Raw genomic sequence first — 345538 nt, 5'->3', positions numbered from 1 at the left:
TGTCGTAGTTCCACAGTTCCCGTAGTAAGTGTATGATCCCCCATAGAGATTGACTCTATACGTCCCACTAGCCAAAGCGACAGAATAATTGCCGTTGGCATCCGTACAGGCGGAACCGGCTGACACACCGCTGGTACTGTCTTGTATCTGAACGTACACATTTTGAATGCCGGTCCCACCAGGATTTTTGACGCCACCGCTCAGTGTTACCGCCTGCTGTACAAGCACAACATTCTGCGATACATCCGCACCGTTGACGACAATTCCATTCACCACTGATTCGCTTAATCCGCTGCCACCTGGAGGCGTAATGGTCAGATCGTAGCTGCCATCAGAAGCAGGGAGGGAATACATCCCGCTGGCATTCGTGGTAGTGGTCCCAACCGGCATAGAGGTTGCCGCATTTTTTAGAGTAACCGTGGTATTGGGCAGTGGATTACTGCCGCCATAAACTGTTCCGGAAATAGTCCAAGCTAGTGCGACATTGAAGGTGCAAAATAGCATCAGCAGTGTGGTCGCAAGGATAAGTCCCACCTTTGTAAATTTCATATTACGCTCTCCGAAGATAATTGATTTTACGGTCTTGCCTGTTGCTACTTTTTAGACTGCAGCACAACAGCAACGTCGCCGGCCTCGAATACCTTTGCCGGCAGATTGACCGTCGCGTAAGCCTTACCGTCCGGTGCCTTGATCTGAACGAAGGCATCCAGAAACTCCATGGTCGGCAGACTAAAGCGGCCATTAGCATCGGTGGTCAGCTTGTATTTGTCCACATCCTGCAGATGTACATTCACCTCCGCCCCAACAACCGGCTTGCCGTCCGGATACGTCACCTTGCCCCCGGAAGCAAAGCAGGCAGAAGCCCAAAGTAGTGCAGCTCCAAAGATGATCATCGTTCTTAAGTACAGCTTGGTCATGAGCATGTTCCTCCAGCAAATAGGTGATATTGGAATGAAAACTTCGCAGTTCGGACAAAAAAAACCGCCCTTCTTCATCAGCATAGAAGACGGGCGCTTCAACCATACTCAAAGTACGGCGAACCACACTCTTCGGCGGGTCAGCCATCCGCGGCAAACGGATCTGGTCCTCTGCGTCCCCGGATTGCTCCGGGTTTGCTCTGATCAAAGAGATGTAACCTTATTATTTTTGAAGATTGCTGTTATCGAAACTTTTTCTTTAGATACACCTCTCGATGCGTATCCATGTCCGGGCTATCTCCTAAAAAGATTAAGGCGTCCGAGCAAGTTGCATGCCACGAGAACAGACCACACAACTTAGTGTAAACACAATAACTATTTTAATGAGGTTAATTAACCCCAAGCCATTTAGCTTAACTTTACCGATTCGATATGGTGTTTTAACGTCACAGGTGGAGCCTACAGAGGAAGCGAGAATCGAGCAGCAACCTCTAATGTCTCGGACGGCTGTGCTTTTGCTCATTGTCATTCTGACATAGGCACGTCATTCTTACTTTCTGACACAAAAACTTTGGTGGGACGTAAAGGGGATGCTACGGGCAGGTAAGTAATTTACAGAAAAGTTGTTCTATTAGAAGTCGCTGGGACGTCAGCTACGTCAATTACAAAAGAAAAGGCACTTACGAATTAACGTAAGTGCCTGACTTTCTGGTGGTGCCCAGAGACGGAATCGAACCGCCGACACGAGGATTTTCAATCCTCTGCTCTACCGACTGAGCTATCTGGGCAAGAGACCAACTTTATACTTTGAATCGCCGGCTGTGTCAACCCTTTTCTTCTAATTTTTATCATCTGCTTCTTTCTTCCTTTACCGACGTTCCCTCACCCTGTCCCTCTCCCAATGGGCGAGGGGACGCGAGGCACCAGTTCCAGTTGAAAAGCAGCAGTTGAAGGGTATCAGGCGCGGGAGATAAAACGGCCGTCGCGGGTGTCGACTTTGATCTTCTCGCCGGTCTCGAGGTACGGCGGAACCTGCAGGCGATGGCCGGTTTCCAGGACCGCTTCCTTGGTCTGCGCGGTGGCGGTGGCGTTCTTGAGAGCCGGGGCGGTTTCGGTCACTACCAGCTCGACGACCATGGGGAGGTCGACGCTGACCATGCGCTCCTGGAAGATGCCGAGCTGCACCTCGGTGCCGTCCAGCAGGAAGGGGGCAATGGCCTCGAAGTTGTCTTCTTCCATCTCGAACTGCTCGTAGTTCTCGAGGTCCATGAAGATGCCGCGGCCGCCGTCGGCGTAGAGGAACTGCCCCTTGTGGCGCTCGAAGTCGGCCTCGTCCACCTTGTCGCCGGAACGGAAGGTCTTCTCCAGGACCTGGGCGGTGAGCAGGTTGCGGTACTTGGTCTTGACCATGGTGTTGGCGCCGCGGGCGGAGGGGGACTGGAAGGCTACATCCATGATGACACAGGGAGCGCCATCCAGCTTGATGACGAGCCCCTTCTTGAAGTCGTTAGTGGTATACATGCACAATCTCCTTTGCGAAATGCCCCTTTTTAGCAGAAAAGTGTGATAAGTTCAACCGCGCCATAACGGCGGCTGTCATAGAGATTGGAGGAAGCGTGAAGATCGACACGGAGTTTATCAAGTTGGACAGCTTTCTGAAGGCGGTGGATGCGGTGTCGTCGGGTGGCGAGGCGAAGATCATCATCTCCGAGGGGATGGTGTCGGTGAACGGCGAGGTGGAACTGCGTCGCGGCAGGAAGCTGCGCCCCGGTGACAAGGTGGGACTGGGGGGACAGACCTTCTCAGTGGAGTAGCCGGGGTTTAGCCCCCGGCACGCTTCGCTTTGTAGCCTCGTTTGGTGAGTTCGGCAAGCAGGGTGTCGGCGTGGTCGCCCTGGATCTCGATGACACCGTCCTTGGCGGTGCCGCCGCAGCCGCAGCGTTTTTTCAGGTCGCCCGCAAGAGCGGTGAGGGCCGCCGCATCGAGGGGGAGGCCGGTGATGACGATGACCGTCTTGCCGCCGCGTCCTTTGGTTTCGCGTCTCAGGCGCACCGTGCCGTCACCTGCGGGAGTTGACGACTTCTTGCAGGCGCAGGCGTTGACGGGTTTGCCGCAGCCGGGGCACACGCGGCCGAATTCGGAGGAGTAGACGAGCGGGGCATCGCTGGAGCTGGACTTTTTCATGGCTGCCTTTGTAGCAGAAAATGGACGAAGCAGTAAAGGCGAAAACCGAAAACCATTGGCCACGGAGAAAATCTGAGAACTTCTGAGAAAACCAAAAACGAAGCGGAGGGGAAGCGAAAGGCTTTTACCCTTTCTTTGTATTTGCAGTCTCAGATTTCCTCAGATTTTCTCCGTGGCTAATGGTTTTAATGCCTTTGCAGTTCGACGGGCCGCGGGACCTCGCTTTCCATGATGGGGCGGGGGGTGAGGCGGTCGGGGATCTTCAGCACGGTGACGCCGGGCGGGGGCTCGATCTCCTGGTACAACGGCTCGCTCCCCCTCTGGTAGGTCTTGGAGAAATGCATCGGCAACACGTATTTCGGGCGCAGCCGGTCCAGCAACTGGTTGAACTGTGTCGTGCAGAGATGACGGGACACCCCGGCCTTTTTTGACTCGGACGCGAGGAAGGCACACTCACACACCAACAGCGTCACCCCCTGCACCAGCCCGGCCAGCTTCGCCACGTTCTCCTCGGAATAACCGATGTCCGTTACGTAACCGATGCTGGCGGGCTCTTCGAACATCCTGATGCGCTGGTACAACTTCGCGGCATCCGGCGCAACCTTCTCTTCGATGCTCCCGCCGCTGTCGTGCAGGTACTTCACCGGGCTCCCCTCCATCACGCCGTCGTGAAACAGCTTCTCCATATCCTTGAGCCACTCGCCCTTCTTTATCCCTTCAGCCGCCATGCGCTCGTCATCGAGCACGAAGGCGGCGCCCTCGTCGATGCGGTAGGCCATGACCGGAATGTGATGCTCGCACTGGGTCCCGCTCACGGTGAGATGGCGGTTGCCGTAGAGGACACCGTTGCGCTCCCCCTCGGAACTGGCCAGGAAGGCTTCGGGGCCGCTGTAGAGAGTGCTTGCGACCCGTCCGTTTGCACCGACCTCGTTGACCCTGAAATTGCCCCAGAAGGTATCGGCGAGGTTCCAGTCGTAGCAGGCGAACTTGTTAGCCATGCGCTTTGACAGCCCCGGCGGGCCGAAGACGTCGATGGTGCGCGGCGAGGCGTGGCTGTGGCGGATTACGCTGTCCATTCCCATGAAGTGGTCCATGTGGGCGTGACTGATGAAGATGGCGTCGATGGATGTGTAGACCCTCTTGGCGAGGTGATGCATCTTGCCGCAGTCGAATAAAAGTGCGCGGCCGGTCGGACGTACCCGGATTAAAAGCAGCGGGTCGTCGAAGAGTCCTGCAAAGAAGGTGGGTTCGAGGTAGCGGAAAGGTTTGGGCATGCGCAGAATTTTACCATTAGATTGACCTGCATCAATTGAATGACTCTCTGAACGCGCTAAAGTTCAGACATCGACAGCAATCAACCGGCAAAGGAGAATGGATATGGCAGAGAAAAAAGGTGTGGCACTGGGTGAAGCAATCAATCTTCTTAACTTGGCTGGATATGCGGACGGCGCGGTCGTCAGCAGGACCGTTATCGACAAGCCGGTTGGCACCATCACCGCTTTCTCTTTCGACGCCGGCGAGGGGCTGAGCGAGCACACGGCGCCCTATGATGCCTTTGTCCAGGTTTTGGACGGTGAGGCAGAGATCAACATAAATGGGGTAGCGCACAACGTGGCCGCTGGCGAGATTATCATCATGCCCGCGAACATCCCTCATTCCCTGAGGGCGGTGCAGCGCTTCAAGATGCTGCTGGTCATGATCAGGGCTTAAAAAACTTCAAAAGCAGTTACGCAATGAGGAAAAAAAAGAATCCGCAAAGCACGGGAAGAAAAACTTTTTGGGTTACCCCAAAACCGTTTTCCTTTGCGGGCTTCGCGGATTCTTGGCGTTCTTTGCGTAACTGCTTTTATTTTGCCGGTTCTTCTTGGTTTGCCTACCTGCAGCCGCACCCGCAGCGGCCGTTCAGTTCGGCCTCGTACCCCTTCCGCAGCAGCTTGGCCACTTCTTTCGAGTGGTAGGTCAGGATCAGGTCGGCGCCGGCGCGCTTGAAGGACATCATGGTCTCCATGATGACGCGGTCTTCGTCGATCCACCCCATCTTGGCGGCGGCCTTGACCATGCTGTACTCGCCGGAGACGTTGTACACGGCGGTCGGGAGGTTGAACTCGTTTCTCACCTCGCGCACGATGTCGAGATACGGCAGGCCCGGCTTGACCATCAGGATGTCGGCGCCTTCCTCGACGTCCATCCTCGCCTCGCGGATCGCCTCGAGCCTGTTGCCCGGATCCATCTGGTAGGAACGACGGTCACCGAACTGCGGGGTGGACTCGGCAGCCTCGCGGAACGGGCCGTAGTAGCCGGAGGCGTACTTCACGGCGTAGCTCATCAGCGGGATGTGGTTGAAGCCGTTGTTGTCCAGCGCCTCGCGGATGGCGGCCACGCGGCCGTCCATCATGTCGGAGGGGGCGACCATGTCGGCGCCGGCCCTGGCGTGGGACAGGGCCTCGCGGGCCAGCAGCTCCAGGGTCTCGTCGTTGTCGACGTCGCCGTTTTTGATCACGCCGCAGTGGCCGTGGTCGGTGTACTCGCACATGCAGACGTCCGTGATGACGGCCAGCTTGGGCACTTCCTTCTTGATGGCGCGGATGGTCTCCTGGATGATGCCGCTCTCGGAGTAGGCGTCGCTACCCATGGCGTCCTTCTGCTCCGGAATGCCGAAGAGGATCACCGCCGGAACGCCCAGTTCGTAAGCCTCCTGGGCCTCCTCGACGATGTTCTCGATGGACTGCTGGTAGATGCCCGGCATGGACGAGATCTCTTTCTTGATCCCCTTGCCGAAGGCGGAAAACATCGGGTAGATCAGGTCGTTGGCGGAGATGGCGGTTTCCCTGACCATGTTTCTGAAGACTTCCTTGCCCCGAATTCGTCTCGCTCTGTACACCGGGTAGAACATAGATTTCTCCTTTGGTTATGCGTTCGTTGCTGTGTTCGAAAAAGCTTCCCTCACCCTGTCCCTCTCCCGTAGGGCGAGGGGACGCGAGGGGATGATTATCTGTGACTGCGGCACAGCGTGCTGAAGTAAAGCCGCTTCCTCTATTTCCCGCCGAAAAAGCTGATCATCTCCCGCGACAGGGCCTCCAGGGTGAACTCGGCCGGCTCCATGTGCACGTCGAGACCGAGGTCGCGGCAGGTCTTGGAGGTGATCGGGCCGATCGAGGCGACGGTGACCCCTTCCATCAGGTGCAGGAAACGGTTTTCCCCGAGGATGCCGGCCAGGTTCTGCACTGTGGACGAAGAGGTGAAGGTGGCGCAGTCGATGCGCTTCTCCTCGAGCGCCAGCAATGCCTCCTCCGGAATGCCCGAGGGGGTATGGTTGGCGTAGGCTACCGGAGCGATCACCTGTGCGCCCAGTCTAGTCAGCTCTTCCGGGATCACTTCGCGGGCCCGGTCCCCTTTCGGGAACAGTACCCATTTGCCGTTCATGTCCATCTCCGAGAAGGCGGCCACCACGCCCTCCGCCTTGTAGTCGGCGGGGATGAGGTCGGGACGGATGCCGTACGGCGCTAGCGCCGCGGCGGTCTTGGGGCCGACCGCACAGACGTGGCAGCGCCCGAGGGCCCGGCTGTCGAGGCCGTGCTCGTCAAGCCTCGCGAAGAAGTATTTGACCGCGTTATACGAGGTGAAGATGATCCAGTGGAAGCTGTCCAGACCTTCGATGGCCTCGTCCAGGGCGGCGTAGCTCTCCGGTGCGGCAATCTCGATGGTCGGGCAGCAGTAGGCGCGGGCGCCGAGCTGCTCCAGCATGGAGGTGAATTCCCCCGCCTGGTCGGCGCCGCGGGTGACCAGCACCGAGCGACCGAAGAGCGGGCGGTTGTCGAACCAGCGCAGCGTCTCCCTGAGGTTCACCACTTCGCCGACCACGGTGATGGCCGGCGCCTTGAAGCCGGCGGCGCGGGCCTTGTCCGCGATATCCGCCAGTGTCCCGACCAGCACCTCCTGCTCGGGGCGGGTGCCCCAGCGGATCAGCGCCACCGGGGTTTCCGGCGCGCGCCCGTGCTCCATGAGGCTCTGCGCGATGTGCGGCAGGTTGGTGACCCCCATGTAGAAGACCACGGTGCCGCTGCCAAGCGAAAGCCCCTCCCAGTCGATCTCCGAGGACGCCTTCCCCTTCTTCTCGTGCCCGGTCACGAAGGCGACCGAGGTGGTCACGCCACGGTGGGTGAGCGGGATGCCGGCGTAGCTGGTGGCGCCGACGGCTGCGGTGATGCCCGGCACGATCTCGAAGGGAATCCCCTCCGCCACCAGTGCCTCGCACTCTTCGCCGCCGCGGCCGAAGATGAAGGAATCGCCCCCCTTGAGGCGCGCCACCACCTTGCCGGAAAGCGCCTTCTGCACCAGCAGCTCGTTGATCTGGCTCTGTTCGCGGTTGTGCTCGCCACCGACCTTGCCGGCGTAGATCAGTTCAGCCCCCTTGGGAGCCAGCCGCAGCAGTTCGTCGTTGGCCAGGTAGTCGTACATCACCACCTGCGCCTTGGCCAGGCAGTCGCGTCCCTTGACGGTGATCAGTCCGGGATCGCCGGGACCCGCGCCGATCAGGTAGACATAGCCCTTCTTTGTCGTTTCAGCAGTCATCTCGCACCAGGAAAGAGAGTGTCGTGCGCAAAAGGCAAAAGGCTAAGGTAGAACCGTTAGCCTTTAAAGCGAAAAAGCAAAAGCTTTGACCACCCACCTTCGCCAAGGCTTCGGTGGGCAGGCTCCAAACGAGCGCCTGTCGGCCGAAGCCTTGGCGAAGGCCGATGGTAATGCTTTTTGGTTTAAACCGGGATTTCCTTCTCCCGGGAGACTTCACGCTGGTACACCTCGGCGAGGATGGCGTGGCCGCCTTCGGAGAGGAGCTGCTCGGCGAGCTTCACGCCCAGCTTCTCGCAGTCGTCGGCCGGACCGGTAACCACGCCCTTGACGGAAACCTTGCCGTCCACGGAGGCGATGAAGCCGGTCAGCTTCAGTTCGTCGCCGGTCACTTCGCCGAAGGCGGCGATGGGGACCTGGCAGCCGCCCTCGCAGCGCCACAGCAGGGCGCGCTCGGCGCGTACCGCACGGCTGGTGTCCGGGTGGTTGAAGAACGCGATGGCTTCTTTAACGTCCTCGTTGGAGAGGTTGCACTCGATGCCGAGGGCGCCCTGGCCGATAGCCGGAAGGGAGAGGTCGGTCGGGAGCAGCTCGGTGATCTGGTCGGCAAAGCCGAGACGGTTCAGGCCGGCGGCGGCCAGGATGACGGCGTCGAGGCCTTCGGTCTCCAGCTTGTCCATACGGGTCTGCACGTTGCCGCGGATGATGACCATCTCCAGGTCGGGACGGACTTTCAGCAGCTGCGCCTGGCGGCGCAGAGCCGAGGTGCCGATGCGCGCGCCCTGCGGCAGGTCGGCGAACTTGACGTTGCGGGAGATGACGGCGTCACGCGGATCTTCGCGCTCGGTGATGCAGTACAGGCCCAGGCCCTCCGGGAACTCGGTCGGCACGTCCTTCATGCTGTGCACCGCGATGTCGATCTCGCCGCGCAGCATCGCTTCCTCGATCTCCTTGACGAAGAGGCCCTTGCCACCAACCTGCGCCAGCGGCACGTCGAGGATCTTGTCACCGATGGTCTTGATCTTCTTCAGGGTGACAGTCATGTCGGGGTAGCGTTTTTCCAGCTCGGACTTGACCCAGTTTGCCTGCCAGAGTGCGAGCTGGCTCGCGCGGGTTCCTATTCTCAGCTCTTTCAGCGCCATGTACTTCTCCTTTATATTTTGATCGTTTCGAGATCTATCGTTTTTTGCTCAATCTTAGTCTTAATCTCAGTCTGCTTCTCAGTCTTCCAGTTCCATCATGTTTTCCTGCTGCTCGGGAGTCTCCAAGTCGAAAAGGTGACGCAACGCATCGACGTAGAGGTCGTTGCGGCTCCCCTGGTCGGTCCGCTTCAGGAGGCTGGTGGGATGATGCAGCAGCTTGTTCATGATGGCGTTGGTGAGGGCGTCCATCTTCTTATCCGCGCCGGGAGGGAGATCCTTCCAGTTGGAAAGGGTCTTGGCCAGCTCGGCCTTCCTGATCTCGTCGAAGTGGCTCCTGAGGGCAACGATGGTCGGCGTCACGTCCAGCGAGGAGAGCCACTTGAAGAACTGGCCGATCTCCTGCTCGACGATCGCCTCGGCCTTGGCCGCCTCGACCTTGCGCTGCTCCAGGTTGGTGGCCACGACGCCGTTCAGGTCGTCGACGGTGTAGAGATAACAGTTCTCCACGTCGTTGACCTTGGGGTCGATGTCGCGCGGCACGGCGATGTCGATGAAGAACATCGGCTTCAGCTTGCGACGGCGCAGCACGTCTTCCATGTCCTTCTCGTGGATGATGAAGTGCGGGGCACCCGTGGAGGAGAGGATGATGTCCGCCTTGGGGAGGTGGTCCATCAGGGCCTCGAAGTGGACCGGCTTGGCGTCGAACTCCTCGGCCAGCTTCTCGGCGCGCTCGTAGGTACGGTTGGTGACCATGACGCCGCGCACGCCGACGTTGATGAAGTGCTTGGCGGCCAGTTCGCACATCTCGCCGGCGCCGATGAGCAGGACGGTCTTGTCGGAGAGCTCGCCGAAGATCTTCTTGGCCAGCTCCACCGCGGCGAAGGCCACGGAGACGGCCGAAGAGGCGATCTTGGTCTCGGTCCTCACCCTCTTGGCGACGGAGAAGGCCTTGTGCAGGAAGCGGTTCAGGATGATGCCGGAACTCTTGAACTCGGCGGCGTAGCCGTAGGAGGTCTTGATCTGCCCGAGGATCTGCGGCTCGCCGACCACCATGGAATCGAGGCTCGACGCGACGCGGAAGACGTGGCGGGTGGCCTCCTCCCCGTGGTAGCTGTACAAGTGCTTCTCGAGCGTCTCCAGCGGGAAGTTGTGGTAATCGGCAAGGAAACGCTTCAGGCGGGCCATGCCGCCGGCGACGTCGCGGGTGGTAGCGTAGATCTCCACGCGGTTGCAGGTGGAAACAATCACGGCCTCGGTGATGTCGGGGAGCGCCACGAGGGCGTTGAGCGGCTTCTCCATCTGGGTGGGGGAGAAAGCAACTTTTTCCCGGACCTCAACTCCGGCAGTTTTATGCGAAAGCCCGACCACAATAATGTTCATAACAATCCCTGCCCCTTCTGGGGAAATCCCTCTTACTTATAGCTGTGCAGCCCCGGCAGCAACAGGTTAACGCCGAGGAAGGTGAAGAGCATGATGACGAAGCCGAAGATGGAGAGCATCGCGGCCTTTCTGCCCCGCCAGCCGGTGGTCAGCCTGCCGTGCAGCAAGGCGGCGTAGATGAACCAGGTGATCAGCGACCAGGTCTCCTTGGGGTCCCAGCTCCAGTAGGTCCCCCACGCCGTCTCGGCCCAGATGGCGCCGGAGATGATGGCGAAGGTGAGCAGCGGGAAACCGAAGGTAAGGCAGCGGTAGCTGATGTCGTCCAGGATGTCCAGCGAGGGGAGCTTCTGGAACATGGAGCCCAGCTTGCGCGTCTTCAGGAAGTGCGACTGGATCAGGTACATGATGCTGACGCCGAAGGAAATGGCGAAGGCGGCATAGCCCAGGAAGGCCATGATGGTGTGTACCGCGAGCCACCTGCTCTTGAGAGCCGGGTTGAGAGGCGGGATCACCGTCGAGAAGGAGGCCGAGATCGCCATGATCAACAGCGCCAGCGGCATCATGAACGAGCCGAGGATGCTGATCTTGTAGCGCCTTTCCAGCAGCAGGAAGATGCCGACCACGGAGAGGCTGAAGAAGGAAAGTGATTCGTGCAGGTTGGTGATCGGGGTGTGCCCCGCCTCGAGGAAGCGGTTCAGCGTGAAGCCGCAATGTACGAGGAAGCCGGCCAGCGCGAGCCAGAGGCCTGTTTTGCCCAGGGACTCCTTTGGCTTGAGCAAGTAGATCAGGTAGACGGCGGTGACGACCGCGTAGATGACCAGGGTGCTGTTGAAGAGCAAGGCGTTCATGAAGGGTCCTCTTTTCCTGCCCCTACCGAGCCCGGTGCGGCCCCGGCAGCGGAGAGCTTCTGGAGTATCTGGTCTATGGCATCTCTCTGCCCGTTTTTGATTAGCGCAGGGAGGTCCAGCGCGGCAAGCTCGGCAAAAACCGTGTCATTGTATGCGTTCCCCGCCTTTTCAGTCAATAGCTTTTCACGGACGGCACTTAAAAGCGCCACAGCCTCACCGTATTCAGGACCGAACTGGCACCTCAGTTGGTCCACGATCCTTTTTGACAGAGAGGGGCTGGCTCCACCAGTCGACACCGTAATGAGCAGGTCTCCCTGTTCGAGAACCGCTGGTGTCACGAAGTCACCGTCCTCCGGCAGATCGACACAGTCGACGAGGAGATTCAGTTCGCGGGCAGCCCGCGCCACCTCGCGATTGACGGCGGGCTCACTGGTGGCGGCAAAGGCGAGGGTCGCTCCGGAGAGGTCGCCGGGGCGGTAGCTGCGGCACAGATGGACGATGCGCCCCTGCGCGGCGAGTGCTGCCAGGCTTTCTTCGACCACGGGGGCCACCACGGTGACGCGCGCGCCGGCACCGACCAGCCGCGCCACTTTGCGGGCCGCCACCCTGCCTCCACCGACCACTACCACCAGGCGGTCCTTCAGGTTCAGGTTTATCGGGTAATGAGGCACGAGCACTCCTTGTTTTCCCCGCAATACCGCTCCAACCACATTGATTATGGCGGGGCGGCCGCCCCAATATGGCCCTATCCCGCCGCCCTGTCAATGCTGAATACGTCAACGATGCAGAGGGGTTTGGCCACCTTAACAGCCTCTCACCCAAGGGGCATTTACTCCTTGCTTTTTTCATCGGCTCCTTTATAGTAGAACTCACTTTTTTTATTAAAGGAGAAGGTTCCATGGCCAGCGAAAACGTACATACCTTTACCGATGACAACTTTGACAAGGAAGTCCTGCAGTCCGACATCCCGGTGCTGGTAGACTTCTGGGCCACCTGGTGTGCCCCCTGCAAAGCAATCGCGCCCCTCATCGATACCGTGGCGTCCGAGTACGAAGGACGCGTTAAAGTAGGCAAAGTCAACGTTGACGACAACCCGGCGACCCCCGGCAAGTACGGCGTGCGCGGGATTCCCACCGTCATCCTGATCAAGGACGGCAAAGTGCTGGACCAGGTGGTCGGCGCAATCCCGAAAGCCCAGCTGGAGGCCCTGATCAATAAGGCTCTCTAAAAATGAAAAAGCTGATGCAGTTGAAGAAATCCCTGTTGAGGATCACCCCCCTGGCGCTGGCAGGCCTGCTGCTCTTCACGCAGTCCGCCCACGCCATACTGCAAAAAGGTGACCCCGCTCCCCCGATCAAGCTGACCACCACTTCCGGCCAGCCGATCACGTTGAACAATTACAAGGGCTACGTGCTGGTGATGGACTTCTTCGCCACCTGGTGCATCCCCTGTAAGGAAGCCATCCCCCACCTGAACTCGCTGAGGGCCAAGTACGGCAAGCAGGGGCTGCAGGTGCTGGGAGTCAGCGTCGATGAAGGAAGCGACCGCGACGTCAAGACCTTCATCAACGAGCGCAGGATCAGCTATCCGGTCGCCATAGCAGGCGAGGAGATGCAGACCGAGTACGGGCTGCGCTCCATCCCTACCGTCTTCGTGATCAACAAGAAGGGAGTGGTCGTGGAACGGTTCCAGGGCTTCTCGGACCAGACCGCGAAGGCGATGGAAGACACCATCAAGAGGCTGCTCGCCGAATAGGCACTGGCAGCTGCACGTAGAAAAAATGAGAGCGGCTCTTCGCTGCGATACCACAACGGTCATCGCTGGGAAGCAGCCGCTCTTTTCGTTCCTGCCCCCACCTTACCCATCGCGCTTTTCCAGGTCCTCATCCCCCGCCCAACACGTTGACTTTTTCTAATCACATGGCACGATTCGTGAGTGCTTTTTCCCGACCACATCAACAGAGGAGGTTATCCATGAAACTGAGAGCAACGGGGATAATTGGACAGGACGACGATGGTCACATAGTCCTCGAGTTGAAGAAAGGCCAGGATGTCGGGGTGATCAAGAGTCACGTGGGGGAGGAGGTCGAAATGGTAATCCTCACCAAGGAAGCAGCGGTACAACCCCGGGAGTCGGCTGCTTCTGCGACGGATAGTGGAGACCTCAGCACATGCGCCAAGCCGGGGTACTGGAACATCGAGGACCAGCAATGACGTCAGCCGCGCCCGCCCGTCGCGCCCACGCGTCTCTTCCCAATAAAACCGTCGAAAACCTCGGCCGGTAAAGACATCAACCTTTTGGCGAAGGTCATCACTTTTTTGGTGATGACCTTCGCAGTTTAGGTGCCACCCCCTCGCCCTCCGGGAGAGGGGCAGGGGTGAGGGCCTTGCCGGGAGGCGACATGACCCCATGTGGCAACACCCCTCACCCGGCCTCCGGCCACCCTCTCCCAGAGGGAGAGGGGACTCGAAACATGGGTAAGCAGCGGGATCGAGCGACGGGTTACGCCGAGACGGAGGTGGGCAGGTCGCCGGTAGCCATGCGGCGCAAATGGGTGATGTCCCGCAGCGGCGGGGTCCCGAAAAGGCGGCTGTACTCCCGGCTGAACTGGGAGGCGCTCTCGTAACCGACGTTGAAGGCGGCGGTGGTGGCGTCGAGGCGTTCGGTCAGCATCAGGCGCCGGGCCTCGTTCAGGCGCAACATCTTCTGGTACTGCAACGGGCTCATGGCGGTCAGCGTCCGGAAGTGGTGGTGAAAGGTGGAAGTGCTCATGTTGACCTTGGTCGCCAACTCGTCGATGCGCAGCGGGTTGGCGAAGTTACCCTTCAGCCAGTCGATGGCCCGGGCGATCTGCTGGCTCTGGCTTCCCGCCGAGGCGATCTGTCTCAGGCGCGCCCCCTGGTCGCCAACGAGCAACCGGTAGATGATCTCGCGCTGAATCATCGGCGCAAGAATCGGGACGTCCTTCTCCTCGTCAAGCAGGTCGAGCAGCCGCTGGAAGGCGCTGATGAGCGGCACCGTCACCTCGCCGACCGCCATGCCGCGGCTGGACTGCTGGGTACGGGGCTGGGGGAGGTTGCTATCCAGCATGAGCTGGGACACCTCGCGCAGATCGAGCATGAGCCGCAGGCCGAGGTAGGGCTTTTCGGGGCTCGCCTCGATGATCTGCACCACCGTGGGCAGATGCACGGACGTGATCAGGAAGTGATTGGCATCGTAGACCAGGGTCTCATCACCGAGCTGGACGCGCTTGGCTCCCTGCGCCACCAGGCAGACACTGGGCTCGTACATACCACTCACCGGCTCGGTCACTGCTTCCCTTTTGAACAATGACAGCCCCGGGACTGGTGTCTCGAACAACTCTCCCTGTTCGGTCCATCGGGCAACGCTCCGCCTCAAACTTTCAATAGCTTCTTCCATTCCGTTGGCCTCCAACCATCAGCCCAACCGGCTGTTTTAACAACTCTTTGACCTGACCCATCCTAACCAAGCCCCGTCCCCATTACAACATTTTTCGAAGCCTCCGGAGGATCAGGCAAAAATCAGACAGGATCGGTCTACCCACCTTTTATGTTTAAGAGCTAGGATCACATCATCGCAAAAAGGCAGACATCTTGGCCAGACTGGAGCATGGGGCACGATGCGATAGAATTTGCCGGAATATCGACTGTCACAGCACCGCCCCCTGCTTCCATAACAACTACCACAATGACTCAAAGGAGACCAAAATGCAAAAGCGCAAACTGGGGAACAGCGGGCTGGAAGTTTCCGCCCTGGGTTTAGGCTGCATGGGGATGAGCTTCTCGTATGGCCCACCTAAGGATAAGCAGGAAATGATCACCCTGCTGAGAACGGCTGTCGAGCGCGGCGTCACCTTCTTCGATACCGCCGAGGTCTACGGCCCGTTCACCAACGAGGAACTGGTCGGCGAGGCCCTCGCCCCCGTGCGGAACCGGGTGGTGATAGCGACCAAGTTCGGCTTCGACATCGCCCCCGGGAAGGATCCCAGGGGGATGAAGGGTGCCACTCCGGCACTGAACAGCCGCCCCGAGCACATCAGGGAAGTTGCCGAAGCCTCCCTGAAGCGACTCAAGATCGACGCCATCGACCTTTTCTACCAGCACAGGGTCGACCCGGACGTGCCTATCGAAGAGGTCGCGGGTGCGGTAAAGCAGCTGATCCAGGAGGGGAAGGTGAGGCATTTCGGTCTCTCCGAGGCGGGCGTGCAGACCATCCGTCGCGCCCATGCCGTGCAGCCGGTGGCCGCGTTGCAGAACGAATACTCCCTGTGGTGGCGCCGCCCCGAGGCGGAGATCCTCCCCACGCTGGAAGAGCTGGGCATCGGCCTGGTCGCCTACAGCCCGCTCGGGAAGGGCTTTCTGACCGGCAAGATCGACGCCAGCACCACCTTCGACAGCACCGACTTCCGCACCACCCTCCCCCGCTTCACCCCGGAGGCACGTCAGGCGAACCAGGCCCTGGTGGACCTGTTGGGCGAAATCGCTGCTCAGAAAAAAGCCACACCCGCGCAGATAGCCCTCGCCTGGCTGCTGGCACAAAAACCGTGGATCGTGCCTATTCCCGGGACAACGAAACTGGAGCGCCTGGACGAGAACGACGGCGCCGTCGACATCAGCCTGAGCGCCGACGACCTGCGCCAGATCGACTCCGCCGCCGCGAAGATTCACGTGGAGGGGGACCGCTACCCCGAGATGCTGGAAAAGCTCACCAACCGGTAACAATGAAACATCATCACCATTAATCTCTTACGATCCCCTCTCCCTTCGGGAGAGGGTGCCCGAAGGGCGGGTGAGGGGGCTGCCCCCTACTGACATTTTGCCCTTGGCAACGCCCTCACCCTGGCCCTCTCCCGGAGGGAGAGGGGATGTGGACAAAAGCAGCGGCATCATAACACTCACCAAAAGATAAGGAGGATCAACCATGTACAAGGCAAAAGCATATTCCGCCGCCAGCGCGACTGCCCCGCTGGCATCGACCACCATTCAGCGCCGCGAACCGACCGACCGCGACGTCCAGATCGAAATCCTTTTCTGCGGCATCTGCCACTCCGACCTGCACACCGTGCGCGACGAGTGGAACAGCGTCATGCCCACCATCTATCCCTGCGTGCCGGGACACGAGATCGTGGGGCGCGTCACCAAGGTCGGCTCCGCGGTAACCAAGTTCAAGCCGGGCGACCTGGCCGGCGTCGGCTGCCTGGTGGATTCCGATCACAGCTGCCCGAGTTGCGAGGCAAACCTGGAACAGTTCTGCACCAACGCGACCTTCACCTACAACTCGCCTGACAAGCACCTGGGCGGCGTCACCTATGGCGGGTACTCGGACAGCATCGTGGTCGACGAGCACTTCGTACTGCGTGTTCCCACCAACCTCAACCTGGCCGGCGTGGCGCCGCTGCTTTGCGCCGGGATCACCACCTATTCGCCCATCCACCGCTGGGGCGACATCAAGGGTAAGAAGGTCGGCGTGGTCGGCCTGGGGGGACTCGGGCACATGGGCGTGAAATTCGCCAAGGCATTCGGCGCCCACGTCGTGGTCTTCACCACCTCGCCCGGCAAGAAAGAGGACGCCCTGCGCCTTGGCGCCGACGAGGTGATCATTTCCACCGACGCCGAGCAGATGAAGCAGCACGCAGGCACGTTCAACTTCATCCTCGACACCATCGCCGCGGATCACGACCTGAACGCCTACATCCACATGCTGGGACTGGAGGGGAACATCACCTTGGTGGGCGCGCCGGACAAGCCTCTCGCCCTCTCCTCCTTCGCGCTGCTCTTTGGCAGGCGTAGCGTCTCCGGCTCCCTCATCGGCGGCCTCGCCGAAACCCAGGAGATGCTCGACTTCTGCGGAGAGCACAACATCACCTCCGACGTCGAGATCATCCCGATCCAGAGGGTGAACGAGGCCTACGAAAGACTGGTCAAGTCGGACGTGAAGTACCGCTTCTCTATCGACATGGCCTCGCTGAAAGCGGAGTAAAAGGCAAAACTAAAAGGCAAAACCATTGGCCACGGAGAAAATCTGGGGAAAGAGATCTGAGAGAGGCAAAACCATTCCTGATTGGGCAATGTTCCGCTATTACCCTCTCCCTCCGGGAGAGGGTGCCCGAAGGGCGGGTGAGGGAGGTGCCACGAAGCGGGATCATTGCCTATTGCAGCGCCCTCACCCCAGCCCTCTCCCGGAGGGAGAGGGGGATGGGCATCTTGGCTGGCATAAGCTGCCACAACCGGCAGCTATTTTCTTTAGGAGGCGGACATGACGAGGGACAACGAGGAAACACGCCAGCACGAGACCACCTTCTCACGACGGGAATTCCTGAAGGGAGTCGGTGTTGGGGGCGGCGCGCTGGTGCTGTTCGGACAGTTCGGGATTCACTCGGCGGCCTGGGCGCTGTCGGGCGAACCGGCCCTGAAGATGGTCGTGGTGGATTACAACAAGTGCACGGGATGCCGGACCTGCGAAACGGCGTGCTCGTCGCGCAACAACCCGGCATCGGTCGCGGGCAAAGAACTCCCCGGCTTAGGCAATCCCTACTTCGCCAACATCAAGGTCCACAACTTCAACCCGGATGTGGACGTTCCCAATGTCTGCGCCATGTGCGCCGACACCCCTTGTGCCAAGGCGTGCCCGGTGGAGCCGGATGAGAAAACGGGCCGGCGCGCCTTCTACCGGGACGATGCGAGCCACACCATGCGCAACGACACCAGCCGCTGCATCGGCTGCGGCAGCTGCGCCAAGGCCTGCGCGTCGCAACGCACCGGCGTCATCCGCCCCAACCCGGAGACGGGGAAACCGGAGCGTATGTGCACGCTGTGCGGGGGCGACCCGCAGTGCGTCAAGCGCTGTCCCTTCGGGGCGCTCTCCTACGTCGAGGTGCGACGCGACAGGAAATTCTACGGCCTCGGGCCGGAAAAGATAGCTGCTGAACTGGCCAGGAACTGGTACGGGACGGCAGGGTTCGGAGGTGTGAAATGAGCGGCAAACCGGGATACCACGGCAGGATCCTTGAAGTTGACTTGAGCTCCGGAAAGTCCAGGACCGTTGCCATTCCTTTCGAGGACCTGGACAAGTTCGTGGGGGGGCAGGGACTGGGCATGAAGCTACTCTGGGACCGGCTCAAAAAGCCGGGCGTCGACGCGCTCTCCCCGGAAAACCCGCTCATGTTCGTGCCGGGGCCGTTTTCGGGACTCCCCGTCCCCTCTTCGTCCCGGACCTGCGTGGTCACCAAGTCGCCGATCACGGCTCCACTGAAGTCAGAACATCGCCATGCCTCCACCGTCACCTACTCCAACATGGGGGGCTTCTTCGGCCCGGAAATCAGGTTCGCGGGGTACGACGGGCTGGTGGTCACCGGCAGGGCGAGGGAGCTTTCCTACATCGTCATCGACGACGACAAGGTGTCCATCCGCGACGCCAGGAAGTTCAAGGGGATGCGGACCGACGCCTTCGACAAGGCCTTCCTGGAAGAACTGGGCGACCGGAAATACAAGACGGTCTACATCGGGCCGGCGGGTGAGAACCTGGTCCCCTACTCCAGCATCATCCACACCGCGGGGCGGGCCGCAGGGCGCGGCGGATCGGGCTGCGTCATGGGTTCCAAGAATCTGAAGGCCATCGCGGTCAAAGGTTCCGGCCAGCCGGGCGTTGCCGACCACGAACGGTTCCTCAGCGCACTGGAAAAGGCCCGGCGCGCACTCTACGGGACGACCTACGCCAAGTCGTGGGCCGAGCAGGGGACTGCCAGGGCCATCGTCGGCAACAGCAACGCCGGGACCGAGTCGGTGCGCAACTACCGCGAGGGGACCTTCACCGAGGCGGACAAGATCGGCGGCGACGCGGCGCGGCGCGACGTCTGGGTGAGGGACTTCGCCTGTTACTGCTGCCCGCTCGCCTGCAAGAAAAGCGGCGTCACCAAGGGGAAGTACGGCGGCGTGGTGCACGACGGCCCCGAGTACGAGACCGGCGTCATGCTCGGCTCCAACCTGATGATCTCCGACATGCCCGGCCTGTTGAGGGCGATCTACAACATCGACGACCTGGGACTGGACCAGATCTCCACCGGCAACGTGATCGGTTTCCTGATGGAGGCCTACGAGAAGGGAATGATCGACCGGAAGTTCCTGGACGGCATCGACCTCAAGTGGGGGAGCGTGGACGCGACGCTGGCCATGATCGAAAAGATCGCCGCCAAAGATGGCGTGGGGGCCCTCGCCGCCCAGGGTGTGGCGAACCTGTCCCGCCGCATCGGACAAGGGAGCGACAAGTTCGCCATACACGTAAAGGGGCTGGAACTCGCGGCGCACAACATCCAGGGCAACCAGCCCAGGGCACTTTCCTACGTCACGGCGTCCCGGGGTGCCTGCCACATGAGCGGCGATGACATCGCCATGCAAAACAGGCGCGCCATGCTCGACTCGACCGGGATGTGCTTTTTCCCGACCTTCGAACCGGCGCTGGAAGAGCCCATGCTTGAACTGCTAAGCGCGATCACCGGCCACGAGTACGACAAGGCGGAGTTCGAAAAGGCGGGTGAGAGGATCTTCAACCTGGAGAAAATGTTCAACTATCGCGAAGGTTTCCGCCGGGGCGACGACAAGCTCCCCGACCGTTTCTTCGAGGACGCCTTCACCATCGGCGCCAAGAAAGGGGCGGTGCTGGATCGCAAGAAATTCGAGGACATGCTGACCACGTACTACCGGGACCGCGGGTGGGACTCGGAGACCACCAAGCCGAGCGAGACCAAGCTCCAGGAACTGGGGCTGGAAAATATATAGCAGGAGGGGACTGGCTCCGCCAGGTGCCTGTCCCCTTAGCGCTTGGGGAAGGTGGCTGAGCTGAAAGGAGCGTTCCGCTAAAGGGACAGGCACCTAACAGAGCCAGTCCCTTCTGCTGCGGGCACGTAGCCGCATGCTCCCGGAATTCAGAAGAGCAATATTAAGAGGGTTATTTGATGACGACAGAAAGCAATAAGGCAAGTTTCGGGGGGTGGAAGGTGCTGACCGTCTACTTCTCGCATTCAGGGAACACCAGGGAATGTGCCCGGCAGATCAACCAGATGGCGGGTGGCGACCTGCTCGAACTGATACCGACACAACCGTATCCCACAGACTACGACACCGTCGTGAGCCAGGCAAAGCAGGAGCTGCGGGCGGAGCACCGGCCCGAGTTGAAGACAAAAGGCACTGACGTCAACGACTACGACGTCGTCTTCGTCGGCTCGCCGAACTGGTGGAACACGGTAGCGCCGCCGGTCATGACGTACCTGGCTGGACATGATTTCAGCGACAAGGCTATCGTGCCGTTCATCACGCATGAAGGAACCGGCTTGGGGCAAAGCGCGCGGGACATCAGGGATCTCTGCCCGGGCGCCACGATCCTGGAAGGCCTCGCCATTCGTGGCGGCGAGGTCAACCGCGCCGGGCACAAACTATCGGACTGGCTCCGCAAGCTCGGCATAGCGGAGGCGGCGTGACGAGCTGCACAGGGAGAAAACAATGACAAAACCTGAAGCAGCAAAGGGAATGAGCGATCTGGAGGCGGTGGCTCCGGACTTTGCCAGGCTGACCAAGGATTTCCTGTTCGGGGAGATCTGGGAGCGGCCGGAGTTGTCGCCGCGGGACAAGAGCCTGATCACGGTTACCTGCCTGGTGGCGCTGAACCGGATCGAGCAGGTGGAATTTCATCTCAAGAAGGGGCTGGAGAACGGGCTGACCAAGGAGGAGCTGGTGGCGGCCATCACGCACATCGCGTTCTATGCCGGCTGGCCGACGGCAGCCTCGGGGTTCGCCCACCTTAAAAACGTACTGGACGGATTGGAGGAATAAGACCAAGGGGCGAATAATCATTCGCCCGCCGTTACCGCACCCGGCACCTCGGGCAGAAGGGACTGGCTCCGAGGGGCCTGTCCCTTTAGCGGAACGCTCCTTTCTGCTCAGCATTCTAAGGGGACAGGCACCTGGCGGAGCCAGTCCCCTCGCCCGTTTCCCCATACCTCTCCGCCATGTACGAGCTGCGCACATAAGGGGCGCTTTCGACGTGGAGCAGGCCGGCGGCTAGCGCCTGCTCTTTCAGCCTCTCGAACCGCTCCGGCTCGACAAACTGCTGCACCGGGTAGTGCTGCCGGCTGGGCGCAAGGTACTGGCCGAGACTCAGGTAGCTGCACCCCGCCTCCACCAAATCCTTGAACACCGCGAGCAGTTCATCCTCTTCTTCCCCCAGCCCGAGCATCAGTCCCGATTTCGTCTTCAACGCCGGTTCCAGCCGGTGGGCGTCGGCCAGAAGCCGCAAGGACCTCTGGTAGTCGGCGCCGGAGCGGATGGCGTAGAGCCTCGGTACCGTCTCCAGGTTGTGCCCCAGGATGTCGGGCGCACTGGCCAGCACGGTCTTCAGCGCCTCCTGGTCCCCCTGGAAATCCGGGATCAGCAACTCGACCTTCGTATCCGGCGAGGCCGTGCGAATGGCGGCCACGGTGCTGGCGTACTGACCGGCGCCGCCGTCGGGGAGGTCGTCGCGGGTGGGGCTGGTGATCACGACGTGGGAGAGCTTCAAACGGCAGACTGCCTCGGCCACGGCGATCGGCTCGCCCTGTTCCGGCGGCAGCGGCACTTCCTTGGCGACGGAGCAGAACGAGCAAAGCCGCGTGCAGGCGCGGCCGAGGATCAGGAAGGTCGCCTGCCTCTGCCGGAAGCACTCGGTGATGTTGGGGCAGCGGGCCTGCTGGCAGACGGTGTTGAGGTTGAGCTCTTTCAACAGCCCTTCCATCTCCGCGTGTGCAGCCGGGTTCACCTTCTTTTGCAGCCATTCCGGCTTGCGTAAAACCTCCATCTCACCCCCAAAACCATTTCACATCCCCTCTCCCTCCGGGAGAGGGGATTGCATCGTTTGCTTCTAACTCCGCCCCTCGAAGGTCCAACTCGGGCAGCGGTACTTATGTTCCTCCAGCTTCCCCGCGGTCACCATCTCCTGGTCCGTCGGCGGCTCGGGCACCAGGTCGACGCCCATCCGCTCCTGGAAGGAATCGACCAGGAGGCGTTTCAACTCGTCCTGCTCCGGCGTGTGCCCCAGTTCCGACAGGCTCACCGAGCGTGCCGCGCCGGGAGCGGGTTCTTTCAGGTAGCGCAGCCCCTGCTGCACACGGCTTTCCAACGGGATCGACCCGTGCTGCAGGATGGCGCCGGAGAGGCGGCGCTGGGCGTTGCCGCCGATCTTGCGGTCGTTGACCACGACGTCGAATTCCTCTTTGCCGGCGAAGCAGAAGGACGTCCGCTCTCCCAGCCGCTCCTCGGCCGGGTTCCAGTCCACGGCGAAGCGGGCATCGAGTCCCAGGCGCTGGTAGGTGCCAAGCAGGAAACCGCACAGTTTGCGGAAGCCATCCTTGACCCCGGTCCGGTCGCCCAGGTGTTCGGGGGCGCAGACCACGCTGTAAGTCACCTCCGCCGCGTGGTAGATGATGCCCCCGCCGGTCATGCGGCGCACCACCGGCACCCCCTCCTCCCGGCAGAGATCGAGATTAAGCGCGGCAGCGGCGTTCTGGTAGCGACCCACCGAGAGGGTCGCGGGGTTCCAGCCGTAGAGACGCAGCACCGGCCGGGTGGGATCCTTCTGGAAACAGTTGAGGAGCGCCTCGTCCAGCGCCATATTGGCAGGGCCTTCCAGCGGCCCGGTATCTATCAAACGCCACTTACACATCAAAACCTCTAAACCATTAACATGGAGGACATCTGAGGAAATCTGAGAGAAAAAAATACTAAAACGACCAAACCATTAGCCACGGAGAAAATCTGAGAAAATCGGAGAGAGGCAAAAGACTTTTGGGGTACAGCAAAAACCAGAAACATGGGCCATACATCCGCTGCTTCGCTTCAGCCACGGATGCCCGTGAAGTTGTTTTGCCTTTCTCCGTTTTTGTCTTTCCTCAGATGTCCTCAGATTTTCTCCGTGGCCAATGGTTTTGCTTTGTCTCTAAAGGTTCTATTCGCAGCACACCTGCTGCATCCTGGCCGCGCGGGTCTCGTCCAGGCGCCCGACGGGGGTGGTCACCGGCGCCTCGTGCAGCCGCTCCGGGTCCTCCTTGGCCAGCCGCGCCGCCTCCAGCATCACCTCGATGAAGGCGTCCATGGTCTGCTTGCTCTCGGTCTCGGTCGGCTCGATCATGATAGCCTCCTTGACGTTGAGCGGGAAGTACACGGTCGGCGGATGGAAGCCCCGGTCGATCAGGTACTTGGCGACGTCTATGGCATGCACGCCGTTTTGCACCTGGCGGCTCGCGGAGAAGACGCATTCGTGCATGCAGGTCTGGTCGAAGGGGAGATCGTACTCTTCCTTGAGCCTGGCCATGATGTAGTTGGCGTTGAGTACCGCCTGCTCGCTTACCTCGACCAGTCCCTCGCGCCCCAGCATGGTGATGTAGGCGTAGGCACGCGCCATGATGGCGAAGTTGCCGAAGAAGTCGGAAACGCGGCCGATCCCTTCCGGATGATCCTCGACGGCGTAGCTGCCGTCCTCCCTGCGCACGACGCGCGGGGTGGGGAGGAAGCGGACCAGGTCGCCTCTCACGCCGATGGGGCCGCTGCCGGGGCCGCCCCCGCCATGCGGGGTGCCGAAGGTCTTGTGCAGGTTGACGTGGATGACGTCGAAGCCGACGTCGCCGGGCCGCACCTTGCCCAGGATGGCGTTCAGATTGGCGCCGTCATAGTAGGTGAGTGCGCCCCCCTCGTGGGCGATGGCGCAGATCTCGGCGATGTGCGGGTTGAACAGCCCCAGGGTGTTGGGGCAGGTCAGCATCACCGCCGCCACCTCTTCGTTCATCGCCTGCCGGAACAGATCGAGGTCCATGTCGCCGTAGGGAGCGGTCGGAACGGTGACGATCTCGTAACCCGCCATGGCGGCACTGGCCGGATTGGTGCCGTGCGAGGAGTCGGGAACGATGACGTATTTGCGCTTCTCATCGCCGCGCGCCTTGTGGTAGGCCGCGATCACCATGATGCCGGTCATCTCGCCGTGGGCGCCGGCCAGAGGCTGGGTGGTCACCTCTTCCATGCCGGTGATCTCGGCCAACTGGCGTTCCAGCTCATACACGATTGAGAGCGGCCCCTGCACCAGCTTGTCCCCGCCCGGGAGGAGCGCGACCATCGGATGGCAGGATGCGAAAAGAGCACCGGCGTTCTCGGTGACCTTGGTGTTGTACTTCATGGTGCAGGACCCAAGCGGATAGAAGTTGGTATCCACCGAAAAGTTCCTGCGGGAAAGGTTGGTGTAGTGCCGCACCAGGTCCAGTTCGGCCACCTCGGGCAGGCGCACCGGCTCGCGCCGCCTCAACTCGTCCGGGAGGGGAGCGGCGTTGGGAACGTCGCTCAAGGGGACCCTGACGCCGGTGCGTCCGGAGACGGATTTCTCGAAGATCAGCTCCATAACACCTCCTCAAGCAGCGCCGCCAGGCGGTCGATCTCGTCCTTGGTCCGCTTCTCGGTCACGGTCACCACCAGCGCCCGCTCCATGCCCGGATAGTACTGTCCCAGTGGCACACCCGCCGCTATTCCCTTGTCGAGCAGCCGTTGTACCACTTCGGCGGCATCCTTGGGAAGGGCCAAGGTGAACTCGTTGAAGGTGGCGCCACAGTTGAGCAGGTCGACGCCGCGCACGGCGCCGAGCACCGACTTGGCGTACTGGGCCTTGTCGTAGTTCAACCGGGCCAGATCCTCGAAGCCCTTCATCCCGAGGGAAGCGCAGAAGATGAGGCCGCGCAGGGCGCACAGGCTCTGGTTGCTGCAGATGTTGGAGGTGGCCTTGTGCCTCTTGATGTGCTGCTCGCGCGCCTGCAGGGTGAGCACGAAACCGCGCCGCCCCTGGTGGTCGATGGTCTCGCCCACGATGCGTCCGGGCAGATTCCTGATGAAGCGTTTGCGGGTGGCGATGAAGCCGAAGTAGGGACCACCGAAGGAGAGGTGATTGCCCAGGCTTTGCCCCTCGCCCACCGCGATGTCCGCCCCCATTTCGCCGGGGCTGGCGACCAGGCCCATGGCGATCGGGTAACAGGAGACGATCAAAAGAGCCTCGTGGTCGTGCGCCTTCTGCGCCAGCTCCCTGAAGTCTTGGACCGAACCGAAGAAGTTCGGACTCTGCACGATGACGGCGGCGGTCTCGTCGTCGATGGAGGCCATCAGGCGGGCGAGGTCGGAAACACAGCCGTCCGGCGCGACGTCTACCGCCTGGGCGGAGAGGCCGTGCAGGTAGCCGGTGACGATCTCCCGGTGCAGCGGGTTCACCGACCCGTCCAGAATCACCTTGTGCCGGTCGGTGATGCGCAGCGACATCAGCGCCGCCTCGGCCACCGCGGTGCCGCCGTCGTAGAGCGAGGCGTTGGAGGCTTCCAGCCCGGTCAGCCGGCAGATCGTGGTCTGGTACTCGTAGAGCGCCTGGAGGGTTCCCTGCGCGCACTCCGGCTGGTAGGGGGTGTAGGCGGTGTAGAACTCGGCGCGGGAGGCGAGGTGATCGACGGCGGCGGGTATGAAGTGGTCGTAGATGCCGCCTCCGATGAAGGGGGTGACGTCGGCGCCGCAGGAGGCCGCCTTCTCTCGCATCAGTCGCATGAGTTCCAGCTCGGACATGCCGGGCGGAAGGTCGAAGGATTTGGCGCGCAGCTCCGCGGGGATGGGGGCGAAAAGCTCCTCAACGCTGGCCGCGCCGATCGCCGCCAGCATGTCCCGGATGTCATCCGGCGTGTTCGGGCAGTATCCCATGTCACAGTCCTTTCAGGTACTCGTCGTAGGCGGCGGCATCCATGAGCGCGACCAGTTCGGCTTCGTTGACCCCTTCCAGCTTGCAGATCCACCCCTGCGACTCGGCCCCCTGGTTCACCAGTTCCGGGGCGTCGTCCAGCGCCTGGTTCACCTCCGCCACCTTACCCGAGACCGGCGCGTAGATGTCGCTTGCGGCCTTGACCGACTCGATGGCCGCCAGGGCCTCGAACTGTTTGACGCTCTTGCCGATTTTCGGCAGTTCGACGTAGGTGATGTCGCCCAGTTCGTGCGCCGCGTGCTCGCTGATCCCCACTGTCGCCTGCGCCCCCGCCATCTCGACCCACTCGTGCTCCTTGGTGTAGAACTTTGCCATTGGTGCGTCCTCCGTTTATTGGATGAAAAACAAAACGAACAGGGATGAAGGGGATAAAAGGGATAACTGCTAGAGACCTGTCTTTATCCCCTGTATCCCTTTTATCCCTGTTAATGATTTCAGCTTCTGAGCGAGCCGCCGGTGTAGAAGGGGAGCTCCACCACCTGCGCTTCCATCTCGACCTTTTCGTGCCTGATGGTGAGCCGCGTCCCCAGCGCCGCCGCGTCGGGCTTGACCAGTCCCAAGCCGATGCCGCAGGAGAGCATGGGGGAGAAGGCACCGCTGGTCACCACACCTACCTCCTTCCCCTCGTGCAGGATCTGGTAGAAGTGACGCGGCGCGCGGCGGGAGTCCACCTTGAAGGCGACCTTCATCCGCGGCGAGCCCTGCTCCAGCTCCCGCTCCAGGGCCGTCTTGCCCACGAATTCCTTGCTCATATTGACGAAGGTGGAAAGGCCCGCGGTCAGGGGCGTGATGGTCTCGTCCAGGTCGTTGCCGTAAAGGGAGTACCCCATTTCCAGGCGCAGCAGGTCGCGTGCGCCCAGGCCCGCCGGCGCCACGCGCGGATCTTCGAGCAGCAGCCGCCACAGCTCGGCCACCTTGTCCGCGGGAAGGAAGATCTCGTAGCCCAGCTCCCCGGTGTAGCCGGTCCGGCTGACGATGGCATCGCTCCCCAGGATGCTGGTCTTGATGAACTTGAAGAAGGGGATGTCCTGGATAGACGGCCCGAAATGCTGCACCATGATCTCGCGGGAGAGCGGCCCCTGCAGGTCGACCTTGCCGGTGCGGGCGGAGATGTCGGTAAGGGCGGCGGGGTTCTTGAGCCGCGAGCGGATCACGGTGAAGTCGTTGTCGGTGGTGGCGGCGTTGACCACGATCATGGCCTCGTTCTCGGCCAGGCGGAACACGATGAGATCATCGATCACCCCACCCGCATCGTTCAGGAGAAATCCGTAGCGCGAGCGCCCGACAGGGATGGAGCTGACCGAGAAGGTGAAGACATCCTCCAGCCCGTCGGCGACGACGTCACCCTTGAAGAGGAACTCCCCCATGTGGCAGATGTCGAAGAGAGCCGCCTTTTCGCGGCACCACTTGTGCTCGGCGATAATGCCGGAGTACTGGATGGGCATGATCCACCCGCCGAAGGGCGCCATCAGCGCCTTCAAGTTCTCGTGGTCGGCATGCAGGGGGGTCGCCTTGAGCTCTTCCATGACTGACTCCTTTCACTCAATGGTGATTAACATCTACTTAAACAAACAGATCGAAAAGTGCCGACATAAACTGCCTCACACGCTCTATCTCTTTAACTTCTTGCTAAATGCGCCGATATGCATATAATCTAGCCGTTGTTAGGAGAACTCATGGATAAGTCTCAGCTACTAGAAAAGACTGCCGAAAAGCTTTCGCCGTTCGAGACGGCCCACCTGGTAGATTTCGCCCGGCACCTCACCGTGAAGGCCGCACTCTCCAACCCCTGGATCGTCTGTGGTTTCCTGATCGTCGCCTTCTACGCGGTGGTGGTGAGATCGAAATTCGTTCTGGCGGCCCTCTTCACCACCATTTCATTACTGCTCCTGATTCGCTACACCATGCCGGCGGAAGGCGACTCGCTGAACGTTTCTTCGACCCTTCCCTTCGCCTTCGGCGGTCTCGCCATCGGGGCGTTCCTCATCTATCTGTATTTCATCAAGACGGAGTAGAACTTTTGCGCAGAGTAGGCTTTACCACCACCATCCCGCTGGAAGTGCTGGTCGCGGCGAATGTGGTCCCCATCGATCTCAACAACGTCTTCATCACCTATCCCGAAAAAGCCACACTGATAGAAGATGCCGAACTCACCGGCTTCCCCCGCAACGTCTGCGCCTGGATCAAGGGTATCTACGGCGCCGTGGTCGCCAGCGGCGTGAAGGAGATGATCGCCGTCACCGAAGGGGACTGCAGCTACACCAAGGCCCTGATGGAGGTCCTGTCGCTGAACGGGGTGCGGGTCTATCCCTTCGCCTACCCGGCTGGCCGTGAGGCCGGACCGCTCAAGGCGGAAATCGAGAAGCTCATGTCCGTCTTCGGCGTCGGCTGGGCCGAGGTGGGCGAGGCGAAAACGCGCCTGGACCGGATTAGGGCGAAGGTGCACGAGATCGACCGCCTCACCTGGCAGGAGAACCGGGTCACGGGGGAGGAGAACCACTACTTCCAGGTCTGCACCTCCGACATGAACGGCGACCTGGAGGCCTTCGAGGCCGAGGTGGACGCCTTTCTCGCGCAGGCGGCGCAAAGGCCCGAGCGCAAGGAGCGGATCAGGCTGGCCTACCTGGGAGTCCCCCCTATCGTTGCCGGACTCTATGACTTCGTCGAGGAGGTAGGTGCCCGCGTGGTCTTCAACGAGACCCAGCGGCAGTTCTCCATGCCCTACGGCATCCAGGACCTCGTGGAGCAGTACCGCGCCTACAGCTACCCCTACGACATCTTCCACCGGATCGGCGATATCAGCCGTGAACTGGAGAAACGTAAGGTGGACGGGGTGATCCACTATGTGCAATCTTTCTGCTTCAGGCAGATCGAGGATATGGTGCTCAGAAAGAGCATCAAGCTCCCCATTCTGACGCTCGAAGGTGACAAGCCGGGTGATGTAGACGCCAGGACGAAGATCAGGCTGGAAGGGTTTCTGGAATTGCTCGAGGAGCGCAGTTAAAACTCCCTCGGCTGTGCCAAACCCGTGACCAAATATACAATGGCATCTGCAATTGGCAAGCAGCGCCACAAGATAAAACCGCACCGGATACGTCTTGAACAGTATCTGGGCGGCAGGCAATGACAGGAGAAGAGATTCAGGTGTCAGACACTTTGAAGATAGGAATCGATCTGGGGAGCAGGAAGGCGAAGTTCGCACTGATGCGCGGCGACGAGATCGTCAGGCTGGCGGACCTGGACACCATCGCCTTCTACAAGAAGTACGGCAGCATCGTCAACGACGAGTTGTCACTCGATCTGTTGGGGAGCGGCATCTTCAGTGCCGAGGAACTGGCGCAGGCGCAGATCACGGTGACCGGCTACGGCCGCAACAGCATCAACCTGCACGGCGCCCGCGTCATCTCCGAGATCAAGGCCCACGTCGCCGGTGCGCGCACCCAGACCGGCCTTGCCAATTTCACCCTGCTGGACATGGGGGGCCAGGACACCAAGGTGGCCCAGGTGGTGGCCGGCCGGCTCACCGACTTCGTCATGAACGACAAGTGCGCCGCCTCCAGCGGGCGCTACCTGGAGAACATGGCGGCGGTCCTCGAGGTGAGCCTGGACGAGTTGTCCTCCCACTCGGAGGAACCGGTAGCGCTGGACGCGACCTGCGGCATCTTCGGCGAGAGCGAGTTGATCGGCCAGATCCTGCGCGGCTATCCCGTTGCCAGGCTCTGCGCCGGCGTCAACCTGACCCTGGTGAAGCGGGTGATGCCGATGCTGAAGCGCTTTCCCTCCGACACCCTGGTCATCACCGGCGGGGTAGCACTCAATGGGGCCATGGTGGACCTGCTGAAGGGGCAGTGCGGCATGGAGATCGTGATACCGAAGCACCCGCAGCACAACGGCGCCATCGGCTGCGCGGCAAACCCCTAAAAGCTGATTTCAACGCACAGACGCAAAGGCGCAAAGACGGCAAAAACAAAATATTGGTTTTGAACCTCTCGGATTTTCTTTGCGGCTTTGCGGCTTTGCGTTAAAAATTGGTTTCCCGCTGTTTGCAGTTTTCGCTTGAATTTTGACTGCGGCCCGTTTAACCTCGCCGCTTAGATTTGATCCTTGGAGGGCACATGAAAATTGGTAAGAAAGACTGGATCTTCATCGGCATCATAGCTGCCGTTTTCATCATTTTCTACGTCATTTCCGGCGAGGAAAAGACCAAGCGCGTCCCCCTGGACGACACCCACAAGCCTTCCTACGAGCTGTTCAAGAAGACCGGCAGCAAGATGGAGGCGGACAAGGGCTGCCCCGCCTGCCACAACACCAATCCGGGCGGCGTCCCCTTCCCTGCCAAACACCCCGTGAAACCCAAGGACGGGCCGATGCGCTGCCTGTTCTGCCACAAGCTCAAGCTCGCCGGAGTGCAATGACCACGCTGAACCTGACCGGGGAGTTGGAGCGGCTGATCTACGACATCACCCTCCGCTCCCCGGAACTGCACCACATCATCCCCGAAAAGCTGCTGGTCTGCGTATCCAGCGGCAGGACCACCCGCGGCGGCAGCCTCGCCAAGATCCACCCGCTGCGCTTTGCCGGCGGAGAACGCTCGGTCAAGGCCCGGCGCGGCAGGCGCAGCGTCCTGTGCACCATGCCCAGCATCACCCACCGCGGCGAGGAGATGCTCTACGTCATCTATTTCCTGGTCCCCCGCTTCCTGGAGCTCTCTTTCCGCGAGAAGCTGATCACCATCTTCCACGAGCTGTACCACATCTCCCCTGCCTGTGACGGCGACATCCGCCGCTTCCCCGGCCGCAACTACGCCCACGGCTCCTCCACCAAGGCCTACAACCTGTTGATGGGACAACTGGTGGACCGCTACCTGGCTGCCATCCCGGACCCGTCTGCACTGGATTTCCTGGAGGGAAACCTGGCGGTCCTGCGCTCGCGGCACAGCGCCATCGTGGCCCGTCGCCTGCAGGCCCCCCGCATCAGCATCACGCCCGCTTAATGAACAAGCCATTCTTGACTTTTCACTGGCAAAACTATAACTTGGCAGGCATCCACAGAACCGCAGACCCCAAAGGGGGGTAAGACGTCATGCTGAAACTGGACTACACCGTCACCCGCAAATTCGAGGAGCTCGCCGAGAAGGCGAAAAAGGTGAGTTCTTCGCAGCTGATCAACGACATCGCCGCGACCGTCGATTCCAAGCTGTTCCAGGACTGGGCCAACTCGGCGCTTAGTCTTCTGCAACAGATCTTCGGCGAGGAAAGCGCCTACTACCGCAACTTTCAATCGATCTACTCCAAGATCATCAACATCACCTACAAGGAAAGCTTCGACAACTGCCGCGCCATCGTGCAGTCGGCCCGCGCGGAGTACGAAGCCGGAGGCCTGACCGAGATCGGCCTGTTCCTGGACCATGCGGTGCTGGAGTACCTGGGCGGACGGACCTCCGAATTTTTGAAGCGTGGCGACAACCACACCGCCTGCATCCTCGCCTCGGTGCTGCTGGAGCAGGTGCTGATGCTCATCTGCGTCAACAAGGGGATGCCAACCGGCAGCACCGACGAGATGAACGAGGCGCTTTACCGTGCGAAGGCCTACCAGGTGGGGACCTACCAGCGGGTCAAGGACTGGTGCTACATGAAGGCGGATTTCCTGGCAGGACAAGGGGAGCGCTACCGCACCGCAGACGTGGACGAGATGCTGCGCGGCGTACAGCGCTTCATCGCGAAAGAGATAGGGTAAAACAGACTAAGATTAAGATAGAGATAGAGATAGAGACTAGGACCAGAGCAGCAAAAAGGGGAAGCCATACGGCCTCCCCTTTTTTTATTACGCTGGTGATTAGCTACTGCCAAGTTTTCTTAGTCTTAACCTTAGTCTTAATCTAGTTTACTTCGTCACCACACAGTCGATGATGGCGTTGATCCTGCGGTTCTTGGCCCGGCCTTCGGCAGTGCTGTTGTAAGCGACCCGCCTGGTGTAGCCGTACCCCTTGGCGGTCAGGCGGCTCTTCTCGATGCCGAAGTTCTCCACCAGGTAGCGCACCGCGCTTTCGGCGCGCTCGCGGGACAGTTTCATGTTGTACTCGTAGCCGCCGACGTTGTCGGTATGACCTTCGATGATGGCGGTGGTGGTCGGGTACTTCTTCATGTAATCGGCGACCTTGGCCATTTCATCCTTGTACTGCGGCTTGATGTCCGATTTGCCGGTGTCGAATTCTACCACCAGGGCCATGCACAGGCGCTCGGGAGGCTTCACCTCCTTCACGTCGAAGGCGCAGTCGATGATGGCCTCGATGCGGCGGTTCGCCTGGCGCCCCTCGTCGGTGGCGTTGGACGCTACCGGGCGCGCCAGACCGTAGCCGCGGGCCTCGAGACGGGAGCGGTCGATGCCGCAGTTGGCGACCATGTAATCGACGACGGCCTGCGCGCGGCGCTTGGAAAGATCGAGGTTGTACTCGGCGGTCCCCACGCTGTCGGTGTGTCCCTCGATGACGGCGGTGGTGGTCGGGTACTGCTTCATGAATTCACACACCGGCTTGATCTGCTCCTTGTCCTCCTGACGAATGGCGGCCTTGTCGATGTCGAACTCGCCGTGCAGGGTGACGCAGTACTTGTAGTGACCAGGCGTCGGCTCAGCTGCGGGGACCGCCTCCAGGGGCGGCTCCTCGGCGGGCGCCGGTTGCGCCACCGGGGGCGCCGGCTTGGCCACCGCCGCGGGCGCTTCCTTCACGCCGCCGAAGACGAAATCGACGCCGAGGCTGTACTCGAGGTTGTGGAACGACTCGCCGTCTTCCCTGAGGATGAGATGCCGCAGGTCGCCCCTGAGCGCCACCGCGTCGGTGATGAAGTACTTCACGCCCGCGCCGTAATTGAAGGCGGGACGGCTGGTCTCGAACGGACCGGCGGCTTCACGGGACTGCCCGCCGTAGCCGGCCGCCACGTAGGGGACCAACTGGCTGTCCGGCATGAAGTGGTACAGCATGTCGAGATGGTAGTTGTACGCGTCGAGGTCGCCTATGTTGCTGTTCCTCTTGCCTTCGGTGGGGATGTAGTCGAAGACCGCCTCCAGTCCGAAGTGCCGCGTGACGTTGTAGCCGCCGCGCACGCCAAAAGCGGGAGCGGTTTCCAGGTGCTCTTTGCCGATGAAGCTGTAGCCGCCTACAAAGGGTGAGAGGGAGAAGCTTTGTGCCTTGATCTCGGCGTGGGCCTGCGGGAGCAGCGTGAACAACAATGCGGGAACCAGAACAAGCAACAGCAGGTACTTTTTCATCTGACACCTCCTATGTTGTTTAGGCTTCACTGTAAGCAATGAATTGGGGCGAGCGTCCGCGCAGCGCGGTCATACTGATGCAACTGAAGGTGAGGCGAGACAGAGTGGACTTTTGTTGCGAGCAGTTGCTCGCGCCACCTTGGCATTGTGGCTGCCCGAAAAAAATACATCGCAAAGGCTACCACTCATTTACCGCGGCGCAAGAAACTGATGCGCTGAAAGAGAGAGAAGGGAAAATTTAAAAAGGCGCTCCTGCGGGACAGGAGCGCCTTTTTCTGTTGCTGGTCAGTTTCGTTCTAGTCGCAACTGAAGTTGGACTCGATACGGCGGTTTTGCTGTTTTCCGGCAGCGGTCTTGTTGCTGGCCGCGGGCTTTGTTGGGCCGTAACCGACTGCCTTGATACGGTCGGGGGCCACATCGAAGTTCTTGATCAGGTAGTTGCGCACGCTCTCGGCGCGACGCTGGGACAGTTTCATGTTGGCCGCCTTGTTGCCCACGTTGTCGGTGTGCCCTTCGATGGTCCCTTTCGCCTGGGGGAACTCCTTGAGGAATGCGCCCACGGCCTTGAGTTCATCGTGGTACTGCGGCTTGATGTCGGACTTGTTGGTGTCGAACTTGATGTTGATCACCGCGGGCTTGCACAGCTTGGCCGGTTCGGGGACCGGGACCACCACCGGCGGAGGCGGAGGCGGAGGCGGTGCCACGACGGGCGCCGGGGCGGGCGGGGGCGGAGCGACTACGTCGACCCTGGCCAAGCTCTTGGCCGTTCCGCCGGCGCCGTTGCAAACGAGGGTGTAGTCGGCGCTCTGGGCGGGAGTGACGGTCATGGAGCCGGAAGTCGGCACCGGGCCGATGCCCGGCTCGATCACGCACGAGGTCGCGTTGCTGGAACTCCAGGACAGGGTCACCCTTTCTCCCTGGGTGACCGAGGCAGGCGCCACGGACAACTGGTCGGTCGGGGGAGCGGGGGGCGGAGGCGCCACGACGGGTGCGGGAGCCGGCTCCGGCTTGGGAGCGGGGGCTGCCACGGCGACGGGCGCTTCCTTGACGCCGCCGAAGATGAAGTCCATCCCCACGGTGTACTCCAGGTTGTGGAGCCGCTCGCCGTCTCCCATCGGCATCAGGTGGCGTACATCGCCCCTGATTGCGAGGGCGTCCTTCAGGAAGTACTTCGCTCCCAGGCCGTAGTTGAAGGTGGAGTGATCGGCGTCGGCCCCATTGGGGTAATTCCTCGACTGCCCGCCAAAGCCCATGGCGAGGTACGGCACCAGCTGGGACTCCGGCATCAGGTGGAAAAGTGCGTCGAGATGGTAGTTGTACACGTCCACGCCATCCCCGATGCCGCTGTTTTTCTTCCCTTCCGTGTTGACGTAGTCGAAGACCGCCTCCAGCCCGAAGTGCCTGCTGAGGTTGTAGCCGGCGCGCAGACCGTACACCGGCATGGTCTCGAGGCGATCCTTGCCGATGAAGGTGTACCCACCGATGTAGGGGGACAGGGAGAAGCTCTCCGCCTTGACCTCGGCGCGGGCGGCGGTGTGGACGCCCAGCAGCAAGGCCGGTGCGAGAAGAAACAGCACTTTCTTGTTCATCTGGTTACCTCCTGTGTAATTTCAGAATTCACTCCTGCTCGGATGTGCAGTTGGGGCAGCGGGTCGCCTTGATCGGTATCATGGTGCAGCAGCGCGGGCATTCCTTGGTGGTGACCGGGGGAGGAGGCGCCGGCATCAGCCTGTTGATCTGGCGCACCACGAGAAACAGGGCAAAGGCGATGATGATGAAATCGAAGACGGCGTTGAGGAAAAGACCGTAGGCGATGACCGGCACGCCGGCCGCCTTGGCCTCGGCCACGGAACGAACCGGCGTGGCGGAGAGGTTGATGAACAGCGAGGCGAAATCGATGTTGCCGAGCAGCTTCCCGATGGGCGGCGTGATGATGTCGGCGACGAAAGACGTGACGATCTTGCCGAAGGCGGCCCCTAGCACGACGGCGATGGCGAGATCGAGCACGTTACCCTTGACAGCGAACTTCTTGAATTCCTCAAGCATTTCAGCGTTCCCTCCTCCCAATTAGTATCACGTCCCGGCAGTACACATTAAGAACACTACCACCCGTCCCCCCCATGCGCAACAAAGCGCTCCCTTTTTGCCGACGGCAATAAGGGGAGGCATTGCGGTAGCGCGCGTTACGGGACTGTAGATGCTCCCGGTATTCAGGGTGCAGGATGGCAGCCCCCTCTGGTTTAGGGGGGGACGTGGAGATGTTGCTGTGGAAGGGGAGGAAGGGGAACGGGGTTAGCCACCGGCTAACCAGGAGAGCTTCAACTGCAGGAGCAGGGGATGCCTTTCGCCTTGTCGAAGGCCTCCTTCCCCTCCTTGAAGCAGAACCAGCCGATGCCGAGGCCGCCTGCGGCATCGAGCCAACCGATGCCGGTGAGATAATAACCGGCGCTGGAGACGAGCAGGATGACGGAAAGGTAGAGACAGACCCTGGTGCAGGCTGCGTCGGCGAGGATGGCCTGCGAGCCGAGGGCCTTTCCCACCTTCACCTTCTGCTGGATCAAAAGCCACATGGAAAGGATGGATACGCAGGAAACCACCATGCCCCAGAAGGTGGTGGTGGGAGCATGGCGGTGAAAGGCGTCGTAGACGGCGGTGAGCAGGAGGCCGGCGGCCAGGAGATAGAAGCCGCCGCCGGTGATCCTGAGCGCGCCGCGCTCGAACTCGTCCGGGGCCTGGTCCGGGTTCTCGCGCTGCCGGCGCACCATGTGCCAGATCCCGGCCCCCGAGATGACCTCGACGAAGGAGTCCAGGCCGAATCCGAAGAGCGCCAGGGATTCGTCCTCGAAGCCGAACCAGGCGGAGACTACGCCTTCAAGGATGTTGTACAGGATGGTGATCAGCGCCAGGAGCGCCGCTGTGCGGTAGAGCTTGTCGAGTTCCCTGGTCATCGGAGGTCCTTTGGGGCTGCAACTGAATGTATCGCGAGTTTTGAATATATCGTGCAGGCGCATGGAAAGTCAACGGCCGGCACGGCCGCGGTTTCACTTTTCCAACACCGTCAATGGGTCCGGCAATGCAAGTAATGGTTTCTGCGAAACTCTAACAAGTGTGGTTTTGACGACATCGAAAAATGACAGATTGGGTGCAAGAAGCTGCAGAAATATTATTGACAGCCAAAAACCGCTATGCTATACACGTAATCTCTTCGCGGCACAGGGGCGAAGAAACCAATATTCCCGAGTAGATCAGTCGGTAGATCAGCGGACTGTTAATCCGTGTGTCGTAGGTTCGAGTCCTACCTCGGGAGCCAAATTATTCAAAGGGTCACAGCGCCAGCTGCGACCCTTTTTTCGTTTTCCCCTTCCATCTCCCCCTTCCCCTTCCATCTCCCCCTTCCCCTTCCATCTCCCCCTTCCCCTTCCATCTCCCCCTTCCCCTTCCATCTCCCCCTTCCCCTTCCATCTCCCCCTTCCCCTTCCATCTCCCCCTTCCATATCCATCTCCCCCTTCCATATCCATCTCCCCCTTCCATATCCATCTCCATTCCTCCCGGCTCACAACATTACGCTTCAACCGCTTGACAGGTTCTTTAACTCGACCTATAGTCATACCTGACCATCAGTCAAGTTAAGGAGAATCGCGATGAGCAACGTCATCGGGCAGAGTCCGTCCGCTCCAAGCCGGCCATCCGGGCGCAGGGCGAAAAAGAGCGAGGAAACGAGGGAGCGGATCTTCCGCGCCGCGCTCAGCCTCTTCGCGGAAAGGGGCCTCAGCGCCACCACCATAGAGGCGATCACCGCCGCCGCGGACGTGGGCAAGGGAACCTTCTTCAACTACTTCGACAACAAGGAAAGCATCCTGCTGGAATACCGGGAGCTGCAGATGGCGCGGGTCGCTGAGTTCGTGGCCGCCAACCGGGATTCGGACCGCCCGCTCGCGCCGCTTTTGTTGCAACTGGCTTTGACGCTGGCCATGGAGCAGGAAAAGAGCCCCGGCCTGATCCAGAGCCTGATGACTGCCGTCTTCGCCAACGAGACGGTCCAGAGGCGGATGGCGGAGGCGATGGAAGGGAACATCCGGCAGCTTGCCACCGTGATGGCGCGGCGCCAGCAGTCGGGCGAGATACGCAGCGACCTCGACGCGTTCAGCATCGCGCAGTCGTTCCAGCGCATCATCTTCGGCACCATGATCACCTGGTCCCTCGACCCGGTCGACCCCCTGGAGGAGAACCTGAAGCGGAGCATCCAGGTGTTCGTGGACGGGGCCCGCTCCAAATAGCAGCAGGCGACAAAGGACACGCCATGATCGCAAAGACCTTGAAAGTTTTCACCGTATCCCTCCTGCTGGCCCTGGCGGGGAGGGAGGCTTTCGCCCAGGACTCCCCTCCCCTTGTGCTGTCGCTGGACCAGGCCATCACCCGCGGCCTGAAGACGAACCTCAGCGCGGTGCTGGCAAGATCCAGGATGGACGAGGCGGAAGGGACGCGGGAACGCAGGCTTGCCGCCTACCTGCCGCACCTGCGCATCGAGACCCCCTTCGCTTGGCAGACCCGCAACCTGCGCGCCCAGGGGATCAGCTTCCCCAACTCCCCCGCCGTGGTGGGTCCCTTCACCAGCTACGACTTCCGCATCTACGGGGAACAGAGCGTCCTCGACCTGCAGAGCTACCACGCCATCAAGGCGGCCGAAGAGGAGCAGAAGGCGCGGCGCGCCGACTACCAGGACGCGCGCGGCGAGGTGATCCGCCTGGTCACGGTGCAGTACCTGAACGCGGCCTACGCCCAGGCCCGGGTGGCGACGGCCCGCAGCCGGGTGCAGACCTCGGAGGTGCTGGAGAAACTGGCGCGAGACCAGCGCGCGGCGGGGGTGGCGGACGGCCTGGACGTGCTGCGCGCCCAGGTGCAGCTTGCCAACGACCGCCAGAACCTGCTGGCGACGGGAAACAACGCGCAGCTCGCCCTGCTCGCCCTGGCCCGCAGCGTCGGCATCGACCTGGGCACCCCCATCACCCTCACCGACCAGCTCTCCTTCAAACCGCTGGATCCGCCGCAGATCGAGCAGGGGATCCAGGCCGCGCTGGAAAGCCGACCCGACTACCGCTCGCTCTTTGCCCAGCGCGCCTCGCTGGAGGAGCAGGCCAAGGCGTCCCGCTCGCGCTACCTCCCCAAGATCGTGGTGAGCGGCAACTACGGCACCAGCGGCCAGGAGATGAGCAACCTCGACCCGACCGGCATGCTCCAGGTGAACATGGTGCTGAACCTGTTCGACTACGACCGCAAGGGGGAGCGTCTGGAACTGGAGAGTCGCCTCGATCGCAACCGGCGCCAGATCGCAGACCTGAAGCTCGGGGTGGAGCAGGACATCCGCGCGGCACTGTTGAACCTGACGTCGGCGACCGACCAGGTGGCCACTGCGCGGGAGGGGGCGCAGCTCGCCGAGCGCGAACTGCAGTACGCCGGCGACCGCTTCAGAAACGGGATCGCCAACAACATCGAGGTGGTCACGGCGCAGGACGCGCTGGCGCGGGCTCGCGACAACGAGCTGAACGCTCTGGCACAGCACGCCGAGGCGAAGATAACGCTCGCCCGCGCCCTGGGCGACACGGAACAGGTGTACCGGCTGTTCCTGGGCATCGAATAACTGCGAGGTGACGCACCCATGAAAAGAAAAGTGATCCCGATCCTGCTGCTGGTCGCCGTGCTCATCGGCGCCGGATACTTCTTCACCCATCGCGCCAAAAACGACGCCGGGGCCACCTCTATCACCCTGTCGGGCAACATCGAGGCGCACGAGAGCGTGGTCGGCTTCAAGGTGCCCGGCCGGCTGACGGAGCTCCCCGTCGAGGAGGGGCAGCTGGTCAAGGCGGGAGACGTCCTGGCCAGGCTGGACCAGGGGGACTACCGGCAGCAGGTGCAGATCGACGAGGCGGCGGTCGGCGCGCGCCAGGCGGAGTTGGGCCTCGCCACCGCCGGGAGCCGCCCCCAGGAGAAGAAGGCGGCGCAGCAGTCGGTGCTGGACGCCCAGGCGGACTACGAGCTGAAGAAGCACGACCTGCAGCGCTACCAGGCCCTGTACGAGAAGGACGAGGTCTCGGCGCAGGTGCGCGACACCGCCGCCGCGGCGCTGAAGCGGAGCCAGGCCGTCCTGGAGCGGGCCAAGCAGAACTACGACCAGGTGCTGGAGGGGGTGCGCAAGGAGCAGGTGGACATCAACCGCGCCGCGGTCCGCTCGGCCCGCCAGGCGCTGGAACTCTCCAAGATCAGGCTCGGCTACACCACCCTCCAGTCCCCCATCACGGGGGTGGTGCTGGTGCGCCAGGCCGAACTGGGCGAGGTGCTCAGCGCGGGGACGCCGGTGGCGACCATCGCCGACCTGGACCACCTCTGGATGCGCGGCTACCTGAGCGAGACCGACCTGGGCCGGGTCAAGCTGGGCCAGGTCGCCACGGTGAAGACGGACACCTACCCGGGCAAGAGCTACCGGGGGCGGGTCTCCTTCATCTCCTCCCAGGCGGAGTTCACCCCGAAGTCGGTGGAGACCCACAAGGAGCGGGTGACCCTGGTGTACCGCATCAAGATCGAGCTGGAGAACCCCGGGCACGAGCTGAAGCCGGGCATGCCGGCGGATGCGACCCTCGCGGTGGCGCCGGCCAGGTGACATGAGCGACTCCGGGAACGCCATAGAGCTCAACGGGCTCACCAAATCGTTCCCCGGCGTGCGCGCCGTGGACGGGCTCACCTTCGCCGTCCGGCGCGGCGAGATCTTCGGGCTGGTCGGCCCGGACGGCGCCGGCAAGACCACCACCATGCGCATGCTGGCCGGGGTGCTCGCCCCGGACCAGGGGAGCGCCACCGTCGCCGGCTTCGATCTTACCCGCGACGCCGAGCCGGCCAAGCACCACATCAGCTACATGCCGCAGCGCTTCGGGCTCTACGAGGAGCTGACCGTGGACGAGAACATCCGCTTCTACGCGGACCTCTTCGGCGTGCCCCGCCGCGAGCGGGAGGAGCGCTCCGCGGAACTGCTCAAGGCCGCCGGGATGGCAGAGTTCCGCTCGCGCCTGGCCGGCAAGCTCTCCGGCGGGATGAAGCAGAAACTTGGCCTGGTCTGCGCGCTCATCCACACCCCGGAGGTGATCCTGCTCGACGAGCCGACCAACGGCGTCGACCCTGTGTCGCGGCGCGACTTCTGGCGCATCCTCTACACCCTCTTGGACCAAGGAGTCACCATCCTCACCACCACGGCCTACCTCGACGAGGCGGAGCGCTGCCACCGCGTGGCGCTCTTGCACGAAGGACGCATGCTCTTTTGCGACACCCCCGCCAACTTGAAGGCGTCCCTCCCCGGCGCCGTCCTCTCCATCGTCTGCGCCGACCCGCGCCCGGTCCGGGACCTGTTGGCCGGCATCGAGGGGATCTCTTCCGCGATGATCGTCGGCGACGGGCTGCACCTGGTGGTGCGCGACCCGCAGCGCATGATCCCGGAACTGCGCAACCGCATCGCCGCGGCCGGGCTCTCCTGCGACGCCATCGAGCAGGTAGCCCCCTCCATCGAAGACCTCTTCGTCGAGGCGGTACAGGGCGGTCATGGCCAGGACCGGCAGGACGCCCGGGACGACCACGGCGGCCAGGGGCACACTGAGGACCGCGAGCACCAAGGGGGCGGGCGATGAACGGCGCGGCCCCGGCAGTCGTGGTGCGGGACTTGGTGAAGCGCTTCGGCGACTTCGTCGCGGTGAACAACATCTCCCTGGAGGCGCGCCCGGGCGAGATCTTCGGCTTCCTGGGGCCCAACGGCGCCGGCAAGTCCACCACCATCAGGATGCTGTGCGGCCTGCTGCGGCCGACCTCCGGACAGGCGCTGGTGGCCGGGCTGGACGTGGCGCGCGAGCCGGAGCGGGTGCGGCAGAACATCGGCTACATGTCGCAGAAATTCTCCCTGTACAACGACCTGAAGGTGATCGAGAACCTGCGTTTTTTCGCCGGCATGTACAGCGTCCCCGCGGCCGAACTCAAAGAGCGCATCGACTGGGCCATCGACATGGCGGGGCTTGCCGGCCGGGAACAGCTCCTCACCGGCACCCTCGCCGCGGGGTGGAAGCAGCGCCTGGCCCTGGGCTGCGCCGTCCTGCACCGCCCCCCCATCGTCTTCCTGGACGAGCCCACCTCGGGGGTCGATCCCATCTCGCGGCGGCTCTTCTGGGAGCTGATCCACCGCATGGCCGACGACGGGGTCACCGTCTTCGTGACCACCCACTACATGGACGAGGCGGAATACTGCAACCGCCTGGTGCTCATCGACCGCGGCAGGATCGTCGCCTCGGGTTCCCCGCTGGAGCTGAAGGAAAAGAGCATGGCGGGGGATCTACTGCTCGTCGAATGCGACCAGGTGGGGAAGGCACTGGAGGAGCTGCAAGGGGCGCCGGGGGTCACCGACGCCGCCATCTTCGGCAACGCGCTGCACCTGGTAGTAGGCTCCGCAGACCAGGCCATCCCGCAGGTGCAGGAGTTTCTGGCCGCGCGCGGCATCGCCGTCACCCGCATCGAGAAGATCCGCCCCACCCTGGAGGACGTCTTCGTGTCGCTGACCAGTCTTAACAGAAACGAAGGGAACAGGGATGAAGGGGATAAAAGGGATAAAGGCGATAAAACCGTGGGGACCGTAACCGGCAGGGAGAAGGGACAACCATGAACTGGAACCGGCTCTGCGCCATGGCGCGCAAGGAAATGATCCAGATCCGGCGCGACGCCCGCAGCATCGGCATCGTCATCGCCATGCCCATCGTGATGATGTTCGCCTTCGGCTACGGCGTGAGCTTCGACACCAAGCACATCCCGGTCTACGTCTACGACCAGGAAAAGAGCCAGCAAAGCCAGGACTTCGTCAAGCGCTTCCAGGCCTCGGTCTACTTCAACGTGGTCAAGACGGTGCAGAGCTATCCGGAACTGGTAAGCGCCATCGACGCCGGGAGGTGCCAGATCGGCCTCGTAGTCCCCCCTGATTTCTCGAAAAAGCTCCGTTCGGGGCAGAAGGTGAGCGTGCAGGCGATCTTCGACGGCACCGACAGCAACAGCGCGAGCCTCGGGATGAGCTACACGGAGGCGGTGGCGCAGGCGCACTCCCAGCAGCTCCAACTGGCATGGCTGCGGGGACGCGGCCAGGGGCAGCCGCGCCTTCCAGTAAGCGTCGACGCCCGGACCTGGTTCAACGAGAACCTGGAGAGCATGGTCACCATCGTCCCGGGCGTGGTGGCCATGGTCATGGCGGTGGTGGGGACCTTCCTCACCTCGCTCACCGTGGCGCGCGAGTGGGAGCGCGGCACCATGGAACAGCTCATCTCGACCCCGGTGACGCCGCTGGAGATCATGCTGGGCAAACTGGCCCCCTACGTGGTGATCGGCCTGGCCGACACGAGCCTCTGCGCCGTGATGGGGGTGTGGTGGTTCGGCGTCCCGTTCCGGGGGCACATCTGGGTCTTTCTGCTGAGCACCCTCCTCTTCCTGATCGTGGTGCTGTCGCTGGGATACTTCTTCTCGGTGGTGGCCAAGACGCAGCTCGCCGCCAGCCAGGTCTCGCTGATCGCTACCTTCCTGCCCGCGTTCCTGCTCTCGGGTTTCATGTACCCCATCGACCAGATGCCGGCGGTGGTGCGGGGCATCACCCACGTCGTGCCGGCCCGCTACTACATGGCCATCCTGCGCAACGTGTTCCTGAAGGGATCGCCGGTGCTGACCATGTGGCAGGATTTGCTGGGACTGGCCATCTTCGCCGCCGTGCTCGGACTGGCGGCAACGCGGGTCTTCCGCAAGAAACTCGCCTGAGGGGGAAACATGCTGGGCCGCCTGCGCCAGATGCTGATCAAGGAGTTCCTGCACGTCATCCGCGACAAGAGGGCGAGGTTCCTGCTGTTCGGACCGCCCATCATCCAGACGCTGGTGTTCGGCTACGCAGCGACCCTGGAGATCAAGCACGTACCGATCGCCATCGTCGACTACGACAACAGCCAGGCGAGCCGCGACCTGGTGTCCCGCTTCCAGGCGAGCCGCTACTTCGAGGTGCGCCGCATCGCCGACCGGCGCGAGATCGCGGACCTGATCGACCGCGACCAGGTGAACATGGCGCTGCAGGTCAACTCCGGCTTCGCGCGCGACCTGGGCAAGGGTGAGACCGCGCACCTGCAGGTGATCGTCGATGCCAGCAACTCCAACACCGCCCTGGTCGGCCTAGGCTACGTCAACCAGGTGGCCCAGGGCTTCGCCCGCGACTTCCGCACGGCCGCGCTGCAACGGCAGGCCCCGGCCCTGGCGGCCTCCCTCCCCGAGATCGTGGTCGAGCGCCGCCCCTGGTACAACCCCGACCTGAGCAGCCAGTGGTTCTTCGTGCCGGGGGTGATCGGCAACCTGGTCCTGGTGATCGTGGTCACCCTGACCGCCTTCGCCGTGGTGCGGGAGCGCGAGATCGGCACCCTGGAGCAGATCATGGTGACGCCGATACGACGCACCGAATTCATCCTGGGCAAGACCATCCCCTTCTTCCTGATCGGCCTTCTGGACACGGCGCTGATCAGCCTGGCCGGGACGCTCTGGTTCCACGTGCCGCTCACCGGGAGCTTCCTGGTGCTGGCCGCCGGGACCGTCTGCTTCATCCTGTGCATGCTCGGCGTCGGCCTCTTCATCTCCACCGTCTCGGCGACCCAGCAGCAGGCCATGGTGACCAGCTTCTTCTTCATCATGCCCGCCGTCATCTTCTCCGGCTTCGGCTCCCCCATCTCCAGCATGCCCGTCTTCCTGCAGCGCCTCACCTACCTGAACCCGCTGCGCTACCAGGAGGTGGTGCTGAGAAGCGTGTACCTGAAAGGGGTCGGCTTCGAGGTGCTCTGGCCCCAGATGGCGGCCATGGCGCTCATCGCCGCAGTCATGCTCACCGTGAGCGTGCTCCGCTTCCGCAAGTCACTGGAATGATCTGTCGTGTTGTCACCGTCACGCCCCCTGCCGTCCAGCCTGCTCCACGCCTGGCGGGATTCCTGGTGCGGTAAATGGTGGTCTATAATCCACCGTTCCAGTCCCCGGTAAACGTTTCCCACCTCTCATCGATCAAATGTCATCTAAATCGTTGACGTACCGCGTACCCGGTGTATAAAATGCCGCTCCAAAACGGGTTCCTACACCACGTAGGACGGTGACCGGCGCAACTGTCGGCCGCCGCCCCTCCACCACACGAGCAACGAAATGACGCGACTGACATTTCACTCGAAATCCCGGGCAGAGTACCTGATCGCCACCGGGCGCGTCATCCTCTCCGCGTTCTTTTTGTTCGCCGTCTGGCTCGACCCGTCCGAGCCGACCCGCTACGCGGCCACCACCTACGGCATCCTCTCGGGCTATCTCGGCTACTCCCTGGTCATAGGCGCCCTCACCTGGCGCCAGACCTTCGGCTGGACCCGTCTGCACCTGGTCACCCACAGCATCGACCTTTTGGTCTTTGCCTGCCTCATGTTCCTCACCACGGGGCCGAACAGCCCGTTCTTCGTCTACTTCATCTTCATCCTGGTCTGCGCCACCTTTCGCTGGCAGTGGCGCGGCACCCTCTGGACCGCGGTGGCGGCCATGTCCATCACCGTCCTGCTCGCCTGCTACCCTTCCAACCTGCTCCTGGACCAGAGCTTCGAGCTGAACCGCTTCATCATCCGCATCGCCTACCTCGCCGTCGTGGCCGGCCTGCTCGGCTACCTGGGCGCCTACGAAGAGTCGATGCGGGAGATCCTCGCCATGCTGTCCCAGTGGCCGCGGGAAACGCTCCCCCGGGAACCGGGCACGGACGGCCAGGGGATGCTGGGCCACGCCGCGGACATACTGAGAGTGCCGCGGGTGATCCTTTTGTGGGAAGAGGAAGACGAGCCGTGGCTGCACCTGCTCTGCTGGACCGCCGAGGGATGCCGCTACGAGTGGAAGGAGCCGGGCGTCTTCGGGGAGATCGTGGCCGAAGGGCTGGAGCAGGCGAGCTTCTTCACCCGCGACGCCGGCTCGAGCCGGGGGCTCGTGGTCTGCAACACGTTGGCCGGCTTGCAGCAGCGCCACAGCGCACCGCTGCACCCGGAAATCGTCCGCGCTTTCAGCGTCACCTCGGCGTGCGTCTCGCCCTTGGACGGTGAGAGAATCTCCGGCTACCTGATCGCCCTGGACCGGCGCCACTTCACCCCGGACGACCTGGTCCTGGGCGGCATCGTCGCCCACGAGATCGCGGCCAGGCTCGACCACGCCCTGCTCTTGAAACAGATCCAGCAGGGGGCCGCCGCCGACGAGCGCCTGCGGCTGGCCCACGACCTGCACGACGGCCTGCTGCAGTCCTTGGCGGGGGCGGGGTTGCAACTGGCGGCGGTGAGCCGCCTGATGGAGAGCGACCCCGCCGGCGCCCGCGAAAGCATCCTGCAGGTGCAGCAGCTGCTGGCGGCCGAGCAGCGCGACCTGAGGACCCAGATCAACGACATGAAGCCGCTCTTCTCCCGGCGCAAGACCGAGGAGTTCGGGCTTGCCAAGCGGCTGGAGGAGCTCGCCGGCCGGATCAGGCGGCAGTGGGAGGTCGCCTGCTCCGTCACCTGCCACACACCGGCGCCCCGGCTGCAGCGCAGCATGGCGCGCGAGATCTACTTCGTGGTGCACGAGGCGCTCATCAACGCGGTGCGCCACGCGGAGGCAAGGACGCTGCGCGCGGAGATCTGCTTCGACGCCCAGTGGGCGCGCATCACCGTGATCGACGACGGGCGCGGCTTCGGCTTCCAAGGCAGCTACGACCAGGACCAGTTGAGCGACCTGAAGCGCGGCCCGGTGACGCTGCGGGAGCGCATCGACGCCCTGAACGGAAAACTGGTGATCGACTCCAGCGAGCGCGGCGCCCGCCTCGACATCACCCTGCCCCTCATGGAACTAGGAGGCTGACATGATACGACTGGTCATCGCGGACGACCATCCGCTGATCCTCAACGGGCTCACCGGCCTGTTCAACTTCGAGGAGGATTTCCAGGTGCTGGCCAGTTGCAGCAACGGCACGGATGCGCTGGATGAGATCCGCCGGCAGCGTCCCGACGTCGCGGTGCTCGACATCCGCATGCCGGGGCTGAACGGCATCGAGGTGGCGCGCAGGGTGACCGAGGAGCGGCTCGGCGCGCGGCTGGTCCTGCTCACGGCGGCACTTGAGGACGAGGACATGCTGGATGCGGTCATGCTCGGCATCCAAGGGGTGGTCCTGAAGGAGATGGCGCCGCAGTTCCTGGTGCAGTGCATCCGCAAGGTGCACGCCGGCGAGCAGTGGCTGGAGCGCCGTTCCGCCAAGCAGGCCCTGGAAAAGCTCCTGAAGCGCGAAGCGGGGGGACGCGAGGTGGCCCACCTGCTCACCCAGCGCGAGATCGAGCTGGTACGCATGGTGGCCGGAGGCTCGCGCAACAAGGAGATCGCCGACAAGCTCTGCATCAGCGAAGGGACGGTGAAGGTCCACCTGCACAACATCTATCAGAAGATCAACGTGGACGGCAGGGTGGCGCTGTTGCGCTACGCCCAGGAAAAAGGATTGGTCTAGCAGCGACCATGCGCACATGCGTCCACATCCCCTCTCCCTCTGGGAGAGGGCCAGGGTGAGGGGAGATGCCAAGGGCAAGATGCCGGCAGCAGGGCAGCGCCCTCACCCGCCCTTCGGGCACCCTCTCCCGGAGGGAGAGGGAACTAACAGAAGAATCATTCCATCCTGACAATGGTCGCCCCCACAGGCATAAAATATCCGTTCTACCCATAACCCCCTTCACTTCGTGAATATTTTTCTCACCTGATTCATTTTCTCCTCTTGCAATAAAACATCTTTCTACTAAAATAGAACATACTGCCAGTTCTGGTTCACGCGCCAAAGAGTCCACCGTTTCGCTGTCAGCAAGGGGAGGCCGGGATGAGCACGACGAGAACAGAGCGTAGCAAGGACACACAGGGAGAGTCCCTGCACCATGAGGACCTCTCCATCAGCCAGATCCTGAAGGAGCGCGGCGTCTCCCGACGCGACTTCCTGAAGTTCTGCTCAACGGTCACGGCGGCCCTGGCGCTGCCACCTTCCTTCGCCCCGTCCGTGGCCCAGGCGCTGGACGAGGTGAAACGCCCCCCCCTGGTCTGGCTCGAATTCCAGGGCTGTACCGGCGACAGCGAGGCGCTGTTGCGCTCCGCCAACCCCACCGTCGCGGAGATCGTCCTCGACATCCTCTCGGTCGACTACCACGAGACCATCATGGCCGCGGCGGGACACCAGGCCGAGGCCGCCCTGGACAAGACCATCACCGACTACAAGGGGAAATACTTCGCCGTCATCGAGGGGTCCATCCCGATGAAGGACGGCGGGATCTACGGCTGCGTCGGGGGCAAGTCCAACCTGGAGCGCGCCCGCCAGGTCTGCGGCGGCGCCGCGGCCACCATCGCCATCGGCAACTGCGCCTCCTACGGCGGCATCCCCGCGGCCGCCCCCAACCCGACCGGCGCGGTGGGGGTCAAGGAGGCGGTCCCGGGCGCCACGGTGATCAACCTCCCCGGCTGCCCCTGCAACGCCGACAACCTGACCGCCACCATCGTGCACTACCTGGTCTTCAACAAGATCCCCGCCCTCGACGGCCACGGCCGCCCCCTGTTCGCCTACGGCAAGCGCATCCACGACAACTGCGAGCGGCGCCCGCACTTCGACGCCGGGCAGTACGTGGAGAAGTGGGGTGACGACGGGCACCGCAGGGGGTACTGCCTCTACAAGATGGGGTGCAAGGGCCCCGCCACCTTCCACAACTGTCCCACCCAGCGCTACAACGAGAAGACAGCCTGGCCCATCGGCTCGGGTCACCCCTGCGTCGGCTGCGCCGAGCCCCAGTTCTGGGACGTCATGTCCCCCATGTACCGCAGGCTCCCCAACGTGCCGGGCTTCGGCATCGAGCACACCGCCGACGCCATCGGCCTGGGGCTGGCCGCCGGCGCCGCGGGCGCCTTCGTGGTGCACGGAGCACTTTCCGCCATGAGAAAGGACAAGGAACCGGGCGAGGACGCCAAGGAGGACTAAGATGAGCAAGATCGTTGTCGACCCGATCACCAGGATCGAAGGGCACCTGCGCGTCGAGGCGGAAGTCTCCGGCGGCAAGATCAGCAACGCCTGGGTTTCCGGCACCATGTTCCGCGGCATAGAGACCATCCTCAAGGGGCGCGACCCGCGCGACGCCTGGTACTGGACCCAGCGCTTCTGCGGCGTCTGTACCACGGTGCACTCCATCGCCTCCATCCGCGCCGTCGAGGACGCGCTGAAGATCCCGGTCCCCCCCAACGCGCAGCTGATCCGCAACATCATCATCGCCATCCAGAACACCCAGGACCACGTGATCCACTTCTACCACCTGCACGCCCTGGACTGGGTGGACATCACCTCGGGCCTCAAGGCCGACCCGGTCAAGACCGCTCAATTGGCCGCCTCCATCTCGGACTGGCCCAACAACTCGCCCACCTACTTCAAGGCCGTGCAGGACAAGGTGAAGGCCTTCGTCGGCTCCGGGCGGCTGGGCCCCTTCGCCAACGCCTACTGGGGGCACCCCGCCTACAAGCTCCCCCCCGAGGCGAACCTGATGGCCACCGCCCACTACCTGGAGGCGCTGGAGTGGCAAAAGGACATCATCAAGATCCACGCCATCCTGGGGAGCAAGAACCCGCACCCGCAGACCTTCCTGGTGGGAGGGATGTCGATCCCCATCGACCCGGACTCGCAGAACGCCTTGAACGCCGACAAGCTGATCGAGGTGAAGCGCCTCTTGCACAAGGCCCAGGAATTCGTGGAGAAGGTCTACATCCCGGACCTCCTGGCAGTCGCCTCCTTCTACAAGGATTGGGCGGGGATCGGCGCCGGGGTCGGCAACTACATGTGCTACCCCGAGTTCCCGGACGCCAACGGCAAACCGTGGCTCCCCGGCGGCGCCATCCTGAACCGGGACATCTCCAAGGTGGTTCCCTTGGACCAGAAGAAGATCACCGAGCACGTCGAGCACTCCTGGTACCAGGATGCGGGGAGCGAGGGAAAGGGTCTGCACCCGTGGGAGGGCTCCAGCGAGCCCAACTATACCGGCCCCAAGCCCCCCTACCAGTACCTCGACACGGACAAGAAGTACTCCTGGGTCAAGGCGCCGCGCTACGAGGAGAAGCCGATGGAGGTCGGGCCGCTCTCCCGCGTGCTGGTCGCCTACGTCTCCGGGCACAAGGAGACCAAGGCGGCGGTGGACCTGGTGCTCAAGAAACTCGGCGTCGGCCCCGAGGCCCTCTTCTCCACCCTGGGCAGAACCGGCGCCCGCGGCATCGACTGCCTGGTCATCGCCCAGCAGGCCCCCAAGTGGCTGGACGAGCTGATCGGCAACATCGCCAAGGGTGACCTGAGGATCCACTCGAACGAGCTCTGGGACCCGGCCACCTGGCCGGCCGAGGCGCACGGCTACGGCTGGCACGAGGCGCCCCGCGGCGGCCTCGGGCACTGGATCAAGATCAAGGACCAGAAGATCCTCAACTACCAGGCGGTGGTCCCCTCCACCTGGAACGCCTCGCCGCGCGACGCCAAGGGGCAGGCGGGGCCCTACGAGGCCGCCCTCTTGGGCACGCCGGTCGCGGACCCGGAAAAGCCGCTCGAGATCCTGCGCACCATCCACTCCTTCGACCCCTGCCTGGCCTGCGCCGTGCACGTTCTCGACGCCACCGGCAGGGAGATGGTCAGGGTGAAGGCATCCTAGAGGAGGTGGGCCATGTCGGATGTTTGCAAGGTCAAGCAGTACGTCTGGGAACTGCCGCTGCGCTGGTTCCACTGGATCAACGTGCTCGCCATCGTCATCCTGTCGGGGACCGGGTTCCTGATCGGGCACCCGGTGACTCTGGGGGCCAGCGCCAGCGACTACGCCATGGGATGGATCCGCCTGATCCACTTCGTCGCGGCCTACGCCTTTACCGTGAGTGTCGCCTCGCGCGTGGTGTGGGCCTTCATCGGCAACGAGCACGCCAGCTGGCGCGCCTTCTTCCCCATGTACAGCGCCAAGGGGCGGGAAAAGCTGCGGCACATGATACGCTACTACACGCTGCAGACGCACGAGGTGCCCGAGATCGTGGGACACAACCCGCTGGCGACCACCGCCTACTTCGTGCTGTTCCTGATCTACCTGGCCATGATCCTCACCGGTTTCGCCATGTACGCCACCCACGCGCCGGGCGGGATCATGTTCAAGTCGCTCGGCTTCATGTACTCTCACTTCACCCTGCAGGGGATGCGCCTGGCCCACCATTTCGGCATGTGGCTCATCTTCGGCTTCGTCATCAACCACATCTACAGCGCCTGGCTCATGGACATCAAGGAGCACGGCGGGGAAATTTCCAGCATGTTCAGCGGTTACAAGTTCACCGTCAAAAAAGGAGAATAGTCCCGTCATCCCCTCTCCCCGCGTGAGGGCACCCGAGCACCCCCCTCGCCTGCCCCTGTTGCCGAGGGCGAGGGGACTGCGACTACCTAAACAGCAAGGAGAACGAAACGTGACGGCACAATCGATGAAGAACGCACCGAAGGTACTGGTGCTTGGGGTAGGAAACGTGGTGATGGGGGATGACGGCGTCGGCATCCGGGTGGTGCAGCAGTTGCAGCGCGAGTACACCTTCCCCAAGGGCGTGGAGATCGTGGACGGCGGCACGCTGGGGCTCGACCTCCTCCCGGTGCTGGAGGGGAGGAGCCACCTGATCATGGTGGACGCCGTGGAAACGGGCAAGGAGCCCGGAACCTGCGTGCGCCTTTCCGGCGAGGAGCTCCCGATCGCGCTGGAGACCAAGGTCTCGCCGCACCAGATGGGGCTCAAGGACCTCCTCTCCGTCGCGCGGCTCATGGGGCAGGCGCCGGGCAAGATGGTGCTGATCGGCGTGCAGCCGGGGAGCATCGAGATGGGGACCGAGCTCACCCACGAGGTGTCGCTGCAGGTGGAAACCATGAAGGGGGCGGTGCTGAAGGAGCTCTCCGCCTTCGGCGTCCAGTGCCGCCCCGTTACCCGCACCGTCAACGTCTGCCGGGATTAACCGCCATGCCGGTACGCACGACTACTCCTCCCCAAGCTCCTCCCCCCGGAGGGGGGACCGTGGGCAGGCAGGGATCAGGCGCGGGGCGCTGGCCGCTGTCCGCCCGCCCCATCGCCACCTGCCTCGCCGCGGCCCTGCTCCTGAGCGGCTGCACCGAACCGCCGCAAGCCGACTCGCCTCCGGTGGCTACCGAACGCGGCGCCCAGCTCTTCAAGGAACGCTGCGCCCCCTGCCACCCCGACGGCGGCAACGTCCTCAACCCGAAGAAAACCCTGCACGGCGGCGTGCTGGCCGACAACGGCATCACCACGCCCGCCGGGATCGTGGCCAGGATGCGCGCCCCCGGGCCGGGGATGACCCGCTTCGACCAGGCCGCCATCCCTGATGCCGACGCCCGCCTCATCGCCGAGTACATCCTCGCCACCTACCGCTGAGCCCCCGCCAGCTTTCTGAACCGGCGTACGGTAGTCCCCCCTCTCCACCTGGGAGAGGGTTGGGGTGAGGGCGTCGCAAGCGGCGTAACTCTTCCTTCGTGGCATCTCCCTCACCCGCCCTTCGGGCACCCTCTCCCGGAGGGAGAGGGGATGTGGACGTGCGAGGCGGAGGCTGGGAGGGGGAGGCCAGTGCCGCATCAGCTTGCAGTTGCCCCTTTTCCCGGCAGTCTCCGCTGCCCGCCCCCCGCGTCTCTCCCGCCAAGCTCCCGCCATTATTGCGGATAACGAGCTTCAGGCGAATGTGGCACGCCTCATGTACTTCCTGATTCATCCCATTCCCGTCACAGAAAGGAGCATGTTATGAACACGGCAAGGTTCCTGGCTGCAGTGGTCTTTTTGGTCCCACTGTTGCTCTCAGCACCGGCCCGCGCCGGGGAGATCACCATCTCGGCCGCCGCCAGCCTCAAGGAAGCGGTCAACGAAATCGCGGACGGCTACAGTCGCAAGCACCCCGGCACCAGGATCGTCAGGAACTACGGCGCCTCCGGCACCCTGGCCAAGCAGATAGAAAGCGGCGCCCCCGCCGACATCTTCATCTCCGCCAACGAACAGTGGATGGCCTACCTCAAAGAGCGCCGGCTGGTCTCCTCCAGCGTGAACCTGGCCCGCAACACCCTGGTCTTTGCCGGCAGCACCGGCAAAAGGGTCACCGGCATGCGCGACCTCGCCGCCTTGGGCAGGATCGCCCTCGGGAGCCCCACGAGCGTCCCCGCCGGCGGGTACGCTGCGGAGGCCATCAGGAATGCAGGTCTCGAGGGGGAGTTGCGCGGGAAACTGGTGTTCACCAAGGACGTCCGGGAGAGCATGATGTACGCGGAACGCGGCGAGGTGGAGGGGGCCTTCGTCTACCGCAGCGACGCGCTGCTGGGGAAGCGGGCGCGCATCCTGTTCACCGTGCCGCAGCAGCTCTACCCGCGCGTGACCTACCCGATGGCGCTGACCGCCTCCGCGACCGGCAAGGGCGAGGCCGCCGCTTTCTTCCGCTACCTGCAACAACCCGAGTCAGTCACGGTCTTGAAGAAACACGGGTTCACATTGTAGGCGCACGTCTGACTGAAGTTAGGGAAGATTGGAACAATATCAGCCTCGTGCTGGGCACTATAAACCCCTTTTTTCAAACAACTATGGCTGCAACCACATACAGCAAAAAATTTATTTGAGAGAATCAAATTATCTGATAATAATGTTCCCAAACTTAGACAAATTGATCCAGCCCGTACCGCAACAAGAAGAGGGCCAGAATGGCAACGAAAGACAGTACTCCTTCCAGCACGCCCCCCCCGGGCAGAGGCTCGGCCGGTTCCAAAGGGCAGGGTCCTCCCCTTGAGCAGATGCTGGCAGACCACTACCTGAAAATCCTGGCCCAGGCGCCGGTACTGATCTGGCGCGCCAACACCAGGGCGGAGTGCGACTGGTTCAACGACACCTGGCTCTCGTTTACCGGCCGGACCATGGAACAGGAATACGGCAACGGGTGGGCCGAGGGGGTGCACCCGGAAGACCTGCAGCGCTGTGTGGCTATCTGGCTGGGGGCCTTCGACAAGCGGGAAAGCTTCGAGATGGAGTACCGCCTGCGCCGTCACGACGGGGAGTACCGGTGGATCCTGGACATCGGCCGCCCCATGCAGGCCGTGGATGACAGCTTCGCCGGCTATATCGGCTACTGCTTCGACATCACCGACCGCAAAAAAGCGGAGATGGAGCTGGTGCTGGCCCGGGAGAGCGCGGAAGCGGCCAACCGGGCCAAGAGCGACTTCCTCGCCAACATGAGCCACGAGATCCGCACCCCGATGAACAGCATCATGGGGATGTCGCAGCTGCTTGCCTTCACCGAGCTGACCCCGGAGCAGCAGGAGTACGTGGACGGCATCCTGGCCTCCTCCGAGGGGCTCCTGGCGATCATCAACGACATCCTCGACCTGTCCAAGGTGGAGGCCGGCAAGATCGACCTGGAACTGCACAGCTTCAGCATCAGGCGCAGCATCAACGAAGTCGTCAAGGCGCAGATGAGCGCCGTCGTGGCAAAGGGTCTGTTCCTGCGCCCCGAGATCGCCGGGGACGTCCCCGACACCCTGGTGGGGGACCAGTTGAGGCTGAAGCAGGTGCTGCTGAACATCGTCGGCAACGCCATCAAGTTCACCAACGAAGGGGGCGTCACCGTCTCGGTCACGGTCCGGGAGGATCGGGGCGAGGTCGTCGACCTCGAGATCACCATCACCGACAGCGGCGTCGGCATTACCGCCGAGGCCATCGACCGCATCTTCTCCCCATTCGGCCAGGAGGACAGTTCCACCACGCGCAAGTACGGCGGCACCGGGCTCGGGCTCTCCATCAGCAGCAAGCTGGTCGAGTTGATGGGGGGGCGGATCTGGGCCGAAAGCCGCAAGAACGCCGGGAGCAGCTTCCGCATGGTGATCCCGTTTCTGCGCTCTGAAGAGCAACTGGCTCCTCGCCCCCCCTCCAGGAGCGAGGCAAGGCCCCTGTGGGAGGGGAAGAAGCTGGACATCCTGCTGGCCGACGACCAGGAGGCCAGCCGCACCATCATGTCCCGGCTGTTGGAGCGCTTCGGGCACACGCTGCACACCGCCGCAGACGGAGAAGAGGTGCTGCACAAATGGCGTGAGCGGCGCTATGACGTCATCCTCATGGATGTGGAGATGCCGACCATGGACGGCAACGAAGCCATGCGCCGCATCAGGGAACTGGAACTGGGCTCCGGTCGCCGTACCGCCATCATCGCCCTCACCGCCCACGCACTGAAGAACCAGCAGGAGATGTTCCTGCAGCTGGGCTATGACGGCTACGTCCCCAAGCCGGTCGAGCTCGCGTCACTGCTGCAGGAACTGAAGCGCTGCCTGCCGTCCTGCGCCGTCCGCCAGGATGTCCCCTCCGCCCCCGTCCCCCCCCCGGCGGTGGAGTCTGTTGACATCGACAGACTTGCCGACATACTTAGCTCCGTGGTGCCGCTGTTACAGCAAAGGAACATGATGGTCATGGACAAGGTTAACACCCTTGCCGATGCTGTTCCCGAGTTTCCCATGCTGTCTCAGTTGAACCAGCAGATCAAGCAGTTCGATTGCACCCGTGCGTTACAGACAGTGCAACGACTGTGCGATGAGCTGAACATCCGGCTCGATCGACCTCTGTAGCAGAACTTCCCGTCACACTGAGGGCGTGGTGACAAAAAAAACCATTCTCGTCGTAGACGACATTGTAGAAAATCTCATCATCCTCTACAAGGTGCTCCGTGCCGAGTACGAAGTCATCGGCGCCAACAGCGGCCAGGAAGCGCTGCGCCTGGTGCACGCGGCGGCTCCGGACCTGATCCTCTTGGATATCATGATGCCGGAAATGGACGGCTACGAGGTGTGCCGGCAGCTGAAGCAGGAGCCGCGCCTGCACGACATTCCGGTCATCTTCATCTCCGCGCTCTACGAGGAGGTCGACGAGACCCGCGGCTTCGAGATGGGGGCGGTCGATTTCATCACCAAACCGGTGAAGCCGGCAATCCTGGCCCGGCGCATGGCGGTGCACCTGGAGCTGAAGGCACGCAAAGAGGCGCTGCAGCGGCAAAACGAGGAACTGCAGGCCGCCCTGTCCAGGGTGAAGGAGCTTTCCGGGCTACTCCCCATTTGCATGACCTGCAAGAAGATCCGTGACGACCAGGGTTACTGGAACCAGTTGGAGTCCTACATCTCGGAACACTCGGAGGTACTGTTCAGCCACAGTTATTGCCCGGACTGCGCAGCCATCGCCATGAAGGAGTTCATCAAGTAAGCTGCTCTTTCTGGCAGTGCCTCTTTCGAACTTTCCCCTTACCCCCTTCCTTTTCCCTCATTGACAGCTTTCCCTAATCATCTATTAGAATACTGTGACAACATCCCGTGACGCTCGTGTAAGGATCTTATCTCTGACAGTGCGGGTAACCACCACCTGATGAAATACACCATCGCGCAACTTCTCGACATACCGAAGCTGCAAACCATCCTCGACAGCCTGTACGAGGTATCCGGCATTCCTTCGGCCATCATCGACCTGGAAGGGAACATCCTGACCGGCTCCGGGTGGCAGGACATCTGCACCAAGTTCCACCGCGCCAACCCCACCACCGAGAAGTTCTGCATCGCAAGCGACCAGAAGATCACCAGCGGCCTGCAGGACCAGCAGCGCCACGTCCAGATCACCTGTCCCCAGGGGCTTACCGATACCGCCACGCCCCTGCTGATAGAGGGGGAACACCTGGCCAACATCTTCACGGGCCAACTCTTTCTGCACCCTCCCGATCGGCAGCATTTCCTGCTCCAGGCCGACAAGTACGGTTTCGAAACAGCATCCTACCTGCTGGCAATGGAGCGGGTCCCGGTCATCAGCCAGGACAAGCTGGACCAGAACCTTTCCTTCATCGCCAACCTGACCGAACTGCTCGCCATACAGGGGCTGACCCAGCTGAGATCGCTCGAGGTCCAGGAGTGCCTGCGCGAGAACGAGGAGCGCGTGCAGCAGATCATCGCCTCGGCCCAGGAAGGGATCATCGTCTACGACTGCGGGCTGCGCTTCCAGGTCTGGAACCGTTACATGGAGCAGATGTCGGGCTACCGCGCCGAGCAGGTCATCGGCAAGCGTCCGGGGGACGTCTTTCCCATGCTGGAGCGGGCGGGGGTGGTGGAGAGGCTCAAGCGGGTGCTGGCCGGCGATGACGTGAGCTCCGGGGAGGTCGAACTGGAACTTCCCGGTTCGGGACGCTCCATCTGGCATGCGGACACCCTGGCTCCCCTGAAAAACGCAGGCGGCGAGATCGTCGGCGTCATCGCCACGGTGCGTGACATCACCGAGCGCAAGCACACCGAGGAACAGCTGCGCCAGGCGCTGAAGATGGAATCGGTGGGGAGGCTCGCGGGCGGGGTGGCGCACGACTTCAACAACATGCTCACCGTCATCCTGGGACAGGCGCAACTGGCCCAGATGAAGATCACCCCTGACCATGAGCTGTGGCAGTCGCTCGAGCAGATCACGACAGCCGCGCAGCGCTCCGGCCAGATCACCCGGCAGCTGCTCGCCTTCTCCCGCAAGGAGATCATCGATCCCCGTCCGGTGGACCTGAACCAGCTCGTGGGCGAGGCGCAGAAGACGCTGCTGCGGCTCATCGAGGAGAGCATCACGCTGAACTTCTGTCCCGGGGCCGACCTGTGGAGCGTGAAGATGGATCCGTCCCAGGTCGACCAGGTGCTGGTGAACCTCGCCGTCAACGCCCGCGACGCCATGCCCGACGGCGGGCTCCTCTCCATCCACACCGAAAACGTGCACCTGAGCCAGAAAAGCTGCCAGTACCTGCGCGACGCCTTGCCCGGCGACTACGTGCAGCTGGTGGTGAGCGACACGGGTGTGGGGATGGGCGAGGAGGTGCTGGAGCACATCTTCGAGCCCTTCTACACCACCAAGGGGCTGGGCAAGGGGACCGGGCTGGGGCTCGCCACCGTGTACGGCATCGTCCGGCAAAACGGGGGCTTCATCAACGTCTACTCGGAGGTCGGCCACGGCACCTCCTTCAAGATCTACCTCCCCCGCAGCAGCAGTGCCGCGCCGGCGGAAGCCCAGAGGAGATGCACCGACGTCCGGATCGGCACCGGGACCGTGCTGCTGGTCGAGGACAACGACATGGTGCGCACGGTGACCAGGTCCTACCTCGAGGAACTGGGGTATCGGGTGATAGTCGCCGACACCCCCCGGCACGGGATCGACATCTGCACCAGCAGGGCGAACAGGATCGACCTGGTGCTGACCGACGTCATCATGCCCGGGATGAGCGGCAGCGACATGGTCCACGAGATCAAGGGCAGTTTCCCGGAGGTGAAGGTGCTGTTCATGTCCGGCTACACGGCCGACCTGGTGGCGCGCAGCGGTGTCGTCGAGGAAGGGATGCACTTCATCCAGAAACCGTTCGACATCAGCACCCTTTCCGTGAAGATCGAGGACACCTTCCTCTCCGACGACTGAGGCCGTCCCTCAACGTTTTCCCGACCGGCGGGGCGCTCTTTGAACCTGCCGGTTTTTTTTGTTGACTTTAGTTGGTCGTCAAACTAAGTTCCCATCTCATGGAAACTCGCAACATCGCCACCATCATCAGCGACACCCGCGCCGGGATCAACCGCTACCTGCTCCAGGAGCTCAAACGCCTGGGGATCGAGGGGCTGGCGCCGTCGCACGGCGCCATCCTGTACCACCTCTTCACCAACGAGCAGGTCACCATGAAGGACCTGGCCAAGGCGGTGCGCCGGGACAAGTCGACGGTGACCGCCCTGGTGGGAAAGCTGGTCGCCAACGGCTACGTGGACAAGGAGAGCAGCACGCTGGACCAAAGGACCGTGTACGTCCGGCTCTCGCAGCGGGGCCAGGCCTTGCAGCCGGTCTTCGAAGAGGTCTCGCGCAACCTGATCGACCAGATGTGGCGCGGCGTCGACGAGGCCGAACAGCGGGAACTGGTGCGCCTGCTGAAGAAGATCCGAGCCAACCTCCCCTAGCCTTCATCCCCTTGCATCCCCCCTCGTCCCTGGTATTCCCCCTTTGTCCGTTATATCCCCTTCATCCCCTTCATCCCTGTTAAACAGGCTTTTCAACGCGCTCCGACGGAGCAGGGCGAATTATTATTCGCCCCTACAGCTGTTGGCACCCCTCGTTGTTGCCAAGCACGTAAACTCAGCTACTGTTCTACCTTGTTTCACGAAATGAGAACTCTGCCGGTGGCCCGGCCGCCGGCGCAGGAGGTGCGGCGATGGCATACAGTCCCTGGATCGGAAACCTCAAGGTGAACGGGCGCTGGGGGAACTACGGCACGGTGAAACTGCTGCTGGACGAAACGACGGGCGGCGCCACGGCGCCACAGCTCCAGGTCACGGTGGAGATCGCGGCCCAGGGTACAGCGCCGGAACAGTTCGAAGTCGAGATCTTCAGCAACCTGAACCGCCGCGACTTCGTCAAGACCCACGAGCCGCTCGCCGACTCCGGCGGCCCCACCTCGTACTGGATGCCCTACCGGATGTCGTTTCAGGGCGACTCTTTCGACAACCTGGTCTTCGGCCTCACCCTGCCGGTGGAGAAGTGCGGCGCCTACCGCATCACCGCCCGCTACCGCGCCACCGGCTCCGACACCTGGTGGTGGCACAACGACTTCCCCCCCTGGCCGGACCTGCCCCTGCAGCGCGACTGTGCCGTGGTGGTTTCTCCCCGCAAGGCAGCCGACGCGTGCCTGTACGAGGCCAACGCGCTCACCGTGGAGGCGCTGGCCGGCGGTTCCTACGAGAACCGCAGCACCCTGGACGACTTCCTCTCCACCCACGACTTCGACGGCTTCAACCCCTTCCAGCTCACCTACGTCACCAAGGAGCTCGGCTTCAACACGCTCTGGCTCATGCCGGTCTTCCCCAACACGCAGTGGCGCTGGGACCGCCAGAAGTGGGATTGGGCCGCCAACGACAACCCGGGGAGTCCCTACTCGTCGCGGGACTACTGGAGCATCAACCGGTGGCTCGCCGACAACGCTGCGCCGGCGCGCGCCCTCGAGCTGTTCCAGATCCTGTTCCGGGAGGCGGGCGCCGTGGATCTGGACGTGTTCGTGGATCTGGCCTTCAACCACGCCGGCCGCGACGTCATCTACGGGTCAGGCGCGGTGGACCTGGGATTTTGCACCATGCAGGAGCAGGAAGAGTGGGTCCGGCAGCATCGCCCTTCCTGGTGCACCCGCGGCACCGCCTTCGTCGACGGGCACAGCGTCCCCTACTACCGCGAGGCCGCCCACTCCGACTTCGAATGTGCCGTCTGGGCGCCGACGGACCGCCTCAACGAGCACATCTGGGACGACGCCAACGTGGACTGGTTCTTCGGCGACTACTCTGCCTTGGGCCCCAAACCGGGGCGGGCTACCGATTATTGGGGCAACCCGGTGGCCCACTGGGACCCGACGGGGAACGCCGAGGACGAGCGCGACCTTTTCTACACCGACCTCGGCTCCGCAAGCGACACGGAGCAGCTCTGGCAGTACTTCGGCTACATCCTCCCCTACTGGATCGAGAAGAGCGGCGGCAAGCTGGCCGGCATCCGCGCCGACTTCGCCCAGGGGCTCCCCAACCAGCTCTGGGAGTACATCGTCAACCGCACCAGGAAGGCGCGCTGGGACTTCATCTTCCTGGCCGAGGTGCTCGACCCGGACGTGATCCAGTACCGGCTGAACCGGGTCTTCGACGTCCTGACCACCAAGGACCACCACCTGTACCGGATGAACGCGGTGAGGATGACCGACCTGTTCCACTCGCTGGAGGCGGAAAGCGCCCTGTTCGGCGGCGAGGCGCTGGTCATGCACAACGGCTCCAGCCACGACGAGGTGGACAACGACGACAAGTGGGCCATGATGGCCCGCTACGCCGTGACCGCCTCGATGTACGGCTGCCCGATGGTCTTCATGGGGCAGCCGCTGGGACTGGCCGACAAGCTCCCCTTCCGGGACAGCTGGGCCAACATGTACAGGGCATGGAGCGAGCACATCCCGGAGCGGGAGGCCGTGGGGCGGATGTACCTGAGGATCAACCGGGCGCGCGCGGCGACGCCGGAGTTGCGGGAGCCGAACCGGTACTTCCTGAGCCTGGTCGGGGGCGGGTTCCACGAGGAGATCTTCTCGGTGGCGCGCTGGCGCGGCGAGAGCGGGGAGAGGGACGCGGTGACGCTGGTGTTCGTCAACCTGAACGTGACCGCGGGCAACGCGGGGGTGTTCCGCCTGCCGGGGCAGATCAGGCTTTCCGGGCAGTACCAGGCGAGGAACCTGGTGGCGGACGACGCGCAGCGCGACCTGTGGCCGGCGCCGCGTGAGGCGCGGGACATCTACGACAGCGGCATCTACGTGGTCTTCACCATGGCCAACGAGGTGCAGTACCTGAAGCTGGTGCCGGTTTGATCATCCCTCAGCAGGCGGGCGGCTTCAGCCCGCCTTGCCCAGCACGAAATCGGCGATGGTGTGGGCGATCCGGTCGGAAGCGCAGCGGTCGTTGTTGAAGAGCATGTCGTAGAGGGCGGGGTCGTGGCCGTTTTGGTTCAGGAAGTCGCTGGTGAAGCGGTCGCGCACCTTCTGCTGCCGGTGCATGAGCTTCTCGGCCTCCTCCTCTTCGATGTTGAGGCGACGGGCCAGCGTGGCGATCTTGAAGGGTTCCGAGCCGTAGATCCTGAAGTGGTAGGAATGTTCCAGGTGCCTCGCCACGATGGCTCCCCCCAGGTCGAGGATGAGGACGTTGCCCTGCTCGGCAAGCGCCACCACGTGCTGTGACAGCGGCAGGAAATAGTCGTAGTTGCTCTTCCAGCGCGAGGAGAAGGTGGCCAGGATCTCGGACAGGAGCCGGTTGTTCTCGCCCAGGGTGCGCAGGATCTCCTGGGACAGGTTGTGGCGCTTGGCGACCTCCTCGATGATGGCGCGGTCGATCATGACCCATTCCTCGCCCGTCCTCTGCATCAGGATGTCGCGCAGGAGTTCGGCGGTGGGGTAGCCGGTGCAGCCGTATTCCCGGGAGATGGTGATGCAGGGGCGCGGCTTGGGCTTGGCGTGCCGCGAGGCCGCCTTCTCCTTCTGCCTGCGGTTGTACTCCTCGAGGCTCCCTATCCGCAAATCCACCGACGGTATGAACAGGTTGTCAGGCATCTCTCTCTCCTTCCGGCAGCTTGGGCCTTAGCCGCTCATCTCCTTCAGTTCCCGGATCAGGTCCACCTGGCGCTGGAAGATGAAACGGGACAGCACCCCCTCCGCCTGTGCATCGGAGCTGATGGAAAAGCGGCAGAGATCGCCGCCGTCGCCGCAGGCGACGTCCACCACGGTCGCCGGCAGTTCCAGGCGGCTCACCGTGTTGTGCAGCAGGTTGGGCATCAGCACCTTGAGCAGCACCTCGTCCCCCTTGACCAGCTGGCTCGGCTGCGCGCTCAAGGCCGAGAATCCCCCGAGGGACACATCCAGCGCCTGCGCCGCCACCGTGCGCCCCGCGACGGTTATCTCCGCCTCACAGGGAGGATCCAGTTCCAGTCGCAGCGAGGCGCGCTGTTCCGCCATCAGGTCCACGTAGCTGAAGTTGTGCAGCGAGGCCATCATGCGCCGCACGTCCGCGTCCTTCACGTCGGCCAGCAGGGTATGGCTGAAGGTGCCGCACTTGATGCAGGTCCGCCCGGAGAGCCCCAGGGCCACGGCCTGCTGCGGGTGCACGTCCAGCTCCAGTATCTGCCCGCTCACCTCCACCAGGGTGGCCGGATAGCTGATCGGCAGCCCCTTGTAGTAGTTCAGCAGTTTCACCCTGGTCCCCGCGCCGCTCTTGATGATATCCCTGAAGCCCGAGAGTATCTCCGCCGAGTCATGTTCCAGAGAGTTCTGCACCGTAGGCCGATAGAAGTTAGGTTCCATGTCGGGTCCCTTCCGGCTTCAGAGCAGGCCGTGCCGCTGCAGGATCGCCATCAGGTCCGCCCGCGCCACCGGCTTCACCAGGTAATCGGAGCAGTCGCCATCCCACATCGCCTCTTCCATGTTGGCGGGGGAATTGAGGGCGGTGGTCATGACGATCACGCTCTTTTTGCCCGCAGGTCCCTGTTCCTGTTCCGCCCGGCGCATCAGCTTCAGGGCCTGCTGCCCGTCCATTTCCGGCATGACGATGTCGAGCAGCACCAGGTCGAAAGGGGCGCCCTGCTGCAACGCCGAGGTGAAGCGCTCCACCCCTTCCCGGCCGTTGACCGCGGTCGCGATGTCCGCCACCCCCTGCAGAAACATAATGAGCCCCTCACGCAGAAATTCGTTGTCCTCGATGATCAAGCACTTCATCTCTCTCCCCTGTCCGCCAGCCGCGGTGGCGAAGCGACCGGTATCAATGCGGATCCGGATCGGGACGGCTGCCGGTCCTGGTTAGCTTATCGGCACTTGTTAATTAAGCTTGAAGAGGACTCAGGCTGTTTTTTTCATGTGAGCCCCTGCCCCGGCCCGGCCTCCTCCTCGAGTGCGCGGCGCACCGCCTCCTCGAATCCGGTCAGGGGAATGGGAAGGATCTTCCTGATCTCCTGGTCGTGGCAGATGACCTCGTTGCCCAGCCCCTCGATGAGCGGCATGGAGATGGACGGCTTCACCGGCGTGATGAGCCAGACCCAGTAGGAGGATAGCTTCGGGGTCAGCAGGGGGACCGGGATGATCTTGATGAACTTCTTTTCCACCTCGGCGAAGCGCTCCATCATGTCCCGGTAGGAGAGCAGTTCCGGCCCGCCGATGTCGTAGGTATGCCCGGCGGTGCGTGCGTCCTTCAGACACCCCACCAGGTAGGCAATCACGTCCTGTACCGCGATGAACTGACACCTGGTGGAGACCCAGCGCGGCGTGATCATGACCGGCAGCCGCTCCACGAGGTAACGGATCATCTCGAAGGAGGCGCCCCCCGCGCCGATGATGACGGCGGCCCTCAGGTAGGTGGTCTGGAAGGCGCCGCGCATCAGTATCCTGGCCACCTCCAGGCGGCTCGCCAGGTGTTCGGAGAGCTGGTCCCCCTCCTCCCCGAGCCCCCCCAGGTAGATGACCCGCTTCACCCCCTGCATCTCCGCCGCCGCCACGAAGTTCTCCGCCGCCTGGCGGTCGCGCTGCTCGAATCCCGCGCGCTCCCCCCCCATGGCGTGCACCAGGTAGTAGGCCGTCTCGATGCCCCGCAGCGGCGCGAGCAGCGAATTGCGCTGCAACATGTCCCCCTGCGCCACCTCCACCTGCGGCGGGAAAGCGACGTCGAGCCTGCGCACCAGGCACCGGACCGGGATCCCTTCCGCCGCCAGGGCGTCCACCAGCCTCCTCCCGATAAAACCGGTGGCGCCGGTGATCAGTACCTTCGCTTTTGCGTTCTCTGTCTCAGTCACGGTTTTCTCCGCTGGCAAAGTTCTATGACAGGTAGGGACTGAATCAGTTTAGGGCCTGTACAGTCAAAGTCAACACCGTGGCAGGCTGTGGCGCACCGGTACGGGGCATACAGTTTGCCGCTTTAAAACCTGCTCTGCATCCATTATCATTGCTACTCGGACCGCAGCCACCTCACCGGTCCTCAACTAACCCTATCGAAGGAGCATCGTCATGAGAGTCATGGTTGATCTGTGCATCGTCCCGCTGGGTGTCGGCGTTTCCCTTTCCAGCTACATCGCGGCCTGCGAGAAGGTGCTCAACGAGGCAGGGCTGAAGATCGCGCTGCATTCCTACGGGACCAACATCGAGGGGGAGTGGGACGAAGTCTTCGCCGCCATCAAGCGCTGCCACGAGACCGTCCACGCCATGGGCGCCCCGCGCATCACCACCACGGTAAAACTGGGCACCCGCACCGACCGGGAACAGACCATGGAGGACAAGATCAGGAGCGTGAAAGAGAAGATGTAAAGGAGAACAACAGCAGGGCCCGCACCTGCCGCCCGCTTGCAAAGAACGCACGGCGCAATATATTTGCACAGTCCCGGCGCTTTCAGCCCGGTACGTCAGCTCGTCAATCCGTTACTTCAGGAGGTGCGCCTATGTCGAAGAAACTGGTGGTGTGCTTTGATGGGACCTGGAACAAGCCGGACGATGGCAGCGACGGCAAGGACACCAACACCAACGTCGAGAGGCTCTTCGTCTCCATTGCCGGCGTCGATGCCCGCGGTTACTCCGGCGGCGACCTGACCGCCGGCACGCTGAAGTGGTACGACTCCGGCGTGGGCACCAAGTGGTTCCAACACATCCGCGGCGGCGCCTTCGGGTACGGGCTGTCGCTCAACATCCGGGAGGGGTACAAGTTCCTGATCGACAACTACGACCCCGGCGACGAGATCTACGTCTACGGCTTCAGCCGCGGCGCCTATACGGCCAGGAGCATGGTGGGATTGATCAGGAACTCCGGCCTCCTTGACCGGAACAGGATTCTCCGGGTCCAGTCCGGCGCGGACGAGAAATACCCGGACTGGCCCCGTCCGACGCTGGAACAGTTCAAGAAGATGCATCCCGACGACATCCCCCACGTCATGGACGCCTACCAGCTGTACCGCAACCACGACGGCAGCGCCGATACCGATTTCGCCGTGAGTTTCCGGGAGCAGTTCGCTCACCCCGACGTGAAGATCAGGCTGCTCGGGGTCTGGGACACCGTCGGCGCTCTCGGCATCCCCTTCAAGGTCTTCGAATCCTTCAACGCCGAACATTACAAGTTCCACGACCAGGAGCTGAGCGCCATCGTGGAAAATGCCTTTCACGCCATCGCCATCGACGAACACCGGGAAAACTTCGACGTGACCATCTGGAATCCCCAACAGAAGGTGAACCAGGTCATGGAGCAGGTCTGGTTCGCGGGCGCCCACGCCGATGTCGGGGGTGGCTATGACGTACCGGAGCACCCCCTTGCCGACGCGTCGCTGGCATGGATGCAGAGGAAGAGCCTTCTGGGCGGCAGCGGCCTTACTTTCAACACGCTGCAGTCGGTGAATGAAGAGAGGATCAAAAAAGCACAGCCGACCGATTCCTACCGGGAGTTTATGGGCGGCATGTACCGCATTGTGAAGGACCGGTATTACCGGAAGATGGGGGTGACGGAGTTCGGCAACGAGTTCTGCAGCTCCATCTGCGGCCAGATCACCGGATATGCCCCCAAGAACCAGGGCTACATCACCATCAAGCTGGAGCTGCCGGCCCCTCAGCAGTGACGGCTGATCCGGCAGACGTTGTGCGTATCGGCTTCCCACCATAGAGCCCTTCCCGAAGGAGGGGGACTGGCTCCGCCAGGTGCCTGTCCCCTTATTGCTTGGGAACGGTGTCTGAGCAGAAAGAAGCGTTCCGCTAAAGGGACAGGCACCTAATGGAGCCTGTCCCTTCTGCTACATGCGCCCCCTTTGCGAAAGGGAGACTGGTGGGATTGTTTTTTCAGGAAGTACAACGTCTGCGGGGCAGGTTACGGCATCTCCACCGAGAGCATTTCTATCTCGAAGAAGACGTCCTGGCCGGCGGGGAGGGGTTCCCGGTAGTCGCGCCTGCCCAGGGAGAGGGAGACGTCGCCGCCCAGGCCGGGGCCGAAATCATAGGCGACGCCGGGGGCGCGATCGGTCGAGAAGGCGAAGTGGGATCCCAGGGGAAAGGGGAAGAGATTGGCTTCGTTGGCAGGCACGCGGATGACGCGGTGATCGCCGCGGGCCATCCCCATCAGCCCCTGCTCCAGGGCCGGCGGAACGCGCCCCGCTCCCACCACGAACTCGAGGGTGTTGTGCTCGCCGACGAGGTAAACCCTGCCGTCATCGAGCCTGCACTTGTACCTGATGTTGATCCGTTTGCCGGGTTCGGTTTCCATGGGGCACCGCCTTGTTTGGGTTGGGGCCAGAAACCAGAATATAGTAGCAAAGACATTAGCTATTTCAAATCAAGCTACGGCGGGATGCCGATCCAGGCCGCGCCGAAGACACCGGCGGAGTCGCCGAGCCCGTTTTTCAGGATCGGCGTACGCAGGTCGTTGTGGAAGGCGTAGTGGCGCACCCGCTCCACCCCGGCGTGGTACAGCTCATCGATGTTGGAAAGCCCTCCCCCCAGGACCACGGCATCCGGGTCGAGGATGGAGATGAGGCCGCCCAGGCTGCGGCCGAAATCGTCGAGGAAGGTGTTGAAGGCCAGCAGTGCCCGCTCCTCGCCCCCGCGGGCTCCGGCCACGATCTCCTCCATGGTGAGGCTGACGCCGTTGCGGGCCAAGTAGGCGGCCTCCACTCCGGATCCGCTGATCTTGGTCTCGATGCAGCCGCGGTTGCCGCAGTAGCAGGGCGCCCCGGCGGGATCGATGGCAACGTGCCCCCACTCGCCGCTGATACGGTGCGGCCCCTCGCGCACCACGCCGTCGAAGCAGATCCCGCCGCCGCAGCCGGTCCCCATGATGACACCGAACACCACCTGGTGCCCGACACCCGCGCCCTTGCGGCACTCGGCCAGGGTGAAGCAGTCGGCGTCGTTGCGCACCCCCACCCTTCGCCCCAAAAGCCGCTCCAGGTCCGCCTGGAACGGACGTCCGATGAGGCAGACCGAGTTGGCGTTGCGCACCAGACCGGTGACCGCATCCACCGAGCCCGGAATACCCACGCCCAGCGTATAGGGAGCCTGTTGTGGCAGTCGCGCCGCGAGATCGCGCACCAGCTGCGCCACCGACTCCAGGATGGCCTGGTATCCCTCGGCCAGCGGCGTGGACCGGCGCTCCCGTACCAGCACCTTGTCGAACGGGTCGAGCAGCACCCCTTCCGTCTTGGTCCCGCCGAGGTCGATGCCGATACGATATATCTCTGCTGCAACCATTGCTGCTCCTGTCACTGGATGAAGTCCCACCAGCATAAGAGAATTCGTAACAGTTAATCAAGCGTTCAAGAGTCGGCTGTTCACTGACGATACTGTTTTATCGAGACCAGCTGCCACTGACAGCGGCCTACTATTGCTTGGGAGGTCCATTATGGGACAGTTACAGAGAATCATGCTTTCATTGATCCTCGTTGTCTGGCTTGCAGGCTGTGGAGGTGGTGGTTCGCCTACGCCGCCTGCGGTGCGAGGTGTCGCCGCGACAGGCAAGGCGCTCGGCAATGCTGCGGTGACAGTCATCGACTCCCGGGGGGGCGTTAAATCAGCAACGACCTCGGCAACAGGAAGATTCAGCATCAACGTTCACGGGATGACCGCACCCTACGTGGTAAAGGTGGATGCCGGCGCGGGTCGATTCCTTTACTCCTTTGCCGACGACGTGGGCACCGCCAACGTCAACCCCTTCTCCGACCTGGTGGTCCGCTCTGCATGTGGCGGGGCCGCCGCCGAAACCTCTCACGTTGCCATCAGGGGAAACCTTGCCGGCGCCGTTGCGCAACTAAAGGCAAGGTTCGGCATCATGTTGACCACCTACCACGTGCCGGCCGCCTTCGACCCGCTGCATTCGGCCTATTCGATAGGGAACGCCCTGGATCGGCTCTTCGACGCCATTACCGTCACCGTCGCCGGCGACGGCGCATCGATAACCATAACCAACACCGCCACCGGTGCAACCATCTACCTCTCCACGATAACGTCTTCCGGCGCCTTCGGCGGTACTGTTGCCGACGCAAATGTCCCGGTGCCTTCAAGCAGGGACACCGACAACTTTACCACCACGCCCAAGGTAGCTGCCGGCTACAACGCTTCAATGGCGTTGAAGACAGACGGCACCGTGTGGGCCTGGGGCAACAACAACGAAGGTCAGCTTGGCGACGGGACCACCACCTCCCGAACCACGCCGGTACAGGTGCACGGCTTGAGCAATATCGTCGATATAAGGACCGGCGACAACACCCCCATCGCGTTGAAAAATGACGGGACCGTCTGGATTTGGGGGCGGGACCAACGTCATTTTGATCAGACGACCATGACAGTACCGACCCTCCCTATTCCGCAACAGTTGCCGGGTCTGTCTCAGGTGATTGCCATCGCCGGAGGCCACAGCCACGGGGTCGCGTTGAAAAGCGACGGCACGGTCTGGTGGTGGGGGCGGGATTCGTATCCGATAACCTCCGGGACAGCACCAGCACAAATCGCGGGGCTCACCGGGGTCAAATCCATATCCGCCTACTACGCCCTCAAGACGGATGGCACTGTCTGGACCTTGAACTTTGCGGCGACTCCGGAGCAGGTCACCGCCCTTTCCGGCATCAGTTCATTGATGGAGCTTGGGGCTGGAGCCATGGGACCAAGTGGCGGGCAGTATGCCGTAAAGTCAGACGGCACCGTCTGGAGTTTGGGGACTACCGTTGCGGAGGTCACGACCATTTCGGGAGTGACCGCCATTTCGGACTCTATTTCGAGGGGGCTCAGTTACCCGATCAAACCGATGGTGGCCTTGAAAGCGGACGGGACCGTGTGGAACTGGGGGGAAGACGAAACGGCCACACAGGTAAGCTCCCTGGCAGGAATAACCGGTATATCGGTAGGTCTTGATTATGTCCTGGCACTGGAATCGGACGGCACCATCTGGGCATGGGGCAACAATTTCAGCGGGGCATTGGGCGACGGCACTACCACGAACCGGGCGACGCCTGGGCCGGTCAGCGGCTTGCGACTCAGGTGACTGCTGCGCTACAAGCAGTAACAACACCCCGCTGGCTGCTGCCATGCGGGGTGTTTTTTTCGCCAAAGGGCACAAGGACTTATTCCAGCCCCTCCGGCCGCCATGTCCGAGCGGGCCAAGGCTGCAGTGCCGGTTGACGCAGGGGTGGCCCCTACGCCTTGCCCCCCGCTTCACCCGCTTCACCCGCGTTATCCGCCTCCGCCGGCTCCGCCTTCTTCTCCTTGAAGAACACCACGAAAGCGCCGCTGCCTCCCATGTCGCTGGGGGCCTGCACGAATTCCGCGACCATCCCCTTGCCGTGCTCCCGGAGCCAGTTGGCGACGGCGACCTTCAGCACCGGCTCCCCCGGAGAATTGTTCCCCTTCCCGGTGATCACCAGCACCCCTTTCTGACCGCGGTTGTAGGCCGCCTTCACGAAGCGCTCCAGGTTTTCCAGCGCCTCGTCGCGGGTCAGCCCGTGCAGGTCGAGCTGCAGGTCGATCCTGATCCCGCCCCGGCGCACCTGGCGCAACCGGTTCACCGCCGCCGGGCGCGGGGCGGCCTCCTCTTCCTGGACCTGGTCCGAAAACCGGACGTCGAGCCGCAGGGCTTCCAGGGCCTTCAGGAAAACTTCCTGGTCCTCCTCGTCGCGGCGGGCCTTCGCGGTCTGCTGCGCCTTTACCTGCGCCGGCGGCGTGGTCCCCGAGATGCGCTTGATGCCGGCCACCGCCTCGAAGAACAGCATCTCGTCGGAGAGCTCCTGTGCCGCGTTGGCGGGCTTATCCTCCTTCTTCTTGGGGGGAGCCGGGGCCGACGGCGCACCCTGCAGGTTGAGGGCGGCACCCTTGAGCGCCTTGAAGGGGGAGGCACTGAACTCTTTCTGTTTGGGCTGCTGTTTCTCTTTGTCCTTCTTTTTCATGGGTGGGCCCTTTCCTATGTTTCTGCTCTGCCTGCGGGCCATTACTGCGGAGTGACAGATGCGCGCCAGCATAAGCTGCTGTTTTTGCGTGTATCAAAGGGGGAGGGTGTACGATATCGAGAGAGGAGATAAATTAGCCTACTCCAATCGGCATGGTATACTACCAAGGTTTTGGGGTGCATGTCAACGATCAGTGTCGGCCAGCGGCAGGTACTGCGATCCTGGCGCACGCGGGGGACGGTGCATGGAAAGCTACGGCAACTACCCGAACCAGACGGCCCGTAAAGACGGGATGGACGACTCCGGCCTGGAAATAGCCTCGCTGCTGGTGAAGTCCGGCTACCTGGCGGAGACGCAGCTGGCCTACGCCCAGCGTGTGAAGACCAAGCTGGCGACGCCGAGGACGCTGATCGCGGTGCTGCTGGAGCTGGGCTTCTTCAGCCGGGAGCAGTTGCGCGAGACCCTGCGCAACAACATGGTTTCGGTGAAGCTGGGCGCCCTTTTGGTGGAGCTCGGCTACCTGAAGCCGGCCGAGCTGCAGGCGGCCCTCGGCATCCAGCGCGACGGGGACAACACCAAGATGCTCGGGGAGATCCTCGTGGAGCAGCGCTTCATCGAGGAGTACACGCTGGCTGAGGTGCTCGCCTTCCAACTGGGCTACCCCTTCATCGACCTGCAAGCGGCCGACATCGACCGTTCGCTCCTGGCCAAGGTGCCGCAGCACTGGCTGGCGCAGCACAACTTCGTCCCGGTCCGGGAGGAGAACGGGCAGGTGCTGGTGGCGATAGCCGACCCCCTGAACCTGGAGGGGAGAAGGACCGCGGAGAAGCTCTTCGGGCAGGGCAACACCGTCTTTGCCATCTGCACCATGAAGGCGATCCGCGATGCCTTCACCCTGCTCAAGCGGGGGATGATCCAGGGCGACGGCACCGCGACCGACGAGCACACCGTCACCGGCATCGTCAACTCCATCTTCGAGGAGGCGCTCAAGGAGGGGGCCAGCGACATCCACATCGAGCCGATGCGCAGCGTGCTCCGGGTCCGCTTCCGCCGGGACGGCATGCTGGTGCTCTACAAGGACCTGGCCAAGGAGCTGGCGCTGCCGGTCAGCAGCAGGATCAAGGTGATGGCCGAGGCGGACATCGCCGAGCGAAGGAGGCACCAGGACGGCCGGATCTGCTACGAGAGCCCCAAGACCGGCGCTACGCTGGACATGCGGGTCTCCTTCTACATCACCATCTACGGCGAAAAGATCGTGCTGCGCCTTTTGAGCATGAAGGGTGAGCTGCTGGACCTGAAAGAGATCGGCATGCCCGCGCGCATGCTGGAGCGCTTCATCGACGACGCGCTCGACACGCCCAGCGGTGTCCTCATCGTCACCGGCCCCACCGGCAGCGGCAAGACCTCCACCCTGTACAGCTGCGTGCAGCACCTGAACGAACTCTCCACCAGCATCGTCACCGCCGAGGAACCGGTCGAGTACGTGATCGAGGGGATCGCCCAGTGTTCCATCAACCAGAAGATCGGGGTGACCTTCGACGAGACCCTGCGCCACATCGTGCGCCAGGACCCGGACATCATCGTCCTGGGCGAGATCAGGGACAGCTTCTCTGCCGAGACCGCGATCCAGGCCGCCCTGACCGGGCACAAGGTGCTCACCACCTTCCACACCGAGGACAGCGTCGGCGGCCTGTTGCGCCTGATGAACATGGACATCGAGGCGTTTCTCATCGCCTCGACCGTGGTCTGCGTGCTGGCGCAGCGCCTGTTGCGCCGGGTCTGCCCGGAGTGCGCCGAGCCCTACCTCCCCAACCCCACCGAGCTCAGGAGGATCGGCTACAGCAACGTCGACCTGAGGGGGGCGGAGTTCCGGACCGGGCGGGGGTGCGGCAAGTGCCGCTACAGCGGCTACCGGGGGCGGGTGGGGGTCTTCGAGATGCTGATCCTGAACGAACTGGTGAAGGACGCCATCCTGAGCAAGAAGACGTCCTACGAGATCCGGAAGATCTCCACCGAGAGCACCGGCATGGTGACCCTCCTGGAGTCGGGACTGTGCAAGGCGGCACGGGGCGAGGTTTCGCTGCACGACACGGTGCGGCTGCTGCCCAGGATCGGCAAGCCGCGCCCGATCGCCGAGATCAGGCGCCTTCTGGGGGAATGACATGCAAAGCAAGCCCTTCGTCGACGTCGTCAAGGAGCACCTGGAATCGGAAACGCTCAACCTCCCGGTGTTCCACCCGGTCGCCGTGAAGCTGCAGGCGATCCTGTCGGGCAAGGATTTCACCATCGACCAGGTGGTGGCGCTGATCATCAAGGACCAGGCACTGACCAGCCAGATCCTGAGGCTCGCCAACTCCGCCTTTTTCAGCGGCCTGGCCAAGGTGACCACCATCACCGACGCGGTGGTGCGGCTGGGGGCGCGCGAGATCGCCAGCGTGGCCATGCTCGCCTCCCAGCAAAACAGCTACAACAGCTTCACCCATCCCGAACTGAAGAGCCAGTCGCAGGTCCTTTGGAAGCACGCCATCGGCTGCGCCATCGGCACCCGCTGGCTGTGCGAGAAAAACGGCTACAAGCAGCTTGCGCAGGAAGGGTTCATCGCCGGGCTCCTGCACGACATCGGCAGTCTGTTGATACTCAAGGTGCTGGAGGGGATCGTCAACGCCGACACGGAGCGCAAAGGGGTGTCGCGCGAGCTCACCGCCGAGATCATGGCGGCGATGCACACGGAATCCGGATACCAGCTGATGCAGAAATGGAACCTGCCGGAGATGTATTGCACCATCGTGCGCGACCACCACAAGGAACTTACCGACACCGGCGACGTGCTGCTGAGCCTGGTGCGGCTGGTGGATCACGCCTGCCGGAAACTGGGGCTTGGAGGGGCGCCGGAGCCGAACCTGATGCTGGCGGCTACCTTCGAGGCGCAAAGCATGGGGATCAAGGAGATCATGCTCGCCGAACTGGAGATCATGATCGAGGACGCCATGGAGATGGTCACCGCTGCCTCTTGAGAAACTCTACGAATCCCTCGTCGAAGATACGCTGTACCTCCCACTTTTCACCGCGGTCCTTGGCCTGCCGGATGGCCTTCACCTGGCAGCCGATGAAGGCGACCAGGAGGATGAAGGCCAGGGCGATCTGCAGGCGCCAGGCGAAGGTCGACAGCCTCGGCTCCGGCGACGGCAGCACCCGCGGGGTCTGCTGGGATAGCTGCAGCAGTTGCTGCGCGGAGATGTAGCCGATCAGGCGGTCGCGGTCGGCCTCGTCGATCATGCGGTACCTGACCGCGGTGCTGAAGCGGGCCTGGCCCGGGAGATCCCGTACCTCGACCACCTCCCCCACTATTTCCACCAGGTGCTGGACGTTGGGGATGTAGATGCTCAGTTCGATCAACTGCCCCACGATCAGCTTCTGGCTGATGTTGATGCGCAGCCCGCCGCCGGAGATGTTGGCCGCCACCGGCGGGGTGTCCTTGCGCTTTTCCAGCCTGGCCCGGATTTCCTCCCTGCTGTCCTCCAGTTCCTCCGGTTCACCCGGTTCCGGGGTCTGGGCCGCGAACTCCATCTCCCGGCGCCGTTGCAGCCAGCGCAGCCGCACATCCGCCTCGATCTGGGACAGGGGCAACCGGTAGTCCAGGGGGAGGTAGACGTCCTGGCGGTAGTACTCCCTGGGCTCGAATGGGTAGACCTCCTCGATGAGCCGCAGCGCCAGGCGGTGCTCCACGCCGTCCACCTGCACCAGTACCGCGCGGCAGGTGAGCGCCTGCTCCTGCTCGGGGAGCCCCACGTTGAGGGTCTGGCCGGTCTCGAGCCTGGTCTCCTCCGGGAGCTGGTCACGGGAGAGATCGACCAGCAGCAGGTCGTCGTCCAGCGTGGCCACCGCCCCCCATTCGGGGAACCAGCCGCCACCCTCCAGCGGTATCCCCACGCGGACCCGGGTCCCTTCCCGGAAATACCGCGCGTATTGTTCCAGCTCCTCTGCCATAACACCTCCGTCCTGCCAACCCTCTTCGGCCGTTGGCGCCGAAACCTTAGTGCGCCTCGGCCCAGTTTTGACCGAAGTTGAGGTCGACCTTGAGCGGCACCGACAGCGGCAGCGCCCCCTCCATCTCGCTGCGCACCAGTTCCTCCATGAGCTCCCGCTCGTTTTCCGGCACCTCGAACACCAGTTCGTCGTGCACCTGCATGATCAGGCGGCTGGCCACCCGCTCCTCGCGCATGCGGCGGCAGACCTTGATCATGGCCGCCTTGATGATGTCGGCCGCGGAGCCCTGGATCGGGTAATTGGTGGCGTTTCTCTGGGCGAAGGCCCGTATGTTGCCGTTCTTGCTGGCGATCTCCGGGATCTGCAGCCTTCTCCCCAGGATGGTGGTGACGAAGCCGCAGGTCTCGGCCTCGGAGATGCAGCTGTCCAGGAAGCTCCTGGCGCCGGCATGGCGCTCGAAGTAGCTGTCGATGAAGGCCTTGGCCTGCTTGGCGGTGACCCCGAGCTCCTTGGCCAACGAGAAGGCCCCCTGGCCGTAGATGACGCCGAAGTTGATCACCTTGGCCTGGCGCCGCATCTCGGGGGTGACCAGTTCCGGGAACATGCCGAACACCTCGGCCGCCGTGCGGCGGTGCACGTCCTCACCGGAGGCGAAGGCCTCGCTGAGCACCCGGTCCCCGGAGAGGTGCGCCAGCACCCGCAACTCGATCTGCGAGTAGTCCGCGGAAAGGATCAGGCTCCCGGGCTCGGCCACGAAGGCGCGCCTGATGTCGCGCCCCTCCGCCCCGCGCACCGGGATGTTCTGCAGGTTCGGGTCGGACGAGGAGAGCCTGCCGGTGTTGGTGACCGCCTGGTTGTAGGAGGTGTGCACGCGCCCGGTCCTCGGGTCCACGAGCTTCGGCAGCGCATCGGTGTAGGTCGATTTCAGCTTGGAGATGCTGCGGTACTGCAAGAGCAGCCGGGCCACCTCGTGCTGCTCGGCCAGCCGCTCCAGTTCCTCGACGTTGGTGGACCAGCCGGTCTTTCCTTTGGTCTTTTTGCCGACCGCGAGCCCCATGCGCTCGAAGAGCATCTCACCCAGCTGCTTGGGGGAGTTGATATTGAAGGGGCCGCCGCAGTGGTCGTGGATCTTCGCCTCCAGCTCGATGAGCTGTTTGCCGAACCCGGCGGACAGCTCCTTCATGAGCTCCAGGTCCAGCTTCACACCGCACAGCTCCATGTCCGCCAGGATCTCCATGAGCGGCATCTCGATGTCGAAGAGGAGCTCCTCCATCCCCTGCTCACGCACCTTCGGGAGCAGGATCTCGTGCAGCAGGAAGGTGGCGTCGGCGTCCTCGCAGGAGTACGGGCCGGCGCGGTCCAGGTCCACCTCGGAGAAGTTCAGTTCGCACTTGCCGGTGCCGGCCACCTCCGCGTACGAGATCATGCGGTGGTCCAGGTACTCCAGCGCCAGGGCGTCCAGCCCCTGGCTGTTGCGCGACGGGTTGACCAGGTAGGCGGCCAGCATGGTGTCGCACCAGATGCCGGCGAATGCGACGCCGGCCAGCTGCAGCACCTGGTAGTCGTACTTCAGGTTCTGGCCGATCTTCTTGCGGTTCGGGTCGGCAAGGAGCGGTCCCAGAAGCTCCAGCACCAGTTTTTCAGAAAGCTGTTCCGGGGCGCCCAGGTAGCGGTGCCCGACCGGGATGTAGTAGGCCTCGTGGGAGTGGCAGCTCACCGCGTAGCCGACCACGGCGGCCTCGAACGGGTTCAGGCTGGTGGTCTCCAGGTCGATGGCGAAGGCGGGCGCCTTTTCCAGCTTCGCCACCAGTTCGCGCAGTTCGGCCTCGGTCAGCACCAGCGAGTAGCGGTCGCAGGAAAGGGTGGGCGAACTGGTCAGATCCTTCAAGAGCGTGGCGAAACCGTACTCGCGGAACAGCGCGGCCAGCCGGCGGTTGTCGGGAGGGGTGACCGCGAAGTCGTCGATGTTGTAGTCGATGGGGACGGCGCAGTCGATGGTGGCCAGGGTGCGGCACAGGCGGGCCTGGTCGGCGAACTCCACCAGCCGCTCCCCGGTCTTCCCCTTCACCTCGGAGGCCCGCGCCAGCAGTTCGTCCAGCGTGCCGAACTCCTGCATGAGCTTCTTCGCGGTGACCTCCCCGACGCCCGGGACCCCCGGGATGTTGTCGGAGGTATCCCCCCAAAGCGCCAGCACGTCGACCACCCGCGCCGGTTCCACCCCGAACTTCTCGATCACGTCCGGTATGCCGAAGCTCTTGTCCTTCATGGTGTCCAGAAGCGTCACGTGCTCGGTGACGATCTGCATCAGGTCCTTGTCGCCGGTGACCACCACGCAGTCGAGACCCGCCGCTTCCGCCTTCTTGGCGATGGTCCCGATGATGTCGTCCGCCTCCCAGCCGGGCAGCTCCAGCGCCGGGATGTTGAAGGCGCGCACCATCTGCTTGATCGGCTCGATCTGCTGGGCCAGATCCTCTGGCATGGCGCTCCGGGTCGCCTTGTAGGCGGGGAAGAGCTCGTTTCGGAAGGTGATCTTGCCGGCGTCGAACACCACGGCCACGTGCGCCGGCGCCCGGTCCTTCATGACCTTCAAGAGCATCTGGGTGAAGCCGTAGAGCGCGTTGGTGGGAAAACCGTTGGGGGAGCTCAAGTGGCGGATGGCGAAATAGGCGCGGTAGATATAGGAAGAGCCGTCCAGCAGGTACAGTGTTTCTCTTTCGGCCGTCACCTAGTTCTCCTCTTTGGTGAAGACCACGAAGGCCATGGCCGGGCGCTTGCTGGCGTCACGCATGGCGAACTGCATGGCGTCGAATTTCCATCCCTTCCGGGTCCATTCGTTGAGCGCCTCCTCGATGGTGTCCTCGGAAACATGGCTCAGCTCGACGACCTTGTACTGCAGCATAAATACTCCTCACGACTGGGATTTTCCCGGCCATATTATCTGATAAACCCTTATGCATCAAGGCGAAATGTTCTGTTGCAAAAAAGATCCAAACTGCTATGATTCTCAAAAATCAAAAAAGGAGGTCCAGCAAGTTCAGGCAGTTAGGCATCGGCGTTAACAACCAGGTAAAAGGGGAGCCAGCATGGCACGAGACGAAGAAAAAACCATCGACGAATTGGCACAGCGGATGGAAATCAACCTGGCAATGGACTACGAGAAAAAGGACTTGAAGGCACAAAGGGAGTTGGTGAAACAACACCTCTACGACGGCTCCAAAAAATTGAAGCACACTGTACCCAAAGGGAAGCGGATTTAAACCAGGAGAAGGAAACAACGGGGAGGGGGCTTGAGGAAACGGCTCCCTCCCCTTAAATTTTGCCTACCAATACGCGCCCGGTGGCGCACCAGCGGAGGGAGAAGATGGCAATCGTCAGGTACAACCCGCTCAGCGAACTACGAAGCATGCAGGACAAGATGAACCGGCTGCTGGACCTGGCCTGGACCCGCGAAATCGGCGAGGAGATCAGGGAGGGGGTCTGGCACCCGCCGGCCGACGTCTACGAGAGCAACGCGGCGGTCACCATCAAGGTGGAACTGCCCGACCTGGACCTCTCCGACATCGAGATCAGGGCCGAGGACCACACCCTGACCATCAAGGGGGAACGAAAGCACACCGAGGAGATCAGGAAGGAGAACTTCCACCGCATCGAGCGCTACTTCGGCCCCTTCCAGAGGAGCTTCGCCGTCCCCCCCGACTTCGATGCCGCGGGTTTCAACGCGAGCTGCGACTGCGGCGTCCTCACCATCGTCATCCCCAAGACCATCACCGTCGAGGTCGGCTGAGGCTTACCCCTCGTTCATGCTGCCGGTGCGGTACCCCTGCAGGTCGAGCGACACGTACGTGAAGCCGGCCTGCCGGAAGAAGTCCAGGGTGCGCTGGCGCAGGCCCGGCTCCAGCATCCGCCCCAGCTCCGCCTCGGAGAGTTCGATGCGCGCGCTCTCCTGGTGGAAGCGCACCCGGTACACCCGGAACCCTTCCCCCTTGAGAAATTCTTCGCAACGCTCCACCTGGTTCAGCCTCTGCTCCGTGATTTCGGTGCCGTAAGGAAAACGGCTGGCCAGGCAGGCATAGGCCTGCTTGTCCCAGGTGGGGAGCCCCATCTCGCGCGACAGCTCCCTGATGTCCCCTTTGGCCAGTTCGGCCTCCAGCAGCGGCGAGCGCACCTTCAACTCGCAAGCGGCCACCCGCCCGGGGCGGTAATCCCCGAGGTCGTCGGTGTTGCTGCCGTCGGCGACGAAGGCGAAGCCAAGCTCGCGCGCCTTGTCGCTGCAGATCCGGAACAGTTCGCTCTTGCAGTGGTAGCAGCGGTCCTTGGGGTTGTGGCTGAAACCGGGGATTTCCAGTTCGTTGGACTCGACCAGGAGCTGGGTGGCGCCGAGGGACGCGGCCAGCCGCTTCGCCTCGTTCAGTTCACTTTCCGGGTAGGTGGGTGAGGTGGCGGTGACGGCGAGGACCTTTTCGGTCCCGAGGGTATCGATGGCCGCCTTGAGCAGGAAGGTGGAATCGACCCCGCCCGAGAAGGCAACCAGGACGGTCCCCATCTCGCGCAGGATCTCTTGCAGTTTGGTGTATTTTTGCCGGGGTGATGCCATGGGGCCTCGCGGGACCGCGCCCGGGGACACCCCACACGTAACAGCCGTTGGAGCCGCCGCGGCTGCAGTCGTTTTGGTATGTAAAGCTGCCTGCCGACTTAGATGAAGTACATGAAGCGGTGATCCTGCTCCCGCTTGATGCCCAGCGCCTCACCCCGCTCGCAGAGGGTCTTCAGGGTGATCGACTCGAAGAACTCGTTCAGCCTGGAGTTGGACTCCTCCCAGACCGTCTGGGTCACACAGCTCCCGTCGAAGCCGCACTCCCCCTTTTTCCTCCCGGCGCAGTCGACAATCAGGGTATCCCCCTCGGTCGCCTCGATGACGGCGCGCACCGTGATGTCCTCGGGGCTCTTGGCGAGGCAGTATCCCCCCTGGGGGCCGCGCTTGCTCTTCAGGATGCCGTGCTTTTTCAGGCCCTGGAAGATCTGCTCGAGGTAGCGGGGCGAGATGTCCTGGCGCCGCGAGATGTCCTGGATCTGCGCCGGCTGGGACCCGGCGTTGTAGGCGATGTCGAAAAGAGCCCTCAAGCCGTAACGGCTCTTGGTGGAAAGTCTCATGTCTGTATCTCCCGCTGTTTAATGGTTAAGCGAGGATACAATACCACATTTTTCATGTCAAGAATATAAAGAATTGCATGTCCGCATTTACCACTGCGGACCTGCGCCATATCACCAGTACCGCTGCGGCGGCTCGACCCGCTCCACCAGGGTGATGGCGCCGTCGATGACCTGGAACACGTCGCCGTACATGTTGGTCCACTTGTCCCCTTCTTCCAGCGGCGTCGGAACCTCGCGGCTCCCCAGGAAAACCTCGGCGTCGCCGATGTAGGCGTACCACTCCAGGTTGCCGTTCATCCACATTTTGTTCTTGATTTCCATTAAGCCTCCCAGCCTTTTTTTCTCATGATACTACTGAAAAGTATACGCTCCGGTCAAGCAACTCCGGTTTTAGCTTGTTGCCGCACACGGTTTTTGTTATTTACAGTAGATACTTTCCTTGGGGGTCTTTCTCTATGAAATTCACAAAGATGCAGGGTGCCGGCAACGACTACGTCTACGTCAACTGTTTCGAAGCAACCGTGCAGGACCCCGCCGCCGTGGCCGTCAAGGTGTCCAACCGCAACTTCGGCATCGGCTCCGACGGCTTGATCCTGATCATGCCCAGCGAGGTGGCCGACGTCAGGATGCGCATGTTCAACTCCGACGGCTCCGAGAGCGAGATGTGCGGTAACGGCATCCGCTGCGTCGCCAAGTACGCCTACGACCACGGCATCGTCGCCAAGAAGGAGATCACCGCCGAGACCGGCGCCGGGATCCTCACCCTCCAGCTTTTTACCGGCGCCGACGGCAAGGTGGAGAAAGTGCGGGTCAACATGGGACCGCCCCGCCTCATCCGCAAGGAGATCCCGATGGTCGGGAATCCTGAAGAGAAGGTGATTAGCGAACCGCTCAACATCCTGCACTCCACCTTCAACATCACCTGCGCCTCGATGGGGAATCCCCACTGCGTCATTTTCGTCGATGACGTCGACAACTTCGAGGTGGCGAAGTACGGGCCGCTAATCGAGAACCACGAGCTGTTCCCGCGCCGCACCAACGTCGAGTTCGTGCAGGTGATCTCGCGCACCGAAGTGCGCCAGCGCACCTGGGAGCGCGGCGCCGGCGAGACACTCGCCTGCGGCACCGGCTCCAGCGCGGTCACCGCAGCCTGCGTGCTGAACGGCCTGACCGAGAAGAAGATCCTGAACCACCTGACCGGCGGCGACCTCGAAATGGAGTGGAGCGAGGACGGCAACATCTACATGACTGGCCCGGCGGTCGAGGTCTTCAGCGGCGAGATAAACATAGATTAAGATTAAGATTGAGATTAAGACTGAGATTAAGATTAAGGTGAAGTCTCAATCTTAGTCTTAATCTCAATCTGCTTAATTTCATCTGCCTTTAGGAGCTTTTCGTGAACTCATGCCCCATCTGCACCAAGTGGCAGGACGATGTGGACCAGCGCGTCATCGAGCTGGAACACACCATGGTTTCCCTGAACCGGGACCAGTTCTTCGCCGGGTACTGCTTCGTCTATACCAAGGACCACGTCACCGAACTGTTCCACCTCTCCGAGACGGTGCGCAACGGCGTGATGGCGGAGGTCTGCGCCGTGGCTGAAGCCCTCTACAACGCCTTCAGCCCGGACAAGATCAACTATGAGCTGCTCGGCAACATGGCGCCGCACATGCACTGGCACGTGGTGCCGCGCCGCTCGTCCGACGCGCTTTGGCCGCGCCCGCACTGGAGCGAGCCGCACCAGGAGCTGATCCTGAAAAGCGAGGAGTACCAGGCCAGGACCGAGCTGATCAGGACCCACCTCGGCAAACTGGGCATCAAGGGGAGGGCGTAATGGATCTTCTGGGCGCGCACGTCTCCATTTCGGGAGGGATCCACAACGCCGTCGACCGCGGGGTCGCCTCCGGCTGCGGTGTCATCCAGGTCTTCACCCAGAACTCGAACCAGTGGCGCGGCAAGGCGATTTCCGACGCCGACGCCAAGCTGTTCCGGGACAAGTTCGCGGCCAGCGGCATGAAGAGCGTCATGAGCCATGACATCTACCTGATCAACCTGGCAGCAGCCCCCGGCGACGTGAAGGACAAGAGCCTGATCGCCTTCCGGGAGGAACTGGAGCGCTGCGCCAAGCTGGGCATCGACAAGGTGGTCATGCACCCGGGCTCGCACAACGGCGACGGCGAGGAGGTCGGCATCCGGCGCGTCTGCGAGGCCTTCGACCAGCTCTTCGGCGAGGTGCCGCAGTTCACCGGCAAGGTGCTGCTGGAAAACACCGCCGGCCAGGGGAGCAACCTGGGCTACAAGTTCGAGCACCTGAAGGCGATCGTGACCGGCTGCTCCGACCCGACCCGCTTCGGCGTCTGCTTCGACACCTGCCACGCCTTCGCCTCCGGCTATCCCATTGCCGACCACGACGGCTACCGCAGGACCTTCGACGAATTCGACGCCCTGCTCGGCATCGACCGGCTGATGGCCTTCCACTTGAACGACTCCAAGAAGGGGCTCGGCTGCAAGGTGGACCGCCACGAGCACATCGGCGCCGGCACGCTCGGGCTGGAGCCCTTCCGCTTCATCCTGAACGACCCGCACTTCGCCCTGGTCCCCAAGGTGATCGAAACGCCCAAAGGGGACGAGGACGAGATGGACGCGGTGAACCTGAAACTTTTGCGGAGCCTGATCGAAGGCTGATCCGGCACCGGCAGGAGGTGCGGCATGCGCGACAAAATCGAGATCGTACAGGGAGATATCACCAAGGTGACGGTGGACGCCATCGTCAACGCTGCCAACAGCTCGCTTTTGGGCGGGGGCGGGGTGGACGGCGCCATTCACCGGGCGGCGGGCCCGGAACTGCTCGCCGAGTGCCGCACCCTCGGGGGATGCCCCACCGGAGAGGCGAAGATCACCGGCGGATACCGGCTCCCGGCGCAGCACGTGATCCACACCGTGGGGCCGGTCTGGCACGGCGGCGGCCGGGGTGAAGCGGAACAGCTCCGCTCCTGCTACCGCAACTGTTTCCGGCTGGCACACGAAAACGGGCTCACCAGTATCGCCTTCCCCGCCATCAGCACCGGCGTCTACGGCTACCCCAAGCGCCCGGCCTGCCGCATCGCGCTGGAAGAGGCCAAGGCGGCACTGGCCAGCTGCCCGGAACTCCGAAAGATCATATTTACGGCATTTTCCGCCGAGGACGCGGACATTTATCGGGAAACGATGCAGGAGGTTGTGGCGTGAAGGCGGTAATCCAGCGGGTCAAGAAAGCCAGCGTGACGGTGGCGGGAAAAGTGGTCGGGGAGATCGGTCCCGGGATCCTGGTGCTGCTCGGCGTGGAGATCGGCGATACCTGCAAACAGGCGGACTGGATGGCGGAGAAGATCGTCAACCTGAGGATCTTCTGTGACGACCAGGGGAAGATGAACCTGGCCCTGCCCGACATCAAGGGGGAGATGCTGGCGGTGTCCCAGTTCACCCTGGCGGGCAACTGCTCCAAAGGGAGGCGCCCCTCGTTCGACACCGCTGCCGCCCCGGAGGAGGCCAACAAGCTGTACAGCTACTTCATGGGTCAGGTCTGGGAGCTCGGGGTGCCGGTGCAAAGCGGGATCTTCCAGGCCGACATGGAGGTGTCGCTGGTGAACGACGGACCGGTGACCTTCGTCCTGGAGACCCCGCCTAACCGCTGATTCACATGAGGGGCCGGACCTCGTCGACCTTGAAAAAAACGACGCGGGAAACCGCGGCGCTTGCCTGCGGGCTTGCCACCAGCGCGGTCCGCTCCTTGATCTCACCCAGCAGTTCCCCCTCCCCCTGTTCCTCGATCATGCTAAGGGTCAGCCTCCAGCCGCTGTAGCCTCGCGACGGCGCCAGGTAGAGGTAGCTGGCGTGCGGGTTTTGCCTCAAGTTGGCGATGCTGCGCCCGTCGCCGAATCCCCAGGCCAGGGTCTGGTCGTCGACCACGTGCGGGATGGCGAAGACGGCGAGATTGACCACGCCGTTCGCGTCGGCGGTGCCCAAAATGCCGCGCCCCCCTTCCGGAAACAGTTCAGCAAGCTTCATGTGTTCCGCCCCCTTTTCTCTTTAAGCTGATGAAGCAACTATGATAATCTAGCAGGCTCGAACCGATTGTCTACCGCGCCGACACCAGGGCGGACGCAGCGAAGGAAGGGCACGTGGAGCTGAAAACGATACTCGAAGCACTGTACCAGAACCGCTCCCAGGCTCACCTGGCCAACGACCCGCTCTCGTTTTGCCACCGCTACCGGGATCCCCGGGACCAGGAGGTCGCGGGGCTGGTGGCGTCGTCGTTTGCCTACGGCAACGTGAAGATCATCAAGAAGAACCTGGCGGTCATCTTCGATGTCATGGGGACCTCACCACGCCGCTTCGTGGAGCGCTTCGACCCGCGGCAAGGAAGCCGCGACTTCGCCGGTTTCAAGCACCGCTTCAACGACGCCCGCGACCTCTGCGCCCTGCTCCTTGCCGCCCGGATCATGATCGAGGAAGCGGGTTCCATCGAGAAGTGGCTCTTGCGCTTTTACACCCCGGCGGACGAGGACCTGACCGGGCCCCTCTCCGGTTTTTCCGAGGCCGTGAAAAGTCTCGACCTCTCCCCCGTGTTCGGCCCCGGCGGCGTCCCCGCGGACTCCTACTTCCCGTTCTTCTTCCCCTCCCCCGCCTCGGGGAGCGCCTGCAAGCGGCTCTGCATGTATCTCAGGTGGATGGTGCGCCCCGCCGACGGCATCGACCTCGGCATCTGGCAGGGCATCTCCCCGGCGCAGCTGGTCATCCCGGTGGATGCCCACATCCAGCGCATCTGCCGCTTCCTCGGCTTCACCAGCCGCAGGCAGGCGGACTGGCGCATGGCCTGCGAGATCACCCGGGCGCTGCGGCAGCTCGACCCGGCCGACCCGGTGAAGTACGACTTCGCCATCTGCCACCTCGGGATCTCGGAAGGTTGCGACGGCAAGGACCACCTGAAGTGCGCCGCCTGCCCGATCGGCGACATCTGCGCGGCGGGCCCCGTTTGACGCACCCCTTCCCGGCATACCTGCATGGCTTCGCCTTCACCGGCCAGGTCGGCGAGATCGTCGCCCTGACGCCGGAAGAGGTGCTCCCGGCCTTCGCGGAACTGCAGCGGCAACTGGCTGCGGGGCTCCATGCCGCGGGGTTTGTCTGCTACGAGGCGGCGGGCGCACTTAACGACGCACTCACCACGTGCGCGCCACACCCGATGCCGCTGCTGTGGTTCGGGCTGTTCACCGACCGTGTCCCCCAGGCCTTCCCGCAGTATGACGAGCCCTTCCGCTGCTCCGATTGGCAGACCCTCCCGGGGTGGGAGGCGTATCGCGACTGTGTGCAGGAGATCCGTGCCCTGATCGCCGCCGGGGACAGCTACCAGGTCAACTACACCATGCGGCAGCGCTTCGCCTTCACCGGCTGCTCCCGCTCCTTCTTCAGCGCGCTCAACCGCAACCAGCCCACCCCCTACAACTGCTACCTCGAGTGCGGCAGATGGCGCGTGCTCTCGGCATCCCCCGAGTTGTTCTTCTCCCTATCCGGCGGGCGGCTGGTCACCCGCCCCATGAAGGGGACCGCCCCGCGCGGCCGCTGGTATGAAGAAGACCTGGCCCGGAAAGAACAGCTCCGGCAAAGCGCGAAGGAAGTGGCGGAGAATCTCATGATCGTCGACCTGCTGCGCAACGACATGGGGATGGTCTCTGAGACCGGCTCGGTCCGGGTGAACTCGCTCTTCGACGTGGAGAGCCATCCGACGGTTCACCAGATGACTTCCACCATAGAGTCGCGCGTACGGGAAGGGATAACACCGCTGGAACTGTTCCAGGCCCTGTTCCCCTGCGGCTCGGTGACCGGCGCTCCCAAGAGGCGCAGCATGGAGATTATCGCTGAACTGGAGCAGGACCCGCGCGGCCTCTACACCGGCTGCCTCGGCTATTTTTCCCCCGGCGGCGACGCGCAGTTCAGCGTAGCCATCCGGACCGCCGTCGTCGACTGCGGGACCGGCCGGGGCGAGATCGGCATCGGCAGCGGTATCACCTACGATTCCCAGCCGGAGGCGGAATACCAGGAGTGCCTGGACAAGCGTGCCTTCATTGAGGAACAGCGCCCGGAATTTCACCTGATCGAATCGCTGCTGCACGACGAGCGGGGATACTTCCTGCTGGAGCGGCACCTGGATCGGTTGCAGCGCTCAGCCCGCTACTTCTCCTTCCCCCTTGATGAAGGCGCCGCCCTGCGGGCCTTGCAAGAGACCGCGGCCGATCTCCTCCCTTCAACCCGGTACAAGGTGCGTCTGCTGCTCTTCAACGACGGGCGCCTCAGCTGCGAAGCGGCGCCGCTACCCGATGCGACGTTGGAAGCGAAGGCCGCCTTCGCGCGGCAGCCGGTCAACTCGGTGGATCTCTTCCTCTACCACAAGACCAGCCGACGGGACCTGTTCCACCAGGAGCTTGCCGCGCGGCCGGAACTGGACGAGGTGATCTTCGAGAACGAACGCGGCGAACTGACTGAAGGAGCCTACAGCAACCTGGTCGCCGTCATCGACGGCAGGAAATGCACCCCGCCTCTTGGCTGCGGCCTCCTCCCCGGCACCCTGCGCGAGGAGTTGCTGGCCCAGGGGACGATAGAGGAGAGGGCCCTGAAAAGGGAGGACCTGGCACGGGCCGAAGCGGTTTTTCTGGTAAACTCGGTGCGCGGGTGGCGGCAGGCGAGGCTGTTGGATCGAGAGGCTGATGCCGGCAAGTTCCCTCCCCCGGAGGGGGAGGGTTAGGGAGGGGGCACTGTACTGAAGCTCCCCCCTCCCAACCTCCCCCCTCCGGGGGGAGGGGAATGGACTGACGATACTATTCTGGCTACATCACATGTAAGAAGGAGGATACACATGGAGACATACGGCTTTTTAGGCCTGGGCATCATGGGAAGCGCCATGGCCAAGAATCTCATCAAGGCAGGCTTCAAGGTCAAGGTCTGGAACCGGTCGCAGGCCAAGTGCGAGGAGTTCGCGGCGCTCGGGGCAGCCGTCGCGGCGACCCCGGCTGAGGTCACCTCCTCCTGCGCCATCACCATCGCCATGCTGGCCGACCCGGCTGCGGCCCGTGAGGTATGCTTCGGCCCGCAGGGCGCGCTGGAAGGAATCGGCGCGGGGCGCGGCTACGTGGACATGTCCACCGTCGATGCCGCTACCGCCCAGGAGATCTCCACGGCAGTCACCGCCAAGGGAGGAAGGTTCCTGGAAGCGCCCGTGTCGGGGAGCAAGAAGCCGGCCGAGGACGGCACCCTGATCATCCTCGCCGCCGGCGACCACGGCCTCTTCGACAAGACCATGCCGCTCTTCGAGAAGATGGGGAAGAAAAGTCTCTTCCTGGGCGACGTCGGGCGCGGCGCTGAGATGAAGCTCATCGTCAACATGGTGATGGGAGGGATGATGACCATCTTCTGCGAAGGCTTGGCACTGGCGGAGAAAGCGGGCCTTGCCAGCGCGGACCTCCTGGACGTGCTCGACTCCGGCGCCCTGGCCAACCCGATGTTCAAGCTGAAGGGGGCCCAGATGACGCAGGGGATGTTCGATCCCGCCTTTCCGCTCAAGCACATGCAGAAGGACATGCGCCTGGCTGTCGCCCTGGGCGACGCCCTGAACCAGCCCCTGGCCTCCGCCGCTGCCGCCAATGAGAGCTTCAAGAGGGCAAAAGGGATGGGTCTTGCCGACCGCGACTTCTGCGCCGTACTGAAGGCCATCACCTCGTGAAGCAGCTGCTCTCGTTTGCCGCGGTAGGACTTTTGACCAGCGCCCTGCTGGACCCGTTGATTCAGTCCGGACTGGACAAGCCGGTTCCCTGGCCGCGCGACATCGGGATGTTCGTGGCGGGTGCAGTCTGTCTGTACCTCCTGGTGAAATACCGGCGGGAGCTGTAGCAGGGGGTGGTGAACCTGTGTCTCAGTTTGCCGTTGACAAATAACGACGGCTCCCTTATTCTGCACCGAAAATTGAATAGAAAGACCTGCTTATCTAGAGTGGTGGAGGGAAAGGCCCTGCGAAGCCACAGCAACCGGCCCATTGGGCGACAGGTGCTAAATCCTGCCGAAAGGCGAAGATGAGAAAGGCGCTTTTAGTTATTGTCACACCCGAAAAGCCCCTTCTCACACCGAGACGGGGCTTTTTTCGTGCCGCCCGCCGGCACCCGAAAGTACGAGAGAGACATGTCCTACGGCATTGTGACTGAACAGATCGCCACCTTCGACACCGAACTGCGCCTTGAGAGCGGCCGTATCCTCGGGCCGATCGATATCGCCTACGAAACCTACGGCACCCTCAATGAGGACCGCTCCAACGCCATCCTGGTGACCCACGCCTGGACCGGGAGCGCCCATCTGGCCGGCCGCTACAGCGAGGACGAGAAGCGGGCCGGCTGGTGGGACGACATCGTGGGGCCGGGCTGCCTGCTGGACACCGACCGCTACTTCGTCATCTGCTCCAACGTCATCGGTTCCTGCTTCGGCTCCACCGGCCCGACCTCCATCAACCCGAAGACCGGCAAGCGCTACAACCTCGCCTTCCCGGTGATCACCGTGCGGGACATGGTCAAGGCCCAGGCGCTGCTCATGGACCGGCTCGGCATCAAGAAGCTCTTCTGCGTGCTGGGCGGCAGCATGGGAGGGATGCAGGCGCTGGAGTGGGCGACGCAGTACCCGGACCGGGTAGCTTCTGCAGTGGTGCTGGCGACCACGCCGCGCCCGTCGGCGCAGGCCATCTCGCTCAACGCGGTGGCGCGCTGGGCCATCTTCAACGACCCCACCTGGAAGAAGGGGGAGTACCGCAAGAACCCCAAGGACGGACTGGCGCTGGCCCGCGGCATCGGCCACATCACCTTCCTCTCCGATGAATCGATGACCGCCAAGTTCGGGCGCCGCTTCTCGGCCCGCGACGGCCAGTTCGACTTCTTCGGCCAGTTCGAGGTGGAGCGTTACCTCAACTACAACGGCTACAACTTCGTGGACCGCTTCGACGCCAACTCCTTCCTGTACCTCGCCAAGGCCCTCGACCTCTACGACGTCGCCGCCGGGTGCGAGTCACTGGAAGAGGCCTTCGAACCGGTGCAGGCGCCGATCCAGTTCTTCGCCTTCACCTCCGACTGGCTCTACCCGCCGGCTCAGACCGAGGAGATGGCGGTCTCGCTCCGGAAGCTGGGCAAGCCGGTGGAGTACCACCTGATCACCTCCGCCTACGGCCACGACGCCTTCCTGCTCGAACACCAGACCTTCACGCCCATGGTGCAGACCTTCCTGGACGGGATCAAGTTCTGACCTTGCTTTCGTAGCAACGCCCTCACCCGCCCTTCGGGCACCCTCTCCCGGAGGGAGAGGGGACACACAATAAAAAAAGGGCGGATGATCATGCAATCATCCGCCCTTCGTCGTTTCTTTTCACAGACTTGCCGCTACTGCCACCCCATGATGGCGGCGACGTCCTCGTTGAGCACCATGTCCTCGCCGCTCGGAATGACGAACACCTTGACCGGGGAGTGGTCCGCGCTGATCTGCATCTCCCTACCCCCCTTGAGCGCCTCTTCGTCCCGCTTCAGGTCCACCTCGATGCCGAACTGGCTCATCTCCTGGAGTGCCATGCCACGCACGGGCCAGTCCTCCCACCCTTCGCCGTAGGTGAAGACGATGGCGTCGGGCCTGCCGGTGACGGCGATGTAGGCGCCGAGGTACTTCCTCAACCGGTAGGCCTCCATGTCGAGGGCAAGCTGGCAGCGGGGATCGCCCACGACCGCCTCGTCGACCACGGTCCGACGGCTGACCCGGCGCCCCACGATGCCGGCCAGGCCGCTCTTCTGGTTCAGGAACAGGTCGAGCTCGGTTGCCGACACACCGGCCTCGTTCACCATGAACGGGATGATGCCGGCATCGATGTCGCCGCAGCGGGTCCCCATCATGACCCCTTCGAGCGGGGTGAGCCCCATGCTGGTATCGACCGATACGCCGTCTCTCACCGCGCAGAGCGAGACGCCGTTGCCGGTGTGGATGGTGACCAGGTTGGCGGTGTCGAGCGGCACGCCGGCCAGCTCGGCCCCGCGCCGGGCGGCATGGAGGTGGGACTGGCCGTGGAAGCCGTAGCGCCTGACACCGTGCTTTTGGTACCACTCGTAGGGCAGCGGGTACATGTAGGCGGGCTCGGGCATGGTCTGATGGAAGGCGGTGTCGAAGATGGCGACCTGGGGCAGTTCCGGGAGGAGTTCCTGCGCGGCACGGATGCCGGCGAGGTTGGGGGTGTTGTGCAGCGGCGCCAGTGTCGCCACCTCCCTGATCGCCTCCACCACGTCCTCGTCGATCAGCACCGACTTGGTGAAGCGCTCTCCCCCGTGCACCACGCGGTGCCCTATGGCCTTGATATCGGTTACCGCGCCGATCAACCCTTCCCCCACCAGCGTGTCCAGGATCAGCCGCAGCGCATCCTTGTGGTCCGCGCACTCCCCATCCAGGTGCTTGGCGTCGGCGCCGGGAACACGGTGGGTCAGGAAGGAGTCCCCTACCACGATCCTTTCCACCATGCCGGTGGCCATGACGGCCTGGTCGCCCCAGTTGTAGAGTTGGTACTGCGCCGAGAATCTCCGGCAGTTAAGGGTGAGGATCAGCATGCTGCGAAACTCCGATCCGGGCAGGGGAAGAGAAAGTTCAGCCGTGCCCGCTGCTATTTGCGTATCACCGGAAGTGGTACCGGGATGTCAGCTACGATACGTGTGGAGAGTATGATCGGTGGGATGCCGCGGTCTTCACGGTCTCGCATTGACGAACGTCCATAACTAGCACTATCTGTTGAAAAGTGCAAACAGTAACGGGTATGACAAAAGGGAACTAACGGGAATCACTGAGGATGAAGTCAGCGATGACGGGACGGTGATCGGAGGCCCTGCGGGTCCCCACCCAGCAGCGCTGGGCCTTGATCCCGGGGGTGGTCATGATGTGGTCGATGCGCATCCAGGATGCCCTCACCCAGGGCACCTTGTTCTTGAGCAGGAAGTGCCCGTAGGTGTAGCCGTACCCCCTCCCCCCCTGTGCGAAGGCGTCCGCCAGCCCGGCTTCCCGCAGCGTCTCACAGACCAGCGAGTGGTCCGGCGAGTTGAAGTCGCCCGCGACGATCACCTCCCCCTTTTCCTGCGCCAGGTACCCGGACACCGCCCGTGCCTGCCTGAGGCGCGTGTCCACGTTGGCTTCGAAGCGGTCGATGGCCTTGGGGATGTACCAGGCGCCCCGGCGCGCTTTGCGGAATGCGTTCAGCCCTCTCCTGGGGGTCTTGAGATGGAGGTTGTACAGGGAGATGTCCCGGGAGCCGACCCGCACCCGGCAGCGCAGGAAGGATTCCCCCTTCCTCTCATGGTAGGGGAGATCATGCACTTCGACATCGGAGATGGGGAACCTGCTGGCGACCAGGTACTGACCTTCGTTGTACATCTGCCAGCCCTCCAGGTAATCCGCGAGAGGCCCGTCCCCGGCATCGACCGCGTCCTGGAACAGGATGATGTCGGGGCGGCTCCTGGCCAGTTCCTCGATCAGCGGCATCAGGTCGCGCTTGCCGTACTTGACGTTCCAGGTCATCACCCGCAGCGTCTGCGGTGAATCGGCCCAGGCCTTGTGCGGTGCCCAGTGCCAGTCCATGATCGGTCCCAAAACCCACAGGACTCCCAGTAGTGGCACCCACACCAGAATCTTGCTGCTGCGGCAGGCGGCCAGGGCCAGCAGCAGGCCCGGGATCGCCCAGATCAGTTGGGGAAGGTAGAAATTGAGGGCGCCGACCCAGAAGCGGTCCGGGCCGGCCCAGTTGAGAATGGTTATTGCGGCCAGCAACAGGATGTAGGCCGCGTTCAGTCCGAGGAGCCAGTTGAACATACTCATCCGCTGCCTCCCTTGGCGCCGCGGGCTGCCCCGCCGGCGCCACCTGCCTCGCTTCAAAGCTTGCACATGCTCTTGTTCCAGAAACAGGCCACCTCTTGAGGGAGCTGGTGCCAGTACTGCCCTTCGTATTCGGTCCTGATATGGTCCAGCAGGTCCCGGTACAGTTCGTGAGGGTATTCATCGTAACCGATGTTGCCGTCGAAACTCATGTAGTCGGGGTGGGTGATGAGCAGGGCCATGCCGCCGTGCTCGGCGATCCAGCGCAGCTTCTCCTTCCAGATCGAGATGTCCTTCTCCCGAAACAGGATGAACATGGTGAAATCCTGGGGGAGCGTGTAGGGAAGCACCACGTACTCCCTCCCCGGGACCTTGTTCTGCTGCACCGGGAAGATGGTTTTCAGCCCATCGGACTGCGGCTCGAAGGGGTCGGTGTCGAAAGCCGACGCCTCGTAGATGATATCCAGTTGGTGCAGCCATTCGAAGTTGTGGTAGACACACGGGGAGCGGAAGCCGACCGCGCCCCACTCCTTCAGGTAGTTATTGATCTGCACGGCATGCCGCTCAAAGGACTCGGCCGACTCGTAGAGCTTCCTGTTATGCTCCAGGCCGTGCACCCCCACCTCGAACCCGTGGCTGACCAGCTTGTTACGCAAAGCGGGGGGGAGATGGTAGTCATACGCGACGAAATTGAACGACGAGCGAAAGCCGAGTTCCTGCTCGAGGGCCATCAACTGTTCACACCGTGCCACACCGCGGGCCGTGTCCACATCATGGGTCAGCACCACGGAAAAGCGTCTTCCTTGCGGCCACCCCGGAAAGCCTGGAGGCGTCGCGCCGGCTTCCGGATCTATGGGCCAGACATTTTGAAATATATAGCGTTTGTATTTTGCCACTGCGCTGCGCAGCATGATCTGAAACCGACGTGACATCCAAGGCTTCACCCGGTAATAAGCGCGTGCGAGGGCCTCTTCGATGAAGGGCTTCATGACTTCTCCTTTGCATGTCGCACAGGCCTCGTTTCAGTCGGGCCGGTGGGTTGTCGGTGCCGGGGGCAATTATTCAAAAATGTAAATTAATTAGGAAACATAAATACAAAATATATCCAAAGCGGCGCGCAATGCAAGCAGATAGCAGGGGTCGCCACCCCCCTCACCGGCCGCTTTTCACCGAGACAGTTGCGGGAGGATATGATATGTTTTGCCATCCGCGGGGCAGGCCCCACCTCCCCCCGGAAATCCCCGCACGCCCCCGCACCACGAGGACCGATGCCGCTGTACATCCACACCAGCAACCTCATGGAACACCTGGTGGACCGCCTGGAAAAGGTGGTCCGCGCGCCGCGCCGCGCCCCCTGCACCCCGTTCGACAAGGAACTGATCGTGGTGCAGAGCAAGGGGATGCAGCGCTGGCTGTCCATGGAGCTGGCGGCGAGGATCGGCGTCTGGGCCAACGGTGAGTTCCTCTTCCCGAACCGGTTCGTGGAGCGGGTCTTCGCCACGGTGCTGCCCGACGCGCCCGAGGAGGCGCCCCTGTTCGCGCCGGAGGTGATGACCTGGAGGATCCTGGGGCTGCTGCAGCAGGCGACGGCGAACCCGGGCTTCGAGGAGATCGCGGCCTACCTTTCCGATGATGCCGACGGCCTGAAGCGGATGCAGCTCGCCCAGCGCGTCGCCGACACCTTCGACCGTTACACCGTCTACCGTCCTGAAAAGCTCCTGGAGTGGGAGCAGGGGAAGGAAGAGCACTGGCAGGCGCAGCTATGGCGCGCCCTGACCGCGGAGGTTTCCCAAAAGCACCGCGCCCGCCTGCTGCAGGAGTTCCGCAAGGCGCTGGACGGCGGCCGGCTCCCGGACCGGCGGCGCATATCCGTCATCGGCATCCCTTCGCTCCCCCCTTTCCACCTCGAGGTCCTGGCCCGCCTCGCCCGGCACGCCGAGGTGAACCTGTTCCTCCTGAACCCCTGCCGCCAGTACTGGGGCGAGATCGTTTCGGAGCGTGAGCTGGCCCGGCTGGAGAAGCAGGGACAGGGGCAGGAGCAGTGGTACGAGACGGGGAACCCGCTGCTTGCGTCCTGGGGAAAACTGGGCCGCGACTTCTTCGAGGCCATCATCGACGGCTGCGGCGAACACGACAGGCACGACAGCTTTGGCGACCTGCCGCAGGGCTCGCTGCTGCACGAGGTGCAGGCCGACATCGTGGAACTGCGCGGCGCCGACGCGGGGGTGCGTACCCTCACGGCCGGCGACCTCTCGCTCCAGGTGCACTCCTGCCACTCCCCCATGCGCGAAGTCGAGGTGCTCTACGACACGCTGCTCTCGATCTTCGACGCGGACCCGTCCCTGTCGCCCCGCGACGTGCTGGTGATGACCCCGGACATCGAAAGCTACGCCCCCTATATTTCCGCCGTCTTCGGCAACCCCGAATCCGGCGCCGAACGCATCCCCTACTCCATCGCGGACCGCAGCCTCAAGAACGAGGGTGAGGCGGCCCAGGCCCTTTTGTCCATCCTGGGGCTGTGCGGCGGCCGCTACGGCGTCGCCACCGTGCTCGACATCCTGGAATCGGCGCCGGTGGCGCGCCGCTTCGGCCTCAACGAGGACGAGTTGGAGACGGTGCGCGACTGGCTCAGGGGGGCCAACATCAGGTGGGGCATCGACGCCCGCCAGCGCGCCGAGCACGGCGTCCCCCCTTTCCACGAGAACTCCTGGTCGGCGGGCCTGGACCGACTGCTGCTGGGCTACGCCATGAACGGCGACGGGCGTTCCTTCTACAAGGGCATCCTTCCTTTCGACGACATGGAGGGGGGCGTGGCGCTGGTACTGGGACGCTTCCTCTCCTTCTGCGAAAAGCTCTTCGTTGAGACCCAGGCCCTCTCCCGCCCCAGGCCGGCTGCGGAATGGGTGCCGGTCTTGCGCCGGATCCTGGATGACTTCATCCTCCCGGACCAGGAGGGGGAGCGCGAGCTCCTCTCCCTGATCGAGATCGTGAAGAAACTGGGAGAGTGCGGTAGCCAGGCCGGCTTCGAGGACGGGATCGGCCTCGAGGTGGTGCGCTACTGGGTGGAACAGCAACTGGGCAGCTCAGAGCGGGGCCTGGGCTTTCTGACCGGCGGCGTCACCTTCTGCGCCATGCTGCCGATGCGCAGCATCCCGTTCCCGGTGGTGGCGCTGATCGGCATGGACGAAGGGCAGTTCCCGCGCAAGAACCCGGCCCAGGGTTTCGATCTGATGACCAGGGAGCGCCGCGCCGGCGACCGCTCGCCGCGCGACGAGGACCGCTACCTGTTTCTGGAGGCGCTTCTTTCCGCGCGCAAGCGGCTGCACATAAGCTACGTGGGGCAGAGCATCAAGGACAACGCCGAGCTCCCCCCCTGCGTCCTGGTCAGCGAACTGCAGGACTACCTGGCCAGGTGCTTCGTGACCGCCGAGGGGAAACCCGCGGGAGAGTCCCGGCGCCACCCGCTGCAGCCGTTCAGTCCCAGGTACTTTACCGGCGCCGACGGGCACTTCAGCTATTCGCAGCAGAATTGCGCCGGGGCACAGGCCAAGCTGCTCCCCCCCGTCCCCCCCGCGCCGTTCCTGGCGACCCCGCTGCCGCCGTGGGAGGAGGCATCCACCATCACGCTGAAGTCCCTGGTCGATTTCCTGTGCAACCCGTCCAAGGAGTTGTTGCGGCGCAGGCTTGGCGTCCGGATCGTGGAGGGGGACGACCCGCTGGAAGAGGTGGAGCCCTTCGCGCTCGATTCGCTGGAGAAGTACCAGTTGGAGCAGGAAATCGTGGCGGCAGTGCTGCGCGGCGATGAACTGGAGCTTCCCTTCGCCGTCGCCTGCGCCCGTGGCGACCTCCCCCCCGGAGTCTGCGGCGCGGCGTTGTACCAGAAGCTGGGCGACCCGGCGGCCGAGTTCGCCGGCAAGGTGACCGAGGTCTGCACCGGTACCGCGCTCCCCGCTTTGGACATCGACCTGAAGCTACCGGCCGGGCGCATCATCGGGCGGCTGGAAAACCTGCGCGACGACCGCATGGTGCGCTATCGCTACACCGACCTCAAGCCGAAGGACCTGTTGCGGCTTTGGGTTGAGCACCTGGTACTCAACAGCGCGCAAGCGGCCGGGTACCCCTTGCAGAGCACCTTCGTCGCCGCGAAGAGCACGGTCCACCTCCCCGCCATCGACGGGAGCGAGGCGCACCTGAACCGGCTTCTCGAACTCTACCAGGAGGGCATGACCCAGCCGCTCAAGTTCTTCCCCGACACCTCGTTCGAGTACGTGAAAAACGCCCGCGAGCCGAAGAACGCCGCCAAGGCCCTCGGCGCTGCAGCTGCGGCCTGGAACGGCAGCGAGTACAAGAAGGGAGACGTCAAGGACGAGTACTGCCGCCGCTGCTTCGGCGAGAGTCCACCGCTCGATGAGGAGTTCCAGGCCTTGGCCCGCGAGGTCTGGGATCCCATCCTCGACAATCTCGTGAAGAGCGGCAAGAGCGCCAAAAAGAAATAACTGTTGCCCGCTCCCTCCCCTCTCCCCCTGGGAGAGGGTGGCCGAAGGCCGGGTGAGGGCGACGCCACGAAGCGGGATCATTGCCTATTGCAGCGCCCTCACCCCAGCCCTCTCCCGGAGGGAGAGGGGGATATTCCGTCTCCCCCTGGGAGAGGGTGGCCGAAGGCCGGGTGAGGGCGACGCCACGAAGGGATTGGTTGCTGATTGCACCGCCCTCACCCCGACCCTCTCCCGCAGGGAGAGGGAGGATACCAAATGAAGAAATTCGACCTCCTACATACCCCGCTGGGCGGGCGCAACCTGATCGAGGCGAGTGCCGGGACCGGCAAGACCTTCACCATCGCCGGCGTCTACCTGCGCCTGGTGCTCGAGGAAGAGCTCGACGTGTCGCGCATCCTTGTGGTCACCTTCACCGAGGCCGCCACCAAGGAGCTCAAGGAGCGCATCCGGCAGAAACTGAAGGACGCGGAAACCTCCTTTGAAACGGGACAGAGCGACGACTTCCTGGTGACGGGGCTCATGGAGCGCAGCACCGACCGCGACAAGGCGCGGCGTCTGCTCGCCAACGCGGTGCGCAGCTTCGACGAGGCCGCCATCTTCACCATCCACGGGTTCTGCCAGAGGATGCTGCAGGACAACCCCTTCGAGAGCGGCTCCCTGTGCGACACCGAACTGCTGACCGACCAGGCGAAGATCCTCAACGAGATCGCCCAGGACTACTGGCGCATCAACTGCTACGGCGAGCCCGTCGAGAGGATCTCGGCGGCCGACCACGCCAAGGTCACGCCGGATTCCCTGCTCAAGCTGGCCAAGAGGGTCTGCAGCGATCCCTACGCCACCGTCGTCCCCGATGCTCCCGCCGCAACCGAGGACGAGGCAGACTGGCTGCTGGCGCTCAAGCGGAACTTCTTCGACTACCTGCGCGCCGAACTCCCCAAGCGGAAGCGGCTCAAGAACGTGCGCTGCTTCGACGACCTCCTGGGCGACCTCCACGCCGCCCTGACCCGCCCCGGCTCCCCGCTGCCACGGCTGATCCGCGAGCGCTTCAAGGCGGCCCTGATCGACGAGTTCCAGGACACCGACCCGGTCCAGTTCGCCATTTTCGACGCCATCTATCCCGTCGGGTACGAGGCCCCCTTCTTCCTGATCGGCGACCCCAAGCAGGCCATCTACAGCTTCCGCGGCGCCGACATCTTCGCCTACCTGGGAGCTGCCGATGCGACCAAGCAGCGCCACACCCTGTTGCAGAACTTCCGTTCCGAGCCTGGATTGATCACGGCGGTGAACAAGCTCTTCACCTCGCGCGAGCTCCCGTTCCTGCACGAGAAGATCGGCTTCAATGAGGTCGAGGCGGCGCCGAAGGAGCGCAGCATCCTCACCGAACAGGGTGAGCGGAAAGCGCCGCTCAAGTTCTGGTTCGCCCCGCGCAAGGAAGCAGGCAAGCCGATCAACAAGGGGGAGGCGTGGGACCTGCTCCCGGAAACGGTAGCCTCCGAGATCGCCCGCATCCTGCGTGACGGCGCGGCGGGGAACCTTACGGTGGAGGAGCTCAGGCAGGAGGACGACGACGAGCGCTGGGTGCAGCGGCCGGTCCGGCCGCGCGACGTGGCGGTCCTGGTGCGCGCCAACCGGCAGGCCAGGCTGATGCAGCAGGCCTTGAGCCGCAGGGGGATCCCGAGCGTCCTCTGCAGCGCGGGAAACCTGTTCGAAACCGACGAAGCGGCGGAGCTGCTGCGGCTCCTCTCGGCGGTAGCCCAGCCGGGACACGAAGCGCTCCTGCGCGGTGCGCTCGCCACCGACCTGGTCGGAGTCACCGGCCCGGAACTGGCGCAACTGGTCCACGACGAGGACAAGTGGGAGGAAATCCTGGAGGAATTCCGGGGCTACCATGACACCTGGAACGCGGCCTCCTGCATGGCGATGGCGCTGCAGTTCCTGGAGCGGCGCAAGGTGCGGCAGCGGCTGCTCTCCGGGCCGATGGGCGAGCGGCGCCTGACCAACGTGCTGCACGCCATAGAGGTCATCCACCAGGCCCAGGTCAAGGAACGGCTCGGGATGGAGGGGGTGGTGACCTGGCTCTCCTGCCGCATCACCGAAGAACCCAAGAAAGAGGAGTACGAGGTCCGCCTGGAGACCGACGAGGCCGCGGTCCAGTTGGTGACCATTCACAAGAGCAAGGGGCTCGAGTACCCCATCGTCTTCCTCCCCTTCTGCTGGGCCGAGGTCGGCGGCAAGGACGAGGGGGCGCTCTTCCACGATGACCACGGCAAGGTGGTGCTCGACATCGGCTCCGAGGATATGGAGCAGAGCAAGGCCAAAGCGGCCCAGGAGGCGCTCGCCGAGAGCCTGAGGCTCCTGTACGTCGCGCTCACCCGCGGCAAGCACCGCACCTACGTCGTCTGGGGCGCTTTCAAGGACGCCGCCGACAGTTCACTGCACTACCTGCTGCACCCGGACCAGGACGAGGTGAAGGGGCAGGTGAAGCTATCCGACGAGAAGATCTGTGAGCGCCTGGCTGAATTGGCAGCCGCTTCCGCCGGGAGCATCGAGGCACTCGAGATGCCCGCCGCCGACCTGCTCGGGTTCCGGGCCGGTGCAGAGGACGTGCCCGCACTGGCGCCGCAGCACTTCACCGGGACCATCGCCCGTGACTGGCGCGTCGCCAGCTTCACCTCCCTTTCCAGCCGCCAGCATCACACTGCCGAACTTCCCGACCGCGACGAAACAACTCCGGTCGAGGAAAGCCCGGTGCGCGACGTGGAACCGACCGGCATCTTTGCCTTCCCCAAGGGGGCCAAGGCCGGTATCTTCCTGCACAAGATCTTCGAGGACCTCGACTTCACTGAAGCCCAACAGCAACTGGCGCCGCTGGTCGAGGAGCAGTTGGACAAGCACGGCTTTGCCGCCGAATGGAGTAGCGCCGTGCGCGACATGGTGCTGAACGTGCTGCAGGCGCCGCTGGGGGATAAGGCGATCAGCCTGGCGCAAGTGCCGCTGGAGCGGCGTCTGACCGAGCTGGAATTCTTCTTCCCGCTGGCCCAGGTCACCTCCGACGGGCTCAAGGACGCCGTCACCCGCTTCATGGGGAAACACGGAGCGGACGCGGCGTTCCCGGTGGACATGGCCGAACTGTTCAGCCGTCTCTCCTTCTCACCGGTGCGGGGGATGCTTTTGGGTTTCATCGACCTCGTGTTCGAGCGCGACGGGCGTTACTACATCGTGGACTGGAAGTCCAACCACCTCGGCAACAGTGCCGCGGATTACGGGCAGGCCGCGCTGAAGCGGGAGATGGAGGCAAGCTTCTACCCGCTGCAGTACCTCCTCTACACGGTGGCGCTCGACAACTACCTGAGGCTGCGCATCGAGGGTTACGACTACGACCGCCATTTCGGCGGGATCTTCTACCTGTTCCTGCGTGGCATCGACGGCACCGGCAACGGCGTCTTCGCTGACCGGCCGCACAAGGAGTTCATCGCCGAACTGGCCGGAGTGCTGCTGCCGGAATCGGTACGACTGGCGCATGAAGCACCTCCCTCACCCCAGCCCTCTCCCAAAGGGCGAGGGGGAGCCGGCAAGAAGTCGAAAAAGAATGGTGCCGACGATCAACTAAGTTTTGATCTGGCTTTAGAGTAAGAGGCGAAAGGCAGATCACAGAGGGCACAGAGGAAAAGCCAGTGCGGACACAGAGGGGTTACCAAGGTTTTCCCCTGATGTTGTCTTTCTCTGTGACCTCTGTGGACCTCCGTGTCCTCTGTGTTCCTGCTTTCAAAAAGGTGAACCTATGACTCCTGATGGAGTTCAACTCAACGACATAGACCGGCAGTTCGCCGCCTTCATCTGCCGCCTGGCGGGGAGCCGGGACCAGCACGTCGAGGCCGCCGCCGCGCTCTTGAGCCGCGGAGTCACCGCAGGGGACGTCTGCCTCGATCTCGACACCGCGCTGGAGGAAGGTCGTGCCGCCGGGTTCCGCCTCGAATCGACGGCAACCTGGTGCGATCGGCTGAAGGCCTCTCCCGCAGTCGGCGCCCCCGGCGAGTTCAAGCCTCTCATCCTGGACCCCACCGGCCGCCTCTACCTGCAGCGCTACTGGCGCTACGAGAACGAACTGGCGGAGGCGATCCTGAACCGGGGCGAACCGGTGCCGTTTGACCGCGAACAACTGCGCCAGGGCCTTACGCGCCTCTTTCCGCCCACGCCCGGCGAGACCGACTGGCAGCGTGTCGCCGCCCTTGCCGCCGTCACCAGGCGTTTCTGCGTCATCTCGGGCGGCCCCGGCACCGGCAAGACCACCACGGTGGTCAAGGTGCTCTCGCTGCTGCTGGAACAGGCAGGAACTGCCGAAACCGGCAACACTCTGCGCATCGCCCTGGCCGCCCCCACCGGGAAAGCCGCCGCACGTCTCAAGGAGTCCATCTCCGGCGGGCTGGACAAGGCCGATCCCGTAGTGCGCGACCTGATCCCGGAGGAGGTGTTCACCCTGCATCGGCTGCTTGGTTACATGAAGGGTTCAAGCGGCTTCCGGCACAACAGCGACAATCCCCTCCCCTACGACGTCATCATCGTGGACGAGGCATCGATGGTATCCCTGCCGCTCATGGCGAAACTTGTCTGCGCACTGCGCCAGGATACCCGCCTGATCCTGCTCGGCGACCGGGACCAGCTCGCCTCCGTCGAAGCCGGAGCCGCCCTGGGCGACATGTGCGACACCGGCGGCGCGCACGGCTTCTCCGCCAATTTCGCGGAACTGGCCGCCGACGTGGCCGGTGATGCCGTCGAGGTCCAGCCCGGCATCGGCCCGCTCGGCGACGCCGTCGTGCTGCTGCGCAAGAGTTATCGCTTCTTGTCCTCGGGGGGCATCGGCAAGGTCGCCACGCTGGTCAATGCTGGTGACGCCCAGGGAGCGCTGGCGGCGTGCCACGATCCTGCCCTGCTCGATGTCTCGTTGGCCTCCCTGCCGCCCGCCGCCGGTCTCGCGGACGCCCTTGCCAGGCGCATCACCGACGGGTACGCGGCGTACCTGCACACGCAAACGCCGGAAGAAGCCTTTGCAGAATTCAGCCGGTTCCGTATCCTGTGCGCCATGCGCAGCGGCCCGTATGGCGTGGAGGCGCTCAACCTGCTGGTGCGCCAGCGGCTGGCGCAGGCGGGGCTGATTCATCCGCATGGCCGCTGCTATGCGGGCGAGCCGGTGATGATCACACGGAACGACTACAACCTGGGGCTGTTCAACGGCGACGTCGGTTTGATTCTCCCCGATGCCGAGAACGGCGGAGAATTGCGTGCCTTCTTCCCCTCCGGTTCCGGCGGGATGAGGAAGGTGTTGCCGCTGCGGCTCCCCGAGTACGAATGCGCCTTCGCCATGACCGTGCACAAGAGCCAGGGGTCCGAGTTCGAGAAAGTCCTCCTGGTCCTCCCCGACCGCGACACCCCGGTGCTGACGCGGGAACTGGTTTATACGGCGATTACCCGGGCGAAAAAGTCGGTGGAAATGCTGGCCACCTACGACCTGTTTCAGGCTAGCGTAGAACGGCGAGTAATCAGAAGGTCCGGCCTGCGCGAAAGGTTATGGGGGCGTTGAAGCTCCCCCTCGCCCTCCGGGAGAGGGCAGGGGTGAGGGAGCATTTAAGACTATTACCGCTGAAATGATGGGCATCGCCAAGGCACCGCCCTCACCCCCAGCCCCTCTCCCGAAAGGCGAGGGGGGATTCTACTCCCGCGAACAAGGAGCAACCATGAACTTACATGTTGATGATATAAACCTTTCCTACGACGACATGGGCACCGGCCCTGCCGTCATCCTCATCCACGGCTTCCCCCTCAACCGCCAGATGTGGCAGCCGCAACTCCAGCCGATTGCCGATGCCGGCTTCCGCGTCATCGCTCCGGACCTGCGCGGCTTCGGCGCCAGCGACGCCCCGGCCGGCGGCTACAGCATGGAGCGCTTCGCCGACGACATCATCGCCATCCTCGACGCCCTGAAGATCGACAAGGCCGTGATCGGCGGCATGTCCATGGGTGGCTACATCCTCATGAACCTCCTGGAGCGCTACCCGGACCGGGTCCGCGCCGCCTGCTTCATCGCGACCAGAAGCAACGCCGACGACGAGGCGGGGCGCGAGCGCCGCAAGGCCATGGCCGCCGAGGCGGAACGGCTGGGCGCCAACCCGATCATCAAGATCTTTGCCGAACTTCTCTTCGCCTCCGAGACCTCGCAGACGAGCCCCGAACTCATCGCCCGCGTGACTACCTGGATGCGCGACACGAACCCGAAGGGGCTCGCCGGCGGCCTGCTGGCCATGCGCGACCGCAAGGACTACACGCCGCTGCTCCCTTCCTTCCGGCACCCCTCCCTGGTGATAGCCGGTGCCGAGGACCGCGCCGCTCCCGCCGAAGCTGCCCAGACGCTGATGGACGGTCTCCGCGGTTGCCGGAGCAAGGTCATCGAGAACGCCGGACACATGGTCAACATGGAGCAGCCCGAGATCTTCAACCAGACCCTGATCGAGTTCCTGAACTCACTACCGGAGTAACCATGAACGCGGATGTCCTGCAACTGCTTACCCTGCTGCTTCTCGCCGCCACCTTAGTGGTCACGCTCTTGTGCTACCTGAGCCTGAAGCGGCATTCCTCCTCCGAGGCGCGCTTCGACCAGTTGGAAAAAGGGCTGGAGCGCCTGGAGCGGACCCTGCAGGACGAGCTGCGCCGCAATCGCGAGGAGTTAGGGGGCAACCTGCGCAACTTCGGCGAGGCAGTGCAGAAGAGGATGGTGGACATCGCGTCGCTGCAGAAAGGCCAGATGGAAGGCTTCACGCAGCAGCTGGCCAATCTCACCGCCAGCAACGAACAGCGCCTGGACAAGCTGCGCGAGACCGTGGAAGTTCGGCTCAAGTGGCTGCAGGAGGACAACTCCAAGAAACTCGAGCAGATGCGGGCCACGGTGGACGAGAAGCTGCACGAAACCCTGGAGAAGCGCCTGGGTGAATCGTTCAAGCAGGTGAGCGGGCAGCTGGAGCAGGTCCACAAGGGACTGGGCGAGATGCAGTCGCTGGCGTCCGGCGTGGGCGACCTCAAAAAGGTCCTCTCCAACATCAAGACCCGCGGCACGCTGGGCGAGGTCCAGTTGCACAACCTCCTGGAGCAGATCCTGACCCCGGACCAGTACGGCGCCAACGTGGCCACCAAGCCGGGCAGCGACGCCCGCGTCGAGTTCGCGGTACGGCTCCCGGGGCGGGACGACAAGCCGCTCTGGCTCCCCATCGACGCCAAGTTCCCGCAGGAGGACTTCCTGCGCCTGGTGGAAGCACAGGAACAGGGGAACCAGGCTGCCGTTGTCGAGGCCACCAAGCAGTTCGACAAGACGGTCCAGGGGATGGCGAAGCTGATCTGCGACAAGTACCTGGCGCCCCCCGAGACCACCGACTTCGCCGTCATGTTCCTCGCCAACGAGGCGAGCTACGCCCAGGTATTGAGCCGGCCGGGACTTTTCGACGTCATCCTGCGCGAGCACAAGGTGATTGTCGCCGGTCCCACCACCATCGCCGCCCTGCTCTCGTCGCTGAGCCTCGGGTTCAAGACGCTCGCCATCGAGAAACGCAGCAGCGACGTGTGGCGCCTGTTGGGCGCCATCAAGACCGAGTTCATGACCTTCGGCACGCTGTTGGAGAAAACGAGAAAGAAGCTCGACGAGGCGTCCTCCAGCATCGACACCGCCGCAACGAGGACGCGCCGGATCCAGCGCAAAATGCAGGGGATAGAGGAGTTGCCAGAGCATGAGGCGAAGGGACTATTGGGGGTGGAGCTCCCCGCCGGTCCCGACATTGAACCGGGCGAGGTGGTCCTGATAGACGAGGCGTGAGGGGATGACGCGCGCATAAAACAGCCCGCCGGCAGCCGGTCCATTGAACCGGTGCCGACGGGCTTTTATGTTGCAGCCCGAATGATCGCTGCGTTATTTGATCTGCCCGCGGATTTCGCCGTCCGGGTACTTGTCGGTGTGGACGTTCACATAGGTGTCGCCGGACTTGAGCAGTTTGACCAGTTCGTCGAATTTCCCTTTGTAGTCGCCCATCAGATCGTTGGCACCGACTTTACCCTCGGAAAGCATGCCCGAGAATTTCCCTTTTTTGCTGCCACTGAAGAGGCCAACAATCGGGGGACCGTTTTCCCCTTTTTTGGCCACATGGATGTGGGCCGCGCTGACGTCCATGATGTTCTTGACGTAGAGCTTGTAGGTCAGCTCCTTGCCGTCTTTACTGAGCTTGAATTCAGCCTTGCCTGAAGATTTGGCGTCAGGCTTGGCGACTTCCTCTTTCGGGGTCAATTTTGCCTTGAAGCTGTGCTCAGCGGCATAGCCGGTCGAGACAGCAAAGAACGCGGCTACCAACACCAGCAGTAACAGCCTAACCTTTCTCATCGCTTGCCTCCTTTACAGCCTTGGTACTACCACTATTGGCGATTGTACCCCTCATATTCAAAAAACTCTATGCATTTAATTTGGGCGCGTTCTGCATCTGCAATCACCGTCCCCATACTACGCGAATTCCGCGATAGCCTGCCCGGGCTGGACGGCTTCGCCGACGGAGACGAGGATCTTTTCGACCTTGCCGGACATGTGCGCGGTTATGTTCGTTTCCATCTTCATCGCCTCGAGGACCACGAGGAGATCATTCACCTCGAGGTGCTGCCCCACCTGAGCCACGACCTTGAACACCACGCCTGCTATGGGGCTGCGGCAGATCTTGTCCGATGCCGCCGACATGCCTCCCGGCGGCGCGCCGGTTACCGGCGCGGGCGCGGCCATCGGCATCCCGGCCAATGGCGCCGCCTGCACCGTCGTGGTCGGATAGGACTCCGCCAGCCGGACCTCTTCGCCCTCCTCGACTTCCACATCCACCCGGTACTTCTTTCCATCAATGGTCATTGTAAGCTGCACGGTGGTCTCCTTTTCATATGCGCTTGCCGAGGCTTTTTCCCTCTCCAATATTTCTGCGCCCTCACCCGGCCTTCGGCCACCCTCTCCCAGAGGGAGAGGGAATGGACCTGGGTCCCCTCGCCCTCTGGGAGAGGGGCGGGGGTGAGGGCATCGCACGTGCCGAGTGCAAAGCTATTACGACCGCCTTACATTGAGGTTATGCGATGCCTGCAGCACGACGCGGCTCGACTGCCCCCACGCGTTGACCTGCATCGGATCGACGAACCTCGCTTTCCGGATGCGGACGGTCCTGCCCAGGTAGGCCGCTATCGACGCCGACATAACCATCAGCAGTTCAGGCGTTATCTCCTCGTGTTTCCCTGCGTTTTCTTCCACGGCCTCCTCCTTACAGCGGGATCAGCCCGTGCTTCTTCATGGGCCGGAACTCGCGCTTGGTGTGCAGGATGTCGAGCGTCATGGCCAGGTGCCGCCTCGTCTCGGCGGGCTCGATGATATCGTCCACGTCCCGCCTCCCCGCCGCCGCATACGGTGTGGCAAAGGTGCTCTGGTAGGACTCGATCAACTCCTGGCGCCTCTTCTGCGGGTTCTCGGCCTGCGCGATCTCGTTTCTGAAGATCACGTTGACCGCCCCCTGCGGCCCCATCACGGCAATCTCTGCGGTGGGCCAGGCAAAGACGCGGTCTGTTTCCAGCTCCTTGCCGCACATGGCCAGGAAGGCACCGCCGTAGGCCTTGCGCATGATCACGGTGATCTTGGGAACGGTGGCGGCAGAGTAGGCGAACAGCATCTTGGCGCCGTGGCGGATGATCCCCCCCTGCTCCTGCTGCACGCCGGGTAGGAACCCGGGGACGTCAACCAGCGTGATCAGCGGTATGTTGAATGCGTTGCAGAAGCGGACGAAGCGCGCCCCTTTGTCGGAGGCGTTGATGTCGAGGGCGCCCGCCAGCACGCTGGGCTGGTTGGCCACCACGCCCACGCTGCGCCCGAGGATACGGGCAAAGCCCACCACGATGTTGGGCGCGAACAGCGGCTGAACCTCCAGGAAATCGCCGCCGTCCACCAGGCGCGTAATCACCTGGCGCACGTCGTACCCCTTCTTCGGATCCGTCGGAACCAGGGTGTTCAAGGTCTTGTCCGGCACCACGATATCATCGGCCTGAAGCTGCGGCGGGTCTTCGAGGTTGTTGGATGGGAGGAAGGAAAGCAGCCGCTTGCAGATGCGCAGCGCCACCAGGTCGTTCTCCGCGACGAAATGGGCGACGCCCGCGTAGTTCATCTGGGACAGAGGACCGCCAAGGGCCTCGGCGGTTATCTCCTCGCCGGTGGCCTCCTTGATGACCGATGGGCCGGTGATGAACATGCGTGCACCGGCGGTCTGGATGATGAAGTCGGTCAGCGCCGGGCTGTAGGCTGCGCCGCCGGCACACGGGCCGCAGATAAGCGAGATCTGGGGCACCACGCCGGAGAGCATCACGTTGTGGTAGAAGATCTTTCCGTAGCCCGCCAGGGAGTCGATCCCTTCCTGGATGCGGGCCCCGCCCGAATCGTTCATGAAGACGAAGGGGGTGCCGGTCTTCAGGGCGGAGAGCATCGACTGGACGATCTTGTCGCTGTGCACCTCCCCAGCCGAACCGCCCGCCACCGTGAAATCCTGGCTGGCTAGGTGCACCAGACGGCCGCCGACGGTTCCCGCACCGGTCACCACGCCTTCCGCCGGGAACTCCTTGCCCGCCATGCCGAAGTTGGTGCAGCGGTGCCTGGCGAAGAGACCCACTTCCTGAAAGCTGTCCTTGTCGAGGAGCGTCTCGATGCGCTCCCGCGCGGTAAGGCTCTGCTGGGCGTGCTGCTGGTCGATCTTGGCCCGCCCTCCCCCCAGCTTCAGCCTCTCTTTCCTCTCGTTCAGTTCCTTGACCTTTTCCTCTATCGACATGAGCGCGCTCCTTTAGCGGGTGCGGCGTCTATTCCTGGCCGTACGGCGCCACGGTGACCTTGTGCTGCTGACCGCTCAGGGTGACCGTGTAAGTTACGGGGCCGGTGATCTTGCCGGGGTGCCCCTCGGGGGTGCTGGTTTCGGAAGCACCGGTGGCAGGGTCCTTGCCGACGTTCCTCGGCCCCTCGTGTCTGCTGGCGAAGAACTTGGGCGCCACCTGCGGAAAGAGGGCATAGGTGAGCACGTCCTCGTCGCTGCCGTCGCATCCCTCCAGCGGCAGCGCCGCCGCCCGCAGCTTGTCCCATTCCGGCTCGAGCAGGTCCGCCGGGCGCACGGTGATGGGTTCCTTCTTGGCGTGCCGGCGCGCCATCTCTACCACCTCGGGGTTCAGCTCTCCCGGCGCCGCTCCGTAGTAGCCGAGCATCAGGTCCGCGAACTCGCCGGTCAGCACCTTGTAGCGCCCCATCAGCGTGTTCAGCACCGCCTGGGTCCCCACGATCTGGCTGGTGGGGGTCACTAGCGGAACGTAGCCGGTGTCCTTTCTCACCACCGGGATCTCGTCCAACACCTCGTGCATGCGATCGGCCGCCCCCTGCTGTTTCAACTGACTTTCCATGTTGGAGAGCATGCCGCCGGGGATCTGGCTCCTGAAGATCTCGGTCTCGACGCCAGTCACCGTGGAGAGGAACTCGCGGTAGCGCGGCAGGATCTTGGAGAAATGCTCTTTCACGCGCAGCATCCGGCCGAGGTCGATCCTGGTCGCGTTGCCGGTATGCTCCAGCATCTCGACGAAGCTCTCGGTCGGGTTGTGCCCCGGCCCCAGCGACATCGAACTTACCGCCGTGTCGACGCCGTCCACCCCCGCCTCCACCGCTTTCATGAGGCTCACCATGGTGACGCCGGTGGTGGCGTGGACGTGCAGCTGCACACGGGTCTGCTCGCCGCAATACTCTTTTATGCCGCGCACCAGTTCGTAGGCCGCCTGCGGCTTGATGAGCGCCGCCATGTCCTTGATGCAGATGGAATCGCACCCCATCTCCACCAGGCGCTTGGCCTGGTCCAGGTAGGCCTGGGTGGTGTGGATCGGGCTCACGGTGTAGGAGATGGCGCCTTGGGCGTGCTTGCCCGTCCGCTTCACGGCGTGGACCGAGCGCTCCAGGTTGCGCAGGTCGTTGAGCGCGTCGAAGAGGCGGAAGACGTCGATGCCGTTCTCCGCGCTCTTCTGGACGAAGCGGTCCACCACCTCGTCCTGGTAGTGCCGGTAGCCCAACAGGTTCTGGCCGCGCAGCAGCATCTGCAGCGGGGTCTTGGGCATGAGCGACTTGAAGGTGCGCAACCGCACCCACGGGTCCTCGTTGAGAAAGCGGATGCAGGCGTCGTAGGTGGCGCCCCCCCAGCACTCCAGGGACCAGAAGCCGGCGTTGTCGAGGTCCTCGCAGGCAGGAATCATGTCATCGATGCCCAGGCGGGTCGCTATCAGGCTCTGGTGGGCATCGCGCAGGGCCAGCTCGGTGATGTCGATGATTCGGTTCATGTCTCCCCCCTTGTCACGAAGGGATAGTGTACGGGAAGGAGACTCATTGGCAAGGGTTAATGTCGATTTTAAGGTGGACGAACGGAGGGGGCAACGACGGTCGCCGAGGCCAGCGGCAGGTGACGAACGGAGGGGGCAACGACGGTGGCCGAGGCCAGCGGCAGGTGGACGACATGGACAAAAGTGGACGCGGTGGACCCGGTGGACGGGGATCGCTGGGTGGACTAAAACTGAGGCTGCGGTGGGTCAGCGGGGAGCGCGGCGGGGCTAGACCGGCTAGACCGGCTAGCCTGGCTGCCCCGGCTGGCCGGCTGGGCTGGGCTGGGCTGGGCTGGGCTGGGCTGGGACGGCTACGCGGTCGCTAGGATGTCGCGGTAGAGGGCCAGATAGGCGCCGGCTTCTTTCTCGGGACAGCAACTGTCCCGCACCAGACACCTGCCGTTCTTCCCCAACCGGTCGCGCAGGTGGGCATCTGTCACCAGGTGCTCGGCCTTGCTGCAGAAATCGGCGGCACTGTGGTACACCAGGCCGGTGACTCCGTCCTTGATGATGGAACGGTTCCCCTCGATGTCGGAAACCAGGACGGGCTTGGCATAGGCAAGGGCCTCGAGAATCGTGTTGGCCATCCCTCCTTCGGTGACCGAGGTGTTCAACACCACATCGACGCGCCGGTACAGGTCTCCCATGGCGTCATGGGCGACCACACCGAGGTAACGGGCGAAGGGATACTGCTCCAGCGTTTCCATCACCTCCGCGGCATAGGCAGGCTCGAGCACGGGGCCCGCCAACTCCAGCCGCACCTGGGGGTAGCGCGCATGCAGCTCGGCCAGGGGGGCCAGCGGGAACATCACGTTCTTTACCGGACGCAGACCGGCGGGGAGCAGGAAAACAAATTCATCCCGCGCCGCAACGCCCGCCGGGGGAGCGTACTCAGTCGGGAGTTCCACCCCCTGGTGAATCAGGACGGTCCGCTCTTCGAGGCTCGGCAGGTGCTCACCCAGACGCTTCTTGACGCAGGCGTGAAAGGCCACCAGCCGCGAGGCGCGGCGCAGCGCGCCGTGCATCTCCAGACCGCGCTGGTCGCACAGCGCCTGGTAGATGTCGGTTCCCGTCAGGGTAATCAGGTACGGGATGCCGAGCGACTTGGACAGCGCGTACGCCACCCTGCCGCCGTGATAGGCATGAAAGGCGTGCAACAGCTGCGGCGCGAACTCCTCGACCTCCGCCTGCAGACGCTCACCCGCCAGCCGCCCCACCGGGAAAACCCGCACCTCGCACCCCAAGAGCCTCAGCTGCCCTTCGATACGTCTTACTGTGACGGCGTTGCCGGTTTCCGCGGGATAGTAGTTGGGGGCGATGATGCCGACACGCATGAAGAACCTCTGCTGAAGTTTTTGCCACGGCCATCATTAGAAATAACCGGCCGCTGCAGGTTCTGATAATAGCCGCAAAACCCGCAGTAGGCAAGGGATAAACCCCTTGCCTCACTTAAAGGATCATGGTACTTTAGCCGCATTCCGAGGTGCGACACATGAAAATTACCATCCTCGGCTCTGGTACTTCGACCGGGGTTCCCATGGTCGGCTGCCACTGCCAGGTCTGCGGTTCCTCTGACCCGCGCGACAAGAGAACACGTGCCTCCATCCTGGTCGAATCCTGCGGCCAACGCATCCTCGTCGATACCTCGACCGACTTGAGGATGCAGGCGCTGCGGGAAGGGATTCCGCAGATCGACGCCGTTCTGCTCACCCACACCCACGCCGACCACATCCATGGCATAGACGACTTGCGCGGCTTTCATTTCATCCACCGCAGGGTGATCCCGTGTTACGCCAGCCAGGAGACCATCGATCAGGTTCGCAGCAACTTCTCGTACATCTTCGAGGGGCTGCACTCCGAGGGATACTGGCCGCTCCTGGAGGCGTTCCCGGTTGCCGACCCCTTCGACCTGTTCGGCTGCCGCGTGACGCCGGTGCCGATCCGGCACGGTTCCTTCCTGTCCACCGGCTACCGGTTCGACAACGCTGCCTACCTCACCGACTGCAGCGAGATCCCGGAACAGTCGCTGGCCCTGTTACAGGGACTCGACCTGATGATCATCGACGGCCTGCGCTTTTCCCCGCACCCCAACCATTTCAACGTGGAGGGTGCGCTCAAGATCTCGGAAATCCTGAAGCCCCGACGCACCGTGCTGACCCACCTGACCCACGAGGTGCACCACAGCGACGCGGCGCGGCTCCCCCAGGGTGTTGAATTCGCCTACGACGGCATGACGGTCGAGCTTTGAAGACGAACCAAATGAACCTGAGAAACGGACGGAACTGATGTTCAGAGACATTCGGCTGCACGGCTATGCAAACGACCAGATCGAGTTCTACGCCATCACGGCGGGCAGCGAGGCGTACAACCGTTACTTCTTCAACACCGACCCCTCCGATCCCGACGAGATCCGCTTCTTCTCACCCGGCAACGAGTTCATCATCGGCAAGAACGGCATCAGCCACCGGGGCAACGGCGGATCCTTCTGCGAGTACATGTTCGGCGTGGACCAGCCCATCGCCGACCTCGCCAAGGAAGAGGTCTCCAACCGGCTCATCATCTACGGCACCCATTACGATCATAAAACTGGCACGCTGAGGTTCAGCGACCGCACCGAAGGGTATGTCAGCTACGACAAGATCTTCTTCGACGGCAACGCCATCTTCAACTACTTCTTCGCCCTCACCGGCGTCGACTTCTCCGGGCCGATGCACGACCAGCAGGAGCGCATCCTCCGGGTGCTGGGCAAAGCGCTCAAGCGCTCCGACGCCGTCGGGGAGGAACAGGACAACCTGATCATCCAGGAGATCCTGGACATCGTCGACGACCCCAACGCCCACCTCTTCCTGTTCAAGCTGATCAACATCCGGCACCGCGAGTACAGCGAGGCCTTCAAGTCGCTCTACTTCAACAACAAGAAGATCACCGACGCCGAGTTCCAGTCGCTGGCCCAGCTCGCCGAGCGCTACGGCATCGACCGTTACCAGCAGGAGCGCATCCGGATCGACGTGATGTACAAGCACCCGGACAACCGGCGCATCGTCGACGAATACAAGAACATCCTGATCGCTTGCAACAGGAAGGGCGAGATCAACAAGCTGGAGAACGCGCGCCTGACCCGCCTGAAGACGCTGTCGGTGCGCAACAAGATCCCGGGGGCGCTCTTCTACACCCTGGACGAGATGCTCAAGAAGGACAAGAAGCTGGTCGATCTCGAGGAGAGCAACTACATCTCCGAGACCAGGCAGATCCTGGAGGGGATGTTCCTTTCTGAGCGCCACATCGAGAGCACCATCGAGCCGGAGGACATGCTGAAGCTGCTCTTCGCCAAGAAGCAGGCGGCGGAGAACCGCGACCACGCCTTCGAGGAGATGCTGCTCGACGCCAGCAAGGCCTGCGACGAGAAGATCCGCGACGGCGCCGACATCTCGATCCTCGAGGGGTACTCGTACATCATCACCTACTTCGACCGCTACGACGCCACCTCCTCGGCCATCAACCAGCTGGCCTTCATGGAGAACGTGAGGATCTCGGAAGAGATGATCCGAAGCCTTCTGGGGAACAAGCACGCCTTCGACATGCTGGCCCCCCAATTGTTCACCAAGCTCTTCCTCTCCGGCATCTTCGAGGACAAGTACCTGGGGATCTACGGCAGGAAGAAGGTCAGCCACCTGGCCTCCGGCCTGAAACTCATCGAGGAGAACCGGCTTACCACCACGGCGCTCCTGGAGCAGCTGGTGCGCATCGACAGCGACGAGCGGCTGCACCTCACCCTGCTCGAGCACGTCAAGGACCGCATCCGCAACTTCTACTCGAAATACGCCACCAAGGCGGACCAGGACGCTCTCAAGAAGGAGCTCACCGAGGAGCTGCTCAACAAGAAGCTCATCGACGACGAGATCCCGGACCACCTGTTCCGCGAGGCCATCCTCACCATCAAGAAAGAGGCAGTGTACATTCACAACCTGCTGCCGCAGATCATCCTGGAGAAGAACTCGTCGCTGCGTGAGGACTTCCTGGAGAACTCCGGCCTGGACCGCTTCTACGTCGAGGAACTGGAGCGCGAATTCTTCGAACTGAACGGCCTGAACCTCGAGGAGCTGTACCAGATCAGGAAAGGGTTCAACTAAAAAGCGGGGGCGAATGATTATTCGCCCCTACACGCCCTGTCACGCCCTGTCACGCCCTGTCACCGCCTGCCACCAGCCCTGTCACCGCCTGCCACCAGCCCTGCCACCGGCTGCTGCGGCGCCACCAACTCCCATCAACTCCCATCAACTCCCATCACTCCCATCACTCCCATCACTCCCATCACTCCCATCACTCCTTGACACCCGCCGCCATTTCCACTACTGTCGCACAGTGTGTATTTTTTCTACTCAGGGGAGCACATGTCCGCGACAGAGCTGCAACTTAAGACCTTAGGCGACCGCATCGCCTCCTTCGGCAAAGAGAACCTCGATGAAATGCTGCACCTGGTCGGCGAAGGGGCGCGACTGGTCTCGGACCAGGAACGGGTGCGCATCTACCTCGAAGACCTGACCCGCGGCGCGCTCTCCTGCGCCTTCGCCTGCGGCAGCTTCGCCGCCGAAATCCGCGAGGCAACCTTCCCCATCATCTCCGCCGAGGCCGGCGTCTCCAATACCTTCGTCACCCAGATGCCGTCCCAGTTCCTGCTCCCGGCCGAGAGCGGGCTTCCACTGGACCAGGACTTTTCCCGGCGCTTCAACATCGACGGCACCACCATGCTCCCCATAACCAACGACGGCAAGTCGATCGGCGTGGTCTGCGTGGACGGCGAACTCCTGTCCCGGGACCGGATCGAGATGCTGGTGCCGTTCCTGGCCAGGGCCGGCGAGCGGGTGGACCACGCCCGCAAGTACCACCAGCAGTTGCTGCTGGCGCGCCGGGTCGAGGTCTACAAGAGAAGGGAGGCAGCGGGCTTCATGGTGCGCTCGGCTGTTAACCTGATCGATGGGCTCACCCTCGCCTCGGTGCTGGTGCCGGCTCGCGGCGGCATGGAAGTGCTGGCAAGCCACGCCGAGGACGCGGACCTCAAGACTCGCTACGACAACGTCGGCAGCATCGACCTGAAACACGGCACCTCGCTCGTGTCGCGCTACGTCAACGAGGCCGGGGTGGTAACCGACGACCAACTCCTGCAGCCGCTCTTCATCGCCGACCTCCAGGATCAGACCATCCAGCGCCGTGCGCTCACCGAGGAGATGGGGCTGAGGACGCTCTACATGGTGCCTCGCATCGAGCCCGGCACGCGGCGGCTCATCTGCCTGATCAACTACTTCACCCGTCAGCTGGCCAGCTTCTCCGAATTCGAGGAAGGCCTGCTGCAGACCCACGCCGAGATGGTGGAGCGGGTCATCAACGAGGTCGGTGGCGAGCACCTCGAGATCAAGGTCCTCTCCGAGATCTCCGACCTGCTGCAGGAACGCAACGAGGGGCTGCATCCCTTCCTGACCAAGGTGCTCTCCAAGGCCACCGAGTTGATCGGCGCGGATACCGGCAGCATCGCCATCGTGCAGGAGCGCGAGGGTGAGAAGTACCTGGTGGTCGAGAACGAGGAAGGGACCATCGTCGGCGCCAAGAACAAGGAATGGCTGAAAAAGAAAATCCCTCCCTTCAAGATCGGCGGCAGCGATCTTCCGGCGCAGGAGCGCAGTCTCACCGGCTACGTAGCCTGGACCAAAGAACCGAAGATCATCGGGCAGGTTGCGGATCCCACGCAGCACGAGGGGTTCCACCGCCCCATGAACGAGCTGATCAAGAGCGAGATGGCGGTGCCGGTGATCAGCGACGACGAGGTGATCGCTGTCATCTGCCTCAACTCGCTGCAGGAGGGGTACTTCACCGAAGAGCACAAGCGCATTCTGCAGATCATCGACCGCCTCACCTCGCGGCACATATCCGACATCCAGCGCATCGAGCGGCTGCAGTCCGAGGTGAACAAGCTGCAAAGCGACATCGCTTACAAGGACCCCAAGGTGTCCTCGTATCGCCTGGGCAACATCATCGGCAACAGCCGCAAGGCCCAGGAGATCGTCGCCTTCATCAACACCGTGTCGCAGCCCCTGTCCAACCGCATCGCCCTCTGGAGCCGGCACGTGTTGCAGGAAGCCACCATCGGCCTCCCCTCCATCCTGGTGCTCGGTCCCACCGGCGCGGGGAAGGAGTTCTTCTTCAACAACCTGTACAACAAGCTCAACGAGCTGTACCGGCAGCAGATCAACCCTGACGGCGAACTGCCGGTCAAGAAGACCAACATCGCCGCCTACAGCGGGGATCTCACCTACTCCGAACTCTTCGGGCACATCAAGGGAGCCTTTACCGGTGCCTACAGCGACAGGAAAGGGATATTGGAAGAGGCCTCCGGCGGCATCGTCTTCCTGGACGAAATCGGCGACGCCGACCCCAAGACCCAGGTACAGCTGCTGCGCTTTCTGGACAACGGAGGTTTCGTGCGCCTCGGTGAGAACCGGGAGCGGATCAGCCGCGTCCTCTTGGTAGCCGCCACCAACAAAGATTTGAGGAAGGAAATCGCGCTCGGCAATTTCCGTGAGGACCTGTACCACCGCCTCACCGAGCTCTCCGTCGTGGTGCCGTCCCTGAACGAACGGCGCGAAGACATCCCCGACCTCTCCACCCACTTCCTGGGCAAGCTCTACCGGACCTACAGAAGCACCGAGGAGGCCGGGCGCGACGACGAGCCGAGCCTTTCCAAGGATGCCAAGGAGGCGCTGGTGGGCCATAACTACAAGGGGAACATCCGAGAGCTGAGGAGTATCCTCTTGCGCGCCCTGTTCTTCAGGACCGGCAAGATGGTGACGGGAGAGGACATCAGGAAGGCCATCAGGGACGGATCGCGCGAGCAGGTGGTCCCGGCGTTCGAGTTGCTGGCCGAGGAAGTGGCCAGCGACATCCTGAGCGACATCGAGGCAGGGAAAGACTTCTGGGAGGCCGTGTACGAGCCCTACTCGCAGAGCAGGATATCCAAGGACGTGGTGCGGCTGGTCGTGGAGAGAAGCCGGAGTGTTGCCGGCAAGAGCATGCCCGAAGTCGCCCGGCACCTGAAAGCCGTCACCGGCTCCCCGCAGGAGGACGAAGAAGAGAGGAAGCGGTTCTTTCGGTTTAAGAACTTCCTTTACAAAACCGTGAAGATTTGACCCCTTTTGAAGGAGTGTCAAACAAGGATATTTATCAATAAAAAACAATTACTTACACGTTGACACCGCCATAAAGACCCGCTAATCTGTAAGCCAGATTGAGCGGGTTTTTTACTGATCTTCGTACCCATATCGTACCCAGCCCCCCTCTTTCTGGACCTGGGTACGATAAAAATATTCTAATGGTGGTGCCAATGCCAAAGATCAAGTTTACCAAGTCGGCGCTGGAAAAGCTGGCAGCCCCTCCCGGGGAGCGGGTGGATTATTTCGACACCGAGACACGCGGCCTGGGGTTGAGGGTGGGCAACTCGTCCAAGACCTTCTTCGTGAAGGTCGACATCCGCGATGCTGCCTCGAAGACCGGATACCGCAGCGTGCGCAAGACGCTGGGTCGGTTCGGAGAGATCACACTGGAACAGGCGCGCAAGGAGATCCAGGGGTATGACGACCGCGACAAGGGGTTTGTCCCCGGACTGCGCCTCGAGATCAAGCGGGGGCAGACCAGGATGCACGGGGCTGACGTCACCCTGGCGCAGATGCTGGAGGCGTACTTTCTGGAGAAGAAGACTGCGGAAGGGAACAGCTACAAACCATCAACCGTCAGGGGGTACACCAACATCGTCACCCGCCACTTCGAAACCTGGCTCTCCCTCCCCCTAACCGAGATCGGGAAACTGACACCGGAGGTGGTCATCGACCGTTACCGGCAGGCCGAAATAGGGCACGGCCCCTACGGCGCCAGAAACGCATTCGTCATGCTTGCGGCGATCATCAATTATGCTCGGGTGAAATACCCGGGTGTGGTCGCCACGAATCCGCTGGCCGTGCTGCGTTTCGGCAAGCACATGAAGAAGATCCAGACGAGGACCGAGCGGCTGGAGGGGAAGGAATTCCAGGTCTTCTACCAGGGGCTCCAGAAGTTCAACGAGAACATCCGGGACTGCTACCTGTTCTGCCTCTACCAGGGCCTGAGAAGCCAGGAAGCTGCCACCCTGCGCTGGGAGTACGTCAACCTGGACCGGCTGACCCTGACCATCCCCGACACCAAGAACCGCAGGCCGCTCTACGCCCCGCTCTGCCGCCAGTCGCTGGAGATCTTGGAGCGGCGGCTCGCGCAGCGCGAGGAGGGATGTCCGTTCGTATTCCCGGCGGTGAAGACCGTTCGCTACAGCACCAACAAGACCGGGCACGTGAGGCTCATGGCTACCGCGCTTAAACTCAACACAGGGTTGAACATCACCGTGCACGGCCTGCGCCGAACCTTCATAACCACGGCCCGGCGGCTGAAGATCTTCGAGGACGCCGACCGGCTTACCAACCACGTGGACAGCACTGTCTCGGGAAGGCACTACGATGCGACTGACGTTGAGGATTTGCGCAGGCCCCTTCAGACCATTGCCAGCGAACTCGAAAGGCTCATGAAGGAGGGGGCAGCTAAAGTGCTTCGGTTGCATTGAGAAGAGCATGTAAAGGCGAATATCGCACAGGGCTGTGCGTGCACAGACGGCGTAGCGCTGCGAGTTAAAGTATGTCAGTAACAATACTTCTAACTAAGCTCTATAGAACAAAAAGAATTTTCCGTATAGGCACCTGGATTTTGTAAAAATGTACGCAAAGATACCCTAACTAAGTTTGTTAAGGTGCAAAACATCTCTTTGCTTATGGCTTTAGTACAACCTTCATGTACTAGCTTGGATCTAGCCGCATATATCTGTTTCACTTCTTTAAAAACGGTATCCTTCTCTCCATAACCAGTCTCATTTAGAGTTTTAGCAACCCTCAAACAGAGCCTAAATTGTAGTTCTATATTGACGCCAGGTAGGTACAGTGATTCTAAAGCAATTGTTAGCAAGAGAAACCTAACATCCAAGGGTACTTTTCCACCTTGCAAGGCCCTATCATAAAGACTTGCCACTAGTGAAAACCTCCCATTTCCCCACATATTTTGGATTTCAAAATATAGCTGTTGAATTTCAGGAAAGTGTTTTTGTTCAAAATAAATATAGTTAAAAGGGCCCTGGAGTGGGTAGTTCAGCGTAAACTTGATATATGTATCGGAAAACCCAGCATAACAACCCGAGGAGGTTGGGCAGAAAATCTTCAACGCGAGATTGAGCATCTGTACAATTTGGTCGTGATCTTGCGCTTCCGTCTCCACATGTACAACATAGTTAGAGGCCTGCATATCGCTACTCCCGTCAAACAAGCCGCGATTAAACAAAGCCTCATTTGGATACATTCCTTTGCTTGTGTCAGAATGTGACTTTGAATAAATAGTCACATGTGCAATCTGTGTATCAAATGCATATTTCACATTTTTTAGTCCAAAAAACGTTTCTCTCTCCGCCTGAGTTATTTTTCTGATATCAATACATTCTGTCAGTTTATAAGGTTCGAGATTTTCGTTTCTTAAAAGTATCGGATATGTGTATTTTTTTACCATAGCTAGAACCTCTTATGACTAAAAACATCAAAGAGATCAGGCCTGCTTGTGGCAACACAGGCCTGAGTTCAAGTTCACTTTTTCACGGGTGGTTTAGGTGTAGGTTGTGGCACACTGATCCCAAACGGCGACCTAACATTTCTTATTGGTGGTGGTTGTGGCGGTGGGGGCGGATCGTTACTCATCACTCCTCCTTTAATGACTTTGTTGTTTGTTAAGGTTTCACAGGTTGGTTGATTTTCACGCCTTCTTTTATTATTCGCTTGGGTGGCGGTTGTGGAGGTGGTGGCGCAGTGTCCTGATTTTTTGGCATAAGGTTTCCTTTTAGCTCGATAGGCCCACTTATCCTTACTATAGTTGTTTTATCCTTGTGCTCTTTATCCATTTGCCCCAAATGGAATGGAACAAATGACAAAAAAGCAAACACACAACTTAGAACAATGAACTTATTAGTAAAGTGCAAAAATAAGCCCCTTCTGTCGTTATTTTCGGTGTTGTTTGTTGAACATTCGATGTAATATTTTTGCAGATATTCCGTAAAATATCTTTCTACTAAATTATCACTATCAGAGAACTCCTTATAGGTTTCTATCAGTAACAACCTGTATTTCTCAGTCTCTGCAGCCGATGGCAAAAAGGAATACTCGTACCCATAATATGAGCGGATCAAGTACACTAAACCAGTCATAATTGTTATTGCGCTCAGAATGTAAAGAAAAACAAAAAAGCCCAGACATACTTTGTCGCCAGAATTTATAAAGTTCCTGAACATAAATGCCAAAAAACCTACAACAGACATCAAAATAGCTAAGGGGACCTGAATCCTTGAATTCAGCTTTTCTCTCATTTCAATTTCATGGAAGTAGAGTTTCTCGTAAAAGCCAAAAAGGTCAGATGCATTCATCGGTGGCTCCATAGCTCAAAGTATCTCAACTCCTCCCTGAAGCGCCAGGTAGGCTTACCTACCTTGGGTTAGCCTCAACCACTACACAAGATTAAGTGATTTCCACAGCCCATGGTGAAGGACAATAGTCACTTCTTTATTAAAAGAAGAATTTCTGTTTCTGAATTTAAACTCATACCTGTCATTTTGCCATTTGCATCCGATTGCACTACAGTCGTACAAAGCCTCTAATATCTCTACTATAGTCGTGAGATCTAAAATTGAGTTTTCTTTTGATATTCTATCTAAAAGATCTAGTTTAAACTCCCTTAACTTTGCTATATTTAGCAGTGATACAAACTGCTCAAACTTTTCAAACTCTACATAACCAACCACTTCGTCTTTGATTTCCGGCATAAAATACTCCAAGGAGTAGTGCCTTAGGCCACTCAAAATATTACTTCTACTAAACTTATTTCCTTGATAAAAAGGCTGGAGGTTTGCGAGTAACTGTAAAAAATCTCTTGGCGTGTGCCTGGTATTGTCTAACAAAAAATGTGCAATGACTTTTTCGTTAAAAGTGTTTGGGAAGTATGTTGAGAAGATATCGATCTCACCTTTAACTGCTATACCTGCTCTAAGGTTTGCCAACCTGACAAGCATCGAGTTCTCTGGGTCTCGGGGGTCATGATACCAATCTAAAACAATCGCTGAGTCTTGTTTAATTTTGTTTTTATTCGGACCTGGCAACCTTTCATACAACTCTGATCTGCATAGCACTATAATCTTGACATTTGTTCTATCTCTAGCAAATGCATAATTGATTTTATTTACTTCATATACCAAAGCTGAAAGCGACGTGTACTGCAATTCCCTCGTTGTAAGTACGTCATCCAGCCCATCTAGGACTATTAAATGTTTTTTTGTTGCAATAAACCCTTTAATCATATCATTGAGCGATTCAATTATATGAAGGAATAAGAGGTCATTATCTTTTATTTCGGTTTTATCTTCTCTCATGTACTCAATTACTTTTGGTAATTGGACTTTAAAAGAACTCTTTGAAGACTTCACTACAAGTTGTTTCAAATCTTCAGTTGGCAATAGCCCTAATTGTTGTAACCTTTCTACTTTTTCTCGAAAGCCGTTGTTTTCACTATAATAAAATGCTGCATCTTTAACCAATGATCCGATGATTAATAGATTAATTAGATATGACCAAGTCGAAGGATATTTGGCTTCTGGTTCTGCTTGGCCACTGAATATCTTTGCGAAGCTTTTAAATGGAAAATCCCCAAGATGTTGTATTTTTGCTATGTATTTTGAGGTCTGATCTTCTGGAAAAGACTCCAGTCTAATTTTTTCCGCAATAGTCGATTTCCCTGACCCTTTATACCCAAGGACAAGAAATCTATCCTCATCCCTTAGTTTTTTAAGGACATTTCCCTTATCTATAAAGCCCATCCTCAACAATTCAGGAATATGTGCCCCTTCCTGTTCACCAGTGGCCTTTCCAAAGTTAATTTCATCATACTTCATAACAGCTCCTTTTCGGATTACTAAAACCTATTAGGGATTTCCACGCAGGCGCAGCATATCATGACATCTTAATTAGCAACAATAAGAAACTTCTTTTTATCTTGGCAAGACACCGATCTTTGCTAAATTTTGCAAGTCTTCTCCACTTTACCGGTGGCGACCAGCAAGGGGGACCAGCCATGATGTCCATCTCACCCAGCATGACTGCGGGACACGCCGGCGGATACTTCTCCAGAGAGGACTACTATCTGGGCGGCGATTCCTTGGGGGAAAACTCGCTTTGGGTCGGCAAGGGGAGCCAGGATCTTGGACTTCACGGCCCGGTCCGGGAGGAGGAGTTCCGCGCCCTGTGCCGGGGGGAGGACCCTGCCGGTAATCGCCTCGTGTCCTTCAGGCTTTCCCGGAACCCGGATACGGGGGCGCTCGTAGAGCGGCACCGGGCCGGGAACGACCTGACCTTTTCAGCGCCGAAGTCGGTTTCCATCGCCTACGTCGCTGGAGTGTCCGGAATCAAGGAGGCGCACGACGCGGCGGTGCTCTCGGTGCTCTCCCACGTGGAGGAGCATTACTGCCACTACCGTACCCCCGGCGGCATCAGAAACGGCGGCATGGTGGCCGCGAAATTCGACCATGCCACCTCGAGGAACATCGACCCGCAGCTGCACTCCCACGTCTTCGCGCTGAATGTGGTCCATGCCCAGGATGGAAGCTGGAAGGCCAACGAGCCGAAGGCGATCTTCCAGGACCAGAGATCCCTCGGGCTTTTGTACCGGCAGGCGCTCGCCTGCGAGCTTGCCTCGAAGGGATTCGGGCTCGAGGTCCAGGACCGGGCCGAGATGTACTTTGAGCTCAAGAGCGTTGACCCGCAGCTGGTCGGACATTTTTCCTCGCGCCGGGTGGAGATCGAGCGCCAGGTGGAGGAGTGGCAGGCGCAGGGGCTGTACCAGGGTGTGTCGCATGCCCGGCTCTACGAGATGGCCTGCCAGGGGACCAAGGATCCCAAGCGCGACCTCTCCCGCGAGGAAGTCTCCGGGATCTTCGCCCGGGGTTTCGAGGCCTGCGGCACGTCGCCGGAGCTGGTGCGCCTGGAACTGGAGGAGGGGCGGAGCCTCGCGCCGGCATTTGAGGGCGAGGCTCCCTCGCGGGTGATCGAGCGGGCGGTCCGGGAGCTCACCGAGCGCGAGGCGGTACTGGACCGGGCCAGGGTGCTGGACGAGGCGGTGCGGATCTCCGGGGGAGCCCACACGATTCCGGAGCTGAACCAGGCCCTGGACGGGGGGACGCCCGAAGTGCTTCCCCTCGGGCGGGATGCCAAGGGCCGCGAATACTACACGACGTTGGAGATGCGCGACCTGGAGCGCCGCAACCTGGAGCGGATCTCCGAGCTTGAGCCGCGTGCCGCCTTCGTTGCCGCGCCCGAGGTGGAGCGCTTTCTCGGCCGGCTCGCGGCAGAGGGGGTAGAGCCTACGCGCGGCCAGAAAAGGGAGATTGTGAACGAGCTGACCGGGAGCCGTGGCGTCGCTCTCACCATGGGGGATCCGGGAACCGGGAAGACCTCGACGCTCGGGCTGATCGAGCGCTTCAACGAGGAGGAGCTGCGCCCCGAGGGGCGCACGCACCTCTCCATCAACCTCTCCTATACCGGGAAAGCGGCGCGGGAACTTTCACTCGCCACCGGCAGACCCGCCTGCACCATCCACAGTTTCGAAAAGGAGAATCCGGCTTCCAAATTTGCCCTACAGAGGCAAAACGGGGAGCCACCCATGGTAGTGATAAGGAGTGAAAAAATTCTCATGCCAGTGGGGCCACAGCAGCAGGTGGTGATCCGGGTGGACGAGGCGGGGTTTCTCGGGGCGAGGCAGACCGAGCGCCTGCTCGCCGTAGTCCGGGAGCTGGGGAAGAGCGGTGTGCAGGTGAAGCTGCACCTTCTGGGCGACGCGAAGCAGATGCCGGGGATCCAGGCGGGGAACCTGCTTGGCCCCCTGCAGAGGCTCGGTGCCAGGGGGGAGATCGACAGCGCGCGCTTGACCGACATCCTGCGGCAGAGGGACCCGGGGCTCCTCGAGATCGCGCGCGGGTTGAACCGGATGGACCGGCCGCTGGCCGAGAACGCACAGAGGGCGCTGCGCACCCTTCAAGGGCGCCGGGAGGTCGTGGAGATCGCCGACCAGGCCCAGCTCAGGAACGCGGTGGTCAGGCACTACCTGGAGGAGAGCAAAAAGCCTTCCAGGCACCCCCGGCGGATGGAGTCGGGAGAACCGCAGCGCGTGCTCCTTTTGACCAGCACCAACGCGGCGCGCAGGGAGCTGAACAGCGAGATCAGGAGGGAGCGGATCAGCACCGGCGAGATTGCCGAGGGGAACCCCTATGCCGTGCTGGTTCCGGTGCGCCAGGGGGTCACGGTGGAAGGTTACCGGGTCGGGGATACCGTCCTCTTCTGTGGCGAGACGCGACCGGACGGACACGTGGAGCGCTGGGGGACTCGTCTCAACACGGAGGCGAAGGTCACGGGGATAAACCGGGAACGGAACCTCGTGCAGGTGACCTACTCCTTCGATACCAAGAAGCACGACGGGCGCGAGCTCTCCCGTACCGTGACCAAAGAATTCTCCGCCGCCGACATGGCGGGGAAGACTGCCCTGTATCGCGAAGAGGAGCGGCACCTCTCGGCCGGGGACAGGATCGTGCTCTTGAAGAACGACTCCAGGCTTGACGTGCAAAACGGCACCTTGGGCACCATCCGCGAGATCGACCCTGCAGGGGGCGCGCTGCTCGATCTTGACGGGCGGGAGGTGCGGATCGACCTCAAGCGCTACCGGCACCTGGACCATGCCTACGCGCTCACCATCTACAAGAGCCAGGGCGCCACGGTGGAGCACTCGATCCTGTACGCACCGTGCCGCAGCGAGGAGGCTAAAACGCGGCCGGCGGAGGAGCGGCAGGCGGCACCGGAAGAGCAGTACGGGAGGACGACCTACAACGCCCTGAACGTCGCCGTGACGCGGGCGCAGTACGGCACCCGCATCTTCACCAACTCTATGGAGGGACTCGCGCGTTCAGTGGAAACGGTGGAGGAAAAGAGCACGACGCTGCAGGGGAGATTTGCCGGGAACGAGCGGCGGCTCGGGGAGAAGATCGGCAAGCAGGAGCCTGCAGTGCAGGTTCCCGCTGCGAGGCCAGGAACTCCGCTTCCGGTGCCGTCTCCGGCGAAGGAAATCGCAGCGGTCCAGAAGGTGGCGGGAAGGGAACTCGAACTTACCCTGCCGAGAGGGTTCGGCTCGAAGCTGGAGAGGTGATTCAGCTCCCTCTTGGTGGCATCGGCACGGGGTTTTCCATACGGCGCAAGGATACTGCGGGCCTCGCTTCGCGCGGCTGCTTTTTTCTCTCACACCTCACGCAGCTGAAGCTACCCGAGTTAAAATGTCCGACGAAAAAACCGCCGTCATTTGAACTGGTTGCGTGGTACCGCGTGGCACCACGGTGGCCACAAAGTACAGTTAAGCTCGCAAAATGAGAGCTGGCGCCAGCGGTACCGGAAAAATCGCGCTGCGTCCGACGGTAAAGAGGGGGTGCCTGAGTGTCCATGGACAAGATTTCCCTGCGACTTTCCGAGGAGGAACGGGGGATGCTGCACGGGCAGGCAGAGGTGCTCGGCATCTCCCTTTCAGAACTGATCCGGGAGCGCCTTTTCGCTCCCCAGGGGCTCACGGTGAGCCTGCGGGTGGAGGAGTTGACGCGGCAGGTCGGTACACTTTCGGAGGGGGTTTTGCGGCTCGCGGAGCGGGGGGAAAACGCCCCCTTACCCGCGCCCGAAATGCCCCCCGCTTTGGGCGCGGCACTGGAGAGGATCGAGCGTTCCCTGTGCGATCTTTCGCAGCAGATCGGAGCACTGCGGGATGCCATCACGGAGCAAAAAGCGCAGCCTACCGGGTGGACCTCCTTCCTGTCCCGGAGCCGTTAGCAGGAAAAATTCTTGGACCAAAGCAGCCGTCTGTGGCGGCAGCTTTAACCGGTCCCGCCCGTGCTGCGGGTGGCGCTTCCGCTTGCGCTGCAGCTCCCCCCTTCGCACCGGCTATCGTTTAAGCCGGAGAGTCCCGCACCCTTTTCTTTGTTCATTCGCTAGTGCTAGCGCCCGAGTCTTCTGACCCGCTCCTTAATCATCTGGTCCGTGGCAAGATCGACTATGGCGCTTTCATCGAAGTCCCAGCGGCTTTGGACCTTTTTCGCCAGGTTGTGGAAGAGCCGGTAGCGCTCCTTTTGCCCTTCGCTTTTGACGAACCAGCGCTCCACTTCCCTGAAGTTCACCGGCTGTGAGGCCACCACCAGGAGCGCTTGGTAGAGGGCCTGGGCGTCATCCCAAGCGTAGAATTTCGCCAAGCGGTCCTTCACGCAGTCGGTCGGGCTCAGCATCCTGATTCTCCCGGATGGGGTCTCCCACTCGACGGGAGCCTTCGCCAGCTCGTTGCCGATCATCACCGGCCCTGGCGGGAACTCGAGGTAGACCGTGGTGCTGTCGTTCTTGAAATAGCGGTCTTTTTCGCTGTAGAAACCGATCTCTGCCAGGGCGCGCTGGATGCCGGACCGGTCCCGGCAGCTGGTCTATAAAGTCGAGGTCGTCCGAGTGGTATCTGTTCTCGGAATAGACGGACACGCAGCCGCCCCCGGACATGACAGCGGGATGCCGTGCCGGCGCAGGGCCTCGGAAACCTCCGCCGCGATCTCCTCCGGAGTGGCCTCACTGAAGTCGGTGCGATGTGTCATACCGTCTTTCCTTTCCTGCGCGGAGCGCCCCGGTAGATGAACAGGCGCTCGCGCTCCTCGGGGGCATAGCACTTGGCGACGTCCTGCAAAAGAAGTTGCAGGGAGCTGGCATAGGGACAACGCGGGCTGAACTCGTAGACGCGCAGGTTTCCCTGCTGTCCCTCGACCAGGATACCGTCCTTCTCCAGCACTTCAGCCGCGTTTTGCAGCGCGCTCCGGCTCAGTTCGGGGAAGAATGCCGCCATCTCCGACACGTACGCTTTTCCCCTGGCGAAGACGAACATGAGGACGCACTCCTTCGCCTTGGAGCCCAGCAGTCCGCTAAGATAGTACACCATGGTGTTGTTCCTCTCCATTTTGCACGCCCGCTATAGTTACCAAAATGTAGTAATTGATTATCATATTTTAGTTACCTTGCCAACCCCTTTAAAGTGCGAGATTTGAACAGCGGACAGCAGCACTTGATCACTCCTCCACCCCAGAGAGGGGTTGACGGAAGGATTGACGGCAAATATGGTTTATCCACAGGCACAAATTGTAATTTACCGTAAAAAATAAAGTGTTTGACTAATCTGACAATCGCCGATAACATTGACGCCATGCCTGACTTGCCATCCAAAATGTTTCCTATGCTCCCTACCGATCCTTCGGGTGAGCTCGCGGACTTGGCGCGAGATCTCCTTTCCCGCTCCTCCGTCCTTAGCGGCATCTTGCACCCCAAAACGCAAGAGGGGGTTGTCGAGCTGGTGCGGATCATCAACAGCTACTATTCCAACCTCATCGAAGGCAATAGCACCCACCCCGTTGAGATCGAGCGCGCCATGCGCGCCGATTATTCTCAGGACCCCGCGAGGCGCAATCTCCAATTGGAGAGCTTGGCGCACATCAGTTGCCAGCGAGCCGTAGAGGGGTTGACGGCAGAAACTCGCGAGGCTTTCGATCCTTCGACAGCTCACTTCCTCTCGTGGGTCCATGACGAGTTCTACAAGCTGATCCCGGATGAGATGCGCTGGGTGACCAACGAAAAGACCGGGGAAAAGGTAGAGGTCATCGGCGGGCAATTCCGGGAGCGCGACGTAGAGGTAGGAAGACACCTCCCTCCGGAATACGCCTCGCTACCGATGTTTCTGGCTCGATTCCACGATGCGTACCAGGCCGAAACGCTCCATGGCTTGGAACCCATTATTGCCGCTGCCGCCTCTCATCACCGGCTCGTCTGGATCCACCCGTTTCTGGACGGAAACGGGAGGGTTGCGCGGCTTTTCTCCGACGCCTACCTGAGAGCAATTCCTCTGCCTGGATATGGCTTATGGAATGTCAGCCGAGGCTTGGCGCGCGGCAAGGACAGATACATGGAGGCCTTGGCGGTAGCCGATGCCGGCAGGAGAAATGACTTGGACGGAAGAGGGAACCTGTCCAACGAAGGGCTCGTCTTTTTCTGCAAGTTCTTCCTGCTGACCTGTCTTGATCAGGTGGAGTACATGACGTCCATGCTTTCCCTTGATGGCCTCTTGGGAAGAATCCTTGGCTACGTGAAGCTCCGCGAGTTGAAGATGGCTCCGGCGCCACTACCCGACCAGTATCCCGCCCTGAGGGTGGAGGCCGCACATATCCTCCAGGAAGTGCTGCTTCGTGGAGAGATGACCCGAGGCCAAGCTGCCGCCGCTTGCCCGTCCCCGCGCATGGGTAGAGACATCCTCGCTCAGCTTCTGGCTGAAGGCCTCCTCGTATCTTCTTCGGCAAAAGGCCCCGTCAGAATGGGGTTCCCGGCGCACGCCGCAGGACGCCTCTTCCCCGACCTCTTCCCTATGGGTACCTAACATAAAGGGGCGGCTCCCTCACAAGGACCGCCTCCGTCCCTCCCTCTTTCTGGCACTTGAAGTTGGCGCTCTTTCGTTTTGAACTGTGGTCGCACTCTTCTCGAGTCAATTGGGGCAGTCATCTTCCACAGCAGTTTCCTGTGCAACAGTATTAATATCACGAGCTTCTAAAATTGCCTTGGCTGCACCGCGACGGGCTACTGTAAGCATTGCTTTTCCAATAATTTCAGTTGTTAATATCATATTGGGCAGGAATGCGCGGAGTATAGGCAGCAGCGGCTTGAGTATTGTGTACACGATCCGATACGCGGTCGTTTTGGATCGTGCGCCATGTAACGGTTGAATAATACCTGGACGGAATAAATATACAGCTTTGAATGGCAATCGTAACAAGTCATTCTCTGTCTTGCCTTTAACTCTTGCCCACATGCTACGTCCTTGCTCGGTACTGTCAGTACCTGCACCCGACACATAAGTGAACGTCATTTTTGGATTTAGGCGAGCCAACGTCTGAGCTGCTGCAAGAGTCAGATCATGGTTTAATCGGGTATATTCAGCTTCTGATAACCCTGCTGCTGACACCCCAAGGCAGAAGAAGCACGCGTCAAAGCCATGCAGGTCTGATTCGATTGCCCTGTAGTCAAATAGGTCTGTATGCAACAGTTCCCGCAACTTCGGGTGGCGTTGCCCAGAAGGCGAGCGTCCAAGAGTCAGGATGCACTCGATGTCATCCGCAAGAAGACATTCACGCAATACTCCCTGCCCAACCATACCAGTGGCGCCAAATATTATCACTTTCATTGTATTGAGCCCCTTCAATGTGAATACGGGTTCAACAAGTTATCTTGTGTAGCACTCCGCTTCTGGCAAGGAAGCGGAGTCACTGACATCTTGACCGACTTTTCTTGTTTTCCAACCGATAAAAACAGGGGTCACGGCCATATCATGAAATAACCCCTTTCAGTCGGCTTTAACGGAAACGGAGAAGTCGTGCCATTTACGATCATTTTCAGAAACCGCGCTATCCGAGTTGGCAACATATTCGACTGCATCCGCTCCCATTAAGATCTCGAATGGTGTGTCTTCACGGTTTGCGAGTTCGATGATCGCGTTGGCAATTTTAGCCGGATCTGACGATTCGTTGCCCGCCATTGACCGGAGCATTTTTGCAAATGCGCCTACTGTCTGTTCGTAAGGTGGACTAACAGGGGGAATGTTCATTGAGGCTCCCGCCCAATCAGTCCGGATTCCACCTGGCTCAATGGTGGTAACCTTGATACCTAACGGCGCTACTTCCTGTGCTAACCCCAGGGAAAACCCTCGAACAGCGAATTTTGCACTCTGATAAGCTGTCAATCCTGGACCTGAGAGTCGTGCACCAATAGAAGCAATCTGGAAGATATTGCCATGCCCCTGCTCGCGCATAATGGGGACAACAGCCTTGCTGACGTACACAACACCGAAGAAATTGGTTTGAACCTGCTGTGTGAAATCGTCGAGAGTGATGTCTTCGACAGACGCTGTATTTGCGTAGCCCGCATTATTCACAACAACGTCGATTCGGCCGAAAGTTTTGTGAGCTTGAGTTACTGTTGCCTGTACTGCTTCAGCGTCAGTAACATCAAGTGCTAACGGAAGTAGGCGCTCTCCATATTCGGCTGCCAAGTCATTGAGTTGCTCCGGCTTCCGTGCTGTCGCCACGACGGTGTAACCGGCTTTGAGCGCAGCTTCCACTACCTTACGTCCGAGTCCTCGTGAACTTCCTGTGACCAGCCAGACTTTTGTGTTTTTAGACATATACGTTCTCCTTTGTTAATATATAAACGAGCGAGTACTTGCTCATTTATGGTGGTAAAAAAACTAATCGTTTGCTACAGCGTTCCAGAACGCTTCGAAGCCGGCATTAGTATAGTATTCAGCTTTAGCAGGTTCTCCGACGATGAAATCCATTGAAGTATCTGCAAGCGACCCCATGATTGCGCATACAAAGTCGAACGGATAATCACGTAACAACCCGTTTGCTGTACTCTCTTGAATCATTTTAACAACATCAGAAAAAGCATCCAGCCCCAATGCTTTGGTTTGCTCACTCACGCGGTTCGACATACCAAGTTTAGCAAGAACTATTCGTTTCGATGGGTTTTTGATACCCCAGGCAACGTATTTTTCCCAAGCGTGTTTGATGCGGTTCTTAACGGTTTCAGCCTTCGGGTAGTCCGACATCATGGACTCACGAAGCTCTTCTTTTAAATAAAGGTAAAGGTGATTGAGCAGTTCATCCTTGTTGCTGAAATAGGTGAACAAACTACCCTCTGCAACCCCGGCAATTTTAGCTATCCGTGCAGTTGGGGCACTTACCCCATGTTCTGCAATTTCGAGGACCGCTGCGTTCAAAATTGCCTTTTGTTTGTCTTCGCTTTTGGGCCGCGCCATTATTTATCCCACTTTTTAACTGAGTAGTTACTCAACTATAGAGCCCAGCCGGAACAATTGCAAGCAAAATCTCGTGTCTAGTTCAAAATCACGATCTGGTTCCGGCTGGGCGGGCTCAATCTTTACCCTGCCACCCACGGAAAACCCGGAAGCCCCCTCTTTCTACCCTTTTTATTCCCCAGTCACCCAAAGTTCGAATCCTGAACAGCAGCCAGCGCAGATCCTGACCAGCCTGGCATTGCCACGACCAGCTGAAGCACGTGAAATCGGGCAGTTGGGGCTGGCATGTTCCATGCCTAAAGATTGGAGGATTCCAATTTTAAGCGGGTCCTGAACCTGGCCCGAAAGGAGGAAACTATGAACCGGCTGATGACGGAGCAGGAAACGGCCCAGATGGTGGGAATGTCGGTGCACTGGCTGCGCAGAAAGCGCTGGGAGGGGGGTGGCATCCCGTTCATAAAGATGGCCCAGCACGGTGCGGTGCGTTACCAGGAGGAGGCGGTGCGGCAGTTCATCGATGCACATTTTCGCACCAGCACCAGCGACCCCGGCAGGAGGTGAAACCAAGTCAGCAGCCTGAGCGGACCGCCCGCCTGTACGCGGTCCGCTCAGGCTGCCGTATCCCTAATTCTCGCAGCGCCCGGAACACGATGACAGGTGCGTCACGTGCAGGATCTCCTGAAATGGGGAGACTCATCGTTCCTTGAAGGGGTCGGCGCTTCTCGGGAAGACGTACAGTTCGAGCCCCATCTTGTACAGCACCTGGAGCGCTTTACCCAGTTCCGCCGTTTCCTTCCCGTTCTCCAGTTGGGAAAGGAACTTGGTCCCGACCCCGGTCATTCCTGCGGCGGTTTCCTGCCGCATCCCGATTTCCTTGCGCTTGCTGCGAATGGCCTGCCCGAGATCCTTGGCGCTGACGACCCTGCCGTAGATTGCCTCACCGACCCTTGTCTTTTGTTCTTGGTCCATGCTTCCCTCCGTTTTTCCGTACGGACACATTACACCTGATCTCGCGGGGAAACCAACCAGAAATTACCGTACGGACATATTCAGCAGGTTTGTCTAGAGGTTCAGACCTGCGAATTCGTACCATCGGTAGTGGAGAGGAGCTCCTCAAAGCGGGAGGTCCGGGAGAAGAGACCTTGGGTGGAGGGGGGCTGGTAAAGAACTGGCTGCAGCCCTATACTGAGGTGTAGCAAAGCAATCCGCAAACACCTACCTGAAGATGAGACAAAATGTAGCAGAATCAGGAGTGAGTTTTTGAAGTTATAATTAACTTTCTTTAATTTTTTTCGTACCCATATCGTACCCACCATAGATAACCAGTTAATTTCACTGAAGTTGTCTTAAACTTCCTTTACAAGACGGTGAAGGTTTAGTCGGCGGGGGAAAGTCTGGTAACAGCGCGCGGTTTACAGCCCCATCTTGCGCACGGCGAAGATGACCAGCATGCCGCAGAGCATGGCGGCCAAGGTGTTGCGGGTGCGAAGAACGACGATGGCGGTGAGGGCGGCGGCCATGAGGCCCCAAACGCCTTCGGCGACGATGGACGGCAACACGAGCGAGAATAACAGGGCGCCGGGCAGGGCATCCATGCCCCGACGGAAACGCCCGGAACGCGGGAAACGGGAAGCCAGCAGCAAACCTCCCAACCGCAAGGAATAGGTGACCCCGGCGGCGAGCCCGACGGCGATCAACACCTGCGGCTCAATAGCTGGGAACATCTTCCACCTCCTCCACCTCGTCGGTCTCGCACGGGCTCAACATGGCACTGACGGCACCGGCCAGACCGCCCGCGACGATATACCACTTCCCCGGCAGGAACTTGTGAGCCAACAGAGCGGCTGCTCCGGCGACAACCCAGGGCAGTATGTCACTCTTGCCGCGCCACAGCCCCACAGCAAGCGCCGTGAAAACGGCGGTGAAGGCGAAATCGAGGGCGTACTCTTCGGGCCTGGTGATGAAACCGCCGCCAAGCAGACCGATCAACGTCCCGCTGCTCCAGGCGAGGTACAGGAAAACGCCGCCGCCGAAGAGAAACCAGGTGGTGGCGCTGCCGTTGCGCTGCTCGGACATGGTGACGGCCCAGTTCTCGTCGGCGACCAGGTGCATCATCCCCATCTTATGCAGCAGCCCACGTCCGCTGAAGAGCGGGTCGAGCGAGGCGCCGATCAACAGGTAACGCAGATTGATCACCAGGACGGCGAGGGTCATCTCGAAGATCGGCATATGGTTCGACCACATGTCGACCATGACGAACTGCGCGGCACCGGCAAAGACGGCGCTGTTCATGTACATCATGTCGAGCCAGTTCAGTCCCTTCTGCGCGGCGAGCACACCGAGCACACTGCCATAGGCCATGGCGCTGGCGGCGACCGGCACGTTGGCCCTGGCCCCCCTGATCATCTCCGGCTTCCTGTGTTTCATACTTTCACCTTGGTGTTGGCTACTTCAGGCAAGTTTTCATCCACGGTCACCCTACTACGATGGGCTCTCGGGCAAAAGACACAGATAGCACTAAAAAAGAGGCGGTATTGTGTGGGGCGGGTGGGCATAAAAGGTTCAGATGCTGTTCACGTCGATCATCGCTTCGCCCATGACGTATTCGGTCTTGGCATCGCGGGAGGCTTCGGCAAGGCGGGCTACGATGCGACGGATCTTGTCGAGCTCACCTTTCAGGTCGGTCAGATGGGTGCGTGCCTTCTCGTTCCCCTCGCCCAACTCCTTGGTGGCCAGGTGCAGATGCCACAGTATCGCGGTCAGCGGGTTGTTGAACTCGTGACTGATGGCGACTGCCATCTCCCGCAACAGCTTCAGCCTCTCGAACTCGACCGCCATCTGCTTCTCTCTTCGTGAGGCGAGGTGCAGTGAGACGCGGGCTACCAACTCTTCCGGGTAAAAAGGCTTCACGATGTAATCATCAGCGCCGGCCTCGAACCCTTTCACCTTTTCCCCACTGGTGTCGCAACTGGTTAGAAAGATCACCGGGATCTCCCGAGTTGCCACGTCCCCCTTCAGCTGCCGACAGATGTCATAGCCGTTCATCCCGGGGAGATTGACATCGAGCAGGATCAGATCCGGTCCGATTTCCAATGCGACGGACTTGGCCAAGGCCCCATCTTCCTGCAGGGTGACCTCGTACTCTCCCCTGAGGATGTCCAGCACCTGGGCCTGCGCCACCTTGCTGTCTTCTACGGCGAGGATCTTTTTCATGGCTCTCTCCAAAAGGCGACGGGAAACGAAGCTTCACCGGGACGTGGGGGCTGCAGCTTAACATTCCTGTGAGCCCGAAGCAACGTATGTGTGTGTGAGTGGATCCTAAAGGCAAATCCCCCTGCCCCTCTTTCATAAGGCTGTGTTAGCCATCCGTGTTGGTATTCCCCTTGATCTCGTTCCCAAGGTCCGCCTTGGGAACGCAATGTCTCTGCGAAGTTCCAACTCCCTCGGATGCAAAGCTGGAGCTTTGCGCCATATGAGGTTCCCAAGCTGGAGCTTGGGAACCAGGAAAAAAGCAAATCCCCGCCGCCCCCCCTTCACAAAGGGGCGAACGTTTTGGAACTGCTGCAAGATGACGTGGTTATCTGCGAGGAGGCTGGCGGGGTAGGAATCAGGATGGCGCAAGGACTGGAAGCCGAGGAGCGGGGGAGCCGCAGCGGCTCCCCCACCATGTCGCTACATCTTGGTGACGGTGAAATCGACGCGGCGGTTCTTGGCCTGCCCGGCCTTGGTCTTGTTGTCTGCGATGGGTTGGGTGTCGCCGAAGCCCTTGGCGGAGAGACGGTTGGCCGCTACGCCTTTCTTGTCGACCAGGTACTTCACGACGGCGTCGGCGCGGTCCTGGGACAGTTTCATGTTTGCTTCGGGCTTGCCGACGTTGTCGGTGTGCCCGTCGACCTGCACATGGAAGCCGGGATAGTCGGTCATGATCGCAGCGATGGCGGTCATGGTCTTGTCGCAAGCGGGATCCACCTCCGCCTTGCCGGTCTTGAACTTGATGGGACCTTTCTCGTTCTGGACCTTCTTCAACTTCTTGGTCACAGCACTGAGAGCGCCCTGCTTGGCGGTCGACGCAGCCTCTTTCCCGAGATCCTTGCCGAGGCCTTTTACAGCGTCGAGCGCGGCATGTGCCACGCCGGAAACCATCAAAGAAAACACGGCAGCTATAGCAACTTTCTTCAGCATGATTACCCCTCCTGTTTTTTTGTCGGCTGCCGAAGCGCTCCCGTTGAAGCTCCCGGACAAGGCCGATGCAAATCTTATCTCGCCTGCCCGATCAGTCAATGATCAGACTGAATCTTTGCCTTGTTACGTCGATCATCCTCACAAAAGGATCAGCATGGGGGATTTCGCACAGCGCCAGCCGAAAACAACCAAAAAGGTTTTGACTGCACTGCTAAGTGAATGGTAATTTCTCAAGAATCTTCAGAAAGTGCTTGTACATAAATGACTGGAGGACGCGTGAACAAAGCAGCATCCGGCAACGATGCACAGCTGATTGAGACAAGGGCCCTTTCCTTGGTCATGTTCGCGCTTGCCGTCCTGATCCTGTATGCCTGCAGCTTGTACTCGTACCTGCTGTTCCATACCATGGTCGAAGTCTTCTGCGTCCTCGTCACGCTGGGCGTCTTCCTCCTGGCCTGGAACTCGCGCCGGTTCCTGGACAACCACTACTTCCTGTTCCTGGCGATGTCGTTCGCCATCTCCGGGGTCCTGGAGTTGCTGCACACCTTCGCATACAAGGGGATCGGCATCTTCGTCGACTTCGACGCCAACCTCCCCACGCAACTCTGGATCTCCTTCCGCTACGTCGTCAGCCTCTCTTTCCTTGCAGCGCCGCTCTTCATCAAGCGCAAGCTTAACCTCCCGGTCACCCTGGTCGCATTCGCCACAGTCACCGGCCTGCTCATCCTGGCCATCTTCACCGGCCATTTCCCCGACTGCTTCGTCGAAGGGAAAGGGTTGACCCCGTTCAAGATCTACAGCGAATACATCGTCATCGCCATCTTACTGGCCGCAGCAGCGCTATTGTGGTCCAACCGCAACAGCTTCGACCGCCGCGTGCTGGTAACGCTTGTCGCCTCGGTCCTGTGCGCCGCCGCCGGAGATGCCGCCTTCACCCAGTACTTGAGCGTCTACGACAGGGCCAACCAGGTTGGCCACTTCTTCTTGTTCCTCTCATCCTTCCTCATCTATCGTGCCGTGGTGTCGACCGGCCTCAAGGAACCGGCCGCCATATTGTTCCGTAACCTGGAGCAGAGTGAGCAGGCTCTCAAGCAGAGCGAGGCCCGGCTGCAGCGCGCCTTGGAAGAACGGACCGGTGAGTTGATTGAGAAGGAGGAACGTGAAGCCGCACTCAAACGCAGCAACGAGCGGCTCGACCTTTTGGCGGATACGGCGAGCCAGTTGCTGCAAAGCAAAGATCCCCGACAACTTGCGACAGTGTTGTGCCGCAAGGTTATGGAATTTCTCGACTGCGACGTCTTCTTCAACTACCTCGTGGATGAAGAACAAGGTGGGCTGAAACTCAATGCCTGTGCCGGCATCAATCAGGAGCAGGCCTCGGCTATCGAGCGGCTGAACCTGGGCGTTGCGGTCTGCGGCTGCGCGGCGCGCGACGGCTGCAGGATCGTGGCGGAAAACATCCCGGGATCCCTCGACGCCCGTACCGAGTTAGTCAAGTCTCTCGGCGTAAAAGCGTACGCCTGCCACCCGCTGCTGTCCCAGGGGCGGGTGCTGGGAACCCTCTCCTTCGGCACCTGCAGCAGGACCAGCTTCAGCGAAGACGATTTGTCCCTGATGAAGGCAGTCGCCGACCAGGTATCCATCGCCATGGAGCGCAACCTCATGGAAGAGCGGCTGCGCCAGGCGAAGCTGGCGGCCGAGGAGGCCAGCAACACCAAGAGCAGGTTCGTGGCCAACATGAGCCACGAGCTGCGCACCCCGATGACCGGGGTGCTCGGCATGCTCGACCTGGCGCTGCTGACCCCGGATGCCACCGAAAGATCAGACTACATCCAGACGGCGCAGAGGTCGGCGCGCTCGCTGCTGCGGATCCTGAACGACATCCTGGACCTGGCCAAGGTGGAAGCCGGCAAGTTCACCCTGGACCTCCGGCCGTTCTCCCTGCGCGCCTGCCTCAGCCAGGCGGTCGACATCGTGATGCCCGAGGTGAAGCGCAAGGGGTTGGAGCTTGATCTGCAGGTGGAAGATGGCCTCCCCGACCACGTGCAGGGGGATCAGGTCAGACTGCGCCAGGTGCTCACCAACCTGGTGGGTAACGCGGTGAAGTTCACCGAGCACGGCGGAGTCGCCATAGACGTGCGCGCTGGAGAAGGAGTCAATGACGGCCAGATGGAATTCCGCTTCGCCGTGCGCGACACCGGCATCGGTATCCCGGCGGACAAGAGGCACCTGCTCTTCAATTCCTTCAGCCAACTTGACGACTCCAATACCCGCAGCCATGGGGGCACCGGGCTCGGACTGGCCATCAGCAAGGAGATCGTTGAGCGGATGGGAGGAAGCATCGTCGTGGCAGGTGAAGCGGGCGGAGGGAGCTGCTTCTCGTTCTCGGTTCGGCTGGACCTCATCGAGGGCGAGGCGGAGGTGGAACCTCCCTTGCCGCGCCCTCCTGCCCAACCGGTAGAGACAGCGGCAGCGGCAACGGGACTCAGCAGGCGCCTGCTGATCGCCGAGGACGACCCTACCATTCGCCAGGTGCTGGGGACCATGCTGGGGAGGCTTGGTTATCAGGTGGATTTCGCTGAAGACGGCGAACAGGCGGTGGAAAAGTGGCAGCGGTCCAGCTTCGACATGATCATCATGGACGTACAGATGCCGCATCTCGATGGCTTCGAGGCGACGCGGACCATTCGGGAGCTGGAACTGCGGCGCGGGGGACGGCTACCCATTCTCGCCATGACCGCGCACGCCATGAAACAGGATCAGGACCGCTGCATTGCCGCCGGCATGGATGACTACATATCGAAGCCCATCGATTTCAGGGAATGCCTGGCGAAGATCAGTGTTCTGTTGGGATGATCAGTTTCAGCTGCCCCCCGGTTCCGGCCAGGCCAGCAGGTCGCGTTCCTGGTGCAGTTGGTAGGGCTTCAAAGAGTACGAGCGGTAGGTTACGCCGCCATCGTGATTGAGCAGCACGGAGAGACGCTCGCGCATCACGTGGCTGGTCACCATCCCGACGGCCTCTGCTGCCGACACCCAAGCGGCGGCTTCGCTGTCATCAGTCGGGTTCAACTCCCCCGAAATGTATCGTCCCAGGAAGGCGAAGATGAGCGCGGAGGTGGGGGAGACCATGGACCACACCGCAGCGAGGGGGCCGATCTCAACGCGGACGCCGGCCTCTTCGGCAACCTCGCGGCGCACAGCGGCAACCAGGTCCTCGCTTTCCTCCACGCGCCCCTGCGGTATCTCCCAGCCCCGCTTGCGGTGTCGGATCAACAGCACCCGGTTTTCATCGTTGCGCACCAGGCATCCCACCACCACGGTATGTCGCGGATCTTTTTGTTCAGTCATCCCGGCTCCCCTTCCTGAAATTGCCATCGCGGCGCTATCCACTATGCCATTGGCCGGCCATCGCTGGCAACAACCTAAACCGTTAGCCACGGAGAAAATCTGAGGAAATCTGAGAAAGGCAAAAACAATAGACTCTGGTTGTTAGCTTCTCTCCGAAGTTCTCAGATTTTCTCCGTGGCTAATGGTTTTAGGGTTTTAAAAACGACAACGGCAGTGCTGTGCATCTCTTCTTCCCCAACCCCGAAGATGCCAGACACTGCCGTTGCCGTATCGTTCTTGCTGCTATGCCTTGAACCTTAGATCTCGGCGTTCACCTCGGCGAGGGACTCCTCGAGGATGGCCATGCCGCGCTCGAGCTGCTCGTCGGTGATGACCAGCGGCATCAGCAGACGGACCACGTTGCCGAGGGCGCCGCAGGAGAGGATGACCAGCCCCTTGTCGTAGCAGAGCTTGACCAGCTTCTTGGCCTGATCGCCGGCGGGCGCCTTGGTGTTGCGGTCGCGCACGAGCTCCAAGGCGAGCATGGGGCCCTTGCCGCGCACTTCGCCGATGATCTCGTACTTCTGCTGCATCTCGTCGAAGCGCTGCTGCAGCTTCTCGCCGAGCTTCACGGACTGGTCCAGCAGACCGTCGTTGAGGAAGATGTCGAGGACGGCGAGGGCAGCCGCGCAGGAGAGCGGGTTGCCGCCGTAGGTGCCGCCCAGTCCGCCCGGGTGCGGCTGGCTCATGATCTCGGCGCGACCGGTGATCGCGGAGAGCGGCATGCCGCCGGCAAGGCTCTTGGCGGTGGTGATGAGGTCCGGCTCGATGCCCCAGTGGTCGATGGCGAACAGCTTGCCGGTGCGCCCCATGCCGCTCTGGATCTCGTCGATGATGAGGAGGATGCCGTGCTTCTTGCAGATCCCCTGCACGATCTCGAAGTACTCCTTGGGCGGGGTGACGAAGCCGCCCTCGCCCTGGATCGGCTCGATGATGATGGCCGCAGTCTGCTCGGCGGCAACATAGCCGGTGAAGAACTCGTCGAGCTTGTGGGCGCAGGCGCAGCCGCAGCTCGGGTAGCTCCCGCCGTAGGGGCAACGGTAGCAGTATGCGGACGGGATGCGGTAGCTCTCCGGAGCGAAGGGACCGAAACCGTACTTGTAGGGCTTCACCTTGGAGGTGAGGGTCATGGTCATCAGGGTGCGGCCGTGGAAGCCGTTCTCAAGGGAGATGACGCCCGGGCGCTTGGTGACGTAGCGGGCGATCTTGATGGCGTTCTCGACCGCCTCGGCGCCGGAGTTGGCCAGCATGGTCTGCTTCGGGGAACTGCCCGGTGCCAGCTCGTTCAGGCGCTGCGCCAGTTCGATGTACCCCTGGTAGGGAGCGACGTGGAAGCAGGTGTGAATGAACTTCTCGGCCTGCTCCTGGATGGCCTTGACGACCTTCGGGTGGCTGTGGCCGACGTTGTTGACGCCGATGCCGCCGGCGAAATCGATCAGGTCACGTCCGTCGACGTCGGTCATGATGGCCCCCTGGGCCTTGGCGATGAAGGCGGGGCTCAAAAGTGCTACCCCTCCGGGGACGTGTTTGTTGCGCAATTCCATCAGTTGCTCGTTACCAGCGGTCATGGGTGAAGCTCCTTTGCCTAGTAGTTGGTGACTACCGGGTTCCTGTGAGGATCCCGGTAAAGGTGTCGGATCGAAGGGACGGACCTCGTTCAGTCCGCCCGGTCATCCCCCTACTACAAAGACCGTACCAAGGTGTCAGAGAGACACCTGTATCAGCACATATGACTGTTGACGTAAAGGTTAATCGGCAGCTGCCCGGAGCTGGTGAGAAAGGCGAAACGTCCCTAACAGTAACGCCTTATATGTATACTGGCAGGGAAGCATGCTCCGCACTATAAGTAGGGCCGAGAATGTCATACACGAAAAGAAAGGACTTTGAGTACTGAGGGTGGTAAGAAGAGCTATGACTGTTTCGGGGTTGTTCTATTATTTACTCTTGAATATTTGATTCATTTCTGCATAATGCGCCTCAAGGGGGATATGGTATACGCCACAACTGCCCGTCCCTTCTAGGCCTTCAGCCCCGGTGAACGAGAGTAGCAGAAGGAGACGCGCCGCCGTGAATACGTCACTCAACCCAGTGGAATTAATCGGTTTTTCCAGCGGAGGCGAACTGCGCTCGGACGCCTTCTACCAGGCCATGGTCAACGCCGTCGATGTCGGCATCCTGGCCGTCAACACCTCGGGCATGGTGATCCTTGCCAACCGGGCGGTCCGGGAGAGCTTCGGCGCCTTCCAGGGGGTGCACCTGAACGACGTGCTCCCCGACCTGTGGCCCAAGGTCGCGCAGCGGCTTCTGGGGCACGCGCGCAACACCGAGATCTCCGTGCGCGGCATCGAGTCCAACTTCCTGGTGCGGGTGAGCCCGATGCTGCTGGACCAGGAGCAGGTAGGTGCGGTCTGCGTCTTCGTCGAGAGCACCGAGCTGGAAGAGATGGCCAAGCAGATGGAGTTTTACCAGGGACTTACCCGCGAACTGGACACCATCATCGATTCATCCTCGGACGGCCTCTGGATCTGCGACGCCGACGCCAACGTGGTGCGCATCAACCCTGCCTCCGAGCGCATCAACAACGTCCAGGCCAAGGACGTGGTCGGGCGTAACATGCGCGACCTGATCAACGCCCGCGTTTTCGACCGTTCCGCCACCCTCGAGGTGCTCAGGACCGGGACGCGGGTGAACCTCCTGCAGCAGCGCGAGGGGCGCAAACTGATCACCACGGCGGCCCCGGTCTTCGACTCTGCCGGCCGCATCACCCGGGTCGTGGTAAGCGAACGGGATATCACGGAAATCGACAACCTGCAGCGCGAACTGGAGGACCAGGAGGCGATCCGGGACCAGTACCGCAACCAGATGCTGGAAATGCAGCAGGAACAGCAACTGGAGAACCAGCAGATCATCGCCCGCAGCCCCGCCATGCTGAAGGCGCTGCGCCAGGCGCTCAAGGTCGCCAATGTCGAGTCGACCGTGCTGATCCTGGGCCCTTCCGGCGTGGGCAAGGGGCTCTTCGCCGACCTGATCCACAAGAACTCGGAGCGCGCCAACAAGCCGCTCATCAAGATCAACTGCGGCGCCATTCCCGAATCCCTGATAGAATCCGAGCTCTTCGGCTACGACAAGGGGGCCTTCACCGGCGCCCAGTCCGGCGGCAAGCCGGGCTATTTCGAGCTCGCCGACGGCGGCATCCTGTTCCTGGACGAGATCGCCGAACTGCCGCTCCCCTCCCAGGTAAAGCTTTTGCGCTTCATGGAGGACGGCACCATCATGCGCCTGGGGAGCACCCGCCCCCGCGAGGTGAAGGTACGCATCCTCGCCGCAACCCACCGGAACCTCGAGCAAATGGTCGAGGAGGGCAAGTTCCGCCTCGACCTCTACTACCGCCTCAAGGTCATCCCGATCCACGTCCCTTCCCTCAAGGAGCGCAAGGAATGCCTGCTCCCCCTCATCCTGCATTACATCGAGTGGTACGCAAAGAAGCACAAAACCAGCAAACGCCTCTCCCGCGCGGCCTGCGACACCCTTTTGGGCTACCCCTTCCCCGGCAACGTGCGCGAGCTGATGAACCTGTGCGAGCGCCTGGTGGTCATGACCGAGTCCGAGGTGATCAGCCTGCAGGACCTCCCCGCCGACGTGGCCAAGGGTGACACCAGCGAGGCGACCGCACCGGCGCAGTGGCCCGAGAGCATGACCCTGCCGCAAGTCATTGAAAGTACGGAGCGTGCGCTGCTGGCCCACGCCATCAAATCCCACGGCTGCCAGGCCGACCTGGCCGAGGCGCTGGGCGTGAGCCAGCCGACCATCGCGCGCAAATTAAAACGCTACGGGCTCGCCTGCTGATGGCGCGACCCTGTATACGCCCCTTATTCACATGTGAATAATTTTGCCGTCGACCAGGGGCGCCTCGGCGGGGCGCCACCCCCCTCCTGCCACCCCTGCATCGCCCCGTTCACCGTTCATTGTCAGTAAGCATGCGGAGTTTCGCCAAACCCCGTTCTGCAAATTCCTCCTTTGCCGCCGGGAAGGGCCAATTGGCATGCTTTCTGCTGTATACAGGCTGCCAGCGCCGGGAGGTGCGGGCACCGGGTTCCCTCGGCCGACGGTAGCCGACGTCGTCGACCGCACCGGCTGCGAACCCTGAATGGAATGCGATGCAGGTTGTTTCAAAAACTTTTTTTGGCACATCAAACAACAGGAGGTAGCACAATGAAGTTTGGATTCGTCAGGGCACTGCTGCTCATCGCAGCCCTCTTCGTGGCCATCCCGGTCCACGCGGAGCAGAGGAACTTCTTCAAGATCGGTGTCATCACCGAGCTGTCCGGGGACCTGGTCACCGGCGGCAACATCACCAAGCGCGGTTACGACCTCTGGGCGCAGGAAGTAAACGCCAAGGGCGGCATCGAAATCCAGGGCAAGAAGTACCCGGTCAAGCTGGTGTACGCCGACGCCCAGTCCAACCCGGCAGCCGGCGCGGCAGCGGCCGAGAGGCTGATCACCCAGGAGAAGGTCGACTTCATCCTCGGGCCCTACTCCTCCGGCGTAACCCTCGCCGTGGCCCCGGTGGTCGACAAGTACAAGATCCCGATGATCACCGGCTCCGCGGAGAGCCCGCTCATCTGGAAGAACAAGTTCAAGTACACCTTCGGCACCATCCCGCCGATCAACTTCACCGGCGCTACCTCCATCAAGACCCTGACCGAGATGAAGCCGGCTCCGAAGACCATCGCCATCATCGGCTCCAACGATGCGTTCTCCAAGGCTACCGCCGAGTCCTACAAGGCTGCCGCCGAGAAGGCCAAGCTGAAGATCGTGAAGTTCAGCATCGTCCCCTCCGGTCAGGACATGACCCCGCTCCTCTCCGCAGTACGTAGCATGAAGCCCGACGTCATCGCCTTCGGCGGCCACGACGAGGAGCACGTGAAGTTCGTGAAAGCCCTCAAGCAGATCGGCTACACCCCGAAAGCCCTCCTCATGCACTGCGGCATCACCGACAAGGCATTCATCGACGCGGTCGGCAAAGACGGCGAGCAGATCTTCGGCACCACCTGCTGGACCGGCACCGCCAAGACCAAGAGCAAGGTGCTCTGGCCGAACGCCGCTGCTTACGCCGCCGCTTCCCAGAAAGCATTCAACAACCCGGGCGACTACACCCAGGGCGGCTGCTCCGCCGCCGGCATCGCCTTCCAGACCGCGCTGCAGAAGATCGGCGCCAAGCCGGGCATGGACGAGGCTACCCGCACCAAGCTGATCACCGCTCTCGAGCAGATCGACGTGCAGACCTTCTACGGCCGCGTGAAGTTCGCCACCTCCGGCGAGTTCTACCACGCCAACGTCGGCCTCGACCCGCTCACCGTCCAGATCCAGGGCGGCCAGGTCAAGACCGTAGGCCCGAAGGCTTCCGTCGAAGCTCCGGCCATCTACCCGATGAAAGAGTGGAAGTCCCGCTAATAGCTGCATGAAGCATCCCCTGCCGGCAGCAACCGCCGCCGGCAGGGGTTCTTCCCGGCAACGGGGGAACCACCACGGCCAGAGCGGCCCGGGCGGGCAACCGCCGCCGGTCCAGACGGACCACAAACAAAGTAGCTGCACTATTCGCTGGAAACGCAACGCTGGAGGACTTGCTTTATGATGGAACTGCTGCCACAAGCTTTGACCGACGGGATACTGCTGGGGGGGATCTACATCACCATCGCCATCGCATTCTCGCTCACTTACGGGGTCATGCACGTCATCGACTTCGCCGTCGGGGAATGGATCATGTTCGGGGCCTTCACCGGCTACTACCTGAACAAATGGACCGGCCTCGATCCCTTCCTTTTTCTGCCGGTCATTTTCGTCCTCTACTTCGGGGTCGGCTACGTGATCCAGCCGGTGATCCACCGGGTGCTTTCCGGGACCAAGGGTAACCCCTTCCTGATGGGCCTCGTCTTCACCTTCGGCCTGGCCATCATGTTCCGCGGGCTCGCCCTCACCGCCTTCGGCTTCTACTCGAACTCGATCCCGTCCGCCTTCTCGGAAGGATCGTTCAACCTGGAGCCGCTGGGGCTGACCGTGACCATCCCGACCGTGCGCCTGGTGGGGCTTGCCTACGCGCTGGGCATCACCCTGATCCTGCACTACCTCTTGAAAAAGACCAATTTCGGCCTCGGCGTCCGTGCGCTGGCACAGCACAAGGATGCCGCCGGTCTCATGGGTGTGAACAGCAAGCGCACCGGCTCCTACGTGTACGGCATCTACGTCGGCATCTCGGCCATGACCGGCGTGCTCCTGGGCTGTATCCTCTCCATCGGCGCCCAGATGGGCAACGAGTACACCATCTTCGCTTTCTTCGTGGTCGTGCTCGCCGGCATGGGCTACCTGGCCGGCGTGCCCTGGGCGGCGCTGCTGCTGGGACTGGTGCAGTCGATCTTCATGATCTACTTCAACCCGAGCCACACCCTGCTCGCCGTCTTCGCCATCCTCTACATCATCCTGCTGATTTCCCCGCGCGGGCTGTTCGGCAAGGGGGTCTGACATGAAAAATCGTGGCGCAACCATACTGGCCATCATCGGTGCCGCCCTTTTGATCCTGCCTCTCGTGGTGCACGACACCTTCGTCTTGCGTGTCCTCACCGAGGGAGTGATGTGGATCGGGCTCGCCATCGCCTTCGACGTCATCGCCGGCTACACCGGCTACCTGAACTTCGGTCACGGTGCCTTCTTCGGCATCGGCGCCTACACCATCGGCATCCTCATGATGCAGGCGCACCTCCCCTTCTGGGCGGCGCTGCCGGCCGGCGGCGTTGCCGCGGGCATCGTGGCCCTCATCGCCGGCATCCCGACCCTGAGGCTCAAGGGCGCCTACTTCGCCATCGCCACCTGGGCGCTCTCCCGCGCCATCCAGCAGCTCGCCCTCAACATGGAGATGACCGGCGGTCCGGACGGCATGCGCCTGGAGGCGTTCCTGAACCCGCAGTTCTTCTACTACCTGATGCTGATCACGGTAGGCGCCACCTTCGCCATCCTCTGGTACCTGCTGGAACGTGCCCCCTTCGGGCTCAAGCTCAAGGCGATCCGCGAGGACGAGGAAGGGGCCAAGGCGCTGGGCCTCAACCCGACCAAGCTGAAGATGCAGTCCTTCATCCTCTCGGCGCTCCCCACCGGCATCCTGGGCGGCATCTACGCCTACTGGATCACCTTCATCGACCCCTCCTCGACGCTCGGGGACCTGGTCAGCGACCAGGCGGTGGTCATGGTGGTCTTCGGCGGCATGGGGACCCTGTTCGGACCGGCACTGGGAGCCATCCTGATCTTCGCCTTCAAGACGATCTTCTGGGCCTACCTGTCCGACTTCCAGCTCCTCTATCTCATCATCCTGGGCGCGCTGATCGCCATCAGCGTCATCTTCATACCCAACGGCCTCTGGGGCACCCTGGTCAAGCGCAAGGCGGGTGCCACCAGGCCCGAGCAGAAGGCGGAACCGGCATCGGAGCCCGCGGCTCTTTCCGCCGTGGCAGCACCGGAAGAGGGGAACTAACTCATGGCTGAACCTATCCTCAAGGTAAATTCGGTAACCAAATGTTTCGGCGGTCTCACCGCGGTCGACGACGTCAGCTTCAGCGTCGAAAAAGGCGAGATCGTCGGCCTCATCGGCCCCAACGGCGCCGGCAAGACCACCCTTTTCAACGTCATTTCCGGCTACTATGCCCCCACCAAGGGGAACGTGATCTTCCAGGGGAACGACATCTCCGGCAAGCCCCCCTACGACCTGGCGGGAGTCGGGATCGGCCGCACCTTCCAGGTGGTCAAGCCCTTCGCAGGCCTCACCGTACTGGAGAACGTGACCATCGCCTCCTTCCTGAAGCACCCGAAAAAGGCCGACGCCGAGCGTCACGCCTGGCAGGTGCTGGAAACCACCGGCCTTGCCGACCGCGCCAACGTCTCTGCAGCCGGGCTCACCCTGGCGGGGAGAAAGCGCCTGGAGATCAGCAAGGCGCTGGCACTGGAGCCCTCCTTCCTGCTCCTGGACGAGGTCGTCGCCGGCCTCAACCCGACCGAGGCGGACCGCACCGTCGAGCTGATCATGAAGCTCAAGGCGCAGGGTCTCACCATCCTCATCGTCGAGCACATCATGCGCGTCATCATGAACATCTCGGACCGCCTGGTGGTGCTCAATTTCGGCAAGAAGATCGCCGAAGGGACCCCGTCCGAGGTGTCCAGCGATCCGCATGTCGTTCAAGCGTACTTTGGGGAGGAAGCGGCATGAATCTGCTCGACGTCAACGGCATCTCAGTCAATTACGGGGACATCCAGGCCCTGTGGAACATCTCTTTCTCCGTGGCCAAGGGTCAGCTGGTCGCGCTCATCGGCGCCAACGGCGCCGGCAAGACCACGACCCTCAAATCGCTGTGCGGCCTGATCCCGACCGCCAGCGGCACCATCCACTATGACGGCAAGCTGGTCACCGGCATGCCGGTGCACAAGGTGGTCGACCTGGGCATCACCCTGGTCCCGGAGGGGCGCCAACTCTTCCCGAAGATGACCGTGGAGGAAAACCTCCTGGTGGGCGCCTACCTGAAAAGGGCGCACGGCAAAAGGGCCCAGACCCTGAAGCGGATCTACGAGATCTTCCCGCGCCTTGAAGAGCGCCGCACCCAGACCGCCGAGACCCTCTCCGGCGGGGAGCAGCAAATGGTTGCCATCGGTCGCGCATTGATGCAGGATCCCCAGGTGATCATGTTCGACGAGCCGAGCCTCGGTCTCGCGCCGATCATGGTGCAGGAGGTCTTCAAGGTGATCCAGGAACTGCACAAGCAGGGGCTGACCATCTTCCTTGTCGAGCAGAACGTGCACCAGACCCTCAAGGTCGCCGACTACTGTTACGTCATGGAAAACGGGCGCATCGTGGGCCAGGGGACCGGCAAGGACCTCGAAGCAGACGAGTCCATCCGCGAGGCCTACCTCGGCTTCTAGGTAACCACCTGTAATAGACGTTCCATTCAGATCCCCTATTCACCCGCGCAGGGGACAGGCTCCGCAGGTGCCTGTCCCCTTTGCCCCTTTTTCCGTTGTCATGACGGGAGGTTTCACATGCAGATCAAGGTAAAACTCTACGCGTCCCTGCGCAGGCAGAAGTTCGACGAGGCGGACTGGGAGATCACCCCGGACCAAAAGATCGCCTCCATCGTGGAGCAACTGGGGCTCGCCAGGCAGGACGTGGGCACGGTCCTCGTGAACGGGTTGCATGCAGGGTGGGACGAGACGGTAGCGGATGGGGACGTCGTTTCCCTGCTGCCGCGCATGGGCGGAGGGTAGTGCCTGTGGGGACTGGCTCCGCAGGTGCCTGTCCCCTTGCCTTCACGGGCTTCCCCCTTCGCAAAGGGGGACTTTCGATCACCACCTAAAACCAGGGGGACAGGCACCTGACGGAGCCAGTCCCCGGGGCCATCACCTATTTATGCGAAACCAAGGGGACAGGCACCTGGCGGAGCCAGTCCCCTACAGTCCACTATTTTTGCGGAGTAACGATATGAGCGAAAAAACCATCAGCAACAACCCGGCGAGCGTCATCTATCAGCGCTGCACCGTCGACCTTGCCACCGGCACGACCACCTTCGCCCAAGTCCCCTGCAAAAACCTGGAAGACGTGCTGGGCGGCTTCGGCAGGAGCTTCCAGATCCTCGCCGAGCGCGACATCGCCGAGGCCTACTGCCCGGAGAACCCGGTGATCCTCAACACCGGCCTCCTGACCGGCACCAGCATCATGACCGGCATGCGCAGCTACTTCTCCGGCTACAGTCCGCTCAAGCAGTCCGGCACTGGGCGCCCGGGCGCCATGTGGTCCACCGGCAGCGGCAACTTCGGCAACAAGTTCAAGTGGACCGGGCTGGACGAGGTGATCTTCGAGAACCGCTCCGAGAGGCCGGTGTACGCCCTGTTGAAGGAAGGCGCCAACGGCCCCGAGGTCGAGCTGAAGCCCGCCGACCACCTGGTCGGGCTCACCGGCCACGCCAAGATCATGGCGCTGTACCAGGAGTACCCGGAGGCCCACTTCGCCGCCATCGGACCCGCCGGCGAGAACTGGCAGAACAACTACATGGGTGCCGTGGTGATGAGCACCGACAACGAGCTGAAGTCGGGCGAGCCCAAGAGCCGCTTCGCCGGCCGCGGCGGCATGGGAAGCCTGATGGGGTACAAGAACCTCTTGGCCGTGGTGGCGCTCAGCTCCGACAAGCTGCAGAAGATCACCCCCGAGATCCGCGACGTGAACCGCGACATCCTCAAAAGCGGCGGCAGCGCCCGCTTCCAGCCGGCCAGCCAGGGTGGCGGCGGCGGGACCTGGGCCAACATCGAGGTGCTCCAGGTCTTCCACGCGGTCCCGCTCAACAACTTCCGCCCCAAGGGCAACGACGACGTGGAGCGGCTGTTCCGCGACGAGGTGGAGAAGGAATTCGACATCGCCACCGAGGCATGCCACCGCTGCGGCATCCGCTGCCACAACAACCTCTTCTACAAGAACGAGGACGGCAGCCGCGGCAAGCTCGCGGCGAAGTTCGACTTCGAGCCGCTCATCCTGTTCGGCTCCAACCTGGGCGTGCACGAGCCGGCCAAAGTATGCGACCTGATCCACCGCTGCGACCTGTTGGGCATGGATGCCATCTCGCTCGGGACCACCATTTCCTACGTGCTCGACTACAACGAGCGTCACCCGGACAAGCCGCTCTTCAACGGCGCCACCTTCGGCGACTACGACAAGATCGCGGAACTGATCGAAGGAGCGGGCCGCGGCACCCTGCCGGGCATCGCCCGCGGCGTCAAGCGTCTCTCCGAGGAGACCGGCGAGACCGCCTACGCCATGCACGTGAAGGGTCTGGAACTGCCGGCCTACCTCCCGGACACCAACCCGGGCTACATGTTCGCCATCGCCGGCGGCCACATGTCCATGGGGACTCACATGATGCTGGCCAAGGAAGGAAAGCACTCCCTCGAAGAGTGGACCCAGGCCATCACCACCGGCGGACTGTTGCAGGTCGGCTACGACATGATCGGCCTGTGCAAGTTCGTCGGGGTCGGCATCGGTCACGACATCATCGTGCGCGCCTTGAAGGAGGCTGCCGGACTCGAGATCGCCTCGGAGGACATCGTCGCCGCCGTGCGCCGCGCCTACCTGCGCGGCCTGGCATTGGAGCTGCGCCAGGGGTTCCACGAGGAGAAGGAGTACACCCTCCCCTCGCAGGTCATGAACGACCCGAACCCCAAGGTGACGCTGCCGAAATTCATCACCAACGAGTTCCTGGGTGAGCTGCGCCAGCGCGTCTGGGGCATTTTCAAACCGGAAATGAAAGGACTGCTGCCGGTCCAGGGGGAGTGACATGTGCGCCGCCGAAACGGATGTGCTCGCCGCCGTTGACCGCCTGATCGGGGCCAACGAGGGGTGCACCAGGGACAACCTTGCCTGGCTTCAGGGCCAGATGGACTCCTACTTCTTCATCACCATGCAGGAGGAAGCCGAGGCGGTGCACGCGCTGGCGGTGGGGCTGAGAACGCTGGCCCACAACCAGAAGCTCACCGTGGCGGACCGGGCCAAGACGCTGATCCTCGCCCGCCTGAACCAGCCCGGCTCGCTGTACGACACCCTGCGCACGCTGCAGGAGCGCGACATCTCCTACGCCGAGTTCACCCACTCGCGCGGCCTGGTGCCGGGGCTGGAGCAGGGGCTCGAGGTGCAGCGCTTCGACTTCGACCGCAAGGAGCACGGCGAGATCGCCAACGCGCCGGCAGTGGTCATCCCCCCCGCCATCCGGGACGGGATCGCCCAGGCGCTGCAAAGCCGCTACCCGCTGTTCGACATGAACCAGCTCGATCCGCTCTTGCGGCTCTTGTGGCTCAACAACGAACAGTACGTGCGCATCTCCCCCCCGAACCGGGTAGCCCAGATCCTCTGGGTATTCCAGGAGGGGAACCGTCAGGGCGGGATCTTCCTCGACGTCGAGCAGCCCGAGGACATCGGCCCCGACGCCGAGACCCGCGTGCTGTTCGCGGTGGGCAACCCGCCCCAGAACGACTTCCTGCTGCAGACCATGGAGGTCTTCAACCGGCTCGACTTCGGGGTCAAGCGCGCTTACTGCCTGACCATCTCCAACGGCGTACACCCCTACTTCCTGGGCACCTTCTACGTCAGGAAGCGCGGTGACGCGCCCCAGCTCTCCAAGGGGAGCGAGCTCTTCGACCGGCTGCAGATGGAGCTCTACAACACGCAGATCCTCTCCACCGCCTCCGCGACCTACCGCAGGTTCGTCACCACCCAGGTGATGACCGGGGAGGAGGCGAGCCTGGTGAACGCCTTCATCGCCTTCTGCCACACCAACCTCGCCCATCACCACCCCGACCCGTTCAGCCACGAAGAGGTGCGGCTCGCGTTCCACTCGCACCCGGACATCGCCCTGCAGCTCGCCAAGCTGTTCCGGACCAGGTTCCAGCCCGGGCTCTCCCTGCGCGAGGAGTTCTACAAGAAGACCCTGGAAGAGACGGTCCGTTTCATAGAGTCGTACAACACCGGTCACCGTTACATCGACGACCTGCGCCGCTCCATCTTCCGCTGCGCCATCGCCTTCATCCGCAACACGCTGAAGACCAACTTCTACGTGCGTGAGAAGCACGCGCTGGCGTTCCGCCTCGACCCGGCCTACCTCGCCGAACTCGCCCCCGAGTTCACCGCCGACCTGCCGCCGGAGCTGCCGTTTCGCATCACCTTCTTCTTCGGGCGCTACGGCTGCGGCTACCACATCGGCTTCTCCGACATCGCCCGGGGCGGCTGGCGCACCATCATCACCAAGAACCGCGACGACTACGTCACCTCGGCGAGCACGCTGTTCCGCGAGGTCTACGTGCTGGCCCACACCCAGCACCTGAAGAACAAGGACATCTACGAGGGCGGCTCCAAGATGGTGGTGGTGCTGGACGCCGCACGCCTGGAGGCTCACGACCTCTCCACGCAGCGCCTGTACAAGCTGCAGTTCGGCTTCATCAACGCCTTTTTGGACATCTTCGTCACCGACGGCGGCCGGGCCCGCGACCCCCGCGTGGTCGATTACTACGGCGAGGACGAGCCGATCGAGATCGGTCCCGACGAGAACATGCACGACGTGATGATCGAGATGATCGCGCGCCAGTCGCTGAAACGGGGCTACCTGCTGGGCATCGGCCTCATCTCCAGTAAAAGGGTCGGCATCAACCACAAGGAGTACGGCGTCACCTCCACCGGCGTCATGCAGTTCGCCGAGACCACCATGCGTGAACTGGGCATCGACATCCGGCGCGACCGCTTCAGCGTGAAGCTGACCGGCGGCCCCAGCGGCGACGTGGCCGGCAACGCGCTGCGCATCATGCTGGAGCGCTCCCCGCAGGCGTGCATCAAGCTGATCCTGGACGGCAGCGGCGCCATCTTCGATCCCGAAGGGATGGACCACGAGGAACTCTCCCGCATCGTCCTGAAGCAGGACCTGGACGCCTTCAACCCGGCCCGCCTGCACCCCGGCGGCTTCATCCTGTACCGCAACCAGCGCCGCACCGACGGTCTGCGCGAGCTCTTCAAACGCGCCGTGAGCACGGGCCTCGGTGTCGAAGAGCAGTGGGTCACCACGGACCAGTTCCACCGCGAGTTCGGCAACCTCCTCTTCTCCGTCCCCACCGACCTGTTCATCCCGGCCGGAGGGCGCCCCGAGACCATCGACGCCGAGAACTGGGCCCGCTTCTTCCGCGAGGACGGCACCCCCACCACCCGCGCCATCGTCGAGGGGGCCAACTCCTTCATCACGCCGGAGGCGAGGACCCAGATGCAGCGCCGCGGCATCGTCATCATGCGCGACGCCTCGGCCAACAAGTGCGGCGTCATCTCCTCGTCCTACGAGATCATCGCCAACCTGATGCTCTCCGAGGAGGAGTTCCTGCAGCACAAGGAGCGCTACGTCGGCGACGTGCTCCGAATCCTTGAGCAGCGCGCCCGCGATGAGGCGCAGCTCATCTTCCGGCGCCACCGCGAAGCCGGCAGCAGCTTCACCTACACCGAGATCTCCGAAGCCATCAGCCACGAGATCAACGGGCACTACGCGCGGCTCTTCTCGTTCTTCCAGCGGAACCCGGAACTGTGCGACGAGCAGGTATTCCAGCATGCGATCCTGGCGCACCTCCCCGCCATGCTGCGCGAGCCCGAGTACCGGACCCGGTTGGACCGTCTCCCGGCCAAGTGCCGCTACGCCATCCTCGCCGCGGAGATCGCTTCGTCGCTCGTTTACCGCGGCGACCAGGAGGCGGACTTCAAGGAGATGATCAAGGGGCACCTGCTGCGCAATTTCGCCGCCTCTGACAGGGCTTTACCGACCACATCCGCAGCACCAGCAATCGAGCACGTCACGCTCACTTATCAAGGAGGCGCAACCTGATGGAGCTGAAACAGATTCTTGTCTTCATGGATGACCCCGACCACTCCGCCGACCGGCTCGACCTCGCCCTCAACCTCGCCAAGCGGCACCGCGCCGGGGTCATCGGGCTCAAGGTGCAGCCGCACCACCTGATCCCGCTGCGCCGGGGCCACGACCAGGACGCTACCGAGGAACTGGCGCGCCTGTTCAAGGAAAAGACCGCTGCCGCCGACGTGAAGGGCGAGTGGGTCGCCGCCGACGCCAAGGTGCTGGGCGGTGTGGTCGAGGCCATCAACCACTACGCCACCTTCGCCGACCTCGTGGTCGTGGGCCAGAGCGAGCACGGTTCCTCCGAGCGCCGCGCCACCGATTTCCTCCCCGAGAAAGTGGTCTTCGGTTCCGGCAAGCCGGTCCTGATCGTCCCCTACACCGGCAAGTACAGCAGCGCCGGCGACAAGGTCCTGGTCGCCTGGAAAACCGGGCGCGAATCCTCCCGCGCACTGACCGATGCCGTCCCGTTTTTGAAGGCCGCGGCGTCAACCCACATCTTCGAAGTGAACCCGAGCCAGGGAGAAGAGGCGGACCTGGAGGGCCTGCGCCGCTATCTCGCCGCGCACGGCGTCAAGGCCGAAGTCGAGACCAGCCTGATCACCGAACTGCACGTGGGCGACGTGCTTCTGAACCGCGTCTCCGACGAGGGGAGCGATCTCCTGGTGATGGGCGCCTACGCCGACCTGCACTTCGGCAACTACGTGCTGGGCGACGTCGCCAAACACGTGCTGCGCCACATGACCATACCGGTCCTCATGTCGCACTGATGGAGAGGATCGTCTTTCTTGATCGCGGCGGCATCTCGGTGCCGCTGCGCCCCCCATGTTTCCCGCACCACTGGCAGGAATACCCGGATACCAGACCGGAACAGGTGGTGGAACGTCTTGCCGACGCCACCATCGCGATCACCGACCAGGTCGCCATCACCGCCGAGCACCTCGCGGAACTGCCGAATCTGCGCCTGATCGCGGTCGCCGCCACCGGGGTGGACCACGTCGATGTTGACGTCTGCCGCCACCAGGGGATCGCGGTAACCAACGTGCGTAACTGGTCGGTGAGCGTACCGGAGCACGCCTTCTCCCTGATCCTGGCCCTGCGGCGCAACCTGCTCGCCTACCATGACGTGGTGCAGGGGGGCGCGTGGCAGCGTTCGGAAGGGTACCTGGTGCAGGTGGAGCCGATGCCGCGCTCGCTTTCCGGGGCCAAGCTCGGCATCATCGGGGTAGGCGCCCTGGGGAGCGCCGTGGCAGCGCTTGGTGAGGCCTTCGGCATGGAGGTGCTTTACGCGGAGAGAAAGGGAGCGGCGGAGGTGCGCCCGGACCGGACGCCGTTCGAGGAGGTTCTGGCCCAGAGCGACGTGCTGGTGCTGCTGTGCCCTCTCACCGAGGAAAGCCGCGGCATGATCGGCGAGGCGGAGTTGAAGCTGATGCCGCGCCACGCCATCCTGGTCAATTGCGGCCGGGGCGGGCTCCTGGACGAAGCGGCACTGGCCAAGGCATTGGAGGAAGGCGTCATCGCCGGTGCGGGGCTCGACGTGCTGACCCAGGAACCGCCGCGGGACGGCTCGCCCCTTTTGGACCTGAAACAGCCCAACCTGATCGTCACGCCGCACGTCGCCTGGATCAGCGACCGATCTCTCGCCACCCTGGCCGAGCAGGTGATCGGGAACGTGGAAGGATTCGTCCTCGGCCACCCACGCAACATGGTGGTCTGACACAAAAAAAGCCGGGCATCCCTTGGGGAGCCCGGCTTCGTCTTTTTCATGTTTTGTCTGCTTATTCGCCGTAGACGTGCAGCTTGTACTCACCGAAGATACCGAGGACGTTTTTGCCTTCCCAGTCCACGGTGGAAACCTTGCTGATGCCACCGTTTTTCTTGGCGGTCTCGATGCTGCAATCGCCGGTAGCCACGAGGCCCAGCACGCTCTTGCACTCGGCAGTGCCGTGCTTTCTCTCGCCGCCGTTTGCGGTGGCCGCAACCGGAAGCTTCAATTCGGTGTAGAGGGCGCCCATCGGGAAAGGCGAGGCACAACCGGACATGATCCCAAAACCAGCCAACAGACCTGCATAAAGAATCTTCTTCACTGCTTCCTCCTCATAACAAAATTTTCCATCCCACGTCCCCGAGGTCACCGCAGCGTCAGCTTTCGCTACGACTGACAATGATCTCGACAACTTAACGCGGGAGACCATAGCACGCGTGGAACATATATTCAAGTTTTTGAAAGTATTTTTTCGATTTGACTGAGGGAAGGACAAGGCAAGGGGATTACCATTTTTATCAATTTGACTAATTGGCGGCACGTGTATAACATCTGGCATGGAGAAGCGCACGCCACATTACCCGCTGTCACTTATCCAGGCCATGGTGGGCGATCCACAGAGTCGGCCTTTCACGGTGACCGCCTTGCGTGGCGGGCTGGCTCTCGGGCTGGCGGAAGCTGAGATGCGGCAAGTCGTGTGTACCTTGAGAAGGCAGAATTTCTACAAGTCCATGACAACCTTTGCTGACCCGAGACAATGGCAGGATGTTTATCATTGCACAACCGACACGGGTGTTGTCGTCTATATAAAGGTAACTTGGTCTGAAGAGGGTCCGCCCGTGATCCAATTCAAGAAGAAATGAGAGGTTGATTATGAAGTGCCCAGCGTGTGGCAAGGATATGGTGGCAGAAGTTCGTGAAGAGACCCTTCGGTACGGAGGAGAAGTAATGACCTTGACCGGAATGCGGGGACAGTTCTGCAGCGCCTGCGACGAGGGGGTCTGGGATGAGCAAAGCTATCGCCGCTATACGGAAGCGCAGGACACGTTGCTGCGTACAGTTAAAGAGGACGTAAGTTCCGATATCAGGCGAATAAGGAAGGAATTAAAGCTGACGCAATCCGAATTGGCTGACGCGTTTGGCGTAGGGAAAGTGGCATTTTCACGTTACGAAAGAGGTGAGACCCGCCCTCCCGCTCCCGTAGTGAAACTGCTGAAACTGATCGAAAGGCACCCGGAATTACTCAAGGAAATGCAGGAGTTACCATTGCAGGGCCGTTTCTCACGTGACCTTCCCCCTCGCTCGCAACGCAAGAAAACTGCCCCGGCGCCGTAAGATCTCAAACGCAATCAGGCCACTCGAGCCTAGCCCAGTTGCTTCACTGTTCACGCCCACACATCTGCACATACTTCTTCACCGTACGTCGATCGAGCTGGGTGCGGCGGGCGACTTCTTCGTAGGTGCCATGGGTGTCGTAGAGAAGCCCGCAGTAGGCGGCTAACACTTCTTCGGCGTTGAGCGCGCCGTCCCTGAGCCGCACGGCTAGACGCTCCATCGCATCCCCCTTCCCCTTTTCCCGCTGCACGCCCTGATAGCGACCGGTGAGGATGATCCTCTTCACGGCCTGCTCCAACTCCCTGACGTTGCCCGGCCAGTCGTACTCCCGCCCTAGGTCACGCTGCAACACCTTCTGCACCAGTTGCCGCTCGCGCGCGGAAACCGGCTGTCCGGCGATGCGACGCAAAATGGCCTCCAGCAGGTGTTCCAGTTCTTCGGGCTCCTCCTTGAGGCGCTCGCGCAAGGGCGGGATAGTGACCACGTCGGAGCAGAGCCGGTAGTAGAGGTCTTCCCGGAACTTCCCGTTGACCATCATCTCGTCGAGAGGCCGGTTCGTGGCCGCCACGATGCGGCCGCTGAAGCGCCTCGGCTCGTGGCTCCCGACCGGGAAGAAGACCCGCTCCTGCAGCACCTGCAAGAGCTTGATCTGCACCGGGATGCTGACGTCGCCGATCTCGTCCAGGAAGATGACGCCATGGGGCGCACAACGGCTGAAAAGCCCCTCGTGGTTCTCGACGGCGCCGGTGAAGGAGCCCTTCTTGTGCCCGAACAACTCGGACTCGAGCACCCCCTCGGAATACTGGGACAGGTTGATGGCGACGAAGTTGCGGGTAAAGCTCTCGGTGAAGCCGTTGCGGGCCGGATCGTAGGGGATGAAGCCGGAACGGCCGATGGCGGCCGCCGCAGCCCCTTTGCCAGTCCCGGTCTCGCCAAGCAGCAGGATGGAAAACTCCTCCATGCGATTCCACAGCCCCGCCTCGAACCAGCGCACGTCGTGGGTAAAGACGCAGTCCCAAAGGTGACGGCGCAGCACCTTCATGGAAGGGGAGCTCCCCACCAGCCCGCTCCTGATGAAGTAGAAGGCGCGGCGCAACTGGTAGAAAACGGCGAACGTCCGCTCCGCCTCCTCCGCGGTGAGGCCGAAACCGGACAACTCCTCCAGGGCCTGTCGGGCGAAGCTGACGCGGCACGGTTTGTCACCTTCCTGCAACTGCGTCTGAATGAGCCCGTCGAAGTGATCGACGTAACGGTGGAAGACATGGAACAGGCAGAACCTGCGCAACACCTCGCGTCGACTGCCCCCCTGCGCGCGCAGGTCCGCCAGCCCGCGCCGGCGCAGGCTCTCCACCTGCGTCGCCACCCGGCTCAGCACCGATTCCAGGATCTCTTCAGATGACGACCCGCGCGGCGCACCTCCGATGGCGATGTCGAGATCGTCCCTCGTATCGCCAAAAGGATTGGCAAACGCGGCGCGTGCCACTGTTTCCAGGAAAGCCCACTCTTGATCAGTCATTTTGGCAGCAGTCATACATTTTATGTATTATCTATGTACACCAAATGTCAAGCTGTCTTTACAGCACAAAGCGGGCTCTTTTCGACTACCAGCACAGAATCAGACAGTTACACCTGCACTCTTCGCTGATCCACAATTGGCATAGTATCTGTAAAAGAAGGCTCTATCAGCGGATGGTGTTCAAGGGATAGCAGAAGGGACTGGCTCCGTTTAGGTGCCTGTCCCTCTTGCGGTACGCTCCTTTCAGCTCAGCCTGCTTCCCCAGGCATTAAGGGGCAGCATTAAGGGGGACAGGCACCTGGCGGAGCGATCAACATTAAGGGGACAGGCACCTGGCGGAGCCAGTCCCCCGAGCTAGCAGGAGAATGACATGGACGCTACCACAGCAAAAGGCATCATCGACATTCACTGTCACACCGCCGGCATCGGCGCGGGAAACAGTGGCTGCTTCATCTCACCCGCAATGCGCAGGAGTTGGAGATACAGGGTGTTCCTGAAAGCCTTCGGCGTGACGGAACAGGAACTGCTCGAGAAAGGGGACGGGCTGGTAATGCGGCGCACCTCGGAGAGCCTGGCCTCCTCGGAGCGTGTGACCGCCGCGGTCATACTGGCCATGGACGGCGCCGTGGACGACAAGGGAGAACTGGACCGGGCGCAAACCGAGATGTTCATCCCCAACGAGTTCGTGGCGGCCGAGACGGCCAAGTACCCGAACCTCCTGTTCGGCGCCAGCATCAATCCCCTGCGCCGCGATGCCATAGAGCGGTTGGAGCGGGCGGCGGCGGACGGTGCGGTGCTGGTCAAGTGGCTCCCGTCCATCCAGCAGTTCGACCCTGCCGACCGCGGCCTGACCCCGTTCTACCTGAAACTGAAGGAGCTCGGTTTGCCGCTGCTCACCCACACCGGTTCGGAAAAGTCCTTCACCGCAGCCCGCAACGAACTGGCGGACCCGGAGCGCCTGAGGCTGCCGCTCAGCCTCGGCGTGAACGTCATCGCGGCCCACGCGGCCAGTAACGGCCGCAACCACGGGGAGAGCAACCACCGCCGCTTCCTGAGGCTCTGCGGCGAGTACGCCAACCTGTACGCGGACATCTCGGCGCTGACCCAGTTGAACCGTCTGACGCACCTGCAGCGCCTGCTCAAGCACCCGGAGCTCTTCGGCCGCCTCCTCTACGGCACGGATATGCCCATCCCCAAGACGGCGGCGGTCACCCCGTTCGGGTTCCCCAACCGGCTCTCGCCGCGGCGCATGCTGCAGATCTCGCAGGTCGCCAACCCGTGGGACCAGGACGTGGCCCTCAAGGAAGCACTCGGGGTCCCGGAACAGATCTTTTTCAACGCCAATTCCATCATCAGGCTTTAGGCCGTCAGGAGCACCGCAATGAGCACCGACACCACTGCATCGAGATCATTCGCCTGGCTGAACACCACCCAGTTCCTCGGGGCGCTGAACGACAACATCCTGAAGCTCTTGATCATCTTCTTCCTGATCGGCAGCCACGGGCGCGCCCATGCCGGCGCAGTCACCGCCACGGTGGGCGCCGCCTTCGTGCTCCCGTTCCTGCTTTTCTCCGCACCGGCCGGCTGCCTTGCCGACCGTTTCCCGAAGGCGAAGCTCATCGTGAACGTGAAGCTGGTCGAGGTCCTGGTGACGCTCATGGCGGTCGCCGCCTTCGCCCTGCGCCTGGAGCAGGCCCTCTACCTGGTCGTCTTCCTGATGGCCGCCCACAGCGCCTTCTTCGCCCCCGCCAAGTACAGCATCCTCCCCGAGCTGGTGGCCAAGGAAGAGCTGTCCCGGGTCAACGGCGCGGTGGAATCCTGCACCTTCATGGCCATCATCGTCGGCACCGGAATGGCCTCGGGATTGACCCAGCTGGTGGATGGGCGCTTCTGGCTGGCGGCCGTTTTCTGCCTCGCCATCGCCGTCGCCGGCCTCTGCTCGGGCCGCCTGATCGGCAACGGTGAGCAGTGCGACCCCAACCACCCGGTGGCGCTGCTCCCGACCGAGATCCTGCGCACCATCAGGGGCGTTAGCCGCGACCGTCACCTCATGCTCGCCATCATCGGGCTGGCCTGGTTCATGTTCATTGGGGCCTTCGCGCAGCTGAACCTGATCGGCTACGGCATGGAGCGCCTCGGGCTCTCCGAGGCCCACAGCGGCTACCTCTTCCTGGCCGCGGCGCTCGGCATCGGCCTGGGGTCGCTGCTCGCGGCCAGGCTCTCCGGCCGCGACGTCGAGTTCGGCATCGTTCCGCTGGGCGCCGCCGGCCTCACCCTGTCACCGTGGCTGCTGCACGTGCTGCCGGCCAGCCTCCCGGTCAGCCTCGCCGTCATCGTCTGTTTCGGCCTCTCCGCCGGCGTTTTCAGCTTGCCGCTGCAGACCTTCATCCAGCTGCGCGCCGACGCCTCCATGCGCGGCGAGGTGCTGGCGGCCTCGACCTTCATCAACTGGATCGGCATCCTCTTCGCCTCCGGGCTCACCTGGCTCTTCAGCGGCCCGCTGGGACTCTCCGCCGCCCAGGGCTTCAGCATCATAGGGGCGCTGACCCTGGTGCTCACCATCCTCTCCTTCCTGATCCTGCCGGACTTCCTGCTCCGCTTCATTGCCCTGGTGACCATGCGCATCTTCTATCGCCTGCGCATCATCGGCCAGGACAACCTGCCCGTGGAGGGGCCGGCCCTTTTGATCCCGAACCACGTCACCTGGGTCGACGCCCTGCTGCTCACCGCCACCTGCCAGCGCCGCATCCGCTTCGTCATGGAGCGCAGCATCTACAACACGCCGGTGCTGCGCGGCCTGTTCAAGCTCATGGGGGTGATCCCGGTCTCCTCGACCGACGGCCGCCGCGAAATGCTCGAATTCATCAAGCGGGCGCGCGCCGCGCTGGACGAAGGGTACATGGTCTGCATCTTCGCAGAAGGGGCGCTGACCAGGAACGGAATGCTGGGCGAATTCCGGGGCGGCTTCGAGCGCATCGTCAAGGACAGCGGTCACCCGATCATCCCGGTCTACATCGGCGGCGCCTGGGGGAGCATCCTCTCCTACGCCCACGGCAAGCTCCTGTCGCGGCTGCCGGCCTTCTCCCCGTACCCGGTGACCATCCTGTTCGGCACCCCGATGCCCGCTACGAGTCCCGCCGTCGAGGTGCGCCAGAAGGTGGCCGAGCTCTCCTGCGACTACTTCGCCTCCCGGAAGGAACAGCGCAGGCCGCTGCCGGAATACTTCATCCGCACCGCGCGCCAGCACTGGAGCCGCCGCGCCGTGGCGGACACCTCCGGCAAGGAGCTGAACTACGGCCGCACCCTGGTGGGCGCGGTAGCGCTGGCGGGCAAAATGGAGCGGCTGATCGGCCCCGAGGAGCATGTGGGGCTCTTGCTCCCCGCGTCGGCGGGCGGGGTGCTGGCCAACCTGGCGCTCTCCATGCTGGGACGGGTCACCGTCAACCTCAACTTCACCGCCTCCGAGGCCTCCCTGCGCTCCGGGATCGATCAATGCGGCATCCGCACCGTGATCACCTCGCGCAGTTTCCTGGCAAAGGTCCCCGCGCTGCCGCAACTGCAGGGGATGATCTGCCTGGAGGATATCGCCCCGACCATCTCGGGCCTGGACAAGCTCGCCGCCCTGTTCAAGGCGCGCCTCTTCCCGGCGTCCCTTTTGTGCCGCGGCAACGGCTTCCACGCCGACAAGAGCGCCACCGTCATCTTTTCCTCGGGGAGCACCGGCGAGCCCAAGGGGGTGATGCTCAGCCACCACAACATCATGTCCAACATCGAGGCGCTGCGCATGGTGTTCCGGGTGGACCTGAACGACAACATCTGCTCCGCCCTCCCCTTCTTCCACTCCCTGGGTTTCACCGCGACGCTCTGGTTCCCGCTCACCAGCGGCTTCTCCGCGGCGTACCACCCCAACCCGCTCGACGGCGAGAAGATCGCCCAGGTGGTGCGGGAACACAAGTCCACCCTGCTCCTGGCGACGCCGACCTTCCTGCTCTCCTACCTGCGCCGCGCCAAGCGCGAGGACTTCGCCTCGCTGCGCCTGGTGATCACCGGCGCCGAGAAGCTCAAAAGCAAGGTGGCCGACAGCTTCGAGGAGAAGTTCGGGGTGCGCCCCATGGAAGGGTACGGGGCCACGGAGCTTTCCCCGGTGATCTCCCTGAGCCTGCCGGACGTGGAGATCGACGGCGTGCGGCAGCTGGGCGCCAAGGAGGGGAGCGTCGGGCACCCGATCCCGGGCGTGGCCATTCGCGTGGTCGACACGGAAAGCGCCGCCATCCTCAAACCAGGGCAGACCGGGATGATCGAGGTGAAAGGGCCGAACGTGATGGTGGGTTACCTGGGCAAAGAGGAACAGACCGCGGCGGTGGTGCGGGACGGGTGGTACGCCACCGGGGACCTCGGCATCATGGACGATGACGGCTTCATCAGGATCACCGACCGCATCTCGCGCTTCAGCAAGATCGGCGGCGAGATGGTGCCGCACGGCGCCGTGGAGGACGAACTGCACGGCAAGCTCGGGCAGACCGGGGTCCTGGCGGTGACCGCGGTCCCGGATGAGAAAAAGGGAGAGCGGCTGGTGGTGATCTACACCCGCGGCACCACCGACGCGGCCACCTTGGCCCGGCTTATCGCGGAGAGCGAGTTGCCCAACCTCTGGAAGCCGGGGCGCGACGGCTATGTCGAGGTGGAGAGCCTTCCCATCCTCGGCACCGGCAAGCTCGACCTGAAGGGGCTGAAGGAACTGGGGCTCGCGGCAACAAATTAGTTGTCACGGCAGTAAAGTGCCGGATCTTTGCCGCGGAGCCAGGCGGCACGGTAGCTACCGGCAGATAACCTGTAGGGGCAAATGATCATTTGCCCAGCGCTGCTAGCGAAAATTCTGCCCGCGCCGGGCAGGACGCCGGGCAGGACGCCGGCCAGGAGGCCGGGCAGGACGCCGGGGGGGGAATGGGAGGGCAATGGGGCGGCAATGGGAGGGCGAATGATTATTCGCCCCTACGGTGGACAGTCGCGAAATGAAGGGAAAAGGGGACAGGCACCTGCGGAGCCAGTCCCCTTTTCGTCGTTCCCGCGTCCCCCTTGTGACAGGGGGGATAGGGGGGATTTCCCTGCTAAACCCGGTGGATGAGCGCGCCGCGGTGCTGCACGGTGCGGGCGTACTGGACGGCGGGCTTGCCGAAGGCCATGCAGTAACCGAGGGTGTGATCCTCCGGAATCCCCAGCGTTGCCTGCGCTTCCGGCACCAGGTCGGCGATGGCGATCTTGGCAAGCCCGTCCCAGACGGTCCCGACGCCGTTGGCTTGGGCGAAGAGCTCGAAGTAGCTGAGCGCGATCACGCAATCCTGCAGCGGCGACACCGCCTTGCTGGAGACCGAGGCCACCAGCAGGTGCGGCGCCCCGCGGAACAGCACGTCCACTCCCTGCTCCTCCCAGAGCTTCACGAAATCCGCGAAGAAGGCGAGTCCTTCCGGAAGGGCGTTATCCTGCACCAGGCGCTTGATGCCCGCCAGGAGCTCGTCACGGAAGGAGGCCAGCTTGTCGCGGTCATCGATGACGGTGAAACGGACCTGCCGGGTGTTGACGCCGGTCGGCGCGTGCCACGCCACCTCGAGGAGACGCTGCATCAGTTCCGGCTCCAGGTTCTCCGGCTTGTAGCGGCGCACCGAGCGGCGCCCTTTGATCAGCGTCTCCAACTGCGCCGGGTCGGGGCGCCAGTCGCCGGTCAGCGGCGTGCTCTCCGCCGGGTCCAGGCCGAGGATGGAAACGGCGCCGGTCGGACAGACCGCGAAACAGTGCTGGCAGCGGTAGCAGCCCGCTTCTTTCTCGGCAGTTATGAGCGGGAACCCTTCCGCCGTGTCGATGACATGGGCCGGGCAGTCGGCTACGCACAACCCGCAACGGGTACATGTATCTTTGGCAACCTTGAAATCGAGCATGGTCTCTCCTCAAAATCCTAAGTGCAATAAGTCAAAAACAGTTACGCAAAGGACACGAAGGGTGCGCGAAGAACGCGAAGAAAAACTTGAAAGGCATGGCTTTACGGCCTTTTGCCTTTCCCCCGGGAAAAAAGGTTTTTTGCGTCCTTCGCGGATACCCAGCGTTCTTTGCGTAACGGCTTCTAGGTTCTTGTTTCTCGGTTTACCTGATGAAGTTGGTCATTACCTTCGCTTCACGCTCCGGCTCGGGCACAACGCCCTTGCCGTTTTCCAGAAGCCTCAGCAGCCACAGCATGTTCTTGCCCAGAACGCGCATGATCTGCATGCCTTCGCCGTCCTGCAGCGCCTCCCCCGGAGTCCTGCCGTGGATGACATTCCAGTAGTTGGAGGTGGGCAACAGCATCTCGGAATAGTTAAGGAAATGGTTCAGCTCGTCGAAGGTGGTGACCCCGCCCGAACGGCGCACCGCCACGACCGCCGCCCCCACCTTGTGGCGCAACAGGCCGCCGTTGACACCGGCAACGAAGAAGGCGCGATCCAGGAAGGACTTCATGGTGCCGCCCACGCCGGAGTAGTGCACCGGAGACCCGATGATGATGCCGTCGGCCTCCTTCATCTTCTGGACCCACTCGTTCACCTCGTCCTTGATGGCGCACTGCTCGTCCTGGTTCTTCACGCACTGGTAGCAGGCGATACAGCCGCGAATGGCCTTGTTGCCTACGTGGACGATCTCGGTCTCGACCCCTTCTTTCTCGAGTTCCGCGGCAACCAGCTGGATGGCGTGGTAGGTGTTTCCTTCCTTGTTGGGGCTGCCGTTGAATGCGACGACTTTCATATCTGCTCCTCCCGTTTAGCCGGTGTAGGTGAACCGGACCCTTTTCTTTTTTTGCCGGATGGGCTATATAGGACCATTAGTTCCAAATCGTCAATAACGAACTTTTCCGAAACGTAGTACCTGTAACGAAACACAGTACCTTTTTGGAAACCATGACAAAGGGCGGGGAGAGTATGCAGCAGAGTCAAGCGGCAACGGAGCTTATGACATTGAGGGACAGGGAGTACAAGTGCGGCATCGACGTGACGCTCGCGCTGGTCGGGGGGAAGTGGAAGGCGTCGATCCTCTGGCACCTGGCACAGGAGACCATGCGCTTCTCCGACCTGCAGCGGCAATTCTCCGACACGACGAGAAAGATGCTCACCCAGCAGTTGCGCGAACTGGAGACCGACGGCCTGGTGCACAGAAAGGTCTACCCGCAGGTCCCGCCCAAGGTCGAATATTCGCTCACCGACCAGGGGAGGACCATCTTCCCGATCCTGGAGTTGATGTGCGACTGGGGGCGCAACTACGCGCAGGCAGGGAACCAGACCTAGGCCGCTACAGCGCTGCCGGCAGCTTCGCTCGGGCCGTTGCCCTCACCCGGCCTTCGGCCACCCTCTCCCGGAGGGAGAGGGAACCATACCCTCCGAGCCCTCAAATAAAGAGCCCCTCCCGTTTTCGGGAGGGGCTCGCTCTTTTCCATCAGCTATTCAATGCCGGCATCAGCGGCCGCGGCCTTCGTCTCTATCGGGGCCGCGTCCCCGTTCAGGACCGCCACCCCGCTCGCCACCTCCGCCTCTCTCCATCCTTTCCATCCTTTCCGGCATACGCTCCTGCGTCCGCTCGTGGCGTTCCATCCGCTCCATGCGCGGCTCGTGCCTGGGCTCCACCTGCCTCGGCTCGGCGCCCTGCGGCGGACGCGGTTCCATCCTCATCGGCGCCTGGCGCTCGTGCTCCGGCCCGCGGTGCATCTGTGCCGGTGGCGTTGCCGGCCCTCTCATGTCCGGGCGTTCCTGGCGCGGCGCCGGTGCCGGCGGGCGCTTTTCAACAGCCCTCATGTGCTGGCGTACCGCGGTGTTCCTGGGCTCGTAGCGGTAGCTTTCCCGGTGCAGCCGGCGCTGTTGTTCGAAGCTCGGATAGCGGTCACCCGAGTAGCTGCGCTGGTAGGTGGGGAGCGGCGCCCGTCTCGGGGCGCGGCTGCGGTCCCAGCGGTCCCAACCATGACGGCGTTCCTCCCAACCGCGCCCCCAATGCCGGCCCCAATGCGGCGGGCGGTCCGGCCCCCAGCCCCGGAAGTAGGGCGGCGGTTCGCGGTAGTAGCGCACCGGGACGCGCAGGATGTAGACCGGCACCACGTACGGGTCCACCAGCGCCCACGGGCCGTTGTACCAGGAGCTCGCATACCAGGCATCATTCCAGAAGACCCAGTACATGCCGTCGTAGAAGAAATAGTTGCCGTAGACATTGGGTGCGTAATAAACGGGATAACCGGGGATCGGTCTCAGATCCGGATAGACCGGCAGGTTGATCCCTATGCTCACGTTGGGAAGACCGATGCCTATGCCAACGCTCACCGAGGCTGTCGCAGTCGTCGACAGACAGAACAACAACCCCAGTACAATGAAGCCGTAACGCAATCTTCGCATGTCGTCCTCCATCTCTCAGTAGGTGTTGTAGATAGCTCAAAGGGCGCTTGCTGTGTTGCCGTGCGCCGCCTAACAGCATACCATACTCTGCCCGATACACCCAAAACAGCAGCCGACGTGCGCGGTACACATGATTCGCCCTCCTTGGCACCTTGGACAACCTGGACATGGGCATTGCCCGGAGCACCGGCGGCTGGGCGAATGATTATTCGCCCCTACGGACCTTATGGCCGGGGCACGGGCGGCTGGGCGAATGGTTACCCCTCGCCCTTTGGGAGAGGGGCAGGGGTGAGGGCGTCGGCCATGGCGACAACCTCCGCTCTGCCAGCACCCTCACCCGCCCTGCGGGCACCCTCTCCCGGAGGGAGAGGGGATCTGAAAAGGAAAAGCCACCCGAGGGGGGGTGGCTTTTCGGTGCTACGGATGCAACTGGATTTCCAGCTGGCGGGCTAGTGTTCTTCGCTATGCCCACCGGTCATGCCGGCGCTGAAGGTATGGCAGTTGGCGCAGTCATAGCCTTTACCCTGTACGTGCCTGCTGTGGACGTCGTTGGCGGTCGTGAACGACTTCAGGCTGTGGCAGTTGTCGCACAGCGTGGTCTTGGCTTCCTTCAACGGATATCCGGTGCCGTGGCAGGCAGCGCAGTTCTTGCGGTCGCGGTGGTTGCTGTGCAGGCTGGTGAAGCTGGTGTAGGTCTTGGCGCCGTGGCAGACGTCGCACAATTGCGCGGTGGTGCCGCGGCGGGTGTAGCCCAGGCTCGAGAACGGCATCCTGTTCGCCCCGGCGGTCAGCTGCGGATGGCAGCCGCCGTTAGCGCAGGAAACCGCGGTGGTCTTGGGACCGACACCGTGGTAGATCCCCTCGTACTGTTCGGTCGGGATGAAGGCATGGGCGTTGTAGGTCATGCCCTGTGCGGCGGCGCCGAGCTGAATGGCGGTTGTGACGTCGCCGGTCTCGAAGGCGTACTTGTTCTTCAACGGCAGTAGTTGCCTGGTGGTGGTCTCCATCGGCTGCGAACCAGTGTGGAGCTTGAAGGGGAACAGCTTGGAGAACTTGCCGGCCGGATCCTCGAAGGCGCCGTCGGGCTTGCTGATCACCTGCACGCCGCGGGCGTCGAGGCTGACAGGATCCTTGAACTTGTAGAAGTGGCTGAAGCCGTTGAACCAGGCATAGGTAGGCATCACGTTGGTCGCCTTGACCATGGTCGGATCCCACAGCGCCTTGACGGTGTCGATCTCCATGACCGACCAGTCACGGTTCATGTCGGTCGGGATGGTCTTGGCGAAGGTCGGCACGTGGCAGACCGAGCAGTTGACCTTGTCGCTGTGGCGGTTCAGGTCGCTGTAGCTCACGTTGGTGGAGCGGTGCGGGATGCGCGAGTGGCAGTTCTCGCAGGAGAGCGGGGTGGTGCTGTCGAGGGCGCGCATGTCGGAGCCGCGGCCGGCCATCTTGTGGTTGGTGGTCCGGTGGCACTCCTGGCAGGGGAAGTTCTGCCCGTCGCTCCCCATGTGCACGTCGTAGGCCTTGGTGCAGGTCTTGTTGGTGGACTCGATGTCGCCGCGCTTGTAGTTGTCGCCGCCGCCGGACTTCTCGTGGCAGCGCATGCAGGCGGTGCGGGTGGGACGGATCACGTTCTGTGCGATGGAAAGCACGTTCAGCCCGTCGGCCGGGACCATGGAGAAGGTGCCGTCCAGGTTCTGCACGACCTTGCGGGAGTAGCCGTTGCCGTGGCACATGAGGCAATCGATGTTCTCAAGCTGTGCCTGGCTGGAAACCGTCGAGGGCTTGAGGCCGTTGCCGGCGTGGCAGACCGCGCAGCCGCCGGGGCCGGTGGTGCCGTCGGTCTTCTGGAAGATGGTCAGCCAGTTCATGTCCGGCTGGATGCAGAAGTTGTTGATGCCGCCCATCTTGGAGGCCTTGGAACCGGAAGCCGCCAGCTCGATGGCCTTCTGGTTGTCGCCGGTCCACTGGTAGTGCACGGAGCCGAACATGGCGCTGGCCTGGGTGGCGTGGCAGGCGCTGGTGATGCAGGTGGCCGGGCCGTTGTAGGCGGTCACGTAGCTTGCGTGGCTGGGTACCGGGAGCTGCACCTTGAAGGTGGTGGAGCCGGTGCCGGTGTTGCCGCTGGTGTCGGTGAAGCTCACGGTCGCGGTGTAGGTGCCTTTCGGGGCCGAGCTGGAGAGGGTGTAGTTATAGTAGGCGAAGCCAGTGTAGGGGTCCTTGCTCATGGCGACGCCGTTCAAAAGCGTGGTGCCGCTGGGGTTCTTGATGGTGACGTTGGCGTAGCGGATGTTGCCGGTGGTGATCCTGGTGGTGCCGTTTTCTGCGTTGGCCTTGACGGTGACCACGGAGCTTTGGCCGTAGTTCAGCTTGTTGGTCGCCGTCTGCACCGACAGCGTCGCGGCGAAAGCGGTGCCGTAGAAGGATGCCAGCAGCACGCCCCCTACCAATACGGTTTTCTTCATGTCTGCCTCCTTGGAATTTTTCCCTGCAGTGATGAATCAACAGTGTTCCGTGGCCACGGTTGCTGTTTTGCAAACGTCCGGCAATAAGCAACCCTTATACCAATTCGCCTGACGGTAATAAGTAGCTGTTATCTCTAATTAAATTGATTAAGACTGACAGGAGGCGAGCTGGGACAGGTGGGGCTCCTCACCTCTTTGGGTGTTTTACACCACACGTTAGGGTGAAATGCCTATTAGAACTGAAACGTTGACACGCTAAGGAAAATTTCATACAAAGGCAGGCGGCTGAAGCAGCCGGATAACGCCCCCCAAAGGGAGGAACTCAATGAAGAAGACCGTTTGCCTGCTCATCGCATCCCTGCTGATCGGCTCCTGGTGCAGCGCCCAGGAGATCCCGGTCAAGCAGATCAGCTACGGAGTGGGCACCAGGCAATTCCCCGACATCTACGGAAACCGCGTGGTCTGGCAGGATACCCGCAACGGCAAGGCCGACATCTATCTGTACGACATCGAAACCGGAACGGAAACCCGGATCACCCAGGGGGGGGACAACCACAAGAAGCCGCGCATCTACGGCAACAGGATCTACTGGCAGGATTACCGCAACGGGACGTCGGACATCTACATGTACGACATCGACGAGGGGAAGGAAGAGCCGGTAGTGCTTTCCGCCGCTCCCAAGGTGGACCTGGCCGTGTCGGATCGCTACCTGGCCTATACCGAGATGAACGAAGGCAAGGCGACGGTCTGCCTCCTTGATCTGATGACCAGGAAGGAAAAGCGCATGGAAGCCGGGCAGGCAGGCCAGGGTTTTGCCGCACTTGGAATCGACTACCTGGCCTGGAAGGACGAGCGTAACGATTCCGGAGACATCTACCTGTACGATCTGGGCAAAGGGAAGGAGCAGCGGGTGACCTCCAATCCGGAAGCGCAGTGGTCGCCGTCGGTGTACGGCAGCCTGTTGGTCTGGGAGGACAATCGCAACAAGGACGTGCTCCCCAACTACGACATCTACCTGTACGACGTCAACAAAAGACAGGAGCGCAGGCTCACCACCAGCGACGCCAACCAGCGCTTCCCGCGCATCTGGGGCACCAAGGTCGCGTTCGTGGACAACTCCCAGGGAGAGTTGGAGAACATCCATGTCCTGGACCTGGCCACGGGGAAGGAGGCCGCGCTCGCCGGCTGCAGCCAGGACCGGTACACCCCCGCCATCTACGGCAACTACGTGGTCTTCAGCGACCTGAGCAGCATCTACCTGGCCGACATCAGCCAGTCCCGCTAAACGAAAAGCCGGCCCTTGGGCCGGCTTTTTCATTCCCCCACGCCGCTTCCGGTTTACTCCTGGTCGCCCTGCTCTTCTTTCTTTCCTGCCGCGCAATAGTGTTCGAAGCATGACGGGCAGATGCCGTGACTGAACAAGGCGTCGGTATGCTCGGAGATGTACTGCTCCATCTGCTGCCAGATCTCCTCGTCCTTGCGGATCTTCTTGCAGTAGGAACAGATCGGTATCACCCCCTCCAGGATGCGAACCTTCGCCAGCGCCGCCTCCAACTGTTCCACCTTGGCCGCCAGTTCCTCCTGGATCGCCTTGCGCTGTGCCACGTCCTGCTCCAGGGTCTGGTTCAACTCCAGTAGTTCCGCGGTCCGCTGCCGCACCTGCCCCACCAGTCCTTCCCGCTCCGCCCGCAGGTGGCGGGACAGGTCGTTGAAGGTGCTGGTCAACTCCACCAGCTCCTTGGCCCGCGACAGTTGCGGGATATCCTGCCCAAGCCTGCTCTCATCCCGCAAGATGGCGTCGGTGCGGTCGCGCAGCAGCGCCAGCGGGTTCAGCAGCATTCCTTCCATGAGTAGAAACTGCAGCAACGACGAACCGCCCAGGATGGCGAGCAGCAGGACCGACAACTGGAACGAGAGCCGGTTGGCGCTTTGGTAGGCCTGCTCCAGCGGAATGCGGATCGACACCGCCGACACCAGCTCCCCTTGATGACGGTTGAAGCTGCGCATGGGGCCGTACTCCCGCACCAGGTCCGCCGGGGCCCTCTGCGGTACGCTGTGGCATCGCAGGCAGTCTTTCTCCATGCTCTCCCCCCGGCGCATCACCACGAAGAAGGGCCTGCCGCCGATATCCCTGATCCCGGACCGCACGTCCATCGAGGGATCCTTCTTCAGCTCTTCCAGGAAAGCGCGCTCGACGTGGTCCGCCTCGTTCAGGGGGCTCCTGGCGTTGATCGCACACTCCTTGTAGTAGTAATCCTTCTGGGAGAAGGACTTGTTGTAGCCGTCGATCGCCCGCACCGCGTAGGTGGAGGACATCCAGACCGGGTCGAAATACTGCTCGGGTCGATACCCGTCGGTAAGATCGAACAGCTTGGGCTTGAGGCGTTTGGAGAAGTAGCTGTGGATGGCGAGCTTGCTGTCAAGGATGAGCCGTGCCTTCTCCTGCGCCTCGACGAGTGCGGCATCGCGCTGCTGGTGGTTGACCGTCAGCACGATGGCCACCGCTACCACCAGGTAGGAAACCAGGTACAGCAACACGAACGCCTTCTTGGCCGAAAAGTAGCGCATGATCACTCCTGCTCAAGAGTTACCTCGCCATGCCCGCCGCAGTCCCCGTGAAGGTGCCGGCGCCGTTGGTGTTGATCCTGCCGCCTGCCACGCCGTTGAACTGGACGTTGGTCATCCCGTTCACCACGCCGCTGTTGCCGTTGAAGTTAAGCGCCCCGGACCACTTGTTGCCGGTGGTGTCCCACTGCTTGATGCTGAAGGTCGGCGTGATGCCGGAGACGGCGTAGCCGGTGCCGGAGGCGACCTGGTTCAGGGTGACGCTGCCGACGGGAAGTGCCGAGTATGTGCCGCTGATGTTGTCCGTGGCGAAGAGCTGCGGCCGGCTGGTGGCATCCCGCGCGAAGAAACGTAGGTCGTTCACAGCTACGTTGAAGTTGGCGTTGCCGCCACTGAAGTCCGCCTTACCCACCTCGACGGCGGGGATGTTCAGCTTGTCCAGCGTAGCCCTGCCGGTCGCGGTGGAGACTAGCGCCAGGTACTTGGCCGTCTCCATCCAGACCCCCGAGGTCATCGCCTGCAGGCTCGCCGGGTTGAAGGTCCCCACTGTCTCGCCGATGAAGATGCCGGTTGTGGGCGTAGCCGTAAGGTTTGCGGGTTTGGTGTCCAGCCAGCCACCTCTCACCCCGGCGAAAAGCATGCCGCTGGCCGGCTCCCAGGGGGATCCCGCCATCTCGCCGGAAAGGATGTAGGAGGGGGCGGCGCTGTCGGTGAGGGCGAAGCCGAGGGACCAGCGCGACCCGGTGACCGGAGGCGCGCTGTACGGCGCGTAGAGGGCGAACTGGCCGATGCCCCAGTCAGGGGATGCGCTGATGAAACTGCGGGTGTAGCTGCCCGGCAGCCAGCCGGCCACGTTGGGGACGCCGCTGAAGGAGGTACCGGTGGCGCCGAAGTTAGTGGTCACCGTGCTGATGCCGCCGCTGTTCAGGTTGGCCGCGGTGATGCCGCCGGGACCGGAGAGCTGTACCGGAAGCACCTCGCCGTCACCCATCCAGAGGCTGGTCATCTGGTCCAGGAAGCCGCCGAACTTGCCGCGCAGCACCCCCGCGTTGCCGGCAGGATCCACATAGAGGGCGTTCATGATGCCGACGATGCCGGGAGCGCTCCCCCCGGCGCCGGTCCTGACCGCGGCGACCATGTTGCCGCTATAGGCGCCGCCGTCCGCCGTGATGGCTACACCGCTGGGGAGGTCCTTGGAGAAGATTGGCGCGTTGAAAACGTAGTCGCCCGCGGTCAAGGTCTGGCTCGGCGTGAATACGCCGACGACCTTGAAGTCCGCCGCATCGCTCATGCTGCCCCCCCACAGGGACATGCCCCCCATCACGCCGTCGAGCGCGCCGTAGGAGACGACGCTGCCGCTTGAGAAGCGGGTGAGTTGGGCGGTGCTGCCATCGATGGTGTTGAAGAAGGTGACCGGGTGCGCCATACCCGCGGCCACGCCGTTAAAGGTGGTCCCGGTGAAATGCCCGGCGGCGATGCCGTCGAAGTCGCTGCGGAAGCCGGAACCGACGCTCTCGCCGATGGCGTGCATGGTACCGAGCCAGGTGCCGGTACTGCTGGTGCTGTTGATGTAGAGCTCTCCCAGAATGGTGTTGCCGCTGCTGGTGGTCCCGTTCAGCAGGGAGAAACGCTGCTGCCCCAGGGTGCCGCTGAAGGTTCCGGTGAGCGCGGGCGCCACCCAGAGCTGGACGGGATCGGTGGCGGCGCGGCTGTAGAAACGAACCGGGTCGAAGCTGACCGTTCCCGTGCTGTTGCTGCCGTGCAGGCTGACCGTCGCGACTGACTGGATCGGGAAACCGAGGGCGTCGGCGGTGGTCGGGTCGGCGAGGAACCTCTTGATGTCGATGAAGGCGCCGGTGGTGACCGCCCCGAAGGTCGAGTCGCCCGTTGAGGAACTGCTGGTGCTCGAGGCGCCGGAGTTGGTGCTGCCGACTAGGCTGCCGGCCAGGAGCTTCACGTCGCCGCTGGCGAGGTTGCCCCAGATGCCGTAGGCGCCGGCGTGGAGCGCCCCCTCCTGCCAATCACCGAGAGAAATGATCTTGACCGCATCAGTCATGGGGATGGTCCCGTCGGCACTGCCGCCCCACTCGGCGTTGGTCACCAGCACGAACTTCGCCCCGGTGCCCGTGTAGGAGCCAAACGACTCCCTGCTCCAGATGCCGAAGCTGGGATCGGAAGAGAAATAGCCGAGCTTGATCACGTCGCCGCGATCGATCATCTCGCCGGTTTCATTGAGGGAGGCATCGAACAGGAATCCCTCGCTGGGGTTCACGCCGAATTTTGCCCCGTCGCCGCTGGTCGCACCGTCATCGAAGATGGCCTTTCCGGGGCCTACCTCGATGACGGGGCTGCCGGTAGTGGTCGGGTCCCACCAACCGGCGCTGAAACCGGCGGGGTTGAGCCCGATGCCGGAGTTGAGTTGATTCAGTTTCAGCGTTCCGCTGCTGCTGGTGCTGTACCCGGTGGCGTCAGCCGATATGGCGCCCCCGAACGTCCCCTGCATGATGCCCGCCTTGCCGGTGGGGTCGACGTAGAGGGCGGAAAGACGGCTCTCGGTGCTGCGGGGGGCATCGAGCGACATGCCGCCGAAGTATCCGGCGTAGGCGCCGCCGTCAGCGGTCGTGTCATTGTTGGTGCCGGGGGAGGCCGAGTTGAAGTTCCCCAGAAAGTAGTGGTTGGGCTGCTGCAGCGGCAGTGTCGGGTAGCTCCCCTTGAGGGTGGCGCTGGTGGCGCTGCCGGCCCAAAGCGACGTGGTGCCGGAGAGGGTCGGGGCGTACGCGCCGTCCCCGACTATGGTGAGGAGATTGGATTTCGGGTCGATGGTCGACAGCCGCGACATGAGGTTGGCGCCGAGGACGCTGCTGAAATAGGTCTTGGTCAGCGTGCCGCTGCCGGTGGCCTCGTTGACCGGGATGATGACGGTCGTGGGTTGGGGGCCGGGTGACGTCTGCACCGGGCCTGTCGGAGCGGTCGGCTGCAGCGCCCCGCCCGTCAGCAGGGTGTCCGTGCTCAGGCTCCCCGTGGTGGAGGTGGTGCCGGTGGAGGTGGTGCCGGTGGAGTCGGTGCCGCCGGTGGAGGTAGCCGTGCCGGTGCTGTCTGTGCTGCCGGTCGCGGAGGTGCCGGTACTGCTGTCGGTGGTAGCGCTGGTTCCGGTGGTGGCAGTGCCGGTGGTGCCGGTGGTGCCGGTGGCGCCGGCGGTCTCACCGGTCGCGGCTGCGCCGGGCGCCGCGCTGCTCTGGGTGGTCGGGGTAACGTCGCTTTGGTGACTGTTCAGTTCGGTCTGCGTCACGGGGCGCGGCGGAGTGGGCGGCCTGCTCTTGGCGACACTGGTCGCGGTACCGGCCACCAGCGTCACCCCTTTGGAGGGAGCGTTGACGCTGGAGGTCTGCACCACCCCTTCGAGGACGGCGACGCCGGTGACGTTGGCCTGGTGATAGACGAAGAACGAGGTGCCGCGTACCCCGGCGATGGCGTTGGGGGTACGGATTTCGAAGGTATGCGGCGCTTTTCCGCCGGAGGCGGGCACCACCGTGGCCTGCACCTTGCCCCGCGGCAGGGTGAGCTTCCTCGCGGCGCCGGAGTATTCGCTCACATCGAGGCGGCTTCTTTGGGCCACCTTGACCACGCTGCCGTCGTTGAAGGTGATCTCGGCCCTGGAGTTGCTCTTGGTGCGCACGAAATCGCCTTTTTGCAGGGGGCTCCCTTCCTTTGCCGCCACCGCCGGCAACTGCCCGCCGGGCATGACGTCCACCGCGCCTTCGACGCGAGTCAGCTTGCCGACCACGTCAGCCCAGGCCGCCCCGGCTACAGTCAGCAACAGGATTGAGAGCAGGATCGCTACAGTTTTCACTTTCATATGCCGTTCTCCTAAAGACTCATCGTCCCTTTTCTCGTTTTTCTCGTTCCCAAGCTCCAGCTTTGCAGCATAGCGAAGCGGAGCTTCACGAACACCGCCGCCCCCCCGCCGTTGATTGCTCCCCCCTCCCCTTGCGGGAGGGGGTTAGGGGGGTGGGGGAGGATGCCATAGCGGTGTGGTCTATCTTCACTGATGCCGGCGCCCTCACCCCTGCCCCTCTCCCGGGGGGAGAGGGGATACCGGCCGGGGGATTTGCCTGCTCATCCTCAGAAGTTGAACTCTATGCCCGCGCTGACCGTGTTGCGGTCGTAGTCGTACACCTTGATGTTGGAGCGCACCGCGGTGTGGGAGTACTGCGCGGACAGGACGATGTTGTCGGTGACGTTCCAGCTCACCCCGCCGGTGCCGAACCAGGTGGTGTCGTCGCGCCGGACGTCGAAGATGCTGTTGACGTTCAGGTAATCCTGGATGGTCACCTCGCCGGACAGGTTCAGCTTCACCCGTTGGGCCAGCGGCGCCAGGGTACTGAGGGAGAACTTATGGGACCTGTTCTCCCAGTTGCTCCCGGTGGTCTTGTCGAAGCCCCACTCGTAGCGGGCGGAGAGCATCCCCCCCTCGTTGCCGAAGCTGTAGATGTGGCCCAGCGCAGCGGCCCAGGTGTTGGCGTCCCGGTTTTCGTCCGGTGACAGCGCGGCCTGCAGCATGTCGCGGCGGGTATAGCCCGCCGATGCCTGCACGATCTGCTGCGGCGCGAGCTGCCAGGACCAGGTCGGGCGCACGCCGTAGAGCTGCTGGTACTTCTGCTCCTTGAGCATGACGTGGCTGTAGTTGACCGGGAGGGAGATGACGGAGCTCCCCAGGGCGAGGCCGGGATTCAAGGTAACCGAGTTGATGATGGTGCTGGGATTCTCGAGGTCGGTGTTGGTGTCGCCGTACTTGGTGCTTTGCACCAGGTACTGTGCGTTGAAGATGAAGTCGTCGGAAGGCATGGGGGTGTAGTCCAGGCGGAAGCTCCCCAGGAAGGCATGGTCGCGCTGGCCGGTCGGGTTGCCGATCTGGGCCCGCGCCCCGGCGTCGGAGGGGCTGGAAATGGCGTTGTCGTCGTAGAGGTAGTTGAGTCCGACGGAGAGGTGCAGCGGCCGGTAGCTCTCGATGATCCGTGCGAACGACTGCTCGTACTCCTTGGCGTAGCTGGCGATCTCGGAATTGGGGTCGGCCGCCACCACGGCACGGAGGGCGTCCCGGGCCCGGTCGAACTTGCGCGAGCCGGCCAGCAGCATGGCGATCTGCAGGTCGGCGGCCTGGGTGAGCGAGGCATCGCGCCGTTTGGCATCGGTGAAAGCCGCCAGGGCCTCGTCCCGCCGCCCCTGCCCCGACAGGATCACCCCTTTCAGGAAGGCGCTCTGCCCCGGCTTGACGCCGGCATCCTCCGCCCGCCGCACCCAGACCAGGGCCTGCGCTTCATCCCCTTGGACGTGGTAGGAATCAGCCAGTTCCAAGTAGGCATCGAGCACCGGGGGCTTGAGGGTTGCGGCGTCGGTGAGGTCTTTTATGGCGCCGGCAAGGTCCCCCGCCTGCTTGCGGGCCAAGCCGAGGTAGAAGGCCGCCACGGATGACCCCGGCTCCTCGGCCCGCGCCTTTTCCAGCAGGGCCTGCGCCTCCTCGAAGTTCTCCACGCGGTACTGCACGATCCCCTCTTCCAGCGCCCCCGCCCGGGCGGGAGCCGCGCAGGCGAGACAGGCGATCAGCGACAATGTTGCCAGCGAGGCTGGTTTCATCACGGTCCTCCTTGTTGCTGCTGCCTTCAAAATTTCAGGTCGGTCGTCCACAGCTCCTCCCCCCGGAGGGGGGAGGCTGGGAGGGGGGAAGATTCCGCCAACAAAGTGCTGCCCCCTCCCTGTCCCTCCCCCTCCGGGGGCGGGGACGCAAAGCGCGGAGGGGACTGGCTCCGCCAGGTGCCTGTCCCCTTAGTATTTGGGAGGCTGGCTGAGCTGAAAGAAGCGTTCCGCTAGAGAGGGACAGGCACCTAACGGAGCCAGTCCCTTCTGCCGCCGGTCTATTTCTCGGTGAGCCGCAGCGGCTCCAGGTCGGCACATTCCACTACCTGCACGGCGCCCTCCGCCGGCCGGGCCTCGTACAGCGTCACCGGCTGCTGCTTCCCCTTCACGATCACCCGGCGCAGGCCACGCAGACCGATCCCTGTCACGGTCCCCGCCTCAATGGAATCGCGCAGGCAGGCCACCGTCTTCTCGGTGACCAGGATGCCGGCCTCGAAGGTGCGGGTGAGCGACTCGACCCGCGAGGCGAGGTTCACCTCGTCGCCGATGACGGTGTAGTCCATCTTCTTCCCCTCGGCGCCGATATTGCCGACGATGACTGCACCGGTGTTGATGCCGATGCCGCAGGAAAGCTTCGGCTTCCCCTCGCGATCCCACTTCTCGTGCAGCCCCCCGAGGCGCTGCTGCATCTCCAGCGCGCAGCGCACCGCGCGCTCGGCGTGGTCGGGACAGGGAAGCGGGGCGTTCCAGAACACCATGATCGCGTCGCCGATGAACTTGTCGAGGGTCCCCCCCCACTTGAGCACCACGTCGGTCATCTCGCCCAGGTACTCGTTCAGAAGCGCAACCACCTCTTCCGGCGCGTGCTGCTCGGAGAAGGTGGTGAAGCCTCTCACGTCGGAAAAGAGCACCGACACCTCGCGCTTTTCGCCGCCCAGCCGTGCCAGGGCAGGATTCTCGATCAGTTCGTTGACTATGGCGGTGGTGACGTAGCTGGAGAACATGGCCCGTATGCCGCGGGCGCGGCGCTCCTCCACCGTGTAGTTCCAGGCGGTGACCGAGACGAACATGCACAGGGTGTTGCCGAGCGGGCAGGCGAGGTTGATCCAGATCCCGAAGCGGCTGAAAAGGGCCTGCGCCAAGGCGACGATGCAGAGCATCCAGGCCAGGGTTGCCGTCGCCCCCCACGCCAGGCCCAGGCGGCTCAGCAGCAATGCCATGACCAGGCCCGCCACCACCAGGAACGCCAGGTCCTGTGCGCGGGTCGCCTTGACCAGGAAGCGCTGCTCCAGGATGTTAGCCGCCACGGTGGCTTGCTTTTCCACCCCGGGAAAGACCGCGGTGAACGGCGTCACCCGCAGGTCCATGGCGCCGACGGCGGAGGCCCCGATGAAGACGATGCGGTTGCCCAACTCCTTCACCCCCACCTTACCGTCCACGATGTCGGCGATGGAGATGTGGCGCAGGGTGCGGCCGGGGCCGTAGTAGTTGACCGGCATCCTCCCCCACCGGTCGGTCGGGACCTCGATGGCGCCGAGGGTGATCGACCTGGTCGCCCGTACCTTGAGCCGCTCCGGCCCGATCCCCTTGTAAAAGGCGGCGCTGCGCAGGCCCAGCGACGGGTACAGCAGCCCGTCGTGGGCGACCAGGAGCGCCTCCCAGCGCAGGGTGCCGTCGAAGTGGTCCGGGAGCATGTTGATGTGGGCCAGGGCCATGGCGCCGTCCATCAGCGGCCGCACCGGGACGATCGGGGCGCCGCCGGAAGTGATGGGCGGGAAATCGCCATACGACTCCCCCTCCTCGACGCCGGCAAGCGCGAACGGCTCGAGCAGCGGGCTCTTCACGGCCGCGGCCTTGCTCTCGAAATCAAAGGCCACCGGGAGGATGACGTTGCCGGCATCGGCCAGGGCACCTGCCAGGACCGGGTCGTCGCGGTCGCTCTCGGGGAAGATCACGTCACAGGCAACCACCGCGGCCTGGGCCTTGGTCAGCTTCCTTACCAGGTCCGCCATGGTGGCCCGGCTCCAGGGCCAGCGCCCCAGTCGCGCCAGGCTCTTCTCGTCGATGGCGGCTATCACCACTTGGTCCGGTGCCGGTACGGCGCCCCTGAGGTGGAAGCGCAGGTCGTACAGCTTCGCCTCGGTCATCTCGACCGGGAGCGGGTTTTGGACCAGCAGCGCGGAAAACGCGAGGGTGATCGCGCAACCGATCAAAAACCGTATTGTGGCTGTGCCGACTCTGCCCATCACGAAATTCCTTCAGTGACCTCATAACCTGCCGAATAGCAGTACTTAGAACGTTTCGGGACCAGCTTTGGAAACTTTAAAAGAAGCTGCTGCTTTTGGAATATCCGTAACCTACACCGTCGACTTCCCCTGATGCAGGGGGAGCATTTTTGAGGACGAGAAGAGATGGCAGAAGGCAACCAGCTCAGGGAACAGCTCGAACACCGGAAGCGGTTCATGGAGAAGATCAACGAGATCCACTCTTCCGGCAACCTCAACACCATCCTCATCGAGCTCAAGGACAGCATCGCCGACCTCTTCAAGGCCGAGCGCCTCACCATTTACGTCATCGACCAGAAGCGCAAGATGCTGATGTCCAAGGTGAAGTCGGGGGAGGAGATCACGCAGATCACCGTCCCCATCGGCAGCGGCAGCCTGGCCGGCTACTGCGCCCTTTCCGGGATGATGCTGAACATCCGGGACGCCTACGACGACCACGAGTTGAAGATGATCAACTCCGAGCTCTCCTTCGACGTCAACTGGGACAAGAAAACCGGCTTCCGCACCCGGCAGGTGCTCTGCGTCCCGATGAAGTTCAACAACTCGCTGATCGGCGTCATGCAGCTGATCAACAAGAAGGGGGACCAGGGCTTCACCGAAACCGACACGAACTACGCCACCGAACTCGCCACCTCCCTATCCATCGCCATTCACAACATCTTCAGGCTTTCCGCCTCCGCCAAGCTGATCCGCAACAAGTCGCGCTACAACTACCTGCTGGACAAGAACCTCGTGGACGAGGCGGACATCCAGAAGGCGTCGCAGCATCCCGAGGCGGCGACCCTCGGCCTGGACCAGCTGCTGATGCGCGACTACAAGATCCCGGTGGAGGAGATGGTCAAGTGCCTGAGCCTCAACTTCGGCACCGAGTTCGTGGCCTTCGACCCGGAACTGCCCCGGCTGGACGAGATCCTGAAGCGGATCCGCCCGGACCGGCTCAAGAAGGAACGCTGGGTCCCGGTCAAGGTGGACAACAGCGTGCTGCAGGTCGCCATGGAGGACCCCACCGATCTGGCCAAGCAGGACCTCATCAAGTTCATCTTCCAGGAGTACAAGAGGATCAGCTTCGTGGGGGCGTTCCGCGAGGACATCTTCAAGTTCGTCGACCACTACTACCGCCTGGTACCAGGCGAGGGGGAAGGCCCGGCCGCCAGCGTCTCCGACCTCCTCTCCAAACTCGACACCTCCGAGGACCCCGAGATCGAACAGGAGGTGCAGCGGGTCTCCGAGCAGGACAGCGTCATCGTGCAGTTGGTCAACAAGATCATCTGCGAGGCGTACGACAAGAAGGCCTCCGACATTCACATCGAGCCGCAGCCCGGGCGCGAGGACGTGCAGGTGCGCCTGAGGGTCGACGGCCGGTGCATGCTGTACCAGCGCATCCCGTACAAGTACAAGCACGCCATCACCTCGCGCATCAAGATCATGTCAGGCCTGGACATCTCGGAGCGCAGAAAGCCGCAGGACGGCAAGATCGACTTCAAGAAGTTCGGCCCCATCCCGGTCGAGCTGAGGGTCGCCACGCTCCCCAGTTCCGGACAGCTCGAGGACGTGGTGCTGCGCATCCTCGCCTCGGGGGAGCCGATCCCCTTCGACAACCTGGGGCTGACCGAGCGCAACCGCCTGGTCTTCGCCGAGAACATCCACAAGCCCTACGGGCTGATCCTGGTGGTCGGCCCTACCGGCAGCGGCAAGACCACCACGCTCCATTCCGCCGTCGCCACCATCAATACGCCCGAGACCAAGATCTGGACCGCCGAGGACCCGATCGAGATCACCCAGAAAGGGCTCAGGCAGGTGCAGGTCAACAACAAGATCGGCTTCACCTTCGCCTCGGCGCTGCGCGCCTTCCTGCGCGCCGACCCGGACGTGATCATGGTGGGCGAGATGCGCGACGAGGAGACCGCCTCCATGGGGGTGGAAAGCTCGCTCACCGGCCACCTGGTCTTCTCCACCCTGCACACCAACTCCGCCCCGGAAACGGTGACCCGCCTTTTGGACATGGGGCTCGATCCCTTCAGCTTCTCCGACGCGCTGTTGTGCATCCTGGCCCAGCGCCTGGCGCGGCGGCTGTGCGGCGCCTGCAAGGAAAGCTACCGTCCTACAGCGGCGGAAATCGCCGACATGGCGGAGGAATACGGGACCGAACAGTTCCAGGCCCTGGGGCTCGATCCTGCGTCCATCCAACTGGCCCGCGCCAAGGGGTGCCCCAAGTGCAACGGCTCCGGCTACAAGGGGAGGCTCGGCCTGCACGAGTTGCTCGATTGCGGCGACGAGATGAAGGCTTTGATCAAGGGGAAGGCGGAAGTGGCGCGACTGAGAGAGCAGGCCATTGCCGATGGCATGACTACTCTCAAACAGGACGGGATACTGAAGTGTCTGCAGGGGCTCACTGACATCCACGAGGTGCGCCGGGTCTGCATCAAGTAGCAGGTTGTGTTTCGGGTGCAGATGCGCTATAACGCTCTCGTTCGCTGCAATCCTTGCGCAGTCACAGGGCCATGATCTACAAGAACCTCACCCACAAAAGCCTGCTGCTCCTGGTCACCTGCCTCACCTCGATCTGCATCCTCACCTTCGGGATGCGGGGGCCGGACCTGTCGCGCCCCAACCGCCCCAAGCCCAAGCCCCGCGCCTACATCGAGGAGCAGTTCAAGAAGTCGCAGGAGAGCGTGGCCAAGAAGTCCCTGGACCATTGCCAGGCCGAACTGCCGCCGAGCTGCGAACCCGTCCATCACGCCACCTTTGCCACCGGGCACTGCTTCGCGATGCAGTGCGTGGCAACCTCACCGCTGTTCTCGGAACTTTCACGGGCGCCCCCTGCCCCCGCTGCCTGACATCACCGTCCAACACCACTAGTTCCGCATCGACAGCAGCGCATGAACAGCGGCCTCCTGCGGCCGTAACAACAAAAGATCCAGAGAGGAATCCATGAAAAAGTCTCTTAAGCGACTGGTACCGGTCCTTTGCACCGGCGTTCTCATTTTTAGCGGCTGCGCCAAGCAGCAGGCAGTCAAGGCCGACCAGGCAGTGGCGCCCTCGGCGACCACCCAGCAGGCGGCACCCGCGCCGGTTCAGGCTCCTGCCCCCGCAGCCCAGGCCGCTCCGACCACGACCGCGCTGCCCTCGTCGACCATCAAGGCCGATTCCATCCAGTCGCAGCCCGCGCCGCTGACCCAGAAGGAAGTGGCCCTTGCCGGCGCGCTGGAGAAGATCTATTTCGACTTCGACTCCGACGTCCTGAGCGACGCGGCCAGGAAGACCCTGACCGACAACTACGTCAAGCTCAAGGCGATGCCCAACGTGAAGATCCGCATCGAGGGGAACTGCGACGAGCGCGGCTCCGACGAGTACAACCTGGCGCTCAGCGAGCGCCGCGCCCAGTCGGCCATGAAGTACCTGGTCTCTCTGGGGATTCCCGCCAGCCGCCTCTCCACCATCGGCTACGGCGAGGAGAAGCCCGCCGTCTCCGGCCACGACGAAGCCGCCTGGGCCCAGAACCGGCGCGACGAGTTCACCATCAACAAGTAGATAGAACGGAAGGAGGGGCCGCATGTCGGCCCCTCAACATTTTAAGGTCATTGACATGAGCCAAATATTTTTACGCCGCCCCCTACAGGCCGGCCTGGTCCTGCTCGCCTTTCTTTGCATGGGCTTCACCTGGGGCGGCAAGGACAAGTGCACCGAAGCGCGGGAAGCCGTTGACAAAATAGCACCCGAAACCCCGGCAGCCGAGCGGGCCGAAACTGAAAAAAAGGTCCACGCGCTTTGCCGCGACGGAGGGGCAGCACTGTACCTCAAGGCGGTATCCCTGGAGGCGCAAGGGAAAAGTGACGAGGCAATTGCTGCCTACCGCGACGCTTTTGCCAAAGATCGTCAACTCCTCCAGGCCCAGGGGCGCCTCGGGCTCTTGCTGCTGGGCAAAGGGAACCGCGAAGAGGCATCGGTATCCCTTTTCGAAGCGTCCAGGCAGTCCGGCGACCCGCGCTACACCCGCGCCCTTGCCGACATATTTCTGGAAGGAAAACTGTACGCGCTGGCCCTGAGTCAGTACATCGCGGCCCAGGCTGCCTTTGCCGACGACGGCACCCTCTACCTCGGCCTTGCCCGCAGCTACGCCGGTCTCGGCGACCAGCAGCATGCGCTGGCGTCGCTGCAGGAGGCCCTGCGCCTGCAACCAGCCAACGTAACGGTCCAACTGGAATTGGCCGCCCTGTACCAAGAGACTAGCCATTACGACCAGGCGGCTGCTCACCTGCGCGAGGCGATCCGCGAGGATCCGGGCAACGCCAATGCTCATTTCAGGCTGGCACAGCTCCTGGAGGTGATGGGCAAGCGGGAAGAGGCCGAGCAGGAATATGCGCGAGCTGGGGTGCAGCGCACCGTCACGGTGGCCGACCACCTCAAACGGGCCGCGAGATACGAAGGCGCCGGCGAACTCGCACTGGCCGCCGCCGAGTACACGGCGCTGCTGGTGAAGAATCCGGACACGGCGGGGGTACGGGAGAAGCTGGGTGACGCCCAAATGGCGGCGGGTAGGGATGCCGAAGCGATCTCGGCCTACGAAGACGCCCTGCGGCGGAAGGAGGATTCCACCCGGCTGCGCTACCACCTGGGCACTCTCTATGAGCGCAAGGGGGATCTCGATGAGGCGGTGGCCAACTTCGCGGCCGCGCTGCGGCTCGACCAGGGCAATAGCGAGGCCCGCAGGCGGCTGGCAGACATCCGCACTCTGCGCGGCGAATTGGATGAAGCCATCGCTTCCTACCGCGAACTCGTGTCCCGGCAGACGGACAACCCCATCAACTACCTGAAGCTCGCCCGACTGCTGGAGAAACGACACGCGTACAAGGAGGCGGCGGCCGCCTATGACAAGGCGCTCTCCCTCGACTCGTCCAACAGCGAGGCCCATCGCAGCGTCGCGTTCCTGCTACTGCGCATGAAGCAGCCCGAACCGGCGGAGCACCACCTGCGCGACGCCCTGAAGCTCGACCCGGCTAATTCACAGGCACGCGACGCGCTGATCTCACTCCTCGTCAAGCAGAAGCGTTACGATGACATCGTCGTCCTGCTGGAAGAGGATGCGCGGCTCAACCCGCAAAGCGCCGACAGCCAGTACCGCCTGGGGGTCATCTATGCTTTCAAGCGGCAAGACGACAAGGCTCTGCAGCAGTTCGACGCCGCGCTGAAGATTAAACCCGATCACGCCCGGGCACTGAACGCACGAGGGAAGATCTACCTGAAGCAGGGCAACCAGGAAAAGGCGAAGGAGGCGTTCGCTGCCGCCAGAGCGGCCGACCCGGACCTGCTGGAGCCGGTCGAACTGTGGAGCAAGCTGAACGTTACCAGCAAAAAGCACATCGAGAAGAAGAAATCACATGAAGGGAAGCAGAGGGCGAGATCCAGGAAGAAGAGCGAACCCAAGAAGATTAGTTCGAAGAAAAGGTCGAAGTCCAAACGGTAACCTGCCCGATCGGCTATAAACAGTGAAGGAGGCTCCGGGCCGGCGCCTCCTTTTTCTTGCTTTTATCTTACCCTGGCCCTGGTCCCGCTCCTCAAAACCAGGTAGCCGGTCCCGCCTGCCAGCACTGAAGCCACCAGGATGCTGAGCTTGGAACCGACCAGGAGGGGTTCGTCTTGGAAAGCAAGTGTGGTTATGAATATGGACATGGTAAAGCCGATGCCGCCAAGCATCCCCGCCCCCACCACATGCCTCCAGCGTACGCCGGCCGGCAGCGCGGACAACTTCCATCTGACCGCCAGGTAGCTGAACAGCCATATCCCCAAAGGCTTCCCGATCAGCAGCCCCATCATGATGCCGAGGCTGTTTGCCGTCGCCACCGCCTCCAGCCAGCGCTCCGGGAGCCTAAGCCCGGTATTGGCCAAAGCAAACAGCGGCATGATGACGAAGCCCACCGGCTTGTGCAGGAAGTGCTGCAGCCTGTATGACGGAGATGCTCCGTCTCCGGATCGGAACGGAACCGCGAAGGCAAGGAGCACCCCCGCGATGGTGGCATGAACACCGGATTGCAGCATCAGGTACCACATGAGCAGCCCAACCGGCAAAAAGATGGAAAGCCTGCTCAATCCGAAACGGTTCAGGGCCAGTAGCAGCGCGAAAACCACCAAGGCCGCCACCAGGTGCGGTATCGACAACCCCGCTGCGTAGAACAAAGCGATCACCACTATGGCGCCGAGATCATCGATGATGGCCAGGGCCACCAGGAAGACCTTGAGCGTCGAGGGTATCCTCTTTTTCAGAAAGGACAGGATCCCTATGGCGAAGGCGATGTCGGTCGCGGTAGGGATACCGGCCCCCTTTGCAGCCGCGGTGCCGTGATTGAGGAGGAAGTGGATCACAGCGGGGACCGCCATGCCTCCAGCTGCCGCCACTATGGGAAGCAAGGCCTTTTTGTGGTCGGTAAGCTCCCCGACGTACAGTTCCCGCTCTATCTCGAGCCCGATCAAAAGGAAGAAGACGGCCATCAGCCCGTCGTTGATCCAGTGCTGCAAGGTGTGCCCGAGAAATTCGGCGTGCCAAAGACGGCCATAGGCGTCGGCCAAGGGAGAGTTCGCCAAAGTGATGGCGACAACCGTGGCCAGGAACAGTACCACCCCCGAGGACATCTCGCTCTCCAGAAACTCGGCGAACAGCCCGGCGAGCTTTCTTTTGCCTCTTTCAATGGTCATGTTCGCCCCCCACGTGAGGTTGTGCCATCAGGCCGGGCTCGACGGAAAAACCGACCCCCAGGCGAGGGCCGGATCGTCGCCCAGTGCCTTGTACCAGACATTGACGCTCTCAAGGGTACCGTAAATATTGGTGCTGTTGGTAAGGGTACCGCCGTAACAGTACCCCCCCCTGGCAAAGGTGATGTTGATGCCGGGAGCGTAGGCGCGAACCGCCGACCACAGCAGCCTGACCCCCAGCGGACTCAACGCCTGGGCCATGCCCTGCAGCAGCAGCAAGGCGTGCCCCCGGCCCCGGTGCTGCGGGTTTACCGCAAAGTGGGCCAGTTCGCCGCTGCCGGAGGCGGCGTCGAGGTGTGCCGCGCAAATGGCGACGGGGGCCTCTGCGACCCACACCCCCAGAAAAAGATCCCCCCTGTTCAGGGCGGCCTCCAAAAAACGGGGGTCGTGGACGGCGGCAGACTTGGCCACCCCCACCTCGCCGTAAAGGGCGGCCACCCGGTCAACGTCCGCCGCTCGTGCCAGCCGCAGCGTCCCCCCTTCGGCTAGCGTCACTGCAGGGGCCGGAGGCTGCAACTCGGTGGTCGCCAGGACCGCGTTGCGCAGCATCGGCGCCCGCTCCAGCATCTGCTCCTTCACAAAGAATCTGGTCATGAAACAGCCGGTGTCGCCCTCACCGTAGAAGTGCGGGATCGCCGCCTCCAGCTGGTAACCGGCTGCGACGAAATGGCGGGCGTGGGCCGCCGGAATCCTGGCGCAGACCTTGGTGTATCCTCGGGAAATGGCCACCCGCTCCAGGTCGGCAACGATGCCCGGTGCGTCCCCCGGATCGAGGTACATAAGGACGGCCTGTCCGTCACGGTGGTCATGCCGCAAAAGCGATTTCCCCATCTTTTCGATCTCGTCTGTCATGCTTCCTCCCGTCCACTCAGCCGTCCGCGCATTCAGGCCCGCTTTCGCAGCACGACTCCAGGACACCTACGATGGAATTGAGCAGTTCCAGTATTTCGGACTGCTGGTTCAGGTAATAGGTCGCGGCCGACTGGTCGTTCCTGCCGACATGCACACCGAAGATGTCGCCCCGCGCCATCCTGAAGACATCCTCGTCGGTCTCGTCATCGCCGAAATAGATCGCCCTGCTGCAGCCGAGTTCATCCATGGCTGCGGCCAAGGCCTCGCCCTTGCCGCAGGCCTGCATGGGGAGCACGTTGACCACACATTTGCCGCCGATGATGCGCGGGGGGGGCTCGAGGTCCCCGATGGCGGCATTGATCATCGCCAGCGCCAGCTGCGGGTCCTCGCTTTTGCGGTAATGCAGGCTCAGGGACTCCCCCTTGAATTCGATCTCGACCCCGGGCTCGTAGAAAAGCGCGGTGTGCAGCCGGTCCCGCCACTTCAGGCAGAGCTGGACCAACTCCCAGCGTCTCGTGCCGCTCTGCCCCGGCCATTCCGCACCATGGTTGCCGATCACGAGGTGTGGCTGGAATCCCAGCATGCCGATGGCGTCCTGCCGCGACCTTCCGGTGATGACGGCGACCTTGGCCAGTCCCATGAGCCGCTGCAGGGCGTTGCGCACGGGCTTCGCCACCTTGGCGGCCCCAAAATCGTTCACGATGGGCGCCAGGGTGCCATCCAGGTCGAAAGCAAAAAGCGTGTCCGGAGCCACGTGGCGTGTGAAAGCGGCAAGTTCTTTAAACTGGAACAGGTAGCTCGGCATTACTGATCTCTCCTGATGCGGGCCGACAGCTTCTCGCGCTGACGTACGCGAGCGGCGTCGAGAAGCATCCGTCCGGCCCAGCGGTACACGTTGAAGTCACGTACAAGCGCACGCATGCTGCGCATCCGCTCGCGCTGCTCGAACGGTGGCATGGTGAGCGCGCGTAAGATGGCCTCCGCCGTCTGCTCGATGTGATAGGGGTTGACGATGAGAGCCTCGTGCATCTCGTGGGCCGCCCCCGTGAACTGGCTCAGGACGAGCACTCCCTGCTCGTCGTCCCTTGCGGCCACGAACTCCTTGGCCACCAGGTTCATGCCGTCGTGGAGGCTTGTGACAATGCAGACATCGGCCCCTCGGTAATAGCGATTCACCACCTCGGGCTCGTGGTGCTCGGCCTTCAAAAGGATCGGTTGCCACCCCTCGCTGGAAAAGCGCTGGTTCACACGCTGGGCCAGCGCATGCACCTGGGCATCGAAGGCCTGGTAGTCGTCCAGAGCGGAGCGGGAGGGGGCCGCGATCTGGACGAAGGTGAAGCGTCCTGAAAGTTCCGGGTGCTGTTCAATGGCCTTCTCAACCGCCCGGAACCGCTCCAGGATACCCTTGGTGTAGTCGAGACGGTCTACCCCGATGCCGACCAGGTGCTCCGGTCCCGCCCCAAGCTCCCTCCTGAGTTCCTCCCGGCACTGCGCCACCGGGGGCTGCCGCCCCTGCCACGGCGGGGGCCACTGGATCGAGATGGGATAGCTCTCCACCATGGTGAGGCTCCCCCCCCGGCTGATGGTGGATGACTCGTGCTCGATGCGGGTCTCCAGGTAGCGGTCCACCGTCTCAAGGAAGTTCTTGCGGTGGAACGGGGTGTGGAAACCCAGGATGGTGGAGCCCAGCATCCCTTCCAGAAGCTCCTCACGCCAGGGGCAGATCCCGAAGGACTCCGGGTTCGGCCAGGGGATGTGCCAGAAGGTAATCACGGTCGCCTTGGGGAGCGCCCTGCGGATCATGCCCGGCAGCAGTGCGAAATGGTAGTCCTGCACCATCACCACCGGGTCGTCGCTGGCGGCCTCCCGGACCACGGCGTCTGCAAAACGCTGGTTCACTTCCCGGTACTGCTCCCAGTCGCTGGAACGGAAGATCGGACGGACGTGGGCTATGTGACACAGGGGCCAGAGCCCCTCGTTGGCGAAACCGTAGTAGTAGCCGTTTTCCTCCTCCTTGGTGAGCCAGATACGCCTCAAGGTGTACTCGGGGGTGTCCGGAGGGACGGCGACCCGGTCGTGCCGGTCGGTGACCATCCGGTCGGCGCTGCCGCTACCGTGGGCGATCCAGGTTCCTGAGCAGGCCCGCATCACCGGTTCGACGGCGGTGACCAAGCCGCTGGCCGGGCGGTGCACCTCGATGCCGTCACCCTTTTTGCTGTGGATGTAGGGCTCCCGGTTGGACACCACGATGATCCGCTCGCCGGTCAACTGCTTGTGCAATAGGTTGCGCAGGGCATCCGGGCTCCAGGAGATGGTGGCGTCGTCGGCCATGCGCCTCTCGCTGTCCAGAGCGCGCAGCAGTGAGCGCAGGTCACCAACCAGGGGCTGCAGTTCAGGCTCGACCGCCGGTTGGGCGAAGGGCCTCACGATCCCCTCGCCCCGGAGCATGGCCCGCACCCCTTCCAGCCAGCCGCGCCAGCTCAGGTGGGCCACGAAGACGGTGATGGCGGAAACGACCACGCCGAGCAGCGCAAAGAAGGCGATTATGTAGTTGCGGGTGTCCTTACTGCGGCGCTCCACGAAGCTCATGTCGTGCACCAGGATCAGAGAGCCGGCGCCTGACGACGGGACCCCGACCAGGTGCACCGCCACATGCACCGCCCCCTGGGGAAGGTGGAGTACCTGCCCCTTTTCGGTATCCGCGGCCGGAGGCGCCGGACAGCCGAGCGCCTCCGGGAAAGCGGGGGTTTTGTACAACAGCTTGCCGCGGCGATCGCAGTACCCCAAGGCCAGAAGCCGCTCGTCCTGCACCGCCCTGTTCAACAGCGACCGAACCCTGGCGGCGTTCTCCTGCTGCAGCAATTCCACCAGTTGATCGTGCAGTGTATTGGCGATCAGGCGCGACCGGATGTCCATGTCGCGCATGAACCAGTGCATGGTGAGCCGGTCCACCAGGGGAACCGCCGCGATGGCCAAAAGCCCGAGGGCCGCCGCAAGCGGCACGATGAATCTGAGGGAGAGCCTGAGCGATTTGAGGGATGAGCCGGAAACCCTTTTTTTCATGCGAGCCTCGCTGCGGTCGGCCCGCTAAGCCGCCTGAGCCGATCCCGCGTTGAAATAGGGGAGCATGAGATCCTCCATGCTGTAGAGCCCGGCGCCCCTTTCATGCAGATGCTTTGCCGCAAAGAGCACACCGTTGCCGAAGGCCTCGCGGGTGATGGACTCGTGCTTCAGGCGCACCGTCTGGAAGGGGAAGCCGAAGAGGATCTCGTGCACCCCGATGATGCCGCCGGCACGCACGGTCTTGATCGCTTCCTCTTCGAGCCCCAGGGAAGAGGCGATCTTTTTGGCTGTCCCGGAGACTTCGGGCTTGGCCTTGAAATGTTCCTCCACGACCTCGATGTCCGTATAGGGCGCGATATTCTTGAGGATCTTTGCCGCGATGATGAGAAAATTGATGCCGATGGTGATGTTGGGAGACCATAGCACCCGAGTCTTTTGCGCCAGGTGTTTCAGATACGCCACCGACTGCTCCGAATACGAGGAGATGGCACTCACCACGGCGACTTTGCGGTCGCGGGCCGCCTCACCGTAGTACCTCACCCCATGCTCGGAGGAAAAGTCGATGATGACATCCACCGGGTACCGCTCCAGCAGTTCCGCCCCGGAAAATTCATCCGCGGAATAGATGTATCCCGGCTCCTCCGAATCGATCCCCAGGAACTCCGGTACCGATCTATGCTCGAGATTGTGCGACTTGCGCAGCACCCACTGAAGGTTGGTTTCCTTGCTCTGCAGCAGCACCGATGCCACCGCCTTGCCTGTCTTGCCGAATCCCATCAATCCTACTTTCATGTTCACCTCACATTGTCATACCGCACGACGCGCAGCGTCACCGCGCCTCCCCGACCGCGGGATGTGGCCGTGGTGACAGCCTGTGCCGGAACGGCCAGTTGTTGCGCGAGATAGCGCCCGAGGAAGCGCAGCCTGCCGCCGCTCTCCTTCGGCCCGGCCACCACGAAACGGAACGCCGATGGCCCTTCAGGCAGGTGGCGCAACACCTCCAGTTTGTTTTTGCTTTCGGGGGTAAGGGATCCGTCCCCGGCGAAAACGATGGGCGGGAGCATCGGAGTCACGCGGATCTCCACCCGCACCGGAACCCCCAGCGCCTGCTGCAGCTGCCGGCTCAACAGCAGGCGCTCATCGTCGCTTACCCCGTAATCCCTGGCCAGCATGGCGTTCACCAGCAGCCCCCCTCCGTCTCCGGAAAACGCCACCGCGGTGTGCGAGACTTCGAAGGGGACGAGGGCGGCGGCAAGCTCCTGCTCCACCCGCACCACGAGCGGCCTCATCTTCGCAACCAGCTCTGCCGGGCTCTCCTTCCCCGGCTGCGCCGCGCCCCCCTTAGCCGTTACATCCTTGAGCTGGCTTTCCGAGGCAACAATCACCTGCTCAAGCTCCAGCCGTACCGGGCGCCCAAGCCCCTGGGCCAGTTCCTTCTCGATCTCCCTTTGCGCCGGTTTGGCAACAAAGCGCACCGTGTTCACCGACGCCATCACCAGCACCCCCTTGCCCTCCTGCCGGAACCGGTATCCGGTCAGGCGCGATGCGAGCTCCCGGTCCAGCCGGCTTTTGAGCACCCGCCCGATGCGTTTCTCGTTCTTGATCCTCGTCACGTCGCTGCTCAGCGTATAGACGAGTGGCACGGAAATAAGGGTTAAAACCGTGGTGATCACGACCAGCCTGGTCCGGTGCGAGTGCTGCGGTGCCTCCACGTGGCTGGTTCTGAATCCCAGGATGAAAAAGACGATGTCCGAGCTCAGGATGATGGCCACGAAGTTGGTGAAAAAGAGCAGAAATCCGCCCAGGGCAAGCATCGGTTGCCAGGTCCCCAGGCCATAGCCGGCCACGCTCAGGGGGGGGATGACGGCGGTCGCGACCGCCACCCCGGTCGAGGTGATCAGGTAGTTGCGCTTGGTGCACAAGGCTACCGCGCCGGCGACCCCGGACAGCGCCGCGATGAACAGGTCCAGGATGTTGGGCCTCACCCGGGACAGGATCTCCGCCGTCGGCTCCTTCAATGGAGACAGGAGCGTGATGAGCGCGCTGACCGCCAAGGTGAGCGCGATGCTCGTGCCCAGGGTCCGGAACGTGCGCCGGACCAGGGCGAGGTCGCCGATGGTGAAGGAAAGACTCGACGAGATGATCGGCCCCATGAGCGGAGAGATCAGCATGGCCCCGATGACCACGGCCACGCTGTTCAGAAGCAGTCCCAGCAGGGCGATCACTGCGGCCAGGATGAGCATCACGTAATAGACCCAGGAGCCGTCCACCGAAGCGGCGACCTCCCTGATCACCTCGCGGTGCTGCACCATGTCCGCCTTCATGGCCAGATAGGCTTTCATCTTGCCGCGGTAAAACGGTGAGCCGGTTCCTGCCATTTTTCCCTTCCTAAAACGCGGTGTCCCACCTTTTCGAGAGGCGGATGGCCGCGTTGATCAGCCCCACCATGCTGTAGGTTTGCACGAAGTTGCCCCACTGCTCCCCGGTGGCCACGTCGACGTGCTCCGCCATCAGGCCGTGCCGGTTGTGGCGCGCCAACAGGTTCTCGAAGAGCCGGCGCGCCTCCTCAGTCCGCCCGAGGGCGACCAGGGCGTAGATGTACCAATAGGTGCAGACGATGAAAGCGTTTTTCGGGGTGCCGAAGTCGTCGTCCTCGACGTAGCGGAAGATGTAGTCCCCTCGGCGCAGTTCCCGCTCGATCGCGGCGACCGTCGAGGCGAAGCGGGGGTCGTCGGCGGCAAGAAAGCCTACGTCATGCATGAGCAACAGGCTCGCGTCCAGCGAATCCCCCTCGAAGGCGGCGGTGAAGCTCTTCTTCTCCTCGTTCCAGCCGCGCCGGCAGACCGTCTCGTGGATCCGCTGCGCCTGGGCCTCCCAGTACGCCGCCCGCTCCTTGAGCCCCAGGCGTACCGCGATGCGCCCCAGCCTGTCGCAGGCGGCCCAGCACATGATGCTGGAGAAGGTGTGCACCCTGCGGCTCCCCCTGAGCTCCCACAGCCCCGCATCGGGCTGGTCGTGCACCTGTATGGCCATCTCTCCCAGCGGTTCCAGCCGCTGGAACAGCGGCAGGTCGCCGCGCTGCATGAGCCGGTGATCGAAAAAGACGTGGGTCACCGCCAGCACCGCCGAGCCGTAGACGTCGTGCTGGACCTGCAGGCAGGCCTGGTTGCCCACCCGCACCGGTCCCATGCCGCGGTAGCCCGGAAGCGAGGGCATCTCCTTCTCTTCCAGGTTGCTGCTGCCGTCGATGCCGTACACCGGCTGCAGATAGCCGCCTTCGCTGCCGGCGACCACGTTGACCAGGTAGCGCAGGTAGCGCTCCATGGTCTTGGTCGCGCCCAGGCGGTTCAGCGCATTGACAACGAAATAGGAGTCGCGCAGCCAGCAGTAGCGGTAATCCCAGTTCCTTCCGGAATCCGGGGCCTCGGGGATCGAGGTGGTGAGGGCGGCGGCGATGGCGCCGGTGTCCTCGAAGGCGTTCAGCTTGAGCGTGATGGCCGCCCTGATCACCTCGTCCTGCCACTCGTACGGGATGCCCAGGTCCCGCACCCATTCCTGCCAGTAGGCGATGGTGTCGTTCCTGAAGCGGTGCGCGAGCTCGGAGACGTTTTCGTGCACGGTCTCGTCCGGGCCGAACACGAGGTTCACCTCGTCATCGAGCACGAACGGGAGCTCCTGCAGGATGGCGGTGATCGAGGCGTCGGTGGAAAGGCGCAACACCATGTACGGCGAGACGTAGCGGACATGATGGCTGCCGTAGGTGTATTCGCCGCGTTCCGCCCCGTAGTTGCGTGCCGGCCGCACCCTGGCGACGATCCGCGGCGTGCCGTGCAGACGGCGCACCTGGCGGACCAGCATGATGGGAGTGAAGATCCTGCCGTACTGCCTGAAACGGGGGGCGAAATCGGTGATCTCCACCACGCCGCCCCGGGAGTCGGTCATCCTGGTGACGAGGACCGCGGAGTTGGGGAGGTAGTCCTGTTCGCTCGCAACCTGGTCCATGAGCTCGATGGAGCAGTACCCCACCCCCTCGCCCGGCTCGTGCTCCTGGAGCAGGGAACAGAAGACGGGGTCGCCGTCGAAGCGGGGCAGGCAGTACCATACGATCTCCGCCTGGGTGTCGATGAGCGCCCCGATCTGGCAGTTGCCGATCAGCGCGAGATCAAGAGAATGCTTCATGACTACTCCTCCCTGTCAGCCCAAGCCCCGCACGGGTCAGCCGCGCAGCGGCTGCGGCGTCAGGTGCTCCGCCCCAAGCAGTCTCACCATGTGCCGCATCCCGTGGAGGACGCTGTCGAATTCCTCCTTCGTGAGCGTGGACAGGCCGTTCACCAGCATGACCTGGGCAACCTCCGGAGCCCTGGCCACGACCTCCCTACCCGCACCGGTGAGCTCCACGTCTACCGCGCGGCGGTCCTGCTGCGACCTGGTGCGCGTCACCAGCCTCTTGGCTTCCAGCCGGTCCAAGATCCCCACCACGGTCGCAGGACGCAGGTACATCTGGCTGGCCAGCCCCGACACCCGCAGGGGCGCCTGCCTGGCCAGTATCTTCAGGGCCCACAGCTGCGGCCCGGGGAGCTCGGTTTCTCTCTCGGCGCTGCGTGAATACTCACCAACGGCCTGAAAGATCCTCCTGAGGTTGTCGATGACTTCGGGAATCTGCTCACTGCGTTCCATGCTACTCTCCAAAACGCTTGACAATAACGTTAGCTAGGCAAATAATTCGCACTACGAACTATATCATTCGTTTTTAGACAGGTCAAGACCGGTGGGGCCACAGGTCCGCAGGACACCCGCCTGAGTATATAGAGAAGCTGCTGAAATCAGATAGGAAACAGCCCCCTTCAGCTTCTACACGATGGCTCTTCACCCGGCGCTGATACTCAAGCGCACCGCCCGTTGAGTCAGCTAAGCTGCGACGTCGCTGCCGCACGTTACATTTATGAGCAAGCACTAACACCAGACAGTAAAGGAAGGGACGGAGTGAACCGAAAAATACTCGAACAGGTGACGCTGCTTGCCAGCGTGATCAAGTGGGCAATTTACGCGTCCGTGGTGGGCGTTCTGGTCGGAGGAGGCACCACGGCCTTTCTGAAGGCGCTTGCCTGGACCTCCGCCCAATATGAAAAGGCACCGAATTACTACCTGCTGCTCCCGGTGACGCTTGTGGCAAGCACGCTGCTGGTCAGGTGGCTGGCGCCCGACGCCGCCGGGCACGGGACGGAGAAGGTGATCGAGGCGGTGCACCAGAGAATGGGGAAAATCCCGGTGATGGTGGTACCAGTGAAACTGGCGGCCACGGTAATAACCCTGGCTGGGGGCGGGTCGGCGGGCAAAGAGGGTCCCTGCGCCCAGATCGGCGCGGGACTCGCCTCCTGCTTCGCATCGCTGTTGCGGCTCAACGACGTCGACCGGCGCAAGCTGGTCATATGCGGCATCAGTGCGGGGTTTGCCACCGTCTTCGGCACCCCCATAGCCGGTGCGCTGTTCGGCGTGGAGGTGCTCGTCCTCGGGCAGGTCTTCTATGATGTGCTTTTTCCTTCCTTTGTGGCGGGCATCATCGGGTTCCACGTAGCCGGCAAGCTCGGGGCGAGCTACCCGCACCCAGCTGCCGAAATCATCCCCGCCGTCACCGGCTGGAGCTTCACCGAGATGATCCTGCTTGGCATCTGGTGCGGTATCGCTGCCTTGCTCTTCATAGAGTTGATGCAACTGGGACACCGGCTGTTCGCACGGCTTTCCTGGCATCCGGTGGTGAAGGCACTGTTGGGCGGGGTGCTCCTGGTTCTGATCGGCAGGTTCGTATCGCTGCGCTATCTGGGGCTTGGCCTGGACAGCATTGACGCCGCGCTCAACGGCGCGGTGCTTCCCGCCGGGGCCACTTTCATGAAGATGATCGCGACCTCGATCACCCTGGGCAGCGGCGGCAGCGGCGGCGTGGTCACCCCGATTTTCTTCATAGGAACCGCAGCGGGGAACCTCTTCGCATCGCTGTTCCACGAGCCGCTGGTCGCCACCTTCTCGGCCATCGGCATGGTTGCCCTTTTGGCCGGCGCAGCCAACACCCCCATAGCCGCCTCGGTCATGGCAATGGAGCTCTTCGGAGCCGGCATCGCCCCGCACGCCGGCGTCGCCTGCATGGTCAGCTTTCTCATCGTGGGATACCGCAGTATCTACCCGAGCCAGATTCTCGGCATTCAGAAGAGCACGTCGCTGAGAGTGGAAACCGGACGGCCGCTTGGACAGCTGAATCCGGAGAAACGTCAGGACCACCTGGCCATATCCCTACCCGCGTTCGTGGTGAAAGGGGCCAAGGTCTTCGGTAAAAACCGCAAGAGCCATAGATAAACATGTCACTTTTTCGAGACTTTCATTATTACCACGATCAGCAGGACCACAAGGAGAACCCCGGCGATCCCCCAGATCATCATCGAGCCCATCATCCATCCCATCATGTCCTGGTGCATCATGGTTCCCTCCTCCCGACCGGCGGTATCATTTCCCCCTGAGCTGCCGGTACTGCTCCTGCGACATCCCCGGCAGCTTGCCCACAAAGGAGACCATCTCCCATAACTCTTTGTCCGTGTGCGTTTTCCCGAAGGCCGGCATGCCGGTCATCTTGATGCCGTGTTTGACGACCCAGAACAATTCCCGTTGCTTCATCCTTCTGGCGACCTTTTTCAGGTCCGGCGGTTCCGGCAGTTCCCCCTTGCCGATCGCAGACGGCTCCTGACCGGGAGCGCCGTGGCAAAGCCTGCAGGTTTCTTCGAAGTGCCGCGCCGTTGCTCCGGTGGGGGCCACATTCTGCTCGACAATGCCCCCGGCACGACGCTCGACCGAGTGCTCCCGTGCCGTTTCCAGAACCCACTCGGTTAGCTTCGCATGGGGCTTGGTAGCCGCCACGTTCACCGCTCCCGAGAAGATCATGATCGATGCCGCGACTAGTACCAAAACGATCAACACGACTGCAGTGACAACAACGATTTTGCCAACGCTCTTTGCCATCCCCCCTCCTTATAAGCCGGCCCCGCGCCTTATAGAGACACAACATCCTGCACCTGGTGCCGGGCATAGCCGATGCCGTGCGATCCTTCCTGATGGGACCTGGCTCGTCACATCTTTTCCTTGATCCCCTTCTTGATCAGCCACCAGTTCACCGGGAAGGAGGTCAGCAGGCCGAACCACATGGCAATCTGCATCATGAACCAGAAGACCGGGTTGGTCTTGGGGATCTCGTGCCGGAAGATTACGAACACGGCGATCGCCATCCAGCCATACATCCCGACCTGCCAGGCCGTGAGCGACAGGGCATCGGCCTTGACCGCGGCCCAGATCCCCTTTCCCTTGGGAAGGTTTTTCATCGGTACGATGGTGAAGTACTGGAACGCCACCCCGAAAAGGAAGGCGAGGATGTAGTCGAGTAGCCACGCGCCGAAAATCTTCTGCCCCAGTATGGTGAAAGGAAAGGCGACGATGAGCCACTCGGCGGCGATGTCCCCCAGCGTGCAACCGCTGCCACAGTGAGAGGCGCCCAGGGCGGTTATCTGCCAGAGCGGCTTTTCCTTGCCCGGAGGGGTCTTCCCCTGACGCTTGGCCTCTTCCACCGCCCGGTGCGTCGAAAGACGGCCGACGCTGAAGTAGGCCCACAGCGCGAAGGCGCTGCCGTAGAGGGCGGTGATGGGCCAGACCACGTTCATGATCCACATGTGCTGCCGGTTGCCGCGGAGTAGATCAATCACGATGACCGCTGAGCACAAGGCTGCCACGATCAAGGAAGACCAAGCGAGGACCGTGAGCCACGCCGGGTACGAATATGTGTCCATACGTCCTCCTTCGCCTTTGCCGGGTTGATGGATTACCTGCGCTAGGGGCACGGCTCGCCAGGTCGGCTACCTTTGCCAACCCTAGAAACTGTGCTGCACACCGATGGTGACCCGGTAGCGCTCCGAGACATCGCCGAAACCCGCTCCGGCGCCGATCGACCCGACCGTGTACGGGGTAAGTTGCCGCCGCAGCCCCGCTTCCACCACGTTGGACTCCTCGTGCTTCTTTTCCTTCTGCTCGCGTACATAGTCGAGGACGAGGCTCTGGTCCTTCCCGGCGCGGCAGCTGAACCCGATGATGCCCTTGAACTGGTCGTGGCGCCCGGTCGCCCGGTCGCGCCCCGCGTTTCTCTTCCAGATCAGGTTGGCGTGCAGGCGGTGCAGCCAGGTGGTACGGACGTAGGGCATCTTGGACATGATTGCCTTGGTGGTAACGTCCACTCCCGCCGACCGCTCGCCGGTCGGAAAGTCTGCGTTCACCGCCAGTGCGAACGCCGGGAGGTAGAGCGATTCCGTGTTGAAGTTGTAGAGGAGTTCCGTGCTCACGTCGCCGCTCCCCGTGCGGTCCGCGTTGCCGCTGTAGAAAGTCCCCTGCACGGTGAATTCCGTGTTGGGGAGCACACCAAACTCGAAGCGCGGCTGGTACACGAAACGGTTGCCGGGGTCCTCATCGATGTAGCGCACCACCCCCTGTACCTCCCTGTTCCGGAAAGGCGTGGCATACGCGTCCTGAAGTTCAGTCGGAAGATGCTCGTCCAGGTTGGTGTGGTCTGAGGCATAGGCAGCAGTGGCAGTAATTATCAGCAACGACAGGCAGAGAAGTGTGCGTTTCATAGCGACCCTCCTTCAGGCAGCGCGCGCGGCGCGGCAGGTTCCTGTTCCATCGGCATCGGGGCAACATCGGGCATGGCGCCGTACTTGTCCTGCCACCCTTTCATCATCACATCGATCATCTTTTGCGGCGTCTGCCCCGGCTCCATTGACTCCGGGCTCATCTGCATCTGGGGCATGACCTTCTTCAAGGCGTCCATGAGCGACCCTGCAATTTCCCCCTCCTGCATCCCGGGCATCATCTTCTTCTTGAACTGCTCCATCATCTGCGCCTTCATCTGCGGATCCGGAGGCTGCGGCATCATAAGCGGCATCATCTCCTGCATCATCTCCATCATGATCCTGTTCATCTCCCCCTCGGTCCCCTTCATCCACGGCTCGTAGACCCTCGGGTCCATATCCGGGTGCGGCGTCGCGAACTTGCGCGCCAGCTTCTCGTCACCGGGCTGGTAGCTCATGGCCTTGATGACGCGGTACAACTCGTCCCGCTTCTGTTCCACAGTCCATCCCTCGTACGACAGGAGATCGTAGGCGATACCGTGCAGCATGTGCAGGTTGTCGAAAATGTTGGCGGACTCCGGGGACATGCGGCTGTACCGTGGCATCATCTCGCGGGACAAGAGCATGCGCTGCGGGCGCTCCACGAGGACCTTGGCGAACAGGGTGCGATCGGTGTCACGCACCATCTCCTCCTGGGCCCTGCCGTTTCCCCCAAGCATCTGCGCCTCGTAGATGGCGGGGTGCCACCAGTGCGCGGCGAAGAAGAAGTTGTTCGACTTTGGATAGTTGTTCCGGAACAGCGTGGCGTAAGGCTTCATCATGACCGCCGCGCGCCGCAAGGTCACGTCGAGGGGCGCTGGGCTGCGAGGGATGTCGAACTTGTCGAGGTAGTAGCGCACCGCCTGGTCAGTCCACTGTTTCTTCCGGTTCCACGGGATACTGCTGGCCGCCATTATGTCGTAGGTCTCCTCATGGTGGATGTGGGTCCAGTCGATGGCGCGGTACAACTGCCACATGGTCCGGGCGGTGTACGGCCCGTACAACTCCATCTCCGGCTCCGTGTGGGGCGGATTATGGATCATCTTCACATAGGCCGCGTCCGCCTTCCGGTCCGTCTCTTCATGCTGCGCCATCGGCTCGAGCTGCAGGTAATCGTGTTGAATGCCGTGGGCGAAGTGAATGGCGGCACCGACCCTGAAGGCGCCGTTCTCGCGGTAAAAAAACGCCGCATTATACGGCCCTTTCAGGTTGGAAACTTCTTTGCGCTGCTCCAGCGCCGCACCCGTCTTTGGCTGCAGGGCAAGGGCAAATAGCATTGCCGTCGACAGGGCAGTTCCGATTCTCATGACATCCTCCTTTAATTTGGAAGGTTAAAATTTTCACATCTGGTATTCTAATGGGCATTGCTCCGATGGCAACTTATGATTTTCTCTAAGTAGGCTCCGGAGTAATCCGAACAGGAGGTCTAATGATGAATTCAACTTCACGCAGAGTAGTGGTCATTACCGGAGCTTCAGCAGGGTTGGGACGGGCGATAGCACAGGCGTTTGCGCGCGAGGGGGCCAGCATTGGGCTTTTCGCTAGGAACCGCGAAAGACTGGAGGCGGCAAAAGTTGAGGTCGAGCAGTTGGGAGGGAAGGCGCTGGTATTGGTCGGAGACGTGGCGGACGCACAGCGCGTCGAGGAGGCAGCGGCGGAGGTGGAAAGGGAGTTCGGCCCCATCGACGTCTGGGTGAACAACGCTATGACCTCGGTCTTCTCTCCGTTCAACCAGATGACCGCGGAGGAGTTCAGACGAGTCACCGAGGTGACTTACCTTGGCGCGGTGCACGGCACCATAGCTGCGCTGAAGAGGATGCTGCCGCGGAACCGGGGCATGGTGATCCAGGTAGGATCGGCGCTCTCGGATCGCAGCATCCCGCTGCAGTCCGCCTACTGCGGCGCCAAGCACGGCATGAGGGGCTTCACCGACTCCATCCGCTGCGAACTGATCCACGAGAAGAGCCGCGTGCACATTACCATGGTGCAGCTCCCGGCAATGAACACGCCGCAGTTCGACTGGGTCGAGTCGCGCCTTCCCAACCGGCCCCAGCCGGTCCCCCCCATCTACCAGCCCGAGGTTGCTGCCGATGCCATCGTCTGGGCGTCACACCACCGGCGTCGGGAGATCTACGTCGGCTTGCCGACGGTCAAGGCGATGTGGGGCAACAAGGTCTCCAGAGGATTGCTCGACCTCTACCTCGGCCTCACCGGGTACCAGTCGCAGCAGACCGACGAGCCGGAGCGGCCGGACCGCCCCGCCAATCTCTGGGAAACCGTGCCCGGCCCCTACACCGCCCACGGGCGTTTCGACGCCCGCTCCAAGGCCTTCAGCACGCAGGTCTGGCTGTCGGAAAACAAGTGGGGGATAGGTGCTCTGTTGGCCGGGGGGGCCGCCTTCACCGCCGCCCTCTGCAGCGCCAGGAGAAGGCGGTAAGGGCGGTACTGGCAGAAGGGACATCTAGCGGAACGCTCCCGTCCGCCAAGCCACCTTACCCAAGCCCTAAGTGGACAGGCACCTGGCGGAGCCTGTCCCCTCCTTCGGTGAAGGGCTCTAAGGTGGAAAACAATTAGGGGGGACGGCTGCTGCCGTCCCCCCTTTCTTATCTAGCCCTGTCTGGTCGCTGGTCACTCTTTGCTCTTCTTGAAGTAGGCCAGGAACTCCTGGCGGTTGAGCCACGTCTTGCGCACCAGGTGCTCGATGCTGCGGCTCATGGCCTGACGCTCGCCGTCCTTCATCTCTCCCTTGAGCAGCACGAAGAACGGGATGTTGCGCGTCTGCGGGTAGAGCCGGAACCGCTCCAGGAGCTCGAAGGCGGCCTGGTCCGGGAGCATCAGGGCGCAGAACATCATGTAGGGGTGGATGATGGTGCCAAGGGCCACCGCCTCCTTGGCTGTGTAGGCGTTGACCACCTCGAAGCCGAGCTTGGTGATGGCGTGCTGCACCTGCTCCTCCCCCTTGCGGGTCACCAGCATCACCTGCAGGTCGTAGTCGTCCGACTCGTCGGTGAGCCCCAGCTGCTTCAGTTTCCTGGTCATGTAGGCGGTGTCTATGGGGAGGGTGAAAAAACCCGCCACCGGGAAGACGGCGCCCACCTGCCCGATCTCGCTCAGGTACATGGGGAGGATGGGGATCTCGCGGGTCGCCGGGTTCTCCTTCAGCGCCAGCAGCACGCCCCAGCCGTCGTCGGACCAGGGGGAGAGATCCAGCAGGATCGCCCGCGGGGTGCAGCCGGAGAGTTCGGACACCTTGGCCGTCCTGGCGCGGTGCCCCCCTTCGGCGAGGTAGCTGCAGACGATGGCGCCGCGCTCCACCCGCTCGCCCAGTCCCATGATCCAAAGTTCTCGCTCGTCACATTCGATCATCGGTGCTCCTTTATCGTTCCCGCAGCCGCGCTCTTCCGCCGTGATGCGCGGCAGGCGAAACGGCTTCGGGGGCCGAATTTTTAATGGTTTGCGGTGCGTCGCCGCCCCGGGACCTGCCGGCCGCAGCCGGCCGCGATCCCGCTCCTGCTGCGTCGTTTCCGCTCATTCCCGGCGCAGTACGCTGAGAATTTTTAATAAATAACATATTTTATCGACAGAGCAAGAAAAAGTTACGTGCTGTTGAATTGGCCGGCGATATGTGATACCAATCGCAGATCGTGTTGTGGGCACTGCCTAAAGGAGGGGAAGTTTATGAAGAGCAAGGTGTTTTTTGCGGACATGAGGGCGGGGGCCAAGGAGAACCTGTTCGGCAAGATCGGCCGCCTGATGCAGCAGGCCGGCCTGGCGCAGAGTGTCGCGGCCGGGGACCTGGTCGCCATCAAGGTTCACTTCGGCGAGCGGGGCAACCACACCTTCATCCGCCCCATCTTCCTGCGCCGCGTGGTGGACGAGATCAAGGCGCTGGAGGGGAAGCCGTTTCTGACCGACTCCTCCACCCTCTATCCCGGCGAGCGTAAGGAGGCGGTGTCCGCCCTGGCCTGCGCCGTCGAGAACGGCTTCGCCTACGCCGTGGTCAACGCGCCGCTCATCATGTGCGACGGCCTGAAGGGGCATAACGCCAGGGACGTGCAGGTGGACGGCGAGATCCTGAAGACGGTGAACATCGGCGCCGAGATCCTGGAAGCGGACGCCCTGATCGCCGTTTCCCACTTCAAGTGTCACGAGTTGACCGGCTTCGGCGGCACGCTGAAGAACCTCGGCATGGGGTGCTCCAGCCGCACCGGCAAGATGCAGCAGCACTCCACGGTGGCGCCCAAGGTGGCCGAGCGCTTCTGCAACGGCTGCAGCGTCTGCCTGAAATCGTGCGCCCACGCCGCCATCGCCATCATCGAGGGGAAGGCCCAGATCGATCCCGCCGCCTGCGTCGGGTGCAGCCGCTGCATCACCGCGTGCCAGAGAAAGGCGATCAACATCCAGTGGAACGAGAGCGCGTCGCTGGTGATGCGCAAGATGGCGGAGTACGCCAAGGGCGCCCTCTACGGCAAAGAGGGCAAGACCCTGTTCCTGAACTTCATCACCCAGGTCTCGCCCGCCTGCGACTGCTACGGGCACGCCGACGCCCCCATCGTGAACGACATCGGCATCTGCGCCTCGGCCGACCCGGTGGCGCTGGACCAGGCCTGCGCGGACCTGGTCAACAACGCACGCGGCAACCAGGAGACCGCGCTCGCCAGCGGTCACGAGCCCGGCGGCGACAAGTTCCGCGGCGTGCACCCCCAGATCGACTGGGAAGTGCAGCTGGAGCACGCCGAGAAGATCGGCATCGGGACGAGGAGTTACGAACTGGTGAGAATCTGAGAGGCAGATTGAGACTAAGATTAAGATTAAGACTAAGATTGAGATTTAGATGATTTACATACAGGTAAAGGTGAAACCTTAATCTTTATCTTAATCTTAGTCTGCCTCACAAGAAGCTCCCGCCGTCCAGGGAGATCAGCAGGGAGAAATTGTTCTCCCTGCGATCCTCGGTCAGGTTGTTTACCTCGCTGTACTCCCCTTTGATCCCCAGGCTGGGCTGCCGGGTCCAATTGAAGAAGCGCGCCAGCGGATAGACCGCCTTCAGCTTGGCGCCTACAATCTCCTTGCCGGTCCCCGGCACCCCGGTGCACTCCCGCTTGTAGCCCCCCTTGATCTCGTAGTCGAGCCTTTTCTCCAGCAGCTTGCCGGTCACCCCGAGGTTGAGCGCATACTGGTCGGTGCGCTGCGCGGCGGAGAAGTCCATCACCCTCTTCAGGGACAGGTCGGGCGCCACGGTAAAACTGCCAGCGGAGAACTTGGGGAGAAAGCCCACGCTGGTCGTGCTCAGCTCCCGTTGCTGGCGCAGCCGGTCGGTACGCTGCGACATCCCGCCGCGCACTCCCAGGTCCCAGTGCCCCGCCAGGTAGTTCACCTGCCCCGAAACCGCATCCTCCGCCACGTCCTTGGGGAGCGACCCGAGCGGTTCCTTGGTGCTGTCGATGAAACTCTTCCTGTACTGCAGCGCCAGGGGAAGTTCCCTCACCCCCTTGAAGCGGTAGTCGAACACCCCCTCGTAGCGGTACAGCCTGGGCGCGAGCGGGTCGTTGTCCAGGTTGTCGTTGTAGCGCGAGAGTTTGACGTCGAAGACGTGGGAGGCTATCGCCGTCTCCACGCCGAAGCTCCCCCCCTGGCGGTCGCGGGTAGGTCCGTCGTTCATGAGCCGATAGCGGGGGCCGGTTCGCTCATAGAGCGCGATGTAGCGGCTGGGGCCCACTCCGCCGGAGAGCTTGAGCCGGTAGGCGCTGTCCCGCAGCGGCGAGGTCAGGTCGGAGGTGTTGGCGTCGTAGGTGGAATAGTCGTACTCCGCCTCGGCGGCGACTACTCCCTTGAACGGCTCCAGCTGCGCCACGAAACCGACCACGTCGCCCCGCCGGGCGCCGGCCGTGGGCCAACGCCCCTCGCGGTCGAGGGATTTGCGGCCGGAGAGGAAGATGGTCTTGAAGCGGGCGCTGTCGTCCTGAAGCGACAGCTCGCCGGTGGCCCCCACCAGGGTATCGTCGCCGCCGCCCCCTCGAGACGTGGCGAAGGTCTCCACGACGGCCCGGTTGCCCGAGTTGCCGGTCAGCAGGGAGAAGTGCCCTCCCCGCCCCCGCACCTCCTGCAGCGTGTTGCGGGTCTGCTGCAGCTTCAGATCGCCCATCTCCGCCAGCAGTTTGTAGCTGCTGCCTTCGTACTCGCCCCGCTGCAGCACGAAGGTCGGCTCCGCCGCGCGGACGCCGTTCCAGTACTGGGTGGGAAACTCGGCGCGAAAGTCGGTGCGGATACCGGGTGCGGCACCCCCCGGCGCCAGCTGGGGCAGACCGGGCAGTTGCAGGGGGAAGATGTCGCTCTGAGCGGGAGGCGCCGCCACGGACGCAGCGGGCGCGGGTACGGCAGGGACGGCAGGTACGGCAGGGACGGCAAAGGAGGCGCCGGCGAGGGTGGGGAAAGCGACCAGCACCGCCAGCAGCATCCCCGGGACGAAGAACGCCCCGGCAGAGAATCTGCCAGGGCGCATGGTCATGCTGTGGGTGGTAGCTTTAGGCGGCATCCGGTGTACCTGCTGCTGCGGCCTGTCACCCGCGAGGGCGCAGTGGCACCTCCCGGGATGGCTCCTACTTGAGGAAGCCGAATTTCTTCATGCGGTAACGGAACGCGTCGATGCCGAGGTTCAGCTTCTTGGCGGCCTTGGACTGGTTCCAGTCGGTCATCTCCAGGGACTGCTTGATCAGCTCGCGCTCCACCTCCTCGATGTCGATCCCTTCGGGGGGGAGCTTGAAGGTGGTGAGCGGCACGGTGACCTGTGAGGCCTTGGCCACGATCTCCAGCGGCAGGTTCTCCAGGAGCAGGTTCTCGTCGTTGCCCAGGATGATGGCGCGCTCGATGACGTTCTTCAGCTCGCGGATGTTGCCGGGCCAGTTGTACTCCACCAGGAGCTTTTCGGCCATGCTGGAGATTCCCTTAGTCGGTTTGGCGAATTCCTTCGAGAAGACCTCGATGAAGTGGTTGGCCAGCACCAGGATGTCCTCCTTGCGCTCGCGCAGGGCGGGCAGGAAGATCGGGATCACCTGGAGCCGGTAGTACAGGTCGTTCCTGAAGCTCTTCTCCTCGATGGCCTTCATCAGGTCCTTGTTGGTCGCGGAGATGATGCGCACGTCCACCGGGATCACCTTGGCCCCGCCGATGCGCCGGAAGGTGCGGTCCTCGAGGAAACGGAGCAGCTTGGCCTGCATGCCGATTTCCATGTCCCCGATCTCGTCCAGGAACACGGTGCCGCCGTCGGCCAGTTCGAAGAGGCCCTTCTTGGAGGTCTTGGCGTCGGTGAAGGCCCCTTTCTCGTGGCCGAAGAGCTCGCTCTCCAACAGGGTGGCGGGGACGGCGGCGCAGTTGATGGCGACGAAAGGCTTGTCGGCGCGGGCGGATTCGTAGTGGATGTACTTCGCCACCAGCTCCTTGCCGGTCCCCGACTCCCCCTGCACCAGGACGGTGGAGGCGTCGCTCTTGGCCACCTTGGCCATCATCTCCAGCACGTTTTTCATGTGCTTGGAGTTGCCCAGGATCTTGGGCGGTCCCTGCTTTTTGTGCTCGCTCCTGAGCTGGACCACCTCGCGGCGCAACTCCGAGGTCTCCAGGGCCTTCCTGACCACGAGCCCCATCTCGTCCAGGTTGAAGGGCTTGTTGATGTAGTCGTAGGCGCCGTGGCGCATGGTGTTGACCGCGGTCTCCAGGCCTCCCTGGGCGGTCACCATGATCACCAGGATCTCTTCGTCGATTTCTTTGAGCCGTTGCAGTACCTCGAGGCCGTTGATACCGGGGAGGTGGTAGTCCAGCAGCACCAGCTCGGGCTGCTCTTCCCGGGCGATCCTGAGCGCGTCCTCGCCGGTCCCCGCGGTACAGACCTCGTAACCCTGCTTCTTGAGGTTCTGCTCCAGCGACCACCGGATCAGGTGCTCATCGTCAACGACCATTATTTTCGCTCTGCGCATGGCGGCTCCTTAGGATGTGGTGCCGGGCCCGCTGGCCCGGGGTGGTAGGGGTCTGCCGTACTGCTTTCTGCTGCGATCGCTTAACCGATAATGCCGCTACTCAACTGTGCTTTTTCCAGCTCCTCCTGGCTCGGGCAGTAGGCCGGGAGCTCCACCGAGAAGGTGGTGCCGACGCCGTCCTGGCTGACGCAGGAAAGGCGCCCGCCGTGCTGCTCGATGAGCCGGTGGCTGATGGCCAGGCCAAGGCCGGTCCCCTGGGCCTTGGTGGTGAAAAACGGCGTGAAGATCTTTTCCAGTATCTGCGGCGGGATGCCCGGCCCGGTGTCGTTGACCAGCACCCGCACCATGTCCATGCCGTCCACGTGGGCCAGCGAGCTGGTCACGGTGAGGACCCCCCCGGACTGCATCGCCTGCACCGCGTTCAGGAACAGGTTCAGGAACACCTGCTGGATCTGCTTGGGGTCGACGTAGACCGGCGGCAGGTCCTCGGCGAGCTCCAGCTTCTTCTCGATGTTCTTGCCGCCGCGGTGCTGCGACGCGAAGATCAGGATCTTCTTCAGGGCGCTGTTGATGTCGGTGCAGGTCGGCTCGGCGACGGTCGGCTTGCCGAAGAAAAGGAGATCGTTGACCGTCTTGTCCAGCCGGGAGATCTGCTCCAGCACCTCGCCGATGATCAGGGAACGCCCGTCCTCCGGGGAGAAGTCGTCTTTGAGCACCGTGATGGCGGCGGCGATCCCGGTGAGCGGGTTCTTGATCTCGTGGGCGATGCCGGCGGCCATCTCACCCACCGAGGCGAGCCGGTCGGCGCGCTCCATCTGCTGGTAGTGGTAGGTCTCCAGCTCCTTCTTGGCGCGGTCCAGCCGGTCCACCATGGAGTCGAAGGAGACGATCAGGCGCCCGATCTCGTCCTTGCCTTGCGGGGTCATGCGCACCGAGAGGTCACCCGCCTCGACCCGGGCCATGTTCTTGGCCAGCTGGTTGAGCGGCTTCTTCACGAACTTCAGCATGACCAGCGAGATGGCCAGCGACAGGAAGCCGATGATGGCCACGGTGGACATGACGAAGAGCTTGGTCAGTTCGACGATGCGCCGCCTGGTCTCCACCAGCGAGTAGTTCACGTTCAACAGGCCGATGATCCTGCTTTTCGCGCCGTGGCACAGGTTGCACTGCCGGTTGTTGTAGATCGGCTTCACCATGCCGAGCACCTCGCCGTGCCCGTCCAGGGTGAAAACCCCCTCGCGTTTGTTGTCCAGGAAAAGTTTGAAGTCGTGCTGGTCCACGACGCGCCCCACCTCGGAAGTCTGTGAGGACTTGAGGATCACGCCGTGGGGATGGAAGATGCGCACCCCGACCAGGTTCTCGCTCTGCCCCACCATCTCCAGGATCACCTTCACGTCCTCGGTGTTGCCGTGGCGCATGGAGTTGTACAGGGAGCGTTCGATGGTATCGAGCAGGAGTTCGCTGGATTCACGGGCGGAGTTGACGAGCTGCATCTGCTCACGCCGCAGCGTCAGGAAAGCGAAGGTCCCGATGCCGAACACGAGCAGACAGATGGAAAGCACGATAACCCGCGATGTGAGACTCTTGAAAATCAGGGTGCCTCCGGTTTCGGGCGCTGCTCCCCCTCCGGGAGGGGGCCCACCTGCAGACTAGGGGGTGGTGTTTCCTCTGTTGAAGCGCGACTTTCTGGTCGGCGATGCCGACGGCGACTCGTCAGAACCGCCGGCGTTGCCGGAGGTTTCTGACGCCCCGGGAGTGAACGGGGTCGGGCTGCTGCTCGTCGGCAGCCCCGTGATCGCCCCGCCGGTCTTGGTAAGCGGCGGGATGCGGTCGTACACGAATTCCCACTCGCTGTACTTCTGTTTCTTCTCGAAGTCGGCCGGGTGCAGATCGAAGGGGAAGTTCCCCTGCTTGACCGGGGCCAGTTCACTCTTGGACTTGACGCCGATGATCTTGCCGTCCTTCTTGATCTCGTCCCACTCCTTGCCGGTGATGGGGTCCACCAGGGCGAAGGGACGCAGGTAGCGCAGCTTGCCCGGGGTGTTGGGGTCCTGGAGCAGCGACTTCAGCTCAGGAGGCCCCGCCACCGCCGGCGGTGCGACGGGGGCGGCGTTGGCGGGAGTCTGGCTCGACACCAGCTTCCCGTCGACGACCTTGACCTTGTACCACTTGCGCAGGGCGTCCCGGATCTGGGTGCCGCGGGAGATCAGCTCTTCCTCCCGCTCGCGCTTCATGGCGGTGCTCCAGACCACGGCGGCCCGGCTGGCCATGATCCCGACGATCACGGCCATCACCAGGGCGCCGATATAGGTGAAGCCCCTGTTGGACCGGAGCACCCTTGGCATCATTTCTTCCTCGAAACGATCTCCCTGGCCTCTTCGATGAGGGTTTCGGCGTTGAGCCCGAAATACTTGAGCAGTTCGTCCGATTTGCCGGAGGTGCCGAAGCGGTCGTAGACCCCAACCCTCTTCATCAGGGTCGGGCGGGTCTCGGCCAGGAACTCGGCGACGGCGCCGCCCAGGCCGCCCACGACGGAATGCTCCTCGGCGGTGACGATGGCGCCGGTCTCCTCGGCGGCCTGGAGCACCAGCTCCTTGTCCAGCGGCTTGATGGTGCCGATGTGCAGCACGCGTGCGGAGATCCCCTCCGCCTTCAGTTTCTCGGCGGCGGTGACAGCGGCGGCGGTCATGAGGCCGGTGGTGATGAAGGTGAGGTCGGTACCCGGTACCACGACCACGCCCTTGCCGATCTCGAACTGGTGCCCGGCCGGGAACACGCTGGGGACCTTGTTGCGGCCCAGGCGCACGTAGACCGGCCCCTTGTAGGCGGCGGCGGCGCGGATGGCGCCCTTGGTCTCCTCGCCGTCGGCGGGGACGATGACGGTCATGTTGGGGATGGCGCGCATGATGGCGACGTCCTCGACCGACTGGTGGCTCCCCCCGTCCTCACCGACGGTGACCCCGCCGTGGGTGGCGACGATCTTCACGTTGGCCTTGGGGTAGGCGACCGACTGGCGGATCTGCTCCCAGCCGCGGCCGGCGGCGAAGATGGCGAAGGTGGAGAGGAAGGGGACCTTCCCCACCGCGGCAAGCCCTGCGGCGGTGCCCACCATGTTGGCCTCGGCGATGCCCATGTTGAAGAAGCGGTTCGGGAATTTCTTCGCGAACACGCCGGTCTTGGTGGACCCGGAGAGGTCCGCGTCCAGTACCACTATCTTGTCGTTCTCGCCCCCCAGCTCGGCCAGCGCCTCGCCGTAAGCGTCCCTCGTTGCGATCATAGGTAAGTCCCTTTCTGTATGTGTCCGCCGCCCCACGTTCCCGCCCCCGGAGGGGGAGGGTCAGGGAGGGGGAAAAGTTTTTCGTCGCAGCGTAAGCCCCCCTCCCGACCTCCCCCCTCCGGGGGGAGGGGAATGCGGGGAGCGTCGGCAACCGACCGGTTTAGTCGCAGCACCCCAGGCAGCGCAGCGCCTCGGGAAGCTCGTCGTCGTTGGGGGTCACGCCGTGGTAGGAGGCCTTGTTCTCGAACAGGTGCACCCCTTTGCCCTTGACGGTCTTGGCGACGATGGCGGTCGGAGCCCCCTTGTGCGCCTCGGCGTGGTCCAGGGCGGCCACAATCTGCCCCATGTCGTGCCCGTCGATCTCGATCACGTTCCAGCCGAAGGCCTTGAACTTGTCCGAGATGGAGTTGACGTTCATGACCTTGGAGACGTCGCCGTCGATCTGCAGGCCGTTGGAGTCGATCAGGGCGCACAGGTTGTCACTCTTGTAGTGGGCGGCGGCCATGGCGGCCTCCCAGATCTGCCCTTCCTGCAGCTCGCCGTCGCCGAGCACCGCGTAGACGCGGTTTTCCTTGCCGTCCAGCTTGAGCCCCAGCGCCATGCCGTTGGCCATGGAAAGCCCCTGGCCCAGGCTACCGGTGCAGACGTCCACGCCCGGGGTACCCTTGCTGTCCGGGTGCCCCTGCAGGTGGCTGCCCAGGCGGCGCAGCATCATCAGGTCCTCGGGCGGGAAGTAGCCGCACTCGGCCAGGGTCACGTAGAGCGCCGGAGCGGCGTGCCCCTTGCTGAGCACGAAGCGGTCCCTGCCCTCCCAGGCGGGCTCCGCCGGGTTGTGGCGCATCTTGTGGAAGTACAGTGCGCACACCATGTCGATGGCGGAGAGCGAGCCGCCGGTGTGGCCGGACTGCGACTTGTGCAGCGTCTTCACGATGGCGACGCGCAGGCGCCTCGCCTTTTCTTCCAGATCTGCAATCTTTTCTTTCACGAAGGTTCCTTTCAGGCTGGCTTTATTTGTCCTCGCCCGTAATCAGGTAATCGAGGATCACCTCATCCAGGCTACGATGGGCTGGGGATGCCGGGGGCACGGTAGGGGCCGGCGGTACCGGGGGGGCCTGCTGCGCAGGGCGCGCCATGGCGGGAGGCGCCGGTGCTTGCTGCGGCGCGGGGGATGCGGCGGCTGCAGGTGCAGCGGGGCGTTGCTCTTCGGCAGCGGGACTCTGCTCTTCGCTCGCGCCCGCCGGTACGCCGTCGGGGAAGATGCGGGCGTCGAACTCGCCGTTTTTCAGGCGGCGCATCATGTCCTTGTGCTGCTCTTTCATGATCGACTCGACCACCGTTTCCAGCTGCTCCACCTTGATGATGTCGGCATAGCTGGTCTTCGCGGACGCGAGGATGGTCCCCCCGCGGTAAAGCAGGGTGATAATATGGGGATTGGCGACGCCGCTGTCCTCGGTCTGGACGTGGAACAGCTCCCCTTTGTACCTGATATTGTGGTTGAAACCTAGTACCATGCTACCCTCTACGCCAAATGGCGGACCCGTGGCAAGTTAGCACAGCGGGAGCGGCGTTGCAAGCGATATTCGGGGCCAAACCGGCTCCCCTGACCGCAAAAAAGCGTTTATTTTGCCAGCAGTTCCTTGATGCGGGCCACCGCCTCCATGCCGTCCTTGGCGTAGAGGTCGGCGCCGATCTCGTCGGCGTACTGCTGGGTGACGACGGCGCCCCCCACCATGGTGAAGCTCTTCACCCCTTCCGACTTCAAGAGGGTCACCACCTCGTCCATCCGGGCCATGGTGGTGGTCATCAGCGCCGAGAGCCCGACCGCGTCCACCTGGTGAGTGCGCGCCGCGTCCAGGATCTTGGCCGCCGGCACGTTCTTGCCCAGGTCGATCACCTCGAAACCGTTGTTCTCCAGAAGCGTCACCACGATGTTCTTGCCGATGTCGTGGATGTCACCTTCGACCGTGGCCATGAGGATCTTGCCGATGCTCGCCAGCCCGCCGCCGGAAAGCTCCTGCTTCAGGCGTGCGAAGGCGGCCTTCATGGTGTCGGCGGAGACCATCACCTGCGGCAGGAAGAAGGAGCCGTTGCCGAAACGCCGACCGACCTCGTCCAGGCCGACCAATAGCGCTTCCGAACTGATCTGCATCGGCGAAAGCCCCTCGGCCAGGGCCTCCTCGACCAGCGGAACCACTGACTCGAGCTCGCCATTGATGACGGCCTTGGCCAGGCGCCCGCGGACCCCTTCCGGCTGCGCGGCCTCGGCCTGGACGGTGCCGACGGTCCCGGCTGCGGTCGCAGGCTGCACGGTGGCGCCGACGGCCTGGCCGCGGTAGGCGTCGATGTAGCCGGCGGCGTTGACGTCCTTGCCGAGCAGCACCATGGCGCTTCTCCAGGCCGCCATCATGGGCGTCTCTTTCACGTTGACGATGGCGGAGGTGAGACCGGCGGCCATGACCATGGAGAAGAAGGTGGACGAGATCAGCGGCCGGCAGGGGAGGCCGAAGGAGATGTTGGATACGCCCAGGGTGCTGTTCAGTCCCAGTTCGCTCACCCGGCGTACCGCCTCCAGGGCGACCAGCGCCCCCTTGGGCTCGGCGCTCACGGTGAGGGTGAGGCAGTCGACCACCAGGTCGCTGCGCTTGATGCCGGCGGCCGCGGCGCGCTCGGCGATCTTCTGCGCCACCGCCACCCTCCCCTCGGCCTCGGCCGGGATACCGGCGTCGTCCAGGGTGAGGCAGACCAGCGCGGCGCCGTATTTCCTGGCCAGCGGCAGCACCGCGGCGAGGCTCTTCTCCTCGCCGTTCACCGAGTTGATCAGCACCTTGCCGTCGGCGGACTTGAGCCCCGCCTCCAGCGCCTCGGGGGAGGAGGAGTCGAGCACCAGCGGCGTCTGCACCGCACCCGAGATGCAGAAGACCGCGCGCTCCATGGCGGCGGGCTCGTCGATGCCGGGGGCGCCCACGTTGACGTCGAGCAGCGTCGCCCCCAGCTCGGTCTGTTCCAGGGCCTCGCGGCGGATGTAGCTCACCTTACCTTCACGCAACTCCTGGGAATAGAGCTTCTTCCCCGTCGGGTTGATGCGTTCGCCGATCAGGGCCACCGGGTGCTTCTTGCCGATGGCGGCGAAGGAGCCGCGGCTGGAGATCCAGGTGGTGCCGTCGTCCTCCTTCGCGGTAAAGGCGACCTGCTTGCCGGAAAGCGCGTCCTTGATGGCCGCGATGTGCGCCGGGGTGGTGCCGCAGCAGCCGCCGATGACGCGCACGCCCAGCCCGATCATGCGGTCGTGGTAGGCGGTCATCTCGTCGGGGGTGCCGGGGAAGACGGTGACGCCGTCCTTGAGGATCGGGAGCCCCGCGTTGGCCTGGGAGATGAGCGGCAGGGAGGTCACCTTCCTCATGGCGCAGAGGATGTCGTAGATGCCGTCCACGCCCAGGCCGCAGTTGGAGCCGATGATGGAGGCGCCCGCCGCTTCCAGGGTAATGGCGGCGGCCTCAGGCGGCGAGCCCAGTACGCTTCTCCCCTTCTCCTCGAAGGTGAGCATCGCGATCACCGGGATGTCCGCGGAAAGCTCGCGGATGGCGATCAGGGCGGCGCGGATCTCCTTGATGTCCAGGAAGGTTTCCAGGGAGATGGCGTCGCAGCCGGCGTCGATGAGGGCCCGGGCCTGCTCGGTGAAGAGCGCGTGCGCCTCGTCGAAGCCCATGTCGCCCACCGGCTCCACGAAGCGTCCGGTCGGTCCGATGGAGCCCGCCACGTAGGCGTTCTCGCCGGCCACCTCGCGGGCGATGCGGACCGCCTCGGCGTTGATGCGGGCCACCTGGTCGCCCAGGCCGTAGTGGTCGAGCTTGGCCTTGGTGCCGCCGAAGGTGTTGGTGACGATGATGTCGGCGCCGGCCTCGACGTAGGCGCGGTGCACCCCCGCCACCACCTCGGGGGCGGTCAGGTTCATCTCCTCGGGCGACTGTCCCGCCTTCAGCCCGCGCTCCTGCAGCATGGTCCCCATGGCGCCGTCCAGAACCAGCACCCGCTCTCTAACCGCCTGCATAAACGGCATCTTCATCGGTCACCCCTATAAGGAAATTAAAAGCAAAAGCATTAACCACAGAGGACACAGAGGAGCACTAAGGAAAGGCAAAATCTTCTCCCTCGACGGTCCACATCCCCTCTCCCTCTGGGAGAGGGCTAGGGTGAGGGAGGTCCGGAGCCGGCAAAGCCCTCACCCGCCCTTCGGGCACCCTCTCCCGGGGGGAGAGGGTATTGGCGAGAGTCCTTCGTAAACTCTGTGCCCTCTGTGGACCTCTGTGTCCTCTGTGTTCCGGGTCTGCTCCGGGTCTGTTTATTGTTTTTCCGGCGCCGCAGGCGCCTCCTTCTTCTCCAACGTGAAGTCGGCGGCGATCGGGGCCGAGACGTCCAGGTGCCCCTTCAACTCCTTCACCGGCACGCCGTCCACCAGGAACTGCACCGCTTTGACCTGCGGGAAATTGGCGACCACGGTGTCCACCACGGAGTACACGGCGCTCATCTCGGCCGAGCTCCCCTCGGGCAGGCTCTCCACCAACTCCTTGGAGAAATCGACCTGCGCCACGTCCCCCTTCAACTGCGCCCCGAGCACCTTCGCGTTGTGCGGCAAGGTGGGCGCCAGGTCCCCCAAAGGCCCCACCACCAGCTCGTCCACCACGCTGGCGATCATGTCGTCGGTGGTGTCCTCGACCGCTATCTCGCGCCCTTCCCGCGCCAGCGAGGTGCCGTCCTGGTTGGAGAAGAACAGCGTCACCACCCGGGTGTCGACCTGCTCGGTGGGTGCTGCGGGCGGCGCCACCTGGGTCGCGGTCCGGTATTTCCTGAACACCATCAGGCCGACCACCACCGCGAAAACGAGGAAGGCGATCAGCAGGACACCCTTGGCCCTGTTAGTACGTCTCTTCACCGTCCCCTCCTTCTTCCAGTTCCTGCTCCAGGCTCACCTGGTAGACGTCCCCCAGTTCGCCGCCGAGGAACCGGTTGCCGACCCTGATGAAACCAGCCGGGATGTCGGTGACGTAGTAGTGGTGATTGCCGCGCTCGCTCTCCGGACGCAACAGCCCCTGTTCGGTGAGGATCTGCGCTACCGTGCGGGCGGTCTCGGCCGCGGAGTCCACCAGGGTCACCTCCGGCCCCATCACCTGCGCGATGACGTCCTTGAGGATCGGGTAATGGGTGCAGCCCAGCACCAGGGTGTCGACACCCTGCGCCTTCAGGTCCTCGAGGTAGATGCGCGCGGTCATCCTGGTCACCTCGTTGTCCACCCACCCTTCCTCCGCCAGCGGGACGAACAGCGGGCAGGCACGGTTCACCACCTCGATGTCCGGGTTGATCCGCTTGATGGCCTTGGTGTAGGCGGAGGAGGCCACGGTGGCGGCGGTGCCGATGACGCCGACCTTGCCGGTCCTGGTCGCCGCGGCAGCGGCGCGGGCGCCCGGCTCGATCACCCCGACGATGGGGATGTCGAACTCCTGCTGCAGCGCTGCGAGCGCCACCGCGGAAGCGGTGTTGCAGGCGACCACGAGGAGCTTGATGTCGCGGTTCAAAAGGTAGCGGGCGATCTGGCGCGAGTAGCGGATCACCGTCTCCGGTGACTTGGTGCCGTAGGGGACCCGGGCGGTATCCCCGAGGTAGATGGTGTCCTCCTGGGGGAGCGTCTGCACCACTTCTTTAAGGACGGTCAACCCGCCCACGCCGGAATCGAAGATCCCGATTGCTTTCCAGGCCAAAATCTTTTCTCCAATTGCTGATTGATGCGACTCTTCGCCCGGGGAGGGGACTGGCTCCGCCAGGTGCCTGTCCCCTTGGTGGCTGAGCTGAAAGAAGCGTTCCGCTAGAGGGACAGGCACCTAACGGAGCCAGTCCCTTCTGCCGCGGGCTTGCCCACCGTAGCGCGAAGCGCGAAGGTGGGAAGTATGGCATGTTATTAAATTGTTAGAGAGATTGTCAAGGTTTACGACACGAAGAGCATCACCAGGGGAGGCGCCAGGAAAACGGCGGGGAGCAGGTTGCCCACCGGGACCCTCTTGACCCCGAGCATGTCCAGCCCGATGGCGAGGATAAGAAGGCCGCCCACCGCGTTCATCTCCTGCACCACGACCGGGGTCAGGATCTGCTGGGCCAAGGTGGCGGAGAGGGTGATGGCGCCCTGGTAGGCAAAGAGAGGAAGCGCCGAGAAGAGCACGCCGGCGCCGAGGGTGGAGGCCAGGGCCACCGAGGCGATGCCGTCCAGCGCCGCCTTGGCGTAAAGGATGTCGGGGCGGGAACCGAGCCCGTCCTGGAGCGCCCCCATGATGGCCATGGCGCCGACGCAGTAGAGCAGGCTCGCGGTCACGAACCCTTCGGAGATCCGGCCGCTCCCCTTGAAGCGGTCGCCGATCCAGTTGCCGAGGGCCTCCAGGCGCGCCTCTATGCCGAGCAGTTCGCCGATGATCCCCCCGCCGATCAGCGAGCCTATAATAATCATCGGTTGCTGGCTTTTGAAAGCGAGTTGGATGCCGATAAGTAGTACGGCAAGGCCGAGCCCGGCCATGACGGTGCCGCGCACCTTGCTGGAGATGAGATGCCCCGCCTTCAGGCCGAGGGCGCTGCCGATAACGATTGCCGCTGCGTTTACCGCCGTTCCTTGCATGATCATGGGGGCAAAGATAGAAACTTCTCCGCGCCAAGGCAAGCAAAATGAACCAGATTAAGATGAAGATTAAGACAAAGATTAAGATTTAGGATAGGCTTTTCTTAATCTCAATCTTAATCTTTATCTGTCGTATCGCGTTTGAGGAAAGTATACAAAAATATAACACGATTCCATGATTGACATTCGAAAGGGAATCTGCTTTTATATGCCTCCCTTTGAATACACAATTAAACCCTCAAAACATAAGGGAAAATTGGTTTTACCAATACGGCGCCGGTTGTTTTAAAACGGCAATAAAATTTCCACCATTTGTTTTAGTCTCGGTAAAAAAATACCCCCACTAAAGGAGAGGAAATGGAAGCACGGAAATTCAGGAAGGTGATGGCAGCTAACCGCGGGGAGATCGCGATCAGGATCTTCCGCGCCTGCACCGAACTCGGCATCAGCACGGTTGCCATCTATTCGGAAGAGGACAAGCTCTCGCTGCACCGCTACAAGGCTGATGAAGCGTACCAGGTCGGCAAGGGGAAAGCCCCCATCGACGCCTACCTCGGCATCGACGAGATCATCGCCCTGGCCAAAAAGCGCGATGTCGACGCCATCCATCCCGGTTACGGCTTCCTGGCTGAAAACGCCGAGTTCGCCGAGAAGTGCGAGCAAAACGGCATCGCCTTCATCGGACCGACCGCCGAGATGCAGCGCGCCCTGGGCGACAAGGTGGCGGCGAGGAAGGTGGCCAAGGCGGCCGGCGTGGCCACCGTCCCCGGCACCGAGGAGCCCATCGTCCACGAGGAGGACGCCCTCATCTTCGCCAAGAACCACGGCTACCCGATCATCATCAAGGCGGCGGCCGGCGGCGGCGGGCGCGGCATGCGCGTGGCCAACAACCAGAAGGAGCTCCTCGAGGGGCTGCAGTCGGCCTCCTCGGAGGCGAAGGCCGCCTTCGGCGACCCCTCCGTGTTCCTGGAGCGCTACCTGAAAAACCCCAAGCACATCGAGGTGCAGGTGCTGGGCGACGGCTACGGCAGCCTGGTGCACTTCTACGAGCGCGACTGCTCCATCCAGCGCCGCCACCAGAAGGTGGTCGAGTTCGCCCCTTCGCTCGCGCTCCCCGGTGACACCCGCCTCGCCCTGTGCACCGACGCCCTGAAGATCGCCAAGCAGGTCGGCTACCGCAACGCCGGCACCGTCGAATTCCTTTTGGACGAGGAAGGGCGCTACTACTTCATCGAGATGAACCCGCGCATCCAGGTCGAGCACACGGTGACCGAGATGATCACCGGCCGCAACCTGGTGCAGGCGCAGATCCTGATCGCCGAGGGGAAACGCCTCTCCGACCCGGAGATCAACATCCCCAACCAGGGCTCCATCGAGATGCGCGGCTTCGCCATCCAGTGCCGCATCACCACCGAGGACCCGACCAACAACTTCGCACCCGACTTCGGCACCCTGACCACCTACCGTTCCTCCGCCGGCTGCGGCGTGCGCCTCGACGCGGGCAACGCCTTCACCGGCGCCCAGATCACCCCGCACTACGACTCGCTGCTGGTGAAAGTGAGCTCCTGGGGGCTCACCTTCGCGGAAGCCGCCCACATCATGGACCGCAGCCTCCAGGAATTCCGCGTGCGCGGCGTGAAGACGAACATCGGCTTTTTGGAGAACGTGATCACCCACCCGGTGTTCCTGGCCGGCGAGTGCAACACCTCCTTCATCGACCAGCACCCGGAGCTGCTGGTGATCCCGGAGAAGAAGGACCGCGCCAACAAGGTGCTCAACTTCCTGGGCGACGTCATCGTCAACGGCTCCCCCGGCGTGGCCAAGCCTTTGCGCTCCGCGGAGCTTATCGAGGCGGCCGTGCCGCAGATCGACCTCTTCGCCCAGAAGCCCAAGGGGACCAAGGACATCCTGCGCGAGAAAGGGGCCGAGGGGCTCGCCAAGTGGGTGCTGGAGCAGAAGAAGCTCCTCCTCACCGACACCACCATGCGCGACGCGCACCAGTCGCTTCTGGCGACCCGCGTCCGGACCTATGACCTGTTGAAGGTCGCCGACGCCACCTCGCACCTGGCCAGCGACCTGTTCTCCCTGGAGCTGTGGGGCGGCGCCACCTTCGACGTCTCCATGCGTTTCTTGAAGGAAGATCCCTGGCAGAGGCTGCACGCCCTCACCGAGGCGATCCCCAACGTCCTGTTCCAGATGCTGCTGCGCGGCTCCAACGCCGTCGGCTACACCAACTACCCGGACAACGTGGTGCAGCGCTTCGTGGCGCAGGCGGCGGAATCCGGGGTCGACGTCTTCCGCGTCTTCGACTCGCTCAACTGGACCCGCGGCATGCAGGTGGCGATGGAGGCGGTGCAGAAGTCGGGCAAGATCTGCGAGGCCGCCATTTGCTACACCGGCGACATCTCCGATCCCACCCGCACCAAGTACCCGCTCTCCTACTACGTCTCCATGGCCAAGGAGCTGGAAAAAATGGGCGCCCACATCCTCGCCATCAAGGACATGGCGGGCCTTTTGAAGCCCTACGCCGGCTACCAGCTGGTCAAGGCGCTCAAGGAGGAGATCGGCATCCCGGTGCACCTGCACACCCACGACACCTCCGGCAACGGCGGCGCACTGCTCTTGATGGCGGCGCAGGCCGGGGTCGACATCGTCGACGCGGCGCTCTCCTCCATCTCCGGTCTCACCTCGCAGCCCAACCTGAACGCGCTGGTGGCGACCCTGAAGGGGACCGAGTTCGACCCGCAGGTGAACGAGCGCGGCCTGCAGCAGCTGGCCAACTACTGGGAGACGGTGCGCGACTACTACGCCCCGTTCGAGTCGGGCCTTAAAAGCGGCACCGCCGAGGTCTACCACCACGAGATCCCGGGCGGGCAGTACTCCAACTACAAGCCGCAGGTCGCCGGTCTGGGCCTCATCGAGCGCTGGGAGGAGTGCAAGGAGATGTACCACAAGGTGAACCTCCTCTTCGGCGACGTGGTCAAGGTCACCCCCTCCTCCAAGGTGGTGGGGGACATGGCCATGTTCCTGGTGAAGAACAACCTGGAGCCCGAGGACGTCTTCGCCCCGGGCGCGGACCTCGCCTTCCCCGAATCCGTGGTCGGCTTCTTCAAGGGTATGATCGGCCAGCCCTACCAGGGCTTCCCCAAGGAGCTGCAGAAGATCATCCTCAAGGGGCAGGAGCCCATCACCTGCCGCCCGGGCGAGCTCCTGGAGCCGGCCGACTTCGAGAAGGAGCGCGCCGCCGCCGAGGCCAAGGTGGGACACCCGGTGAACGACGAAGAACTCATGTCCTACATGATGTACCCCAGCGTCTACGTAGAATACGCCAAGCACCGCCAGGAGTTCTCCGACGTCTCGGTGATTCCGACCCCGATCTTCTTCTACGGCCTGGAGCCGGGGCAGGAGACCTCCATCGAGCTGCAGCCGGGCAAGACGCTGATCGTGAAGCTCAACGCCATCGGCAAGACCCAGCCCGACGGCACCAAGAAGATCTACTTCGAACTCAACGGCAACGCCAGGAGCGTCACCGTGCGCGACCAGTCGGTGCAAAGCGACGAGTGCGGCCACGAGAAGGCGGACAAGGGCAATCCCAAGCATGTCGGCGCGCCCATGCCGGGCAAGGTGATCAAGATGAACGTCAAGGTCGGTGACGCCGTCAAGGCGGGGGACATCCTGGCGGTCACCGAGGCCATGAAGATGGAGACCAACATCAAGGCCAAGGAGGACGGCACCGTCGCCGAGGTGAAGTGCAAGGAAGGGGGCAAGGTCGAAAAAGAGGAGCTCCTTTTCGTAATGGCATAGTAAATAGTGGTACTGTCACAAGGGGGGCTCTGCCCCCCTTTTTTTGTGTTCCAATTGCCGGCGCCAAATCGTTGGCGCCCCCTGTAATCACGCCGGTTTTAGCTGCTTAAAATTAGTGCAATCTGCTGGAGACCTCCCCATTACGGTATTTTCATGCCGCCCACCCCCGTTTCTCCACATAGTTTTCCACAGGTGACGTGGATAGAAGAACTACTGCCAGCCGCAGTCTACACCGTAAACGCCGCTAAAACATTGATAGTTGTCCACTTTGGCCCCGTGGGCGCCGAAATCGACAGTAAATTGACGCTGCGGCTGTCCCCCTGCTTCCGGCGCGGGCCGGGTCCGCAGCTTCCCCCCGCTGAGAAGTCTTTCCATACCAGGCACATACAGACCTTCTCTCTCATAAAATTAGTTAAATCTGTCATAAGAAATGGCATTTCCATAAAAAGCAGTTAAAGTATTGGCAAAAACAAATATTAAAAGCTCACATCTCAGTTGTTATTGACACAAGAAGGTTTATAAGAATTTACATGACTGACAGTGGCTGCCAGCCAGGCAGCGGAACGGAGCGGAGACTGTGACAGCAGCCGGGACCGGGAACCGGCAGCCACCGGAGCGCTTGTGCTTTTCACCAGCATGAAGACGAAGATGACCCTGGCCGTGTTCCTCCTGGTCGCGGTGCTAATGGCCGTTTCCGCGGTCGGGTCGTACCTGTTCTTTGAGAAGACCTTCAAAGAAAGCATCTCGCAGCAGCAAGCCCTCCTCCTGGACTCACTGGCCACCCAGGTCGACGACCGGATCTTCGACTTTACCCACGTGCTGCACAACCTCTCCGGCCGCCTCAGCGCCGACGCCGTGGACCACCCCGAACAGGCCCAGCGCATGCTCGATGCCGAGCAGAAACAGCATGCCTTTTTCGACAACTCGCTCCTGCTTTTTTCCGCCTCCGGCAAACTGGTGGCGGCCACCCCCCGCGACCTCAACTTCATCGGCATGGACTTCTCCTTCCGCGAGTACTACAAGGAGACCGTGAAGCGCGGCGCCACCTACATCTCCCCCCCCTTCGCCTCGCTGCAGAAGCAAAGCCACCCCATCATCATGTTCACGGTTCCCATCTTCGATAAGAACAACCAGCTCGCCGGCATCCTCGGGGGGAGCATCGATCTGCGCGAGCAGCACTTCCTGCGCTCCCTGGCGAACCTGAAGCTGGGCAAGAAGGGCTTTTTGTCCCTCTACGACAGCCGGCGCAACGTCCTCATGCACCCGGACAAACGCAGGGTGCTGCGCCAGGACCCTCCGGGGACCAACCTGATGGTGGATCGCGCCCTGCAGGGTTTCCAGGGCACCGCCGAGACCATGGCCCGCATCGGCGTCCCCGTGCTGCGCTCGGTGAAGCGGCTGAAGTCGACGGGGTGGGTGCTTGCGGTCAGCTATCCCATAGAGGAGGCCTACGCCCCGGTCCATGCAGCCAGGAACTATTTCATCGCCGGCTCCCTGCTCGCCGCCCTGCTCTCGCTCTGCCTGGTCTGGCCCTTTATGCAGTACCTGACCAGGCCGCTGGCCTCCTTCACCAGGCACCTGGAGGAGCTCCCCGGCAAGGCGGACCTGGCCCAGAAACTGGCGCCGGTCACCTCAGACGACGAGATCGGCCAGATGGCCCGCACCTTCAATACCATGCTCCTGGAACTGGAACGCTCCGCGGACTTCTACCTGACCCTGTTCGAGAACTTACCCGCCATGATCTGGCGTGCCGGCACCGACAGCAAGGTGAATTACTTCAACCGGACCTGGCTGGAGTTCACGGGGCGGGAGCTGGCGGATGAGCTGGGCGAGGGTTGGGCCACCGGGGTGCACCCCGAGGACCAGGATTACTGCCTGAAAACGTACCGCGACGCCTTCGCCCAGCGGGCGCCGTTCCAGATGCAGTACCGGCTGCGCCACGCCGACGGCAGCCACCACTGGATCATCGACATGGGGAGGCCGTTCAACGGGCTGGATGGCAACTTCGCCGGGTACATCGGGACCTGCTACGACGTGACCGACCGGCTCCAGGCCGAGGAAGAGCGCAGGGCCCTGGAACACCAGCTGACCCAGTCCCAGAAGATGGAGGCCATCGGCACCCTGACCGGCGGCATCGCCCACGACTTCAACAACATCCTCACCGCCATCATCGGCTACAGCACCATGATGCAGGTGCAGCTCGAAGAGGGGCATCCGCTGCAGGGGAAGGTGAGCGAGATCCTGCGGGCCTCCGAGCGGGCGGCCAACCTGACCCGGAGCCTTTTGGCCTACAGCAGGAAGCAGGTGACCAACCCCGCCCCGGTCGGGCTGAACGCCATCCTGGTCAACCTGGAGGTCATGCTGCGCCGCCTGATACCGGAGCATATCGAAGTCAGGATACAGGTGGAGGACGGGGAGCTTTCAGTACTGGCGGATTCGGGACAGATCGAACAGGTGATCATGAACCTGGCCGTGAACGCCCGGGACGCCATGGCCGGCGGCGGCATCCTGAGCATCTCGACCAACCGCATCATGCTCGACCAGGACTTCATCTCGGCGCACGGCTACGGCGTTCCGGGGAGCTACGCCCTGATCACGGTGGCCGACACCGGTGTGGGCATGGACGAGAAAACGAAGGACAGGATCTTCGAGCCGTTTTTCACCACCAAGGAGCCGGGCAAGGGGACCGGCCTGGGTCTGGCAATGGTGTACGGCATCGTCAAGCAGCACTCCGGCTTCATCAACTGTTACAGCGAGGTGGGGCACGGCACCGTGTTCAGGCTCTACTTCCCCCTGATCGACCTCCCCGCGCCCAGCGAGAACATCACGGTCGACGATTCCGTCCATGGCGGCGAGGAGACCCTGCTCCTGGTCGAGGACGACGCGGTGATACGGGACATGGTGCGGGAGCTCTTGCAGGATTTCGGCTACCGGGTCATCACGGCGGTGGACGGGGTCGACGCCGTGGAAAAATTCAAGGCGGCAGCGGGGAGTGTGGCCATGATCATCATGGACGTGATCATGCCGCGCATGAACGGCAGGGACGCCTACCAGGCCATCTCCGCCCTGTCCCCCGGCGTCAAGGTCATCTTCATGAGCGGCTATACCGCCGACATCATCACCGACACCCTCACCATGGGGGATCCCCGTCATTTCATTTCCAAGCCGATCAAGATCAACGAACTGCTGGCCCGGGTGCGGGAACTGCTGGACGAAAACTGACGGACGTTCTACGTTTCTACGTTCTACGTTCTACGTTCGGGAGTGTGAGCGGAGCGAGGTACTGATGTGGGGCAGGTGTGCTCCCCTCGCCCCCTGGGAGAGGGGCGGGGGTGAGGGCATTGCACGAGGCAGGTGAGGTGCAAACGGCATCGCCCTCACCCGCCCTGCGGGCACCCTCTCCCGGAGGGAGAGGGGTAAGAGAAATAACGTAGAACTTAGAACATAGAACGTAGAACGGGTTCTAGATCTTTTTGACCGCGTCCAAAAGCTCGGTCAGGTTGAGCCCCTGCTGCACCGGCTCGGCGAAGGCGCCGGCGCCGGCGCGGTACAGGTCGAAACGCGGCGCACGCCCGGCCTGGTCGGCAACCAGCCGCGACGCCACGATCCCCGCCTGCGCCAGCTGCGGCTGGGCACAGCAGTTGGGACAGCCGGAGATGGCCCAGCTAAGCTGGAGCGCCTCTTCCCCAAGCTCCGCCACCACGGCCGCCGCCACGTCACGGGTCGCGGCGAGCCCCATGATGCACTCGTGGTTACCCGGGCAGACCCGGAACACGACCCGCTCCGCGGCGCTTTCATTGGCAAAACCGGCCTGGGCCAGCGCCTCGAGCGCCTCTTCGCGCTCGCTTCCCTGGACCAGGTGCAGCACCACGGTCTGGTTCCCCGTCACCATCAGCATCCCGCCGCAGAACCTCGCGGCGATATCCGCCAGCGCAGCCAGCCCGTCGGCAGCAAGCTCACCCGCAAAAACATGGGCCTCCAGCCGGTCCTCGGCCGCGGCCGGCACCGGCACCAGGCTCCCGGTCAGGGTCGGCGCCGGCAGCGGCAACTCTTCCAGCTCGTTCCCCAGCACCCTGCGCCGGAACTCCTCCTGTCCTATCTGCCCCACCAGGAACTTCAGCCGCTTGGGCGGCGGTGTATTGGCCTCGTACTCCACCAGCACCCGCTCGATCAGCGGAATCAGGGCGTCCTCGGCAACCGCCTGCGCCAGCAGGAATCCCGGCTGGGGTTCACGGCCGAGGCCGCCGGCGGCGTAGACGTCGTAACGCGCCCTGCCCTCGTCGCTGGCCGCAGGGACGAAGGCCAGGTCCTGGATCAGGTGCCTCTTGCTCGTCGTGTCCGCTTCGACGCCGATCTTGAACTTCTTGGGAAGCCTCTCGAAGCGGGGGTTGCCGGTGAAATGGCGGTGGATCTTCCTGACCAGCGCCTCCAGGGCCGGGGCGCCCGCCGCGGAGAGACTGCCGCAGATGACGCCGCGCACGGCGCCGCCGCAGGCGCCGCGGTTGTAGAGACCCACCTGGGCCAGTTGCGCGGCCACCACCGGGAGGTCCGCCTCGGTGAGCCAGTGCAGCTCGATGCTCCCCCTGGTGGTGAGGTGGACCACCCCGCGCGCGTAACGCCCGGCCAGCTGCGCCACCTTGAGAGCCTGGTCGGCGGAAATGATGCCGGCGGGAAGCTTGACGCGCTGCATGAAAAATTCCTTCTGGCGCTGGGGGTAGATCCCCTCGAGGCGCAGGTTCTTGTCGGTCATGATAATGCTCTCCTGGTACGTCTGGTCTGCCGCGAGCCGGCGCGGCCTCCGATAGTACACTTTTTCGGCGCACGCCGTCATCTCAAAATCACTCCGGGGAAACTGCGTGCAGGGGTGGAACGACGGGAGGGGAAGCCGGAGGAGTGAGGCGGAAGTGGAAGCGGGGCGGTGCTGCCGTGGTGGTGCAGGGGGTAACAGGGCGCATGCGGCAGGATGGGCGCGGCCGGCGGTTCATCCCGCACGGCACGCCAAAAAAACGGGTGTCGCCTGAAGCTAGATGACCCGGTCCCGTCCGCCGCTCTTGGCCTGGTACAGGTTCAGGTCGGCGCGCTTCAGGACCTGCAGCAGGTCGTCGTCGCTGTGCTGCACGTTGGCCACGCCGGCGCTGGTGGTGACCCGCAGGGTTTCCCCATCGATCAGGAAGGGCTCCTCGCGGACCAGCGACCAGATCTTGTGGGCCACGCAGAGGGTCTGCTCACGGTTCGACCCCGGCAGCACCACCAGGAACTCCTCCCCCCCGAAACGCCCGACGGAGTCGTAGCTGCGCAACGATGCCGTCACCCTTTCCGCGAACTGCTGCAGCAGGTGGTCGCCGGCCAGGTGGCCGTAGCGGTCGTTCACCTGCTTGAAGTGGTCGATGTCGATCATGATGAAACCGACCTCAGCGTCGGCCAACCCCTTCTCCCTGCGGCGCAGGGCGCGCGCGAACTCCCTGCGCCCGATCAGCTCTATCTGCCTCTTGTTGAAGGTGCCGGTGAGACCGTCGATGAGGGTCTGCTTCCTGAGAATATCCTGGGTCTCCTTCAACTCGTTGGTGCCGCGCCTGATCAGCAGGAAGGAGATCCCGAACACCACGACCAGGATGCCGCACAACGCCCCCAGTGAAACGAGCGCCGCGTTGGTGGTCTGCTGATGGTACTTGGTGACGTCGATGTAGACCTCGAAGCTGCCGATGACCCTGCCGTGAGCCCGGATGGGGATGTAGGTCTCCACCACGTCCACGTTGAATTTCAGTTCGTCGGCGAGGTCCTTCACCTCTTCCTTGCGCTCGAGCTTGGAGTCGAAGGCGCCGGCCAGGGCGCGGGCAAGCCTCCTGTTGCCGCGGTCGACCTCGCCGATCAGCTTGGCCTCGGTGCTGTACACGATGCGGCAATCGGAGGAGTAGATCTTGATCTTGACGATGTCGAAGGGAGCGAGGAAAGTCCTGAGATCGCGGTCGAGGATGAAGAAGTTGTCGGGCGAGACTTCGACGGAGACGCTGCCGTCGCTCTTGGCCGTGGTGAAGCGCGCTTTTTCGTCCTCGGAAAGGGCGGTGCTGACCTTGATGGCATCCTCTTCCGCGCTCGCCACCAGGTTCTTTTGCAGCACCTGGTAGAAGGCGTAGCCGGCGACGGAGGTGATGACAATGATGGAAACCAGGGCGATGGAGACGAACAGGCGCAGCAGGGAATCGGGGTCCTTCTTGGTATCGGCCTGGAATATGGTGCGGAAATACGTCACGGTCGGTCCTTGTCCGGCAGCCCCGGGATCGTGCTGTCAGGCCCAGCGCCAGAGCGAGAGGATCAGCACGATCAGAAACACTATGGTCAGGTTCATGTACGCCATGAAGAAGAAGACCCGCTCGTGCAAAGGCGCCTTGCGCGGGGTCACGTCGGCCAGGATCCCCACCTCGGGCATGCCCAGCACCTTGTCCGATCCGTGCGGCGCCAGCTTGAGGGCCTCGGTCAGGTCCTCGCCGGAGTGGTGCCGCCCCATGTGCACCCCCCCTTTCCAGAGCCTGCTGGCGCTCGCGTCGTAGAGCTTGCCTTCGTAGGCGAAGTAGGCGGGGCGCCCCTCCTGGCCGTCGAATGAAGACAACTGGTCCAGCGTCAACTCTTTGCCGGCCGGCAGCGTCACCGGCTCGCGGCGCTTGCCTTTCAGCTTGGGCCCGATGACCAGCACCACGTAAGCGGCGGAGAAAACCATCACCAGGTAGAGGGATATCTTGATGAGCAGCAGCACCCCGAAACGGGTGTGCAGCAGCATGTCCGGGGAGGTTACCCGGAAGTGGGTGAGGATGGCGCCGGTGATCCCCATCACCACCATGGAGAGCACGCCCACCTTGACCTCGCCGCGGGGCAATCCCCCCGCCGCGTACGCGGGTTTGAGGACCAGGTGTACGTAGAGGATGGTGCCGAACCACAGGATCGCGATCAGCATGTGCAGGTAGCCGGCCGCAAAGCGCACCACCTTGCCGGCCGCGCCGACCTGCGTCGCCTCGCTTTTCACGGCGCGTGCAGCGGCGAATTCCTTACCGGCTTTAGTCAGCTCCCCGCCGCCGGCCGGGTCGACATGACAGGCGTCGCAGCTCTTGCCGGTCTGCTGCGCATAGATCTCGGTAGCACTGGCAGGGAGGGCCGGAGCAGCAAGAGAGGCAAAGATCAGGAAAAGTAGCGAGAGAAGAAGACTTTTCATGCCGACTGTATAGCCTTATTCACCTGTAAAGTCAACAAATTGGGGCGCTTGACTCTGCGGCGGCGCCGTCCATCGCGGCATCCCACCATGGACAGTCTCGCCAAACATGCGGCATCATTCACCAAATCTATGTCTCTACCTTCTCTGGCCATTGAAAAGAATGGGCGCCCCCGATACAATAACACCCTTGGCCGCAGCCATTACGATACTTAAGAGAAGAGGGAACGCCATGTCACAGTGCCAGCACCAGACCATCCATCAAAAGGACTACAAGGTTCCCGACTACCTGGTCGATACAGTGGAACTCACTTTCGACCTGTCCCCTGAGGACACCCGGGTGCTATCCCGGCTCGCCATCCGCAGCAACCACGACCGCAGCAACGGCGCCAGCCCCCTGGTGCTGGACGGAGAGGAGCTGACACTCGTGTCGCTCAAGCTGGACGGGGTCGAAGTCAAGCGCGACGCCTACCGCGTCGACGACGCCAGCCTTACCTTACTCGCCCCTCCCGAGAGCTTCGTCCTCGAGGTGGAGACCCGGATCAAGCCCAAAGAGAACAGCGCTCTCTCCGGCTTGTACGCCTCCGGCCCCATGCTCTGCACCCAGTGCGAGGCGGAGGGGTTCAGGCGCATCACCTACTTCACCGACCGTCCCGACGTCATGGCGGTCTACACCGTGACGCTGCGCGCCGACAAGGCGAGCTGCCCGGTGCTTTTGGCCAACGGCAACCTGGTCGACAGGGGCGACCTCCCCGACGGGCGCCACTTCGCCGTCTGGCACGACCCCTTCAAAAAGCCGAGCTACCTCTTTGCCGTGGTGGCCGGGGACCTGGTCCACATCGCCGACCGCTTCACCACCATGAGCGGCCGCGCGGTGCAGCTCGAGATCTACGTGGAGGAGCGCAACAAGGACAAGTGCGAGCACGCCCTCAGGTCACTGATGCGCGCCATGCGCTGGGACGAGGAAAAGTTCGGCCGCGAGTACGACCTGGACACCTACATGGTGGTGGCAGTGGACGACTTCAACATGGGGGCGATGGAGAACAAGGGACTGAACGTGTTCAACTCCCGCTACGTGCTGGCCAGCCCGGAAAGCGCCACCGACGACGACTACGAGGCCATCGAGGAGGTAATCGGGCACGAATACTTCCACAACTGGACCGGCAACAGGATCACCTGCCGCGACTGGTTCCAGCTCTCGCTGAAGGAAGGGCTCACCATCTTCCGGGACCAGGAATTCTCCGCCGACATGCAGTCGCGCCCGGTGAAGAGGATCGCCGACGTGAAGAGCCTGCGCAGCGCGCAGTTTGCCGAGGATGCCGGCCCCCTGGCCCACCCGGTGCGCCCGGAGTCCTACGTGGAGATCAACAACTTCTACAGCATGACCGTGTACCACAAGGGGGGCGAGGTGATCCGGATGCTGCAGACCCTTCTGGGGCGCGAGGCGTTCCGGGCGGGCATGGACCTCTACTTCGAGCGCCACGACGGGCAGGCCGTGCGGGTCGACGAGTTCGTGCAGGCGATGGCGGACGCGGGCAAGCGCGACCTGTCCCAGTTCATGCTCTGGTACGACCAGGCCGGCACCCCGGTCCTGACCGTCAGCGACGACTACCGCCCCGAATCCGGCAGCTACACCCTCACCGTGACCCAGAGCTGCCCCTCCACCCCGGGCCAGCCCGAGAAGAAGCCCTTCCACATCCCGCTCGCCATGGGGCTTTTGGACCGGGACGGCAACGAGCTGCCGCTCCAGCTGGCCGGAGAGGCGGCGGCGGCCGGCACCTCCCGGGTCCTGGAACTCAGGGGGGAGACGGAAACCTTCACCTTCGCCGGGATCAAGGAGCGCCCGGTGCCGTCGCTTCTGCGCAACTTCAGCGCGCCGGTCAAGCTCCAGTACCCCTACAGCGACGAGGACCTGAACCTCCTGATGACCCGCGACAGCGATCCCTTCGTGCGCTGGGAGGCGGGACAGGTCCAGGCGGTGAAGCTGATCATGGGGCTGACCGGCGAGATCCAGGCCGGGCGCCAGGCGCAGGTGCCGGAGAGCTTCATCGAATCCTTCAGAAGGCTCCTTGCCGACGACAGCCAGGACCGCGCCTTCCTGGCCGAAACGCTCACCCTTCCCGCCGAGAGCTACCTGGCCGAGCAGATGGCGGTGATCGACCCGGACGCCATCCACCAGGCGCGCGAGCTGGTGCGCTCCACGGTGGGCCGCAGGCTTTGGAGTGAACTGACCGCCGTGCGGGCCGCGTGCGCCCCCAAGGCGCCCTACCGCCCCGACGACGGGCTCGCCGGCTGCCGCAGGCTGAAAAACCTCTGCCTCGCCTACCTGATGGCGGCGGGGGGGCAGGAAGCCATCGACGCCTGCATGGCCCAGTATCGAAGCGCCGACAACATGACCGACAGCCTGGGCGCGCTCGCGCAACTCACCAGCTGCGCCTGCCCCGAGCGCGATGAGGCGCTCGCCTCCTTCTACGACTGCTGGCGCGGCGACCGCGGCGTCATCGACAAGTGGTTCACCCACCAGGCCCTGTCCCGTCTGCCCGACACCATGGATCGCGTGCTGGCGCTTTTGGAGCACCCGGACTTCGACCTGCGCAACCCGAACCGGGTCCGCTCGCTGGTGGGCGCCTTCAGCCAGGGGAACCAGGTCCGCTTCCACGATGCCGGCGGCAGGGGGTACCGTTTCCTGGCCGACCAGATCCTGCGCCTGAACGCCATCAACCCGCAGATCGCCGCGCGCATGCTCACCCCCTTCAGCCGGTGGCGGCGCTACGATGCGCACCGCCAGGAGCTCATGAAGAAGGAGCTGGAGCGCATCCTGGCCGAGCCCGGCCTGGCCAGGGATGTGTACGAACTGGCCGCCAAGAGCCTGTAGTAATTCGGTACAGTATGTCGCTTAGCGCAAAAACGTGCCCAAGGGTCCCCCCTTTGCGAAGGGGGGGCAGGGGGGATTTGATCTTTGCTGCCAACCTGAAAACAAATCCCCTCTGTCTCCCCTTCACAAAGGGGAGGACGCTGGTTCTCGTGCAGAGCTTCGTGAACAGCAGGCGGGCAGCTTGATCTCGTTCCCAAGGTCCACCTTGGGAACGCAAAACCTCTCGGAAGCTCCAACTGCCCTCGGATGCAAAGCTGGAGCTTTGCGCCATGGGGGGTTCCCAAGCTGGAGCTTGGGAACCAGGAAAACCAGGAAAAGGGGGGAGGGGGATTTGGTTTTGGGGGCTGAGCCCCGTTGGAAGGGGACTGGCTCCGCAGGTGCCTGTCCCCTTTTGCTTACAGCCAGCGCTTCTTCTTGAAGTAGACCAGCATGCCGCCGGCTATGGTGAGGCACAAAACGAAGACGGCCGGGTAGCCGTAGGGCCAGTCCAATTCGGGCATCGCCTTGAAGTTCATGCCGTACCACCCGGCTATGAAGGAAAGCGGCATGAAAATGGTGGCGATGATGGTCAGCACCTTCATCACCTCGTTCAACCGGTTCGAGACGCTGGAGAGGTAGATGTCCAGCATGCCCGAGAGCATCTCGCGCAGAGTCTCCAGGGTGTCGAGCACCTGGACGGTGTGGTCGTAGAGGTCGCGCAGGTAGATCACCGTTGTGTCCTGGATCAGCTGCGAATCGCGGCGCTGCAGGCTGCTCACCACCTCGCGCAGCGGCCAGAACACCTTGTGCAGGAAGAGCAACTGGCGCTTGAGCCCGTAAATGGCCTGGACCGTCGCCGTGGTGGGGTTGTCGATCAGCTCGTCCTCGATGTCCTCGATCCGGTCCGCCAACTGCTCCAGTACCAGGAAGTAGTGGTCAACGATCACGTCCAAAAGGGCGTGCAGCAGTAAATCCGGCCCCATGGCCCGCAGCCTCGCCTTCTCGTTGGCCAGGCGGGCGCGCACCTGTTCGAACACATCCCCTTCCAGCCCTTCCTGAAACGAGATCAGGTAGTTGCGCCCCAACACCAGGCTCACCTGCTCGCTCTTGATCTCCGCGCTCTCTTCGTCGAGAGCGATCATCTTCAGCACGACGTAGAGGTACTCTCCGTAGTCGGCCGCCTTGGGGCGCTGGTCCGTGGCGAGGATGTCTTCCAGGACCAGCGGGTGGATGCCGTAGCAGCTGCCGAAGTGCCGCAACACCTCGAGGTCGGACAGCCCCTCCACGTTGACCCAGGTTACCCCCGGCGCGCCCTTCTTGATCAGGCATTGATCCAGCGTGCCGACCGGGTGCTTCTCCAGGTGGGTCTCGTCGTAGAAGACCATGTCGACCCGGGTGGCGCCAGCCTTGTCGCGCCCCATGTGGATCAGCGTCCCCGGGGCCAGCCCCGCTTTCTTCGACCGCTTCCGTATCGACGTCATAGGCCCGCGAGCCTCATGATGCGGTCCCACTCATCCTTGCGCACCGGCTGGATCGACAGGCGGCTGCGGTTCAAGAGGGCCATCCCGCCCAGTTCCGGGATGGTCTTCAACTCGGACAGGGTCACCGGCCGCGGCAGCTCGCGCACGAAGCGCACGTCGACCATGTACCAGGTCGGCTTGTCCGGGGCGCTCTTGGGATCGAAGTACTTGCTGTTGGGATCGAAGGCGGTGAAGTCCGGGTAGCCGCTTCTCACCACCTCGGCGATGCCGACCACGCCCGGTTCGGCCACGTTGCTGTGGTAGAAGAGCACCTGGTCGCCGACCTGCACCTGGTCGCGCAGGAAGTTGCGCGCCTGGAAATTGCGGACGCCGTCCCAATGCTCGGTGGCGTCGGGGCGGCTTTTGAGATCATCGAGGGAGAAGCTGGAGGGTTCGCTCTTGAAGAGCCAGTAGTTGGGCATGTCGGTTCCTTTTGTCATCATCCCCCTCTCCCTTTGGGAGAGGGCCGGGGTGAGGGCGTCGCACTATGCAAACCAGCATCCGGGCATCTCCCTCACCCGGCCTCCGGCCACCCTCTCCCAAAGGGAGAGGGGTACGGTGCCGGCTTACCGATGCGGGTACGCCTTCTTATGCTTTCTCTTCTTATGCAACACTTTCAACAACTCATCCGCCGTCAGCGCGTTCAGCACGTCATCCCGCTCCAGCCAGCCGCGCTGGGCGACCGAGATCCCCCAGGGGAGGGTCTCGAACTGGATCTTGGCGTGGGTGTCGGTATTGATGGCGATCTTGACGCCCAGCTCCTTGGCGCGGCGCACGTAGCGGTCTTCCAGGTCCAGCCGCAGCGGGTACGCGTTGATCTCCATCGCCGTCCCCGTCTCCCTGGCCACCTGGAGCACCTCTTCCATGTCCAGCTGGTATCCCTCCCGTTCCCCGATGATCCGTCCGGTGGGATGGGCGATGATGTGCACGTACGGGTTCCTCATGGCGGCCACGATGCGCGCGGTCATCACCTCCTTGGAGTTGCTGAAGCCGGAGTGGATCGACGCCACCACCACGTCGAGATCTTTCAGGACGTCATCCGGAAAATCGAGAGTGCCGTCGCCGCGGATGTCCATCTCGGTGCCGTGCAGCACCCGGAAACCCTTCAGCTCGCGGTTCAACCCGGCGATCTCCGCCTGCTGCTCCCGGATTCGCTCCACCGTCAGGCCCCGCGCCACCCCCAGCCCCTGGGAATGGTCAGTGACAGCGATATAGGAAAACCCGTGCAGGCGCGCCGCCTCCACCAGCTCGGCGATGCCGTGGGCTCCGTCGCTCCAGCGGGAATGGACGTGCAGGTCCCCGAGTATCTGCTCCCGGGTCACCAACTGCGGCAGTTTTCCCGCCTGCGCCGCCTCGATCTCGCCGCGGTCTTCGCGCAGGACCGGGGGCACGAAGGGGAGCTCGAGCAGGCGGTAGACATCCTCCTCGTTCTCGCCCCCCAGGCGCACGTTGTCCTCCTCCCGGAAGATGCCGTACTCGTTGATCTTCATCCCGCGCTTCTGCGCCATCTCCCGCAGCCGGACGTTGTGGGCCTGGCTTCCGGTCAGGTAGGCGAGGGCAGCGCCGTAGGAAGCGGGCTCGACCACGCGCAGGTCCACCTGCACCCCTTCCCGGATGGTGACGCTGGCCCTGGTCGGGCCGCGCATGATCACGTCGTGCACCTGGGTCAGGTTCAGGAACGCCTCCATGACGCTGGCGGGGTCGGGGGAGGTAGCCACGATATCGATGTCCTTGATGCTGTCGCGCCGGCGCCTGATGCTTCCGGCCACCTCGATCCGCTCCAGGGGCGCCATCTGTTTGAGGGCCGCCACCAATTCCTCCGCCGCCGGCAGCATCCGTCCCAGCGGCTGTCGCTCCCGCCCCCGCTTCACCGCCTGGATCCCTTTCAGGATGTTCTCCTCGGTCTTCTCCTTGATCCCCTTGATGCCGCTCAGGCGGTGGTCCCGGGCCGCCTGTTCCAGCTCTTCGAGGCTGGTGATCTGCAGCGCCTCGTAGATCGCCTTCGCCGTCTTCGGCCCCAGGTCGGGTACCGCCAGCAGGGTGAAGACCCCGGCGGGCACCTCCTTCTTCAACTGCTCGTAGTAGGCCGTAGTTCCGGTCTGCAGGTACTCCTCGATGCGCGCGGCCAAGTCCGCCCCCACCCCCGGGATTTCCAGGAGCTCCTTGTGCGACATCTGGGCCAGGTCCCGGTTCAGCCCTTCCAGGTTGAGGGCGGCCCGTCGATAGGCCCTGATCTTGAAGACGTTGTCCTGCCGGATGTCCATGATGTCTGCTATCTCATCGAACATCCTGGCGATTTCCCGGTTCTTCATGGCATCCCCCGGTCAGAGGAGGGACTGGCTCCGTTAGGTGCCTGTCCCTTTAGCGGAACGCTCCTTTCAGCTCAGCCACCAAGGGGACAGGCACCTGGCGGAGCCAGTCCCCTACTTCCCCGCCTGATCCCCCCAGAGTTCCTTGAGCCTGTGGTCCCGGCCGCAGCTCAGGCGGTAGTAAGAATACCGCAGCGGGTTCTTCTTGTAATAGTGCTGGTGATATTCTTCCGCCGGGTAGAACTGCGTGGCCGCAACGATCTCGGTCTGGATGGGCGCTTTCAACTGCCTGCTCTTCTCCAGGGCCTGCTTGGACTGCAGGGCCAAGCGGCGCTGCTCGTCGTTGTGATAGAAGATGGCGCTCCGGTACTGTTCCCCGACGTCGCAGAACTGGCGATCCTTCACGGTGGGGTCGATGTTGTGCCAGTAGCGGTTGAGCAGCTTGTCATAGCTGATCTTGGACGGATCGTAGAGGACCTGCACCGATTCCGCATGGCCGGTGATGCCCGCGGAGACCTGCTCGTAGGTCGGGTTCTTCATGTGGCCGCCGGTATAGCCCGACGTCACCGACACCACCCCCGGCAGTTCGTCGAAGGGATGCTCCATGCACCAGAAGCAGCCGCCGGCAAAGGTCGCCTTCTGCAACTGCGCCGCCGGCAAAGAACCTGCCATCGCCAAGACCAGCAGCAAGGCGGCCGTTACTATAGCCCGTATTTTCATTGTGCCTCCCCAAACCCCCTGTTATTAACGCAAAGCCGCGAAGGCGCAAAGTAAGGCAGAGAAGCACAAGACGTTTTAAAATATTAGATTTGCTGTTCTTTGCGCCTTTGCGGCTTTGCGTTAAATAAAGGGTTCCAAGCCTTCGTATCTTCTTCCCCCTATTTCGTCGCCACGAACTGCAGCGCGGCGGAGTTCATGCAGTAGCGCAGTCCGGTGGGTTTTGGTCCGTCGTTGAAGACATGGCCCAGGTGGCCACCGCAGCGACGGCACAACACCTCGGTCCGCGTACTGAAGAAGCTGCGGTCCGTCTCGGTCTTCACGTTTTCCTTGGCTATCGGCCAGGTGAAGCTTGGCCACCCGGTACCGGACTCGAACTTGTCCTCGGACTTGAACAGGTCCAGCCCGCACCCCGCACAACGGTAGATACCGTGATCATGGGTCGCGGCGTATTTGCCGGTAAAGGCACGCTCGGTCCCCTTTTCCCGAAGGATGTGATACTGCTCAGGCGTCAATATCTTCTTCCACTCCGCGTTGGTCTTCACTACCTCGTCAGACATGATGTAGCTCCTCGTTTCGGCTGAATAGACCTTGATACGGGAAGCGGCGTCAGCTTCGATACCTATTGCCGCCGCGACAAAGAACAAAAAACCCAGAACGAGTCTCCCATAGTTCATGGCGCAATCTCCTGTAGGTGACTGTAACATCTCCTCTTGCACAGCCCTTAGGATAGCATAGGCGGGTAAATATTGCATGACGGGCACCTGGTCAAGAAAGAGCCACATCTGCCGAAAAGTATCTTCACCTTTTGGCTTGAAGCTGAGGGGGTTATCCTGAATAATAGGTGACGTTGTCTGCATTGCTTGGGAGGAATACATGAAGGGTCTTCTGGCAGTCCTGATGGTTCTTATGAGTGCAACGGCTGCTTGCGCCGAGATCTACACCTGGAAAGACAATACCGGGACCAGGTTCTACACCAACAGCCTGCACGAGATCCCGGCGCGCTACCTGAAAAAGGCGCGGGTGCTCGACGTGGCGACCGGAAAACTGGGAGGACTGGCAACGGCACAGCCGCCAACACCGGCAGCACCAGCCGCTGCGGGCCGAAGCGCCGCGCCGGCGCCCCAGCCGCTCCTGGTACAGGCACCGTCGGTTCAGCCCACGGCAGCGCCGGAACCGCCGCACCCCCCCCAGGCGGCAGCCCCCCAGGCGCCGGGTACTCCTGCGGCAGCCGCGGCATCCCCGGCCGCACCGGTTGCGGAACGCGCACCCGCAGCCCAAAACTCGACCCGTCCCCCGGGGCGGCTCTCGCGCAGGGAACTCAGGGCCCAGAGCAGGCGCAGCAACAGTACCGGCGACGAGTGATCCCGTGGTAGCGGAAGGGACTGGCTCCGTTTAGGTGCCTGTCCCTCTAGCGGCACGCTCCCTTCCGCTCCGCCAGCTTACCCAAGTCCTAAGGGGACAGGCACCTGGCGGAGCCAGTCCCCCGCCAGCTTACCCAAGCCCTAAGGGGACAGGCACCTGGCGGAGCCAGTCCCCTCGAAAGCGGAGGCGGTAATGAAAGTCCTTGTTGCATCCATTCTGCTGTTAGTGGCCGGCACGGCCGGCGCCGAAGAACTGATCTGCCGGGGGAACATCGTCAGCACCCAGGGCGAAGGGATCGTGGCGCGCAAGCACCGCTTCGAGGTCTCCGACGTGACCGGCGACGACGTCCAGGCAGTGCTGGAGAAGTGCAGGAAGATCGCGCTGGAACGACAGGGTCGCGCCGCCCGCAAGAACCCCGGCGGCAATTTCACCCCCCTTTCCCAGGTGGAGCTGCAGTGCAGTAAAGGCAATGAAAAGATCGAGGTGCGCCGCACGATCCAGACCCGGTAGCGGCACGCAAAAATGCAGAAGGAAAGACGAGAAGAGAAGCCCCCCGCGGGCTTCTCTTTTTTTTAATTGTGATAGTATTTACTCTTAATTTGAATTTCCAGCGGCCACGTGCCGATAAGAGTACGGGGCGCGCTTCCCGTCGCCCCACCAAATCCCCACGATTCTGACGACTTACCTTCTTAGAGTTGGCTGCACCACGTTAAATCCAAAGCGGCACCATAGGAGAACAGGATGAACATTCATGAGTATCAGGCCAAGGAGATACTGAATTCGTTCGGCATCCCCATCCCTCGTGGTCGCGTTGCGCTCACCGCCGACCAGGTGGAGCGGGCAGCCAAGGAGATGGGGGGGCGCTGCGTGGTCAAGGCGCAGATCTATGCCGGCGGACGCGGCAAGGCGGGCGGCGTCAGGCTCGTGCACCATCCGGAACAGGCCCAGGAGTACGCGAAGGAGCTCTTTGGCAAGACCCTGGTGACACCGCAGACCGGCCCCGAGGGGCTCAAGGTCCGGCGCATCCTGGTGGAGGAGGCGGTAGAGATCGCCCGCGAGTTCTACCTCTCCATCACCCTGGACCGTAGCACGTCGCGCTACGTGCTGATCGCCTCCGCCGAAGGGGGGATGGAAATCGAGGAGGTCGCCTCCAAGACTCCCGAGAAGATCCACACCCTGACCATCGACCCGTTCCTCGGGCTCAGATCGTACCAGGCACGGCAGATCGCCCTGCAGCTCGGCCTGTCCGGGAGCGTCTGCGAGGACTGCGTCAACCTCATCCTCAACCTGTACCGGGTCTGCCTGGAGAAGGACTGCGCGCTGGTGGAGATCAACCCGCTCGTGGTCACCAGGGCCGGATGGCTCATGGCCATGGACGCCAAAATCACCTTCGACGACAACGCCATCTTCAGGCACCGCGAATATCCGGACATGATGGACTACTCCCAGCTCGACCCGCTGGAGATCAACGCCGGCAAGTACGACCTGGCCTACATCAAGCTCTCCGGCTCCATCGGCTGCCTGGTGAACGGCGCCGGCCTAGCCATGGCCACCCTCGACGTGCTCAAGGAGTTCGGCGGGGAGCCGGCCAACTTCCTCGACGTCGGGGGCGGCGCCACCCGCGAGAAGGTGGCCGAGGCATTCAAGATCATCCTGCAGGACGCGGACGTGAAAGGGATCTTCGTCAACATCTTCGGCGGCATCATGCGCTGCGACGTGATTGCCCACGGCATCATCGAGGCGGCCAGCGAGGTGAACTGCACCCTCCCCATCGTGGTGCGCATGGACGGCAGCCAGGTCGAGGAGGGCAAACGGCTCCTCACCGAGAGCGGCCTGAACGTCCAGTGCAGCGACAACCTCGGAGACGCCGCCTCGAAAATCGTCGGGATGCTGGGGTAACTACGGGATCATATTCGGGAGATAAGCCTATGTCCATATTGATCAACAATTCGTCCAGGATAGTAGTGCAGGGGATCACCGGCCGCAGCGGCCTGTTTCACACCCAGCAGTGCCGCGAGTACGGCAGCAACATCGTGGCCGGCGTGACGCCCGGCAAGGGGGGCATCCACATCGAGGGAATCCCCGTCTTCAACACGGTGGCCGAGGCGGTCAAGTACACCAACGCCAACGTCTCCATGATCTTCGTGCCGCCGCCGGGGGCGGCCGACGCCATCCTCGAATCGGCGGCTGCCGGGCTCGAGCTCGCCGTCTGCATCACCGAGGGAATTCCGGTACGCGACATGGTCCCGGTTAAGGCGGTACTCAAGCAGAGCAAGATGCGCCTGGTCGGCCCCAACTGTCCCGGCGTGATCACGCCGGGCGAGTGCAAGATCGGCATCATGCCGGGCCACATCCACAGGCCGGGCAAGATCGGCGTCGTCTCGCGCTCCGGCACCCTCACCTACGAGGCGGTCAAACAGCTCACCGACATGGGGCTTGGCCAATCGACCTGCGTCGGGATCGGGGGGGACCCCATCATCGGCATGAACTTCATCGACGTGCTCAAGCTCTTCAATGAGGACCCGGGCACGGAAGGGGTCTTCATGATCGGCGAGATCGGGGGATCCGCCGAGGAGGACGCCGCGCACTGGATCCAGGAGCACATGAAAAAGCCGGTGGCGGCCTTTATCGCCGGGGTCACCGCGCCGCCGGGTAAGAGGATGGGGCACGCCGGCGCCATTATCACCGGGGGCAAGGGGAAGGCGGAAGACAAGATCCGCACCCTCACCGAGTGCGGCGTAACTGTTGCTTCCAGCCCCACTAAGATGGGCGAGGCCATGCAGACCGCCATCGCCGCCAAGGGGAACGGTAAAAAGAAACCTAGCTAGCGATGATCTTCCGCTAGTCCCTCTCCCTCTGGGAGAGGGTGCCCACCGGGCGGGTGAGGGCTCTGCCGGGTGCGACAACTTGCCCGTGGCAACGCCCTCACCCTAACCCTCTCCCTGAGGGAGAGGGAACATGAAAAAGAACATAGCCGTCCGGGTCCAGCGTTAAAAGGGGCACCTCCCATGTGGGGGGTGCCCCTTTCCATTTCCTATCCGTTACCATCTCCGCTCACCGGTCCACATCCCCTCTCCCTCAGGGAGAGGGTCAGGGTGAGGGAGTCTTTTTACCCACCGGTATCCTCTCCTCGCAGGGAACCCTCGTCTGGCACAGTCCGCAGCCGGTGCTGCTGACCCCATACCGCTCTCCGACCGCCTCCGGTACCGCTCCATAGACGTAGCCGCGGCAGATTGCCTTGTCGTGTCCCTCTTTGGAAAGGGCTCCGACCGGACAGCGGCCGATACACGCCCCGCAGCTCCCCTCCCGGTACCACAGGCAGTTGGACCGGTGATCGCTCCACGGCCGCGGGCTCGGCTCGATGGCGAGGTCGGTGACGACGCTCCCCAGGCGATGGGCGATGCCGCGCGGGGTGATCAGGGCATCGTTGAGGCTGAAGGTCCCCAGACCCGCCGCGTAGGCGGCGTGGCGCTCGGACCAGGAGCAAGCGATCCCCACCGGGGTGTCCGGGTACTCCCGCCAGGCCGGGTGCAGCTGTGGCGCAAAAGCGCGGTAGCCCGCATCGACCAGGAACTGCACCACCTGGCGGCGCAGGGCGGCATTGAAAGCCTCCCCGTGCTGCCTGGTGAGCGCCCAGGCGCGGGAGGGATAGGTTGTCTCGCTGCGGTTGCTGCGGCGGGTCTCCCCGGAGATGGGGAGGGCCCAGCAGATCACGGTGGCGGGGCGCCAAGGTGGATCCTCCCGCTGCGCCAGTTCGGAAGGGGTGAGATGGAAGGGGCCGATCACGGTCTGGTACTGCGCGAACAGAGGATCATCCGCAGCCGCAAAGCCTATCAACGGCTCTGTGAAGTAGGGCGCGCCGCCTTCCGGGAACCGGTTCCCCGGCTCCTCCTGCACGAAGTCCATGATCATCCGGCAAAGCGTCTCTCTCATCCGTGGCACCTCCCCGAGAAGTTATCAATAGGGCCACCTACCTTATCACGATAAACACCGGTAGCCACATTTTTTTCCTGCTCTGCACGGACAGCATGGAGAGGCTCCGGCATGGCGCCGACGGTCTGTACATTATTTTTCTTAAATGCGGGCCGTTTTGTTTACAACACGTCTCAAGTACTAACGGCACCTCCCCGATAAGTGACCTGCACCAGTGAAACACCGTTCGGCAGAAGCGGCCCGCCCCCGCAGCATTGCAAGGAGAAGGAAATGAACCAAATCTTGAACGTTTACCTCAACCTCACCATCAAGACCAGGCTCAGCCTGCTGTGCGTCTGCTACAGCCTCTGCCTGATCGCCACCGCAGTTGCCGCCCAGGCCGATTCCCTGCTGATCAAGTATGGCTCCCTCACCCTCTTCATTGTTCTGGGCGGCGTCTTCGGCGCCATCAACATCTGGTCGATCAGGACACCGCTGGCGCGCACCATGCGCTACCTGGAGATCATGGCCCAGGGGGACCTCAGCGAGGAAATCGTGATCAACCGCCGCAACGAGATCAGCCAGATGCTTCGGGCCCTGCAGAAACTGCAGGCTTCCATGCGGGGGATGATCCAGGGGATCCAGCAGACCGCCGACCAGCTCGCCCATGCGTCCAGCCAACTCAGCAACACCTCCCTCAGGATGGCCGAGGGTACCGAGCACGCTTCACAGCAGTCCAGTTCCGTCTCCAACGCCGTGGGCGAGATGGCCGGCGTCAGCAGCGACATCGCCCTCAGCTGCCAAAAGATGGCCGACCGGGCCGGGAGCACCAGCACGGCGACCAGCAAGGGAGAGGAGACCATCACCCGCATGACCTCGGTCATGGGAGAGATCGAGCAGATGGTCACGGGCACCGTCGACGCCGTGAAAGCGCTGGGCAGCAACTCGGACCGCATCGGCGACATTGTCGTCGCCATCGAGGACATTGCGGATCAGACCAACCTGCTGGCTCTCAATGCCGCCATCGAGGCCGCGCGGGCAGGCGAACAGGGGAGAGGCTTCGCGGTCGTTGCCGACGAGGTGAGGATGCTGGCGGAGCGGACCACCTCGTCCACCCGGGAGGTGCAGTCGATCATAACTGCACTGCAAGGGGACGTGAAGAACGTGATTTCCCTGATGGAGCGCAGCGCCGGCAGTGTCAGAAACGGCACCGAAGACATGCAGCACTCAAGCCAGGCGATCGGGACCATCAAGGAGCAGATCACCCCGCTTTTGGAGTACGTGTCCCAGGTCGCCATCGCGGCGGAGGAACAGTCCGCCACCACCTCCAGCATCTCGGAGAGCATGCGGCAGATCATCGACGTGGTGCAGCAAACGGCGGGGGGCGCGCAGGAGTCCGCCCGTGCCGCGGAGGGCCTGGCCAACTCGGCGCGGGCGCTGCAGGACATGGTAAGCCGGTTCAAAGTGGCGGCATAAAGGCGATAACAATCTAACAGGGATAAAGGGGATGAAAGGGATAGAATCTATCCCCTTTATCCCTTTTATCCCTGTTAAACGTCTTTATCTTTGCCGGTCAGACGTGGAATTTGCGGGCGAGGTCGTTGTCGATGACGTAGACGCAGATTTCCTTGGCGCACTGCTTGGTGTACTTGAACTTGTCGGAGCTCAGGTTGTTGATCAGGAAGGTGACGTCGTCCCTGATGCGCTTGTCGTAGGTCTTGAAGGCCTCGGTGTCGAAATCCTTGATGGCGCGGCGGAAGTTGGCGTTCTCCAGGAACGGCTCCAGCACCTTCTCCTTCAGGTTGAAGACGTAGCGGTCGTGCAGCGACTGGAACAGCGCCGTATCCTGGGCGCGTTTCCCCTCCACCATGATCTCCTGGGTCAAGGTTCTGCCGGTGTACTCACGCTGGGTTTCCTGCCGGAACGCGAGCCGCGCCTCATCCTCCACCTTGGCGCCCAGCAGACGCCGCTCGATCCCCGCCAGGAACTCCTCGGTAATTTCCAGCTTCTCACCCGTGAACCGGCACACCTCGACGGCGCCCGGCTCGAAGTTGACCGCGAACATGTAGTGCAGGATGTCGCGCTCGATCTGGGCCTCGTTGTAGTAGTAGAGCGCCTCCTTCACCTCCTGGAGCACCACGTAGTCGTAGTTGTGCACCAGCGACTCCATGAACCCGTCCGGTATCGATTCCTTCAGCTCCTTGTGCCAGCGCGTGAAGAAGGTGGACAGGTTGTTCATGGTGATCATCTTGTCCTTCCTGGCGTAGGCGGAGTAGAAGTCGGAGAAGATCTTGATGGACTCGCGCCCCGAGAAGCCGTGGTCCCCTTCGTGCTCGCTCTCGGCGATGATTTTCTTCCTGCGCTTGGCGTTGAGCCGCTTCCTGTCCTCCTCGGAAAGCCACTCCGGGATGTGCCCGGTGTAGATCTCCATCTTCAGGATCTGCAGGTTCTCGTCGCAGTAGAGCCGGTACTTTTCCGGATCCCCGATCCACTCCAGGAGCGCGTCCGACTTGACGTTCATCCTGGTCGAGATGATCACGCGAGCGAAGTTGTGCAGCACCCGCGGCAGGAAACTGGTATCGATGTGCTTGCCGAAGATGTTGCGGTAGATCTCCACCTCGGTGTTCAGGTCCATGACGTAGGGGATGTTGATGAACTCGATGCGGTCCGAGAAGGACTGCACCCCCTCGATGCTCCGCTCGTCCTCGGGGTTCATGAGCGCGATGAACAGGCTGCGCACGTTCTCCTCGATGTCCTCGACCTTGTGGATCCCCTCGCTGATGATGTTGTGCAGCTCCAGGAGCCGCTCCGCGTTGTGGGACTTCACGTCCATGAGGGCGTAGATGCCGTTGTTGGTCTTGGCGAAGTTGGAGAAGAGGTATTTCACCTCGTTGCTGTCACCCAGGAGGAGGTCGATCTTCCGCTGCAGCATGTCGTTGGTGAGGATGTTCATCTTCATCGACTTGTCGCCCGGGTTGAACACCGTGATCCCCTCGCCCAACCTGCGGTTGAAGCGATAGGGGCGCACCTTGATCATCCGGAAGATGTCGGCAGGGTCGTCGAGCCGCGCCGCGAGTGCCTGGAAGATGGAGGTGCAGATGGTGCAGGGCGAATCGCGGAACACCCAGTCGTACTCCTTCTCGGTGAAGAGTTTCCACTTGAAGGAGTCGTTCTGGAAGACGTCGTCGAAGAAGGCGCGCCGCTGGGCCTTGTCGATCATGAGCAGCGGGCTGTCGTGGGACGGGCAGGGGACCTCGACCACGTCGCCGCCGCGCAAAAGGGCCCGGGTGTCGAGGTGATCGTGACTCTCCAGTTCGTACTCGTCGAGCAGGTGGGACAGTTTTTCCACGAAGGCGCTGACCTGGTGCTCCTTGAAGCTCCCCAGGACGCGGCGGTCCAGGTGCCACACCACCTCGTAGGTCCTCCCCTCGTCGGTGCTGGCGTACTCCTCGAACTTCATCAGCACGTTGTTGAGGAAGGTACTCTTGCCCGACCCCGGGGGGCCTTCGAATATGTAGATCTTGTTCTGGCGCGCCCCGCTCTTCATGTCGGCGACGTGGCTCATGAACCGGTTCGCGAACAGGCGGTCGGCAAAGAACGGGCGGTCGGAGTTCTGCACGAAGAGCTTGGTGGTATCGTACGGGACGAAGTTGATCGACTCCGGGTCCTCGGGGTACTCGTCGGTTCCGGCGTTGACGTAGCTACCCACCATGTCGTGGAAAAGCTGGAAGATGTTGCGCATCATCCGTTCCGGCTTCTCCGTGACGAGCTGCATGAACTCCTCGAACGACATGTGCGAGGCATTCTTGTGCTCGACGATGGAGCGACTCAACTGCTTTATGACTGTCTCTAGATCTGGCATAGCTTATCCGCCTGTCACAGTATCTGTCGGTTGAGGACCTTGTCCTTCATGGTGTACACCACCCGCTGCCACGTGATCTCCGGCTCTTCCACCCCTTCCCGGCCGGAACTGCCGCGCTGCTGCTCTATCACCGCCTCGCTGGTCTCCAGCTGCACCGGCGCCCCCCACAGGTACTCGATGCCGACCATGGTATTAGCGATGTATTCCGAGACCAGCTGCTTCCCCTCGAAATGGTGCACCAGGTAGAGCATCCCCTCCTCGCCGCGCTCCGGTGCGATCTCGATGTGCGGCGGATGGTACAGCGAGGCGAGCACCATGTCGCGGTAGTCGTTGGCGTCCCGGCTCTTGACGTAGTACTGCCACACCATGCGCTGCGGGTCGAGCCGCTTGCCGGTCACGAACAGGTCGTAGCGGTCGGTGAACTCCTGGTCCACGAAGTCCTTGATGAAGAGGTAGTCGCAGTAGTTGCTCCTGATCTTGAACAGGTACTCGTCCCCTTTGCCGGAGGCGGCATCGAAGTGCTTCCTCTCCTCGCGGTCCGAGAGCCGGTTGAACTCGTAGCCGGTCTTGCCCTTGTCACCGTTCTCCTTCAACTGGTACATAAGCCGCATGCCCAGGGCGTACGGGTTCATGCCCACGCGCGGCATGGAGGTCACGCCGGCGTGGACCCGGGCGAAATCGACCTCGTGCCCCTTGATGCGGTCGTCCACCAGGAACAGCTTCTCGTGCCAGTAGCTCGCCCACCCCTCGTTCATGATCTTGGTGCGGATCTGCGGCTGGAAGAAGATCGAGGTCTTGCGCACCACCTCGAGCACCGAGCGCATCCACTGGTTTTCGTCGCGGGCCAGGAACTCGGAGTTCTCGATGAGGAACTTCATCAGGTCGCGCCGCTCCACCCGCTTCACGTTCTGGCTCTTGGCGAAGTGCGCCTCCATTTCCGGGTACTTGGCGGTCACCTCGGCGAAGAAGATGCGCTCCCCTTCCTCCCGGTTCTGGGCGATGGCGTCGTTGTAGCGCGCCACCTCTTTCAGGTACTCCCCTACCGGAAGCTTCTTCTCGACCTGCAGGAAAACGTCGAAGTAGTAGTCCAGGCGGCTGGAAGTGGCGGCCTCCGGCGCCATGAACAGGGGGGAGAGTTCGTCGTGGTAGCCGACCAGGTTGTCGATGGAGCGGGCGAATTCGAGGATGTAGTCCACCCAGCGCCCCTTCTCGGCTCTGAGCTTCGCGATCACCCGCTTGTCCGAGAGCGCCTGGCCGGTGAAGTCGTATTCCCACGTATGCCGGAAGTAGAGGTTGTTCTGGAAGAAGTCTATGTGGCCCAGCACGTGGTAGAAGATCATCACGTTGAGCCAGTCCGGGTTGTTGTCGTTGTAGAACGAGATGGGGGGACGCGTGTTGATCACGGTCTCGTAGGGGTTATGCGGGTAGAGCTCGTACTCCCCTTTGCCGCGCAGCACCTCCACGTCGTGCACCCAGTAATCGTACAGGGTCGGAATCATCACCTTCGGGGAGAGCTCGATCAGGTCGCGGTTGGTGACGATATATTCGAGGCTCTCGTCGGTGAAGGTGAGCCCGGCGGCGCGCGCCCGCTCCTTGCACCCTTCCATGATCGCCTTGGTATGTTGGTTGATCAGTTCCATAACTGCCTCAGAAAAGCAGATTAAGATAAAGATTAAGAATAAGAAAACGTCCTAGATGCTGCTACCACATTCCCCCAACCGGCTTCACCTCTTAGTCTCAGTCTTAGTCTTAATCTCAGTCTTAATCTGTCTCTACGAGATGAGCCTCTTGATCCCCTCGATCACGCGGGCCTCTTCGGCGTCCTCGTGCATGATGTCCATACGCAAGAGGTCCGGCTTGTCGCGCAACAGCCCCGAGTTCTCCAGATAGCGCGCCACCTCGGTCCACTGCGTCCCCGCGTGCTCCGCGATGGTGACCCCCATGCGGCTCACGTAGCTTAGGATCTTGACCAGCTCCGGTATGGACTTGTCGCCGCCGGTATCCCAGTCGTCGCCGTCGGTGCCGTGGAAGACATAAATGTTGTAATCCGCCGCCAGGTTTTCCTTCTCGACGATCTCGTTGACCAGTTTGTAGGCGCTGGCCACCTCGGTTCCGCCGGCGACCCGGGAGTTGTAGTAGGTGTCGAAGTCCGGCACCTCCTTCGCCTCGGTGTCGTGCAGGATGAAGCGCGATTCCACCTGCCCGGCGTACTGGTACAGAAGCCAGCTGTAGATCATGACGTGCTGGGTCGCCACCAGCTCGGTCACCTTGCCCGCCATGGAGCCGGAGTAGTCGCGCAGGAAGAAGACCATGGCCTGCGGCTCGTAATCCTTCTCCTGGGAGAAGATGCGGTACACCTTGTCCCGCGGCGAAATCAGGAACCGGGTCGGGTCCATGTCGGCCGGATCGGGAAGGTTGCCCAGCGAGATGTTGGTCTCCACGATCTTCCTGAGCGTCGCCTTCTTGTCCAGCACCTGCCCGGAACCGCGGTTCCTGTCGGTGAGATCGTAGATGTACCGGGTGAAGGAGCGCTTCTTCCCTTTTTCCTTCAGGTTGGGAAGCTGGAACTGCTCGGTGAGCACCCGTCCCAGTTCGTAGGCCGAAGCGCCCATCTCGTGGGCTTCGCCCTCACCCTGTCCCGGCCCCTGCCCCGGCTCCTCGCCGGTCTCGCGCACCTTCTGCTCGCCGATGACCTCGCCTTCCTCGCCCTTGCCGCTGCCGCCGGTCGAGCCACCCTCGCCGGGAGGACGGATGGTCGGGTCGTGCAGGAACTTCTCCTCCTCGGTGGAGGGGACCACGACGATCTTGCCCTTGCCCCCTTTGCCCGGCTTGATCAGTCTCCCCACCCTGATCTTGCGGGGGAAGCCGTCCTTCTCGCGCTGCCGGTCCCGCTCCAGGAGCTCGTCCAGCGCCTTCATGTGCAGCTGGTACGGGTTGGGGACCCGCTCCTGATCCTGCAGCACCGCCAGGTCGTGCCAGGCGTAGAGGCCGCGGGAGAAGTCCGGGAACGGGCCGCGCCGGTCTGAAGTGGAGAGCTCGCGGCTCCCCGCCAGTTCCTCGCGGAAGCGCGCCTCGCGCTCGGGTTCGAGCCCCTTGGCCTTCAGCTGTTCGAGGTATTTTTCGGGATCTTTCATGGCATCGTCGGCCTTTTAAAAGGCGGGCGAATGATTATTCGCCCCTACATGGCTCAGACTCCCCTCGCCCTTCGGGAGAGGGGCGGGGGTGAGGGCGCCGGATCAAGCAACAATCTCGGTCGTGGCAACTCCCTCACCCGGCCTTCGGCCACCCTCTCCCGAGGGGAGAGGGTACCATTCTCTTAGCTTTCATCCTCTTGCGTGCAGAAATACTCGATGGTCTTTTGGGCGCAGGTGCGGCAGTAGCCCAGTTTTCCCAGCATGGTCACGATCATCCGGTCGTAGAGCTTCTGGTTTTCCTCGTTGGTGCGGTTGGCCAGCGCCCCGATCAGGCTGCCGGCGCCGGCGATGTCGGACTTGAGCCGCACGTCGGTGACCGCCTTGACCAACTCGAGGTTGTCCATGAAGTCGTAGCTCGGGTCCACCGAGATCTTCTGGCCGTAGATCTTGCGGATCGAGGTCCTGAAGGAGGCACGCTGCTCCTCGGTCTTCAGCCCGATGCGCTCCTCGACGCTCTTCACGTAACGCTCGTCGATCTTGAGCGCCTTCAGCTCGCCGGTCTGCGGGTCTTTGTACTTCCACATCCGGTCCGGACCGAGATTCTCGGCGTCGATGCCGATGATCATGTTGACGTAGTTCTGCACGTCCTTCTTGATGGCGAACGGCTCGTCCATGTAGGCGTTGAACATCTCGGTCATGATCCGCTCGCGGTAGAGCTTCTTGCCGGTCTTCAGGTCTTCCAGGTACTTCGCCCGCTCGTTGGGTTCCACCACGTAGTCGAGCACGACCCGCTCCAGGCTCCTGAAGACGTCGTAGGCCACCATGCAGCGTCCCTCGTTGGTCTCGGAGCTTTCCTTCAGGATCTGGATGCTGCGGCCAAGGCTCCTGTGCCCCAGGCCGCGCTGCCCGAAACGCTTGGTGATGTCAGGCTCCTGCCCCAGGGTGTCGATGACCTCGGCCAGCGCCTTGATGCTCTTCTCGCCGGCCACCTCGCCGGCGGCAAGCTTCATGGTCTCGATCGGGGTCAGCTTCTCGGACCTGGGGAGCCTGGTGAGCACCACGCCGACGGATGCGGCGTAGTTCAGGTTCGGGTCCTGGTGCAGCACTTCCTTGGTCAGGGTGGTCTTGGATTCGCCGCCGATGGCGTAGGCGGTGAGACCTTCCTGCATCCGGTAGTTGGTGTTGTGCGAGACGTAGCAGATCCTGCAGCGGTCGACGATCGGCGCCTCCTCCTTCTCCGCCAGGAAGCGGTTGAACTCGGAGTTGTTGCTGGTGGCGATGATCATGGAGTCGATGGGCCACTTGTAGCCGTCGATCTCTATGGCGCGGTTCTGGATCACGCCCAGGTAGACCTGCACCAAGTCTTTCTTGTTCTTGAAGATCTCGTCCGAGAAGTGGATGCCGCCCCCCGCCACGCGTGCCAGCGCGCCGCGGCGCAGGTCGAAACGGTACGGGTTGTTGGTATCCGACAGGTGCAACAGGCGCTGGATCGATTCCTCACCGAGCAGGTCGACGGCGGACGAGGTGATCTTGTCCTTGGCCGGATACTTGCCGGTGAGCGTCCCGAGGCTCTCGCTCATCGGTACGGGGAGGATGGCGATGCTCTCCAGGACCTTGTCCAGGTCGTTGTCGTGGTACTGCCGGATCTCGTTGAGGATATAGCCGGTGCTGGCCCCCAGGGGGCGGTAGTTCCGGTACAGGGTCTCGATTTCCGCGTCGGAGAACCCCTGCTCACCGATGAAGCGGCGGCTTTCCTCCGGATCGTCGAAGAGGTTCATGGCCAGGATCATCGGGTCCTCGTAGGTCTCCGAGTCGATCTCGCGGATCCGCCCGTAGTTGCCCAACTGCTCCATGTTCAGGAACCGGAAGCTGTACTTGCGGTTGCGCCCCTGCAGGAAATTGCGGTACTTGCCGCAGAGGAACTCCACGAAGAAGGTCTTGCCGTTGCCGGGCTCGCCGACCAGCACGAACGCCATCTCCTTACTGGAGCCACCTTCGGCGGCGTCTTTCACGAACGAGACGAAGCTGTTGATCTCGTCGTACATGCCGATGGTGTGCTTGCGTCCGGTCCGGAAGATGTTGAAGTCATAGGTCGTTTTGCCGTTGACGACGACCTTCTCGAAACCCGGCTCCAGGATCATCCGGATGATCCCCTGGAAGGCGTTCTCAAAAACCCTTTCTCCCGCCTTGACGGCGGCCAGGTGCTGACGGAGCGTTTCGTTCTTGGCAGTCATGGTTTCCCTCCGCGTGTTATTAAGCTGCGGTCTTCGTTTTAATTGATTTTGACATCCAGAAAAAATTATACGCCCCCGGCCTTTACATTTGCAAAGTCTTTACGGGAAAGGGCCGGCGGGCGGCGTCGGCAGCTACAGGCCGTGCCGCGCAGCCGTTAAGCTCGTTACTGCTGCGAATACATTAGAAAATTAGCAAATGAATTGTACCCACAGCTTTTATTTCTGCAACCAAGGGAAGAGGTATTCTGGCGCGTGGGAAAAACGGAGGTGGCAGTTGCGGGTTGCGCTTGACTTTAAATTTGCCTATCCTCTGTTACCATTTGCTGGTCCTGATAGGGGCGCGCTTTTAATTAGGATGAAGAAGAGGAGGTCAACATGAAGAAGAGAATTTTATGGCTGGTACTGGCGGCGGTGCTGGTGGCTCTGGCAGGATGCGGCGGAGGGGAGGATCGGCCGCTCATTGAGACGACGATTGCCAGCGACCCGGCTGTAGATGGGGATATTGTCGATGTGGCCGGGGTGCGCACCGTGTCCCTGGTGACCAGGGATGCGCTTCTGGGCGTGCTTGCGGGTGTGGACCCGGTAAACGACGACGTCTACCGCGCCTTCCTGAGCTTCCCGTTGACCGCGATTCCCGCCAACCATCTGATCAGATCCGCGACCCTCAGCATCGTCATCCGCAGCGTCACCGTGGTCCCGCCGACGGCGACCATACCGCTGCGGATCGAACTGGTCGCGTTCGATCCGCCGCTTGTCGGCAACGATTGGGACCGGACCATCCTGCTGCCGCTGGCAAACCCGGTCGTGGTGTCCGTCTCCTCGGCCGACGTCAATCGCGAGGTGAATATCGACGTGACCCCGCTGATGGACGAGGCACAGTTCCGCAGGCTGCCCGACTTCCAGGTCAGGATCATGCAGGACAACGACCTACTCACTATCGTGCCGGGCTTGGTCGAGATCGACGAAGAGACAATTGCGAACGAGCCGAGGCTGACGGTGGTCCACTTCTAGAAGTACCGGCTCACGTCGAGGTCGTAGAGGTACGGATCCAAAATGGCGGTAATGGTCTGGGGGGAGCCGGGTGAGCCAAGGGCAATCACCTCTCCCCCCTCCGTTTCCCGCCCCTCACGGTCGGCGATGATGCGCACCAGCGGGTTGTCCCACTGGGCCGGATCCTCGCTGTTCCCCACCACCACCGCGATATCCTTGTCGTCCAGAAGCAGCAACGACCCCACCGGATGAATCCCGACGCACCCCACGAACACCTTCAAGAGCGCCTGGTCGTACGACTTGCCGCTTTGCGACAGCATCACCCTGAGCGCCTTGTGCGGCGGATACGCGGTCCGGCCACTGACGCGCGAGGAGGTAAGTCCGTCGTAACTGTCGGCGATGCTTATGATACGCCCCAAAAGCCCCAGCTTTCGGTAACCGACGCGCGGGTAACCGGAAAAGTCCGCCATCAGGTGGTGTTCGAAGATCCCGGTGACGATGCGCGCGGTGAGGTCGTCGAGCCCCTTCAGCTTCATCACCTTCCTCACCCCGTACAGCGGGTGTTTTTCCATCAGCTCCCGCTCTTGGGGCGAAAGTTCCCCCGCCTTGTCCAGTATCTCCGCCGGCACGTCGCAGTTGCCGATGTCGTGGAAGAGCGCGGCGAGCCCCAACTCGCAGAGGTGGAACTTGTTCATGCCGAGCCGTTTGCCGACCAGCAGCGAGAGGATGCAGACGTTGGCGGCATGATGCTGCGAGGAACTGTCATGGGAGCGCATGGTGCTGAGCCCGAGCAGGTCGGCTTCGTGGCTGTAGAGCAGATCGATGATCTGCTGCACCACGCGCTTTGACTCCCGCAGGCGCAGCCTGCGCCCGGATGCCACCTCGGCCGCCACCTCGTCCATGGTGGTGAGGAGCTTGCGGTACAGCGGCCGCACCTTGTCTCCTGCCGACCTGAGCCGCTTGAGCTGCGGCGTGATGCTCAGCACCTCGTCCTCGCGCAGCACGTCGAGTTCCAGGTTGGCAATGCCGCGTTGCTGCACCGCATCCACCAACCTCTGGAAGCAATCCGACTCGTCCTCCTGCGGCTCCTGCAGCAGATAGACGAAACGCTGCAGGTCGGTGCTGGTGACGCCGGGCCCGAAGGTGATGCTCCCCAGGTGATGGCGCCGCATCAGTTCCTTGACGTAGCGCGGCCCCTCGAAACTCGCGATGTCCGGCCTGAGCCGGAACTCTCCCAAGTAGAGATGCCCCCCCTTCAGAATCAGCGCAGCGTCGTCCTGCTGCCCGCTGATGGCACGCAACACCTCGAGCAGGTTGCCCACCCGCTGCACGACGACCGCGTGGCCGGCACCGTAATTGACGGAGCTCTTGAGCAGGACGAAGAAATGCGATACCAGGGTCTTGCCCAGCCTCGCCAGTTCGTCTCCCGCAGGTTCCCGATCCACCTCAAGCACCATCCGACCTCACCTCGTCCCGCCCCGGTTTCTTTCCCGCGCCGCATGAGAGGCGATCGCCTGATCCAGCATGGTCCGGACCTCGCCTCCCTTTTTCTGTCCGCGCGCCTCTTCCAGAAGCTCCAGGGCCGCCCTGCTGCGGATCCGTCCCAGCCCCAGGACCGCCAGTTGCACCGACTCCTTCTCGTTCCCCTTCTGGAACCAGTAGCGCTTCAGGAGCTGCTCGCGCAGCAGGGGAAGGACGCTCTCCTGCCCCAACTCACCCAGCGCCAGGAAAATCTCCTTCTTCTCTTCCAGCGGACGCTCCTGGAAGTCCTCGCCCCCGGCCAGCGCCATGACCGGCTTCAGCGCGAAAGGAAGCCTCTCCCGGGTCAGCACCTGCAGGGCCTTGATGCGCAATGCGCTCGACTCGTCCCGCAGGTACTTGAGGAGGTAGGTCTTGGCCTTGGCGTCACTGGTGCGCTCCAGGAAGCCCAGCACCTCGCGCCGTATGCGCGGCTCACGGTGCGAGATCAGCCCGAGGATCATCTTGAGGGCAGCCGGCGTCCCGATCAGGGAGAGAATCAGCACCACGTTGCGCACCAGGTACCAGCGCGGGTCGCTCAGAAACGGCTCGAATACCGCCGGCTTCTCCCGCCCCAGTTCCACCAGGACCTCCACGATCAGCTTGCGCACCTTGAGTTTTTCCACGCGCCCCAGGAGTTCGCAGATGGCCCGCAAGGACGGGATGCCCAAAATCAGCAGCAGCTCCTTCAACTGGACGTAGTCGATGCCGGCCTCGGCGCTGTCCAGCGCCACCTTGAGCACCTCGACGGTGGCGTCGGAGAGAATCCCGGCCAGGGCTGCGGCCAGTTGCTGCCGCTGTTCCGGCGCAGTGGTGGGCAGCTTCTGCAGGCGGTCCAGAAACCGCGCCAGTTTGAGAGCGTGGGGGATGTCGCCGGCGACGACGAGGCTGACGGTCAGGTTGCCGAGGATGGCGGTGAAGTCGGCAAAAAGCTCCGGCTCCTGGACCTCGCCGACGATGGCGGCCAGGATGCCGATCACGTCATCGAGACCGTTGCAGCGCCCCTCGAAATCAACCGCCTTGCGCAGCCAGGCCTCCTCCTGGGCGCTCAGCATGAGGAGGTGCTTGGGAATCATGCGCGGCGGCGGGGGAGGCTGTTGCGCGAGTTCCTGCCGGATTCGCTCCAGCGCGTCCCGCTGCTGGTCGGCACCCTCGGCCTCCCCCAACAGGTACGGGTCGGTGAAATCGTCCTCGGTAAGGTAGCCGATATGCTGGAGGTTGCGCTCCCAAAGCTGCGTCACCACGTCGTCGTCGCTGCTGGGGCGCTCGAAACCGACCACCCCGAGAAAGGCGACTATTTCCGCCGGTTCCACCCCCTGGTCGAAGAACAGGGTCCTGATGCCGTCGGCATGGAGCCGGCTCGCCATGCTCTCCTTGGGGTCTTTGTTCTCGTAGACCAGCGCCCCCTGGTAGCGCAGGGTGAACTGCTCGACGTCGAGGGTAAGCTCGCCGTAACGGGCCAGGTGAAACGCCATCTTCGTGCCCAGGTCGGAGATGAACCCGATCAGCACCGGGTTGTTGGGCAGATAGATCCTGAGCCCCTTCGACGTCTTGATCATCCCGAGGATGATCTGCGTCACCGAAGCAAGCTCTTCCTTGCCGACCTCCGGATGCTCAACAGCCTGTTCCATCATGCTCCTCGCCTGCGGTGCTGGTCACGGTCACGGGTTACGCCGGCCGCCCTAGCCTTTCCTGCTCCTTCATGAGCCCTCAGCATCATACACCCCGGCGTAAGCATACGCGTTCCCTCATTTTATGTAAAGATAGCCCCTGGGGGCGGCACCGGCGCTCCGTAACTTATTAGAAATAGCGCCCCCCAAACGTTCATCCTTGAGGCGCGGGAGAAAAGGGGCCTTGGTAGCCCCCCTCCCTTGACGGGAGGGGGACGGGGGTGGGTGACGCCGCAGGGTACGGAACTGATGGCACCTCGATGGCACCTCCCCCCCAAACTCAAGGGGGGGGCGGGCGACTGATTATTCGCCCCTACAGCAGCAACAGCGACAATGGGGTAAGGACTACCCGGGTGAGCACAAAAAAAGGGAGCCGGCGCAAGGCCGACTCCCTTTGGTTGCTGCTTGGGGACTGCAGGGCTTACATCATGCCGCCCATGCCGCCCATGCCACCCATGCCGCCCATGCCACCCGGCATCGCCGGCATAGCGGACTCATCCCTCGGCTTGTCAGCGATCATAGCCTCGGTGGTCATCATGAGACCGGCAACGGAAGCGGCGTTCTGCAGAGCGCTCCTGGAGACCTTGGTCGGGTCGATGATGCCGGCCTGGATCATGTCGACGTAGACGTCGTCGGCTGCGTTGTAGCCGAAGGCCTCCTGGCCGCCTTTCACCTTGTCAACGACGATGGAGCCGTCGACGCCTGCGTTCTGTGCGATCTGACGGATCGGCTCCTCGAGGGCGCGCTTGATCACGTTGACGCCGAACTGCTGCTCCGGAGCGAGCTCGAGGTTGTCCAGCACCTTCAGAGCGCGCAGGTAAGCGACGCCGCCGCCAGGGACGATGCCCTCGTCGACAGCCGCGCGGGTTGCGTGCAGAGCGTCCTCGACGCGTGCCTTCTTCTCTTTCATCTCGATCTCGGTGGCCGCGCCGACCTTGATCACGGCAACGCCGCCGACCAGCTTGGCCAGACGCTCCTGGAGCTTCTCACGGTCGTAGTCCGAGGTGGTTTCCTCGATCTGGGCACGGATCATTTTGACGCGGCCCTGGATGTCGGCTTCCGCACCGTAGCCGTCGATGATGGTGGTGTTGTCCTTGTCGACGGTGATCTTCTTGGCGTTACCCAGCATGTCGATGGTGGTGTTCTCGAGCCTGAAACCGACTTCCTCGGAGATCACCTTGCCGCCGGTCAGGATGGCGATGTCTTCCAGCATGGCCTTGCGGCGGTCGCCGAAGCCCGGGGCCTTGACGGCGCAGACGTTCAGGACGCCGCGCAGCTTGTTGACCACCAGGGTAGCCAGGGCCTCGCCCTCGATGTCCTCGGCGATGATGAGCAGCGGACGGCCGGACTTGGCGGTCTGCTCGAGAACCGGGAGGAGGTCCTTCATGTTGGAGATCTTCTTGTCGTGGATCAGGATGGCGACGTTGTCCATAGCCGCTTCCATGCGCTCAGGATCGGTCACGAAGTACGGAGAGAGGTAGCCGCGGTCGAACTGCATGCCCTCGACGGTCTCAAGGGTGGTCTCCATCGCTTTGGCTTCCTCGACGGTGATGACCCCTTCCTTGCCGACCTTCTCCATGGCCTGGGCGATGATGTCGCCGATGGTCTTGTCGTTGTTGGCGGAGATGGTGCCGACCTGCGCGATTTCCTTGTGGTCCTTGATCGGCTTGGAGATGTTCTTCAGTTCGGCGACCAGCACTTCGACGGCCTGGTCCAGACCGCGCTTGATCTCCATCGGGTTGTGACCGGCAGCGACCAGCTTGGCGCCCTGACGGTAGATGGCCTGGGCCAGCACGGTAGCAGTGGTGGTGCCGTCACCGGCGACATCGGAGGTCTTGGAGGCAACTTCCTTCACCAGCTGCGCACCCATGTTCTCGAACTTGTCGTCCAGCTCGATTTCCTTGGCGACGGTAACGCCGTCCTTGGTGATGAGCGGTGCGCCGTAGGATTTCTCGATGACGACGTTGCGCCCTTTAGGCCCCAGGGTCACTTTAACCGCATCTGCCAGGGTGTTGACACCTTTAAGGATGCAGTTGCGTGCGTCCTGGTCGAATTTGATGATCTTTGCTGCCATATCAAATATCCTCCTTGAAATTTATAGTATTCGATTACTTCTCGAGAACGCCGAGGATGTCGTCCTCGCGCATGATCAGGAAATCCTCGCCTTCCAGCTTCACTTCGCTCCCTGCGTATTTGCCGAACAGCACCTTGTCGCCCACCTTCAGATCGATCGGGTACACCTTGCCGTCCTCGCCCCTCTTCCCGTTGCCCACTGCCACGACTTCGCCCTGCTGCGGCTTTTCCTTGGCGGTTTCCGGGATATAAAGCCCACCGGCGGTCATGGTAGCTTCCTCAACCCTCTTCACGATGATACGGTCCTGCAGCGGTCTAAGATTCATGCTTTCCTCTCCTTTCTTGAGATGCATCGATCTCTTGATATTGAAAAAAATATTAGCACTCAAAACTGCTGAGTGCTAAATGCCTGCTAAATATAAACAGCATGACCCTAAAAATCAAGGGCGGTCTGCAAAATAATTTTCCTGCAGCTATCCCCCTGTTACCACTTCCTTTTTGCCAGTTCCTCGGCGTAAAACTTCTGGTACAGGATCTCCCAGTCGCGGCTCCCCGGCACCTTGGCCTGGCTGTAGGAGGCGAGCTTCGCACGCACGGCCTGGTCCACCTGTTCCATGATGGAGAAGAATCCGGAGATGGAGTCCTTGATCGAGTCGAGCGCCCGGCGCTCGTCCGGGAAGTCGGCGAGGTCGTCGTTGTAGAGCTTGTCGTAGATCTTATGGGCAATATGGGAAATGCGGTCTTCCGAGATGTGCATGGTCTCTCCTTAGATGGCGTACCGGCCTGGCGCCGGTCCGGCGGGGCGGTCGGTCACAGGACGATCTTCCTCTCCTTGGCCAGCTTGTCCTTGATCATCTTGAGCATCTTGTGCCGGTCGATCCCCTGACCACCCACCGCCTTGAGCGTCTGCTCCAAGAGCGTCTCGGCGTCGCGCTCCAGGTCCTCCTCCTGCTTGATGTCCTTGGCGATGGCGGCCTTGATCCCGGCCAGCACCGCGCCGCGTCCCTGTTTCTGCTGCACCAGCTGAGCGCGCTCCAGGTCTCCCAGCACCTTCTCCGCCAGGCGCGCGATCTGTTCTTCCTTAAGACGCATCTTGCCTCCCGTTTATTAAAGGGTTTCGGTTCCGCGCATTGTACGTCAACCGGTCAAAATTGCAACAGTTTTGGGAACTGCATGAACGGGTTTGTCATTAAAGAAAACAAGGTTGATTTCTCATAAGCACGGATCTACAATACAGCCACTAACACGCTCTCTCTGCCATGCCCGTGATGGTTATTAACGCCCCTGCGGAATAATTTATTGTACGGGAGCCTGTTTCGACCGTGGTGTGCTGCCCCATTGCGCGGGAATTGCCTAAAGCGGTCTACAGGAGCCCACCTGAATGGGAACTCGCTGTGAGGCCCCCCAACCAAACGACAGGGCGGAGAGAGCTGCAATAAGAAATTAGGGGATCCGGCAACGGTCCCCTTTTTTTCGTCTTGCGCTCCAGGTCCTACGGATATATAGCAATGGATGGCTCGCCACTCCCTGCATCCATGGTTCCGGAGGCACGCATGACTCCCCATTTCCTCCCCACCCTGGTGAACCCTCCTTTCGGAGACCCGGGCGTGTACGTCGACTTCCAGTTTGCCCGGAGGGCGATCCTCTTCGACCTGGGCGAGATGCACCGGCTCGGTCCCCGCAAGATCCTGCGCCTGAGCGACGTCTGCATCTCCCACACCCACATCGACCACTTCATCGGCTTCGACCTCATGCTGCGCATCATGCTTGGGCGCGACATGGCGCTGCGCCTGTTCGGCCCCCCGGGGATCCTGCAGCAGGTCGAACATCGCCTGGCTTCCTACAGTTGGAACCTGATCCAGAGCTACCCCACCGAATTCGTCATCACCGTCACCGAACTGCACCCCGACGGCAGCGGGGTCCGCGCGCGCTTCAGTTCGCGCCGGGTCTTCGCGCGGGAGGACGAGGAGACGCTCCGCTTCGTAGACGGCGTCATCCTGGAGGAGGAGAACCTGCGCCTGCGGGCGGCCTTCCTGGAGCACAGCATCCCCTGCCTCGCCTACGCCTTCGAGGAAAAGCTGCACGTGAACTTCATGAAGAACCACCTGGAGGAGCTGGGGCTGCCGGTCGGTCCCTGGCTGTCGGAAGTGAAGCGCGCCGTGCTGCGCGGCGAGCCGGATGACACCGTGATCACGGCATCGCTCCCGCCCCCAGGCGAAGGGCGTCGTCTTACCATCGGCGAGTTGAAAGAGAAGGTGCTGCAGGTGGTGCCGGGCGAGAAGATCGCCTACGTCACCGACACCGCCTTCACCCCCGACAACCGCCGCCGCATCGTGGATCTGGCCCGCGGCGCCGACTACTTCTTCATCGAGGCGGTGTTCCTGGACGTTGATGCCGAGCGTGCCCGGGAGCGCGCCCATCTCACCGCACGCCAGGCGGGTGAGCTCGCGCGCGAGGCGGGGGCGGCGCGGGTGATCCCGTTCCACTTCTCACCCAGGCACCTGGGCGCCGAAGACGACCTGCGCCGCGAGGTCGCCGAGGCGTTCGAGGGGGGTAATGCTCCCTTTAAAGTCTCCCCTCGCCCTCCGGGAGAGGGGAGGGGGTGAGGGCGCTGCATCAGGCAGGCACGATGGTCACCCTGCCATCTCCCTCACCCGCCCTGCGGGCACCCTCTCCCGGAGAGAGAGGGGATGTGGGTAAGATGTAAAAAGAAGGGGGACCCGGCTGCCGGGTCCCCCTTCGTATTTCTCTTTACTTACTACTGCGGCCTAGTCGAGCCTGAGCGCCACGAACAGCGAGGTGTCGCCCCTTCTGAGCAGCATCTTCAGATAGCCCCCCTTCTTCACGGCGGCGACCACCTTGCTGTAGTCCTTGACGCCGGAGATGCGCACCCCGTTGACTTCCCTGATCAGGTCGCCCTCCATGATGCCGGCCCTCTCGGCGATGCTGTCGGGCTGGACGTCGGTGACCAGCACCCCCTTCTCACCCTGCATCCTCATTTGCTGGGCGCGCTCCGGGGTCAGGTCGGCGACCTTGAGCCCGAGACGATCGCCGGTGACGGCGGCATCCTCGTCCTCGCCGCTGTCCTTGAGTTTCTCGACGGTCACCTGCAGCGGCACCTGCTTGCCGTCACGCAGCACCACGAGCTTCACCTTCTTCCCTACCGGGGTTGCCGCCACGCGGCGCGGCAGTTCCGCCATGTCCTTGATAACGTGCCCGTCGTACTCGAGGATGATGTCACCCCCCTTGACGCCAGCCTTCTCGGCCGGGCTGTCCTTCATCACCTCGGCCACCAGGGCGCCCTGCTCGCTCTCCATCCCGAAGGACTTGGCGAGGTCCTGGGTCACCATCTGCACCGAGACGCCGAGCCAGCCGCGGGTCACCTTACCGCTTGCCTTGAGCTGCGGCAGGATCTCCTTGGCCATGTTGATGGGGATGGCGAAACCGATCCCCTGCCCCCCCGCCACGATGGCGGTGTTGATGCCGATCACCTCGCCGTCCGTGTTGAAAAGCGGACCGCCGGAGTTACCCGGATTGATGGAGGCATCGGTCTGGATGAAGTCGTCGTACGGGCCGCTGCCGATCACCCTCCCCTGGGCGCTGACGATGCCGGCGGTGACGGTCTGGGAGAGGCCGAAGGGGTTGCCGATGGCCATGACCCAGTCGCCCACCTCCATCTTGTCGCTGTCGCCCAAGGGGGCCACCGGCAGGTGCGCCTTGGTGTCGATCTTCACCAGGGCCAGGTCGAGCTTGTCGTCGCGCCCCTTGATCTCGCCCTTGTACTCGCGGCCGTCGGAGAGCTTCACCTTGATGTCGTCGGCGTCCTTGACCACGTGGTTGTTGGTGATGATGTAGCCGTCATCGCTGATGATGAAGCCCGACCCCATGCTCTGCTGCTTGTGGGGTTGCTGGCGCGGCGCCTCGAAGAACTTGTCGAAATACTCCTGGAACGGATCCCCGCCCGGATGCTGCCGCTTCTTCATGGCCATGGTCTTGGAAGTGCTGATGTTGACTACCGCGGGCTTCAGCTTCTTGGCGAGCTTGGCGAAGTCGGGAGTGAGCGTCGCGGCGCCCGCGACGGTGGAGAAAACGGAGGAGAGAAATAGGCTAAACACCAGAAATCTTGCTACGATCGCTGCCTGCATGGCTACCTCCTGGGATTTGAGTACGGTAAAGCTAATACTGCACTTGGAGTTTGTCAAGCCTGCCTCAAAAGCCGCTCCCTAAACGAAAAACGGACCTCGTCCCGGCCGCTGCGGCCGGGGGAGGTCCGTTGTTTGTCGGACTGTGGATATGGCAGACTACTCTTCTTCTTTGAGGATGTAGCCCACGCCCCTCACGGTGTGGATCAGCTTCTTGTCGGCTTCACGGTCGATTTTCTTACGCAGGTAGTTCACGTAGACGTCGATGATGTTGGTGAAGCTGTCGAAGGTGTAATCCCAGACGTGCTCGGCGATCATGGTCCTGGTGAGCACCTGGTGCGGGTTACGCATGAAGTACTCGAGCAGGCCGTACTCCTTGGCGGTGAGATCGATCTCCTTGTCCTTGCGCCATACCTTGTGGGTGACGGGGTCGAGACGCAGGTCGGCGAAGCGGATCTCGGCGCCGCGGTCGAGCTCGCTCCTTCTCATCAGCGCACGGACGCGGGCCAAAAGCTCGGCGAACGCGAACGGCTTGGTCAGGTAGTCGTCGGAACCGGAGTCCAGGCCTGCCACGATATCTTCCACGGAATCCTTCGCGGTGAGCATCAGGATCGGGGTGACGTTCTTGCGCTCCCTGAGTTCCTTGAGCACGGAAAGACCGTCTTTTTTCGGAAGCATCCAGTCCAGCACGATCAGATCGAACGGCTTCTCCAGCGCAAGCTTAAGCCCCTCTTCACCGTCTGCGGCCGTGTGGACTTCGTACTGCTCCTCCTCGAGCCCGCGCTTAATGAAGCTGGCAACCTTTTTCTCGTCTTCAACCACCAAGATTCTCATGTTGATTCCCTCTCTTTTAAATTATGTCGACCTCTAATCGTGCCTGATATCACCATGAAGCCTGCTTAAAATCTCCGCGGCAGACTCCTCAACCGATTTGTTGGTTACATCGATAACCAGCCAGGCGGGGTGGGCTCGGTAAAAGCGCCGGCAGTAGGCGAGTTCCTCTTCAACCTGCCTGTAGTCGGCGTAGCTGCCGCGCGGGCTCTGCCTCAAGTTCCTGAGCCGCGCGCTGCGAATATCGACCAGTCGCTGCGTGTCGATAATGAGGCCTACCACCCGTTCCGGTTCTACCTCCTCCAACTCGGGGGGAGGATCGATTCCCTGGATGATGGGCACGTTCGCCACCTTGTACCCCTTGTGGGCCAGGTACATGGACAGCGGAGTCTTGGACGAGCGGGACACGCCGATCAGGACGATGTCCGCCTTGTGCAGGTTGCGCGGCTCCTGGCCGTCGTCCTGCTTCACCGTAAAATCAACCGCCTCCATGCGGCGGTAGTACTCGGAGTTCATCTCGTACTGCAGGCCCGGCAGTTTCTGCGGCCTCATTTCCAGGAACTCGGCCAGCTTGAACAGCAGCGGAGTGATCAGGTCCACCGCGTCGAGCTGCCGTGCCTCGCATTCGTTCCTGACGAACTGCGCCAGTTCCGTGTTGACCAGCGTATAAAAGATAATGCCGGGGAAGCGGTCGACCTCGTCCAGGGCCTTCAGGATGTCCTCGCGGTTCCTGATCTGCCCCACCCGGCGCAGGCGGACATCCACGTCCTTGAACTGGGTCAGCGCGGCGCGCGCCACGCGCTCGACGGTCTCGCCCGTCGCATCAGAAAGTAAGTAAACGTGGTACATCCGTTGTCACCCGAAAACTGCCGTACTGCCAAGACCTTACCGGTTTTCCCGTCAAACTCATTAGATATATACCATGTTTTTTCATTTTACGCAAAACTAAAATTTAATGGGAAAAGCTTCTGTAAATTCTTATCGGCAGATGCGGGAAAAATTTTAATTATAATTACGCCCTAGTTTTTTTGGATGTCAAGGTTTTCATTGCCATTTCCTTTATTTCTCTGCTAGTTTAATGCGGCTACTCGCAACCCCAAAGGAGACGGAAACTCATTATGATTACAGACTGGGCGGAAATCGCCTGTGACGTTCCGGCCGAGATGGTCGACACATTAGCTGACTTCCTGGTAGAGCTGACCGGTAACGGCGTCGGCGTGGACAACCTGCACCTGGACACCTTTTCCCTGGACACCCTCGAAGACACCAGCATCAAGACGGTGAAGGGATACCTCCCCCTGGACGACTCCCTCGAGGACATGCGCATCAAGATCGAGCAGTTCCTGGCCCAGCATGGGCCGGACTTCCCCGGCTTCGTCTACACCCCGCCGGTGATCACGGTCATCAAGAACGAGGACTGGGCCAACAACTGGAAGGTGCACTTCAAACCGGTGCGCATCGGGAAGCGGCTGGTGATCAAGCCGACCTGGGAAGAGTACCAGCAGGTCGAGGGGGACCTGGTGATCCAGATCGACCCGGGCATGGCTTTCGGCACCGGCGCCCACCCCACCACCAAGATGTGCCTGGAATCGCTGGAGCGGATCGCCTTTGCCGCCCAAGGCGAGCAACTCCCCAACCCGGTCCTCGACGTCGGCACCGGCTCAGGCGTGCTCAGTATCGCCGCCGCCCTCCTTGGCGCCACCGAGATCACGGCCGTGGATATCGACCCGGAAGCGGTCCGGGTGACCCAGGAAAACCTGGAACTGAACGGCGTGGACGGCGTCGTCAAGGCCTCCACCACCGACCTGTCCCAGCTTCCCGGCGGCTATGCCGTGGTGGTCGCCAACATCCTCGCCGAGGAACTGGTGCGCCTCTCCGACCAGCTCACCTCCCGCGTCGCACCCGGCGGCTGGCTGATCCTCTCCGGTATCCTCACCGAGAAGGAGGAGTTCGTCCGCGCCGGCTTCCCCGCCCTTGAGCTGGTGGAAAACCCGAGGGAGGCCGAGTGGTCCTGCCTCACCCTGAGGAAGCCGCTCTAGGCATGCGCAGCTTCTTCCTGGGCGACAACCCGGTCGACGCCGGGGAAGCCACCATCACCGGCGAACTGTACCGGCACATGGCGCGCGTGCTGCGGCTGAAGCAGGGGGCGGAGGTGGAGTTGGTGGATGGCGAGGGCAGGCGCCACAGCGGTGTCATCGAGGAGGTGGGGCCCAAGAGCCTCACCGTCCGCATCGAGGCCACCGCCGCCGCGCCGGTGGCGGAAGCTGGGCTGCGCATCACCCTGTACCAGGGGCTCCCCAAAGGGGACAAGCTCGACCTGATCCTGCAAAAATGCACCGAGCTCGGCATCGCCGAGGTGGTCACCTTCGACGCCGCCCGCTCCGTGGTCAAACTGCGCGGCGAGAAGACGGCGGGCAAGTTGACGCGTTTCGAGAAGATCGTGCAGGAAGCGGCGCGCCAGTGCGGGCGCAGCTCCGCCCCGCAGGTCGCCATCGGCGGGAGCCTGAAAGAGGTGCTGCGCGATGCGCCGCACACGGTGAAGCTGCTTTTGTGGGAAGGGGAAGAGAAGACCACGCTGCGGGAGTGCCTGGAACGTTACCAGGCGCCGGAAAGCGTGGCCATCGTGGTCGGCCCGGAGGGCGGGCTGACCAGTGAAGAGGTCGCCGCCGCCCTTGCCTGCGGCTTCACCCCGGTGACGCTGGGAAAGCGGATCCTGCGCACCGAGACGGCGGGACTGGCCCTGGTCTCGATACTGCAGTTCCACTGGGGAGACCTGGGGTGACGGCCGCGGCCGCACCCCCGTTTTCTTACTGATTGAACATGATCTTCCGCCCTCACCCTAGCCCTCTCCCTCTGGGAGAGGGCTAGGGTGAGGGCGTTGCAAAGTGCAAACTATCGCCGCCGGCAAAGCCCTCACCCGCCCGTTGGGCACCCTCTCCCGGGGGAGAGGGGCTAGCGGGAGGTCATCTCTAGTTAGGTTTTCCTTTAGGGGGACGGAGGGCTAGGGGGACAGGCACCTGGCGGAGCCAGTCCCCTAACGGAGCGCGACGACAAGCGCGGCTATCGAGACCAGCAGCGACACCCCCGCCACCGCCATGAGCAGCTTCTCGCGGGCCAGCACCACCTTCAGCGTCTTGATGGTGAGTTGCAGATGCCCCGAGGTCTCCAGGAGCGCCCGCTCCAGCTTCCGGTTCTCCTCTTCCAGATGGTGCAGCCTGGCCTCGATGCCGCTGGGCGACCCCGCCCCCATCAGCCTTCCCTTGGCGCGGTTGGCCATATCCATCACCACCGGCAGGTTCTCCATCAACCTGCCCCAGGGGATCCTGGTTGCCGCGATCTTGGCTACGCTCCAGACGCTCATTGTGCCTCCTTTATCCTTCAATCAGTAATATGTTGTAGTCCCTGCCCCGCCCGGTCCGGAAACCGCCCGCACAGTTCACCGCTTCCAATCCCCTCCCGCGGAGGGGGATGGTTAGGGAGGGGGAAAAGCCGCCTCGACCGCGCCGAGCTCAACCGCCTGCCTACCCCGCAGAAACGAGTTCGACGAACCGGCGCGCGAAGAGCGGCCCCTTCGCCTCGTCCTCGTGCTTGAAGAAGACGAAGGCTTCGCTCCATCCCCTGCCCCGCACCAGTCCCGCCCACTTCCTGAGATCCTCCACCTGGTACTCCGGGCGTCTCAGCCGCAGGTAACCCCAGGTGGCCGTCGCCACGACCGGAATCTCCAACTCCCCCTCGATGTCAGCGATGCAGAGCGCGGCGTTGTTTCGGTGCAAGAGCGCAAAGACCTCGTCGTCCAGCCAGGAGCGGTGGCGAAACTGCAGGGCGACGCGGCGCCCCGGCGGGATCAGCGCCAGGAAATCGTGCAGCAGGGGGAGGTCCTTCTTCAGGCTCGGGGGAAGCTGGAACAGGACCGCGCCCAACTGCCTCCCCATCACCCCGGCGACATCGAAGAAGTAGGAAACCGGGTCCGACACGTCCCGCAACCGGTTCACGTGGGTGATGCGCTGCGGCGCCTTGAGCACGAACCTGAAGTTTTCGGGCACCTCGTGGCGCCACCCCGCCAGCATCGTGTCCTTCGGCATGCGGTGGAAGGTGTTGTTGATTTCCACGCTGTTGAACTGCCCGCCGTAATAACGCAGCATCTCCCGGGCCGGCAGGTCGCCCGGATAGAAGATCCCTTTCCATTCCCCGTATGAAAAACCGCTCGTTCCTATGTATAGGAGCATGGCTCGCCCCTCCGACCCTGGCCTCGCTTCGGCCACAGCATCATGTTATACAACAGGGTGCCACCTGCACAAGACATTCTAATGTAAATCCATCCTGCTGCGGACTCATAGGACGAAAAAAGGCGGGCTCCTCATAAGGAACCCGCCCGTCGGTCGGTAATGTCGGGATTGTCAGGAGATCAGTGCGGCCAACTCGTCGCCGAACGCCTCGCGCTGCCAGCGCTTCAAGAGCGCGTTCTGCGAGGAACCCGGCTCGGCAAGCGCCTCCAGGAGCGTGTTGTTGGCCACCAGCCCGACACCCAGGCCGAGCTGGGCCGACTTCGCCTCGCGCCAGATCTTGAGCCGCTTCACCTTCTCGTCCTGGAGCCGGTCCAGCACCGGACGGCGGCTTGCCTGCACCTGCGGCAGCTTGTCCTGCGGCAGGGCCAGCCCGTTGGCGATCGCCTGCAGCAGCCCGCGCCCCAGCCGCTCGATCAGCTTGGACGACATGGTGTGGATGCCGACCAGCTCGAAGTTGCTCCTGGGCTGCTTCTCGGCGAGCTCGCGCAACAGGTCGTTACTGAGGATCCGGAAGGGGGGGACGTCGGCGATGCGCGCCTTCTCGTCACGGAACTTGAGCAGTTCCTCGAGGACGGCCAGCTCGCGCGGCTTCATCTTGTTGGCGCCCTTGAAGCGCAGGCACATGAGCTCGCCCTCGCGTGACGGCGATCTCACCCCCGCCACCAGCTCGGATTCCTCCTCCACCCAGGCCAGACGCCCCTTAGCCACCAACTCGGCCTCGAGCTGACGGTACAGCTCGATCAAGAGAGAGGTGTCCTTCATGGCGTACTCCAGCATCTCCTGGGAGAAGGGGCGCTTGCTCCAATCCGCCTTCTGGTAGCGCTTGTCCAGTTCGACGCCGAAGCGCTTCTTCAAGAGCGCCGCCAGGCCGAACTCGCTCTCGCCCAGGAACTGGCTGGCGATCATGGTGTCGAAGAGGTTGACCACCTCGATGCCGAAGTCGCGGTACAGCGAACGCATGTCGTAGTCCGCGCCGTGGAAGATCTTCTTGATGGCCGGGTTGGCGAAGATCGGCGCCAGCGCACGCACGTCGATGGGGGCCAGCGGATCGATCAGGCGCGTCTCCGACGGCGAGGAGACCTGGATCAGGCAGACCTTCTCGGTATAGTGGTGCAGCGAGTCGGCTTCCAGGTCGAAGGCAAGCACCGACTCCTTCGAGAGCCGCGCTACGAGTTCATCCAGGGTCTTTTGGTCGGTAACGAGATGTGCCGCTGCGGGATTTGTTGCTTTATTCTTGTTCTGCAAATGGTTCCGTCCGTTTCTGCATCTATATATGCTTGCGAGATATTTGGCGTTTTGCGACCTGCTCTGGTCACGGCGACTGCGCCAGCCGGAAAGATTACAACTTTTTCACTTTGTGTACAAACCCAGATCCGCTTCTGCCGAAAAAATTGCCGTATTACCGTCCCGGGCCGATCTCGATCAGCGCCTGGATGGTGCGCTCCATCTCCTCCCTGGTGCCGATGGTGATGCGCAGGCCGTGGCGCAGCTTCGGGTCGGTGAAGTGGCGCACCAGGATCTTGCGGTCGTACAGCCCCTGGTAGACGCGGGTCCCGTCCCGGTCGGGAGGGCTCGCGAAGACGTAGTTGCCGCTGGATGGGATGACGTGGTAGCCAATCTTTTCCAGTTCGGCGCTGAACCAGGCGCGGGTTTCCTTGATCTTGGCCACGCACTCCAGGAAGTAGGCCTGGTCGTGCAGCGCCGCGGTGGCGGCCGCCTGCGCCAGACGGTCCAGGTTGTAGTGGTCGCGGATCTTATTGAGAGCCGCGATCACCTCGGGACGCGCGACGGCGAGGCCGAGCCTCATACCGGCGAGCGAATAGCTCTTGGAGAAGGTGCGAGTGACTACGACGTTGTCGAAGGAGCGCACCAGTTCCAGCGAAGTCTCCTCCGCGAAGTCCACGTATGCCTCGTCCACCACCAGCATCCCGGAGAGGCGCCCGGCGAGGTCCGCGATGTAGTTCTGGCTATAGGTGAAACCAAGCGGCGCGTTCGGGTTGGTCAGGAAGAAGAGCTTGGCGTCGTAACGCTCCGGGATCCCTTCCGGCTCGAAAGCCTCGGTCAGGCCGAAGGTGCGCACCTTGGCTCCCTGCACTTCCGCCAGCGTGCCGTAGTACGAGTACGAGGGATGGATGTAGGCGATCTCCTCGCCCTCGCCGGCGAAGGCGCGGATCAGGTTGTTGAGCACCTCGTCCGAGCCGTTGGCCATGATGATCCAGGAGGGATCGAAACCGTACAACCGGCCGGCCTCCTCGCGCGCCAGGCGGCTGGCCGCGTCCGGGTAACGGCGCAGCCCCTCGCCGACCTCTTTGGCGATGGCCTCGATCACCTGCGGGGACGGCGGATACGGGTTCTCGTTGGTGTTCAGCTTGATGTAGGAGGCGATGTCTTCGGGCTGGAAGCCGGGGACATAGCCGGCCATCTCTGCGATGTTTTGCCGCAGGGTGATCATGGCAACTCCTTTGCTGGCGGATTCGAACTGTGACTATAACCGGAATTCAATGAGAAAGTCAAAGGCCAGCCGCTAATACCGCTCCAGTTCCCGGTACAGGGTGGTGCGGCGCACCGGCGTGAAGCCCGCGCCCTTAATGAGGTCGATCATCTGCTGCTGAGAGATGCGGAAGCGGCACCCCGCCGCCGCCACCACGTTTTCTTCCAGCATGGTGCCGCCCACGTCGTTGGCCCCGAAGAAGAGCGCGACCTGCGCCATCTTCGCCCCTTGTGTCACCCAGCTTGCCTGGATATTGGGGATGTTCCTGAGCACGATGCGGGACAGGGCCAGCACCTTGAGGTACTCCACGCCGCTAGCGGTCTCGCCGCCCAGTTCCGTGTTGCCGGGCTGGTAGGTCCAGGGGATGAAGGCGGTGAAGCTGCCACCTTCAGCCTGCAGCTCGCGCACCCGGAACAGGTGCTCGACCACATCCTCGATGCGCTCCTTGCTGCCGAACATCATGGTCGCCGTGGTGGGCATGCCCAGTTGCGCCGCCTCGCGCATGACCGCCGCCCACCCCTGCCAGCCGATCTTCTTCGGGGAGATCTCGGCACGGACGCTGTCCACCAGGATCTCCGCCCCGCCCCCCGGCACCGAGTCGAGCCCGGCTTCCTTCAGGCGCTTCAGCGTCTCGGGAATGGAAAGTCCGGAGAGCTTGGCGGTATGGGTGATCTCCGCCGGCGACAGGGAATGGTTCTGGACACCCGGGAAGCGGCGCTTGATCTCGCGGAACAGGGTCTCGAAGTAGGTGATGTCGAGGGAGGGGTGCAGCCCGCCCTGCATCAGGAGTTGCGTCCCCCCCTGGTCGACCAGTTCCCGGATCTTGGCCATGATGGTCTCGTTGTCCAGGAGGTAGGCGTCATCGGCCTCGGGGTTGCGGTAGAACGCGCAGAACTTGCACTGGGATTCGCAGACGTTGGTGTAGTTGACGTTGCGGTCCACGACGAAGCTGACGCATCCCTCGGGGTGCATGCTGCGGCGGATGGAGTCGGCGATGCGGCCGACGGCAAGGAGATCGGCCTGGGTGAGGCACCAGAGCGCCTCTTCGAAGGTCAGGTCGGCGCCGGCGGCGACTTTTTCGGTGATGGTGTTGAGCATGGCGGTGGACCTGCGGCTTTCTTGGCTAAAGGGCAACGGGGTGGTGGACCCGGTGGACCCAATGGACCTGGTGGACCCGGTGGACGGGGCAGAATTTAATAAACCCGGAGCTCGCGGTAGAGGGTGTCGCGCTCGACGGGAATGCGGCCGGCCTTGCGGATCATGGTGACGATGCCGTCGCGGCTCATCGCCTGCGGGGTGTCGGCGCCGGCTTCGTGACCGATGCGCTCCTCGACTACGGTGCCGTCCAGGTCGTTGACGCCGAAGCAGAGCGCAACCTGGGCGATCTTCTCGCCCAGCATGACCCAGTAGGCCTTGACGTTGGCGAAGTTGTCCAGGTAGATGCGGCCGACGGCAAGGGTGCGCAGGTCGTCGACACCGCTGGTGCCGCTGCCGGCGATCTTCAACTGGGAGTGCTCGGGCTGGAAGGCGAGCGGGATGAAGACCTGAAAACCGCCGGTCCTGTCCTGCAGCTCCCGCAACTGGCGCATGTGGTCGACCCGGTCCTCGATGCTCTCCAGGTGGCCGTAGAGCATGGTGGCGTTGGACTTGAGCCCTGCCTGGTGCACCTGCTCCATGATGGCGAGCCACTGCGCGCCGCTGATCTTCTCGGGGCAGAGCTGGTCACGGATCTCCGGGGCGAAGATCTCGGCCCCGCCGCCGGGGAGCGAGCCGAGCCCCGCCTCTTTCAGCTTCTCCAGGGTCTGCGGGATGGAAAGCTTGGCGAGGTCGGCCAGGTAGGCGATCTCGACGGCGGTGAAGGCCTTGACGTGCAGCGCCGGGGAGACCGACTTGATGGTCCCCAGCAGTTCCAGGTAGAACTCGAAGGGGAGATCGGGGTGCAGCCCGCCCACCACGTGAATTTCGGTGGCACCCTGCTGCAGCGCCTCTTCGGCGCGGGCGCGCACCTCGTCCAGCGTCATCAGGTAGGCGCCGTCCTCGCCCGCCCTGCGGAAGAAGGCACAGAAGCGGCAGCGGTTGACGCAGATGTTGGTGTGGTTGATGTGGCGGTTGACGTTGAAGAAGACCTTGCGGCCGTTGCGCCGCTCGTTCACCGCCTGGGCCAGCTCGCCCAACTCGAGGAGGTTGGGGTGCCGGAACAGCAGCAGCGCTTCGGCTTCGTCGATGCGGGCGCCGGCCAGGACTTTGTCTTTTATGGCTGCAAATGTCATTGGTGGTTCTTTCCTTTCTTGTCAGACCGGTCAGACCGGTCGGACCGGTCGGACTGGTCGGACTGGTCGGACTGGTCGGACGTCGGACAGCTGTCCTCGCTTACTCGCCGCCCCAGCGCCGGAACAGGGTGTGCTCCACCTGCACGCTGTCCAGCACCTTGCCGACCACGAAGTCCACCAGGTCTTCCATGGTCTGCGGCTGGTGGTAAAAGCCCGGCATGGCCGGTACGATCCTCACCCCCAGCCGGGACAGCTTCAACATGTGCTCCAGGTGGATGGCGTTGAACGGGGTCTCCCGCGGTACCAGCACCAGGGGGCGCGCCTCCTTGAGCATCACGTCCGCGGCCCGCTCCAGGAGATTGCCGGCGTTGCCGCAGCTGATGCGGGACAGGGTCCCCATGGAACAGGGAACCACCAGCATGGCGTCGGGCGCCGACGAGCCGCTGGCGATGGGGGCGAAAAGATCATCGCAGGCGTAGTAGCGCAGCTCGCCGCCGTCACCCAACCTCTGCCGCAGTTGCTCCTGCACCACCTGCGCCGCACCGCCCCACTCCAGGCCGCACTCCTCGCGCAACACCGCAAAGCCCGCCTCGGTGATGAGCACGCTGACCCGCGCTGCCGAGCGCAAGAGTTCCTCGATCAACCTGAGCGCGTAGATGCTGCCGGAGGCCCCGGTTATGGCGATGACGAAATGGCGCTGCTTCACACCGCCCCCGCGCTCAGGGTATCCAGCAGGGTGGCCAAGAAGAGGGTCACGCTGATGTACCCGTTCATGTTGAAGAAGGCGGCATCGAGGGCGTCGAGGTTGCCGCCGCGCAGCAGGTGGTGCTCGTACAGCAGCATGCCGCAGGTGGCGACCAGGCCGGCCAGGAAGAAGGCGCCGAGCCCCAGGTAAAGATGGAGGGCGAGCAGGAACAGGCAGGAAACAAGGTGAAAGATGCGCGAGGTCCAAAGTGAACCGTTCAGGCCGAGCTTGGCGGGAATGGAGTGCAGCCCGCTTTGCCGGTCGAACTCCATGTCCTGCAGGGCGTAGAGGATGTCGAATCCGGCCACCCAGAACAGGACGGCAAACGCCAGCAGGAACGCGGGCAGGTCGGCGCTGCCGCGGATGGCGATCCAGGCTCCCAGCGGGGCCCCGGCGAGGCAGATGCCGAGCACCACATGCGCCAGGGCGGTAAACCGCTTGCAGTAGGAATAGAGGAGGATGAAGCCGAGGGCCACCGGCGACAGGTAGAGGCACAGCGGGTTCAGCATGCGCGCCGCAAAGAGCATGAGCAGCACGGAAAGCACGATGAAGACGATGACCGAGCCGCGCCCCAGCAGCCCTGCCGGGATGGCACGCCCGGCGGTGCGGGGATTGCGGCCGTCGATGTCGGCGTCGATGACCCGGTTCAGCCCCATGGCCGCGGTGCGGGCCCCCACCATGGCCAGCACGATCCAACCCGCCTGCGCCAGGGTGGGGAGCCCCTTGGCTGCCAGCAGCGCGCCGGTGAAGGCGAAGGGGAGCGCAAATATGGTGTGGCTGAACTTTATCATCTCCAGGAATACCTTGATCCTGGCGTACATCGTCATTTCTACTCCTGCCTGACTGCTCATGAGTTCCTTTCTCGCCCCGTGCTCAGAGAAAACCGTATTCCCGCCATCTCCGCTCAACCCGGGCCCTTACCGATGCATCCGGTTGCAACAATTGCTTCGGCTCACCGCCTTCTTCCGGGAGCTTGCCCGTGGCGTCGACACCGAGGCAGCCGTCCGGCGTCACCACCAGGTCGGCGGGGAAACGGACCGCATTCAGTGCCTGCCAAAAACCGTGCGCCAGGGTAAGTCCTTGCCCGGTCTCGTCCACGACCACCAGGAGCTTGCCCCGTTTCAGCCATCCCTCGCTGCGCAGGCGCTCCAGCACCCGGCGTCCCTGCCCGGCCGTCTTCTTCTCGATGGAGATGACGGCGCAGCCATGGAAGATTCCCTCCACCGGCATGACCAAGTCGACGATCTCCGGGCATTGCCGGCGCAGCAGCGGCAGCAGCAGCCGCTCGGCGGCCTTGGCCAGGTAGCAGTCCTCCATGGGCGGGGGGCCGACCACCGTCGCCGGGCAGATGGGATCTTTCCTGCGGGTGACGCAAGTGACCCGCACCAGGGGCACCTCTTCGCCGGCATCGTAGCTCCCGGTGTGGTTGCCGAAAGCGCCCTCGCGGCGGGTGGCGCCGGGGTCGATCACCCCTTCGATGACCAGTTCCGCATCGGCCGGAACCATCAGCCCGGAGTCGAGGCAGGGGACCATGGCCAGGGGCGCCCCGTGCAGATACCCGGCGAAGGAGACCTCCTCCAGCGGTTCGGGCAAAGGGAGCATCGCGGCCAGCGTCAGCGCGGGAGCGGCGCCGACGGCGATCGCCACCGGCATCGGCCGTCCCGCCGCCTGGTAGTTCTGGTGGTGGCCGAAGCCGCCGCTGCCGGCCTTCCAGCGGATCCCCACACAGCCGTCGTCGAAGAGCCGGACCCGGTACATGCCGCAGTTGCCGGCCCCGGTCCCGGCATCGCGGGTGAACACCAGGGGGAGCGTGATGAAGCGCCCGCCGTCACCCGGCCAGCTCTTAAGGAAAGGGTAGCTTCCCAGGTCCGGATGCCGCTCGACCACCTCCTGGCACGGTGCCTGGCGCACCAGGGTCGGAGCCGGCGCGCTCCCGGGTGCAGCTAGGAGCTGTTCCATCTTGCCCGTCAGCAGGGAAAGGTGTTCGACCTGGAGCGCAAGCGCCATGCGGGAGGGGGAGCCGAAGAGGTTGGTTGCCACAGGGTAGGGACTTCCCTTGACGTTATGGAAGAGAAGGGCCTTGCCGCCACCGGGAAGCTTGCTCTGCCGGTCGGTGATGCAGGCGATTTCCAGTTCGGAATCCACCTCCGCATCCACCCGATGCAGCTCACCTGCGGTGTCCAGCACGGCGAGAAAGTCCCGTAAGTCCCTGATGGCCATGCACACTCCGCAAACAACCTGAAGAGAAGGTTTTTAACACTTCCACCAGGCGATGACAACGTTTTTCTTCCCTTGTGCCCCCTCGGGCTCCGGGCCGCCCCCCGGCGGAAATGAACGGCTCCGGACCGCACTTCCTTTGACGAATGGCGGGAGCTGAAAGAGCGAAAATGGATATTTTGCATTGCCGTCGTTGTTAATGCTTGACAAGCCGAGGTCAATGCTGTTATATCTCTCCTCCTGATTGACCCGTCAGAGTTTCAAAACCGGAATGTAGCGCAGCCTGGTAGCGCACCTGCTTCGGGAGCAGGGGGTCGGAGGTTCGAATCCTCTCATTCCGACCATACTAGAGAAGGCCCCTGATAAAAATCAGGGGCCTTTTTCCGTTTGGCTCCGCCCCTCTCCGGTCTGGAGAAAACTTCCCTATACCTCGTCACTTTACGTTCATCCGACTCAAGTCCCCGTGCGAGCCGAACTGAGCAAAACACCGGTCGAAGTAGAATACCTCACGGAGCCCCTTGCTGGCCTGCAGTTACGAAGGTAATAATCTGCTGAATCGCTCTATTCTCGCAACAATCCTTGCGCCCGATCCAGTATGGCGACTGCCAGACCAGGCAGATCATCAGCCTTGCCTATTATATTGAAATCCTTTCGTACCTTGCCTTCACGCATAACCACCTTCACCGTTACCGTGGCTCCATCAAGCGCGTACCGACCAGACATGCGCCAGGCCCCCGGCAGTTCGTCGGCATCTACATAGACCAGATGATCCCCGCGCAACCGAGCCGACTGTTCCCGCAGTTGGCTGTTGACCTCTTTTCCAAGTGAGATGGTGTCATCATAGTCCACTTCATCCTGAAAGCTTGCTTTCAGAATCATGGGCTTAACGGTGGCTAGTGGAATTAGTGATTTGTCCGTAGCGGTCAACTGGCCGATGTCGAAGCTGCTGCCACTGGGGGAGGCGATCAGCGGTTTCTGGATGCCGCCAACAGACCTGGCCAGACGGGGCACCTCGTCGGCCACGTGCTGGAAAAGTTTTTGCACATCGACAAACTGGTCGTCCCGCAGGGCAGCCCCCTTCATTCCTTGCAGGATGGCCCAGGTGAGTAGCCCCTGGCCGTACTGGGTCGCTTCCAAACTCTGCTTGTCGGCGGCGGCTCCCATCAGCACATGGAAGCCGGTACGGTCCTTGAGACGGTCAAGGGAGCGGACCTGGTCGCTGGAAAGGGAACGTTTTTCCACCAGTTTCGCAACAGCCCCTCCTGCCGCGCAGGTATCCATCACCATGACCTGCTTAAGGGCTGGGATCAACTTGATCCACTCGGTCAGCTCGCTGCTGGAGACGCCTGATTGCCTGCGGACGACCGGATCGGAGAGGTCCGTGGTTCTGGCCTCGGAAGTAAGATAGTAATAGTCGGAGCCTTCGCCGGGGCTCATGACGCCGTGGCCAGCCAGGTAGATGACCAATACGTCGCCAGCCTTGGCTTTGTGCGCCTGGCGGAAAGCGTTTTCCAGGTTTTCGCGGGTAAGGGGCAGGCTTTTGAGGGCATCTTCGCTTTGTGAGTGTGAGGGGTAGTCGGAAAGGAGAGAGATATGCACCTTCTCAGCCCCGAAGAGCCGCCTGGCTGAGACGGAAAGCGCCTGGGCCATGTCGGAGGCGTCCTTGCCGGAGAAGGTCAGGTTCATGACTGGGTTCGCGTATCTGGAGACGCCGGCGACGATGGCGTACAGGGTAGGTGGCTCGATCTTGACGGCAGGCGGAGCGCGGAACCGGATCGGGTTGCCCCGGCTGGAGAGGTACCCCTCGCCGTTCCAGGCCAGCACCTCGATGCTGTTTTCTTCGCCGGGCTTGAGGAGCGATTCCGGTATCTCCACCGGTAGCTCTAAGGACCCGGCAGCGGGATCGGGCTTGGGGCCGCGGGCATCGGCGGCGATCTCCTTGCCGTTCACCAGCACCCGCACCCGGCCGATGCCGCCGCCACGGTTTTTCAGGTGGATTGTGGCGATAGAGCTGTGCTCCGATGGCGGATCGACCTTCATTTCCGGGAAAAGGGCTACCGAGGCAAAGGAATCGACCTTGCGCAGCGGCTCCCTGTTGAAGCCCATGATCTTGGCCAAAAGCGCGGGCTCGTAGTAGCGCTCCTTGAACTGGGACAGTGCGATAGGCTCGTCCTTGTAGACCCAGTGCAGTCCTTTCACCTCACCGCCGCTGCTGGCATCGAAGCGCCCTTCCTGGTCGACCACCGCCCAGGTGCCGTCGGTGAAGGAAACCAGTGTCGCAAGCTCCCGGCCCGTCTCAGCGTCCCAGAGCTTCGCGGTAGTGTCCCAACTCCCCGTCATTACCAGCCGGCCATCCGGGGAGAAGGCTACCTTCTCGACCAAATACGAATGCCCCCGGAAGGCGCGGATCTCCCGACCCGTCTCAGCATCCCAGAGTTTCGCCGTAGTGTCCCCACTTCCCGTCAGCACCCGGCGACCGTCAGGAGAGAAGGCGACGCTGTGGACCCAGCCCGAATGCCCCTGGAAGGTACGGATCTCCTGACCCGTCTCAGCATCCCAGAGTTTCGCCGTATTGTCCGAGCTTCCCGTCAGCACCCGGCGACCGTCAGGAGAGAAGGCGACGCTGTTGACATATTTCGAATGTCCCCGGAAGGTACGGATCTCCTGCCCCGTCTCAGCATCCCAGAGCTTCGCGTCATTGTCTAAGCTCCCCGTCAGCACCCGCCGGCCGTCAGGGGAGAAAGCGACGCTGTCGACAGCAGACGCATGCCCGCGGAAGGCACGGATTTCCCGGCCCGTCCCCGTCTCCCAGAGCTTAGCGCTTTGGTCCGAGCTTCCTGTGAGTACCCGCCGGCCGTCAGGTGAGAAGACAGCGCAAAGGACATATGCCGAATGCCCCTGGAAGGCGCGGATCTCCCGGCCCGTTTCCGTGTCCCAGAGCTTCGCGGTGTTCTCCCAGTTCCCAGAAAGTATCTGCTGGCCGTCGGGGGAGAAGGTGGCACCGTCGAGCCACGCATGCCGGAAGGCGCTGATCTCCCGACCCGTCTCAGCGTCCCAGAGATTGCCCCCATGCAGCAGCCGCCCGCCATCGGGAGAGAAGGCGACGCTGCTGGCACTGCCTGAATGCCCTTGGAGGGCAAGTATCTCACGACCCGTTTCAGCATCCAGGAGTTTCGCTGTGTGGTCATCGCTACCGGTGAGTAGCTGCCTGCCATCGGGAGAGAAGGCGACGCTGTTGACATTGTTTGAATGCCCTTGGAAGACACGTATCTCACGACCCGTTTCAGCGTCCCAGAGCTTCGCGGTGTGGTCCCAGCTCCCCGTCAGTACCCGCCGGCCGTCAGGGGAGAAGGCGACGCCTTTGACACCGGACGAATGCCCACTGAAGGACCGGATCTCACGACCCGTCTCGACGTCCCAGAGCTTCGCGGTTTGGTCCAAGCTACCCGTCAGTATCCGCCCGCCGTCGGGGGAGAAGGCGGCACTGATGACCCCGTCCGAATGCCCCAGGAAGGTACGGATTTCACGACCCGTCCCGGTGTCCCAGAGTCTCGCGGTCTCGTCTAGGCTCACCGTCAGTACCGACCGGCCATCCGGGGAAAAGGCGACGCAGTGGACCCAGCCCGAATGCCCCTGGAAGGCACGAACCTCCTGACCGGTCTCCGTGTCCCAGAGCTTCACGGTGTTGTCGCCGCCCCCCGTCAGTATCAGGCGGCCGTCAGGGGAGAAGGCGACGCTGGTGACACCAGAAGGATGCCCTTGGAAGGCACGTATTTCCTGACCCGTCCCGGTGTCCCAGAGCCTCGCGGTATGGTCACTGCTCCCCGTCAGCACCCGGCGACCGTCAGGAGAGAAGGCAACGCTATTGACGTTGTGCGAATGTCCCAGGAAGGCGCGGATTTCCTGGCCCGTCCTGGCGTCCCAGAGCTTCGCGGTATGATCATTGCTCCCCGTCAGTATCCGCCGGCCGTCGGGGGAGAAGGCGACGCTGTCGACTCCGCCCGAATGCCCCAACTGGATCTGCAGGCGCAACCCGTTGCCGACGTGAGGCTTAAGCGGAGCCGCGGCGGATACGCTGCCATAAAAAATCAGGCTGCAAAACAAAAGAGGGATAATGTGCTGGATTTTCATCGGATCGGCCTCCGAGAGAACTGTTTGAAAAAGAGAATCGGAAGGACAAACCAACTCGGGCGTAGGTACAGCGCATCATAGTCGAACCCACGCTCGATATTCTCTCCTAAAGCCATAGAAAACCACAGACAACCGGCCGGCTCATCATAAGGGTGATGGGGGACACTACAGGACAACGTATTCACTGTCAACTGGGCAACTAGACGGCTCAGCCATCAGAACAGCCGATAGCTGGGAGCGGAGAATCTGTTCAACGGAGGTGGTAGAGGACCGAGCGACTGATGGAGTAGGAGCTGTTTACATACCTGCAAATGTCAAAATCTCAACAACGTCCCCCCGAAGTTCTTCATCCTCACACGGATCCACTAATAGCGGCCGGATGCTCCGCCTCCCCCGAAGGTACCACCGCCCGGTTGAAATCCCTCTGCCTGTGACACCCTGGCCGCCGGGGCGAGGGGCTGGATTGCCGCCAACGCCTCGGCATTGAGACCATAGAGGCGTGGTTCAAGGAGCGGTTCTGCGGTAAAGGCGCCCCGGCAGCGCTTCAAGCCGGCGCGCAGCCAGCGCAGCAGACCGAAGGCGAGACCGGCCACCAACAGCCCCGCAGCCGTCAACTCTTCGGCAAGATGCCCGAAATGTACGTAGTACTTGAGGGTGAGGATCGACAGGATGGCAGAGACAACGCCAAACCAGAGCAGCGCCCGGTCGCGGCGGCCGATTCCCATCGCAAAAGCCACCACCGGCAGGATGGCGGTAAGCAGGACACAGAAGTGGTCGCTCCAAGGGAAAAGCGAGTCTACCGGCGTCCACCCAAGCCATTCCCGCCAGATGAGTCGGTGAGCAAAGAGGTTCACGTCAAGATAGATCCCCGCCCAGGCCGCGAGGCGCACAGTCTCCAGAGACCAGACGTATCCGCGAGGCAGGCTGTTGCGGCCAACGAGTCGCAGTTGCGCCCAGCTTGCCGCTACCGTGAGCAGCAGCAGAAGGACGAGCCGAGGAAGGTGCGGCTGCTGCCAATGGAGAACATCCGCGACATGGAAGGGAAGACCGGCGAGGGCGAGCATCGCCCCGAACGCCGCCAAGGCATAGCCGTAGCGGACCGTCAGCAGGACCGCTCCACCGAGGACGATTACGTGCGCCACCAGCCACGCCAGGCGTTCCGCGCTGTGCCCCCAGTCGTGAGCGGGGATGGCAACCGCCAGGGCGAGCATGCCGACCGCCTGTAGCAGCAGTGCCTCCTCGGCGCCGCAGCGATATAGGCGGCGGCCGGCTATGAGCTCGTGATCGGCGACCCAGGCGCAGAGGGGGGCAAAGATCAGACACAACAGAGTGCCCCCCACTTCCTTGACCTCGAAAATGACAGCCGGCAGCGCCACCAGAGCCGCCACTCCGACCGTGGTGAACAAGCCGAGGAGGATGCGGATAAAAACGTTCACGCGCACCAGTTCCGGCCGATAGCGCTCCGCCACCATCGCTGCCTGCTCGGCGGTAACGATGCCGGCCTCCTGCCAGCGCCGCGCCTCCTCCACCACCGCCACCCGGCGCTCGCCTTTCTCATAGAGGGCTATCATTCGGCACTCCTAAAGCGGCGATGCAATGCCACCAGGGCCGTCAGCAACGACGCTGCGCTGACCAGGAAGTAGAGTATGCCCCCTTCACTGCTCCAGTGACCGCGATTGAACACGAAGATGGTGATGCCGAGATAGCCATAAAGGACGGCGTACAGGAGGAAGGCGAAACTGCGTTCACGCAGGGCGTAGAGGGCGCTGCCGCTGCCGGCCAGCAGCAGGCCGGCAAGATAGGCCGGACCTGTGGCGCGGGGGGCGACCCCGGCGACCAAGGCGGCCAGGAGTACGTTGACCCCGAGGTGCAGGTGGACTGGGAGGAAGTGGCGTTTCCAGCCGAGTCGGGTCTGTACCGCACCCGCCGCCACAACCAAGGCCCCGAAGAAGAGGGCGTTGTCGCGCAGGGTGCCATCCCAGAGCCCCGCGCCGAGCAGGCTCGTCTTGACTCCGAGCCAAGCGCCGAGGGTGGAGAGGGCCAGGGAGAGGACCAGGCGATTGTCAAAATAGTGGGCGCAGAGGAGATACGTCAGGGCGGAGACCAGCAGCCACCAGTTCCAGTATTGGGCGAGGAGTTGGTAGCGGAGTTCCAGATAGCCCTGTAGCGTTCCGAGGAGGAGGCAGCCGAGCAGGAGGACATAGTCGTAGGCCGCGTCGGGCGTCGGGAGTCCATCCCGAGAGAAGCCGCCACCGTGGCGCAGGCAGTAGGCAAAACACGCCGCGCATCCCAGGGCGATGGTCGCGAGCAGGGTCAGGTGGCCGATGGAGGCAAAATGTTTGGCGACAAGCAGACCGAGTCCGGTAGTCAGGATCAGGATGCCGCCATAGAGGAGCAGCCGCAGCTCCCAGTGCACCGAAAATAGTTCCCGACCGTAGATCCGGCGCAGCAGCGCCGCCTGCTCCCGGCTCAGGATTTCACCACTCTCAAGATCGTTCAGGGCCTCTTGCACCGAGCCTCCCTTCGTCATTCCCAAGGACCTTCTTTCACCTGCTCTTCACTGCCCCGAGACTAAGGACGTGGTAATGCCATGTCCTCCGACTCACAAGACAAAAGGAGGCGAGCTTATGTGGATATGAGCGCTGTTATTTGTCCTGTTTTTTGTCGGTTTTATATTCATTGATTGTCATTTCAATCATTTTGGCAAAAGCAGGGTCGCCACTCATTTTACTTATTTGAAACATGGTGATGCCAGCACTGTCCCCAAAAATTAGTTTAGGAGCCGTGAAGTTGCAGTGTTCCAGCCCAAAATTGGCACTACCATTGAATACAAGGGAGCACCTATCAAATTCGCATCTAATAAATTTTTTGCCGTCAAGGACTACACTTTGGGTCACGAAGCTTTCGTCAACAACAGGCGTTAACTTTTCAGGTTTATCTTGTTGTTTGTTGTACGTTTTTTTTAGTTCTTCAATTTCATTTGAGTGCGTTTCTTTAAGCGACTTCGAATGCCGCACTACTAAATTCAGAACAATAAATGTTCCTATGAGACATATCAATGTTGGCGCAAGTATCTGTACTAATAATTTTTGTTGGTCAAGTAATGTATAGCCTGCTAATGGCAGAAACTCCGGGAGACGCGTGGCGAATGTTGCTAATAGTATTGTTACCCCAACTGCCCATCTTGACCATTTTGTCGGTAGCCAAACTTCAAGGATGGGGTCAAGAAGCTTCATAATACTCATTTGCGACTCCTTCTATTTTCTTTGCATAACGGGTCGGCGATGACCGGCGCGGGCTTTGTCGCGACCGGTCCACTGTCCGTGTTGGAACCGCCTTTATGCGCTGCTATCTCCAGCATCATCAGGAATTATCGGCACTATAGTTGATGGGCCGAAACCAGCTGACTCGAAGATGGTCTGAAAACATCTTTGTATCATTAGCATTGTTGTCTGGTAATATTTCTGATCGATTACAATGTTTTCGACTAAAAGTGATAAGCCAATGTCCTTTCTTGCCAGTTCTATAAGTCTCTTCTTATCCCTTGATTGTGCGGTGCAACCATTGGCATGAATAATACAGTCCCTAACTTTTTGAAAGTCATTAAGCCATTGCCAAGCATCTGTGTCCTGAACAGGCACCGATGCTACCCGTGTCAAAAAAAGTTTTGTCCTCTCAATTACCGAACCTTTGAGATTGTTCTCTGTGATAGTAAGCTTTCTGCGTTTTGCGATTTCGTCACATACAGCTCTTAGTCTATCTTCAAGTGTGATGTAAAGTAGCACCACATATGAATACCTGATCTTTGATGGGAAATCGAATTCATATCGCTCTCTGAAGAATTCAACTTCTGACTCCCAAATTGCAAATTCTTCTTCATTCAGGTTAGGCGGTGGCCACTGCTGCAATTTTTCCTTTTCTGCGTCCATTGCTGCCTGAAACTGGGCTTCCATGAGGTGGAAATAGTCCTTCAAATTATCCAACTCAAATTCCGTTTGCCATCTGTGAACGTCCCAGTTTAGAACAACCATGGTTTTTCCTTTAATCTTCCAACTCGTTGTTGATTGGTATCCGTATATAGATGATTTGTGCCTTATATAGCTGGCTATATAAGTGACCACTCATCCCCTATATAGGTGACATAATGGCGGAGTCTGACTTTTCCTTTTACTCTGGAACAATCCCGGTCCACGATTGCTGAATCGGTCTTGATCGATCCGTAGTTTACCCGCCATACCTTTTGCTCTGGGTCCCATCTGTCGTCAGGTTTTCTCCGGCCTCTTCATCATATCTGTACCGGACGCACAGGAGCGCGGCGCCATATTTTGCCAACAGCCGACGGGTGCCCTTCTGCCCAGGTTTAGTCGGCTCATCGGCTCCACAGGTTTTCATGGATTTGCCACACGCGACCGGCAAGATACCACGCTTAGTTAACGGCTTTCAATTCAAAAGCACCCATCGACCCTACAAATGCGCACCTGCCGCGGAGCGGCTATATCCACGATCAGACACACATCACCAGAAGTGATCCATGTCTACCTCTATCTGCTTGCCACGCCCTCTCGCGCCAGCTGGCCAGGCACATGGGCCTGCTCGACTCCCTCTACCAGCTCACCCCCAACGATCTCAACCACGGCCACCGGCGGGTCTACGACCGGGTCCTCCTCGACCGCGAGATCGACGAGGCCGGATTGCGCCAGCTCTCCCAGGGGGGGCTCATGCTGAAGCTGCTGGCCGTCTTCCAGATGGACAGGATGATGCGGCGCCCCCGGCAGCGATGCCTCCCGCAGTGCTGGGAAATGGAAAATTTTCCTGCGTTTTTTCTGACACGGTTGCCGTTGACAATACGCCTGATCAGAGCTCTAATCCGGTGCCAAGGTCGCCCCCCTGCCTCCGAATCAAACCATCCTGAACCCTGGACGGCCTCGACTCCAAGATCAGCGAGCTCACGTCCACGGGCACGAAGCACTCCTCCCTCTTCACCTGGCGACCGTGACCGAAGCCGAAGCGGCGCAAAGTCTTCCCGACGTCATCAGCGTCGCCATCGCGTATCGACAAAAAATGATGATTCTGATATAAACTCAGCCCATTTTTCATGGAGATGAGCCGCTTGAGCAACATTTGAGGAGGTGGCGATGAGACATGCCTTTCTCGCAGTGCTGATGATCCTCACCGTGGTGTTTCCCGTGTGGGGCGAGGACCGCAAGGTCTTCGACGACCCCCGCCTGGTACAGTGGTCCGCCCTGATGCGTGAGGGGAAGCGGGATGAGCTTTTGCGCCTGGTCGAGGCGGACCTGCGCAGCCCGGCGCCCCACGTCATGGCCCCTTTGGTATGGGTCAACGTCGCGGGCCCTCCCGAAAAGATGGCCGAAATCGCGAAGACGCGCAGTGACGCGGCACTGGCCAAGGGGCTCGGCCACCTGCCGCGCATTTTTTACCTGAGCGACCAGAACCTGAACCACAGGATGCTCACCGAATTTCCGGCCCGGGGCGCGGAGGATGGGCCCGACCCGGTGGCGCTCGAGTACCTGTTCTGGGCCGCGCGCGACTCCGCCCAGCACGAGGCATGTTTCAGCTACACCATCGCCATGCTCAAGAAGGCCCCCGACGTGTTCTGGTTCTCCTGGGTCGCTTTCAACCTGTGCGAGTACGACGAGAGGATGAGGACGCGCCTGCAGCAGAAACTGGAGCACGAGAAGTTCCTGGAGGGGACTGCCGCTGCCCGCTTCCTGCTGCACATGCTGTCCAAGCGCCCCCTCGACGAGGATTTCATGGTGCAATGCGCCAGGGAGTGGCTGGAGCGCTACCCCCAGGACACGTTTGCCCTGCGTTTCCTGGGCATACACCTGGCCGGGCGCGGCGATCACCAGGAGGCCCTGAAGGCCTTCGAAGCGTCCTACCGCTCCTTCCCGTTCTATTTCCGCTGGTTGAACCACGCCGAATCGCTCGTCAGGCTGAAAAAGGACCAGGAGGCGCAGCAGCTCCTGGCGCTGAGCGTCGCCTACAACACCGAGCAGCCGGAGGCCGAGGCGAAGCTGCGCTACTATACCGTGCTCAAGGAAATCAACACCGAGAAGGCGGTCCAGCTCCTCGATCAGTACGGGGCGATGTATCCCGACCACGAGGGGCTGCTGGCGGCCAGGGTAGACCTGGAGGACTCGTCCAAGAGATACCTGGACGCCCTGGAGCTGGCCCGGGACCTGGTGCGCCGCGCCCCCAAGCCACAGCACCAGGTCCGCCTGCTCAAGGCGCTGCACTACGCCCACCGCGACGAGGAGGCCCGCAAGACCTACCGCGCCCTGGCGGCGACGCTCGAGGAGAGGAGCTCGGAGTTCTACGACTCCGCTCGCGAGGTCCTCGAGCGGGAGGGGAACCAGGCCGACCTGGAGGCACTGTGGAAGCGGTTCGCGCAGGAGTACCCCGATTCGGTCCTGCTGGCGGAGCGCCGGGCGGACGCGCTGGCTGCGGCAGGCAAACTGACGGAGGCCGAGGAGCAGTACCGGCTCCTTCTCAAGATCGCAAAGCCCTCGGACCAGCAGTTGAGGAAGTACGCGGCGATATTGCGCCGTAGCGGCGGGCTGCCGGCGCAACTCGCTGAAATGGAGCGGATCGTCCGGCTATACTCCTGGTCCTACCGCCCCCAGCTTCTGGCCTCCTCCTCCGCGGCGCCGCACCAGCCCCCCGCGGCGCCCGCCGCACCCGGGAACGCCCCCGCGCACCTGGTGGCGCAGGTGGGGCACGGGGCGGGGGTGACCGCCCTCTCCCTCTCCGCCGACGGCTCCTTCCTGGCCAGCGCCTCCGAGGGGAGCGTCCTCATCTGGCGCGTGGACAACGCCCAGGAGCTGCGCCGCCTGCAGCAAAACGGCGAGGTCTGGAGCGTCGCCTTCGCGCCGGACGGGACCACCCTGGCCACCGGCGGCAATGACGGCGCCATCCGGCTCTGGAGCCTCTCAGGCAACCTGTTCCGCTCTTTCGACCACGCCGCGCCGATCACCGCCCTCGCCTTCACGCCGGACGGGACCATCGTGGCGGGGAGCTCGGACGGCCAGGTCACCCTGTGGGACTCCGCCGGCAAGCGGCTCGCTTCCCTGTCGGAGCCGTCCGCGGCAGGGGTGACCGCCCTCGCGCTCTCCCCCGACGGCAGCCTCGCAGCGACCAGCTCGAGCAACGGTCCGGTGCGCCTCTGGGACCTGCGCAACCGCAAGCGGCTGGCCACCCTCTACGGCCACCTCGACGCCTCCACCGCCCTCGCCTTCCTCCCCGACGGCCGCTTCCTGGCCACCGGGGGCCAGGACGGCACGGTCCGGCTCTGGCACCTCGCCTCGGGGGCCGACCTTGGCAACGTCGCCATGCCGGACAAGGTGAAGTGCCTCACCGTGCTGCACGGCGTCAAGGGGATGACCCTCGCCGTGGGTACCGCCGACGGCGGCATGCAGATCGTGGACCTGGAGGCGATGAAGCTGACGGCCACGCCGCTGCGGCTCGGGCACGAGATCCGCTCCCTGGCGCAACTGGGCGACGGGGGGGAGCTGCTGGTCGCCCCTGACGACGGCACGATCCGGGTGGTCGATCCGGCCAGCGGCAAGGAGCGCCGCTCCTTCCAGGGGACCGCGGCCACCCGCCCCCCCTTCTCCTTCACCCCCGACGGCAGGTACCTCCTTTCCGGGGGGGAGTTCGGGGCGGTGCACCTTTGGGGGCTGGGCGCCAAGTACGGGGAGCAGGTGGTGCGGCTGACGCAGAAGGGGCCGGCCTTCGGACGCGGCACACCTGACGGCAGGCAGGTGGTGGTGACCGGGGCCTCCGGCGAGATCGCCCTTTGGGACCTTGAGACTCAAAAGCTCGCCGCTAGTCTCCCCGCCACCGCCGGCAGCCTCTCCGACGCCATGGTCTCTCCCGACGGCAAGACCCTGGCGACGCTCTACCGCGAGGGCACCGCGCGGCTTTGGAACCTGGCGGGAACCCTCAACGCCACGGTGAAGCGGGTCCTCGACTGGGGCCAGCCGGTAGCCTTCCTCGATGCCCGTCGGGTGGCGGTCGGCTCGGAGGACAGCAACCTCTACCTCCTGGACGCAGCCTCCGGCCTCGAGCTCTCCCGCCTCACCGGACACAGCGCCGGCATCAGCGCCGTCGCCGTTTCGGCCGACGGCCGCCTCATCGCCAGCGGCAGCCTGGACAGGAGCGTGCTGGTCTGGGATACCGCGACCGGCAAGAAGTTAAGCCAGATCGGCCCGCACGAGGGCGCCGTGGTGGCGCTCGCCTTCGCCCCCGGGAGCGGCCTGGTCGCCAGCGCCTCCCCCGGCAGCCCGATCCGCCTCTGGGACCCCGCAACGGGCGCCCAGAAGCTGAGCTTTGGCACCGACTCCCTGGACAGCGACACCCTCGCATTCTCCCCGGACGGCCGCTTCCTTCTGACCGGGAGCACCCTGAGCGGGATCAGACTCTGGGACTGCGCCACCGGCCGCCAGATCGCCCACTATCCGATGCGCGAGGTCCCCCTGCTGCGCCAGGACTGCTTCCACCCGTCCGGCGAGTTTGCCGTCATCCCGGGGGACCAGGGAGTGGCGCAGTTGGTGCGGACCTCCACCGGCACGGTGCTGGCGCGGCTTCTCTCCTTCGCCGACGGCAGTTGGGCGGTGCTGGACTCGAAAGGGAGGTACGACGCCTCCAACGGCGGGGAAATAAACGGCCTGCACTGGGTGGTAGGCAACGAGACCATCGACCTCTCCCAGCTCAAGGAGCGCTACTACGAGCCGGGGCTCCTGAGCAAGGTGCTCGGCCTGAACAGCGACGCGCTGCGCCCTGTGGACGCGCTCCAGCAGGTACGTCTCAGCCCGCAGGTGAGGGTGACCATCCCGAAGGACGGGAGCGGCCTGGCGAGCATCTCGCTCAAAAACCGCGGCGGAGGCATCGGCAAGGTGCGCATCCTGGTCAACGGCAAGGAGGTCGCCGCCGACGCGCGCGGCGCCAAGGCCGATCCGGCGAGCCCGTCCATCGAGATCCCCCTCGAGATACCGGAGGCCCTCTTGCTGCCCGGGGAGGAGAACAGCATCCAGGTCGTGGCCTGGAACGAGGAGGGATACCTCTCCAGCCGCGGGACCCCGGTCTCGTTCCGCCCCGCCAAACGACCCGCCTCAGCGGAGGTCTCCCTGCACGCCATCGTGGTGGGGATCTCGCAGTACGCCGGCCCGGGGATGAACCTGGCCTTCTCGGGCAAGGACGCCTCCGACATGGCGGACGCGATCCGGGTCTCGAGCCGCCGGCTCTTCGGCGTGGACCGGGTCCAGGTCACGCTCCTGACCGACTACCCCCAGGCCCGGGACGCGGCGCTCCCTACCCGCGAGGCGATCGCGCAGGCTTTCAAGGCAGCAGCCAAGTCGCTCAAGGCGGGGGACATCCTGGTGGTCTACCTCTCCGGCCACGGCGTCATGGCGGGAAGCGGTGACGGCGCCGACTACTACTACCTGGCCCGGGAGGCGCGGAGCACCGACCTCTCCGACCCGTCGGTCCGCTCCCAGTACGGCATCTCCTCGACCGAGCTCACCGAATGGATCAAGCAGATCCCCGCCCTCAAGCAGGTCATGGTGCTGGACACCTGCGCGGCGGGGGGGATCGTCACCAAGCTGGTGGAGAAGCGCGACCTCCCCAGCAGCCAGGTGCGCGCCCTGGACCGGCTCAAGGACCGCACCGGGTTCCACGTCCTCATGGGAGCCGCCGCCGACCGGGTGAGCCTGGAGGCGAGCCGCTACGGCCAGGGGCTGCTCACCTGGTCGCTTTTGGAGGGGATGCGGGGCGCCGCTCTTCGTGAGGGGGAGTACGTGGACGTGCAGAAGCTCTTCCAGCACGCCGAGGACAAGGTCCCGGAACTGGCCCGGTCCATCGGGGGGATCCAGAAGCCGATCAAGGCGTCCCCCGCCGGCAACAGCTTCGACTTCGGCCGGGTGCTGAGCGAGGACAAGGGGAGGATCCCCCTGGCAAGCGACCGTCCCATGGTGCTGCGCGCCACCTTCCTCTCGGCGCGCCCCCCGGTCGCCGACACCCTCAGGCTCAGCCAGTCGGTCAACGCCGAGCTGCGCGAGCAGGGCGCGGCCGCGCGTGGCTCGGGCATCGTCTACGTGGACGCGGAGGAGCTTCCCGGCGCCTATTTCCTTTCCGGGAGTTACCAGAAAAACGGCGGCGCCGTCACGGTGCAGGTATACCTCACGGAGGGGGAGAACCAGAAGGCCTCCTTCACCGTGAGCGGCAGTGCGGAATCCCTGCCCACGCTGGCGCGGGAGATCGTCCGCAGGACTGAGGAGGTGCTGAAATGATCGGATCGCTGCGCATCAGGCAGGCCGCCGGGCTGCTGGCCCTGCTCCTGCTGCTCATTCCCCTTCCCTGCCGGGCCAACGTGAGCCTCAAGAACGGCAACTTCTTCATGGCCTACACCGACGCCACCTTTCCGGGAGGGCTCGAGCCCAAGATCGAGCGGGTATTCAACTCCAAGACCTCCTTCAGGTCCATCTTCGGGAATGGCTGGGGCTCTGAATTCGAGGTGTACCTGAAGGTGGGGTACGACGGCTCCCTGGTGGTGCATGAATTCGGGGGGGGCGCGGAGACGGTCTTCACCCCCCCCACCCTCAGCCCCCAGGCGGTCAGCGAGGGGGTGAACCGGTTGGTCGCCGTCCGGAGCCAGCAGCCCAAGGAGGAGTTCGATGCCCGGCAGTACCGGCAGAAGCTGCTGGACGACCCGGAGTTCCGGACCTCGGAGTGGGAGGCGTGCGTCAAGGCGCGGCTGCTCGAGCCGCGCCGCCTCCCGGTCGGCACGCTCCTCACCAGCCAGCGCTTCGGGTACCAGTCCATCGTGCGCACCAGGACCGGCTACACCCGCTCCTTCAGCTCCGGGAAAAAGGAAGAGTACGACAGCCGGGGCAACCTGGTCCGGATCTCGGACAGCAACGGGAACTTCATCGCCATTACCCGGGACGACAAGGGGAGGATCGGCGTCATGGAGGACAACTTCGGGCGCAGCTTTTCCTTCTCCTATAACGGCGCCGGCCTGGTGGAGAGGATCAAGACCAGCGCGGGGACCGAGGCCACCTACCGGTACAACGACCTGTTCCAGTTGATCGAGAGCCGGGACACGGACGACAACAAGTACCTGTTCGAGTACGACAACCGCCACAACATGACGGCTATCCACTACTCGGACGGGACCAGCATGGAGATGCGGTATCACCGCATGGAGAAGGGGGAGAACATCCGCAGCGTGAAGGACCGGGACGGCACCCTCACCCGCTACGACTACGACTTCACACCCGAGGACCGTTCCCACTACAAGATATCGGTCGAGGTCCTTGACGCCACCGAGAAACCGATCACCAAGAGCATCTACGAGTACTTTATCGGGGTCAACGGTGTTGGCCAAACCTACACCAGGCGCATGATCACCGATGTCGATGGCGACCGCACCGACACGGAGTACAACGAGTCCGGGGGGCTGCCGCTCAGGATAAGCCGCAACGGTGAGACCACCAGGTTCGAGTACGATGACTACGGCCAGGTGACCCTCAAGGAGACTCCGACCGAGAAGACCGAGATACGCTATCACCCCACGGTACGCAAGATAGTGTGGGTACGCCGGACGGCCATCCCGTCGGGCGAGGCGCAGGAAACCCGGTTCCAGTACGACGAGCGCGGCAACCTGCTGCAGGCGGTGGACCCGATCCAGGACAGGAAGGTGACCCTGGAGTACGATGCTCACGGCAGGATCGCGGTGATGAACTCGAAGACCAGGCGGATCTCCTTTACCTACAACAACGCCTCCAAGCCGGTGGAGATCAGGGTGGACGGAATAGGCGCCATCCACGTGACCTACCAGGCCAACAACGAGATCGAGCAGGTGACCGCAGAGTCCTTCGAGCCCGAACCTGTCCCGGGTCCGGACGCCGGCCAGGCGGGCGCCGCGGCCGCTAGCCGGCAGGCTGCTCCCCAGGGGGAGCCCCCGAACCAGGATGCCCCAGCCGACGTGGAGCCGCCCCAGGAGCGTCTGCCGGGCGCCGACGGCTTGCAAGACGAGGATACCGACTACGTCAGGCCTCCGGGGGGCGAAGAGCCCGATCAAGAAGAGCCTGACCAGCAGAAGGGCCGCTCCAACCGGCGCGCCGCGCTGGAGGTCACCGCTGCCTTCCAGGAGCTCCTCGACCTGATACGCCCGGCGGGCGTGAACCTCAACTTTTAAAGCGCAGGAAGGGGGGGGCGCAGACCGGCTCCGGCAGTGATGCCCCCCCGGACCACCGGACAATAGAAAATCTCCGTGCGTTTTCGCTGACAACGATGCTGTTGACAACCGGCACCATTTCGAGCTCTAATGAGATAAAAATGGTCCTCTTTGTAACCCGTGCAAAAGGAGAACAATCTCAAGGCACACAACCTTGAATCATGGGCTTTCGGCTACTGGATCCATCTCAGAATCTCATAGTCCTTTAGGGGCTTTGCCTGATTTTTAAGTAGTGGAGGGTATGGCCATGAAAAAATCAACCACCAGCAGGTCCGCCGCCGGCAGGGCGAAGCCCTCCTTCGTGGTCGGCCTCGGGGCATCGGCCGGCGGACTCGCGGCCCTGGAAAAATTCTTCGACACCATGCCGCCCAACAGCGGCATGGCCTTCGTCGTCATTCAGCACCTGTCACCCGATTTCAAGAGCCTGATGGACGATCTTTTGGCCCGCCACACCAAGATGTCCATCCACCGCGTCACCAACGGCATCACCCTGCGCAGCAACTCCATCTATCTGATCCCCTCCAAGACCCACATGACCGTCGAAAAAGGGAAGCTCTACCTCACCGAGCTTCTGCCCTCGCAGCACTCCGAGCTCCCCATCGACGTCTTCCTGCGCTCGCTGGCCGAAGACGCGGGACAACAGGCCATCGCGGTGATCCTCTCCGGCACCGGCACCGACGGTTCGCGCGGCGTCCGCGACATCCACGATGCCGGGGGGCTCGTGCTGGTGCAGACGGTGGACTCGGCACAGTTCGACGGCATGCCGCGCAGCGCCATCGCCACCGGATTTTGCGACCTCATGCTCGATCCCGAGGAGATGCCGGCGGCCATCGTGCGCTACGCCCGCACCCCGCCCGAGGAGCGGCGCCAGGCCTTGTACGGCTACCTGGCCGACGACCAGTACCACGGCGAGTACCAGCAGATCTTCGCGTTGTTGAGAAGCCAGTACAACATCGACTTCTCCAAGTACAAGCCGCCGACCATAACGCGCCGCATCCAGAGGAGGATAGAGTTCTGCCACGTGGGGGAATCGACCGCCTACGCTGCGCTCCTGGCCCGGGACCCGGAGGAGCTGGATGCCCTCTACCGCGACCTGCTCATCGGCGTCACCGAGTTCTTCCGGGATCCCAAGGCCTTCAAGGTGCTGGAGGATATCGTGATACCGGAGATACTGCGGGGGCGTAAGGATCACGACGAGGTGCGGATCTGGTCGGCGGGATGCGCCACCGGCGAAGAGGCCTACACGCTCGCCATCCTTTTCACGGAAAAGGCCCGCGAGCTCGGCTTCACCGGCAAGATCACCATCTTCGCCACCGACGCGCACAGGAAATCGATCGAGACCGCCTCGCACGGCACGTACGAAGCGCAGCGCCTGAGGAACATGTCCAAGGAGCGCCTGCTCCACTTCTGCCACCAGGAGGGAAACCACTACTACATGAGTCCCGCCCTGCGCAAGATGATCGTCTTTGCCACCCACAACCTGATCAGCGATCCTCCCTTCACCAGGATGGACCTGATCTGCTGCCGCAACCTGCTCATTTACCTCGACCCGGCCACCCAGGAAAAGGTGCTGGCGCTGTTCAGCTTCTCGCTGCGCAACAAGGGGTTCCTGTTCCTCGGCAGCAGCGAGGGAATCGGCAAACGCTCCCCGGCCCTGGAGACCGTGGACAGCCCCTCCAAGCTTTTCCGCAAGACCAGCGACCTCAGGTTCGCCGCAGACCTCGGCATCAGCAACGTCCCGGCCCAGTCATCCCTGCCCGCCCTGCAGCGCATCGAGCGCCCCTCGGTGAGCATGGACCGCCAACTGCTCAACGACTACGATCTCCTGCTGGGCCAGTACATGCCGTGCGGGGTCCTGGTCAATGAGAAGCGCCAGATCCTGCATCACTTCGGCGACGCCTCGTCCTTCCTCAAGCTCCCGACCGGGCGCTACGAGAACGACATCCTGGGCCTGATCGACGATGCGCTGAGAATCCCTTTGAGCACCGCTTTCCATAGGGCGGAGAAGGCAAAGACCGACATCATCATGAAAAAGATCGTGATGCAGGTCGGTGATGCGAGGAAGCGCTTCGATTTGCTGGTGCGCCCCCTGCCGGACCGGAAGGCGCAGGTCACCCACTTTTTCATCGCTTTTACCCCGTCCTGCGTAACGCCGGAACCGGTGCAGGAAGAGGATGCGGCAAGCGGCACCGCGGAACTGGCCTCCGAGCACGTGCGACAACGCATGCTGGAACTGGAAGGGGAACTGCAGGCCGTGAAGGAGAGTCTCAGCACCACCATCGAGGAGTTGCAGACCTCGAACGAAGAGCTCCAGGCGACCAACGAGGAGCTTTTGGCCAGCAACGAGGAGTTGCAGAGCACCAACGAGGAACTGCACTCGGTCAACGAAGAGCTCTACACCGTCAACTCCGAGTTCGAACTGAAGAACAAGGAACTGCTGCAGCTCAACCGCGACCACGACAACCTGCTGTCCAGCCTGGAAGTCGGGCTGGTCTTCCTCGACCAGAACCTGCGCATCCGCAAGTACAACTCGTCCCTGGAGCGGATCTTCAAGCTGCTGCCGCAGGACATCGGGCGCCCGATCGACCACATCGCCTACCATCTCACCGACCTGCACTCGATGCTCGAAGATGCCAAGACTGTGCTCAGGACCGGGCAGCACGTAGAAAAGGAAGACTGCACCAGCGAAGGGCTGTGGTTCTTGAACCGGATCTTCCCGTTCCGGACCGAGTCGGGGGCGGTGGACGGGGTGGTGCTCACCTTCACCGACATCACGGCACTGAAGCGCGCGGAGCAGGCGGCCCACGTCTCCAACCGGGAACTGGAGCGCAAGGTGGACGAGCGCACCCAGGAGCTGCGCCTGGCCAAGGAGGCGGCGGACAAGGCCAACGTGGCCAAGAGCCTGTTCCTGGCCAACATGAGTCACGAGATCCGGACACCGATCAACGGCATCCTGGGCGTGGTGCAGCTTCTCGAGATGACCTCCCTTACCGCGGAGCAGCACGACTTCCTGAAAACAATGCAGCAGGCGACCGGCAACCTGCTGGCCATCATCGACGACATCCTCGATTTCTCCAAGATCGAGGCGGGGAAAATCGGCATCAACAACGAGCGCTTCGTGCTGAGCGAGGTCATGGACGAGACGCTGCGCGTGCACACGCCGCGACTTTTGGCCAAGGGACTGAAACTGGACTGCACCCCGCTGGACGCACTGCAGCTGGGCCTGATCGGGGACCCGCTGCGCCTGAAGCAGGTGCTCTCCAACCTGCTCTCCAACGCCATCAAGTTCACCGAACAGGGGGTCATCTCCCTGCAGGTGGAAACCTCACCGGCAGGCCCGGGGCACCTGAGGCTCCACTTCATCATCGCCGACACCGGCATCGGGCTGGAGCCGTCGATGGCGCAGCACCTGTTCGAACCCTTCACCCAGGCGGACGATTCCATCACCCGCAAGTTCGGCGGCACGGGCCTGGGGCTTGCCATCTGCAAGCAGTTGGTGGAGCTGATGGGAGGGACCATCTGGCTGGCCAGCAAGCCGGAAAGGGGAGCGGTATTTCACTTCACCGTGGTCTGCCAGATAGCCGGCAGTGCAAGCCTCGCTGCGCCGGAGCCCAGAGGGGAGGAGGCGCCGGTCCGCGACAACGCCCTCAAGATCCTGCTGGCCGAGGATGACGCGGTAAGCCGGGAGCTTTTGACGCAGATGCTGAAACGGTCGGGGCACCGTCCCACGGTGGTTGCCAACGGGCGCCAGGCCCTTTCCCGGGTGGCCGAGGAAGAATTCGACGTCATCCTGATGGATATCTCCATGCCCGACATAGACGGGCTCAGCGCCACGCAGGCCATCCGGCAACTGCCGCAGGACAACCCCAACCGCGAGGTCCCGGTCTTCGCCCTCACCGCTCACGTCATGGGCGAGGCCCAGGAGCGTTTCCTGGCGGGCGGGGTGACCCAGGTGATCACCAAGCCGGTGGACTTCAAGGCGCTGCGGGACGTGCTTGAGCAGTACAGCACCGAGTCGGAATCGGAGTCGGCCGGTGCGTGATGAGGCGGCAAAGCATCTCCCCGCACCACCTCAGCCACACGGGGAGAGCCCCCGGCACAGGCCGGGGGCTCTTCTTTACTTTCGGTACTGCCGTTGTGGATTTCGCCTGTCTGTCTGACGCTTCCACTTTCGCTTGACAGAAGCCGAGGCTATTTATTATTTTGAATATAAATAAAGGGGAGTAGTTATCGGTCACCTGAAAAGACCGACCCGGTTCCCGTCAATACGGCTTCGGCCCGGGACCGGAGCAGTGATGCCAACAAGACCTTTATCCAGGCAGATGCCGGGGTAAAGGTCTTTTTTTATTACGCCCGGCGACAGCGGTACAGTCGGAGGTAACATCATGAGTGAGAAATCCAGAACCCTCAAAAGCATCGGCTCCAAAGTGCGGGACCGCGTCCGTCAGTGGCTCGACGAGCTGTTCCCGGTGATATTCCCGCCGGTTCCGTGTCCGGTCCCGGTACGGGGCGACCGCAGCAGACGCTGAAGCGGCAGTCAGCAAAAGAGAGGAGACCATCATGGAAATGCTTCTGTTCGCCGATTTTCTCGGTAAGGCTGTTTGGATGTGGCTGGTTTTCGTAACGGTGGTCATCGCGCTGCTGGTGCTGGACCTGGGGGTGCTGCACAAGGACCAGCACGAGATCGGGGTGAGGGAGAGCCTGTTGCTCTCCTCCTTTTACATCACCATCGCCCTTTGCTTCGGCGGCTGGATCTGGTTCGAAATGGGGCGGGAGCCGGCACTGGAATACCTGACCGGCTTCGTGGTCGAGAAGTCGCTGGCGATGGACAACATCTTCGTCATCGCCATGATCTTCAGCTTCTTCGCCATCCCGCTCAAATACCAGCACCGGGTACTCTTCTGGGGCATCCTGGGGGTGATCGTGCTGCGCGCCGTCATGATCGCGCTCGGCGCCACCCTGGTGTCGCAGTTCGGCTGGGTGCTCTACATCTTCGCCCTGTTCCTGGTGCTGACCGGGTACAAGCTGCTGGTGCTGACCGACGGCGCCCAGTCTCTGCTCGAATCCAACCGCTTCGCGCGCCCGGCAACCGCCGGCGCCTGGGTCGCGCTTTGCCTCGCCTTGGCATACGCCGCCCGGGTCGGCATGGCACAGACCGGTGAGGTGATCGCTGTCCAGGCCACCGTCTACCTGCTGACCGCAGCGACCGCCTACCTCGGCATCAAAATCGCCTACCTGAGCCACGAGGAGGAAAAGGACCTGGCAGGAAACCCGCTGCTGGTGTGGTTGCGCCGTCACCTGCGCGTCACCGACGCCATCGAGGGACGTGACTTCACGGTCCAGCTGCCGGACGCGAAATCCGGGAGGATGGCGACCTACTTCACGCCGCTGTTCCTGGCCCTGGTCATGATCGAGATCGCCGACGTCGTTTTCGCGGTGGACAGCGTTCCCGCCATTTTCGCCATCACCACCGATCCGTACATCGTCTACACGTCCAACATCTTCGCCATCCTCGGGCTCCGCGCGCTGTACTTCGCACTGGCCGCCATGATGGCTCGCTTCGCCTACCTGAAGTACGCCCTCTCCCTGGTCCTCATCTTCATCGGGTCCAAGATCTTCATCTCCAACCTGATGGGGTGGGAGAAGTTCCCGGCGTCCTGGTCTCTTTCCATCACCCTGTTCCTGCTGGCCAGCGGGTTCATCTACTCCGCCTGGAAAACGCGCGGCAGCTCCACAGGAGACGCGACCCGGCCCGACGGCAGATGAAGGCTAAAGACGTCACGAGGGGACCGGGCTCTAACCAGGAGGGGGCGCCGGCTGCGGTAACTACAAGGGGGGCCTTGGCTAAAACCAAGGCCCCCCTTTCGTTGCTGCTTTGTCCTTCCCTGCTCCGTCAGTATCCTCCGGTGCTCAAAGGTCCGTGAGTGTCTTCATGAACTTGATCAGCGCCATCCCTTCCTCGGGGGTGAGCCCGAGGTTGCCGAGGTCGGCGGTGTTGACGTTATCCGCCACCTCGGCGGCCGGGAAGCAGGTGGCGCCCCCCATGGCATCCTTGGGCGGGTTGGGAGAGTCGCAAAGTGGGAGCACATCACGCAGGTTGTAGAAGTGGACGATCTCCTGCAGGCTCTTGAAAAACCCATTGTGCCCAAAAGCCTTAACGAAGTCCGGAGCCGGGCGCCTGTCCACGTTGCGCAAGGTGGGAGTCCTGTGCTTGCCGACGTTGTCAGAGGCTACCGAACGATAATCCCGGTCGCTGCCGTCACCCGAAGTTGCCCCGGCAGTCTTGGCCAGGAAAGCCCCCAGCCCCTGGTCGAGCCAGCTTGCTCCCTTGGCGTTCCACTGGCGCGGCATGTCGTAGAAGGGGTTGAGCGGGTTCTTGGGGATACCGAGGTTGTGGTACCTGAAGTCGGTGAAGAGCGGGAATGGGCTGCCGTTCATCGGCTGCAGCATGTGGCAGGTGGAACATTTCCCCTTGGTATTGAAGATCATGAGCCCTTTGAGCTCCATGTCGTCCAGGCCGCGATTCTTGAACCTGCTCCAGTTCATCATGTTGATCATCGGGACCGGCGGCATCTTGCCCTGGCTGTTCTTCCAGAAGGTGTCGAACTTCGAGGTGAAGGAGGTCACCTCGCCGGAGCGCTCGTAGGCCGCAATGGAGCGTGCGATGCGTTCGTAGGTCCCCTCGACATCCTTGACACAGTCGAGCGATCCCGCCCCCCATACCTGTTCGAACTCCACCGCGGCATCGCTGCGCATCACGCTGAGGCAGACGTGCTTGGCGTTGGGATTGGCTTGCTCGAGAGGGTTGAGGAAGGGCCCCATCGCCTGCTCGGCGAGCGGATCGCCGAGGCTCCACCCGGCAGCCCGCCCGTCCCAGAAGAGTCCGCCGACCAGGGCGCCCGGCGTCATGTTGCCCATACCGCCGCCCATACCGCCGCCCATACCGCCATTCCCCATGCCATTCCCCATGCCACCGCCCATGCCACCATTCCCCATGCCGCCCGTCATGTCGCCGGCTTGGTGCATGATCGGAGTGAACCCGGCATAGGCAACGGTAGGCGGCTTGCGGTTGCCGTACCTGGTGTGAATGACCCCGTGCATCACTGCCCCGTTGGCGTTCACCTCCGCATCGGGGGCCGTCCAGCCGGTCGCCGGATCGTGGCAGGAAGCGCACGACTGACCGGGAGGGTTCGATAACGACGGATCGAAAAAGAGCTTCTTGCCCACTGTTTCCAGTGGGGAGAGCTCAACCGCGACTGCCGGCACCGCAGTCAACAACATGGCAAGGACAGCGACGACGTTTCTGGCTTTCATGGCGTACCTCCTAATTCCTGCAGCATTTGATAAAGAATCGAGATCGACGGTGCCATTGCAGTTGCTGTGCCAGCGACAGGGTGAAAATATTGATAAGAAAACGAGACTTTGGCGTGGCCGTCTTTACAGAGGGTGCAAAAATTCGTTGGAGGCAAGGGACCGGTGCAGAGTGTAAAGGCAGGCTGAGAGCGGTTCTGGTCTCGTGGATGGGGGGACTGCAACTGTCGCACTTTCATACACCATTTATGGGTAAATATACTCGGCACATTGGCGCCAGGTCTTTGGTGTTTATTCAGCCTGCATCCCGAAGTTTGAGTTCCAGAAGGACACGTAGCCGTTGCAGTCACGGGGCTCTCCTGATATAGTGTGCCCCTTACCGCACCCCTGCGAGGTCCAGCTCTTGCGGGCATGGCAGTGTCATCTTTTCGTTTCATCTTGCGCTCCAGAGGAAGCACCACCCCGCATGACCCCACCGTTCTCTCCAAGCAATCGTCCCGTTGGCACGCGGTACCTGCAGATCCTGGCGACCGTGCTGATGGTGGCAGGGCTTCTCTGCGCGGGGATGCGCGTGCCGGACCTGTCGCGTCCCCACCGCCCCAAGCCGATGCACCGCCTGGTGCTCAAGGCCCAAGTGACAACGGCGCCAAGCCACATCAAGCAGCAGCACCACGACGTCTTCGTCACCCTGCCCCAAGTCCTCGAACCGGCCGTTCCTGTCTTACAGCGCGCCATCACACGGGTCGCCCCCCCGCGGTACATCTTCCTTTCGTCCGCGCCCTATTCCGGACGCTCCCCTCCCGCAGCCTAACCCCGGCATAGATTCACCTCCTGCGCTCCAACGCTACACCACGTGGTGCAGGATCATGAGCCATAACGGCTGCCGCGTCCACGCGCCGGTGCGCGGGACGTCGGACGCCCACTGTCCCGGTGCGGGTCAGGTACGCCCTTGCGCCCGATTGCCCCTCGCCGCCCGTCTTCTCGACGGCTCGTACGGGCACGAGTGGGGCGCCCTCTCCAACCGCGCCCGCCCGTGTTGGCTCGCCTTGAATTATCTGCTCTCCGCCTGCGCCTTAGGCGCCGCGGCCGAATATCCTGGAGGACCCGCGTGAAACGTTTCCCCTTTATCTTACTTATCATCGCCGTCTTGGGCATGGACCGGCGTGCCCACGCCGACACCTGCAACTGTGACGACTGGATCCAACGAGGCGGGTATTGCGTCGATTACATCAAAGAGAGGATCCCTTCGTTTCCCATCCCTTACAAAAGCGACATGCCCCATCTGAAGAATGCGGACGTTGCCGACGTCACCGAAGGAGACGTCGCGGTATTCGCCTTAAGGAACTATTGGCACGTGGCCTACGTGGAAAAGGTACATCGTGACGAGCGTGGGCAGGCGACCGCTATCGACGTGAGTGAGATGAATTTCGGCGGAGACCTTTCCTTCGCCGAGTTCAAGGCGAAATGGAGATCCGACAACCTCCTGCAGTGGCAGCGGGCCACCTGTTGCGGGATCACCGACACCTACGACCAGACAACCCTGCGCAGTAACGTTGACCTGGACACCGTCACCCAGATCTGGTCACCCGACGACGCCGCCCCCGGAGGTTCCGGCCGCCGCGATCTCAAGGCACTGACGGAGAGGGTCCGGGAAGTCATCAGTCGGTTCCGGGAGTTCATCCAAAGCGAACTGTAGCAGCGCCGTAGCTGCCGACGGGGATCGTTGCCCAGCCAGGGCTGGAAGAGCTGAAGGAGCTGTGCCTGGCGAAAGGTCCAATTGCAAAGCCTGAACAGCCACACGCCGGTTACTGTGCAGCGGCTGAACAGCGGAGACGAATCCGACTTTCCGCCTCGGTGTAAGATCTTGGTATCACAGCAGTAAATCAACCACAGGTCGCGGATGCGCTTGGCACCCTCCTTGTACTGATCCAGGTAACGATGGACCACAGTCCCAGGAGACAGCCATGAAAACCTTCAAGAACCTCAAGGCAATTCTGTTCGCCATAATCGCCATTTCCCTGACCCATATCAGCACTGCGGCCCACGCCCAGGACACGGACCCGACCGGTCCCCGCGGGAAGTGCCCCTATGCGCTGCAACTGCAGAAATCTGTGGAGGCGCAGAAGGCCTACCTCGTGAAGGTCGAGCGGGCCAAGGCGAGCAATCCCATTCAGCCGCCCGAAGAAGTCGCGGCAGCTTCGCCGGAACAAGCTCCCGCCCAGATGACCGACCACCTGTCTGTTGCCTGGATCTCCTTCACGTGGGGCTCACGCACCAACTAGAGCCCAGGCGCTGGGAGCCCGGGAAGCCTAAAGAATTGGGGACCGGTGCCGAAGAGACTCCCAGCACCACAAAAGGAGGAGTTCATGTCACCGAAAACCAGGGAAAGTGCGCTGACCGCTCTCGCCATTGCTCTGCTCATATTAGGTGTGGTCACGGCACCAGCCGCCACCATGCCCCAGATCGATCCCCTTTCCAAGGAATGCATCGGCTGCCATGACGGCGCCGCCGGCCCCAACGTCGAGGTGAACCTGCGCAACGACCCCGCGGGGCGCGGCTCGCACGTCCACTCCTTCGACGGCGAACACCCCATCGGCATGATCTACCAGAGCTACGTGGACATGAAACCGGGGTACAAGCCGATCTCCGCCGAGGAGCGCAACATGATCATGGTCAACGGCGCCGTCGGGTGCCTCACCTGCCACGACCCGCTCAACCCGGCCAAGGGGCACCTGATCAAGAGCGACAAAAACAGCGCGCTCTGCCTCACCTGCCACGACAAGTAGATCCTTCCAGGCACACCACGCGGCCTCCCATCGGAGGGAAGTCAGGGTGAGCCCCTGCCTTGACAAGAGGATCGATTTTCATTAGTGTACCGACGCAGGTAGCCTGGCCCGAGCTACCGATCGGTCGGACCGCCTTCACCCTCCATTCCGTCGCACAGCAGAAAGCCCTCAGGCCACCTGAGGGCTTTTGCTTTTCGCTCCGACCCCACTAGAACCAAAGGAAGTGTCAGGCAGCATGATTGAAGAACAGTGCTTTAGCTATCGCCCCATCGGCCTGTTGCGCTCCCCCTATTCCCGCCGCATCGACGCCCCTCATCAGAGCACCGTGGTGACAGGAACCGAGACCGGGGACTTCGCCACAGCGACACTGGAACTCCAGGACTGGCTGGATGAAAAGGCGGTCCAGGACCTTGGGGGCTTCCAGCGACTGTGGCTTATCTTCGCCTTCCACCTCAGCGAAGGGTGGAAAAGCAACGTGAAGCCGCCGCGCGGGGGGCCCAAACGCGGCGTCCTGGCGACCAGGTCTCCGCATCGCCCCAACTCGATCGGGCTGTCTGCCGTGGAACTGGTAAGGGTGGAAGGAAAGACGCTGCACCTGCGCGGTGTGGACCTGCTGGACGGGACCCCCATCCTCGATATCAAGCCCTACGTCCCCTACGCAGACGCCTTCCCGGAATCGAAGGCGGGCTGGATCGACGAGATGGATGCCAAGGTGGGTCGCTACTTCGCGCCGGGGCCGCGCAAGCCGAGGTGAGCGGCGACGGCGTGGGGCAGGCGCCTGCGGAGGGTGAGTGGAGGCGGCCTTAAGTGGGCGGGAATCAAGGGGACAGGCACCTGCGGAGCCAGTCCCCTTCGAGCACCTCGCGCAAGGCCTCGGAAACCGCGTTCATGCAGGTATCCTTCCCGAAGCTACACCCGATCCCCCCCAGGGCCTTGACCGCCTCGTGCGGGTCGAGCCCCGACCGCAGGCCGTAGGAGAGTATCCTGGTCAGGCCGTCGAAGACCGCGGCCCCGCAGTGGCCGGCCTTGCCGAACCGGACGAAGATCTCGAACGGCCTCCCCTTCGGGTCCATGGTGACGGTGACGTAGATCCTGCCGCAATGGGTCTCTTTCTGGAAGGTGACGCTGGGAACGGAACCGGGACGTGCCTTCTTCTTCATAGCGGCCCCCCTTTCTCAACAGCCGGGTAAACGACGCCTGATAGTATATCCGCAGCCGCGTGTGCCGTTTACGGTTTTTTGACCTACATCAAGGAATTCCTCCCGGGCCTGTGGTTTACATGGGCCCTGTTTTTTTATCCATCAAGAGGAGGTAATTGCATGATTCATGGTTTGAAGAAACTGGGAGGGGCGCTGGCGCTGGTGCTGATGCTGGCCGGGGCGGCCTTCGCCGGGAAGAGCAACTGTATCACCTGTCACGAGAAGGTGACGCCCAACATCGTCAAGGACTTCCTGTCCGGCGAGATGGGCAAAAGCGGCAGCGTGGACTGCTCCAGCTGCCACGGCACCGCCCACCAGAGCGCCAAAGACGTCGCCAAGGTGACCATGCCCACCGAGAAGACCTGCAAGGAGTGCCACACCAAGCAGCATGACCAGTACGCCTCCGGCAAGCACGCCCTGGCCTGGGTGGCCATGGACGCCATGCCGACCAACAAGATCCAGCCCCACGCCTACATCCAGGGGATGAAGGGGTGCGGCGGCTGCCACAAGGTCGGCATCCGCGACGACAAGTCCCGCGCCGACGGCCAGTACGGCTCCCCGTGCAACTCCTGCCACACCCGCCACAAGTTCAGCAAGGCCGAGGCCAAGAAGCCGGAAGCCTGCCGCACCTGCCACATGGGCTTCGATCACCCGCAGTGGGAGATGTGGTCCAACTCCAAGCACGGCTCCATCTACCAGATGGAAGGTGACACCGGCCGCGCCCCCACCTGCCAGACCTGCCACATGGGCGACGGCGACCACAACGTGATGACCTCCTGGGGCTTCCTGGCCCTGCGTCTGCCGGAAGAAGACGCCGAGTGGATGGGCTACCGCGTCACCATCCTGAAAGGTCTCGGGGTCCTCGACCCGGCAGGCAAGCCGACCGGGCGCCTGGAACTGGTCAAGGCGGGCAAGGTGGCTCGTCTCACCAAGGAAGAATGGCAGGCCTCCCGCGACAAGATGGTCGGCATCTGCAGCAAGTGCCACAGCGCGACCTACGCCAAGACCCAGCTCGGCAACGCCGACCAGATGATCAAAGAGGCCGACAAGCTGATGGCCGAGGCGATCACCATCGTCGCCGGCCTGTACGAGAAAGGGATCGTCAAGCCGCAGCAGGGGCAGCCGGCCTACCCGGACCTGCTCACCTTCTACGACACCAGGACCCCGATCGAGCAGACCCTGTACGTGATGTTCCTGGAGCACCGCATGCGTGCCTTCCAGGGGGCGTTCCACATGAACCCCGACTACGTCACCTGGTACGGCCTGGCCGAACTGCAGAAGGACCTGGTGGAGATCAAGGCGGAGGCTGCCTCGATGATCCGCGAGTCCGGCCACAAGAAGTAGCGCCAGCAGACAAGCAAGCAGTCCCTGCAGCGGGGCGTCACCTGACGCCCCGCTGTTTTTTGCGCTACCCGACCTTCACATCAGCCCCAGATTGTCACGTCAAACAGTCGGAAATTTCGCAACCACTCGAAGGAAAAGTCACATTGCACACGTTGATATCAGGGTTACACTCAGTAGGTTTCTATCAAAGTGCGGAGGTGACTTATGGCGAAGAAGTTTTTGCTGGCAATCACGATTCTTTCTCTCATCGGCGCCTGTGCGGTTTCCCGCGTAAAGCAGGACTCCAACCCCGCTTACAGCGCCCATAACTTCAGCAATCACGAAGTCGATGTCTCCTGGAAAGCTGAAAACACGGACAAGGGGGTACGCATCGACGGCACCCTCAAGAACGTGCGGCCGGATCTTCCCTACACCTCCCTGCAGTTGACGGCAAAGCTCAAGGATGAAAGCGGCAAGGAGATCGGCAAAGGGACCAAGAACTTCGACGGGCGCTTCACGGGAAGCGAACCTTTCAGCATCGAGATACCGGTGGCCCGGCCGGACAGCGTGAAAAGGGTGGATTTCTTCTACTCCTACGGCACGACCGAGGATTTCCACCGCAACGACTTCAGCAGCGTACCCTAGCCTCCAACAGCAACAACCAAATCCGTAACCAAAACGAAGGCCCCTGGCAGCAGCCAAGGGCCTTTTTCATATCCTACTTCAGCTTCGGGCCCTACCGAGGTTTGTCACGCCTCCAGCCACGCCACTCGCCGTGACCCAGCGCCTTGAAAAAACCGACCACTACTTCGGCGGGGATGACCAGGAGCCAGATGGTCAGGATGACCGCTATGATGATCAGGAGCACGAGCAGTAACGTTTTCATAATGAGCCTCCTTTGCCTCCCTTAATAAGACCTTACCATAAGGGTATTCACATGAACAAGCCGCCCCTTCCCCGCACGCCATTCACAGCGCGGCAATCTACGGTATCATTCATCTCTGGCGCTCCGACCGCCACCCCCTCCTCGTCAGGGGAGACCTTAATGAGGTGCCCTCATGCCCGTTACCGACGCGGCGATACCGGAAAAACTGCAGCGCGACCTCGACTACCTGATGGACTGCCTGGCCGAGATGTTCAACGGGCTGGGCGAGTCGCAGCTCGCAGCCTGTCTCCCCAAGAGCGGGTCGATGGCCCCGTCGGAGGACTGCAAGTTCGTGCGGGCCTGGTCCATCGCCTTCCAGCTGCTCAGCATGGCGGAGGAGAACTTCGCCGTGCAGACGCGCCGGGCGGTGGAGAGCAGCCAGGGGCTGGTGGCAGCGCCGGGCCTTTGGGGACGCGTCCTGGAGAAGCTGAACCGCAGCGGTGTGCCGCAGGAGCAGATAGCGGAACTCCTGGGACAGATCAGGGTGGAGCCGGTGCTGACGGCCCACCCGACCGAGGCCAAGCGTGCCTCGGTACTGCGACACCTGCGCGAGCTCTACCTCCTGCTGGTCAAGCGCGAGAACACGGTCTGGACTCCCCTGGAGCGGGACGACATCCGCGAGGAGATCGTCACCATGCTGGAGCGGCTCTGGCGCACCGGCGAGATCCACCTGGAGAAGCCGCAGGTCCTGAACGAGCTGGCGGCGATCATCTACCACCTGCGCGAGATCTTCCCCCAGGTGATCCCGATCCTGGACAAGAGGATCTGCCGCGCCTGGCGCGAGGCGGGACTGACGAGGCCCCTGTCGCCGCTCGCCGACCGTCTGCCCCGGGTCTCCTTCAGCACCTGGGTGGGTGGGGACCGCGACGGCCATCCCCTGGTGACGGCCGAGGTCACCCAGGCGACGCTGAAGGAGCTGCGGCTGAACGCGTTGATGCTGATCCACGGACAGCTCACCACCCTGGGGAGCAGGCTCAGCATCTCCCGGCTGCTGCTCCCCCCTCCCCAACAGCTCACCCGTCGCCTGGAGACGCTGGCCGCGCCGACCGGGGCCCTCGGCATCGAGGCGCTCAAACGCAACCCGGAGGAGCCCTGGCGCCAACTGGTGAACCTGATGAAGGCGAAACTCCCGGTGGACGTCTCGGGGGGGGAGGAGACCCTTTGCGGCGATTCCGGCTCCCGCTACTGCCGCCCCAAGGAGCTCGAGGACGACCTGCGCCTGCTCAGGGACACCCTGGTAGCCAGCGGCGCCACGCGGCTTGCCCTAGCGGACGTGGTCCCGGTGCTGCGCAGCGTGGAGGTGTTCGGCTTCCACCTGGCCTCGCTCGACATCAGGCAGAACAGCGCCTTCCACGACAAGGCCGTGGAGCAGTTGCTGGCGGCGGCCGGGGTGGCGGAACGGGGCTTCTCGCAGTGGCAGGAGCCGGAACGCCTCGCCTTCCTCGATGGCGAGCTCGCCTCGCCCCGCCCCTTCCTGCTCCCGGGGGCCAAGCCGGGCAAGGAAGCTGAAAGCGTGATCAGCTGCTACCGGGTGCTCGCGGCCCAGATCCGGGATTACGGCCCGGAGTCGCTGGGCGCCCTGATCGTCAGCATGACCCGCTCACTTTCCGACCTGCTGGTGGTCTACCTGCTGGCGCGGGAAGCGGGGCTCGCGGCGCCCACCGCTGACGGGCTGGCCTGCCTGCTCCCCGTGGTCCCCCTCTTCGAGACCATCAAGGACCTGGAGGGGAGCGCCGCCATCCTGGAACAGTTCCTGGAACACCCCATGACCCGGCGCACGCTGGCGCAGCTCGGCGGCGGCAACCCGGTGCAGCAGGTCATGGTCGGCTACAGCGACAGCAACAAGGACGGCGGCATCATGGCGAGCCTGTGGGGACTGTACCGGGCCCAGGAGGCGATGCTCTCGGCCGCGCGACGCCAGGGGGTGCGGCTGCGCTTCTTCCACGGCAGGGGGGGCACCATCAGCCGCGGGGCCGGCCCCACCAGCCGCTTCCTGCGCGGTCTCCCCGAGGGATCGGCGTCCGGCGACCTGCGCCTCACCGAGCAGGGCGAGGTCATCTCCCAGAAGTACTCCAACCCGCTCAACGCCGCCTACCACCTGGAGCTGCTCCTCGCCGGGACCGCGGGCGTCAGCATCCCGCAGCGGGGCGGCCCGGGGCCGGGACACCCGCTGGAACCGGTGATGGACCGCCTTGCCGAGCGCAGCCGGTTGGCCTACCAGCAGCTGCTCAACAGTGACGGCTTCGTCACCTTCTTCCGCGAGGCCACCCCCATCGACGTCATCGAATCGAGCAGCATCGGTTCCCGTCCGGCACGGCGCACCGCCCAGGCCACCCTCTCCGACCTGCGCGCCATCCCCTGGGTCTTCAGTTGGAGCCAGGCCCGCTACTTCCTCTCCGGCTGGTACGGCATCGGCTTTGCCCTGGAAGAGCTCATGAACGAGGAGCCGGCCCTGTTCGGCGAGCTGGTGCGCAACTGCCAGAGCTGGACCGTATTGCACTACATCATCAGCAACGCCGCCACCAGCGTTGCCAGCGCCAACCTCACCATCATGAACAACTACGCCGAACTGGTGCGCGACCCGGCCATCCGGCAGCCGATCCTCGGCGCCATCGGCGAGGAGTACCGGCGCACGGTGCGCATGCTCGAGGAGATCTACGGCGGATCGCTGGCCGAACGGCGCGCCGCCGTGCACAGCTCGCTGGCCCGGCGCGAGGACGCCCTCAAGGTGCTGCACGAGCGCCAGATCGCCCTCTTACGCCAGTGGCGCCAGGACGCGGTGCGCAAAGACAGCGCCATGTCCGGGGGGCTCTTGTTCCGGCTCCTGGAAACGGTCAACGCCATCGCCGCGGGCCTTGGCACCACCGGCTGACCCGCCTGCTCCGCCCCCCTCTTCTCGGGACATTTCGCACCGCCCCCGCCATATATTCCTCATGAACTTCCCGATGATCCTTTCTTAAGAAATCCTGTGCTCCCGCCGAAAAGCCGTATTAGCTACGGGACAATACTTGCCGCCACAGGCGAGGGATTGTCACCCGCGAAGGGAGCCTTGCCATGACCATCAAGTCGAAGTTGATCCTGAACGCCGCGATCGTGCTGCTGGCTGTCGCCGCTGTCTCAGTCGCGAGCTTTCTCAGCATGAGCTCCATCAGGGGCAAACTCTCGTACCTCACCGAGAAAAGCACCCCTTTCCAGCTGCGCACCATGGAATTCCAGCGCGCCCTGCAGGGGGCCACGGCGGACCTGGTCAAGGTGGCCGCCGCCCACAACGAGGCGGACTTGGCCGCGGCCAGGAAAGAGGCGGAAAAATCGCTGGCCGAGGTGCGCGGCGCCCAGGAGAAACTGGAGTCGGTTTCCGGCGAGAAGCTGGAAGCGTCTGCGGAATTCGGCAGCATCGCCCAGGAACTGTATGCCACCATGTCCGCACGGTTGGCTTCGGAGCGGGAATCGGCCCAGGCACACACGCTGATCCTGCAAAAAGGTCAGGAGGCGAGCGCACGGCTCCAGGATCTGGAGGGGAAGGTGAGGGTGCTGCAGCGCTCCAGTTCCTCCGCCTACGCCGCCGCCAACGACGAGGCCGACAAAACGTCCAAGAATATCGCCAGCATCGAAACGCTCAAGGTGTCCCTCAAGGAGCTGAGGTTCCTCCTCTACGACATGCAGCGGGCCCCGGAGAAGAAGCAGATCGTCAACCAGTACGCGGGCGCGCTGAAAAAGGTGCAGCAAAACAGCAACATCCGGCACAACAAGCGGATCGGCGGCCAGTTCGCCGTGTTCACCGCCAAGGCGGAGCTGCTCACCAAGACCCTTGCCGAAGGAGGTGACCCGCGCCGGGGAGAAGCACAACTCAAAGAGGCGCTCGAGGCGCTGGGCGAGGTGGACGACGAGATAGAGGACGAGGTGGACAAGGCACAACTGCAGGTGGGCAGGATATCGGGCAAGCTCCCGGGCTACCTGTCGCGTGCCAACGCCGCGGTCGACGTCCTCTCCATCAACACCGAGCTGGTCTCCCTGGGCAAGTCGCTCGAGGGGCTGTCGGGACGCCTGTTCTTTGCCAACACCCCCGCTGAGTTGGACGCGGTCGCCGCCGAATTTGATCGCCGCTACGCGCGCCTGGGGCAGGTGGAGAAATCGGTCGCAGCACAGCTGAAGGCGGCCGGGGCCCAAGGCGAACTGCGCATCCTGGGCGGCGTGAGCGCTTCCCTGGCCGGCATCCGTGACACCGTCTTCGCGCAGAACGGCATCTTGGTCAAGCTGCGTCAGAAGATGCAGTTCCAGGAGAAGGCGCAACGGGACTCGGCCCGGTTGCGGGAGGTGGTGGCCAAGCAGGCCGAGAAGGGGAAAAAAACGGTCTCCTCCGCACAGGAGGGGCAGGAACAGGCGATTGGAACCGTGAACCGGACCATACGCTTCAGCATGACCCTGATCCTGGTCATCGCCGCCTGCACCGGTTTGTTGGGGAACCTCGTGGGCATGTGGATCTTCCGGAGCATCTCCCGTCCCATCCAGCAGCTGACCGCCCTGGCGGAACAGGCGGCGGAAGGCAACCTGGCGGTCAGCATCGCCGCAGGCGGCAAGGACGAGATAGGGCGGGTTCAGCTCGCCATGGCGTGCATGCTGGCCAGTCTCAGAAACGTGGTGGGAAAGATCGGTGACGCCACCTCCACCCTCGCCAGCAGCTCCGAACAGATGGCCGCCACGGCCGGCGTCCTCGAAGACGGGGCCGCACGCCAGGCGCACCGGGTCGAGGAATCGGCGCTCTCGATGTCACAGATGACGGCTACCACCGTCGACATGGCCCAGAACGCCTCGACCACCGCCGGCGCCGCCGATACGATGATGGAGATCGCGGTCGCCGGGAAACAGGCGATGCAGCAGACCACCGAGCAGCTGCAGCGCTTTGCGCAGACGTTTTCCGAGACCGCAGGGATGGTGGAACAGTTGAGCGGGCAGTCGGCGCAGATCTGCGAGATCGGGGTCCTGATCCGGGACATAGCCGACCAGACCAACCTCCTGGCGCTCAACGCCGCCATCGAGGCGGCACGTGCCGGAGAGCAGGGCAGGGGCTTTGCGGTGGTAGCTGACAACGTCAGGGAACTTGCCGAGCGCACCGCGGCGGCCACCGCCGAGATCGACCACACCGTGCGGGCGATGCAGGACAGCGTCAACCGCTCGGTACGCAAGATGAGCGAGGAACCCACCTCGGTCGGCACCATCATGAACCGGGTGCAGGGGACCGAGGAGGCCATCGACCGGATGGCCACCTACGTGGAACAGGTGCACGAGATGGTCCGGCGCATCGCGGTCGCGACCGAGGAGCAGTCGGCGACCAGCGTGGAGGTCGGCCAGAACGTGGATGAGATCGCCGAGCTCACCCGGGAACTCCGTGTGGCCTGCAGCGGCATTCGGCAATCCTCCGCCGGGCTTTCCTGTCTGGCCGGAGAACTCAAAGGGATGGTGGAGTGGTTCCGGGTCTGACCCGTCTCAAACTGCGGACAAAGCGAAGGCCCCCTTGCATCTGCCAGGGGGCCTTTTGCGTTGCTGCTGGTTGGGAAAAAATCCCCGGGGAGGAGGACCAGCACCTCCTCCCCAGGCAAGGACGGCTGATACTACGGGTTGGTGGTGATGGGGAACGGCGCAGCGTTCACCCATCCGGAGGAAACGATAGTGCCGTTGTTGGACCTGATCCGGTACCAGTAGTTGGTGTTGCGGGCCAGCCCGGTCTGGGTCAGGGTGGTCACCCCGGCATTGACGGTGACGCTGTTGAGCCCCTTGCTGAAGGTCGAGTTGGTGGCTCTCTGGATGGTGAAGCCGGTTTCGTTGCTGGAGAGGTCTTGCCAATCGAGGACCACGCTCCTGCTGTTGCCGCTGTTGGCGCCGTTGGTGGCGGTGAAGTTCCCCGGTGCCGCCGGCTGTGCCGGGAGCAGGATGGTCGGGGACACGGCGTACCCCGAGAGGCCGGCGACGTTCACGGCTGCTACGCGGTAGACGTAGGTGGTGTCGGTAGCCGACAGGGTCAGGTTGTCGGTGTAGCTCACGTTGCCGGTGTTGCTGCGGGCCGGGAGCGCGGCGATCTGGACGAAGGCGCCGCCGTTGACGGAGCGCTCGAGGACGAAGCCGGTCTCGGTGATCGCATTGTCGGTGAAGGTGATGGTGACCTTCGGTCCGGCAACCAGGGTCGCCGTCATGTCGGTCGGGTCAGCCGGTACGGTGCCGGTGAGAAGCGGTGCGGAAACCGACTTCACGGTCAGGCTCGGCATCTGCCCGCCGTACCCCACGGTGTTCTGCGCGACGACCTGGTACTTGGCGACCACGTTGGGGTTGTAGATCGCCGGGTCCTGCAGGGTCTTCACGCCGATGGTGTTGGCCTGGTCCAGAGGCGACGCGATGGTCCCGACGTTGGTCCAGGTGGTGCCGTTGGTGGTTTTCTGCACCAGGAACGAGGTCTCGGTGATGGAGTTGTCGTTCCAGGTCAGGGTGAGCCGCGCCTTGTTGCCGGAACCGGAGGTGGTGAAGGCGAGGCCGTCAGCCTGCTTCGGCGGCAGCGCCAGGGAGACCGGACGCATCATGTCCATCTCTTCGTGGCTCAGGATGTGGCAATGCCATACGTATTCCCAACCGAAGTTGACCAGCTGGTTGATGATCGGATTGGTCGGGTTGCCTAAGACATCGGTAGGCTCGAACATCGCGGTGGAGCCGGCCGGCATCATCGGGTTGAGCAGCCTGATGCTGTTCGGGATTTCGAACGGCAGCGTCGGGATGATCGGCCTCAGGGCGACGATGGTGTCCTCCAGCGGGCTGATGCGCACGGTGTCTTTCCAGCCGAGCTCGTTGGCATCCGGCGGGATGATGATGTTGTCCCAGGTCACGCGGTTGAGCACCTGCACGTCGTAGAGGTGGAAGTGGATCGGGTGGGTATCGACGCCGTTGTGGGTGATCTTCCAGATCTGGGTGCCGTCCTGGGTCGAGATCGGGGTGACGTTCAGGTCGCCCTTGGGCAGGTTGGTGCCGTCGATCAGTTCCGTGGCCGGGTTGACGTACGGATAGAGTGTGACGTTCTGGGCACCCGGGGCAGCCGGGACCGCTTCGATGCCGATGTTGGCGGTCATCCTGCCGAACTCGTCGAAGGCTACCGCGTTCATCTCGTCGTGCAGGGCCTTCGGCTCAAGCGGGATCTGCAGCTTCGTGGTCGGGGAGGCCAGCGTGTTGAAGCCGAAGAGGTCGCCGCCCTGGTCCGAGATGCGGGCGAAGCCGTCGCAGGACTGCTTGGTGCTGCCCGGTGCGTTGCAGTAGCCGGCGGCCGGGAAGTTGGTGCCGTAGGCGGAGTTGTAGGCGGCCTGGCCGACGATAATCGGATGCTGGCCGGATTCGAAGACGCCGGAGCCGTCGGCCTGGTGCGCGAACGCTGCCTGCAGCGCGGCGAGGTCGAAGGGTGCCGGGGTCACGGTCGGATCGGGCAGCGGGTTGACCCTGATCTGCATCACGGTCCTGGTGTTGGGGCCGTAGCCCGGGATTACGCCGGGGGCGCCGACCGGAGAGAGGTCGGGGGCGCCGGTGTAGTAGTCGTAGCTCGCCACGCGGGCCGGGTAGGCCGCCGGGGCGTCGTTGTAGAGGATCAGCGTCTGGCCGGCGTACTTGGAGAAGTCGACGATCACGTCCGCCCTCTCGGCCGGCGCCAGTGCCAGGGAGTGCTGGTCCACGTTACCCACGTCGAAACGGGTGGGGTCGGTGATCCAGGTGATGGGCTGCGGCGGGATCACCGCCGGCGCCGGGAGGAAGCCGCCCTCGCTGCCGATCTGGATCCAGTCCGGCCCTTTCGGGGAGAGGGTGGTGTCCGGAGTCGGGAACACGACGGGGTCGAGCTGCGCTGCTGCCAGTTCGGCCGCCTTGAAGGCCACTTCGGTGCCGCCGATCGGGTTGCCTTCGGCGTTGAGGGAGCTGCTGGCGGTGTTGACGTCGGCAACGTACATGTGCAGGTTGAAGAAGCGGTCGTTGGCGGCGTTCAGGATGCGCAGGCGGTACGCCTTGGGATCGACCGTGGTGTACGGGTAGACGGTGCCGTTGACCACCGGCGTGTCGTTGAACTGCTCCATGCCCACCGAGATGTTCGGGGTGCCCGGAATCAACTCAGGCTCGCAGAACGGGTCGGTCTGGTACTGCCAGGTGGTCGGGTCGTTCAGGTTGCACGGTACGGGAAGCGGCGTGGTGAAGGCGGTGGCCGGGTCCATGTTGTAGCGCGGGTTCGGGATCGGCGGGTACATCGGTTTTGCCGGGGGCCAGAACCAGGGGCCGTACATCCAGCGGCCGAAGGCGCTCATGCCGCTCGGGTCGCCCGGGTTTTGCGCCGGCATGTAAACGTGGTGGTACCAGAGGTTGCCGAAGCCGCCCCAGCGGTCGGCATCCCAGGTCGGGTCCTGGTCGTAGAGCTGCCCGGTGCGGGTGACCTTGTCGCCCTGCGGCACGAAGGTGCGGTCCTGGACGATGAGCGGGATGGTGCTGTCCGGCCCGGGGATGAGCCCCTTGCTGATCAGCGCCTGCTCGGTCTGGTCCTGGATCAGGTAACCGGCAGCCTCGCCGGCGTAGACGTTGAGGCGGGTGATGCCCCAGGAGTGGTCGTGGTAGAACATGAGACGCGCGCTCTGCTGGTTGGTGTAGAAGAAGGTCATGGCGCCGGGGCCCGGATCGGGCATGTCGGGGACGTTCTTCACGCTGACGCCGGCAGGCCAGGGCGTCATCTCGTCTTTGGGGGTGATCCACTGGTGCGGCGTGCCGTCGCTGATCCACGGGGTCACGCCGCCGTGCAGGTGCAGGGTGGCCCGGTCGTCCTTGAAGCACATGTCGGACTTGGGCCCGTCGGTGCACATCGGGTTACGCACCTGGTCGGTGACCGTACCGGAATCCATCGGAGTCATCATCGACATGGGGCCCATGCCGGAGCCCATCATGGTCGAGTCGACCGGCAGGAACAGGTCGCCGCCGGCGCCGGACGGCAACAGGTTGCGGAACAGTATCCGCACCGGGCGGTCCTTCTGCGCAACGATCACGGGTCCGAGGTAGTTGGGCGGTGTTACGCCGGTGTAGCCGGCGATGGATACGGTGCTGCCATCGACCAGGGCATTGGAGAGGGGCACCTGCTGGCCGGGGACCACCGTGGTGGAAAGCTGAACGTAGCCGCGCAGCAGGGTCGGCGGCAGGTCGGAATGCATCTTCTGGCGGTACTGCACGACGCCGATCTCGTAGTAGTCGGCATCAGGATAGGTGGTGGTGTCGGCGACTGCCACCGGGAGATACTGGCCCAGGTCGTTGGCGTTAGCCTCGCCTAAACCCGGCAAGCGGTTCACGAACTTCTTGATGCCGCCGGAAGCAGCACCCGTGACCGGGTCGACCGTCGGCAGCGGGCTCAGCGCCCAGTTGGGAGCCGGTCCGAAGTAATGAGGGACTTTCGTTTCGTCGATGGCCTGTGCTGGCGGGGGAGCCAGTCCCCACAGCGTGATCACCAGCGTTGCCAGGCACGCTACCAATGTCGTTCTCAGCCTGTCCATAACTTCCTCCTTTTCCACATATCAAGGTCGTTTCTGTGCTGGTTTACCTCTTCATCGCCTGTTGTCTCTTGGCATGCCCTTTCTTTTCCAAATCCTGCATTTTCTTGCTTCGATCCATCTTGGCCTGCGCTACCTTCTTGGCATTCTGGATGCCCTTCCCTGTCTTTGGAGCCGTTCCCTTCCCGGCCGGAGCAGCATTTGCGGCTACCGCCAACGCCAGGGTCAGTATCAGCCCCGCTGTCATTGTCATTAATCGCCTCATAACCGTTTCCTCCTTTGCGCCCTGTAGTTTTCACGTCACCGTTTTCGATCACAGGTCCAGTCCGTTTTGGCCGAACCAATGCCCAAGTAATTACAGGGACCGTGCCACAAGTCATAAAAAAAATTTTTCTCAATTATTCGGTTACTTGCAGCCTGAACAGGCGCAACTTCGGACAGTGACGGCTGTCGCGAGTTGGAAGTAATGCCGGAAGCGAAATGAGTGCAAACCCGCGTCAGTCATAGTTTCAGGGGCGCCGAGTGCATTTAAATGCAAGTGCAAGTTTTTTTGCACCCCTTCACCCGGCAGCCGATCGCGCCAGTGTCACGCACTGCGCCCGGCTAAACCTCGGCGGCCGGGGCCTGATTTGACTTGTCCGCGAAATGCTGTATCTGAACACTTTGCGCCGGATTCGATTGCCGGATAACCGCTAGCTGACCACCGGAAAAGGGTGCGTAGGTAAGGAGGTTCCGATGAGTTACATCACCGTGGGGAAGGAGAATTCGTGCAACATCGATCTGTATTATGAGGACTTAGGGGAAGGGCAGCCGGTGGTGCTGATCCACGGCTGGCCGCTGAGCGGCAGGTCATGGGAGCGGCAGGTGCCCGCCCTGCTGGAGGCCGGGTATCGGGTGGTGACCTACGACCGGCGCGGCTTCGGACAGTCCGGCAGGCCCGCGACCGGCTACGACTACGACACGCTGGCGGCCGATCTCAACATGCTTTTGAACGCGCTGGACCTGCGTGACGCGGTGCTGGTCGGCTTTTCGATGGGAGGCGGTGAGGTGGCGCGCTACCTGGGGCGCTACGGCAGCGAGCGCATCCGGAAAGCGGTGTTCATGGCGGCGGTGACGCCGTTTCTACTGAAGAGGCCGGATAACCCGGCGGGGCTGGATGGCGACATCTTCCAGGGGATCAGGCAGGGGATCAGGAGCGACCGGCTCTCCTTTCTGACCAGTTTCCTGGCCAACTTCTACAACGTGCATGCCTTCGGGGGGAAGAAGGTGAGCGCAGAGGTGCTGCGGCTGAGCTGGGACATCGCGGCCATGGCCTCACCCATCGCCACGCTGGCCTGCGTGCACTCGTGGCTTACCGATTTCCGGGACGACCTGTTGAGCATCAAGATCCCGACCCTGGTCATTCATGGCGACGACGACCGCATCGTCCCCTTCGCCGCCTCCGGGAGCCGTACCCATGAGGCAGTCGAGGGAAGCCGTCTCATCGTCGTTGCCGGCGCCCCGCACGGCCTCAACTGGACCCACGCCGAAGAAGTGAACGACGGGTTGATCGATTTCCTGCAAGAAGCGCTGTAAAACCAGGAGAAAAAAACAAAACCATTGGCCACGGAGAAAATCTGAGGAAATCTGAGAACACCTAAAAGCGAAAGGCTTTTGGGTGTTGAACCTTTAAAAGGTTTTCTCAGAGGTCCTGAGATGTGCTCCTTGCCAATGGTTTTGTTTTTCCCGTTTAAAGGTTTTCTCCGAAGTTCTCAGATTTTCTCCGTGGCTAATGGTTTGGGTTTCAGGTTTGGAATTCCCGGAACCTCTGCACCGCCTCGGGGATGACCTCCTCCTTGATGTTCCCGAAGGCGAGCCTCAGATACCCCTCCAGCCCCGGCCCGAACACCTCGCCCGGCAGAAGCAGCATCCCCGACTCCTCGACCAGCCGCCTTGCCACCGCACGGCCGCTCTTCCCCGCACAGGGATGCGCCACCCAACCGAAGAAGGGACCGCTCGCCACCAGCCGGAACGGGTTGCCGGACTTAGCCATCTCGGCCCGGAACACCTCGTGGCGCCGCTCCATCATGACCCGGTTTTGCGCCACCCACCCGGAAAGATGCTCAAAACCGTACTGCACCGCGTGCTGCGTGACCCGGGGCTGGCACACCGCCATGGTGTCCTGGGCCTTCAGGGCATGCTCGATGAACCTGGCAGATGCCGCCAGCATCCCGGCACGGTACCCGGTGAGCGCGAAGGTCTTGCCGAAGGAGGCAATGTGCACGAAGTGGTCGCCCCAGTCAGGGTCCCGGAACAGGTCGTGAGGCCGGACGCCGCCGGTGATGAAGCTGTTGTAGGTCTCGTCGAGCACCAGCGCCACGTTGTGGCGCCGCGCCAATGCATGGAGCTCGTCGATGGTCTCGGACGGGGTCACCGCTCCGGTGGGGTTACTGGGGGTGACCAGGAGGATGGCGCGCGTCCTGGCCGTGATCAGGCCGGCGATGGTGGCGGGGTCGGGGAGGCCGCCGCTCGTTTCGTCGAAGGGGGCGAAGACGCAGCGAATGCCGAGGACGGCGAGCGCCATGGGGTGGTCGAAGTAAGCGGGCAGCTGCACGATGACCTCGTCGCCCGCCCGGCACAGGGTCACCATGGCGAGCCAGAGCGCCTGGCTTGCCCCGATGGTGAGACAGATCTGGGAAGGGTCGATGCGGGCGTCGTAAAGGCGCCGGTAAGCGCGGCAGACCGACTCGCGCACCTCGGGGAGCCCCTCGTCGATGCTGTAGCGCGAGGTGAGCGGGTCGCGCATCACCAGTTCCAGGTGGTCGATCAGTTCCGGCGGGGGCGGGTAATCCGGGATCGCCTGGCAGAGGTCGATCAGTGCCAGCTTCGGGTTCGCTGCCGCCAGCCACCCCTTCACCTCCGAGATCGGCGGCGGGTGGACCCTTTCGATCAGTTCCGACACGGGAAACTTCATCTACGTCCCTCCTAAAAACAAAAAACCATTGGCCACGGAGAAAATCTGAGAAAATCGGAGAGAGGCGAAAAAACAAGACTTCAGGTTAACCCCAAAAGCTGTTGTCCCTGTGCCTTTCTCAGATGTTCTCAGAAGTTCTCCCTGCCAATGGTTTTGTAGTTACAGTCCTTTGGTTTTCTCCGAAGTTCTCAGATTTTCTCCGTGGCCAACGGTTTTTGCCTTTAATGCTCCTGCGGCGGCGCGGTCAGGTACTGCTCGAACTGGCGCTTGTCCTGGCAGCAGCGGTAGGCTTCCTCGGGTGACACGCGCTTGGTCTTCAACAGGTCCAGGATGTGCTGATCCATGAGCTGCATGCCGTCCTTCCTGCCGGTCTGCATGATGGAGGGGATCTGGAAGGTCTTGCCCTCGCGGATCAGGTTGCCGATGGCCGGGTTCCAGACCATGATCTCCTGCGCGGCGGCGCGCCCCTTGCCGTCCGCGGTCTTCAGAAGCTGCTGGCAGACGACCCCCTTGAGCGACTCGGAGAGGATGGCGCGTACCTGCTCCTGGGCGTCCTTCGGGAACACGTCGATGATACGGTCCACCGTCTTCGCGGCGGAACTGGTGTGCAGGGTGCCGAAGACGAGGTGACCGGTCTCGGCGGCGCTCATGGCGAGGCTGATGGTCTCCAGGTCGCGCATCTCGCCGACCAGGATGACGTCCGGGTCCTCCCTGAGTGCCGCCCTGAGCGCGCTGGCGAAGCTCTGGGAGTGCTCGCCGATCTGGCGCTGGTTGAACAGCGACATCTTGTTCTCGTGGATGAACTCCAGCGGGTCCTCGAGGGTCAGGATGTGCTCGCGGCGGGTGCTGTTGATCAGGTCGATCATGGCGGCCAGGGTGGTCGACTTGCCGCTCCCGGTGGGGCCGGTGACCAGCACCATCCCCTTCCTGAGCTTGGTCATGTTGCGGATGCCGTCGGGGAGCCCCAGGTCGTCGGCGGACAGGATCTTGCTCGGGATGATGCGGAACACGGCCGCGATGCCGCGATGCTGCATCATGTAGTTGCCGCGGAAGCGCGCCAGCCCCGGCACCGAGTAGGCGAAGTCGAGGTCGTGCGTCTCCTCGAACTGCTCGCGCTGCTTGGGGGTCAGTATCTCGTACAGGATCGCCTTCAGCTCTTCATGGGTCAGAGACTTGAAGTTCTGGCGTTCCATCTCACCGCGCAAACGGAAGATCGGCGGGGACCCCGAAGAGAGGTGCAAATCGGAAGCTCCCGCGTCGTTTAGCAGCTTGAATAGCGCATCAATCCTTGCCATGTGTTCTCTCCGTCACTGTATCCATCACAGTATTATTGAGGCAACGTACTCGCCGGGAGCGATCTCGCCCCGCTCCAGCAGCTCGGCCCCCTCCTCCGCGATGCCCCGGAAGCCGTTCTCCCTGAGGTAACGAACCAGCTCGTCGCTGTCGCGGATCATCTCCAACGCCTCCAGGAGATCCTTGTCAAAGCGGATCACGTCCAGGAGGTACTTCTTGCCGCGGTAGCCGGTCTGGTCGCAGGTGGGGCAGCCGGCCGGGCGGAAATACGCCCGCTCGCCGGGAACCAGCCTGAGCGCCGCCAGTTCCTCGGGCGCCGGGGTGTAGCGCTCCTTGCAGTCGGGGCACAACAGCAGCGCGCAACGACTGGAAACGATCCCCTTGACGTGGGTGGGGATCAGGTAGTTCTTCTGGATCAGGTAGATGAGCTGCTTGAGCACCTCACCCTTGTTGGCGTGCGACATCCCCGCCACCACCAGCTTGCCGCGCATGACCGCTTTGCTCGCCGCTACGAAGGTGGAGAAGTCGGTCACGTCCTCGATCACCAGGACGTCCGGGTCGTGCTCCATGGCCGCGCCGATGATGGCGGCGTTGTCCTCGCAGCTGCAACGGACGCTGGCAAGGCGGGGGAAACGGCTCTTGCCGCGGCCGAGCCGCTCGCCGATCAGCAGCACGTTGCGGTCGGCATGATCGCAGGAATCGAGGAAGAGGTCGATGAGCCGGCTGCGCTCCTCGGAGGAACGGCCGGCGAAGAGGACCAGCCCGTCCCTGGCGGCGGCGAGGGCGGTCAGGTCGTCGCGCTGGCGCGGGGTGAGCCCCAGGTCGTCCATGGTGGTCAGCTGCGGGGCGACGGTGTGCAGCCGCAGCGTCACGTACTCGCCGCCGTCGCCGGCCATGAGGAGCGCCTGGAAGGGGATTTTCTTCCCCTGCCAGAGGAACTTCAGCACGCCGCTGACCGCCCCCTCCCCCTCGGCGGGGAGTCCCGACAGGCGCCGGATGCGCTCGGTCAGGCGGGGGTAGTGGGTCATGGCGAGCCTGCCCAGTTCGATGCTCTTGTGGCCGCTGCGCGCCGCGACGCGCACCTGGTCTCCCAGGGGCTGCAGGGCGACGCCGGAAAACTTCTTCTGCACCACGCGCAACAGCAGGTGGTTCAGGAGCATGGCGCCGGTCAGGTCGGCGTTGACCGCGGCGAGGACGTTGGCGCTGAACTGGCCGGAGCTGAAGCCCAGCTCCGGGTGGCTCACGTCCGGCCCGTACAGGATCTCGTGCATCTCCCTGATCTCGCGGATCAGGCCGACCGAGATGTTGACGTTGCAGCCGGAGACGCGCGCGAGCTCCTCGATGGCCTCCTTGTTGAGCGGGTCGGCCATGGCCACCGACAGCTCGCTGCCGATGAGCACCACGGGGCAGAGGCTGTGGCGCCTGGCCAGCTGGGCCGGGACCTTCTCCACCGCGGCGGGGTCGATGTTTTCCTTCTTGAGTCGTACGTAGGGGATGTTCAGCTGGTTGGCGAGCGCCCAGTCGATGTCCTCCTGGGTGACCACACCCATCCGGACCAGCGCTTCGCCGACCCGGCATCCCGACACCTTCTGCGCCTCGAGGGCGGCCCTCAACTCGTGCTCGGTGATGATGTGGGATTTGAAGAGTACCTCACCGATGGACCCTTCCTTGACAAGCCCGTTCATTGCATAACCTCCAGGATGCTGCAGATGGCCGTGCCAGGGGCAAATGTACCCGAAAACAAATCAACTGACAATGACAATGGAGCAGACAAATCGATTGACAATTGACAATGGACAATTGACAATGCCTAGGCTGAATTGACGATGATGCCGAGGCGGCAGGATAGTTGGAAGTCCGCGCTGCCAGAAAGCGCCATACCCCGGATGGTTACCTCGATCAAGCAGAACCTCAACGCAGATCCCTTCCCGCTTATCTGTCAGTCGCGTTGCAAGTCACTGCCATCATTACTGAAAAAGACCACGCGTTGTCAATCGCCAATTATCGATTGTCAATTGAATAAGGAGTTTGCATGCAAAGAAAAGCCATCGCCCTGCTCTCGGGCGGACTCGATTCCACCCTCGCCGTCAAGGTGCTCCTGGAACAGGGGATCGCCGTGGAGGCGCTCAACTTCACCTCCCCCTTCTGCACCTGCACCGGCAAGAACGCCGGCTGCAAGTCGGAGGCGGTGCGGGTTGCGGAGGAATTCAAGATCCCCATCAAGGTGATGAACAAGGGGGCCGACTACCTGGAGATCATCAGGAACCCCAAGCACGGCTACGGCAAGGGGATGAACCCCTGCGTCGACTGCCGCATCTACCTCTTGAAGAAGGCCAAGGAGTACATGGAGCAATCGGGGGCCGATTTCGTGATCACCGGCGAGGTCCTTGGACAGCGCCCGATGAGCCAGCGCCGCGACACCCTGCGCGTCATCGAGCGGGAGAGCGGCCTGGAAGGGCTCCTGCTGCGCCCCCTCTCCGCCAAGCACTTCAATCCCACCATCCCGGAGCAGGAAGGGTGGGTGGACCGCGACAAGCTCCTCTCCATCTCGGGGCGCTCCCGCAAGGAGCAGTTCGAACTGGCCGAGGAACTGGACGTGAAGAACTATCCCTGCCCGGCCGGCGGCTGCCTGTTGACCGAGCTCTCCTTCGTGGGCAAGATCCGCGACGTCTTCGACCACTCGGACCAGCTGAACCTCAGGGACTTCCGGATGCTGAAGCTGGGCAGGCACTTCAGGATCGGGCGCCGCACCAAGGTGGTCATGGGGAGAAACGAGGCCGAGAACGAGCTCTTGGAGCGCGCCATCCAGGCCGGTGAGGCCGCCCTGCGCTGGAAGGAAGGGAAGAGCCCGCTGGCGGCGGTCATGGGCGAGAGCTCGCCGGAGCTTCTGGAGCGCGCCGCGCAGATCCTTTTGCGCTACACCAAGGCCGAGCCCGGCGCCGCCGCGACCATCGCCGTCACCTGCGACGGCTCCGAGAGCGAGTTCAGCACCACCAACGCCCTGGACGAGGCCGCCGTCGAGGCCCTCAGGCTGTAGCCCCTTCCTGTATGCCGCTTCCCTCCCCCTGTTCCGGGGAGTGGAAGCGGTACACGTTCTTTCCTTCCTGCTTGGCGCGGTACATCGCGCCGTCCGCCGCACGCACCATCCCGTCCAGATCGTCGCCGCAGTCCGGGTAGATGCAGACCCCGATGCTCACCCCGACGCCCGCCTCGTCCCCCTCCACCCGGAAGGGACGGGCAAAGGCCTGGATGATCCTCTCCGCTACCACCGCAGCGTCCCGGGGCTCGGCCATCTTGGTGAGGATGATGGTGAACTCGTCCCCTCCCATGCGCGCCACCATGTCGCAGGCGCGCACGCAATCCTTGAGCCGCTGTCCCGCCTCCATGAGCACGGCGTCCCCCGCGGCATGGCCGAAGCGGTCGTTGACTTCCTTGAAGCAGTCCAGGTCGAGGTACATGAGCGCCATCGGGTGGTGGTAGCGCTTCGCCTCGGAGAGCGCGTGCTTGAGGCGATCGAAGAACAGCACCCGGTTCGGCAGCGAGGTGAGCGAGTCGTAGTGGGCCAGGCTCTCCAGCCGCGCCTTGGCCAGCTTGCGTTCCGTGATGTCCCGGAAGATCACCTGCAGCGCCCGCTCGCCCCGGTAGACGAAGGGCCCCACCCCCAGCTCGACCTCTATGCTGGTCCGGTCGTTGCGCAACAGCCGCTCCTCGATCCAGGGCGCGCTGCTCTCCCCCTGCTCCGCGTAGCTCACCTGCTCCAGGAACAGCGGTATCGAATCCCGCTCGATGAACTCCAGCATCTCCCGCCCCATGAGCTGGTCCGGGGACTGGCACCCCAGCAGTTCGCTGCCGGCGGGGTTGATGAAGACGAAGCGGCGGCCGACCAGGATGGCGATGCCGTCCAGCGAGAGTTCCACCAGGCGCCGGAAGCGCTCCTCGCTCTCGCCGATGGCCTCCACCATGTTGGTCAAACGCTCCTCGGTCTTGGCCTTCACGGTCACGTCCTGCAGGGTCTCGATGGCGGCCACCACGTTCCCCTCGCTGTCCCGGATCGGCGCGGCATCGAAGCAGAGGTAGCGCTGCTTCCCCTTGAGCCGGTACCACCCCTCGGCACGCAGCCCTTCCGGGATCAGCTCCGAGTCGGCGTAGCAGTCGTAGAGGTCGGCCATCTCGTGCAGCGTGCCGTCCACGACGACGTCGGCCAGCATGCGGCGCTGCTCGCCGTAGAAGGCGCGCCACGCCTCCGCTTTCCCCACCTGCTGCTCGGCGCCGACGCCGGTCAGCTCCTCGATCGCCTTGTTCCAGATGATGACCCGGTGCTCGGCGTCGATGACGAAACAGGGGAGCGCGCTGTGCTGCAGGAGCTGTACGGCGAACCCCTTCTCGTGCTCCAGCCGTCTCCTCTGGCTGGTCAGTTCCTGCATCATGGCGTTGAAGGCCTGCACCAGCTCGCCGATCTCGTCCCGGCTCTGCAGCGGCATCGGTTCGAAGGAGGTCCCCTCCCCCATGCTGCGCACCCTGGCGGCAAAGGTCAGCAAGGGGGCGGTCAGGCGCCCGACGAAAAGCCAGACGAAGATGAGGGCCACGGGAAGGAGCGCGGCCAGGCTGTACAGCACCAGGGCGCGGGCGCGGTAGATCGGCTCGTACGCCTCCGACAGCGGGCGCTCCGCCGCCAGGATCCACCTGGTCGACTGCAGCCTCTTGAAGGAATAGATGCCGGCAACGCCGGAGGGGCCGGTCATCTCGCCGCTCCCCTCGTAGCCGCCGATGACCCGGTCCAGGAGTTCCTGCTGACCCGCCGGCGGCAGCGGCAGCGGGATCCGGTCCCGGTTCGGGTGCACGATCATGCGCCGCTGGTCGTTGAACAGGAAGAAGTTGCCGCCGTCACCGACCCGCAACCGCCCCAACCGGCTCAGGAAGTTTTCCTCGGCGAGCTCCACCCTCCCCCCCAGCACGCCGATCAGGGTGCCGTCCGGCCCCAGCACGGGGGCGGTGAAGACCACCAGCAGGGTCCCGCGCGCGGAGATCAGCGGTTCCGAGATGTACGGCTTTCCGGAGGCCACCGTGCGGATGAAGTATTCGCGGCTGGAAAAATCCTTGCCGAGGAAAAGGGTCTGCCCCGGGGCGGAAGCGAGCAGGATTCCCTTGGGGGAGTAGAATCCGGTGCCGTCGGTGAAGACCTGGTGCAGGTCGAGGCGGGAGTCGAGGAAGTATTGCAGGCGCTGCGGATCGGCCGCCAGCGAGGGAGGGATGCTCATCGCCACGGCGGCCAGTTCCCGCTGCGCCGACGCGATGCGGTCATCCATGTTGGCGGCCATGGCGGTGACCACGGAATACTGACGGCTGGCCATGCTGGCCTTGAACTCCTTGACGAAGAACATGAGGCCGAGCCCGGCCACTCCCGTGCTCACGATGCCGATCAGGAGCAGGACCACCAGCGCCAGTTTTATTTTCAGGCTGAACCTGACCATTGCTTCTTGGGAACTAATCGTTATGGGTGGCGTAGATAGTGGCGAAATCCGCGGCCGCCGCGTCGAATGCCTCCAGCACCTGGGGATCGAAGTGGTGGGGCATGGTCCTGCCGTCTCCCTTGGTGATGATCTCCACGGTCCTTTCGTGGTCCAGCGCAGGTTTGTAGACCCGCTTGCTTCTCAGGGCGTCGTACTGGTCCACCAGCATGACGATGCGCCCCTCCATGGGGGTGGCGTCGCCCACCAGTCCGCGCGGGTAGCCGGTGCCGTCCCAGCGTTCATGGTGGGTGTTGGCGATGGAAGCGGCCATCTGCAGCACCAGGTGGTTGGAGCCGGCCAGGATCTTGCCGCCGATGGAGGTGTGGCTCTTCATGATGCCGAATTCCTCGTTGGTGAGCGGGCCCGCCTTGAGGAGAATGGCGTCCGGGATGCCGATCTTGCCGACGTCGTGCATGGGCGAGGCCATGGCGATGCCGTCCACGAACTCGCGCGGCATGCCGAGCTGCTCGGCCAGCCGCTTGGCGTAAAGGCCGATGCGGGCGATGTGCTTGCCGGTGTCCTCATCCCTCAATTCGGCCGCCGCCGTCAGCCTCTCGATGGTCTCGCGGCTCATGCTGCGCATCTGCACCAGCGCCTCGCCCAGTTCCCGGGTCCGGTCCAGCACCTGGCGCTCCAGCTCCGCCTTGTAGTTCTTCTCCACCAGCAACAGTCTCTGGTAGTTGATCCCCTTTTCCACGGCGTAGATCAGGTAGGGCGTCTTGAAGGGCTTGATGATGAAGTCGAAGGCACCCTTCTTGATGGCCGAGACCGCCATCTCCAGCTCCGCGTAGGCCGTCATCAGGATCACCGGGATGTCCCGGTCGAACTCGTGGATCTGCTCCAGAAGCTCGATGCCCGACATCTGGGGCATGTTGACGTCGGTGAGCACCACGTCCGGAGGCGACTGGCGCAAAAGTTCCAGGGCGTCCATGCCGTTCGAGAACGGATGCACCTCGAAGCCGCTCACAGAGAGGAGCAGCGCTACGCTTTCCAAGACATAAGGGTCGTCGTCTACAAGGACGACGCGGCCTGATATAGCTGTTTCCATCACACTTCTCCAGTAGCTTGTGACGCAGATTCGTCTTCTTGGTAGTTTTCGGCAGATTTAATGGGAACTTGAGGGGGAGAATTCTAAGACAAGGCTAAGCGAGGGGGAGAGCCGATGATGGGAGTGATGGGAGTGATGGGAGTGATGGGAGTGATGGGAGTGATGGGAGTGATGGGAGTGATGGGATGCCGGGATGCCGGGATGGCGGCCGTTTCCCCTCGCCCTCCGGGAGAGGGGTAGGGGTGAGGGCATTGCCCCGAGGAAGTGCAGCAACCTGGGGTGTTGGCCATTGCAGCGCCCTCACCCCGGCCCTCTCCCGGAGGGAGAGGGAGGGGGGGCGTGAGGTTATCGACTCGCTGCTACTGCTTATCCTGTGCGGGCGCGGCTTCCTTGGCGGGTACGGCGCCTTCCTGCGGCTTCTCCGGCGCGGGTTCCCCGGCGGCCGGCGGGTGCTGCTCGGTCGGGGCTCCTGCGGCGGGCGCGGCAGGCCCCTGCTCCGGCTGTTTGTCCAGCCCCTGCGGCACGGTTGCACTGGTGTGGTTGGCCATGACCTCGACCTGCTTGATACTCTCGTCGACCTTTCTCTGCATCCGGCCGATGTTGGGCATCTCGGCCAACGCCGCCTGGTACTCGCCGGAGGAAAGGACCCCCTTGTTGGCCAAGAGCCTGAGGATCATGTTGGAACGCTTGAGCACCTTGTCCAGGTTCTTGTACGGGTTGTAGGCGACGCGCGGCCCCGGGAGCATGGCCGCCAGGAAGGCGCATTCGCGCGGGGTGAGCGCGGCCGGGGACTTGCCGAAGTAGTAGCGCGCCCCGTGGCCGATGCCGTGTACCATGGGCCCCAGTTCGATCACGTTCAGGTAGAGTTCGATGATGCGCCCCTTGGTGATCTCCTGCTCCATGCGCTTGGCCAGGTAGAGCTCCTTCGCCTTGCGGGTCAGGGTCTTCTCCCGGGAGAGGAACAGGTTCTTCGCCACCTGCTGGGTGATGGTGGAGGCGCCGCGGGCGAAGCTCTGCTTCTCCAGGTCGTACTTGATCGCCTCCTTGATCGCCTTCACGTCGATCCCCTCGTGCTTGTAGAAAGAGGCGTCCTCGGCGAGGATCACGGCCCACTTCATCTCCGAGGGGATCTGGGAAAGGGGGGTCCAGTAGCGGTTCTTGGGACCGACCACCAGCGGGTGGTAATTGCCCTGCCAGTCCTTGACCTGGATGGTCATGTTGGTCTTCTTGTCCTTGAGCGCGGTGACCGGCGGCAGGAAAAAGAGCGAGACGGCGACGTAAATGGCGTACACGGCAAAAAGGCCGGCGCCCCAGAGGAGGTATTTCTTCCATTTCATATCAGCGGTTCCTTTCGTACATTCCCCTCCCCCCCTGGCGGGGGAGGGTCAGGGTGGGGGGGAAGGCGCAACCAGCGTCGCAGATGGCAGCTTCACCCATCCCGTGGTCCACAATCCCCTCTCCCTCTGGGAGAGGGTCAGGGTGAGGGGATTCTGCCGACATCCCTCACCCGCCCTTCGGGCACCCTCTCCCGGAGGGAGAGGGATCTTGTATCGCGTCGTTGCTTCCCGTCTGCGCCATCTGCGCGGCCATGACCAGGGCGGCCTTCATGCTGGCGGGACTGGCCTGGCCGGTGCCGGCCAAGTCGTAGGCGGTGCCGTGGTCGACGGAGGTACGGATGATGGGGAGGCCGAGGGTGACGTTGACCCCGTCGTCGAAGTGCAAGAGCTTGAGCGGGATGAGCCCCTGGTCGTGGTACATGCAGACCACGGCGTCGTAGCCTCCCTGGGCGGCGAAGTGGAACAGGGTGTCGGCGGAGAGGGGCCCCACCGCGTCGATCCCCTCTTCCCGCGCCGCGGCCACCGCCGGTGCGATGATCCGGCTTTCCTCGTCGCCGAACATGCCACCCTCGCCGCAGTGCGGGTTGAGGGCCAGCACGGCCAGGCGCGGGGCTTTGCAGAACCAGCGCGACAGCGATTCGTTGGTGATCCTGATGGTGGCCAGGACGCGGTCGAAGGTGACGAGCTCCGGCACCTGGGCCAGCGCCTCGTGGATGGTCACCAGGGTGACCCGAAGCCGGTCCCCCGCCAGCATCATCACCACCTCGTGCCCGCCGGTCAGTTCCGCCAGCAGTTCCGTGTGCCCGGGAAAATGGTGCCCGGCGCTGTTCAGCGACTCCTTGTTGATAGGAGCGGTGGCCATGGCCGCCACCGTGCCGTCCATGCACAGTCTCGCCGCCTCGCAGATGTAGCGGTAGCAGGCGTCGCCTCCCGCAGGGCTGGGGCGTCCGTAGACCATCTGGTCCGGTTGGAGGGCGGAGAGTTCGCGCAGATAGAGGATTCCCGGGGCCGGGTCGGCCGGGGGGATGAGGTCCGGGGCGGAGACGATGGAGAGGTTGGCGCCCGCCACGGCGATGCCGCGCTCGATGGCGCCGCGGTCGCCGAGGATAAGCGGCCGGCAGAGCGCCGTAACGGCGGGGTCGGCCAGGGAGGCGGCGATGATCTCCGGCCCGATGCCGGAGGGATCGCCCATGGTGACGGCGATGATGGGTTTGTCCAAATCGTTCTCCTTTCACGGCGGCTGGCAGGCAGGGGCAACGCACCCTCACCTGGCGGCAGGCGGGGGCAACGCCCTCACCCGGCCTTCGGCCACCCTCTCCCGGAGGGCGAGGGTACCCCCCGGAGGCCATCACCTAGCTATCACCTAGCTATCACCTAGCTATCACCTAGCTATCACCTAGCTATCACCTAGCCATCTCCAAAGACGCGCCGTCCACCCCCTCGCCCTCCGGGAGAGGGGCAGGGGTGAGGGAAGCCGCACAAAGGAATAGGGGCCGATGGAGCCCCTATCCAGGATTCAAAGGGGGACAGGCACCTGGCGGAGCCAGTCCCCTGGCAGCTATTTGCGCACGTTGAGCGGCAGGATCAGCTTCTGCACCTGGCCCGATTCCTTCTCGCGCCACTGCAGCCTCAGCTCCTTGGCGCTGGGCGCTTCGCCCGGGAAGAAGATGAACCCGTTGGAGAGGCTGTCGGCCGGGATGAGCTTTCCTTCCAGCCCCTTGCTCCTCAGGTCGTCCGAGATGCGGTTCTCACGGTCGTTGGAGGTCCCCTCCTGGGTTCCGCCAATGATGGCGCCGCCGGCGGCGCCGATGGCGGCACCCTTGCCCAGCGACCCGGCCACGCTCTTGCCGGAGACGATACCGAGCGCTGCGCCAAGGACGGTGCCCGCCGCGGCCCCGAGCAGCGCTCCCTTGCCGGCGCCCTTGCCGAAGAAGGAGGCGAACTGGGTCGAGCTTTCCAGCCGGTCGAAGGCCACCTTGTTGGTGACCAGCGGCCAGTAGTTGCCCGCCTCGTCCACCAGGAAGGTCTGCCCCCCCATTATCTCCAGGGTCTTGCCGCTCTTGTTGTCCATCACCAGCATGACCGGCATGAGGCCGGCGCCCTTGATGTCGAAGCCGAAGGCCTGCTCGGCCGCTTCCGCGGTCGCATACGCCTCGCCGCCCAATGAGACGCCGGACTGCTCCAGGTGGTTCTGGTACGCTTCGGGCGGACGGAAGGACACGTACTGGCTCTTATAGTGGGTGCAGCCGGAGAAGAGCATCATCGCTATCATGAAGACGGCTAGTTTTCTCATGGGGAGGCCTCCTTGATATTTCATTAACAACACAGCAACTATATACCGCTTTTCAGGCCCGCTCAAGACCGGCAAAGCGCACCAGCAGCTTCTTGGGCCCGCCGAGGGAGTTGAACCAGACGATCACCTTCTGGTTGTCCCCCTCCCCCTCGATCTTCCGGATGGTGCCCGGGCCGAACTGGGCGTGGCGCACCTTCATGCCGACCCAGATGCCGTCGTCCTCGTCGTCGGGGACCATGCGCACCTCGTTGTCCTCGAACTCCGGCTCGATCTCCTCCTCGAACAGCGAAGCCAGGTTGTGGCCGGCGGAGAAGTCGCGCGAAGGCTCGGCGCGCTGCCAGAGGTCGCCGCTGTCCAACAGGTTCTTCGGGATGTCGGCGATGAAGCGGGCGGGGGCGTTCATCTGCTCCTGCCCGAAGATGTGGCGCCGGCGCACGTTCAGGAGGAACAGGCGCTTCTTGGCGCGGGTCATGCCGACGTAGCAGAGCCTTCTTTCCTCTTCCATCTGCTCCGGATTTTCCAGGGCGCGCACGTGGGGGAACAGCTTCTCTTCCATGCCGATCATGAAGACCAGCTGGAATTCCAACCCTTTGGCCGAGTGCAGGGTCATCAGCGTCGCGGAAGACTTCTTTCCCTCACCCTCGTGCTCGAGGTCGGAGACCAGCGCCACCCGCTCCAGGAAGTCTGCCAGCCCGTGCTCGCCCGGCATGCTTTCGTAGGTCTGCATGGCGGTCACCAGCTCCTGGAGGTTGTCGATCCGCTCCTGGGCCTCCTCGGTCCGCTGCAGCTTGAGCCGGGCATAGTAGCCGGAATCGTTGATGACGGCGGCGGTGAGCTCGGACAGGGGGAGCTTTTCGCTCAGGGTCTTGTACCCCTCCAGCTCGTTGACGAAGGCGGCCACCTTGCCGCGCGCGGCGGCCGGGAGCAGCGGCCCGTAGGCCCCTTCCAGCATCGCGTCGTAGAAAGGGAGCCCCTTTTCGTTGGCGAAATCGGCGATCTTCTGGACCGTGGTGTTGCCGATGCCGCGCGGCGGCGTGTTGATGATCCTCTTCACCGCCACGTCGTCGGAAGGGTTGTCCAGCACCTTCAGGTAAGCGAGGATGTCCTTTATCTCGAGTCGCGCATAGAAGCGGACGCCGCCGACCATGTGGTGCGCGATCTGCGCCCCCACCAGGGCTTCCTCGATGACGCGGGACTGGGCGTTGGTGCGATAGAAGACCGCCACCTCGGAGAGGTCGCCCCCCTCGGCGAGGAAGCGTTCGATCTCGCGGCAGACGGTGCGCCCCTCCTCCCACTCGTTGGGGAGGGTACGGTACACGATGCGCTCCCCCTCGGGGTTGTCGGTCCAGAGGCGCTTGGGCTTTCTCCCCTTGTTCTTCTGCACCACGTGCCAGGCGCCGTCCAGGATGGTCTTGGTGGAGCGGTAATTCTGCTCCAGCTTCACCACCTTGACCCCGGGGAAGTCCTTCTCGAATTCGAGGATGTTGCGGATGTCCGCGCCGCGCCAGCCGTAGATGGACTGGTCGTCGTCGCCGACCACGCAGAGGTTCTGGCGCGCGCCGGCCAGAAGCTGCACCAGGCGGTACTGCACCGGGTTGGTGTCCTGGTACTCATCGACGAGGAGCCAGCGCCAGCGCTGCAGGTACTTGTCCAGCACCTCCTTGTGCTCCTCGAAGAGTTGCACCGTCAACAGGAGCAGGTCGCCGAAATCGACGGCGTTGCAGCGCTTGAGGCGCTCCTGGTAGCAGCGGTAGACCCGGGCCAGCGTCGCCTGGTACGGGGAGTCGGCCGGGACGTCGAAGGGGCTCATCCCCTGGTTCTTGAACTCGTCGATGGCGCTCCCCAGCATCTTCACCGGGTAGCGTTTCTCATCCAGGTTCATCTCGGCGGCGCAGTCCTTCAGCAGACGCTCGCAGTCCTTATCGTCGTAGATGGCGAAATTGGAGTCGTAGCCGAGGCTCCTGATGTCGCTTCGCAGGATGCGGGCGCAGGTGGAGTGAAAGGTGGAGACGATGGGGGTTTCCCCCTCCCCCAGCATGTGCTGGATGCGCTCGCGCATCTCTCCGGCGGCCTTGTTGGTGAAGGTGACGGCCAGGATCTGCCAGGGGGGGACGCCGCGCTCGTGAATCAAGTAGCCAATGCGGTGCACGATGACGCGGGTCTTGCCGGAGCCGGCGCCGGCCAGGACCAGCAGCGGTCCCTCGCCGTGCAGCACGGCCTCCTGCTGGGGAGGGTTCAGTTTGTGGAGCAGTTTCATGATTTTCCTTAAGGCCTGTCGGGGCTTAGGCGCCGCGGAGTGCCGAGCGCCTATTTATATCACTTAGCCCCAGTCAGGTCAAAAGGGAATCTGTGTCACAGGTTTTCCAGGGCGTGGGCCAGGGCGGAGCGCAGGGGCTTGGGGAGCAGGGCGAACTTGACGCCGATCCCCTTGGGGCGGTTCTTACCGGTTTCGTCGGACCAGACTACCCGGCAGGCCGCGTCGACCACGGTGCCGTCAGGGAGGGTGAAGGAGAGTTGGACCACGTTGCCGGCCCGCGCGGGAATGTCGGTGACCACGTAGGCCCCCTCGACGCCGAGGTCGTAAAGCGAGCAGGGGACGGAGGCGCCGTTGTGCTGCATGGTGGCCGGCAGGGTGCAGGGGAGACGTTTTTCGCGGCGATCGATGCCGGGGATGAATTCGCGAGCGATCTCCAGGAAGCGATCACGACCGGCGGGCTTGCTGAGGAAATAGTTGCAACCGGCAGCCAAGCTGTCCTCACGATCCTTTTCGACCGTGCTGGACGAGATCAGGACCACCGGCGTGTCGGCGTGCTTGGGATTGGAACGGATGGCCTTGCAGCAACTGGCGCCGTCCATGTTGGGCATCTGCAGGTCCATGAAAACCAGGGCCGGCTTGTGGTGCTTGACCGCTTCCAGCGCCTCGACGCCGTCGCGCGCCGTCACCACCTTCACGTCGGTATGCTTGAAAAAATCCTTCTCGATCTCCAGAAACATCTGCAGGTCGTCTACGAGCAAAATGGTCGGCTGCAAGAGTCCTCCCTTAAACATCTTTTCGGATTCCCGAATATGCAATTTCCGGCATAAAATACCCCTAGCGATCCCTCAAGTCAAGGTCACAGGTGTACTCCTTTTCGGCAGGTGCACGCCGTAACTGAAATGGGCCGCCATCAATTGATGTGCGGCCCTTTTCAAACATAAAGCCTTCCCTGATCCAGGCTCAATTCAAGTTCATCCCAGCTTTATCCAGCTTTCCCCTTTGATAAAGGGGGATTGAGGGGGGATTTAGCTCCGTTTCCTGGTTCCCAAGCTCCAGCTTGGGAACCCCATATGGCGCAAAGCTCCAGCTTTGCATCCGGGGGAAGTTGGAGCTTCGGAGAGGCTTTGCGCTCCCAAGGTTGACCTTGGGAACGAGATCAAAAGCAACTAAGGGGACAGGCACCTAGCGGAGCCAGTCCCCTTTTACTGTAATGGCAACTACTTCGTACGCAGGTGCAGCAGGCGGTCCTTGATTTCCCGCACCTCGCGAAGCGCCTCCGGGCTCAGCAGGTCCGGCGGGAGGTTGTCGCGGTCCGCGCGGCGCACCCCCTCACAGAAGCTGATGGCACCCAACAGCCGCTCCGACGGGACCGCCTGCTCGATGAGGCGACGGTCCTCCCCGTCGCGCACCTTGCTCCCCACCACGTAAACCTCGTCGATGCCGACGTCCGCCGCCAGCCGCATGATCTGCTGGGCGGTCTGCAGGCTGCGCTGCCCCGGCTCCACCACGACCACCAGGGTATCCACCGATTCGGCGGTGCGGCGCCCGAGGTGCTCGAGTCCCGCCTCCATGTCCATGACCACCACCTCGTCCCGCTCCAGGAGCAGGTGCCCCATGAGGCGCTTGACCAGCGTGCTTTCCGGACAGGCGCAGCCGCTGCCACCCTGCTCCAGGGTCCCCATCCAGAGAAAGCGCACCCCGTCGTGTTCCAGGCAGAACTTCTCCGGCAGATCGTTCACCTTCGGGTTGAGCTTGAAGAAGGAGCCGTAACCGCCGCTTGCGCCGGTACGTTCCTCGGCCAGCTCCTTCATGCGCGCGACCGGCTGGAGCTCCGCAGCCCGGTCGGCCGGTATGCCCAGCGCCGCAGCGAAGTTGGCGTCCGGGTCGGCGTCCACCGCCAGCACCCGGGCACCGTCGTTGGCGAAGGCGCGGCAGAGGAGGCTCGCGAAGGTCGTCTTGCCCACGCCCCCTTTGCCGGTGATCGCGATCTTCAGCCCCGGACCGCGCTGGGGGACGGCGTGGAGGTGGGGATGGTGGTGGTCCTGGTGACCGTGCTCATGGTCGTGATGGTGGTCATGGCCATGATCACGGTCGTGATGGTGATGATCATGCGCGTGGTTGTGATGGTCGCACATACTCTGTTTCTCCTTATGTCTCCCGCTCGTTTCTTTCGCAGGAGGGGACTGGCTCCGCCAGGTGCCTGTCCCCTTAGTGCAGGATGCCGTGGCTACCTCGGCTAAATCCCCCCTGCCCCCCCCGCCAAGGGGGGAAGGGTTCGTACAGTGGTTTTTGATTCAGGGCCTCAACGGGCCTAACAGCTCATTCAGGCTCATCCAGGCTCGTTCCGGCTTCCTCCTTTTGCAAAGGGGGATTGAGGGGGATTTAACGCTGTGGCAGGCCAGGACGCCGTGGCTACCGTCGGCGGAAACCCTCACCCGGCCTTCGGCCACCCTCTCCCGGAGGGCGAGGGGGATGATCTCCCGCCTCGCTCGTATCGTTGTCCCTCACCTGCGCCTGGTCCACGCCCCCTCTCCCTCTGGGAGAGGGCTGGGGTGAGGGCCGCGCCTACTCCACTAAATGCCCAACCCCTTCCTCCGCTCCTCGATCACCTCCAGGAGCTTGTCGGCGGCGAGGGCCGGGTCGAGTTCGACAAGAAAGTAGCCCCCCAGCAGGTCTTTTGCGGTCTGGGTGAGCAGCTCGGTCACCTTGGCGGACCCGGTCACCTGAGGCATGGTGCCCAGGTGCGTCGGGATGCCGAGCGCGACGCTCCAGGTGCCGATGGCGACTGCCTTTTCGGACATCGCTTCCGGCGCGGAGGCAACAAGCGGCAACTGGTCGAGGTCGACGCCGAGCTTGTCGGCGACGGCCACCGCCACCTGGACGGCCCGGCTGTTGTCCACGCAGGAACCCATGTGCAGCACCAAGGGAAGCGGCCCGTTCAGACCGGCGGAGGTGCCGATGGCGGTCAACACGGCCTTCAGCGAGTCACCGGCGTACTCCAGCGTCGCCTCCTGGGTCATCAGCCCGTGCTTGGCGAAGGACCCGGCGCCGCAGCCGGTCGCGAGCATGAGCACGTTGTTGGCGGCCAGCTTCTTGGCCATGGTGACGAAGCTGCTGTCCTGGGCCACCTGGGTCGAGTTGCAGCCGGCAAAGAGGGCGATGCCGCGGATATTGCCGTTGGCGATGTTCTCGATCAGCGGCTGGAGCGGGTCTTCCGCGTTCAGGGTCGCCAGCGCCCCCACGACCGACTCGACTCCGAAGCCGACGATGGCGGTCTGCTTGAAGTCCGGAATGTTGACCCGGCGCGGGTCGCGGCGCTTGTAGGCCTCGATGGCGGTCGCCACGATGCGGCGCGCGTTCTCCAGGGCGGTCTCCTCCTTGAAGTCGACGTGGGTCGCGCCCGGGATCTTGTTCTCAGCCATGGTGGTGATCACGGCGGTGTGGAAGCAGGCGCCGATCTCGCTCACCGAGGGCATGATGCACTGCACGTCGACCACCATGGCGTCCACCGCCCCGGTGACCAGCGCCAGTTCCTGCGAGAGGTAGTTGGCCGCCAGCGGGATGCCGTGGCGCACCATGACCTCGTTGCCGGTGCAGCAGATGCCGACGATATTGATACCGTCCTTGGCTCCGGCTTTCCTGGCCTCCTCGTCCATCTGCCCCGCGACCTCGCACACCACCTCGCTCAGAAGGGGATTGTGGCCGTGCACGGCGATGTTGACCGCATCCGGCTTGATGACGCCAAGGTTGGCGGCGGTGATTACCGGGCTCGGCGTGCCGAAGAGGGCGTCGGAGAGCTCGGTGGCGAGGCACATGCCGTCGAAGTCGGCCAGGGCGCCCTTGATGCCGCCCAGGATCAGGTTGACCGGGTCCGCGTCGCAGCCGACCAGGGTGCGCCCCATGATCTGGGTGATGACGGCGTCGATGTTGTGCGGCAGCACGTGCAGGGCCTGCAGGCGCTCCAGGCGTTTCTTGGTCAGCGTCGCCTCGATCCAGTTGCAGGGGGCGTCGTGGTCCTGGTTCTGGAAGTCCTCCAAGGTCGCCTTGGCCACCGCGGCGGCGATGGCCGCGATGTCCTGCCCTTCGGTGCAGATGTCGAGCTTGGCCGCGACCGCGCGCAGCTTCGCCTCGTCACGGATCTGGTAGGCCGGGAGCCTCCCCTCGGCAACCCCCTGCAGGGCGAGGGCCACGTGGCGGCCGTGCTCGGAGTGCCCGGCGGCGCCGGCGGCGATCATGCGGATCACGTTACGGGCGACGATGGTGTCTGCGTCGGCGCCGCAGATGCCGCGCTGGGGGCCGTCCCCGAAGGGGTCGATGCGGCAGGGTCCTTTCCAGCAGATCCGGCAGCAGACGCCCAACTGGCCGAAACCGCACTGGGGCTGCATGGCGCGGTGGCGGTCCCAGACGGTGGAGATGCCTTCTTTTTTCGCGATGGGCAACAGGGTCGCCGCGGACGGATCGGTAGTGAGCTTCATGGTCATATCCTTGCCTTCCTTGATTTGAGATGTTGGAGGGACTGGGCCAGTTCGGCTGCCCGCGCCTCGATCAGGCTCTGACGGTACTCTTCCAGGTCGACCAGCGAGAGCGCCTTGGTGGGGCACGCCTCGACGCAGGCCGGGATGTCGCGGCCGGTGCCGGCGCAGAGGTCGCATTTGCGGGCGATACCTCCGTTGGTGCGGCAGCTTTCCGGCTCGCCCCCTTCGTGCTTGACGCTGATGGCGCCGAAGGGGCAGACCATGACGCAAACCTTGCACCCGACGCAGTTCTTCTCGCGCACCCCGACCTGCCCGCTCTCCTGCAGCATGGCGCCGGTGGGACAGGCCGCGGCACAGGGGGCGTCCTCGCACTGGCGGCACTGCACCGGCATCATCACGCCGCCCGCCGCCACCACGCGGTTGCGCGGCCTCAGGGTCAGCCCCGAGAGCGCCGCCTGGTGCAGCCCCGTCCCGGAATGGGCCACGGCACAGGCCAACTCGCAGCCGTGGCAGCCGAGACAGCGCTCGGGGTCGGCAAATACGATGGCATTTTCACGTTGTCGCTTCATTTGGTCTCCTTTGCATGTCCAGATTACTCATGTCTTCCACCCCCCCGTCCACGTCCCTTCTCCCGGAGGACGAGGGTATTCCAGGAGGTGTCATCTTTGCCTCCAGGCTCTCCAGGTATAGTTCGCGCCCGCCGGTCATCTCCACGTCCCCTCCCCCGCAGGCAGGGCAGATGAAGCTGAAATTTTCAATCCTGAAACGTTCCCCGCAGCCGCGGCAGCGCCCGGTCAGTGGCACCTCCTCGATCTCCAGTTGCGCCCCTTGGGCCACGGTCCCTTCGGCTACCACCTCGAAGCAGGCCGCCAGCGTCATCGGCTCAACCGCGGCCAGCTCCCCCACCTTGAGGCGCACCTTCGAGATCGACTCGATCCCTTGGGCCGCCACCTGCTCGTTGATGATCTCGAACAGCCCCGTCACCAGGGTGATCTCGTGCATGACGCCTCCTAGCGGTCCGTGCAGGCGATGCAGGGATCGATGCTGTTCACGATGAGCGGGATGTTGGCCACCGGCTCCCCTTTCAGCATCACCTTGAGCGCATCCCAGTTCATGTAGGAGGGGACGCGCCACTTCAGGCGCACCGGGAAGTCGGATCCGTCGGTACGCAGGTAGTACATGAGCTCGCCGCGCGGCGCCTCGGACTTGGCGATGGCCTCGCCGGCCGGTATTTCCGGGAGCGTGTCGGCGCACAGCGGCCCCGCGGGGAGCTGGGCGAGACACTGCTCGATGAGCGACACCGACTGGCGCGCCTCGGCAAGCCGCACCAGGTTGCGCGCCCGGACGTCCCCCGCCGTTTGCGTTGCCACCTCGAAGTCGAGCCGGTCGTAGGCGCCGTAGGGACTCTTCTTGCGCACGTCGTAGTCGATGCCGCAGGCCCGCGCCACCGGCCCCACCACGGCGCACTCGACCGCCGCCTCGCGCGGCAGCACCCCCACCCAGGCCATGCGGGCCATGAGCGCCGGGTTGTTGGCGAACTGCAGGTAAAGCTCGTCCAGCGGCTTTTTCATATCCTCCATGGCCTGGTAGAGATACGCGACAGCCTCAGGGGTGAGGTCGTAGCGCACGCCGCCGATGACGTTGGCGGCCAGGTCCATCCGGTTGCCGTAGATCGCCTCCTTGGCGCGCTGCATGATCTCGCGGATCTCCATGACCCGACGGAAGAGCGGGATCTCGCCGATGGCGTTGGCCTGCACCGCGCAGCAGAAGAGATGCGAGGCGATGCGCTTGATCTCGTCGGCCACGGCGCGCAGGTACTCGGCCCGCGGCGGAATGACGATCCCCGCCACCTCCTCCACAGCCGTGCAGAAGGTGCTCGGGTGGCTGTTGGAGCAGAGCGAGCAGAGCCGCTCCAAGAGTGTGATGTTCTGGTACAGGTTGCGGCGCATCACCAGGTGCTCCATGCCGCGATGCACCTGCCCCGGCATGACGTCCAGGTCGGCGACCCGGTCCCCTTCCAGTCGCACCCGGAAGTACATCGGCTCCTCGAGGGCCAACTGGTGCGGCCCCAACTCGATGATTTTGGTGGTCATGCGTCCTCCCGCTCGCCGGCCAGTACCTTGTCCCAGAGGGCCTTGCCGGTTGCCGCGTTGGTGAAGGTGGAATACGGCACCAGGCGCTCGAAGGGGGCGTTAGGCAGGGTGTGGTCCAGGAACAGGCGCCTGGGGTCGGGGTGCCCCACCACCTGCACGTCGTAGAGCTCCATCAGTTCCCGCTCGTGCCAGTCGCAGTTCCGGAAGATGGGGGTGAGCGAAGGGACCCGCGCCCACTGAAGCGGGAGAATGACGGTGAGGGTAAGGGTGGCGCCGTCCAGGTCGAAGTGGTAGGCGATCTCGCGCTCGCCTTTTTCCCGGGCACGCTCCGGGAGGTAGGGAGTGACCATGGCCAGTCGGCCGTTCAGTTCGGCGACGGCCCGGGCCGCCGGTAGCAGCGCCTCGCCAGAAGGAAGGCGGCACCAGCCGGTCACTACGCCCTTGCGGTCCCGGCGCCAGGTCACGGTGGTTTCCTCGCCGGCGGCCAGGGCCAGGGCGGCAGCAACGCCATCTTCAAAAGCATCCCTCACCCGCCCTTCGGGCACCCTCTCCCGGGGGGAGAGGGGAGTTGTCGGGAGATTGTCACGTAGCAGGTTGTTGCGTTCGGGCATGGTCTCGGCACAATCGGTCATCGTCTCGGTGCTCCTATACTCATTACCTGCCGGCAGGCGGGGCAGAGGGTGGCCAGCTTTTCGATCTCCGGGTTGGGGCGGCGGAAGGCAGCATGCAGGAGTTGGGGGGCGGCCGGGACGATGGACTCGCCGCAGCCGGAGCAGGGTGCGTATGGAATCTCCCCCCGCTCCACTTGGCGGAAGGTGTCGGAGGCGGGATGGTCGAGGCGCCAGTCGCCCGTGACGGAAAGGGCGCCGGTGGGGCAGTAGTGGCAGCACAGGCCGCAGAAGACGCAGCTGTTGTGCCACAGGGTCAGGCGGACGCCGTCCTCCCCCTCCTGGAATCGAATGGCGCCGGCGGCGCAGACATGGCGGCACATGCGGCAGTCGACACAGGCGCCAGCGTCGAAGCTCAGCCTGCCACGGGCGGGGAAATTGTCGGCGTTGGGCCGCTTGCCCTGCTTCGGCTTCCGGGACGGCTCCACCCCGGCGCGCCGGGCCTCGCGGATTGCCAACGCTTCGCTGATGCCGGCCAGCAAAGCTTGGGGCCGCGGCGGGCAGCCCGGGACGTTCACGTCCACCGGCAGGTGGCGCTCGAGCGGCCCGTCCACTGCGTAGCTGTCGCGGAAGACGCCCCCTGACACCGGGCAGACCCCGATGGCGACGGTGACCTTGTCCCTCGGCGTCGCCGCGTAAAGCCGCAGCACTTCGTCCCGGGCACGCACCGTCAGCGGCCCCGTGATGAGAACAACGTCCGCCTCCCGCGCCGATTCCGTGTAGCGGCAGCCCAATTGCTCCACGTCGAATTCCGTCACTGCCGAGGTCACCGCCAACTCCACATCGCAGCCGTTGCAGGACCCGGTGTTGATGCGGAACAGCCGTACCGGCTCCACTGCCGTTTCTTCTACCTGCATGTGCATCGCGCTCTCCCCGTTGCAGACAAGTTGCAGCATGGTGGGCACTGTAGGCGAAAAAAGGGCGGCGGTCTGTCGGGCAGCCGACAGTTGCTAGTTTTTTGATCGATGGGGGAATACCGGGGGCAAGGGATTGTTCTCTTTAGGTGGAAGGGCAAAGCAGAAGGGACAGGCTCCGTCAGGTGCCTGTCCCTTTAGCGGAACGCTCATTTCAGCTTAGCCAGCCCCCGAAGCACTAGGGGGACAGGCACCTGGCGGAGCCAGTCCCCTCCCGTCAGGAAACCTCCTTCATCTCCTGGAAGGCGGCGAGATCCTTGATGAGCAGCGTCTTGCGGTCGATCTTCACCAGCAGGTCGGCCTTGATGAAATCGTTGATGATCTGCGAGATGGTCTGGCGCGTGGTGCCGATCAGGAGGGCGATGTCCTCGGTGCCCAGCCCCAGTTGCACCACGGTCCCTTCGGCGGTCACGCGTCCGCGGTCGGCCGCAGCGCCCACCAGGAAATCCACCAGGCGCAGCCGGACGTCCTTGAAGGCGAGCCCCTCGATGGTCTGGATGGAGTTCTGCAACAGTTCGCCCAGCACCTTGACCATGGTGAGCGAAAGCTCGGGGCGGCGGGCGAGCGCCTGCCCGAAGGTCGCGGTGCTGCACACCAGGATCTCCGTCCCTTCCAGCGCCTGCACGAATGCGGGAGTATGGGTGCTGAAGACGTCCCCCTTTTCCAGCAGGGCCAGGGTGAACTCCTTGTCCTCGTAACTGAGGTAGATGCGCAGGCGACCGCTCCGCACCACGAAAACCAGGTTCTTTTCCTCGAACGGCGAATATACCAGCGTCTTACGGGCGTAGTGGCGCGGGGTGAAGTTCGTTTGGAAGTCGGGGTCGGCGTGGAGGAGTGAAAGGAGGTCGGCGTCGGAAAGCTTCATCTTGTTTGGCATAACTGGCTCCTGTCGCATACGCTACTGCCGCATTATGCAGCAGCGCCCCGACAAAAGGCAAGGCGGCAAACGGTGATTCCCCGTATACATTAACCACTTACGCCGCCGGCAGCCATTCCGCCGACCACCCAATCGACCACCCCGGCAGCCGTCCCGGCGACCGGCCGGTGACAATCACGAGAGATGCCCAATTCATTGCTCCGTGGCCGTTTTTTGTTAGTATTCTCCAATGTGTTTTCTGAGCGGGGGCGATTCATGGGAACTGGACGCGACATACTGATCGTCGATGACAACGAGGTGGTTACCGGGGTGCTGGTCGACCTGTTCCGCAGGGAAGGGTACGACAGCGCAGGCGTCGCCAGCGGAGAGGAGTGTCTGGAGGAACTGCGGCAGACGGGGTGGAAGCTGGTGATGCTGGACGTGCGCCTCCCCGGCATCAGCGGCATCGAGGTCCTGCGCGCCATCGGCGATGACCACGCCAAGACCGACGTGATCATCATGACCAGCCACGTCTCGCTGGAAACCGCAGTGCAGGCCCTGCGGCTGGGAGCCCAGGACTACCTGTTCAAACCGTTCGAGGATCTGGAGATGGTGGTGGCCACGGTGAACCGGGCCATGGAACGGCGCCGCCTGATGGAAACGCATGAACACCTGGTGCGCACCCTGGTGGACCTGGCGGTCGAAAATACCCGGATCATGTCGGAACTGCGCTCCGCAAACACCGACCTTGAGGAAAAGGTCGCACAGCGCACCGCCGAGATCAGCAAAGCCAACCTGCAGCAAAAGGCGATCATCGCCGAGCTCAGGCAGGCCAAGGAAGCCGCCGAGGCGGCCAGCCGCGCCAAGTCGCAGTTCCTGGCCAACATGAGCCACGAAATCCGCACCCCCATGAACGGGGTGCTGGGCATGGCGGAATTGCTGCTGCACACCGACCTGGACCAGAAACAGCGCGGCTACGTCGAGATGCTGCACCAGTCGGGAGAGTCGCTGTTGGGCATCATCAACGACATCCTCAACATCTCCAAGATCGAGGCGGGCAAGCTGGATATCGAGAAGGTCGCTTTCGACCTGCACGAGACGGTGCGGGGCGCGGTGGACCTGTACCGCGAGGTGGGGCGGCGCAAGGGGGTGGCGGTCGAACTGCAGATCGGGCCGGACCTCCCCCGTCACGCGCTGGGCGACCCGAACCGGCTACGCCAGGTGCTGATCAACATCGTCAACAACGCGCTGAAGTTCACCGAGCAGGGTTCCGTCAAGGTCTCCGCGTGCCTGGTGGAGAGAAGCGGCACCGGCCACTATGTCGGTTTCGAGGTGAAGGACACCGGCATCGGCATCCCGGCCGAGGCGGTGGGGAGCATTTTCCAGTTGTTCACCCAGGTGGACGGATCGGCGACCCGCAGGTACGGCGGAACGGGTCTCGGGCTGGCCATCGCCAAGCAACTGGTGGAACTGATGGGGGGGGAAATCGGCGTGGAGAGCGAGCCGGGGCGGGGATCCACCTTCACCTTCATCGTCTACCTCAATGCTGCGCCGGATGCAGCGCCGGAGGTGGAGGACGACCCGATAGAACTGGACAACGAATGGGAAGAGCCCGCGGTACCGGCCCGGTGCCACGCGCGCGTGCTCCTGGCCGAGGACAACCCGGTCAACTGCGAGGTGGCCCACGCCATGTTGACCGCCCTCGGGTGCCAGGTGGACGTGGCACAGAACGGGACGCAGGCAGTGTCCGCCCTGGCGCGCAAGGCCTACGACCTGGTCTTCATGGACTGCCAGATGCCGGAGTTGGACGGCTACGAAGCGACCCGCGCCATCAGGGAAAAGGAGCGCGACACCGGCAGACACACCCCCATCATCGCCCTTACCGCCCACGCCATGCCGGGATCACGCGAGGTCTGTGTGAACTCCGGCATGGACGACTTTCTCAGCAAGCCCTTCAAGCTGGGACAGCTCCAGGAACTGATCGAGAAGTGGAGTGCGGCGTGAGCATGAAGCTTGAGATTCCAATTTGGAATCTCAAAGCCTTGGTTTCCTCAGGGGGTAGCTGAAGCATGAAGTCCAGGACTAACTAACGGCTGCCCCCTCTGTCCATTAATATGTTACAAAATGTTACCTGCGTCCCCTCATGTTCCCTCCCACCGATCACCTCAGGACCATCCCATCTCCCAGGCGTGCGAGTTTCAACTTCGGGCGTGTAAAGGATTTTGTGTAAATGGGACCTTAACTACATAGCAGGGATTTCTTCTTCAAAAAGATGGAAAACAGAATTATATGGTGCCTGACTGCCTTGAAACCTGGCCGCCTCGAAGCCTAAGGTGAGAAGCAAGCGACAGCCGAAGTGTGACGTACTCGTTCACTCCCACCAGTGATAATGCTCGGGGAGGGGAATGGCTCCGGAGGTGCCAGTCCCCCTTGCCTTAGTTGGTGGAGGCTGTGGTACATCCGCACATTAAAACGTGCCTGCCCCCCTCAATCCCCCTCGATCCTCCGCAAGCCGACACCAAATCCTCTAATTCAACTAAAATAGTGTAAAGTGTCTTATCTCTTCTCCCATTTTAAGCGCAAGATCGTTTTTTTGGTCCTCCATTTTGTGAACATGTTTAAGCAGCTCAGCTTTTGACTGGAAATCGTTTTCTTCAAGCTGTCTCCACTCTTTAATTAATAATCTTGCTATTTTTTGTGTATCGGGGTCATTAAATACAGTTTGTATTGCGAAAAGAGAGGCGATCCCTTTGTGCCCCTTTGCCATTTCGTTGACAACCTCCGCAAAAGCTTCTTTTAACTCCCTAGTGGACCTTTTTAATGAGTCTGGTTCTTTTCTACCATCTTTGTTTCCAGTAATTTTCAATCTAAAATACCTCATGTTGTAAAGTAGGTTTAAATCCTTATCAATTTCAGAAACAGCTATTGATAAAGGTTGACGCCTGGTTTCTTGCAATTGAATATTGTAGTTCATAACAACACCAAGAACTGCTAAAACAAAGCCACCGATAATTGTAATTATGAATGGGTGTGAACAAAAATTAGAGAGTTTTCTGAAGAAGGTCTTTTTGGAAATGATTTCCTTCTTTATTAAGAATCGGTATTCACACTCTGCCTTGATTTTATCTTTTTCTTCCTGACTAAGGCTAGGCATGCTTGTCCCCCACTTCACTATTTTATTAAAAGTTTAGTTCTTCGATCCAATATGCACCTAACTTATAAAAATTGTATGGATTTATGTTGTTTTGAACTAAATATATTTTCACTTCTGATATACAGTTGGATAGCAGGTTCTCAAAAAAGTAGATAGGGTATGTGAGTTCCCAAACCTCTACATCTGGTTCTTCGAGGTAACTAAAGCTTATGTAGTATGGTGCATATTCTTTTATTGACTCAATACCTCGCCCTGATTCGCGGAATTCATGAACCAATGAGTTTCGATAAGAGTAGAAAAGATTGCAATGTTGCAATGCCTCAACACCTAATCCATTTAATGTTTTTTGATGCTCTTTTTCGTTTGGCCACAGTCTTTTTATGGCATTAATTTCTGGTTCTCGATCCAGAGTGACAATTTCACCCGAAGCCCATTTTGCCACTTCGGAAACTACATAAGTTCTGAGTTTCGAAAAAGATGGTTCAGGATTCCTCTCAAGCAGTTGTAATAGGTGGGGAAGGCTTACTTTTTGAGCGTATTTCCATCCTGAAAAGTCATTTAAGAACATCACGAACCTTTCGCGGTTTCCCCTTCGAGGGTAAATGCATTTTGAAAGGGCATCTATAATACCGACATAAATCATTTTCTTATAGATGGCAGTATGATAACCATCTTTTGTTTGTAGGCTTTGAACTTGGGAAAATTCTTTTTCAAAATGGCCTAAAAAACGTTCAATTTCCGCAGTGTACTTGTTCATTCGACCTCTCTATTTATCATACAACGGAGCTCGGCGTGACCTGCACGGCTGGTTTTACCGCGTCTGAACTATCTTCACCGGTCAGGACTCTACTTTGACTCGCTACTTCATTTGTCACCTTGCCTCGTCACCTTGCCTCGTCCTCGTCTCGTCACCCTGACTCCTCAAGCTTTCCCTACAATCACCGTTCCACCACAGATCTGACACAAAGCCCACCTGACACAGTGGCTTTTCAGCCTATGCCAGTCACTGGCACTTCAGATTCAGTGATTATGTGATACGCTCCTTTGTATCTTGTAGTTTGCCCGATCCTCTCCTCTACGCCCGGGGCAGAAGGAGCATCTGCATGAATGTGCCGACCCTGGTGACTGCCGTAGCGCTCGCGCTGATCCCGTGCCTGACCTGGGCGGAGGCTGTCGACCTCACCTTGAAACAGGCGGTCAAGCTGGGGGTGGAACAGAACCTGGCTCTGAAGGCGGATCTGTACAACGCGGCCATAGCGCAGGCGGAGGTGCGGAAAAACCGCGGCATCTACAATACCGATCTCACCCTGGGCGCGTCCTGGCAGGACTTGGACACCTTTCCCATCAGCACCGGCGGCCCCAGCCGACAAAAGACCCTGAAACTCCTCACCGGCGTCAACCGACTGGTCTCCACCGGCGGCACCCTCGGTTTCCAGTTCAACAACTACTACAACGAGACCAACTACACCGCTTCCACCTATCCCCGCTACTGGCAGAGCGAGGTCACCTTCGCCCTCAACCAGCCGCTACTGAGAAACCTCGGACCACAGGTGACCAACCTCAACATCGTGGTCGCTGAGCAGGCGCGGGAAGGGGCGGTGAAACGCGTGGCGGGCAGGATCCAGAACCTGGTGGCGCAGATCCGCATCGAGTATTTCAAACTGCACAGCCTGCACGAGGACCTGCGCTCGCGGGAAGTGTCGCTGGGGCTGGCCCGCAGGGTGCTCGGGGAGATCGAGGAACGGGTAAAGGCAGGTGTGCTGCCGCCGATGGAGATCCTCAACGCGAAGTACGGGGTGGCGGCGCGAGAGAAGGAAGTGATCGACGCGGACAAGGCGCTGCGGGATCAGGTTGACCTGTTGCGCCAGATCCTGCAGCTGCCTCCGGGGGAGATCAACGCGGTCGACACTCCGGACCTGACCCGGGTGACGGCGAACGAGGCCGAGGCGATCCGGCGGGCGCTTGACCTGAGGCCGGAACTGGACGAGGCGAAGCTGCAGATCGCGAGCGCGGAGACGCAGCGGCGGGGCGCCAGGAACAAGACCCTGCCCGGTCTGAACCTGTACGGCACCTGGACCTACGGCGGAATGGGGGAACAGTTCAACCAGGACATGAACCGGGTGGTGCGGGCGGACACGCCGGTGTGGACCGCGGGGCTTCAGTTCGAGTACCCGTTGGGCAACGACGCCGCCGAGGCGGAGTACGTCAAGAGCAAGCTTCGGCTGGACCAGTCCAAGACCCAGTTGGACAACCTCAACTCGCTGGTGGTGACCGACGTCCGGTCGGCGCTGCGGGCCATGGACGCCAGTTTCAAGCAGCTCGACGTGACGGCGAGGGAAAGGGAGTTCGCCGAGGAGCGGCTGTCCGCCTACATCTCCAAGTCGGAGGTGGGCCTGGCCACCGCCCGCGACGTGCTGGACGTCGAAAACGACCTGGCACGGGCCCGCAGCAACCAGATCAAGGCCCAGGTGAACTACGTCATCGCGGTGACCCAGTACCTGCAGGCGACGGGCGAACTGCTGGAGCGGGAGGGGATAACTGTCAACGGGCGGACGGTGGACCAGCTGCTGAAGCAGTGATGGGAGTAATGGGAAACCCGCAGCCTGTACCCCTGAACGTAGAAAGAAGAACATAAGCCTGTTTATTCTCCTTTGCCTGAAAAGGCCATGGTCTTTTCCGTTTGCTCGTCAAAGCGGAGCAGTTCGCTTCTGAGGTGGAAGTGGGCATTCTGCATCCAACGCTGCACCTCGTCGGAGAAAAGCCGGGCCACCACCCGACCCAACACGCCTTCACCACCACATCGACAGGCTACTAACCCCACCAGACTCTTGCTCCGCCTGCTGAAAATTTCGTCCTCGAAAGAAACCAGCGCCTCGTAACTCCCCGGATCGCCCTGCCTGCCACAACGACCGAAAAGCTGCCGGTCGATCCGCTTGGCGTCGTGCAACTCGGTGGCGATGACGTGCAGCCCTCCCAACTCCTTCACTCCCGGCCCCAGATGAATGTCGGTGCCGCGACCGGCCATGTTGGTGGCGACGGTCACCTTCCCGGCATGCCCCGCCTCGGCGATGATCTGCGCCTCGTTCTCGTCCTGCCTCGCGTTCAGCACCACGTGCTGCACCCCCGCCCGCCACAACCGCCTGCTCACTTCCTCGGAGGCCGCCACGGTCTTGGTTCCGATCAAGACGGGCCTGCCGCTTTCGTGCAGCTCCCGCACCCGCTCGCCCAAGGCGCGCCACTTCTCCTCGACGTTTTTGTAGTACCGGAAAGGAAGCGCCTTCCGAATCAGCGGCTTGTTGGTGCTCACCCTGACCACGTTCAGGCGGTACACGGACCAGAGCTCTCCGGCCACCTCGCGGGCGGTGCCGGTCATGCCGGCCAGATAACAGTAGCGGCGGAAGAAACGCTGGTAGCTGATCTTGGCGATGGTCTCGTTGCGCGGCGAGATGGCCAATCCTTCCTTTGCCTCGATGAGCTGGTGCAGCCCGAGTTCCCAGGAACGATCGGCCATGACCCGGCCGGTGTACTCGTCGATGATCTTAACCTTGCCGTCGTGCACCAGGTAGTCGCGGTCCAGCTTGAAGAGGTGCAGCGCCGAGAGTGCCTGGGTGATCAACTGCTCGCGGCGCCGCATCCCCTGCCACGCGCTCCCGAGGACGGCGGCGAGCAGCGCGATCAGCCCCTTGCCATCCTCGGTCAGTTCCAGGGTCCTCTTGCCGTGGTCGATGGTGAAATGGGCACCTTCATCGAAGCGGGTCGCCGCATCGATGGCGGCGTGGTACAACTCCTCGCCGTCTGCAACCTCGGAGCCGGGACCGGAGATGATGAGCGGCGTCCTCGCCTCGTCGATCAGCACGCTGTCGGCCTCGTCGACGATGGCGAACGGGAGCCCGCGCAATAAAAGGGCACTCTGCCCCCCCTTGCCGCACAGGCGCCGCACCGAAAGCTGGATGGGGCCGGGGCGGTTGCCCAGGGCGATGCGGTCCTTCAGGTAGTCGAAGACCACCTCCTTGTTGGTGCAGTAGGTGATGTCGCAGGCGTAGGCGGCGCGGCGCGAGGGGAGGTCCATGCCGGAGACGATGGTGCCGACGGAAAGTCCGAGGAACTCGTAGATGGGGCGGGTGATCCCGGCGTCGCGCCGGGCCAGGTAGTCGTTCACGGTGATCACGTGCACCGGGATGCCGGCCAGCGCCGCTGTGCAGGCGGCGAGCGTCGCAGTCAGCGTCTTCCCTTCTCCGGTCTCCATCTCGGCCACCATGCCGAGCAGCAGCACGAAGCCCCCCATGACCTGCACCGGATAGTGGCGCATGCCCAGGCGCCGGGACGCCACCTCGCGTACCAGGGCGAAGGCACGCACCACCAGGTCGCGCCGCAGCCCCGACTGGCGCAGCTGCGGCTTCAAACTGCGAGCGACGGCGGCAAGTTCGGCATCGTCCAGAAGGCGCATGGCCTCACCGGCCTGCTCCACCCGCTTGGCCAGGCGCCAAAGCCAAGACGGGCGCACCGTCGCCGCCAGGGGGAACCTCCCCAGTCCGGCGCGTAAGGCGTGTTCCAGGCGCGACTCGGTCAGCAGGTTCTCCGGGTAGTGGCCGTGCAGGCGCGCGGGTGGGAAGCGGTGCAGATCAAACATCGAAGCGCCTCATGAACAGTCGCCGTACCGAGCGGTAGCACTGGCTCGCCAGCGGCTCGGGCTGGAAGTTGAAGCGGACGTAGACGCGCTCGTTCACGCTCACCTCGTTGAGCGCCAGCGGGAGTTGGAGGTCGAGCTGGAAGGTCCGCTCGAAGGTCTTCACCTGGTCGCGGTCGGTGGGGTCGGTGGGGAGCCGTCCCCCTCCGGCGCTCCCCAGGGAGGTGGAGGGAAGCCGCTCCAGCCCGGCCGGGGTCTCGCGCAGCAAGGTCGCCGGGATGCTGCGGTCCAGCCGGCGCGACAGGCGCACCTCGATGGAACGGTTGCGGGTATGGATCAGGTCCAGGTCCGCCTGGGTCACCACCACCCGCACCGTCGGGCGATCCCCCTGCAGCACGAAGCCGACCACCTCCCCCTTCTGCAGGTGGCGCCCCGGCAGGTCGCTGTCGCGCTGCAGCACCAGTTTCCCCGCCACCGGGCTCACCACCTTGAGCCGCGCCAACTGCTCGTCGAGCCAGGCGATGCGCTCGCGCACCGGGACCATCTCCTCGGCGGTGATGCGCGCCTTGAGCCGGTCGGTGAAGAGCTCGGAGTCGCGGCGCGCCTTGAGCAGCGCCAGTTGCGCCGCCAGTACCTTGCGTTCCGCCTCCAGTTCGGGATCGTCGCTTTCCATGAGCGTCTGCCCCCGTCGCACCACGCTCCCCGGCAGGGCACTCACCTTGCGGATCAGGCCGCCGGCGCCGGCACGCAGCACCGACTCCTCGGGGACCCAGACCACTCCCTGCGCCCGGCTCCAGGAGGGGAAAGGAAGGGCGCAGAAAAGCGCGATGACGAGGGCGGCCGGGACCGCTGCGGTCCATGCCGCGCGCAGGCGCCGCTCGTACAGGGCGGGGTTGAAGCAGATGAAGTAGATTGCCTTCCCCAGCGGCAGGGCCACCATGGAGAAGAGCGCCCAGGCCCCAAGGATCACCCCGATGAAGAAGAACTTCTGCGAGATGAAGAGGACGATGCCGAGGTAGACGAAGATGCGGTAGATGAACGAGGTCCCGAAATAGCTGAGCAGCCAAAACGGCTCGCCGGGCGCCAGGTGCGGCGGCTCCAGCTTCTCCAGGCCGAACAGGTGGTGCTGCACCAGGTACGCCGCGTAACGCTGGCCGCGCTGCCCGAGGTTGGGGATGGCCAAAAGGTCGGAGAGGATGTAGTAGCCGTCGTAGCGCAAGAGCGGGTTGCCGTTGAAGAAGATGGTGGAGACGCCGCCGATGAACATGGCGTTGAACAGGGCGGAGCGCAACAACCCCGGCTCGACGCAGAGCCAGAGCATGAGCGCCAGCGAGGCGATGAACAATTCCGCCATGATCCCCGCCGCGCTGACCATGGCGCGCCGCCCGCGCTGGGGGAAGGCCGAGGCGGCCGAGGCGTCGACGTAGGGGACCGGGATCAGCACCAGGAGCATGATGCCCACCTCGTGCACCTCGCCCCCCCACCGCTTGACCGCGAGCGCGTGCCCGATCTCGTGGCAGAGCTTGACCAAGGGGTACACCGCCCAGAGCAGCGCGATGTTGTGCATGGAGAGCACCCGGTCCAGCACGTCGTGCGAGAGCTCGGCCCGGTGCCCGATGGCGAGCGCCGCGCCGGCGAGCACCACGGCGAGCCAGATGACCGCGCTCACGGGACTGAAGATGGCCCGGGAGAGCGGCTGCAAGAGGTCCAGGAGGCGGTCCGGGTCGAAGAGCGGGAAGCGCCAGGAAAGGGGCGACAGGAGCGTCTGGCGCAGCTTCCCCTGGCGCAGGTTCTCGCCGCGCTGGAACAGTTCGCGGGTGTCGGGCGGGATGTCGCACAGGAGCACGTCGGCGGAGTGCAGCTGCGCCAGCAGCCGGAGCAGGTCGTCCTGGGTGGGGGCGTCGTCGCCGAAGCTTTCGACGGAGAGTTTCCAGAGTTCCTCGACGCTCCTTTTGCCGTCCATGAGCCCGATGACGTGGTAGACCACCGGGCTGAAACGGTAGAGCTGCCCGGTGACATGGTTCTGCAGCACGAACCACACCTCGCCCCGGTAGTCGTGCCGGTGCAACTGGGCATGGCGGCGCAGCCGGGGCTGTAGCCGGCAGATGCGATACCACGATGAGCTGAAGAGCTGTTGGGTCATCTCGTCCCCCTAGGGGAGCCAGGACCACGCCCACAGGCGCAGCCAGTCGAACATCTCGTGGGTCCAGATCCAGAAGAGCAGGCGCCGCTCCACGAAGATCTTGCCCACCCCCTCCATGCCCGGCCTGATCCTGGCGCTGAGGCGATCGAGCGAGGCCTCGACCAGGAACTGGTTCTTCCCTTCCACGGTCATGGCGATGGGGGTGATCTTCCTGACCGTGATGGGGAAGTCGCTGTCGGGAAGGGAGTTGAGCACCAGCTTGCCCCGCTGCCCCGGCTTCAGGTCGGAAACGCGCTGCTCGTCCACGTGCAGCCGGACCCGGTAATC

281 protein-coding genes, 3 tRNA genes, 1 other RNA gene and 2 riboswitches (1 of these 287 only partly in view) are annotated in these 345538 nt (G+C 62.7%); of the genes, 125 read left to right on the top strand and 160 right to left on the bottom strand.

The window, feature by feature from the left end; all coding sequences use genetic code 11:
* From H7687_RS03535 to H7687_RS03520, 4 genes are all read right to left on the bottom strand, one after another.
* A partial coding sequence (locus tag H7687_RS03535; protein WP_209005527.1) for a carboxypeptidase-like regulatory domain-containing protein occupies window positions 1-549 on the bottom strand: 549 nt, incomplete at its 3' end.
* Window positions 550-593: 44 nt separating this feature from the next.
* Window positions 594-917, bottom strand: a complete 324-nt coding sequence (locus tag H7687_RS03530; protein WP_183345155.1) for a carboxypeptidase regulatory-like domain-containing protein — start codon at window positions 915-917, stop codon at window positions 594-596.
* A gap of 131 nt (window positions 918-1048) precedes the next feature.
* Window positions 1049-1127, bottom strand: a riboswitch (cyclic di-GMP riboswitch).
* Between the two features lie 502 nt (window positions 1128-1629).
* Window positions 1630-1705: transfer RNA gene (locus H7687_RS03525), tRNA-Phe, on the bottom strand.
* Between the two features lie 169 nt (window positions 1706-1874).
* Entirely contained in the window at window positions 1875-2438 is a 564-nt protein-coding gene (locus H7687_RS03520) for an elongation factor P (RefSeq protein WP_183345153.1), read from the bottom strand.
* Window positions 2439-2533: 95 nt separating this feature from the next.
* On the opposite strand from H7687_RS03520, the gene H7687_RS03515 reads away from it, so the two are divergent.
* Entirely contained in the window at window positions 2534-2731 is a 198-nt protein-coding gene (locus tag H7687_RS03515; RefSeq protein ID WP_183345151.1) for an RNA-binding S4 domain-containing protein, read from the top strand.
* Between the two features lie 7 nt (window positions 2732-2738).
* Here the strand turns inward: H7687_RS03515 and H7687_RS03510 are convergent, their stop codons facing one another.
* On the bottom strand, window positions 2739-3101 hold the full coding sequence (locus H7687_RS03510; RefSeq protein ID WP_183345149.1) for a translation initiation factor Sui1: 363 nt from the start codon (window positions 3099-3101) through the stop codon (window positions 2739-2741).
* A gap of 185 nt (window positions 3102-3286) precedes the next feature.
* Entirely contained in the window at window positions 3287-4375 is a 1089-nt protein-coding gene (locus tag H7687_RS03505) for a ribonuclease Z (RefSeq protein WP_183345147.1), read from the bottom strand.
* 103 nt (window positions 4376-4478) lie between these two features.
* Here H7687_RS03505 and H7687_RS03500 point away from each other — a divergent pair, with 103 nt between their 5' ends.
* Window positions 4479-4811, top strand: a complete 333-nt coding sequence (locus H7687_RS03500) for a cupin domain-containing protein (protein ID WP_183345145.1) — start codon at window positions 4479-4481, stop codon at window positions 4809-4811.
* 163 nt (window positions 4812-4974) lie between these two features.
* Here the strand turns inward: H7687_RS03500 and hemB are convergent, their stop codons facing one another.
* The 6 genes from hemB to H7687_RS03470 form a co-directional block, all read right to left on the bottom strand.
* A complete protein-coding gene (hemB, locus tag H7687_RS03495) occupies window positions 4975-5994 on the bottom strand; it encodes a porphobilinogen synthase (protein ID WP_183345143.1) in 1020 nt (339 codons plus the stop codon).
* Window positions 5995-6134: 140 nt separating this feature from the next.
* Entirely contained in the window at window positions 6135-7673 is a 1539-nt protein-coding gene (gene cobA, locus H7687_RS03490; RefSeq protein ID WP_183345141.1) for a uroporphyrinogen-III C-methyltransferase, read from the bottom strand.
* A gap of 182 nt (window positions 7674-7855) precedes the next feature.
* A complete protein-coding gene (gene hemC / locus H7687_RS03485; RefSeq protein ID WP_183345139.1) occupies window positions 7856-8812 on the bottom strand; it encodes a hydroxymethylbilane synthase in 957 nt (318 codons plus the stop codon).
* 78 nt (window positions 8813-8890) lie between these two features.
* Window positions 8891-10192, bottom strand: a complete 1302-nt coding sequence (gene hemA / locus H7687_RS03480; protein ID WP_183345137.1) for a glutamyl-tRNA reductase — start codon at window positions 10190-10192, stop codon at window positions 8891-8893.
* A 32-nt stretch (window positions 10193-10224) separates the two neighbouring features.
* Entirely contained in the window at window positions 10225-11040 is an 816-nt protein-coding gene (gene ccsB / locus H7687_RS03475; RefSeq protein WP_183345135.1) for a c-type cytochrome biogenesis protein CcsB, read from the bottom strand.
* A complete protein-coding gene (locus tag H7687_RS03470; protein ID WP_183345133.1) occupies window positions 11037-11711 on the bottom strand; it encodes a precorrin-2 dehydrogenase/sirohydrochlorin ferrochelatase family protein in 675 nt (224 codons plus the stop codon). Before H7687_RS03470 ends, ccsB begins: the two co-directional genes overlap by 4 nt.
* 227 nt (window positions 11712-11938) lie before the next feature.
* Between H7687_RS03470 and trxA the strand changes: the two genes are divergently transcribed.
* The 3 genes from trxA (at window position 11939) to H7687_RS03455 (ending at window position 13253) form a co-directional block, all read left to right on the top strand.
* On the top strand, window positions 11939-12268 hold the full coding sequence (gene trxA, locus H7687_RS03465; RefSeq protein ID WP_183345131.1) for a thioredoxin: 330 nt from the start codon (window positions 11939-11941) through the stop codon (window positions 12266-12268).
* Between the two features lie 2 nt (window positions 12269-12270).
* A complete protein-coding gene (locus H7687_RS03460) occupies window positions 12271-12795 on the top strand; it encodes a TlpA family protein disulfide reductase (RefSeq protein ID WP_246404551.1) in 525 nt (174 codons plus the stop codon).
* A 218-nt stretch (window positions 12796-13013) separates the two neighbouring features.
* Window positions 13014-13253 carry a hypothetical protein gene (locus tag H7687_RS03455; RefSeq protein WP_183345130.1) on the top strand — a complete coding sequence of 80 codons (240 nt, stop codon included), beginning with the start codon at window positions 13014-13016 and terminating at the stop codon, window positions 13251-13253.
* Window positions 13254-13542: 289 nt separating this feature from the next.
* Here the strand turns inward: H7687_RS03455 and H7687_RS03450 are convergent, their stop codons facing one another.
* Window positions 13543-14460 carry an AraC family transcriptional regulator gene (locus H7687_RS03450; protein ID WP_183345128.1) on the bottom strand — a complete coding sequence of 306 codons (918 nt, stop codon included), beginning with the start codon at window positions 14458-14460 and terminating at the stop codon, window positions 13543-13545.
* Window positions 14461-14768: 308 nt separating this feature from the next.
* Here H7687_RS03450 and H7687_RS03445 point away from each other — a divergent pair, with 308 nt between their 5' ends.
* From H7687_RS03445 to H7687_RS03420, 6 genes are all read left to right on the top strand, one after another.
* Entirely contained in the window at window positions 14769-15779 is a 1011-nt protein-coding gene (locus H7687_RS03445) for an aldo/keto reductase (RefSeq protein ID WP_183345126.1), read from the top strand.
* Between the two features lie 202 nt (window positions 15780-15981).
* Complete coding sequence (locus H7687_RS03440; RefSeq protein WP_183345124.1) at window positions 15982-17040, top strand: NAD(P)-dependent alcohol dehydrogenase; 1059 nt, start codon at window positions 15982-15984, stop codon at window positions 17038-17040.
* Window positions 17041-17316: 276 nt separating this feature from the next.
* Window positions 17317-18036, top strand: a complete 720-nt coding sequence (locus tag H7687_RS03435; protein ID WP_183345122.1) for a 4Fe-4S dicluster domain-containing protein — start codon at window positions 17317-17319, stop codon at window positions 18034-18036.
* Window positions 18033-19835 carry an aldehyde ferredoxin oxidoreductase family protein gene (locus H7687_RS03430; protein ID WP_183345121.1) on the top strand — a complete coding sequence of 601 codons (1803 nt, stop codon included), beginning with the start codon at window positions 18033-18035 and terminating at the stop codon, window positions 19833-19835. The genes H7687_RS03435 and H7687_RS03430 overlap by 4 nt, the downstream gene beginning before the upstream one ends.
* Before the next feature lie 176 nt (window positions 19836-20011).
* Window positions 20012-20533, top strand: a complete 522-nt coding sequence (locus H7687_RS03425; RefSeq protein ID WP_183345119.1) for a flavodoxin — start codon at window positions 20012-20014, stop codon at window positions 20531-20533.
* Window positions 20534-20555: 22 nt separating this feature from the next.
* A complete protein-coding gene (locus H7687_RS03420; RefSeq protein WP_198424604.1) occupies window positions 20556-20885 on the top strand; it encodes a carboxymuconolactone decarboxylase family protein in 330 nt (109 codons plus the stop codon).
* A 115-nt stretch (window positions 20886-21000) separates the two neighbouring features.
* Here H7687_RS03420 and lipA read toward each other — a convergent pair whose 3' ends face one another.
* The 6 genes from lipA to gcvT all read right to left on the bottom strand — a co-directional run bounded on the left by lipA (window position 21001) and on the right by gcvT (window position 27383).
* On the bottom strand, window positions 21001-21885 hold the full coding sequence (lipA, locus tag H7687_RS03415; protein ID WP_183345116.1) for a lipoyl synthase: 885 nt from the start codon (window positions 21883-21885) through the stop codon (window positions 21001-21003).
* A gap of 63 nt (window positions 21886-21948) precedes the next feature.
* The gene (locus tag H7687_RS03410; protein ID WP_183345114.1) at window positions 21949-22749 is read right to left on the bottom strand and encodes a lipoate--protein ligase family protein; all 801 of its coding nucleotides are present in this window, start codon (window positions 22747-22749) and stop codon (window positions 21949-21951) included.
* A 282-nt stretch (window positions 22750-23031) separates the two neighbouring features.
* Window positions 23032-24471 carry an aminomethyl-transferring glycine dehydrogenase subunit GcvPB gene (gene gcvPB, locus H7687_RS03405; RefSeq protein ID WP_183345112.1) on the bottom strand — a complete coding sequence of 480 codons (1440 nt, stop codon included), beginning with the start codon at window positions 24469-24471 and terminating at the stop codon, window positions 23032-23034.
* Window positions 24462-25799 carry an aminomethyl-transferring glycine dehydrogenase subunit GcvPA gene (gene gcvPA, locus H7687_RS03400; RefSeq protein WP_183345110.1) on the bottom strand — a complete coding sequence of 446 codons (1338 nt, stop codon included), beginning with the start codon at window positions 25797-25799 and terminating at the stop codon, window positions 24462-24464. Before gcvPA ends, gcvPB begins: the two co-directional genes overlap by 10 nt.
* 1 nt (window position 25800) lies before the next feature.
* Window positions 25801-26172, bottom strand: a complete 372-nt coding sequence (gene gcvH, locus H7687_RS03395) for a glycine cleavage system protein GcvH (RefSeq protein ID WP_183345108.1) — start codon at window positions 26170-26172, stop codon at window positions 25801-25803.
* A gap of 119 nt (window positions 26173-26291) precedes the next feature.
* Window positions 26292-27383, bottom strand: coding sequence for a glycine cleavage system aminomethyltransferase GcvT (gene gcvT, locus H7687_RS03390; protein WP_183345106.1), 1092 nt, complete (start codon window positions 27381-27383; stop codon window positions 26292-26294).
* Between the two features lie 150 nt (window positions 27384-27533).
* Here gcvT and H7687_RS03385 point away from each other — a divergent pair, with 150 nt between their 5' ends.
* The 6 genes from H7687_RS03385 (at window position 27534) to H7687_RS03360 (ending at window position 31593) form a co-directional block, all read left to right on the top strand.
* On the top strand, window positions 27534-27872 hold the full coding sequence (locus H7687_RS03385; protein WP_183345104.1) for a hypothetical protein: 339 nt from the start codon (window positions 27534-27536) through the stop codon (window positions 27870-27872).
* Window positions 27873-27877: 5 nt separating this feature from the next.
* Window positions 27878-28861: a 2-hydroxyacyl-CoA dehydratase family protein gene (locus tag H7687_RS03380; protein ID WP_183345102.1), complete on the top strand. Its 984-nt coding sequence runs from the start codon at window positions 27878-27880 to the stop codon at window positions 28859-28861.
* Window positions 28862-29001: 140 nt separating this feature from the next.
* Window positions 29002-29778: an acyl-CoA dehydratase activase gene (locus tag H7687_RS03375; protein WP_183345100.1), complete on the top strand. Its 777-nt coding sequence runs from the start codon at window positions 29002-29004 to the stop codon at window positions 29776-29778.
* Between the two features lie 194 nt (window positions 29779-29972).
* Complete coding sequence (locus H7687_RS03370) at window positions 29973-30272, top strand: cytochrome C (protein ID WP_183345098.1); 300 nt, start codon at window positions 29973-29975, stop codon at window positions 30270-30272.
* Window positions 30269-30850, top strand: coding sequence for a putative metallopeptidase (locus H7687_RS03365; RefSeq protein WP_183345096.1), 582 nt, complete (start codon window positions 30269-30271; stop codon window positions 30848-30850). Before H7687_RS03370 ends, H7687_RS03365 begins: the two co-directional genes overlap by 4 nt.
* Before the next feature lie 89 nt (window positions 30851-30939).
* On the top strand, window positions 30940-31593 hold the full coding sequence (locus H7687_RS03360) for a hypothetical protein (protein ID WP_183345094.1): 654 nt from the start codon (window positions 30940-30942) through the stop codon (window positions 31591-31593).
* Window positions 31594-31740: 147 nt separating this feature from the next.
* On the opposite strand, the gene H7687_RS03355 is transcribed toward H7687_RS03360, so the two are convergent.
* The 4 genes from H7687_RS03355 to H7687_RS03340 form a co-directional block, all read right to left on the bottom strand.
* On the bottom strand, window positions 31741-33123 hold the full coding sequence (locus tag H7687_RS03355; RefSeq protein WP_183345092.1) for an OmpA family protein: 1383 nt from the start codon (window positions 33121-33123) through the stop codon (window positions 31741-31743).
* 296 nt (window positions 33124-33419) lie between these two features.
* Window positions 33420-34712 (bottom strand): OmpA family protein, encoded by a 1293-nt coding sequence (locus tag H7687_RS03350; RefSeq protein ID WP_183345090.1) that lies wholly within the window; start codon window positions 34710-34712, stop codon window positions 33420-33422.
* 28 nt (window positions 34713-34740) lie between these two features.
* Entirely contained in the window at window positions 34741-35169 is a 429-nt protein-coding gene (mscL, locus tag H7687_RS03345) for a large conductance mechanosensitive channel protein MscL (protein WP_183345088.1), read from the bottom strand.
* A gap of 272 nt (window positions 35170-35441) precedes the next feature.
* Window positions 35442-36071: a cation efflux transmembrane domain-containing protein gene (locus tag H7687_RS03340; RefSeq protein ID WP_183345086.1), complete on the bottom strand. Its 630-nt coding sequence runs from the start codon at window positions 36069-36071 to the stop codon at window positions 35442-35444.
* A 286-nt stretch (window positions 36072-36357) separates the two neighbouring features.
* On the opposite strand from H7687_RS03340, the gene H7687_RS03335 reads away from it, so the two are divergent.
* A tRNA-Asn gene (locus H7687_RS03335) sits at window positions 36358-36433 on the top strand.
* A gap of 6 nt (window positions 36434-36439) precedes the next feature.
* Here the strand turns inward: H7687_RS03335 and H7687_RS03330 are convergent.
* Window positions 36440-36661, bottom strand: a complete 222-nt coding sequence (locus tag H7687_RS03330) for a hypothetical protein (RefSeq protein ID WP_183345084.1) — start codon at window positions 36659-36661, stop codon at window positions 36440-36442.
* A gap of 104 nt (window positions 36662-36765) precedes the next feature.
* Between H7687_RS03330 and H7687_RS03325 the strand changes: the two genes are divergently transcribed.
* From H7687_RS03325 to H7687_RS03230, 20 genes are all read left to right on the top strand, one after another.
* A complete protein-coding gene (locus tag H7687_RS03325) occupies window positions 36766-37401 on the top strand; it encodes a TetR/AcrR family transcriptional regulator (protein WP_183345082.1) in 636 nt (211 codons plus the stop codon).
* Window positions 37402-37424: 23 nt separating this feature from the next.
* Window positions 37425-38762, top strand: coding sequence for a TolC family protein (locus H7687_RS03320; RefSeq protein ID WP_183345080.1), 1338 nt, complete (start codon window positions 37425-37427; stop codon window positions 38760-38762).
* A gap of 18 nt (window positions 38763-38780) precedes the next feature.
* Window positions 38781-39779 (top strand): HlyD family secretion protein, encoded by a 999-nt coding sequence (locus tag H7687_RS03315; protein ID WP_183345078.1) that lies wholly within the window; start codon window positions 38781-38783, stop codon window positions 39777-39779.
* Window position 39780: 1 nt separating this feature from the next.
* Window positions 39781-40794: an ABC transporter ATP-binding protein gene (locus H7687_RS03310; protein WP_246404549.1), complete on the top strand. Its 1014-nt coding sequence runs from the start codon at window positions 39781-39783 to the stop codon at window positions 40792-40794.
* Window positions 40791-41813 carry an ABC transporter ATP-binding protein gene (locus H7687_RS03305; RefSeq protein WP_183345076.1) on the top strand — a complete coding sequence of 341 codons (1023 nt, stop codon included), beginning with the start codon at window positions 40791-40793 and terminating at the stop codon, window positions 41811-41813. The genes H7687_RS03310 and H7687_RS03305 overlap by 4 nt, the downstream gene beginning before the upstream one ends.
* Window positions 41810-42943, top strand: coding sequence for an ABC transporter permease (locus H7687_RS03300; protein WP_183345074.1), 1134 nt, complete (start codon window positions 41810-41812; stop codon window positions 42941-42943). Before H7687_RS03305 ends, H7687_RS03300 begins: the two co-directional genes overlap by 4 nt.
* Before the next feature lie 9 nt (window positions 42944-42952).
* Window positions 42953-44083: an ABC transporter permease gene (locus H7687_RS03295; RefSeq protein WP_183345072.1), complete on the top strand. Its 1131-nt coding sequence runs from the start codon at window positions 42953-42955 to the stop codon at window positions 44081-44083.
* Window positions 44084-44350: 267 nt separating this feature from the next.
* Complete coding sequence (locus H7687_RS03290) at window positions 44351-46057, top strand: sensor histidine kinase (protein ID WP_183345070.1); 1707 nt, start codon at window positions 44351-44353, stop codon at window positions 46055-46057.
* Between the two features lies 1 nt (window position 46058).
* Window positions 46059-46694 carry a response regulator gene (locus tag H7687_RS03285; RefSeq protein ID WP_183345068.1) on the top strand — a complete coding sequence of 212 codons (636 nt, stop codon included), beginning with the start codon at window positions 46059-46061 and terminating at the stop codon, window positions 46692-46694.
* Between the two features lie 360 nt (window positions 46695-47054).
* Complete coding sequence (locus H7687_RS03280) at window positions 47055-48194, top strand: hydrogenase small subunit (protein ID WP_198424603.1); 1140 nt, start codon at window positions 47055-47057, stop codon at window positions 48192-48194.
* 1 nt (window position 48195) lies between these two features.
* Window positions 48196-49893, top strand: a complete 1698-nt coding sequence (locus tag H7687_RS03275; protein WP_183345065.1) for a nickel-dependent hydrogenase large subunit — start codon at window positions 48196-48198, stop codon at window positions 49891-49893.
* A gap of 12 nt (window positions 49894-49905) precedes the next feature.
* The gene (cybH, locus tag H7687_RS03270) at window positions 49906-50571 is read left to right on the top strand and encodes a Ni/Fe-hydrogenase, b-type cytochrome subunit (protein ID WP_183345063.1); all 666 of its coding nucleotides are present in this window, start codon (window positions 49906-49908) and stop codon (window positions 50569-50571) included.
* A 124-nt stretch (window positions 50572-50695) separates the two neighbouring features.
* The gene (locus tag H7687_RS03265; RefSeq protein WP_183346036.1) at window positions 50696-51211 is read left to right on the top strand and encodes a HyaD/HybD family hydrogenase maturation endopeptidase; all 516 of its coding nucleotides are present in this window, start codon (window positions 50696-50698) and stop codon (window positions 51209-51211) included.
* Window positions 51212-51270: 59 nt separating this feature from the next.
* Window positions 51271-51645 carry a c-type cytochrome gene (locus H7687_RS03260; protein ID WP_183345061.1) on the top strand — a complete coding sequence of 125 codons (375 nt, stop codon included), beginning with the start codon at window positions 51271-51273 and terminating at the stop codon, window positions 51643-51645.
* Between the two features lie 360 nt (window positions 51646-52005).
* Window positions 52006-52746, top strand: a complete 741-nt coding sequence (gene modA, locus H7687_RS03255; protein ID WP_183345060.1) for a molybdate ABC transporter substrate-binding protein — start codon at window positions 52006-52008, stop codon at window positions 52744-52746.
* A 200-nt stretch (window positions 52747-52946) separates the two neighbouring features.
* Entirely contained in the window at window positions 52947-54854 is a 1908-nt protein-coding gene (locus H7687_RS03250) for a PAS domain-containing hybrid sensor histidine kinase/response regulator (protein ID WP_183345058.1), read from the top strand.
* 28 nt (window positions 54855-54882) lie between these two features.
* Window positions 54883-55482, top strand: coding sequence for a response regulator (locus tag H7687_RS03245; RefSeq protein WP_183345056.1), 600 nt, complete (start codon window positions 54883-54885; stop codon window positions 55480-55482).
* Between the two features lie 159 nt (window positions 55483-55641).
* Entirely contained in the window at window positions 55642-57699 is a 2058-nt protein-coding gene (locus tag H7687_RS03240; RefSeq protein WP_183345054.1) for a PocR ligand-binding domain-containing protein, read from the top strand.
* Between the two features lie 98 nt (window positions 57700-57797).
* On the top strand, window positions 57798-58223 hold the full coding sequence (locus H7687_RS03235) for a MarR family winged helix-turn-helix transcriptional regulator (protein WP_183345052.1): 426 nt from the start codon (window positions 57798-57800) through the stop codon (window positions 58221-58223).
* A 251-nt stretch (window positions 58224-58474) separates the two neighbouring features.
* On the top strand, window positions 58475-60646 hold the full coding sequence (locus H7687_RS03230; protein WP_183345050.1) for an alpha-amylase family protein: 2172 nt from the start codon (window positions 58475-58477) through the stop codon (window positions 60644-60646).
* Window positions 60647-60670: 24 nt separating this feature from the next.
* Here H7687_RS03230 and H7687_RS03225 read toward each other — a convergent pair whose 3' ends face one another.
* From H7687_RS03225 to H7687_RS03210, 4 genes are all read right to left on the bottom strand, one after another.
* Window positions 60671-61381, bottom strand: coding sequence for a cytidylate kinase-like family protein (locus H7687_RS03225; protein WP_183345047.1), 711 nt, complete (start codon window positions 61379-61381; stop codon window positions 60671-60673).
* Between the two features lie 27 nt (window positions 61382-61408).
* On the bottom strand, window positions 61409-62128 hold the full coding sequence (locus tag H7687_RS03220) for a PilZ domain-containing protein (protein WP_183345045.1): 720 nt from the start codon (window positions 62126-62128) through the stop codon (window positions 61409-61411).
* Between the two features lie 18 nt (window positions 62129-62146).
* Window positions 62147-62539 (bottom strand): response regulator, encoded by a 393-nt coding sequence (locus H7687_RS03215; protein ID WP_183345043.1) that lies wholly within the window; start codon window positions 62537-62539, stop codon window positions 62147-62149.
* Window positions 62540-62673: 134 nt separating this feature from the next.
* Window positions 62674-63606, bottom strand: coding sequence for an NAD(P)H-binding protein (locus H7687_RS03210; protein ID WP_183345041.1), 933 nt, complete (start codon window positions 63604-63606; stop codon window positions 62674-62676).
* A gap of 211 nt (window positions 63607-63817) precedes the next feature.
* Between H7687_RS03210 and H7687_RS03205 the strand changes: the two genes are divergently transcribed.
* Together H7687_RS03205 and H7687_RS03200 are read left to right on the top strand one after the other, a co-directional pair.
* On the top strand, window positions 63818-64114 hold the full coding sequence (locus H7687_RS03205; protein ID WP_183345039.1) for an MTH1187 family thiamine-binding protein: 297 nt from the start codon (window positions 63818-63820) through the stop codon (window positions 64112-64114).
* Between the two features lie 131 nt (window positions 64115-64245).
* Entirely contained in the window at window positions 64246-65406 is a 1161-nt protein-coding gene (locus H7687_RS03200; RefSeq protein ID WP_183345037.1) for a T6SS phospholipase effector Tle1-like catalytic domain-containing protein, read from the top strand.
* 245 nt (window positions 65407-65651) lie between these two features.
* On the opposite strand, the gene H7687_RS03195 is transcribed toward H7687_RS03200, so the two are convergent.
* Window positions 65652-66044, bottom strand: coding sequence for an FKBP-type peptidyl-prolyl cis-trans isomerase (locus H7687_RS03195; protein WP_183345035.1), 393 nt, complete (start codon window positions 66042-66044; stop codon window positions 65652-65654).
* Between the two features lie 74 nt (window positions 66045-66118).
* Entirely contained in the window at window positions 66119-67027 is a 909-nt protein-coding gene (locus H7687_RS03190; protein WP_183345033.1) for an ROK family protein, read from the bottom strand.
* Window positions 67028-67178: 151 nt separating this feature from the next.
* Here H7687_RS03190 and H7687_RS03185 point away from each other — a divergent pair, with 151 nt between their 5' ends.
* On the top strand, window positions 67179-68813 hold the full coding sequence (locus H7687_RS03185) for an RCC1 domain-containing protein (protein WP_183345031.1): 1635 nt from the start codon (window positions 67179-67181) through the stop codon (window positions 68811-68813).
* A 151-nt stretch (window positions 68814-68964) separates the two neighbouring features.
* On the opposite strand, the gene H7687_RS03180 is transcribed toward H7687_RS03185, so the two are convergent.
* Window positions 68965-69711, bottom strand: a complete 747-nt coding sequence (locus H7687_RS03180) for a Smr/MutS family protein (protein ID WP_183345029.1) — start codon at window positions 69709-69711, stop codon at window positions 68965-68967.
* 244 nt (window positions 69712-69955) lie between these two features.
* Here H7687_RS03180 and H7687_RS03175 point away from each other — a divergent pair, with 244 nt between their 5' ends.
* Both H7687_RS03175 and H7687_RS03170 read left to right on the top strand, forming a co-directional pair.
* On the top strand, window positions 69956-71872 hold the full coding sequence (locus tag H7687_RS03175) for a GspE/PulE family protein (protein ID WP_183345027.1): 1917 nt from the start codon (window positions 69956-69958) through the stop codon (window positions 71870-71872).
* Window position 71873: 1 nt separating this feature from the next.
* Window positions 71874-72725, top strand: coding sequence for an HDOD domain-containing protein (locus tag H7687_RS03170; RefSeq protein ID WP_183345025.1), 852 nt, complete (start codon window positions 71874-71876; stop codon window positions 72723-72725).
* Here H7687_RS03170 and H7687_RS03165 read toward each other — a convergent pair.
* The 3 genes from H7687_RS03165 to H7687_RS03155 are packed head-to-tail and all read right to left on the bottom strand — an operon-like array spanning window position 72709 to window position 76597.
* Window positions 72709-73698, bottom strand: coding sequence for a PilZ-like domain-containing protein (locus H7687_RS03165; protein ID WP_183345023.1), 990 nt, complete (start codon window positions 73696-73698; stop codon window positions 72709-72711). The two genes, H7687_RS03170 and H7687_RS03165, sit on opposite strands and share 17 nt — an antisense overlap.
* 46 nt (window positions 73699-73744) lie before the next feature.
* On the bottom strand, window positions 73745-76423 hold the full coding sequence (gene polA, locus H7687_RS03160) for a DNA polymerase I (RefSeq protein WP_183345022.1): 2679 nt from the start codon (window positions 76421-76423) through the stop codon (window positions 73745-73747).
* A complete protein-coding gene (locus tag H7687_RS03155) occupies window positions 76424-76597 on the bottom strand; it encodes a DUF4177 domain-containing protein (RefSeq protein ID WP_183345020.1) in 174 nt (57 codons plus the stop codon).
* A 184-nt stretch (window positions 76598-76781) separates the two neighbouring features.
* On the opposite strand from H7687_RS03155, the gene H7687_RS03150 reads away from it, so the two are divergent.
* Window positions 76782-76955: a hypothetical protein gene (locus tag H7687_RS03150; RefSeq protein WP_183345018.1), complete on the top strand. Its 174-nt coding sequence runs from the start codon at window positions 76782-76784 to the stop codon at window positions 76953-76955.
* Window positions 76956-77059: 104 nt separating this feature from the next.
* Entirely contained in the window at window positions 77060-77482 is a 423-nt protein-coding gene (locus tag H7687_RS03145; protein ID WP_183345016.1) for an Hsp20/alpha crystallin family protein, read from the top strand.
* Window positions 77483-77485: 3 nt separating this feature from the next.
* On the opposite strand, the gene larE is transcribed toward H7687_RS03145, so the two are convergent.
* The 3 genes from larE to H7687_RS03130 all read right to left on the bottom strand — a co-directional run bounded on the left by larE (window position 77486) and on the right by H7687_RS03130 (window position 79170).
* Entirely contained in the window at window positions 77486-78292 is an 807-nt protein-coding gene (gene larE / locus H7687_RS03140) for an ATP-dependent sacrificial sulfur transferase LarE (RefSeq protein WP_183345014.1), read from the bottom strand.
* Window positions 78293-78390: 98 nt separating this feature from the next.
* Complete coding sequence (locus tag H7687_RS03135) at window positions 78391-78849, bottom strand: RrF2 family transcriptional regulator (RefSeq protein WP_183345005.1); 459 nt, start codon at window positions 78847-78849, stop codon at window positions 78391-78393.
* 111 nt (window positions 78850-78960) lie between these two features.
* On the bottom strand, window positions 78961-79170 hold the full coding sequence (locus H7687_RS03130; protein WP_183345002.1) for a hypothetical protein: 210 nt from the start codon (window positions 79168-79170) through the stop codon (window positions 78961-78963).
* A 134-nt stretch (window positions 79171-79304) separates the two neighbouring features.
* On the opposite strand from H7687_RS03130, the gene dapF reads away from it, so the two are divergent.
* From dapF to dtd, 5 genes are all read left to right on the top strand, one after another.
* A complete protein-coding gene (gene dapF, locus H7687_RS03125) occupies window positions 79305-80144 on the top strand; it encodes a diaminopimelate epimerase (RefSeq protein WP_183345000.1) in 840 nt (279 codons plus the stop codon).
* Window positions 80145-80245: 101 nt separating this feature from the next.
* Window positions 80246-80683 carry an HIT family protein gene (locus tag H7687_RS03120; RefSeq protein ID WP_183344999.1) on the top strand — a complete coding sequence of 146 codons (438 nt, stop codon included), beginning with the start codon at window positions 80246-80248 and terminating at the stop codon, window positions 80681-80683.
* Window positions 80683-81534, top strand: coding sequence for a deoxyribonuclease IV (locus H7687_RS03115; RefSeq protein ID WP_183344997.1), 852 nt, complete (start codon window positions 80683-80685; stop codon window positions 81532-81534). Before H7687_RS03120 ends, H7687_RS03115 begins: the two co-directional genes overlap by 1 nt.
* 24 nt (window positions 81535-81558) lie before the next feature.
* The gene (locus tag H7687_RS03110; protein ID WP_183344995.1) at window positions 81559-82077 is read left to right on the top strand and encodes an O-acetyl-ADP-ribose deacetylase; all 519 of its coding nucleotides are present in this window, start codon (window positions 81559-81561) and stop codon (window positions 82075-82077) included.
* Window positions 82074-82523 (top strand): D-aminoacyl-tRNA deacylase, encoded by a 450-nt coding sequence (gene dtd / locus H7687_RS03105; RefSeq protein ID WP_183344993.1) that lies wholly within the window; start codon window positions 82074-82076, stop codon window positions 82521-82523. Before H7687_RS03110 ends, dtd begins: the two co-directional genes overlap by 4 nt.
* 1 nt (window position 82524) lies before the next feature.
* Here dtd and H7687_RS03100 read toward each other — a convergent pair whose 3' ends face one another.
* Window positions 82525-82896, bottom strand: a complete 372-nt coding sequence (locus H7687_RS03100) for a pyridoxamine 5'-phosphate oxidase family protein (protein ID WP_183344991.1) — start codon at window positions 82894-82896, stop codon at window positions 82525-82527.
* Between the two features lie 113 nt (window positions 82897-83009).
* Here H7687_RS03100 and H7687_RS03095 point away from each other — a divergent pair, with 113 nt between their 5' ends.
* The 5 genes from H7687_RS03095 (at window position 83010) to metX (ending at window position 88158) form a co-directional block, all read left to right on the top strand.
* The gene (locus H7687_RS03095) at window positions 83010-83867 is read left to right on the top strand and encodes a TIGR02757 family protein (RefSeq protein ID WP_183344989.1); all 858 of its coding nucleotides are present in this window, start codon (window positions 83010-83012) and stop codon (window positions 83865-83867) included.
* Complete coding sequence (gene pabB, locus H7687_RS03090; protein WP_183344988.1) at window positions 83864-85627, top strand: aminodeoxychorismate synthase component I; 1764 nt, start codon at window positions 83864-83866, stop codon at window positions 85625-85627. The genes H7687_RS03095 and pabB overlap by 4 nt, the downstream gene beginning before the upstream one ends.
* 111 nt (window positions 85628-85738) lie before the next feature.
* Complete coding sequence (locus H7687_RS03085; protein ID WP_183344987.1) at window positions 85739-86602, top strand: NAD(P)-dependent oxidoreductase; 864 nt, start codon at window positions 85739-85741, stop codon at window positions 86600-86602.
* The gene (locus tag H7687_RS03080) at window positions 86599-86769 is read left to right on the top strand and encodes a hypothetical protein (RefSeq protein WP_183344985.1); all 171 of its coding nucleotides are present in this window, start codon (window positions 86599-86601) and stop codon (window positions 86767-86769) included. Before H7687_RS03085 ends, H7687_RS03080 begins: the two co-directional genes overlap by 4 nt.
* A gap of 87 nt (window positions 86770-86856) precedes the next feature.
* A riboswitch (SAM riboswitch) is annotated at window positions 86857-86955 on the top strand.
* A 99-nt stretch (window positions 86956-87054) separates the two neighbouring features.
* Entirely contained in the window at window positions 87055-88158 is a 1104-nt protein-coding gene (gene metX / locus H7687_RS03075) for a homoserine O-acetyltransferase MetX (protein WP_183344983.1), read from the top strand.
* Window positions 88159-88292: 134 nt separating this feature from the next.
* Here the strand turns inward: metX and H7687_RS03070 are convergent, their stop codons facing one another.
* The 3 genes from H7687_RS03070 to H7687_RS03060 all read right to left on the bottom strand — a co-directional run bounded on the left by H7687_RS03070 (window position 88293) and on the right by H7687_RS03060 (window position 91736).
* The gene (locus H7687_RS03070; RefSeq protein WP_183344981.1) at window positions 88293-89495 is read right to left on the bottom strand and encodes an acetate kinase; all 1203 of its coding nucleotides are present in this window, start codon (window positions 89493-89495) and stop codon (window positions 88293-88295) included.
* Window positions 89496-89712: 217 nt separating this feature from the next.
* Window positions 89713-90750 (bottom strand): endonuclease/exonuclease/phosphatase family protein, encoded by a 1038-nt coding sequence (locus H7687_RS03065; protein ID WP_183344979.1) that lies wholly within the window; start codon window positions 90748-90750, stop codon window positions 89713-89715.
* Window positions 90751-90803: 53 nt separating this feature from the next.
* A complete protein-coding gene (locus tag H7687_RS03060; protein ID WP_183344977.1) occupies window positions 90804-91736 on the bottom strand; it encodes a polysaccharide deacetylase family protein in 933 nt (310 codons plus the stop codon).
* Window positions 91737-92015: 279 nt separating this feature from the next.
* Between H7687_RS03060 and recC the strand changes: the two genes are divergently transcribed.
* The 5 genes from recC (at window position 92016) to H7687_RS03035 (ending at window position 103098) form a co-directional block, all read left to right on the top strand.
* On the top strand, window positions 92016-95243 hold the full coding sequence (recC, locus tag H7687_RS03055) for an exodeoxyribonuclease V subunit gamma (RefSeq protein ID WP_183344975.1): 3228 nt from the start codon (window positions 92016-92018) through the stop codon (window positions 95241-95243).
* Window positions 95244-95498: 255 nt separating this feature from the next.
* Window positions 95499-98876: an exodeoxyribonuclease V subunit beta gene (gene recB / locus H7687_RS03050; protein WP_183344973.1), complete on the top strand. Its 3378-nt coding sequence runs from the start codon at window positions 95499-95501 to the stop codon at window positions 98874-98876.
* A 148-nt stretch (window positions 98877-99024) separates the two neighbouring features.
* Window positions 99025-100821, top strand: coding sequence for an exodeoxyribonuclease V subunit alpha (gene recD / locus H7687_RS03045; RefSeq protein ID WP_183344971.1), 1797 nt, complete (start codon window positions 99025-99027; stop codon window positions 100819-100821).
* A gap of 154 nt (window positions 100822-100975) precedes the next feature.
* The gene (locus H7687_RS03040) at window positions 100976-101773 is read left to right on the top strand and encodes an alpha/beta fold hydrolase (protein WP_183344970.1); all 798 of its coding nucleotides are present in this window, start codon (window positions 100976-100978) and stop codon (window positions 101771-101773) included.
* 2 nt (window positions 101774-101775) lie between these two features.
* Entirely contained in the window at window positions 101776-103098 is a 1323-nt protein-coding gene (locus H7687_RS03035; RefSeq protein ID WP_183344968.1) for a DNA recombination protein RmuC, read from the top strand.
* Window positions 103099-103191: 93 nt separating this feature from the next.
* Here H7687_RS03035 and H7687_RS03030 read toward each other — a convergent pair whose 3' ends face one another.
* The 6 genes from H7687_RS03030 to H7687_RS03005 form a co-directional block, all read right to left on the bottom strand.
* Window positions 103192-103656 (bottom strand): CHRD domain-containing protein, encoded by a 465-nt coding sequence (locus tag H7687_RS03030; protein WP_183344966.1) that lies wholly within the window; start codon window positions 103654-103656, stop codon window positions 103192-103194.
* 117 nt (window positions 103657-103773) lie between these two features.
* Window positions 103774-104175, bottom strand: coding sequence for a biotin/lipoyl-containing protein (locus tag H7687_RS03025; protein ID WP_183344964.1), 402 nt, complete (start codon window positions 104173-104175; stop codon window positions 103774-103776).
* 174 nt (window positions 104176-104349) lie between these two features.
* Window positions 104350-104550 carry a hypothetical protein gene (locus H7687_RS03020; protein ID WP_183346097.1) on the bottom strand — a complete coding sequence of 67 codons (201 nt, stop codon included), beginning with the start codon at window positions 104548-104550 and terminating at the stop codon, window positions 104350-104352.
* Window positions 104551-104560: 10 nt separating this feature from the next.
* Window positions 104561-106105, bottom strand: coding sequence for an acyl-CoA carboxylase subunit beta (locus tag H7687_RS03015; protein WP_183344962.1), 1545 nt, complete (start codon window positions 106103-106105; stop codon window positions 104561-104563).
* Window positions 106106-106133: 28 nt separating this feature from the next.
* On the bottom strand, window positions 106134-107639 hold the full coding sequence (locus tag H7687_RS03010; protein WP_183344960.1) for a methylmalonyl-CoA carboxytransferase subunit 5S: 1506 nt from the start codon (window positions 107637-107639) through the stop codon (window positions 106134-106136).
* Between the two features lie 350 nt (window positions 107640-107989).
* The gene (locus H7687_RS03005) at window positions 107990-109012 is read right to left on the bottom strand and encodes a GPMC system family 4 glycosyltransferase (RefSeq protein ID WP_183344958.1); all 1023 of its coding nucleotides are present in this window, start codon (window positions 109010-109012) and stop codon (window positions 107990-107992) included.
* Between the two features lie 158 nt (window positions 109013-109170).
* Between H7687_RS03005 and H7687_RS03000 the strand changes: the two genes are divergently transcribed.
* The 4 genes from H7687_RS03000 to H7687_RS02985 all read left to right on the top strand — a co-directional run bounded on the left by H7687_RS03000 (window position 109171) and on the right by H7687_RS02985 (window position 116313).
* A complete protein-coding gene (locus H7687_RS03000) occupies window positions 109171-109926 on the top strand; it encodes a GPMC system MBL fold metallohydrolase (protein WP_183344956.1) in 756 nt (251 codons plus the stop codon).
* Window positions 109927-109963: 37 nt separating this feature from the next.
* Window positions 109964-111808: a TIGR04442 family protein gene (locus tag H7687_RS02995; RefSeq protein WP_183344954.1), complete on the top strand. Its 1845-nt coding sequence runs from the start codon at window positions 109964-109966 to the stop codon at window positions 111806-111808.
* Window positions 111809-112069: 261 nt separating this feature from the next.
* On the top strand, window positions 112070-114856 hold the full coding sequence (locus H7687_RS02990) for a GPMC system transcriptional regulator (RefSeq protein ID WP_183344952.1): 2787 nt from the start codon (window positions 112070-112072) through the stop codon (window positions 114854-114856).
* A gap of 194 nt (window positions 114857-115050) precedes the next feature.
* Window positions 115051-116313 carry a tyrosine-type recombinase/integrase gene (locus tag H7687_RS02985; protein ID WP_183344950.1) on the top strand — a complete coding sequence of 421 codons (1263 nt, stop codon included), beginning with the start codon at window positions 115051-115053 and terminating at the stop codon, window positions 116311-116313.
* Between the two features lie 89 nt (window positions 116314-116402).
* Here the strand turns inward: H7687_RS02985 and H7687_RS02980 are convergent, their stop codons facing one another.
* The 3 genes from H7687_RS02980 to H7687_RS02970 form a co-directional block, all read right to left on the bottom strand.
* Window positions 116403-117299, bottom strand: a complete 897-nt coding sequence (locus H7687_RS02980; protein ID WP_183344949.1) for a HEPN domain-containing protein — start codon at window positions 117297-117299, stop codon at window positions 116403-116405.
* A 214-nt stretch (window positions 117300-117513) separates the two neighbouring features.
* Entirely contained in the window at window positions 117514-118203 is a 690-nt protein-coding gene (locus H7687_RS02975; protein WP_183344947.1) for a hypothetical protein, read from the bottom strand.
* A gap of 81 nt (window positions 118204-118284) precedes the next feature.
* Window positions 118285-119721, bottom strand: a complete 1437-nt coding sequence (locus tag H7687_RS02970) for a P-loop ATPase, Sll1717 family (RefSeq protein ID WP_183344945.1) — start codon at window positions 119719-119721, stop codon at window positions 118285-118287.
* 179 nt (window positions 119722-119900) lie between these two features.
* Between H7687_RS02970 and mobF the strand changes: the two genes are divergently transcribed.
* Entirely contained in the window at window positions 119901-123017 is a 3117-nt protein-coding gene (gene mobF / locus H7687_RS02965; RefSeq protein WP_183344943.1) for a MobF family relaxase, read from the top strand.
* Window positions 123018-123304: 287 nt separating this feature from the next.
* Complete coding sequence (locus H7687_RS02960; protein WP_183344933.1) at window positions 123305-123682, top strand: YlcI/YnfO family protein; 378 nt, start codon at window positions 123305-123307, stop codon at window positions 123680-123682.
* Window positions 123683-123846: 164 nt separating this feature from the next.
* Here the strand turns inward: H7687_RS02960 and H7687_RS02955 are convergent, their stop codons facing one another.
* Window positions 123847-124194 (bottom strand): hypothetical protein, encoded by a 348-nt coding sequence (locus tag H7687_RS02955; protein WP_183344932.1) that lies wholly within the window; start codon window positions 124192-124194, stop codon window positions 123847-123849.
* A gap of 284 nt (window positions 124195-124478) precedes the next feature.
* Window positions 124479-124820, bottom strand: a complete 342-nt coding sequence (locus tag H7687_RS02950; protein WP_183344930.1) for a helix-turn-helix domain-containing protein — start codon at window positions 124818-124820, stop codon at window positions 124479-124481.
* A gap of 408 nt (window positions 124821-125228) precedes the next feature.
* Between H7687_RS02950 and H7687_RS02945 the strand changes: the two genes are divergently transcribed.
* Complete coding sequence (locus H7687_RS02945) at window positions 125229-126302, top strand: Fic family protein (RefSeq protein ID WP_246404546.1); 1074 nt, start codon at window positions 125229-125231, stop codon at window positions 126300-126302.
* Window positions 126303-126407: 105 nt separating this feature from the next.
* On the opposite strand, the gene H7687_RS02940 is transcribed toward H7687_RS02945, so the two are convergent.
* The 3 genes from H7687_RS02940 to H7687_RS02930 form a co-directional block, all read right to left on the bottom strand.
* Window positions 126408-127103, bottom strand: coding sequence for an NAD-dependent epimerase/dehydratase family protein (locus tag H7687_RS02940; RefSeq protein WP_183344928.1), 696 nt, complete (start codon window positions 127101-127103; stop codon window positions 126408-126410).
* Between the two features lie 159 nt (window positions 127104-127262).
* The gene (locus tag H7687_RS02935) at window positions 127263-128099 is read right to left on the bottom strand and encodes an SDR family NAD(P)-dependent oxidoreductase (RefSeq protein WP_183344926.1); all 837 of its coding nucleotides are present in this window, start codon (window positions 128097-128099) and stop codon (window positions 127263-127265) included.
* Between the two features lie 63 nt (window positions 128100-128162).
* Entirely contained in the window at window positions 128163-128735 is a 573-nt protein-coding gene (locus H7687_RS02930; protein WP_183344924.1) for a TetR/AcrR family transcriptional regulator, read from the bottom strand.
* 357 nt (window positions 128736-129092) lie between these two features.
* On the opposite strand from H7687_RS02930, the gene H7687_RS02925 reads away from it, so the two are divergent.
* On the top strand, window positions 129093-129296 hold the full coding sequence (locus H7687_RS02925; protein ID WP_183344922.1) for a helix-turn-helix transcriptional regulator: 204 nt from the start codon (window positions 129093-129095) through the stop codon (window positions 129294-129296).
* A 132-nt stretch (window positions 129297-129428) separates the two neighbouring features.
* Here the strand turns inward: H7687_RS02925 and H7687_RS02920 are convergent, their stop codons facing one another.
* The 5 genes from H7687_RS02920 to H7687_RS02900 form a co-directional block, all read right to left on the bottom strand.
* The gene (locus H7687_RS02920) at window positions 129429-129704 is read right to left on the bottom strand and encodes a helix-turn-helix domain-containing protein (RefSeq protein ID WP_183344920.1); all 276 of its coding nucleotides are present in this window, start codon (window positions 129702-129704) and stop codon (window positions 129429-129431) included.
* Window positions 129705-130147: 443 nt separating this feature from the next.
* Complete coding sequence (locus H7687_RS02915) at window positions 130148-130459, bottom strand: AzlD family protein (RefSeq protein WP_183344917.1); 312 nt, start codon at window positions 130457-130459, stop codon at window positions 130148-130150.
* A complete protein-coding gene (locus H7687_RS02910; RefSeq protein ID WP_183344915.1) occupies window positions 130443-131162 on the bottom strand; it encodes an AzlC family ABC transporter permease in 720 nt (239 codons plus the stop codon). The genes H7687_RS02915 and H7687_RS02910 overlap by 17 nt, the downstream gene beginning before the upstream one ends.
* 135 nt (window positions 131163-131297) lie before the next feature.
* A complete protein-coding gene (locus H7687_RS02905) occupies window positions 131298-131948 on the bottom strand; it encodes an ATP-binding response regulator (RefSeq protein ID WP_183344913.1) in 651 nt (216 codons plus the stop codon).
* Window positions 131949-132407: 459 nt separating this feature from the next.
* Window positions 132408-132917 carry an OmpA family protein gene (locus tag H7687_RS02900; protein ID WP_183344911.1) on the bottom strand — a complete coding sequence of 170 codons (510 nt, stop codon included), beginning with the start codon at window positions 132915-132917 and terminating at the stop codon, window positions 132408-132410.
* Window positions 132918-133193: 276 nt separating this feature from the next.
* Here H7687_RS02900 and H7687_RS02895 point away from each other — a divergent pair, with 276 nt between their 5' ends.
* Window positions 133194-135773 carry an MASE3 domain-containing protein gene (locus H7687_RS02895; RefSeq protein WP_183344909.1) on the top strand — a complete coding sequence of 860 codons (2580 nt, stop codon included), beginning with the start codon at window positions 133194-133196 and terminating at the stop codon, window positions 135771-135773.
* Window positions 135774-135779: 6 nt separating this feature from the next.
* On the opposite strand, the gene H7687_RS02890 is transcribed toward H7687_RS02895, so the two are convergent.
* Window positions 135780-136265 (bottom strand): NUDIX hydrolase, encoded by a 486-nt coding sequence (locus H7687_RS02890; protein WP_183344908.1) that lies wholly within the window; start codon window positions 136263-136265, stop codon window positions 135780-135782.
* Between the two features lie 296 nt (window positions 136266-136561).
* Complete coding sequence (gabT, locus tag H7687_RS02885) at window positions 136562-137872, bottom strand: 4-aminobutyrate--2-oxoglutarate transaminase (protein WP_183344906.1); 1311 nt, start codon at window positions 137870-137872, stop codon at window positions 136562-136564.
* Window positions 137873-138371: 499 nt separating this feature from the next.
* On the opposite strand from gabT, the gene H7687_RS02880 reads away from it, so the two are divergent.
* The 11 genes from H7687_RS02880 (at window position 138372) to H7687_RS02830 (ending at window position 152474) form a co-directional block, all read left to right on the top strand.
* Window positions 138372-140150 carry a sigma 54-interacting transcriptional regulator gene (locus tag H7687_RS02880; protein ID WP_183344904.1) on the top strand — a complete coding sequence of 593 codons (1779 nt, stop codon included), beginning with the start codon at window positions 138372-138374 and terminating at the stop codon, window positions 140148-140150.
* 366 nt (window positions 140151-140516) lie between these two features.
* On the top strand, window positions 140517-141758 hold the full coding sequence (locus H7687_RS02875; RefSeq protein WP_183344902.1) for an amino acid ABC transporter substrate-binding protein: 1242 nt from the start codon (window positions 140517-140519) through the stop codon (window positions 141756-141758).
* A 177-nt stretch (window positions 141759-141935) separates the two neighbouring features.
* A complete protein-coding gene (locus tag H7687_RS02870; RefSeq protein WP_246404539.1) occupies window positions 141936-142823 on the top strand; it encodes a branched-chain amino acid ABC transporter permease in 888 nt (295 codons plus the stop codon).
* 1 nt (window position 142824) lies between these two features.
* Window positions 142825-143826: a branched-chain amino acid ABC transporter permease gene (locus H7687_RS02865; protein WP_183344900.1), complete on the top strand. Its 1002-nt coding sequence runs from the start codon at window positions 142825-142827 to the stop codon at window positions 143824-143826.
* A gap of 3 nt (window positions 143827-143829) precedes the next feature.
* Window positions 143830-144555 (top strand): ABC transporter ATP-binding protein, encoded by a 726-nt coding sequence (locus H7687_RS02860; protein ID WP_183344898.1) that lies wholly within the window; start codon window positions 143830-143832, stop codon window positions 144553-144555.
* The gene (locus tag H7687_RS02855; RefSeq protein WP_183344896.1) at window positions 144552-145262 is read left to right on the top strand and encodes an ABC transporter ATP-binding protein; all 711 of its coding nucleotides are present in this window, start codon (window positions 144552-144554) and stop codon (window positions 145260-145262) included. Before H7687_RS02860 ends, H7687_RS02855 begins: the two co-directional genes overlap by 4 nt.
* Before the next feature lie 117 nt (window positions 145263-145379).
* Window positions 145380-145604 (top strand): MoaD/ThiS family protein, encoded by a 225-nt coding sequence (locus H7687_RS02850; protein WP_183344894.1) that lies wholly within the window; start codon window positions 145380-145382, stop codon window positions 145602-145604.
* Between the two features lie 214 nt (window positions 145605-145818).
* The gene (locus H7687_RS02845; protein WP_183344892.1) at window positions 145819-147660 is read left to right on the top strand and encodes an aldehyde ferredoxin oxidoreductase C-terminal domain-containing protein; all 1842 of its coding nucleotides are present in this window, start codon (window positions 145819-145821) and stop codon (window positions 147658-147660) included.
* Window position 147661: 1 nt separating this feature from the next.
* Complete coding sequence (locus tag H7687_RS02840) at window positions 147662-150730, top strand: NAD-glutamate dehydrogenase domain-containing protein (protein WP_183344890.1); 3069 nt, start codon at window positions 147662-147664, stop codon at window positions 150728-150730.
* Entirely contained in the window at window positions 150730-151527 is a 798-nt protein-coding gene (locus tag H7687_RS02835; RefSeq protein ID WP_183344887.1) for a universal stress protein, read from the top strand. Before H7687_RS02840 ends, H7687_RS02835 begins: the two co-directional genes overlap by 1 nt.
* Window positions 151527-152474, top strand: a complete 948-nt coding sequence (locus H7687_RS02830; RefSeq protein ID WP_183344886.1) for a D-2-hydroxyacid dehydrogenase — start codon at window positions 151527-151529, stop codon at window positions 152472-152474. The genes H7687_RS02835 and H7687_RS02830 overlap by 1 nt, the downstream gene beginning before the upstream one ends.
* A gap of 61 nt (window positions 152475-152535) precedes the next feature.
* Here the strand turns inward: H7687_RS02830 and H7687_RS02825 are convergent, their stop codons facing one another.
* Entirely contained in the window at window positions 152536-152844 is a 309-nt protein-coding gene (locus tag H7687_RS02825; protein WP_198424602.1) for a TRL-like family protein, read from the bottom strand.
* A 235-nt stretch (window positions 152845-153079) separates the two neighbouring features.
* Between H7687_RS02825 and H7687_RS02820 the strand changes: the two genes are divergently transcribed.
* The gene (locus tag H7687_RS02820) at window positions 153080-153385 is read left to right on the top strand and encodes a type II toxin-antitoxin system MqsR family toxin (protein ID WP_183344884.1); all 306 of its coding nucleotides are present in this window, start codon (window positions 153080-153082) and stop codon (window positions 153383-153385) included.
* 10 nt (window positions 153386-153395) lie between these two features.
* Window positions 153396-153857 (top strand): type II TA system antitoxin MqsA family protein, encoded by a 462-nt coding sequence (locus H7687_RS02815; RefSeq protein WP_183344882.1) that lies wholly within the window; start codon window positions 153396-153398, stop codon window positions 153855-153857.
* A 43-nt stretch (window positions 153858-153900) separates the two neighbouring features.
* On the opposite strand, the gene H7687_RS02810 is transcribed toward H7687_RS02815, so the two are convergent.
* Entirely contained in the window at window positions 153901-155373 is a 1473-nt protein-coding gene (locus H7687_RS02810; protein WP_183344879.1) for a sigma 54-interacting transcriptional regulator, read from the bottom strand.
* Between the two features lie 370 nt (window positions 155374-155743).
* Here H7687_RS02810 and H7687_RS02805 point away from each other — a divergent pair, with 370 nt between their 5' ends.
* Window positions 155744-156736 carry an amidohydrolase family protein gene (locus H7687_RS02805; protein ID WP_183344876.1) on the top strand — a complete coding sequence of 331 codons (993 nt, stop codon included), beginning with the start codon at window positions 155744-155746 and terminating at the stop codon, window positions 156734-156736.
* A gap of 18 nt (window positions 156737-156754) precedes the next feature.
* A complete protein-coding gene (locus H7687_RS02800) occupies window positions 156755-160135 on the top strand; it encodes an acyl-[ACP]--phospholipid O-acyltransferase (protein ID WP_183344873.1) in 3381 nt (1126 codons plus the stop codon).
* 346 nt (window positions 160136-160481) lie between these two features.
* On the opposite strand, the gene H7687_RS02795 is transcribed toward H7687_RS02800, so the two are convergent.
* Window positions 160482-161306: a nitroreductase family protein gene (locus H7687_RS02795; protein ID WP_183344871.1), complete on the bottom strand. Its 825-nt coding sequence runs from the start codon at window positions 161304-161306 to the stop codon at window positions 160482-160484.
* Window positions 161307-161508: 202 nt separating this feature from the next.
* Window positions 161509-162141: a flavodoxin family protein gene (locus H7687_RS02790; RefSeq protein WP_183344868.1), complete on the bottom strand. Its 633-nt coding sequence runs from the start codon at window positions 162139-162141 to the stop codon at window positions 161509-161511.
* 203 nt (window positions 162142-162344) lie between these two features.
* On the opposite strand from H7687_RS02790, the gene H7687_RS02785 reads away from it, so the two are divergent.
* A complete protein-coding gene (locus H7687_RS02785) occupies window positions 162345-162677 on the top strand; it encodes a winged helix-turn-helix transcriptional regulator (protein ID WP_281376661.1) in 333 nt (110 codons plus the stop codon).
* 168 nt (window positions 162678-162845) lie between these two features.
* Here H7687_RS02785 and H7687_RS02780 read toward each other — a convergent pair whose 3' ends face one another.
* Both H7687_RS02780 and H7687_RS22075 read right to left on the bottom strand, forming a co-directional pair.
* Window positions 162846-163769, bottom strand: coding sequence for a hypothetical protein (locus H7687_RS02780; RefSeq protein WP_183344864.1), 924 nt, complete (start codon window positions 163767-163769; stop codon window positions 162846-162848).
* Between the two features lie 449 nt (window positions 163770-164218).
* Window positions 164219-166234 carry a hypothetical protein gene (locus tag H7687_RS22075; RefSeq protein ID WP_183344862.1) on the bottom strand — a complete coding sequence of 672 codons (2016 nt, stop codon included), beginning with the start codon at window positions 166232-166234 and terminating at the stop codon, window positions 164219-164221.
* A gap of 325 nt (window positions 166235-166559) precedes the next feature.
* Between H7687_RS22075 and H7687_RS02770 the strand changes: the two genes are divergently transcribed.
* Window positions 166560-167519 carry a TolB family protein gene (locus tag H7687_RS02770; RefSeq protein ID WP_183344860.1) on the top strand — a complete coding sequence of 320 codons (960 nt, stop codon included), beginning with the start codon at window positions 166560-166562 and terminating at the stop codon, window positions 167517-167519.
* A gap of 53 nt (window positions 167520-167572) precedes the next feature.
* On the opposite strand, the gene H7687_RS02765 is transcribed toward H7687_RS02770, so the two are convergent.
* From H7687_RS02765 to H7687_RS02750, 4 genes are all read right to left on the bottom strand, one after another.
* Window positions 167573-168802: a Tll0287-like domain-containing protein gene (locus H7687_RS02765; protein WP_183344857.1), complete on the bottom strand. Its 1230-nt coding sequence runs from the start codon at window positions 168800-168802 to the stop codon at window positions 167573-167575.
* Between the two features lie 19 nt (window positions 168803-168821).
* On the bottom strand, window positions 168822-172655 hold the full coding sequence (locus H7687_RS02760; RefSeq protein ID WP_183344855.1) for a FecR family protein: 3834 nt from the start codon (window positions 172653-172655) through the stop codon (window positions 168822-168824).
* A gap of 266 nt (window positions 172656-172921) precedes the next feature.
* Window positions 172922-174433, bottom strand: coding sequence for a tetratricopeptide repeat protein (locus H7687_RS02755; protein WP_246404533.1), 1512 nt, complete (start codon window positions 174431-174433; stop codon window positions 172922-172924).
* Window positions 174434-174711: 278 nt separating this feature from the next.
* The gene (locus tag H7687_RS02750; protein WP_183344851.1) at window positions 174712-176679 is read right to left on the bottom strand and encodes a CHASE2 domain-containing protein; all 1968 of its coding nucleotides are present in this window, start codon (window positions 176677-176679) and stop codon (window positions 174712-174714) included.
* Between the two features lie 165 nt (window positions 176680-176844).
* Between H7687_RS02750 and H7687_RS02745 the strand changes: the two genes are divergently transcribed.
* From H7687_RS02745 to H7687_RS02730, 4 genes are all read left to right on the top strand, one after another.
* Entirely contained in the window at window positions 176845-179148 is a 2304-nt protein-coding gene (locus H7687_RS02745) for a GspE/PulE family protein (RefSeq protein ID WP_183344849.1), read from the top strand.
* Window positions 179149-179219: 71 nt separating this feature from the next.
* Window positions 179220-179555: a hypothetical protein gene (locus tag H7687_RS02740; protein ID WP_183344847.1), complete on the top strand. Its 336-nt coding sequence runs from the start codon at window positions 179220-179222 to the stop codon at window positions 179553-179555.
* A 94-nt stretch (window positions 179556-179649) separates the two neighbouring features.
* Window positions 179650-180249 (top strand): peptidoglycan-associated lipoprotein Pal, encoded by a 600-nt coding sequence (gene pal, locus H7687_RS02735; protein WP_183344845.1) that lies wholly within the window; start codon window positions 179650-179652, stop codon window positions 180247-180249.
* A 55-nt stretch (window positions 180250-180304) separates the two neighbouring features.
* Window positions 180305-182182: a tetratricopeptide repeat protein gene (locus H7687_RS02730; protein WP_183344843.1), complete on the top strand. Its 1878-nt coding sequence runs from the start codon at window positions 180305-180307 to the stop codon at window positions 182180-182182.
* 62 nt (window positions 182183-182244) lie between these two features.
* Here the strand turns inward: H7687_RS02730 and nhaA are convergent, their stop codons facing one another.
* The 8 genes from nhaA to H7687_RS02690 are packed head-to-tail and all read right to left on the bottom strand — an operon-like array spanning window position 182245 to window position 192057.
* Window positions 182245-183408 (bottom strand): Na+/H+ antiporter NhaA, encoded by a 1164-nt coding sequence (gene nhaA, locus H7687_RS02725; protein ID WP_183344841.1) that lies wholly within the window; start codon window positions 183406-183408, stop codon window positions 182245-182247.
* A gap of 27 nt (window positions 183409-183435) precedes the next feature.
* The gene (locus tag H7687_RS02720) at window positions 183436-184317 is read right to left on the bottom strand and encodes a GNAT family N-acetyltransferase (RefSeq protein ID WP_183344839.1); all 882 of its coding nucleotides are present in this window, start codon (window positions 184315-184317) and stop codon (window positions 183436-183438) included.
* A 16-nt stretch (window positions 184318-184333) separates the two neighbouring features.
* Window positions 184334-185122, bottom strand: a complete 789-nt coding sequence (gene otsB / locus H7687_RS02715) for a trehalose-phosphatase (RefSeq protein WP_183344837.1) — start codon at window positions 185120-185122, stop codon at window positions 184334-184336.
* On the bottom strand, window positions 185122-187380 hold the full coding sequence (locus tag H7687_RS02710; protein WP_183344828.1) for an alpha,alpha-trehalose-phosphate synthase (UDP-forming): 2259 nt from the start codon (window positions 187378-187380) through the stop codon (window positions 185122-185124). Before H7687_RS02710 ends, otsB begins: the two co-directional genes overlap by 1 nt.
* A gap of 24 nt (window positions 187381-187404) precedes the next feature.
* Complete coding sequence (locus H7687_RS02705; RefSeq protein WP_183344826.1) at window positions 187405-188172, bottom strand: 4-hydroxy-tetrahydrodipicolinate reductase; 768 nt, start codon at window positions 188170-188172, stop codon at window positions 187405-187407.
* Window positions 188173-188174: 2 nt separating this feature from the next.
* Entirely contained in the window at window positions 188175-189758 is a 1584-nt protein-coding gene (locus H7687_RS02700) for a TIGR00341 family protein (RefSeq protein ID WP_183344824.1), read from the bottom strand.
* 10 nt (window positions 189759-189768) lie between these two features.
* Window positions 189769-191559 (bottom strand): glycoside hydrolase family 15 protein, encoded by a 1791-nt coding sequence (locus H7687_RS02695; protein WP_183344822.1) that lies wholly within the window; start codon window positions 191557-191559, stop codon window positions 189769-189771.
* 36 nt (window positions 191560-191595) lie between these two features.
* Window positions 191596-192057 (bottom strand): MarR family winged helix-turn-helix transcriptional regulator, encoded by a 462-nt coding sequence (locus tag H7687_RS02690; RefSeq protein WP_183344820.1) that lies wholly within the window; start codon window positions 192055-192057, stop codon window positions 191596-191598.
* A 306-nt stretch (window positions 192058-192363) separates the two neighbouring features.
* On the opposite strand from H7687_RS02690, the gene H7687_RS02685 reads away from it, so the two are divergent.
* The gene (locus H7687_RS02685; protein ID WP_183344818.1) at window positions 192364-193728 is read left to right on the top strand and encodes a chloride channel protein; all 1365 of its coding nucleotides are present in this window, start codon (window positions 192364-192366) and stop codon (window positions 193726-193728) included.
* 147 nt (window positions 193729-193875) lie between these two features.
* On the opposite strand, the gene H7687_RS02680 is transcribed toward H7687_RS02685, so the two are convergent.
* From H7687_RS02680 to H7687_RS02665, 4 genes are all read right to left on the bottom strand, one after another.
* Complete coding sequence (locus H7687_RS02680) at window positions 193876-194385, bottom strand: c-type cytochrome (protein ID WP_183344816.1); 510 nt, start codon at window positions 194383-194385, stop codon at window positions 193876-193878.
* Window positions 194386-194492: 107 nt separating this feature from the next.
* Entirely contained in the window at window positions 194493-195203 is a 711-nt protein-coding gene (locus H7687_RS02675) for a DUF4396 domain-containing protein (protein ID WP_183344814.1), read from the bottom strand.
* Between the two features lie 81 nt (window positions 195204-195284).
* The gene (locus tag H7687_RS02670; protein ID WP_183344812.1) at window positions 195285-196037 is read right to left on the bottom strand and encodes a transporter; all 753 of its coding nucleotides are present in this window, start codon (window positions 196035-196037) and stop codon (window positions 195285-195287) included.
* Entirely contained in the window at window positions 196034-197380 is a 1347-nt protein-coding gene (locus tag H7687_RS02665) for a hypothetical protein (RefSeq protein WP_183344809.1), read from the bottom strand. Before H7687_RS02665 ends, H7687_RS02670 begins: the two co-directional genes overlap by 4 nt.
* A 122-nt stretch (window positions 197381-197502) precedes the next feature.
* Here H7687_RS02665 and H7687_RS02660 point away from each other — a divergent pair, with 122 nt between their 5' ends.
* Window positions 197503-198510, top strand: a complete 1008-nt coding sequence (locus tag H7687_RS02660) for an SDR family oxidoreductase (protein WP_246404531.1) — start codon at window positions 197503-197505, stop codon at window positions 198508-198510.
* A 191-nt stretch (window positions 198511-198701) separates the two neighbouring features.
* Here the strand turns inward: H7687_RS02660 and H7687_RS02655 are convergent, their stop codons facing one another.
* Window positions 198702-199439: a response regulator gene (locus H7687_RS02655; protein WP_183344808.1), complete on the bottom strand. Its 738-nt coding sequence runs from the start codon at window positions 199437-199439 to the stop codon at window positions 198702-198704.
* Window positions 199440-199751: 312 nt separating this feature from the next.
* Here H7687_RS02655 and H7687_RS02650 point away from each other — a divergent pair, with 312 nt between their 5' ends.
* On the top strand, window positions 199752-200858 hold the full coding sequence (locus tag H7687_RS02650; RefSeq protein WP_183344806.1) for a DUF362 domain-containing protein: 1107 nt from the start codon (window positions 199752-199754) through the stop codon (window positions 200856-200858).
* Between the two features lie 106 nt (window positions 200859-200964).
* On the opposite strand, the gene H7687_RS02645 is transcribed toward H7687_RS02650, so the two are convergent.
* The 11 genes from H7687_RS02645 to H7687_RS02595 form a co-directional block, all read right to left on the bottom strand.
* On the bottom strand, window positions 200965-202608 hold the full coding sequence (locus H7687_RS02645) for a hypothetical protein (protein WP_183344804.1): 1644 nt from the start codon (window positions 202606-202608) through the stop codon (window positions 200965-200967).
* Window positions 202609-202672: 64 nt separating this feature from the next.
* Entirely contained in the window at window positions 202673-204043 is a 1371-nt protein-coding gene (locus tag H7687_RS02640) for a sigma-54-dependent transcriptional regulator (protein ID WP_183344802.1), read from the bottom strand.
* Between the two features lie 80 nt (window positions 204044-204123).
* The gene (locus H7687_RS02635) at window positions 204124-205605 is read right to left on the bottom strand and encodes a HAMP domain-containing sensor histidine kinase (protein WP_246404529.1); all 1482 of its coding nucleotides are present in this window, start codon (window positions 205603-205605) and stop codon (window positions 204124-204126) included.
* An 87-nt stretch (window positions 205606-205692) separates the two neighbouring features.
* A complete protein-coding gene (locus H7687_RS02630; protein ID WP_246404522.1) occupies window positions 205693-206388 on the bottom strand; it encodes a type II secretion system protein in 696 nt (231 codons plus the stop codon).
* Window positions 206388-207320 (bottom strand): transketolase family protein, encoded by a 933-nt coding sequence (locus H7687_RS02625; RefSeq protein ID WP_183344800.1) that lies wholly within the window; start codon window positions 207318-207320, stop codon window positions 206388-206390. The genes H7687_RS02630 and H7687_RS02625 overlap by 1 nt, the downstream gene beginning before the upstream one ends.
* Window positions 207321-207480: 160 nt before the next feature.
* Window positions 207481-208305 (bottom strand): transketolase, encoded by an 825-nt coding sequence (locus tag H7687_RS02620; protein ID WP_183344798.1) that lies wholly within the window; start codon window positions 208303-208305, stop codon window positions 207481-207483.
* A 22-nt stretch (window positions 208306-208327) separates the two neighbouring features.
* Entirely contained in the window at window positions 208328-208831 is a 504-nt protein-coding gene (locus H7687_RS02615) for a RomY N-terminal domain-containing regulatory protein (RefSeq protein WP_183344796.1), read from the bottom strand.
* 107 nt (window positions 208832-208938) lie between these two features.
* Window positions 208939-211383, bottom strand: coding sequence for a homocysteine S-methyltransferase family protein (locus H7687_RS02610; RefSeq protein WP_183344795.1), 2445 nt, complete (start codon window positions 211381-211383; stop codon window positions 208939-208941).
* A 276-nt stretch (window positions 211384-211659) separates the two neighbouring features.
* Window positions 211660-212250 (bottom strand): GerMN domain-containing protein, encoded by a 591-nt coding sequence (locus H7687_RS02605; RefSeq protein ID WP_183344793.1) that lies wholly within the window; start codon window positions 212248-212250, stop codon window positions 211660-211662.
* Window positions 212234-213073 (bottom strand): glutamate racemase, encoded by an 840-nt coding sequence (murI, locus tag H7687_RS02600; protein ID WP_183344790.1) that lies wholly within the window; start codon window positions 213071-213073, stop codon window positions 212234-212236. The genes H7687_RS02605 and murI overlap by 17 nt, the downstream gene beginning before the upstream one ends.
* 224 nt (window positions 213074-213297) lie before the next feature.
* On the bottom strand, window positions 213298-213981 hold the full coding sequence (locus tag H7687_RS02595) for a DUF554 domain-containing protein (protein WP_183344788.1): 684 nt from the start codon (window positions 213979-213981) through the stop codon (window positions 213298-213300).
* Between the two features lie 351 nt (window positions 213982-214332).
* Between H7687_RS02595 and H7687_RS02590 the strand changes: the two genes are divergently transcribed.
* The gene (locus tag H7687_RS02590) at window positions 214333-217779 is read left to right on the top strand and encodes a pyruvate carboxylase (RefSeq protein ID WP_183344786.1); all 3447 of its coding nucleotides are present in this window, start codon (window positions 214333-214335) and stop codon (window positions 217777-217779) included.
* A 621-nt stretch (window positions 217780-218400) separates the two neighbouring features.
* On the top strand, window positions 218401-221001 hold the full coding sequence (locus H7687_RS02585) for a cache domain-containing protein (RefSeq protein ID WP_183344785.1): 2601 nt from the start codon (window positions 218401-218403) through the stop codon (window positions 220999-221001).
* A 241-nt stretch (window positions 221002-221242) separates the two neighbouring features.
* On the opposite strand, the gene H7687_RS02580 is transcribed toward H7687_RS02585, so the two are convergent.
* The 3 genes from H7687_RS02580 to H7687_RS02570 form a co-directional block, all read right to left on the bottom strand.
* A complete protein-coding gene (locus H7687_RS02580) occupies window positions 221243-222529 on the bottom strand; it encodes a nitrite/sulfite reductase (protein ID WP_308469772.1) in 1287 nt (428 codons plus the stop codon).
* A 273-nt stretch (window positions 222530-222802) separates the two neighbouring features.
* Window positions 222803-224029 carry a GGDEF domain-containing protein gene (locus tag H7687_RS02575; protein ID WP_183344783.1) on the bottom strand — a complete coding sequence of 409 codons (1227 nt, stop codon included), beginning with the start codon at window positions 224027-224029 and terminating at the stop codon, window positions 222803-222805.
* 36 nt (window positions 224030-224065) lie between these two features.
* Complete coding sequence (locus H7687_RS02570) at window positions 224066-224983, bottom strand: CopD family protein (protein ID WP_183344781.1); 918 nt, start codon at window positions 224981-224983, stop codon at window positions 224066-224068.
* Between the two features lie 229 nt (window positions 224984-225212).
* On the opposite strand from H7687_RS02570, the gene pepN reads away from it, so the two are divergent.
* Complete coding sequence (gene pepN, locus H7687_RS02565) at window positions 225213-227855, top strand: aminopeptidase N (RefSeq protein WP_183344779.1); 2643 nt, start codon at window positions 225213-225215, stop codon at window positions 227853-227855.
* 395 nt (window positions 227856-228250) lie between these two features.
* On the opposite strand, the gene corA is transcribed toward pepN, so the two are convergent.
* The 5 genes from corA to msrB form a co-directional block, all read right to left on the bottom strand.
* Window positions 228251-229315, bottom strand: a complete 1065-nt coding sequence (corA, locus tag H7687_RS02560) for a magnesium/cobalt transporter CorA (RefSeq protein ID WP_183344777.1) — start codon at window positions 229313-229315, stop codon at window positions 228251-228253.
* Complete coding sequence (locus H7687_RS02555) at window positions 229312-229776, bottom strand: EVE domain-containing protein (protein WP_183346023.1); 465 nt, start codon at window positions 229774-229776, stop codon at window positions 229312-229314. The genes corA and H7687_RS02555 overlap by 4 nt, the downstream gene beginning before the upstream one ends.
* Window positions 229777-229920: 144 nt before the next feature.
* Window positions 229921-231666: a DNA polymerase/3'-5' exonuclease PolX gene (gene polX / locus H7687_RS02550; RefSeq protein WP_183344775.1), complete on the bottom strand. Its 1746-nt coding sequence runs from the start codon at window positions 231664-231666 to the stop codon at window positions 229921-229923.
* A 111-nt stretch (window positions 231667-231777) separates the two neighbouring features.
* Window positions 231778-232335: a peptide-methionine (S)-S-oxide reductase MsrA gene (msrA, locus tag H7687_RS02545; RefSeq protein WP_308469774.1), complete on the bottom strand. Its 558-nt coding sequence runs from the start codon at window positions 232333-232335 to the stop codon at window positions 231778-231780.
* Window positions 232336-232541: 206 nt separating this feature from the next.
* On the bottom strand, window positions 232542-232940 hold the full coding sequence (gene msrB, locus H7687_RS02540) for a peptide-methionine (R)-S-oxide reductase MsrB (RefSeq protein WP_246404521.1): 399 nt from the start codon (window positions 232938-232940) through the stop codon (window positions 232542-232544).
* A gap of 316 nt (window positions 232941-233256) precedes the next feature.
* Here msrB and H7687_RS02535 point away from each other — a divergent pair, with 316 nt between their 5' ends.
* From H7687_RS02535 to sucD, 4 genes are all read left to right on the top strand, one after another.
* The gene (locus H7687_RS02535; protein WP_183344769.1) at window positions 233257-233745 is read left to right on the top strand and encodes a DUF4124 domain-containing protein; all 489 of its coding nucleotides are present in this window, start codon (window positions 233257-233259) and stop codon (window positions 233743-233745) included.
* 192 nt (window positions 233746-233937) lie between these two features.
* Window positions 233938-234255 carry a hypothetical protein gene (locus H7687_RS02530; RefSeq protein ID WP_183344767.1) on the top strand — a complete coding sequence of 106 codons (318 nt, stop codon included), beginning with the start codon at window positions 233938-233940 and terminating at the stop codon, window positions 234253-234255.
* A gap of 231 nt (window positions 234256-234486) precedes the next feature.
* Window positions 234487-235644 carry an ADP-forming succinate--CoA ligase subunit beta gene (gene sucC / locus H7687_RS02525; protein ID WP_183344765.1) on the top strand — a complete coding sequence of 386 codons (1158 nt, stop codon included), beginning with the start codon at window positions 234487-234489 and terminating at the stop codon, window positions 235642-235644.
* A 29-nt stretch (window positions 235645-235673) separates the two neighbouring features.
* Window positions 235674-236573, top strand: a complete 900-nt coding sequence (gene sucD / locus H7687_RS02520) for a succinate--CoA ligase subunit alpha (protein WP_183344763.1) — start codon at window positions 235674-235676, stop codon at window positions 236571-236573.
* 262 nt (window positions 236574-236835) lie between these two features.
* Here the strand turns inward: sucD and H7687_RS02515 are convergent, their stop codons facing one another.
* Window positions 236836-237678, bottom strand: a complete 843-nt coding sequence (locus H7687_RS02515) for an epoxyqueuosine reductase (RefSeq protein ID WP_183344761.1) — start codon at window positions 237676-237678, stop codon at window positions 236836-236838.
* A gap of 270 nt (window positions 237679-237948) precedes the next feature.
* Between H7687_RS02515 and H7687_RS02510 the strand changes: the two genes are divergently transcribed.
* Complete coding sequence (locus H7687_RS02510) at window positions 237949-239133, top strand: methyl-accepting chemotaxis protein (protein WP_183344759.1); 1185 nt, start codon at window positions 237949-237951, stop codon at window positions 239131-239133.
* A gap of 97 nt (window positions 239134-239230) precedes the next feature.
* On the opposite strand, the gene H7687_RS02505 is transcribed toward H7687_RS02510, so the two are convergent.
* The 4 genes from H7687_RS02505 to H7687_RS02490 form a co-directional block, all read right to left on the bottom strand.
* Window positions 239231-241519, bottom strand: coding sequence for a serine protein kinase PrkA (locus tag H7687_RS02505; protein WP_183344757.1), 2289 nt, complete (start codon window positions 241517-241519; stop codon window positions 239231-239233).
* Between the two features lie 14 nt (window positions 241520-241533).
* Window positions 241534-243159 carry a SpoVR family protein gene (locus H7687_RS02500; RefSeq protein WP_183344755.1) on the bottom strand — a complete coding sequence of 542 codons (1626 nt, stop codon included), beginning with the start codon at window positions 243157-243159 and terminating at the stop codon, window positions 241534-241536.
* 132 nt (window positions 243160-243291) lie between these two features.
* Complete coding sequence (locus tag H7687_RS02495) at window positions 243292-244653, bottom strand: DUF444 family protein (RefSeq protein ID WP_183344754.1); 1362 nt, start codon at window positions 244651-244653, stop codon at window positions 243292-243294.
* 182 nt (window positions 244654-244835) lie between these two features.
* Window positions 244836-246887, bottom strand: a complete 2052-nt coding sequence (locus H7687_RS02490) for a serine protein kinase PrkA (protein WP_183344752.1) — start codon at window positions 246885-246887, stop codon at window positions 244836-244838.
* Between the two features lie 375 nt (window positions 246888-247262).
* Between H7687_RS02490 and H7687_RS02485 the strand changes: the two genes are divergently transcribed.
* On the top strand, window positions 247263-247898 hold the full coding sequence (locus H7687_RS02485) for a hypothetical protein (protein ID WP_183344751.1): 636 nt from the start codon (window positions 247263-247265) through the stop codon (window positions 247896-247898).
* Here the strand turns inward: H7687_RS02485 and H7687_RS02480 are convergent.
* From H7687_RS02480 to H7687_RS22065, 6 genes are all read right to left on the bottom strand, one after another.
* Window positions 247895-249334, bottom strand: a complete 1440-nt coding sequence (locus tag H7687_RS02480) for an HD-GYP domain-containing protein (RefSeq protein WP_183344749.1) — start codon at window positions 249332-249334, stop codon at window positions 247895-247897. The two genes, H7687_RS02485 and H7687_RS02480, sit on opposite strands and share 4 nt — an antisense overlap.
* Window positions 249335-249340: 6 nt before the next feature.
* Window positions 249341-251026 (bottom strand): HEAT repeat domain-containing protein, encoded by a 1686-nt coding sequence (locus H7687_RS02475; protein WP_246404520.1) that lies wholly within the window; start codon window positions 251024-251026, stop codon window positions 249341-249343.
* A 460-nt stretch (window positions 251027-251486) separates the two neighbouring features.
* Complete coding sequence (groL, locus tag H7687_RS02470; protein WP_183344745.1) at window positions 251487-253139, bottom strand: chaperonin GroEL; 1653 nt, start codon at window positions 253137-253139, stop codon at window positions 251487-251489.
* 34 nt (window positions 253140-253173) lie between these two features.
* Window positions 253174-253464 carry a co-chaperone GroES gene (gene groES / locus H7687_RS02465; RefSeq protein WP_085814245.1) on the bottom strand — a complete coding sequence of 97 codons (291 nt, stop codon included), beginning with the start codon at window positions 253462-253464 and terminating at the stop codon, window positions 253174-253176.
* 158 nt (window positions 253465-253622) lie between these two features.
* Window positions 253623-253895, bottom strand: coding sequence for a DUF507 family protein (locus tag H7687_RS22070; RefSeq protein WP_183344743.1), 273 nt, complete (start codon window positions 253893-253895; stop codon window positions 253623-253625).
* 53 nt (window positions 253896-253948) lie between these two features.
* On the bottom strand, window positions 253949-254230 hold the full coding sequence (locus tag H7687_RS22065; protein WP_183344740.1) for a DUF507 family protein: 282 nt from the start codon (window positions 254228-254230) through the stop codon (window positions 253949-253951).
* 156 nt (window positions 254231-254386) lie between these two features.
* Here H7687_RS22065 and ssrS point away from each other — a divergent pair.
* Window positions 254387-254569: non-coding RNA, 6S RNA (gene ssrS / locus H7687_RS02450), on the top strand.
* Window positions 254570-254691: 122 nt separating this feature from the next.
* Entirely contained in the window at window positions 254692-255744 is a 1053-nt protein-coding gene (locus tag H7687_RS02445; RefSeq protein ID WP_183344738.1) for a ribonuclease Z, read from the top strand.
* Window positions 255745-255906: 162 nt separating this feature from the next.
* Here the strand turns inward: H7687_RS02445 and H7687_RS02440 are convergent, their stop codons facing one another.
* The 3 genes from H7687_RS02440 to H7687_RS02430 all read right to left on the bottom strand — a co-directional run bounded on the left by H7687_RS02440 (window position 255907) and on the right by H7687_RS02430 (window position 258960).
* Window positions 255907-257283 carry a DegQ family serine endoprotease gene (locus tag H7687_RS02440; RefSeq protein ID WP_183344736.1) on the bottom strand — a complete coding sequence of 459 codons (1377 nt, stop codon included), beginning with the start codon at window positions 257281-257283 and terminating at the stop codon, window positions 255907-255909.
* Between the two features lie 156 nt (window positions 257284-257439).
* Window positions 257440-258114, bottom strand: a complete 675-nt coding sequence (locus H7687_RS02435; RefSeq protein WP_183344735.1) for a response regulator transcription factor — start codon at window positions 258112-258114, stop codon at window positions 257440-257442.
* A gap of 33 nt (window positions 258115-258147) precedes the next feature.
* The gene (locus H7687_RS02430) at window positions 258148-258960 is read right to left on the bottom strand and encodes a pyruvate, water dikinase regulatory protein (RefSeq protein ID WP_183344733.1); all 813 of its coding nucleotides are present in this window, start codon (window positions 258958-258960) and stop codon (window positions 258148-258150) included.
* A 269-nt stretch (window positions 258961-259229) separates the two neighbouring features.
* On the opposite strand from H7687_RS02430, the gene prmA reads away from it, so the two are divergent.
* Both prmA and H7687_RS02420 read left to right on the top strand, forming a co-directional pair.
* Window positions 259230-260150 (top strand): 50S ribosomal protein L11 methyltransferase, encoded by a 921-nt coding sequence (gene prmA, locus H7687_RS02425; RefSeq protein WP_183344732.1) that lies wholly within the window; start codon window positions 259230-259232, stop codon window positions 260148-260150.
* A 2-nt stretch (window positions 260151-260152) separates the two neighbouring features.
* The gene (locus H7687_RS02420) at window positions 260153-260893 is read left to right on the top strand and encodes a 16S rRNA (uracil(1498)-N(3))-methyltransferase (RefSeq protein ID WP_183344730.1); all 741 of its coding nucleotides are present in this window, start codon (window positions 260153-260155) and stop codon (window positions 260891-260893) included.
* A 252-nt stretch (window positions 260894-261145) separates the two neighbouring features.
* Here H7687_RS02420 and H7687_RS02415 read toward each other — a convergent pair whose 3' ends face one another.
* The 9 genes from H7687_RS02415 to H7687_RS02375 form a co-directional block, all read right to left on the bottom strand.
* Window positions 261146-261472 (bottom strand): hypothetical protein, encoded by a 327-nt coding sequence (locus H7687_RS02415; RefSeq protein ID WP_183344728.1) that lies wholly within the window; start codon window positions 261470-261472, stop codon window positions 261146-261148.
* 160 nt (window positions 261473-261632) lie between these two features.
* Window positions 261633-262337, bottom strand: a complete 705-nt coding sequence (locus H7687_RS02410) for a DUF72 domain-containing protein (RefSeq protein ID WP_183344726.1) — start codon at window positions 262335-262337, stop codon at window positions 261633-261635.
* 171 nt (window positions 262338-262508) lie between these two features.
* Window positions 262509-263642, bottom strand: coding sequence for a ribonuclease D (locus H7687_RS02405; protein WP_183344724.1), 1134 nt, complete (start codon window positions 263640-263642; stop codon window positions 262509-262511).
* Window positions 263643-263796: 154 nt separating this feature from the next.
* Window positions 263797-264849 carry a histidinol-phosphate transaminase gene (gene hisC / locus H7687_RS02400; RefSeq protein ID WP_183344722.1) on the bottom strand — a complete coding sequence of 351 codons (1053 nt, stop codon included), beginning with the start codon at window positions 264847-264849 and terminating at the stop codon, window positions 263797-263799.
* A gap of 72 nt (window positions 264850-264921) precedes the next feature.
* On the bottom strand, window positions 264922-265986 hold the full coding sequence (gene mqnC, locus H7687_RS02395) for a cyclic dehypoxanthinyl futalosine synthase (protein WP_183344719.1): 1065 nt from the start codon (window positions 265984-265986) through the stop codon (window positions 264922-264924).
* A 95-nt stretch (window positions 265987-266081) separates the two neighbouring features.
* Window positions 266082-267158 carry an aminofutalosine synthase MqnE gene (mqnE, locus tag H7687_RS02390; protein WP_183344718.1) on the bottom strand — a complete coding sequence of 359 codons (1077 nt, stop codon included), beginning with the start codon at window positions 267156-267158 and terminating at the stop codon, window positions 266082-266084.
* A 100-nt stretch (window positions 267159-267258) separates the two neighbouring features.
* Window positions 267259-267864 (bottom strand): UbiX family flavin prenyltransferase, encoded by a 606-nt coding sequence (locus H7687_RS02385; protein ID WP_183344716.1) that lies wholly within the window; start codon window positions 267862-267864, stop codon window positions 267259-267261.
* Window positions 267861-268730, bottom strand: coding sequence for a 4-hydroxybenzoate octaprenyltransferase (locus H7687_RS02380; protein WP_183344714.1), 870 nt, complete (start codon window positions 268728-268730; stop codon window positions 267861-267863). Before H7687_RS02380 ends, H7687_RS02385 begins: the two co-directional genes overlap by 4 nt.
* Window positions 268731-268776: 46 nt before the next feature.
* Window positions 268777-270123: a UbiD family decarboxylase gene (locus H7687_RS02375; protein WP_183344712.1), complete on the bottom strand. Its 1347-nt coding sequence runs from the start codon at window positions 270121-270123 to the stop codon at window positions 268777-268779.
* Window positions 270124-270387: 264 nt separating this feature from the next.
* Between H7687_RS02375 and H7687_RS02370 the strand changes: the two genes are divergently transcribed.
* A tRNA-Pro gene (locus H7687_RS02370) sits at window positions 270388-270464 on the top strand.
* Between the two features lie 217 nt (window positions 270465-270681).
* On the opposite strand, the gene H7687_RS02365 is transcribed toward H7687_RS02370, so the two are convergent.
* From H7687_RS02365 to H7687_RS02345, 5 genes are all read right to left on the bottom strand, one after another.
* A complete protein-coding gene (locus tag H7687_RS02365; protein ID WP_183344710.1) occupies window positions 270682-274251 on the bottom strand; it encodes a WD40 domain-containing protein in 3570 nt (1189 codons plus the stop codon).
* A 365-nt stretch (window positions 274252-274616) separates the two neighbouring features.
* Window positions 274617-275822: a hypothetical protein gene (locus H7687_RS02360; RefSeq protein ID WP_183344708.1), complete on the bottom strand. Its 1206-nt coding sequence runs from the start codon at window positions 275820-275822 to the stop codon at window positions 274617-274619.
* Window positions 275819-276763: a DUF2157 domain-containing protein gene (locus H7687_RS02355; RefSeq protein WP_183344707.1), complete on the bottom strand. Its 945-nt coding sequence runs from the start codon at window positions 276761-276763 to the stop codon at window positions 275819-275821. The genes H7687_RS02360 and H7687_RS02355 overlap by 4 nt, the downstream gene beginning before the upstream one ends.
* 133 nt (window positions 276764-276896) lie before the next feature.
* A complete protein-coding gene (locus H7687_RS02350) occupies window positions 276897-277496 on the bottom strand; it encodes a hypothetical protein (protein ID WP_183344705.1) in 600 nt (199 codons plus the stop codon).
* 93 nt (window positions 277497-277589) lie between these two features.
* Window positions 277590-278282, bottom strand: coding sequence for a hypothetical protein (locus H7687_RS02345; protein ID WP_183344703.1), 693 nt, complete (start codon window positions 278280-278282; stop codon window positions 277590-277592).
* 1104 nt (window positions 278283-279386) lie between these two features.
* Here H7687_RS02345 and H7687_RS02340 point away from each other — a divergent pair.
* The 5 genes from H7687_RS02340 (at window position 279387) to H7687_RS02320 (ending at window position 292273) form a co-directional block, all read left to right on the top strand.
* Window positions 279387-284558, top strand: a complete 5172-nt coding sequence (locus tag H7687_RS02340) for a caspase family protein (protein WP_183344701.1) — start codon at window positions 279387-279389, stop codon at window positions 284556-284558.
* The gene (locus H7687_RS02335) at window positions 284555-286468 is read left to right on the top strand and encodes a DUF6531 domain-containing protein (RefSeq protein WP_183344699.1); all 1914 of its coding nucleotides are present in this window, start codon (window positions 284555-284557) and stop codon (window positions 286466-286468) included. Before H7687_RS02340 ends, H7687_RS02335 begins: the two co-directional genes overlap by 4 nt.
* A gap of 286 nt (window positions 286469-286754) precedes the next feature.
* Window positions 286755-290549: a chemotaxis protein CheB gene (locus H7687_RS02330; RefSeq protein ID WP_183344698.1), complete on the top strand. Its 3795-nt coding sequence runs from the start codon at window positions 286755-286757 to the stop codon at window positions 290547-290549.
* Window positions 290550-290892: 343 nt separating this feature from the next.
* On the top strand, window positions 290893-291036 hold the full coding sequence (locus H7687_RS02325; protein WP_183344696.1) for a hypothetical protein: 144 nt from the start codon (window positions 290893-290895) through the stop codon (window positions 291034-291036).
* 31 nt (window positions 291037-291067) lie between these two features.
* Window positions 291068-292273, top strand: a complete 1206-nt coding sequence (locus tag H7687_RS02320; protein WP_183344694.1) for a TerC family protein — start codon at window positions 291068-291070, stop codon at window positions 292271-292273.
* 144 nt (window positions 292274-292417) lie between these two features.
* Here the strand turns inward: H7687_RS02320 and H7687_RS02315 are convergent, their stop codons facing one another.
* Window positions 292418-293821: a cytochrome-c peroxidase gene (locus H7687_RS02315; RefSeq protein WP_183344692.1), complete on the bottom strand. Its 1404-nt coding sequence runs from the start codon at window positions 293819-293821 to the stop codon at window positions 292418-292420.
* A 535-nt stretch (window positions 293822-294356) separates the two neighbouring features.
* Between H7687_RS02315 and H7687_RS02310 the strand changes: the two genes are divergently transcribed.
* From H7687_RS02310 to tsaA, 5 genes are all read left to right on the top strand, one after another.
* Entirely contained in the window at window positions 294357-294629 is a 273-nt protein-coding gene (locus H7687_RS02310; RefSeq protein WP_183344690.1) for a hypothetical protein, read from the top strand.
* Between the two features lie 297 nt (window positions 294630-294926).
* Complete coding sequence (locus H7687_RS02305; RefSeq protein WP_246404519.1) at window positions 294927-295514, top strand: hypothetical protein; 588 nt, start codon at window positions 294927-294929, stop codon at window positions 295512-295514.
* Between the two features lie 268 nt (window positions 295515-295782).
* Window positions 295783-296100 (top strand): hypothetical protein, encoded by a 318-nt coding sequence (locus H7687_RS02300; protein WP_183344688.1) that lies wholly within the window; start codon window positions 295783-295785, stop codon window positions 296098-296100.
* A gap of 84 nt (window positions 296101-296184) precedes the next feature.
* A complete protein-coding gene (locus tag H7687_RS02295) occupies window positions 296185-296604 on the top strand; it encodes a cytochrome c3 family protein (protein ID WP_183344686.1) in 420 nt (139 codons plus the stop codon).
* Between the two features lie 235 nt (window positions 296605-296839).
* Entirely contained in the window at window positions 296840-297358 is a 519-nt protein-coding gene (tsaA, locus tag H7687_RS02290) for a tRNA (N6-threonylcarbamoyladenosine(37)-N6)-methyltransferase TrmO (protein WP_183344684.1), read from the top strand.
* 64 nt (window positions 297359-297422) lie between these two features.
* On the opposite strand, the gene H7687_RS02285 is transcribed toward tsaA, so the two are convergent.
* Complete coding sequence (locus H7687_RS02285; RefSeq protein ID WP_183344682.1) at window positions 297423-297764, bottom strand: TSCPD domain-containing protein; 342 nt, start codon at window positions 297762-297764, stop codon at window positions 297423-297425.
* A 159-nt stretch (window positions 297765-297923) separates the two neighbouring features.
* On the opposite strand from H7687_RS02285, the gene H7687_RS02280 reads away from it, so the two are divergent.
* Window positions 297924-299147, top strand: coding sequence for a multiheme c-type cytochrome (locus H7687_RS02280; protein ID WP_183344680.1), 1224 nt, complete (start codon window positions 297924-297926; stop codon window positions 299145-299147).
* Window positions 299148-299351: 204 nt separating this feature from the next.
* Window positions 299352-299771 (top strand): hypothetical protein, encoded by a 420-nt coding sequence (locus H7687_RS02275; protein ID WP_183344678.1) that lies wholly within the window; start codon window positions 299352-299354, stop codon window positions 299769-299771.
* A 91-nt stretch (window positions 299772-299862) separates the two neighbouring features.
* Here the strand turns inward: H7687_RS02275 and H7687_RS02270 are convergent, their stop codons facing one another.
* Entirely contained in the window at window positions 299863-300012 is a 150-nt protein-coding gene (locus H7687_RS02270) for a hypothetical protein (RefSeq protein WP_183344676.1), read from the bottom strand.
* A 172-nt stretch (window positions 300013-300184) separates the two neighbouring features.
* On the opposite strand from H7687_RS02270, the gene H7687_RS02265 reads away from it, so the two are divergent.
* Window positions 300185-302923, top strand: coding sequence for a phosphoenolpyruvate carboxylase (locus H7687_RS02265; protein ID WP_183344673.1), 2739 nt, complete (start codon window positions 300185-300187; stop codon window positions 302921-302923).
* A 182-nt stretch (window positions 302924-303105) separates the two neighbouring features.
* Window positions 303106-305529 carry a methyl-accepting chemotaxis protein gene (locus tag H7687_RS02260; RefSeq protein WP_183344672.1) on the top strand — a complete coding sequence of 808 codons (2424 nt, stop codon included), beginning with the start codon at window positions 303106-303108 and terminating at the stop codon, window positions 305527-305529.
* A gap of 131 nt (window positions 305530-305660) precedes the next feature.
* Here H7687_RS02260 and H7687_RS02255 read toward each other — a convergent pair whose 3' ends face one another.
* Both H7687_RS02255 and H7687_RS02250 read right to left on the bottom strand, forming a co-directional pair.
* Entirely contained in the window at window positions 305661-309593 is a 3933-nt protein-coding gene (locus tag H7687_RS02255) for a multicopper oxidase domain-containing protein (RefSeq protein ID WP_183344670.1), read from the bottom strand.
* Between the two features lie 43 nt (window positions 309594-309636).
* The gene (locus H7687_RS02250) at window positions 309637-309855 is read right to left on the bottom strand and encodes a hypothetical protein (protein WP_183344661.1); all 219 of its coding nucleotides are present in this window, start codon (window positions 309853-309855) and stop codon (window positions 309637-309639) included.
* A gap of 470 nt (window positions 309856-310325) precedes the next feature.
* On the opposite strand from H7687_RS02250, the gene H7687_RS02245 reads away from it, so the two are divergent.
* Window positions 310326-311165: an alpha/beta fold hydrolase gene (locus H7687_RS02245; protein ID WP_183344659.1), complete on the top strand. Its 840-nt coding sequence runs from the start codon at window positions 310326-310328 to the stop codon at window positions 311163-311165.
* Window positions 311166-311373: 208 nt separating this feature from the next.
* On the opposite strand, the gene H7687_RS02240 is transcribed toward H7687_RS02245, so the two are convergent.
* The 3 genes from H7687_RS02240 to H7687_RS02230 form a co-directional block, all read right to left on the bottom strand.
* On the bottom strand, window positions 311374-312543 hold the full coding sequence (locus H7687_RS02240) for an aminotransferase (RefSeq protein ID WP_183344657.1): 1170 nt from the start codon (window positions 312541-312543) through the stop codon (window positions 311374-311376).
* Window positions 312544-312764: 221 nt separating this feature from the next.
* Entirely contained in the window at window positions 312765-313838 is a 1074-nt protein-coding gene (locus H7687_RS02235; RefSeq protein ID WP_183344655.1) for a type IV pilus twitching motility protein PilT, read from the bottom strand.
* A gap of 24 nt (window positions 313839-313862) precedes the next feature.
* Window positions 313863-315521: a GspE/PulE family protein gene (locus tag H7687_RS02230; RefSeq protein WP_183344653.1), complete on the bottom strand. Its 1659-nt coding sequence runs from the start codon at window positions 315519-315521 to the stop codon at window positions 313863-313865.
* Between the two features lie 347 nt (window positions 315522-315868).
* Here H7687_RS02230 and H7687_RS02225 point away from each other — a divergent pair, with 347 nt between their 5' ends.
* Window positions 315869-316873, top strand: a complete 1005-nt coding sequence (locus H7687_RS02225; RefSeq protein WP_183344645.1) for a hypothetical protein — start codon at window positions 315869-315871, stop codon at window positions 316871-316873.
* On the opposite strand, the gene H7687_RS02220 is transcribed toward H7687_RS02225, so the two are convergent.
* From H7687_RS02220 to H7687_RS02150, 15 genes are all read right to left on the bottom strand, one after another.
* Entirely contained in the window at window positions 316863-319307 is a 2445-nt protein-coding gene (locus H7687_RS02220; RefSeq protein WP_183344643.1) for a sensor domain-containing diguanylate cyclase, read from the bottom strand. The two genes, H7687_RS02225 and H7687_RS02220, sit on opposite strands and share 11 nt — an antisense overlap.
* A 13-nt stretch (window positions 319308-319320) precedes the next feature.
* On the bottom strand, window positions 319321-320394 hold the full coding sequence (locus tag H7687_RS02215; RefSeq protein ID WP_183344635.1) for a response regulator: 1074 nt from the start codon (window positions 320392-320394) through the stop codon (window positions 319321-319323).
* A gap of 359 nt (window positions 320395-320753) precedes the next feature.
* Window positions 320754-321731, bottom strand: coding sequence for a transglycosylase domain-containing protein (locus H7687_RS02210; protein WP_183344633.1), 978 nt, complete (start codon window positions 321729-321731; stop codon window positions 320754-320756).
* A gap of 166 nt (window positions 321732-321897) precedes the next feature.
* Window positions 321898-322923 (bottom strand): 4-hydroxythreonine-4-phosphate dehydrogenase PdxA, encoded by a 1026-nt coding sequence (gene pdxA, locus H7687_RS02205; RefSeq protein WP_183346014.1) that lies wholly within the window; start codon window positions 322921-322923, stop codon window positions 321898-321900.
* A 366-nt stretch (window positions 322924-323289) separates the two neighbouring features.
* Window positions 323290-324024 (bottom strand): glycine zipper family protein, encoded by a 735-nt coding sequence (locus H7687_RS02200; RefSeq protein ID WP_183344631.1) that lies wholly within the window; start codon window positions 324022-324024, stop codon window positions 323290-323292.
* 52 nt (window positions 324025-324076) lie between these two features.
* Window positions 324077-326281: an ATP-dependent helicase gene (locus H7687_RS02195; RefSeq protein ID WP_183344629.1), complete on the bottom strand. Its 2205-nt coding sequence runs from the start codon at window positions 326279-326281 to the stop codon at window positions 324077-324079.
* Window positions 326282-326376: 95 nt separating this feature from the next.
* Window positions 326377-327054 carry a response regulator gene (locus H7687_RS02190; RefSeq protein ID WP_183344627.1) on the bottom strand — a complete coding sequence of 226 codons (678 nt, stop codon included), beginning with the start codon at window positions 327052-327054 and terminating at the stop codon, window positions 326377-326379.
* A 444-nt stretch (window positions 327055-327498) separates the two neighbouring features.
* A complete protein-coding gene (locus H7687_RS02185) occupies window positions 327499-328263 on the bottom strand; it encodes an ATP-binding protein (RefSeq protein WP_281376676.1) in 765 nt (254 codons plus the stop codon).
* Between the two features lie 591 nt (window positions 328264-328854).
* Window positions 328855-330762 carry an anaerobic carbon-monoxide dehydrogenase catalytic subunit gene (gene cooS / locus H7687_RS02180; RefSeq protein WP_183344625.1) on the bottom strand — a complete coding sequence of 636 codons (1908 nt, stop codon included), beginning with the start codon at window positions 330760-330762 and terminating at the stop codon, window positions 328855-328857.
* A complete protein-coding gene (locus H7687_RS02175) occupies window positions 330759-331325 on the bottom strand; it encodes a 4Fe-4S dicluster domain-containing protein (protein ID WP_183344623.1) in 567 nt (188 codons plus the stop codon). Before H7687_RS02175 ends, cooS begins: the two co-directional genes overlap by 4 nt.
* Complete coding sequence (gene hypA / locus H7687_RS02170; RefSeq protein ID WP_183344621.1) at window positions 331309-331758, bottom strand: hydrogenase maturation nickel metallochaperone HypA; 450 nt, start codon at window positions 331756-331758, stop codon at window positions 331309-331311. The genes H7687_RS02175 and hypA overlap by 17 nt, the downstream gene beginning before the upstream one ends.
* Before the next feature lie 8 nt (window positions 331759-331766).
* On the bottom strand, window positions 331767-332849 hold the full coding sequence (locus H7687_RS02165) for a hydrogenase large subunit (RefSeq protein WP_183344619.1): 1083 nt from the start codon (window positions 332847-332849) through the stop codon (window positions 331767-331769).
* The gene (locus tag H7687_RS02160; RefSeq protein ID WP_183344617.1) at window positions 332846-333481 is read right to left on the bottom strand and encodes an NADH-quinone oxidoreductase subunit C; all 636 of its coding nucleotides are present in this window, start codon (window positions 333479-333481) and stop codon (window positions 332846-332848) included. The genes H7687_RS02165 and H7687_RS02160 overlap by 4 nt, the downstream gene beginning before the upstream one ends.
* Window positions 333478-334380, bottom strand: a complete 903-nt coding sequence (locus H7687_RS22250) for an NADH-quinone oxidoreductase subunit B family protein (protein WP_183344615.1) — start codon at window positions 334378-334380, stop codon at window positions 333478-333480. Before H7687_RS22250 ends, H7687_RS02160 begins: the two co-directional genes overlap by 4 nt.
* Before the next feature lie 268 nt (window positions 334381-334648).
* Window positions 334649-335308, bottom strand: coding sequence for a Crp/Fnr family transcriptional regulator (locus tag H7687_RS02150; protein ID WP_183344613.1), 660 nt, complete (start codon window positions 335306-335308; stop codon window positions 334649-334651).
* A 255-nt stretch (window positions 335309-335563) separates the two neighbouring features.
* On the opposite strand from H7687_RS02150, the gene H7687_RS02145 reads away from it, so the two are divergent.
* Window positions 335564-337291, top strand: coding sequence for a response regulator (locus tag H7687_RS02145; RefSeq protein WP_183344611.1), 1728 nt, complete (start codon window positions 335564-335566; stop codon window positions 337289-337291).
* Window positions 337292-337823: 532 nt separating this feature from the next.
* Here H7687_RS02145 and H7687_RS02140 read toward each other — a convergent pair.
* Together H7687_RS02140 and H7687_RS02135 are read right to left on the bottom strand one after the other, a co-directional pair.
* Window positions 337824-338441 (bottom strand): hypothetical protein, encoded by a 618-nt coding sequence (locus H7687_RS02140; protein WP_183344609.1) that lies wholly within the window; start codon window positions 338439-338441, stop codon window positions 337824-337826.
* A gap of 25 nt (window positions 338442-338466) precedes the next feature.
* Window positions 338467-339198 (bottom strand): hypothetical protein, encoded by a 732-nt coding sequence (locus tag H7687_RS02135; protein WP_183344607.1) that lies wholly within the window; start codon window positions 339196-339198, stop codon window positions 338467-338469.
* Window positions 339199-339544: 346 nt separating this feature from the next.
* Between H7687_RS02135 and H7687_RS02130 the strand changes: the two genes are divergently transcribed.
* A complete protein-coding gene (locus H7687_RS02130; RefSeq protein WP_183344605.1) occupies window positions 339545-341020 on the top strand; it encodes a TolC family protein in 1476 nt (491 codons plus the stop codon).
* A gap of 62 nt (window positions 341021-341082) precedes the next feature.
* Here H7687_RS02130 and H7687_RS02125 read toward each other — a convergent pair whose 3' ends face one another.
* The 3 genes in view from H7687_RS02125 to H7687_RS02115 are tightly spaced (at most 9 nt apart) and all read right to left on the bottom strand, a layout consistent with a single transcriptional unit that may run on beyond the window.
* A complete protein-coding gene (locus tag H7687_RS02125; protein ID WP_183344603.1) occupies window positions 341083-343071 on the bottom strand; it encodes a preprotein translocase subunit SecA in 1989 nt (662 codons plus the stop codon).
* On the bottom strand, window positions 343064-345211 hold the full coding sequence (locus H7687_RS02120) for a PqqD family peptide modification chaperone (protein ID WP_183344601.1): 2148 nt from the start codon (window positions 345209-345211) through the stop codon (window positions 343064-343066). Before H7687_RS02120 ends, H7687_RS02125 begins: the two co-directional genes overlap by 8 nt.
* A 9-nt stretch (window positions 345212-345220) precedes the next feature.
* Window positions 345221-345538: the final stretch of a GAF domain-containing protein gene (locus H7687_RS02115; RefSeq protein WP_183344600.1), read on the bottom strand. It continues 1581 nt past the right edge of the window; only the last 318 of its 1899 coding nucleotides appear in the window; its start codon lies beyond the right edge, outside the window; its stop codon occupies window positions 345221-345223.

It is taken from the genome of Geomonas paludis (genome assembly GCF_014193585.1).
GTDB lineage: Bacteria > Desulfobacterota > Desulfuromonadia > Geobacterales > Geobacteraceae > Geomonas > Geomonas paludis.
The sequence above is the reverse complement of the archived record's forward strand: the minus strand, read 5'-3'. Positions and strand labels throughout refer to the sequence as shown.

Coding starts and splice junctions, on each gene's coding strand:
- H7687_RS03530 (WP_183345155.1), bottom strand. CDS start 917: ATGACCAAGCTGTACTTAAGAACGATGATCATCTTTGGAGCTGCACTA.
- H7687_RS03520 (WP_183345153.1), bottom strand. CDS start 2,438: ATGTATACCACTAACGACTTCAAGAAGGGGCTCGTCATCAAGCTGGAT.
- H7687_RS03510 (WP_183345149.1), bottom strand. CDS start 3,101: ATGAAAAAGTCCAGCTCCAGCGATGCCCCGCTCGTCTACTCCTCCGAA.
- H7687_RS03505 (WP_183345147.1), bottom strand. CDS start 4,375: ATGCCCAAACCTTTCCGCTACCTCGAACCCACCTTCTTTGCAGGACTC.
- H7687_RS03500 (WP_183345145.1), top strand. CDS start 4,479: ATGGCAGAGAAAAAAGGTGTGGCACTGGGTGAAGCAATCAATCTTCTT.
- hemB (WP_183345143.1), bottom strand. CDS start 5,994: ATGTTCTACCCGGTGTACAGAGCGAGACGAATTCGGGGCAAGGAAGTC.
- cobA (WP_183345141.1), bottom strand. CDS start 7,673: ATGACTGCTGAAACGACAAAGAAGGGCTATGTCTACCTGATCGGCGCG.
- hemC (WP_183345139.1), bottom strand. CDS start 8,812: ATGGCGCTGAAAGAGCTGAGAATAGGAACCCGCGCGAGCCAGCTCGCA.
- hemA (WP_183345137.1), bottom strand. CDS start 10,192: ATGAACATTATTGTGGTCGGGCTTTCGCATAAAACTGCCGGAGTTGAG.
- ccsB (WP_183345135.1), bottom strand. CDS start 11,040: ATGAACGCCTTGCTCTTCAACAGCACCCTGGTCATCTACGCGGTCGTC.
- trxA (WP_183345131.1), top strand. CDS start 11,939: ATGGCCAGCGAAAACGTACATACCTTTACCGATGACAACTTTGACAAG.
- H7687_RS03460 (WP_246404551.1), top strand. CDS start 12,271: ATGAAAAAGCTGATGCAGTTGAAGAAATCCCTGTTGAGGATCACCCCC.
- H7687_RS03455 (WP_183345130.1), top strand. CDS start 13,014: ATGAAACTGAGAGCAACGGGGATAATTGGACAGGACGACGATGGTCAC.
- H7687_RS03450 (WP_183345128.1), bottom strand. CDS start 14,460: ATGGAAGAAGCTATTGAAAGTTTGAGGCGGAGCGTTGCCCGATGGACC.
- H7687_RS03445 (WP_183345126.1), top strand. CDS start 14,769: ATGCAAAAGCGCAAACTGGGGAACAGCGGGCTGGAAGTTTCCGCCCTG.
- H7687_RS03440 (WP_183345124.1), top strand. CDS start 15,982: ATGTACAAGGCAAAAGCATATTCCGCCGCCAGCGCGACTGCCCCGCTG.
- H7687_RS03435 (WP_183345122.1), top strand. CDS start 17,317: ATGACGAGGGACAACGAGGAAACACGCCAGCACGAGACCACCTTCTCA.
- H7687_RS03430 (WP_183345121.1), top strand. CDS start 18,033: ATGAGCGGCAAACCGGGATACCACGGCAGGATCCTTGAAGTTGACTTG.
- H7687_RS03425 (WP_183345119.1), top strand. CDS start 20,012: ATGACGACAGAAAGCAATAAGGCAAGTTTCGGGGGGTGGAAGGTGCTG.
- H7687_RS03420 (WP_198424604.1), top strand. CDS start 20,556: ATGACAAAACCTGAAGCAGCAAAGGGAATGAGCGATCTGGAGGCGGTG.
- lipA (WP_183345116.1), bottom strand. CDS start 21,885: ATGGAGGTTTTACGCAAGCCGGAATGGCTGCAAAAGAAGGTGAACCCG.
- H7687_RS03410 (WP_183345114.1), bottom strand. CDS start 22,749: ATGTGTAAGTGGCGTTTGATAGATACCGGGCCGCTGGAAGGCCCTGCC.
- gcvPB (WP_183345112.1), bottom strand. CDS start 24,471: ATGGAGCTGATCTTCGAGAAATCCGTCTCCGGACGCACCGGCGTCAGG.
- gcvPA (WP_183345110.1), bottom strand. CDS start 25,799: ATGGGATACTGCCCGAACACGCCGGATGACATCCGGGACATGCTGGCG.
- gcvH (WP_183345108.1), bottom strand. CDS start 26,172: ATGGCAAAGTTCTACACCAAGGAGCACGAGTGGGTCGAGATGGCGGGG.
- gcvT (WP_183345106.1), bottom strand. CDS start 27,383: ATGGAAGAGCTCAAGGCGACCCCCCTGCATGCCGACCACGAGAACTTG.
- H7687_RS03385 (WP_183345104.1), top strand. CDS start 27,534: ATGGATAAGTCTCAGCTACTAGAAAAGACTGCCGAAAAGCTTTCGCCG.
- H7687_RS03370 (WP_183345098.1), top strand. CDS start 29,973: ATGAAAATTGGTAAGAAAGACTGGATCTTCATCGGCATCATAGCTGCC.
- H7687_RS03365 (WP_183345096.1), top strand. CDS start 30,269: ATGACCACGCTGAACCTGACCGGGGAGTTGGAGCGGCTGATCTACGAC.
- H7687_RS03360 (WP_183345094.1), top strand. CDS start 30,940: ATGCTGAAACTGGACTACACCGTCACCCGCAAATTCGAGGAGCTCGCC.
- H7687_RS03355 (WP_183345092.1), bottom strand. CDS start 33,123: ATGAAAAAGTACCTGCTGTTGCTTGTTCTGGTTCCCGCATTGTTGTTC.
- H7687_RS03350 (WP_183345090.1), bottom strand. CDS start 34,712: ATGAACAAGAAAGTGCTGTTTCTTCTCGCACCGGCCTTGCTGCTGGGC.
- mscL (WP_183345088.1), bottom strand. CDS start 35,169: ATGCTTGAGGAATTCAAGAAGTTCGCTGTCAAGGGTAACGTGCTCGAT.
- H7687_RS03340 (WP_183345086.1), bottom strand. CDS start 36,071: ATGACCAGGGAACTCGACAAGCTCTACCGCACAGCGGCGCTCCTGGCG.
- H7687_RS03330 (WP_183345084.1), bottom strand. CDS start 36,661: ATGGATATGGAAGGGGGAGATGGATATGGAAGGGGGAGATGGATATGG.
- H7687_RS03325 (WP_183345082.1), top strand. CDS start 36,766: ATGAGCAACGTCATCGGGCAGAGTCCGTCCGCTCCAAGCCGGCCATCC.
- H7687_RS03320 (WP_183345080.1), top strand. CDS start 37,425: ATGATCGCAAAGACCTTGAAAGTTTTCACCGTATCCCTCCTGCTGGCC.
- H7687_RS03315 (WP_183345078.1), top strand. CDS start 38,781: ATGAAAAGAAAAGTGATCCCGATCCTGCTGCTGGTCGCCGTGCTCATC.
- H7687_RS03310 (WP_246404549.1), top strand. CDS start 39,781: ATGAGCGACTCCGGGAACGCCATAGAGCTCAACGGGCTCACCAAATCG.
- H7687_RS03305 (WP_183345076.1), top strand. CDS start 40,791: ATGAACGGCGCGGCCCCGGCAGTCGTGGTGCGGGACTTGGTGAAGCGC.
- H7687_RS03300 (WP_183345074.1), top strand. CDS start 41,810: ATGAACTGGAACCGGCTCTGCGCCATGGCGCGCAAGGAAATGATCCAG.
- H7687_RS03295 (WP_183345072.1), top strand. CDS start 42,953: ATGCTGGGCCGCCTGCGCCAGATGCTGATCAAGGAGTTCCTGCACGTC.
- H7687_RS03290 (WP_183345070.1), top strand. CDS start 44,351: ATGACGCGACTGACATTTCACTCGAAATCCCGGGCAGAGTACCTGATC.
- H7687_RS03285 (WP_183345068.1), top strand. CDS start 46,059: ATGATACGACTGGTCATCGCGGACGACCATCCGCTGATCCTCAACGGG.
- H7687_RS03280 (WP_198424603.1), top strand. CDS start 47,055: ATGAGCACGACGAGAACAGAGCGTAGCAAGGACACACAGGGAGAGTCC.
- H7687_RS03275 (WP_183345065.1), top strand. CDS start 48,196: ATGAGCAAGATCGTTGTCGACCCGATCACCAGGATCGAAGGGCACCTG.
- cybH (WP_183345063.1), top strand. CDS start 49,906: ATGTCGGATGTTTGCAAGGTCAAGCAGTACGTCTGGGAACTGCCGCTG.
- H7687_RS03265 (WP_183346036.1), top strand. CDS start 50,696: ATGAAGAACGCACCGAAGGTACTGGTGCTTGGGGTAGGAAACGTGGTG.
- modA (WP_183345060.1), top strand. CDS start 52,006: ATGAACACGGCAAGGTTCCTGGCTGCAGTGGTCTTTTTGGTCCCACTG.
- H7687_RS03250 (WP_183345058.1), top strand. CDS start 52,947: ATGGCAACGAAAGACAGTACTCCTTCCAGCACGCCCCCCCCGGGCAGA.
- H7687_RS03240 (WP_183345054.1), top strand. CDS start 55,642: ATGAAATACACCATCGCGCAACTTCTCGACATACCGAAGCTGCAAACC.
- H7687_RS03235 (WP_183345052.1), top strand. CDS start 57,798: ATGGAAACTCGCAACATCGCCACCATCATCAGCGACACCCGCGCCGGG.
- H7687_RS03230 (WP_183345050.1), top strand. CDS start 58,475: ATGGCATACAGTCCCTGGATCGGAAACCTCAAGGTGAACGGGCGCTGG.
- H7687_RS03225 (WP_183345047.1), bottom strand. CDS start 61,381: ATGCCTGACAACCTGTTCATACCGTCGGTGGATTTGCGGATAGGGAGC.
- H7687_RS03220 (WP_183345045.1), bottom strand. CDS start 62,128: ATGGAACCTAACTTCTATCGGCCTACGGTGCAGAACTCTCTGGAACAT.
- H7687_RS03215 (WP_183345043.1), bottom strand. CDS start 62,539: ATGAAGTGCTTGATCATCGAGGACAACGAATTTCTGCGTGAGGGGCTC.
- H7687_RS03205 (WP_183345039.1), top strand. CDS start 63,818: ATGAGAGTCATGGTTGATCTGTGCATCGTCCCGCTGGGTGTCGGCGTT.
- H7687_RS03200 (WP_183345037.1), top strand. CDS start 64,246: ATGTCGAAGAAACTGGTGGTGTGCTTTGATGGGACCTGGAACAAGCCG.
- H7687_RS03195 (WP_183345035.1), bottom strand. CDS start 66,044: ATGGAAACCGAACCCGGCAAACGGATCAACATCAGGTACAAGTGCAGG.
- H7687_RS03190 (WP_183345033.1), bottom strand. CDS start 67,027: ATGGTTGCAGCAGAGATATATCGTATCGGCATCGACCTCGGCGGGACC.
- H7687_RS03185 (WP_183345031.1), top strand. CDS start 67,179: ATGGGACAGTTACAGAGAATCATGCTTTCATTGATCCTCGTTGTCTGG.
- H7687_RS03180 (WP_183345029.1), bottom strand. CDS start 69,711: ATGAAAAAGAAGGACAAAGAGAAACAGCAGCCCAAACAGAAAGAGTTC.
- H7687_RS03175 (WP_183345027.1), top strand. CDS start 69,956: ATGGAAAGCTACGGCAACTACCCGAACCAGACGGCCCGTAAAGACGGG.
- H7687_RS03170 (WP_183345025.1), top strand. CDS start 71,874: ATGCAAAGCAAGCCCTTCGTCGACGTCGTCAAGGAGCACCTGGAATCG.
- H7687_RS03165 (WP_183345023.1), bottom strand. CDS start 73,698: ATGGCAGAGGAGCTGGAACAATACGCGCGGTATTTCCGGGAAGGGACC.
- H7687_RS03155 (WP_183345020.1), bottom strand. CDS start 76,597: ATGCTGCAGTACAAGGTCGTCGAGCTGAGCCATGTTTCCGAGGACACC.
- H7687_RS03150 (WP_183345018.1), top strand. CDS start 76,782: ATGGCACGAGACGAAGAAAAAACCATCGACGAATTGGCACAGCGGATG.
- H7687_RS03145 (WP_183345016.1), top strand. CDS start 77,060: ATGGCAATCGTCAGGTACAACCCGCTCAGCGAACTACGAAGCATGCAG.
- larE (WP_183345014.1), bottom strand. CDS start 78,292: ATGGCATCACCCCGGCAAAAATACACCAAACTGCAAGAGATCCTGCGC.
- H7687_RS03135 (WP_183345005.1), bottom strand. CDS start 78,849: ATGAGACTTTCCACCAAGAGCCGTTACGGCTTGAGGGCTCTTTTCGAC.
- H7687_RS03130 (WP_183345002.1), bottom strand. CDS start 79,170: ATGGAAATCAAGAACAAAATGTGGATGAACGGCAACCTGGAGTGGTAC.
- dapF (WP_183345000.1), top strand. CDS start 79,305: ATGAAATTCACAAAGATGCAGGGTGCCGGCAACGACTACGTCTACGTC.
- H7687_RS03115 (WP_183344997.1), top strand. CDS start 80,683: ATGGATCTTCTGGGCGCGCACGTCTCCATTTCGGGAGGGATCCACAAC.
- H7687_RS03110 (WP_183344995.1), top strand. CDS start 81,559: ATGCGCGACAAAATCGAGATCGTACAGGGAGATATCACCAAGGTGACG.
- H7687_RS03100 (WP_183344991.1), bottom strand. CDS start 82,896: ATGAAGCTTGCTGAACTGTTTCCGGAAGGGGGGCGCGGCATTTTGGGC.
- H7687_RS03085 (WP_183344987.1), top strand. CDS start 85,739: ATGGAGACATACGGCTTTTTAGGCCTGGGCATCATGGGAAGCGCCATG.
- metX (WP_183344983.1), top strand. CDS start 87,055: ATGTCCTACGGCATTGTGACTGAACAGATCGCCACCTTCGACACCGAA.
- H7687_RS03070 (WP_183344981.1), bottom strand. CDS start 89,495: ATGCTGATCCTCACCCTTAACTGCCGGAGATTCTCGGCGCAGTACCAA.
- H7687_RS03065 (WP_183344979.1), bottom strand. CDS start 90,750: ATGAGTATGTTCAACTGGCTCCTCGGACTGAACGCGGCCTACATCCTG.
- H7687_RS03060 (WP_183344977.1), bottom strand. CDS start 91,736: ATGAAGCCCTTCATCGAAGAGGCCCTCGCACGCGCTTATTACCGGGTG.
- recC (WP_183344975.1), top strand. CDS start 92,016: ATGCCGCTGTACATCCACACCAGCAACCTCATGGAACACCTGGTGGAC.
- recB (WP_183344973.1), top strand. CDS start 95,499: ATGAAGAAATTCGACCTCCTACATACCCCGCTGGGCGGGCGCAACCTG.
- recD (WP_183344971.1), top strand. CDS start 99,025: ATGACTCCTGATGGAGTTCAACTCAACGACATAGACCGGCAGTTCGCC.
- H7687_RS03040 (WP_183344970.1), top strand. CDS start 100,976: ATGAACTTACATGTTGATGATATAAACCTTTCCTACGACGACATGGGC.
- H7687_RS03035 (WP_183344968.1), top strand. CDS start 101,776: ATGAACGCGGATGTCCTGCAACTGCTTACCCTGCTGCTTCTCGCCGCC.
- H7687_RS03030 (WP_183344966.1), bottom strand. CDS start 103,656: ATGAGAAAGGTTAGGCTGTTACTGCTGGTGTTGGTAGCCGCGTTCTTT.
- H7687_RS03015 (WP_183344962.1), bottom strand. CDS start 106,105: ATGTCGATAGAGGAAAAGGTCAAGGAACTGAACGAGAGGAAAGAGAGG.
- H7687_RS03010 (WP_183344960.1), bottom strand. CDS start 107,639: ATGAACCGAATCATCGACATCACCGAGCTGGCCCTGCGCGATGCCCAC.
- H7687_RS03005 (WP_183344958.1), bottom strand. CDS start 109,012: ATGCGTGTCGGCATCATCGCCCCCAACTACTATCCCGCGGAAACCGGC.
- H7687_RS03000 (WP_183344956.1), top strand. CDS start 109,171: ATGAAAATTACCATCCTCGGCTCTGGTACTTCGACCGGGGTTCCCATG.
- H7687_RS02995 (WP_183344954.1), top strand. CDS start 109,964: ATGTTCAGAGACATTCGGCTGCACGGCTATGCAAACGACCAGATCGAG.
- H7687_RS02990 (WP_183344952.1), top strand. CDS start 112,070: ATGTCCGCGACAGAGCTGCAACTTAAGACCTTAGGCGACCGCATCGCC.
- H7687_RS02985 (WP_183344950.1), top strand. CDS start 115,051: ATGCCAAAGATCAAGTTTACCAAGTCGGCGCTGGAAAAGCTGGCAGCC.
- H7687_RS02980 (WP_183344949.1), bottom strand. CDS start 117,299: ATGGTAAAAAAATACACATATCCGATACTTTTAAGAAACGAAAATCTC.
- H7687_RS02975 (WP_183344947.1), bottom strand. CDS start 118,203: ATGAATGCATCTGACCTTTTTGGCTTTTACGAGAAACTCTACTTCCAT.
- H7687_RS02970 (WP_183344945.1), bottom strand. CDS start 119,721: ATGAAGTATGATGAAATTAACTTTGGAAAGGCCACTGGTGAACAGGAA.
- mobF (WP_183344943.1), top strand. CDS start 119,901: ATGATGTCCATCTCACCCAGCATGACTGCGGGACACGCCGGCGGATAC.
- H7687_RS02960 (WP_183344933.1), top strand. CDS start 123,305: ATGGACAAGATTTCCCTGCGACTTTCCGAGGAGGAACGGGGGATGCTG.
- H7687_RS02955 (WP_183344932.1), bottom strand. CDS start 124,194: ATGATCGGCAACGAGCTGGCGAAGGCTCCCGTCGAGTGGGAGACCCCA.
- H7687_RS02950 (WP_183344930.1), bottom strand. CDS start 124,820: ATGGTGTACTATCTTAGCGGACTGCTGGGCTCCAAGGCGAAGGAGTGC.
- H7687_RS02940 (WP_183344928.1), bottom strand. CDS start 127,103: ATGAAAGTGATAATATTTGGCGCCACTGGTATGGTTGGGCAGGGAGTA.
- H7687_RS02935 (WP_183344926.1), bottom strand. CDS start 128,099: ATGTCTAAAAACACAAAAGTCTGGCTGGTCACAGGAAGTTCACGAGGA.
- H7687_RS02930 (WP_183344924.1), bottom strand. CDS start 128,735: ATGGCGCGGCCCAAAAGCGAAGACAAACAAAAGGCAATTTTGAACGCA.
- H7687_RS02925 (WP_183344922.1), top strand. CDS start 129,093: ATGAACCGGCTGATGACGGAGCAGGAAACGGCCCAGATGGTGGGAATG.
- H7687_RS02920 (WP_183344920.1), bottom strand. CDS start 129,704: ATGGACCAAGAACAAAAGACAAGGGTCGGTGAGGCAATCTACGGCAGG.
- H7687_RS02915 (WP_183344917.1), bottom strand. CDS start 130,459: ATGTTCCCAGCTATTGAGCCGCAGGTGTTGATCGCCGTCGGGCTCGCC.
- H7687_RS02910 (WP_183344915.1), bottom strand. CDS start 131,162: ATGAAACACAGGAAGCCGGAGATGATCAGGGGGGCCAGGGCCAACGTG.
- H7687_RS02905 (WP_183344913.1), bottom strand. CDS start 131,948: ATGAAAAAGATCCTCGCCGTAGAAGACAGCAAGGTGGCGCAGGCCCAG.
- H7687_RS02900 (WP_183344911.1), bottom strand. CDS start 132,917: ATGCTGAAGAAAGTTGCTATAGCTGCCGTGTTTTCTTTGATGGTTTCC.
- H7687_RS02890 (WP_183344908.1), bottom strand. CDS start 136,265: ATGACTGAACAAAAAGATCCGCGACATACCGTGGTGGTGGGATGCCTG.
- gabT (WP_183344906.1), bottom strand. CDS start 137,872: ATGACCGCTGGTAACGAGCAACTGATGGAATTGCGCAACAAACACGTC.
- H7687_RS02875 (WP_183344902.1), top strand. CDS start 140,517: ATGAAGTTTGGATTCGTCAGGGCACTGCTGCTCATCGCAGCCCTCTTC.
- H7687_RS02870 (WP_246404539.1), top strand. CDS start 141,936: ATGATGGAACTGCTGCCACAAGCTTTGACCGACGGGATACTGCTGGGG.
- H7687_RS02865 (WP_183344900.1), top strand. CDS start 142,825: ATGAAAAATCGTGGCGCAACCATACTGGCCATCATCGGTGCCGCCCTT.
- H7687_RS02860 (WP_183344898.1), top strand. CDS start 143,830: ATGGCTGAACCTATCCTCAAGGTAAATTCGGTAACCAAATGTTTCGGC.
- H7687_RS02855 (WP_183344896.1), top strand. CDS start 144,552: ATGAATCTGCTCGACGTCAACGGCATCTCAGTCAATTACGGGGACATC.
- H7687_RS02850 (WP_183344894.1), top strand. CDS start 145,380: ATGCAGATCAAGGTAAAACTCTACGCGTCCCTGCGCAGGCAGAAGTTC.
- H7687_RS02845 (WP_183344892.1), top strand. CDS start 145,819: ATGAGCGAAAAAACCATCAGCAACAACCCGGCGAGCGTCATCTATCAG.
- H7687_RS02840 (WP_183344890.1), top strand. CDS start 147,662: ATGTGCGCCGCCGAAACGGATGTGCTCGCCGCCGTTGACCGCCTGATC.
- H7687_RS02835 (WP_183344887.1), top strand. CDS start 150,730: ATGGAGCTGAAACAGATTCTTGTCTTCATGGATGACCCCGACCACTCC.
- H7687_RS02830 (WP_183344886.1), top strand. CDS start 151,527: ATGGAGAGGATCGTCTTTCTTGATCGCGGCGGCATCTCGGTGCCGCTG.
- H7687_RS02820 (WP_183344884.1), top strand. CDS start 153,080: ATGGAGAAGCGCACGCCACATTACCCGCTGTCACTTATCCAGGCCATG.
- H7687_RS02815 (WP_183344882.1), top strand. CDS start 153,396: ATGAAGTGCCCAGCGTGTGGCAAGGATATGGTGGCAGAAGTTCGTGAA.
- H7687_RS02810 (WP_183344879.1), bottom strand. CDS start 155,373: ATGACTGATCAAGAGTGGGCTTTCCTGGAAACAGTGGCACGCGCCGCG.
- H7687_RS02805 (WP_183344876.1), top strand. CDS start 155,744: ATGGACGCTACCACAGCAAAAGGCATCATCGACATTCACTGTCACACC.
- H7687_RS02800 (WP_183344873.1), top strand. CDS start 156,755: ATGAGCACCGACACCACTGCATCGAGATCATTCGCCTGGCTGAACACC.
- H7687_RS02795 (WP_183344871.1), bottom strand. CDS start 161,306: ATGCTCGATTTCAAGGTTGCCAAAGATACATGTACCCGTTGCGGGTTG.
- H7687_RS02790 (WP_183344868.1), bottom strand. CDS start 162,141: ATGAAAGTCGTCGCATTCAACGGCAGCCCCAACAAGGAAGGAAACACC.
- H7687_RS02785 (WP_281376661.1), top strand. CDS start 162,345: ATGACATTGAGGGACAGGGAGTACAAGTGCGGCATCGACGTGACGCTC.
- H7687_RS02780 (WP_183344864.1), bottom strand. CDS start 163,769: ATGCGAAGATTGCGTTACGGCTTCATTGTACTGGGGTTGTTGTTCTGT.
- H7687_RS22075 (WP_183344862.1), bottom strand. CDS start 166,234: ATGAAGAAAACCGTATTGGTAGGGGGCGTGCTGCTGGCATCCTTCTAC.
- H7687_RS02770 (WP_183344860.1), top strand. CDS start 166,560: ATGAAGAAGACCGTTTGCCTGCTCATCGCATCCCTGCTGATCGGCTCC.
- H7687_RS02765 (WP_183344857.1), bottom strand. CDS start 168,802: ATGCGCTACTTTTCGGCCAAGAAGGCGTTCGTGTTGCTGTACCTGGTT.
- H7687_RS02760 (WP_183344855.1), bottom strand. CDS start 172,655: ATGAAAGTGAAAACTGTAGCGATCCTGCTCTCAATCCTGTTGCTGACT.
- H7687_RS02755 (WP_246404533.1), bottom strand. CDS start 174,433: ATGAAACCAGCCTCGCTGGCAACATTGTCGCTGATCGCCTGTCTCGCC.
- H7687_RS02750 (WP_183344851.1), bottom strand. CDS start 176,679: ATGGGCAGAGTCGGCACAGCCACAATACGGTTTTTGATCGGTTGCGCG.
- H7687_RS02745 (WP_183344849.1), top strand. CDS start 176,845: ATGGCAGAAGGCAACCAGCTCAGGGAACAGCTCGAACACCGGAAGCGG.
- H7687_RS02740 (WP_183344847.1), top strand. CDS start 179,220: ATGATCTACAAGAACCTCACCCACAAAAGCCTGCTGCTCCTGGTCACC.
- pal (WP_183344845.1), top strand. CDS start 179,650: ATGAAAAAGTCTCTTAAGCGACTGGTACCGGTCCTTTGCACCGGCGTT.
- H7687_RS02730 (WP_183344843.1), top strand. CDS start 180,305: ATGAGCCAAATATTTTTACGCCGCCCCCTACAGGCCGGCCTGGTCCTG.
- nhaA (WP_183344841.1), bottom strand. CDS start 183,408: ATGACCATTGAAAGAGGCAAAAGAAAGCTCGCCGGGCTGTTCGCCGAG.
- H7687_RS02720 (WP_183344839.1), bottom strand. CDS start 184,317: ATGACAGACGAGATCGAAAAGATGGGGAAATCGCTTTTGCGGCATGAC.
- otsB (WP_183344837.1), bottom strand. CDS start 185,122: ATGCCGAGCTACCTGTTCCAGTTTAAAGAACTTGCCGCTTTCACACGC.
- H7687_RS02710 (WP_183344828.1), bottom strand. CDS start 187,380: ATGAAAAAAAGGGTTTCCGGCTCATCCCTCAAATCGCTCAGGCTCTCC.
- H7687_RS02705 (WP_183344826.1), bottom strand. CDS start 188,172: ATGAAAGTAGGATTGATGGGATTCGGCAAGACAGGCAAGGCGGTGGCA.
- H7687_RS02700 (WP_183344824.1), bottom strand. CDS start 189,758: ATGGCAGGAACCGGCTCACCGTTTTACCGCGGCAAGATGAAAGCCTAT.
- H7687_RS02695 (WP_183344822.1), bottom strand. CDS start 191,559: ATGAAGCATTCTCTTGATCTCGCGCTGATCGGCAACTGCCAGATCGGG.
- H7687_RS02690 (WP_183344820.1), bottom strand. CDS start 192,057: ATGGAACGCAGTGAGCAGATTCCCGAAGTCATCGACAACCTCAGGAGG.
- H7687_RS02680 (WP_183344816.1), bottom strand. CDS start 194,385: ATGGCAAAGAGCGTTGGCAAAATCGTTGTTGTCACTGCAGTCGTGTTG.
- H7687_RS02675 (WP_183344814.1), bottom strand. CDS start 195,203: ATGGACACATATTCGTACCCGGCGTGGCTCACGGTCCTCGCTTGGTCT.
- H7687_RS02670 (WP_183344812.1), bottom strand. CDS start 196,037: ATGAAACGCACACTTCTCTGCCTGTCGTTGCTGATAATTACTGCCACT.
- H7687_RS02665 (WP_183344809.1), bottom strand. CDS start 197,380: ATGAGAATCGGAACTGCCCTGTCGACGGCAATGCTATTTGCCCTTGCC.
- H7687_RS02660 (WP_246404531.1), top strand. CDS start 197,503: ATGATGAATTCAACTTCACGCAGAGTAGTGGTCATTACCGGAGCTTCA.
- H7687_RS02655 (WP_183344808.1), bottom strand. CDS start 199,439: ATGATCGAATGTGACGAGCGAGAACTTTGGATCATGGGACTGGGCGAG.
- H7687_RS02650 (WP_183344806.1), top strand. CDS start 199,752: ATGAAGAGCAAGGTGTTTTTTGCGGACATGAGGGCGGGGGCCAAGGAG.
- H7687_RS02645 (WP_183344804.1), bottom strand. CDS start 202,608: ATGCCGCCTAAAGCTACCACCCACAGCATGACCATGCGCCCTGGCAGA.
- H7687_RS02640 (WP_183344802.1), bottom strand. CDS start 204,043: ATGCGCAGAGCGAAAATAATGGTCGTTGACGATGAGCACCTGATCCGG.
- H7687_RS02630 (WP_246404522.1), bottom strand. CDS start 206,388: ATGCCAAGGGTGCTCCGGTCCAACAGGGGCTTCACCTATATCGGCGCC.
- H7687_RS02625 (WP_183344800.1), bottom strand. CDS start 207,320: ATGATCGCAACGAGGGACGCTTACGGCGAGGCGCTGGCCGAGCTGGGG.
- H7687_RS02615 (WP_183344796.1), bottom strand. CDS start 208,831: ATGGTACTAGGTTTCAACCACAATATCAGGTACAAAGGGGAGCTGTTC.
- H7687_RS02610 (WP_183344795.1), bottom strand. CDS start 211,383: ATGAAGATGCCGTTTATGCAGGCGGTTAGAGAGCGGGTGCTGGTTCTG.
- H7687_RS02595 (WP_183344788.1), bottom strand. CDS start 213,981: ATGATCATGCAAGGAACGGCGGTAAACGCAGCGGCAATCGTTATCGGC.
- H7687_RS02590 (WP_183344786.1), top strand. CDS start 214,333: ATGGAAGCACGGAAATTCAGGAAGGTGATGGCAGCTAACCGCGGGGAG.
- H7687_RS02580 (WP_308469772.1), bottom strand. CDS start 222,529: ATGACCGACAAGAACCTGCGCCTCGAGGGGATCTACCCCCAGCGCCAG.
- H7687_RS02570 (WP_183344781.1), bottom strand. CDS start 224,983: ATGAAAAGTCTTCTTCTCTCGCTACTTTTCCTGATCTTTGCCTCTCTT.
- pepN (WP_183344779.1), top strand. CDS start 225,213: ATGTCACAGTGCCAGCACCAGACCATCCATCAAAAGGACTACAAGGTT.
- corA (WP_183344777.1), bottom strand. CDS start 229,315: ATGACGTCGATACGGAAGCGGTCGAAGAAAGCGGGGCTGGCCCCGGGG.
- H7687_RS02555 (WP_183346023.1), bottom strand. CDS start 229,776: ATGCCCAACTACTGGCTCTTCAAGAGCGAACCCTCCAGCTTCTCCCTC.
- polX (WP_183344775.1), bottom strand. CDS start 231,666: ATGAAGAACCGGGAAATCGCCAGGATGTTCGATGAGATAGCAGACATC.
- msrA (WP_308469774.1), bottom strand. CDS start 232,335: ATGGCAGGTTCTTTGCCGGCGGCGCAGTTGCAGAAGGCGACCTTTGCC.
- msrB (WP_246404521.1), bottom strand. CDS start 232,940: ATGTCTGACGAGGTAGTGAAGACCAACGCGGAGTGGAAGAAGATATTG.
- H7687_RS02535 (WP_183344769.1), top strand. CDS start 233,257: ATGAAGGGTCTTCTGGCAGTCCTGATGGTTCTTATGAGTGCAACGGCT.
- H7687_RS02530 (WP_183344767.1), top strand. CDS start 233,938: ATGAAAGTCCTTGTTGCATCCATTCTGCTGTTAGTGGCCGGCACGGCC.
- sucC (WP_183344765.1), top strand. CDS start 234,487: ATGAACATTCATGAGTATCAGGCCAAGGAGATACTGAATTCGTTCGGC.
- sucD (WP_183344763.1), top strand. CDS start 235,674: ATGTCCATATTGATCAACAATTCGTCCAGGATAGTAGTGCAGGGGATC.
- H7687_RS02515 (WP_183344761.1), bottom strand. CDS start 237,678: ATGAGAGAGACGCTTTGCCGGATGATCATGGACTTCGTGCAGGAGGAG.
- H7687_RS02510 (WP_183344759.1), top strand. CDS start 237,949: ATGAACCAAATCTTGAACGTTTACCTCAACCTCACCATCAAGACCAGG.
- H7687_RS02505 (WP_183344757.1), bottom strand. CDS start 241,519: ATGCCAGATCTAGAGACAGTCATAAAGCAGTTGAGTCGCTCCATCGTC.
- H7687_RS02500 (WP_183344755.1), bottom strand. CDS start 243,159: ATGGAACTGATCAACCAACATACCAAGGCGATCATGGAAGGGTGCAAG.
- H7687_RS02495 (WP_183344754.1), bottom strand. CDS start 244,653: ATGAAAGATCCCGAAAAATACCTCGAACAGCTGAAGGCCAAGGGGCTC.
- H7687_RS02490 (WP_183344752.1), bottom strand. CDS start 246,887: ATGACTGCCAAGAACGAAACGCTCCGTCAGCACCTGGCCGCCGTCAAG.
- H7687_RS02485 (WP_183344751.1), top strand. CDS start 247,263: ATGAAGAAGAGAATTTTATGGCTGGTACTGGCGGCGGTGCTGGTGGCT.
- H7687_RS02480 (WP_183344749.1), bottom strand. CDS start 249,334: ATGGTGCTTGAGGTGGATCGGGAACCTGCGGGAGACGAACTGGCGAGG.
- H7687_RS02475 (WP_246404520.1), bottom strand. CDS start 251,026: ATGGAACAGGCTGTTGAGCATCCGGAGGTCGGCAAGGAAGAGCTTGCT.
- groL (WP_183344745.1), bottom strand. CDS start 253,139: ATGGCAGCAAAGATCATCAAATTCGACCAGGACGCACGCAACTGCATC.
- groES (WP_085814245.1), bottom strand. CDS start 253,464: ATGAATCTTAGACCGCTGCAGGACCGTATCATCGTGAAGAGGGTTGAG.
- H7687_RS22070 (WP_183344743.1), bottom strand. CDS start 253,895: ATGCACATCTCGGAAGACCGCATTTCCCATATTGCCCATAAGATCTAC.
- H7687_RS22065 (WP_183344740.1), bottom strand. CDS start 254,230: ATGCGTCTTAAGGAAGAACAGATCGCGCGCCTGGCGGAGAAGGTGCTG.
- H7687_RS02445 (WP_183344738.1), top strand. CDS start 254,692: ATGACTCCCCATTTCCTCCCCACCCTGGTGAACCCTCCTTTCGGAGAC.
- H7687_RS02440 (WP_183344736.1), bottom strand. CDS start 257,283: ATGCAGGCAGCGATCGTAGCAAGATTTCTGGTGTTTAGCCTATTTCTC.
- H7687_RS02435 (WP_183344735.1), bottom strand. CDS start 258,114: ATGAGAATCTTGGTGGTTGAAGACGAGAAAAAGGTTGCCAGCTTCATT.
- H7687_RS02430 (WP_183344733.1), bottom strand. CDS start 258,960: ATGTACCACGTTTACTTACTTTCTGATGCGACGGGCGAGACCGTCGAG.
- prmA (WP_183344732.1), top strand. CDS start 259,230: ATGATTACAGACTGGGCGGAAATCGCCTGTGACGTTCCGGCCGAGATG.
- H7687_RS02420 (WP_183344730.1), top strand. CDS start 260,153: ATGCGCAGCTTCTTCCTGGGCGACAACCCGGTCGACGCCGGGGAAGCC.
- H7687_RS02415 (WP_183344728.1), bottom strand. CDS start 261,472: ATGAGCGTCTGGAGCGTAGCCAAGATCGCGGCAACCAGGATCCCCTGG.
- H7687_RS02410 (WP_183344726.1), bottom strand. CDS start 262,337: ATGCTCCTATACATAGGAACGAGCGGTTTTTCATACGGGGAATGGAAA.
- hisC (WP_183344722.1), bottom strand. CDS start 264,849: ATGATCACCCTGCGGCAAAACATCGCAGAGATGGCCGGCTATGTCCCC.
- mqnC (WP_183344719.1), bottom strand. CDS start 265,986: ATGCTCAACACCATCACCGAAAAAGTCGCCGCCGGCGCCGACCTGACC.
- mqnE (WP_183344718.1), bottom strand. CDS start 267,158: ATGACATTTGCAGCCATAAAAGACAAAGTCCTGGCCGGCGCCCGCATC.
- H7687_RS02380 (WP_183344714.1), bottom strand. CDS start 268,730: ATGACGATGTACGCCAGGATCAAGGTATTCCTGGAGATGATAAAGTTC.
- H7687_RS02375 (WP_183344712.1), bottom strand. CDS start 270,123: ATGGCCATCAGGGACTTACGGGACTTTCTCGCCGTGCTGGACACCGCA.
- H7687_RS02365 (WP_183344710.1), bottom strand. CDS start 274,251: ATGAAAATCCAGCACATTATCCCTCTTTTGTTTTGCAGCCTGATTTTT.
- H7687_RS02360 (WP_183344708.1), bottom strand. CDS start 275,822: ATGATAGCCCTCTATGAGAAAGGCGAGCGCCGGGTGGCGGTGGTGGAG.
- H7687_RS02350 (WP_183344705.1), bottom strand. CDS start 277,496: ATGAGTATTATGAAGCTTCTTGACCCCATCCTTGAAGTTTGGCTACCG.
- H7687_RS02345 (WP_183344703.1), bottom strand. CDS start 278,282: ATGGTTGTTCTAAACTGGGACGTTCACAGATGGCAAACGGAATTTGAG.
- H7687_RS02340 (WP_183344701.1), top strand. CDS start 279,387: ATGAGACATGCCTTTCTCGCAGTGCTGATGATCCTCACCGTGGTGTTT.
- H7687_RS02335 (WP_183344699.1), top strand. CDS start 284,555: ATGATCGGATCGCTGCGCATCAGGCAGGCCGCCGGGCTGCTGGCCCTG.
- H7687_RS02330 (WP_183344698.1), top strand. CDS start 286,755: ATGAAAAAATCAACCACCAGCAGGTCCGCCGCCGGCAGGGCGAAGCCC.
- H7687_RS02325 (WP_183344696.1), top strand. CDS start 290,893: ATGAGTGAGAAATCCAGAACCCTCAAAAGCATCGGCTCCAAAGTGCGG.
- H7687_RS02320 (WP_183344694.1), top strand. CDS start 291,068: ATGGAAATGCTTCTGTTCGCCGATTTTCTCGGTAAGGCTGTTTGGATG.
- H7687_RS02315 (WP_183344692.1), bottom strand. CDS start 293,821: ATGAAAGCCAGAAACGTCGTCGCTGTCCTTGCCATGTTGTTGACTGCG.
- H7687_RS02310 (WP_183344690.1), top strand. CDS start 294,357: ATGGTGGCAGGGCTTCTCTGCGCGGGGATGCGCGTGCCGGACCTGTCG.
- H7687_RS02300 (WP_183344688.1), top strand. CDS start 295,783: ATGAAAACCTTCAAGAACCTCAAGGCAATTCTGTTCGCCATAATCGCC.
- H7687_RS02295 (WP_183344686.1), top strand. CDS start 296,185: ATGTCACCGAAAACCAGGGAAAGTGCGCTGACCGCTCTCGCCATTGCT.
- tsaA (WP_183344684.1), top strand. CDS start 296,840: ATGATTGAAGAACAGTGCTTTAGCTATCGCCCCATCGGCCTGTTGCGC.
- H7687_RS02285 (WP_183344682.1), bottom strand. CDS start 297,764: ATGAAGAAGAAGGCACGTCCCGGTTCCGTTCCCAGCGTCACCTTCCAG.
- H7687_RS02280 (WP_183344680.1), top strand. CDS start 297,924: ATGATTCATGGTTTGAAGAAACTGGGAGGGGCGCTGGCGCTGGTGCTG.
- H7687_RS02275 (WP_183344678.1), top strand. CDS start 299,352: ATGGCGAAGAAGTTTTTGCTGGCAATCACGATTCTTTCTCTCATCGGC.
- H7687_RS02270 (WP_183344676.1), bottom strand. CDS start 300,012: ATGAAAACGTTACTGCTCGTGCTCCTGATCATCATAGCGGTCATCCTG.
- H7687_RS02265 (WP_183344673.1), top strand. CDS start 300,185: ATGCCCGTTACCGACGCGGCGATACCGGAAAAACTGCAGCGCGACCTC.
- H7687_RS02260 (WP_183344672.1), top strand. CDS start 303,106: ATGACCATCAAGTCGAAGTTGATCCTGAACGCCGCGATCGTGCTGCTG.
- H7687_RS02255 (WP_183344670.1), bottom strand. CDS start 309,593: ATGGACAGGCTGAGAACGACATTGGTAGCGTGCCTGGCAACGCTGGTG.
- H7687_RS02250 (WP_183344661.1), bottom strand. CDS start 309,855: ATGAGGCGATTAATGACAATGACAGCGGGGCTGATACTGACCCTGGCG.
- H7687_RS02245 (WP_183344659.1), top strand. CDS start 310,326: ATGAGTTACATCACCGTGGGGAAGGAGAATTCGTGCAACATCGATCTG.
- H7687_RS02240 (WP_183344657.1), bottom strand. CDS start 312,543: ATGAAGTTTCCCGTGTCGGAACTGATCGAAAGGGTCCACCCGCCGCCG.
- H7687_RS02235 (WP_183344655.1), bottom strand. CDS start 313,838: ATGGCAAGGATTGATGCGCTATTCAAGCTGCTAAACGACGCGGGAGCT.
- H7687_RS02230 (WP_183344653.1), bottom strand. CDS start 315,521: ATGAACGGGCTTGTCAAGGAAGGGTCCATCGGTGAGGTACTCTTCAAA.
- H7687_RS02225 (WP_183344645.1), top strand. CDS start 315,869: ATGCAAAGAAAAGCCATCGCCCTGCTCTCGGGCGGACTCGATTCCACC.
- H7687_RS02220 (WP_183344643.1), bottom strand. CDS start 319,307: ATGGTCAGGTTCAGCCTGAAAATAAAACTGGCGCTGGTGGTCCTGCTC.
- H7687_RS02215 (WP_183344635.1), bottom strand. CDS start 320,394: ATGGAAACAGCTATATCAGGCCGCGTCGTCCTTGTAGACGACGACCCT.
- H7687_RS02210 (WP_183344633.1), bottom strand. CDS start 321,731: ATGAAATGGAAGAAATACCTCCTCTGGGGCGCCGGCCTTTTTGCCGTG.
- pdxA (WP_183346014.1), bottom strand. CDS start 322,923: ATGGGCGATCCCTCCGGCATCGGGCCGGAGATCATCGCCGCCTCCCTG.
- H7687_RS02200 (WP_183344631.1), bottom strand. CDS start 324,024: ATGAGAAAACTAGCCGTCTTCATGATAGCGATGATGCTCTTCTCCGGC.
- H7687_RS02195 (WP_183344629.1), bottom strand. CDS start 326,281: ATGAAACTGCTCCACAAACTGAACCCTCCCCAGCAGGAGGCCGTGCTG.
- cooS (WP_183344625.1), bottom strand. CDS start 330,762: ATGACCATGAAGCTCACTACCGATCCGTCCGCGGCGACCCTGTTGCCC.
- H7687_RS02175 (WP_183344623.1), bottom strand. CDS start 331,325: ATGAAGCGACAACGTGAAAATGCCATCGTATTTGCCGACCCCGAGCGC.
- hypA (WP_183344621.1), bottom strand. CDS start 331,758: ATGCACGAGATCACCCTGGTGACGGGGCTGTTCGAGATCATCAACGAG.
- H7687_RS02165 (WP_183344619.1), bottom strand. CDS start 332,849: ATGACCACCAAAATCATCGAGTTGGGGCCGCACCAGTTGGCCCTCGAG.
- H7687_RS02160 (WP_183344617.1), bottom strand. CDS start 333,481: ATGACCGATTGTGCCGAGACCATGCCCGAACGCAACAACCTGCTACGT.
- H7687_RS22250 (WP_183344615.1), bottom strand. CDS start 334,380: ATGCACATGCAGGTAGAAGAAACGGCAGTGGAGCCGGTACGGCTGTTC.
- H7687_RS02150 (WP_183344613.1), bottom strand. CDS start 335,308: ATGCCAAACAAGATGAAGCTTTCCGACGCCGACCTCCTTTCACTCCTC.
- H7687_RS02145 (WP_183344611.1), top strand. CDS start 335,564: ATGGGAACTGGACGCGACATACTGATCGTCGATGACAACGAGGTGGTT.
- H7687_RS02140 (WP_183344609.1), bottom strand. CDS start 338,441: ATGCCTAGCCTTAGTCAGGAAGAAAAAGATAAAATCAAGGCAGAGTGT.
- H7687_RS02135 (WP_183344607.1), bottom strand. CDS start 339,198: ATGAACAAGTACACTGCGGAAATTGAACGTTTTTTAGGCCATTTTGAA.
- H7687_RS02130 (WP_183344605.1), top strand. CDS start 339,545: ATGAATGTGCCGACCCTGGTGACTGCCGTAGCGCTCGCGCTGATCCCG.
- H7687_RS02125 (WP_183344603.1), bottom strand. CDS start 343,071: ATGTTTGATCTGCACCGCTTCCCACCCGCGCGCCTGCACGGCCACTAC.
- H7687_RS02120 (WP_183344601.1), bottom strand. CDS start 345,211: ATGACCCAACAGCTCTTCAGCTCATCGTGGTATCGCATCTGCCGGCTA.